This is a genomic window from Acinetobacter sp. GW821-FHT01E09 (assembly GCF_059422385.1).
Genome location: NZ_JBWKWU010000001.1, coordinates 519,042 through 980,414 on the forward strand (window position 1 = coordinate 519,042; position 461,373 = coordinate 980,414).

The window sequence follows — 461,373 nt, forward strand, 5'->3', positions numbered from 1 at the left end:
GGACGTTGTTCTAGATAGTCTTGATAGCCACCAATGTACTCATCGATATTGCCTTTACCATCAAATACCCAAGTTGATGTCACAACATTGTCCATAAATGCACGGTCATGCGAGATCAATAACAAAGTCCCTTTATAATCACTCAACATCTCTTCAAGTAATTCTAAAGTCACCATGTCTAAGTCATTGGTTGGCTCATCCATCACAATAAGGTTAGACGGTTTAAGCAATAACTTTGCCAAAAGGATACGGTTACGCTCACCACCTGAAAGTGCTTTTACTGGAGTACGCGCGCGTTCAGGCGAGAATAAAAAGTCTTGTAAATAGCTGTAGATATGACGGCGACCACCATTAACATCGACAAAGTCTGAGCCTTCAGACACATTGGCCATTACTGATTTTTCAAGATCTAGCGCATTACGTAATTGGTCAAAATAAGCCACTTCAAGCTGTGTACCTGTTTTCACCGAACCGCCATGTTCAAGTTCACCTAAAATGGCTTTGATCAAGGTGGTTTTACCTACACCATTGTCACCGACTAAACCAATACGATCGCCACGCAGTACTAACGCAGAGAAATCTTTAATAATTGGTGCATTATCACCAAAAGCCACACTTAAGTGTTCAATATCAAAGACCAATTTACCTGAACGATTTGCCTCTTGAGTCGCCATGCTCACTTTGCCTTGTTGTGAGCGGCGCGCTTTAGATTGTTCACGTAAATCTTTTAATGCACGTACACGACCTTCGTTACGGGTACGACGTGCTTTGATCCCTTGACGAATCCAAGTTTCCTCTTCAGCCAAGCGTTTATCAAACAGTGCATTCTGCTTTTCTTCAGCTTCCATTTGTTGTGCTTTTAAGTCGAGGTAGCGTGAGTAGTTACCTTCATAACTACGTAAAACACCACGATCCAACTCCACAATACGTGTCGCAATACTGTCAACAAAAGCACGGTCATGGGAAATAAATAGCAGGGTGAGATTGTTTTGATCGAGTAAGAATTTCTCTAACCATTCAATACTTTCTACGTCCAAATGGTTGGTTGGTTCGTCAAGTAATAAAACGTCAGGTTGCGTCAACAATGCACGTGCTAAAAGTACACGGCGTTTACGCCCGCCTGATAAATCAGCTAAATCCGCTTCAGGATCTAAGCCCATTTTGCTTAAGATAGAATTTACTTTGGTTTCTAAGGCCCAACCATCGAGCAAATCCAGCTTATGTTGTAGGTTGCCCATACGATCACAAGCTTCCATATCACCTAATACACAAGCATCGCTGGCTTCGTGGTATTCTTTTAGGACGAGCGCGGCTTCTCCTGCACCTTCGGCAACAATATCTGCAACTTTGCCCGAATCCATCGGTACATCCTGAGCAAGCATAGAAATCGTAATACCATTTTGTAATGCAATTTCACCTTGATCAGGCAATAAACTTCCCTCAATCAGTTTGAGTAAAGTAGACTTACCTTCACCGTTACGACCAATCAGACAGACTCGTTCGCCTCGTTCTAAATTGAAGTTTGCGCCATCGAGCAGGGCAGGTCCACCAAACGCAAGTTGGACATCCCTTATAGTAATATAGGCCATACGGTTTCCTAAACATCCCACACTGAGGACTAAAAATGACTAAACATAAAAATATTGATGATCAGGCGTCATTTTCCGCACCCATAGAAGATTTGCAAGTCCGAATTGCATTTTTAGATGATTTAGTCGAACAATTAAATGATCAAGTGGCACAACAAAGCTTGGAAATCGCTGATTTAAAAAAACAAATGCAGTTAATTTACCAACGTATAGAATCTGCTGATTTGTCAGAAGGTATTGCAGCATTTGACCCAATGACCAATCGTCCTCCGCATTATTGATGCAACGGATGTGAAATATGAGTGGCTGAGGTGTGCTGAATCAGGTGTAAATTCACACATAGCAGTGATATTGGCAAAGGATTTGCATAACGCAAGCGCTAAATTTGTGGGTTAAGATGGATTATGAACTTAAAAAACCTCGAAGCATTTTATTGGGTGGTGACCTTAAACAGTTTTAATAAAGCCGCAACAAAGCTTCAAACGACACAGCCTGCAATTTCTCAAAAAATTACTGCGATTGAAAATGATCTCGGTTTTAAAGTGCTGGATCGCAGTTCTCGTCAAATCAAAGCCACGCATAAGGGCATGACCTTATTTAAATATGCTGAAAAGTTTATGCGACTGGAAACAGACTTGGTGGCTGAACTCACAGAAAGTCAGTATTTAACAGGAACGATTCGTTTGGGGGTTTCCGAAACGATTGTCCATACTTGGCTAGTGGAGTATATGGAGCAAGTCCAGCAAGAGTTTCCCAAAGTTTCCATCGAAATCGTGGTGAATTTAACTCCAGATTTACAAGAAGGTGTACGCATCGGTGATTTGGATATGGCGTTTTTACTGGGGCCAACTTTGCCTTTTGAATGTATAGAACGTTCATTGTGTGATTTTGAATTAAGTTTTCTGGCATCGCCTTCATTTAAAGGTGGAATCGGGCAGATGTCATTACGGACATTGATGTCGCATACCATTTTAACCTATCCAAGAATTACCTATCCTTATAAAGAGCTCAAAGCCAAAATGAAAGAACAGAAGATCGATGAACCACTATCCATCACAAGTTATTCATTGGTCACATTATTACGTTTAGCTGAACAAGGTTTAGGGATTGCAGTGGTACCTAAACTAACGGCAATCAAAGAAATTTTAGATGGGCGACTTGAAATTCTAGATACGCCAATCCAACTAAAGACATTCCACTTTACCGCAATCTATACACAAGGCAATAACACCGCATTAAAAGAAAAGTTGACGGATTTAGCGGTTTTAACTTCGGAAAATGCCATGAAAAAGCTGAATAATAAAATTAGATAATGAACAATAAAACGGCATTTTATGCAGCTTTGGTTTTGATTTAAAAATTGCAAAAATATGAAATATTGATAATGAGAACTTATAGAAACTGATAAACATTCATTATTAAATGATTTTAAAAATAATAAAAACATATAAATTCAATATCTTATGTTTAATGAATTTTGGATAAAGTCTTATTGTGACTGACCTTCGCCTATGCTTTTATTTGAAATACAGATTTGGTTCAGCATAACCAGAAAATCTTAAAAGTTTAAAGGATTAAAGAATCTCGTATTTTAGAAAAATAGATGTTCTTTGTTTCACTTGAAATAGCGTTGATTAAGCTCAAATGGATGAGGAACGCCTACATGTCTTTATTGAAATCTTCTTTTTTGTCTGACCGTCAATGGGCAATTGTTGCATCTATCTTTATGATGGCAACGTCTGCGATGGGGCCAGGCTTTCTAACCCAAACGGCTGTATTTACAGTGAAATTAGGCGCTGCATTCGGTTTTGCAATCCTTGTTTCGATCATTATTGATTATGTTGTTCAACAAAACATTTGGCGTGTGGTCACTTTAACGCAAATGCGCGCTTCAGATATTGCCAATAAAGCCTTACCGGGGAGTGGTTACTTACTCGCATTTCTGGTCATTTTAGGTGGGTTTTTCTTTAGTATCGGTAACATTGCGGGTGCTGCACTGGGCTTAAATGCACTCTTTGGGTTGGATACCAAGGTCGGCGGCGTGCTGAGTGGTGCTTTGGCTATTCTGATTTTTGCCTCCAGAAAAGCCACACTGGCGATGGACAAGAGCATGATTATTTTGGGATTACTCAAAATCGTTTTGATCGTGATCGTTGCATTTATTGTCATGCCACCTGTGGGGCAAGCCGTTCAACAAACTTTTGCACCTGATCAAATTGATTTCGCCATCATTACAACCATTGTTGGCGGTACAGTGGGTGGTTATATCTGCTATGCGGGCGCGCATCGCTTATTGGACAAAGGTGCTGTAGGACCAGAAAATATTGATGAAGTGGCCAGAGCCGCAACCAAAGGTATTGTGGTGGTTGGGATCATGCGTTATGTATTGTTCTTGGCATTTTTAGGGGTTGTGGTCAGCGGCGCAAATATCGATTTAGCAAGTCACGATGCCAACCCAGCTGCGCAAGCATTCCAATATGCTGCGGGTACATTTGGTTTTAAACTGTTTGGCTTGATTTTTTGGGCAGCCGGAATCAGTAGCACAATTGGTGCAGCCTATACCTCTGTTTCATTTATGTCCGCATTTAAACAGAACTTAACCACCAAACATACCAACTACCTCACCATTAGCTTTATCTCTTTAGCCTTGTTGCTTTACGTGATTCTAGGTGCAACACCAGCGGGCTTACTGATCTTTGTGGGTGGTTTTAATGGTTTGGTATTACCAATTGGTTTAACGATTTTTGTCTATGTTGCGGCATGTCGTAAAGACATGATGGGCAATTATAATTATCCAAAATGGTTGCTGGTTTTGGGTGTATTAACCTGCTTACTCACATGGTGGATGGGTTATATGTCATTTACGACAGTATTTAATTACCTCACCAAGCTCTAATCAACTTCACACTCAATTGAAAAGGAATGATCACAATGTATGTCGATTTAAATAGTGACTTGGGTGAAAGTTTTGGCTCATGGAAAATGGGCAATGATGAGCAAATTTTACCTGTGGTCAGTAGTGCCAATATTGCCTGTGGCTTTCATGCAGGTGACCCGTTGGGAATATTGAAAACGCTTCAACAAGCGGTGAAATTAGATGTCACGATTGGTGCGCATGTTTCCTACCCAGATTTGGTTGGTTTTGGTCGCCGTAATATGGATTTGTCTCAAGACGAGCTGATCGCGGATGTGCTCTATCAAATTTCGGCGCTTGATGGTTTGGCAAAAGTTGCTGGCTCCAAAGTGCAATATGTCAAACCGCATGGGGCATTGTATAACACCATAGCCAAAGATCCCGTACAAGCCGAAGCCGTGATTGAAGCCATTAAAATGTATAACCCAGCATTGGTACTGGTTGCTTTGGCTGGGTCAAATTTGGTTGCACAAGCACGTCAGGCAGACTTAAAAGTGGTTTCAGAAGCCTTTGCTGATCGTGCTTATAACCGTGATGGCTCATTGGTTTCACGCCGTTTAGAGGGTGCTGTTTTGCATGATGCAGAGTTTGTGGCAAAACGTGTGGTTGCGATGTTAAAAAATGGCGGGGTTGAGTCAATTGATGGTGTCTTTACCCCGATTCAAGCCGATACGATTTGTTTGCATGGTGATACCGCAGGTGCACTAGAAATGTCCGCAGCGGTTAAAGCTGAGCTGTTAAAAAACGACATTCAAGTTCGTTCATTTTGTGCATAAAACAATAAGGACAAGACACATGTTTAAAGAGATTAAAGTCGATCCAGTTCAACTCAAAGCTGCATTGGATGCGCGACAAAAAATTCGTGCGGGTTTTGATCAACCCACTGCAGGAATGGCTGCTGGAATGACCCAAGTGAACATGATTTCTGTACCCAAAGACTGGGCATATGATTTCTTGTTGTACGCACAGCGTAATCCGCAAAGCTGTCCTGTATTAGACGTTTTGGAAGAAGGTGTATATCACTCTCGATTGGCTGCTGACTCAGACATTCGCACTGATTTTCCACGATATCGTGTTTGGAAAGACGGTGAAATGGTGGATGAGCTCACTGATGCGAGTGAGCTTTATAACGCGCATCCTGATTTAGTGACCTTTTTAATTGGCTGTAGTTTCTCCTTTGAAACAGCTTTGCAAGAAGCGGGGATTGAAGTGCGTCATATCCATGACAAGACCAATGTACCGATGTATTTGAGTAATATCGAATGCCTTTCTGCTGGACGTATTTCAGGAAATATGGTGGTTTCTATGCGCCCCATTGCTGCCCATCAAATAGCTGAGGCTGTAAAAATTACGGCACGTATGCCGAGTGTTCATGGCGCTCCCGTACATATTGGTCATCCTGAAAGTTTGGGCATACGCGACATCAATCAGCCAGATTTTGGTGATGCCTCACGTATTGAACAGGGTGAAATTCCAGTATTTTGGGCATGTGGTGTAACGCCTCAAGCTGCAATTATGAACTCGAAAATCCCATTTGCCATTAGCCATGCACCAGGACATATGTTGATTACAGACATACCTGATCGTGCGTGGCTGCGTTAAGACAAGAAAGGATCAGTAAATGCGATTTTTATCGGTAAATTCCGACAGTTTCTTGATTGAACTTTCTAGTTTAAAAGAAACTTTGGCGTTATACAGTAAATTGCAAAATTTACACTTGAATGGAATCAAAGATTTAATTCCTGCTGCAAAAACAATTTTAATTTGTTTTAACGAAATCAAGACTGACTTTAAAACCTTGAGTGTTTTGATTGGTACTTTAAAGCTTGATTCAGGCTTTGATCGAAATACGCAGGAAGTGATTATTCCGATTCGTTACGATGGCGAAGATTTAGCACAAGTGGCTGAACTTCAAGGCCTCTCTATAGCCGATCTGATTTTAAAACATCATCAAAGCACTTGGGACGTTGCCTTTATCGGCTTTGCTCCAGGTTTTGCTTATATGAGTAGCCTTGATCAGCCGTTTACAGACATTCCTCGTCTAAAAACACCGCGTAAAAAAATTCCATCAGGCTCACTTGGACTTGCTGGGCAATACTCGGGAATTTATCCAAAAGATAGTCCGGGTGGCTGGCAATTGATTGGAACAACGTCAGAAAAGATGTGGGATTTGCAGCGTCAAAATCCTGCGCTTTTACGACCAGGAATGCGGGTGCATTTTGAAGATGTAACCCATCATCCTGTATCTGTGGATGTGCCCAAGCAAATCACGCCAAGACATGATTTAACTTTAAAACAGCCCCTATTCAAAATCACGGCATCTGGTTTGCAAGTTTCGATTCAAGATGAAGGTCGTTTTCAGCACAGCAATATCGGTGTGGGTACAGCAGGGGCGATGGATGTCGCTTCGATGCATTGTGCCAATCGAATCGTAGGGAATCCAACGGATACGCCTGTGATTGAGGTGTTAAATGGCGGTTTAAAAGCAGTCATGCAAAATTCAGCTGTCATTAGCGTGGCAGGTGCAATTTCCAATATCCATGTGAAATTTGCAGATGGTCAAAAAGCAGATTTTGACAGCTATCAGGCGATTGCACTTGATGAGGGAGATGAATTTCAAATTCAAACGCCGAGTGCAGGGTTTCGCAATTACCTTGCGGTTCGTGGTGGTTTGGATATTCAACCCGTTTTAAATAGCTGTTCTTTTGACAGTTTAGCCATTCTTGGTCCAGCCCCTTTAAAAACGGGTGATGTCATTTACCAAGGTCTAGTCGTCCCATCCAATATCAGCATCAACGAAGTGCCAAAATCCAATCTCCCGTCCCTTGGCGATACGATTGAACTTGATATTGTGATGGGACCTCGAACGGATTGGTTTGAGCAAAGCAGTATTGAAAAACTGTGCAATCAAGCATGGTTAGTCACCAATGAAAGTAATCGAGTGGGATTACGTTTATCTGGGAAAGCGCCCTTAACACGTAAGATTTGCCATGAATTGGAAAGCGAAGGCACATGTATTGGTGCTTTGCAGATTCCACCCAATGGTCAACCTGTATTGTTTATGAATGATCACCCATTAACTGGTGGTTATCCTGTGATTGCTTCGGTTGCCAAGCATCATTGGGATTTGGTGGCACAAATACCTGCGGATTGCCATATCAAATTTAGAAAAATCGCCGAATTTGTAGATATCGAGAACTAAGATGAACCAGCAAAAATATGTAAATGAAAAATTATTGATTGCCAATCGTGGTGAAATTGCTGTGCGTATTATCCATGCTTGTCGTGATATGGGCATTGCTTCTGTGGCAATGTATGCAGATGACGATATCGGCAGTTTGCATGTCGAACTTGCGGATGAAGCATGGGGGTTGGTTGGCGCAACCGCAAAAGAAACCTATTTAAATATTGATGCCATTATTGATATTGCTAAAAAATCAAAAGCCACTATGGTGCATCCTGGTTATGGTTTTTTATCAGAACGGGCTGAATTTGCACAAGCTGTGATTGATGCAGGCTTGAAGTGGGTAGGACCATCTCCTGAAGCAATTACCAAGTTGGGTGATAAAATTGAAGCACGTAAAATCGCTGCTTCAGTGGGTGCCCCTTTGGTACAAGGCACACAAGACCCATTGAATAATGCAGATGAGGCTTTAGCCTTTGCAAAACAATATGGCTTACCTATTGCAATTAAAGCGGCATTTGGTGGTGGTGGTCGTGGTTTAAAAGTGGTTTGGAAGCTTGAAGAAGTGAAAGAACTCTATGACTCTGCTGTCCGTGAAGCAAAAGCGGCCTTTGGCCGTGGCGAATGCTTTGTTGAGCAGTACTTAGACAATCCTCGTCATATGGAAGCGCAAGTGATTGCCGACCTGCATGGGAATGTGGTGGTCTTAGGTACGCGCGATTGTTCTTTACAGCGCCGTAATCAAAAATTAGTTGAGGAATCTCCAGCACCATTTATCAGTGATGAGATTTACCAAGAGATTTTAACTTCAGCAAAAAATATTTGTCAGGCTGCTCAGTATGTTGGAGCAGGGACAGTCGAGTATTTATTGAGCCAAAACGGGACGCTATCATTTTTAGAAGTCAATACGCGGTTGCAAGTTGAACATCCTGTGACCGAAGAAACAGCGCGCGTTGATTTGGTGGTTGAGCAAATTCAGGTGGCTTTGGGCGAAGAATTATCGATCAAAGAAACCCCTAAAGCACAAGGCCATGCCATTGAGTTTCGTATCAATGCAGAAGACCCTAGCCGTGGTTTTATTCCAGCATTTGGTACACTAAGTTTATTTGAAGCACCTTTTGGTCATGGTGTGCGTGTCGATACTGGCGTGCGCACAGGCTCTCTGGTTTCCAGCCATTTCGATTCTTTAATGGCAAAGCTGATTGTGACAGGGGAAACGCGTGAAATCGCAATACGCCGCGCAAAACGCGCTTTAAAGCAGTTTAAAATTGAGGGGGTGGCTTCAGTTTTAGATTTTCATCGTGCCGTGCTGAATGAGCCTGATTTTACCGACGAATTTAAAGTACATACGCGTTGGATTGAAAATGACTTTAAACAAGACTTAAAATCAACTCGACGCGCGATTCCTCAGCATCAACAAGCGATGGTTTTAAGCTATATCGAAATTGATGGGAAATTACACCGTCTAGGCTTACCTGCAGGAATGTTTGCTCAAGGTGCAGTTCAGGTGGAGCAACAACCAGCGCAAAGCACAGAGTTCGCACTTCAACCTGAGCACTTACCAGCGCCTATTAACGGGGCAATCATTGCTTGGAAAGTCCAAACTGGTGAGCAAGTGAGTGCAGGGCAAGTTGTGGCAATTATGGAAGCCATGAAAATGGAAGTTCAAGTTTTGGCACATCAAAGTGGTCAAATTGAATTGCTGAAAGAGCTCGGGAGCACGTGTCAGGCTGATCAAGTGATTGCAACCATCCAATAATATTTATCTTTAAAATCTAAAACTTATACATTTAAGTCAGGTGGAATTGGGAATTTAGGATTAAATTTCCAATTTTATTTGACCTTTTGTTGAAAGCTGGTTGTAATGCTTGCCACTGTTCAGTTGTAAACTTTTTGACCATGCCGAATAAAGCTGTTCTTCTCGATCTTGAAAATAATATGCCTACAGCCAAAATGCTGCGGGAGATTATTGAACATTACCCAACACTTTATCTTTTCAATTGTACGGGACAATTCCAGTACTCACTGGAAGATTTAACTGAATTTTCAGGCTGGGTGAGCAGTGGTCAGGTGGTGATTTTAGAAGTACCGAATGCATCTGAAAAAGAATATGAATATGCAGTTGTGGTGGGACAATTATTGGCATTATTAGAGCCAGAGATGCAGATTGAAGTCATTTCTGCGATGCCAAGTTGTTCCTTATTGTTAGATCTGATGCGTAGCGCTGATCTAGCGTGTAATTTTATTCAAGTCCAATCCACGTTGGAACGTCAACGCAACAAGTACTCGATACCTAGTCTACAAACCATTCAAAATAAGCCGTATTTGCAAATGGTTAAAAAGTATTGTGATGCCTTGGGAGAGATGACAGGCAAACCGAATACTATTGAAAAATTAAAGAATTCTATTGTGAATATTTTGCAAGTTGTGCCAGAAAAAGCTCAGCATCTGGTTGGCATGTTAATCAATTTAAAAATTGTCAAACGCTTTGATGATCAGGTGGCTTATCGTAAAAAAGTCTTGAAACAATGGACAAGTCTTGATATCGACAAGCCTATTTCAGCACGCCCAGCTGAGACTGAATCCGCAGCACACCCAAATATCAAACTTGAAAAAATTGATCAAATTTTAGAAAAATTACGTGTCGATTCAGATCAGGTGTTACAGGAAATGGATCAGCAAGATTCAGTGGGTGCAGTACACCAGGTTTTGTTTAAAAACTTTGCAAAAATAGATCCAGTGCAAATTGAAGTTATTCATAAGTTGAATAATTTAAAAACCGATAAACCTAAAGATATTTATGAGTTGCGTGATTTATTGGAGCAAATGTTTCCAAAATCTGATATCCGTTTATTGCTTAAAGAATTGATTGAAAAAGGCTATATTTATTGGAATGGTCATGAAGTTGTTTATAGCCATGAAATGTATTTAAATTAGGGCGATTTTTAAGCTGCCCAGAGCAACATAAAAAAGCGCTTAGATTTGAATATTTAGCGCTCTTTTATTAAGCCATACACTGTATTTTTATCGCTTTGCTTATGCTTATAAATTTGCTACGCCACCATCAACCAAAAGTTCGCTACCGACAATAAATCTAGCTTCGTCAGAAGCAAGATAAATAAAGGCATTGGCAATTTCGACTGGATCCGCCAACCTTTGAATTGGCACAAGATTTTCAATACTGGCTTTGAGCTGTTCAACTTCAGCAGGCGTACTCGCAACTTTGTTGAGGGCAGGGGTTAAGGTTGGTCCTGGTGAAAGTAGGTTAAATCGTATTTGCTGGGCCAAAAGTTCTCTAGATAAGGTCTTGACCAAAGAGCGTAAGGCGATTTTTGAGGCAGCATAAACGCTACTTTTCTCTAAGGCGATATGAATACTGGTCGAACCACATAAAATCACTGAAGCATGGGGCTTGATCATTGGAAGTAAGCGTTGTATCAGGAAAAATGGACCTTTTACATTGGTGTTGAAAATCGCATCGAATTGTTCAACGGTCCATTGTCCAAATGCTTCATGGCTAACATTGCCAGCATTGATATAAATCACATCGAATTTAATGGATAATTGTTGCATTTTTTCAATGAAATGATCTTGTGATGCTAAGCTTGAGTGATCACACTGGATGCCCAAACTTTGGCTGCCGAATTGTTCTTGTGTCAGTACAATTTGATCTGGATTTCGGCCAGTAAACACAACAAAAGCACCTTCTTCTATTGCACGTTGTGCTGCTGCAAAACCGATTCCACTGGTTGCGCCAGTAATTAAAACCATTTTATTCTTTAATCGCATGTTTTTCACTAAAATGTCTACAAACTCTTATATTGTGAAAATTTATTTGCCAAAGTAAGTACTTACCAATTGGTGACTTAGTCGTTGTTTGGTTTGAAATAGACTAAACTCAAAGGCTATAAAATGTAGCTTTATGTAAGGTGGAAAAATGACAACACTGCAATATGAGCAAAATTGTTCGATTATGCGATTTGTTGGATTATTTTCGGGAAAATGGGTATTGCCAATTGTCTATCATCTTATTGAAGCACAGCATCCTGTTCGATTTAACCAATTACAGAAGGCTTTAGCGCCAATCCCACAAAAAGAGTTGTCGAAACATTTAAAACTGCTGGAGCAACACCAACTTATAACCAAGCAGATTTACCCAGAAGTACCGCCTAGAGTGGAATATCAAATTACCGAATTAGGACAAACGCTGCAAAGTGCTATTCAGTCATTGGGAAGCTGGATGGAGCTTTATGAAAAAAATATGAATGAAAAATAAGAAATTAAACTGACCTCAAAATCAGTAATTGGCGGTAATTTTAATTTTAAACTTGCGTTTTATATTCAGCTTATGCAACTCTAATATAGGAATTAAAAGGTGAACTATGGAACACACTGGTCTTTGGGTTGCGCTCGTTATTATTGTTTTTGTATTGGGCTCAATTTTTGGCTTACGCGTAAGCCCTAGAGAAAAAGCATTAGGTTTAATGCGAGAGAAAGCACGCAAGATGGGCTTACACCCACGTTTAGTGGCTGCACCAGAGTGGACGAAAATCCCGATGGCAACAGAGTCTCGTGCGAGTATGGTGGCTTATTATAGTGTACTGATTCCAGATGCACGCTTAGCTTTGATGCGCGCCCGTGTAGAAGAGCAAAAGCTTCAAGTGGTCCTCGGTGATGAGAAATTTAAAGATTTTCCCATTGCATTAAAAGGGATTTATGCTATTGATATGCAGGCCAACTGTGTAGGGCTTTATTGGGATGAAGAATCTGACCTCAGAGCAACACAGCTTGATGATATGAAGGCATATTTACTTAAATTGGCTGAAATTTAACTTAATAATAGGAACAGTGGTTTATTATGGCGAACGCTCCTCGGTCCACATCCAAAAGCACAACAGCAAATTCTCCTGATGCTGGGAAAAAACGTGCATTAGTGATTGTGGAGTCGCCTGCAAAAGCGAAAACGATTAATAAATATTTAGGCTCAAATTACATTGTGAAGTCTTCGGTAGGTCATGTTCGTGATTTACCTACAGGTGGTTCAAGTAAATCGACAGAAAAAAAGCCTGCAACGCGTACCAAATTGACGGATGAACAGAAGGCTGAAAAAGCACAATCCGCTTTAGTCAATCGTATGGGTGTCGATCCTGAGCATGGTTGGAAAGCTAAATATGAAGTGCTTCCTGGCAAAGAACATGTGGTCGCTGAACTCAAAAAACTAGCCAAAGATGCAGATGAAATCTATCTCGCAACGGATTTGGATAGAGAAGGAGAAGCGATTGCGTGGCATTTAAGAGAAGTGATTGGTGGTGATGATAGCCGTTACCATCGTGTGGTCTTTAATGAGATTACCAAAAATGCCATTCAAGAAGCATTTAAGCAACCTACACGTCTAGATTTAAACCGTGTGAATGCGCAACAGGCACGTCGTTTTCTCGACCGCGTGGTGGGCTTCATGGTTTCACCACTACTGTGGGAAAAGATTGCGCGTGGCCTCTCTGCAGGGCGTGTACAGTCGGTTGCAGTAAAATTGGTGGTCGAGCGTGAGCGTGAGATTCGTGCCTTTATTCCTGAAGAATACTGGCAAGTTTTTGCAGACACTCATTCTGCAAAAGATGAAATTCGTTTAGAAGCAGTCAAACAAGGCGGCAAAACATTAAAATTACAAAATAAAGCGCAAACAGATGCTTTATTGAAAATTTTAAAAGATGCTGAATATAAAGTTGCAACACGTGAAGATAAGCCAACGAAGGTCAATCCAAGTGCGCCTTATATCACATCAACCTTGCAACAAGCTGCAAGTACTCGTTTAGGTTTCTCTGTAAAGAAAACCATGATGCTTGCACAGCGCTTATATGAAGCTGGTTTTATTACTTATATGCGTACTGACTCAACATTCTTGAGTGATGATGCTGTCAGTATGGTGCGTAATCATATTGAAACTGAATTTGGTGCGAAGTACTTACCCGCTAAAGCAAATCGTTATGGGAATAAAGCCAATGCGCAAGAAGCCCATGAAGCGATTCGTCCTTCCAATGTTGCCTTAAAAGGCGATAGTTTGGCGGGTGTTGAGCGTGATGCACAACGTTTATATGATTTGATCTGGCGTCAATTTGTTGCATGTCAAATGACCCCAGCAGAGTATTTATCCTCAACGATTTTGGTTGATGCGAATGGTGTAGAACTCAAAGCCAAAGGTCGTACTTTAGTTTTTGATGGTTTTACCAAAGTGCGTGGTCAGAACAAGTCTGATGATGATGTTTTATTACCAGCAGTCAAAGTGGGTGAAATTCTCAAACTTGAGAAACTTGATCCTTCTCAACACTTTACCAAACCACCTGCACGTTTTACTGAAGCATCTTTAGTAAAAGAATTGGAAAAACGTGGAATCGGTCGTCCATCGACCTATGCTGCGATTATTTCGACGATTCAAGATCGTGGTTATGTCAAACTCGACAATCGCCGTCTTTTTGCAGAGAAGATGGGGGAAATTGTTACCGATCGTCTAGACGAGAACTTCAATAACCTGATGAATTATGCATTTACTGCAGATTTGGAAGGTCAATTGGATAAAGTTGCAGATGGTGAACGTAATTGGAAAGAGCTGTTAGATAGTTTCTACGGTGATTTTAAAAAGCGTTTAACCACAGCACAGGGCGAAAACGGCATGCGCCGTAATCAACCTGTAGAAGTTGAAGCTGTTCACTGTAAAGAATGTGAACGCCCGATGCAGATTCGTACAGGCACAACGGGTGTCTTCCTTGGCTGTTCTGGTTATAACTTACCACCAAAAGAACGCTGTAAAGGGACGTTGAATTTAACACCAGTTGAGTCATTGGCTATACTTTCTGATGATGACAGTGCTGAAACTGCTGATTTAATGTCGAAAAAACGTTGTCCAGTGTGTGGTACTGCAATGGATAGCTATGTGATTGATGGTGGTCGCAAGTTACATATTTGTGGAAATAACCCAGATTGTGATGGTTATGAGCTGGAAGAAGGTGAGTTCAAAATCAAGGGTTATGATGGTCCAACCATTCCATGTGATAAATGTGATGGTGAGATGCAGTTGAAAACGGGTCGTTTTGGTCCATATTTCGCTTGTATGAGTTGTGACAATACCCGTAAAGTTTTGAAAAATGGTCAGCCAGCACCACCTCGTGTCGACCCAATCAAAATGGAACATTTACGTTCAGTCAAACATGATGATTACTTTGTTCTACGTGATGGAGCAGCGGGTTTATTCTTGGCGGCAAGCAAATTCCCTAAAGTTCGTGAAACACGTGCACCGAAGGTTGCGGAGTTACGTTCAGTTGCAGATCAACTTGATCCTAAGTATCAGTTTATCTTGCAAGCACCTGATCAAGATCCAGATGGTAATCCAACATTGGTTAAGTTTAGCCGTAAAAACCAAGCGCAATATATTGGTTCAGAAACCCCAGAAGGTAAACAAACCAAATGGTCTTTGGTCTACCAAGATGGGAAATGGGTAGAAGCTTAATCCATAAATATTTAAAAATGCTGGCCTAGGTCAGCATTTTTATTGCGATTAAAAATTGAGAATATATTCAATGTGGAAAAAGATTCGAGTTGGTATTTTACTGGTCATTCTGTTGATTGTTGCAATGAACGCATGGCGTGATATGAATCAAGATTGGAGCAAGCCAATCGTTGTTTTATTACATCCGATCAATGCAGATGGTCAACGCTCCACATCAGCCTATATTCAGCAAATTTCAACAGATGATCTTGAGGAAATTGAACATTATTTAGGTTTACAGTCTCAAGCATTTCGTGGGCAACCGATTTCGTTTCATTTTCAGCTTGGACGTGAGTTAAATACCTTGCCACCTAAGTTTCCAGAATCAGGCCGTATCTTGGATACAGTTTTGTGGAGTTTAAAATTTAGATTTTATGCATGGAAACAGCATCAAGGCGAAGATGGCTCACCATCGGTGACCCTGTATTTAAATTATTATGATCCCAAGTTGCAGAAAATATTGAAGCATTCCACTGCATTGGAACGTGGGCGTATTGGTTCTGTAAATCTATTTGCATCACGGAAGCAAAGTTCGAGTAATAAAGTCGTTCTTGTACATGAGTTATTGCATACCTTTGGTGCAAAAGACAAATATGATTTTACAACGGGACAGCCACTCTATCCGACGGGCTATGCCAATCCTGAGCAACAACCACGTTATCCGCAGCAGCGTGCAGAAATTATGGGTGGCTATATTGCGCTTTCAGAAAGTAAAAGCAAAATACCTGAAGATCTAGAGGATACTATGATCAGTCGACTCACTGCACAAGAAATGGGTTGGGTGAAGTAGTGTATAGAGCTGTGCTGTTTATCGCTTAGATTCTGCTCAAACAAAGCTTTATTCTGGTATAGATGCAGATTTTATACAGACAAACACCTGAATTAGATCAACAATAAAATGAATGAATAACAACCAAGAGAAGAATTATGCGTACTGTAGGAAATGATTTAGTTCGTCATCAACTCCATGAAAACCGTAAATGGTATCTTCTGCTTGGAGCTTTATTGGTGATCTTTGGATTAGTGCTACTGGCTTCACTGGGTATGGCAACATTGACGGTTGTTGCATTGTTTGGTGCTTTAATGATGATTGGTGGGGTTTTACACCTCATTGCAGCATTTAAAATTTTTGATGGTGGTTTCCGCTGGCTTTGGGCGTTGTTTGGTGTGTTGTATATTGCAGCGGGTTATTATGCGTTTAAATCTCCGATTACTACTGCAGTGGTATTAACCAATTTACTGGCAATTGCCTTATTGATTGGCGGTTTTATTCGTATTTTTAATGCGTTTATGTTGAAACCAATGTCTGGATGGGGTTGGACATTATTTTCAGGGCTTTTAACCTTGGCAACAGGTGCAATTATTCTGGCATCACCAGATTCTCCTTTTTGGGTACTCGGATTATTTTTAGGTGTGGATATTTTGTTCCAAGGAGTCAACTATCTCACCTTTGCTGCGGCAATTAAACAAATCCCACCTGCGAGTCATTAAGGTTTCATTTAATGTTTTAAATCATATGTGCTTTTAACAAAACGCCTGATCAATGAGATCAGGCGTTTTGCATTTTGGCGTAAATATTTATGCAACTAGAGCAGTATTCAGTTAAATCTTATCTCAATTAACACTCCTGAAAAGCGTGAAGTTAGCTAGATAAATGATTTAAGTGTTAAAACTCAGCTTATTTCGCGACTTTATACTGGCTGGAAATGGCGATACGGTTCCATGTGTTGATCACAATCGCAACCCATTCAATCGCCGTGATTTCATCACTGGATAAATGCTGCGCAGCTTGTTCATAAGCGCTATCTGGAAAATGTTGATTGGCAATTAAAGTGATCTCTTCAATTAAAATTAAAGCCGCACGTTCTTTTTCAGTAAAGTATTCACTTTCACGCCAAGCACTAATCAGCGCAATACGATCCGTTGACTCGCCCGCTTTAATTGCATCTTGGGTATGCATACGAACACAGTAAGCACATTGGTTAATTTGCGAGGCTCTTAATTTGAGTAAATGAGAGAATCCAACATCAAGCCCAGCTTGCTGAACTTTTTGCATAGATAAATTTTCAAGCTCGATGACCGTTTTATATAGTTCTGGGGCAGTCTTACCAAGGTTTACACGTTGCATAGTTGTCATTTCTTTAGTCTTAATTATGAATTTATTAGTTTATCTATACTCGAAAAATCGTTATGTTAATTTTTGAATCTCACCAAAATACATTTGCTCATGTCTAAAGTTTTTGTGCTTGCGCCTGACTCATTTAAAGAAAGTATAACAGCCGAACAAGCTTGTTTTGCAATGCAACGTGGCATTGAAAAAGTCATTGCTGATGCACAGTTTATTCATGTACCTATGGCAGATGGTGGCGAGGGAACAGTCGATGCTTTGGTCGCTGCACGAAGTGGTCGTAAAGTATATGTTGAGGTCGCTGGTCCATTGGCTCAGCAACGAATATCGACCTATTGGGGATTAATTGATGACGGTCAAACAGCTGTTATAGAAATGGCGCTGGCAAACGGTATTCATCTGATCGAGAAGTCTCAACGCAATCCTTTAATCACATCAACTCTGGGTACAGGGGAAATGATTAAAGCCGCTTTGGATTTGGGTGTTGGTAAAATCATTATTGGTCTGGGTGGTAGTGTTACCAATGATGCTGGTGCTGGGATGGCACAGGCTTTAGGGGCAAAATTTTTAGATGAGAACAACCATTCTGTAGACGTGGGTGGTGGGCAGCTTCAACAGATCAAAAGCATTGATATTTCACAACTCGATGCGCGTTTAAAAGCGACTGAGATTATTATTGCCAGTGATGTAAACAATCCATTATGTGGTCCAAATGGTGCTTCTTTTATTTTTGCGCCACAGAAAGGAGCAACTGCTGAGATGGTTGGGATCTTAGATCAAAACCTTGATCATTTTGCTGCGTTGGTGAAACAACAGTTGAATGTTGATGTTGCAAATCTACAGGGTGCTGGTGCTGCAGGCGGTTTGGGTTTCGGACTTATGGCTTTTACGGGTGCAAAAATACGCTCTGGTGTGGAAATCGTGATTAAAGAAACCCGACTTGAGGAAAAAATTGCCCAAGCAGATTATGTGTTTACTGGCGAGGGTGGTATTGATTTTCAAACCAAGTTTGGCAAAACACCTTTTGGGGTAGCGCAAGTTGCCAAGCAGTTGAATAAACCTGTGATTGCTTTTGCAGGGCATATCGGTGAAGGCGTCGAGGAGCTTTATGCCGAAGGCTTTAGTGCAATTTTTGGTATTGTTGATGGTGCATGTGATTTAGCAACAGCATTAAAGCATGGTGAGCAAAATTTAGAACGCTGTTGTGAGAGTGTGGCACGGTTGTTAAGACTATAAGGCGGTTTTTATTGTAAAAGTCCTCCTTTAATCTCTGCTAGGGACAATAAATTTTATTGTCTTGAATTTTTCTTCGTTGGTATGTCCTGAGTTAAGCGTCAATTCACGACTTGATTCTTGGGTTAAAATGCATAATTTCACTATAGCTCTGCTAAACTAGCAGCCATCCATAAAATGATGAGTGAAAATGAGTTTAGCCAACCTGATTAATGAATTAAACCCTCAACAAAAACAAGCTGCTACGACTGAAACAAAACATAGTCTAGTTCTTGCTGGGGCAGGTTGTGGCAAAACCAAAACCATTGTGGCACGAGCTGCATATCTCATTGATCAAGGCATTCCTGCCAATCAAATCCAAATTTTGACATTTACCCGCCGTTCTGCCAGTGAGATTGTAGCGCGGGTAGAACTTGCTTTAGGTGATCAGGCCAAAGGGTTACGCGCATCTACATTTCATACCTTTTGCATGTATTTACTTAGACGTGTGCCAAAAGCTTTTGGATTGGATCAATTTTCGATCATAGACCGTGATGATCAATTGATGTTGTTCCGTTTGATTCGAGGAAAGGACGATAAAAAGAATCCCAACGCCTTACCCAAACCACAACAGCTTTGTGATTTATATTCCTTTGCACGTAATACTCGGCAAAAACTAAGTTTGGCTTTAGAAAAGCAACTGCCTGAGTTTTTAGACGATAAAGATCAAATCGCAGAAATCATGAAAGAGTACGAAACCCGTAAGCGGGCACGTAGTTTTCTAGATTACGATGATATTCTCGCCGTGGTTGCTTCTGCTTTGGCACAGTCCGATGGTTTAGCGGATTATGTTGCGGGCTTATGTCAGTACATGCTGGTTGATGAAATGCAAGATACCAATCCTTTGCAGTGGGCAATTCTTGAACCATTAAAAGATAAAACATCACTGTTTTGCGTGGGGGACGATGCACAGTCGATTTATGGTTTTCGTGGTGCGGATTTTGAAAATATCCACCATTTTAAAGAGCGTGTGCCAGATGCAGAGATTTTCAAATTAGAAAAAAATTATCGCTCTACTCAAGAAATTTTAGATTTTTCAAACTGGTTACTCGATCAAAGTTCGATTCATTACGATAAAAAACTGGAAGCTTATCGTGGTGATGGGATTAAACCGCGAATGCATGTTTTTCCAAATGAGTTTGATGAAGCAAAATGGATCGCGATCGACATCAAAGAGCGGCATTTATTGGAAGGTTCAGCTTGGAATGACCACATGGTGTTGGTGCGTTCAGCCTTTGCTGCACGGCATATCGAGGCTGCTTTTATCCAAGCCAATGTTCCCTACCGATTTATTGGAGGGATGAAGTTACTTGAAACAGCACATGTTAAAGACTTACTGAGCTTATTGCGTGTTATTGCCAATCCATTGGATGATATTGCGTGGATGCGGTTTTTAACCTTATGGAATGGCGTGGGCGATGTCGGTGCGAGTAAGCTGGCGCAACAACTCTTACTGGATGCCGATATTGAAAAAATTACAGAAAAATTAGAAAAGTTTGGGCGCATTCCTGACAATACATTGCTGATTATGAAGCAAATGAGTGTGCTAAAAACTGAAGTTGAAGCCTGTGTAAAACTCGGTGTAGAGGCTATTCTCAACCAACTTGAAGAAAATTATGCCAAAAAAGATTGGCATAAACGGGTGGGGGATTTTGATCTGGTCAAGCAATTGGCGTCTAAACATACTCAACTGAGCGAGTTCTTAGAAGAATATGTACTTGACCCTGTTTCAATCAGTGAAATTGAGCGTCAGTCGCAAGATGATGTGGTGACTTTAATTACCATCCATTCTGCTAAAGGCACAGAACAAAAGGTTTGCTATGTGGCAAATGTCTCTGCGGGGCAATACCCAAATGCACGTGCACAAGGCAATTTCGATGAAGTTGAAGAAGAGCGCCGTGTACTTTATGTGGCTTTAACACGCGCGCAAAATGAACTTATTCTAACCAAACAAAATTTAAGTTTTTGGGCACATACGCAAACAGATGAACAAGGTCGTAAGATTGAAAGTTATTTTCTCAATGATTTAACTCGAAATTTATGTAGCACAGAAACCCACTATAGACAGCGAGAGCAAACTGTAAAAAGTGCCTTAATCGAACGTCGGGCGATTAATTTAGATTTTGGTATAGATCTAGATTAAACTATAGCAATCGTTTTTCATTCAAAAAGTAGGTAGGCGAGTGCTTTTTGATGTTTTTTGCCTCGTTTATATTTTAAGGTTGTGAGATGAAAATTTTAGTTCGTAATTTAGAACGTACTGTAACTGAAGCTGAATTGTTAGAGTTATTTAAGCAATACGGTACAGTAGATACTTGTACTTTAGTACTTGATGCGGCAACAGGTAAATCGAAAGGTTTTGCTTTTGTTGAAATGCCACATGGTAGAGAAGCAGTTAAAGCGATTAAAGGTTTAAATACCTTGCGCTTACATGGTCATGGAATTCGTGTAAAAGCAGCGGAAGATAAGCCAGAAGCATAATTGGCAGATATTCTAAGGAGCATTTATTGCTCCTTTTTTTATTTTAGTATTTAAATGATCTCGTCAAACCATGATAAAAATAAAAACTTAAATTGATATTTTTGCAAAAAAGAGCGCTATCTATTTTATTGACATACAACATGGATAAAATTCATTGTGATTTTTGTTCAATAAAGATTAAGCTAAGACTGTAAAGAATGCCAAAATCTTAGGGAACTTCCATGTCACGTGTAGCTCGCTTTCATGCAGACCGTACCAATCAAAAACTTTATTTTGCTCGTCTTGCATGTATGCAGGGAGAACAAACTGAAAATGTTCAACAAGCTCAAGCACATCGTGAAGCAGCAGTATTTCATTTACATGGCGCGGTTTTAGCATTTCTGCAAGAGTTGGTACGTTATTACCGTTTAAATGATTTTTCCCCAACCTTAAAGTCAATCGAAGAAAATATGGCGGCTAAAGGACAAGTCTCACCAGAAGTTTTAGTGATGCAAAAATTAGCCAAAGAAGGATTTATTGCTGAACTCAAAAGAGCATATCGACTTTGTCAATATGCACCTGAACCAAGTGCGCCAGAACCAGAGGATGAAACATCATCAAACTTAATTATTAAAGTGACGCAAACACCACAAGCTTGGTTGCCTGATACAAAGATTTTAAGAGAGTGGCACCGAGATTTATCGCAACTTATTGATGGTTTTCGTAATGAAATGGTTGAATTCTGATCTTTTTGATCAGATATACTTGAAATTTTGTTTTAAATGACTATATAAAATATCTACAAGATGCAAAGTGCATTCAGCACCTTGCCCCATGTTGAGCATGGAGGATTTATGTCTATCGAACAGTTAAAAGAGTTATTTGGAAATCAGGAAGCTATTTTGGAGTTGGTACAGCTCGAAAGTGGGGAGCTGGCACTGCGTAATGCAGGTTCTGAAAAAGAGCCCTTGGTCACTATTCAATTTAATGAAGAAGTGAAAGCACTACTGGGTGATCAAACACCAGCGATTGCACAACAGATGATTCAGGCTGCATTATTTGCGTTACTTGAAAAACAGGCAGATGAATGGCATGCTGAAGTTGTTGATGAACAACCAAAATTTATGAGCTAGTGATTTCATTTATTCTAGAATAAATACAATAAACGCACTTTCGAGTGCGTTTTTCTTTGTAGGCAAATAACCTGACATACGCAAATGGCGTCAAATTCTAGAAGTTTTAAATCTTTTGTTAGATGGGGTGATGATCCCCCATCCAACATGGTTATCGATACCATTACATAATGGAAGCATCACGACTTTCCAAGGTCTACAAAGAACAGTCGTGTGGTTTTAGCTGCCTTTTAAAAGATCTACGTTTTAAAAATGAGCCGAATTCAATGTGTTGGTTCATGATGATGAGCAATTTGGATCTGGTTTAAAATATGATTACTCATGTTTTTCGCCATTTCCTCTTTTGCATAATAGACTTCACCGACATTGTCTTTACGGATCACTTCAGCTTCTTCTTTATTTTCAGCACAGACTAACACTTGAATTTCTGGATTAAGCAGCTTGGCTGTATCGACAATTTTATGAATATCTACAATATCCATCGGTGAAATCACCAATAGTCGTGCATGTTGGATATGGGCTTGAATCAATACACTGGGTTCAGTTGCTCGGCCAGAAACTGCAGCGATGCCTTTTTCACGCAAATTCTCTACAATTTCACGGTTTTCTTCAGCGATGACCACTTTGATGCCATCATCCATCAATGTTTTGGTAATACGACGTCCGACTTCACCATGACCAACAATCACCACTTGATCACGTAAATAGGCTTGATCAACTTCATCTGGAAGCATTGCCAATGGGTCACCGCTACGCTCAAGTAAGCGCGCCAAATGTGAACGTTCACGGATCCAGTTTTGTACAGGTTCGATCGCAGAAAATAGAAATGAATTGAGGGTGATAGAAAATAAAGCACCCGCTAAGATTAAGTTTTGCGCTTCAGGGCTAAGTAATCCTAGTGACAAGCCTAAGGTTGCCAGAATAAAGGAGAACTCTCCAATTTGTGCCAAACTGGCGCCGACTGTTAATGCTGTATTGATGGGATAACGGAAAAATAACACCAATGCCATGGCAGCCAGCGTCTTACCAATCATAATAATGGCAATGACTGCTAAAATATGCAGAGGCTGTTCCACAATAATACGTGGATCAAATAACATTCCGACAGAAACGAAGAACAAAATCGAAAAAATTTCGCGTAAAGGTAAGGTTTCTTCTTCTGCACGATGACTAAAATCTGACTCTTTAACCACCATTCCGGCAAAGAACGCTCCAAGTGCCATAGAAACACCGAAGATTGCGTATGAGCCATAAGCAATTGAAACTGCTGCTGCGACCACGGTTAAAGTAAAAAGCTCTCTAGAACCTAAACGTGCCACATATTGCATAATCATTGGCACAAGACGTTTCCCAATGATGAGCATAAAGGCGATAAAACCAGTTACTTTTAACAGGGTAATGCCGAGTGTTAACCAGATGTTTTGATCAGATTCATGTCCTGCAATAGGATGTCCGCCTAAAAGTACGGCTGTTGCAGGCAGTAGAACCAGGACTAAGACCATGACCAGATCTTCGACCAGCAACCAGCCAACGGCAATCTTACCATTCACCGAGTTAAGCAGTCCTTTGTCACCTAATGCTTTGAGTAAAACCACTGTACTTGCACAGGATAAACTTAAGCCAAAGACCAGTGCAGAGCCAAAGCTCCAGCCCCAAAAGATGGAAACTGCCATACCCAGTAAGGTCGCAACCGCGATTTGTAAAATTGCACCAGGGAGGGCAATTTTTCGGACTTGCATTAAATCGTTGAGGGAAAAATGCATCCCGACACCGAACATCAAGAACATGACGCCTAATTCAGCAAGCTGATTGGCCAGCGCGATGTCTGCAACAACACCTGGGGTATTGGGGCTGATGATAATTCCCGCAATTAAATAACCAATCAAAGGTGGCAGGCGTAATCGTGCAGCGATATAGCCAAAGATCAGGGCTATACCAAAACCAACTGCAAGTAAAATAATCAGATCTACATCATGAGGCACTAAATACTCCTTAAATCTTCAGGAGAAATCATTCAAAAAATCATTTCTTAAGGTAATGACTTTGTATAAAGCCATATAAAATGCACAATCAGTGCCAAATTCGCTAAAGAGTTTAACAAGTCGAAGAAAAAAAAGGCAAAAAAAACGACCCAAATGGATCGTATTTTTTAAGAAAACTAAAATTATTTAATTTTAGCTTCTTTGAAGATTACGTGTTGACGGATTTTTGGATCAAATTTTTTGATTTCCATTTTTTCCGGCATAGTACGTTTGTTCTTAGTAGTGGTATAGAAATAACCTGTACCAGCAGTAGAAACTAAGCGAATTTTATCACGCATGGTTCAGACTCCTTAGATCTTTTGACCTTGAGCACGAAGGTCAGCAACAACCTTTTCAATGCCCAATTTGTCGATAATACGCATACCTTTAGTGGTTAGACGAAGACGTACAAAACGTTTTTCGCTTTCTAACCAGAAACGGTGGTGATGCAGGTTCGGCTCGAACCGGCGTTTAGTTTTGTTGTTGGCGTGTGAGACGTTGTTACCAACGACTGGACGCTTGCCGGTAACTTGGCAAACCTTAGACATGGTGTAACTCCATTGATTTAGCCAACAGCAAATCTGTATGGCCAGTCAAAATAAAACGGATTGAATTCATTCAAGGGGCGTTTTATACCAAAATTCCGCTTAAAAGACAAGCGGAATTCGTCAAAACGCAACATGATCTAATTTGATAGATCATGCCTTGATCAGTTAGCGTAAGAAAGTTTTCTCTAAAATCTTATTTAGGGCTTTGTCATAAGGCGCTAATATGAATTTTAAGCTAAATAGCTTAGGAATAGACATTACTGAACGCTCATGTGATAAACCAAAGAAACCTTCTGGGCCATGATATTTGCCCATGCCAGATGCACCAACGCCACCAAATGGTAAATCGTCTTGTGCGACATGGGTAACTACGGCATTTTGACCGAAATGCCCAGAATGGGTACGTTGAGAAACGTATTCTGCGCGGGCATTGTCAAAGTCGAAATAGTATAAAGCAAGTGGACGCGGTCTGCCATTAATAAAGTCAATTACATCGTCAATTTGATCATATTCCATAATCGGAAGCACTGGACCAAAGATTTCATTCTTCATAATGTCCATTGTCGGTAGAACACCTGTTAAGAATGTTGGGGCAATTTTACGTACACTCGCTAATTCCTCATTTTGGGGATTGATTTCAATCAACTCAGCGCCTTGTTGACGTGCATCCTCTAAATAACCTTGAACACGGTTGTACTGCTTATCGTTGATAATGCTGGTGTAATCTTGATTATCACGAATCGTCGGGTACATTGTTGTTGCAGCTTGTTTAAAGCTTTCAATAAACTCGGCAGTTTTTCCTCGAGGTAGGAACATATAGTCTGGTGCTACACAGGTTTGACCAGAGTTCCATAATTTACCAAAAGCAATACGTTCAGCGACCAGATTGAGATCACTTGAAGGGTGTACGATTACAGGTGATTTACCACCAAGCTCAAGAATAACAGGCACTAGATTTTCGGCAGCAGCAGACATCACTGTTTTACCGACATTGGTAGAGCCAGTAAAAATGATTTTATCGAATGCTAAATGTGAAAATGCATCGGAAATTTGACCACCACCATTCACCACGGCAACCAATTCTTGTGGAAATGCTTCTGAGAGTGCATTTTCAAGTACGAAGCCAAAATTAGAAGATGAACTTGAAATTTTGAGTATTGCGTGATTTCCGGCAGCCAGTGCACAAATCAGTGGGCCAACAGAAAGCAACAATGGATAGTTCCATGGTGCAATAATTCCAATCACACCTAAAGGCTGATATTGCACCCAAGCTTTGGCTGGTTGGTGTAAGATAGACACATGGCGCTTAGATGGTTTCATCCATGCTGTTAAATGCTTGCTATAATATTTAATTTGTTCTAAACATGTGAGTAGTTCACCAATTTTAGTTTCGCTGATTGAACGATTGCCGTAGTCTTGATTGATTGCTTCTGCAAATTGATCTTGGTATTTTACCAGAACTTTCTTTAAGCGAGCTAAACGTTCAATACGTTCCTTTGCTGTAGGAACAGGGTAGCGTTGATAAGCGACTTTCTGTTGTTCAAGAATGTCATGCATACGTTGAACTTCAGGTGAGTAAGAAGTCATTGAATTTGTTTTTGTATGACTGTTCATGACAAACACCATTTACGAATAGGTTAATATAATATAATTTTTAGAGTAAATACTCTAAATAGTCAAGTCACTTTATGTTAGCTTGTGCTAACGGTTAAAAATGGTAATAGGATGTCGAGCTCCAAAACTTTGAAAACGAAAGACCGAATTTTGCAGATTAGTCTGCAACTTTTTAATGAGCGCGGCGAACGTGCAGTTACAACGAATCATATTGCAGCAGAGCTTGGGATCAGTCCTGGAAATTTGTATTATCATTTTCGAAACAAACAAGAAATCATCAAAGAATTGATGGAACAATACCAAAAAGAAACTTTAGATATGCTGTCATTACCCGATGACCGTGGAGTCAATGCGAATGACAAAATCCGTTATTTCCAAGTTTTAAGCAGTCAGCTATGGGAATATCGCTTTCTACATCGTGATGTTTACCATTTAATTGAAAATAACGACGACTTTAGAAAAATTTATCCTCGCTTTGCTGGCAAGGTGATGCAACAAGGGCAAAAAATTTATCATGCCTTTGTTGAAGCGGGATTGATGCAGATGACACCTTCTGAAATTGAAGCACTTATCATCAATATTTGGATTGTCCTGACCAACTGGACAAACTTCTTGTATATGTCTGGGCATTTAAGTGACTCCAACCATTTAGATGAAAAATGGATTTGGCAAGCATTGCGCCAGATGGTGTTTTTAGAAGGTCCTTATTTACGTGGCGAAAGTCGTGAAACCTATGAACGTTTGCTAGAAAGCTTCGGTTCTTCGGAATTATTTGCCAGTTTATCTGCGGTAAAACGCGATTGATGCTGAATCAAGATTGAAAGCTGATGAAAAAGCGTTAAAATATTCGGCTGTTTTTAAATTAACTTATAAGTGATATCCATCAACATGAACATGACTACTGCCAACACAGCACGTCTACTGATTACTTGTGAAGACAAGCCAGGAATCGTGCAAGCTGTATCGAGCTTTTTGTATCATCAGGGCGCGAACATTACTGCGCTTGATCAATACGCAACTGAAGCTCAGGGCGGGCGTTATTTTATGCGTGTTGAGTTTGAACTTGATCATTTGCAATCCCGTCGTGAGAGTCTCATTCAAACTTTCGCAACCAACGTGGCTGAACGTTATAGTATGCATTGGCGTTTAGCTTTGGTGAGCGACATTAAAAAAGTCGGTATCTTGGTGTCTAAAGTTGACCATGCTTTGCTTGAGTTGTTATGGCGTCATTCACGTGGTGGCTTGCCTTGTGAAATTACTCAAGTGGTTTCAAACCATGAAGACTTACGTGAGTCTGTAGAAAACTTTGGTATTCCTTTCTATGTGGTTCCTGTCAACAAAGAAAATAAACGTGAAGCCTATACAAAGATCGATGAATTAATGCAAGGGAATGATTTATTGGTTCTCGCGCGTTATATGCAAATTCTCGATGAAGAGTTTGTACAAAAGTGGGAAATGAAAGTGATCAATATTCATCACTCATTTTTACCTGCTTTTGTGGGGGCAAATCCATATAAACAGGCTTATGAAAAAGGCGTTAAATTGATTGGCGCAACAGCGCATTATGTAACGGCTGATCTGGATCAAGGTCCAATCATTGAGCAAGATGTAGAACGAGTAAACCACGATTTTACCGTGGATCAACTGCGTGAATTAGGCCAAGACGTTGAACGTAACGTACTTGCTAGAGCGGTAAAATGGCATCTAGAAGACCGTATTATTGTCGATGGTAATAAGACTGTTGTTTTTCAATAACATGTGAATATTCATTCAATATGAGTCGTAAAAAAGGATGCTTTAAGCATCCTTTTTTTATTTTTAATTTGTAAAATCGATTAAAAACATTGAAAAACCAGTTGCAAATGAAAACACTTCTCATTTATCATTGTTGCACTTTAATTGTTCTATCCGATGAGCTTAATCTACAAACTGAATAATTTTTTGTAGTTTGCTCAATTTTAGGTATTTAGATTCTTATGAGTCAGTCTTCCATTGCACCACTTCAAACGCCACCACCGATGAAGAAAAAAGTCCTTGCTGCAGTGTTAGCAGTTGTTGTCGGGCACGTAGGTGTGTTGTGGGGGGTAAGTCATATGAAACCATTTGAACTGCCTCAAATAAAGAAAGAACCTTTAAAAATCAAATTTTTAAAGTTAAAAGAAGATGTTCCACCGCCGCCACCTCCTCCATCTGAACCCATCAAACCTAAAGTTCAACCGAAACCTATAGAGAAGAAAGTTGAGCCTAAACCTGTGGTTAAGCCAAAAATCATTGAGCAGAAAAAACCTGTAGAAAATGATGATCGGGCAAGAAAGCTTGAAGAACAAAAGCGTTTAGAAGAGCAACAGAAGCAGGACAAGGCACGTCAAGATGAGCAAAAACGTCAAGATGATCAGAAGCGTGCGGAACAGCAGAAACGTGAACAAGATGAACGTGATCGTCAAAAACGTGAGCAAGATGAGCGCGATCGTCAACGTCGTGATCAAGAGCAAAGAAACACGCCGCGTAATGTAAATGAAGGTCAGGTGTCTTGGAGTCGTAGTCCACGTATCGCAAAAGAGCAATTACTTAAACTGATGTCTCCAGAAGATGGAACAAAAGTTGTGAATCTAGAAATTACTGCGGATGCGGGCGGAAATATTACCAATGTTCGTATTCTTCAATCTAGTGGTAATTCAAGTTTAGATAGTTATGTTGTTAAGCAGACTCAATCTGCAAAATTTAAAGCTTATAGAGAAAATGGTGCGGGTGTACCATTTAAAATTAGGCAAGATTTTGCATTGTCGGTCTCTAAAAAGTAAATAATTTTTTTAAGAATTAGGAAATGTGCATATGAACTTTTCAGTTTATTGGCAACATGCTGATGCGGTCAGTAAGACACTGTATTTCGTGTTATTGGCAATGTCTATTGCAACGTGGACTGTGTTCATTTTGCGTATTCTAGGCACGCGTCAACTCAAGCAAGTTGCTCAGGATCACCTTGCTCAGGCTTTAAAAGCATTAAAAGCCAAGCTTGCGCCATTAAGCTTCGATCAACGTAAAGCGGTTGCAGAACAAGCGCTATTACGTCAAATCTCAGCAGAAAAAGCCAACGCTGAAAAAGGTGTTTCAGTTTTAGGAACGATTGCTTCACTTGCACCATTTGTTGGTTTATTTGGTACGGTATGGGGAATCTTCCATGCGCTTGTTGCTGTAGGTAAAAGTGGTCAAGCAGGTTTAGCTCAAGTTGCAACACCAGTTGGTGAGGCACTGATCATGACTGGTCTAGGTCTTGCTGTTGCGATTCCAGCGGTATTGGCATATAACATTTGCGTGCGTTTTAACCGTACATTGTCAAATGAATTGCAAGATCAAGCACATGGTTTGTTAATTGATACGATGTTACAACAAGATTCTTCAACGCAAAAAGTTGAATCTGAATCTACTAATAAAGGTTTAGTTGGAGGTCAAGCTTAATGGCTTTTCAATTGGGAGAAGACAACGATTCTGGCATGAATGAGATGAACCTCATTCCGCTGATCGATATTATGTTGGTATTGATGATCATCTTCTTGGTGACAGCCACCGTTGCTAACCCATCGATACCATTAACTTTACCAAAGACCACTGCTGAAGTGATTGCGCCTCCACCTGAAGCAATTACCATCAGTATCAATCAGAATGGTGATGTGGCTTGGAATGATAAAGTCATCACTTTAGATGAATTGGCTAAACGATTTGATGAAGAAGGTCAAAAGCCAGTAAAACCAGCTGTACAGTTGAGAGCGGATAAAGAATCTCGCTATGATACTGTTGCACAAGTGATGTCTCGTGCAAGTGAAGCAGGATTAAATGATCTTGCATTTATGAGTGATAATTAATTTAAATAATTACAAATATTTTAAAACCTCCTTTAAGGAGGTTTTTTTATGTTGATATTTTGGCTATTTGATCACTTCTGTTTTCTTTTATAACGTGAAGTATTTTCAGTGATCTTAGTCTTTTAAAAGATCTTGAAATTGGCTATGGAGTTTGAGTAATTTTGGCGGAATGGCAAAATTACAATAACCTTGTGCAGGATTACGGGCAAAGAAGTTCTGATGATATTCTTCGGCAGGATGGAAGGTGGGTGCTGGACTGAGTTCAGTCACAATATTTAAGCCATCTGCTTTGAGTTGCTCAATAAATTGTTCAGATTCAAGTTTTTGCTGTTCACTGAAGTAATAAATCACCGAACGATATTGTGTTCCAATATCATTACCTTGGCGGTTTAATGTGGTTGGATCATGAATTGCAAAAAAAACCGTGAGTAATTGTTGATAGTTGATTTGCTGTTCATCAAATTCAATCAAAATCACTTCAGCATGATTGGTATTCCCATTACAAATTGCTTCATAAGTTGGATTGGGAGTATGCCCGCCAGCATAACCACTGACAACGTGATTGACACCTTTGAGCTGTAAAAATACGGCTTCGGTACACCAAAAGCAGCCACCACCAAATAGAGCCTGTTGCATGTGAAGATCCCTTTATTTTTAAATTATAGAAAAGACGAAACGATGCCAAAGATCATATCGTGAACTTGTTTAGTTTGTCATATAACCATTTAAGCATAGGTACAATACCTGTTTGATTCACTAAACAGATCTGTTTAAATTGTTGCAAAATTTTAAAAGCGCAATCTATTCGAATTGCTGTAAAAACTTAAGCTTTTCTATTTAAGTTGAATCAAAAGACATTCAATAGAATGCCTTCTATATTCATGAGAATTTATTCGTCGTCTAATAAATCCATTTGTTTTGCAATTTGATAGAGGTTATTTGAACGATTCCCTGTACGACAAAACATGAGTACTGGTTTTGGAAGCTCGTTAAATCGGTTGGCAAAGGTTCTGACATCAACTTCTGTGATTTGACCAGCAACGACAGGTAGAAATACATAGTCCAAACCTGCAGCACGTGCAGCTTCTTCAATTTGAGCACTTGTAGGCTGTTCCGTTCCGCCTTCCAAATCAGGACGATTATTCATTACAGACTTAAAGCCTTTTTCTGCCACTTGAGCAATATGTTCTGGACCAATTTGACCAGCAAAACCAACATTTTCACTCATTTCGTCACTCCTATATGATTTAAAATCCAATATGCTATATATAATAGCATTAAGCTCAGAACTGAGTTTGAACGATAAAAGATTTATAAAAGAAATATCTATAAAAGATAACGCAATGGAGTGTGTATGTACGCATATACAGTTGAACCACTATATATTCCCATTGGACAAGAAGTCATAGCGGCGGATTTTTATCGACCTAAAAATCTAAAAAAACCTGCTGTTATTATTATGGCTCATGGATTTGCATGTTTAAGACAATTTAAGTTGGTGAGCTATGCGCAAAAAATTGCACAGGCAGGCTATGCGGTTGTACTGTTTGATTATCGTTTTTGGGGAGGAAGTACAGGCTTTCCTCGTGAACTGATTTCATTGCAAAATCAGTTGGATGATTGGAAAACTGTGGTCAGTTATGTTGCAACACAAAAGAAAATTAATCCAAAAAAAATAGTGCTTTGGGGGACCTCTTTGAGTGGCGGCTATGTACTAAACCTTGCAAGTGAGCTAAAAAGTGTTCAAGCCATTATGGTGCAAGTGCCTTATGTGGATGGGGCAGAAACGGCAAAATTATTTCCAATTCAACAGTTACCCAAGGCATTAAAAATATCCAGTCAAGATTATATGGGGGCAAAAGTTGGCATGCTTCCACGAACCTTACCTGTGGTGCACCCCTTTGATTTATGCTTTATTCCAACCAAAGATAGTTATAACGGCTATATGTCGATTGTAAATCCAGACTATTTTTGGAGTGGGGAAGTTCCAGCACGGGTATTTTTTAATTTAATTCGTTTTAGACCAATTCAGACTGTCAGAAGTATTAATATTCCTGTGCTATTTATTGCAGCTAAGAAAGACAGTTTTATCCCGATTGAATCTAGTCGGGAAACGGCGACAAATATTGCACCTTTTGTGCAATATCATGAATGGGATATGGCGCATTTTGATATTTATCATGGGAAATGGTTGGAAAAATCAATTTTGACCCAATTAGAGTTTTTACATCAACATATTGGAGTGAGCTAGATGATTATTGTATGTCCATCATGTGGCGCAAAAAACCGAGTTCCTGAAGATAAACTAAATGCTCAACCCACTTGTGGTCAATGTCATCAAAATTTGATTGCACTTGCTCCTATTGAGTTAAATGAACAAAATTTCAGTAACTTTGTCAGCCATAGTGATTTGCCAATTATGATTGATTTATGGGCAGAGTGGTGTGGTCCTTGTAAAATGATGGCACCGCATTTTGCTGAAGTTGCAAAAAATAACCCCCATGTGGTTTTTGCTAAACTTGATACTGAAGCGAATCCACGGTTAAGTAGTGCATTTAATATTCGCAGCATTCCAACCTTGGTTTTAATGAATAAAACCACGGAAGTTGCTAGAATAAGTGGTGCGTTACGTGCTAACCAATTACAAGAATGGTTAGATCAACAATTGAATGCCCATAAGTAATTCACGGGCTCGGAGTTATTGTGTCAGATTCTCATGTAAAACCTGAAGGTACACTGTCTTTACAAACCATCGCAATGCCAGCAGATACAAACTGGAGTGGTGATGTTTTTGGTGGTTGGATTGTTTCACAAATGGATTTGGCTGGTGCAATTCATGCAGAACGCTTTAGTAAAGGGCGTTGTGCAACGATTTCGATTAATCAGATGACTTTTCTTGTTCCCGTAAAAGTGGGGGATGTGATCAGTTGTTATACCAAGCTTTTAAAGGTCGGTAATACATCGATTCAAATGCAGATCGAAGTTTGGGATAGTCATGATAGTTCTCGTGCTGCCAAACGTGTTACCGCAGGTGTATTTACTTTTGTTGCTGTAGATGTTGCGGGAAATAAACGCCAAATTCCTGAAGATGTAAAGCAGAAGTATTTAGCTTCGCAAAGTGCTTAAATGCTCAAGATAAAAAATCCCAACATTGTTTGGGATTTTTTTATGGAATAGGCGCTTAGATCGTTTGATTTAAATGTTGTGTTAAAACATGGTATTGCTGTTGGCGCTTGATTCTGGAACAACTTGTTGTACATCCCAGTGTTCAACAATTTTTCCATTTTCGACTCTAAAGATATCGACAATTGCAACACCACGATCTTGTGGATTTTGAGCTGAATGAACGTGTAAAAATACTAAATTTCCTTCTGCGACAGCACGTTTGATTACACTTTTTGCTTCAGGATTTTTTTGGAAATACTGGGTAAAGTGATTTACAAAGGGCGCTTTACCATCTGGAACACGCGGATTGTGTTGAATATATTGGTCACCAATATAACGATCTGCATATGCTTTAACTTGATGCTTTTGAAATACACCTTCATAAAAATCAGTCACAATGGCTTTATTTTGTTGCGCTTGTTGGGTGGTTGAATTCGCTGCTAATGTATTGTCCGTCGCAGCAGTAGCAACTTGATTGGAATTTTGGGCACATGCAGTGAGAAACAAAATAGGGCTTAGAATGAGGCTGAGTGTAATAATTTTTCTTGATGTAGCTGATCGCATGATTATCCTCTATAGTTCAAGTCTTAATAGTTCAAGATGGTGGTGGAAATAACACCATCTTGATGAGTAAGTAAGCATGAATATAGTGAATAATCGTCACTCATTATTTGTACTTTGGTAAATTTTATACTAACTAAACAGTAAGTTTTATTTACATTTGCAGATTTGTATTTATTTCTTTTTTAGGCGTTCTTTTGACACCCAAGCCCACACCATTTGGCATTCGACAGGCTCTTTTCCAGACTCATCCATAATGGTGACTGGAACCAGCGTTTCACCTTTTTCAGAGCTTTGCATTTCTAAAATTTGTTCTTTGCTCAATGTCGCTGTTGCTGTCATATCACCTTTAGACGGTCGTTTATATTCAATATGCATGCTTTTGATCAATACAATTGAACTATCAGGAACATTCATACCTGTGACAAAGCCTGTTGCTGTTTCAGCAATCAGCGCCATTGCAACAGCGTGTAATTGTCCAATATGGTTTTGCATAGCACGGTGGTTTTTAATTTCCACCACAACTTTTGAATGACTGACTTCTAGGTACTTAATATTGGCTGTGCCCACCATAGGCACAACTCGACCAAACGCCTTACTCCAGAGCGTACTACGAATGCCTTTAGGGAATTTAGAAGTCGCTTTCACAAGTTTAGATAAACGGTTGGTCTGAGTCATGTCTTAACCTATAGTGTTGCTAAAGACCTTAGTCTTTGAAGTTATTAAATTGTAAAGGTACACCGAATTGTTGTTCTTTTAAAAATGCCATAACTTGCTGTAATGTATCGCGCTTTTTATCAGTTACACGTATCTTGTCACCTTGGATAGAAGATTGCACTTTGACACCACTTTCTTTAATGGCTTTATTAATTTTTTTTGCGGTATCTGAGTCAAGTCCATCTTTAAGCTTGATCACTTGCACAATATTTTTACCTGAAGCCGTCATTTTTTGTGGATCAAGGGCTTGAATATCGATTTTACGTTTAAAGAAATGATTTTCAAGCATGCTATAGACTTGTTCACACTGGAAATCACTTTCAGTTGAAATTTTAATTTCTTTGGCTTTTTCATTAATTTCGATTGAAACGTCCTGACCACGGAAGTCAAAGCGTGTTGCAATTTCTTTTTGTGTGTTTTGAACAGCGTGATTTACTTCAAAAATCTCTAATTCTGAAACAATATCGAAAGATGGCATAGTTTAGACCTTTACAAATGGAAAGAATATCTGAGATGCTAGGGATGTTTTCTTCATTTGCCAAGTGTTGTTTACATCAAAGGAGTGCACAATGATCCGTAAATTAGAAATTACAACATTTGAGTTCCCAGAAAATGCAGTTATCTGGGATGTTCGTGATGCAAAAGCCTTTGCCGAAGGCCATGTAAAAGGGGCTGTAAATCAGCCTATAGATGGTTTAAGTGCTGAGAGCTTGACTCAAGTGAATTCGGATCAGTCCATTTACATTTTATGTGGTGGTGGAAGTAAAGCGCCTCGAGCTGCTGAAAAATTAGAGAGTTTAGATGATTCTCGTGATTACGTTGTACTTATGGGGGGAACACGTGCAGCACGTGATGCAGGTCTCCCATTAGAACAGGGTTCATAAAAAAGCGCCGAAAGGCGCTTTTTTATTACACATAATCAATAAAAAAGAATCATGATTGAATCGGTTTAAAATAAGGTTTTTTGGCTTTTACTTTCTTTTGAAAGCGGTTTGGATTTAATTTTTGCAATAAATTTTGAGGAATCGGGCAAGCTTGATTAAGGACCAAAGCCACCAAGATTTCACTACACAAGGGCGCAAATAAAAAACCTTTAGAGCCAAGCCCAGAAAATGTATAAATCTCTTTCTCAGCTTCAACTTTTCCCAGTAATGGAAAATAGTCCAGACTTTGGGCTCGTACTGAAGCACGTCCGTGCCATTCATCCACTTTGCGGAGTGATTCTGCGTATTGTGGAAACACACTGTGGATAAGTTCATAGTTATGCACATGGTCTTCAAGCAAAACTTCAGTGTCATCACGATTGGGATAAAAAGAAGCACCTAAAATCAAATGCTGCTCATCAAGCTGCATGCAGTAGCCACCATAACTGTAGGCATATTGCGGATCTAATCGGTGTTTAGCATTGTTGAGCCAACTGACTTGTCCACGGATCGGTTTGAGTATCGGGAACTGCTCAAAAAAAGCATGGCTTTCCTTGGCACAACAGACAATCACATGATTAAAATCACCAAGATCGGTGTGCTGGCTATCTTGTAGGGTTAATTGATGATGATTCGATTGAACAATACTATGAATGTGAGCATGTTTAAATTGAATCAGCGGATGTTCAATGATTTGGTCTTTGAGTTGCTGGGGATAGATTGAACCCGCTTGAGTGAGCTGTAAACTCTCAAGTGTAGTTTGTAGCTCTAAATCATCGGCTGTTTGAGTTTTGAGTAAATCTTGAGGATATTGCGCTGCTAAATCCAGTAAATGTTCAGCATTTTTTTGTGCTAATTGTTGAACAGCAATAGGACGAAAAGCCTGAAATTTTGGATAGTGCTGTAGGGCATGTTGCCAAGCCAAGGTCATTAAATGTTCCGAACTTTGCTCGATGGGGCATAATTTCGGATTTAATAAGGCCAGAGGGTTACCAGAAGCACCTGCTAAAGGCGCTGATTGGTCGTAAATCGTAACTTGATGTCCTCTTTGGGCAAATCCCCATGCGCAACTTAAACCTGCAATTCCAGCGCCAATGATGGCAATGTGGCGTTGATTTAAATTATTTTGAGTTTTCCATATTTTTTTTTGAATGTTTTGCGCTGCAAGGTCCATTGACTGTGATTGATTTTCTTCGACAGCTTGTTCAGGTGCATTCCAAATGGCTTTTAGCATTTCACGTTTATGACCAAAACCACGCGGACGTGAAATAGTGATTCCATGCTGTTTTAGACCCCGTTTAAGCACACCTGCCACGCTAAATGAGGCAAAAGTTGTTCCAAAATCTGATAGTCTGACAATATTGTTTAAAACTTTGTCTTCCCACATGTCGGGATTACAAGAGGGTGCAAATCCATCTAAAAACCATGCGTTAACTTGTTGGGCTTTAACCATCGTTGGAAATACATCATGAGCATCACCTAACCAGAGATCAATTGAAAAACGCGCTTCTGGAAAGCTTAAACGGTGACAGCCTGCGATGGGTAATGGATAGTGTTGAATCAACTGATCAGAAAATTGTTGAAGTTCAGTCCAGACCTTTAACGCACGGGTTAAATCCTGTTTAGACAAGGGGAACTTCTCTACACTGATCACATGTAGGTGGCTGTGATTATCTGGACGAACATTGTGCCAAAGTTGCCACAATGCCAAAATATTTAATCCTGTACCAAAGCCAGTTTCACCAACACAGAAATATTCAAAATCATCTAAATCTGCAAGTCGTGTTGAAAGATCATTACCATTCAAAAATACGTGTCGGGTTTCAAGTAACCCGTTGTCTTTAGAAAAATAGACATCACCAAATTGTTTGGAAATTGGAACTTCAATTCCATCAATACATTGCCAGTCTAAATCAGCAGTTTGAATGGCATTTGACAAAGCAGATTACCTTTTGATAATTAAAATGAAAAAACCTGACATTTCGCAGTATCAGGTTATAGCGTGAAACTTTCTAAGTGCGAAGTCAAAGCAGTGGGCTTACCACTGACGACGACGTTTGGTATAGATATAGCTTGCGATTAAAAAGCCAAGTAAAACACCAACAGCAATGGTTGCAGCACCATATAAGAACATTTGCGCACTTTGTTCACTTTGTAGAACTTGAACTTGTACACCCAGATTGTCATTTTTGAGTTGTAATTCTTGGTTCTGTGAAAGAGCTTCTAAATTGGCCTTTTCAAGTTGCTGTAAACGAGTTGCTTGGTCTTTAACCAAAGCTTTAGCTTTGGCATCTTGAGATGCTTTTTCTTTGCTAATTTGTTCAGCCGTTAAAGGTTTATTTTCTTGTGCTTGCGCCTGTGTTTGGGTACTGGAATTTGCGCCTGCTACAGCAGGAATAATACTCGGTTTTGGCGGTGCAACAGGTTGGGCCGCCTGAGTAGGCGCTGCCGTCGTTGCTTGAGTCGCTGAAGATTGAGTAGGCTCAGCCGATACAACAGGTGATAAAAGTACAAAAGAACTTAAAGTCAGGCTAAGTAAGCTTTGGACGACAACGCGCATTATGTTATCCCTTAGGCAATGCTTTATTGAATGGTTTAACATCAATATGACTGTAAATCCCTTCTTTTAAGAAAGGTTCGTCTTTTAACCATTCATCCAAAGCTTCACGGCTGTCAAAATCGAGAATTAAAGTACTGCCATAAAAACCTGCTTGTGGGTTTTCACGATCAATCGGCATCGCGCCAGCCACGATGACACGGCCTTCAGCATCTAACTTCTCGAGTCGAGCTAAATGTTGTGGGCGTACAGCAAGACGTTTTTCTACTGTACCTGCTTGATCTGTACACGTAATTACAAATAATGGCATGATATTTCTCGATTTTCTAAAACACTTTATTCATCGGTAGATTTAAAGTGTTTTCGTAATATAACAAACTGGATAATAATAAAGGAAAACATGACGATCATGTCACCAAATGCTGTAAATTCACCCCAATATTTTCCACCTGCAAATAAAAATGCGAAGAAAATATGTAAACAAGACATGACAATGAACATTGCAGCCCATGCAAAGTTTAGATTTTTCCAGCCTTTTTCAGTCAGGTTTAAAACAGGACCAAATAATCTTTGAATGAGTGGCTTCTTTTCTTTACCAAAATAGGGAGAGAGTAAGAACGCGCCAGCAAAGGCTAAATTCAAAATTGCAGCTTTCAGGCGAATATAGAAGTCATCACTCAACATTAAGGTGATTCCGCCAAAAATGACGGTCATGAACAAAACAAACCATTGTTGTTTATCCAGACGGAATTTTTGGAAAATAAATAGTGCACCATAGACCACAAGCATTGAAATAATCAGACCTGTAGTTGCAACAAGAATGTTGTTGTTATTTACACCACCTGCTGAGCCGATCAATTGTAATAATGGATGATCGGTGTTTTTAGGATCAACCGTTTTGTATAAATAAAAGAAAATTATGAGGGGCACAAAGTCTAAAAGTGCTTTCATGTTAAAGTATCTAGTCTGTTCAGGTTGATGGGATAGTATAAAAGATGCAAGGCATAGATTTACATACTCACAGTAATATTTCTGATGGGACTCTGACGCCAGAGTTATTGGTTCAAGCTGCCATCGAGAAAAGCATACATACACTTGCATTGACGGACCACGATAGCATGGATGGCTTAATACAAGCTGAACAATTTGCAAAAAATCAACCAATTCAAATCATTTCAGGTGTAGAAATCTCTAGTCAATGGTCCAGACCTGAGACTAAAAAAAGTTATGGTGTGCATATTGTTGCGCTCAATATGCAAAATCCTGAACCTTTACAACAGCTTTTAACGCAACAGAAGAAAATCCGTGCTGAGCGGGCTAAGCAAATCTGTGATCTGCTAATTCCTTTGATTCATCAGGATATTTATGCAGAAGTTGTGGCAAAGGTAGATGGTGTACCTGATCGGATTACTCGGACGCATATTGCCAAGACGCTTGTAGAAAAGGGTTTTGTCCAGCGTGCACAGCAGGCGTTTGATAAATACATTAAGGAAGGTAAAAAAGCCTATGTAAAATTTGATGGTTTAGGTTTGGCAGAAACCATTCAAGTGATTCATGAAAGTCAAGGTTTTGCAGTATTGGCACACCCAACACGTTATGATCTATCAGCAACAAATACCCGTTATTTAATTGAAATCTTTGCACAATATGGCGGTGATGCTGTTGAGCTTCCACCCGCAATGGAACCCGCTTCAACACGACAAATGGTCGATCGAATGATTGCTGAACATGGTTTAAAAGTCTCTGTGGGGAGTGATTTTCATGGTGACAATATGCCTTGGATTAAATTGGGCAATATTCCACGCGTCAAAGAAGGGCAAGTTGGGATTTGGGAGAGTTTCCGATAATACACTGTGATGATGTATTCAAATACTTAGATTTTGAATGAGATCTGTTTTTGAAAGGCATCTCATTTAAATGAAACAAAAAATCCCTCTAGAGCAGAGGGATTTGGGGTTGATTATAAAATCAACTTTCTTTAACAGTATAAGGGTTTTCAAAGCCTAGCTTTTTTAAGATTTCAATTTCGAGTGCTTCCATTTCCTCGGCATCATCATCTGAAGTCTCATGGTCATACCCCATTAAATGTAAGGTGCCATGAACCAGCATATGAGTGAAATGCTCAATGGGTGTTTTTTGTTGTTCAATCGACTCTTGTAAAACCACGGGGATGCAAATGACTAAATCACCGATGGGTAAAGCATCGAGCATGGGTAAAACTTCTTCAGGAATGTCACTTGGAAAAGACAATACATTGGTGGGTTTGTCTTTTTCACGATATTCAAAATTTAATTTGTGACTTTCATCTTCATCAACACAAGCAATTCCGATTTCACAATCTTGGTCTACATCAATATGACGCAGTGTTGTTTCAATGACTTTTTTTACATAGACACGTTTGAGCACCAATTCTGGTGCTTCAAACGCTTGTTGTAACGATAAGCTAAGTTTCAAAAACAGTCCTTAAACATTTTCCTGATTTGCAGCAGTATGTTCATCATGTTGAGCATCTGCGGCAGAATCATTTTCAGAAATTAAGGCTTCTTGACGTGCTTTACGTTCTGCACGTGCTTCAGCACTTAAACGGTATTGTTCACTGTCCCATCCTTCATAAGCCTCTACAATTTTTTGTACCAGCTGGTGACGAACGACATCACGGGAATGGAAGCGAGTGATGTGAATTTCTTTGATCTTTTCGATAATACGCAATGCGTGAGCAAGACCCGATTGTTGCCCGCGTGGTAAATCCACCTGTGTAATATCCCCGGTGATCACTGCACGAGAACCAAAACCTAAACGGGTCAAAAACATCTTCATCTGTTCAGGGGTGGTGTTTTGTGCTTCATCGAGAATCACAAAGGAATGATTTAATGTACGACCACGCATATAAGCAAGCGGTGCAACTTCAATCACTTGGCGCTCAATCAGTTTTGCAACTTTTTCAAAGCCAAGCATTTCATACAATGCATCATAAAGCGGGCGTAGATATGGGTCGATCTTTTGGCTTAAATCACCCGGCAAGAAACCAAGTTTTTCTCCAGCTTCAACAGCAGGGCGAACCAAAAGGATACGTTGAATTTCATTACGTTCTAACATATCTACCGCAGCAGCGACTGCAAGATAAGTTTTACCTGTACCTGCAGGGCCGATTCCGAAAGAAATATCGCTTTGTAGAATACGTTGTACATAACGTTTTTGATTGGCACCACGAGGATTGATTCGACCTTTACGGGTTTGCAACCAGACATCATCTAAACCGGTATGCTCATTGTCTGAAAGGTCGTCTTGTAACTCACGGTCAGTTTGGCTGCCTTGAATCATCAAATGAATCGTATCAGCACTGATTTGCTGAGAGAGTTCAGCTTCTGCATGCAAACGCTGCAATAAACCTTCAGCTCTCTCAACTGCTTCTAAATCACCATCGATATAGAAGTTATCGTTGCGATGAGAAATGTTGACATTTAAACGTTGTTCGATTTGTTTCAGATGACCGTTATAAGCACCTAACATGCTTTTTAAACGTTCAACTGAAATACCTGGAAAAGCTACTGTACGTCGAATCGCTGCAGTCAAGAGATATCCTTTTTTAAAGTAAAGTCTATACCCTTACATTACGCCACGTCAGGCTCAAGATTCAAGAGTTCTCCATAAACTAAATTTAGGGTCTTAATCTCTGTAACCTCAATCTCTGCAAAGCGTCCGACCCAAGAGGCGTCACCTACAAATGTTACTAAACGTGTATTGTCAGCTGTACCGACCAATAAATTTGGATCTTTATTGGAAACATTTTCAACCAGTACACGTTGAATGGTGCCTAACATCGCATCGGTTTTACGAATACTTGATTGCTTAATCCAGTGTTGAACTTTGGCTAAACGTTCTTTCTTGACTGCATCAGAGGTGTCATCAGGTAATTCAGACGCTGGTGTACCAGGGCGTTTTGAATAAACAAAACTATAAGAATGATCAAAGTCTAAATCTTGGATAAACTGATAGGTTTCTTCAAAATGTGCATCAGTTTCACCAGGGAAGCCGATGATGAAATCTGAAGATAAATGCATATCTGGACGAGCTTTACGCAGTTTGGCAATTTTTTCGATATAGACATCAATGGTGTGGTTACGCTTCATCGCTTGTAACACATCATTTGAGCCACTTTGTACTGGTAAATGCAGATGTGAAACCATTTGTGGCAGGTCACGGTAGCATTGAATCAAATCTTCATTAAATTCGAGCGGATGGGATGTTGTATAACGTAAACGACCGATTCCTGGAATTTCTGCAACCAAACGTAATAAATCTGCAAAGGTACAAATTTCACCTTCAAAAGTTTCACCACGGTAGCCATTTACATTTTGTCCTAAAAGGCTAATTTCGCGAACGCCTTTTTCAGCCAAACCAGCGATTTCTGCCAAGACATCATCCAAAGGACGAGAAACTTCTTCACCACGAGTATAGGGAACCACACAGAAAGAACAGTATTTCGAGCAACCTTCCATGATTGAAACAAACGCTTTGTAACCTTCAACACGCGGTTCAGGTAAAAAGTCGAATTTTTCAATATCAGGGAATGAAATATCTACAAGTTTAATTTTGTCTTTCTTCGGCTTTTCAATTTGCTCAACATGCTGATCCAGCATTTGCGGTAAACGATGCAAGGTTTGAGGGCCAAAAACCATATCGACATACGGTGCACGTTTTTGAATATTGTCGCCTTCTTGAGAAGCCACACATCCACCAACACCGATGACGAGATCAGGATTTTTTTCTTTTAATTTGCGCCAGCGACCCAACTCAGAAAATACTTTTTCTTGGGCTTTTTCTCGAATTGAGCAGGTATTCATTAACAGGATATCTGCGTCACTTGGATCTTTGGTTAAAATATAACCGTGTGAGTCGCCTAAAAGATCTGCCATACGATGACTGTCATACTCATTCATCTGACACCCTTGCGTTTCGATATACAGTTTTTTTACTGCACCGTCGGCTGGGGTGTGCTGTGGCTGGGTTACAGTGTTTTCTGAGGCAGCTTTGGCACCATTGGGAATGAAGGTTTGAACCGTCATGGAGGCGTCTTTCCTATGAATAAAGGGAACTTTGAATGTGTACTAAGCCTGCTATTTTAACAGACTCATAAAAGGCGCGCCATTTTATAGCATTTAGAGTGAACTCAGGAAAATATTTAGCGGCTATTGCCATTTATTGGATTGTAGGGCATTGAAAATGAAAATTATGAAGAAAAAATAGAGAACAATATTAATGATGAATCATAAGGTTACATAACACAACAGTAGAAATGGATTAGAATAATTAAACTAGGCACAAATAAGTGCATCAGTATGTTAAAGGCACATCATGCAGGTTGAGAGAAAAACGGTGTTAAAGCAGCAACTTAAGCAAAATAAATTAAAACTTTACCTTTTAGGAACAGTTGCATGTACAAGCCTGCAAGTGGCTCATGCTGCTGAAGAGCAGTTTAATGATGCTTTACGCAATGCAAATAATCCAAGTGCTTTAGAACAATATCGTTCTTCAATGCAAAATGATGCTTTGGGCTATTATCCTGAGTATTGGTCACTGAATTCAAATCTCGCTTTTCAACCTTCTGCAAATATTATTAGCTTTGCGCAACGTTATCCTCAATCGGCGATGGCTGAAAAGTTGGCTGCGGATTATGTCGAAGAAAAGGTTAAACAAGCAGATTACGCCAGCGCACAACCTGTATTGCAATATGTCTCTAATCCAGATCAAGCAGAACGTTGTGCTGTTGCTCAAGTTCGTGCGAAAACTGGTGACGTTTTGGTCTATGCTGAATTTAAAGATGTTTGGTTGGCAACCAACTCTCAACCTGAATCATGTAATGGTTTAGGCCGCATGATGCTTAGCAGCCCACTCATGACTGCCCAAGATCGTCAACAACGATTATATGCACAACTGAGAGCAGGGCAGTCTGGTCTAGCCATCGCTACCGCACAAACGATTGGCGTTAATTTATCGTTAACCCAATTGAACCAAATCCAAGCCAATCCATTAAATTATTTATGGTCTGCACCAAAAAACAATGTAGAAGATTATGCTTATTTGGTTTATGCACTGGGTCGTGCAGCAGATACGGATTTAACAAGCGCTTTGCAGTCGGTACCTAAGTTAGTTCAGGGTGTACCAGCGGATGTGCAAAAATATATTTATCGTACTGTCGGTTATATCGGCGGAACGACCGTTATGAAAAATAATTTTAATCGTGAAGTACTGCAAAATTTTGATGCAAGTTATGGTGTGCCTTTCAGTGCAGAAGAAGCAGAAGTTTATGCACGACAAGCCATTCGATTTGGGGCTTGGGAAAGTGTGATTCGTGCAATAGACAGTATGAGCGTGACACAAAAGCAAGAAGACCGTTGGCAATATTGGTTGGCACGTGCTTCAGAACAACGCAATGATGCACAATCTAAAAGAACCGCCAAAGATATCTATCAACGATTGGCAATGTCGGGTGATGATTATCATAATTTGCTTGCCAAAGATCATTTGGGGCAAAAATATAATGATAGCCCTGCCAGAGAACAGCCTTCAACTGATGACCAACAACGCTTAAATAGCGATATTCACTTCCGTCGTGCATTTACTTTACGAAATATTAATGCGCCTGCAACTTATACCAATAGGGAATGGAACTGGGCGGTACGTCAGGCATACTTAAAACATGATGATGGCTTGCTGCTTGCTGCGGCAAAACGTGCAACTGATATGGGCTGGTATGATCGTGCAATTTATGCGGCAGAACGTACTGAGAAAAAACATAACTATGTTTATCGTTATGCAACACCTCATCAGTCGTTGGTGGTGAGTCATAGCCGTAATGCGGGTATTGATCCTGCTTGGGCCTATGGTTTAATGCGCCAAGAAAGCCGTTTTGTAACTGCTGCTCGCTCACATGTTGGTGCAGGTGGTTTGATGCAAATCATGCCAGGCACTGCAAAGTTGGTGGCAAAACAAATGGGTGAAACTTATAATCCTGCTGCGCTCAGTGATGCCAATACCAATATTCGCTATGGTACTTTCTATCTGTCGATGATTCATGGTCAATTAAGCAGTAATCCTGTCTTGGCAACCGCAGGGTATAATGCAGGGCCAAATCGCGCGAAACGTTGGCAGCCAGATTATCAAAATCTTTCAGCAGATCAATATACAGAATCTATTCCTCTGAATGAAACACGTGACTATGTAAAAAATGTGATGACCAATGCAGCACATTATGGAATCTTGTTGGGACAAGGGCCTCAAGCGATTGAGAGTCGTATGCCTGTTATTCCAACCCGTGTTTCACAATAAAACTATTTGGACTTGGATGAAACTTTGTTGGTAAATCAATGATTTTCAAAATTTTGCGTAAATTGAAACAATCTTGCTTAGCATGGAGCTTATGCTTTGCGGGATTGTTTGGGCTCAATGTGCAGTTACATGCTGCACCGCAATTACAAGGCTATGTCATGCAAGTTCAGTTGACACCTGCTGTCTGTGCACTTGATTCTTCAAAACAAAAGCAACGCAAATGTCTCGAAGGTTATTCATTGACCATCACAGGTCTGTTGCCTGAAACGACAGAGCGGAATTGCACCACCAATACATCTGCAAGTTTAACCCCTTTACAAGCTAAGGTGGTTGCACGAGTAATGCCTGAGGAAAATGCACGTATTCAATTGTGGCGTAGTGTGGGTGGCTGTGTTCCAATGAATGCGAGTCAATATTTTAGAACTGTGATTAATTTGGCAGATCGTTTGAAAATTCCTGCAGATTTAACCAGCTCTGAAAACAAGAATGTGCAACATAATGCGTTAAAAACTCAATTTGTTAGATTAAACCCGGGAATGAATAACGACAGTATCCGTTTTACTTGTCAAAGTTCATCATCAAACCCAGTGTTAACCGAGGTTCAAGTGTGTTATCGGGTCAATGGTCAGTATAAACAATGTTCAAATCACATTGTTTCAAACTGCCCAAATACATTCTCGATCAAAGGGACTTATTAGTTCTTCTGAGGAATTTTATTTATATTTCCTATCATACTTTTGTTGAAAAGCATTCTCTTTTACATGCAACTGTTAAAGGATTGGAGTACAATCTTTGCCGTTTATGATAATTCGATTAAAACGGATTTAACCGTTTAATCACATTAACGATCCTCATTGGAGATAATTACATGAAGCAACCTGTTCGCGTTGCCGTTACTGGCGCAGCTGGTCAAATCGGTTACAGCTTATTATTCCGTATCGCTAGCGGTGAAATGCTTGGTAAAGACCAACCCGTTATTTTGCAATTGTTAGAAGTTCCATTTGAGAAAGCTCAAGCTGCGCTTAAAGGCGTAATGATGGAATTAGATGACTGTGCTTTCCCATTATTGGCTGGCATGATCGGTACTGATGATCCAAAAGTTGCATTTAAAGATGCTGACTACGCGTTATTGGTTGGTTCACGTCCACGCGGTCCTGGTATGGAACGTGCTGACTTGTTAAAAGTGAACGGTGAAATCTTCATTGGTCAAGGCCAAGCACTTAACGAAGTTGCGAGCCGTGACGTTAAAGTACTTGTTGTAGGTAACCCTGCAAATACAAATGCTTATATCGCAATGAAATCTGCTCCAGATCTTCCAGCGAAGAACTTTACAGCAATGTTACGTCTTGACCACAACCGTGCATTGACTCAAATTGCTCAAAAAGCGGGTGTTGCTGTAGCGGATATCAAAAACCTTACAGTTTGGGGTAACCACTCTCCAACAATGTATGCGGACTACCGTTTTGCAACTGCAAATGGCGTAAGCTTAAAAGACAAAATCAACGATGCTGATTGGAACGCAAACGTATTCCTTCCAACTGTTGGTAAACGTGGTGCTGCAATCATCGAAGCGCGTGGTCTTTCTTCTGCTGCTTCTGCTGCAAATGCTGCGATCGATCATATGCGTGATTGGGCACTTGGCACCAATGGCGAATGGGTAACAATGGGTATTCCTTCTGACGGTTCTTATGGAATTCCTGAAGGTGTGATGTACGGTGTTCCTGTAATTTGTGAAAATGGCGAATACACTCGTGTTGAAGGCTTAGAAATTGATGCATTCAGCCGTGAACGTATGGACAAAACACTTCAAGAACTTGAAGAAGAGCGCGCAGCTATTGCTGATATGCTTAAATAATTAAAAATTAATCTTTAAAAGATTAATTTTGAAAAAGCACTCTATTTAGAGTGCTTTTTTTATGCTTCAAATCAAACATCTTGAGAATCGATAATTTATATTAAGCCAACATTTGTTTGTTTTTTAATCACAAATTGAAACAAGAAAATTAAAATCTAGACTATCTTTTAAAATTATTTTCTTATAAGTTAATTGAATAAAAGATGACAAATAAATTTATATAAGGAGGCAATATGCTCAGGACGAACACACCATCCTTAGAATTACTATTTTCTCAACTTGGTTTGGCAAATAGTCCCGCAGCAATTGAGCTATATGTACGCACTCATCAATTGCCAGCAAATCTTTCATTACATGAAGCGCCGTTTTGGAATAAATCTCAACGTGACTTATTAATTAGTCACTTGATACAAGATGATGATTGGGCAATTTGGATTGACGAGTTAAACCAACAATTACATCTAGATGCGTATAAGCTAACAGCCTAATGATTTAGTTTCCCCCAGAGCAACAAAAAAGATGGCCGTTATGGCCATCTTTTCTATTTTGTATCGATCAAATTAGTATTGATCAAAACGAATAACAAATTGAGTCATTTTGAATGGGCATAGCACTGATCAATGTAATTTAGACTGAATCATTTGACTAAACCAAGCTTCATTGCGAACAGGTCTAAATGCAGTGTGTTGTTGCAGTAAGGTTAAATCAAAATCAGTTGTCTTGATATATTTACTCAGCCAGTGACGAGTCAATGCAAATTCATTTTTACTGACTGAGGCATAAGCCAACATAAAGTAAATATCAGCATGATGATGTTGTGCCAAGGGTTTTAAAATCTGCTGCGTAATCAAGGCATAACGTGATTCTTTGGTCAATTCAAAGTAAATCATATAGGCTTTGGCCAAATGCAAAGAAAGCTGAATGTAGACTGACATTGGCATTTCTTCATATTCAAATCGCGCAGTTTCAAGTAAAACAATGGCTTCTTGCAAGAAATGGATTTGTTCCTGCTTTGAATGACTTTGAGTGACCAGCTGTAAGCGTAAGTCCCCACGTTCAAGTGCAAGTTCAGGTGTATTGCCTGACAAATACAATTGATCTGTTTCCCCAATACGCGAGATGATTTGTTTTGTATTATCAAACATGTGCTGAATCCTCTGAATTTATGATGAGTATTATGAGGTCTATTTCAATAATTTAAAGCTTGCCCTATAGAGATACAGCGTTGCAAATTTGAAAACTGAGCATATTACAACACAGTATTGTCGCTTCTTAGCCATGCGGTAATTGATAATCGCTGATGCTTGGCTTCTAGCACTTCATGTAATAAATCACTTTGGAACATGGCAATACGATTAGGCTGGGGATCTATTGTATGCCAAACATTATTTTTATCCTGTAAGTGTAACTTTCCACCCCAGTCATCCTGCCATTCTTGGTGTAGATAATACACCGTAGAAATCATACGGCCATTTTTACCTTGCGGATTATCGCGATGAAGCGCATAGAATTCACCTGCGTTATAGCAGGCAAAATGTGCTTCTACATCCTGAATGCCTAAATAAAATGAGTAGTTTAAAATTTGCGAGAGCTGTTTGAGTGCATCAATATGTTGTTGTGCGATCGTAAGCTCTTCATTGATCCACAAGATATGGTCGCTGCGAATATTGCTGATCACACCATTTTGAATTGCTGCTTCACGAAAGCGATTTAAATTTGAAGTACATTCTGCAACCAGTTGAAGTCCGTATTCAGCGGAGTAAGCATGATCAATAATGGTAAATCCATGTTGATCTAAATCATCAAGAATTTGATCAACATTCCATGACTTTGGGAGTAGCAGCGCTTCCATAAATTACCAAAAAATAGTGCAATAAAGATATGTTGTTATATTAGAACAAACGATGGACAGTGAAGAAATATTTTTTCGTGTTAAAATGATTATTGAACTCAGGAATTAATCGAAACATGAATTACCGTCACCATTTCCATGCAGGCAACTTTGCCGATGTCATGAAACATGTGTTATTGCTGCAACTTTTGACACGTCTAAATACTAAAGACAAACCATATCGCTATATAGATACACATGGTGGTGCAGGTAAATACGATTTATCTACTTCTGAAGCACAAAAATCAGGTGAATTCTTAACGGGGATTCATCGTCTGGTTAAGCTTGATGAGTCGATTAAACGTAATGCGCCTGAAGGTGTAAAACAATATCTTAAAATTGTTGAAGATATGCGTGCAGGTTCAGGTAAAGGCGCTTATCCAGGCTCACCGTGGTTTGCGCTTGAAGGCATGCGTGATATTGATAAAGCGACTATTTTTGAAATGCAACGTGATGTGTTTCAACAATTGTATTTTAATATTCGTGATAAGCGTGCAGGTTTACATGAGCGTGATGCTTATGAAGGTCTTTTGGGGGTTATTCCACCAAAAGAAAAACGTGGTTTGGTGATGATCGATCCACCTTATGAATTAGAACGTAAAGACTTTCCGCAATTGGTCGAGTTGATTGCCACTGCACATAAAAAATGGCCAACAGGCGTATTTGCAATTTGGTATCCAATTAAAGACCGTGCCATGATTGATCGTTTTGAAAAGAAAATGATGAAAACTGGAATTCGCCGTCAGTTGGTCTGTGAAGTTTGTGTTTGGCCAGATGACACCCCAGTAGGATTAAACGGTTGTGGTTTATTGGTAATTAACCCACCTTGGAAATTCTCTAACGATGCTGATGAGGCATTGCAATGGTTGTTCCCACATTTACGTATGAGTGAAAATGGTGGACATGCTGCTGTTCGCTGGTTAGTGGGTGAATAATCCATTCGATTGGATATCAACAGAAACATGAACGATGGTGTGAATTACAAATTAAGACGAAATACATTGAGTAATTCACATCAATTTCACTTAAAAATGAATGTGATAAAATATTTAAGTGAGATATCAACAGCTCCATAAGAGCCATAGATAGGATTCAAAAAATGACAAATATAAATAAACCAGAAAGCCCAAACTCTTCTAATCAAGACCATGGATTTGATGGCATTACTTTTGAAGTGGAAGAAGAAGAGCATACCCATGAAGGGCAGAAGGTCAAACGTCGCGGAATCTATTTGTGGCCTAACCTGATTACAACATCTGCATTGTTATCTGGCTTTTACTCGATCATTGCCAGTATGAATGGTGACTTCACTCAAGCCGTTTATGCGATTTTCCTTGCAGCACTATTTGATGGTTTAGATGGTCGTGTTGCTCGTGCAATTGGTGCACAAAGTGCTTTTGGTGAACAATTCGATTCTCTTTCAGATCTCTTGGCATTTGGTGTTGCGCCAGCAATTTTGATGTATAGCTGGAGTTTGCATGATCTCGGGCGGATTGGCTTGGCTGCTTGTTTTGTTTATACCGCATGTGCTGCATTTCGTTTAGCCCGCTTTAATGTACAAATTGGTGTGGTCGATAAGCGTTATTTCATCGGTGTGGCAAGCCCATTGGCAGCAATTATTATTATTGCATGGGTGTGGGTTGGACAAGATTTTACCTATATTTTTGATTTAAAAGATGTTGCGATTCAAGCGACCAATGCATTTGTTATCATTGCAGTAGGTTTGTTGATGATTTCAAATATCAAATATTATTCTTTTAAAACAGTAGACCGTAAACGTGTTCCATTCTTTGTATTGCCTATAGCAGTTTTTATCCTTGCAGCAATCACTTATAATATTCCTGTAGGGATTTTAGTCATTTCGATTATCTATGCGATTTCTGGTTTTGTGACAACATTCTTAGCGAGAAAGAATACTGTTGAATAAAAGATAAAAAGGTAAGGGGGCTTGATATGCGGTTGTTTCAAGATTTCTTAGATCAGTCTAAACAGCTGAATCAAGCTCAAAAGCCTATAGAACTTTGCTGTCATCCCCCACAAGACAGATATAAAATTATTCATCAAAAATTAGTGCTTGCCAATTTACCTGCACCGTTGCATTACCTCAATTTTTTTAGTTTGATTGGACAGCCCAATAGTCCTGTTTTTTGCAATAACAATGAAATCTCAACAACTGCTTTAGATACAGCAACCTTACTGGTCAGCTCCAGCCCCCATATGGTGGGACAATTAAACTCATATTCAATTCAGCATGAATGCCAATTTCACCTTGATGAAAATAGCAATGTGACCTATACATTTGGTCAAAAAGAAAAAGTGTTTGGAAAAATTCCTGATTTTACTGTTCAAAGACAGGATGACGAATTGAGTGTGAATTTAAGCATTACAACAATGCCTTTAATTTCTCATTTTATTCATTTGAAATTTGGATTTGCACAGCACTGGTCTTTGGTTGCACATTGTAAAGGGACAATTCAATACAAAGATCAAAATTACGAAATTGAACAAAATGCTGTTTTTGAATATATGAAAACAGTGAATTTTCCTTATCTGCCTTATGCGCTGTATACATATCAATTGATTCAAGTGAATGACGATCTACAGATTATTTTTATGCATAGTCGTGATCAGATGAATAATATTTTACATTCACGTATCTATATTCGAGATATTCAAAACAATGAAACAAAAATGCTTGATCGACAGGTCTGTTTCAATATTCATCGGGTGTTCCCTAAAGTCACAACAGTAAATCATCAGGAGATGTATTTACCACGCGAGTTTGAATGGCAATATCAAGATGAAAATACCAAAATTGATATTCAAGCTCAAAGCCGTGGTGATTATAAATTTGGCTTAGCTGCAGGTTATGTTGGAAGTTTTGTTTATCAGCTACATCTCAATGATGAATATTATCAAGGTGAGGGTGGTTACTGTGAATATATAGATTGTCGACCTTTAAAATGGCAGGAAATAGATAAAGACAATAAATTATCAAATAAATCGAGCAGTCCTGTGCTGATCATGCTTAAAAAATAGACCAAAAAACAGAAATAAGGCCAATTTAGAAGAATAAATAAGCAAGTGATAGATAAAATGAAAAATAATTAAAAAAAAGGGGTTGTGTTGGATTGGGAATGCTGTAGAATGCACATCCATCGGCGGTGATGTTAAATAAAACTTCTGATAAATCAGGCACTTGATTAAGTTGTTAAGATTTCGAATTGAGATTTTAAGATGAGGTTAGGGTTGGGTTTGTTAGAAAAAAATAATTAACATTATTGATTGACTTTTTAGAGATAGAGAGTAGTATAGCCGACCTAGCTTGATGCTGACGAAGCATTGAGAAGATCATTAAGAGAATATGAAGAACAACTTGTGTGGATTTTTACTGATTGATTGATCGAAATATTATCATTGATTGATTGGTTTAAATTACTCGAAGTTTATTTGAGAGAATTTGTCAGTACATTGATGAGCCAGAATTGTGACCTTAAGTCACTAATGATTTTTAACTGAAGAGTTTGATCATGGCTCAGATTGAACGCTGGCGGCAGGCTTAACACATGCAAGTCGAGCGGGGGAGGTTGCTTCGGTAACTGACCTAGCGGCGGACGGGTGAGTAATACTTAGGAATCTGCCTATTAATGGGGGACAACATCTCGAAAGGGATGCTAATACCGCATACGCCCTACGGGGGAAAGCAGGGGATCACTTGTGACCTTGCGTTAATAGATGAGCCTAAGTCGGATTAGCTAGTTGGTGGGGTAAAGGCCTACCAAGGCGACGATCTGTAGCGGGTCTGAGAGGATGATCCGCCACACTGGGACTGAGACACGGCCCAGACTCCTACGGGAGGCAGCAGTGGGGAATATTGGACAATGGGGGGAACCCTGATCCAGCCATGCCGCGTGTGTGAAGAAGGCCTTATGGTTGTAAAGCACTTTAAGCGAGGAGGAGGCTCTTCTAGTTAATACCTAGGATGAGTGGACGTTACTCGCAGAATAAGCACCGGCTAACTCTGTGCCAGCAGCCGCGGTAATACAGAGGGTGCGAGCGTTAATCGGATTTACTGGGCGTAAAGCGTGCGTAGGCGGCTTTTTAAGTCGGATGTGAAATCCCCGAGCTTAACTTGGGAATTGCATTCGATACTGGGAAGCTAGAGTATGGGAGAGGATGGTAGAATTCCAGGTGTAGCGGTGAAATGCGTAGAGATCTGGAGGAATACCGATGGCGAAGGCAGCCATCTGGCCTAATACTGACGCTGAGGTACGAAAGCATGGGGAGCAAACAGGATTAGATACCCTGGTAGTCCATGCCGTAAACGATGTCTACTAGCCGTTGGGGCCTTTGAGGCTTTAGTGGCGCAGCTAACGCGATAAGTAGACCGCCTGGGGAGTACGGTCGCAAGACTAAAACTCAAATGAATTGACGGGGGCCCGCACAAGCGGTGGAGCATGTGGTTTAATTCGATGCAACGCGAAGAACCTTACCTGGTCTTGACATAGTAAGAACTTTCCAGAGATGGATTGGTGCCTTCGGGAACTTACATACAGGTGCTGCATGGCTGTCGTCAGCTCGTGTCGTGAGATGTTGGGTTAAGTCCCGCAACGAGCGCAACCCTTTTCCTTATTTGCCAGCACTTCGGGTGGGAACTTTAAGGATACTGCCAGTGACAAACTGGAGGAAGGCGGGGACGACGTCAAGTCATCATGGCCCTTACGACCAGGGCTACACACGTGCTACAATGGTCGGTACAAAGGGTTGCTACCTAGCGATAGGATGCTAATCTCAAAAAGCCGATCGTAGTCCGGATTGGAGTCTGCAACTCGACTCCATGAAGTCGGAATCGCTAGTAATCGCGGATCAGAATGCCGCGGTGAATACGTTCCCGGGCCTTGTACACACCGCCCGTCACACCATGGGAGTTTGTTGCACCAGAAGTAGGTAGTCTAACCGTAAGGAGGACGCTTACCACGGTGTGGCCGATGACTGGGGTGAAGTCGTAACAAGGTAGCCGTAGGGGAACCTGCGGCTGGATCACCTCCTTAACGAAAGATTGACGATTGGTAAGAATCCACAACAAGTTGTTCTTCATTGATGTATCTGAGGGTCTGTAGCTCAGTTGGTTAGAGCACACGCTTGATAAGCGTGGGGTCACAAGTTCAAGTCTTGTCAGACCCACCAAGTCTACTGATTGAGTTTGAATGAATTTGAAGTTCAAATTACAGAAGAGCAGATATATTAAGATCTTAAGCTGGGGACTTAGCTTAGTTGGTAGAGCGCCTGCTTTGCACGCAGGAGGTCAACGGTTCGACTCCGTTAGTCTCCACCACTATATAAAGACTAAGTGATTACAGAACTTAGTAAGCCGATAGCTTATTAAGTTCTGTGATTTATCACAGTTAACTACTCGCTGACGAGGCGGTAGTGAATCATTAACAGAATATATTTGAGTTGAAATAATTGTTTAAACTCGTTTTAGTTGATGTTAGCAAGTAATTGTTAATGTTGAATGAAATGAGCACTAGCGATAAAACTGAATCAAGCGTTTTGGTATATGAATTAAATTGAAGCTGTATGGTGATTAAGTTCACAGGCAACAAATAGAAGTGATTAAGTTCACATTGTTGATCCTCCTTGTAGGGATTAACGACTGTTTGGGGTTGTATAGTCAAGTAATTAAGTGCATGTGGTGGATGCCTTGGCAGTCAGAGGCGATGAAAGACGTAATAGCCTGCGATAAGCTTCGGGGAGGCGGCAAATATCCTGTGATCCGGAGATTTCTGAATGGGGAAACCCACTTACCATAAGGTAGGTATCGCATGATGAATACATAGTCATGCGAGGCGAACGAGGGGAAGTGAAACATCTCAGTACCCTTAGGAAAAGAAATCAATTGAGATTCCCTCAGTAGCGGCGAGCGAACGGGGATCAGCCCATTAAGTTATATGTGTTTTAGCGGAAAGCTCTGGGAAGTGCTACCGTAGAGGGTGATAGTCCCGTACACGAAAGGGCACATATAATGATGACGAGTAGGGCGAGGCACGTGAAACCTTGTCTGAATATGGGGGGACCATCCTCCAAGGCTAAATACTCCTGACTGACCGATAGTGAACCAGTACCGTGAGGGAAAGGCGAAAAGAACCCCTGTGAGGGGAGTGAAATAGATCCTGAAACCGCATGCATACAAGCAGTGGGAGCCAACTTGTTTGGTGACTGCGTACCTTTTGTATAATGGGTCAGCGACTTATATTCAGTAGCAAGGTTAACCGCATAGGGGAGCCGTAGAGAAATCGAGTCTTAATAGGGCGTTTAGTTGCTGGGTATAGACCCGAAACCGGGTGATCTATCCATGAGCAGGTTGAAGGTTGGGTAACACTAACTGGAGGACCGAACCCACTGTCGTTGAAAAGCCAGGGGATGACTTGTGGATAGGGGTGAAAGGCTAATCAAACTCGGTGATAGCTGGTTCTCCCCGAAAGCTATTTAGGTAGCGCCTCGGACGAATACCATAGGGGGTAGAGCACTGTTTCGGCTAGGGGGTCATCCCGACTTACCAAACCGATGCAAACTCCGAATACCTATGAGTACTATCCGGGAGACAGACTGCGGGTGCTAACGTCCGTAGTCAAGAGGAAAACAATCCAGACCGCCAGCTAAGGCCCCCAAATTATAGTTAAGTGGGAAACGATGTGGGAAGGCATAGACAGCTAGGAGGTTGGCTTAGAAGCAGCCACCCTTTAAAGAAAGCGTAATAGCTCACTAGTCGAGTCGGCCTGCGCGGAAGATGTAACGGGGCTAAAACTATATGCCGAAGCTGCGGATGTATACTATGTATACGTGGTAGGGGAGCGTTCTGTAAGCCGATGAAGGTGTATTGAGAAGTATGCTGGAGGTATCAGAAGTGCGAATGCTGACGTGAGTAACGACAAAACGGGTGAAAAACCCGTTCGCTGAAAGACCAAGGGTTCCAGTCCAACGTTAATCGGGGCTGGGTGAGTCGACCCCTAAGGCGAGGCCGAGAGGCGTAGTCGATGGGAAATTGGTTAATATTCCAATACTTCTGTGTAATGCGATGAGAGGACGGAGAAAGTTAAGTCAGCCTGGCGTTGGTTGTCCAGGTGAAAGGCAGTAGGCATGCATCTTAGGCAAATCCGGGGTGCTCTATGCTGAGAGCTGATAGCAAGCTAGTTTACTAGTGAAGTGGCTGATACTATGCTTCCAGGAAAAGTCTCTAAGCTTCAGTTACACAGGAATCGTACCCTAAACCGACACAGGTGGTCAGGTCGAGTAGACCAAAGCGCTTGAGAGAACTCTGCTGAAGGAACTAGGCAAAATGGTACCGTAACTTCGGGAGAAGGTACGCTGCTGACGGTGATAGGACTTGCTCCTTGAGCTATTGGCAGCCACAGAAACCAGGCCCCTGCAACTGTTTATTAAAAACATAGCACTCTGCAAACACGAAAGTGGACGTATAGGGTGTGATGCCTGCCCGGTGCTGGAAGGTTAATTGATGGGGTTAGCGTAAGCGAAGCTCTTGATCGAAGCCCCAGTAAACGGCGGCCGTAACTATAACGGTCCTAAGGTAGCGAAATTCCTTGTCGGGTAAGTTCCGACCTGCACGAATGGCATAATGATGGGGGCGCTGTCTCCAGCAGAGGCTCAGTGAAATCGAAATCGCCGTGAAGATGCGGTGTACCCGCGGCTAGACGGAAAGACCCCGTGAACCTTTACTGCAGCTTGACATTGAACTTTGATCTTACTTGTGTAGGATAGGTGGGAGGCTTTGAAGTAGTGACGCCAGTTGCTATGGAGCCATCCTTGAAATACCACCCTGGTAATATTGAGGTTCTAACTCTGTCCCGTTATCCGGGACGAGGACCATGTCTGGTGGGTAGTTTGACTGGGGCGGTCTCCTCCTAAAGAGTAACGGAGGAGTACGAAGGTGCGCTCAGCGTGGTCGGAAATCACGCGTAGAGTATAAAGGCAAAAGCGCGCTTAACTGCGAGACCCACAAGTCGAGCAGGTACGAAAGTAGGTCTTAGTGATCCGGTGGTTCTGTATGGAAGGGCCATCGCTCAACGGATAAAAGGTACTCTGGGGATAACAGGCTGATACCGCCCAAGAGTTCATATCGACGGCGGTGTTTGGCACCTCGATGTCGGCTCATCTCATCCTGGGGCTGAAGCAGGTCCCAAGGGTATGGCTGTTCGCCATTTAAAGAGGTACGCGAGCTGGGTTTAGAACGTCGTGAGACAGTTCGGTCCCTATCTACCGTGGGCGTTGGAAATTTGAGAGGATCTGCTCCTAGTACGAGAGGACCAGAGTGGACGAACCTCTGGTGTACCGGTTGTGACGCCAGTCGCATCGCCGGGTAGCTATGTTCGGAAGGGATAACCGCTGAAAGCATCTAAGCGGGAAGCCTACCTCAAGATAAGATTTCCCTAGGACTTTATGTCCTCTAAAGAGCCGTTGAAGACTACGACGTTGATAGGTTGGATGTGGAAGTGCGGTGACGCATGAAGCTGACCAATACTAATTGCTCGTGAGGCTTGACTATACAACACCCAAGCAGTTGTATATGAAGCATCATTTGATTCATAAAAGATCAAACATACTTGATTTAGTTGTAAAGCTAGTTAAACTATTCAACTCAAATGTTCTGTTAAACTCATTTGGTACGAAGTAAGGCATTTAAATAAGACCCGAACAAGTCCATAACAGTTTGCTGGCGACAATAGCAAGAGTGAACCACCTGATCCCTTCCCGAACTCAGAAGTGAAACCTCTTAGCGCTGATGGTAGTGTGGGGTTACCCATGTGAGAGTAAGTCATCGCCAGCTTTTAAATCTAAAACACCCCGGTCTCTAACGAGAGCGGGGTGTTTTTTTTATGTGTGGTGTTTATTAGCGGAATGAAAGAGATCTGCGAAAGGAAAAATAAAAGCTCTATTCTTTAAAATAGAGCTTAATTTGATAGGTAAAAGCGTTATTTAAGTTGTCTTCGGGCATGTTTTAATGCAGTTCTTAAGCCTTCTTCCAAGGTTGGGTGATAAAAAGGTTTTGCTAATATTTCATCAATTGTCAGCTGTTCTGCAATGATCCAAGAGAGTAAGTGGGTCATATGTTCGGCAGACTCAACAAAAAGCTCAGCACCTAAGAGTTTTCTGCTTTGCTGATCTACATAAACTTCAATAGCACCTTTATTTTTACCTAAAACCAATGCGCGACCTTGTTTTTCATAAGAAGCAAAACCTGTAACAAATGTTGTGTCTGATTTTGACAGCGTGGCAAAGTTTTGCCCAGCAATCCCCATTTCTGGACTACAGAACACAATACCTAAAGGGGATAGGTTATTTAAGTTGTGTATATTGGGAAAATTTAAACAACTTGAAACGACATTTCTTCCTTCATTTGCAGCCTCATGTTGTAAAGGCGTTTGGGTCAAAGCATCGCCAATAATAAATATTGGAAAATCAGCCAGTTGCTTGGTGGTGTGATGAACTGGTAATTGTTTTAAATCTGAGAATGACTGATCAATGTTTTCGAGGGACAAGGTTGATAAGTGTGTAGCACGACCAGTCGCATTTAAAATATAGTCAACCTGTATGGATTTAGATTCATTATTTTCGATAAATAATATTTCAACCCCATTTTCAAGATTTTGGATTGAATCAGGTAAAACTTCAAATTTAATATTCAGTTCTTTGGATAATTCTGCTTGAGCGATTTCTTGTAAATTAGGGCTACTAAGCACCCCCACTTTTTTGCTTCTTGCAAAAACAGTCGTATTCACGCCTAAACGATGCATCGCTTGAGCTAATTCAATTGCAATCACACCACTACCGATCACGGCGATTGACTTAGGCAAAGTCTCAAGTTCAAATACTTCATCCGAAGTGATCAGTTTATTGCTTATTTTATTTTTCCAATCCTGGTTATAGGTCGGTGTTGAGCCTACAGCAAGAATAAATGATTTAGATTGATAATGTTTTCCATCGACTTCAACTGTATTTGCATTTACAAATTTAGCTTCGCCATCAATTTTATGTGCAGCCTCCCAACTTTCTACATCTTTAAGCGTCGCCCGAGCAAAGCGATCACGTAAATCTCTGACATGTTGCATAACTTGACGTGTATCAATCTCTGCTTTCACCTCCAAAGCGACCTCATTGGCATTTTGAATGTCATACATTCGATTTGCAGTTGAAATGAGAACTTTACTTGGCATACAGCCAACACGGACACAAGTTGTATCCCATGGACCTTTATTGATAATCAGTATGTTAGATGTATATTTGATTGCTTCTTTATATGCACTAATACCCGCAGTTCCTGCGCCAATGATGATGATGTCGTACATGATATGAACCTGATTTTAAATAATAGTAATTACATTAAAAAACATTTTGAAATAGCATATTTACACATATAGATAACTATGATTACATAGCATTCAAAATAATCTACAACAATTTTTGGGGATTCTTAGGTTGAGTAAAATTATGGATACTAGAAAACTTACTGGAAAGTTAAGTGCTATTGCAATTTCTATTTTGTTAGCAAGTTGTGGTGGGGGAGGTGGAGGTTATTATGATAAAAATAATAACGGAACAGACAATGGTAATGGTGGAACTACAGTTGAAGCTGTAAATATTAGTCCAATTACTTTGTTGAATGCAGATTCTGTAGCTACAAACACAATAACAGTTTCTGGCGCTACAGCAAAAGTAAAAGTTACTGATGCCAGTGGAAAAGGAATTAGTGGGGCATTAGTTACTTTTCAAGGTACAGGAGTGGTATTTGGTACTTCAAATGGTGCTGTTTTAACCAATGCCGATGGAGAAGCAAGTATTTCAGTTAAGCCTGAAAATAGTACAGACACTGGTAGTTATCAGTTGACGGCAACAGTGAGTCATAAAGATTCAATTGCAACAACAACGCCTTATAATTATTCCCTACAAGCTGCAAATATAACCTTTGAAAACATGGTTGCTGCAAACACCTCACTTGATTCTGGTGGTTCAACGATCATAACGCTTAAAACACAAGATTCAGTGACCAAAAATAATCAAAACAACATCACTGTGAATTTTAGTACAAGTTGCGGTACTTTTGATAACAACGCTGTTGTTTCATCAAATCAAGGTGATGTTGCTGTTACATATAAAGCAATAGATATAAATGGTAAGTTGTGTGAAGGCGGACAAAAGATTATCGCAACAGGCAGTAATGTTTCTGTTTCTAAGTCTGTTGATATACAAATTGCAGCAATTGCAGCCAATTCTTTAGTTTATACAACTGTGGGTAAAGTAAACTTAGTCACTAGAAACAGTGGTTCAGCTTCTTCAGGAAGAATTGAGTTTACTGTTTATGCAAACGGTACGCCTGCAGCGAACCAAGATGTCAACATAGAGTTAACGAAAGCTCCAAGTGATTTAAGTTTTGTTACTGATGGTAATCGAATTCCAAAAACAGTGAAAAGTGATGCATCAGGTAAAGTGAATGTAAATCTTTATCCAGGTAATTTACCTGGACCAGTAGAAATTAAAGCTACATTAGCAAGTAATACAAATATTTTTGTGTTGTCAAAAGAAGTAGCAGTTGCTTCTGGTCGTGTAACACAGAATGGTTTGAGTTTATCTGTAAGCAAAGTAGCATTAGCTGGTGATGGCGATGGTGATATTTCAACAATTACGGCACGGATGGCTGATCGTGTAGGTAACCCTGTACCAAATGGAACAGTAATTAGTTTTATTTCGGAAGGTGGAAGTATTACTCCAAATTGTGCAACAACGAATGGTGTTTGTTCTGTTAATTTGACTACTCAAAATCCGCGTCCACTTGATAGTCGAGTGAGTGTTTTAGCTTTTGTTGAAGGCGATAAAGAGTATGTGGATGTAGATAATGATAATATGTATACGATTGGCATTGATAAATTAACACAAAATATTGGTGATTTCTTTTTAGATGATAATGAGAATAATCAAAAAGATGAAGGTGAATTTAAATATGTCCGTGGTGCATCTGGTGCAACATGTATTCCGTCTACAATCGCTCAGCCAAATATCGAGGGTACGTGTAATAATCAACTAGATGCTGTATTACGTAAGCAATTACGTTTTGCTTTCTCAAGTGAAACCCCTACATTTGTAGCTCTGAGTGGAGTGAATAGCTCAATGACCCAAGCTTTACCTGGAATATTTACTTTTCAAATGTATGGTAATGGTTTAAAAACAGTTCCAATGCCTTCAGGTACAACAATTTCAGCTACTGCAAAAGATAATACAGATAATAATTTGGCTTGTGAGGCAGAAGTTGTTGGTGGGGCGCTTACTGTTCCAGGTATTATGGATTTACTATTACCAGGCACGTTCCCTCAGAAAGATAATAAGATAGTCACTTACAGTGTCCGTAGTCTGAAATGTGCTGCAGGCGATGAGATTCGTATAACAGTAACAACACCGAATGGAACAATAACGAAACCATTAATTAATGTGGTTAATAGCCTGAATTAATAGGGAAAACAGCGCTTCGGCGCTGTTTTTTATTTAACAGATGTTCCCATACTTACCCCAACCGTAGGTCTTACATTCATTGAACTACATGCAGATAGAAGTAGACATGAGATCAAGATAAGGCCAATAACTTTCATAGAAATATCCAAATTTTAAGTTGTTGTTATTCTAATCCCATTGATAAGACAGCGTGTGTAGTAAAATTATTGTCTTTCATTGATTGAGTTAAAAATTTTTATTCAATTTCATTGTTGGTATTAGATTTTATAATTGGAGGTGTTTAAAAGCCTAAAGTTTTAAGCTTTTAAACTGTGTATATAAATAAGTGATTCGGTGATGTTATGGCGTTGTAAATTGCAAAACACGATTCCCATATTGATCGACTAACTTTAACGTTTTGTCATAGACTTGATAACCTTTCACCTTATTGAGTGCTTCAGTATAGTCAGCCGCAAGTTTCATAGTGTCCTGACAATACATGCGAGTAGAGCCGAGTTGCCCTAAGGTTAAGTGCTGTCCTTTGATCGCGTATGCCCCCATAATACGATTACAACCATCTGCACCACTTACCCGTAAATCTGAACCAAATTGAATACTTGGTATGTTGTGAGCATTTGGCGTTGCTTTATATTCTGTTGCACCAATATGCGTAAGTGTCCAATTTTTGTTTTGCAACAAACTTAAATTTTGGCTTTGCTGATCGGCACTTGGTGTAGATGCACATCCAGAAAACAAGAGCGTTGCTGTGATGAATGTGGTTACGAGTATGGATTTAAACATGCGTATTCTCCTAATTTTAATGATTATATAAACAAAATTGAGTTAAACCATAAAGACGAGCTGACTAAAGCTATACATTATTGAGCATGTTCATCAGGTAAACCAAAACGAATCACTTTAGAAAAGTTGTCGCTATTTTGATATTTAAACTGAGCATATTCAGCCGTTCTTGGATTAATATGTGCTTTTTTATACCATTCTTTGATTGACCATTGATGATTTAATGCACCCAAATCATAAAGATAATTGGGTAAATAACCTGAAGCCAATAAACGATAATCTGTTGGTAATTTTTCAGGGGAAATCGCCTGAACCATATCAAAAACCAAAGTTGTACAGTTACTGGTTAGGGTGTTGTACCACTTTGGATGTTCTGCTAAAGCGGAAGATTTCAAAAGATACTCTTCAAATAATGCTTTTGTTTCTGCTTTCGGTAATTGAATCGGGAAAAAATAAACCTGCTCACCTCGAATATTACTTCGTGTATAAACAATATCTTTTTCATCTGCAGCGATTAGGCTTAGCTCAAACTGTCTAAAAAACCCACCAATTGCAGAAAAGTTTTCATTTTTTTCTTTCCGAATTTCAATAGAAAAAACGAGTGGGCGCTGATTTAAAAAATCAAAGCTAACCAAGGTATGGGCAATCTGTGGTCCCATCCAATAAGAGGTGATGATATTGACGCCTGTAATCTCATCTAAGTTGTAGCTTCTGGTTTCCCAGCGTTCGTCATATTGATCAGGAGAGTACCAATTAAAGTTGCGGACATTATGAATCGTGACAAGATTACCTTGTTGCTCGTAAGTAAAAATTCTGGAAACTTCTGGACTCCATTGACGATCTTGCTGCGCAGGAATATTAAAGTACCAGATTAAGCTGACAATAAAGGCGATGATATAGATCAGACTGTCAGTTTTTCGGCTAAATATATTTTTAGTAAAATAGATTCCAAGAATACTCAGTGCAAAAATAATCCAAATAGGGATGATGATATAACTGAAAACTTTTCCTAAGGGGTGCTGAATCCAAATCGCGAAACAAAACCACAGGCTGCTCAATATGACAAATAAGCTAAACAAGGAATGGATTATCCCCATTCCAAGTGCATGCAGTATTGATCTTGTTTTTAAGCTATCCATAAGCCACTATTTTTATTCATAAAGTTCAGTGCTATTTTCGGTATGTTGCAAACTCAAAAGCAATAGCTGTTTTGTCATCAACATGTGACTCGCTCGCAACTTTTTTAAATTCCGCTGGAATTTCTGGATAATACGCATCACCTTGTACATCGAGCTCAATGTGGGTGAGCTCTAAACGATCGGCAATGTGCATAGTTTGTTTAAAAATTTCACCACCACCAATGATAAAGATACTGGCAGGTTTTTCTGATGCCAATACATCAGGAATCGCTTGCTCCAAAGCAGCATCTATACTATGGGCCGTTTTAACCCCAGCAAAGCTCCAATCCTGATCACGGGTAATTACCCAATTGACACGTTTAGGTAATGCACGTCCCATCGATTCAAGCGTTTTACGTCCCATCACCACAACACCACCTTGGGTGATTTCTTTGAAGTGCTTAAGGTCTGCTGAAATATGCCATGGAAGATCGTTCGCTTTACCAATGCAGCGTTGTTGATCCATTGCAACGACATGCACAATTTCAAAGTTTTTAAATGTCATAATGAATTCGCTTATTATCCATTGGAAAATTTTCCCTCCTATTGCAAGGAGGGAATAAGGAAAGACTGAATTAAAATATTTAAACAGCTACAGGTGCTTTAATTGCAGGATGTGACTCATAACCTGTAATTTCAATATCTTCAAATTTAAAGTCAAAAATATCCTTAATTTCAGGATTTAACTTGAGTTGGCACAGTGGTAAGGGCTCACGTGTTAACTGAAGTTTTGCTTGTTCAAAATGGTTAACATATAAATGTGTATCACCGCCAGTCCAGACAAAATCACCTACGCCTAAACCACAAACTTGAGCAACCATATGAGTCAGTAGAGCATAGCTGGCAATATTAAATGGCACCCCTAAGAAAACATCTGCACTACGTTGATAAAGTTGGCAAGACAACTTTCCATCCTGCACAAAAAATTGGAATAAAGTGTGGCATGGCGGTAAGGCAACTTTACCTGCTTCATTTGGGTTCCAGCCAGACACAATCAAACGACGTGAATTTGGATTGGTCTTGATTTCATTGACCAACCAGCTGATTTGGTCAAAACCATCATTTTCAAACAAACCATTGTCTTTTTGCGTTGCGCCAAAGTTACGCCATTGATGACCATAGACTGGGCCCAATTCCCCTTCAGGGCGTCCAAAACGGGCAGTCTGCTCAGCGGTAGACCATTCATCCCAAATCGAAACTTTATTGTCTTTTAGGTATTGAACATTGGTGTCGCCTTTTAGGAACCACAGCAGTTCAATCACAATTGAGCGGAAATGAACTTTTTTAGTGGTCAGTAGCGGAAACCCTTTTGACAAGTCAAAACGCATTTGATGACCAAATACAGAACGAGTACCTGTACCAGTACGATCACCTTTGTCACCGCCATCGTCTAGGATATGTTGTAGAAGGTCTAAATACGCTTTCATATAGTGTCCAATTTGGGGCGTCTATACGACATAAATGACAGATTATGTCGCATGATTACCCATTCGTAATGTTTCTGAATAGCTTCAGAGTTTATACTAATCTGAGTTTCTTTTTAAGCTAGATTATTTTCTGTTTTGCATCCATCTAACAGCTAAAACTAAGAGTATTTGAAAATGAGTATAAATTTGAATGAGCTCCCAGCATGTTTACAGCCATATAAAACGCAAATTATTGCGACAAAAAAAGACAGTATAGAAATATCATTAGTGCCGACTGAAGATTTACAGATTTGGCAAAGCAAAGTGGGTGGAAATCCTTATTTACCTGTAGGTAAGCAATATCCGCAGAGCACGGAGGGGGATGACCTACAATTATTGGCGCAGATCAATTTTGCAGAAGTGCCAGAAAATCAACATTATCCAAAATCTGGAATTTTACAGTTTTTTATCAATCCGCATGATGATTTATATGGTCTCAATTTTGATGATCAAAAAAAGCAAGATGGCTTTCGCGTGGTTTTTTATGACAAGATTGAACAAGATCTTGCACTTTTACAAAGCGATTTTCCAAGTTTTGCTGAGGACGATATTTATAGTCCTATCGCAGGACAGTCTGCGATTCAGTTTGAGAAGGCTGAAAGCTATATTGATATGAACAACTTTGATTTTGCTCAAAAAGTCACAGACCCTTATGAAAGAGAAGATGAGGAAGAGTGCTGGGATGAGTACAGTGAAGTTTTTTCCGCAAGCGGTCATCGTTTAGGGGGATATCCATTTTTTACTCAAACGGACCCGCGTGAATACAATGAATCTATTCAAGATTATATTTTGCTGTTGCAGATTGATACAGGTGAAGCTGAAGGTATTGAGATCATGTGGGGCGACTCAGGCGTAGGGAACTTCTTTATTCATCCGGATGATCTTGAAAAAAGAGATTTCTCTAAAGTGGTGTATAACTGGGATTGTTATTAAGCACCGACGGCATAATTTCTAAAAAGCTGATGTTGATAACGTCAGCTTTTTATTGAAAAAATCTTTCTTTGGCATACGATTTTTCTGAATTCATAAAACAAAAGTGTGACTGAATTGACAGTTTAATGTGTTGATTAGATTAAGAAAATATTTTAATGATACGGCCGAGTAAACTTTTGTTGATTAATTTTTAAACAAACAAACCCAGATGATGAATTGTGTAATGTCAGCAGTTTCAGTAGCTTGAGGTGTTACAAATGAGATTTATTAACACTTACATATTTTTTTACATGTTTTAAGTCTACATTTTAAGAATTGCTGATTACTATTCATGGCTTGTGAAAAGTTGTTATTGGTTTAAACAAGGTGGTTTGAATCAATTCAAAAGGGCAGTTTGAGGACAATGCATGATTTACGACCACAATGTTAATATGAATGAATACGTGAATCCCACGGTTCATATTCAGATTCGATCGGAAAATCAAAATAATAATTTTCGACCAGATGAATACTTAAAAAATAAAGCATTTGAAACTTTTAAAAATCAAACTGAAGCATTTAAGAAAGAAAGCTTAATCGATATTAGTAAATTTACTGAAAAACTTGTCAGTATGTCACGTAGTACTACTGCACATCGTTGTGCAAGATATGTGCGTATAGCGCTTGAATCAGCTGGAGCACGTTTTTCTGATCATCCTGTTGCGGCTTCAGATTGGGGTTCGACTTTAACTGAGATTGGTTATAAGCAAATTCGTCCTGACTTTGATAATCCTCAAGAAGGTGATATTTATATCATCAACAGTACCAGTCGCCATCGTTATGGCCATATTGCTGGATTTACAGGTTCTCAATGGGTTTCTGATTTTAGACAACGTAGTTACGATGTGTATAAAGACCCAAATGTAACCTATGAATATTATCGTTTAGCTGCTTAGTTATACAGTCAAAAGCATTTAATCCATTACGGATTAAAAGATAAAAAAGGAAGCTTTTGGAATGAAAGGCTTCCTTTTTTATTACTATGCTTTTTTACTACAACACCTTTAGTCAAAACGTTTTGCGCGATTTTGATAAATTGACATGATAAATAGACCCAATGCAGCAAAGCCAATGGCTTGAATCGAGGTCAATATTTTATGTTGTGCGGGTAAAAAAGCCATTAAAAGCATAAGTGCAAGCAATGGGTAGATTGAAAATAAAATTTTAAAACCTTGAGCATAGACATTATGTTGAGCAATTTTTAGCCCTAGCATTCTTAATAAATGCGTAGAGACTCCAATTGCTAAACATATCACGGTAAACGTTGGACTTAACTTCTCAATCGTGGCGCAATAATAAATTATCACACAGGTTAAGATTGAGATGATCACTTTCATTTCACGGCTACAGCGCGCTGAATACCAAAAATCTAACATTATTTAGACGCTTGTTCAGATGAATTTTTATTGAGTAGCGAGAGTGGTGAAAAAATACAAACCGCTAGGGCCATAAAACCAATACCTTGAGCGCCTGGGATTAAAATTTCACCATTGTTCATATTTTTAAAAACCAATGCCAAAACTAAAGCCAGTGGAATCCAGGTCAATAAACGATAAAGAAATCCTGTTGGACGTTGGGCTGCAAAATGAACCTTACAGTAACGACAAATCAGAAAAATAATACCTGTACCTGCAAAAAGTAAAATATTATCAGGGGTTAGAGGCTGGTACCAATATAGTCCAATAGTGACCAGTGCCAATAAAATAAGGAAAATGAGCTTCTTTGCAACCGAGACTTTAGGATCAAACCAAAATTCAAGCATAGTGATTTCGTTTAAATTGAATAATGATAATTTAGCATAAAAAAGGTGAAGCTTAGCTTCACCTTTTTAAACTTAGCCCATAAGGCTTAAGTATTTTTTTGTGGACCCCAGTCAAAAATTTTCTTTTGGTAAGCGTACCAAATTAACCACAATCCAATCAGAATCATTGGGAATGAGAGGATTTGACCTTTGGTCATCCAGCCAAACAGGATATAACCTTGATCTGCATCAGGTTCACGGAAGAATTCCATAAAGAATCGAGCACAGCCATAACCCATTAGAAAAATTGCAGATACAGCATAACGTGGGCGTGGTTTAGCACTATAGAACCATAGAATAAGGAACAGCAGCAGTCCTTCACACAGCGCTTGATAGAGCTGAGATGGATGACGAACCAAATGTAGTGGATCAGTCGGGAAGATCATACCTAGCGCAAAGTTAGGGTCAGAAACTTGACGACCATATAATTCACCACCAATGAAGTTACCAATTCGACCAAACATCAAGCCCGTCGGTACACAGGGTGCAATGAAGTCCAGTGTTTCAAACCAAGTTTTCTTATATTTATGACACCACAAAAGCATGGCGATCATTACGCCAAGGAAGCCCCCGTGGAAACTCATACCACCAGTCCAGACTTTAAATAGCCAGATAGGATCTGCTAAAAATTTGCCAAACTCGTAAAATAAGACATAACCAACACGACCACCGAGTACAACCCCAAGTGCGCCATAGAACACCAGATCTGAAACCATTTCAGAGTTCCAGTCAGCACGTTGTTTGGCGCGATAAGTGGCAAGGCCCCAAGCACATAAAAATGCCAAGAGATACATCAGCCCATACCAATGGACGTTGAGTGGACCCAGTGATATTGCAACTGGGTCAATATTCGGGTAGGTAAGCATTCCCAATCCTTGATTTTCTATTTTGCACAGATTTTAGCTGAAACATATTAAAAATGTTGTACATTCAATGTGTAAACTTCATGGAATGTATTTTATGTGTATTGTGGCATTGGCTTGGCAAGTTTTGGATGATTTACCTGTTTGTTTAATTTCAAATCGTGACGAATTCTACCATCGTCCAAGCACTCAATTACAGTCATGGTCGAACAGTCCGATTATTGCAGGGCAAGATTTGCAATCAGGCGGGACATGGATGGGGGTCACACCGCAGGGACGTTGGGCAGTGATTACCAATTATCGTGATGGTGCTGATAAACAAACTTATCCCACTACGCGTGGCTATTTGATTCAAGCCTTTTTAGCGTCAGATCAAACACCAATTCGTTTTGCACAAGCATTGGAAAAGCAGCAAAGAGATTATGCGGGTTTTAACTTATTTGTGGGTGATCGACAGCAAGCTGTTTATATGAGTAATCGTGGTGAAGCTCCACAAGTGTTATCCCAAGGTGTATTTGTCGTTTCAAATGGCTTGATGTCAGACGATTGGGAAAAAACCAAGCATTTACGTCAACGCTTTACCCAAGAATTTTTACCCATGCTGCAAGTTCCTGCTATCCCTGAACAAGATCTACAATTCGCTGTTTGGGATATTTTAGAAGATGAACGAAAAATTATTCCTGATTTACTGCCCAATACTGGAATTAATCCTGAGATGGAAGCGTTGTTGTCTTCAACATTTATTCAAAGTCCAATTTATGGGACACGCTGTTCCAACTTCTTAACCATAAGTCACACTCAGATTGATTGGGTCGAAAAAACGCAACAAGGTGAACATATGGGCGAGTTAGTCGAGATTAAGCGCGCTATTGAAAAATAAAAAGCCATAGCAACTTTCATCACTATGGCTTTAAAACAATAAATTTAGTTGATTAGCCAGCAATTACACCGCCATCTTTACGTGTAATGACGACCGTTGCAGAGCGCGGGCGAGCGGTCTTATTGCTTGGATCTCTTTGTGAGGCAGGCCAGTTACTTGATGGCTTGTCAAAGCTAGGTGAGTCTTCACCTGGATGCTGAACATTGATAAAAATGGCTTTGTAGTCGGGTGTCATGGTGACACCTGTGATTTCACATTGTTTTGGACCTGTTAGGAAGCGACGCAGGTTTTCATCAGTGACTTGTTTACCCACGATCGTTTCTTGCCCAGCAGATGTTATTGCTTTTGCACCATCACCGACTTTACCAGGCAGTGCAGCAAGCATCATACAGTTGGTGGTATCTGTATAAGCACCATCATCGGTTTGAATCCAAAGGACACCACGTGGGTCGAACCACATACCATCTGGCGAAGATAAATCATTGTTATCATTTAACCCAGATAAGTTGATGTTACTGGCCATTTTTGCTTCGGCACCAAAGAGGTAGATATCCCAAGTAAAGCTTTCAGCTGTGGTTTTATTATCTTTTTCATGGAAGCGGATAATGTGACCATTTACATTGCCTTTACCGCCTTCTGGGTCGCTATAGTTTCGTGGATTTGCGGCGTCTAATGTATGTGCTGTACCACGGTTCGAGTTATTGGTTAGGGTGACATAGACTTCACCATTCTCAGGGTTCACCGCAACCCATTCTGGACGATCCATTTTGGTGGCTTTGACCGAATCACCAGCTAAACGTGCAAAAGTAGTGACATCGGCTTGAGATTTAAAAGGATAGACGGTATTGCTATCATTTAAACCGTTTTTACCATATGCCAATTCAATCCATTTACCTGTACCATCATTATTGAATTGCGCAACATATAGCTTGCCACTGTTCATATATTTATCGCCTGCGCGATAGCCACCATTGACATCTTTTGCATCCCACTTCGCATCAGATACAAATTTGTAGATATATTCGCCACGTGAGTCATCGCCCATATAGAAGGCCAGATTTTCCCCTTCGATTAAACGGCTTGAGCGACAGTCTTCATGTGCAAAGCGACCTAAAGATGTTCGTTTAACTGGGTTTGAACGACTATCGAATGGATCGATTTCAACAATCCAACCAAAGGTATTTGCGCCGTTGCGATAATCTTTGTCTGCTGAGTCAGCGGTAATTGAAGAGTTCCAGCGGTCATATAAATCTTGGCTTTCGATTGCCCCAATCGCAGTTTCCCAGCCATAACGTGAGCTGGCACCATCTTTTAAACCATAGCGATTCAGTGCGATGATTTCAGCCGCACTACGTTTTGCATCGTCACCTTTATTACGCACAAAGTATCCAATAAAGTTTTCTTCTGTGGTGAGGTAAGTCCCCCAAGGTGTATAACCATTACCACAGTTATTATGTGTGCCACGTGTTTGCTTTGCTGAGCTTGAGTATTTGGTTTTCACCAAGTCTGAACCCGCAACTGTACCTGCAAAGTCCATGACCGTTGACGCTGTAATACGGCGATTAAATGGAGAGCTTTTTACAATCTCTACTTTTTGTGTAGTTGCATCTTTCTTTAATTCAATGATGGAAACACCGTGTGCATTGACTTCACGAATCACTTCATCTTCTGGGCGACGGCCATTTACTTTTGTTGCACCTTTAGGATGTAAGAAGGTTTGATTAATGTATTCATGGTTCATGACCAATAAGCCACGGTTTGAGACTTTCGCATCATATTTAGAGCTATTGGAATTTAAGCCAAAATAGCTCATACCATCATGACAATCGCCTGAACGCGCTGTAAAGCTGACCCCTGAAGGAACATTGTTATCATCCCAGTCAGGGATCGTTTGCGTTAATGGATCCCCTAAAGCATAAAGCACATTTGCTTCATAACCAGTAGGAACAGTGACGATGTCATTGAGGTTTTTTGCAACAGGGTTAAAGGTGAATTTTTCAGGTTTTTTAACAGTCGTGGTTGGTGTTGAATTATTGTCATCGTCGTCATTACAGCCGACTAGGCTCGATGCTAAAGCGAGAGCAGCTGCACCACTTGCTGTTTTTGTAATTAAACTACGACGAGAAATCCGTTGTTCTAAAATGTCACGGAAATGTGTGTTATTCGAAGTATTGTTATCTAACTCTTGATTTTCATGATATGGCGTGAGGTCTGTCATACGATTCCCTTTGGCTTTAAGTCTTGATTAAATGTGATTTTGATTCAGCTTAAAAACATACAGAACAAATGTGTAAGATCTCTTACTCTTATATTTAATATTGGTTAAATTTAATCTTATTTTAAGAAAGTAATAGGATTGTCATATTTGTATTTAGATAATTACTGTGCTGTTTAATTTCTATAAACATTGAGGTATGACTGATTGAGCATGGTATGTGCTTGGTGAATTGAATTAACAGGATTAACTTGCAGTTGTTTTTTTAATAGAGATGTTTCATAAAGAGATTTTAATAATAGACTTCTTTTATAAACGCTTATTAAAAGCATAGATCAATATAAAATTCCCCTCATCCTAAGCTTCTCCCGAGGGGAAAAGGAACTTTTAATCACAATATAATTCACTCAATATGATCATTTTTCGACTTGTGCAATAGATCTAATGTATTTGAATAAAAGGGCTGAAGATTAAGCCATAGACTTGTTTTTAAAAAATTTTAACACGCTTAAAAATAAAAAATGACCTCAAAAGAAGTCATTTAAATATTAAAAGCTTTTTTATTTTGATCCTTAAGCATCTACAGTTTTACGTTTTTCAATCACTTTACCCAGCAATAAACCCAGCTCAAATAGCATCCACATTGGAATTGCGAGCATGATCATTGAAATCGCATCTGGAGGGGTAATAAACATAGATACGAAGAAACATCCCACCACGATAAAGCGGCGCTTTTCAGCCAATGTTTGAGTGGTGACCAAGCCAACTAAAATTAACACTAAAGTAATGATCGGAATTTCAAAGGTTACGCCAAAGACCAAGAATAATTTTAGGCAGAAGCTTAAATAACTATTGATATCGGTCATTGGCGCGACGGTTTCTGGTGAAACACTGATAAAGAAATGTAGGATGGATGGCAATGCAATAAAATAAGCAAAAGCAATCCCTGAATAAAACAGCACAATACTGCCAAACAACAATGGAAATGCTAGATTTTTTTCTTTTTCGTATAATGCTGGTTTAATAAACGCCCAAAGTTGATAGATGATAAAGGGCATCGCCAACATCAGCGCAATAAAGAAGTTTAACTTAAACGGCGCCATGAAGGTTGCTGTAACATCAGTTGCAATCATGGTTGAGGTTGCAGGTAATTGTTTTCTGAGTGGTTCTGATAGCGCAATATAGGTCTTATTGGCAAATGGCAATAAACAAAAAAATATAGTGATGAGCGCGCCAACAATTTTAAATAAATGCTTACGTAACACCATCAAGTGTTGAGTAATCGGCATCGCATCTAAAGGCGGCGTCTCGGTAGACGAGGCATCATGTACTTGTGGTGCTAATGAGTCGCTCATACAGCCACCTTCAATTGCGGTACTTCTTTAACAAGAACAATTTGTGGTCGAGTTACAGTACAGTTTTGTTTATCTAACCAAGTCTTTGACATATAAATAGTGGGAACCGTAATATCAAGTTTATGATAAGTCGTATGAATTTTTTTATTGTCTGTTATTGCGAGATGACTTTCTTGTTCTACAGCAATCTTTTGTTGTTGTAACTCCTGCATCTGAGCCTGCATTTTTTGTTCAAGTTCTTGAATTTTTTGCATCTCTTGTTGCATTTGTTCTCTAAATTCAGAAAGACGTAATTCACGGTCGATGTCATTTTGGACACTACTAATTGCACGTTTAAATTTGCTATACCATTTGGCAGCAAAACGCGCAGCTTCAGGAAGTTTATCTGGTCCCAATACCAAGAGAGCAATGATCCCAAACACTAACAGTTCTGAAAATCCAACATCTAACATGATCTACGCCTCACCGATTAGTGTTTTACTGTAGAGTTCACATCAGTATTGCTAGTTTGATGTTCTAGTGTACGCGTTTCAGTCAGTGAAGCAGTTGTTGCCTCTTCTTCTTTAATCGATTTCTTAAAATCTTTTACGGCACCACCAACATCTTTACCTAAGTTTTTTAGCTTTGATGTACCAAATAGTAGAATCACAACGATTGCAAAAATAAGTACATGCCAAATCGATAATCCAGCCATAGTTTTAACTCCTATTTATTAACAGCTATAACAACAGTTATCCATGACAAAAAAGTGACACTAATATTTCAATTTAAAGACAGACAATATTTATAAATTATTTTGATATGTTCAACGTCATCTATATTTGGAAAATGCTAGTATGTTCATGATTTGAGAATAAGGTGTTGTATTGTGGCTTTGTTATTTCCAGTTTTATCATTTATCTGTGGGCTGATACTGGCGAATAGCAAATTTTCAGTAAACTTAAAATCATTTATGTCTTTGCTGCTGGCTCGCTTATTTATCCCGATTGTGATTATTTACAATATGGTATTTTATAAATCGGGCAGTATTGCTTTAATCTTATTTGCTTTTTTCTCATGCTTTACGCTTTTCTTTATTTATCTCACGCTGTCTAAAGATCGTTTAGCTTCTTTGTGTTTTAGCTATACCAATATGGCATGGCTCGGCTTTCCAATTGCTTTGGCTATATTTGGCCCAGACAATAGTATGCTGATGATACCGCTCTATATTGGGGTTTCAATTTTTGGAAACTCTTGGGCTGTGACTTCGGTGAGCTCAGCTCCACTATCCAAACGATTGCTTATCAAAAAAGTACTGCAATCGCCACCTGTGATTGCCTTGATCATTGCCGGGCTTTTACGTTGCTTTGATGTGCAACAGTTTCAGACAAATGATTGGATTAATTGGATTTATACTCTGGCTAAATGGAGTATGAGTTTTACCGGTATGTGTGTATTGGGAATGTGGTTAAGAAAAACCAAAGTCCATATCGAGGATTTATTGTCCAGTACTAAGCTTGCAATATTAAAGTTAGTTTGTGGTGTTGTATTGTGCAGTCTGGCTTATTTCTTTTTGCCTGTTCCACAGATCCATCAATATATTGGGGTGATGTTTTTACTGTTTTGTTTACCGCCAGCTGCCAATATTGTCGCATTGGAAACCCACTATCAAGGTACTGGGGTTTCAGCAAAATATATTGCTTCGGGAACAATAGTCAGTTGTGTGGTATGCGTCCTATATGGTGTGTTGATTCATTTTTTATAGTTTTATCGGTTTATTTTGCTTCGTTTTAGATAAGCTTTAGCGAGACTCATTGTATTCCTCCTTTGCTCAAAGGCGAGGAGGAATCTAACAAAATCGTATGATTTTAAACGGCTGGTTTTAACTGCTTATTTCAAGCTTGCTTTAAACAATTGCATTGCCTGACCACGATGGCTAATTTTGTTCTTTTCTGCTTTACTCATTTCTGCGCTTGAAATATTTAGCTCAGGTAACCAGAACAGTGGGTCATAACCGAAGCCATTTTCACCTCGAGCTTGCTCTAGTACTTCACCTTGCCAGATCCCTTGGTAGATTTGTGGTAAAGGGTCATCTGCATGTTCAACCAATGCCAATACACATACGAACATTGCTTCAATCGCTTGATCGTCTTGGCGTAAAGGCTTAAGGTTTTCCAGCAATTTTGTATTATTGGCTGCATCATCGCCATGTTCACCTGCATAACGTGCAGAGTAAATTCCAGGTGCTCCACCTAATACGGGAACGCAAATCCCAGAATCATCTGCAATCGCAGGTTTCCCTGAAATACGGCTTGCATGACGTGCTTTGATAATTGCATTTTCAATAAAGCTTAAGCCATCTTCAATCGCGTCTTCGATATTCAGTTGACCTTGAGGAATAACTTCAACAGGTAAAGCCAATTCAGCAAACAATTTTTCAAATTCAGCAATTTTGCCTTTGTTATTGCTTGCGAGTACCAGTGTTCCTTGTGATAACCAATCTTTTGATGACATGATGCAGACTCAAAATTTAAAATTGAGTTATTTTAACTTAATCTGTGTCATAAAATGCGGCTAAATTCTCTCGTCCTTTACGCTTTACTGGATATGTTTTGCTTTTGCGCTAATGCGTTTGTCTAACTGTTGTTTTAAATCGAGAACATCCTCATTTTTCATAAAACCTAGACCAACATTGAGTTTCTGTTTGCTGTTATCTTTCATGATAAAAAGTAAATAATACTGCCGATCGAGTAAGGTTTTTTTGAGCTCAACTTCATAGATCTCTGGTATTTTAATGTGTTTTTTAATTATCACTCGACCTTTAAAATCAATGCTTCTAATCATGTCTTGGGAGAGGGTTAAAATAGGACGTTGATTGCTAAACATCTGAATAGCTTTATGACTGAAAAAATAAGCAATGAGACCCAATAGCGTAACAAGAAATAGCGAAAAGAGACTTTTTAAGCCATTCTTCCATTCAAACATTTCCAAGATCAAAAGCACGGTCGCAGCCCAAAAGGGGCAGGCCAAAATTCCAGCAAAAATCGCCAAAGGAATCATTTGTTTGCGTGAAGCATAATATTTTTTCTTTTGCATATTTTTCCATACATAGAAGAACTCGATTTACTTCTCAAAAGCACAAGTGGTGCCTTGATGGAAAATCATTTGCCATATACCGTGAACATTCATAACCCAAATTGAACTGCGTAAAGCCACATTGTATTGAGCTTGAGTTGCCACATTGATTTGATGGCTTTGATAGGTCAGTAAAACGCTATGATCAGATAATGACTGAACTTGAAAATCCTGTGCTTGAATGATGTCGCTATCTGTATCATTTAAAAGTGCTTCAATCATTTGGGCTTTATGCACAACCCACCCTGATTTGGTAATTTCTTTAAAATCTGGATGCAACCGTTGATCAAGTATTTGAAAATTTTGACGATCACGATGATGCAACCCGCATTCATATTGAATTAATTGTTTGAATAGGTCTTGCATTGTCAACAATCTCAGCTGAAATACTTATTAAATGGATAGCAGTAAAAAAGCACCCGAAGGTGCTTTTATGATCGATGAGAATCAAATTATTGAGCTTGAATCCACTGATCTGCACGTTGTGTTGCAGTACGAATTTGGTCTTGAGTTAAGTTAGCAGCCAAAGCAGTTTTCTTGGTTTGCGACATGTTAATTACTTTATTGTCTAACATACCATCACGTGTAGAAAGCTCATACCACTGATAAGCGCCCATGTAGTTTTTCTTTTGCTCTTCCATCACCGCAAGATTAAAGCTTGCACGGTTATCGCCGTGGCTTGCTGCTTTTTCAAAGTATTGACGCGCAGATGTTTCGCTTTTAGAAACGCCTAAACCATCAGCATACATACGACCAACATTCAACTGAGCCGCAGAAATACCTTGGTCAGCCGCAGCTTTAAACCATGTAAATGCTTGTTTAAGGTCTTTAGATACACCGCCAGTACCAGCCTGGAAATGTGTTGCTAAATAAAATTGTGCAGCAGGTTGGCCAGCTTTGGCTGCTTTTTGTAAATCTGTCACATTCATATGTGCATATTGTGCTGCCATTGCTGATACAGATTGTTGTTGCTGCGGTACATAGTCCGCATGGGCTTGAATACTCACTAGCCCAAAAAATAACGTACTGCCTAATAATAATTTCTTCATAGAGCGCTCACTCGATAAATAGCGACTTCGCCGAACAAATTCGGTATGGCTTTACTTAAAAAGCTACCTTGTTGGTTCCCATTTACAGCGAGTCGATCAATAATTTGAATCTGATTTTCAGCACATAATGCTTCAAAATCACGAAAGGTGCATAAGTGGATATTAGGTGTATTGTACCACATATACGGTAAGGCATCAGAAACAGGCATCTTGCCTTTCAGTGCAAGGAAAGACCGTGTTTTCCAATACGCAAAGTTAGGAAACGTAATAATTGCTTGTTTCCCCACACGCACCATATCGCGCAGAAGCACATCAGGTGCATCTACAGCTTGCAAAGCTTGTGCCATAACCACATAGTCAAAAGACTGGTCGGCAAAGCGTCCCAAACCGAGGTTTAAGTCTTGTTGTATAATATTTAACCCTTTGCTGACGGCAATTGCAATCTTTTCTTGATCGATTTCTAGCCCGTAAGCATGAATTTGCTGTTTTTTGCTCATTTGTGACAATAATTCGCCATCACCACAACCTAAATCGAGCACACTTGCACCAGCATTGATCCATTTTTCTGCAAGTTGTTGGTCAATACGCATTACAAAGCCTCCTTAGGTGTTGAATTAAGGTGTTCAATACCGCCTAAAAATGCACGTAAGGATTTGACGTACAAGGGGATAGGGAATAGGAATGAGTCATGACCCTGTTCAGCATCAATATCCAAATAACTCACAGGCTTTTGATTGGTAATCAAGGCGTTGACAATCTCTTGCGAACGTTCTGGGCTAAAACGCCAGTCTGTTGTAAATGACACCACTAAAAAGCGGCATTTGGTATTAGATAGGGCTTTCGTCAGTGACTGTTCATATTCACGTGATGGATCGAAATAATCCAGGGCTTTGGTCATGATCAGATAAGTATTGGCATCAAAGTTACGGCTGAATTGTTCGCCTTGATAACGCAGATAGCTTTCAACTTGGAACTCAACATCGAAACCATACATAAACTTGCCTGATTTTAAATCACGGCCAAATTTTTGTTTCATGGCTTCTTCAGAGAGGTAGGTAATATGACCCACCATACGTGCCAAAATTAAGCCACGTTTTGGATAACTATCGAGTTCTAAATAACGGCCATTGTGAAAATCTGGATCAGATAAAATAGACTGACGTGCCACTTCGTTAAATGCAATATTTTGTGCGGAAAGCTTTGGTGCGCTGGCAATGATGACACATTTTTGTAAACGGTCAGGATAGTCCACAGACCATTGTAAAGCCTGCATGCCACCTAAAGAACCACCAATGATTGAATACCAAACATCTATCCCTAAGCGATCAGAGAGGAGGGCTTGGGTTTTAACCCAATCACGTACAGTCACTAATGGAAAGTCGGGACCGTATGGGCGATTTTCATTTTCAGGGTTAGGTGAAGTGGGTCCCGTTGAGCCACTACAACCTCCGATATTGTTGAGTGCGACCACGAAAAACTTCGAGGTATCAATGGCTTTACCCGGCCCAATACATGCATCCCACCAGCCTGTTTTTTTATCGTCTTCATGGTGATAGCCAGCCGCATGATGATGTCCGGAAAGTGCATGGCAAATCAAAATTCCATTTGATTTATCTGCATTGAGCTCACCATAGGTTTCCACCATGATTTCATAGCGTGGCAATACTCGACCACACTCAAGCTCTAACGGTTCTTCAAATTCAAACTTTTGTGGAGTAACGAGCCCCACTGAATCAGCTGGAAAAGACACTGGAAATGTTCACCTTAAAATTTTAGAAGGTCGATAAATTACGGATATTAGAGATATCTAAGTCATCTGTATGGCTAATAAATTAATGATATTCCATGGTTTTCACAATAGCTTTTATCATTAAAGTTCACTTCATGATGAGTGATGATGTCTAGTAGCGTCACAATGAATGTTTTGACTTTGCAGAGGCGCAACGTATTCTTCTTTCGAAAAAATGAAAAGCTTAAGCTTTATCAGAGAGCGATCTTGTCAAACTTTGCTTCTCATCACCAAGCATGTTCACTACTCACCAACACCAGTCTGATCTCAAACAATCATGGATGAAATTTCCATGTATCTTTTTATCTTTAAATTATTTTTAAAAGATATAAAGCTGTTTGAAGAGATTGCTTGATAACATCAATAAATAAAAGAAAGGATACCACTAGGGGGCATCCTTTCTAAAGTCTTTTAACTGATATCGCTTATACAGCAGCAGCGATCACTTGTTCAGTACTTAAAACACCTTGGTCAATCAAACGATTGGTTGCCGCAATGATTGCTTCAATTGAAGAGGTAACAATATTGTCATGCACACCAGCACCGAATGCAGATTTACCAGTACCTTGAACTTGAAGTTCGATCAATGCCAACGCTTTTGCATGTGCGCCTGAACTGATACTGCGTTCTTCGTAGTTTAAGACATCAATTGGTAATTGAAGCGCATTTAAAATCGCAGAAATTGGACCATTCCCTTCACCACGTAAGCGCTGAGTTTCACCATTGATGACCACATCAAGCTCAATCACTTGGCTACCATTTTCATCTGACAATCTATAGTTTTTCGCTGAATAATGTGCATCTTTTGCAGCAACATAGGTGTCTTTAAACAAGGTCCAAATTTGTTGAGCTGAAACTTCAACGCCTTCTTCATCTGCAACTTGCTGAACAATTTGTGAGAATTCTATCTGTAAGCGACGAGGTAAAACCACGTTATAGTTAGACTCTAATAAGTAAGCAATACCGCCTTTACCCGACTGTGAGTTGACACGGATCACGGCATCATAATCACGACCTAAATCTTTAGGGTCGATTGGTAAGTAAGGCATATCCCAAATTTCTTCGTCTTTTTGGAACTCAAAGCCTTTTTTAATTGCATCTTGGTGAGAACCAGAGAAAGCGGTAAAGACCAAATCACCAGCATATGGGTGACGTGGATGTACAGGCAAGCCAGTACATTCTTCTATTGTGGCAATAATCTCATTAATGTTTGAGAAATCTAACTCACATGCTACACCTTGTGTGTACATGTTTAATGCAATTGCAGCAACGTCAACGTTACCAGTACGTTCACCATTCCCAAATACACAACCTTCAACACGATCAGCACCAGCCATGATCGCTAACTCAGATGCTGCAATACCACAACCACGGTCATTGTGACAATGTACTGAAATAATCACACCATCACGACGTTGCAAATTACGATGCATCCATTCGATTTGGTCGGCATAGACATGCGGACCTGAAACCTCAACAGTTGCAGGTAAATTTAAAATGACTTTATTGTCAGGTGATGCTTCCCAAATTTCAGTCACTGCATCACAGACATCTTTAGCAACCTCTAATTCTGTTGCTGTAAAACATTCTGGACTGTATTGAAAAATAAATTCAGTTTCAGGCTGTTTCGCTGCATATTCTTTTACTTTGCTTGCCGCATTCATTGCCAATTGTTTTGCACCATTGGCATCAACATTCAATACTTTTTTACGGAAAGTGGGTGAATTTGAGTTATAGATATGCACAATGGCACGTTTTGCACCTTGTAAAGCCTCAAAAGTACGTGCAATTAAATGATCACGCGCTTGCACCAAGACTTCGATATAAACGTCATCTGGAATATGACCTTCTTCAATCAACTTACGGGTGAAATCAAAATCAACTTGTGATGCTGAAGGAAAGCCAATTTCAATATGCTTAAAGCCAATTTTGACCAACATTTCGAACATTTTGAATTTTTGTTCGATGTTCATTGGCTCGAAAATCGCTTGGTTACCATCACGAAGGTCGGTACTCATCCAAATTGGCGCTTTATTGATTTCGTTATTTGGCCATTGACGGTCAGGCAAGTCTACACGTTGGTACATGCGACGATATTTTTTACTTGGATCAGCCAACATCATGAGGGAACTCCTTGTGTAGTTGTTGTTGCTCGTCTCTTGGGTAAAGGCAACTTACTACAAATATAGATTGTGTCTATCTGTTCAATTTACAAGTGTTTTTAAGATGAAAACACAGTAAATTTTCATAAACTTATACGTGGGTAGCACGAGATAAATCTAAACACTGATAACTTACAAATGGTTTAACTTGAGATTAATTCTAAAACAATTATCTTGGAAATAATTTCCTTAATTTGCATAAAAAATATCAGTTGAGAGAAAAATTTCCTTTGAATGACTTAATCTTGAAAAATATATTCTTGATTGATTTCTTTTACGGTAGCAGTTCCCATTAATGCCATGGTAATTTCAAATTCTTCCTTTAAAATTTTAATCACATGGGCGACACCTAAAGCACCAGCAACCGAGAGCCCGTAGATCGCAGGACGGCCAATCAGCACTGCAGATGCGCCTAAAGCCAATGCTTTAAATATATCTGTACCACGGCGGATTCCACCATCCAAAAGTAAAGGAAAATCATGAGGAACAACTGCCTTAATTTTTGCTAAGGCGGTCAGTGGGGAAATACTGCTATTGAGTACTCGTCCGCCATGATTAGAAACGATTAAGCCTTTTACGCCGATTTCGACTGCTTTTTTTGCATCGAGTGGATGTAGCACACCCTTTAAAATTACAGGCAAATGGCTATGGGCAATTATAAATTCGATATCTGCCCATTTGGGTGCAATTTGCATTAAACCGTTGAATACAGGATGTTGATGCTCAGAAATTTCGGGCAGGGGAATGTGGGTGGGTGTATGGGGGTGTTGCATGCCTTCTGGCAATTGAAAATTCACCCGACGTTCACGATCACGAATCCCTGTATGCGGTGAATCTACTGTAATCACAAGTGCTTTAAAATTTTGTTGTTCTGCGAGTCGAACTAAGGCCAATGATTTTTCACGATCACCTTGCCAATACAGTTGAAACCATTTTAAAGGGTTTTCTTGTTTTAAACTTCGCATATCCGTATTGGTGAAAGTGCTCAGTACAATATTACTTCCTAAAACTTCGGCCGCTAGTGCAGCCGCAGCTTCGCCCTCTGGGTGGAACAATTGTTGATGTCCAATCGGTGCAAGAAAAATTGGATGAGAAAATTTTTGCCCTAAAATTTCACATTCTGTCGAGCCTTGAGTCAAGTCGTTGAGCAGTCTTGGAATCAGTTGAATATTTTTAAATTGTTGTAAGTTTTCTTGAACACTTTGCTCATCCATCGCCCCACCTTGCAAATAGTGCCAAGTGTTTTCAGGCAGATGCTGTTCTGCTTGTTTCTCGTAATCCGCAATGGTCTGTAAATATGCTGGAATTTGAGTGAGTGGTGCTTGGATTTTTTTACTCATTTATTGATTGTCCAAATTTATACAAAACACTTTCATTACAATAATGACTTGCAAGCTAAAATTTATAAATCACTCCATTCACGTAGAAGGTTGTGATAGATCCCTGTAAGACTAATCACTTGCTCATGTGTAGCAGATAGCTCGATGGTCAGCTTTTGAATATTTTGATCTAAGTCAAAGAGAATTCGTCGTTGCGCATCGGATGATACAAAGCTTTGTACCCAAAAGAACGAGGCAATACGTGCACCTTCAGTGACTGGGTTGACCTGATGTAAACTGGTAGAAGGATAGACAATTGCATCGCCAGCTGGAAGTTTTACTTCTTGTGTACCAAAAGTGTCTTCGATCACCAGTTCGCCGCCATCATATTCATCGGGATTGGTGAGAAAAACAGTGCAAGACACATCTGTCCTTAAGTACTGATTGAGTTGAGGATGGCGACGGATAGCATTATCAACATGCATCCCAAAATTTCCACCGTGTTGATAACAATTAAACAGCGGAGGTAAAAATGTTTTTGGAAGTGCGGCACTAAAGAACAAAGGATTTGCGTTGGCAGCATTTTGAATGATTTGTCCAAGCTCTAATGCTTGTTGAGAATCTTGAGCCAGTTGTAAATTATTTTTTAAATGCGCAGATTGATAGCCTGTTGTTGCTTTTCCATCTGTCCACTCTGCTTGAGAAAGTGTCTGACGACAATGATTCAGTTCATCCAGACTGAGTAAATTTGGAATATGTAAAATCATGATTTTCTTCCCCAAAAAAGAAACAGCGTCTGATGAATCAGACGCTGAATTTTAACATAGATTGGCTAAATCTTAGAACTTATAGTTGATGTTGAATACGCCTTTGCGACCCTCACCAGGCATTGCCCAACCATTGTTACGGATATGGGTATAGTACTTCTCATCACTTAAGTTTTGCCCTAATAATTGGAAACTTAAATCTTTGTTGTAGCTGTAGGTTACAGAAGCATTGTGAATCACATAATCTTCAGACTTGACCTGGGGCACAAGATTATTCGTTGCTGAACGAGTACTTAAATACATTTCACCTTGATAAGTTAAGCCATAGCCAGCTTGCCACTGATCATTTAATTGATACGTTGTCCATAAGCTGCCTGAAACTTTAGGTACGTTGACCAATTTGTCACCTTTTTGGAAGTCAATATTCGGAGAACCATTGACTTTAGTTTGGTCATATTCTCCTTCCATATAAGCGGCACTAGCGGTGATGTTCCATTTTGGCGTAATTTCACCCGCTAAACCAAGTTCAACACCTTGGACATAGTTTTTACCATCTAATTTTGCATCTGGTTGTCCAGGTATATCATTGGTTACACGGACTTTATCTTGTTCATTGCGAAATACTGCGGCAGACACTAAGAAGTTAGGATTTGCTTGCCATTTTGCCCCCACTTCATAGGCAACTGCATTCTCAGGGTCTGTATTGCAAGAATTTGCTGTGATTGCATTGTTGGTAATAGTTTGAGAGCAGCCACCACTTGCAGTATTTTGTACTGGCTTTTGAGCATTAGCATAAGATAAATAAAGACTGGTTGCTGGTGTTGGTTTAAATGTCAAACCAGCATTATAGGAAATTAAATTATCAGACTGTTTATAGTTTTGACCACGCGTGACAGTTGCATTGGTTGTTGAAATAGTATCCGAACGATATTGACCGTCAGTATAATCATTACGCACACCAAGGTTAAGTAACCATTGTTCACCAAACTTTAAAGTATCAAACAAATACGCTGAATAAACATTTAAGTAGCCTTCAGCAACACCAGTTTTACGGAAGTTGGTTGGACCATGCCAAAAGTTATCTGGATTGTATACATCCATGTAAAGCGGGTTAGTAATAGAACTGCCTGCTGATGAACCATTTGAATTATATAAATAGCCAGCTGTGGTAATAGCATAGTCTTCACGACTAAAGCCTACCCCAGCAACAAGAGCATGATCGACAACGCCAGTTTTGAATTGCACATTGATGTTGGTGTCATTGGCAAATTGCTTATTATGGGTATCACGATAATAACCACGTGGGCCAGAAATATAATATGAACCCTTTGGAACAGTAATCGTGGTTGAACCAGAAGTTACATTACAATTTTTATAGCCAGTTTGGTTGGTATTGGTCAATGCTGTTGGTGATGTACCATCTGCTAAACAGAATGTTCCTTGTGGTGCAGAAACAGTCGCTTTTTGTTGAATATCACTATAACGGGTAATGGAGTTCAGTTTTGCGTTGGGACTGATCTCGCTTTCTACTTTAAATGTGACAACCTGATTTTCAATATCTTGTTGATCTAAGTTGCTATAGCCATAGTTATTTTTATCTGAAATCCCTTTGACAGGTTTGCCATTATAATAAGGAACGCCGTACTGTGGATCATTTTCATCTTTTTGATATAAGTAAGATAAAGTTGCCTTAGTCGTATCACTGATTCCAAAAGTAACCGATGGCGCAATTCCCCAACGTTTCATTTCTTCATCACGACCCGCATAGGTGTTTTGATGCCCCATTACATTTAAACGAAATGCTAAATCTTCATCTACAACTTTATTAAAATCACCTGTAAAGCGTTTATAGCTATCTGAACCAAAACCTAAAGTAACTTCATTGCTGTCACGATTCTTAGGCGTTTTAGAGACTAAATTGACACCACCACTGATTTGTCCTACACCATTTTCAACAGAATTCGCACCTTTGATGATTTCAACAGCTTCATAGTTGAATAAATCAGAACGGTTGGTTAATGCTGCATCACGTAAGCCATCTACAGTTGTGTTATAGGTTGCATCATAACCCCGTAGGTTGATTTTATCGCCATAACCACCACCACCTTCGCCAGCACCAAAACTAATGCCTGGAGTTGTTGCAAGGGCTTGTTGTAGTGAAAGTAAGCCTTGATCTTTGAGTGCTTTTTCCGTGATGACCTGAACAGTTTTAGCGGTATCTAAAATGGTTTCTGTACGTTTAGTTGAAGATGTTTTTGCTGCTAAATATGCAGTATTTTGTTCTGCTCGAGCTTGAATAGTAGGAAGTTGTACTGTTGTATCTTCAGTTGCTGCAAAAGCTAGGTTGGGTAAAGCAATTGCAAGTGCAACTGTTTTAACTTTTTTGTTTTTTACAGAGTATTTTTGAGCCATTTTTTGCGTCCATCGCAGGTTGTATCAAACTTATCCAATACTGCTCAGGAAACATCATGACGCAATAATGGAGAAATTGTTAAGGTATGTAACCAATGTTGCGAATTCTAATGATAATTATTTTCATTAACAATAAATATAAATGATTATTCATACGGAAAAACTGTTTAATCTATTAAAGATAATTAAAGAAAACTATAGGGGATATGAGTGATTGAATTTGATCATATTGCTGAAATTTAAAGTATTTTTAATGATTGGTAAAAAGTAACTATTGGAAATTATAGAATTATTTTTTAGTGAAGATTAATAACAATAAAGGTTCTCTTCAGTAAAAGACTCAACAAGCTAAATTATCAGTAAAAAAATGGCCCCTATGAAAAGGAGCCATTTCACTTTAATTTTTAAAGTATTAACTATTAATATTTAAAGTTAATTGATAAGACAGCATTACGACCTTCAGCTTCTGTTGCATAGTGAGATGCATAAGCTTTAGTAAAATAACGCTTGTCTGAAAGGTTGTTTACATTAAGCTGTAAATCAACATTTTTGTTGACGTTGTAGCGAGCCATTGCATCATAACGTACATAGCCTGATACATACTTAGTATTGGCAGCATCACCATAGACTTTGTCCATACCTAATGCCCCAGCACCAACAGTTAACTGTGGAAGAACTTGATAGGTTGTCCAAAGTGTTGCAGAGTTTTTAGGTACGTTAGGAAGTTGTTTGCCTTTCGCTGGGTTAGGGTATGTACATGTTCCAGCACGATTACATGACGGACCAGGGTTGGTCATTTCACTGTCTAGATAAGAGTATCCAGCCGTAATATCCCATTTGTCTGTAATTTTACCTGTAGCACTAAGCTCAACACCATCAACTTTACTTTCACCACCGTTGGTGTAGGTACCAGCATCTAATTGGATACGAGTATTTTGTTTTTCTGTACGGAATACAGCAGCTGTCAAGTTTAAGCGATCATTGAAGAGGTCCCATTTAGTTCCAACTTCATAAGTACGCGCTTCTTCTGGCTTTAAGTCCATATAAGCTTGTCCGATCGCTTCTGAACCATCACCACCATCAACACCCACTGGGTTAGCTGATGTTGCATAGCTTGCATAGATCGAACCATTTTTCATAGGTTTATATGTCAAACCAGCTTGGTAAGTAAAAAAGTCTTTATTATTTTCTAGTTTAGCGCCTGTTGCATTCGTCACTTGCTCAGTGTCAAATTTGTCCCAACGAACACCTAGGTCAAGTAGCCATTGTGGATTAAATTCAATATTGTCAAGCAAATAAACTGATGTAACTTTTGTTGTAGTCGTGGTGGTATTACGATTAGCAACTGCCGAACCTAACCATTCTTCTTTCGAATTTGGATTTGTTAAAGACGTACACCACGCATCATTGATTTTACAATCGCTGTTGAAACCACCAGTTGTAGTACCTGTGTAACCTGGATAAGTGGTTGTATAGCTACCTTTATCTGATTTTTGATCACTATATTCTGCACCAACATTAAACTTATGCTTAATTGCACCAGTGTTAAATTTACCAGTCAATGCAAGTTGATCTGTGAAAATATCTGTGTCAGTAATACGTGAGTTAATACGACGCCAAACTTTATCATTTAGGACATTACCTTTTGAGTCATCTGGTTGAGTCCAAAGATAATCATTCGTTGACTTGTTATACACTGCAGTATTGGTAATGGTTAAATTGTCAGTTAAATCATGTTCTAATTTAATTGTACCAATTTGGTTTTCTTGTTTTTGAAAATCACGATCATGTAAGCCATAGTAAATGCCTTGTTTAACATCTACAGGCTTACCAAAAGTTGCTTTTTTCGAAGCATCATAATTATATGGCACACCCGAATCTGGTGTATCGTCTGACTTTAAATAGTAGTAACTTAACGTCGCACGAGTCGCAGTGTCTAAGCCAAAAGTAATACTTGGCGCAATACCTGCACGTTTATATTCTGCGCCGTCATGTTGACCCGCTTTCTCATTTTGGTGTCCCATTACTGCAATACGAGCAGCAATCCCATTGCCAAAATCTTTATTGCCATCTAGGGTAATACGTTGGTAGTTATCTGTACCACCCGCAACAGAGCCTTCTAAAGCATCGCCTTTTTTAGCGACTTTAGAAATCATGTTTACACTACCACCAACCGAACCAGCACCACCAAGTGAAGATGCTGACCCTTTGATGACTTCTACTTGTTCTACTGCAAACATTTCACGGTTTTGTGAAGTGGAATTACGCACACCATCCACAAACATAGAACTTTCAGAGTTATAACCACGAATAAATGGACGATCACCATTTGGGTTACCACCTTCACCAGCACCAAGGGTAATTCCTGGAACTGTACGAAGTGCATCTGCAAGTGTTGTTACTTGAGTATCTTGAATCAGCTGTTTTGAAATAACAGATACAGATTTAGGTGTATCCAAAAGTGGCGCAACAAATTTTGTATTGGCAGACTGATCTACTTTTAAACCTTGTTCAGTCGTTGCTTGTGCTTTAATTGTTGGTAGTTTTGCGATTTCGTCTTGAGCGATGGCTGACGTTGCAATAACTGAAAGAGATGAAGCGATTGCTGTAGTAACAATCTTTTTGCGTGATTTGATAAAAGACATACTTAAACTCACTAAGAGTAGTGCAAATTTGTATGCGAATAATAATGATTCTTATTGTTTATTTCATCTGTTTGAAATTGAATTTGTCGATAGTTTTAAAAGTTTATGATGAGAAAATGAATTGAAAATGTGTCGAATTTTCACTTAACTTTTTGAATTTTATTTATTTAGTTTTATTTATAGATATTTCAAAATGTAAATAAATTTATTCTATTGTCACTAAAGCATTTGAATTTGGTAAATTTCTCAAAATATGCGGATTTCTGGCTTTTGGCTGCAAAGAAGGGGATTGGTTTAAAAAAGCGACATAATGGGGAAATCCGTAACCGAAATAAAATGATTTACACAGGTGTTTTGTATATATTCAAATGTTGTCATATAATGTGGCACTTTTTGAAAAACTGTAATTATTAAATTCTATCGAGGAAGCCATGCAAGTAACTTCTGAAGCGGTTTCGGGCGTTGCCCGTCGTTTAAATGTATCTGTACCGACGAGCCGTATTAACGAGCAGTTTGAAGCTCGCTTGAAACGCACTGCCAAAACTGTGAAGATCAACGGCTTCCGTCAAGGTAAAGTGCCAGTAAACGTTGTACGTCGTGAATACGGCGCTGGTATTTACCAAGAAGTTGTAAACGACATCATTCGTGACACAGTATTTGAAGCAATTCAACAAGAAAAAATCAACGCTGTTGGTATGCCAAACATCGACAAAGTTGAAAACAAAGATGATGCTTTAGTTTATCAAGCTACAGTTGAAGTTTATCCTGAAGTTGAAGCTAAATTTGAAGGTCTTGAAGTATCACGTAAATCATCTGAAGTAACAGATAAAGACGTTGATGCAATGCTTGAAAACCTTCAAAAGCAACGCGCTGAATGGACTGAAACTAAAGGCATGGCTAAAAAAGACATGCAAGTAACTTTCGATTTTGAAGGTACTGTTGATGGTGAGAAGTTTGAAGGCGGTGCTGCTGAAGACTTTAAACTTGTTTTAGGTTCTGGTCGTATGATCCCTGGCTTCGAAGACGGTATCGTTGGTATGAAGAAAGGCGAAGAGAAAGTGATTGATGTAACTTTCCCTGAAGATTACCAAGCTGAAAACTTAGCAGGTAAAGCGGCTCAATTCAAAATCACAGTTAAACTTGTTGAAAAACAAAAACTTCCTGAAATTGATGCTGAATTCCTTAAAATCTTCGGTTTAACTGAAGAAGAAGGCGTAGAGAAATTAAAAGCTGACGTTCGCAAAAACATGGAACGTGAAGTAAAAAATGGCCTACGTAACCAAGTAAAAGGTGCAACTTTTGATGCACTTGTTGCTGCAAATGACGTAGAAGTTCCTGAATCTATGTTGGCTCAAGAAATTGATCGTCAACGTCAACAAATGATTCAACAATTTACTCAACAGTTTGGTGCTCAAGGTGCTAAAGCATTTGACAGCAGCATGCTTCCTGATGAATTGTTCAAAGAACAAGCTGAAAAAGCAGTTAAACTTGGTGTATTGGTAAGCAAAGTATTGGCTGACGCTAAACTTGAAGTAGACCAATCACGTGTTGATGCTTATATCGAAGATATGGCTTCTTCTTATGAAGATCCGACTGAAGTGATCGAATATTTCAAAACTGATAAGCAACAACGTGCTCAAATTGAAGGCGTAGTGTTAGAAGATCAAGTTGTTGATCATATCTTAGCTGCTGCTAAAGTAACTGATGAAGTTGTTAGCTATCAAGATTTGTTAAAAGAGCAACAAGCGCGCCAACAAGGCTAAGTTGTTTGATCTAAAAAAAGGCGCTTTGGCGCCTTTTTTTATGAGCTTAAACATGGATTTAATCATTCCATTCACAATACTTATGCAAAAAATATCTGATATTAAGTTGGGAATATTTTGCATTTTCAGCAATTATCCCTCATATTGTGAACATGAGTGAAGTAACAAGAATTCAGGAATAAATAACGTATGTATGTTCCATCAATTGAAAGCGCTTTGGTGCCTGTAGTCGTAGAACAATCTTCACGTGGTGAGCGTTCTTTCGATATTTTTTCACGTCTTTTACGTGAACGTGTGATTTTTTTAACTGGTGAAGTTGAAGACAACATGGCGAATCTTATTGTCGCGCAAATGTTGTTTTTAGAAGCTGAAAATCCAGATAAAGATATCCATTTATATATCAATTCACCTGGTGGTTCAGTGACTGCGGGTATGGCAATTTACGATACGATGCAATTTATTAAGCCTGATGTCGTGACCTATTGTATGGGTCAAGCTGCATCTATGGGGGCTTTCTTATTAAATGCTGGTGCAAAAGGTAAGCGTTATTGCTTGGAAAATGCGCGTGTGATGATTCACCAACCATTAGGTGGTTTCCGTGGTCAAGCATCGGATATTGAAATTCATGCACGTGAAATTTTATTCATCAAAGAACGTTTAAATCGTTTAATGGCTGAACATAGTGGTCAAGATTACGAAACTGTCGCTAAAGATACAGATCGTGATAATTTTATGACTGCACAGCAAGCAAAAGAATATGGTTTAGTGGATCAGGTATTAAGTAAACGACCTCAAGACTAAACATTTATAGATAAGATTTAAGAATTTGGAGTGAAAATGTCCGATCTTCCTCAAGGACAAAAGCATTGTTCATTTTGCGGTAAAACGCAGTCTGAAGTCGGTAAGCTGATTGCAGGCGAGGACGCATATATTTGTAATGAATGCGTGGATGTGTGCTTAGACTTAGTGCAAACGAGTCAACAGGTGGAAACAGGCGATTGGGCAACACGTCCATTGCCAAAACCACATGAAATTCGTGCGGCTTTGGACCAGTATGTAATTGGTCAAGACACAGCAAAGAAAACACTTTCAGTTGCAGTGTATAACCATTACAAACGTTTAAAAGTATCTCAAACAGGGCATAAGCCTAAAGATGCCGTTGAAATTGCTAAAAGTAATATTTTGCTGATTGGACCGACAGGTTCAGGTAAAACATTGCTAGCACAAACACTTGCACGTTTGCTTGATGTACCTTTTGCAATGGCTGACGCAACAACATTGACTGAAGCTGGTTATGTTGGTGAAGATGTTGAAAACATTATTCAGAAACTTTTGCAAAAAGCGGATTACGATGTAGAAAAAGCACAAAAGGGCATTATCTACATTGATGAAATTGACAAGATTACCCGTAAATCTGAAAACCCTTCAATTACACGTGATGTGTCTGGTGAGGGTGTGCAACAAGCATTGTTGAAAATGATTGAAGGTACGGTTGCATCAATTCCGCCTCAAGGTGGACGTAAACATCCACAGCAAGAGTTTATTCAAGTTGATACTGCAAATATCTTGTTTATCTGTGGTGGTGCGTTCTCTGGTCTTGAAAAAGTTGTTCAACAACGTCAAGAAAAAGGTGGCATTGGTTTCACGGCAGACGTAAAGAATAAAGACGATAGTAAAAAAGTATCTGAATTATTCCGTCAAGTTGAAGCCGCAGATTTGGTGAAATTTGGTTTAATTCCAGAGTTCATTGGTCGTCTACCTGTGATTGCAACCCTTGAAGAACTTGATCAAGAAGCCTTGATGCAGATTTTAACTGAACCAAAAAATGCATTAACTCGTCAGTATCAATATCTCTTTGAGATGGAAAATGTAGACCTGCTTTTTGAAGACTCTGCTTTACGTGCGATCGCGAAAAAAGCGTTAGAGCGTAATACAGGTGCGCGTGGTCTGCGTTCTATTTTAGAAAATGTATTGCTTGAAACCATGTATGACTTACCAAGTCGCTCAGACGTTGGTACTGTAATTATCAATGAAGCAGTGATTAACGATAAAGCTGCACCAGAGTTTAAGTCTGAACGTCAACCAAAGCATGAAAATACTGAAGTTGAAAAAGTAGATTTGAAGGTATTGGATACAAAATCAGCTTAAAAGCTGGATTCTGATTCATCCTCAGTGCAATTCATCTGAAACGTGCAAGTAGCTTGACTATTTGCACGTTTTTTATTTTTAAATGGTCATTGAAATGTTAAGCTGGCTGTAGACAATAGGGTTTATTAAAAACGAAAATAAAAAATACGCGGTGAGGGAAAATCATGCGTTACATCGGTCTAGTCGTTTTGATCAGTTGTGGGTTGGCAGCTTGTCAAAGTCATCAATCTGTTGAACAGCAACCTGCAAAAGTTGTTTCAACTTTAGATCCAATCGATTTCAAAAAAGAAGATTCGTTGGTTCATGAAAAGCTTGAACAATATAAAGTTGCATCCTTCTCTACAGGGTCTTGGGTCAATCAAAAACCGGGGCAATACTTTAAGCTGGTTAAACCACAGAATCCTCAAGCTGCAATTGTGTATTTTTATCGACCAGACAGTCGTTGGAATAGACAAGAAATTATTCCAAACAATTTTTTTCTAAATGGTAAAAAAATTCCAAGCTTGATCAGTAATCATTATTACTGGATTGAACTGGCTGAGGGGGATTATAAATTAAGTCTCAGTCGTCCATTAACAGTTTTTCATTTCCAGAAACCCAAGGTTGCTTATTTCTCAGTAGAAGCTGGCGGGCAATATTTTGTTAAATATGAAGAAGAAAAATTTCGCGGTGGGCCAAATGGTGAAGCAGGTTTATTACGTGTAGGGCCTTTAATGCAAATGCCTACTCGACAAGGACTCAAAGAAATTGCGATGACTCAACTGAAGACCCCAGGCCTTAATTTTGTCGCTGAAGTAACTGCGGATGGCCGTGTGATCAAACCTAAAGAAAAAATCAAAGGTGAGCCGTACAAAGTAAGTGATGATGTGCATTTGGGGCAGCAGTTTAAACTTTGGAATCCAATGACTTGGTAATCTATCGTTAGATGATGCTTGATAAAGAAAAGAGAGCGAGGCTCTCTTTTCTTATTTGTTTTATTGAGTATTTGCGGCCTTTTTTAAAGCATCTAGTTTTTTAGTCACTTCTTTAAAGTCTTCAGATGCGTTTTGTACACTTTTTATCAGTTGGCTGTTCATCACTTTCATGGTTTCTTGAGCAACTTGAGGTGTTTTTTTCAAAATAGACTGTCCAATTGCACTTGAATAAAAATCAATTTGAGCTTGAACTTCTTCAGCACTGTATATGTCTTTATAAATCTTAAGATAAACAGGTTTGATTTGATCCCACGCAACAGTTTTTTTACTTTGCTCATACATTTTGTCAGCAAGCTCATTGGCGACAATTTGTTCTTGTGGATTGAGCTGATCTTTTTTTACTGTCATTTGAATGATTTGGTAAGCTTGTTGATCTAACTGAGGGCGAATCTGTTGTATGGTTTCTTGTAGCAGTTCATCAATATTCATGACTTTTAATAATTGTTGAACTTGTTGGTCTGAAGCGGGCGCTGCAAAAGCAAAATTTGTGCTTATACATGCGCTTGCAAGTAGTAAGTGTTGGAGTAATTTCATAAAATACCTATATAAGTTCTGGTTGTAATTCACATCATAAAATGGTTGAGTAAAAGCTTATTCAACTTGAAGAATGGGCTTTAAAATCGTTTCCATTTTTTCCTTCAGTGCTTTTTGATTTTCTACTTTTAGCATTTTTTCTTGAGAAAACTTTGCGGTTTCTTGCATGACTTCTGTCATAAGCGTGTTCATCTTTTTATTGATGGACTGTCCAATCGGTGTACTTAAAAAAGCGATGTTGGCTTGAACTTCTTCTTCAGTAAAGGTCTTTTTAAATAATGATTTAAACATGTTGAGATATTCAGGGTCAGTTACCAGCTGTTGCTGAATATCACTATATAGCGCACTAACTTGTAGTGCTGCATTTTGCTGATCGATATTCAATGTTTGAGCTCCCGTCACTTGGCGGACAAGTGCTTCCGCTTGATCGTCAAAGTACGGCTGCATATCACGGGTACTTTGTTTAAAAATCTCTGAAATATTGGAGAGTTGCATTAATTTATCGACGCTTTTATCTGTCGCAGGGCTAGCTAAAACAGAGCTCTGAACCCCAAAAAATAAACATGCTATAAGTATTGGTGAGAACACCTGTTTTATTTTCATTATCTTACTCAAAGTAAAAAAGCACTCTAATCATAGAGTGCTTTCTATTTAATCTTCAAGCTTAATCTAAGCTTTAGATTAGATTATTGTGCAACAGCATCAACCACTGGGATTTTACCAATTTTGGCTTGCCAGATTTTAGGTGCAGTCGCATGAATAGAAGTACCATTGACATCAACTGCAACAGATACAGGCATGTCTTGTACTTTAAATTTATAAATAGCTTCCATACCTAAGTCAGCAAATGCAACAACTTCTGCTTCACGAATGGCTTTAGATACTAAATAAGCAGCACCACCAACAGCCATCAAATAAGTTGCTTTATTGTCTTTGATTGCTTCAACAGCAGCAGGCCCACGATCCGCTTTACCGATCATACCGAACAAGCCTGTTGCTTCAAGGACTTGACGTGTGAACTTATCCATACGTGTTGCTGTTGTTGGACCTGCCGGGCCTACAACTTCATCGCCTACAGGATCTACAGGTCCCACGTAGTAAATGAATTTACCTTTGAGATCTACAGGTAACTGTTCGCCTTTATTCAACATGTCAACCATGCGTTTATGCGCAGCATCACGACCTGTATAGATGGTACCGTTCAATAATAATGTATCGCCCGGTTGCCATGAGTTCATTTCTTCCTGTGTGATATTGTCTAAGTCAACACGTTTAGATGTTGAAGTATCCCAAGTCACTTCAGGGTAATCTGAAAGTAAAGGCGCTTGAATATGTGCGATACCTGAACCGTCTAACTGGAAATGAGCGTGACGAGTTGCAGCACAGTTTGGAATCATACCGACTGGTTTACCAGCAGCATGACAAGGGTAGTCTTTGATCTTAATATCAAGCACTGTGGTTAAACCACCAAGGCCTTGTGCACCGATACCCAATGCATTCACTTTTTCAAAGATTTCAATACGCAGTTCTTCGATTTGGTTCTGTGGACCACGGCGAAGTAACTCATCCATATTGATTTCTTCCATGAGCGATTCTTTTGCAAGCATCATGGCTTTTTCAGCAGTACCACCAATACCAATACCGAGCATTCCTGGAGGGCACCAACCCGCACCCATCGTTGGTACAGTTTTAAGTACCCAATCTACGATTGAGTCAGAAGGGTTAAGCATTGCCAGTTTAGATTTATTCTCTGAACCACCACCTTTCGCTGCAACAGTAATATCGACTTTATTGCCAGGAACGAGTTTGTAGTGAATTACAGCAGGTGTATTGTCTTTGGTATTTTTACGACCAAAAGCAGGATCTGCTAAAACTGAAGCGCGGAGTACGTTACTATTTTCTAAATAACCTTGGCGTACACCTTCATTGATCGCATCATCTAAGCTCATGGTTAAATCAAATTTAACATCTAAGCCCACGTCAACAAATACGTTAACAATACCAGTATCTTGACAGATTGGACGATGACCTTCTGCACACATACGTGAATTAATTAAGATTTGTGCAATTGCATCCTTTGCAGCTTGGTTCTCTTCACGATCATAAGCACGGCTCATCGCTTGGATAAAGTCTTGTGGATGATAGTACGAAATGAACTGAAGCGCGTCCTTGACCGATGTGATCAAGTCATCTTGTTTGATAATAGTTGTCATATCAAAAATCTCTTGAGCGGGCTGTTAGCTAGCGGGCTAAATTATACGTGATATTGCTTGTTTTGTGGTGGCTTAGATCTAATTTCAGCCTAAAGTTTTATGATTTTATTTGAGAAACTCAGCTTATATTTTGATTGATCAAGTCAACTTTTCTACTTTTTATATAAATGATGATAAAGCCGTATTGAAATAAATTTCAGATTTTACAGGGTGAAAAGTTCTATACTTTATGAAGTCAAAAGCGTGGGCGAAATAACAACAACATGGAAAACTATACGCATCTTGCGGAAAATATTATTGAAATTTATAAAAAGCATGCTCGTGCATGGACTGAATTACGCGGGGAATTTCTTTATGAAAAAGCGTGGTTGGATCGCTTTTTAACTTTAATTCCTGCTCACTCCCATATTCTGGATTTGGGCTGTGGCTCTGCAAAACCAATTGCAGCTTATTTGATTGAGCAAGCGAATACTGTGACAGGTGTTGATAGTTCTGATGTGATGATTGAAATGGCGAAACAGAATTTTCCTGAGCACACTTGGATTTTAGCTGATATGCGAACTGTAAATTTAGATCGCAAGTTTGATGCAATACTCGCTTGGGATAGTTTTTTTCATCTTACCCCACAAGATCAGCGAGATATGTTTGAAATTTTTAATCAATATACAAAAGCTGGCGCTGCTTTAATGTTTACCAGTGGACCATCACAGGGTGAAGCGGTTGGAGAGATGTTTGGCGATGCTCTATATCATGCCAGCTTAGCATCCGCTGAGTATCATGAATTATTTAAAAAGTATAATTTTGAAGTGATAGAGATGATTGCTGAAGATCGTGATTGCGCAGGGCATACTGTTTGGTTAGCCAAGCGAATATAAAATATCTAGATGAAAGTAAATTAAGCAACGAATAAAAAATATCTAAAAAGTTAAAAATTCTCAAAATGAGATACTCATATATTTAAATTGTGAGTATTAGCGTTATTTTTTAGTTTAATTTCTAAATAAGTAAAAATAATCTTATTTGCTTTAATGTAATTTTCATGTTTATTTTTTAAACCATTATTATTTTGTAGTTAAATTAGCGTGTTATTGTAAAATTTAGTGAAAATTCATATTATAATGATAATAATTCTCATTGTTTTTCATGGTGCAATAATGCCTTTTGTTAAAAAAAGCTTAACTTTAATGATGCTGTCGACGGGAGGACTTTTCGTTTCCTCTTTAACATTTGCAAATATAGATAGCAGTGAAGAACAGAAAAAAAGTACAGCAACACTTCCCACGATTGTCATTGAAGCAATGAATGATGGTGACCCAATAAAAACATATGTGGACTATAAACAAGCCAATGTTACGAGAAATGGTTTAGATAAAAAAGATATACCACAAACGATTGATACAATTGATGTTTCTAAATATAAGCTGTATGGCGCAAATGATTTGAGTGTTATGTTACAAGGCACACCAGGCGTTTCAACCAGTTATGATACAAGAAATGATGGAATCTCTATTCGTGGATTTAATGCTGATGCGAATGATATCTATCGTGACGGTATTCGTGAAAGCGGACAGTTCCGACGAAGTACTGCCAATGTTGAACGGATTGAAATTTTAAAAGGACCAGCATCAGTATTGTACGGACGAAGTGCAGGTGGTGGTGTGATTAATATGGTGACTAAAGTTGCCAATTTTGATTCAAAAAGCTCAGTTGGAGCTTATGTTGGTTCTTATGATAATGTTGGTGGAATCATTGATATTAATAAGGCACTCAATGATAACTGGGCTGTACGTTTGGTTGGTGAGAAGTCTGATACCAATAGCTTCCGTTCAGGGATCGGCTTTAATCAGGAGATGTTGTCACCAAGTATTACTTATCGTAGCGATGATGAAAAACTACTTTGGACGACCGAATTCACTTACGATAATTTAAATAGAACGCCTGACCGTGGTCCAGCCTACAATGAACTGCCTGCAGGGGTTTCCATTAAAACAGGTTTTGCTGGAAGCAATGATAATATTGTTGATGAAACAAAATCATTTAGAACTGATCTGAAATATGAATTTGCACCAAATTGGAAATTCCATTGGGCACTGAGTCAGCGTGAATCTTTTCAGGATTTCGATAACTTCTTTGGTGGAACATGGTGTTCAGCAGCTGGGTTACAAAACGATGGCAAAACATGTAATTGGCAAGGAAAAATACGTCAAAACTATGCTTGGCAGCAAACTACCAATAAAACTCTAATGAATACCTTTGATATTACAGGACAGTTTAAAACTGGTGTTTTAGATCATAAAGTTATGTTTGGTAGTGATTGGTCAATGGAAAAAAGAGAGCCAATTCTTGGGAATTATTCAAGTGGTGACAAGGCGGGGCTTTATTATCGTTATGTCAATCCATTTAATACTTCAGATAGTTCTTTATCTTCTGGTTGGTCTACACTCAATGGTTCACGCCCAGCAGAGACTTCACATAGTGAAACTGATGCAACTTCATTAAGCTTCTTCCTACAAGATCTAATCTCATTCAATGAAAAATATAAAATGATGCTAGGTCTCCGCTATGACAGCTATGATTTTGCAACCAATGATATTCGTAATCAAAGTAAACGATCATATCGAGATGATAGTGTAAGTCCAAATATTGGTTTTGTTTGGCAACCTATTGAAAGTCAAAGTTTCTACACCTCTTATAGTAAAAGCTTCTCACCCTATGGTGGTCGAGGATTGTTAGGGGTGAGTACTACAATAAATCCAAGCTTGTATGATGCTGAACCTCAATATAATGAGCAATATGAAATTGGAGTGAAAAGTGATTGGTTGGATGGTCGTTTAAACACTCAGCTTTCTATCTTTGATATTACTAAAAATAATATACGCTACCAGCCAGATGCAGTGAACAGACCGAATGATTGGGAAGTGGGGCAGAAGCAACAATCACAAGGTGTAGAGTTTAGTTTTATTGGTCAAGTCTTAGATAATCTCTATGTACGAGGTGGTTATGGCTATACTGACGCGAAATGGAAAAATGATAGCCGTACTACTGTAAAAGATGAGGATCGTCTAAAAGATAAAAAATTATCTGGAATATCCGAAAATACAGGTAACTTATTTGTTCGTTATTTACCAACAGAAAAATGGTATGGAGAGGTAGGGGCGACCTATGTTGGTTCTTATTACACTACGGATAAAAATTTGATCAAAATGCCAGACTGGACTCGTGTAGATGCTGCAATTGGTTATAAAGACGATAAATGGGGCGCGACGATTGCTGTGAATAATTTAACAGATAAAGAATATTGGCGCTCAAACGCTATGCCAGGTACTCCACGAAATTATTTATTCCGCGTGAACTATTTCTTCTAAGCTTTAATCTCATTGAAAATAAAGCTGTCTAATTGCCATAATAGCAATTGAATCGATGGGGATATCAGTATCATAAAGACTGATTTATGAATTTTTGGTCAGTATATTATAAAAAACCACCCAATTGATTTGGGTGGTTTTTTATGTCTAGTAGATCAGCATTAATGTGCAGCTTGTTGTTCTGACTGAATCGCCGTTAATGCAATGGTAAAGACAATATCATCTACCAATGCACCACGCGACAAGTCATTTACAGGTTTATTTAAACCTTGCAGCATTGGACCAACACTGACCACATTAGCAGAGCGTTGAACTGCTTTATAGGTGGTATTGCCTGTATTGAGGTCTGGGAAGATAAACACATTGGCACGCCCAGCAACTTGAGAGTCTGGTGCTTTAGAGCGTCCAACACTTTCAACAGATGCAGCATCATATTGTAAAGGGCCATCAATCAGTAAATCTGGACGACGTTGTTTGGCAATTTCCGTGGCTTTTGCAACTTTTTCAACTTCCGCACCTGCACCTGAAGTACCGGTTGAATAGGAAATCATGGCAATACGTGGGTCAATACCAAATGCTTTTGCCGAATCTGCAGATTGAATTGCAATCTCTGCCAATTGCTCAGCATCTGGATCAGGGTTGATCGCGCAATCACCATATACATAAACTTCGTCTGGTAACAGCATAAAGAAGATTGAAGAGACCAAGGAGTATTCTGGTGCAGTTTTGATCAGCTGGAATGCAGGGCGCACTGTATTGGCGGTGGTGTGCACAGCACCAGAAACCAGTCCATCGACTTGATCAAGTGCCAGCATCATCGTACCGAGTACTACAGTATCTTGCAGTTGCTCACGTGCTTGTAATTCGTTGAGTTTACCTTTGCGTAATTCAACCATTTGGGTCACGTAGTTTTCACGGATCAGATCTGGATCAATAATTTCTAAATCCACAGGGAGTTCAATATTACGTGCTTTGGCGACTTCAAGTACCGCTTCAGGTTTTGCTAACAATACACATTGCGCAATACCACGAAATTGACAAATTGCTGCGGCTTGAATGGTACGCGGCTCATCACCTTCAGGCAGTACAATACGTTTTTTTGCAGCAATAGATTTTTGTACCAATTCATGACGGAATGCAGAAGGGGATAAACGAGGTTTATAGTCACCATTCAACATCTGGGTTAACCATTCTGGATCAATATGGCTTGAAACGAAGCGGGTCACTTGATCGGCACGTTCAGTATCATCCACAGGAATTTCATTGCTTAAATTGGCAAGTTGCTGTGCTGTTTCAAAGGTACTGAGTGGTGTATGTAAAATCGGTAGACCATTTTTGATTGCAGACTGGCAGAACTCTAAAACCAATGGATTTGGCTCATGATGTTCAGTTAAAACTAAACCTGCGAGTGGAATGCCATTGCTGGTGGCTAAACTACTCGCCAATAACACATCAATACGATCGGAAGCACTGATAATTAGTTCGCCTGCAACGAATTTTTGTAGCTCATGTTCAATATTTGACGCAATTAAGCTGCTGTGCAATACACGGCGTGTGTTGGCTTTGCCCTGATTAATCCACGTGGCTTGAATTTGTTTTGCTAAGTCTGAGATGCGAGGCACACTCAAGGTGTCACTGAATGGAACTAAGCCAATAACTGGAAATGTTGCTGAACCAATGTGTGCATGAGTTTTTTGAATTTCAGTTTTAAATTTTTCAGTATCTGCAACTAAACGTAAGCTTGGGTCAATGGTCACTGGAATTTGTGCAGATTCAGCAGGTAAACCGCGGGTACGCATAAACAATACGCCTGCATTACGCGATGATGATGCACCACCAAAATTACGTACTTGTGCTTCAACTTTTTCAGCAGTTTGCTCTGGTTTTTCGATATTGGCATTACTGACAAAGATAACTTTGGCATCTAAAGCTTGCGCCAAAGAAGCATTTAAATCACTGGCAAAAGCATCACGTGCAGTAGGGACTAAGCCTTCTACAATCACAATGTCATGGGACTTTGCAATTTGGCGCTGTAAGCTGACCGCTTCTTCAAGGAGCTCATCAGTTTCACCATCATTGAGCTGTTGTGTGATTTTTGCATAAGCTATCGGTTCAACCGTATCTAATTTTGAGATATGACGGTAAAGCGCAGTGGTGCGGTCTGGTTCAGCAACTAATTCTTGTGAAAATGGTTTTACAAAGCCTGCTTTAACGCCTTGGCATTCCAATGCATAGACTAAACCTAAACACGCAGACGTTAAGCCTACGCCTTCCCCAGTTGGAACCAATAAAATTGTTTTCATAGACGATTCTTTAATCAGTAAAAATATGTGAATTCATGGGTAAATTGAAGATGAATATCTCAAATCATCTGCTTCACTCAACATCTTTTTGGTGGTGTATACAGTGATCGCAAAACGATATTCATCTACAAGGCTGGTTTATATATTTATGCCAGCTTAAACGATTACAAAACAGCTTTATATCAAAATCTGGTCAAGATCAATTGTAATAACGAGCTTGAGTATGCTGCTATTTCAACATGTATACCCAAAGCTCGTACAAGACTTACGACAGCTTAAGCTGTCGCAATATCAGATTCAGGCTTTTTTGCGGCCTGTTGTACCTCGTGTTCTACAACATGTACCGTTTCTTTAGCAATACGACCTTCTTCATCGGTTGGTATGACCCAAATTTGAGGACCTGTTCCAGCATCAATTCGACCTTCTGTACCGCGTTTTAAACCATCATTCTGTTCTTTGCTGAGGTTGAAACCGAAGTGCGGTAAGTAAGCAATGGTTTTTTCACGAATATAGGCAGAGTTTTCACCAATACCGCCAGTAAAGAATAAACCGTCGATACGCGGTAAACCGCAGCTTAATGCCGCAAGTGATTTGGCTAAACGATAACAGAATACTTCAATCGCCAAAGTCGCATCTTCATTGCCTTGTTCTGAAGCTTCAATCAAGGTGCGCATATCATTTGAAAGATCAGATAAGCCCAGTAAACCTGATTCACTGTTCAGCATTTTATCAATTTTATAGATGTCCCAGCCTAGATTTGAAGCAAGGAAGCTATGAATACTTGGATCAACATCACCACTACGAGTACCCATAACCACGCCTTCAAGCGGAGTGAGTCCCATGGAGGTATCGACACTTTGACCATTCCAGATAGCACAAGTTGAGCTACCGTTGCCTAAGTGTGCTGTTAACCAACCACCATGTTTGTAGCTACCCGCAAGTTCAGAACCACGTTCAGAAACATAGGCATGACTGGTACCATGGAAACCATAACGACGAACATTGTGTTGTGTATACAGGAACTTTGGTAAAGCATAACGATATGCATGTGCAGGCATGGTTTGATGGAATGCTGTATCAAATACTGCAACTTGCGGTAATTCAGGGAATAGACGCATTGTCGCATCGATACCAACTAAATGAGCGGGGTTATGCAGTGGTGCAAGTGGTGTTGCTTCACGAATTTTTTCTACAATTTCAGGCGTCAATAATTCAGCTTTGGTTAAGGTACCGCCATGAACAACACGGTGTCCGATGGCTTGAGGTTTATACTGTGATAAACGACCTAAGATGGTTTCTAAAGCTTTTTCATGGTCTGCATAGGGAATTGAAAGTTCAAGCGGTTGATTGCCCGCTGTGATTCCCTTAATACGTGCATCAGCAGAACCTAGGTTTTCTGCTAAACCAAAGATTCGATCTTCACGACGTTCAGAAACAAGCGCATATTTGATTGATGAAGATCCGCAGTTAATTACTAATACTGATGTAGACACGTTTGAATACCCGAAATTATAATTTAAAAAAGTCATCCTGATTGATCTGATTATGCTTGTTTATAAAGGGCAAATTAGATCAGCAGTCATGTTGTACCATGTGTAGTTTTTTTGTCCTAGATAGACTTTAGGTGATTAGACTTTTGGACTATCGACCTGATATTGATTAATAATTAATATTTATCAATTGATTGTTAAAAATTATCACTCATTGTTGTTTTAATCTATCTGCATTCTATAGTTTCTTGTAAATAATCTTGTCCTATCCAAAGACAATCTTTGCGTCTTTCTAAAAGACAAGCACATATTTTTTATCAAAATTTTAAATTGATTGATGTTTTTACTGTGCATTAAAAATAAAAACTCAGCACTTATGTTTGAGATAAATGCTGAGTCGAGTTATTCAAGCTTGGAATCAATGACGAATTTGACCATCACCTAAAACAATCCATTTTTGTGAGGTTAAACCTTCAAGACCGACTGGGCCACGGGCATGAATTTTATCGGTAGAAATACCAATTTCAGCACCTAAACCGTATTCGAAACCATCAGCAAAACGCGTCGAAGCATTGACCATAACTGAACTTGAATCTACACGGGTTAAGAATTGACGCGCTAAGCTAAAGTTTTCAGTGATGATTGCATCGGTATGATGTGAGCCATATTTGTTAATATGTTGAATGGCTTCCTCAATCCCAGTCACAATTTTCACTGCCAAGATTGGACCGAGATATTCTTCATACCAATCTTCTTCACTGGCTGGTTTTACAGCATTGCCTAAGATTTTTTGAACATTGATACAGCCACGTAATTCAACGTTTTTTTCTGCATAAAGCTCAGCGATCCGGGGTAAAAACTCTTCCGCAATTTTTTCATCAACCAAGAGTGTCTCCATTGCATTACACACACCATAACGATGTGTTTTTGAGTTTAATGCGATAGGAAGTGCTTTATGTAGATCTGCCTGCGCCTCAACAAAAACATGGCAGTTCCCATCGAGATGTTTAATCACAGGAATGGTTGCTTCATTGGTAATGCGTTCAATCAAGCCTTTACCGCCACGAGGTACGATGACATCGACATATTCAGACATGGTAATCAATTGACCCACGGCAGCACGGTCAGTGGTGTTAATCACTTGTACACAAGTTTCAGGTAAGCCCGCTGCTTTTAAACCATGTTGGATAGCTTCAGCAATTGCTTGATTTGAATTCAATGCTTCAGAGCCACCACGTAAAATGATGGCATTGCCAGATTTTAACGCAAGAGAGGCAGCTTCAAGGGTAACGTTTGGGCGTGATTCATAAATCATACCGACCACACCTAAAGGCACGCGCATTTTACCAATCTGAATACCTGTTGGACGGAAAGCAAGATCCGTGATTTCACCAATCGGATCGACAAGGCTGATGACATCTTTTAAGCCTTGTAACATCCCTTTAAAGCGTGTGGGGTTGAGTTCTAAACGATCAAGTAAAGCACTATCCAATTGATTGTCACGACCTTTGCTCATGTCAATTTGGTTGGCGGCCAAGATTTGCGGTTGACTATTTTCCAAAGCAGTATAAATCGCAGATAAGGCATTATTTTTTGCAAGTGTAGTTGCGCCTGCCAAAACACTAGCGGCTTGGCGTGCTTGCTTCCCTACAGTTTGCATATACTGTTCAATTGAGTCTTGCATAGCAGTTTATTTGATCATTAAAAATTTCCCTTTGATAGTAGCAGTCTAAGTAAAGCCAAGGAAGTATTTCACTGAAATAAACTTATTTTGCAGCGTTGAAGCGTTAAATATCTTGCAAAATCTTTTGCCATTTAAACTGGATAAACGGTCAATTTAGCGATTGCGTATAAATCACACATCTGTAAGAATGAAACAATAAGGACATTGATGTGATACAGAATTCATACGTATCACGAATTTGAAAGAATAATGCGGGTCAAAATCTTGCATATTAAAAGAATAAAGCAAGGATGGAGGAAGGATATGAATTCCATTATCCAAATGGACACAGAATCACACCAATCTTTATCAAGCTTTGGTTTTTTCGACATATACCACAAAAACAGTTTTAAGCAGGAGCCAAGAACAACTTGGATTGATGGCTGGAAAATTGAGTATATGGCGATCGCAGATCCACGAACAATTCACAATACACCGATTGTGATTGTGGGCGGAGCGTTCCAAAACTTTAACTCATATAAGTATTGTGTTGAGCAGTTCTTTGAAAGTGGCCCAGTCATTTTGATTGATTTGCCCTCTATGGGCGCCAATCAACAAATCACCAATATCGACTCGGGTTTATCTGCGGGGACATTAGAATTACCTGATCTTTCTCGTATGTTGGGACAGTGGCTTGATATTGTCGCGATTGAAAAGGTTGCGGTGGTGGGGATTTCTTTAGGTTCTGTGATTGCTTCATTTTTTGTTGATCAACGCCCTGAACTGGTCGAAAAAATGATCTTGATGGGGGTGATGCAAGAAACTCGTAAAAGCTGGCGCATGTTGTTAGAAGAATCATTGATGTTGATGAAAGAACAACGTATGGGCGAGTTTGGTCAGGCCGTGATTTTGTATTTAGTCAATCATGCCAAGCTCGATAAAACGCGTATGTCGCCCACAGCCAAAAGATTATTCTTTAAGCAAATGGCTGAATTTTCAAATACTGAACAAGAACGTTATGAAATCAATTGTAATCGTCTATTGCGGTTAAGCCATGTACCGGTTCCTCAAGTGAATACACTGGTGGCATGTGGTCAATACGACAGTTTTACCTTACCGCATGAAAATGCAAACTTTGCTTTGCAATGCCCAGATATGCAGTTTGCAATGATTGCCAATGCCGATCATGTTCCTCAATTACAACGCCGTAAAGAAACCATGACTTTATTCACCACTTATTTAAAAGGTGGGTCGATCCAAGGACTGGATGGGATTGTCAATTTCACACGGGAACAAATGCAGCATATCGAGCGTCGTGGTGAAAATCGTATTCAAGTGCTTGATCCACATCGTCAGTTGACACATCGCCATTCAAATAAAGTGATTCAGGTTGAGGTGGTTGATTTAAATTACTTTGGTTTATTGATGCGTCTAGATCATCAACAAGATTTAGCTTTTGTAAATCAACATACCCGTGATTTGGCTTTAAATTTGAGTGATGATGAAGGTGAGTTTGCAATTGAATGTTTGATTTTTGAAACTTCTGCAGCTGGTGTCCGCGCACTATTTAAGCATGGTAGCTTTGAAAATGCAGATCGCTTATTACGGTTTATTGCACGCCAGACTCAAGCAGTGCAGTTATGTATAGCGCAAGAAGGCGCAGTGGCTTAAGCTTTTGATATATTGATCTGTTAAAAAACCAGTCTTTTGACTGGCTTTTTATTTCTTAGAATTGAAGTATTTAAATCTCGAAGTGTTTTTTGTTTCGAAGGATTTAAGTCTCGAAATTTCAATACATGATTGCTTTAGCGTTGTGCATCAATCATCCACACCAAATCACCTAAATGTTCTTCAGTATTGTATTCAGTTGAATCTGTATTGAAATAGACACGGGGCTGAATCACGTCAACTTTTTGAAAACCAGCTTGGTAGATAAAATTTCTGACTTGTTCTGGTGTGACAAAGTGAAAAGTAAAAGCACTTCGTGACATGACTTTTAACAGCTTGCTGCTGTTCCAAATCACTTTTGCCAATTTGTTTTTTACTGGTTCAGGGTAAAGGTCGGTGAGATAATGCAGACTGTTAAAGTCTTGCCCATAATGTGCAATCGATTGAATCAATTGTTGTAACAGTTCTTTTGTGAAGTAGTTAATTAAACCTTCACTGATCACGACAAGTGGTCGTTGTGGATCAAATACTTCAAAGGCTTTTTTAAAATCCGCTGTAAATAAGTCGACAGACAACACATCTGGGCTCTTGTGATCAATTTGCTTAAGGGCCACTTGCTTGGTTTTTGCCATATCGGGTAAATCTAATTCACGATAATCAATCAAGGGATAATGTTGTCTAAACCACCAGCCTCTTGGTGACAGTCCAGCGGCTATTTCCAGTACTTGTAAGTCTGGAGACTGTTCAATCAGTTCAGCTAAACGTTCATCCAACATGGTATGACGTTGCTTGAGTGTGGTACGCATACTGCCACCGACGTATTTTTCTCCCCAACTTTCTATTGGGTGGGCAATCATAGCCAAAGTTTTACCTTTGGATGTGGCAAATAAGGGATGAGAAATGCCCATTTGATACCAAATATAGCCTGTGTAATGGGCTGTAAATGAAATATGGCGGTGCTTGGAAAGTTGCTGGTCTGACATAGTTATCCTTAACTTTTATTTTTTCTAATGGGGTCATGATGAAAAGCAATTAAAACACAACTAAAAATTTAATTTTGCTTCGTCGTCTTTTTTGATCCTTTGTAACCCTCCTATTGAAAGGAGAATAGCTTAAATCTCTTTAATCATTAACGGCTTATTAATCATTAAAGGTCTAAGATCCCCCCATTGATCATCAAGAGGGGGCAGCAAAATTAAGTCATCTAGCACAATATCCTATGGATAGCTCTCTATTGGTTTTAAAGTGAATTTTTAAATTCTTCAATGACTTTTTTGACAGCTTGCCATTCATTTCCAAGGTCAAATGTTTCATCAATACTGATCTGTGGAATTTTACCACGCATACGTTCTAAGCGTGCTTGATTCGGCAAAGGTAGGTTTTCGATCCCAGCCAATGCAATACATGCCGATTCACGGTTATTACACACCAAGCCCATATCACAACCTGCTTCGAGGGCAGCACGGATACGTGCATCTGCTCCGCCTGCAACACAAGCTGCTTGCATGCTTAAATCATCCGAGAATAACACACCATCAAATTGAAGTTCTTGGCGTAAAATCGTTTGAATCCAGTAAGGTGAAAAACCAGCAGGATTTGGATCTACTTTTTCATAAATCACATGTGCAGGCATCAGTGCATCCAGCTGGGTTTGTAGCTGAATAAAGCTTTGCATATCCTTGTTATAAATGTCTTGGTATTCACGTGGATCAATTGCTGCAGCAACATGTGAATCTGCTTTCACAGAACCATGTCCAGGAAAGTGTTTTCCTGTGGTTGCCATACCCGCACGTTGCATTCCTTTCATAAATGCGCTGGCAAGCGGTACAATATCTTGTACATTTTTTGCAAAGGCACGATCGCCAATTACATCACTAATGTCATTCAGATCTAAAACAGGTGCAAAACTAAAATCAATCCCTACTGCAAGCACTTCAATTGCCATGAGCCAACCACATTGTTCAGCCAGAGTTAAAGCTTTTTCAGGTTGAGTTAAGTAAAGCTCACCAAAATGCCCCATGGCTGGTAGTAGGGTAAAGCCTTGTTTTAGGCGTTGTACTCGTCCACCTTCTTGATCAACGGCAATAAGAATGTCGGGGCGAATTTGGCGCATATGATCGGTTAAAGCGCGAACTTGAGCGGGTGATTCTATATTTCTTGAAAATAAAATCATGCCACCGACTTGCGGAGTTTGTAATAGTTCAATATCTTCTTGAGTAAGTTCTGTGCCTGCAATATCAAGCATCAATGCGCCGATCATAGGAATCCACGGTTGTATTTATATAAACTGGGAAACAATACCCGATTTCTGCAATGATTTGCTACACTTACTCAGTACAGATTATGCTAAAACTACACAACATAAACAGATAAAGTCGTTTAAGATATTGAAACTGTTGAGTTCAGATTGAAAAACGATATAGAAATTGGAAAACCCAAGGAAGTATTAAGAATTTATGAAAATTCAAACTCTCGCTTGCGCTATAGCACTTGCAACAGGTGGTTTATTCTTTACCCATACCATCAATCAGGCAATGGCGGAAACCAATGCTACAAACGTGTCTCAATCGATTCATCCTTCACAAGATCAAGCCTTAGTGACACGTCAACTTGCAACATTGATTGACCGTCAGCATTATTTGAATATGCGTTTAGATGCAAATACATCAAATCGTATTCTCGACATGTATATTGATAGCCTTGACCCAGAGCACACCTTATTTTTAGCTTCAGAAATTGAACAATATAAAAAGCAATATGGGGCAACACTCGGCGCAAAATTAAAAGCAGGCGATTTGTCTGGACCATTTGCGATTCATGCGCATTATCGTGCACGTTTAAAAGAATTTTATGAATTTGAATTGGCTGAACTTAAAAAGACCCAGAACTTAAATCAGCCAAATGAATTTATTGATGCAGATCGTGAGAAAGCTGAATTCTTTGCCAGCAAAGCCGAGTTGCAAAACTATTGGCGTAAGATGCTGGTGTCGCAATTAATCAATCTCACTATTGCTAAGCAAGAAGATCAAGCCAAACAAAAAGCATTGAAAGATGATCCAACATTGGCCAATGGTCAGGATTTGGCAGCATCAGAAGATCTTACACCTGTTCAAACACTCACCAAGCGGTATACCCGCCAACTAGAGCGTATTGGACGAACCAAGAGTGATGATGTACTGGAACGTATCCTCAATGCAATGACCTTGACCTACGATCCGCACAGCAATTATTTCCCACCTGTTGATGCTATGGAGTTGAATCGTCAAACCACCTTACAACTTGAAGGTATTGGTGTTTCGATTCGTCCTGAGCGTGGTAATGAAGACTATACCAAGATTGAAACCATTGTAGATGGTGGGCCGGCAAGTAAGACCGGACAGGTTAAATCTGGTGATCGCATTATTGGTGTTGCACAAGATGGCAATAAAATGGTCGACGTGATTGGTTGGCCAAGTTCTGAAATTGTCGGCTTGATTCGTGGTAAACGTGGCACCAAGGTGTCAGTGAAATTGTTGGCTGCAGGCGCTTCTATGAGCCAAGCACGAGTTGTGACCATTACTCGTGATGTGATTCAAGAAGAAGATGCGGGTGTGCGTTCACGTACTGTAGAGCTGACACGTGATGGTAAAAAACATAAGTTTGGTGTTTTAGAAATCCCATCTTTCTATCTGAACTATCGCGCACGTCGTGCAGGGACTGAATACCGTTCTGTTTCAGAAGATACCAATAAAGCATTGAAGTCACTTGCAGCACAAAATGTTGAAGGGATTATTATTGATTTGCGTAATAACCCCGGTGGTTCTTTAGAAGAAGTTGCCAAAATGATTGGGCAAGTGATTAAAGAAGGCCCAGTGGTTCAAATCCGTGATGGTAACGGCAATGTGAGTGTGTTTGAAGACACTGATGGTGGTGCGCAAACTTATTCAGGTCCTTTGGCTGTTTTGGTTAACTTAGCATCTGCTTCTGCCAGTGAAATTTACTCTGCTGCCTTACAAGATTACGATCGTGCTGTAATTTTAGGAAGTACGACCACGGGTAAAGGGACTGCGCAAGTTCAATTGGATAGTCTTGCCTATGGTCAAGCAACCTTAACGCAACGTAAATTCTACCGTGTGACTGGTGGTAGCACCCAAAACAAAGGTGTGATTCCAGATATCAAACTGGTGGATATTTATGATGAAGAGTTTGGTGAGCGTAAAGCTAAAAATGCTTTGAAATGGGATACGATTCCAACTGCACCGTTTAAACGTGAAGGTTCAATTCAACCGTATGTGGCACAGCTTGGTGAAAAATCAAAAGTTCGTGCGGCAGGTGATCCACAGTTCCAATATTTAGAGACGCGTAAAGCGATTGCTCAAGAAACTAAAGATCAGAAACGAATCTCTTTAGATATCGATAAACGTAAAGCAGATTTGGTGGCGCTTGAAGCAAGAACATTGGCTGCGGAGAACAAGCGTCGTACTGAAACAGGATTAAAGCCATATTCAAATTGGGAGAGTTACCAAGCAAGTTTGGATGCATTGGCTGAATCAAGAGCGAAAATGAAGGTAAACCAACGTCCGGCATTGCCAGAGGAAGAGACCTTTGTGAATGAGGCTGCCAATGTTCTGTTAGATTTGGCACATCTAACAAGTAAATAACTAAAAATTCTATTTAGGTAAAATAAAAAAGCATATCTCGGATATGCTTTTTTTATTTCGATTCAAAAAATAACTTGACGTTCAATAGGATAGTGATATTTTAAGTAAAACGAACGTTCTTTAAAAAAAGGTGAACCTTCTCGCAATTTTGCGTTGTATATATAGAGGTTGCTTATAACAAAAATAGGTTCATTACTGGAAGTAAATTTTTATGAGTTATATGAGTTATGATAGTAATCTCGTAATAGGTTCTGCATGTATTGCAGTTATCATCTGTTACGTAGCTATTTCATTAGAACAACTCATATTTACCCAACATACCCCTCGTCTACAGAAAATTATCTTGTGTTTAAGTGGCATGGTTTTTGGCTTCGCCATTTGGGCAATGCACTTTGTCGGAATGTTGGCTTGTGATCTACCGCAAGGTTATTCCTTTGATTTAACATTAACTGTAATCTCCTATATTATTGCGGCCATGGCTTCGACTTTTGCGATTTGGCTGACCACTCAAGAGACTTTGCCAATTGTACGGTTGATTTTAGGTGGCGTGTTGATGGGACTGGGAATTTCTGGAATGCACTATATCGGCATGCTGGGGCTAGATATTCCAAATCAACAAGTTGATTATGATGTTATTTTGGTGATGCTCTCTGTCATCATCGCGATTAGTGGTTCAGGATTGTCTTTCTGGCTCGCATTTAAATATAAGAACTCTTTTAATCATAAGATGCTTTATAAAATTGCTGTATCGATCATGATCGCACTCAGTATTGTGGGAATGCATTATATCGGTATGGCAGCAGCAACGATCTCATCGGTGCATGACAAACATTTTGGAAGTCAACTACACGAAGGGCAAGGTATTTTATTGTTTACCATTATTTTTGTAGCGAGTTTAATACTTGTCTCTGCTTTTTGTGTGGCGATTTTAGAACGAAGATTAGAAGAACGTAGTTTACAGTTATTACAAGCCAATAAAGAGCTTGAAGACTTAGCACTTCAAGATAATCTGACTAAACTTCCAAACCGATTATTTCTCGTTGAATACACCGATGCTTTATTTTTAGACTATAAGGACATACAGTCTAAAATTGCTTTTATTTATATTGATCTAGACCGCTTTAAATCTGTTAACGACGCATTTGGTCATCATATCGGTGATGAGCTTTTGGTTAAACTCGCCCAGCGTTTATATCCGTTACTTAAGGATGGGCAAAGACTCACTCGTATTGGTGGAGATGAGTTTATTCTGATTCTTGAAGACTCTAATCGTAATGAAGCTGAAGAGATTGCCGAATTATTCTTACAAAAAATACAAGATGGTTTTCAAATCTCAGGTAAAGAAATTAATATTTCTGCCAGTATTGGCATCGTATTTTTCCCCGACCACGGGCAGAACTTACAAGATTTATTGATCAATGCTGACTCCGCCATGATGCAATCTAAAGAGCAGGGGCGTAATACTTTTAGTGTTTATAGCAGTTCTTTAGACCAACAACACCAAAGCCGTAGTCAATCTAAACTCATCAATGATTTATATAAAGCAGTCGAAGAACAACAATTTATTCTATTTTATCAACCTAAATTTACAGCGGACTACCAAATTTGTGGGGTAGAAGCTTTAATCCGTTGGAAGCATCCAACCCTAGGCTTATTAGCCCCGAGTATGTTTATTGATGGCGCTGAGCAAACGGGGCTGATTATTCGTATGGGCTATTGGGCCTTAGAGAAAGCATGTAAGCAAATTCAAGAATGGGAAGATAAAAAATATGCTTTTGGTCCCATCGCCGTAAATCTTTCAGCAGTACAATTTGAACATAAACATTTGATTGAAACTTTAGAAAAATTGATTCAAAAATACCATGTCAAGAATGGTAATTTAATTATTGAAATTACTGAATCTACAGCGATGCATCATATAGATGACAGTATTCAAACCTTTGAGAAATTAAGAAATTTAGGTATCCGATTGGCAATTGATGATTTTGGAACGGGGCATTCGAGTTTCTTGTATTTAAAAGATTTACCAGTAGATGAGTTAAAAATAGATCGAGAATTTATCCGTAATTTGTGTGAAGGTTCAAAAGAACAAATCATTTTAGAAAGTATTATCCATTTGGCGATTCGTTTGGGTCTGGTGGTGACGGCAGAAGGCGTTGAAACTGAACAGCAAGCGCAGATTCTTAAACGTTTAGGTTGCCAGCAATTACAAGGTTATTTGTTAGGCATGCCGTTACCTGTAGACCGTTTGGAAACCAATTATAGTATGGTTAAAGCCATACCTTAGATATAAAAATATTTAGCCAGCTAAAGACCTAGCACGATCATTCAAACGAGGTTTAAGCTGAGCGTAATCGCATTTTACTTAACCATCGCCACCGTATATTGAGATCTGCGTTGATCTTTAAAACCATTTGCTTATCGTCTGTATCGCTCATCCTCTTTCTGGAATTTTTGCGATGTCTGTGCGATCAAAGTGCTTAATGATATAGCAACAATCGTTAAAAACGACGCTAAATCTGATACAATATCGCCAATTTTTGAATTCCCATTTTCCAGTTCAAGTACATATTTATAAATGTGTACATAACTGTGTACATATTGTAGATTTTTTATGTTTAAAGATGAATTAGCGGCGCAAGTCGCTCAGCGACGTACCTTCGCTATTATTTCCCACCCCGATGCTGGTAAAACCACAATGACAGAAAAACTGTTATTGTGGGGTAAAGCAATCCAAGTTGCAGGTATGGTTAAAAGTCGAAAGTCAGACCGTTCTGCGACATCTGACTGGATGGAAATGGAAAAAGAGCGTGGTATTTCGATTACCACCTCAGTCATGCAGTTCCCTTATAAAAATCATGTCATCAATTTACTTGATACACCAGGACATGAAGACTTTTCTGAAGATACTTATCGTACTTTAACTGCCGTTGACTCAGCATTGATGGTGATTGATGGTGCAAAAGGGGTCGAGGAACGGACCATCAAATTGATGGAAGTGTGTCGTATGCGCGATACCCCGATTATTTCTTTCGTCAACAAAATGGACCGTGAAATTCGTGAGCCATTAGAATTGCTTGATGAAATTGAAAACGTGCTTAAAATCCGTTGTGTGCCGATTACTTGGCCATTGGGTATGGGGCGCGACTTCGCAGGCGTATATAACATCATTGAAAATAAGCTTTATGTATATAAAGCGGGTTTTGGTTCGACCATTACAGATATTGAAATTCGTGATGGCTATGACTATCCAGACATTCGTGAAAAAGTCGGTGATCTGGCCTTTGCTTCATTTGAAGAATCTTTAGAATTGGTGCAAATGGCGAATGATCCGCTAGATCCAGCGGAATTTTTAGCAGGTCGTCAAACGCCAGTATTGTTTGGTACAGCGTTAGGTAACTTTGCGGTTGATCATGTATTAAATGCATTTATTCAGTGGGCACCACAACCAAAAGCGCATCCAACACATGAACGTACTGTTGAAGCAACGGAAGAAGGCTTCAGTGGATTTGTATTTAAAGTCCAAGCCAATATGGACCCAAAACACCGTGACCGTATTGCCTTCATGCGTATCTGTTCAGGTAAGTATGAGAAAGGTTTAAAGATGAATCATGTGCGCATTGGTAAAGATGTGCGTATCAGTGATGCATTGACATTCCTTGCCGGTGAACGTGAGCAACTTGAAGAAGCTTGGCCTGGCGATATCATTGGTTTACATAACCACGGTACGATCCAGATTGGTGATACATTCACTTCAGGCGAAAAGCTCCATTTTACGGGGATTCCACACTTTGCACCTGAAATGTTCCGCCGTGTACGTTTAAAAGATCCATTGAAATCTAAACAATTGCAAAAGGGTTTAAAAGAGCTTTCAGAAGAAGGTGCAACGCAGGTGTTTATGCCGCAAATCAACAATGACTTGATTGTTGGGGCTGTGGGTGTACTTCAGTTTGATGTGGTGGCGTATCGTTTGAAAGAAGAATACAAAGTAGATTGTATTTATGAGCCAGTGAACATCAACACAGTGCGTTGGGTTTCTTGTGATGATGAAAAGAAATTTAATGAATTTAAGAAAAAGGCACATGACCAACTTTCTGTCGATGGTGGTGGGCATTTAACTTATCTCGCACCAAGCCGAGTAAATCTACAATTAATGCAAGAGCGTTATCCAGATATTCAATTCCGTTCTACACGTGAGCATTAAGTTCAGCTAACTTATTGCAAAATGTAAAAACAGCTTCCTTGTGAAGCTGTTTTTGTATCAAAATACAATGCTTTTTGTCCAAAGGGATTTATGCAGTGCAATTTTCAAAAAAAATAATTTCAGTGCTTTGCTTAAGTACAATGGTTTTGGTTGCATGTGATTCTAAAAAAGATCAGGACAAAGATGGTTCTGTATTACAACCCAAACAAGAAGCCGCTGAAGTCTTACCTTATTTAAATATTCAAGAAACCAAAGCTGATTATGCCTTACCGTTTTGTGAAAAGAACAATTGCATTGAAATTGATATTCAAACCATTAAAACCCAAGACAATTGGTTAAATCAGTGGATTGCAAATAGTCAGTCCAGCGTGATTCAGGCACAGATTGATTTAAAACAGAATATGACCTTACAACAGGCCATTAATGCTTTTGTCAAAAAGTCAGATACTTGGCAAGAAGAATTCCCGAAAAATAAAGCCTTTGAACTGCATATGCAAACGCGTATGGCTTCACAACGCAATCAGTATGTTTTGTTGCAAGTTTCAGTCAATAGTTTACAAGCGGATGTCAGTATCAAAGAACGACAATACTTTTTTGTTGCTGACCGGAAATTGAAGAAAAGCTTAAGTATTTTAGATGTGATTGATGCCAAACATCAGAACCAACTGAATATTTGGGTCCAAGAAAAATATGCAGAATGGTTGGAAAAGCAAAATAGTGATGTGAAAAAAAATGCGCCTAAAAAGTTATATTGGGGGCAAGCCGATTGGTTCTTTGATGGTGAAGGTGTTGGGTTACATTATCGCGCCAATGAAATTGTCGAAGATGGTACCCAGTTGGATATTTATTTGAGTAAAGAACAGACGCAAAAAATACTCAAGCCTGAAGTGTATCAACGTATGTTCTAAGGTGTATCTTGATCATTCTGCCATTTTAGCTGGATTCTAAAGCGTAACGGTTAAGATCAGTTGGTCCATGTTGAATTGACTCAGCGATTAATAAACTTGAGCCACGTATTGCAATAACGCTTCAATTTTCATACAAATTTTGATTGAGGATTTGTATAGAGAAGAATAGGCTAATGAATATAGAGATTAAAAAATCTTGGCTTGATTCGTTGGATAGGTTTGTGAAATGTTAAATCAAAAAAGTACTTTAGCGCTTTCAATTCTGGTGATCACTTTAGGGTTAACTGCATGTCAAAAATCTGACTCGAAAAAAGCAGAACCAACAGTTGATCAAAGTGCTGCATCTCAAGTGCCTGATACATCAATGTTATTACAGGGCGATACAGAAAAAGTAAAATTGACACTGCCTGAGTGTAATGGCAATACATGCCCTGAGTTTTCTATAGAAAGACTAAAAAGTAATCAGGCTTTTGTTGATGAAACGATTGATCAAGCGATTTTAGATAATCTGGATAAAATGTTGGATATCGCGCAATTGAGTAAAGCAAAAAAAGATGCAGATCAGCAACAAACGGCTTCACAAGCTTCAGCAAGTGAGGTGCAAGCCAATAAAACCCCTGTTCAGCAATTGCAAGAGCGTGTGCAACCTTATGCAAATTCATTCCTTGAGATGGATAAAGAGCTTAAAACATTAGGGGCAAGTGGCCAGATCACGATTAGTTTAAGTCCTAAAATTTTAAACTCAGATAAACCTTTAGCGACGGTGGTATTAAATACCAGTAGTTATTTAGGCGGTGCGCATGGGGCATCTGCACAAACCTATTTTAACTTTGATTTGGTGAGTAAAAAACAAGTTGGCTTGGATCAAATCATTGAAGCCAATCAAAAAGCTAAATTTGAAAAATTGGCACATGATGCCTTTAAAACTTGGGTTATCGATTCAAAACTTGCTGAAAGCGTCAATGAATATGAACAGGCGTGGAAGTTTACATTATCAGACAATTTCTATTTGGGTAAACAAGGTCTGATTTTACAATATGGTGAATATGATATTGGGCCTTATGTTGTTGGCTTACCGCGTTTGATGATTCCTTACGATCAGTTAAAAGGCGTGCTGAAAAGTCAATATTTCCCAGCGGAGATGCAAGTTGATCAGCCAAGCAGCTCTACACCTGTTGCAAGTGGTAAAGCGAAATCCTAATGCCTTGGCCTTTGTTTGATACGCATACGCATTTTGATGTTGCTGATTTTGATCTGGATCGAGAACAATTGGCGTATCAAGCAAAAAAGGTGGGTGTAGAACATTTGATTTTGATTGGGTTTCTATATGAACGCTTTCAAGATTTGATAGACACTCAGCAATTTTTAAATCAGCTAAATAATGCGCCTCGTAGCCATCTTGCGCCGGGGTTGCATCCCTTTTATATCGAACAACACCGTCTAGAGCATTTAAGTGCTTTGGAAAATATACTGAAAACTGAAGCGTGTATTGCGGTTGGTGAAATTGGCTTAGACACGTTTCTTAAACAGCATAAACAAGCTGAAATTTTTCAAAAACAACAAGATTTTTTTTCAGCCCAAATTGAACTTGCCCAACAATACGATAAACCCATTCTTCTACATATTCGTAAGTCACATGCTGACGTGCTTGCAATGTTGAAACAGCATCAGTTTAAATATGGTGGTATTGCACATGCTTTTAGTGGCGGGATAGAAGAGGCAAAAGCCTTTATTAAATTAGGCTTTAAACTGGGTGTCACAGGACAAATTACCAATCCAAATGCCAAAAAATTGCATGCAGTTGTACAAGCGGTTGGTGCAGAACATTTAGTGCTAGAAACCGATTGCCCAGATATGACACCACTGTGTTGCCAGACGTCTGACCAACAGCATACCCGTAATACACCAGTGAACTTGCCTTTTGTCTTGGCAGGTTTAGCTGAAAGCTTGGCAATGGATCAGGCAACGCTGGCAGGGATGTTGTGGAAAAATTCACATGAATGCTTACATATAGCGATGTAAATTTGAATAAAAATAACCAATCAACAACACCTAAAATAAATATTTGTCTTAGATTTAAATAAGTACTCCAAGTAGCCAATAAGAAAGTTAACGCCAAGCTGGAGGTTCAACCAATGGCAAAATATGGTCATATCAATCGTTTAAATTCTCTACAAGACCTAACTGTAGGGGATACAAGATATAAAATTTTTAATTTAAAACAGGTTCAAGCGAGTTTAGGTGATATTTCAAAATTGCCTAAATCACTCAAAGTATTATTGGAAAATTTACTTAGATTTGAAGATGATCAAACCGTGAGGCAAAGCGATATTCAGGCGATTGTTGATTGGCAAAAGAATAAAACTTCAGATCAAGAAATCCAATATCGCCCTGCACGGGTCTTGATGCAAGATTTTACCGGTGTACCTGCTGTGGTGGATTTGGCTGCGATGCGTGCAGCTGTACAGAAAGCCAATAAAGATCCCAATTTAATTAACCCTTTATCTCCAGTAGATTTGGTCATTGACCACTCTGTGATGGTGGATCACTTTGGGACAGATCATGCCTTCGATGAGAACGTCGAAATTGAGATGCAACGTAATGGAGAACGTTATCAATTCCTCCGTTGGGGGCAGTCTTCTTTTGATAATTTTAGTGTGGTACCGCCCGGAACAGGGATTTGCCATCAAGTCAATTTAGAATACCTAGCTCAAGCTGTGTGGCTGGGTGAAAGTGATGGCGAGGTATTTGCCTTTCCCGACACTTTAGTCGGTACAGATTCACATACCACAATGATCAATGGTTTGGGTGTATTGGGTTGGGGTGTGGGGGGAATTGAAGCCGAAGCGGCCATGCTTGGGCAACCGATTTCAATGCTGATTCCAGAAGTGATTGGTTTTAAATTGACAGGGAAATTGCGTGAAGGGATTACCGCAACGGATTTGGTTTTAACCATTACTCAGATGCTACGTAAAAAAGGCGTGGTGGGTAAATTTGTTGAATTTTATGGTGATGGGTTGGCATTTTTACCGCTTGCAGACCGAGCAACCATTGCCAATATGGCACCCGAATATGGTGCAACATGCGGCTTTTTCCCAATTGATGAAATCACTCTAGGCTATATGCGTTTAACGGGGCGTAAAGAAGACCGTATTGCATTGGTTGAGGCTTATTGTAAAGAACAAGGTCTATGGCGTCATACAGGGGATGAACCTGTATTTACCGATGTGCTTGCTTTGGATATGGGAACAGTTGAAGCAAGTGTTGCTGGCCCGAAACGTCCGCAAGATCGAGTGGCATTGCCTGATATCCCACAAACTTTTAGTGCCTTAATGGCGCTGGATCTTAAGCCAGCTAAAGGTGAAGAAAAAGAACGTTTAGCCAATGAAGGTGGTGCAGGTACAGCAATTGATTCAAAACAGTCTGCTTTACAAAATGAAGAACCGCATTGTGTGATTGACGGTAAACGCTACCCATTGACGGATGGTGATGTGGTGATTTCTGCGATTACTTCATGTACCAATACTTCTAATCCAAGTGTGATGTTGGCGGCGGGTTTATTGGCAAAAAAAGCCATCGAAAAAGGCATTCAACGTAAGCCATGGGTGAAAAGCTCTCTGGCACCAGGCTCTAAAGTGGTAACCGATTATTTAGAAGCGGCAGGGTTAATGTCTTATTTAGACCAATTGGGCTATAACCTTGTTGGCTATGGTTGTACCACATGTATTGGTAATTCAGGTCCTTTACCTAAACCGATTGAAGACGCTATTCAGTGCCATGACCTGAATGTTGCGTCGGTACTTTCAGGCAACCGAAACTTTGAAGGGCGGGTACATCCACTGGTAAAAACCAATTGGCTTGCATCACCGCCTTTGGTGGTTGCGTTTGGTTTATTGGGTACCATTCGTAGTGACATTACCAGCACAGCATTAGGGCACGATCAACAAGGTCAACCAGTATATCTCAAAGACATTTGGCCGAGTCAAATCGAGATTGATGAGGTGCTGCAAAAAGTGAATACAGCGATGTTCCATAAAGAATATGCGGCAGTTTTTGATGGTGATGAAAAATGGCAAGCAATTCAAATCCCTGATTCTGAAACCTATGAATGGGATGAAAACTCAACGTATATTCGTCATCCTCCATTCTTTGAAGGTATTGATCAACCCGCGAAACCAATTAAAGATATTCTCAATGCAAATATCTTGGCCGTTCTTGGTGACTCAGTCACAACAGATCATATTTCTCCAGCGGGGAATATTAAGAAAGACAGTCCAGCTGGGCGTTACCTAGAAGCGCAAGGTGTCGATCAAAAGGACTTTAACTCTTATGGATCTCGTCGTGGGAATCATGAAGTGATGATGCGAGGAACCTTTGCCAATATTCGTATTAAGAATGAAATGCTCAATGGCGAAGAGGGTGGTAATACCCTCTATATCCCGACAGATGAGAAGTTAGCCATTTACGATGCTGCGATGAAGTATCAGCAAGATGGAACGCCGTTGGTCATCATTGCAGGTAAGGAATATGGTACAGGCTCATCACGTGACTGGGCGGCGAAAGGCACCAACCTTTTAGGAGTAAAAGCGGTGATTACTGAAAGTTTTGAACGAATCCATCGTTCAAATCTAGTTGGTATGGGGGTTTTACCTTTGCAATTTGTAGATGGTCAAACCCGTCAATCACTCAACTTAACTGGGCATGAGCAACTGTCGATTTATGGACTTTCTGATGACATACAACCACATGAAAGTTTAGATGTGGAGGTTAAACGTGTCGATGGTTCAATAGATCGTTTCAAAGTGTTATGCCGTATTGATACTTTGAATGAAGTGGAATACTTTAAAGCAGGTGGTATCTTGCATTATGTACTGCGTAATTTAATCGCTTCATAGCCTAATCAATAAATCACGATATATTTCAGTTCTCCAAGCCCTGTATAAAATGCAGGGCTTTTTTTATTGTGTTGGAACAAGACACGCTGTTGATAAATGAGTAAAATAGCGGGGTATTTTTGAGTTGATATTAGACATGACTGAACTTTTCCAAAATGATGAATATGAGCGCCGTTTTGCAGGCGTAGCCAAAATTTATGGAGAAGATACATTCAATCACTATGAACAAAGTCATGTCATGGTGATCGGTATTGGTGGGGTCGGCTCATGGGCGGTTGAAGCCTTAGCACGTACAGGAATTGGCGAGTTAACACTGGTCGATATGGATTCAGTGGCTGCTTCAAATATCAACCGACAGCTGCCTGCAATGACCTCAACTTTAGGCCATGAGAAAATTGAAGTGATGGCGGAACGTTGCCGTTCAATTAATCCTCGGGTCAAGATCAATTTGATTGATGATTATCTCAGCCCAGACAATGTGAAAGAAATTTTAGAAAATGTTCCCGATATTATTTTAGATTGCATCGATGACGTTAAAGCAAAATTTGCACTGATGCTACATTGTCGGTTTAATAAAATTCCTTTGATTGTTTCGGGTGGGGCAGGTGGTAAGCTTGATCCTCTAAAAATTCGTGTTGCTGATTTATCTAAAACAGAACAAGATCCGATGCTTGCAAAATTGCGGAGCCAGTTGCGCGCCAAAGGCATTTGTAAGAAACCAAAAGAAAAATTTGGCATTACGTGTGTGTATTCAATTGATAATCCTTTTTCCAGTGCTGATGTGTGTGCGAGTGCAGGCTTGCGTTGTGGTGGATATGGTTCGGCTGTGGTGGTGACTTCTAGTTTTGCGATGGTCGCCGTTGCAGAAGTGTTGAAAAAGTTAGATCGGATCAAATAAGCGCTTGGTATTTTTAAGTAAAAGTTTAGATGCATTTAAAAATCATAAAAATTCAGTTAAATTAATCTGAAATAAACGCAATAACAGAGAACAATCAAAATGAGTTTTTTCAAAAAGTTATTTGGAAAGAAAGAACAACAAATACAAATCAATCGAAACCGCTATGCTGAATTTTGGCAATGGTTTGAGCAGCATCAGCAGGATTTCCATCGTATTGTAGATGAGTTAAATCAAGATACGATTCAGGCGGATTTCTTTGATAAATTATCGCCTGAATTGGCCAAAGTTCATGGTGGAATTTTTTTCCTTACCGGGATGCTTGACCCACAAACAGCTGAATTGATTTTAACGCCAGATGGTGTTGTGGCAAATATTGTATTTGTAGAGGAGTTGGTGGCAGCAGCCCCTGAAATTCCTGGCTGGAAATTTACCGCACTTAAACCCGCAAGTGATATTCAGCAAACCAGTATTGGTATGCATGGTCATGAGTTTAGTCAAAAAACGCTATCGTTTTATTTAAAAGACCATGAAGAATATCCAGATGAAACTGATCTTGTGGTTGTGCATGATCAATATAATGAAGCTCAAAAAGCTGAATTCTTACAAGCGGTTTATATCTTTTTGGATAATTATTTGGGTGAATATGATTCGATCACAAAGCTAGATCAAGTTTCGCTACAATTCAGACAAGATGCTGAAAAAGAATTAATGTCTATCGATCGTTTAAAGAATATTTTAATTTTAAAGAACAGTGAAATTTCTCGCTTAGACAAAATAACCCGTTCAAGTACTGATGAAGATGAATATATCAGTTTGGAGGGGGAGACCAATGAAGGGTTGCCTTTGGTGGCGATCTTAAACAGTACCCTTTTAACATGGGATCAAAAGGCTTCTCATCCGTGGATGCTGCTGATAGAAATACCTTATGCTGGTCAGAACTCAAGTGGTATGCCGTCTGCAACAGATTATGAGTTGCTTAATGAGATTGAAGAAGAATTATTAAATGAGCTAAAGGATTTTGAAGGATATTTAAATATTGGACGAGAAACCGGTAATAACTTAAGAACCATGTATTTTGCTTGTAAAGAGTTTAGAAAACCCGCCAAAGTTATAGATCAGGTTGTTGAAAAATATCAGAACAACTTTGAAATCGATGTCAGCCTATTTAAAGATAAATATTGGCGTTGTTTAAATAAGTTTGGTCGTTAACTATGCTGAAAAGTCGCTTGAAATGCGCTATAGCATTCAGACCATAAACATGGACAGCTTAGAGAATGAAGCGGCTTTTTAATCGACCTATCCCCGATCTTAAAATAAGCATATTGGCGATCCTGTTGATTGGCGGAATTGGATATTACCTTTATTCAACGGTTCGTCATTTTCAGTCAGTCAACCAATTGGATGAAGCTAAAACAATAATGCGTGATATACAGAACTTGTTGGGATGGTCAATCCTTCAACCTCAAGCAGATGCAATTCAAGTCTGTAATTTGCAAAATATCCAACAGATTAGCAAACAAGAAGAGTTTCAAAAGATCAAGCAACTGTTGGGCTGGAATGTCAATATTCAACAACACAGCAAATATGTTGAAAGCATAAACGTGTATGCTGCGCCTGATTTACACGGCTGTATTATACGTGCTCATTTTCGAAAAGACGCCTTTGTAAGTGATGAGCTTGCTGGCAAGTATATTACTTACCAATATGATTTTAAAAAAAGCACCACAACATGCGTCACCAATATAAAAAAGTATGCTTTAGTGAAATCTTGCACGCGCTTGTAAAAAACATACTTTATCTGTTCCGCTTAATCAGTCCTGTAAATAAATAAACTCAGGCTGTTGGGGCACTTTGCCTGTTTGTTTTGCGATAAAACCATCATAAAGATTGAGTAAAACAACAGCGCAAATAATACAAATAAAAACCAGTAATTGTTTGGATATGCTCATACTATTTCTCTCTGATCTAAGTTGCTTTAAGTAAAGTCTAGTGAAATTAAACAATCTAATCTAATATAGAAAAAAGCAGGATTGATCTAATTTTGAGATGGGTATGGCGACATTCAAACAATTTAATTATTTGATTAGAATCGTAGAGGAAGGTGGTTTTATTGCGGCTTCTGAAAAGTTGTTTATTGCCCAGTCTGCTTTAAGTCGTCAGATCAAGCTTTTGGAAGACGAAGTAGGATTTGAAATTTTTGACCGCAGTGATAAAAAAATAAAACTCACCCAAGCAGGGCAGTTCTTTTATGCTCAAATTAAAAATAATTTACTGAACTTAGGTCATATTATTGAAAATTCTAAAGATATTGCAGATGGACAAAATAGACTCATTAAAATTGCACATTCAAGTACTATTACCATGAGCTTAGAAAAAGTCAAAGTATTTGATCAAACCTCAAAGCATCTCAATGTTAATTTCGAGATCAATACCTTGTCATCTGAAGACCAAATTCTTGCACTGATGAAAGGAAATATTGATGTTGGTTTTATTCGCCCACCTGTTTTAAATCGCTTAGATGAGTTATATGCAACCACGCTCTACCCTGAACCTTTATACGTTGCACTACATCAAAATCATATACTCGCTTCAGAACGCAGTATTAAAATCCAACAGTTAAAGCATGAAAATTTTGTTTCTACACCACATGCGGAACGGGGCGGATTAAGTTACTTGGTTGCAAACCTTTGCCTAAGTGCTGGTTTTTCTCCAAAGAAAGCGGCGGTTCAGTCCCGTAAAGTTTCACAATTGCAATTGGTGGCTGCTGAAATTGGAATTTGTATTGTTCCTGAAGAATTTAGGCATATTCTGCCTAAACAGGTAAGACTGATTGCTTTGGATGCAGAAAATGCATGGTCTGATGTTGTGATGGTCTGGAGTAAAAATGCAGATGGTGTCATTCAGCGATGTACTGAATACATGATCAAACAGTTTCAACGATGATCTTTAAAGACCATCGTTTGATTGAAAAGATAGCTGTAGATTAAGATTGTATAGAATCGTAGAAATTTTCAGTCGTGATCAGACAGACTGTTCTCGAATATAATCTTCTGTACGCTTCATGGCTTCTTTAATATTGATAATGGCATTTTCAACATCAGCAAATGTTTTGGCATTACCGCCACTTAAAGCCTGACGCCATTTACGAGCACCGGGAAGATTTTGGAATAAGCCTAAAATATGGCGTGTAATAATCGATAGAGGTGCACCTTCTTGCATACGTTTGGCAATATAAGGCAGCATTTGATCGATAATATCAAAGCGATCAGGTAAGTCTAAATTCCAAAGTTGACCTAATTCTGCCAAGAGGTATGGGTTGTGATAAGCCTCACGCCCAATCATGACTCCATCAACATGCTTTAAATGTGTTTGCGTTTCAGCAAAAGTCTTAACCCCACCATTGATCTCGATCAGTAGCTCAGGACGCTCTTGTTTTAAACGATACACATCTTCGTAGCGTAGTGGTGGAACATCGCGGTTTTCTTTTGGTGATAAACCTTGAAGCAGAGCAATACGGGCATGTACGATAAAATTATCACATCCAGTTTTCGCAACGGTATCGACAAAATGGAGCATCTCTTCATAAGATTGCATATCATCTATACCGATACGGTGTTTTACAGTAACTGGAATATCAACTGCATTACGCATTTCAGCAATACATTCTGCAACCAAGTCAGGCTCTGCCATTAAGCAGGCACCAATCTTATTGTTTTGTACGCGGTCACTTGGACAGCCCACATTTAAATTGATTTCGTCATAACCCCAGTCTTGCGCCATTTTGCTACAAGTTGCAAGATCTTTCGGATTTGAACCACCGAGCTGTAGAACAATTGGATGTTCTTCATGGTTATAGTCCAAATGACGATTTGCTCCACCGTAGATAATGGCACCTGTAGTAACCATTTCTGTATAGAGGATAATATTGGGATTAAACAAACGTGCAAAGAAACGATAGTCACGAGTTGTCCAATCCATCATCGGGGCGACCGAAATACGAGGCGTTAAAGATTGGAGCTCAGACATACAGTTAACCTGAAAAAGATAGAAAAAAAAGCAAGTGCGGATTATACGTGCTTTATTTTAAAATCAATAGCTATACTCAAAAGATAGAATTTGTAAAGCTAATTAAAATTTTGATTCTGATGGTGATTTTTAAATGTGACAAAGTGAGATTTATGGGGCTTGATTAAAGCGTTATCAGTTTGGTGAAAACGCTTAAAAATAATATGAGGCGTTGGTAGAGCATATTGTCGAACAAAATGTGGTGTTGCTTATCTTGGATTAGAGCCTAGCGCTACGAGTACGCAACAACATGCGCCATAAATTCCCTAAATCTCTTGAGCTCCCTATCATTTCATACAAAATACTGACGGAATAAGGCTGCTGCCAATATTCCTGCTGCAATCGCCAACAGTGGTTTTTTAAGCAGTAGCATAACGATCAATGTCGTCAGTAACGCTAAACGAGCGCCATGATCACCTTCAACCGCAATAGGGGCCAAAAGTGCAACCAGTACAGATCCCGACATTGCATTAATGAATCGTTGCACACGATCATTAATAGGAACATATGACATAATCAAAACACCGCCCCAGCGAGTGGCTAATGTCACAATGGCCATAATAAAAATAATAATCAATGGATATGTGGTGCTAATTTCTAGGTTCATACCCGTTTCTCTTTCCAGAAAATTCCGACAATTCCGCCAAATAAGGCACCCACAACGACATGACTATTTTCTGGTAGGTACCAATAAGCCAATAATGAGCTACAGGCTGCGATTGTCCAGATGATGAGTATTCTGAGATTTTTTTGTCCACCGACAACCATCGCCAGTAGAAAACAAGCCATGACCATATCTAATCCCAACAATGCAGGATGATGAATGACATTACCAAAATAGAAACCCAACCCTGTGCCTAAAACCCACGCGAGCCAAAGCGCAATGCCTCCTCCAAACAATAAGCCCATCCCTGATTCACCACGATTAAATGCTTGTAGTGAGAGTGCCCAATTGGCATCAGAAATAACCAGCAAGATACTGTATCGTTTGATGGGAGGCAGGTGGCGTAACCAAGGATAAAGAGATGCGCCCATTAAAAGGTGCCGAGCATTGATAAAGAAAACTGTGACTATTAATGGAATCAGTGATATTTGCGCGCCCCATAGTTCTAAAGTCGCAAATTGAGATGCTCCTGCAAAAACAAAGCTACTCATTAACATGATAGAGCTATTGTCTAGTCCAGTTTGCGTTGCTGCTAAACCGAAAGCAGCCCCAAAAATTACCACGAAAGATGAAATTGGAAGAAGGCTTTTAAAGCCTGACCAAACTTGGGAATAACTTAAACTGTAAATATCTGGGTCAACATTCGACAAAATAATTTCCTTATCTTTTTAAATTTTCTAGTGAGCTATATAGCTAATGATCGCTGATGAAAATTAGGGGGGAATTTCCTTCTTTTCTTAATAAATTATGGACTTAGAAAGTTAGAATGAAAAGTGCATAATTCTTACATATACTATTCGAAAATCGAATAATTTGGTGGAATCATGAATCTACAAAATCTACAGATTGATTGGTTAAAATGTTTTGTCGCAGTTGTTGATACAGGTTCTCTTTCAAATGCAGCACCTGAGTTATGCCGTTCACAATCTGCTGTCAGTATGCAGTTAAAAAAACTGGAAGGTGCTTTAAAATGCCAACTTTTAGTTCGAACGCATAGACAAATTCAACTCACTTCTGAAGGACAACTTCTTTTAGGTTATGCAAGGCGGATACTCGATCTACACCATGAAACACAAATGGCTTTCAATGGAGAAGAGTTAACTGGTCGGATTAGACTTGGTGTACCCGATGATTACGCTGCTAAATATCTAACGCCTGTGCTTAAGCGTTTTGCACCGCGTTATAGTGGCGTTGAAATAGAATTTATTTGTGAACAATCGACTTCATTGATCCCACGTATAGAAAATGGCGAGATTGATTTAGCCTTGATTTCAAGAGATAACCCCCGTCAAGGCACTTTATTGTTTCATGAGCCAATGGTGTGGGTAGGTTCTCCCCAATTTGAATTATGGCGTGAAGATCCGATACCGATTGCTGTTTATGAAAGTACCAGTTTAGCCAAAAAAAGTGCGATCAATTCACTCGCATTGCAAGGTCGCCGTTATCGTGTAGTTTATAATAGTTCTAGTTTAATCGGGCAAATTGCAGCAGTTGAAAGTGGTTTGGCCGTCGCAGTTTTCACACAATGCAGCGCGCCTCAGCATTTAGAAATTTTGGGAGCGGAGCACGGACTAGGCCCATTAGTACCTATGGAAGCATCTGTATATAGAAGTAGAGCCTCGCTTAATTCAAAAGCGGTCGATCATTTATATGAGCTTTTAATTAAGACATTAAGGCAATCCATTACCTATTAAAAAGATTTTTATTCGTTACCTCATCTTCTTATGTATCAATATGATGTCTTAGGATGAGTTGTGCTTTCTAGTTAAACATTGTAAAAGACAGCACTGTCAACGATTAAAATTTATAAACGACATACATTCGTAATGATCGATATATTTCAGTTATTCAACTAAATAATCTAAAGTGCTATTTCTTTTGATTAATTTTGGAACTAACTTTATAGAGTCTACTTGCTTCTTATTTATTTTTTTTAATAATAACTCCATCGCGGTGAATCCCATTTCGGACATTGGCGAAGCTATGGTTGTAAGTGGAATAGGAAGTTGAGCTGTTAAAGAAATGTTATTAAACCCGATAACTGCAATATCTTTTCCAGGAATATAGCCTTTATCCTTGATTGCGCCCATTACGCCAATCGCAATAAAATCATTCACCGTGAAAATTGCTGTAGGCAGCTCATTTTTGGATAGAATTTCAAGTCCAGCTTGATAGCCAGAATCAACATCAAAACCACAATTGATAATGTAGTCATCTGGGATTGTTATATTTTTACTGGCGCTATAGTCTTTAAAGCCTTTGGTTCGTAATAGACCCGTACTCGCAAAAGCTTCACCCGAAATGATAGCAATCCGACGATGCCCCTCAGCGATTAAATGTTCTGCTGCTAAGCTTCCACCAAGATAATCATCACAGGTAACAGAGGTAAAATTTTCTAAACTACGACTTACAAGCACAAATGGAATGTCTCGTGCTATTAATTCATTAAAAAACTGATGCGAGTTTTCAGTTCCTGTATGTGCATCTGCAATGATTAAACCATCTACTTTTCTAGAAAGGGCCATTTCACCCAATTTTTTTTGGTTGGTAGGCAGATCATTGGTATTGGAAACGAATGTAAAATAATTATTTTGCGTAGCGGCGGCATCAATGCCTTCATAAATATTTGCCAATACAAGATCTGATAATTTTGGAACTAAAACCCCAATTACATTGGTTTTCTGGCTCTGTAAACTTTTTGCTAAAGTATTTGGTCGGTAGTTTAAATCGGCTGCTAATTTTTTTACTTTTTCTATGGTTTCTGGGGCGGCAGCGGAACTGGCATCATCCATAGAGCCGTTTAGTATTCTTGAGACTGTAGAAACATGTAAGCCAAGTTCTTTTGAAAGAAATTTTAAAGTTACATTTTTATTTGATCGATTCATATGAAACCACAATAGCCAGAAGCAACATTTTAGCATTTTCCCTCTTGAAAGTTAGAGAAATTATTTGATTGTTGTTTAAAATTTGACAAGGGCAAACGTTTGGGTTAGATTTTTAACACAACCCAAACGTTTGGGTTGATTTGGATAATCAATGAGGTAAGAACATGGAAGAAACTTCAGTTAGCCCAGTAAAAGTGGCCGTTATACAATTTGATCCACAAGTGGGTATGGAAAATCGAGAAAGGAATTTACGCCATGGATTAGATTTGGCGCTTCAAGCTGTCAACAATGGCGCAAATCTTATCGTAATGCCGGAGTTAGCAAATACAGGCTATTTATTCACAAATAGAAAAGAGGCATTTGATCACGCAGAAGAAATCCCGAATGGACCAAGTGTTCAAGTCTGGCAAGATTTTGCGCGTAAACATTCAATTTATTTGGTTTCAGGAATCGCAGAAAGAGAGGGTGTTCGTCTTTTTGATACTTCAGTTTTAATCGGACCTGACGGGCTTATTGGGAAATATCGTAAGGCACATTTATGGAATCTTGAAAAACTTTGGTTTACGCCTGGTGATACAGGCTTCCCTGTATTTGAAACACCGATCGGAAGAATTGGGATGTTAATTTGTTGGGATATTTGGTTTCCAGAAGTTCCAAGAATATTAACCCAACAAGGTGCGGATATTATTTGTAGTGTAAATAATTGGGTTTGGACACCACCGCCATTATTTGATGAAAGTGGTAAGTGTATGGCCTCATATCTCACCATGACTGCTGCACATGTCAATAATGTCTACATCGCTGCTGCAAATCGAGTTGGAGCTGATAGAGGTGAACGTTTTCTTGGATGTTCATTAATTGCAGGCACCAATGGTTGGCCAATCGCGGGTGTTGCAGATGCAGAAAAAGAAATGATTCTGTATGCAGATATTGATTTGGTTGCTGCACGTGGTGCGCCGATTTGGAACAAGCATAATGATTTAATCCGAGATAGACGAACTGACATGTATGACACGATGTTAGGCTATAAATCTCACAATATTTTCCCTCGCTAATCCATGTGGGGGATATATGAAAAAGAATTATCGGATTGAAATGATTGATATTGTCATCGCAGCATTGGTCATGCTGTCTACAATTATCATCGTGGGAGTAGTTGAAAAGTACTCCCTCCAAATTTGGGATAATTACGCAACAATGCAACCACCAACATCCACCTTAACTTGGTTAAGGTGGGGGCTGGGTGATGTAAGTGAAGCTCAATTTTATAAAAGTGAATTGGCATCACTTGGTTTATTCGTGGGTGCAGGCATTGCTTATTATTTTTCAAAAATGCGTTCGAAATGGCAAGGGTTTCAACTAAGTTATGGAACGGGGCTATTTCCATGGATTTTATTGAGTTCAAGTTTAAGTTTGATTCTGAGTAATATCATTTGGGGATGGACGCTTATTGAAAGTAACTCGTGGCAACCCACATTTGTGACGTTTGTGTCATTACCCGCTGCAACAGTACTTATGTATGGGCGTGGCTTTAAAATAGCAATAATTGGCGCAGTTGCTGGGGCACTATTTGTAACCCCTTCTTCGTTGATCATCGTCAACTATGTATGTGTTCCTTTAAATTTGCCAAGTATTATTGGTAATGTCTTAGGCATGGCAATTGGTAGCTTAATCGCATTTATTCTTTTTAAAAAATTTAATTTAAGTTGTTTGGTCAAACAAACAAAAAAACAAGAGCCAATCGAAGAAGAAAAAGAGATTGAACAAAAAGAGATCGAACCAAAGGCTACAAATCCATTTTGGGTTGTAAGACGAGCGCTTGCTGACTTCTCTGAATCTCAATTTATTGCAAATGAATGGGCTGGATTGGGCTTAATTATTGGCGCTTTGTTGGCAATTTATCTGAACCCTTTAAGTATTTCATATGGAAGTGGGCTGATTGGAAATATATTAATTAGTCAAATGTTAGCTGCATTGACGGCAGTTATTCTATGGAAAAGTAAATGGGAAAAATATGGGTGGTATCCGACATATATTCCGATTTCTTCAGTTGCACCAGTCTCTGTTTTAGTCTTCGGTGGAAGTCTAAGCTCCATTATTTTAGGTGCATTTATTGGTGCATGCGTTGCCCCACCTTTAGCTGCTTTTATTTCAAAGAAACTTCCTAAATACCAACATCCATATATAGGCAATGTGGTTTCTATGGCAATTACATCGCTATTGGCTTTGGGCACAATTCATCTGGTTTCCTGAATCTATATTTTTATATACAAGGAGTTGTAATGTTAACGTGTCCAGTAAAAGGCTATTTTTCTGAACTTGATGTTGAGCAAATTGCGAAAATGCTTAGGTCAAAAGAAATTACTGCCAAAGCACTTACACAACAGAGTTTAAATTCAATCAATCAGCATAAAGCGTTAAATGCATTTTGTTACATCGATGATGAATATGCGATACAACAAGCAGAATATGCAGATGAACTTTTTAATCAAGGAATAGATCTTAGTCCGTTACAGGGTATACCGATTGCGATAAAGGATAATATTGAGACTGCGCAACTTATAACCGCTATGGGGTCCAATTTTTTCAAAGACTATTTACCTGAAGTCGATGCTGAATGTGTACAACAACTTAAAGCTTTAGGCGCGGTGATTATTGGAAAAACCAACACGCATGAGTTTGCCTATGGGCCAACAGGGGATATTTCTGCACATGGCGCGACAAAAAACCCATGGAACCTTGCAAAAATTTCAGGTGGATCGAGTTGTGGTAGTGCTGTAGCGGTTGCTGCTGGACTTGTACCTATCGCAATTGGGACTGATACAGGTGGCTCGATTCGTATACCTGCAAGCTTAACAGGAGTTATGGGTTTTAAACCGACCTACCAGCAATTTCCAATGAAAGGTGTTTTCCCTTTGTCTAAGAGCTTAGATCATTTAGGCATATTAGCAAAAAACGCTCAAGAGATTGATTTAGTTGTTTCTTTATTAAAACAAGAAGATCATCAACAAAGTCATCAAGTTGTCTCCAATGCGTTAGCAACGAGATCACCGAAATTAGGTTGGGTATCTGTTGATAATTTTATTGAAAACTATGATTACCCTTTATACCAGAAATTAAAGCAGCACGTTTTTTCACTTTGGAATAATCAAATTGATGAAGTATCGAGTGCTTTAACGACTTTTAAAGATATCCATCGCTATTTTTACGTTATTCAAAATAGTGAGGCGTATGCCGTCCATCATCATCGAGTAGAGCACTCTCCAGAATTGTTTCAGAAAGATGTGTTGGAGAGGTTGCTACAAGCCCAAGAAACCAAAGGCTGGGAGTATGTGAACGCATTAGATTTTCAAAAAAAATACCAAGAAGACTTTGCTAACATTTTTGATCAGTACGATTACCTCATCATGCCGACATTGCCGATACAAGCCACTGATCTGTATCAAAAAGATTTGTATTTAAATGGCGCTTTTATAAATATTAAATCAGCTTTGCTCAGCCTGACCAATATATGGAATTTTTTGGGAAATCCTGTACTCAATGTTCCGCTATGCCATGAAAATAAAATGCCAATTGGTATTCAGATCATTGGTGCAAAGAAAAGCGATCGTCATCTTTTGGCCTTTGCAGTGAATAATGGTTTTTAGTTTTTTTATTTTTTCAATATTTAAGGTCTATTGGCCTGTTAATAAAATGATAATCAAGGATGATTTTATGAAACATGATTTGTTTAAATATACGGTATTTACACTACTTTTAAATGTGTCCTTCGTTGTAAATGCTGCGATTGAATTTGAGGGTAAGGATAAAGATTCTAAGTTAACCGTTTCTGGTGAACTGCGAGCAAGCTATCAAGAAAACAACTTTGAGAATAAGGCTTCGGATCAAAAAATTAAATTTAATACAGCTATTTTAAATATTGGGTATAGCTCTCCGAACATATTTGGGAATTTTCAATATCGTTGTTATCAATTTGATACCCTATGTGATTTTTCCACATTGGTACAAGCCAATGCTGGCTATCATTTAAACTCAACAGACAATCTTAAAGTTGGTTTACAGCCGATTCCTTTTGGGCCAGGGCAATTTTGGGACAGTAGTTTCTATGAAGGAATCAATACAACGATGGGACTTCAGGATACGATGAATTTAGGTGTTAACTACCATTTTGAATTGCCCTCATCCACCAAAGTTGATTTAGCCTATTTTGTCGCTGATGGCGGAAATTATTATGGAAAAAGTAAGGATGCTGCCCGCTATACTGCAAATATGGTGATATCCGCTGATTTGATGAAGACAAATCTGGATGAGAAAAATATGTGGATTGCACGAGTGGATCAAGACCTAAAATTTTTAGCGACGGAGGATCTTAATGTATCTGTGGGGGGAAGTTATTGGTATTCAGAAATTGAAAATAAGAAAAGTGCTGATGATGGTGCAAGAAACTCTTGGGCACTCTTTAATCGTATTCACTATAAAAATTTAAATGTCATGCTCACAGGCGGTAAGCAATCAATTCGCAATAAAGATCGCTTCAGTCCTTATAGTTCAACTTTTGGTTCATATGACGGTGAGTACGACATTGCAAATAAAGGCTTCTTTTATACTGTTAACACCAGCTACGCTTTTAAGAATGTATTGGACTCATTCAATATAACGCCATATATGGTATTCAGTGGATTTAATAAGAAAGAAAAAGGCTTTGATGATTCTCAGCGTAATATTGTGGGTGTGGCATGGGATTATAAAAAGATCACTTTATATACCGAATATATGATGAGCAAAAATGATCCGTTTATTGGTGGAACCGCCAACTCACTTGCAGCAGGAGATGATGGCAAGTGGAAAAACTTACTTAACATGATGTTTATTTATAAATTTTAAAGGTCGTTAAAAACGTAATAAAAGAGATATGTTTTAGTTAAAAATCTGTTTTATTGCAACTCAGCCCATGGTTAACGCATGGGCTTTTTTGTCTATTTAATTTATAGAAAAATATAGCTTGTTTGATTATTAGGTAAGTAGACGCATTCGATAAGTCAATGGGGGAAACTTGTCAGAGACTTTGCAAGCAATGGATAGAAAATACTCATTCCTATCACCTGATTTTTGTTCATTGGCGCAAGGAGGGAATTGTAAGCCCTTTGGCAGATTACATGATCTAAATGGCAAGGTAGAGCGTTCACAAAAGACTAATAAATCTGAGTTCTACGCTACTGTAGATATCGATTCTGAAGATATCTAAGACAATCTAGCAGAATGGCAGCATTACTATAACTGGATTAGACCACATTAAGCCTTGAAAGGTAAAATCCTCATGGAAAGGTACTTTGAATTATATGAAGAAACCCCTTTCTCAGATGAGGTCCAGAAGCAATACAATTCATCACATCAAATGAACGGATTCAACATGCCAATTACAAGATGGATTTAGAGATCGCTAAATTGAAACGATCTCTATGAACCACACAGATAATAGAAAGTGAGAGATTATTTCTTTTTCTTATTCCGTCTTATAGTTCCTTCAGGTGCCCAATTTTCTCCACCAACTGAAAAAAATCCTTTTCGAATTTCTGGATCTATTAACTCAATACTAATATTATGTTTTGCACTTTTATTAACTTTATCAGAATATAAGTAATAATTTAAAAAAGGGTCTTTTTCATCACTAGTCCATAGCTTAACAACTATTGCGCTAAAGTCATATTTGTAGCATTCCGAAAGCGTTTTTGAGTTTTTTGCAGGAAGATCTTTTTTTAATTTTTCATTGTATTCAGGTTCGAAATAACGGATTAAAGCAGCTTCAATAATCGCTGTTTTCATGTCTAAGGGTAATTGAAATTGTTGAGCATATTTTAATCTGCTAAAGTCTTCTACACCAAATATCTTTGTATGATCGATTCCATCTACAAAAGCATACTTCTGCACTGTGCCAAAATTAAAGAGACCTACTAACAACGAGCGATCAGGATGTTGGGCATTATGGTCTGCTAAAATTTTTTGTAATGTACTGTGCTCTTTTGCTCTATCTAGCGCATTCTTTGTTTTTTTTATTCCCGTACTTTTTCCAATATATAAAACTTTTAGGTCTGTTAGATCTTGCATGCTAAATGCATAAGCTATTTTTGTAGCAGTGGCAGACATGATAAAGTTATCATTCGAGTCCCAAAAAACAATGTCTGTATAAGGATATTTATCTATTGTAATTTTACTAATATTTCTAAAATTCGTAACACGATCTTCAATTCCTACTCGCTTTATTTCCCCCTTGTATCTATATTCTAATAAAACTCTATATATTAGTTCATTATTTACGATTTTATATACTAGTGAATCTGGTATAAATGCTATTCGTGGGAAATCAACTACACAGTAAATATGACATTTTTCAATTATATCATCTGGACTATCTGCAAACTTATGATCTAATGAATGTGGTGTGATGAATAAAAAGTGATCATTTCCAGTTTCAATTGCAAAATTTGTTGCATAACTTTTGTTCATCTTTATTTTACCTACAATATAGTTTTTAAACTTTTAAATTTCAGTGTTTAAGAAAACACTACTTAAATTAGCATGGAATGTGAAGTTAAAAACTTTTAGCTTTATTAAGTGAGACATAACTTGTCGCAAAAGTATTAATCGATATGTGAATTGAATATTTATTTTGTATAATTAATTAAAGTATTTAGAATTATTATGAGAGGGGCTTTATTGGATCATGGTAACATTTAAATAATACTAAACATTAAAATTTAAATCTAACAATATGAACTGCCTCGAATAAGTTACTGGGTTTGATTAAGCAAATTTTTAATATAAATGATCAGGGGCAGGAAATCCCCTGACCAACAACTCAGGACAGAAGTTCAGAGCTACTTTCAGTGTGTTTTGACAATGAACGTAAATCTGAACCAGAAGGTGCCTGATAAATCTTGAGCCCAAACTCAGGAATAATTGCCATCAGATGGTCAAATATATCGGACTGGATTGCCTCATAATCATTCCATACCGTTGTATTGGCAAATGCATAGATTTCCAGCGGTAATCCCTCACTCGTCGGCTGTAACTGACGGATAATTAGGGATTGGTTTTTAGCAATACCAGCATGTTGCTTTAGGTAGAACTCGACATAGGCCCGAAATGTTCCAATATTGGTCAGGCGGCGCTGGTTATAGATTGACTGATCTTCAAACTGTTGATTAAAGCTGTCCAATTCAGATTGTTTATTATCCAAATACTGATCCAGTAACAGGAAAGCTTTTAATTTCTGTTGTTCTTCATGGGTAATAAAATGAATGCTGGTTTGATCAATAAAGATTGAGCGCTTAATGCGTCTCGCCCCCAACAATTTCATCCCACGCCAGTTTTTAAAGGTGTCCGTCACCAGCTTATTGGTGGGAATTGTGGTAAAGGTTTTATCAAAATTCTGTACGGTAATGGTATGTAAGGACATATCAATCACATCACCATCTGCATTTAATGTTGGCATTTCAATCCAGTCACCGATACGAACCATATCGTAGGAAGAGATTTGCACCGATGCCACCAAGGACAGAATCGTATTTTGAAAAACCAGTAACAATACCGCTGCCATCGCACCAAAACCAGCAAGCAGGGTAAAAACATCTTTCTTTAAGAAGGTTCCCAAGATCAGCAGACCACAAACGATAAACAGAATCAGCTTGATCAGTTGAAGATAGCCTTTGATAGGCTTATTCAGTGATTTTGGATTACGTTGATAAAGCAAATTGAAAACATTTAAAAGTTCACTGATGGCCAATGCAATGGTCAGGAAGATAAACGCCTGTGCAGCCATTTGTATCAGGCCAACCGCTTTTAAGGACAAATGTGGAACTGTGGTTATACCATTTAAAATAACAATGGCAGGAACAATATTCGCCACTCTGCGGATAACACTATGCTGGGAAAAAATTTCACTGTGTGCAAACTTCATTTTTGAAATAAGTTTACGTATCCCGCGAACAACGACTTGTTTAGCAATATAATTTGCGACAAAAGCGAAAAAAATTAGAATGGATAATGATGTGAGCATCTCTAGCCATGGATACTGATCAGACCATTCCTGAATATTCTTTAAGAAGGCAAATTTATCCAAAAGTACAACCTCAAAATAGCAGATACGCTATTGTATTGATTGTGAATGACAATAATTTATAAAAATACTTTTTAGCTACATTCGGGCATCAATTACTTACTCAACAAGATTGACAGTCTCTCAGAAAGTCCAAGTGAGTATGTGAAGATAAGTATGCAACCGTTGGGCATAGATAAACCTAGTTTCACGGATCACAATATGCCAATCAACAGTACTTTATTGAATACGATGGAATGCTAAGTTTTAATTTGTGAGACTCAATAGTGGCTGATTTTATCCGCAAGATTAGCAATACGGTTCAGACGGCAAGACTGTGCATCTAACATTTGTCCCTGTCCTTCGGTTTTAGGATCCCAATTACAATACTTATCGGTGTTTTCCCACCATGCTGCGATCTCATCCATCTGCCGGTCTTTTTTCACACTGTCTGGACGACTGATGATTTTGGCAAAGGCCTGTTGAACGCGGTTCTTATGTTGAGCATATTCTTGGTCCATACAGTTTTGCATTTCAAATGTTACTGCACCGCTTTGCTTGATACATTGGCCATAACTGTTGCTTAATTTGGCATGAATATAAGAATCATCTGGAAGGGGACGAGACATTTCATCATTGGCAAAAGCTGCAAAAGGAAGAAGAGAGATGAACAACAATGTAGTACTTTTAAATTTTTTCATATGTTTGACCTTTAGTTTTATCTTGATCTCGATGTTCGTTCTTGAATATCTCTATGCTTTGATTCGCATTATTGAAGCAAAATCAGATAGCGTTGCAATTGTGCGGTACGGGCTGCAATACGCTGTATATCATTAAGTTCAATTTGCAAGTTGTCTGGCTGTGATTGGCCATACAACGTTGTTTCCAGTTCAGCATCACTTTGACGTGATTGTAGCCAAATACGTTGTGATGCAACCAGTTTCGATTTCTGGGTAGCATTCAAATGCGATTGTAATTTTTTATAGGTACTATTCAATTGCGTATCTTGACGTTTCGCCTCATCTTTTAGACAAGTTGCCTGTTCAATAATACCTTGTGCACTGTTGTCACAGTTTATAAAAGCTTGGCTTAATAATAAGTTTTCATTTCCTATTGGTGCTGCGAAGACCAAGCTTGAAAAAGTACATAAAAAACTGATCGATAAGCATGCTAATCGTATTTTTTTCATAAGGGATAAACTCTTGATTGATCTATCAGGATGAATGTTGACTGTTGTGCGAGCTGAATAAAACCTTGCTTGAGTATCGTCAATCACGCTTTAGCAAAGACAAACAGGGTTATCATTTTGACCAAAGTGTACCAATTTTAAACTTGAATAATCATGTATATTTGGATGTTTTTTCTAAAAACATAGATTGTCCTGTACAAATTTATTGAAAGGCCTGAGATTTATCTTGCGTATAATTACTGCTCATCGACTGTCTTATTTATATAGCTTTAAGATAGTAACCCGCATATCCATTTAAATTGAAATTGTATACATCGCATTTTTTGGAATTTTATCGCAGACTATTGATGTGAATATATTATGATCGGTTTTTTCACACAATGGTTACAGTGAATATTATTCAAATAGAATGATTTGGGTATCCGTATTTTTATTAAAATAATAAGTCTCTTAAAAAATCAAAATCCCTCAAATTTTGAAGGATTTTGATTTTAGAATGCGTTAAATAGTCTGTGCTCTATTGAGATATAGACGATCTAGCAGAGAAAATAGTGCAGAGCCCATAACCAGACATACACCAACAAGACAAGTCATGGTCCAACCACCATGGTGCCATGCATAAACGCCTAAAGCTGAACCACATGCACCACCTGTGAAATAGGCTGTCATATAGATAGAGTTAATCCGAGATTTGGCATCTGGGCGTAAACGGAAAATGATATTTTGATTGCTGGTATGAACCACAGCGAGTCCAAAGCTAATCAGGCCATAACCTAAAATATAACTGGTGAGGTACTTTCCACCGAAATAAAGCAGCGCCCAACTGACGATCATCAACGCTACCCCAATCCATGTCAGGATACTGGTATGTCCACGGTCTGCAATTTTACCAATTTTTGCAGTGGCTAAAGCACCAAATACCCCAATGATCGTTGCAACACCAACCAAAACATCAGGTAATTTAAACGGTTCAGAAGTCAGTAAAACAGCAATCGTTGAAAATAAAATACTCATGGCTGCAAATGCAAAGCCACCAATAATTGCACGATAGACTAAACGACGTTCTTCTTTTAACAACACACCCATTGAGTAGAAAATTTTGCCATAACTCATTTTAAACACAGGTACATGTGGCAAACGTTTTTTCAATAAATAAGCAAGTATTAACATTAATACTGCACTAACAAAGTAAATCAGTTTCCAGTTAAACAGGTTAGATAACAAACCCGCAAGACTGGTGGAAAGTAATAACCCAACCAATAGCCCACTCATTAAAAAGCCAACAACTTCACCTGTTTTTTCAGGTTTAACTGCCATCGTTGCAAGAGGGATTAACACCTGAGCCGCAACTGAAAATAGACCTGTAATAATTGTGCCAACCCAAAGCATGGGTAAATTGACTGCAAAAGCACACATCAATAAACCAATCGCGGCACAAAACATTAACCAAGGAATAAATTTGATTTTATTGACAATATCACCCATGGGCACAATGAATAAAAGACCAAGCGCATAAGACACTTGGGCAAAAGTCACTGTAAGTGCCACTTGTGATTCTGGCATATTGAAATAGAGTTGAATCGAGTGAATCAGCGGCTGACTATAATAGTTTGCTCCTGCGCATAAACCGCAGGCAATCGCCATCAGCCAAAGTAATGCTTTATTTTGGCTAATATCGAGTTGAGCATTCATAAAAATATCCTAGTTCTTGGAGTTACATACAATAGGCAGTTGCTTCAATTTCAATGAGCATTCCTTGTAAAGCAAGACACGGGACAGGAATCAGTGTACACGCAGGGAAAGGTTGATCTTTCCAAAGTTGTTGCATTTCCTGAATTAAAAACTGATGTTTTTTGGTACTGTGATCGACCACAAGCACTCTTAAAACAGCAATATCCAATAATGATGCATCAGCCGCTTGTAGGGCATGTTGCAGATTGACAAAAGCTTGATGAACTTGTTGTGCAAAATCTTGGGATAATTGTCCTTGTTGGTTTTCACCACCTTGTCCAGATATATGCAAAATACGCAAATAATGGCGTACTTCAGCCACATGACTATACGCAAATGCTGTTGGATTATAAAGTGTATTTGGGTTAATCATTTGGAACGATTTGATCTGCGCGGATTCTGATCTGGAATTCATGGATGACTCTTTTGATTGACTGGAAATTTCCGTCAGTATCAAAGCTCAAGTTAACTTAAGGTCAAGTGAAAAAGCCAAGAAAAAACCGAAGCAACTGATCGTATTTATCAATGAACAATCAAGGGCTGTTAAACAAGAAAACCGTCATATAGAAAAGTAATCAGAAGAGGGGGCATGCAAGTAAAGTATTGCTCAGGATTAAAAGTATATAGTTTGTTTATCTTTGCTTTGATGTTCTTAGTAAATCCCAGTAAGCACTGACTAGGATTTCGTAGAGGCCTATCTTAAGCAAGTTATTGGCTATTTTTATATTCAATGAGCTGAAATAGCCCTGTACTTAAATAACTCATTCATTAAATAACCTAGCCGTTAAATAATGAGTTGTGAATCTACAATCTTGCCTGTTTTTCCTAACCAAAATGGACGGTTGACTTCACCATGACCAAACCAGTCACATTGGTAAAGTGGGATGTGTAGTGGATCGAGATGTTCTTTCACAATCTCAACAATACTTTGCAAGACATTTTTTTGTGGGCATTGATAAAAATCACCCAAGACCAAAGCCTTTAAGTTTGAAGTATCGATACTTTGTAGGAGCTGAGTCAATGAACGTTCAATTCGATAATAGGGTTCGCCTACATCTTCAATCAGTAAAACACTCGGGTGATTCAGTTTTAAGGCAGACGGTGTGCCTTGTAAAGTACACAGTACAGTAAGATTTCCGCCTAAGATTTTAACATCTTCAATGTGCTGATCTTGAGCAAAACCATTTGCGCTAGATAAGGCATAATGACCGTGTTGGTTTATATCCGCGGATAACAGGCTGATGGTTTTCAAAGCATCATACGACAGAGGACTATTGTCTAAATTTTTAACGGCAATTTCCTGAAATACAGGCGCATGTAAAGATTGTCCATGATGCATCGCGATATAGTTTAATAACACGGTGGTATCTGAATAGCCAATAATGGGTTTATTCAAAATCCACTCACCTAAAAATGGCAATAACATTGCAGCGCCAGTACCACCACGACCACACCAAATTGCATCAATGTCTGGATCTAAACATGCCTGTTTTAAATCTTGAATACGTTGTTCAACTGTACCTGCCAAATAGCGATGTTGTGAAAATACATGCTCACCTAAACTGACTGTATGACCTAACTGTTCCAAATGCGACTGTGCCAACTGGATATTTTCAACATCTACACAGGCACTCGGCGATACAATTTTAAAATGCATATTCCTTCCAAGCTTCTGCACAATTTAGTGTGCAAGTTTCTTTTTAGACAAAGTAATCATCATGACACCGATGATATTCAGTAAACAACCAAACCATTGTATCGCATTCATATGCTCACCGAGCAAAGCCACAGCCAAAATAATGGTTAGGATCGGGCCAATCGAACCAATCATAGCTGCTTGTGCAGCACCTAAACGAGAAATACTTTGCGCGACCAAAATCGTCGGTAAAACCGTCACCAATAAGCCTAAGGCGATACCATACCAAATGACTTGTATCGGAAGTTGAGTAAGCAGTTGAATCGGCTGGGGTGCTGCAATGATAAAATGGGTTAGCGTACCAAAACATGCAATGCTTAATGCCAAACCAGTGTAATTCCATGAACCAAATTTTTGAATTAAACGTGGGGTCATGAGTAAGTACGTCGCAAAACAGACCGCACTGGCAAAGACTAAACTCACGCCTAGCCAGAAATTTCCTTCATGCGGTACTGTGCTTTGCTCTTGTAGCATCACAATCACTGTACCACCATAGCTTAATGCAATCGCTAGTATGGTTCTAAAGTTGAGTTTTTGCTTATAAATAAAGCTTGTGGCAATCACTGTCAGTGTTGGATAGAGAAATAAAATAATACGTTCTAATGAAGCACTGATATACATCAGACCAGCGAAGTCGAGCCAACTTGAAAGGTAATAGCCCATCAAACCTGCAGCAACCAATAAGGCCCAGTCTTTTCCTGTCATATTTTTATTATGATGGCGATTGAACCAACACAGTAAAAGGAAAAAAGGCAGGGCACTTGCCATTCGCAATGCCATAAGCACGGTGCTGTCAACCAATGGCGATAATGCGTAAGCCTGTTTAATAAAAATAGCTTTGGTACTAAATAAGAAAGCCGCACCAAGTGCGAAAATCGAACCGAGTTGGGTACTGGATAAAGAAAGTTTCATGAATTTGACTGCATTGACGATGTCGCTATACGACATGTAAATTTGAACAAGCAGTATAAATGTTGTTTTCAATCAGTGGAAATACAAAAAAAGAATGAATTGACGCAATAAAAGGAATATAAAACACACTTGCTTACTTCTTTTTGTGTGGATTTAACTATCATTTAAATAGATTGAAATAAAAATTGTATAAAAATCAACCTTAAAATCCTTGTTTATAAACTGCTCAAATTCAATATGCTATTTTTTGCACAAAAAAGGTGCAACATCGTAATGGCTGGTTCAAGTTGTTCGAGTATTATTAACTGACAAAATGGCAAATAAAAAAAAACTAAAAATTTTTGTAATTGCTTTAGACTCAGTTCTGCGGTAATTCTAATGGTTATTCCAAGTACTTTTTTTTATTAATGAAATTAAAAAATGTAATAAAAACCGACTTACATTTTTGACGGAAAAAATGATAGAAAAGGCCAATATAAGCTAATAAAAAAACCATGTAATTTGTCAGAAAGGTCAATAGGGATGATGGTTTTTATGCTAAATCTATTGTTTTATGGAGTATTTAAACAGCAAGTCAAAATGCTTAAAAGTGAATCATACTGCTGTAAATGCCAATCAGTAGGGTAGAGAGAGCAGCTTAAAACATGGATGTGTGATTAAAAAATAACCGTTTTTAAAAATTGGAGACAGGATATGTCAAAAAAACTGGGCAGGATAATGCGAGAAAAATACAATAAATTGAATATAGGGTATATCGCACAATTATATTTATGAATCATCAGTTCAAAATATGGGTATTTATTAAATAAATATTGGGTGGTATTTTAAAAAAGTTCAATTAGAATCCAAAAATTCATAACAACGCATCTGGGGGAAACATCGGGTTATTTACGATGTTTACTTGAAGAAAAATTAGCTTGAGGAACGCTCATGCAGATTGGAATCCCAAAAGAATCTGTCGTCGGTGAAAACCGCGTAGCCGCTACGCCAGAGACAGTAAAAAAGTTGATTAGTGCTGGTCATAGTATTGTCATTGAACGAGGCGCTGGTAAAAAAGCGGCTTATATTGACAGTGCTTATGAACAAGTCGGCGCTAAAATTACAGATGATGCCTATACAGGTAGTCAAATTATTTTGAAAGTTCGTGCACCACAAGGTGAGGAAATTCAAAAGCTTGCCGCTAGAACAGCTGTGGTAGCAATGTTTGACCCATACCGTAATACTGAACTTGACCAATTTGCGTCACAACAAGTGTCTGCATTTGCGTTAGAGCTTTTGCCACGAACACTGTCTCGTGCGCAAAATATGGATGTATTGTCTTCTCAAGCCAACCTTGCAGGTTATAAGTCGGTGTTATTGGCCGCTGCGGAATATCAACGTATGTTCCCAATGCTGATGACTGCTGCAGGTACTGTGAAACCCGCTCGTATCGTGATTATGGGTGTGGGTGTCGCAGGTCTTCAAGCCATTGCAACTGCAAAACGCTTAGGCGCAGTTGTTGAAGCAACAGATTTACGTCCAACTGCACGTGACCAAGTCGAATCACTTGGTGGTAAGTGGTTAGATGTACCGATGTCTGATGAAGAAAAACAAAAAGCTGCCGATGCCGCTAAAAATGGTTATGGCTGGATGCCAGGCGAGCAATATATTCAAGACCAAGCCATCATCGTAGATAAAGCAGTGTCAAATGCAGACATCGTGATTACTACTGCGTTGTTGCCAGGTCGTGATGCACCTCGCTTAATCAAAGCTGAAACTGTTGCCAAAATGAAACCAGGTTCAATCATCCTAGATATGGCGGTTGAATCAGGCGGCAACGTTGAAGGTTCTAAGAACGGTGAAAATGTTGTCACTGACAATGGCGTGACGATTTTAGGTATTCCAAATATTCCTTCTACAGTATCGACAGAAGCTTCGGCACTGTATGCACGTAATGTTTTCAATTTCGTAGAAACTTTGTTTGATCAAGAGAAAAACTTTGCCATCAATCAACAAGACGAAATTCAAAAAGCACTTCTAGTAACTCATGGCGGTCAAGTACTGCTGAAGCGTGGTTAAGGAGAGTCATCATGGTTGAAACTATTACTATTTTCGTCTTAGCCATCTTTGTTGGTTACTACGTGGTTTGGGGTGTCACACCTGCATTGCATACGCCGTTAATGGCAGTAACCAATGCATTGTCCTCAATTATCGTTGTGGGTGCGATGATACAAACAGTTGGAATTCCTGGTGTTGTAGATGCAAGTGTACAATTCCAGTCCGTGAATGTTGTTAGTGTACTTGGTGCAATTGCAGTGTTCTTGGCAAGTATTAACATTTTTGGTGGCTTCGCAGTGACTGCACGTATGCTTGAAATGTTTAAGCCAAAACAAAAGAAAAAAGAGGGCTAATCTATGGAATTTATTCGAGAATATGCGGATTGGTTCTACCTTGTAGGTGCTGTCCTTTTCATCTTAACCTTACGTGGTCTTTCAGGTCCTAAAACTGCGATTGCTGGTAACCGTTACGGTATGATTGCCATGGCGATTGCGGTAATCACCACATTCTTTGTCGCAGATCATCCTGTTGTATGGATGATTGGTGGTGCAATGGTGTTGGGTGCAATTGTCGGTATTGCACGTGCACGTACAGTTCCAATGACACAAATGCCAGAAACAGTGGCATTGATGCATTCACTTGTCGGTTTGGCTGCGGTACTGATTGCAATTGCTGCAATTTTACATAATAACCAACTGACTGTTTTGTTTGCGCAAAACGAATCTGCTTTAACCGCTGCTGGTGTACAGCATGCGCATATGAGTAAAGTTCATTTATTTGAATTATTCGTCGGTTGCTTCGTTGGTGCGATTACCTTTACTGCATCTGTATTTGCTTATGGTAAGTTAGCTGCAAAGAAATGGGCAAAAACCATTTCAGGTGCTTGGGTTAAACCCGTTCAAGCGATCATTTTTCTGGCTATGCTGGCGTGTGGTGTGTACTTCTTTACCACAGGCAATATGCAAGCATTCTGGGCAATGACTGCATTGGCATTGGCATTTGGTTGGGTTTGGATTGCACCAGTCGGTGGCGGTGATATGCCAGTTGTGGTTTCACTACTGAACTCATTCTCTGGTTGGGCTGCGGCAGGTATTGGTTTCACACTTGAAAACAACATGTTGATTGTTGCTGGTTCACTGGTGGGTTCATCAGGTGCGATTCTGTCTTACATCATGTGTAAAGCAATGAACCGTTCAATCATCAATGTATTGTTTGGTGGTGCGATGGGTGGTACGGCTGTAGCATCGGTTGATAAAGGTGAGCAAGTTCAACGTAATTACCGTTCTGGTTCTGCGGATGATGCGGGCTTCTTGATGTCGAATGCGGACAGCGTTGTGATTGTACCGGGTTATGGTATGGCGCAAGGTCGTGCACAAAACGCAGTGAAAGAATTGTGTGAAATCTTAAAAGAGCAAGGTGTAACGGTTCGTTTTGCAATCCATCCAGTTGCAGGTCGTATGCCTGGTCATATGAATGTATTGTTGGCGGAAGCTGATGTTGCATATGAAGACATCTTGGAAATGGACGAGATCAACTCTGATTTCCCAGCGACTGATGTTGTATTGGTGATTGGTGCGAATGACGTGGTTAACCCAGCGGCTAAAGATGATCCAAGCTCACCAATTTATGGCATGCCGATTCTTGAAGCACATAAAGCACGTACCATTATGGTAATCAAGCGCTCTATGGCAACAGGTTATGCAGGTTTAGATAATGACTTATTCTACAATGACAAAACCATGATGATCTTTGGTGATGCCAAGAAAGTTGTTGAAGAGATGACAAAAGCAATCAATGGTGGTGGGCACTAAGCCGCTATCGGATTAAATCCACCCCCAACCCTCCTTTGATAAAGGAGGGAGCCTAACCGCCTTCGGGCGGTTTTTTATTTAAGCAATTTTAATGCTATGATTTTGATAAAATTGACTGAATAAAAAATGATGAATCAACCATTTAAAATAATCTGTAACAGCTTAGGCATCTATCTGGCATTTTCCTTATCTATAACGCATGCACAAGTTTTTGAAATTCAAGATGGCTCGAAACACTATGATGCCGTAATTGATATTGCATGTGAAAAAGATGAATGTGGGGCTAAGGCCGAAGTAAAGCTATTTAAAAAGGGCAGTAAAGCGGTATTTCAAGCATTTCACTCTGATGAATTGACCATGTATTTGGATGAAAAGTTTAAACCGAGTGTTAATGTTATACAGCTTTATGGCGAACAAAGTCCTTTGATTTTTGATGATTTTAACTTCGATGGAACAGAAGACCTCGCGATTAGAAACGGCAATTATGGTTCTTATGGCGGTCCTGTGTATGACATTTATGTATTTAATCAAAGCAAGAATAAATTTGTTTTAAGTCAGGAACTGTCTGTACTCACTCAAGAAAATTTAGGTATGTTTGAGCTAGACAAAAAGCGTAAACGCATCATCACCTTTAATAAAAGTGGCTGTTGCTACCATATTCGTTCTGAGTATCAAGTTGTACCTAGAAAAGGTTTATTGCTGGTTCGAGAGTTTATTGAGGATGCAACCTCACCACAAGGTGATCAAGTTGAAGTCACAGATCGCAATCTGGTCAATGGAAGATGGAAGGAAAAGACCAAGTATTATCCAACTGCAAAATATTATGCTCAGTAGTCACAATTTACCTCGTATCGCTATTCTGTATTGATATCGCTATATGATGTAAATCGACAGATGCTGAATTGTGGGATAGCGTAAGGTTTTATGAATAGAACAACTTCTTTGCGTTGTGATGTTAGATTTTAAGCATAAAAAAGCCCATCCAAAGATGAGCTTTTTCAATTAAAACTGAAACTTAATGAGGAATATGCTCTTCATCTTCAAATTCAGGTTTAACTTGTACGATAAAGTCTTGACGGTTAAGACCACGCCACAATGCAAATGCAGTACCGATATAGATTGAAGAATACGTACCTACAAATACACCAATAAACATGGCAACTGAGAACCAGTGTAAGCCATCACCACCCAAGAACATCATTGCAAGTACAACCAGCAATAATGTCATCGAGGTATGAATGGTACGTTTTAAGGTTTCAGTTAAGGCAATATTCACAATTTCTAACGGTGTCGCGCCACGAATCTTACGGAAGTTTTCACGGATACGATCCGATACAACAATGTTATCGTTTAACGAGAAGCCGATTAAGGCAAGAATAGCCGCTAAAACAGTAAGGTCAAATGGCCATTCCATCATTGCAAAAATACCAATCGTTACGATCACATCGTGCAGTAATGAAAGCACTGCACCAACTGCAAGTTTAAACTCGAAACGAATGGTCACGTAGATCAGCATAAGTAGCATTGCAAGCGCTACAGCACCTGCAGAGCGTAAATATAGCTCATTACCGACTTGACCACCGACAGAGTCAACCTTATGAACAACAGCAGTGTTATTTGGCAGTTGAACCGCTTTGGTGATGGTATTGCTTAAGTCTTCAACTTTAAGGTCTTGCGCAGGCATACGTACAATTAAGTCTTTGTTTGAACCTAATGTTTGTACAACTGCATCTTTAAAGCCGGCTTTATCCAAATTCGAAATCACGTCTGCTGGTTTTGCTGCATATTGATAGTTCAATTCTGCAGAAACACCACCAGTAAAATCTAAACCAAGATTTAAGCCTTTGGTTGCAATAAAGAAGATACTTGCAATGGTCAAAAGGATTGAGATGATTGCCGCTGGTTTGGCAATCTTCATGAAATTAATTACATGCTCATCATCTGGGCGACCATATTTCTTTTTCGGTTGAGTCACATCAGTCATCTTCGATCTCCTATATGCTCAACTTATTCAAGTTACGCTTTCTGCCATATACCAATTGGACAATTGCACGTGTTACTGTAATTGCAGTAAACATTGAGCAAATAATACCAATCATCAGCGTTACAGCGAAGCCTTTGATCGGACCTGTACCAATAGCAAACAGAATAAATGCAACCAAGAATGTGGTTAAGTTTGAGTCGAGAATGGTGTTATAGGCTCGATCATAACCGGCAATAATGGCCTGTTTGGGCGAGGCCCCCCAGCGCATTTCTTCTCGTATTCGCTCACAGATCAGTACGTTGGCATCGACCGCCATACCAATGGTGATTACGATACCTGCAATACCTGGTAAGGTCAGTGAAGCCCCGATCCAAGACATGATGGTGAGAAGCATTGCTAAGTTAATCACTAATGCTACATCCGCAATTAAACCAAATAGACGGAAGAACACGATCATCCAGATTGCAACAAGCAGGAAGCCAACTTGCGTTGATAATACGCCTTTGTCGATGTTCTCTTGCCCCAAACTTGGACCAACAACTCGTTCTTCTACAAAGTACATTGGTGCAGCTAAAGCACCAGCACGTAACATCAATGCAAGTTCAGCCGCTTCTTGAGGAGAATCTAAACCAGTAATACGGAAAGATGAACCTAAAACCGCTTGAATATTTGCAGCATTGATTACCACAGATTCAGTATATGGGGTACGAACTTCTGTCATTGCACCTGTAACTGGATCAGCAACAGAGGTGATTTTTTGTTTATTTTCAATAAACAAAACCGCCATACGTTTGCCAACAGCAGTACGGGTTGCGTCTGACATCAACTTACCACCAGCAGTATCTAAAGTAATATTTACTTCAGCGCCACCACTATCTTGGCTAAAACCACTTGATGCATTTTGTACACGTTCACCCGTAAGGATACGGCTGCGATTTAATAACAGTTCACGACCACTGTCCAAAGATTCGTAAGCAAAAACTTCAGTACCTGGCGGTAAAGGTTGACCATTATATTTACCTGTGAAACGGTCAATATATTGATCATTTAAATCAGACACTAAACGGAATTCAAGGTTTGCAGTACGCCCCAAGACACGTTTAGCTTCGGCAGTATCTTGTACACCAGGCAATTCAACCACAATACGGTTGCTACCTTGGCTTTGTACCAATGCTTCAGCCACACCTAACTCATTAATACGGTTACGTAAAGTGGTTAAGTTTTGGTTAAGTGCATAAGATTGAATATCTTGCTTGGTCGCATCGTTATAAGTCAACTTAAGCGTAGAACCTGTATCCGTTGCTAAAGCTTGTTGATTGAACTTATTCCCATCACGACGTAAAAAGTCCATTACCGCTGCACGGTCATCATTATTTGCAAACTGAATCGTAATGGTATTGTTGTTCAATGAAAGACTATTAAATTTAATCTTATTGTCACGGAACTCACGACGTAAGTCTGTTGCTGAGGTTTCCATACGTTGTGCAATAGCTTTGTCCATATCTACTTCAAGTAAGAAATGAACACCACCACGTAAGTCCAAACCAAGCTTCATTGGCTTAGCGCCAATTTTTTGCAACCACTCAGGTGTGGTTGGTGCAAGGTTTAATGCAACGGTATAGTTCTCACCCAAACCTTTGCTGAGGACATCTTTTGCTTTTAACTGTGCTTCAGACGTATTTAAACGCAGAAGGGCAGCATTGTTGGTGAAGGTATTATCATGACTGCTAATATTTTCACTTTTTAAAATTTGCTCTGCTTTTTGTATGACAGACTGATCAATTGTGGTACCAGCCTTGGCACCAGAAATTTGAACAGCAGGTTCGTCAGGATACAAACTCGGCAGCGCATATAATGTACTGATCACTAGTACCACTAGAATCAATATATATTTCCATGCAGGGTAACGCATTCGCTTTCTTCTTAAAATGAAAAAGTCGTGCTAAGTGCACGACCGTTTTATGATTAAAGGTTATTTAATGTGCCTTCAGGGAGTACTGAAATAACACTTGCACGTTGAACTTTGACTTCATTTCCTTTGCTTAATTCAACCACTGCAAAGTCGCCATCAATTTTTAGGATACGACCCATTAAGCCGCCTGCAAAGACAATTTCACTGCCAACACCTAAGCTTTCGATTAAGGTACGGTGTTCTTTTGCACGTTTTGCTTGAGGACGCCAGATGAGAAAATAAAAGATTGCAACAAATACTACAATCATCAATATGTTTGCCATCATGCCTGGGCCTTGTGCAGGCGCTGCTGCAGCGTGAGCAGAAGAAATAAATAAGCTCATTCTAATTTCCTAATGTTAAAAATTATCTGCCATTTTCATGGCTTTTAAATTGACTTGTTCAGCAATTTACCTTGTCTTGGGTTTCAGCGCAAATACTGTTGAATTAATCTTCAATTCAACTTTATATTGGGGCATTAGTCAGCAGGACAAGGAGGAACTTCTAAACCGCGACGTTGATAGAAATCAGTCACGTATTCATCAAAAGTTCCCTGATCTAAAGCATCACGAATATCTTGGGTAAAACGTTGGTAATAACGTAAATTATGGATCGTGCCCAACATTGAACCGAGCATTTCACCGCATTTTTCTAAATGGAATAAATAAGCACGGGTGAAGTTGGTACAGGTATAACAGTCGCAATGTGGATCCAGTGGACTTTGATCATGACGATATTGGCTGTTACGAATCCGAACCAAACCATCGGTAACAAAATAATGACCATTACGTGCATTTCGAGTTGGCATGACACAGTCGAACATATCGACACCGCGACGAATTGCTTCAACGATATCTTCTGGTTTACCCACACCCATCAAATAACGTGGTTTATCTTCTGGCATTTTTGCAGGCAGATAATCCAAAACTTTGATCATTTCTTCTTTTGGTTCACCGACAGATAAACCACCAATCGCAAAGCCATCAAAATCAATTTCTTTAAGACCGTTTAAAGACTCTTCACGAAGGTCTTCATACATGCCGCCTTGAATGATTCCAAACAATGCGTTTCTATTTTTTAAAACATCGTGATGTTGTGTTTTACAACGCTTCGCCCAACGTAATGACAATTGAAGCGATTTCTGTGCTTCTTCATGGGTCGCTGGATATGGCGTACATTCATCAAAAATCATCACAATATCTGAGTTCAATGTATGTTGAATATCCATTGAAATTTCAGGAGATAAAAAGACTTTTGAACCATCAATAGGTGAGCGGAAAGTAACCCCTTCCTCTTTGATTTTACGCATAGCACCCAGACTGAAGACTTGGAAGCCGCCTGAATCAGTAAGAATCGGTTTGCCCCATTTCATAAACTCATGCAAACCGCCGTGTTCACGGATAACATCTAGTCCAGGACGTAAATAAAGATGGAAGGTATTGCCTAAAATAATTTGTGCTTTGATGTCTTCGATATCGCGTGGCAACATGCCTTTAACTGTGCCGTAAGTTCCCACAGGCATAAACACAGGTGTTTCAATCACACCATGTTCTAAAGTTAAACGACCACGACGAGCACGCCCCGACTGACCTAATTTTTCAAACTTCATAAATAACCTAAATCTGGCGAAAAAACAGTTCGCTGATTGATAATTGCAAAAGGGGGCTATTTTCCCTGATTTTATGGTCGAATACCAGTCATGTTGTTTTTCATAATGTTAAATTTAAAATTATTGATTTAGCGCCTTGAACATCAATAGGTTGATAGGAGAATCATTTTTTTATCGTTGAATAATTATTGTTTGAATATCAAGGTATTATTTTTATGCAGCTCAAAAGCGAATAGTGGTTCGCTTTTGAGCTTAGATTTGGACAAGATAGAAAATTAGTCTTTTGCCTTACGACCGATAATGATCAAGGCGATAACTCCCAGAATCATGATGAATATTCCATAATGATTCCAAAAATTACGTTGCATTTTATTTTCTTGGTATTCAGGGTTTTTACTTAAGGTTGAAATGACATCATCAGGTAATTCATAAAACGTATCTGGTTCTGCATCAGTCATACCGACCAAGGTGCAGTCCCATGTTTTGACATCTGCCCATAAGATTCCAAAGTGACTACATTTATAGCCTGCGCTTAAACTTTTAAGATCTTCATATTGACTTAACAGCTCTTGTGGAAATGGGCCAACCTTAAACATTTCATCGCCTGTATTGAAAACTAACAGGCCTTTCGCTTGAGCAGGGGCTTGCCAAAGAAAACACAGACATAACATCATGAATAATTTTTTTAACATTTGATTTACTCCAATCTTTAGATTGTCTTTTTATTAAGTTGATCATTTTAAGTTGATCGTTTTGTTCTAAAAATAGTCATTTTTTAGCGGTCTGAAAATATCAGAAAATGATCAAAATGTCATTTTTTATATTGAAAATAAACAGGATTATGACTGAATTTTTTATTCAAATTTCCACATGGTGATTTATGCAATATGTTCCGAGTCAAATATACTCAATCGCCATAATCAATTCCTGATCATGGCTTTAAAGCTGATCCAAAAAAATTGTTGAATTTATCAAACTGATTTAGCACTTGTTCAACCTTGGCAATCCGTTGTTCTAAACTTCCTGTTAAAGCGAGGTATGGAATCCGACGTTGTTTGAGATCCGCAATAATTTGCTGATGAAAAATAGCTCTTTTTTGTGGGCCGCTACGATCCCAAGTGTCGTCATAAGCAATATCATCTTCACACAAGAAAAATAAGTCATAGCGCTGTGCATTTTCGAGTGCAAGTTGTTTGAGGTGCTCAGGTAATCGTCCATGATAATCCATACAAAACATCGCTGTGGTTATCGCGTTGGTATCTACAAATAAATAACGGTTTGCATCTAAAGTGACCTGATCTTCATAGGCGATATGACGATCTGCAATAATATTGAAATCTTCAAAACCGATACGACGATCAACTTGGTGAGTTTCCCAATATTCACGCCCATATTCTGGGGCAAAAGTTGTTGCATACTTTTTCGCAAGCGCTTCAACCAGAGTCGACTTGCCTGTAGACATTGCACCGACAAAGACGACTTTGCTAATCAAATCCGCATAGACACAGTTGGGAATAAATTTTCGATTTTGAAAGGCATTTGCTCGAATCATTGTAGCGGAGATCGGCACCTGTAAACGTGACTCATCCACTCTACGATCAATTGCATTGAGTGCTGTGCTGACATGCTCACCATAAAATTCACTACTATAAAAATGCGAAATTTTCACACCATTGAGCTTTTGAATGATGTAATTTTCTTGTTCTATTTCAAACGCCCGATCATTGGAATAACCCTCAGGCCCATCCCATGCTTCAATTACATGAATTTGAGGAAATAAATCACGGATCCATTGGGCGCGAATGTTTAAGGGGATGCTTGTAATTGAACTTTGATAGATCAATACATACAGCTCATCCACCTCTTGTAATGCTGTTTCAAATACATGCACATGACCTGCATGTAAGGGCGCATATTTACCGAGTGTGAGTCCGATTTTTTTCATAGTTTTTAAATTCAATAGGATGAGTTTGAATAGTTTTGTGCCAGTTTGTTCCAGTTATAGTAGCCATAGATGGCATTGATCAGAAAGGCCGACCACATCAATAACATCATTGCACCATCACCACTCCCATCAATGGTCCGGATCGCCCACATTAAAATACTGAAGATATTTAAAGTAATATAGAACCACCATTGTTCTTTAAAACGCAGCAGCATCAAAATCGTTGCTGTGATTGCAAGAATATTGGTGGTTGCATCGATATAAGGCGTATTTTGAGTGGCAATTTGGGCAAGAAGATAACCGAGTATCGCAATACAACCTATATTGCTCAGGATGATCAAAATCAAATAAGCCTGCCGAAGGGTATAGGCCTGTTGTAATTGTTTTTCTTTGGTATGTTGCTGCCAAAGTAGCATGCCGATCAAAGCGGTTGGGACAAAGAATAAGAGATTCAGTCCCATTTCGCCATAAAGCCCGTTGTTATAGCAAATCCATGCATAAGCACAGCTATTAAATAAACCAAAACTATAATTGAGAATATTGCCTTTTGCTGCTAATACCACACAGAGAATTCCGCTGAGTAATACCACGAAATTAAACCATGTATCGTGTTGAACTAAGGTAATGATACAGCCGATGAAAATAAAACTAAAAAGCCAAACAATTTCAAATACATTCCAGTTTTTGAAAAGAAGGCGAAAGGGAGGGGTGGAAAAGATTTTCAACATAGGGTTGGTAATTCTAAGTAATGCTGTTGGTGTTATTTGCTGGTAATTTATACCCGATTTAAATCCTACAGACGATTTGAAATTTTAGTTTAATCGCATGCAAGGACTGGACTGTTGCCCATTGTTTTTTACCAAGCCTGTTGATAAATCCATTGTGATTATTTGTTTTTTACGTATTTATTTAAGTGATGTTTGATTAAAGAACCTTCCCAATACTCTTTTGGGAAGGATGGATTTTTCTAATAATATAGAGTAAAGCTTAGTTAAAATTAGGCTTGTAATCAAAATTCTGAGTAACCACATTGTCGGAAAATGGACGAATTGTTTTCTTTGCCAAAGTAATGGTATTGATCATATTGTTTGGGAAAATTTCGATGGTGTTATTAAATTCTTCAACATTACGGTTAAAGATGGTAATTGCTGCACCGACATTTTCATTTTGTTCTTGAATATCATCCATCATTTTTGCATACAAAGTATCCGCTTTGAGTTCAGGATAATTTTCAACCACCACATTTAAACTTTTCATTAAATCTTGATTGAGTTTTTCAACATGTTGTAGTTGAGAAACATCAGTATTGTTTAGATTTAGATTCAAAATTTGCTGACGTAACTCGGTCACTTTTTCCAAAGTTGATTTTTCAAACTGTGTATATTGCGCCAAAGTTTGCTCTAAAGTTTCCAGTGTTTTTACTTTCTGGCGTTCAAAGTTGGCAACTTCAGCCCATGCGCGTTGTGTCGCATTGAAATAACGCACAATGTTATTTCTGACCAGAATACCCCAAACGATCAGAACAATAAAAATCCCAATAAATATGATTAAACCCATTTTGATTATTCCTTTTGATTTATGAAATCAAGTTTAGCATGCACTGTTTAAATTTTTCATATTCAGGCATGGTTAATGTTCTTAAATGTCCACGAAGTGCTGAAATATCCTGAAGCTTTTGTTTTTTACGACGAATGCGAAAGAGATCTTGATCTCCCATATAGCACAGCATATTTTCTTCAAAATGATAAACAATATCACCTGAATAGTGTTGAAAAAAATCACTTAATTTTAAGGTGATACTTGGACTAATGGTACGGGCAAGTTGATGTTGATCATAGCCAAAAATATATAAATTTTGACTGACCAGAATATCCGCAGTTTTCCATATTTGGGTATAGGGCGGAATAAATTCATGATGTTTATTACTGGCGGCAAAGCCGAGGGCGGGTAATTGAAAAATAAAAGCGCCCCATTGATTTTTATGAGTTTCCTTAATTTTCTGTTTTTCACCCTGAGTATTGGGCAGTGAAAACTCATCGACATAATGATACTGAAATAACATCACATGATGTTCTTGTTCACCATCAAACCATTTGGTGGATGCAAATTGTTCAATCTCATTCAACACATTGCCTTGCGAAAACAACGGAAAACTTTGTTTTAACTTGCTCATGACCAAAAAGCTATTGCTTGTTGTGGAGATATGACTTGGGGTTTTATTAAAATCTAATTCGTAGCGGAGAAACATCATGCGCTGTTCTAAAAAATTGATGACTTCATCAATTGGATCGCTTTGCTCATAAATTAAATAAGCGCCAAAACAGCATAACAAGGCTGCTAATAGACTCAGTGGGTATGGAATATAGTGATGAATCAGCCAACCAAAAATTGCAGTCAGTACCCCAATCATAAACAGCAGTCTGGGGATGAGGTTATGAAAAGATAACTCTCTACATTCTCCCCACGGATGTAAGCCATCTAAAATATCTTGTGCAGATTGAGCCTGTTGTCCAATTTCCCAAAGCCGAGCGATATTGCGCATCACATGTTTATTTTTTCTTGTGCGTAGGTGAAGTAATCGCTCAACGGTTTCTATAGGCATGGCAAATAATCATGATTGAAGTCTATTAAAGTTCGAATTCCAGATTGATCAGTATGCGATAAATTATTGTATCGACAAAGTAAATTGTTTATTTTTCAACTTTATTTGTCCCATAATGAGGCTGGACTTCTTGTAGAATCGTGATCAGTGAATCTTTAAGCTGCTCATAATCAGGCATGTTCATACTTTCAAGTTGTGCAGCCAAATCATAGACAGTTTGAACTTTATCGACTTGCATTTGCGCTTTGGTAATATCCGTTTTAAACAGCCAGCACAAAGAAGGGCGCTGAGCTTGAACATAAAAATCACCTTTAAAATAAGCCATGGCTTGATCAAGCATTAATACATGATTTGGTGTGAAAAATTTGGCAAGTTGCATTTCATTTGTACCACTTAATTGGTACTGATTGTCGAAACGAATATCCCCACTCGACCATTTTACCCCAAGACGGCAGGCTCGATTTTGTTTAGATGAAATACTGATACCTTGAGCAGGGAAGTTTTCTAGGATGATCCCCCATAAATCATAATGGCGATATTCGGTCTTTTTCTTGCCTTCTGAATCACGCGTTTCGACTTCATCCACATAATGATAATTAAACAGCATATATGGATAGTTGATGCCGTTGACCTGCCAAGCGCCATAAATGCAATAACCAATGGTATTTTCATGATCCCCTAAACCAAATAATGGGAAATTATAGGGAGACTCAATATTTTCATCGAAGGCGTTAGGATAGAAGCGAATTTGATATTTTGCTTCTAGGTTCTTTTGATGAGTATCTTCAACCAATTGATTGAGTGCTTTTGTCGAAGTGCGCTTATAGAAAGCAAAAGCCACACTCGCACCCGCAACCAGTAAGAGCATCGGGTGGGTAAAAATAGCCAGTACAAATAAGCCAATCGCGATCGCGATAAAAAGCCAAAACGTATAATTTTGAATAGATAGACTCGGATCATCTTGCCAATTCTTTAAGCTTGCAATGATCTGTTCAAAATCCTGATTTGACGAGAGTAATTGATTGATTGCATGGATATTATGCTGAGTCTTGCCATTGTTGGCGTGTTGTTGACTAAAGGCATTTTGAATTTTTGTGAGTAAATCATTCATCTTTATTCATTATTGTAGCAAGTGCTTAGATGCCTGATTGTAACGAAAAAATGATTTTGAATGCAAAGCGTGGTGTTTAAACCACACTTTGCATATTGGTATGCTGACTAAGCAATAATTTTTAAATAGATTGCGCTTCGTTGGATCTAGCCGTTTGCGTTTTCAATCAACATTGCATCGCCATAACTAAAGAAGCGATATTTGCTTGCAACAGCATGTTGATATGCATTCATAATATTGTCACGGTTGGATAATGCAGATACCAACATTAACAAGGTAGATTCTGGTAAATGAAAGTTGGTGATCAAGCGATCAACCACACAGAATTGATACCCTGGATAAATAAAGATTTGTGTATCACCTGTCCACGCGGCAATTTTTCCACCAGATGCTTGTGCTGCACTTTCTAAAGCGCGTGTTGCTGTCGTTCCAACGGCAATCACTTTGTTGCCACGTGCTTTGGTTTCTTGAATCAATTTTGCGGTTGCTTCAGGTACATCACACCATTCACTATGCATGATGTGATTTTCGATCTGATCTGTACGTACGGGTAAGAATGTTCCAGCACCCACATGTAAGGTTACAAAAGCTTTATTTACGCCTTTTTGCTCTAATTTTTCTAATAGGGCTTGGTCAAAATGCAAACTTGCTGTTGGTGCTGCTACGCTTGCTAATTTGGTTGGATCGTTAAACACGGTTTGATAGCGTTCTGTGTCAATGGCTTCTGCTTCACGGTTAAAGTACGGCGGAATAGGCAATTGTCCATATAAATCTAAAACTTGCAAAATAGGCTGTGAAAACTCCACCACAAATAAGTTTTCATGACGACCTGTTACTGTCACTTTGACTTCATCTTTGCCAATAAACAATTCAGCGCCTGCTTTAGGCGAATTGCTGGCTTTGATATGACAATGTGCAATGGTCTGATCAAAAATACGCTCAACCAAAACTTCAATAGCACCCCCTGAGGCGCGTTTACCTTTTAAACGTGCTTTCATCACTTTGGTATCATTAAGTACCAATAAATCACCTTCATTGAATAAATCAAAAACATCGGTGAAGTGAAGATCTTGGTATGAACCATCTGCATTGAGATGTAAAAGGCGAGAAGCGCTACGTGTTTCAAGTGGGTAGCGCGCAATGAGTTCGTCGGGAAGTTCGAAATTAAAATCGGAGAGTTGCATCATGAGGAAGAAAAACTGACATTTGGGATTTAAAAACTGCCGCTAGTATAGTCGTTTTTCAAATTAATGGCTGAAATTGATGTTTTATAATCCAAAAAAACCAGATCTGCCTTAAAATTAAACAAATGTGGAAACTTGTCGTTGACAAGAAAATGAAACGCGCTATTATACGCACACAACCTCTCCCGAGGTGGTGAAATTGGTAGACGCGGTGGACTCAAAATCCACTGTCAGCGATGACGTGTCGGTTCGAGTCCGACCCTCGGGACCATTAGTTTAGGTTAAACAGATTAGATAAACCCCGAAGCCTTTATACATATAGGCTTCGGGGTTTTTTCGTTTCTGGGTGTTGGGTTTTTTTAAGGTATTTTGAGGTATTCTTTGGTATTCATTTACACGTTTTTTACACATTTTTTAACGTGTGTTTATTTGTATAAGTCATTGAGGTTGTAATCTTTATGAGTCTGTCAATTTATCAACTTGAAAATGGTAAGTGGAGAGCGGATCTTATTGCCTTCAATCAAAGAAAAAGTAAAACATTTAAATCCAAGAATGATGCTAAGCGATGGTCAGAGATTCAAGAGCGTAAATTCTTCTTAAATTTTTCTACCAAACAAGCTTTAAATAATAAAATAGTTCTTACAGTAGAAGAAGCATTGAGTAGATATATGAATGAAGTGTCTAGGTATAAGAAAACTGCGAAAAAAGAGATCCAACGGCTAAAATATTATCAAAATAATCTACCTTTTGTGGATTGGCCATTAGCTAATTATCGTTCTGAATATCTCAAGCAATGGGAAAGCGTAGTTATGAACCGGACAATACGCCCTTTAAGTGCTGCGATTGTACTTCGTGACTATTCAACACTATCTGCATTTTTTAACTGGTGTAGGCGAGATAAAGGTTGGATCGACTTTAATCCAGTTGAAAATTTACGGAAGCCAAAAAACCTGAACATCGTGAACGTCGTATTGAAATAGATGAATTGCAAAGCATACTTGCAGCTTTGAAATATACACCAGGCACAGTTCCAAATTCGAAGATGCAAGAAGTAGGTTTAATATGGTTAATTGCAATGGCCACTAGTATGAGATCAGGTGAAATTGTTAATAGACCATTGTCAGATGTTTTTATGGAAAAACGTTTTATACGTTTGCCTGATACTAAGAATGGATCTAGTCGTAATGTCCCACTTGATGATTTTGCGCTTCAGCTTTGGGTGTTGGCCATAAAAATTGACCGTAAAAATTCTCCAAAAGTTTTTACTGTTTCTGATGGATCTAGGGATACATTATTTAGAAAGGCTCGAAAGGCTGCAGGTTTAGAAAATTCTGATTTAACATTTCATGATTCAAGGCGTGAAGCAGCTTCACTTATTGTTAGGCGTATTAAAAATGCACTGACGCTTTGTATGATATTTGGATGGAAAGCTCCGAAACAGGCTTTAACTTATTACAATCTTACAAATGACGAAATATTGGATGAATTGAATCAAACAGTAGGTTTAAGTCGATTATTAACTTAAATTTAAAGTCTTTAAAATTAATCTTTTATAATATATATTCTTCAATCTTTTTATATGAAAAGGTTTGTAAAATGTCTGAAAGCAAAACTCATCACTTCGTTTCACAGGGTTTACTTAGTAGTTTTAAATGTGATGAAAGTACGGAAGATACCTCCAAAATATATTTTATTAATATTAATGGAAAGATAGATCCAGAATTTTATCCTACAAATTTAATAAACCTTGCGGCTAAAAAATATCTTTATAATTACACTAATAATGAATTTGAATCTTTAGAAAAAAAATATTTCAATACTATTGATAGTGATATTGCAAATGCTATTCTACTTTGTAATGAAGATGAGGAAATTAATGATATAAATAATATAAAAATAATAAAATATGTTGCAGCACAGATAACTAGGACACCAGACACATTAGCATTAATTAGTAATTTAGACTCTTTATTTAGAAGTGATATTGGGGGGGATTTTTGCTTGACAAAATATTCAACTATAAAAAATAATTTTCTAAAAACTATTGTCTCTAATACTGAAAAGTATATTAAAATCTTAAAAAATAAAAGATTTAAAGTTTATAGAAATATAACAAGTTCATTTGTAATTAGCGACAATCCAGTTCTTTTGATAGCATTTTCTAATGAGTATGAAATTCAATTTCCAGAGAATAGTTATATTACTGTCATAGATTACCCTATTTTTATTATGCCAATATCACCCACAAAATTAGTAATTTATTATGATAATAATATTTCTGATGATGAGCTAAATTACTACATTGAAAACCATAATAGACTACAGTTTATAAATGCAAGCAGAATGGTTTTTTCAAATAAAAAATCTCGTTTGATTGATGGAATCAAAACTTTGTATGAAGATAACTTTAATTATTTAGAACGAACTAAACCAGGAATAACCAAAGCACATAAACTCGAATTTGGTGATCCAATTAGCATTGGTAAACCACAAATTTCTTTAACTCCAGAAGTTGCAGAAAAGATAAAAAACTTGATAATGAATTCTGTGATCTAAGTTTTTATTAAAAAAAGAACAGGATTTAGGTCTTGTTTATTTAATAAAAAATACAAATATTTCTGTAGATGATAGATTTTTCTATAAAAGTTATATAAAGTTAAAGGTATTGATGATCAATCTTTTAGAAAGAATTTGATAGAGATTTTTAATAAAAAAAGCTGCCTAAGCAGCTTTTTTTCAACCAATTAGATAAAGAAACCCAGCTGCGCTGGTAATCAAACCAATTAATACGCCTACAATAAAAGGAAAAATCCGTATTATTTTAATTCCTTATTTTTGTTCTGATTTAGATGTAATTGACTGTTAGAATTCATTTTTAAACCTATGCTTTGAGATTGCACAAGCTTTATTTCACTAATCAAGGGAGTACAGTAATGATTAAAAGAATTCCAATTGCGATAAATCCATAAATCATCGATACGTCCTTATGTTGTTTTCAAGATTAGTTTGACATGCGATACATAAGGTTATTGCACCGTACTTATGACGTTCAAGTGGAATGTGATTGCCACATTATTCACATTCTGATCGAGAGTGTTTCACTGATCCCTCTTTAATGACGCATTTTTATAATAAATATCAGTATGCGATAAATAGCACCTGATCACTTAACAATGACAGTTAATATTTTTAATTTCAATCATTTAAAACTTAACCAAAGGTGTACATATTTCTTGCCTATAGGAAAATTAATTAGCTATAGTTAAAAGTATTTTAAATAATTTGAAAATATTTTATTTTTCCCGCTATTTTGAAAAATAACTAAATGATCTCAGTGCGGCTTATCCAGTAAAGAAGATTGGTTTTATTTAAGGAAAATCAAGGACACACCATGAGGATACAGAAATCATAATCGGAGTAAAATTATAATGAATCTAAGTATTATGATCATCATTGGTTTAATCGTGTATTCGATAGCAGCCATGACTTATGTATACCGTTGGCGAGGAAAAGCACGTTATGAGTCACTCTCACAATATTTAAGAAAAAGCTGGCCTATATTTGCACCATTTAATTGTGTTCTTTATATGACGACACGCAGCTTTGCAAAAAAACCAATATTAGATGCTGATTTTTTAGAAAATATTGAAGTGCTTAGAGCCAATTGGACAATTATTAGAGATGAGGCTATAGCATTAAAGTCATCAGGTGTGTTTGAAGTGATCAAGACACCTGGAGCAGACGGTTATTATGATGTTGGTTTTCGCACTTTTTACAAACGTGGTTGGAGTAAATTTTACTTAAAATGGTACGGAACTACCCATGTTTCTGCGCAAAGATTATGTCCCAAGACATTGGCATTACTTAATCAAGTTCCTGCTATTCGCGGTGCCATGTTTTCACTGTTACCAGCGGGTTCTGAACTGAGCTTACACGCAGATCCTATCGGTAGTAGTTTTAGATATCATCTCGGTTTGCTGACGCCTAACTCTGAAAATTGCCAAATTAATATTGATGGGCAAACCCGTACTTGGTTTGATGGTAAAGATTTTGTCTTTGATGAAACCTACCCACATTTTGCATATAACACAGCAAATTCAGCGCGTTTGATTCTGATGTGTGATGTTGATCGTCCGATGAACCTATTCGGACGAATTTTTAACAGTGCTTATCGTATTCTTGTTAAAGGAACCGTTGTTCCAAACACGCCTGAAGATAAAAGAGGGGTGTATAGTGCGATTTTTAAATTTTTTGCGCCATTTAGACAGTATTCAATACAATTCCGTGAAAAGCATTTCAAGACGTATAAGATACTCAAATTCATTTTAAATTTAACGCTGCTATCTCTGATTTTTATGCTCTTGTATGGTGTGGTTTATTTATTTGAAATGCTCTTTTTAATGAATTAAAAATAACGTATTTTCTCACTCATTTAAGGGATATCCTTGCTCTGGTTGATGCCGAATTTTACTATTTTGTCTTTTGATCTTTGCTAGTTCTACATCCCTAAGCTTGGCTATAGACGCCAATAGGTTGATATCTGATTCATGAATTTGATCACCATGTTTTAAAGTATTGGTCTTTATAAAACGCTTCGTTTTTTCTATTTAAATCATAAAAATATATAAAGCTGTAACTGACTACTTATGTTGGAAAAAATGTGAAATTTATCGAAACTTTCACCCCATTGTTTTTATTTGGTTGTATTGCTGTTATATTGTTTTATGTGAACATTTGTAAGTGCTCTTCCAAGGCTGTATTTTACATTCTGTCTTAAGTTTTGATGTATTTGGAAGAAATTGATATTTAAAAGTGGGCGATTTAAATAACTAACGTGTTAACTGAAAGTGCAAATGAGGTAAACATGAAATTAGAATTCTTAGAAGCTCATCAGACCGAACAGCTCAGTGCTTGTCGACTATCGCTGATTTTAGGGGTCTATACCTCAAATAATAAAATTGAACGCTATTTACGTGTAGCGCGTGCCGTTCTCAATGTAGAAAATGCTTTTTTTACTTTTCATAACGAGCCTTATATTTGGGTTGCAAATGAAGACGGTGATTTCAAAGCCGCGTCAGTTCCGCATAAACTGAGTTTATCACCGTATTTTGGCAATCAGCTCATCGTTTCAGAAACCCATAAAAATTATGAAAAATTCTCGCAATATATGGTTGAAATTGGAATAAAGCACCAACGCTTATTGTGCTATGACTTTAAGTTAGAAGATGATGATTCTATTGCACATGTTTATTTTTATGATGATAAAGATACAAGATTTACAAGCAAACAGCAGGCTTTATTAGAAGAACTTAGCTCAGGTTTGGTGACGATTCTAGCGCGTAAATCTGAATCTCAAGATTACTATGAGTTATATGAACAAGAACGCGCTTTAAATTTTAGTAAGACCAAGTTTTTCCAGGTCATTGCACATGATTTACGTGCGCCGTTTCATGGGTTAATTGGCTTTTCGGATGTTTTAGCAAACGAACGAGAAACATTAACTGATGACGGTATACAGGATATTGCAGACTATCTGCATGATACCTTGCAATCGACTTATTCCTTACTTGAAAATTTGCTCAATTGGGCGATGGCAGAAGGTGGGCGCTTTGTTTATCACCCGATTAATTTTAAATTAAAACAGACCACAAAGATCGTTTACGATGTGCTTAAGCCTTTGGCAGTAAATAAAAATATACAACTGATTGAAAATGTTGCTGAGGATTTAAGTGTTTTTGCTGATATGAATATGGTGACTTCGGTGATTCAAAATCTGGTTTCGAATGCCTTGAAGTTTACCCGTACTGATGGTTCTGGAAAAGTGTCGATTGTTGCGCAGCCTGTAGGGAAAAATATAGAAATTATTATTCATGATACTGGTTTGGGAATGACGCAGTCGCAAATTGAGCAACTGTTTGAACCACAGATCAAAGCCAGTATAAAAGGCACCATTGGAGAGCGAGGAACAGGATTAGGACTGGTTCTATGTAAACGGTTTGTGGATCTCAATCATGGAAAAATTTCTGTAAGCTCTAAAACAGGAGAGGGAACGACTTTTATTGTTGCATTACCCGCTGCAAAAAACACCCATCAAACTTTGGTTTGTCCTGAAATCAAGCAAGATAAAATAAAAATTTCATAATTCTATATTTGAATAATTTAGATTGATTGTGGTTGGTGGTTTTTTGAGCTTTGTTTTTTAAGAAAAATACAAAAACCTCCCTAAATGTAAAGCAAACTGCTATAAATAAGTTGATAAAACATAAGTACAGGCTTTTCAATGAACATTGAGCAATTGCAAAAAACATTACATGCAAGTCAGTATGCAGAACAAGTATTAAGTCTACATCAAGCCACTTTAGAACATGATTATGCAATCGATCAATTTCAACAATCGCTCAGTACAGCACAAATTCAACAACTCGTTTACGATCATTTAGTCAATATTCAAGATGAAAATACGTGGATGAAAGTCTTACGTATTCTTCGTGCACGTTTAATGTTTCGCTGGATTTGGCAAGATGCCAACCAACTGACCAATGTGGTGAAGTTGACAAGAGAACTGTCTGATTTTGCAGATGCCTGTATCGTTGCAGCAAAAGATTTTGCCCGAATTCCTTTGCTGGCAAAACATGGCGAACCAATGGGTTATAACGGAAAGCTTCAAGATTTGATCGTCATTGGGATGGGCAAGCTTGGCGCACAAGAGCTGAACTTATCTAGTGATATTGACCTGATTTTTGCCTTTGATGAACAAGGTGAAAGCAATGGGCGTAAGTGTATTGATGTACAGCAATTTTGCATTTTGTGGGGGCAAAAGCTGATCTATTTATTGGATCATATTACTGCTGATGGTTTTGTATTTCGTGTGGATATGCGTTTACGTCCTTGGGGTGATGGTTCAGCACTGGCAATAAGTCATGTGGCTTTAGAAAAATATTTAAGTCAGCATGGGCGTGAGTGGGAACGTTATGCATGGATTAAGGCACGTATTATCACGGGTGGGCAAGACGGTGATAGTTTATTGGACATGACCCGCCCATTCGTTTTTCGTAAATATGTAGATTACACCGCTTTTGAAGCCATGCGTGAAATGAAAGCCATGATTGAACGAGAGGTGGCTCGGCGTAACATAGCAGATGATATTAAGCTGGGCGCTGGTGGTATTCGTGAAGTTGAATTTATTGTGCAGGTTTTTCAGCTGATTTATGGCGGAGCAAAATTAGAATTACAAGACCGCCAATGCCTTGTTAGCCTAAAACATTTGGGTGAGGCAGGCTTACTTGATCATCAATCTGTTGAGGATCTTGAAGATGCTTATCTATTCTTACGACGTGTAGAGCATGCTATTCAAGCTTTGAATGACCAGCAAACACAATCTTTACCGACAGAACCTGAACTTCGTCAGCGAATAATTGATACCTTGGGTTTTGATGATTGGGCTGCTTTTATTGATTTTCTCAACCAAAAGCGCAGCAAAGTAACTTTTCAATTTGAGCATTTGATTAAAGAAAAAGGGCTAGATTCTCCAATTGAAAGCTTTAGTCAGTTGGAAAGCCAGCTCAATGAGATATTAGACAGTAATGCACAAAATCTGATTCATGAGTTTTGGTATGGTCATGCAATCAAGAAACTGCCTGCTAAAGCTGTACAGCGTTTAAAAGAATTTTGGCCGCATTTGGTTGAAGCAGTTTTACAGTCGAATAGTCCGCAAGTGGCTTTAATGCGATTGATGCCGTTGGTCGAATCTGTAATGCGCCGTACTGTGTATTTGGTGATGCTGATTGAAAGCAAAGGGGCGCTGCAACGTTTGGTCAAAATGGCGACAGTCAGTCCATGGATTTGTGAGGAATTGACACATTATCCAGTTCTGCTGGATGAATTTTTATCCATGGATTTTGAACTGCCTCGACGAGATTATTTGGAAGATTCGCTCCGCCAGCAATTACTGCGTATTGAAATCGATCAAGTTGAAGATCAAATGCGAGTATTGCGCTTATTTAAAAAATCCAATGTGCTGACCGTTGCCGCAAGTGATGTACTGGCAGAAAGCCCACTGATGAAAGTTTCTGATGCTTTAACAGATATTGCAGAAGTTTCTGTGATTGCGACATTAAATTTGGCGTATCAGACGGTTGCCAAGCGTCATGGTTATCCTGTCGATGTAGAAGGTGTACGTTGTTCATTAGACCACATGGCCTATGCTGTGATTGGTTATGGCAAAGTAGGCGGCATTGAGCTGGGCTATGGTTCAGATCTTGATCTGGTTTTTATTCATTATATGGATGAACAAGCAGATACTGATGGTCAAAAGGCCATTAGTGGTTTTGAATTTGCCATGCGTGTTGCGCAAAAATTTATGTCTCTAATGACCACACAAACTTTAGATGGTCGAGTCTATGAAATTGATACCCGTTTGCGCCCATCTGGTGAAGCAGGCTTATTGGTCACCAGTTTAAAAGCATTTGAACAGTACCAACTCAAAAGTGCCTGGTTGTGGGAACATCAAGCAATTGTTCGCGCACGCTCAATCGCAGGTGAGCAAAGCCTAAGAGCAAAATTTGAAGAATTGCGTTGCAGAGTTCTCACATTACCAAGAGAAGAAGAGACGGTTCGCAAAGAAGTCTTGAACATGCGTCAGAAGATGAAAGATCATTTAGGTTCCTCAAAAGATCAGAAAAAAGATGGAATTTTTCATCTAAAACAGGATGCAGGTGGTATCGTTGACATCGAATTTATGGCACAGTATGTCGTATTAGCCTGGAGTGGGACGAATCCTGATCTCGCCCATTATTCCGACAACGTACGAATCCTTGAAGATGCCGCAAAGGCAGGTTGCTTATCCAGCGACGATGTATCCGCATTGATTCAAGCTTATCTCAGTGAACGCGCCGAGAGCCACCGTTTGGCACTTGCAAATCATAATATGCAAGTGAGTGCTGCGGATTGGCACGATACCCGAGAGGTCGTTTGCAAGTTATGGCAAAGATTAATTGATCCAACAGCGAGTTTCGCTTTGGAAAGTGAATAATTGTGTAAAAATTTGGAGTGTGCGCCATGAATTTGGCTGATCGTGATGGTTTTATTTGGCAAGATGGACAAATGGTTGATTGGCGTGAAGCTAAAATTCACGTCTTAACTCATACATTACATTATAGTATGGGTGTTTTTGAGGGTGTCCGTGCTTATGAAACACCTAACGGTACTGTGATTTTCCGTCTCCAAGACCATACAAAACGTTTGTTAAATTCTGCAAAAATTTATCAAATGAAAGTTCCATTTGATCAAGCAACTCTTGAACAAGCTCAAATTGATGTTGTTCGTGAAAATAAATTGGCGTCATGCTATTTACGCCCAATTATTTTCATTGGTTCGGAAAAATTAGGTATCGCTGCAACTGATAATACCATTCATGCGACAGTTGCTGCATGGAGCTGGGGTGCTTACCTTGGCGATGAAGCAATGGCGAAAGGTATTCGTGTTAAAACCTCATCATTTACCCACCATCACCCTAACGTGACCATGTGTAAAGCCAAGGCTTCAGGTAACTATACTTTGTCTATTCTTGCACACCAAGAAGTGGCACATTCTGGTTATGATGAAGCAATGCTTATGGACCCTCAAGGGTATGTATGCCAAGGTTCAGGTGAAAATGTATTCTTAGTCAAAGATGGTGTATTACATACACCAGATATTGCTGGCGGTGCATTGGATGGGATTACGCGTCAAACGATTATCACCATTGCGAAAGATATGGGTATTGAAGTTGTTGAACGTCGTATTACCCGTGATGAATTCTATATTGGTGATGAAGCATTCTTTACTGGGACTGCTGCTGAAGTGACGCCGATCCGTGAATATGATGATCGTGAAATCGGTTCAGGTGCACGTGGTCCGATTACTGAGAAGATTCAAAAAGCATTCTTTGATGCTGTTCAAGGTAAAGATCCAAAATATGCACATTGGCTGACTTATGTAAAATAAGTGACTGAATGCTAAAAAGGATTCCTAGTGGAATCCTTTTTTTGTGCTTAAATTTGAGTGTTGAAAGAATTGAAATAAAAATTCAAATGCTAAAATTAAGCTTTAAACTGAACAATACTATTGATTAAACCTGATAAAAATCTCGATACCAATCGACGAATTGCTTAACACCATCATCAACAGATACCGATGGTTTGTATCCGACCATCTGTTCTAAAGCACTACTATCCGCAAAAGTATCCGGCACATCGCCTGGTTGTAATGGAAGTAATTCTAAAATTGCTTCTTTGCCTAAAGCTTTTTCAATAGCATGAATATATTCAATCAATTTTACTGGATTGTTATTGCCGATATTGAAAATACGGAAAGGCGCATAACTGGTCGATGGATCAGGATTTTTGCTGTCCCAATTTGGATCAGGTTGTGCAATTTGATCACTTGAACGAATCACACCTTCCACAATATCTGAAATAAAAGTGAAGTCGCGGGTATGGTTGCCGTGATTGAACACAGGAATAGACTTGTTTTCAATAATGTTCTTGGTGAACTTAAACAAAGCCATATCTGGACGGCCCCAAGGACCATAGACAGTAAAAAAGCGTAAGCCTGTTGTTGGTAAATTGAAGAGATGGCTATAACTGTGCGCCATGAGTTCATTAGCACGTTTGGTTGCCGCATAGAACTGTACAGGATGGTTAACACCATGTTTTTCACTAAATGGCATGGTGGTATTCGCACCATAAACACTACTGGTACTGGCATAGGTTAAATGTGGCGTTTTGGCATAACGGCATGCTTCAATAATATTGGTAAAGCCAATTAAATTACTTTCGACATAGCTCAATGGATTTTCTAATGAGTAACGGACACCAGCTTGTGCAGCCAAATGAATCACACGATCAAATTGATGATCTTGAAAACATTGATCAACGATTACTTTATCAGCAAGATTGGCATGAATAAAAGTGAACGTTTGCTGGGTTTGTGCCGCCGTATCTTTGAGAACTGCTAATCGGGCTTGTTTTAATGCGGGGTCATAGTAATCATTCATATTGTCAAAGCCGACAACATCATCACCACGCTCTAAAAGTTTTTTTGCAACATTGAAGCCAATAAAACCTGCTGCACCTGTGACGAGGACTTTCATTCATCTGCTCCGAAAATATCTCGTGTATAGACTTTATCTAATACATCACTTAAGTCATTAGAAACCCGATTAGCAATAATCACATCACTTTGTTGTTTAAATTGTTCTAAATCATTGACGACTTTGGATTTAAAGAACTCATCTTCTTGTAACGTTGGTTCATAGACAATCACTTCAATTCCCTTGGCTTTGATGCGTTTCATCACACCTTGGATTGCAGACGCTCTAAAATTATCTGAACCACTTTTCATCACTAGGCGATAAATACCAACTTTATTGGGGTTACGTGCAATCACAGAGTCTGCGATAAAGTCTTTACGCGTACTATTTGAGTCAACAATGGCTTGAATCAAATTACTTGGAACGTGATTATAGTTAGCTAAAAGTTGTTTGGTGTCTTTCGGTAGGCAATAGCCACCATAACCAAATGACGGATTGTTATAGTGATTACCAATACGTTGATCTAGACAAACACCATCAATAATTTGATGAGTATCTAAGCCAAAAATTTGCGCATAGGTATCCAGTTCATTGAAATAGGCAACGCGCATAGCGAGATAGGTATTGGCAAATAACTTAATTGCTTCAGCTTCAGTTGCGTCGGTAAATAAAACAGGGCTGTCCTTTTTGATGGCGCCTTCGATCAATAAGTCAGCAAACAGTTTTGCGCGATCAGATTTTTCCCCAACAATAATTCGGGAAGGGTACAAATTGTCATGCAATGCCTTTCCTTCACGTAAAAATTCTGGAGAAAAGATAATATTTTCAGTGTGGAATTTTTCTTTTAAGCTCTTGGTGAAGCCGACAGGGACAGTTGATTTAATCACCATCACTGCATTTGGGTTGACCTCCAAGACTTGCTGAACCACACTTTCGACACTTTGCGTATTAAAATAATTGGTTTTGGTGTCGTAATCCGTTGGGGTCGCAATAATCACAAAATCTGCATTGCGATAAGCTGCTTGATAATCTGTCGTGGCTGTAAAATTTAATGATTTTTCTTTTAAAAATAATGAAATATCCGCATCTTGAATGGGCGATATTTTATTGTTGAGCAAGTTAACCTTAGATTCTAAAATATCTACTGCAACAACTTCATGATGTTGTGCAAATATCATTGAATTGGATAAGCCAACGTAACCTGTTCCAGCGACTGCTATTTTCATAAAAACCTAATATAGAAAATGTGCTTGCAAAAGTTGTATTCAATTTCACTGAGATTTCATTTAAAGATTGCTCAATAAAATATCGAACAATTAAAACGACTATGATCAATGTAAATTGTTAACGCATCATAGCATATTCTCATAAAACAAATTGTTCAGCATATGCAATCGAATACAGTAACTTGGCGATGGTAATGGTATGATATGGGGATTGCTCAGGTGGAAGATTGATGCATGCAGGTCAATGAATCAAATTTACAGTCGAATTTAGTTGAATCAGAACAGAATATCGTTTTGTGTATGAAGTGGGGCAGCAAATATGGTGCTGATTATGTCAATCGCCTATATAACATGGTCAAACGACATACCACAATCGATTTCCAAATGGTGTGTTTGACTGACCGTACAGAAGGTATTAATCCAGAGGTTCAATGCTTTCCAATTCCGCCGTTAGCATTGCCTGAAGGAAGTCCTGAACGTGGATGGAATAAGTTATCGACTTTTGAACCTGACTTATATGGTTTAAAAGGTAATTTATTATTTTTAGATCTTGATGTGGTCATTGTAGACAACATTGATGACTTCTTTAGCTATCCGGGTGAATTCCTCATTATTCACGACTGGAAACGTCCATGGCGTGTGACTGGCAATAGTTCAGTTTATCGTTTTAAGTTAGGTACTTTTCCTGACATCTTGCCTTATTTTCGTGAAAACTTTAAAGAAATTAGTCATAAATTTCGAAATGAACAAGAATATCTGTCTTGGTATGTTGATCAGCAGCAAAAACTCAGCTACTGGCCAAAAGATTGGTGTAAGAGTTATAAATACCATTGTTTGCAAAAGTTACCGCTTGCTTATTTCAAGCCACCAGTTAAGCCACAAGATGCCAAAATTATTATTTTCCATGGGGAAATTAATCCACCTGATGCCGTGACTGGAGGTGGGGGTAAATGGTACCGCTATGTGTTGCCTTCAGACTGGATTAAAGACGCTTGGCAATAATTTTATTTAGATGATTTGAGAACTATATAGATGCAAAACCTTGATATCGTGATTGCTTGGGTCGATGGCAATGATGTTGAGTTAAAACGTAAACGTCAGCAATATCTCACTGGTGGTGATGCCTCAGATGCTGTGAGCGATACACGTTTTGCCAGTAATGATGAGATCTATTACAACATTGCATCTATATTGAAGTATGTGCCTTTTTGCCGTCATATTTTCATTGTTACAGATCATCAGCAGCCTGAGTTTTTAAATGAATTTGTAGCGCAAGGTCTTTGTGATGCAAATAAAATTCGTGTCGTTGATCATCGTGAGATTTTTGCTGGTTATACGCAATTTCTACCTACGTTTAACACTCGGTCAATTGAAAGCATGTTATGGAATATCAACGGGCTTTCAGATTACTTCATCTACTTAAATGATGACTTCTTTTTTAATTCACCCGCTCAAATTGAAGATTTTCTTGAGAGCAATAAAATCGTCACCTATGGGCACTGGAAAAGTTGTTTTAGTTACAAGACCAAGCTGAAATACCGTCAATTTTTAAATCGTAATTTTAATAAACCGATTCAACCCGGTCATGTGATCGCACAAATGCTGGGTGCTGATATTTTAGGCTTTAAAGAATTTTTTGAAATCCATCATTATCCACACAGTGTCGATCGTAAAATTTTAAGTGAATACTTATTGCATCATCCAGACCTATTGGAAACACAGATTAAATATAAATTTAGAAGTGTCGAACAACTAAATCCGATTTCATTGATGAATCATTTAAAGATTCAAAAAAATGAAGCTGTTTTAAAGCCTGATTTAGCTTTGGCTTATTTGAAGAATGCTGAAAGCTTAGCTGCGTTTGTAGACGCATTGAATCAAGACAATATTAAATATGGTTGTATCCAAAGTTTAGATCAACTGAATTCTGAGAATGCTGCACAGGTACGTCGTAAAATGATCGATAAATTATATGATTATTTGCCTAAATCAGTGATTTCAGCCAAAGTTTTATCGTAGGAAGCCAATCATGAAAGTTAAAACATATCTGATCAATTTAGATGGTAGTGATGAGCGGCTTGCTCGCGCAACAGAACAGTTACAGGCGGTAAACTGGGAGTTTGAGCGTTTTTCTGCTTATGATGGCCGTGGCAAAGACTTGTCATCTTTTCAGGATTATGATGATGCGTTAACCCAGCAAACTTTAGGAAGACGTTTACTCAATTCAGAACTGGGTTGTTATCTCAGTCATTATGGCTGCGCTCAGAAATTTTTAGCAAGTGATGCGGATTATCTTGTTGTCTTAGAAGATGATATGAAAATTACAGCTGATTTCAAACAATCTATGGATCAAGTTTTAGCTTATTTAGATTGCCATCAAGCGCTAGATTGGTATTTGGTGAATTTAGCGGCAAAGAAGAAAAAGTTAGCCAAAGATATTACTCAGTTAGGTGACTATTCATTGTGGCATGCTTATTATTTTCCTATTCGTGGTTTGGGTTTAATCTGGTCACGTAAAGGTGCTGAAGCGTTTATTGCACAAGGCAAAACAATTGCCATGCCTGTTGATATCTTTTTTCAAACTTGGCTGAGTAAGAATGGAAAAGGATTAGGTGTTTGGCCTGCTTTTGTTCGCCCAGCAGGTCTAGATAGCGATATTTTAGGTACAGTTGCAACACAAGGAATATCTCGTAAAGAGAAAGAAAATCGTGACCATTCTTATGGTTTTAAGAAGCAAAAACGTATGTGGCGTGATCGGATGTATGCATTTAAACATCTTTATTTTTAAGTGTACAAAGATGTTCTAGTAAATGACGTAATGAATATTTTAAATACTGTATAGTTTAAATTTTATTGGTTCCGCTTTTTTGTAAAAAATATTGGATTTTTTATATGAAAATTTTTAAAAAATTATTTTATTTAGCTAAATTTCATATGATGTACTATTACAAAATTAGACATACCAATCAAAAAATTGATAACGATGCAGGACAACTGATTTTTAATCCTGTTGCTACACCCATTGAATTACCTAAAAAGATATGGATGTATTGGGAAGGTGATTTTCCTGAGTTTGTTGAAAAATGTATTCAAAATACTCAAGCAAAAAATCCATCTTATCAAGTATGTGTACTTAATCCTGAAAATGTCAGCCAGTATAGTGATATTGATTTCTCTTTATTGACGAATGCAACGCCCCAACAAAAGGCTGATTTACTCAGATTTGATCTGTTATATCGGCATGGTGGAATTTGGTTAGATGCCAGTATTATTGTCTATGAAAATCTAGACTGGATTTCTGAATTGATGCAAAAGAATCAGACAGAATGTTTTTCATATTATCGTAAAAAAAATACCACGCAGATCGATTATCCAGTATTGGAAAATTGGTTGTTGGCAACTGTTCAAAATAATGCTTTTTTTAAATATTGGTATGATGAATTATATTTAGCAATTCAACAAACACCCAAACGCTATGTAGAAAATATTCGAAATACCCAAGAGAACAGCAAAGAATTTTTTCAAAGAATTGGTAATTTAGAATATTTAGTCGCCTATGTTGCTTGTCAAAAAGTACTGAGACAATCTTTCCCAAGTATCACCTTAATTAATTGCGATGAAAATGCTTTGTTTTATCAAGTGAAAAATCAGTGGATCAAAGAAAAAATTTTAATTGATTTTGCTATTAATTACCCTCCAACCGAGGCACCTAGATTGTTAAAACTCGCAGGAAAAGAACGAAAAACACTCAGTCATTACTTCTCAAAAAAAATGTATTTTAAAGATAGTTTCCTCGATATTTCTTAGCAAAGTATGTAAGTAAGGGTGATTGCTAGACAAAAAAATAGTAAAATAGATCTATTGCTTATAGTCACATCTCTATGAAAAAAATCGTTATTAGCCTATCGACAGCACTTGAACGTAGACAACATATATTGAGTGAGTTTGGGAAAAAAAATGTAGCTTTTGATTTTTTTGATGCTTTAACGCCAGAGCCTGCTGCTATTTTTGCCCAAGCGCTGAATTTAAATATTGATGAGCAAGCTTTAACCAAAGGTGAGGTTGCTTGTTTTATGAGTCACGCCTATTTATGGAAACAAATGGTTGATGAAAATACCCAGTATATGGCGATATTTGAAGACGATATTTATTTAGGCGAAGACGTCAATGAATTTCTTTCTGATAGTCAATGGATAGATCCAAGTTGGCATCTTATAAAATTAGAAGAATTTACACATAGGACTGCTTTAGGAAAAAAAGTAAAATTTTTTAACGATTTTAATGATAGAGCTATTTTTCAATTAAAGAGTAAAAACCTAGGTACTGCTGGCTATATATTGTCTTTAGACGGTGCAAAAACATTGTTGGGCTACATTCAAACACTAGATAAGTTAATTGCCTTAGATCACTTAATGTTTGAATGTGTGATCACAGAAAATATTTTTTCTGTATATCAAATGAAACCAGCGTTATGTATTCAGGATGTAACCCTGTATTCATGCAAAGATAGTGTTCGGTTTGCAAGCCATTTATATAAAGAGCGTTTGCTGAGAAGAAAATATAATAAGAAGAAGGGGGTAGATAAAATTATTTTAGAACTCTATCGTATATTGCATCAGCTAAAAAGTATCCTATTTTTTAAGTCGGTAGGTTTTAAATAAATCGAGTAATTTATGAAAAATTTCGTTATTAGTTTAAAATCAGCAAAAGACCGTAGAGCTCATATTCTTCAGCAATTTGACGACAAAGATATTCCTTTTTCTTTTTTCGATGCGATTGAGCCTGATTCAATTGTAACCCAAGCAGAAAAAATTAATTTGACACTTTGTCAAAGTGATTTAAGTCAAAATGAATTGGCGTGTTTATTGAGTCATGTTTCACTTTGGCAAAAAGCAATCGACGAAAAAATCCCAGCAATCGCAATTTTTGAAGATGATATTCATCTCGGCCAAGATGCTGAATTGTTTTTAAAAGACTCAAATTGGTTAAGTCATGATATTGTGAAAACTGAAAAAGCCTACGCTAAAGTGGTTCTAGATTTAGATAAAACTAAGGTTTTTAACACTAAAAACTTTTTTTTAAGAAGATTGAGAAAAGCTCATCTGGGTGCTGCAGGTTATATTTTGTCTTACAACGGTGCGATTGAGCTTGTTGAATACTTAAAAAAGCAAGACGTTTTTGACCATGTCGATCAAATGATTTTTAGAAAGTATATTTCGGAACAAAAACTAGGGGTTTATCAATTAACACCTGCATTATGTATTCAAGATTATATATTGAACCCCAATGAGCAAAAATTTACGACAAGCCTTCAATGGCGAGATCAAGTTGTATCTAAACCGACAGGACTGCAAAAAGTTTTGCGAGAAGTCAGTCGGATCTTTATTCAACTTGCTGACCTCCCGTTTAAAACCAAACTCGAATTTATTAGAAGCTCTAAAAATTAATTTATTTAAAATCAATAAATTGAATAGTATGATGGTTTTATAATCGCTTAGTTGTTGTATCATTATTTTTGCACTCATCGAGATGGTTTTTCAGTGAATTTTGTTATTAGTTTAGATTCGGCTCTTGATAGAAGACAGCATATTTATTCAGAGTTTAAAAAGCATTCTGTACCATTTAGTTTTTTTGATGCGGTTACACCTGCAACAACCATAGAAAATGCGAAAAGTGTAGGGATTGAATTAACTCGCACAGGCGTCTTAACACAAGGTGAGATCGCTTGTCTTTTAAGTCATGTATTGCTATGGAAAAAAATTGTCGAACAAAACTTGGAATATATGGCAATTTTTGAAGATGATGTGCATTTTGGAGAAAACCTACAAAAATTTATTGATGATTTTTCATGGATTCCTAAAAATATACATCTTATAAAATTAGAAGCCTTTGATAAAAAAGTGGATCTCTCATTTTTTCCAACAGCTTTAATCAATGATAGGGCATTGTATCAACTTAAAGCGAAGCATCTCGGTGGAGCTGGTTATATCTTATCAAGAGAAGCTGCAGAATATTTTCTGGCATCTATTCGTAATATGCCTGAGTTAGTTCCAGTTGATCACATATTATTTGGTTGTCATGTGAAATATGCAAAGTATAAGGCTTATCAAATGGTGCCAGCAATTTGTGTTCAGGATTTTTATTTACATAAGAAATATGACAATTTTCCGAGTCATTTAGAGAATGAGCGTGCTATTCGCCACGAATCTGACAGGATTGAGCAACATCGGCAGAAAGAAGCAATGACTATACTCAGTAAAATTCAGAGAGAAGTTTTACGATTATTTCATCAAATTTTCAAATTATCGGCATATCGATCTATAAAATTTAAATGAATTTAATTTTCATTGCTGCATCAAAATCATTGGCCACTTGAATTTGTCTAGAATTATTGAGGAAAAGAGATAGCGTCTTGGATATTTTTATAATAACGCTCTGTATTCGCCAGTTTTAGCATTTCTTTAGAACAAGACAGGATATAAGATGTAGTATCTTTACCAGACTATAATCTAGGCATAAGTAAAATTTAGGATTTAAAGCATATTTTGGAGTGCAAGTTGCACTGATGATTGCAAAAATAAATAGTTTGCGTCATTAGCATTGTGTATTGATTTAATTTTAGACTATTTATACAAATGAGGCCCATCCTCTAACTTTCTAAATTTTTTATAGCAGGATAAATACGGCCAGACTCTTTTGAAAAATGATCAAGAGGTTGACTGAAAATACTTGAGTTCAGTTTTTGAAACAATATTTTAGTTCAGGATTTATTTTTAAATCAGAAGTTAATTAAATCAAGATCAAAAATAAGCTTTGATCTTATTTACAAAATCAAAGCTTATTAGGACGCATAACAGCGTTGTTATAAAAGCTATGGTTCGTCTGAAGAAGATAAAAACTGTTTGAGTACTTTATATTTAGCCTGTTGAGTAAAGTACTCTTCAGATGATAATGAACCAAAAACAGATAAGTGGCGACCATCCAAAGAATAGGGAATACTTTCTTTTGCCATATGATTTGGTTTAAACAAATCAGCTTGAGTGAGCAATAACGTATTTGGATAGCGCTGAGTCATGTCTGTGATGTGCTGTAGTGCATTTCTTTGCTGTTTCGCTTTAACATTATCAAAATAATTATTGAGGTTGAAATTTCGATGTAACCACAATGATCTTTTGTATAAAAGGCTAATGTTTGCATCAAAGGCATAAGGTTCGGACATCACAATAACTTTCTTATGAGATTGATTGGCGAGCTTTAGCAAATTCTCAAAGCTCTGTTCTTGATGCTGTTGTACAATATCGGACCAGCGACCTGCAAATATTAATACATTGTATTGATCTATATTGTTTTTTAAGTAGTCTCGGTTCAGCATGCATTGCTGGTAGGCAGTAGAGTTTTTGTCCCCTGTAAATTGTTTATCTATACTCGGATAACACCAATTTGTAGTAATTGCATGGATATTTAAGTTGAGTTCTTTACCAAGAAAATGCCAAAAGGGAATATTATGCCCTGCAAAAGAATCGCCAAATAAAAGCACGGGTTGAGCATCAGCTTGCTTCGATCCAATATGACATTCAAGACCTTTTTGACCCACCTTAAGACTGTGATCGTCTTTAATATTATAAAAACACCAGCCATTGGAAACTTTTGGCATTTCAAGTTTTTCATTGTGTTTTAAATATAGAGAATCTGCGCGACTTTTTACACCATCCTTGTTGATGTATGAATAGAGCATAGATGCAGAAATAAGAAGAATAAAGAATAGTAAATAGCAGTAATATACTTTGATATTGACTAAATATTTTCTTGAGCTTTCAATATATTTATAGCTTAACCAACCTAAAATAAAAGAGATTAGAATCGCTAAACTAATATTGACGAAGTTTTTTTCAAAGAAAAAATATCCAAGTAAAAAGGCAACAGGCCAATGCCACAAATAAATAGAGTAAGAGGCACTGCCTATATTTTGAATTAATTTAAATTTGGTGAAAATTGAATTTTGTTGATTGGCAATAAGAATCAACATCGTTCCAACTACAGGAACTAATGCGTTATAACTTGGCCATATTGTATCTTGACCAAACAGAACTAAACTGAGTGCAATGCATGAGAAACCAACAATTTCAAAAAAATACTTTATCGGTTGGGTTGGTGTATACGTTCTAAAATAATAATAAGCCAAGCCACCAGCAAGCAATTCCCAAGCACGAGAGCTGAGCTTAAAAAAAGCATAGATGGAGTCTTTAGATGAGATATAAATCGAAAAGCTTAAAGATGAAATACATAATAAGATTAAAAATATCCCTAAGAATTTTTTATTTTGAATAATTTTAAAATATAAATAAACAAGAATAGGAAATAATATATAAAATTGCCATTCTACTGATAAAGACCAAGTATGCAGTAAGGCTTTATCATGCGAGCTTACAGCAAAATAATCACCTGCTTGACGATAATATAAGTCATTGGATAAAAAACTTAGACTATATTTTGCATCTTTAGCAAATAGCTTAAAATCTTCTGGGATGAAAAAAAACCATCCACAAACCGTCATAGCCAGTACGACAAAAAATAGTGCAGGAAAAATCCGTGTGATTCGCGCTAAATAAAAGTTTATAAAAGAGAAACTGTTTCTTTCAAGGTTCTCAATAATAATTTTGGTCATTAGATAACCAGAAATAACAAAGAAAACATCGACGCCTAAAAAACCAGCAGAAAATCCTGAAACCCCGAAATGGAACAGAATGACAAGTATTACGGCATAGGCGCGGAGCCCATTGATATCATCACGAAAATTTTTGGTTTGCATATTAAAAACGAATTAGGAGCTAAGGTGAATCCAAGTTTTATAAAAGCTTTGGATCTAATTTCTCGAACGACTCTATCGCACTCTTAAGTGAAAGATTGTAAACTTTAATATTCTGCTTGTTTAAAAAGTGCGAGGCAGCGTCAAATGCTGGAAATATTTCAGTTAAGTATTGATTGAGCATTGTCGGTTGTTTGTTGGTACTCTTTTCATAAAAACGTGGCTGATTAAAGTTATTCATGTCTAAACCGGCCAAATAAATTTCTTGATAAGATAGGGCATAAACAATCTGTAAAGCAACATATGGCACTGTGAAATAGTCAAAAATGGCATCATGGATATGCTGAGAAAATCCTTTATTTCCTTCTAAGTAAAAATAGTTCTGGTGAGGGTTGATGGTAATACGTGGCCCTAAAAATCGTTCAACTTTACCTTCTGTAATCGTTTCAATGACTTTAATTTGGCATTTAATTTGATCAGGATGAATTTTTCTGAAAATTATATCAAGACAGCGGGGTGTGGTGAAAAAAGTACATTGGCTCTGAAGTACTTTGAGCACTAAATCAAAACGGTTTTGAGTAAAATTATGATCGATAATGACATAATATTTAAATTGAACATGATCTAATGAAATTGATCCATTAACACCTATATAATCAATATCTTGCTTTTGAAATACGTCTGCTGGATATTTCTGAATAGAGGGTCCTGTTGCAATCAACATGCTTTTTTTACAAGCACTTGTTGGCATGACTGAATTATCGACAACAAGTTTCTTGCGAAAATAAATCTGATCAATTCCACCAAATTTATTTCTTTTTACAGAATAATAAGGCCAGTATCTGCGATTATGTCGGTATGTTTTAGGGTGGCTATGTTTATAAATTAATTTATATATATTTCTTAAAATAAAATTTGAAAACAGCAATTGAATCGATTGTGGTACTTTATAGTTCATATAGCGTCGTAATGAGAAAATGAGTGAAGATGGAAATTGTCTATTCGACAATTTATCCATCTAAAGTGAATGTAGATTTTTTAAATTTAGCTTTAATTTTACGTATTTGCTTGTTCAACCAATTGGTTTCTTGATCTGGACGAGTCACTTTATTACCGTGGTAATTAATTTGACTTGCTTTTGAAAAAGTTCCAAAAGGTTCAATTAAATAATTTTCAGGTCTATATCCCAGCTCCAGTGCTTCTGCATAGTATTGATCAAATAATTCAACTAAATCTTGACGAGGATGAGGCATAATTTTTCCATCAAACCAATGCTTTTGATTCATTTCAGCAAGACGTGGAATCGCATACTTATGACTAAATTGAGTTCCCATGTCTGAATAATGTAATACTTTAATTTGTTCGATCGCTAAATCTTCACCATCAATATTGTTGTAAGAATCTTGGTAAGGTTCAACTAACTCAGGCTTTTCTTTGATAAGGCGCATTAAATTCTTATGACTTTCTAGATTGTTACGGATCTCATCAAGTGGTGGGAGATATTGTTTAGCTTTTTCACAATCCCATACGCAAGTACATAAACGTGCTGAACTTTTCCCACCTTTCGCAATAACAATTGCATCATTATTCATCGGGTGTGACCAAAGTTCTGCAATATCACAGAGCACGATCACATCTGCATCCATATAAATCGCACGGCCTTTGAAGTCACATAACTCAGGTATTGCCCAGCGGAAACCTGAAAAAGGTGTTGCCCACTTTTCTGTAGACCATCCTTTACCTGTGTCTTGATTGCTGTACCATGGACTATTTATGTCATGACTAAGTTGCATCCAAATAATTTCAACATTATGCTGTGTATGTTTACGAACACTGTGTTCTAATACCATAAGTTGTTCAAGGTCACAGTTATTGGGATCGCAACCTACAAAAATTTTAATGTTTTCAGTAATCATTATTTATAGCCCCTAAAATCACATTTATTAGAGTGGTGCCATATAGTATATCGCTAAATGCGATTAAATTAAATGAACATTAATCTTTATCGTGGAGTCGATCTCAAAATTAAATTTATAAGTAATTGTTGTAAGAGTTTTTATGAAAAATTTTGTTATTAGTTTATCAACGGCTCAAGAGCGCCGTAAGCACATCGATGCTGAATTTGCAAAACAAGAAGTAGATTTTGAATTTTTTGATGCGATTACACCTGCGAATATAGATATCGCGACATCTCAACTTGGGATGGTCGGGTATACAACAAATTTACATCAAAATGAAGTGAGTTGCTTACTCAGTCACATGTTGTTGTGGAAAAAAGCCATAGATGAGCAACTTGATTATATTGTAATTTTTGAAGATGATATTTATTTAGGTGAGCATGCAAAAGATTTTTTATTGGATGATGCATGGATTCCAAAAGAATGCTCAGTGATCAAGTTGGAAGTCTTTTATAAAAAAATTGGTGTGGCGTTAAAACAACAAAACCTTTCAGCTCCCAATGCGCGTAAGCTATTGTTATTACGCGAGGCGCATATGGGATGTGGTGGTTATATCTTATCCCTAGATGTAGCAAAAAAATTACTCAGTTTTATCGTTGAATCAAAAGTATTGATTCCAGTCGATCACTTTTTATTTAGAGAGTGCCCTGAGCTTGAAGTGTACCAACTTAGCCCGGCATTATGTATTCAAGATATGATCTTGAGGAGAGGTAATACACAATTTCCCAGTGCCTTAGAGGATGTTAGAAATCTCAGAAAAGGTAAGTCTCTAAAAAAAGAAAACTTGAAATTCAGTGCTAAATTGAAAAAAGAATGTTCACGAATTTTTAGAAAAATTCAAAAAATGTTGATTACGCTGACAAAGTTTAGACAGGGTATTCGGGTTGTGAAAATAAAATTCCGTTAAAATTTAATATTTAGATATGATTTTGAGTATTGATTGGCGGTAAGGATTTGCTTATTTATACAAATTCCTGCCACCCTCTAACTTCCTAAATCGTTTATAACCCCATAAATACTGTTCAGGAGCGATGTTAATCATTCGCTCCATTTCTTTGTTCAAGGTATCGACAGAAAGCTGTAAATCTTTAGAATTAATATCTTGAGATAGTGCCGTAAAATGTATATCAAAACCTGAGAAATCAGGGCGACGGACACAAGTTAAACCTACAACTGAACATTGGGTTTTTGCAGCAAGCTTTGAAAGCAAAGTTGAAGAAAATGCTTTTTGCCCATAAAACTCAGAATAAATACCGCCAGACTCTTTGGGAATATGGTCAGGAAGGATAGCGGTAAATCCACCTTGTTTTAAATGTTTAAATAAGGCACGTACACCAGTATCATCAGTAGGTACCAATGTTGCATTTAAGCGTTGGCGAGACTCTAGCATAAACTGATCTAAGTCTTTATTTCGACTCGGCTTATACATGATAACGGGATGAGTATGTTGATTGATCCACGCATTCATGAGTTCCCACGCCCCAAAATGAGGGACCACACCAATACTACCATTGGGATTCTTTAATGCATTGAGAAAAATCTCAGCATTATAGACCTGCTTAATTTGTGCTAAGGCGAACTCTGGAGAAGATCCCCAAATTTTAATTGACTCTGCATAAGTCATACATTGACTTTTTAAACTGGCCTTAATCAGTTGATTACGTTGTTGTTCATCAAGCTCAGGATATGCCGCAGTTAAATTCAATTCAGTGGTGCGTTTTGCTGAAGAATTACTCATAAACAATAAATTCCCGACACCTCTAGCAATACTTTGTATCATACCTAGAGGTAATCGAGAGAAAGTTTTAAGTAGCTTATACATTTAATGAATATTAGTCGCGGTCAGCATTGCCTTTCAACACCAAGTAAATCAGTGCCGAAATAATAAAGAAACCAGCAATAAAACTGCTCATGCTGAAATATAAAATACGTTGATAAGTATCTAAATTAAACAACTGATGGCTTAGGATATAACGCATAAATCCCCATTGAACCACTGAAAATACAATGATAATAATTGTATGACGAAGTACATTAGGTCGCATAGCCATAGGTTTTCACCTCAAAAGTTAACAGCGATAGTATGCCATTTATGAGAACTTATCTCAATTAGAACCTATCGAAATAAAATATATACGCAAAACAGAAAACCCTGCATAGCGCAGGGTTTTCGATCAAACAGCTAAAAATTATTTAGCTTCTTCAGCTTTCGGTTTTTCGCGTAAACGAATACCTAAGTCACGCAATTGATTTGGTTCAACTGGCGCAGGTGCTTGAGTTAATGGACACTCAGCCGTTTTAGTTTTCGGGAAAGCAATCACGTCACGGATAGATGATGAGCCTGTCATCAACATCACTAAACGGTCTAAACCGAATGCTAAACCACCATGAGGAGGTGCACCGAATTTTAAAGCATTTAATAAGAAACTGAATTTTTCTTCAGCTTCTTGTTCGCCAATACCTAAAGCTTCAAAAATGGCTTTTTGCATTTCTAAAGTATAGATACGCAATGAGCCACCACCGATTTCAGTACCATTCAATACCATATCGTAAGCAACAGAAAGTGCTGCACCAGGATTGCTTTTCACTTCTTCAACACTTGATTTTGGCAGTGTGAACGGATGGTGAACAGAGGTCCATTTACCATCATCAGTTTCTTCAAACATTGGGAAATCAACAACCCAAAGTGGCGCCCACTCGGTTGTTGACATGTTCATGTCGTGACCGATCTTGATACGTAAAGCACCCATTGCATCATTTACAACTTTGGCTTTATCGGCACCAAAGAATACGATGTCGCCATTTTCAGCACCAACACGCTTTAACAAATCAAGCACGATTGGTTCGATGAATTTAACGATAGGTGATTGAAGACCTTCGATGCCTTTTTCAAGTTCATTGACTTTAATATAAGCCAAGCCTTTCGCGCCATAAATTCCAACGAATTTAGTGTATTCATCAATTTGGCTACGTGGCAGTGAACCTGCTCCTGGTACACGAAGTGCAACAATACGGCCTTTAGGATCTTTTGCTGGACCGGCAAATACTTTGAACTCAACGTCTTGCATCATGTCAGCAACGTCTACAAGTTTCAAAGGGATACGTAAGTCTGGTTTGTCAGATGCATAATCACGCATAGCATCTGCATAAGTCATACGTTGGAATTTGTCGAATTTCACGCCAAGAAGTTCATTGAACATCTTAACGGTCATGCCTTCCATCAAATCCATAATATCATCATCGTTTAAGAACGATGTTTCGATGTCGATTTGAGTAAATTCTGGTTGACGATCTGCACGTAAATCTTCATCACGGAAACATTTTGCGATTTGGTAATAACGGTCTACACCACCAACCATCAACAATTGTTTAAACAATTGTGGTGATTGCGGAAGCGCATAAAAGCTACCATTTGAAACACGGCTAGGTACTAAATAGTCACGCGCACCTTCAGGTGTTGCACGTGTCAAGATTGGTGTTTCAACATCCAAGAAGCCATGTTCATCTAAGTAGTTACGAATTAACGTCGTTACTTTAGAACGGAAACGTAAGCGATCAATCATTTCTGGACGACGAATATCGAGGAAACGATATTTCAGACGGATTTCTTCAGAAATATTGGCATTTTCATCATTCAATGGGAATGGTGGCGTTTCAGATGCAGCAAGAACTTCGATTTCTTTACCTAAAACTTCGATTTGACCACTCACCATATTGGCATTTTCAGTGCCTTCATAGCGACGACGTACACGTCCTACAATTTTTAATACATATTCTGAACGTGCTTTATCCGCAGTTGCAAATGCTTCTGGGGTATCTGGATCGATGACGACTTGAACGAGACCATCACGATCACGCATATCAAGGAAAATCACCCCACCGTGGTCACGGCGACGATGTACCCAGCCGCAAAGCGTTACAGTCTGGTCAATTTGAGCTTCGGTTAAAGAACCGCAATAATGAGTTCGCATCATAGCGTTAAAAATCCAACTATATGGGTTAAGGAAGCGAGTACGTAAACAGCGCATCGCCTAAAAATGTAATGTGAGATTATGCCTCTTTGAGCGGTGAGTCACAAGGACTTGGGCTAAAAACTAGCGCATTGCCGAATAAATTTAAGCTGATTTCGATAAAGTTTCAGTGACTGAAACGGCAAATAGAGTATCATTCAAAATATTTTTTATAATTCAAATAATGAAACAATAGACAACCTAAAGTGAAACAAAGGATTGAACCTTGGGTAAAAAATTTCATAAATAAACCAATCAGTACATATAGATCAGTTTGTTGTGGAACGACGCCTGTACTTTTGGCAACATACACATAATATAAGCAACCACTAAAAAATGAGATTGCAAATAAGCTTATACAGAAAAAATTTACTTTAATATTAAGTATTTGACGGGCTCTATATTTAGAAAAGTAATGCAAACCCATCCACATTAAAAACGGTAAAGCCGCAGCGGAGCAGCCGATTTGTAGGACTTTATGCATCGGATAAATACGATCAAACATACTGACGGGTTGCGCTAAAAATTCTTTAAATGCGAAAGTTCGAAAATCTAAATGGGTTAAACCATCCCAAATAATATGGGTTGCTGTACCTAAGATAATCGCCAATACCATCCAAATTAGAAATTGAAAAAAAGTTGAAAAAGAAACAATGTTTAATGGTTTTTGAATGCCTAAAAACTTAAATAATAATGGGCGATATAAGCTATACCAAAGTAAGCAGAACAGTAATCCCACCAATAAATCAGGATAGATAATTCCTTTAAACTGATGATTTAAATAAATTTCAGTTTTAACCAATACTCTATACAAATCTGGTGTCATTGTGCCAATCGCGAGTGCTGCAATCGGCAAGCGATTTCCTGAAAGTTTGGACAAAGGTGGCGCTAAAACAGTATGTGAAAGTGTAAAGGGCATTGAAAATAGGTTATTAAAACTTATATTAGGAAATTATTCGTTAATTTGTTGTTTACATCAATGAATTAAATGTAATTTCAAAGTAGAATATTACAAAAAATTGAGTAGATCTAAAGTGTCAATGTTTGAAAGTTATTCTTTAATGATAAAAAATAATAAATTTATTTTTTTAATATCTATCCTTTTTGTTATTGTATTTGCGCATTATATTTTTAATGATAATTTTCGGCATTGGAATATTTCCATTGTTTTAATTTTACTTTTTACCTATTTTGGGATTAAAGGGGAAGTTATAAAACCAAATTTTTATCTGATTGCATTTTGTTGTATTGGTTTTATAAGTACTACTGTATTAAATCAGTCACTTTTTCGACTTGATTCAGTTCCGCATAATCTATTGAGTACGTATAAGCATATTATTAACCAGTATATTTGGTTTATTCCATTCATTTTTTTACCGACAATTTATTATAAAAGTAATTTTAATGCTGAGTGTTTTTATCGAATATTGTTTTTTATATTGTTTTTGTTGACCCCCTACTTATTGTATTGGGGGGTAATGTTACAGTTTGATCGCGGCCTGTTTAGTATTTTCTTTAATCCAGTGATTAGTTATGATATCGGCTTTATTTCGCTCACAATACTTTTGCTATGTTATTCATTTTATTTAAAAGGTAAACAATCTTATTTATATTTGGTGACCAGCTTACTCTGTATGTTTCTTTTAATCCTTCATGGAACTAGAGGAGCATGGCTGGGTTTGCTATTTGTATTGGGCTTTTTAGTTCTTTTCTATACTAAAACTCAATTCAAAAAAATCATTTTGATGCTGGGTTTGGTTGTTTGTTTTATTGGCATAAATATGGCTATACCAAACTCACCACTGCTAAAAAGAGTTGAAAACTTTCAATCTGATTCACTCAATATTCGTAATAATAATTATCAAAATAGTTCGGGAATTAGATTATTCCTTTGGAATAATTCAGTGGAAATGTTTAAAACCTCACCTTTTACAGGAATCGGAATGTATGAAATAGAAGCTGAAAATTGCCGTTTATATGAACGAGGGGATTTACCACATTGTTTTCAGCACATGCATAGCATCTACTTCCATGAATTAGCAGCAAATGGTTTGATTGGATTTATTGGTTTATTGATGACATTTTTGACTGCTTTGGTTTTTTTTATAAAGCATATCTTTGCTAAAAATTTGCTAATTCAAAACTTAGCAATCACTGGTACAGCGTTCGTAATCTATTATATGTGTAGCGGTCTTACGGAATATTATTTATTTTTTCAAAATACGACCTATGTGTTCTATTGGGTGACTGCTTCTCTTATGAGCTTTATTTTGATCAATAAGCTAATGAAAGAAAAATAAATTTAATTTTAAATGCAAAGGAAATCAGTTTTGATTTCCTTTTTTTATTGCAAAAATATTGAAATGTTATAATATAACATAATTCAAAAATATTGAGCTTTGAGAGCAATCGCATGTCCTTTACCAAAAGTGCCCTAACACTTTCCATTTCTGCAGTTATTTCAACTTCTATTTGGGCGGAAGATCAAACCAATACTGAAAAAAATCCACAACAATTAGAAACGATCACAGTTGTTGGTCATCCCTTGGTTCGTTCAAGTCAAGATTTTGGTGTTGCAGATGAAACTGTTTCACGTGAAAAACTACAACAAGCTGGCACGACCTTAGGCGAAGCGCTCAAAGATGAATTAGGGGTCTATTCCAATACCTTCGGGGCGGGTTCTAGTCGCCCTGTAATTCGTGGGCAAGAGGGTGCACGGGTTAAAGTGACTCAGAACGCAACAGAGACAATGGATGTTTCAAGCTTGTCACCCGATCATGCCGTCACTGTAGATCCGCAGCTGGCACAAAAAATTGAAGTCATTCGTGGACCATCAACATTATTATATGGGGCTGGGTCTGTGGGTGGCTTAGTCAATGTGGTTGACAGCAAGATTCCGACAGCAATGCCTGAAAATGGTTATGAAGGCAATGTTGGTCTGCGTTATAACACGGGCAACGACGAAAAAATGGCACATGCTGGGGTGACTGTTGGATTAGGTTCAAATGTTGCATTACGTGTAGAAGGCTTAAAACGTGACGCCAATGATTACATTACCCCGAACTATATCGTAACAGAAGAGCATGGTGATCATGCTCATAGTACGAAAGAGCGTCGAGTTGGCAATACATTTTCAGAGTCTGAAAATGTAAATGTGGGCTTATCTTGGATCGGTGAACGTGGTTTTGCGGGTGTGTCTTATAGCAATCGCCAAGATCAATACGGTTTACCTGGGCATAGCCATGAATATGAGTCATGCCATTTACATGGCTTATCACTGCATTGTGGTGGGCACGATGATGACGATCATTCTGGTCATGACCATGATCATGGTGAAGAAGACCATGATCACGCTGAAGCAGGGCCATGGATTGATATGAAAACAGAACGTTATGATTTCCGTTCTGAGCTCAATGAACCTTTTGCTGGCTTTAAAAAACTTCGTGCACAAGCAAGTTATACCGACTATCAACATGATGAAATTGAAGGAAGTACAGCAATGACAACCTTCAAGAGCAACGGTTATGAAGGTCGTGTTGAGTTGTTACACAATCCGATTGCTGCTTGGGAAGGCGTGTGGGGTGTCCAAGCCAGCCAGCAAAAATTAGATATCACAGGTGAAGAAGCGGTTCTTGCACCAAATAAAACCCAAAAATATAGTGTATTTGGCTTAGAGCATCGCCAATTTGGTGATTTTCATGTGGAATTAGGGACTCGTTTTGATCATCAAACAGTGGATGTCGATTCAGATCAAAAAGACTTTGATGGTAATGCATTCTCATATTCGGGTGCTGTGAATTGGGCATTTGCACCAAATTACACGCTCTCTTTAACGGGTTCTCATCAAGAGCGATTGCCTTTAGCACAAGAACTTTATGCTGATGGAAAGCATTATGCGACCAACACTTATGAATTGGGCAATCAAGACTTAAATAAAGAGAAGTCAAATAATGTGGAATTAGGTCTTCATTATGACAATGACAAGTTGAGCTATCATGTACATGTCTATCAAAATTGGTTTGATAACTACATTTATGCCAAAACTTTGGATCAATACGAAAACTTCCGTTTGATCAAATATAGTCAAGATAAAGCCAAGTTCTATGGGACAGAAGGTGAAGTCGCTTATCAGTGGAATGATGTATATAAAACCAGTCTGTTTGGTGACTATGTACGCGGTAAAATTGAAAATGAAAATGCACCGCGTGTTCCTGCTGGTCGTTTAGGCGCTCGTGTAAATGCTGAGTTTGATGAGCGTTGGTCTGGTTCAGCAGAATATTCACATGTGTTTAATCAAGATAAATTTGCGTCTTATGAACAAGAAACCAAAGGTTATAACATGGTGAACCTAGGCGTTGCTTATCAGTATCCTTTGGCCAACAAACAAGAAGCGAAAGTATTCTTTAAAGCCAACAACCTGTTGGACGAGAAGATTTATGAACACACTTCTTTCTTATCGAATATTCCGCAAATTGGACGTAACTTTGTCATAGGTATGGACTATAAGTTCTAATTATTTGCAATCATTCACCAAATCGTTATTGAAAAATAAAGGAATTCGACCTAGGCTCTAAGGGTCTGCCAATACTTCATCTGTATTTGCGACAACGAGTGTTTTTTAGAGGATACAAGGCATGAGCTATGAAATTTAGTGATCTAAATGAGTAGGTCATAACGATGTAGCATCAAAAAACACTCTAGTCGTCTCTGCTGTGCCTTGCGCTGCAAACAAAGCAGTGCTTTGTTTTTTGCTCAGGGTTGTGGTTAAAATTATCTCAAACATCGTTATGAAACTTGAAAATAGTCTCGCTATTCTCTTCATTTCATGCCTCGTTTGCTCAATTTTAGCCGACAACGCAAGTTATATATGAAATGTTGACAGACCCTAAATTGGTCTAGGTCTTTTCTTATGCGTATCTTCAATAAAATTCAAAACAAACTGAATTGGTCAAAACGTCGCTATTTCGGCATTATTATCGGCATATTGGCCTTAGGATATCTCTCATCTGCGATTTATCATGTTTATAAACCGCTTCCTAAAGGGCTGAATTTTACCGGACCATTGCGTCACGCCAATGTAAAATTTATTGCCGATGAAACCTATATTGACGCGCAAGGGAAGCAACAACTTGATCAACATATCTTTGATCAGGTGTTACAACTGATTAAGCAAGCCAAGACCACCATTGTGATCGATATGTTTCTATTTAACAGTGAAGTCGGCGATTCTAAAGTTCAGCAACGAGAATTAACCAAGCAATTAACCCAAGCCTTGATTAATGAAAAAATTGTAAACCCAAGCTTAGAAATTAAGTTTATTACCGATCCAATCAATTCTGTTTATGGTGGAATTCAGCCTGAACAATATCGTCAATTACGTTTAGGTGGTATTGACGTGATTGAAACGAATTTAACACCACTCCGCGCATCTAATCCTACTTGGTCTGGGATATGGTATTTATGCTGTCAGGATATTGGCAATAACCCAAATAAAGGCTGGCTGAATAATCCATTTGGCGAAGAAAAAATTACAGTCCGCAGTTATTTAAATTTATTTAATTTTAAAGCCAATCATCGTAAAACCATCGTGGTTGATACTGCAGAAGGTTGGAAAACCATCGTCACATCTGCCAATCCTCATGATGGTAGTTCACGTCACTCCAATATTGCATTAATGGTTGACGGTGCAACTGCGACAGATATTTTAAATACTGAACAAACCGTCGCGCATATGTCGGGAGGTGATACGCCTTTTGTTGCCTTTGGCAAACTACCTGAAAATCCAAATGATCCTCAGGTTCAAGTACTCACTGAAAAAGCAATTTATGATGCAGTTTTAAACATGTTGGCGTCAGCAAAAGCCAATGATCAAATTGATTTAGCCATGTTCTATTTGTCAGAGCGCCAAATTGTTAAAGGTTTAGTAGCTGCCAAGCAACGTGGAGTGAAATTACGTATTTTGCTTGATCCGAATAAAGATGCATTTGGTCGTCAAAAAAATGGTATCCCAAACCGTCAAGTGGCTTCAGAGTTAAATGACGCAGGGATTGATGTACGTTGGTGTAATACCCAAGGTGAGCAGTGCCATAGTAAGATGATCGTAAAGCATAATGCGCAATCTGCGGAAATGATTTTAGGTTCTGCCAACTTTACCGCACGTAATTTAAAAAATTATAATTTGGAGACTGATTTACGCGTGGTTGGCAATCCGCAACAGCAAGTTTTTATCGATGCTGAACAGTATTTTAATACGGCTTGGTCAAACCTAAATGGTCGTCAAATGAGTGTGGATTACAGTAAATATGCTGATGAATCAAAACTTAAATACGGGGTTTACCGTTTTATGGAATGGAGTGGTTTGTCGACGTTTTAGTATTTATTTTGCCTAGATTCCTTTATCAATGAGGGAGTCTAGGTGGATAAGAAAAAGATAAGCAGAGTTAGAGTAAATGATTGAAAAAATAAAAATATACCTAAATATTTATCAGCAGTTGATAGAAAAGTTTATTGAAAAAGAACAATTATCGATTCAGCAGAAAGATTTAATTTTTAAATCGTTAGCCACTCAGGTTGACATTGACATGCTCTCTAAATTTGAAACACTCAATCAAGTTGAAATACCAATTGAATATAAAAGATTTTTAACTGAAATTGGTAATGGTACAGGGGATACCTGGGAAAGTGCTGGGATAGGACCTGATCTGGGAATTTTAAAAGTAATATTCCAAAAGAATGAATGTCTGATTTTGGGGGATATTTTAATTGATCTGCAAATACCATTTCCATTTGCCGATGCATATAATTTGGAAAATTGGGAGGAACTTGCTGAGCAGTTTAACCAGTGGTTAGAAAAGTATAATACTGAATTTAGAGATAAATTATTTCAGCGCATCGAGCCAACAACCGAAGAGTTTGAAAGATTTATTCAGCATCATGGTGAAAATCCACGTGATCAGTATTATAAAAACTTTGAGCTCAATGGGATTTTGCCTATTTGTGGTATTGGTTGTGGTGAATATTATTTTTTAGTCATTACTGGACCATCAAAAGGTGAAATATGGATCGATTCTCGAGATTTATGGGGTGGGATTGCGCCTGTATTGGATGAGGGTGGAAGTAGACAAAAATTTGATAGTTGGTATTTCAATTGGTTGAAAGCAGAAGTACTGTATTTGCAAAATAAATTAAAAATATAAGTGATTAAGAAGCTCAAGTCGATATTTGAGCTTCTTACTGCATAATTCTAGTTTTTTGAAGTTTATGTAGATTAAATTACTGCGGATTCGGTGGAACTAACTCATCCAAATCTTTATTTGAAATATGATCTAACTCATGTAAATCAGTTTTGATTTTCCATTTGCTTTCATCATCTACAGGTTTTGGTAAACGTGCCTCTAACCAGTCACACACCACATCAGGCGAAAAATCTGCATGGTTACATTGAATCACCCAAGCTAAAAATTGTTTCGCTTCACCATTCATATACGGAGGAGGAGAAACGGGTAAAAACTGAGTCGGAAGGCGTTCATTTTTAGAAATATAATTTAGAACGTGACCAAGTTCTTGTACAGTTTGCCACGCTAAAGGATGGTCAATATTGATTTGAAATTTAAACCACCATGCTTGTTTGCCATCTGAACCATAGCTATCAATAAATGCTTCTTGCACACTTGGGATTTTGCAAAAAAATTGATGTAAACGGTCAAAGCTCAGTTCAGCCACAATACAGCACTCATCAGATTAAAATTATATTTTATCAGATTGATGTCAGAATTTACCCAAGTTGATGTATAAACAATAAAGAAGATTAAATTTTGACTGTAATTCATCCATTATTTATCTTGAATGATATATTAAGCTGTTGTGTATACGTTCAAGTTTGGAGGTTGAAATGAAACAGATACTCAGTTTAAGTGTCTTAATGTTGATGCTTTCAGCAACTTCAACAATGACATGGGCAGACGCTAAAGATTGGGCGAATTATCGCAGTGTTGAGCGCCCTCAAAAGAAATATCCAACAACGACCTATAAATATACAGATCAATATGGCCGCCAAATGTCACAGGAGATTCCTGTTCGACCTCAATACCAGCATCCCTATCCAACGTACCCAAGTTATCCGAATAGGCCCTATCCGCATCCAAATGGCCCATACCCAAGTTACCCACCACAAAATGGTGTGACGATTATTTATAATCATCAGTTTCCAACACGGACGGAGTATTCAGGTAGCAGTTATGGTTATGTAAATGGGGAGGGTGGTCATATAGAAAGTTCGCAATACACGTTGATTAGTGATTGGCGCCGTTATGGTTTACCTGATCCGCAGGTTAGTATGCATTGGATTTTCCAGAATGGTCGTTATTTACAAGTGCCCAATGATCGCTGAACGTGATTTAAAAATGTCATCATGAGCAATAGTAATGCATCAAATTTTCAACACATTAAAAAAGTCCCTCCTCCACTTTGTCTTAGACTTTATATAGTATTACTTTGATTTTGCTTAGGGAGAAGGGCAAGCGTATGAATCAAGACAAGGGACTAGGCCAGTTCATCGTCTTCTGGTCGTGGTGTTTTGCCATGAGGTAATGATTTTTCAGTGTGCTTATCACGAATGACGGAAGGATATGTCCAAGATGCATATCTTACGATCAAAATTGCAATAGCTAAAATTAAAACAGATCCTGTGATAATCACTAAATCCATATCTGCTTTATGGTCATGTTGAATATCTGAAATTAGTAACCGCGTAAGTGCGGTGATTGCGATATAAATTAAGAAACGTACAGGCATGTGGTTGGTCTTAAAATAGATCCCCACCATTGCACCTAATTCCAAATAGATGAATAACAATAAAATATCGTCAATACTGGCGTATTGTTTCACGGTTAAAATTTCAATAATTGTATGTACTGCTGACCAAGCGATCATACAGCCAATGATAAACAGCGCAATATAATGAAATGCTTCTACTGCAATATTGCCCAATTTATCGAGGAGGTTTTCTATTTTTTCTATACGTGGATCTTTATTCATAACATCCTCCATTTGTGCGTACTATTTATGATTAAACACTATGCAAATTTCATGCACATGAAAACAAAAGTGAAATGTTTATAGTGAATAAATCACAACTATTTAATTAAGAAATTGATCATTTCCTTTGATTAAGCTATAGATAGATTATTTTCAATACAATGAAAGGAATAACAATGTATTTGTACCGACCAATTGGGCTTTTTGAATATCAATTGATTGAAAAGAGTGGCTTTAAAAATTTCCCACCAAGATTGTATTGGCAACCTATTTTCTATCCTGTTTTAAATCAGAAATATGCTGAAAAAATTGCTTTGGACTGGAATACCAAAGATCAAGCAAGTGGTTATATTGGCTATGTCACTCGTTTTGAACTGAGTGATGAGTATCTGGCTCAGTTTGAAATACATACGGTTGGTGATGACTTTTGTCAGGAGTTATGGATTCCCGCTGAGCGACTAGACGAGTTTAATCAGCAAATTATAGGCAACATTGAAGTGGTTAATATTTTCAAAGGTGAAGCTTTTACTGAAAATGCTGAATTACCTGAAATCTTTAAAACCAGCCCAGATGGCTCGAAAGAGTATTAGGAAATAAAACATGTATCTTCCTACTCATTTTAAACAAGAGAATCTCCCTGAACTTTTCGATTTAATTGAAAAAAATCCATTGGGAAGTTTGATGGTTACTTATGACGGTGAAATTGAAGCGAACCATATCCCTTTTGAATTGGATCGGTCAGCTGGCAAGTCTGGATTGTTGCGTGGACATATCGCCAAAGCCAATCCTCTATTTAACGTGCTAGAACAGGTTCAATCGGCATATGTGATTTTCCATGCTGAGCAAAGTTATATTTCACCGAATTGGTATCCAGGGAAATTTGAGCATCATCGGGAAGTACCGACATGGAACTATCGTGTTGTGCATGTGAAGGGAGCAATCCGAAAAATAGAAGATGAAAAATATTTGCGGGGTATTCTGGCGCGATTGACTCGTCAGCATGAAGCACCGCAGGCGGTACCTTGGAAAATGGGGGATGCGCCCAATGATTATATCGCTGCTTTATTACAGGAAATTGTGGCGATTGAAATCGAAATAGATTCAATCGTAGGGAAATTTAAAGTCAGTCAAAATCGCAGTACTGTGGATGCCACAAGTGCCGCAAATGCTTTACAAAACCAATCTCCAGAGATGGCTGAATCGATTCGGAAGTTTTATCCAAGGTAATACTATACGATGCTACTTGATTTATATTGTGATCAACTTTTATAGCCACACGATATAATTGCACCATCCTTGATTTTAAGATGCATAGAAAAGCAAACCTAACGGCTTTATGACATTCAAGAGATATAGATCAGTAGGTGTTCTAAAAAAATCATCAGTTGCAAATAAAAAACGCCCGAATCATCGGGCGTTTTATGTCTTATTTCAATTGATGATGAAATTAAGCCTGATTCGTAAAATAATCTTCGCTGAAATTCATAATAACTTCTGCACCTGCTTTGATTTTAGCAACACGTGCATTTAAATCAGGCAAGAGGCGTTGGATGAAGTAATGAGTCAATGCAAGTTTGTCTTGATAGAATTGACCTTGCTTATTTTTTGCAGCATTGGCAATACGAGCAAACATATAAGAGAAGCTTAATAAGCCAACAACATGCAGATACTCTACTGCCGCAGCATTTGCGAAATCAGCATTTTCTTTTGCACGTTCTAAAATATGCTGCGTAATCATATCTACTTCAGTTGCGATATCTAAAGTCGCATCTTTAATGAAGTTTAAGTCGGTATCTAGACCATTGGCAAAATCACGGATCTCTTCAATATATTCAGCAATGAATTCACCATTACATTTAATTGTTTTACGACCAATTAAATCTTGTGACTGAACGCCGTTGGTACCTTCATAGATTTGCGCGATACGTAAGTCACGCACACATTGTTCCATGCCCCATTCACGAATATAGCCATGACCACCAAACACCATTTGCGCATCGATTGCAGCATTAAACGCGGTGTCTGTTAAATAGGCTTTGGCAATTGGCGTCAATAATGCAACACGATTATTTGCCTTCGCAACAGCTTCAGGATCGGTTGAAAATTTAGTAATGTCGAGTTGTTGACCGACATAGACTGCAAATGCACGAGAAGCTTCATTGTTGGCACGTGCATTGAGTAACATGCGACGTACATCACCATGTACAAGGATGCTGTCAGCAGGTTTGTTTGGAGATTTAACACCTGTTGCACTACGGCCTTGTACGCGATCAGTCGCATACTGTGCTGCATTTTGGTATGCATATTCAGAAGCACCTAGGCCTTGAATACCCATCGACAAACGTTCGTAATTCATCATCACGAACATAGCTGCAAGCCCTTCATTTTCTTTACCAACAAGGAAACCTTTGGCTGCATCAAAGTTCATGACACATGTTGCAGACGCTTTGATTCCCATTTTGTGTTCAATTGAACCAGGACCCGCTGTATTACGTTCGCCCAATGAACCGTCAGCATTGACGAGGAATTTAGGCACGATAAAGAGTGAGATACCACGTGAACCCGCAGGTGCATCAGGTGTTTTTGCTAAAACAAGGTGAATGATGTTGTCAGCAAGATCGTGATCACCACCAGTAATAAAGATTTTAGTACCAGTAATGTTATACGTACCATCTTGATTAGGTTCAGCTTTAGTTTTGATAATCCCTAAATCTGTACCTGCATGAGGTTCAGTTAAACACATCGTACCAGACCATTCACCTGAATAGATTTTAGGTAAATAGGTTTCTTTCTGTTCTTGAGATGCATAGCTGTTTAACGCCATACCCGCACCAACAGAGAGAAGCGGGTAGAGCATGAATGATGGATTGGTAGCAAATAACATTTCATCAGCAAGTACAGTCAGCATTTTTGGCATTGCTTGACCGCCCCATTCCTCTTCAGCACCTAGGCCAATCCAACCGCCTTCAGCGTATTGTTGGAATGCTTCTTTAAAACCAGCAGGTGTCGTGACTTTGCCATTTTCATAATGAGCGCCTTCTTCATCACCTGTACGGTTTAAAGGAAGCGTAACATTTTGTGCAAATTTAGCCATTTCTTCTAAAATTGCTTCAGCCGTTGCTGCATCAACATGTGCAAGCTTTTCGTTGGCTTGCCAGAATTGCTCTGCATTGAAAACGTCATTCAGAATGAATTTCATATCTGCAAGTGGCGCATTATAAATTGGCATGTTCGTTCACCTGTTTATTGTTTGAATCTGTAGACTTAGATCAGTTTAACCAACAAGCATGTATGTTGTTAGATGGTCTAAGTAAATAACGCTCTATTTATAAAGAAAAAGGACTGCCAAAGCTATGACCGTCCTTTCTCTATTTCTGCACTCTTGAGTACAGTTTTCTAAATACCTAGCTCGGCATTCTACTTAGAATGCAAAGTCTTCAGCATCTAATGACATCAATGGATCTAAGCCACCCGCGATCACGTCAACATGTGAACGAACGCGTGGTAAGATTTTTTTGAAGTAGAAACGAGCAGTCTTAATTTTTGCATTATAGAAGCCAGTTTCAGTAGAGCCTTCAGCAAGTTTTTGTTGAGCAACAAGCGCCATACGAGCCCATAAGAATGCAAGTGTTACATAACCAGAGAAGTATAGGTAGTCAACCGCAGCTGCGCCTACTTCATCTGGATTTTGCATAGCTTTCATACCGATTTGCATGGTTAAATCACCCCACTCTTTGTTAAGAGCAGCAAGTGGTTCAACAAATTCTTTCAGGTCAGCATTGTCTTTGTTTGCTTCTGCAAATTTATGGATGATCTTGGTGAAGTCTTTCAACATTGCACCTTGCGTACCCAATACTTTACGTCCTAACAAATCAAGCGCTTGGATTTCAGTTGTACCTTCGTATAAGCAAGAGATACGCGTATCACGTACAATTTGCTCCATACCGTGTTCAGAAATAAAGCCGTGACCACCAAATACTTGTACACCATGCTTCGCTGATTCAGAACCTGTCTCAGTTAAGAATGCTTTTGCAATCGGTGTTAATAATGACAAGATATTGTCGGCAAATTTACGATCTTCTTCAGTAACACCTTGCTCTACGATATCTGCATATTGAGATAAGAAGTAAACCAATGCACGGCCACCTTCAGCAAAGGCTTTTTGTGTCATCAACATGTTACGTACAGCTGGGTGAACAATGATTGGATCAGCTTCTTTCTCTGGTGCTTTAGGACCAGAAAGTGAACGCATTGCCAAACGATCTTTCGCATATGCAAGTGCACCTTGGAAAGAAGATTCAGATGCTGTTAAACCTTGAACAGCAGTACCAATACGCGCAGTGTTCATGAAGGTAAACATTGCATGTAAACCACGGTTTTCAGGTCCAATCAAGAAACCTTTTGCGTTATCAAAATTGATCACACAAGTTGCATTACCGTGGATACCCATTTTGTGTTCAATTGAACCACAACGTACTGCATTACGGTCTGCAATAGAGCCATCTGCATTTACATTGAACTTAGGTACGATGAATAACGAGATCCCTTTAGTGCCTTTAGGTGCGCCTGGTAGACGAGCCAAAACGATGTGAACGATGTTGTCCGCCATATCGTGTTCACCAGCAGAGATAAAGATTTTCTCGCCAGAGATTGCGTAACTACCATCTGCTTGTGGCTCAGCTTTAGAACGGATAATGCCTAAGTCAGAACCTGCATGAGATTCTGTTAAGCACATAGTACCAGTCCATTCACCTGAAACAAGTTTAGGTAAATATGTTGCTTTTTGCTCAGCAGAACCATGATGCTCAATTGTACGAACCGCACCATGTGAAAGACCAGGGTACATACCCCACGCCCAGTTTGCAGAACCAACCATTTCAGAAATAGCAGTTGCTAAAGAACCTGGTAAACCTTGACCGCCATGTTCTTCTGGAACTGAAAGAGAAGGGAAGCCTAATTCTACATATTTGTCATACGCTGCTTTAAAGCCTGTAGGCGTAGTCACTACACCATCATTCCATTTACAGCCTTCACTGTCACCGATTTGGTTAAGTGGAGATAATTCATTTTCACAGAAATCCGCGCCAGCTTCTAAATATTGATCAATCAATTCACGGCTTACGGTTTCTTGGAATGCAGGGAGTTTCGCGTAATGTTCTTCAGCATTTAATAATTCATGCAAAACGAAGTGCATATCACGTAAGGGTGCTTTGTATTGTGGCATATCGGTTTCCTCAATACTGGTTAAACCAGATTTATAATCTTCATAAATACGACGTGTGTCTTCTATGACACATATTTGTTCCGCTACATCGTGCAACATCTTATAGTGACGTACAAGTATTTCATGGTTATTTCTCTGTGACTGTAAAGTCAAAGAAAAAAGGCTTGAAAGCTGTAAGTGCATTGAGTGTAAACACTTTTCATTGAAAAATAAGGATACAAATAGTCAAAATCGTAAAAACTTGTGTCCAATAAAATGCCAGTCAAAATATGGCGGAAATGCCATTTATATTTCTAAAATGTAGTGAACAGATTGAAGTGTAGGCTTGATCTTGGATGAGACGTGATTGGATGTGTGGTTAAAACTACAGATATTGAGAATGTTTTTAGTGTTTAAATGCAATATGACTCTAAATGATTTAAACCAATAAACGCACTGCATGCTTTGTTAATGGTGATATTTTTATGGCAATCACTCGTTCCAAAGTCGATCCACAATGTCTTCTACCGAATATTCAAAGTATCGTCCTGCTTGATCTTTATTGCGTTGAAACAATTGATGCTTAAATGCTTTAAAATTGAGTTTTAAAAAATTGTAGAAATAGCCTCCAGAGAAAATGGTGCGGAGGTAAAAAGCATTGATGAATTCATTTGCATGTTGAGTATGAAAATCTGAGCTTTTAATTCGCTGGACGATTTCAGTAAGTTCTTGTTTTGAAATATTGTGGATGATTTTAGGCTCAGGTAAGCAAATATCAAAGCTTAAATTTTCGATGCCTTCGGCTTCCCACCACTCCCAAAGATCGTATTGAGAAATATCTTTACTGGTAATTTCTGTGAGCTTTTCACTGAGTTTTTGATATTCAAGCGAGTCTTCATCACCAAACTCATCGCAATAGTTTAGGGTCTGTTGCCATTTCATAAATGGCTTGCGTTGTAGGTTAAAATTGAGCAGGCAAGGCATGAAGCGAAGAGAATAGCGAGACTATTTTCGAGTTTCATAACGAAGGCTGAGATAATTTTAGCCACAACCCTTCGGGACTAGCGTGTTTTTTGCCGCTACGTCGTTACGAACTACTCATTTAGAATGACTAAATTTCGTATTTCGCGCCTAGTATCGCCTAAAAAACACACGTAGTCGCAAACATAGACGAATTGTCAATAGACCCTAGGTAATTAGCAATCAATTTGAGTACGAGCGGGTAATGTTGTTGTGCTGTTTCAAAATCGGGTTCTATTTCTGTACGAAGTTTATTTATCATTTGCTATATTTAAATGATCAAAAAGTTTTAATGATGCTATCAATAAGCGACAAGTAAAGCATAATTTCTAAAATGAAGTCGGGAAATAAGAAATGAAAGTTTTAAGTCTATTTTCACAGATTTACCGCTCTCTTTCACCAATTTATCTCAATCTTTCATCAATTTACCTTACTCGCCAGATGACCTTTTAAATAAAAACAGTCGTTTATTTTTACTGAGAAGAGGAAGGTAAATTGGATGATTTAAACGGGTAGGCTAATTAAACTCACCCACTGAGCGCTCTTTTGCCCAGTCGCGTAAGATAAATTTTTGCAATTTACCTGTCGATGTTTTTGGAATCTCACAAATCACCACATTTTTAGGGACTTTAAAGCGTGCCAAATGCTGTTTGCAGAATTCAATCACCTCTTCAGGTGTGGTTTCAGCACCTTGTTTAAGTTCAATAAAGGCACAAGGAACCTCTTGCCAACGCGGATCGGGTTGCGCAACCACTGCCGCAGTCATAATTGCAGGATGCGTATAAAGAACCTCTTCAACTTCTAAAGATGAGATATTTTCACCACCTGAAATAATGATGTCTTTTGAGCGGTCCATAATTTTTGCATAACCATCAGGTTGGCAGACCGCTAAATCACCCGTATGAAACCAACCACCTTTAAAGGCTTCTTCTGTGGCTTTGGTATTTTTTAAATAGCCTTTCATAACAATGTTGCCACGGAACATAATTTCTCCCATGGTCTTGCCGTCATTAGGCACAGGTTGCATCGTTTCAGCATCCAACACACGCATACCATCTTGTAATGGATAAGGTACACCTTGGCGCGAATGTAATTGTGCTTGCTCTTGAATAGACAGGTCACTCCAACCTGCTTGTGATGCACATAATGCAGAAGGGCCATAAGTTTCAGTGAGACCGTAGACATGATTGACTTGAATACCAATATGATGCATTCCTTCAATAATTGCCGCAGGCGGTGCAGCACCAGCCACCATTACTTCTACATGATGTTCAAATTTAATTTGTTGTTCTTTCGGGGTGTTGATCAACATCGACAAGACAATCGGTGCACCACAGAAATAGTCAACTTTGTATTGATCAATGAGTTGATAAACTAACTCAGGATCAATTTTACGTAAGCAGATATTGGTACCGCCATTGGCTGCAACAGTCCAAGCAAAACACCAGCCATTGCAATGGAATAGCGGAAGTGTCCATAAATATTTACAACGTGGTGTCATACCACAGGCGATGATATTACTGGCCGCATTGATATAAGCACCACGATGGTGATAAACCACACCTTTCGGATTGCCTGTAGTGCCAGAGGTATAATTTAGACTAATCGCATCCCATTCATCCTGAGGTAAATGCCACTCAAAATCTACATCGCCGCCCTTTAGCCATTCCTCATATTCAATTTGACCAATACGTGCTGTAGCATCATTGTTTTCGTATTCCTCATCTGCAACATCAATGATATAGATCTGTTGAGCAATAAGCGCTACCGCTTCTTTAGCCAAAGCCGCAAATTCAGGGTCAACCAAAAGAACTTTGGTTTCAGCATGCTCTAACATAAACGCAATGGTTTTGGCATCTAAACGAGTATTCAGGGTATTTAAAACAGCACCAGCCATAGGGACTGCAAAATGCGCTTCGACCATCGCAGGGATATTGGGTAAAAGAACTGAAACAGTATCGTTTTTTTGAATCCCAAGATTTTGTAATTGATGGGCAAATTGACGACAACGTGTATAGGTGTCACGCCAAGAGATATGACGAGCACCATGTACAATCGCATCTTGATTTGGATAAATGTAGGCTGCACGCTCGAGGTAACGTAAAGGTGATAATGCTACAAAGTTTGCAGGGGTGCGCGGTAATTGATCATATGCACTAACCATGTTTAGCTCCATCTATATTTATTCTAATTTCCATGTTTAAAAGATATGCATAAGCCTGTAAAAATGCATTTAGGCTTTAGTCGAGTATCTAATTTAAATATTCATCATTATACATCGTTACATTTATTGAAATGTTTTGGAATATTTAATTTATTGAATTAAATTAACATTTTTCAATATTGCTGTAAATATTAATCCTAGTTTGTTCAGAATCTTATTTAAAATCCCGTTATTCAAATATGAATAACTGAACTCAGCAGTTTCGCTTTTTTGTATTCCGTTGGCGAAGATCCAGTCCATTTTTTAAACGCACGACGAAATTCCCTTAACTCACTAAAACCAAGGTTGAAACTGATTTCACTCATCGATTGATTTTCTTCAATCCATTGTTTGGCTTTTTTTTCTAATACCTGTTGCTTTAATAACTGAAAATTTAGCCCCTCATTGAGTAGTAAACGCCGTAAATGGCGTTCGCTAAAATGAAAATATTGTGCTGCTTGTTGCATATCAAAGCGTTCAGGTAGATGGCTTTCAATCAAATGTGCTAATACCTTTGCCAAACTGTGTTGATTCATTTGATCAAATTGTTTTAAAGCTTGATCACAAATCAGAATTGCACTTTGATAATTGACAGGGCTATAGTTTTTAAGACTTCTCGACAAGAGTGTTTTGTTAAATCGGATGATATTTTTAGTCGTTTTAAAATAAATTGGACAATTGAAAATTCTTTTATAATCATTAATATATGCTGAATGATCATAGCTAAGCTCCAGACTCACCAACTCATAGCTATCATCTAGCATCATATTGACACAGGTAATAATACTGGCAAAGACTTCATCACAGAAAAATGCTTTTAGCTCACCACAGTCACTCCGCTCAAAAAGTTCAATTTCACAATAATCATCAACAAGATTGACGGTTAAATCTAAGACACTGCCTGAAATAGGATGATAGTGTAGTGCGGTCTCCAATGCTTCAGCTACTGTTTTACAGGCTTGCATGGCAAAGCCCAAAATACCAATTGAAATCTGACCTTCACTACTGCCCAGCAATAAGCCTAAATTTTGTTGCTGGATATCTTTAAGCGCAAGATGAATAACCTCGCAGAGTTCTGAAAAAGCAACAAAACCATGTCCTTGGCGAATTTGTTCCAAGTCTAAATTTTGTGCTGCAAACCAATTGCCATATTGCCAGTGTTGTTGTTCTGCATAATGAATCAAACTCGTCAGTATCATTGGTGGAATATAAAATTGAGAATTGGCAATTTCCTTTTGCTGCAAGCTCATAAAGTCCGCTTCGCCCCCCATATTATTGTTGCTTTTACCCTAGTTGGTATCGCATATTTTTGATTAAGATTCAATCTACTTCTGGTATTCGCTGATATAAATTCGCTGACATAAAAAAGATAAAGGATGATCGCATATGTTTATGGTGGGTTGGGACAAACAAGAAATAAACATTCAGCCGCAAGGTTATGCCATGTTTGGTTATGGTATGTGGTCACATCGTGCTTATCAAAAACGTACAGCGTTGTTTGCTCGTACATTCACGATCCGTCGTTTAGCTTTAGAACAGCCCATTATTTTTTGTTGTCTGGATTTTGGTTGTATTACTTATGCGATCCGCAGTGGTGTTGTTGAGCGTTTAAAACATCAATTAGCTGAGCAATTTAATGAACAGCATTTGGTCTTGATGGCAACCCATACTCATTCTGGCCCTGGCGGTTGTGCTTATGAAGCTTTATACAATATGCCAACCCCAGGTTTTGTACCAGAGCATGTCGAAGCTGTGGTAAATGCGGTCATGCTCAGTATCTCCAATGCCTTAGACACTGAAAAAGAAACTGAACTTCGTTATCAAAGTTGCCAATTCCCTGATGATATTCCAGTGGCATGGAATCGATCATTGCAGGCATATAATCGTAACCCTGATGTGATTCAAAGAACTGAAGCAGAAACCCATCTCGCCTTAAACCGTGAAATGCAATTAATCGGTTTTTATCGTGATGATCAATTATGTTCATTTATTTCATTATTTGGAGTGCATGCAACCTGTTTGAGTAGTCAACTCAAAGCCCATGATGGTGACAATAAAGGCTATGCTGCTGCGTTAAGTGAACACTATTTATTAACACAAGGTATTCCAAACCCTGTTGCCATTTTCGCACAAGCAACAGCAGGAGATGTATCGCCACATTTTCATGGCCCCAAACAAGATGCGATTCGCAATAAAATTAAGGGCGAAAGAGAATATCAATATGCTGAGCAAAATGGGCGTTATCAAAGTGAAATTGCGATTAAAGCACTGACTACACCGCTTGAAAAAAACACCAACAATACGATGGACGCATGTCTACTCCAAGGCAGTATCGATGCTGTTTTATCCTATGTAGATTTGAGTCAAGTCGATGTGCCAAGTGAATTTAGTCAGGGGATACAAGGCGCTAAAACCAGTGCCGCTTGTCATGGTGTCGGTTTCTTCAGGGGAACGCCTATAGATGGTAAGGGGACACCTACAGCAATTCTTAAAGTAATGTCTTTACTTGCTAAGCGAGTACGTAAGCAACGTTTAGCAAACTCGAATTCTCTGCGGTACAGCAAATATAAAGCGCTCTATGACTCACAATTCCCGAAAGAGATTGTTTTAGAAAGTCCAGATAATCAGTTGCTGGGTAAAAGTTTAGATTTTTCACCAAGCATTTTTGATCCTTTAATTGCAGAAATGAATCGCCTAGTTAAAGCCGGTGCCATTCAAGACAGCCCACTGGTTCCAAGTGTTATTCCGCTACAGATTATCCAAATTGGTCAATTGGCTTTGATTTGTTGCCCTGGAGAAATTACCACAACAGCAGGGCAACGTGTGATTCAGACTGTGGCAAAACAGTTCTCAAAGCATCATGGTATTTCAAAGGTTGGTTTGGTGTCTTATTGCAATGATTATATGGGCTATATCACCACCAATGAAGAATACCAGCAACAAGCTTATGAAGGTGCACATACTTTATATGGTCAATGGACACATGCGGCAATTCAGTACAAATTTCAGCAATTGGCAACGCAGTTGAGTCTAGATAAATCTCAACGAGCATATGACCAAATCACACGCCCCGTAGCGATTCCACCACACGAAATAGAAAAAAGAACAAATCACGGCAATTTAAAAACGGCTGTACGCTAAAGGATGAGCATTATGAATCAATTGATTAATCAAGCACCGAACAAGCACAAATTAAATCAGCAAAAATGGAACAATTGGTCGGGCTATCAACAGTCTCACCCTGAGCAAATTTTAAAGCCTGACAGTCTTGATGAGTTAAAACACATTGTCCAAACCCAAGCAAAGATTCGAGTGGTGGGAGCAGGGCATTCATTTACACCTTTGGTGAGTACCGATGCAACATTGCTGTCTTTGGATGGTCTTTCTGGTGTGGATCAAGTCAATACTGAATTTGCCCAAGCCAGTATTTGGGCAGGAACACGATTATTTAATTTAGGGCAATATTTAGAACCGATGCAGCAGTCTTTAATGCAACAGGGCGATATTGACCAGCAAAGTTTAGCTGGTGCTGTTTCAACGGGAACACATGGTACAGGTGTAAGCCTACATTGTATTTCAGGTTATGTACAAGCATTTGAATTACTCACAGCATCAGGAGAAATTCTTCATTGTAATCGCCATGAAAATCCAGATATTTTTGCAGCTGGGCGAGTGTCTTTAGGGAGCTTAGGGGTTTTGACTAAAATCACTATGCAGAATAAACCACGCTATAAGCTTAAAGAGCAAGTTAGACTGTGTGCGGTCAAAGACTTTATTCAAAATATTGACCAATGGAAAGCACAACATCGGCATATCGAGTGTTTTGCATTTTCTCATGCAGATAAATTGATTTTAAAAACTTTAGATATTACTGACGATGAGGTTCAACCACGCACTGAATCATGGCCATCTGAAGATACGTTATTAACCCTATGTTGCGAGTTAACCAAATCTTTCCCAGCATTGAATCCAAAACTACAAAAGCTCTTAGGCGTTTTTATTAAGCCAAGCACATTTGTTGATTGGTCAGGCAAGATTTTCCCGACACCGCGTGAAACGAAATTTAATGAAATGGAATATCAGATTCCAGTTGAATTGGGCGTGGAATGTTTGCAAGCTGTTCTAGCAGCGCTAAAAAACTCAAGAGCACAAACCTTTTTCCCTGTGGAGTTTCGATTTGTCAAAGGTGATGATATTTGGTTGAGTCCGTTTTATCAGCGGGACTCTATTTCCATCTCAGTACACCAATATTATAAGCAAGCACCTAGACAATTATTTGATGAAGTTGAGTCGATTTTGCAACATTATCAAGGGCGACCACATTGGGGGAAAATGCATAGTATGACAGTAACACAACTTAAAACTTTATATCCTAAGTGGGATGAGTTTATGCAGTTGCGAGAACGACTTGATCCAAGCAGAAAGTTTTTAAATCCTTATTTAGAAAAGCTATTCTTATCTGAATAATGGATAAAATTAAGTGAATGAGTAAAACTAAAATAGACCATAAAGGTAGACTATGAATAACTTTTTTGAGCAATTAAATCGTGATTTAAAACGGTCAAATGGTGCATTACCTCGGTTAATTGTTGATGATCAGGCGCTTGAACAAAATCTACAGTACGTTGCCAAAAAGCTTCAATACGGAAGCCATTTGCAACCACGTATCGTGGTAAAGTCTTTGGCATGCTTAGCATTATTAAAAACCATTAGTCTAAAGCTTTCGACTCAACGGTTTATGGTGTTTCATATGCCACAGCTTTTACCAATCCTTGAGAACTTTTCGGATGTAGATGTGTTGTTTGGGAAACCGATGCCTATAAGTACTGTTCAGCATTTTTATGCGATGAATCAAAATTGCAGACAAGCCGATATACAATGGTTAATTGATTCAAAAGCACGTTTATTACAGTATCTTGAGGTCGCAAAACAGTTTAGCTTAACGCTTAAAATCAATATTGAAATTGATGTGGGTTTGCATCGCGGTGGTGTTCGTTCCGATTTTGCACTCATCGAAATATTAAGATTGATTGAGCAAAATCCTGAGCATTTAGCACTTGCTGGCTTGATGGGCTATGATGCCCATGTGACGAAGCTGCCTTCGATGATTAAAAAGATTGATGTCGCGTATCGAGAGTCACAAGACATTTATCAAAATTATAAAAATATTATTCAACAGCAATTTCCGCATTTATGGCGAGCTGATCTTTGTTTTAATGGTGGTGGTAGCCCTACATTTTACCTCCACGTGGAGCAAAGTGTGTGTAATGATCTTTCTTTTGGCTCGATGTTGCTTAAACCAAGTGACTTTGACAGTGATGGATTAAGTGTTTTACAAGCTGCGCTATGGATTTCAACTCCTGTTTTAAAAGTGCTGCCATTTACCCAGTTACCTGGATTAGAAGTTTTAGATAAATTACCACATAGCTCTAAAGCCTTATTTGTTTATGGTGGATATTGGATGGCACATTATGTTTATCCGCGAGGGATTCATCCGCATGCACTTTATGGGCGGAGTACTAATCAGGAAATGGTTAATGTGCCTAAAAATACTGAAATAGCTGTTGATGATTTTGTATTTTTAAGACCGACACAAAGCGAAGCGATTATTCCTCAATTTCATAAATTATATTGTTATAAAAATCGAGATTTTGAAGCGTGGGAAACCTTTAGAGAGTAATGCGCCAAAAAGAGGAAGTTGATGGATAATCAAAAGTACAATTTAAATCAGAATAAAGAATAATTTTAAGACAAAGGTTTATAAATATGCTGTAAAGGTGTAAAATTCGACACACTTTTATTTTGTTCCACCGATTTTATCTTGAGGATCTTCCTCGATCATAATCTCGCGGTGACATGCTCCATTGTACGGGGCATCACTCCTTAAGGATTTTTAAATATGCCTATTATCACATTGCCAAATGGCGATCAAAAAAGTTTTGATCAAGCCGTTTCCGTTATGGAAGTTGCTCAAAGTATTGGACCTGGACTGGCTAAAAATACAGTTGCTGGGAAAGTAAATGGTCGCTTAGTCGATGCAAGTGATTTAATTACCGAAGACTCAACCTTACAAATCATCACTCCAAAAGATCAAGACGGTGTAGAAATTATTCGTCACTCTTGTGCACACTTGGTGGGTCATGCGGTAAAACAACTCTTCCCTGAAGCAAAAATGGTGATTGGTCCGGTCATTGAAGAAGGTTTCTACTATGACATCTGGATGCCTCGTCCATTTACTTTAGATGATATGGCTGCAATCGAAGCGCGCATGAAAAAGCTCATCGATCAAGATTATGATGTCATTAAAAAAATGACACCTCGTGATGATGTGATTGCTGAGTTCACTGCACGTGGTGAAGATTATAAGTTACGTTTGATTGCTGACATGCCTGAAGAAACTCAAATGGGCTTGTACTATCATCAAGATTATTTAGATATGTGTCGTGGTCCACACGTACCGAATACTAAATTTTTAAAGTCATTCAAATTGACTAAAATCTCTGGCGCTTACTGGCGCGGTGATGCAAAGAATGAACAATTACAGCGTATTTATGGTACTGCTTGGGCAGACAAAAAAGAATTAGCAGCATATATCAAGCGTATTGAAGAAGCTGAAAAGCGTGACCATCGTAAAATTGGTAAAGCTTTAGATTTGTTCCATATGCAAGAAGAAGCACCAGGTATGGTGTTTTGGCATGCCAATGGTTGGACGATCTACCAAGTGCTTGAACAATACATGCGTAAAGTTCAACAGGACAACGGCTACCAAGAGATTAAAACACCACAAATTGTAGACTTCACTTTGTGGGAAAAATCGGGTCATGCTGCCAACTATGCAGAAAATATGTTTACGACACATTCAGAAAGTCGTAACTATGCGGTAAAACCAATGAACTGCCCATGTCACGTTCAAGTGTTTAACCAAGGTTTAAAATCTTACCGTGATCTTCCAATTCGTTTGGCAGAGTTTGGTTCATGCCATCGTAATGAGCCATCAGGTTCGTTACACGGGATTATGCGTGTACGTGGTTTTACTCAAGATGATGCACATATTTTCTGTACAACTGAACAAATTGGTAAAGAAGTTGCAGACTTTATTAAACTGACTTTAGATGTTTATAAAGATTTTGGCTTTGAAGACGTTCAAATGAAATTGTCTACACGTCCTGAAAAACGTGTGGGTGCTGATGAACTTTGGGATGTTGCAGAAAAATCTTTAGCAGATGCTTTAGATGCTGCAAATCTTAAATGGGAAGAACAACCTGGAGAAGGTGCTTTCTACGGTCCGAAGATTGAATTTTCATTAAAAGACTGTTTAGGACGTATCTGGCAGTGCGGTACAATCCAGTGTGATTTTAACTTACCGTTACGTTTAGACGCTTCATATGTAACAGAAGATAACGATCGTGACCATCCTGTGATGTTACATCGTGCAATTCTTGGCAGTTTTGAGCGTTTTATTGGTATACTAATTGAACACTACGCAGGCTTTATGCCACCATGGTTGGCTCCAATCCAAACATGTGTCATGAATATTACAGATTCTCAAGCGGAAGCTTGTGAGCAAGTCGTCGCAAAACTCAAAGAAAATGGAATTCGAGCAATTTCAGACTTGAGAAATGAGAAAATCGGCTTTAAGATTCGTGAGCGTACACTAGAGCGTATTCCATACCTATTGGTACTTGGAGATCGAGAAGTAGAGGAAGGGACTGTGAATGTTCGTACTCGCTCTGGAAAAAATTTAGGTACTATGTCAATAGACGCATTTATTGACCTAGTGAAAGCAGCCGTAGCCGAACGCGGCCGGTATATTGTGGAGTAAGAAAGATTAAACAGCCTGACCGTAACCAACAACAAGGTGCTAAAAGTAATCGTCCTGCATTAAATGATGAGATCAAAGCGAAAGATGTGCGTCTCGTTGCTGCAGATGGAGAGCAAAAAGGCATCGTTTCACTTGCTGAAGCTTTGCGTGCTGCTGAAGAAGTTGATCTTGATCTTGTTGAGATCGTGGCGAATGCAGAGCCACCTGTTTGTAAAATCATGGATTTCAACAAACATTTATTTGACTTGAAGCAAAAGCAAAAAGATGCGAAAAAGAAACAGCATCAAGTTCAAGTGAAAGAAATTAAGTTGCGCCCTGGTACAGACGTTGGTGATTACAATGTTAAGTTGCGTGCTATTCTGAAGTTTCTTGAAGAAGGCAACAAAGTCAAAATTACTCTACGTTTCCGTGGTCGTGAAATGGCTCACCAACAGTTGGGTCTTGCACAATTGCAAAAAATTGAAGCAGACGTAGCAGAGTTTGGTATTGTTGAACAAGCACCAAAAATGGAAGGCCGTCAAATGGGTATGTTACTTGGACCTAAAAAGAAAAAGTAATTATTCATTTGTTAAAAAAGCACTGCATTAAGCAGTGCTTTTTTACGTTAAAATGCGGGTGAATCAATCTGAATCGAGTGGAGTTGATATGTCATCTATTCAAAATTCAAATGCGCTATCGAGTATTAACCAAAAAATTATTCAAGCAGGTGAGGTTTTGCCTGTGGTTAAGTTAAAGGATGGCAGCGCTGTACAAACTGGCACAGTGGCAACCATGTTGCATAATATCAATCTGTATAACTCAGGTTTACGTGGAGAGATTGAGCAAGAACTGATACTCGCGATCCCCACCTTAGTAAAAGTTGGTTTATTTGACTTATTTAATCCAGAGGAATGGATATTGGGAAACAATGCAGGTCGTAAATTTGTAGGTGAAAAAGCCAAAGCATATTTAGATGCAATTGCTGAGGTAGATATTTGAAATTAATATCATAATATGAGAACGTGCTGTATTTAATAAAATGCAATAACATAATTTTAGAATAGATTATTAGAATAATCTCTTTTTATAGCATACTGAATCAAGCCAATTCATGTTATAAAAGTAAACGATTAACGCAATAAAATTCAGAAAATACGTGAAAACGAAGAAGGATGAAATATGATTGATCTCTATTATTGGGGTACTCCCAATGGTCATAAAATTACCATTGCACTTGAAGAAATGGGTTTGGATTATCAGATTTTTCCTATCAATATCTTAGAGAATGACCAGTTCCAGCCCGATTTTCTTCGTATCTCACCGAACAACAAAATCCCCGCGATTGTCGATCAAGATGGTCCAAATGGTGAGCCGATTTCAGTATTTGAATCAGGCGCAATCTTGCAATATCTTGGTCGTAAAACAGGACTGTATTATCCAAGCGATGAGCAAGATCGTGTTGAAGTTGAACAATGGTTAATGTGGCAAATGGGCGGGCTAGGGCCGATGTTAGGGCAAAATCATCATTTTGGTAAATTTGCCAAAGAAAAAATTCCTTACGCAATTGATCGTTATGTTACTGAAACTCAACGTTTGTATGGTGTTTTAAATAAGCAGCTCATTGGACAAAAATATGTGGCTGGTGAGTATTCTATTGCAGATATGGCCATTTTACCGTGGGTATTACGCTATGAGTGGCAGCAAATAGAGCTAGATGATTATCCTTATGTTAAAGAATATATTGAGCGTTTAACTGCGCGCCCAGCGATACAAAGAGCGCTATCAATCAAAGTTTAAAATATATTTTATGTTAAGATGAGAAACCACGTTATGTGGTTTTTTATTTTTAAATGATCGATTTTTGGATGGTTGGTAGGCTTTAGTCATGAAAGATTTCTTTTTGAACTTTACGAAAATATTAGAAACGAATCCAAAAATCTACTGGAGTATTATTGTCGGTATTGCAGGTTGTTTAATGCTCTATATTGCGGAAATTGTGCATATCCAAAATATTTTAGAGCAATTAAATGGTCAAGCGTCAGCACTGATTAGAAGTGTGATCGACCCGATTGCGCAACGTTATCAGTGGTCTCGGATTATCTTTATGTTGTTGGCAATCATTTGGGCACATTTTCAGTATCGTAAAACCAAAAAAATGCTAAATTTAGGGTGATTGAACTGTTAGTAGTACATTCAACAGGGAGAGTATGAAGCAAAACTTTGTTTGGCACTTCCTTATCTCTTTTGCCGTGATGCTAATCACAGCAATGCTTTGTAGCATCTTGCAGTATCACTCCGCATATGATTACTTCTGGTTTATTATTTTTAGCATCGTGAGTGTTTCAGGCTTGGTTTTTGCTATGGTCTTTGGCATTTTTCAAAGTAAATTACAGCAAAGTCTTTTGAATACCACGATCTTACTCGTTTTGCTTTCGCTTTATTTTATTGTTTTATTCTACGGCTTTATTCATATCAAAATTGATTGGCAAGCGATTTCAGAGGGTAAAGCTCAACTCACATTGTTGCAGAAATTTTTTAAATCAGATCTTTCATTTTGGTTGGCTTTTCTGGCTCCCTTTATACTGTCATTCTTGACTTATACCTTAAAACCTAAACCCAACTTTAGCTAATTTTATGGCTTATCTTCTCTTATTTTTTTCCGCATTTGGTGCAGCGACGCTATTACCTTTACAGTCTGAAGCAGTATTGCTTGGATTACTGGTACAAACCCAGCATTCTGCATATTTATTGCTTGTTGTTGCAACGATTGGCAATGTTTTAGGTTCATGCGTGAATTGGTATTTGGGACTCAAAATCGAGCAGTTTAAAGATAAGAAATGGTTTCCTGTCTCTGAAAAGAGTATGCTTAAAGCTGAGAAAATCTATCAAAAGTATGGCTTTTGGTCTTTGTTATTAAGCTGGACTCCAATTATTGGAGATCCAATCACACTTATTGCAGGGCTAATGAAAGAGAACTTTTGGCGTTTTCTTTTGATCGTGACTATTGCAAAAGGTGGTCGGTATGCTTTTATCTATTTGGTGTATATCGGATTATTTTAATAAAAAGGTTAAAGACACTAAACTATCTTTAACCTTAAAAGACGCATCTTGATGAATTTATTTACATTCATTGATTTTAAATTGAATCTCATCATTGAAGCTGGATTGTTTATAGATCCATAAAGTACGATAAGAACGTTTTACATTGATTGATGTATGCTCAACGGCTGCAAGTACTTGTTGATCAAGTGCATTAATACCAGAACGTTTAGTTAGCTTAACTTGGGTAATTTCGCCTTGTTTATTGGCTTTAAATTTAAACTTTACTGTACGATCTTTATTCTTTAATAGTGATTGATCCAGTGCAAGTTGTGGTTGTTTTAAATAAACAAAAGCAACCGACTTATCGAGTTGTTGTTTGTTCCAATTTTTTGAATTAAAGCTATATGTACATTGCTTAGCGCGCTGAACATGATCCGTTGCATTCTCTAGCGTTAAGGTAAATGTTTGATAACCGACTAAAGCAATGGCTTTTCCATTTTTGGAATAGGGTTTTACTTTTGCATTTTCCACAGCATCTACAAGTTTCTGATCCAATGCACGGATGCCTGTGCTCTCTTGGATATCAGCATCTGTAACTTCACCAGCATTATTGGCTTTTACTCGAATGATCGCTGAACGATCTTGATCTTTTAATTCAGCGATTTGATAGTGAATTTGAGGAAATTTGACCCATTGTATACGTGTAGTCAAATGCTGAGGATCATTTTGTTCAGATTGCTCCCCTTTGACTTTTATTGTAGGAAGTTTATCCGCACTATAGCTATAGGTTGAAAGGCACAATAAACAAGTGGTAAAAAGAGCTTTATTCATAGGTTTGGCAATCCATGCAGTTTAATACGCATGAGAGTAGTTTAATTGCGCAAAGTATTTATCGAATTTTGTATTCTCGCAATAGAAAATGCACCCGAAGGTGCATTTTTTTACTGTTTTTTATTCAGCCAAACTCATTATTCTTGGCCTTTGGTGATGTCTACTTTGAATAAATCAGAAGTTTTTACCCAACTTATTGCGACGACAGCCAAGGTCATACATCCACCAAATACAGTGGCTGTGATTGTTCCTAAATATTTTGCAGCAAGCCCAGATTCAAATGCGCCCAATTCATTACTCGATGAAACAAACATCCCATTCACCGCAGCGACACGGCCACGCATATTTTCAGGTGGGTAAACTTGCAAAATGGTTTGGCGTACAACCACTGAGATACTGTCACAAGCACCAGTCATAGCCAAAGCAAATAAAGAGAGCCAGACGTTATTTGAGAATGCAAAAATAATGGTAAACACCCCAAAACCTGCAACTGCAATCAGCATATTTCGCCATGCATGATGTGTAGGTGGAAATTTGGTTAAAGCGATCATGGTTATTAACGCGCCAATAGAGGGGGCCGCACGTAAATAACCTAAACCTTCAGGTCCAACTTTTAAAATATCTTCTGCAAAAATTGGCAGTAGGGCAATTACACCACCAAACAGCACTGAAACCAAATCTAAAGATATGGCCCACAGTACAATTTTGGTTTTCCAAATAAAGCGAAAGCCTTCACTTAAACTGTCCCAAAGATTGTCTTGTTCCATGGTAGGGAAAGTACGCTTCTTTAATAAGTTAATCAGACAGAAGCAAATAAATAAAAGTACCGCTACCGAGAGTAAGCTGTTTTCACGACCGATTCCTGCCAGCATAAAACCACCTAGCATTGGGCCAATAATGACGCCACTTTGCCATCCAATCGTGGTCCATGTTGCACCATTGGCATACAGTTCACGAGGAATTAAAAATGGTTTTAATGACGTTGCTGATGGATTATAGAAACCTCGGATGGTACCCAATCCAAAAATAACCGCATAAATCCCCCAAGACAGTGTAGTCACACCAATTTGCCCATGATCATAACTGTGAAATAACCACCAAAGCACCAATGGCAAAGGGAAGGAGAAAAATAAGCAAACTTTCATAATGGTTTGTTTATTCAGCTTATCTGCAAAATAACCGCCCCAAAGCGACAGTGCAATAAACGGGATTGCTTCTGCTAGTCCAATCAGACCCAAGGTGAGCGGGTCTTTGGTAATTTGATAGAGTGAATAGGCAACAATAATTTCTTGAATTAAAATTGCGAGCGTTAAACAAAATTGATTGATGGTAACAATTGAGAAATCTCGATAGCGAAGCGCAGCAAAAGCATCCTGTGCAGGGGTCATAACTGTCCAGTTTTATCATGATGTGATGATTATAAAGATTTCATCCTGATTTTTCTTATAAAACTAGGTGAAATTTACATCGAAAATTACATTGGGGAATTGTGAAATTGTTGGATGTTTTGCTTTTGTTTTGTACAGAGATGATTTAGAATACTGCCTCCCTTACCTGCAGGTCGTTGTCGCAATGGTGCGAACGTACCGAACAGGTGTTTAAAGAGGTTGTTATGGCTAAGTTAAAAACTCGCCGTGGTGCAGCTAAGCGTTTCAAAGCGACTGCTAACGGTTTCAAGCGTAAACAAGCGTTCAAACGCCACATTTTGACCAAAAAATCTGCTAAACGTATTCGTCAATTGCGCGGTTGTGTCATGGTTCACGTAAGTGACATGAATTCAGTTCGTCGTATGTGCCCATACATCTAAGGAGATTATAAATGGCTCGTGTAAAACGTGGTGTACAGGCTCATCGCCGTCATAAAAAAATTCTTGCTCGTGCTAAAGGTTACTATGGCGCGCGTTCACGTGTTTATCGTGTAGCGTTCCAAGCAGTAATTAAAGCAGGTCAATACGCTTACCGTGACCGTCGTCAAAAGAAACGTCAATTCCGTGCTTTATGGATTGCGCGTATCAATGCTGGTGCTCGTCAAAATGGTTTGTCGTACAGCCGTATGATCGATGGCTTGAAAAAAGCTCAAGTGATCATCGACCGTCGCGTACTTGCTGACATCGCTATGCATGACTCAGTTGCATTTGCTGCTTTAGCTGAAAAAGCTAAAGGCGCATTAGCTGCTTAATCATCTTCGATGATTAAAAAAGACCGCTTTTTAGCGGTCTTTTTTATGGCTTACAGTTTTTGATAGATATAATTCAACTGGCCTAAAAGATAATTCACCATTTTGAATACTTTTTTGAAAGTCAAAATAGTTAGGCTTATTAGAGATGCTATTCCAACATTGCAATAAATATTCCCTAAATTTTATTGTACGATTATATCTATCTACAATATCTAAAGAGGATAGTTTTACAAGGATTTCAGTTTCATAATTTTCATTAAAAATTGGAGTATCAATTAAAATGGCATCTAAATAACTAAAATTTGTTATCCATTTTTCAAGATGGTAAGCTCCAATTGTAGTAATTCTAAATAACTCAGGCAAATCCCCGCTTAAAACACCGTTATCATCTTCTTCAAATGTTATTCTTTGAGATGTTTCGATTAATTTTTTATTAGTGCATCTTCTTAATGCATTTTGTATAGCATTCAACTGAAACCCAAAATTTTGAAGTTCATCAATGATAACATTTGCACTACAAAATGATTCATTGTTGAACAGTTTGTTAGGTTTTTTAAGGAAAGATAATAAAATTGATGTTAAAAAATGTTCGTTCGGATCTGGATTAAATATATCGAATACGTTTAAGGCTAAAGAGTTATTGGGACTATAGTGTGAATAATCTCCAAGCAATGCATTTTTAGAAAATTCGTGTAATGGAATTATATAATCATTCCCTGCATTAAATTTATCAATAATTTTAACTGCGTCTACATTGGGGTTACCAATAAATTTTGTTACTAAATCTATGGCTTCTCGGATGTTGCCTCCAGTAATATTTGATAAAAATTCATAAATATCATTATTTTTTTCAATAGATCGGATAAGAATTTTAAAAAAAATGGCTATATTGGAAGCATTAAATTCGACAGATTGTAATCTTTCTAATGGAATTTTGCCTTGAACCATACTTAATGCAAAACGTAATCTTTTAGAAACTACTTGCTCAATTCTTGGTGGCAGTATAGAAAACATTTTGTTCGAGTATGCATTTAAAGTACCACTTCGTTTTGATTTGTGAAAAGTGCTGGGTCTTACTGAAATGAATACTGTAGCATGCCATTGTTTTGCTAACTCTTGAGATATAAGGAAAGTTTCTTGCTGAATTTCATATGTTCTTTGATCAGAGTTATCTAAGATAAAAATAATTGATTTTTTTGTGGAGGATGAATAAAAACGAATGCAATTTTTTAAATGTTCATCTTTGTTACTAATGAAGTTGGAAATATGCTCCGCTAATTTTAATTGATACTCAATTGGTAAAGAGTCTTTTAAAAAACCATAAACTCCTTTTGCAAACTTCTCAATTTCGCTAGCATATACGCCTTTTAATGTACTATTAAAGTCATAAATATTAAAATTGTATTTTTCCTCTAATTGTTTAATAATTTCATTCAAGACGAACTCTTTTAAATCGTTTGTTAATGTTGCTTTTGAGCCTAGATCAATATAGATATATAAAGCTTTTCTAAATTGATCTTCAGCACTGTTATACATTAAATTTTTGATAAATGATGTTTTACCAACTCCAACATCTCCTAAAAGGACTATAGGTCGGTTTGAAAGAGCATCTACTAAAAGATCAGGTGAAAAATTTGAACCTTTTTTTGTGGTTATTGGTTTAATATAGCTTTGCTCTTCAGTATCACTAAATAATGCTGAGTATCTAGTTTCAAGTATATTTTTACTTAATAATGAATATTGAGAAAGAGGACCACTTTCGCAATAGCAGTTTTTAATAAAGTCTTTTTCAATCTCATTATTATCTAATATATCTTGAAGGAAGAGTTCTGAAAGTTGTCTTAAATCTGCTTGAAGTTCACTAGCATATCTAATTTTAGGATAGTTAACTAATTTTGAACTGAGTTTTGAGGGAATTACATTTTGTTTTCCTAAATAGCTCATTAGGTTGCGAGTTTGTAACCCTCCTTTGGATAAAAGTTTCCAAGCTAATGCAAAATTTTCTCTTAAATGAACTAAACTTTCCAATACAAATGCATCTGAATCATATACAGACATACCATCTGTTCGAGATGCTATAAAAGCAATAAATTGATGACCATTACTTACTATTGCTATCGGCACTCCTCTAGATTGACAATATCTAGATGCTTGTTCAATTGCTTCTTTTGCTTCGGGGGATGATATGAAAATAGATTTAATGGACTTTTTTAATATTGGTTTTGCTTGTATTGGTAAATCAAAGCTGACACCTTCTTTTTTTGCTTCTATAATTGCTATTTTAGGAGAACCAAGTTCATAATCTGTATAGGTTCTCCCTTCAGCATGTTCTAAAAATATTTCATGTTTTTCCCAAGCAAAGCATTTTAGTAACAGTTCATCTATAAGATCAAATCGTGTTTGAGCTTCATTTCTGTTATAGATTTTCTGATTGTTATTAATGATAATTTCTAAATTCGTTAAAGCTTGATCAAGTGATAACATATGTAAACTCAAGAAAAGATTTGTTTTAAATAATGTTTTTAATAGAGCTATTATTTATAAATGAATCTTAGTTTTATTTCAAATTTATATGCGTAAACAATATCACTTTTGCCAAGTTGGTGAAGACACTTATATTTGGGATGTGCATCATCTGGTTGAACTGAGCCAAAATTTCCCAGTCCATAACGTTCTATTATCCGATATACAAGAACTCAATGAAGCGTATTGGTTTCCAGATACACATCCAACAACACAGCAAATGATTGAACATTTTCAATTGATACAGCAGGCAGATTTAAGTTATCCAATTATTCTATCTGCTGATGGCAAGGTGATGGATGGTATGCATCGTGTGGCAAAAGCAAAATTACTCCATCATCTCACGATTAAAGCCGTCAGGTTTGAAATTACACCACCAGCAAATTTTATCAATATTGATGAGGATGATTTGGATTATGATGATTGAGCCGGCCATCCGAATGAATTAAACAATCAAATAACTTTGCATACCTATTACATAATATCAACGTGAAAACATTATTGTTTTAGAAATAGCTCGCATAGAGTAGAACAATGAATAATAGAAAATGATGGAGCAGGTATGCGTGTTGAGATTGAAGGTTTACAACAAGGTGCAATTGAAGTTGAGTTGCAACTACTACCCAGAGTTGGGGAAGTTTTAAAAGTGATGTATGGTGCAGATGCTGAAGTTAAAGGTGAAGTAACAGCAGTTGAGCACTATATCAATCAACATGCAAATGAACATAAAGTGATACTCAGTATACGACCCGTATTTTGATACCAACCAGCTAAAATGATTGAATGATGATTGGTTTGTTACGCGATCTAAAGTAGCTTATTTGGCTACTTTTTTATTTTTAGAGGGTTCTTAAATTTATGAAATGCATAAATGTCGTGGGGACTTCTGCGTCAGGAAAAACAACATTTTCAATAAAATTGGCTCAAAAATTAAAGCTCACCTACATTGAATTGGATGATTTATTCTGGCTGGATGATTGGCAAGAGTCTACCGATACTGCATTTTTTCAGAAAATTCAGGCCAAATTAGATCAAGCTAAATCTGGTTTCATCATAGATGGTAATTATACGCGAACCACGCAGATCAAATGGCAAGATATCGATACCGTAATTTGGTTAGATATCCCTTTTTATATCAATCTTTACCAATCCATACAACGAGCTGTTCGTCGTGCTATTTTTAGACACAGACTTTGGAAGAGTTCAAATAATCGTGAAAGTTTTAGTAAGATGTTTAGTCGTGATTCGATTATTTGGTGGATGATTAAAACGCATCAAAAAAATCGTCAGCAATATATAACGATGATGAATGATCCTCAATATTCACATATTCGATTTATCCATTTAAAATCGCGAAAAGATATTGATCAATTTTTAGCGTCTATTTGACGCGTCATAACTCACCAGTGCCTCTAAAAGTTAACTTATCCTGCTATACCATGTATTGATTGAATATATTTGTGTAGCTGATATCTTAAGTTGCTCTATAGAAAGCTGTGCTTTTACTTAGCATACAAAGTGATAAAAATCTTGGATTGGGTGGGGTATGTGCAGTACTTCCCCCCCCCGTTGCTGATATCCATGACATCGCGCGACAGATACAAACATGTAAGATTAAACAATATAAAAAAGTTTTTTACCTAATTTTTTGAAGGGTATAAAGTTTAGTTTCGAGGCAAGTCCCAATTAAATGAGGATGATATGATTCGATTAGCTGTTTTAGGTGATGCTCAGCAGATTGCTGAAGTGCATGTGCAAAGCTGGAATGAAACCTATACTGGTATGATTAAGCAAGAAATTATAGATCGCGCAGATATCGAAAAGCGAGTACAGCTTTGGCAACAGATTTTTTCGCATCAAGATCACCATGTACTGATATATGAGCAAGATGGCCAAATTGTTGGTTTTTTAAGTGGTTATTTTAATACAACGCATAATATCGCAGAAATTAATGCTTTTTATTTATTAAAGAAAATTCAAAAACAAGGTGTTGGTCGTGAGATGTTTGAGCGCTTTTATCAATATGCTCATGCTAAGCATTATCAATTTATTCGCTTGGGCGTGATCAATAAAAATCCAAGCCGTCATTTCTATGAGAAATTAGGGGGAAATGTATTTGGAGAAGAGATTCTTTCTGATTATGGTGATGGCATAACAGAAGTATCGTATCAGTGGGATATTAATCATAGGACAATAAAATGAGTGATTCTCAATTTTTAACAACTTTACAAGAGCAAGTAAAGAACGGGCAAAAGTATAGTTATTTGTGTTTTTGGGGGCATAGTCAAAAGACTTCTGGAAAAATAGACAAGAGCTGTTTAAGTCAATGGTTTCCTGCAAAATTTGAAATTGATGGTGTCAATTATCAAAGTACAGAACAGTATATGATGGCGCAGAAAGCCAAACTATTTAATGATGAGGATATTTTTCAGAAAATTTTACAAACAGACGATCCTAAGAAAATAAAAGCATTAGGTCGTTTGGTCAAAAATTATCAAGATGAGATTTGGATTGCTCATCGTTATGAAATTGTGGTTCAAGGTAATTTGGCTAAGTTTTCTCAAGACAGTGATCTTAAAGCGTTTCTACTGGGTACCTCAGATCAAATCATCGTTGAAGCCTCGCCTGTAGATCAAATATGGGGGATTGGAATTGCAGCAGATCATGTTAATGCGACAAATCCAAACGCATGGCAAGGTTTAAATCTTTTGGGTTTTGCCTTAATGGAAGTGAGAAAGCAACTTTAATGTTGCTTTCTTTTTAAGATTCATTTTATCAAATAGATAAGACATTATAGTCCAAAATAATAAGCCGCAAGGCAGATTAAAATGGTCACAATAATTAATGCAAAAACACCTGTTTTACCGGGTTTATGCTCAGGATTTGTCTTGCTGTTAAACGCTTGACGCTGCTCGGTTTTGATATTGTCATGCGCGTCAAAGGGTGAAGCAATTTGTTTCGGCGTTAAGCGCGCAGATTTATAATGATTTGCAACTTTAACGATAAATTTTGATTTTAAATCTTCAACTTTTTGGAGGAAATGGCGCAAATTCATTTGTTCTTCAGGGCTCATGATTTGCTCATTTTCATCATAGGGATGCTTTAATTTTGTAGAAATAAAGCTTTCTAATGCATCGATACGACAGAAGGTTTCATGTGCGTAATCAGCTTGATAGTCAGTGGGTAACAGCGCAAGTTTAAGGCTTGAATCCTCGGTCGTGTATAGCGTTTCATCTAATCCATAATAAGGTAAATCTTTATTTACAGGTTCTGGAAAACCTTTGGCATATTGAGTATCGAACAATTCATTGTCTGTATAAACTTGAATATCATCCCAATTCGGTTGAACTAAATCTTGTTCAATCCGTTTAATCAATTTTGCATTGAGATCATAGCGCCAAAAAATCTCGGTACGTAAATTGGGGCGTTGTTGCTCAGGCGCTTCATAATCATTGTCTGCACTATACCATTCTGCCAATTCTTTACCAAAAATCCATGCAGTTTTCTTTTGTTGATCATGGCTAACAATAAAGTGTGGGATGGCTAACAGTTCAACATTGGCATTTGGATTTTGTTCATCATTTAAAATGCTCGCGCTATGTAAGCTGAGTCGATACACGCCTTGTTTTTTTAGCCCTTCAAGCCAAATCTGAAAATGCTGTGCCAATAGGTGCTGGTTGGTTAAATCACGGAAGCCAAAAGCATGCTGATTAAAAATGGCATGATTGACCCAACGAGAAAAACTGATCCCTTGAGTGAGATACTCATTGCCATAAGTGACGAGTGTAAGTTGACGTTTCCAGATTTGATCGAGTGCCATTTTTTATAGATCTCAGCGACATTAAATCCATTTTATACTTTTTATAAATCAAAGTTCTAGCATTTCAACAGGAATCAAACAGGGAAATATACAAATTATTTAGAATAAGTTGTGACTAATCGTATTTTTTGTAAAGCGGAAACTTCATTCAACTGCATAAAAACTGTTAGAATATAGAGTTATATTATTTTTCTAAAATATTGCTTTGAGAGTTACTATGTCACTGGAAGCCCTGACCACTGAAGCGCTCGCTGCGATTGCAGCAGCTCAAGACCTGACTACACTCGACCAAGTACGAGTGCAATTTACAGGGAAAAAAAGCCAGCTTGCGGAACAATCTAAGGCACTTGGCAAAATGGACCCTGAAGAGCGTAAAGTTCAGGGCGCTGCAATTCATGCAGTACGTGAAGCGATCAGTGCAGCATTGACTGAACGCCAAACTGAATTACAGAAAGCTGAATTAGAATTAAAGCTAGCAAGTGAAACAATTGATATTACTTTGCCAGGACGTGGGCAAGCTGTAGGAAGTATTCATCCCGTTACTCAGGTTCAAGAACGTATTTGTCAATTCTTTACCAAAGCGGGTTTTACTGTTGCGACAGGGCCAGAAGTTGAAGATGATTATCACAACTTTGAAGCATTGAATATTCCAGGACATCATCCAGCACGTGCGATGCATGATACGTTTTATTTTGATGCAAACCATTTGCTACGTACCCATACTTCAGGTGTACAAGTACGCACAATGGAAAACTCGCAACCACCGATTCGTATCGTTTGTCCGGGGCGTGTCTATCGTTGTGACTCAGATCAAACCCATTCTCCAATGTTCCATCAAATCGAAGGTTTATACGTTGCTGAAAATACCAGCTTCGCAGAATTAAAAGGTTTGTTGATTAATCTGCTAAATGAATTTTTTGAGAAAGATTTAAAAGTGCGCTTCCGTCCGTCTTATTTCCCATTCACTGAGCCAAGTGCTGAGGTGGATATTATGGATGAGCGTGGTCGTTGGTTAGAGGTTTTGGGTTGCGGTATGGTGCATCCAAATGTTCTACAAGCTGCGGGTATTGATCCCGAAAAATATAAAGGCTTTGCATTTGGTCTCGGTGTAGAGCGTTTCGCAATGTTGCGTTATGGCATCAATGATTTGCGTATGTTCTACCAAAACGATGTGCGTTTTTTACGCCAATTTGCTTAACAAATTTATACCTCTCCCTGACCTCTCTTAAAAGGAGAGGGGATGTCCAAGATAATGAGACGAAGGGTTCTGCCTCTTTTTAAAGGGGAGTCAGAGAGGAATTCATAGATATTGAATATAGGTTTTAGAAATGAAAATTAGCGAAAATTGGCTTCGCACATGGGTCAACCCTGCAATTGATAGCGATACTTTGTCTGATCAACTGACCATGTTGGGACTTGAGGTTGATGAACTGGTTCCCGCAGCTAAACCATTTACAGGTGTGGTGATTGGTGAAGTTTTAACTGTTGTACAACATCCTGATGCAGATCGTTTACGTGTCACCACGGTGAATATTGGTTCGGGTGAACCTTTGCAAATCGTATGTGGTGCACCAAATGTACGCGTTGGGATGAAAGCACCAGTTGCAACCATTGGTGCAGTGCTTCCGGGCGATTTTAAAATTAAAAAAGGCAAACTTCGTGGTGTTGAATCACAAGGAATGCTGTGTGGTGCTTCAGAAATTGACCTTGAAGATAAAATTGATGGTCTGTTAGAACTTCCTGCAGATGCACCTGTAGGCACAAATATTCGAGAATATTTAAATCTTGATGATCATGTGATTGATATTAGTATCACGCCAAACCGTGGTGACTGTTTTAGTATTCGTGGAGTGGCACGTGAAATTGGGGTAATTAACCAATTGCCTGTAACCGCACCTGAAATTCAAGAGGTTGCGGCTACGATTGCTGATCAGAAGCAAGTTGTTGTGACAACGGATGGTTGCCCTCGTTACTTAGGTCGTGTAATTAAAAATGTAAATACCAAAGCAGCTACGCCTGCATGGATGGAGCAAGCTCTAGCACGTTCAGGTATTCGTCAACACAGTATTCTTGTTGATATTACCAACTATGTGCTTATGGAACTTGGTCAGCCGTTACATGCGTTTGATGGTGGTCAGGTTCACGGTTCAGTGCATGTGCGTCAGGCAAGTGCAAATGAAAAGCTTATTTTGTTAAATGAACAAGAAATTGAATTGACTGAAGATGTTATGGTGATTGCAGATGATGTAAAAGCATTGGCGATCGCAGGCATCATGGGTGGTTTGTCCTCATCTGTAACAGATGAAACCACTGAGATTTTCCTTGAATCTGCATTCTTTGCACCATTACATATCGCAGGCCGTGCACGCCGTTATGGTTTGCATACAGATGCGTCACAACGCTATGAACGTGGTGTGGACTTTGAATTGCCTATGATCGCAATGCAACGCGCTTCACAATTGATTCAAACTCTTGCAGGTGGTGATTTCGGTCCAATTACCGTATCTGAAAAAACTGAATTGTTGCCTAAACGTGAAGCAATTGAGTTGAATCAAGCACAAGTGGATCAATTACTGGGTTATCAAGTTCCTACTGCATTTATTACAGATGCGTTGCAACGTTTAGGTTGTGCTGTGACTGTAACAGCTGAAGGTAAATGGACTGTTGTACCACCTTCACATCGTTACGATATGGCAATTTATCAAGATTTAATTGAAGAAGTTGCGCGTATACATGGTTATGACAATATTCAAATTAGTCTGCCTGTGATTGATGTAAAACTTGCTAAACATCAGGATCAATTTGAACTGACTCAGTTACGTCAAACTTTAGTAACACTGGGTTATCAAGAGGCGATTAGTTTTAGTTTTGCAGATTTAAAACTTGAAAAACAATTGAATTCACAAGTAAATCCATTGGCGCTTGCAAATCCGATTTCAAGTGATTTGGCGGTCATGCGTTCAACTTTACTTTCAAGCTTAATTCCGTGTGTTCAGTACAATATCAATCGTCAACAAAGTCGTGTGCGTTTCTTTGAGCTAGGGCTACGTTTTGATTATCAAAACGCGAAAAGTATAGAAGATTTGAAACAGATTCCAACTTTGGCTATGATTGCTGTAGGATCAAAACAAATTGAATCTTGGCATGGAAAAGCTCAAGTTATGGATTTCTTTGATCTCAAAGGCGAGGTCGAAGAAATTTTAGCAGCTGGACGTGTTCACGTTGAATATGTTCGTTCTGATCGTGAATGGTTGCATCCAGGTCAGTCTGCGGAAATTCTCGTGGATGGGAAATCAGTAGGTTATTTAGGTCGTCTACATCCATCTTTGGAAAATGCACTGGATTTGAGCACAACTTGGATCGCAGAGCTCGACCAATCGGCTGTTTTGCAAACTTATGTATCTAATTTTACAGAATTATCACGATTTCCATCGGTTAGACGTGATATTGCGCTTGTAATTAGTGATAAGATTAATGTTAGTGAAATTCAGCAACTTATCGAAAAAACGGGTGGAGAGCTTTTAGACTCTACTTGGTTATTTGATGTGTATACAGGGCAAGGTGTTGAACAAGGTAAGCGCTCATTAGCATTTGCATTGTTATGGCAACATCCATCACGTACACTCGAAGATGCTGAGATTAAATCCGGTATGGATCATATTATTCAAGTGTTAGAAGACACTTATCAAGCGACATTGAGGGCCTCATGACAGCATTAACAAAAGCAGAAATGGCTGATCATTTAAGTGAGCTTACGAGTTTAAACCGTCGTGAAGCAAAACAAATGGTCGAGTTGTTCTTTGACGAGATTAGCCAAGCATTAATTGCAGGCGAACAAGTCAAACTTTCAGGTTTCGGAAATTTTGAACTACGTGACAAACGTCAACGTCCAGGTCGAAATCCTAAAACTGGAGAAGAGATTCCAATCTCAGCACGTCGAGTTGTAACATTCCGTGCAGGTCAAAAATTTAGACAACGTGTGGGTACAGAACAAGAAGATTAATCGGCAATTTGTGTGTCGTAAGATGAAAGCTCTGTAATCTAAAAGTTTTGTAAGATAAAAACCCTGAGTAATCTGCTTGGGGTTTTTTATTGCCAGAAATAAACATCATTTGAATTCGATTAACCAGTTTGCTGTAATCACAGTGATAAGACTGGAATATCGCTTTTTATCCCAATACCCAAAGATCAAATGGGTTTACGTGTGTGAGGTTTGGTAAAAAACAGAGTAGTGAGAGATGGTGTAATTGTTGGGTAAAAGTGAGGCCCTTATGTGGGACAAATTTATTTTAAGAAAATTCTTAGCATCTTTATAAAAATGCAAATAAGTAAACCTATTCTAGTATTGGTTAAGATGATCCAATACGCTTGCAATTTTAACGGTTGATAAGCAAAGTAAAATAGTTTTGTACTTATTGGATTTACGGGTTCAGTAGCGAAGGGTGATACAGCTTGTTTATGATTATTTAAACTTTAAAGTAAAAAACAAAGCAAAAAAAAGAGAACCTAAAAGGTTCTCTTTTCTTGATAATAATCTAAGCGATTATTATTGAGCAGCTGAAGCAGCAGCAGAAGCGTCTGCAGCAGCAGCAGTAGCATCAGATGCAGCAGCAGTAGCGTCAGCAGCAGCATCAGTAGCAGATGCAGCAGCAGCGTCAACAGCAGCAGTAGCTTCAGAAGCAGCTTCTACAGCTTGAGAAGCAGCAGCGTTTGCATCAGCAGCAGCTTCTTCAGTTTTTTTAGCACAACCAACGAAAGCTAAAGTAGTAGCAACTGCAGCAGCAATAGCGATTTTTTTGAATAACATGGCATCACTCTCATAAATTTAATAGAGACAAAAAACCCAAGTTAGCCTGTTTTTTGCTTTTTGCATGAGCAGTCTAACTGGTATGCGAATATGCTATCACTGCGCATTTTGAATTGCTACTGTTTATCTTAAAAAAACTGACCAAATTGATGAAAAAATGATGGTTTTTTAACAGTATTTTACAATCAAGTTGCGTTTTTAGATTGGTTTATTGATAAATAAGTTATTAATAAATATAAAAAATCTTGATGAATAATTTTTATATTCAAATATTTGCAATATCGTGTAACGTTGAAACTCGATGATTGTATATTTATGTAAATAATGTCAACCAAATAAAAAGGCTACTCTTAGAGTAGCCTTTTTAAGTATTTATGGAATTAGTTGGCAGCTTTGCGCTTCATTTGATCAAAGAAATCATCATTGGTTTTGGTTTCTTTCATGCGATCCAACAAGAATTCCATCGCCACTAATTCATCCATAGGATGAAGAAGTTTACGAAGAATCCATACTTTACGTAGGTTTTCTTCGCTCATGAGACGCTCTTCACGACGCGTACCTGACTTTTTGATATTCATTGCTGGGAAGACGCGTTTTTCAGCAATACGGCGATCAAGGATGATTTCTTGGTTACCTGTACCTTTGAATTCTTCGTAGATCACTTCATCCATTTTACTGCCTGTTTCAATCAATGCAGTCGAAATAATGGTGAGAGAACCGCCTTCTTCGATATTACGTGCAGCACCAAAGAAACGTTTAGGGCGTTCTAAGGCATGTGCATCAACACCACCGGTAAGTACCTTGCCTGATGAAGGAACAACAGTGTTATAAGCACGTGCTAAACGCGTGATTGAGTCAAGTAAGATCACAACATCTTTTTTGTGCTCTACCAGACGTTTGGCTTTTTCAATCACCATTTCAGCAACTTGGACATGGCGAGCTGGAGATTCATCAAATGTTGATGCAACAACTTCACCACGTACAGTACGTTCCATTTCGGTCACTTCTTCAGGACGTTCGTCGATCAGAAGGACAATCAGGAAACATTCCGGATTGTTACGCACAATAGATTGGGCAATGTTCTGTAATAACATCGTTTTACCCGCTTTTGGCGGTGCTACGATAATTGAACGTTGGCCTTTACCGATGGGTGCAACCAAGTCCACGACACGCGCTGTCAAATCTTCAGAAGAACCATTACCCAGTTCCATAACCAATTGCTCAGTTGGGAAAAGTGGTGTGAGGTTTTCAAATAAAATTTTATTGCGTGAGTTTTCAGGGGTGTCATAGTTAATTTGATTAACTTTTAATAATGCAAAGTAACGTTCACCTTCTTTAGGTGGGCGAATCGTACCTGTAATCGTATCACCAGTTCGTAGATTAAAACGACGAATTTGTGAAGGACTAACATAGATATCATCCGGACCTGCAAGATAAGAACCTGCAGCGGAGCGTAAAAAGCCGAAACCATCAGACAAAATTTCAAGAACACCATCACCAAAAATTTCTTCGCCATTCATTGCATGGCGTTTGAGGATGGCAAAAATGATGTCTTGCTTACGGTTACGAGCCATTCCTTCAAGGCCCATAAACTCAGCAATTTTAATGAGTTCGCCGATCGGTTTTTTCTTGAGTTCAGTTAAATTCATAAATGGTCAGATTGAATAAGGATGTGTGGAACACAGATAAAGAGAAAAGAAGCAAAAGTCGCCAGCAGTGTAATAGGTGAGTTGAAATTGTATAGACACAAAAACAAACTCAGAATCTATGTAGTTCTTTCGAGGAGAAATATGTAAAACAATTTCTGTTGCCGAACGGCGATCTTATGTGTTGTCCTTTAAGAAACAGGAAGAGAATCCTAATGTTCCTTGAGCATGGAATATAAGTTAGATCAACAAGTTTGTCAAATTATAGTCGAAAAAAAATACGCTAGAAAATCAAGCGTATTTCTCATTTTCCTAGATTTATACAAATAATGTATAAATTCAGCAAATTAAATATTTTCTTCAATGAATGCAGTTAATTTAGATTTTGGCACTGCACCAATTTGTTGAGCAACAACTTCACCATTTTTAAACATCAATAATGCTGGAATGTTACGAATGTTGTAGTTGACCGCAGTTGCTTCACACGCAGTTACATCAACTTTAACGATTTTAACTTTACCTTCAAATTCAGTTGAAAGTACTTCAAGGACTGGTGCAATCGCTTTACACGGTGCACACCAGCCTGCCCAGAAATCTACGATTACAGGGATATCAGATTGAAGTACATCTGCATCAAAGTTGTCATCAGTGGTATTTACGATATTGCCAGACATGGATTTTGCTCCAAAATATTTTAAAGATGAATCTATCTATGGATATAAGTATTACATAGTCATCTTTAACAATGTAGGGGGATACTTAAATTTTCATTCTAATTTGTGAGTTTGTCCAATTGATGCTCACGATATTTACAATCGGATCTTTAGAAAAACCAGTGAAACTGTCACATAATTGTCATATATGCTGAAAAAATAATGACTCATCAAATTGTCTAAATAAATGGCTTTTAAAAAGCGTGTATGTGAATTAATCTAAGCAGCAATTCAGTATGAGTTTGTATAAATAATGTCTGATTTTTTGATTGATGAAGAATTACTTGCTGCGATTGATATGGGGTCAAATAGTTTCCATTTGGCAATTGCTCGTGTGGATCATGGTGAAGTTAAGAAAGTTGCTTCTATGTCAGAAAAGGTTCAGCTTGCGGCTGGATTAGATGAAAATAAAAACTTAACTGAAGCTGCACAGCAACGGGGCTTGGCTTGCTTAGCGCGTTTTGTTGGGCGTTTAAGTTCAGTACAGCCGACTCGACTCAGAATTGTCGCGACAAATGCGCTGCGTCAAGCGAAAAATGGGCATGAGTTTATTCAAAAAGCAGCGGAGATCTTGCCAAAGCCCATTGAAATTATTGCGGGACGAGAAGAAGCCCGACTCATTTACTTGGGTGTTTCACATACCATGGCCAATAGTGGTCGTCGTCTGGTGATCGATATTGGTGGTGGATCTACTGAACTGATTATTGGTGAAGAGTTCGAGCCGATTCATACTGAATCTTTACAAATGGGCTGTGTTGCCTTTACTAAAGCCTATTTTGCTGATGGTGATATTAACAACAAAGCTTTTGATAAAGCTGTGGTTGCGGCACGAAAAGAATTATCTTCGATTGCAAATACCTATAAAGCTGCGGGTTGGGATACTGTGGTCGGTTCTAGTGGAACTATCAAAGCGTGTCGCCAAATTGCGGTCAATATGGGCTGGAGTGATGAGCAAGAGAATCTGACTCGTGAAGGTTTAGAAAAATTAAAAGACAAATTGCTGAAATTTAAAAATATTTCAGATATGGAATTTGATGGATTAAAAGAAGATCGTCGAGCAGTATTACCTGCGGGTTTAGCGATCCTTTATGCTGTGTTTGAAGTCTTGAATATTGATAAATTGGTGTATTCGGATGGGGCATTACGCGAAGGTGTAATGTATGACTTGCTCGGTCGTTTCCAACATGAAGATATTCGTGATCGCAGTGTACAGGCAATGATGGGACGCTATGGCGCAGATGCAAAACAAGCTGAGCGTGTGGTTGAAACAGCACAACATTTGTTTAATGCTGTGGCCAGTACACTTAACTTAAACAGTGATGATAGTGATCTGTTGCGTCGAGCTGCTTATTTGCACGAGATGGGTTTAGCCATTAGTCATAGTGGTTATCAAAAGCACAGTGCTTACTTATTACAACATTCAGACATCCCCGGTTTTTCACAAATTGATCAAAACCATTTGTCACATTTGGTCGCTCATCACCGTCGTAAATTACGAGTAGATGCCAAATTAGACGTGTTAAAAGTGGGCGGTAACAAGCTTGTGTACTTGTGCTTGTTGCTTCGTCTTGCAGTTTTACTAAATCATAGTCGTAGCGACGAGATGCTTCCTGCCATTGAATTGACAGTGGAGAATGAGCAACAATGGCAACTCAGCGTTTCTGGTGATGCCAAACAATGGCCATTGCTGGTTGCAGATTTGCATGATGAGCAAGTGCAATTTAAGCATTGGGACATTGAATTGAATATTCAGTCGGAACAGTTTATCGATTAACTTAAAGGTTTGGTGATGATGGAATGATCAATCATTTCATATCACTTAAACCTAAACTTCCGATGCGTAATCCATCGGTGAATTAGGGATAATACTCGACTTATGAAAAATAAAGCTGCTCAATCTCAAGCTTGGAAAACGGTTCAAATTGCACGTCACCCTGAGCGTCCGCAATTTTTGGATTACGTAGGCGAAATCTTTACTGAATTTGATACCTTGCATGGTGATCGTTTATACGGTGATGATGGTGCAATGGTGGGTGGATTGGCCCGTTTTAACGGTCAACCCGTAATGGTTGTGGGCCAACACCGTGGCCGTAGCACGCGTGAAAAATTACAGCATAACTTTGGGATGTGTAATCCTGAAGGATACCGAAAGTCGCAACGCTTACTCGATATGGCGGAACGCTTTAATCTTCCTGTGTTTACCTTTGTTGACACCATGGGAGCATACCCGGGTATTGGTGCTGAAGAGCGTGGACAAGCAGAAGCAATTGCAACCAGCTTGGCGCAACTTTCAAGCCTTAAAGTGCCAGTCATTGCAACAGTTTTAGGTGAAGGTGGTTCTGGTGGTGCTTTGGGCATCGGTGTTGCAGATCGCGTTATTATGCTGTCACACAGTATTTACTCTGTGATTTCACCTGAAGGTTGTGCTTCTATTCTCTGGAAAACTGCAGATAAAGCAGAACAAGCCAGTGAAGCACTTGCATTAACTGCCGACAAGCTCAAAGAAATTGGTATTGTTGAATATGTGGTTGATGAAGGTGAGGGTGCTCATTTACATCCTTTTGAGGTTATGGAAAAACTCAAGGATGTGTTAAAACAAGCGCTTGATGAATTACAGCCAATGACTGCGGAAGAACGATGCGAAGCACGTTATCAACGTTTAATGAAGTTTGGCAGCGACAATTTAGGTCTGGCTTCTTAAAACAGTATTCTCAATTTCCTGAAAATACCCGTTTCTTAATCGGATGTAGTGGTGGTATGGATTCCATGCTGTTGCTACATCTGATGGCACAACTTTTCCCCAAACAAATTCGTGCAATTTATGTTAATCATCACCTGCAAAAAGTCAGTGATGTGTGGGCTGATTTTGTTGCTCAACAATCCACAGCGCTGAATATTCCTTATATTCTTCAGTCGGTTCAAGTCGCTCAAGGCAATCTTGAGAATCAAGCACGTCAAGCACGTTACCAAGCCTATTTACAGCATATCGATGAAAATGAGGTATTGGTTCTTGCACATCATCAGCAAGATCAGGCTGAAACGTTAATGTTGCGTTTGTTGTCAGGTGCTGGGGTTACAGGTCTATCTGCGATGCAATCCATCGATCAGCGCGATCAATTGCTGATTTGGCGACCTTTACTGGATACTTCCCGTGAGCAGATTTGCCAATGGGTTGAGCAACTGCAAATCGATTATGTGGACGATCCTTCCAATTTAGATACACATTATGACCGTGCATGGTGTAGACATGAACTTTGGCATATTTTGCAAAGTCGTTATCCTAAAATGCAGCAAGCATTGGCACGTACCAGCTATTTAATGCAAGATGCTGATGAAATTCTCAATGAGGTGGTACAGCAGGATTTAAAGTTCTGTGGTCATTATTCGCAATTGGATTTAGCCAAATTGGCTTCTCTTTCCCTTGCTAGGCAGCGGCAACTTCTATCGATATGGATGAAAGGTGAGGGGACATATCGCCCAGCCTTGGATATGGTGCAAAGGCTACAAGATGAAGTAATTGAGTCTAAAACAGATGCGCAAGCTGCTTTACATTGGAATCATTTTTATTATTTACGTTATCAAAATCAGTTATATCGAATTGAACAAAACCAATATTTAGCATCAAAATCTAAACAATTGCCTCAAGAACAGGAAGTTCAATTCCAGCTTCATCAACAACTACAATTCATATCTGGTGTGTTTCAGATCGAAAGCTCTAAAATGGGTCTGGCTTTTGCATTATTCAATCATAAGCTAACATTAAAGCCGCGTTTGGGTGGTGAAAAAATTCATCTTTATGGCAGAGTCGGTGCTTGGCCTTTGAAAAAAGCCATTCAAGAAGCACATATTTTTCCGTGGATGCGTCATACAATTCAAATATTAAGTGTAGATAATGTTATGCTTGGGGTGTTTACACCAAATGGTTTTTGGTTGGCGCAATCTGAATATTGTGAAGTGGGTGGATGGCAACCAAATTTAATCTCTGAGTTAAAAAACTAAGGTCGAGCGTGATTCATGAGTGCAGCGTTAAATTGTAATATTACTTTCATTGGTGGTGGGAATATGGCACAAGCCCTAATTGGTGGCTTGTTGAGTCGTGGATTACCTGCAACACGTATTACAGTTTCTGACCCCTTTGAAAATATTCGACAATTGCTACAAGAAAAAGATGTTCATGTGACTGATGATAATATCGCAGCAATTAAAAATGCCGATATTGTTGTTTTTGCTGTAAAACCTCAAGTTTTGGGTGGGGTACTTAAACCATTAAAAGGTTTACTCGAAGATAAATTATTGATTTCGATCGTTGCTGGTGCTGAAATTAAAACGATTTCAGACTTAACCGGCAGTGAGCGTGTTGTTCGTGTTATGCCGAATACCCCTGCTTTGGTTCAAACAGGTGCACATGGTATGTTTGCGAAACCAGAGGTCAGTGCTAAAGACCGCGAATTGGCAACACAAGTACTTGCTGCGACAGGTTTAACGCTTTGGGTGAGTTCTGAAGTACAAATTGATGCTGTAACTGCTGTTTCTGGTTCAGGTCCTGCATATTTCTTCTATATGATGGAAAGCATGATTCGTGCTGGAAAAAATATGGGTTTAGATGAAAAGGTTGCGACTGCTTTAACTTTACAGACAGCACTTGGTGCAGCACAAATGGCAATTACCAGCTCAAATGCGCCATCAGAATTGCGTAAAAATGTGACTTCTCCAAACGGCACTACACAAGCTGCTTTAGAAGTATTTGATCGTGCTCAAATTTCTCAAAATATTCAGACAGCTTTAGCTGCTGCGCAGAAGCGTAGTCAGGAACTGGCTCAAGAATTAAGTGACAGCATTAAATAATTATTGATTTTTAGGAACGTTCCAGTATGGGTGCAAATTCTGCGCAAATTTTTGGCATTATTATTAACGTAGCGATTTTGCTCGTATTCTTTCGTTTTTTAATGCAATTGGCCATGGTGAGTCCATACAATCCAGTGGTGATGTCGACAGTTAAAGCGACAAAAATTGTGGATATGTTTGGGCGAATTTTTCCGCCTTTGGCCAAAGGGCGAGTAAATACAGCTGCATTGGTTTTGCTGGTGGTGTTATATCTGCTTAAAATTTTTGGAATGATGTACTTGCAAGGTGCAATACCCAATAGTCCTGTACATTTGATCATTTTAACTTTTGTGACCATGATCCAAGACCTGATTCGTTTTTGTCGCTATTTAATTTTTGCGACTATTATTCTCAGTTGGGTGGTGATGTTTACTCAGTCAAGATCACCTTATATTGAAGTCATTCAAGAGCTTGCTGAACCGTTATTGGCGCCGTTCCGTCGTATCATGCCAAATATGGGAATGATTGATCTTTCTCCAATTTTAGCGATTTTGGCATTGATCATTGCTGAAAAAGTTATGGATTATGCTGCGATTGCATTGCTAACAGGTCTTTAATTCACCGGTTTAAATAGCAAAAGGACTCAATAGAGTCCTTTTTTTATGAGATAAAGCAGACGATGATCTAAGTGGGTTATTCGTAAACTTTAAATGGTAAAAAATAGAATCATATGAAAATTGAAACCAATAATGTAAATGCAGAGTTTTATTTGGCTTCACTCGCTTTGGGTATTTTAGAGGCAATGAAACTGGGGGCTGTTCAGCCAGAAGCAGGGATATGGTCATTAGGAAGATTACAAGGTTTACATCAGTTTGAGCATTCATTAGTTCTTTCTGAAGATTTGAAGTATGTGATTGGTTGTTTTGATGAAATTGATGTGTGGTCGAGTTTAGATCCTAAAAATGGTTTAGAAAAACAACAAGCCATGATTGAAGAGTTAAAGGTGCTATGTCTGAATGTTTTAAGAAATTTAAGCTACAAAGAAATAAGTTTAACAATCAAATTATCAATGGAAGAGCATGATTTAGATTAGAGTTTTTGATAATTCAGCTATATTTATGGCAAATATATTGGATATTTAAATAGAGTGATTTGAAAAATATTAGTATTTAGTTAGGATGACAGATGTTTAAAAAAATATCTATCATCCTAAGTTTCTTCCTAGACGGACAGGGAACGTTTCAAAGGCTTAATGTGCTTCACCCCAATTCTTACCTTGACCGACTTCAACAACTAAAGGTACTGATAAGGTGACGACTTTTTGCATTACATCTTTAATCTGTGTAGCCAATTGATCTGCAATAGCTTCATCAACTTCAAATACTAATTCATCGTGTACTTGTAGTAAAAGTTTGGCCTGATCTTGGGGGAGGATTTTATTGACTTCAATCATCGCCATTTTAATGATTTCAGCCGCAGAGCCTTGGAGTGGCGCATTAATCGCAGCACGTTCCGCACCTTTACGCACCATCATATTTCGAGCGTCAATATCTGGTGTATATAAGCGACGACCTGTGATGGTTTCTACAAAACCTTGTTCCAGTGCGACTTGGCGGGTACGTTGCATATACTCATAAATACCCGGATAACGGTGGAAGTATTGCTTAATATAGTTTTGCGATTCTTCACGAGTAAAGCCCAGTTGACGAATCAAACCAAACTCAGACATACCGTACAATAAACCAAAGTTAACAGCTTTGGCTTGGCGGCGTTGATCAGAGGTTACATTTTCCAGCGCGACACCCAAGACCTCGGATGCTGTACGACGGTGTACATCTTGCCCATTTTGAAAGGCATCAACCAAAGCATCATCTTGTGAGAAATGCGCCATTAAACGTAATTCAATTTGTGAATAATCGGCTGCCAAAAGTACACGACCTTGAGGTGCAATAAAGGCTTTACGAATCTGACGACCAATTTCTTCACGTATCGGAATGTTCTGTAGATTTGGATCGGTTGAAGACAAACGACCTGTTGCTGTTAAGGCTTGATGGTAACTGGTATGTACGCGGTGGGTATCGGGATTGGCTTGTTTGACTAAGGCTTCGGTATAGGTACTTCTAAGCTTGGTTAAACCGCGATACTCAATGATCAGTTCAGTAATTGGATGATCGATTTTTTCTAAAACTGCTTCAGAGGTACTGTATTGTCCCGTTGCAGTTTTTTTGCCACCTTTTAAACCTAATTTTTCAAATAAAACTTCACCGACTTGTTTGGGTGAGCCGACATTAAAAGATTCGCCTGCAATTTCGATAATTTGATTTTCAAGATTTTGAATGGTATTGGCAAAGTCCACACTGAGTTGATCCAAGAAGCTTAGATCAAGTTCAATCCCATTTTCTTCCATGGTCGCCAAAACACTGGCTACTGGCATTTCAATGTGATGTAAAATATTGATCAGTTCAGGAATTTCTTTCAGCTTACGTTCTAAAACTTCATAAAGACGATAAGTGACATGCGCATCTTCTGCGGCATAATGTCCAGCGGTTTCAATCTCGATTTGATTAAAGGTCTTTTGTTTTGCACCTTTACCAGCAACTTGTTCAAAAGTTGTGGTCAAATGGCTCAGGTAAACGCGCGCAACATCATCCATACCATGGCGTGTTGTTACTGCATTTAAGACATAAGAGGCCAGCATGGTGTCAAAGTACCAGCCTTGTAAATGGATACCGTGATTTTCAAAAATATGCGCATCATATTTTAAATGATGTCCAATTTTTTTAACACTTGGATCTTCAAGAATCGGTTTAATTTGCTGAATAATTGTATCGCGATTGAGTTGCTCAGGAGCACCTTCATAATCATGTGCTAATGGGATGTAATAAGCATCATTGGCATCAAAAGCCACTGAAAAACCGACCATTTCAGCGATACGGTAATCTAAACTTGTGGTTTCAGTGTCAATTGCAAAACGTTTTTCTGTGCATAAGCGCTGGAAGAGCTTATCCCATGCTTCTTGACTTAAAACAGTATGATAAGTGGCTTCACCCAGACGGTCATCAACACTCGAACTTGTTGCTTGATCTGTAATTTCACTTTCAACAGGCTGCTCAGTTTTGCCAATACTTTGTGTTGTTTGTTTATAGGCTGGGCTATTGGGATTGTTGGGATGATCTAGCGATTGTAGCTGATTACGGAATTCGAGCTCAGTATACAAGTTACGCAATGCTTCAACATCAGGTTCACATAGCTTTAAATCATCATGCGTCAAACTTAAATCGAGATCGATAACGATACTTGCCAATTGATGATCAAGTGCAATCCCTTCAACATTGTCTTTTAAACTTTGTCCAACTTTACCTTTGATATTGTCAACATTTTCCAAAATGCCAGCAATCGTACCATATTCATTTAACAGCTTGGCGGCCGTTTTTGCACCTACACCAGGTACACCACGAATACCATCAGAGGCATCACCCATCAAAGTTAAATAATCAATAATTTGATCTGGACGGACGCCAAATTTTTCGATTACACCATCGACATCCATCGGTTTGTCTTTAAAACTGTCTTCGAGGGTCACTTTATCCGTGACCAACTGCGCCATGTCTTTATCACCCGTAGAAATCAAAACTTGATGACCGGCTTTTTCAGCACGTTTTGCCAAGGTTCCAATGATGTCATCCGCTTCAGCACCCGGAAGCGTATGTAATGGAATACCTAAAGCACGAATCAAGGCATGCAAATAAGGGATTTGTTGTGATAATTCTTCTGGCATGCTTGGGCGGTCACCTTTATATATCGGTGACAGTACATGGCGGAAAGTGGGTTCAGGTGTGTCAAAAATAACCGCCATATGTGTTGGTTGCACACGACGCATCAGTTTTTGAATTGCAGAAATTGCCCCGCGAATCGCATTGGTCTGTAATCCAGTTGATGTGGTTAAAGGTGGGAGTGCATGAAAAGCACGAAATAAAAAGTATGACCCATCGACCAATACAAATGGTGGCATTGATATTTTCCTAATTCAAATAACCGCTTTATTGTACGTGATTTTTTGCGCTTGCGAAGATGCAACAGTCATCCTTGTGTTACTGAATATCTGATGAATTCACATAATCATTAGGCAAGGCTGTTGTATCATCGAGTTACTCAGGATCGAGAAAGATGAAATATGCTCAAAGGGCAGAGTGAAATTCGCATCATTTGGTTAATGATGCTGATCATTATCGCAGTCAGTGCATGGTTTTTAGATGCACGGATATTGACCTACATCTGTGGTTTGGCATTTGTCATGAGTGTGATGCAGTATGTGGATGCGATTCAAGATCCATTGCAACAGATCGCGCAACAGACACGGGTTCCACTGCAAAGTACCTCGAAAGTGCCATTATATGTCTCTTCGATTATTGCTGTTGTAGGTTTAACACTGCATTTGAGCTGGATGGTGGGTTTAGGTCTAACTGCTTGGATTTTCTTTTTCTTACGCTGGTTACGCCGTTTAGAGCGCTATTTGAGCCAAGTTCAATTGCAAATTCAACACTTGAATTTGTCAGAACAGCGATCTTCAGATTTAAACAATCCATCATCTATACAACACAACATTGGCACGCCACAAGATTCATCGCTGAACTTAATGGGGCAAATTCGCCAATGGATTTTTCAAGGCAACCCTGTTTTGAAAGTTGCGATCTTGGTTTTGGTGATTGGTATTGTGTTATTGCTGCGTTTTGCGACAGAGCATTGGCAATTAAGTTTAGCGGTCAAACTTTCAATCGTTGCCTTGTCTAGTGGGGCAATCACCGCGTTGGGTGTGTTGCTACAAAATAAAAATCGTAGTTTTGCCTTAGCAATAGAGGGCTTGGGGCTGGCAGGATTATTTTTAACCTTATTCTTTGCCTACTACAATCAGGTGATTCCGAGTCTTTATCTGGCAAGTTTGTGTTTTGCAGTAATTATGGCGCTGACATTGAGTTTAAGCTTAAAGCAGCAAAGCGTGGAATTGGCATTGATGGCAGTGCTTATCGCTTATATTGCGCCATTTACGTTGCCTGTGCGAAATGCAACGGTAGCAGAACTGATGGCTTATTATTTAGTGATTAACATTGCGATTGCTATACTCAGTACCTTAAGACCTTGGAAATATTTAAATCAGATCGGTTTTTTAGTGACTGTAATCATTGGTGGTGGTTATGCGTTCTATCATGGCTATAGTCAAGAAAAACAGTCACTCACGATACTTATTCTTGCACATCTCACAGTATTCATTTGGCTTGGTTTTCGATTCAGTCAATTGATCGCCAAACAGGATCTTGAGCAATTTAAACTGAAACCCAGTTTAGATGTTGCGTTGATTTTTGGCGCACCGATTATTGGCTATTTATTTTTATATTTAATGTATTTTCACCAAGAACTGATTCTTGCTGGCTTTAGCTTGGGTTTTGCAGTGGTGTTTGCAGGAATTTACCAACTTTCAAAACGTAACCAGTCTATTCAACTGATTTCTCAAAGTTATTTTAGTTTGGCATTGATTTTTATTGCTTTAATTCCACCGATTCTTCTGCATGGTCAGTGGAGTGTGGTGGGTTGGGCTGTTGAAGGCCTCTGTATTTTTGGCTTTGCTTTATATCGACAATCGGTGATCAGTCGTTATATGGCGATTGCCTTGTTGATTGTTGCAGGCTGTTCAAGCCTTTATTACTTGTTTGAATTGCCTGATTTTCCAACCACGATGTATTGGTGCTTAAGTTTAAGCTATATCGCCGTGGTGTTATTGGTAAATAGCCGTGATGATTTTCGCAAACAGATCAGTTCAGTAACGACCTTGTTTTTAAGCCTGCTGATGATTTCTGCAACCACGATGATTCTTGCATTATTGCTTGATCACTTAGAGGGAGAAAATCGATATATATACAGTGTATTGATTGTGGTTATTGCTTATCTGTTGATGAATGAATTGATGTTATGGCTAAAGGCCAGATCAACATGGTTGATTCCAAAATGGATTGGGGTAATTCCCGTCTATGTATTCACACTCATTTTATTATTGGATATTAGTAAAAATGGCATGTTGCTATGGACCAGTGATATTGAACGATGGGGCATCGCAGTTTCAGGTTTAGTGCTAGCGGCAGTCTGGTTAAGACCTGCAAAAGGGCTACAGTTTGAAAGTGAATGGCTCAGTTTAGGTGTTTTAATCAGTTTAAGTCTAAGCAGTCTTAGCCTAATTGCAACGATGCCTTATATCAGCGTGGTCATTTTACCTTTAGTGTTTTGTGGATGGTGCTTCTTTCAGAAAAACTCAGAATGGACAATGTTTTGGCAAACGCGCAGCAGTTTGTTACTAATGTTGATTTGGATGATTTGTTCTCAGCTATTTTCACAGCAAGCATTTCAAGGATATTTATTACCAATCTTAAATCCCTTTGATTTGGTTAGTATCGCCATGTTAATTGGTTTTTTCTGGATGCTGAACCTTCAATTTAAACAAGCTTTGAAGCCGGGAATCGACCATGGAATACTTGCAGTGCTATGTGTTTTAAGTTTGTTATGGCTGAGTAGCTATATCGTTCTAAGAGCCTTACATGTGTATTTTGCTACACCTTATAACCAACTGAGTCTTTGGCAAGATGCCACTGCACAACTGAGTCTAACCTTGCTTTGGGTAAGCTTAGCCTTTATTGCGATGAGCTTTGCTAGCCGTAAATTATTACGTCCTTTATGGATTTTAGGGGGAAGCATTTTGGTGATTGTCATCTTAAAATTGGTACTGTTTGATTTATCTCATATTGGAACGTTAACGCGCGTGATTTCTTTCTTGGGTGCGGGTTTTGTGATGCTGATTATTGCCTATATTGCCCCGATTCCAGAGCAGAAAAATTTAAATCCTTAATTATGAATTGAGCGATATTTAAGTTGTTCAGGTGAAAGCAAAATAAAAGAGGCGTCTACCATGTAATAGACGCCTCTTTTTAATTCAAGGATTGAGGTGCTTAAAGAATTTCAATCGCTACAGCAGTCGCCTCACCACCACCAATACAAAGGGCAGCAATACCTTTTTTACCACCAGTACGTTTTAAAGCATGAATCAAGGTCAGGATGATGCGTGAGCCTGTAGAACCAACAGGATGGCCGAGGGCACATGCACCACCATGAATATTAACTTTTTCAGCGTCCAATTTAAATTCATCGATAGGGCACATGGTAACCATAGCAAATGCTTCATTGATTTCCCATAAGTCAACATCTTGAACATCCCAACCGGTTTTATCCAATACCTTTTGGATTGCACCTACAGGGGCAATGGTAAATTCAGAGGGGTGTTGTGAGTTTGAAGCATAGGCAACAATTTTTGCTAAAGGTTGAAGACCTTTTGCATTAGCATGATCCGCAGAGGTTAAAACCAGCGCAGATGCACCATCTGAAATTGAACTGGCATTGGCTGCAGTGATCGTTCCATCTTTGGCAAACGCAGGGCGTAAGCTAGGGATTTTGTCGATATTGGCATTAAATGGTTGTTCATCTTGATCGATAACAACATCGCCTTTACGGCTTGAAACTGTGACAGAAACGATTTCGTCTTTAAACCAACCTTCAGTAATGGCTTTTTGTGCGCGTTGTAAAGAACGAATCGCAAAATCATCCATCTGTTGGCGTGTATAGCCTTTGCTATTTGCCATATCTTGGGCAAAAGAACCCATTAAACGACCTGTTTCAGCATCTTCTAGGCCATCAAAGAACATATGGTCTTTTACTTCGCCATGGCCCATACGATAGCCGCTACGTGCTTTTGGCAAAAGATAAGGTGCGTTGGTCATCGATTCCATACCACCAGCAACAATCACTTCTGCTGAACCTGCTTTGATTGCATCCGCAGCCTGCATGACTGCTTTCATGCCTGAACCACACAATTTGTTAATGGTTACAGCACCAGTTGAATCAGGTAAGCCAGCTTTGCGCATTGCTTGGCGAGCCGGGCCTTGTTTTAAACCTGCAGGTAAAACACATCCCATAATGACTTCTTGTACATCATTTGGTTGTAAGCCCGCACGGGCAATGGCTTCTTTAATCGTCGCAGCACCTAGTTCTGGCGCAGTCAAACTGGTCAGGCTTCCTTGAAAACCACCCATAGCTGTACGCGCACCATTCACAATTACGATGTCAGTCATTGTTTTAATCTCCAAATGATTATTCTGTGAATATATCCAAAACCTAAGCAGTATATAAAAAATAGTATAAGAATAAAGTCTAGCGATTGAATATATGCTGACCGTAGAGAACAGTTTTTAACATTCAGGTGGTGGTCCTAAATTTATCGCGCCCATTCGTCCGATTTTGTAGCGTTTGTTATTTTCTGCATCATATTGGCTACAATAATAGAAACTTCCAGGTGAACCTCTGGGTAAACCTGTATCCCCTTGTAAAGTCAATACATCTCTACTACTGGCACTTCCCACCCAAGTCAGCTTGCCATATTTAATTTTATTTTCAGTTTTGAGGAGTATGTGGTCATCCTCATCAATCTGCTTGTTTTTATTTTTGTCTGTAAAAATAAGTAATCCTTTGTTCCATTTATCTTTTTCACATCGAATTAAATCTTCAGATGAGCAAATCACCACAGTGGTATGTCGAACTAAAGCTTGACTTCTTGCATAAGAAACATGCTGTTGAATATGTGTGGAAATGATTCTAATCTCTTGTTTTTGCATCCAATTATGATAATGGGGCAAACAGATTAAGCAGATAATTGTAAGGATACAAATAGTGGTAATAAGCTCGAACAAGGTAAGACCTCGCGCTTTACAATAAAAATACATCTTTGGATCTTCTGTTAAGTCTTGTTTTTTATTTGAAAAATAATGATTTTTCTATTAAATTTAATTGAAATGTTAACGTAGTAAAATATTTATTACTATCAGTTTCTTTTACTGCTAAAATGCACGTAGCAAAAAGATAAGCGATCCACGCAAAAAAATTGAGTAAAAAGTTACCGAATTACAACGGAAATTGTAAGTAATTTTGTCAATAATTTACTTGATTAAAGTTATCAAGCACTTGGAAAAAGCCTCAAGTGTTTGTATGATTCAACGTGAGTAGCTTAAAAATAATACTGGGGTATTAAAATTTATCTCAGGATAGCCAATAAATTTTAGGCTAAGCTTGAACAACAATTGTTATCTCTGGAGGATATCCATGAAATTGAGTCGTATCGCACTTGCTATGCTTGTTGCCGCTCCATTCGCTGCTGCTAATGCTGGTGTAACTGTTACACCTTTACTACTTGGTTACACTTTCCAAGACACTCAACACAACAATGGTGGTAATAAAGGCGAGTTAACTAACGGCCCTGAATTACAAGACGATTTATTCGTTGGTGCTGCACTTGGTGTAGAACTTACTCCATGGTTAGGTTTTGAAGCTGAATATAACCAAGTTAAAGGTGATCTTGACGGTACTGGCGTAGCTGGTTCTGAATACAAGCAAACTCAAATCAACGGTAACTTTTATGCTACTTCTGATTTGATCACTAAAAACTATGACAGCAAAATCAAACCGTATGTATTGTTAGGTGCTGGTCATTACAAGTATAAACTTGATGACATGTCTTACCATAACAACGAAGAAGGTACTTTAGGTAATGCTGGTGTTGGTGCTTTCTGGCGCTTAAACGATGCTTTATCTCTTCGTACTGAAGCTCGTGGTACTTATAACTTTGACGAAAAATTCTGGAACTATACTGCTCTTGCAGGTCTTAACGTAGTTCTTGGTGGTCACTTGAAGCCTGCTGCTCCTGTAGTAGAAGTTGCTCCAGTGGTTCCAGTTGCTCCAACTCCAGTTGAACCAGCTCCACAAGTTCTTACTGAAGATTTGAACATGGAACTTCGTGTGTTCTTTGATACAAACAAATCAAACATCAAAGATCAATACAAGCCAGAAGTTGCTAAAGTTGCTGATGCGTTAACTACATTCCCGAATGCGACTGCTCGTATTGAAGGTCATACAGATAACACTGGTCCACGTAAGTTAAACGAACGTTTATCTTTAGCTCGTGCTAACTCTGTTAAATCAGCGCTTGTAAGCGAGTACAACATCGATGCATCTCGTTTGTCTACTCAAGGTTTCGCTTGGGATCAACCGATTGCTGACAACAAAACTAAAGAAGGTCGTGCTATGAACCGTCGTGTATTCGCGACAATCACTGGTAGCCGTACTGTAACTAAATAATCCTTTATTTAGTGAATAAAAAAGCGACTCAATTGAGTCGCTTTTTTATTTAAAGTCCTTATAATTCTAGAATATCTAAATAAAATTGAATCAGAAATTAATAATTACAGGTTAACGATGAAATATATCATTTTAGGACTGGTACTCATGGCATTAAATGCCTGTACGTCGACACCAATAAATTCAAATCGTGTTTCAATCCAAAAACAATATCCAAATGAAGTGAAGTCAGTGAAAAATGGGCTGTCCATATATTTTCAACCGAAATCGACAGACATTGAAGCTGAGTATAAACCTGCTTTATCTGTTACCTCACAATTATTGAAAGACAATAAAAATTTTGTTCTTTACATTGAAGGTCATACAGACAGTACTGGTTCTTTGGCTGCAAATAATAAAGTTTCTTTAACACGCGCGAATATTGTCAAAGATTTTCTCTTAAACGAATATCAGGTCAATCCAGAGCAATTGATTACGCTCGGTTTAGGACCAACCAAGCCAATTGCTGATAATAAAACAGCTGAAGGTAGAGTGAAAAATAGACGAGTAACGGTGACTTTAAAAATTAAGTAATTTCGATAAAGCCTCTCAATTTGATCATACAGCGTTATAATTGTTGATTGTGATTTCTACAAGTTTGAAAATTGAATGAGTGTGCAACTGCCTAAAGCTTTATTAGACCTCGAATCAAATTGCGGTATTTTTGCTGTTTGGATGTTATTGCAAAATTACTCAATTCAGTTAGATATTCAACAGCTGGTTAAACTTTGTCATCACGATGCAGAGGATGGCACTTTTACGATTGGCCTAGCGATTGGGTTAAAAAAAATAGGTTTTGATCTGTCTTTTTATACAGATGAAGACTTAAATATTCATGAAAAAGAAATCGTCCGTTATCAAGACGCGAAGAAGTTAGGGTTGCAGATTAGTCCAGCGCTAAGCTATCAAGAAATTCAAGTCTATATTGAACAAGGGTGTAATATCATTGTTTTTTATGACACTTTAGAAGGCGTTGGAAATCATTCGTTGGTTTATTCGATAAATGATCAGGAAATTTGTTTCTATGATAATTTTGATGCCATGCCGAAAGCTGTCTTTGAACAACAGCGGTTAGCTGAAGGAATTTGTCAACAAGCAATTGTGATTGATCCTTATATTCAATCTGTACGTTATTGTTAATCCAATTAAAAATGTGAATCTCAGTAAATCTAAATTTACTGAGATTCATGATCAAAATTGAGGGTTATTTTAGCTTTAGCCTTTAATACACAATACTTGTTTCAGTGTGTGGACCACATCAATCAAATCATTTTGATTGGCCATAACTTGATGAATATCCTTGTAGGCACTTGGAATCTCATCAACCACACCTTTATCTTTACGGCACTCAACGCCTACTGTTTGTGCAATCAAATCTTGCTGATTAAACAAGTGTTTGGCTTTAGAGCGACTCATTTTACGTCCTGCGCCATGTGAACATGAACAAAACGAATCTGGATTACCTTTGCCTTTAACGATAAAAGATTGCGCGCCCATTGAACCAGGGATAATCCCATATTCATCGAGCCCTGCACGAATTGCACCTTTACGTGTAACAAAGACGTCTTCACCAAAGTGAAGTTCTTTCTGTACATAATTATGATGACAGTTAATCGCTTCTTTGGTCATTTGAAAACTTGGTAATAAAGGGCGAATCGCTTCTAAAATTAAACGCATCATTTCACGTCGGTTTTCAAAAGCATATTCTTGTGCCCATTCTACAGCTTCTACATAATCATCAAAATTCGTCGAACCTTCTGCAAAGTAGCTCAAGTCTTTATCAGGCACGTGACCAAAACGATGTTGCGCTTCTTTCTTAGCACGTTCGATAAAGTAAGTGCCAATCACATTACCTAAGCCACGACTACCTGAATGTAGCATGACCCAGATATCATCATTTTCATCAATACACAGTTCAATAAAGTGATTACCACCACCTAAAGTTCCGAGTTGCTTTTGCCATGTAACATCAAAACTGCGTAACATGCGTTTTAAAGCAGGGTGTTTGTCTGTAATACGCTGGAGCTTTTTGTCTAAGGGCGAAAGCGTTGAAGCCTTTGCTTTGATTTGTTTGTGCATTTCAAAACCGACAGGTACTTTTCTTTCAATAGCATTGCGTAAAGTACTTAAATTATCGGGCAGCTGAGATGCTTTTAGACTAAGTCTTAATGCATTCATACCACAACCAATATCCACGCCAACAGCAGCAGGAATGATGGCATTCTTGGTGGGAATAACACTTCCCACAGTTGCGCCTTTACCCAAATGTACATCTGGCATGACTGCGATATGTGAATGAATAAATTGCAATTGTGCCATTTTTCGCAGTTGGGTTAGGCTTTCTTCATCCACATCTTTTGTATAAATTTTTACAGGAACGCCATATTCTGCTTTGGCGTTTAAAATCATTTGTATGCTCATTTTTTTTCTCGAAGCAAATTTTTTATTGTCCGAAGGCGGTTACAACACTATTGTCAAAGCAATGATCGATTCAAATTTTAAAGACAATAAAAAACCTAGCGAATGCTAGGTTTGACTGACATTCGGACACTTTGATTAATTCAGTGCCCGTGAGTAGACGACTGCTTAATCTTAATTTAAAGTTTTCTCAAGTTGGTGCATGTCGTACTCCTCTACTTTTTGATTTAAAATCAAAGGTGAAAATTCTGGTTGGAAATGATCCAATGGGCGTTATTCTATAAAGAAAAAAAACTTTGTCAATGAAACATAGCAAATTAATTTTTAATTCACGTTGAATTGCTGTTATAAAAAACAATAAAGCAGCTAAAAAGCTGCTTTATTTACATCAAGTGATTTACTCTTTTTCGACTTGAATGGGTTGTACATCCATCTGATCATAAGCGATCAATTTAGATTTGTGTTTCCACTTATAGCCAAGCCAGATAACAAGAAACAGCGGAATACTAATATACGTAGACAAGACACTCATCCATTTTCCATCAAGCACAGCTTCTGCATTTTGGCCAAGTATAATGATGGCACAAAGAATAAAGGCAAACCATGGACCAAAAGGGAAGAATTTTGCACGATACGCAAGATCTTCAAGTTTATAGCCTTGAGCCAAATAACCTTTACGGAAACGATAATGTGAGATTGCGATACCTAACCAGACAATAAAACCGCACATACCTGACATGTTTAACAGCCACGTAAACACGACACTTTCACCAATAAAGGTGGTTAAGAAACACAGTGCCGCAATTGCCGTTGTTGCATACAGTGCATTCATAGGTACACCGCGAAGATCGAGTTTAGAGAAAACTCGTGGCGCTTTACCTTCACGTGCCATATCAAACAACATACGTGTTGATGAATACATACCTGAGTTACCTGCAGACATAATTGCAGTCAAAATCACGGCATTCATTAAGCCTGCTGCAAATGCTAAACCTGCTTTTTCATATAACAGGGTAAATGGTGACAGGGTAATGTTTCCATCACCTTCCGCAGCAAGTGCAAGGTTTGGATCTGTATACGCAACCAATGTACCAATGATAAAAATACACAAGATATAAAATAAGAGAATACGCCAAAAAATTTGTTTAATAGCGATTGGAATGGTTTTTTTCGGATCTTTAGATTCACCTGCTGCAACACCGACCATCTCTGTCCCTTGGAACGAGAATCCAGCGATCATGGCCACACCGACTAAGGCTTGAAAGCCACCAACAAATGGCGCTTCACCAACGGTCCAATTCTTGGTAATTGAATCTGTTGGATCTAACATGATTTTACCAATCATGAATAAGCCAATGACAATAAAGAAGATGATGGCAATCACTTTAACCAGTGAAAATAAAAATTCACTTTCACCAAAGCCTTTTACAGTTAAGGCATTGATACAGAAGATAATCGCAAGGAATAGCGCACTCCACCAAAAGCCGGGGATGTCTGGAAACCAAAACTTCATGATGAATTGAACGGCAACCAATTCAAATGCAACGGTAATGGCCCAGTTATACCAGTAGTTCCAACCGAGTGCGAAACCAAAACCTTCTTCTACATACTTATTACCATAGGTAAAGAATGCGCCTGATGTTGGATTGTGGGTTGCAAGTTCACCTAAACTGGTCATCAAGAAATAAATCATGATACCAATCAGGACATAAGCAAGTAATGCACCACCAGGTCCAGCAGTGGCAATCGTTTGACCAGAAGCAAGGAATAGCCCTGTACCAATAGAACCGCCAATGGCGATCATGTTTAAATGTCGTGCTCCAAGCTTACGCTGGAGTTGAGGATGATCTGTTTCGCTCATCGTTATTCCTTACTACTTTTTTGAGTGTTGGCGAACAGCACTTTAAAGCCTTGTTGATCTGCTTTAGTCGTACATTGACTAAAACTCTGCTCAATGAGTAATGGGTAATTTAGGAAGCGGTTTGCCACAATCCATAATTCACCACCTGATTTTAAATGTCGTCTCGCAGTTTTACATAACGTTTCACTGGCATTGTAATCTGTTTGAATACCTTGGTGAAATGGAGGGTTACTCACAATGGCGTGTAAGAACAATGGCGCATCTTCAATCCCTGTGACTGCTTTTATTTCAAGTTGTTCTAAAGGTAAATTATTTTTTTCAAAAGTCATTTGCGTTGATGCTAAAGCAAAAGCATCGACATCTAAAGCAAAAATACGATTTTTCGGATTAAGTTTACTCAGATAAGCACTGATGACACCTGCACCACAACCAAAGTCCGCAATCTTACCAGACGTCACTTGTTTGAGATAAGGTAAAAGCACTGCAGTTCCAATATCTAGACGATTTTGGCTAAATACACCAGGGAGTGCACAAATGCTAAGTTCTCCAGCAGGTGTTGGAAGATTATAGACTTGCGCCCATTCTGCTAATGGCTTTGCTATCACGGTTTTATCTGTGGTGAGTTGCCACATTTGACAATGACGTGCGCTATCAAGCTTGATGGCTCTACCATAAGGCTGGAGTTGTTTTGCAGCACGTTCTACACCACCTTTTTTCTCTCCAACTAAGAAAATCGAAGCACCAACAGCTAAACGACTGACTAAATTGTGCAAGATATAGTTGAGTAGCTCTTTTGATTTTGGAACAAAAACAACAGCCTGATCAAATTCAGCTTCTGGCAGGTCAGTACCAAAATGTACCGTTGCCTGCTGATTCTGAAAATATTGAAACTCATTGTAATTCCAAGTCCAAATGCTTGCTTCGATGTTATGAGCTAAATTAGAAAGTAGATCATCCGTTGCTGCATTTACAAATAGCACGCGTCCAGAAAGGTAGTCATGCTGTCGAATGACAACTTCGCTTTTTGGCTCCATATTCACCATCCATCAATAAAAATTAGCGCAATGCCCAGTCTAAGCTGGGCATTATAAAGAATAGATTTATTATTTTTTAGTTTCGGGTAAAACTAAATTCAAAATTAATGCAGCTAGCCCGCCAGTTGCGACACCAGAACTAAAAATATTACGCGGTAATTCTGGCAAATGTTCCAAAATTTGAGGAACTTGTGCAACCCCTAGGCCGAGACCCAAAGAGATGGCAATAATCAATAACGCACGACGGTCTAGTTGAATTCCCGATAAAATGTTAATGCCTGAAGCAGCAACTGCACCAAACATTACCATAACCGCACCACCCAGTACCGCTTGCGGTACCGCCTGAATGATACCAGCAACAGCAGGGAATAATCCCAGAATGATGAGCAGGATTGCAATCCAAATCCCAACAAAACGACTTGCAACACCCGTCAACTGAATTACACCGTTATTTTGTGCAAAGACAGAACTTGGGAATGTGTTGAAGATCCCTGCAAGGAAAGAGTTGGCACCATTGACCAATACACCACCTTTAATTCGTTCCATCCACACTGGGCCATCTACAGGCTGATTTGAAATTTTAGAGGTTGCAGTAACATCGCCGATTGCTTCTAAAGATGTGACAAGATAAATAAACGCCATAGGAATAAATAAGCTCCATGAGAAGCTAATTCCAAAATGCATTGGTGTCGGAATTTGAATCAATGGAGCATCTTTTAAACCAGAAAAATCCAAATAGCCCATAAAACCCGCAAGAATATAGCCAATCACTAAAGCAATCAGAATTGCAGAACTTTTCACCCAAACCACTTTGAAGCGATTGAGAAGGACGATAATTGCCAACACTGTACATGACATGATGAGATTGTCGGCACTGGCAAATGTATGACTTTCCATAGCTTGGTAGCCGCCGCCCATGCTGATTAAACCTTCTTTAATTAAGGTTAAACCAATCAACAGCACCACAATCCCTGTAACCAAGGGGGTGATCAGTTTTTTTACCCAAGGTAAAATACGCGAAACACCCATTTCAATAAATGAGCCAGCAATGACCACACCAAAAATAGATGCCATAACCGCTTCTACTGGTGTGCCCGCAGCAACCATGGCAGAACCAATCCCAATCATTGGACCTATAAAGTTAAAGCTTGTGCCTTGGACAATTAGGAGGCCTGCACCAAAGGGTCCAATTTTTTTACATTGTAAGAATGTTGCCACCCCAGAAATCACCAATGACATGGAAAGAATCATATTGGTATCTTGAGGAGAAACACCTAAAGCTAAACAAATCAGTAAACCGGGTGTTACAATTGGAACAATAATCGCAAGTAAATGTTGCAAAGCCGCAAAAAAAGCGATGAGTGGTTTTGGGCGATCATCTAGACCATAAACAAGATCAATTTGAGCCTGTTTCTGATTGGGAGAGGGGTTAGAATTGGACATGGCACAGCAATTGGAAGTGGCAAGATGGCGCTATTCTAATCGCTTTACACACTATTACAAAATAAAAAGCCTGCTGTTGTGAAAAAAACTTGTAACTGTCAATAAACTGTCACTACTAAAAGTTAAGATTTTTCTGTATAATTTGCCCTCAAATTTAAAGCGTATCGAATTTACATGTCTGATATTAAAACTCTCCGTAATATTGCCATCATCGCGCACGTCGACCATGGTAAAACGACTCTTGTCGACAAACTTTTACAACAATCAGGTGCACTCGGTGACCGCGCGGGTGAGATTGAGCGTGTTATGGATTCGAATGCGCTTGAGTCTGAACGCGGTATTACCATTCTTGCAAAAAACACTGCAATCAAATGGTTAGACAAGCGTACAAATACTGAATACCGCATCAACATCGTCGACACCCCAGGACATGCTGACTTTGGTGGTGAAGTTGAACGTGTAATGTCTATGGTTGACTGCGTACTTCTTCTTGTCGATTCACAAGAAGGCCCAATGCCACAAACTCGCTTTGTAACACAAAAAGCGTTTGCTCGTGGTTTGAAGCCAATTGTTATCATCAACAAAGTAGATAAGCCAAGTGCTCGTCCAGACTGGGTAATCGATCAAGTATTTGATTTGTTCGATAACTTAGGCGGTAGTGATGAACAGTTAGACTTCCCAATCGTATATGCTTCTGGCTTACGTGGTGTTGCTGGTCCTTCTCCTGAAGAATTAGCGGAAGATATGACGCCGTTGTTCGAAACAATCGTAGATATCGTTGAACCACCAGCAGTTGATATTGATGGTCCATTCCAAATGCAAATTTCATCACTTGACTATAATAGTTTCGTGGGTGTAATTGGTGTTGGCCGTATTCAACGTGGTTCAGTAAAAACCAATACACCAGTGACTGTGATCGATAAAGATGGCAAGACACGTAACGGTCGTATCTTAAAAATTATGGGTTACCATGGTTTAGAGCGTGTAGATGTAGATTCTGCTCAAGCGGGTGATATCGTATGTATCACTGGTTTAGATGCATTGAACATTTCTGACACAATCTGTGATCCTAAAAATGTTGAAGCATTACCTGCATTGTCTGTAGATGAACCTACAGTTTCGATGACTTTCCAAGTAAATAACTCACCGTTTGCTGGTAAAGAAGGTAAATTTGTAACTTCACGTAATATCCGTGAGCGTTTAGATCGTGAATTGATCCATAACGTTGCTTTACGTGTTGAAGATACTGACAGTCCAGACCGTTTCAAAGTTTCTGGTCGTGGTGAACTTCACCTTTCAGTATTGATTGAAACAATGCGTCGTGAAGGCTTCGAGATGGGTGTTTCTCGTCCGCAAGTGATCATGAAAGAAGTTGATGGCGAAACTCAAGAACCATACGAAAACGTTACTTTTGATGTTGAAGAACAACATCAGGGTTCTGTTATGGAACAAATGGGTAACCGTAAAGGTGAGTTGACCAATATGGAAGTTGACGGTAAAGGCCGTATCCGTATTGAAGCAACTGTTCCATCACGTGGTTTGATTGGTTTCCGTTCTGAATTCTTAACCATTACCTCTGGTACTGGTATCATGACTTCAAGCTTCTCGCATTACGGTACAGCTAAACAAGGTGCAGTTGCGAAACGTCAAAACGGTGTGTTGATCTCTATGGTTAACGGTACTTGCTTAGCGTTTGCATTGTTCACTTTACAAGACCGTGGTCGTCTATTTGCTGAACCACAGTTAGAAGTTTATGAAGGTATGATCGTGGGTATGAACTCTCGTTCAGACGACATGACTGTGAACCCAACCAAAGCGAAACAGTTAACTAACATGCGTGCATCTGGTACAGATGAAGCGTTAACGTTAACACCTGCAATCAAATTCACGCTTGAACAAGCATTAGAATTTATTGAAGATGACGAATTAGTTGAAGTAACACCTAAATCAGTTCGTATTCGTAAAAAATTCTTAACTGAAAATGAACGTAAACGTGCTTCACGTGGCTAAGCGTTCAAACTGGAAATAATTTAATTTCTAGAAAAAAACCGCAATTTTTTAATAAATTGCGGTTTTTTTATATAAATGTAAAAGAATATTGGTTTTTAATAAAAAGCGAGTAAATTAGGCGGAAATATATGTTGAAACATAATGTATACTTCGTCACATAAAAAATACGCAAAATCGGCGTGGAGTTAAAATATGAGTATTCTTTCAGAATTCAGAGAATTTGCTGTTAAAGGCAATATGATGGATTTGGCAATTGGTGTCATCATTGGTGGTGCTTTCAATAAAATTATCGACTCATTAGTGAAAGATGTGATTATGCCTTTAATCACGGTGATTACAGGCGGTGGTGTTGATTTTACTCAAAAATTTATCGTACTTGGCGATAACCCAAATAACCTTTCATCATTGGATGAATTAACCAAAGCCGGAATTAATGTATTAACCTATGGTAATTTCATCACAATTGTATTGAACTTCCTGATCTTAATGTGGGTGGTTTTCTTGTTGGTTAAATTCCTCAATAAAATCCGTAAACCTGTTGAAGAAGCTCCAGCTGCTACACCAGAAGATATTGCATTACTGCGTGAAATTCGTGATGAATTAAAGAAACGCCCTGAAGCTTAATCTTCATCAAATTGATTCAAATTACAGTATTTTAATATGTCTAAAGCCTGATAAAGCGATTAAATCATTGTAAAAGAGTTGAATGAAACGGTACGATCAAGTACCGTTTTTTATGCAAGCAAGAAAATAGAGATGGGGCTGATGAAAAAAAACATAGGGATTATGGCAATACTTATCAGTTTGTATGCATGTTCAGAGCATCCAAAAGAGCAGCAATCCGCTGATACTCAAACATCTACGCAAGCGGACCAAAGCCGACCTGCCAGCGGTTTAACTTTTAATGAAATGCCAAATGAAGATACCCGCTACGTCACTATAGAAACCGACTCGGTAGATGAAAATGAAACATTACTGTTGGCACTACAAACACGTTTATTAAAAGCCAATTTTGAGTTTATAGAAAAAGACAGTGGTAGCTCTTGGTCCGAAAATGATTGTTCTCTGAATAGGGTGATTCAAGTAAAAGGTGAGGGCATCCGCTCTTATAAGGCAATCAGTAAAGTTAAGTTAGGTGATGAAAAACAATATCGCCCAGATTTTGTTTTGCTGGTTTTTGCGTTTAAGGATGAACAGCTTGCTGAGCAAAGTTTTCAAATGCTTAAGTCTGCTGTCTATTCAGCTGGGGGTTACTGTAATGGTAAATCTCCTGAAACCATCGTTAGAAATGGTAATGAAATATTTTACTTTACCACTCGGGAAGAAGCATTTAGATCATATATTGATGATTATGCGAAGTTTATCGATGAATTTAAACCTGAGCAAATTGATTCAAAAATATAGAAGGGTTTGAATTAAAGAGAACAGCTCAGATTTTTATTGTTTTGTTGTCTTTAATAAGCAATAAGTTTTAAAGCAAACATTAACATCCTTGTCATTGTGCTACGTGATAGATACACCTTGTATGCCTGAATGATCGAAAAGCAAAAGTATTTTAGTTTAGCTTCAGTGATGGTGGTTGTTGTGACTCTAATTTGAACATTGCTGATAAATAGTGGAACATTCTCTCAATGTCTCCAAAAGAATGTAAATCTTTAAACTAAAAATCCATGCGAAATTTAATCTCAACCAAGTGAAAGCCGAATTGGCTTTTTACTGGACCATGAAGTACACGTTCAGCAGCGGTAAATACCAGTTTATCAATCACAGGAACAAGCTGTCCTTTTTTCACTTCACCCAGTTCACCACCACGTTTTGCTGAATTACATGTGGAATGCTGTTTGGCCACTTTGGCAAAATCAGCACCATCATGGATCTTCTTCTTAAGTTGTTCAGCCAAGTCCTTATCTTTGACGAGAATATGTCGAACGATTGCAGTTTTCATTTACTTTTTCCTCGTGGTTTTTGTGGGATGCTCTTCGCGATCTTTAATGGCTGGCATTGTGGGCAAAACACACTGGCTCTTTGTCCTAACTTTAAATTTTCTAAAGTGGTTTCACAGTTAATACACATCTCACCCGCACGACCATAAGCCAATAAGGTCTGCTGAAAGTAGCCGTTCTCACCCATGGCATTGCTATAATCTCTTAAGGTTGAACCACCCAAATCAATCGCTTGCTTTAAAATTCGTTTAATTTCGATGACCAATTTTTGAATTTGCGCTTTCGTCAAACTCGAAGCAGGCTGCGCCGGATGAATCCCTAAATTAAATAAGCTTTCAGTTGCATAAATATTGCCTACACCCACAACAATATGATTATCCATGATTGCAACTTTTGTGCCGACATTTTTATTTTTAAACTTTTCTGCTAAATATTCGGCATGAAATTCATCACTCAATGGTTCAGGTCCTAAAGTATCAATCAATTTTGTTTGGCTTTCCTCATTTAGCCAGATGATACAACCAAAACGTCGAGGGTCATGATAGCGCAGTTGTGTGTCTTCAAACTGAATGATCAGATGGTCATGCTTTCTAAGCGCTTCATGTTCATCACAAATTCTAAAACTACCCGACATACCCAAATGCCATAACATACTATGGGTTTCAAACTCTGCCAAAATGTATTTTGAACGACGTGTTAAGCGAACGAGTTTTTGACCTTGAAGTTGTTGAATATCTTCGGGAATAGGCCAGCGTAACCGTGACTCACGCACTTGAACATAAAGAACTTTCTGGTCAATCAGGGGGAGTAAACTGGTTTTTGTTGTTTCAACTTCAGGTAATTCAGGCATGCATTTGTCACATTGGTGTGAGGACTGAATATTGTATGCAAGAATTGCATTGCGTTAAAGGGCGGTTGTGTTGAGCCTACGACTTTAGGTTAAAATTATAGATATGATCGTTGAATAAGATTGAACTATTATTTCTAAGTGATTGTTATCTAAAATAAAGTTTATTAATAAAATAAAGTTTTCCAATTGATAAAAAATATCTGATAGTTATATGTAAAAAAATGTGTAAATTTCTAGTGAATTGTTTACTGAAATAATTCTTTTTATCTCGATATTTCAGGAAAAATAGTCATTTTAAAGCTGGAACTTTCTATTAAATTTAGACGGTTAAAGTGATTGAGAGTTGACTGGTTTATCTTTATTCGTTTTGTTCCTGATTAGGCTTTCCCATGAAAAAAATTGCTTATCCTTTATTGGCAATCTCTGCATGTAGCATGATGTCTTTTGCATCAGCTGAAGATGCGTTTAATTTACACGGCTCAACCATGACGGGTGATTGGAATGGGAGTCGGACTGAACTTGCAGAAAAGGGAATCAAATTTGATGGCACCATTGCCATGGACAGTTCATATCTCGCTGATGGTGGTTATGATGCGCACCAAGCGCCAACATTTGCGACACAATTCGGACTGGGTACAACCTTAGATATGGGGAAACTGGCGGGTTGGAATGATGTGACTATTCGTGCTTTAGTTACAGCACGTCAAGGTGAAAGTACTTCACTCAGAGGTATTCAAGCACCAGATGCACCACAATGGGCAAACTCGCAAGCCAATTGGGGACGTGGTAATTCGGGGAGCCGTCTCAGCGAATTATATATAGAAAAGAATTTTAAGGATCAAGGACTAAGCTTGCGTTTAGGTCGTATGGGTTTAGGTACTGAATTCAATACCATGGCTTGTGATTTCCAAGGCAATGCATTTTGTGCAGCACAGATGGGGAAATGGCAAGGCAAGCTTTGGTATAACACACCAGTCTCACAATGGGGCGCACGCTTAAAATATCACATCAATCCTGAACTATTTGCACAAGTGGGGGTGTTTGAATACAACCCTGATAATGCTTTAGAGCGACAAGGCTGGAATTTGGATACAAAGCATGCTGATGGTGTCAATATTCTTTCTGAAGTGGTGTGGTCACCTAAGCAGGGTGTGAATGATTTACCAGGCAGTTATCGTATTGGTACGCTTTACAATACTGCTGATGAGGCTAAAAATCAGTATGATGTTGCTTATAAAGCAGGAACTCAGGCTGAAGATCGCACATATGGCGGTTGGATTGCGTTTGAACAGCAATTGACTTCAACTGGAGAGGGGAAACGTGGTTTACACAGTTTTGGTAACTTCACCATTCATGATCGTACGACGACAGCCGTAAATGATTCACAGCAACTTGGCCTAAAATACTATGGTCTGTTTGATGGTCAGCCAAACGATATTCTTGGTTTGGCGGTAAATCGGGTACATTTGAACGATCGGTATACTAATTATGTGAATGGTGCTCGTTTAGGAACAAATTTAAGACAGTTGAATGAAGATGCAGAGTATAATGTTGAGTTGAATTACTCATATTACCCTGCCAAATGGTTCATGCTTCGTCCTTTAGTGCAGTATGTGGTACATCCTGGTGCAACCAATCAGGTGGACAATGCGTTTGTCGTTGGCTTGGGGTCTAAAATTATTTTTTAATACAACCCGAGGACACCTTTATGCAAAGAGTGAAACAGCTAAAAATTAATACAACACTACTTTGCTTAACGGTATGTATCACACAGAGCTTATATGCTGAAGTGGAATCTCAAGATTCCATTCAGCAACATTCTACTCAGCAACTTCCAACCATCAAAATTGAAGCAACACGTTCTGATACCAGCATATTAAACACCCCAGCATCGGTATATAGAGTCGATCAGCAACAGAATCAAAATAATATTGGGGTAAACCTCACTGAAACACTCAAAGGTATTCCGGGTTTACAGCTCAATAATCGTGAAAATTATGCCCAAGACTTACAACTGTCTATGCGCGGATTTGGCGCACGTTCAACTTTTGGGGTGCGTGGGATTCGTCTTTATGTCGATGGGATTCCTGCGACGATGCCAGACGGACAAGGCCAAACTTCAAATATTGATTTAACGAGCTTGGATCATATTGAAGTGCTTGGTGGGCCCTTTTCATCACTGTATGGAAACTCCTCTGGGGGGACTATTCTCACCACGACCAAAGAAGGAACAGGGCGTGATTCGGTAGAGTTAGGATATTCAGGTGGAAGTAATAATAAAGGCCGCGCTGACATCACCTTACAAGGTGGTGCAGATAAAGCCAATGAACCGAGCTATGTGATCAGTTCTTCTTATTTTGATACTGATGGTTATCGTGACCATAGTGCGGCAAGAAAAGTGTTGAGCAATGCCAAACTCACGTGGGACTTAGATGATGGTTCTAAGATCAATTGGCTGATCAATCATGTAGATATTTCCGCTGATGATCCACAAGGTTTGACTCGTGAGCAATGGAAGCAAAATCCTAAACAGGTCAATGACAGTAAAAATATCTATGATGTTCGTAAAGATATTAACCAAACACAGACAGGTATCAATTGGACTAAGCCCCTGAATGATCAACAAGAGCTTTATAGTATGGCCTATATTGGTCATCGTGAAGTGACTCAATACCAGTCTATTCCAAAATGTGTTTTTACAGATTCAACAAATACTATTTGTAAACCAAATACTGTTCAGTTAAATCCCAGACATGCAGGTGGGGTGATTGATTTCGAAAGAGATTTTTATGGTGCTGATTTACGTTGGACTGGCAAAGACTTATTACCGAATACACGGATCAGTGCAGGCTTGGCTTATGATGCGATGAATGAAGATCGTCAAGGGTATGAGAATTTTAATGCCAAGGGCGAATATGGGGTAAAAGGCAACTTACGTCGTGATGAACGAAATACCTTATGGAATTTAGATCCATATTTACAAGCAGCTTGGCAGTTTTTGCCGACTGTACGTTTAGATACAGGATTGCGTTATAGTAATGTCCATTACGAATCCAAAGATCATTATATTAAATATAATGCCGATCCAAAGAAAAATAATGGCGATGACAGTGGTCAAACCGATTATCAAAAACTGCTCCCATCGGCTGCTTTGACATGGGAAATTACTCCTGAGATCAGCAGTTATCTCAGTTATGCCAAAGGTTTTGAAACACCGACCTTTACCGAAATGGCTTATCCAACCACTGGAACTTCGGGCATTAACTTTGCGCTTAAACCATCGACCAGTAATAACTATGAACTGGGGATAAAAGCACAAAATCAACTGGGTAATTTTACTGCTGCAGTTTTCCAAAGCAATACACGAGATGATATTGTTGCCGGAGTTGCTAATAATGGGCGTAATACATTTCGAAACGCAGATAAAACCATACGCCAAGGGCTAGAGTTATCATGGAATAATAAGTTTTGGAAATCGCTTACAGTTCAAGCATCATTTAGTTATTTGAATGCAAAGTATGATAACGATGTACCTGAGATTTTAAATGAAAATAAGGAGATTGTTTCACCAGCAATAGCTAAAGATAATTACATTCCCGGAATTGCAAAAAACCAAGCCTTTGTATCTTTCGGCTGGTTGCCTGAGCAGGGCTTTAATGCAGGTGTCGATGTTCGATATATGGATAAAATCTATGTAGACGATCTCAATACAGATACTGCACCAAGTTATACAGTAACCAGTATGAATGTCGGTTATATCTGGAAAAACAACGATTGGAAAGTGCGTAGTTTTGCTCGAGTCGATAATTTATTCGATAAAAATTATGTCGGTTCAGTCATTGTAAATGATGGTAATAGTCGATTCTTTGAACCTGCTGATGGTATTAACTGGAGTGCAGGACTCAGTGTCACCAAACAGTTCTAATTCATTGGGAAAATAATTTATGTCTGCTCAACCAAAGTTATTTGAATCTATTCAATTTGGTTCACTCTCCCTCAGCAATAAAATTATTATTGCGCCAATGTGTCAATACTCGGCAACAGATCAGGGTGAAGTGACCTATTGGCATGAACAGCAATGGGCAAATTACGCTTTGTCAGGCGCGAGCTTATGTATTATTGAAGCAACAGCGGTTCAAGCCGAAGGGCGAATCAGTTATGCCGATGTGGGACTTTGGAATGATACGCAACGGGATCAAATCAAAGCTTTACTCAATAAGGTAAAAAGCATTGCTCCAACACCTTTTGCTATTCAGCTTGCGCATGCGGGTCGTAAAGCTTCGACCGAAAAGCCTTGGTTGGTGAAGCAGGGGAAAGGTCAGATTGCGCCAGATCATGTACATGGATGGCAAACTGTATCAGCCAGTGATATTGCTTTTAGCCCGAATGATATTGCCCCGCATGAATTAACCATTGATGAAATTAAAACAATCATTCAAGACTTTGCGCAAGCGGCGATTCGTGCAGTAGATGCTGGTTTTTCACTGATTGAAATTCATGCAGCGCATGGGTATTTACTGCATCAATTTATGTCGCCATTGTCTAATCACCGAACTGATGAATATGGTGGAAGTTTTGAAAATCGTATTCGTTTTACATTAGAAGTTTTTCAAGCCATTCGAGCAGTTGTGCCAACTGACTACCCTGTAGGTGTACGTATTTCTGCAACTGACTGGATGGATGCAGAAAATAGCTGGAATGTTGAATCAAGCATTGGCTTATCAAAAGCTTTAGCGCAACTTGGTGCTGTTTATATCCATGTATCCTCTGCGGGATTACATATTCAACAAGATATTAAAGTGGGTGCAAATTACCAAGTGCCTTTTGCAAATGCGATTAAAAAACAGGTGAATATTCCTGTTATTGCAGTGGGCTTAATTACCGAAGCTGAGCAAGCTGAACAGATTCTTCAACAAGGCGAAGCAGATGCAATTGCATTGGCAAGAGCGATCTTATATGACCCACGCTGGCCTTGGCATGCCGCAGCAAAATTGGGTGCGAAAATCTCGATTGCACCACAATATTTACGTTGTCAGCCGCATGGAATTAAAGATTTGTTCTCAGCATATTGATGGCATAACAGTTTTGATTCACTCATTATTCTTTAAACGTATTTAAACTGAATAAAGATATATTCTAGGATATATCTTTATTTGTATGATCTGGAAAAGGAACGGCTTGAATGATTTTTTCGGTAATTTTTCCAGTATTTTTCCTGTTATTTTTGGGTTTTGTATCTGTCAAAATCCAATTGATCTCTAAAGAGCAAATTACTGCAATTGGTGCTTTTGTAATCAAAATTGCATTACCTGCTTTATTACTTCATGCACTGGCTGCAAAAGATTTACATGAGATTTGGTATCCTGCTTATTTCTTTGTTTATGCAGGCATCACTTTCATTCTATTTATTTTGGCCTTTATTTTAGGGCAAAAGCTTTTTAACAACCATTTCACCCATGCTTCTGTGTTTTCGCTTGGCGCATCAATGTCCAATACCGGGTTACTGGGCGCAGCAATTTTGACTTTGCTGATGGGTAGTGAAGCCATGATTTATATTTCACTGATTGTTATCATTGAAAGCGTATTTCTTGTACCGCTGATGTTAACCTTGGCAGAAATAGGGCGACAAAGACAAGCCAATTTAGCCGCTATTTTAAAAACAACATTTCTGACTTTATTAAAAAATCCGTTGTTCTTGTCAGTGATGATTGGCATGAGCTGTGCGATCTTCGAAATTCAAATTCCACATGTATTAGACCAAGTATTTGCCTTGTTAGGTCAGACTGCCTCACCTTTAGCGTTATTTATTATTGGTGGTGGGATGGTTGGGATTACGATTCAATCACTTAATCTACAAACCATTTATTTGGTGGTTTCTAAAAATATCTGTATGCCGATATTGGTCTATTTGGGCTTGACTCATTTAACTGACTTGGATCAAAAGATGATTCATGCAGGTACCTTGATTGCCGCTTTGCCTATGCCTTCTATATTTGGAATTTTTGGGCAAGTCTATGGTTTAAATGAAAAAGCACTGACACCTTTGATGATAAGTACTTTACTGAGTTTTATTGTGGTGAGTGTTTTGATTGGTGTTTGGTGGTAAAAAAATACTCTCTTGCGAGAGTATTTTTTTAGAGCTGCTTATTTTTTTGCTGGTGCTGCTGGAGCAGGTGTTTTGCCTTTTTCAGCAATCAGTTTGTTTACAACATCCAAAGACTCTTTTGCCTTAGGCACATTATTTTTAGCAAGTTCTGAGAAAATCTTTTGTGCTTCAGGCAGATTTTGATCAATGATATTGCCATTGGTCAGCATATTTCCGACAGCCATTAATGCTGGGATATATCCTTTTTTAGCTAAATCCTGAATCGATTTTAAACCTTGATTGACTGCTGCTGCATTCTTCTTCTTTAAACCATCGGTGATGTCATACAGTGCTTTCGCATGAATTGCAGGTGCAAAATCTTTTTTCACTAAAGGATCAAGTTTTTGTAAGCCAAGCTTGTCAGATGCGGGTGTGCCTTCAGCAAATAATAAAACTGCAAGTTCCACTGTAGCATCATCAAATCCTTGAGTAGAGGACTTTTCTAAGTATTCACGAACTTTCTTTTCGTCTTTGGCTAAGCCCAATTGACCTACCGCATAGCTTTGCGCCAAGACATAACTTGCAACAGGATAGCCTTTTGCTGAAGCATCTTGATAATATTTCAAAGCTTTCTTATCGTCTTTGGTTGTGCCTTGTCCCGTTTGGGTTAAATAGCCTAAGTTATATAAGGCTTGGGCATTGCCAGCTTTTGCAAGACGTTCAAGTTCTTGATACGCTGCAGGATAATTTTTTGCTTGAATCAGTTCTTGTGCTTTGGCAAATGTAGGGTCGACATTGCCTTTAGCTGTATCTGCTGCAAATGCAGAAATACATGAAAAGCTGAGCAGTGTAGCGAATAGAATTTTTTTCATTTTGACGATATACCTTGTTTTAATTTCAACATAATTCCATTTATGGTGCGAGAACATTGTTGAGGACGTTTTTATCATAATTTGAAAATTATAAATGTAAACATGCCTATTGTATAAGTTAGTGTATTTAAATTTTAATTTATTTATAAATAAGAAAGAATTAAGGATATTTTAACAACATTAAAGCCTAGAGATTTTTTATTCTCTAGGCTGCGAGTTGTTATTTTACTGCTTTGAGGAGTAATTCAATTTCGCCTGCTTCACGTACGCCTGAAATACGAGTGCCATCTTGTAAGAAGAATGTTGGTGTACCATCGACTTCGAGTGATTTTGCTAAAGCAATATTTTTCTCAATCGGGGTCGTACATGACTTGTTTGAACTTGGTTGTTTCTTATCAATTAAGTAGTCTTCCCACGCTTGGTACTGGTTTTTAGAGCACCATATTTGCTGTGAAATACTTTCAGCATTTGGATGTAAACGGGTGATTGGATATAAAAATAAGTAAACGGTTAGGTTGTCGATATTTTTTAATTCTTTTTCAAGATTTTGGCAATATGGACAGTCAGGATCACTGAACACATAAATAACACGTTCACCTTTACCTTTGACATGCTTAATGGCTTGTTTCAACGGTAATGATTTTACGTCAATACTTTTTAGGGTTTGCATGCGTTCTTCAGTCAGATTTTTTTGTTCTTTAAGATCGATTAAATTACCGACAAAGAAATATTTTGCTTCTTCATTGGTATAAACAATACGTCCACCCATATAGACTTCATAAACATCTTTAATTGGTGAGTTTTGTACCGACTTCACCTGAATCTCAGGATATTTAGTTTTTAAGTTTTGCTGCAAAGTTTGAATATCTGCATGTGCAGAAGAAAAGGTAAAAAGACCCAAAGTCAGAAGAGATAACCAGATTTTCATGTTAATGCTCAAAATAATAATGTGGATATTGTGCACTCAATAATGATTAAAAATATATTGAGATCATGTAATTGCCATTGCGATATTCAGTTGATATCACGCTTAACTTCGTATTGTATTCTGGATGCCATGGCGTGTTAACTCATTTCTGAGTTGTTGGATATAATGATTTAATTCTACTTGTGAGTCACTCCGTAAACGTAATTGCGTACTAAAATTAAAGATTCTGCTGTATTTCCCATTGCGTTGTAAAATTTGAAAGTGCCCAATATAAGCTCCATTTGCTGTTGTCCTATGGGTACTAAATTCAACGCATGTGATCTGATCTAAAGGGTAAGAGGTCATCATCAAATTACTGACGATCAGTTTATGATTGCGTATATAAAATGGGGCAAAATTTAAATTAAACCGTTTAAAGATCCACATCAGCATACTAAAAATTGCTACGAAAATGATCGGAACAAACAAGCCCCAATATTTGTCTGAGCGGTTAGTCGTCTCTACTTCGAGCAATTCTGTGTGTTTGGCTTCAACCATCTTTTGCTCATCAATCCACTGTCGAATATCGTCAGTACGTGGTTGAGTCCTCAGTAAATTTTGAATCGTTTGTGGGTCACGGATATGATAAATCGTGGCCTTAACCAGTTGGCTATTTCCTAACTGATCAAAATAGTAAAATGCATTGCCATTTTTCCATACACTGCCATAGTTGTAATTTACATCCCCAAGTTTTTGCCATGTGGAATGCAGTGGTTCAACTAATTTTAGAATATGGGTGGATTTGGAAGAGGCAGATCCTTTATTGCTGCGATATTCACTGGCTTGTAGATAGAGTAGCTGTGTGCCATCAGAAAAAATCAGCGGTGCTATTTCTTTAAATGCTTTGCCTAAAAATGGACTATCACCTGCGCGACGCATTTTTTTCTTATTCAGATCAAAATAATAAATCCCCGTGTCGTTATAAAACAAAGCATGGTTAATGTGATCGCCATGTTCGCTTAAGAGATGATAAGGCGCGTATTGGGGATCAAAGGCAAATTCGTTGACATAGACCATACCATCGACAGGATTGAGCAAATAATATTGGTTATTTAAACCGTCTATTTCAATACTATAAAGCTTTCCATTGTCTTTTAAATCGAGCAGGGTGTTGTTGTAATAGACGTTTTTTCCATCCGCTCGATAGGCATAGTTACGTTCACCTAAGACAAGTTTGAGTTGGTCTGGATTGGCTCCAGAAAGCAATTTCCCTTGAAAATAGGTGAATGTCCCATTACTTGCCGTATCATTTTCGGAATTAACACGATAAGGCAGGTTGCCTGGTTCAAGTTTAAAATAGGGGTAGAGATAACTTTGTGGTTTTGAACCTAGGGCAAAATTTTGTTGCATGATTTGCCACACTTCTCGAAGCGCACTTAAATCCTTATTTCGTTCGGTGGAGGGGGAGCAATACCAAGTGTCTTTTCCAGCAGTAAAATAACCAGCGCCAATGGTCTTCACATGTTGAGGTTGCACACCTTTTAGGATGATATTGCCACAAAAAACATGCAGTTTATCCGCACCAAGTTGTCGGTATTCGTAATCATCATTGGGTAAATAAAAGCTTTGAATATCTGCTTCAGGGATCAAATAATCACCATTGCTGGGTACAGCGGCATAGATTTGGTTGTTATATTTTTCAAATATTCCCAGTTTTTCTGTAGTCGCAGTAAAAGGAATCTCATCTGAATTTGAGTCAGAAAATCTAAATATAAAACTAAAGCTGAACAGAAGCGCGCATATCACAAAGATAAGCGTGAAGGTTTTAAGGAAAGAAAATACTTTTAGTGGATTCTGCATCATTTATTTTATTGTTAAATATTGATCGGGTTGAGTTATGGCAATTTAAGGTTGTTTTGTCATCATTTTAATGATGAATTGGTCATGCTGATTGATGGTAAGGTCTTTATCATTTAAGGCAAATAGGGTTGCATAGCCTCTGTTAAAATTTCGATTAACTCTTCATCCATATAGTGATAATCGTCTGGAATATCCAATACCATGACTTTTTTATGTTGTAACTGGTTGGGGAATTTCTCTTTGATATTTTGTTTATGTTTTTGCTCCATGACAAAAATCATATCTGCCCACGCAATATCTTTGGCAGAAATACGATGTTTGGCGTGTTTACTTGTTCCAGCGGAACGTGTGGAAATGCCATAGCCCACTGCAAAGACACGCTCGGCAGTGGGACTACGCCATTGGTTACGACTACAAATAAAAAGGCTGTTCAATCAGCAGTTTTCCAAAAATCATATTGTGCTTGTTTTCGTCTTTTGGCAGAAGAAATACGTGGATATTCAATTCTTAATTGTTTAGAACGAGATCTTTTTAACGATCTGTTCCAAAGTAATTTCCAGTCTTTTTCTGGTTTCCAAAGGGTTAAGGTATGTCTGCAATCTCGACCACGGTGCAAATAATTTACCTTACGTCTCCAAGCTTGATTGCGGTTTATTTCATTTTCAAAATATTGTTGTGTAATGTCCATAGATAAAACTCATGAGTTGATCGGGTTAAGCAGCCGCGATAACACATGATTGGGCTATTTTATAAGTATTTATCTGGGTAAACAAGCCGAATGATTTTGATAATGTTTATTTAGGGCCATTTTAAAGGCAATGAAAAGGGTATAATTCTGGCTAAATAGAACGTGTGAGTAAACGATGTTTATTAAAGGCATTAGACGTAATTATGACAAAGTTAGCCAAGATGACAGTATTGCCGATGAAGATAAGATAGATGCCTTGTTGATCAAACTGGGTGGTGAGTTTCTTGTCAGTAAGGATGACCGTGTTTATATTTTTGAAAAAGATGGTCAGACGGCCAAGTTTGATGCGAAACATGCACGGGCATTTCACTTTAAAGATTATTTGTGTAAAGACATGAATAAATTATTTCATGGGTTTTAATCAACAGCTAAATCTATTGGGCTTTTGGTGTTTGCCATGAGCCTGATGTGCTACTACCATTTGAGCTGTCGCTTAAATCTCTACTGCTACTTGATGAGCTTGAAGTAGAAATTGAATAGGATGATCGTGCTAAAGTTGATGGTCTTTCTTTAAACCATTCTTGATATTCTAATGGATAATTATGTTGATAAGGTTTGGCAATTGAATTTAACAACGCCTAGAACAAAAAATAGTATAAAGGCACAGAAAAGAATAAATATCTAAAAAGATCGCAGCAGAATTACACATAGTTATCACATGAAAAATCACCTAAGTGTAGACAAAATAAGGATTTTTTTGTAGTCTGTATTGCGATTTTTAACAAATATTAAAAAAACATGTCGAATAATATTTATTTTGCCTTAGAGAAACTTGGGCTGATTGCTCAAAAACGTGTTTTGCATATCCAATTTAGCAATCCTGATTTGACTGCTCAAGTATTCCTACAACGTATTGATGGAATGCATGAATTAAACAAAGGCATTCATTTACAATTGATTTGCTTGTCTACGTCAATGAATATTCCATTAAAGCAATTTATCGGTAGCCAAGTGGCTGTTGATATTGTGAATGATAAATCAGAAGTTAATCGAATTTCAGGGATTGTGACCCAAGCAGATGTGGGCGCGAGCGATGGTGCGCTGACGATTTACCGCCTGACAGTTGAAGACGCAACAGCACTTTGGAAGCATCGTAGAAATTCCAGAGTGTTTATGAATATGTCTGCGCTTCAAGCGGTTGAAGTTATATTTCAGGAATGGCGCGAGCGCAGCCCACTGTTTGCTTCAAGTCTGACATTGGACAAGAGTGGACTGAGCAAAGACTATGATGTGCGCCCATTCATTATGCAGGCTTCTGAAAGTGATTTTGACTTCTTGACCCGTTTGATTAGAAGTGAAGGGATTAACTGGTTGATTGATGAAGCCCAGCTTAAAGTATCGCGTTTCAGTGAACAAATCCAAGCACAAAAGCTTCGTTTGATTGACAACAATACTCAATACACCAGCTTAGAACGCAAGAATATTCGCTTTCATCGTAGCAGTCCCACCGAAAGGCAGGACAGCATTATCTCATTTATTGGACAGCGTTCTATTCAGCCTACATCAGTACATATTCAACGTTGGCAAGCCGATGTAATAGATATAGATGAAGGTGCAGGCAGCGTACAAAGTAAGCATCAACATAGTGAAAACTACGACAATGCAAGTTTAGCTCTTGAACAAGTTTGGCACTTTAGCCCAGCATGGATCCAAGACTTGAATGGAGAAGATGGTGCAACAGCATCAGGTAATCGTCAAATTGAACGTTTTAATGAAAATTTGAGTAATTACCATGATTCTCAAGCCAAACAATTTACCGCAATATCTACAGTACGTGATGCACATGTGGGTTATGTCTTTGAATTAAACGGGCATCCCGAAATTGATCAACACGATTTTTCCGACAAGCAATTCATAATCATATCGAAGCACTTTTATAATCAAAACAACCTACCTAAAGACCTAACCAATCAGGTTGAAAATTTGTTTAAGCAAAGCAATTGGCAAATAACCAATATCACGACTAACAATAGTGATGAACGCCAAGCCAATCAGTTGGTGCTACAACGCCGTAATATTGCGATCGTTCCAGAATACAATCCATTAAAACATCGTCCGATTGCATCACCCCAACGTGCCAGAGTGGTTGGACCAAGTGGAGAAGAAACCCATGTGGATGAGTGGGGACGGATCAAAGTACGTTTTCTGTTTACCCGCGATCAGGATCATAGCCACGATGGTGGTGCCGGTTCCAACGATAACGACACCGATTCAGCTTGGGTAGATGTCCTGACACCGTGGGCTGGTGAAGGCTATGGTGCACGATTCTTACCCAGGATTGGTGAGATTGTCGTGATTGATTTCTTTGATGGCAACATAGACAGGCTATTTGTGGTGGGGCGTATTCATGAAGCGCATCGCCATCCAAGTAAGTTTGATGACAAAGGTAAACTGCCTGATACCAAAAAACTGTCAGGAATAAAAAGTCGAGAGTATCAAGGTACTGGTTATAACCAACTTAGATTTGATGATAGTACTGAGCAAATCAGTAGTCAATTACAGAGCAGTCATGGGGTGAGTCAACTCAACCTCGGTAATTTAAGTCATCCCAAAGAGACAGACACCAGCAAAGGACGAGGTGAAGGCTTCGAGTTGAGAACTGACCAGTGGGGTGCAGTAAGAGCAGGACAAGGTTTACTAGTCAGTACTTATGCTCAGGATTCAGCTTCGGGCAATCACCTTGATGTGACCGCAGGCAAAAATCAGTTAGAAAGTAGTCTGAATAACTCTAAAGCATTAAGTGAAGTTGCCAAGAATCAACAGACTGATCCTTTAGAAAACTTAGATCATTTGAAATCGTTTATTTCTGCTTTGGAAAAAGATGACTCAGATGAAGCTAAGAACCAAGCTGAGGCGTTTAAACAGGCGTTAATGATATTGGCTTCACCAAACTCAATTGCGCTTACCAGTAATGAAGATATTCATCTTTCAGCAGATGGGCAAATCAGTCATACAGCAGACAATAGTATTAACCTAAGCACCCAAAAGAGCTTCTTAGCACATGCACAAAACAAGATTAGTTTGTTTGCAGCACAAGAAGGGACAAGGTTATTTGCAGGTAAAGGTAAAATTGAAATTCAAGCGCAGGGAGATGGTGCTGATGTCATTGCACGTAAAGACATTCAAATCATTTCTACAGAAGATACAGTTTATATCATTAGCCCTAAAGAGATTCGATTGGTTGGGGACACTTCTGAGGTAAGGATCAATGGTTCAGGTGTATTTGCGACGACACCAGGATTGTTTGAGGTGAAGTCGGGGCAGCAGAAGTTTGGGGGAGGACAGCGAATTAAAGCTGAAATTCCATTACTTTCTATAATGAATGAAATGAAATCTTTCACTAATAAATGGGATTTTTATAACTTGTTTTATGAAAATAATTTTTCAGAAGTGAAATATAAATTAATCAATACTAAGAATAGTACCTATATTTCAGGAAATTTAGATGAACATGGACGAACCCAACGTATAAATACAACTGAAAATGAAAATTATGACATTCTCATAGGCGTAGATGAAGAATGGACTGTTTTTGTAGATGACGAAGATTTAGAAGAAATAGAACATTTATGCAATGTTTGCTCACAAGAATATGATTTTGAGGGTGAAAATTAATTATGGATTGTTTAGCAAATATTCGTTTTTTAGATACTTTAGATCAACCTATTAATGGCTTAGTTCATCAACTATGGGTTGGTTCATCGCTCATATCAGACTATATAACTCCTGCTACTGGTGAATCCGTCTGGATTAAACGTCCAATAGGTACAATCATTGATATTCGAGTAAGAAGTATGACTTCGGGAGAATATAAGTCAAAAGTAAAAATACAGTTAGTTGGAGAAAAAACAACTTTTATTGTTCGTAGCCCGAAAGTCTTACTCAAAGGGGTGAGTCTTTCTGCTAAAGATGTTGCTTCTGGGACATATATACGGTCAACATATATTGTTGCTGAGGGTGATTATTTATCTCGAATAGCGGTTGATAACAATACAACTATTGCGGAATTGATTAGAATTAATAATCTTAAAAGTGATACAGATATTCATGCTGGGCAAGTATTGAAGATCCCTGTTAAAAAAGCTGATACACCAAAGCCACTACCTGAAAATAAGTCAGAGCCACAAGAACCAAAACCAATTCAGCAAGAAAAAACCAAGATCATAGTTGTTCAGCAGACAGATACCTTATCTTTAATAGCCAAGCTCACAGGGAATACGGTTGAAGAAATAAAAAAATTAAATAGTTTAGGTAGTGATAGATTGAGCCAAAATCAAAAGCTTAGAGTCTATGACCGTAAAGTTTCTACAATAACAAAATCTCAAGCAGAGAAGAAAAAGGAAGATAAAGGGGCTGTTAAATCACCAACAGTTAAACAAGATGCTTCAAAGAATAAAGAAAAAACACCAACGGCTAAGGTAGAAGCTGAAGCTACAGCATTGAGTTCAAAAAATTCTGCTAGAAATGAAAAAAATATTGCAACATTACATCCGCAAATACGTGAAAAAGTAAGGCAATTACTTAAACAATTATATATAGATCATAAAATTCACTTTGTTATTACTGAAGCTTACAGAACTATTGCTTATCAGGATGGTTTATATGCTATTGGTAGGACTAAGCCTGGTAAAAAAGTTACCAAAGCTAAGGGGGGAACGAGCTATCATAATTATGGTTTAGCAATTGATATTTACCCTGTTATTGATGGGAAAATTAATGTTAATGATGCTGATACACTAATTAAAGTATCTGAAACTGGGAAAAATCTAGGATTTGAATGGGGTGGCGATTGGAAAACTATAAAAGATTATCCTCATTATCAAATAACCTTTGGTAAATCTGTGAGTGCGTTATATAAATTAACAAAAGCAAATAATGATGATCCGTTATCATTAAAACTTTAAGTACTAGAGATTAAAAAATGAAAAAATTGGCTATTATTTTAAGCTGTACAAGTTTGCTGATCAGTTCTTGCTGCGCAAACAATATTTCTCAACAGAGTTTAAATAAAAAAACTAAAGTTTTAGAGGAAATTGATTTAACTGAAAAAATTCCATCTAGCCAAGGTTCTGAACTGACATTATTAAAAATTTATGATAAATGCAGATTAATTTATAATTTGTACGGTGAAACTGGTCAAGAGGAATATAATTTTTATTTTAAGAAATCAAAAATTATAAAGGCTAAATACCGTTCTTACAATTATAAAGAAAATAAAGATGGCATTATTGATCTTGCAAACTTATCTGAAAAAGATTTTATCCTTGTTAAAAATGAAAGTGCTAGTCATTCAAAATTTTATGAATTAAAAAAATATTTAAATAAAAATATTATAATTCAAAATTGCAATTAATTATGTAGATGTCTGGTTCTGAAATAAGTTTTCACTTATCTCCACAACCGCTCGATGAATTTCATCGGCCATTTTATATTTTAGTGACATATGGAGTCTACGGAATTTATAAACTTTTAATTTAGAATTAGGACTAGGATGGGGAGGAACTTGGAAGAAAAAGGATTATCCCCATTTTGAACTGAAACCTAATGGAAAGACATGGCGTGATTTAGAGCCTCAACTTTTAGCTTTGGGGATAGCAAATTATAAAAAGTTAACATTTTAATATGAGAAATATTTAATGAAATTTTTATTCACAATCATTTCCTTATCTTTATTTTCTACAAGTTGTATAGCTCAAGGTAATATTCAACATCAATATACTGGTTATGAGATTAATAATAATTTTAAAGTAATACAAAACTTTATTACTGACTATGAGGTAGAGGATGGGGGGCTGTTCTGGACAATAAAGTAAGTATATATAAACTTAATGAAAATCAGTGTGTAATTGTTGCCAAAGTTGATGGTGATTCTGGTGGTTATGGCGGTGAAGATATTTTATATTTTTATGACTCTAATTTTTTATCAGGTTATAGTCTGAACTATAGTTACACATTTCTAAATAATGAGGGTACAAAAAAATTAAATAAGCCAAACTATATGGAAGTTATAAATAATGGTGAGAATACAATATCTTTAAGAACAGACTTTATAAAGTATCTAAAGGAGTTTAATAAAAACACAATAAGTAAATGCCGCCATCATTAAAATGGTGTAAAGTGAATCCGATATATAATAAATGAAAAAATTGCTTATTATTTTAAGCTGTACAAATTTGTTGTTCAGTTCTTACTACGCAAGCAAAATTTCTCAACAGATTTTAAATAAAACAACTAAGGTTTTAGAAAAAATTGGTTTAAATGCATTTATATGGTTTGCTTTACCACATTGACCTAGAAGAAATATATGGAAAAAATGAGTTTAAAAAAAATAGACCAAAATATTGATCAATTGTCAGAAAGGCTTTTTATCATTGAAGGTGAAGTAAGTGATTTACTGATCAGTGAAACTATGCGGAACTTAAATATCAATACGCAAAGTAGCACAGGGCCAATTGCGATTGGTTCAGCTTTGGTTAGGCAAATGGAGCATGCTGTTTTAGCAAGCTTTATTTCCATTAGAATGAGGCGAAAAATTATAAAAAGAAGAATAAGATCTAGAATTTTCGGAATGAAAAACCTCCTACAAATTGTTTTATTTATAATAGGCTCTGTTTACACACAAGAAAGTTTAGCTAATACAAAGTATGTTCATGATGAAAAGGATCGCCAATGTTTATATGTAAATAGTAATCAAAAAATTTTGTTAGCTGGTATGAATGAAAAAACCTATTTCTTCTTTACTTGTAATAAAATTATATCAACATACGATATTAATTTTTCAAAAGGGACTTACTTAATATCAGAACTTTTATTGGCTACTTCCCCTCAAGTTGATCAAAAATATATTAGAGCTATTAAGAGTGCTGATAATAAACTCTACGATGATACAAATTTTTCATCTTTGCTTTCTACTTGCATATCATTAACTAAAACTAGAAACCATAAATTAGTGAAATACCTTATTGATAAAAAAGAAAATTTAGAAAAAACATGTGACATTGATAATAGTCTTTTGTTAATCAATCAAAAAGTATTTTTATATGACAAGGTGGGAAATGATTTTAAAATGGGAAAGGCTTATCTAGTTAAAAATGACAAAGTCCACGTTAAGGATTATTTTTTTAAAAATAATGAGTTATGGCTGTATGTTGATTACAATAATTCTGTAAAAAAATGGATTCCAAGTAAGTCAGTGAATTTATAAAGGATCCTATACCTATTACTTAAAAGATTATGGCTGTAAAGACATGAATAAATTATTTCATGGGTTTTGATACTCCTTGAAAATTAGTGAACTGTTCAATTGCGTTGTAAAAATGCTTTAAGCATTTGGATGAGCCCTTGATCCATATATTGATGGTGGTTAGGGCTTTCTAAAGTAATAACTTTTTATGTTGTCATTGTTTATTTTTGAAGTTCTGTTTTTGATGCGCTGTGTGTGCCACAAAATGAGAGTGAATGCCTTAACCCACTGTAAGGATACTTTCGGCGCTTGGCTAAAAACAATATAAAATAACGACTTATATCTGGATGACCTTTGTATTTTTCTAGCAAAATTATTTGACTATATACTCGTGCTTGAAGTTATATAATATAAAAAAGAAGGCTGTTTTTGCTAAGATTAATCGAGACGTATCTATGATGAAAGTACTGTCAATCTTATTCATAAGTTTAGTTTGTTCAATGGGGATTTTAGCTCAACAGCCAAATCTTGTGCCTCATCAGGTAAACTTAAAAAATGGGAAGCGCTTTTCTTTAAATTTTCCAGCAAATTATGAAATTATTCCTGCGGCTGAGGGTTTAAAACGAGTTCGTTTTTTTAGCAAAGCTCCCGATGGCAGAATGTTTGTAACAGATATGCACGATTTGACTGATAATAAAAAAGGCATCGTTTATATTTTGGATGAATGGAACCCTGAAACGGGGAAATTCGGCAAAATTATTCCTTATATGACGGGGTTGAAGAACCCAAACTCAGTTCAATTTTATACAGATTCTTCAGGACAAGATTGGTTGTATTTAGCGGAAACCAATCAACTGACCCGTCGAAAATTTACCAAAGGTGAAATTAAACCAACGGATAAAGCTGAGGTTTTAGTGACTTTTCCTGACTATGGTTTAAGTTATAAATATGGTGGTTGGCATCTAACGCGAACAATTGCTGTGGGTGGGAACGGGAAAATTTATGTTTCAGTCGGCTCAAGTTGCAATGCTTGTACTGAGAAAGAAAAAGTCCGAGCGACAGTTTTAGAAATGAACCCCGATGGTTCGGAACAAAAGATTTTTGCTACAGGTTTACGCAATGCAGTTGGTTTGAAATGGGTTGGTAATTTTTTATTTGCCACCAATCAAGGTGTGGACCATTTGGGTAAAAATAAGCCTGATGAAACTTTTTATGCACTCAAACGTGATGCAGATTATGGCTGGGCTTCATGTTATTCATCGAATGGAAAAATTTTGGCAGATCCAAAATTTAAACGTCCGTCAGGTTGCAAAAATGTATTGCCTCCTTATGCCTATTTCCCTGCACATTCATCTGCACTTGGTTTTGACTATTTTGATCATCCGAATACGGATGACACCATCAAAAATTCTTTTTTAGTTGCTTTACATGGTTCTACCGATGCCACAATTGGCCATGGCTATAAAATTGTGATTATGCGTAAAGGGCAAAAACTACAGACGTTTATGGATGGTTTTTTAGTGGGCAAAAATGTCTATGGTCGCCCTTGTGATATTTATCGAGTAGATGAAAATTCATTTTACTTTTCTGATGATAAGAGTGGTGTGATTTATTATGTGAGGCAGAAAGCATCTTCCTAAATTTTGAACTTTTCTAAAAATTTAGGAGTTAGTAAAAAGAGCATGGCTGGGGATACAAAATTCAGGTGAAAGTAAAAATATAAATTGTCGATAAATCTTTGGAAGCCGTACTAGATTAGCAAAGTATTCATCTATGAAAATAAAGCTAACCTATTACTATTGTTAAAGTTGTTGTAATTGACTTAATCATTTAATTCTCTAAATAAACCTACAAGGTTGTAGGTTTATTATTGTAATCAACTTTGAGAAATTACTGCGGTCTCGCCACATCACCACTTAAGCTTTCAGGTAATGCTAAAACAGTCACATCTAACTCTTCTAAGGCATCAGGACGGGCAACCACAAGCGCAATATAACCATTTTCAAATGCTGCACTGTTTACTACTTGAACACCTTTATTCAATTGTTCAGCTTGAGCAGGGGCAGGATCTGTACCTTGAATGACATGTAACCATGCTTTTGGTTTTGCCTTAAACCAGAGGCGTGCAATCACTTCCTGACCAAGATAACAGCCTTTGTCATAATTGATTCCTTCACGTTGGTGTAAGCGTAATTCTTGTGGTTGAAATACATGTTCAATTGCTTGATTTATATAAGCCTGACCAGTTTGAATTGCAGCAATTTCCCATACTGAAATATCGGTTTCTATAGCAGAAAAATCTGTCGTTGAGCCGTTCAATGTTGGAAAAACTCGTCCAGTTTCTTCAAGCTTCATTTTAGAAAAAGCGCCGTATTTTTTAATATGTTTGGCAAATTCTTCGGCTTGATCTTGAGTCGTAACAATTTCTAAATGTTCAGGATTAATTTTTTTAAGCCATAAGCCAAAATGGATACGGCCTTTAAGATCACAAATCGCAGTGTATTGGGTGATATTTTCAGCCAAAGCTTCAACGTTTACAGTCACTTGACCTTGTAGAAATTTGATTGCATCAACACCAATCAAGGTAAATGAGGAGAAAGCTAGATCGCTCATGAATTGCTCGCTTATCTTAAATCTAATACTAAAGAATTAATCTTATTTTCCGCTATTTTTCAAAAAAAAGCAGATTTAGTGCAAATATTTTAATGAAGTTGTTACTAAATATTTCCAAAACCCCTGTTTTTATATCTAAGCTTATGAAATATAAACGATTTGGGAAATGGGTTTTCGACAGTGTACTATGCCAATCATTAGACACGCAGTACAAAATGATGCAAGAGGCACAAAACTAATGAATAACAACTATCGTAAACCACTGCAAGGTACCCAGCTCGAATACTTCGATGTGCGTCAAGCCGTAGAAGACATCCAGCAAGGCGCATATGCAAAACTTCCATACACATCAAAAGTATTGGCTGAACAGCTGGTACGCCGTTGTGATCCAGCCATTCTAGAACAGTCTTTAAAAGAACTGATTAACCGTAAACAAGACCATGATTTCCCTTGGTATCCAGCACGTGTGGTATGTCACGACATCCTAGGACAGACAGCATTAGTCGACCTTGCAGGTTTGCGTGATGCGATTGCAGACCAAGGCGGTGATCCTGCTAAAGTTAACCCTGTTGTGCCAACGCAGTTGATCGTTGACCACTCTTTGGCGGTGGAATACGGTGGCTTTGACCAAGATGCATTTGAAAAAAACCGTGCTGTAGAAGACCGTCGTAATGAAGACCGGTTTCACTTTATTGAATGGACCAAAACAGCATTTGAAAATGTTGATGTTATCCCAGCTGGTAACGGTATCATGCACCAAATCAACTTGGAGAAAATGTCTCCAGTGATTCAAAACCGTGAAGGTGTCGCATTTCCAGATACTTGTGTCGGTACCGATTCACATACACCACATACAGATGCGCTGGGTGTAATTTCTATCGGTGTTGGTGGTTTGGAAGCTGAAAATGTCATGCTGGGTCGTGCATCTTGGATGCGTCTTCCAGACATTATCGGTGTGGAATTGGTGGGACAGCGCAAAGCTGGTATCACTGCAACAGATATCGTTTTAGCGTTGACAGAATTCTTGCGTAAAGAACGTGTAGTGGGCGCATATTTAGAATTCTTTGGTGAAGGTGCGGACAGTATGTCTGTAGGAGATCGCGCAACGATTTCCAATATGACTCCAGAATATGGCGCAACTGCGGCAATGTTCTATATCGATCAAAACACCATTGATTATTTAACCTTGACTGGTCGTGAAGCAGACCAGATTAAATTGGTAGAAAGTTATGCCAAAGAAATTGGTCTTTGGGCATCAGATATGCAACAAGCAGAATACCCTCGGGTACTTCGTTTCGATCTTTCAACGGTAACACGTAATATTGCAGGTCCATCAAACCCACATGCACGTGTATCCACAGCAGATTTAAAAGAGAAAGGCATTGCAGGCGTAGTTGAAAACCGTACTGATGGTTTAATGCCTGATGGTGCAATCATTATTGCCGCGATTACCTCTTGTACCAATACCTCCAACCCTCGTAATACAGTTGCCGCGGGTTTGTTGGCACGTAAAGCAAATGAATTGGGCTTAGTGCGTAAACCTTGGGTGAAATCATCATTTGCACCAGGTTCTAAAGCCGCTGCACTTTATCTTGAAGAGGCTGGTGTACTGGAAGATTTAGAAAAGCTTGGTTTTGGTATCGTGGCTTATGCATGTACGACATGTAACGGTATGTCTGGTGCTTTAGATCCAAAGATTCAACAAGAAATTATTGACCGTGATTTATATGCCACTGCGGTACTCTCAGGTAACCGTAACTTTGATGGTCGTATCCATCCTTATGCAAAACAAGCATTCTTGGCTTCACCACCATTGGTGGTGGCTTATGCAATTGCTGGCACAATTCGTTTTGATATTGAAACGGATTCATTGGGCAATGACAAAGACGGCAATCCAATTTACCTAAAAGATGTTTGGCCATCGGATGCTGAAATTGATGCATTGGTTAAAGAATCTGTAAAACCTGAACAGTTCCGTAAAGTGTATATCCCGATGTTTGATTTGGGTGTGACGGAAAAATCAGAAAGTCCATTATACGATTGGCGTCCGCAAAGTACTTATATTCGCCGTCCACCGTATTGGGAAGGGGCTTTGGCTGCACCACGTACATTGTCAAATATGCGTCCACTTGCGATTTTACCTGACAACATTACAACGGATCATTTGTCACCATCGAATGCAATTATGATGGATTCGGCAGCAGGCGAATATCTGCATAAAATGGGCGTACCTGAAGAAGACTTTAACTCGTATGCAACGCATCGTGGTGACCATTTGACCGCGCAACGTGCAACTTTTGCCAACCCAAAACTGTTTAATGAAATGGTGGTTCGTTCAGACGGTACCATTAAGCAAGGTTCTAAAGCGCGTGTTGAGCCAGAAGGCGAAGTGATGCGTATGTGGGAAGCGATTGAGATTTATATGAATCGTAAGCAACCACTGATCATCATTGCTGGTAAGGATTATGGTCAAGGCTCCAGCCGTGACTGGGCTGCGAAAGGTGTTCGTCTTGCTGGGGTTGAAGCGATTGTGGCAGAAGGCTTTGAGCGTATCCACCGTACTAACCTTGTTGGTATGGGCGTGTTACCACTTGAGTTTAAAGCGGGCACCGACCGTAAAACCTTAAAGCTTGATGGTACTGAGCTGTATAGTGTGATTGGTAATATTGCACCACGTACAGACTTAACTTTGGTGATTGAGCGTGCTACGGTTGATGGTAAGAGTGAAGTGATTGAAGTTCCTGTAACTTGTCGTTTGGATACTGAAGAAGAAGTGCATGTGTATGAAGCGGGTGGGGTATTACAACGCTTTGCACAGGATTTCTTGGAAGGGCAAGTGGCTTGATTGAGTTCTACTCTTTAAATCCTCCCCAACCCTCCTTTGAAAAAGGAGGGAGTTCTTCTCTTTTAAAAAGAAGATTAATTAAGGATTAAAAGTAATTGATAGTGTTGTAAAAAGACCCTACTGTTAAGTGGGGTTTTTATTTGGGGAATAAAATGTCTTTATTACGAAAAACTCAAAGTGATACTGTAAATTCTGATGAACCAATCACAGCTGAACGCCTTTTAAATGTATTGTCACAGATGCCTGATGATTTTTATGAGGAAGAAAGAACAGATGAGCCACCTCAAGAAAGAGAAGAGCTTTAAATGGTTTGCGCTATTTAATGATTAAGCAGTAGCTCTCAAAAAACCTATTAATTTCTCTCTTGAAATCATTTCTTGCAAAAATGACACCATCATTTTTAGAAATAGACAGTAGACATACATCAAAATATGGCTATACTTTATTCACCATTTCTAAAACCTATGGAGAACAAAAATGGTTACTGCTGGCGAAAAACCCGGAACAGGCTTCTATTTTTGTGTCCAATGCGGACATCGCACTTACTTAGAAATTGGTACAGATCGTTTACCCCAGTGTACCAAATGCCTTGGCAATCAATTTAAAAAATAAGATTGCTAAGCCGCACAGATAAAACAGATACTCCCTGTTTTAAACAAAAGCCCTATCCAGTGATAGGGCTTTTTGTTAATTTAAGAATAGTTCAAAGGATAACGAGAAAAAGGCAGATAAATCATTATGGAAACAATCCTGAGTCTATGTATTGGCATTGGTTTAAGTGCCGCCTGCGGTTTTCGTGTATTTGTACCGTTATTGGTGATGAGTGTTGCATCACTGATGGGCTGGTTTGAGCCAATGAAAGGTTTTGAGTGGTTAGCGATACCATCGGTATGTATTGGTTTAGCTGTCGCAACCATTTGTGAAATTGGCGCGTACTATATTCCTTGGGTCGACAATGCTTTAGATACTATTGCCACGCCAGCAGCGATGGTGGCTGGAACATTGACCACCATGGCGGTCAGTACAGGTGAAATGTCACAGTTTGCAAGCTGGGCGGCTGCGATTATCGTTGGTGGTGGTACAGCAACAGCTGTACAAATGGGAACGGTTGCGGTTCGTGGTGTATCTACTGCAACGACAGGCGGAATAGCCAATCCTTTGGTGTCTACAGGTGAGTGGATTGGGGCAATCGTGGTATCGGTATTATCGCTTATCGTTCCTGTATTGGTGGTGGTTGTTGGTATTATTTTGATGGTGCTAGCTGTTCGCTGGTTAAGAAAGAAAAAACAAGAAAGCATTGTTCATCCATTGTAGTTAGTGTGTTTTAGCATTTGTGAATCAACTGTTTATCAAGATTCAAAGAGGATGATGATTCAATTCAATTGAGTTGAGTCATTAAATTGGATTAAGTGTTTTCTGTTTTTTGACATAGAAAGTTGATTCACTCTAAATCGAATACAAAGACAAATTTCCCCCAACAATAAATCAATAAAAGAGAGATTGATTTTTGTATCATAAAGGCATACTTTTATTATGGGATTAATGAAAGCATCATCTTTATGGATTTAATCTCAAGGTCTTTTTAAGAGTATTGGGGGGAACTTTTATGATGGACAAATTTATTATCAATATAAATGCGCAAGCCAATGGTGTATATGAAGTACATAATGCAAGCAAAGCTTGTGAGCATTTACCTAAGGCGGAAAATCAAAATCTACTGGGCTTTTTTGCGACAAGTGAGTTGGCAATTAAACGAGCAAAGATGAATTGGCCTCGTGAAAAAATTAAGGGATGTGTTTGCTGTTGTTAAGAAGCTAACCATCACCAATTTTACCTGCTGTTCCATCTTTATGTGGTGGAACAGCATAATATTAAAAAGGCTAGAACGTATATCTATTCAATTGATGTCTATTTAGACATCAATTAATTTAAGTCATATTGAGGTCTTACGCTGACTTATCTTTTAAAATAATTTGGCAGTTATGCTGATACTTTTTACTGGTTGATATAAAAATAGAAAAATTAATAAAAACTTCATCAATAAATAATCTTATTTTTGTGATGCGTGTTTGATAAAAAGTAATAAATTTTAATGATTTAACATAAATAATTGTTTTAAAACAAAGATATAAGTGGTATTAATAGCTCATAATATAAACATCACATGGATAGGTGAGAACAATGAGAAAGTTCGAGGTTGAGATCAATTTGCCTGCACAAGATATCGTGTCATTTGAGGCGGAGGACATTGAGCAAATTCGTGCAAAATTTTATGCAATTAATTGGCGTCGTTTATTCCTGACACAGGGACAAGTTGAAAATTCTGATATCTCCTTTGCTGTACAAGACACTGAGACAGAACTTTATTTACATATCCAGTTAAATACACACTCGAGTAAAGCAGATCCTGTTTTTCAGATCGACAGCAATATCCAACTGGTTGTTGAAAGTAAAGAGTTTCTTGGGCTTTTAACACGTAAAAAGAAATATGATGTGGTGTATAAAAACTTAAACCAATCACAAGTTTCAGAACAGCTAAACTTATTTCTAAACGGTCAAATCGACGATATGACAGAACAATATCGACAATTGATGCATAAAAAAATGCTACAAGAGCATCGTTTGGCATAACGACTAGAGATTGACATCTTCTATATAAAATAAGGAAGCTTGAGCTTCCTTATTGATCTGTAAAAAAAGCAATAAGCGCGCTTGATTATTTGACCAATAGGTAAAATATACCTAGTGCATATAAAAGTTGAATATAGTGAGTGATTGTGCAATTTTTACTTTAAAATCAATAATTAATTTATAAATATTTAGTTTAAATCGCTATTAATTTTAAAGAGTATTGTTAAACTACAAATAGATTTTAAGGGTATGCGTTATAAAATAATGAACAAGTTTGAAATTCAAATTCAGTATCCTAATCACACCAATGAGCGTGAGATGGAGCACGAGAGCGATTTAGACATTGCTGAGATATTGGCTAAATTTGAAAGTATCAGTTGGCGCCGTCAACGTGTTTTACAATTACAACTGGATGGTCGAAACACTATTTTTACAGTGTTGAACCCAGCGTCAGAAGCATTTTTAAAAATTACATTAAATGCTTATGCGAAAAGTGAAGATTTTGAATTTAAGATCGAAAGCAATATCAAATTGATTTTCCCACAACGTGAATTATTTGGCTTGATGACGCGGAAAAATAAAGAAGTATTTGCAATCAAACACAGTACCCTTGAACAGGTAAAAGCAAGTTTAACCGCATTTTTAAATCAGGATAGCAAAGGCTTGGAAGATATTTTGCGTGATAGTAAAGCCACTTCATTAAAAGATGTATCTTAACTCAGCAGATTGAAGCGTGTGCCAATTGAAATAGAGTGACTAAAATGCAAATTTATAAATTAAATTTGCATTTTTTTTAGAATTTATGCAATAAAAAATCATTAAATATACTTTCTTGGAAAATTTTCTTTATTAAGTGACTTTCCAAGGAAAATTTTCCTAAAAAACAAAAAAATTAATCTATCTTAGGAAAATAATCCCGAGCTGATTTCGTTAATATTTATCTCAAGGATGTAAGGGATCGAAAAGAGTAGATTGCTACCAGTTACGTACAACGTGAGTGTAGTACTTACCCAAAAGGTCTCGATTCGGCTTAGGACGCTATAAATCACAAGTTTATAGGCAATAGGATTAAAACTTACAAAGTTTTAATAGTTGAAGTAAACCAGAGTTGTTTTCCCGCTCATCCTGAAAAATTCGATAAAAATTATACTGTACAATTCTTTTTATTTGATCTAATTAACTTAACTACAAAGCAATTAAGAAATTATCCATAAGAAGTTCAAAATCATCATACTCAAAACTTTACTTTATTGAATATTTTAACTATAAGTGACTGAATAAAGTCTGAATTCGATTATTAAAATTAATTAAAACATAGCTTTAGTTTGTTTTTGAAGTGTTACTGTTTTGGGTTTTTATATTCAAGCTGTTGTAAATGCTTACTGCTATTGGACTAGGGATGATGTCTAAATGATTAAACAATTGGAGACGTATCTGTTGATGAGTTCGATGGTTGTGCGTCGTATTAGTTTACTTTTAATTATCATTATTTTAGGTGTAATTGATCTGGCGACAGGCTATGAATACTCATTTGCTGTGTTTTATCTGATTCCTGTTTCTATTGCTGCATGGTACGACAATAAGCATATCGCGATGATTGCAGTTATTTTATCGGGGATTACTTGGTTATATGCTGACTATAGTGCAGGGCACCAGTATACAAACTCGATTATCCCATTCTGGAATGCTTGTGTAAGGCTAGGCTTCTTTAGTGTGGTGGCTTTTTTATTGCTGAGAATAAAAAATAATTTAAATGAAATGACCTTAATGGCAATGAAAGATTCTTTGACATCACTGAATAATACTCGCGCTTTTAACTTAGAGTATCAGGCATTAAAAAAGCGATATTGCAAAAAAGAACAAACTTTAGCCGTCGCTATTATAGATTTAGATGGCTTTAAAGCTGTAAATGATACCTATGGACATAGCAAAGGTGATGATGTTTTGGTTGAGTTCGCCCATGTACTGAAAGCTGCGACGCGCCATTCTGATGTCGTTGCTCGTATGGGCGGTGATGAATTTGTAGTGATCTTACAAGATACTGATTTAAAAGGAATTGAAGACTATGCAAATCGACTTAGAAATAGTTTCTTATTTAGTGGCTTAAAGCAAAAATTCGGTATCGATTTTAGTATGGGAATCCGTATTTACAATGAATTACCTGACAATGTCGATGATGCAACACATCAGGCAGATTTATTGATGTATCAGTCTAAAGCACAAGGTAAGTCACAAACAACAATTCATGCAATCTTATAAACAGTAACCTTACAAACAGTAATAAGGCTAAAGATTTTATTGGTTTATGCTATCAAGTGGATTCGGTTTTATTTCCCCGTTGCTTAAATAACGGCTTTAAATAGTGATTTTGAGTATCCGAATACGCTTCCAGTAAGCGGATACATATCAATAGTCTATAAATATTTTACTTCTAATGTGGTGATTAAGGTTTCTAAGAGCAATAACACATCGGCTTTCTTGCGTGCATCAATAAAAAACACAGGTAAATTTAAATTACGTTCCATCAACCATTGACGGTATTGGTGCGTTGGCTTATTCATATCATCATCGATATGGGTGACTCCAATCACAATGTTTTCACCATACTGTTTAAAAATATTGAGGTAATATTCAAGTTCATCTAAGGGTGTTGCTAAGCTATGATCAATCAACAAAATCGTACCAATCGCGCCTTTGCATATCACTCCCCACATAAAGTCAAAGCGACCTTGTCCTGGTGTGCCATACAGCCCAACTTTACTGCCATCATCAAGGGTTACTTCGCCATAATCGATTCCCACGGTTGTGTTTAGTTTTTTATGGCTACGATCATCGGTGTTAAATGCTTCAGTTGCTAATACAGGTACTTCTGATAATGATTTAATCGCTTCAGTTTTACCTGCCCCCATTGAACCTGCAAAAACAATTTTATACTTCTGAATAATCATCGTGTATTTATCCCTTAAAATTTAAATCGACTTTTTAATTTGTTAAAAAAGCTTTTTAAAATTCCTTTTTCTTCCGTTTGCTCAGTATCACTTGATGTTTTATCAAATAGGCTTTCTTTTGCTGAAATCAGTTCAGCGTTATGGATGGCTAAATTCGCAGCAACAAAGTGCTGCACGGTTGTGACTGGAATGTTGAGTTTGTCTGAGACGTGTTGAATCTCAGCCCCAGAAATAAAACATGCACTTAGTTGTAACAGTAATTTCTTATCCAGCTCATTGGGTTGAACCCAAAATTTGAGGCGATAATATTTATCAGCTGCAGGTACGGTAATTAAATTGGGATTTTTCCAAATCAGGTTAAATAACCAATTTTCTAAATTGAATTGTCGTTTACGAGAGACTTTTATAAAGTCCGCAGTGACTGCCGCGGTGTAGTGTATCGAGCGATCTGTTTGGTATTCTTCACGGGTGGCTTCTAGCCATGCCAGATGTGCATGATGGTCGATAATCGCTATTGTGCCGAGATGATCATTTAAAATGACTTTGCGACTGTCGTGATGGAAAAGCGCTGCAAAAAAATCAATTTCTTTGATTTCAAGTTGATCCTCAGCTTCATCATCTGGAACTTGGCTAAGTTCTAACTGTTCTGTTTCAGTCTGATGCAATAATTTGATATTGACCCAGTTTTTCAACGTGAATTCGTCATAAATCGGGATGCAGAGTAAATTATCTTCTGCACTTTCTTTATGCTCACTATGTTTTGAAATTTTTAAATAAGGAATATTTTTATTTTGGATAATATTCTGGATATTATTATTTTCAAAAAACTGCTCATTAATCAAAATACAATTTATATTTTGATCTGAAACACTTGTCCAATTTATACCAATATTGGTTGGTAAAATTTTTCTAAGTCTTATTTTAAGATCGTCAGAGGTGGTTAAACCTAAGCCTGAAATTGCGATATTGATACATTGATTGTTCATAATATCACTTATCTAATATTAAAAAATTAAAGTGTAAACTGCTTTTTAACGGTCGTAGTTAGTTTAAGTTAACGCTAGATTTGTTCTTTTTCCAGTAAAATAATTTTTTTAATGTTTAATTGATTGGCATTTAATCAGTATATTTCTTGCATTATTATCCTCCTGTGTAAACTGTTAATTTTTCTTAAAGTTTAGAGAGTTTCATTGCTTTAAATTAACATTAGTTATTATAAAAAATCTATCTCAAAGTTAAATAAATTGCTTAGTTATTTTTATCAATAAAAGCTTAACTTAATAGTGATTTGAATATTTATTATGATTGTGCATATTTTATCATTTATCATATTATTACTGTGATTTTAATCACGTGAAATGATTAAAATTACTTAAGTATTTTTTACATGAAAAAAAGCGATCATTTCGATCGCTTTTTATAATTTTTAATTATCAAACTAAATTAAGCAAAAAGCTTCGTCGCTGCTTCAAAAAGAATATACAAAACCACAAGTGCCACCACAGGTTCTGCAATTTTAGCCCAAGTTGGGTTTGCCGTTTCGGTTACTACGACGTCTTGATGATCTGTATGAAGATCTGCTTTTTGAACATTGACCATTTGATTAAACTCCTTCATCGTTTCATCTAATGATATCTCTTCTTCGGGTATAGGTTGAGAGCCAATCAGTTCGGTTAGTTCGTTTGTTGACCAAACCCAATCTTTCGCCTGACCTGATAGGTGCTCAATTTGCCCAATCACCAATTCTCGAAGACCTCGCTTACCTAAACTTCCCGCTGTTTCAAGTTGCTTTAATTCAGCAAGCTGTAGTTCAAGAATTTCCGTTGTTGCTGGTTCAAGTATAGATTTATCTAAACTGGATTTATTCTGAGTAGAGGTGGTGAGGTGTCGAGAAATTTCTTGGCTGTACAACTGATCTTGCGAAAGAATTTCTTGATACAACGCATCATCATCTTTACGCCATAGCGTAATGAGTTTACCCAAGGTTAAAGCATTGAGTTCTTCAATATGTGCTATACGTTGAGCAGGCTCTAATTGAGATAATAGCTGAGGCTTTTGAATCTTTATCTGCTCAGCAAAGTATTGTACGAGATCAAAAGCCATTCAGTTCTCCTTGTTCTATTCTAAAATTCTTAAACTTGGTTTTTTCTTTGGTGCCTCAGTTTTAGTTTCTACTTCTTCACTAGTATTTGATTCTAAAACATCTTCATCTATTTGCACATTGGCATATTCATCTGGATCAAAGAATAATCCTTGTCCATTTTCGCGCGCATACAAGCCTAATACCGCATTTATAGGCACATAGATATCTTTAGATGCACCACTAAAACGAGCAGAGAAGGTAATTGCATCATTGGTCATATTTAACATATGCACAGAATGTGGCGCGATGTTCAGCACAATTTGCCCGTCTTGTACAAATTGTTGTGGTACATCGGTATAGGGTTTGGTTGCGTCAACAAGTAAGTATGGCGTTAAATTGTTGTCGCAAATCCATTCATATATTGCGCGTGCAAGGTATGGTCGAGTTGGGGTTAAGTTCAATTCTTGTTCAGACATTAAAAAATACTCTATTGATTTGCGATCTAGAATTTTGCCAAAAATTCACTATATCTGTTTTTCTCTTTAAAAGTCATCGACTTTAAAAAAGCTGGGCGGCTAAAAATCCGTTGGCAATATAATAAAATTGGACGAGATTGCTGTTTCGGTAATTCAATTCCCATATGTTTTAACCGTATGAAAATTGGCGCTAACATGCAATCTAAAATTGTAAAGTTTTCAGACATAAAATAAGGATAATGTTGAAAAAGTGGGGTAAGGGATACCAAAGTATCTTTTAATTGTTTTTGTGCATTCTTTTTTGCCGCTTCATTGAGTGTATCTGGGTGGCGTAGCATAATATCTGCAAGTTTAAGCCAATCTTGTTCAAAGCGCCAAATATACTGTCTTTGCTCTGCGCGTGGTGCTGGAGCATCCGCATAGAGTTTATTTTGTCGATAACGGTCATCCAAGTATTCAGAAATAATACTGGTATTAAACAGCTTTAAATCATTTTCAATCAGCATAGGTAGTTGATTATATGGATTTAAACTGGCCAAATCTTCATCATCTTCTTCGACAATGATTAAGCTGTGTTTAATTTGTTTTTCTGCAAGAAGAAATCTAATCCAATGTGAACGAAAGTCATCCTCGTGGCTATACAACGTAATCCCTTGTTGAGGTGCATTTTCGACAGGCATATTCCAAAAACTAAGTGAAGTGAATAGAGTAGAATACTAAAAATAGACAATAAAATCATCTTAACTTTAATAAGCTTATGGTGGGTATTGCTATCAAGTAGATAGAAAACAAGGATAAACCTATGAATTTAATAAATAAGCACAGTAAATTAACGTTGGCATTGCTGTTGGTGATGGGTATTTCAAATACATATGCAAAGAAGCAATCTGTAGACGCTCAAGTGCAAGAGGCTGCTGCTGAAGCAGTCGAAGCTGCAGGAGCGGAAGTGGCTGGAGCTGAAGTGGCAGGAGCAGGGACCTTATGTAGTGCTGATGAGGCCTGTGATGTCGCATCTGCTGCTTCTGAAGATGAAATGTATGGTGGAATCAAACAAGAATATGTCGTAAAAGGCTGTAAGGTGACGATCTATAATGATGGACCTGTGAAAATGGTCAATGTAAAGACCGATAAGCCATGTAATGCACCGCTTCCGAAAGATCATAAGTTTTCTAAGGAAACTCGAACGTATCAGGAAAATGGCTGTACGATTACAGAATCAAAAGCTGCAGATGGGATTACTGACGCTGTCATGGACTGTTCTAAACGAGATAAAACAAAGTAACTTTGAATAGTTAACCCATAAAAAAACCTCGGCAAATGCCGAGGTTTTTTGTCCGATTCGGTAAACGAATTAACGTTTAGAGAATTGAGGACGTTTACGAGCTTTACGTAAACCAAGTTTCTTACGTTCAACTTCACGAGCATCACGAGTAACGAAACCAGCTTGACGAAGAGCAGGTTTTAAAGTCTCATCAGAAGCGATCAATGCACGAGTAATACCGTGACGGATAGCGCCTGCTTGACCACCGATACCACCACCAGCAACAGTGATGTAAAGGTCAAATTTTTCAGTAACTTCTAAAAGCTCAAGTGGTTGACGAACAACCATACGAGCAGTTTCACGACCGAAATACTGTTCAAGAGTGCGGTTGTTGATTACGAGTTTACCAGTACCAGCTGATAGGAAAACACGTGCAGTTGCGGTCTTACGGCGACCTGTACCATAGTTAGTAGCCATGTGCTGTATCCCTTAGATGTCCAAAACTTGTGGCTGTTGAGCAGTATGAGGATGCTCAGTACCAGCGTACACTTTCATTTTCTTGATCATCGCGTAACCAAGAGGACCTTTTGGCAACATGCCTTTTACAGCACGTTCGAAGATTTCTTCTGGTTTGTGAGCAACTAATTTTTCGAAATTAGTTTCACGAATACCACCAGGGAAACCAGTGTGGCGATAGTATTTCTTATCAAGTGATTTTTTACCAGTCACTTGTACTTGTTCAGCATTGATCACAACGATGTAGTCACCAGTGTCAACGTGAGGTGTATAAGAAGTTTTGTGTTTACCGCGTAAACGACGAGCGATTTCAGTCGCAAGGCGACCTAAAGTTTTGCCAGAAGCATCAACAACATACCAGTCGTGTTGAACTTCAGCTGGCTTAGCGCTGAGAGTTTTCATTAAACCACTACCTATTATAGTTGGTTTGGACTATGGAATCTGTCCAAACAAAAAGGAGTGCGAATTCTATCTGAAAAGAGTTAGAGTCGCAATTGAAATATTGAATTTCAAGCGCATCATTATATGGATAAACGTACCTAAAAGCAAAGCTTAGTTTGGATAAAATGTTGTAAGGTTTTCTGATTTATATTGGAATTGTGACGGAATTCATGAATAATTAAAAATGAGATAAAGAAAATAAGTCAGGCAAAAATGAAAACAATAAATTCAATAAAATTCGTTCTACTCCTAGTCGCGGTAGGCAACCTAAACCTCAGTTTTGCTCAAGTGGATTTGCTGGATAAGGCATCATCTTTACCGAAACTTCATCCACGTGCTGCTGTAGATTATCAAAATCAAGCTGATCTTGGAGATCGACTTATCTCAGTTCAATGGATGACGGAAGATTTTTCTACAGAATTAAAAGGCAATGTGGCTGTCACTTGCCAGCCTTTAGGTATTCAAGTGACAACAAAAGATATTGTTGCGGGCTCAACGATTCCACTTACGCTATATGATCCAGAAAATGACAATGGAGACGAATATAAGTTAAGAGGAACTGTTGGTGCAGATGGTATCGCAAGAGTGGTTTTTGATATGTGTGAGCCAGAAGCATTTCATGATTTTTCTACAACGCCAAATGAAAAGATACCGTCTAAAACTGTTGAAAGCAAACTTGTTCAAAAAAATCAAACTCAAAAGAATCAAATACAGATCCCCTTTTCTTTAAAGCCAAACAAGTTAAAACCAAGTCAATTAAAGAAAGCCCAGTTCAATCAAATGAATTCAGACAACATACGAGAAAATGAAAAAATACGGAAAAATAAACAAGTAAAGCAAACACAACAAACCAAGGAAAAAGCAGCAAGAAAACGACAGCGAGGAGAACTAGATACGATCTTGGATGCAAAATGGATGACTGTCGATTTTAGTGAAGAAATTCAATCTGCATATCCTTGTCAAGCGGTTGGATTGCTTATTCAAACGCAACATATCCCTATTGGCGAAGAAGTTGATGCGGTCGTGCAATGGGAGGATGATGATGATAAAAGTCGAAGTGGCGAATACACAGTCTATGGAAAAGTTGAACCAGACCAGCGGGTCAGAATAATCTTTGATCAACATATTGACCCTGCGCAGTGTGGAAAAGACGTTGAATCGATGTTTGATTTCTCTGAAATTGATCAACAGCAAGCTCAACCAGAAACTCGGCCAGCGTCTAAAAGTCAGCTCTAAGCCTTGTGTTTACGATGTGATATTCAATCCGTTAATTTTTATAGAATGAATTGTTAAAAGAATAGTCATCGAATGGCTAATTTTGACTTAGATTACAATGATGAATATATGTCGGATGCTATTGTCTTAGAAAGGGTAATTCTTTTAGACTTTAAGTTTGATTTGTAATCAACCCAATTTTGTTGCTGATTTACAGCATAAGTGGTGTATTTTTTTATATATTTTTCATTCTAAATTTCAAGCATCTGATACTGAAATGCGAAAATTGTTTGCAATTGAGTAGCATAGGTGGCTTGAGAAATTGTTTTCGGTTAATTTTTTACATGTTTTCGTTATATTCGATATAAAAATTAACTTGAATTGGAAATGATAATTTAGAACCGATGTATACTGTCCATGCAACGTCTGTTAAAAGAGTTCTAGATGCTTCCTTTATATATAACCAGTGGTGAGCCTGCTGGCATTGGTCCAGATATTTGTTTAGATTTGGCAGATCGTGTTGATGATCGTCCAGTTGTTGTATTGGCAGATATCAATATGTTGAGGGATCGTGCCAAAATTTTAAACAAAACTGTTCAACTGATTGAGTATCAAGGACAGACGGAGTGTTTGGCTCAAGGTCAGCTCTATGTAGAGCATGTTCCTTTAGCTGTAGATGCTGTTTTAGGGGAGTTAAACCCGCAAAACTCTGCATATGTGATCGAACAATTACGCCGAACTGCATACTATGCCATGCAAGGACTGAGTGTTGGGGTAGCGACAGGACCTGTCCAAAAGTCAATCATCAATGATGCAGGGATTTACTTTAGCGGTCATACAGAATACTACCAAGAGTTTGCAGGCGTGGAACGAGTGGTTATGATGCTTGCAACCAAAACGTTAAGAGTCGCTTTAGTGACCACGCATTTACCGTTGCGTGATGTTGCAGATGCCATTACCAAAGAGCGTCTACATCAGGTGATTGATATTCTTGTTCATGATTTAAAAACAAAATTTAAAATTAATCATCCACGTATTTTGGTGTGTGGCTTAAACCCGCATGCTGGAGAGGGTGGCTACTTAGGTCATGAAGAAATCGATACGATTAACCCAGTGCTTGAAAGCTATCGAGCGCAAGGCATAGACATGAGCTTAAGTATGCCTGCTGATACTCTATTTACTGTGGATAATTTAAAAGTTGCGGATGCAGTTTTAGCGATGTATCACGATCAGGGTTTGCCTGTGTTAAAATCGCAGGGATTTGGCGAAGCCATTAATATTACTTTAGGTTTACCTTTTATTCGGACCTCAGTTGATCACGGTACTGCGCTCTCCCTTGCAGGTACAGGCCTTGCAAAAAGTTCAAGTTTGCATGTTGCTGTCGATTTGGCGCTTGATCTCGCTCGTTCGAATTAATTTGTAAACAACCTTATTTATCACGTTGGATTTTTTTTATGTATCAAATTAATGCCTTAAACCCTAAAGATGAAGGGCATCATACGCGTAAGCGTTTTGGACAAAACTTCTTACATGACCAACGTGTGATTGCCAAAATTGTTCGTTCTGTTGCCCCACGATCAGGGGAAAATATTGTTGAAATCGGACCGGGTTTAGCTGCTTTAACTTCACCGCTAAATGGTGAATGTGATGCTTTGACAGTGCTAGAACTGGATCGTGACTTGGCAGCAGGCTTGCCGGGTCGAGTACCACATCCTGAACGTCTCACCATCATTGAAACTGATGCGTTAAAATATGATTTTACTGAATTATTTCAGGAAGGTCGTCCTTTACGTGTACTCGGGAACCTACCTTATAATATTTCAACGCCTTTGCTTTTTCATCTCTTGGAATTTGGTGATAAAGTCAAAGACATGCATTTTATGTTGCAAAAAGAAGTGGTTGATCGTATTACCGCATCGCCAAACACCAAAGAATATGGGCGTTTGTCGGTGATGATCCAATACTTCTGCAAACCTACTTTCTTGTTTGAAGTACCACCGGGATCATTCAATCCACCACCAAAAGTAACATCTGCGGTATTCCGTTTAGAGCCTTATGCGACTAAGCCGATTGTTGCTAAAAGTGAAAAAGCCTTAGCTCGTTTGGTGTCACATGTATTTACCCAACGCCGAAAAACATTACGCAATAGCTTAAAAGGCATGTTGGTTCAAGACGGTTTTGAAAATGCTGGTGTAGATCCGATGGCACGTCCAGAAACCTTAACATTGGCTCAGTTTGTTGCATTATCAGACCAGATGGTGGCTTAAATGGCGCTGGAAAAAGTCAGATATAATTATGTGATTGGTGATGTACAAGGGTGTTTTGAAGCACTGAAAGCACTACTCAAAGAAATCCAGTTTGATGCTGATCAAGATTTTATTTGGTTTGCGGGCGATTTAATCGCGCGTGGTGAAAATTCAGTGGGTGCATTACGCTTTATCAAAAAATTATGCGAACAAGGCAATGCTGCGACAGTCCTTGGCAATCATGATTTAAATCTGCTGGCGGTTGCACGTGGGATCAAAAAACTCAAAGAAAAAGACCATATTGATGATGTTATTCATGCTTTAGAAAGTGATGAGTTGATTGATTGGTTGCGTAAACAACCGTTGTGTTTATTTCCCAATGAAAAGACGATTTTGACCCATGCGGGTATTCCGAATATTTGGGATGCGGAAAAGACTGCCGCGTTGGCCAAAGAAGTAGAAGCCGTCTTAGCACATGAAGACTTTGCTGTGCTGGATTCATTTCTAAAAGAGATGTATGGCACTGAGCCAGATTTATGGGCAGATGATTTACAAGGTCATGCTCGCTTACGCTGTATTACCAATTATCTAACCCGTATGCGCCTGACTGATGCACAAGGTCGTTTAGAGTTTAGCTTTAAAGATGCTTTGGATGAGCCGATGCCAGCAGGTTTTCAGCCATGGTTTAAATTTGAATCGCAGACAGCACAAACACATCAGATCATTTTTGGACACTGGGCAGCGTTGCAAGGTGAGCGTATCAACGCGCAAATCCAAAATGTAGATGGTGGCTGTGTTTGGGGGCATCAACTGCTGGCTTATCGACTAGAAGATCAACAACTTTTTAGTGTCGATAATCCTGTTTTTTGATATGAATAAAGCCACAACATGTGGCTTTTATTTTGGGCAATATCACGAGATTCAAGCATAGTGTCAATGCGCCATTTTCAATGATTTTAATCTTTTAAATGGCGAATTTATCTATCAATTAAAAAGCAAATTATTCTTGTCGAATCCATGTCTGACTTCGACCAATCAGCGAAATACCAAGATAGCCACGTAAGGTCAGGCGGTTTCCACTTGCATTTAAGTGGGCTTTGCCATGATAAATTTTTCCTCCGCGAGGATCCAGAACTTCACCACCAATATAGCTGTTTGGGTTGTTTGGATCAGCTTTTAACTTTTGTAAAATAGTTAAGCCAATAATGGGTTTATTGGTAAAAGGTGCGGGGCAATTGCGACATTGTGTTAAAGCAGCTTCGCCTGGTGCAGGAAAATCTTTAATGATTTTCCCGACATAAGTATCATCTTTTAGTTTCTCGATTTGAATATGTGCACGAACATAACCTGTTTTATCATCAACAGTGCGCCATGTGCCAGTGATGTCAGCTGCATGTGTCCAGCTGATCATTCCCAGTAGCATACAACTGAAAATTCCTTTTTTCATAAGCATACCTATTTTCTTTTAAGTTTAAATGTTGTGATTCGTGAATAAGACCTTATTCACGAATCCAAGTTTGACTACGACCAAGTGCAGACACCCCCACATAACCTCTTAACATTAAGCGATTACCGTTTGAGTTGAGTTTGGCTTTCATGGAATAAATTTTACCTGTAAGTGGGTCAATAATTTTTCCACCAACATAATCTTCTTCACTGGTTTGTTTGAGATTTTTAAGAACATCCATACCTAAAATGGGTTTATTGGTATAAGGCGCTGGACAGTCTATACAGGTTTCTTTTGGAGTATAACCGGGACGTGGGGTAATTTTGATGATTTTACCGGTATATGTGCCATTGGCTTCTTTGCGTATTTCAAGCACAGCTTTAGATGAGCCAGTTTTATCATCGATATTTTTCCAAGTACCAGTGATATCTTTTGCCATACTGCTACAGCTTAAAACAGAAAATAATGTCCCTAAGATGAACTTATTAAACCTCATTTATTGATTCCTTATCAAAATGGGGGAAAGAATAGTTCATCTTAAGCTGAATAATTACTCTAGGCAATCATGTGAAAAGTAAACTAAATCACATTTATTTTATAAAAAGTATAAATGTTGGCAACCAGATAGCTGTGAACACCGCATTTACTGCCATTCCAAAGGCTGCATAACGACCTGCAACCGCACCACGTTGCCAAGCTTGAGCTGTTCCGATGGCATGTGCAGCCAGTCCTAAAGCCAAGCCAGACGCGCGTTCATCATTAATATTACGTAAAATAATCGATGAAAATGCGGCCCCAATCACGCCTGATAAAATGACGATCAAAATCACTAATGTGACTGGTGAGTGCAATAAAGTTGCAATATTGATTGCAATTGGCGTAGTCACAGCACGTGTGGCAAAGGCCATGATGGTCGGTTCTGACATATGCAGTAAATAAGCCAAACTCATGGGTAATGCAACAGCGCTGATACTGGCAAACACCAAGATCCCCACAACAGATTTCAGTGGTAAATCATCATAACGCATTGCGGCTAATGGAATAGCCAATGCCACAGTGACATAACCGAGTAGGTGGCTAAATAGACCATTCATATCGGTATTGTATTTTTCATAAGGAATTTTAAAGATCATTAAAATTCCAATCACAAAAAACATGCCAATGACCAGAAGCGGAATTTGAGGAAAGCGTTTATTAATTGGTTTCGCTGCCAAGTAGGCAATTAGCGTGATTAAAAACCCAGTGAGTACACTTAACATATCAGCCTCCTATAGCCACTTCTTCGCCATTTTTGCATAAATCCAGAGCGGAATCAGTGTGCTGACAAACATCACAACCAGAAATAAGGGGATCTCCTTTCCCATACTGACCAGCATGATTAATGAACCCGCACATATCGGTAGGAAGGCAAAGCCACTTTCTCTCATTAATTTATTATTGGTATCGACCAGACGGGCAGGGATTTTTTTGAATCTACGCCATAAAACCAACACAAACAGTAGGCTGAGTAGACCTGTTAAATTGCCCAATTCAGGATGATTAAATTGTGACATCACCAACACAGAAGCTTCACGAAAGAAGATGATAAGTCCTATTGTGAAGATCCATGCTTGCCAATCGATACCTTTTAACTGATCCATGTGTGTTTATTTATAAAAATTGATCTTTCACGTTTTAACCGATTTAGCGCTTTATTTCAAACTCTTCTAACGGCCTTTTAAATTGTTCTGCCTTATTGCCAAGGATTTCAACGAGCGGTAAATGTGCCTGATTGATGAGCTGTTCCAGTTTTTGTGGTGCCATGGCAACCACCAATTGTAAGTTGCCTTGATCATCATAATGCTCAGATTCGATGACGTTAAGATCGTAAAGTTGATTTTTTAACTTGCCATAAGCGGGTTTTAATTGCAGTTCAAAACGTTGAATTTGGCCCATCAAACATTCATGTACTGCTTTACGTAACAGGTCTAAACCTTGTTGTGTATGGGCTGAAACATAAACACGCTCAGGTTGATGCGGTTTGGCATAAACGATTTTGGCTTCTTCTCCGCTTTGATCGATCTTGTTATAGACTCTTAATATCGGAACATCTGTGCCAATTTCATTTAACACCGTTTCTACAGCATCAATCTGTTCCATAACATCTGGACTACTCGAATCGATGATATGTAACAGTAAAGTGGCTTCTAAAGTTTCTTCCAAAGTTGCCTTAAAGGATTCGACTAAAGAATGAGCGAGATTGCGCACAAAACCAACAGTGTCTGCAAGAACAAGCGTACCAATACCATCCCAATCTAAACGGCGTAAGGTTGGATCGAGTGTGGCAAATAATTGATCTGCTGCATAAACATCACTATTTGCCAAAATATTAAAAAGTGTTGATTTGCCTGCATTGGTATAACCGACCAAAGACACAGTTGGAATATTGGCTTTTTGGCGAGCAGCACGGCCTTGAATACGTGTTTTTCGGACTTTTTCCAGACGATCTTTGAGCTGTTCCATACGGATGCGTAATAGACGTCGATCTGTTTCAAGTAAGGTTTCACCAGGTCCACGTAGACCAATACCGCCTTTTTGACTGTCCAAATTGCTACGGCTGCGGACTAAACGTGAAGAAAGATGATCTAACTGAGCCAATTCAACTTGCAGCTTACCTTCATGGGTACGGGCACGCTGCGCAAAAATATCCAGAATCAAACCCGTACGGTCAATCACACGACATTTTAAAATACGTTCTAAATTACGTTCCTGAGCGGGTGACAGTGCTTGGTCGAAAATAACCAACTCCACTTCATCTGCCTCAACTTGTGCAGCAATTTCTTCTGCTTTACCTGAACCAATAAAGAATTTAGGATCGGGTTTAATCCGTTGTACGCTTAAATGCTCTAATATATCCGCGCCCGCAGATTTAGCCAGTAATCGAAATTCTTCTGCATCAAGATCTTCTAAGATTTGAACATTCACACTGACTAAAATGGTTTTTTCACCACCTTGATTTTGATCAAAGTATTCCACAGATTGTAAAACTCAGACATTAGATTAGAAAAATCATTCTAAAGGATATTCTGTGTTAAATCCTAAGCCGTATGCAAAGTATTGCAATAAAATTATAAATATATGAATTGATAGTGAAATCTTAATTTGGGTTTTCCTGTTGTTTTAACGGGGAGTTAAAATTTAGTAAAAATCCATAGCAGCTGGATGGCGCGTAATTTTTGCCACAATTTAGCGTTGAGCTGATTTGGCTATTCATTTCGCACAGTAAATCAATGTTGTTGTCTTTAATGATGAATGCAAGTTGATTTAGATATGTATACAATAGTGTCAGTTTAATATGACATACATTTTGTTTAGTGAATATCTATGACTCAACAACAAGCAATCAAAAAGTCAAAATCATCGAAATTAAGTGCTTTATCTAAAGTCTTTTTGTACAGTAAAAAACTGGTATCAGGAACATCTGCTGTTGCAGAAGGCTTTTATCTGGTTTACCGCCATCAACTCTATAAAGATCCGAATAATCCTAAAAATACCCGTTATGTGCAGTATTTTTGTCGCCGTTTAAGTGAAGTATTTAATGTCGACGTGCGTGTACATGGCGATATTCCGCGTGAACCAGCATTGTGGGTGAGTAATCATATTTCATGGTTGGATATTGCTGTTTTAGGTTCAGGGGCACGGGTATTCTTTTTAGCGAAAGCTGAAATTGAAAAATGGCCAGTTTTTGGCAATTTGGCTAAAGGTGGTGGAACCTTATTTATTAAACGTGGTTCAGGGGATTCGGTGCGTATTCGAGAGCAAATCGCTGAGTTCTTAAGTAAAGATATTCCAGTGTTGTTTTTCCCTGAAGCAACCACCACTGATGGTTCAAAAGTCAAAAAAGTACATGGTCGGATCTTAGGTGCAGCAATCGAAGCCAAGAAACCCGTACAAGTATGTGTGATTTGCTATGTAAATCAACACGGGAAATTAGATACCGTGGTACCTTTTATTGGCGAAACCACATTTGTCGAACATGTCCAAGCTGTGCTGGAAATGCCAAAGGTTGTGGCGCACCTTAAAACCTTTCCTGCGATTGCAACAGAAGGGCATACGGTTGAAAGCCTGACGCAACAAGTGCAAGTGATGATGCAAAAAGGTTTGGAAGATCTACAGAAAGAAGTCTTGCAGGGCTAAGCTTTGCTAAGGATCAAAAGCTTTTAGATTGGTTTAAGTAGAAGCGAAACTAGCTATGTCTCTGTGGTAAATGAGTATGATCTTTTAAGCGTGCATCATTTACCACATGAGATGATGATCATTTAAGGCAAAATGATCAGCTTACATAAAGCCCTCAATCGGTAACCAAGAAATCACCTTAATTCCTGCTTTTTGCCACCACTTCATTTTTGGCTCTTTTCTTAAAGTGACAATGCCTTGAGGTGTTTCTTTGAGCCAGTTGATTTTATTCTGTGAATCTAAAACCAACTTATAAGCATATTTTTTTAAATTATCGTCCATGGTTTTATGTACAGCAATCGCCAACGGTGGACTATTGATAATGACCCCAATCTCAGTATTTAAGTTGGCTGAACGTGGGTCGAAATTAAATGAGCCAATAAACACTTGTTTATTATCTACAGCCATCAGTTTGGCATGCAAACTAGAACGGCTTAAGCCTTTTAAGCTAACTTTGGCTTTCTTTGAGATTTCTTCTGAATTGGCATAGAGATTCTCTTCAGAAACGGCAGGCAGAAACTCATAAAGCTCGACCCCATTTTTTAATAAATTATCTCGATATTTTGCATAAAATGCATGCACCAATGCGACATCATTGGCTTTAAATGAGTTGGTCAGGACACGTACTTTAACGCCCTCATCTGCCAACTCAACCAGTTTCTTTGCGCCTTTTTTTTGCGGAACAAAATAAGCAGAAATCAGGTCGACATTTTGAGTCGGGATATCTAAGCGTTTCACCATTTGAAAGTTAAGATGTTGTTCTTTTTTGGCCTTGGCCTGAATTTTATCTGGGGCATCTTTGACCACTTCTGCTTTGACCCAATCCAGTTGAATATTATGATTGAGCCATTGATCAAAAGCATGGGTGCGATTACTTAAATTCAAATAATTTTGAACGGTAATTTCTTGGTAATGGTGGGTCAATTGTTCTTTTAGACTGTCATAACGTAAGGTGTAGGTACTGTGATTGACAATATTTCTCACCGGATAAGCGTAGCTATGATTCCAGTATTCATCAAAGGAGTGGGTAATATCATCTACCGCTTGCCCCACCAACATCACATCAACATCTGAAAATTGGTAATTGTCACTGACGTTATAATATTGATTACTCATATTACGTCCGCCAATTAATGAAATTTGATTGTCAGCAGTAAAGGTTTTGTTATGCATGCGACGATTGATACGTTTTAAATCCAGCACCATGTCGATGGGGCGAATACTTCTAAAACGGTAAGGGTTAAATAGTTTTACTTCAATGTTTGGGTGTTGATCTAAGGCGAGATAAACCCCTTCCATTTGTTTGGCATTATTGTCATCAATCAGTAAACGAACTTTAACACCGCGATCTGCGGCTTCAATAATTTTGTATAAAGCCAATGAGCCAATTTTGTCATTGTCCCAAATGTAATATTGCAAATCTAACGTTTTTTGTGCTTTTTCAATCAAGTTGATGCGTGCTGCGATTGCTTCCAGCGGATCATACAGCACGTGATAACCGGTTAACTCTGGGTTTTGCGCTTTTAATGGAGAAATAATTTGCGCCAAAGGGGTGTCTTTGGTTTCTATATCGTAGGCATATTCGGGTTTAATATTTTCTTGTCGAGGCAGAGTTGAACAGGCAGAAAGGCTGAGTAATAGGCAAGAACCAATCATCACCCAAAATTTTGACACATGGTGATTGTGAGCTTTTTGCTGTAATTGGGTATTACGATTGATCGTTCTTTGCATAATATTTTCTAAGATTTCTCAGAGCTAGAGTATAATTGCCTGAGGATATATTGACAATTCGTCGATGTTTGCCGAAATGCAATCCATTTATGAAATGCCAATGTAGCCTTTTCAAAAGATAAATAAAGAGATGACAAGTACACGCGACTTGCGAGATTGAATATGTTTCCAACCCTAACTGTTACATCAATTTTTTATCTCTGCTTCATTGTGCTTGCGATATGGGGAATAAGCCAAGCATGGTTAAGTCAATCTAGAACTGAAACGATCCATCCTTTTAAGTCTTTCGTCCATTTACTGGCATTCTACCTGTCTTATTTATTAATTCCGTTGTTATTTTTTAGCATTTATGCAGGATATATCGGAAAATTCTCATTACATGAAAGTATTTTTATTTTCTTACTCAGTGCGTTGTTGATTTATGCACGCTTTATTGAACCACATCGGGTTCATGTTCAGCATATACAATATTCGTTGGGGCAGGAGAAAACCTTTACTCAACCGATTAAAGTTGCGTTGCTTGCAGATTTACACATTGGTCTGTTTTCTGGACATGAGCGTCAGCTTAAAACAATTGTCAAAAAAATTAATTTGGCTCAACCCGATTTTGTCGTGGTTGCAGGGGATTGGACCTATGAACCTGAAAATAAATTGGTTGAAGAACTGGCGATTTTAAAACAGATCGAAGCTCCGGTTTATTCAGTAAATGGTAATCATGATGAGCAATATCCAGGACCACCGATTCAAGCCTTATTGGCCAGTGCCTTAGAGGCCAATAACGTGATGGATATTGAAGGTAAAATTGTTGAATTTGATGATTTTCGCTTAATCGGTGTCGGGGACTTATGGGCAGGCAAGGCGGATATGCGTTATATGCCCGATTTACCTCAAGACAAACCGTGGTTAATTTTGTCACATAACCCCGATACGGTAGATATGGTGCCACAGTTGCCTACACGTCCGTTGATGCTGTCTGGACATACTCATGGTGGGCAAGTTGAATTGCCGTGGTTGACCAGTTATGTAATGAAAAAAGTTTCTATTCTCGGTCATAAACGAGGCTTGTATCAGCATGAAAATGCCGATGTATTTGTCAGTGTCGGTACCGGTATGGTGGGTGTGCCTTTTCGGTTCAGAGTACCACCAACCATTGATATTATTGAGCTGAGTTAATTTTCTTACTGATCAATCATGTTTTAAAATAGTAGAAGGCTGCAATCCCAATCAAAACAAGAAATCCAATCAATAGCAGCATGCTGCTGGATTTATTCTGATGACTCAAGTCTTCTACCCCTGAGGTTTGAACCAAAGCGTGAGTAGGGCTTGTTGAATCATAAGATGAAGACTTTGCTTGTGATGAGGTATTTTGCGTCTGTCCTTGCATAAAATTTTCGGCAAATTTGGATAAAGCATCTGGTTGAGTCAAATCGATTTGGAATTGTTTTTTGAGCTCTTGCCAATCGGGATGTTGATCATTGATTTCAATGGTCTTACCATCCTGATTGGTCATTTTCACCGTACTGGAAGAAAAGTTGAATTCAAAAGCGTTGCTTTCATTTTTTATATTCGGCATTTCGCCTGATAAAATTTGAGGGTTTGCTTTAAAAGCCTGAAGCGCATCTGATGATTCGTATAGGATGCGGACTAAATTTTTTGCTGCGGTAGGATCTAGTTGAAGGTGTGCAATAAGGAATTGTTCTGCTTGTTCTGTTTGACGGTGTTCAAGCAGATCCAGCAATGCTTGTAATTGTGTTTGATTCAATTGGTACATACGCACCTCGAATAATTTAAATGATGAGAACAATAGCTTTTAGTCGAATGGCTTTCTTTTGACTGTTCTAAACGTTATTTGTCATCCTGCCTGCATTGCATATTCAATCTTATTGCCGTGTTGCATCTTATTGCTTGATAAAAAATTGATAGGCAATCACAGCAACAATCGCAATCACAACAAGCATAACAATAGGTAAGCCTTTTTTCTTGGTTTGATCTTCAATACCGACAGGTTGTGTTGTCATGCTGGATGGGCGGGGAATTGACTGAACATTATGTGTCGAATTGACAGCGCTATCACGTGCTTTGGCTTTCATTGCGGCAATGTAGGCAGCAGCCGAATCATATGTTTCACCTTGCGAAAAATGACGCATAATTTCATCCCAGTCAGGATGATGCTCATCAATCAACACTTTTTGATGATCTTGATATAACACATAGATTTCACCAGTTTCAAAATTTGACTGAATTGCTTTATAGCGAGGATGCTGACTGTCATAAAAATCATCATCGAACTGAAACTGATTGATGGCTAAATTGGGGTTTTCAGTGAGCTGTTCTACAAAGTCTTTGGCATCTTTTAGCCCAAGGTTTGAATTTTCCATGACCAGTTTAATCGCTTCAATTTTACGATTTTGTTGGATCAGGGCAAGAATGTCTTGTTGAGGAATTTGCAAGTGTATATCACGGGAACTATCACTTTGAGCTGTATCTGCAAATGCGAAGTTGTATGCGTTTTCTGTCAGATTTTCTACATAATCCTTGGCTTCTTTCAAGCCTAAATCTGAATGGTCTTTGACCCATTTAACTGCTTCAACTTTACGACCTTGTTGAATCAGTAACAGAATTTCTTGTCGTTGTTGTGGGTTAAAGTTTGGCATCATGCACCTTTCATTATTGGTTTAATCATCAATGAATATAGATCAACAATAGATATGAGTTTTTATTAATCATAGAATTAATTCAATTTTTATTACAAATTGATGCCAAATAAAAGTAGTAATTTGTGTGCGAATAGGCAATATTTTAAAACTGTCATAAAACTTTGCTATTGTAAAAGTCATAATATTTATAACCTTAAAAGAGGGCTTGGCCATGACTCGTGATTTTGAAAAATTCCCAGAAGATGATAACGGTAATCTACTTTGGCAAATGCACGAAGATGGTGATGATTTAGAAGAGGTACATGAAATCGAGTTTTCTGTGTATTTTAAAACACAAGAACTCGCTGAAAAATGTGCAATCTATCTTTTACACGAAGAGCAAAAAATTTCACTGTATTTGGATGAAGAAGTGCAACCCAATGAATGGGTGATTACAGTTTATGTTCATCTGATTCCAGACTACGAAGATGTTGTTGATTTAGAGCAATGGTTTAGTAAAATTGCTGAGCAGTTTGAAGGTGAATATGATGGTTGGGGATGTACAACCTATATATTTGATGATGAAGACGATGAAGAATAACGGTCTTTAGATGACGCATATTGTTTTAAAAGCATATCCTTGTTGATATGCTTTTTTTTAAGTTTCAGACTACTCAAACCATACAAATGAAAGCTTTGTACAGCGCTAAACTTGATTTTCAACAACAATAATAGTCAAGGAAATGAGTATGAGTAATACGGTAAAGTTACATCGCGTTTTTAGTGCACCACCAGAGCGAGTCTATAAAGCTTTCTTAGACCCAGATGCAATTGTAAAGTGGATGCCTCCGCATGGTTTTACAGCAAAACTTCATCAAATGGATGCAACGGTTGGTGGTTCTTATCGAATGTCATTTACCAATTTCTCTACAGGTACAATCCATTCATTTGGTGGAACTTATGCAGAGCTGATTCCCAACCAACGCATACGATATTTTGATCGATTTGATAATCCTGAACTCGCTGGCGAAATTGAAGTAATCATTGAAATAAAAGGTGTGCTTGTCGGAACGGAAGTCAATATTACCCAGTCAGGCATCCCTAAAGTGATTCCTGTTGAGGCTTGTTATTTGGGATGGCAAGAGTCTTTGCAATTACTTGGTCTCTTGGTCAATCCAACAATTCCAGATCAATAAACTCGCGTGAGTGACCTATAAACTATCGCTATAGATCTCTGCTTTGGTATTTATATCATTCATCTATCATCCATTAAACGGGCAATACAATTCAATCATTGATTGCCTGAGTAAGCACCAAGCCTCGCCTATGTTTGCAGGCTAAGCTGTGATGGGGGGACAAGGTGTTTTTATGACCCCATTGTCACTTTACACAACCATATTTCTCATCATTTGGAATAATTTTAGAATAACTTCGGTTCGGAATAACAATGACGATTTATAGCAAACGAATTTATGATGCGATTTCAGAAACAGATGGTCAACGAATTCTGGTTGATCGCTTGTGGCCACGTGGTATTAAAAAAGACGATGCTAAGATTGACTTATGGCCGAAAGAAATTACCCCGTCCAATGAACTCAGAAAATGGTATCACGAGGATAGCGAAAACCGTTGGGATGAGTTTCAATAACGTTATCGCATTGAATTATCACAGGTTACAGTACAGTTAGACGAACTGCGGAAACTGATAGCACGAGGTCCTATAACCTTATTAACGGCGGCCAAAAATCAAGGGCGAAATCATGTCAGTGTTTTGCTGGATGTGTTAAATCATAAAGCCTAGTTTTATTGATCGCGGTTGATTTTAAATTATTCCTTATATTTATTATGGTTTTTAAGTTGATGAAAAATCTTAAAATGCTATGATTGTGATTTGAACCGAAGTTGAGCTTATTATGTCTTTGCCACATTGTCCAAAATGTAATTCAGAATATACCTACCAAGATAGCGATTTATTGATTTGCCCAGAATGTAGCTATGAATGGAAAGATGGCGAGCAAGTAACAGCAGATGACAGCGTGACGATTAAAGATGCTGTTGGCAATATTTTGGCAGATGGCGATTCAGTGACAGTGATTAAAGACTTAAAAATTAAAGGTTCTTCTGCAGTGGTTAAGGTAGGAACCAAAGTCAAAAGTATTCGTTTGCTGGTAGACAGTAATGATGGGCATGATATTGATTGTAAAATTGATGGTATTGGTCCCATGAAATTAAAGTCAGAATTTGTGAAAAAAGCTTAATTTTTTGAGGTTCATCAATGATCACAGCAATTCAACTGTGATCATTTTTTTTGTCTATATCATTTTTCTCGAATAATAATTTTTGAGGTCAGTTCTGCTTTGGAGCGAACGCCCAACTTTTTCATTAAATTTGCTTTATGCACTTCTATGGTCCGATGCGACAGCTCTAATTTTCGTGCAATTTCTTTACAAGTAAATCCATTGACAATCAATTGGGTAATTTCTGATTCACGTTTAGTCAATTTTTGCTTAGAAGACAACACCTGATCTTTACGTTCAAAATGCCAGACCATCAATTTAAAGGGGTCTTCAGGTGTTAAGGTTTGCCCATGGGTATGTGTCCAAAAGATTTCACCATTTTTGTGCTGCATAAAGCGCTGATCAGAATAATAATGGCTTTTTTTTAACAATAAGCTTTGTAATGCATCATTCCCGACCTTTTCATAATCCTCAAGGCTAGGAAAAATTTTGACTATGGATTGCTCAATTAATTCGCCACGCTCATAGCCAAACAGATTGGCAAATGCAGCATTCATTTCCATCATGTGGCGATAGCTTAATACAACAATTGGTGCAGGGCTAAAATCAAATGCGATTTTATTATAGTTCATAATAAGCATCCTTACTTAGTATAATAATGAATATAACGCGATAGCGAGAAATAACAAGTATTCGACCGTTGATTTTTTATAATATGATGAAAACTAAATAGATTATTTTTGTGTTGTTATGCATATAAACTTAGCATTTTGAATAGTTTGTAATGGATCACATTTTTTATATTTAACTTTAGTCTATATTGGTGGGTTTTTGTATAAGTGATTGTATTTAATTTATTTGTTGGATTTTAAAAACTACTTAAGTAATTAAGGGTGTTGACTGAAAAAAGCAATTGATTCACATTGATGATGAGAAGCACTCAGGTTATTTAGAATTTTTTATCAGGATAAATCAATATTAATCTTAGCTTCTTATTTTAAGTTATTTGTGTAAAAAGAATTAGATCACCTTAATAAATATAATCAGGATGGATTATCTCTAAGGTGATGAATGGATGACAATACTAAGAATTGGGCGAGGTAGCGATGGAGCATATACAAGGATCAGGTCCTCAACAACCGAAAAAGTCTTCACACCGTCTGGCGGGTATCTCCAGCATGGTTGGAACGACAATCGAGTGGTACGACTTTTTTATTTACGGTGCAGCCGCAGCATTAATTTTCAATAAGCTGTTTTTCCCCAATCTTGATCCATTAACAGGTGTCTTGGCTGCATTTGCCACATACGCCGTTGGCTTTATTGGACGTCCGTTGGGAGGCATTATCTTTGGTCATTTTGGGGACAAAATTGGTCGAAAAACCATGCTGCTAACCACATTGATTATGATGGGGATTCCTACCGTTTTAATTGGTCTATTGCCAACCTATGAAAGTATTGGATATTGGGCGACATTTTTTCTGGTGATTTTACGTTTTGTTCAAGGTATGGCAATGGGCGGCGAGTGGGGCGGTGCTGTGTTGATGGCTGTGGAGCATGCACCTGAAGGCGGTAAAGGCTTTTGGGGAAGTTTACCTCAAGCAAGTGCTGGTGGTGGTTTAATGTTGGCCTCGATCGCATTGGGTTTAGTTTCACTTTTACCCGAAGCAAGTCTATTTAGTTGGGGCTGGCGTCTGCCTTTCCTTGCCAGCATTTTATTATTAGGTGTGGGTTGGTATATCCGTGTCAAAGTGCCTGAGTCACCAGATTTTGAAAAAGTAAAACAACAAGCACAAGAAGTTAAAGTTCCAGCAATGCAGGTCTTTAAAAATCATCCGCGCGAATTACTCACGATTATCTTTGCCCGTGCTGCTGAAAATGCATGGTTCTATATTGCCTCAACTTTTGCCTTAGCCTACACCACAACCAAGTTGGGTATTCCTCGCCAAGACATTTTGTTTGCAACGATTTGTGGTGCAGGCTTAATCATGGTGATGACGCCATTGTGTGGACATCTATCCGACAAAGTTGGGCAGCGTAATATGTTTATGTTTGGTTTAGTGGTCCTTGCATTGTATTGCTATCCGTTCTTTAGCATGTTGGATACCAAGGACCCAGTCTTGGTATGGACCGCAATTGTTTTAGCAATCGGTGTGGTGTTCCCGATCATGTATGCGCCACAGTCTCAGTTATTTGCTCGACAGTTTCCTGCCGAAATTCGCTACAGTGGCATCTCGATTTCAGTTCAATTCGCAGGTGTATTAGGCGGTGGACTTGCACCATTAATCGCCACCAAACTCCTAAGTATTGGTAATGGTAGCCCGCATTTGATTATTACCTACATCATGAGTATGGCGATTTTCGCAATCTTCTGTAGCTTCTTTATGAAGCGTGATGATCTTAGCCCCGCGAGACAACGTAAATCAGTGAAAAGCAAATTGTCTGTTTAATGCAAAGTAGTGATTCAAAGCAAAGCACTGCAATCAATCATTCAATTTACCACGCTTAATTTTCAGGAATGAATATGAATATTTCCTTTATCGGTCTTGGGAATATGGGGCTTCCTCGCCAAAGCGGTCATGGAAAGACCGACTTCAGTAGCATTTTAAATTTAGTTTCAGTCGCAACGTGAAGGAAAATCAGGATGAATACTTTGATCGGACATTATATTTCAGGCCGTCATATCACAGAAACTCAACATTCAGGCCCAGTATTTAATCCCTCTACAGGTGAAGAAATTGCGCGTTGTGCTTATGGCGATGCAACCGTGATTGATACTGCGGTAAAAGCTGCGACATCAGCAAATGCAAAAAAATGGGCAAAAGCTTCACATGCTACACGCTTGCAAGTTCTGTTTAAATTACGTGAATTAATGATTGCCAAAACAGCTGAATTGGCAGAAATCATTGGTCGTGAACATGGCAAAACCATTGCCGATGCAATCGGTGAAATTGGCCGTGCGATTGAAGGAATTGAATTTGCCTGTAATGCACCGCAGATTACAAAGGGTGAATATGCACGTAATGTTGCAGGCGACATCGATGTGTTTTCTGTACGGGTTCCTGTGGGTGTGGTGGGTTGCATTACCCCGTTTAATTTTCCCATCATGATTCCTGCTGTCATGATGGCCATGGCTGTTTCTGTGGGGAATTCAATAGTTTGGAAACCGTCTGAAAAAGTGCCTTCGGCTGCATTATTTTTTGCAGAGTTATGGAAAGAAGCGGGTCTTCCAGACGATGTATTTAATGTTGTACAAGGGGATAAAACAGCAGTCGATGCATTACTTGAACATCCTGAAATCGCGGCTGTGAGCTTTGTGGGCTCTACACAGATTGGTGAATATGTTTACCAAAAAGGCACCTCACATAACAAACGTGTTGCAGCATTTACTGGCGGGAAAAATCACATGGTGGTGATGCCTGATGCCGATCTTGAAGCGGCTGCAAATGCCTTTGTTTCAGCAGGGTTTGGTTCAGCCAGCCAGCGTTGTATGGCGATATCACTATTGATTCCCGTAGGTGCTGAAACGGCAGATCACTTACGCCAACGTATCGTAGAAAAAATCAAAGCATTGAAAGTTGGCGCATACAATGATCCGACTGCAGATTTTGGTGCGGTGATTAGTGCGCAATCGCAACAATCTGTTTTAAAGGCAATTGATCAATGTATTGCAGATGGTGCTGAGTTGGTGGTGGATGGTCGTGATTTTAAACATCCAGAGTATGCCAACGGCTATTATATTGGTCCGACTTTATTTGATTATCTCTCTATGGATATGGATTTTTATCAACAAGAAGTTTTTGGTCCAGCGCGAGGAATTTTACGCGTCAATAGTTTAGATGAGGCAATTGCTGTGACCAATAGCCATGAATATGGCAATGGTTCGGTGATTTTTACCCGTGATGGAAAGTCAGCACACCGCTTCTTTATGGAGGTTGAGTCGGGCATGATTGGTGTTAATGTGCCAGTACCACTCCCAGTGAGTTATTTTAACTTTGGTGGTTTGCGACGTTCAAAATTTGGTGAGTCGCATTTATATGGTCCAGATGCCGCTCGTTTCTATACCAAGTTAAAATCTGTTTCACAAAAATGGCCTGATCCTGAACAACAAGATCAAGCCATTTCTTTGGCATTTAAAATCACCTAATTGATTTCATGTCGATGATCAGCCAGCAGATGCTGACTTTTTTAAGTGTGAGTGAATGCCAAATATATCGAGTGTTGTGTTCTTTATAATGTTGCATTATGAATAAATCGTCCCGAAAGATTGCATAGATCAAGGACTCAAAGCTGCAAGTCGATTGCACTGTGCAGCTTTGTTCATCCCTTAAATATTATTGGCTTGCTGCAATTCCGATTTTTTTAACATTTAATCGTTGCGCGGCTGCCATCACCATTGCCACATCCTTATATTCAGTCAGTTTATCGGGCTGCACTTTAATCGGATCTTGATCTGATTTCTGTGCAACACCCGCAAATAAAACTTCTAGCGCTTGTTTATTTTCAACAGCTTGATCATTCCAAAAGATTTTACCTTGAGGGTCAATACGTAAGGTGACTGGCTCAGGTGGCTTCTCATTGGTCGGTGGTGGTGCGCCATTGGGCAAGTCAATATTGATCGCATTATTTGGAATTGGGATGGTGATAATAAACATAATTAACAACACCAACATCACATCAATAAGTGGCGTCATATTGACATCTAACATCACATCATCATCGTCTTTATTGGCACCTACATTCATACCCATAAACTGTTCCTTCTCTCGATTATGGTGCGGCAACAGGTGTCGTGACAAAAGCGATTTTGCCGATACCTGCTTGCTTGGTAGCACTAATGACTTCATCAATCGCTTCAAATTTTGTCACTTGATCACCACGAATATGTACCTCTGGCTGTGGGCGTTTTGCTGCCTCAGCCTGTAAACGATTGATCAGTGTATTTTTATCTGCGATATACTTTTCGTTCCAAAAAATATCTCCCGCTTTATTGACCGCGATTTGCACATTAATTGGCTTAGTGACATAAGGTGTATTTTTTTCCTCAGGCAACTTGACTGGAACCGTATGAATTGCAACGGGGACGGTGATTAAAAATATAATCAGCAGAACCAGCATAATATCCACCAAAGGTGTGGTGTTAATCGCTGAAATTACATCATCTTCGTCACTGCCTGAATTGACTGTCATGCTCATAATAGATACCTCATTTATTTCGCATCACCACTGTTTTTGATCTCGCCACTGAGTAGAACAGTATGTAAGTCAGAACCAAAAGTACGTACATTATCCAATACTGCTTTATTACGGCGGGTGAGCCAGTTATAACCAAGTACCGCAGGCACGGCTACAGCAAGACCGATTGCCGTCATGATCAGTGCTTCACCGACAGGTCCAGCAACTTTATCAATAGAGGCCTGACCCGAAATGCCAATTGCAGTAAGTGCATGATAGATTCCCCAAACTGTACCGAACAAACCAACGAATGGTGCGGTAGAACCGACGGTTGCAAGAAATGCTAAACCACCACTTAAATGACTTTGAATTTTATCAATTGCACGTTGAATTGACATTGTGACCCAAGTATTAAAGTCGATACGCTCAAGTAGGTTTCCGCCATGTTTTTTGGTTGAGTTAATGCCTTTTTCAGCAATAAAACGATAAGCACTTGCTTCGCCTAGCGTTCCCGCAGCGCCGTCAATTGATGCAGCATCCCAGAATTTGGCTTCAACTTCTTTACCTTGGCGTTTAATTTTTGCCTGCTGAATAAACTTGGTCACCATGATGTACCACGTTCCAATCGACATCAGGACCAAGATAAATAAGGTTGATTTAGCCACAATATCACCTTCGCGCCATAGTGCTTCTAAACCGTAAGGGTTGTGAACAGCTTGTGTTGTTGCTGGTTTAGGTGGTGGTGTATGTGTTTCACTGGTTGCTGTATTGGTCGTCGTTACAGTCGCAGGCGTTGCAGTGGTTTCTTCTGCAAATACACTAGATACAGGCAGTAGGGTGCTTGCAGTTAAAATCCCAACAGAAGCAAATAGTCGTACAGATTTCAGCGTTTTATTCATCATTTATCTCCAATTTTTTATTTAATTGATTACTGCAATACAAATTCATAAGGTATGTCGTACCAAGAATCTTGAGGTTCGCCATTCTTTAACGCAGGTTTAAACGTACATAAGCTATAAGCTTTCGCAGCCGCTTTATCTAAGCTTTTACTCCCACTCGATTTTTTAACTTTGGCCTCTTTAACTTTTCCATCACTACCCACAAATACCGAAATAAGAACTTCACCTTGCTCTTCATTTTGTAAAGCTTCACGCGTGTACTCGGGTGTTTTACAACCTGCTTCTCCACTCGATACACCTCGTGTTTCACCTGCTGGTTTGGGTTTTGCAGGTTCAGGTTTTGCTGTCGTTTCTGGCTTTGGCGTCGGTGTCGGCTCAGGACTTTCTGAGGTTTTTGGCGTTGCTGTGGGTGTCGGTGTAGCCGTCTGCTTTGGTGTTGCTGTAGGTTTTTCCATTGATTTTTCAGTCGGCTTTGGCTCTGGTGTTTTCAACACTTTCTCCACCAACTTTGGCAGTTCTGGTGGCTTTTCAATGGGTTTTGGTTTTTCTGGTTCAGGTTTTTTGTCCTGAATAATCAGTAATTCAACAGGTTCATCCGCTGGTTTTTCAACTGTTTTGGATAAGCCCGTAATCAAGCCATAGAGAATGATTAGATGCAGTAAGATGACTGCTCCAATCCCGATCAGGCGTTTGGAAGAATTATTTTCTAATTCTGAAAAATTCTTGCCCATTGCTACTCCTGAAATGAGAGACAAACAATAAATAGTAAAAGAGAGACGATAAAAAATTCTGTTCAATTCTTTTGTTTGGCTAAGTGAATGAATCAATTTCGCAAACACCATGACTTGATTAGGCCTAGACAATGTTTGCGAAATGCCCAATTAGAATTTATAAGTTGCTCTGACGTAATATGCTCGACCGGTTGGGTCTGCATAACTAGAGTCATAACCGTATTGGAAGTTATCAGTCACGTTGGACGCAGGCGGATCTTGGTCAAAGATATTTTTGATCCCACCAGTGAGTTCTAAGTTCTTGAATCCGCTATAAGTGCCCGCAAGGTTATACAGGATGTAGTCGCTAACTCGATGGTTATCATATTTGGCTTCACCAATAGAATTTGAGTCTTTATAACCACGGCTAAACTGTTGTTCAAAGATCATTTTCCAGTTGTCGTAACTCCAATTGACATTGGCAACATGTTTCCAGCGGGAATAGACTTGTTGGTTATAATAGCTACCTGCACGGCTGATCCATTCACCGCCTTTCTCTTCTTGTTTGTCATATTTAATGACATAGGTCCCATCAATACCAAAACCAAAACGCCCTGTTTTAGTCACAGGCGTAAGATAGTTCAAACTTAAATCAACCCCTTGAGTTTTAATCCCACCCATATTGATCAAAGTGGTACTCACATATTTGATTCGTCCATCTGCATCTCGGACAAATAAGCTTGAATATTTACTTGGGTCAGCAAAAATAATTGAATCGGTAATCGTATCAATCAGATTGTCTACTTTGATGTTGTAGTAATCTGCTGTAAATACCAGATTTTTGATTGGCTCAAACACAAGTCCAGCAGTATAAGATGTTGACTCTTCAGCTTTTAAGTCGGGATTTCCACCTTGCATACGTTTAAATTGAACATTACATTCAGTTTGGTATTGAGGTGAAGTTGCAGCACCACCGGGGCAGAGCACAGGGTCATTGTATTTTGAACCTGTAAAGGTCTGGCTTTGAGGTGAGTTGATGTCATATAAGCTAGGTGCACGGAAACCTGTGCTGTATGAGGTACGGAACATTAATTGCTTTAACGGTTCCCAACGTAAAGCAACTTTTGGATTGAAGGTATCGCCAAAATCACTATAGTCATCATAACGTGCTGCAAGCTGCGCTTCTAAATTGGCTAAAATCGGGATATGTAATTCAGTGAATACCGCAGAGATATCTCGATCACCCTTACTCACAGGTTTATCTGGATCTATACCGCTACCAGGCACTTGTCTGACGATCTCAGCATTAATTTTTTGATCCCAATTTTGTTTGGTAAAACTACCCCCTAAGGCAAATCCAACATCACCCGCGGGTAGTGTATAGATTGGTCGAGATACAGTGACATCAAAAGAGGTTGAGTCTAAGCTGGCTTTATTAGTATCCCCATTGACTTCAAAAGATTTCCAAATATTAGCATCAGCGGAAGGGCCAAATGGATTGAGTGAACCGTCATTTAAAGCAGCTTGAACTTTACTTTGATTGAGGTAACCCGCATTAAAGCTATCGGTTGCTTCACTTTTTGCATAGGTTAAACCTGCATTGATATCCCAACCATAAGCTTCTCCCTCAATTCCTGCAAATGCACGATGTGAGTCATTGGTTGTTTTGCCTGAACGGTTACCACCTTGTGAACGTAGATAGAGTTGCAAATCTCCATCGCTGAGCCCATTCACTGCGGGGACAATGCCTTTGCCAGGATAATATTGACTTGTTGAGGGTAAGGTGACTGAACGGCTATATACATCAGGCGCAATCGAAGTGGTAACTTCGTTACGTGAGAAGATATATTCTCCAATCAGATTAAATTTATCTGAAAGTTTAAAGGTTCCGCGACCAAGTGCTGAAATTGTTTCAACTTCTGGGGTAATCCCAATCAGTGCTTGGGTATTGAGATAACATAACCCACCATCGGCAGCGACATTAGGCGTGTTATTACAATTTGTATTGCCATATGGATTTGCCAAAATATTGTTTTTGGGATCAAAAATATTTGCTGGGAAGGCATTTGCTGAGCTGGCATCTAGGCCGAGCTCAGGAATTACACCACCACGGCGACTGATCTTGCGGTCTTTTGCCATGATATTGTTGGTTCTACGATAATCGACTACACCATAAACATTAAAGCCTTGTTCATCCAGATTGCCATAACCCCCAAAGATGGAAATATCTTGTTTATCACCACCACTGGCTTCGGGTTGAGTTGCCCCCACACTGATGTTGAGACCTTCAAAAGATTTTTTGGTTATAAAATTGATGACACCACCAATTGCATCGGCGCCATAAACCGCAGATGCACCGTCACGGAGAACTTCGATACGTTCAACCATTGCCATTGGAATAATATTAAGGTTGGTGGTTGATGTACTAAACGGGCTATAAGCCAGACGACGGCCATTCAATAAGACCAAAGTTTTATCTGTGCCTAATCCACGTAAATTGGCTGATGAACCCTCGGTATTACTTGCACCCACATTTTGAGAGGTAGAAAAACCAGCTTGGTTGGAACTGACTTTGGTCAGTGCTTCTTCGACAGTGGTTACCCCTTGTTTGGCTAGATCTTCACCTTTAATAATCGTAATGGGGGAAGCACTTTGAGCTGCAACCCCTTTAATTGAAGACCCTGTAACGGTGACTTTGGCTACTTTTATTGGCTGTGTTGTTTCTTCAGTTTCTGCTGCATGCGCTAGCGATAGGCACATCATACTTAGACTAAGCGTACTTAATTTTAGTAACGTTTTCCCCATCGTTGGCGATCCCAAAGTGCAAACATTTTTGTTTACTTTCATATTTTCAGACATCCATTTTTTTTGTACTTAGCGATATTGCTGCATTGCTTTCTAGCAATTCAAGTGCCAACTATCTAATTATATGTTTTAAAAATATACAAAAAAATGATAAGAATTTACGTGACTAGTGTTTAATCTCCTTATTCATCCGTGACTTGATAGTAGAAAAATAAGTTTGGAAGTCGCCCTGATTAATGTTAATACAATATGAAGATGTGATTAAAAAATACTCAACAGACTTTAGTTTTTCTTTATATTTAGTTGTTAATTAAAGAGTTTAACTATATTTAATGAGTGGTATAACTATTAATTATGGCTTTATTTTTTCTATTAATTGTTTTAAATCAAAAGATTAAATGAGTATTTATAGTGTTTGATAAAATAAGTGATCAATTTTGGAACGTGTGTGTACTTAAATTGTGCATTATGAGTAGTTCTGATAAATGATATCTGAATTTAATATTTAGATTGGTGCTGAAGATGACGATAGGATGTCAGTCACAGATAATCATTGAATAAATGTGATTTTATTACGGTAAAAATAAACAAAATTTAGAAGGGGTAAGTGTAGTGGCATGATATTCGCTTTGTATTTAATACTGTTATATCGTTCAATTTTTCACTATTGTTAATTTAACGTTCTGGTTCGGCACCAAAGCAGCAATCGACAGGATGATGGTGCTGCCAGTATTCTGTTTAAATAATTTGATGAATAAAAATACATAGGTGTGAATTTGGAATCCAAGCTTTTACAATTTGCGTTGTTGGTCGGTGCAATGGGTTGTGGGGAAATGGCGATTGCGAAAACGCCTGCACAACCCAATAAAATCCTGAATTTGGCTTTTGAAGCACCAGATGACGGTTTTGATATGGTGAAAACCTATAATTTCTACAGTGGAAATATTGCAGAGGCGATATTTGAACCCTTACTCAAATATGATTATCTGGCTCGTCCCGTGGTATTGGTGCCCAATACGGCACAAGCATTGCCAAAAATAGAACAAGAGGGCAAGGTCTATACTTTTAAAATTCAGCCTGGCATTTATTTTACCGATGATCCTGCGTTCAAAGGCAAACGACGTGAGCTGACTGCCCAAGATTATATTTATTCGATTCAACGTGTGAGTGATCCGAAAAACCATTCGCCTACCTATTCTTTTATTGATGGCAAAATCCAAGGCTTAGAGCAAGTGGTTGCCAATGCGAAAAAGACAGGTAAGTTTAATTATGATGCGCCCATTTCAGGGCTTAAAGCTTTAGACAAATACACCCTACAATTCACTTTAACCCGTGCAGATTATAATTTCCCTTATATTTTGGCCTATGTCACTTTTAGCGGAACAGCGCGTGAAGTTGTTGAGTTTTATGGTGATCGTATCGGGCAGCATCCTGTAGGTACAGGCGCTTATCAACTGAGTAAATACGTACCACGCAGTAAAATTGAGCTGGTGGCAAACCCTGACTATCGTGGCTTTATTTGGAATTATAAATCGACAGGTACGGCATGGGATAATCAGCTTGTCAAAGAGATGTCGGGTAAAAAAATGCCCCAAGTCGGTAAGGTTGTCGTGAGTATTATTGAGGAAGAACAGTCAAGGTGGTTGGCATTTAAATCAGGCCAATTGGATTTTGACAAATTAACCTCAAATGCGGTTCCACAGGCTTTAAACGGCACACAATTAAAACCAGAACTTAAACAGCAGGGCATTCAACATTTTCCCAATAAAGACCCTGAAATCACCTATACCATGTTCAATATGAAAGATCCGATTGTGGGGGGGTATAGTCTAGACAAAATAGCGCTACGCCGTGCCATTACCTTGGCATATAACCAACAGGAAGCGATTAAGCAACTTTATAAAGGTCAAGCGGTTAGAGCTGAAATGTTGGTACCAGATGGGGTACAAGGGCACAATGCTCAATATAGAAGTAGTGTTGCCTATAACCCGTTATTGGCCAATAAATTACTGGATCGATTTGGTTATAAGAAAGGTAAAGATGGTTATCGAACTTTACCCAACGGGCAGCCATTTACGCTGAAATATAATACTGAAAATAGCTCAAGCTCAGTCATTCATTCTGAGTTATGGAAGAAAAACTTAGATGCTATTGGGGTACGTGTTGAGTTTAAGGTCAGTAATTTTGCCGATAATTTAAAAGAGGCCATGCAGTGTAAACATATGATTTGGGGTGGGGCATGGATTGCTGATTTTCCTGAAGGAGAAAATTTTGCCCAATTGCTTTATGGTCCAAACTCAGGCAAAGGAAATTTAAGTTGCTATCAATCCAAAGCTTATGATGCACTGTATCAGCAAGCGTTAACTTTACCGCCACAACAACGAACGCCATTTTATGAAAAAATCAGTCGGCAGATAGAGGCAGATAACCCTTGGATTATTCATAGTACCCGTATTCGCAATTGGCTGTTGCAACCACAAGTTCAAGGCTATAAAGCACATCCAATGATCAATACCGTTTGGCAATACCTTGATGTTCAGCCAGTTAAAAAATAACCAGATGAAGTTGAATAAAATGATGAAGGATGATTTAAAGCAAAAGTTAAAGCAGATTGGGGTCAGTGCATTCTTGGGCGGTATGCTCCTGACAGGCACGATGAATGTATTTGCCAAAAGCCCGGCGGATCCAAATAAAGTTTTACGTTATGTTTTCCCCGTTGCAGAAACGGGTTTTGATCCAGCAGGCACCCAAGATCTTTATTCTGCACATGTGCATAATTCAATATTTGAAGGCTTATATACCTACGATTATTTAGCAACACCGGCCAAATTAGTACCCCGTACCGCGGTGAGCCTGCCTGAAGTCAGTGCTGATGGTTTAACCTATACCTTTAAAATTCAAAAAGGTATTTATTTTGCCAAAGATCCTGTATTTAAAGGCAAAGCCCGTGAATTAACCGCGCAAGACTATGTTTATTCTTATAAACGGTTGTTAGACCCAAGCTTGCATTCGCCCAATAGTTGGTTGTTTGATGACAAAATTCTAGGCATGGACAAAGTGCTTGAGCAAGCTAAAAAAACAGGCAAGTTTAATTATGATCTACCTGTTGCAGGGCTTCAGGCCACAGATCGTTATACTTTGGTGATTAAACTGAAACAAGTTGATCAAAACTTCCCAATGCTGTTAGCACATCAACCAGCTGGTGCAGTGGCACGAGAAGTGATTGAACACTATCGAGATCGGTCTGGTTTTGCCATGGCCCATCCTGTTGGAACAGGTCCCTATGTCTTGGCAAAATGGACACCTGGCTCACGGATTATCCTGAAAGCCAATCCAGATTATCGTGGTTATGTTTGGGATTTCAAAGCATCCACGCCAGAAGATCAAAAAATTGTCGATGCGATGAAAGGCAAAAAAATGCCGCAAATCGGTGTGGTCGATATTCAAGTGATGGAAGAATCACAATCGCGCTGGTTATCATTTAGTAAAGATGAAACTGATTTATTTGTGTTGGATGGTGATCTCAGTGTTCAAGCTATCCAAGATGGTCAGCTTAAACCCGAACTTGCTAAAAAAGGTATTCAACTTTCCCGTATTGCTGATCCTTCAATTGATTATTATTACTGGAATATGCAAAACCCTGTTGTTGGTGGTTTGAGTAAAGAAAAAATTGCTTTACGTCGTGCCATGGCAATGGCCTTTTCACCTGATAATCAAATTAAGATTTTGATGAAGGGTGATGCACAACGCTTACAATATCCCATTCCTTATGGGGTGATTGGGCATGATCCAAACTATAAAACCAGTATTCCTTATTCCGTCAAAGCGGCCAATTTACTGTTAGATCGTTATCACTATAAGGTTGCTGCCGATGGCTGGCGTACCTTGCCGAATGGCAAACCCTTGCTGATCGAATTAACTGTTTATGGAAATAGTACACGTAGTCAGCAAAGTGCTGAATTTTGGAAAAAGACTTTAGACAATATCAAGGTCAAAATGACCACCAAATCCTTACCTTTTGCGGAAGGCTTAAAAGCTGAAAAACAATGTAAAACCATGTTTAAGGGATCAGCTTGGATTGCCGACTATCCCGATGCAGATAACTTTATGCAGCTGTTTTATGGAAAGAATATCCATGCAACCAATAGTGCATGTATGAAAATTCCTGAATATGATCGCTTATATGAACAAACCCAAAAATTGAAACCGGGTCCTGAACGTGATGCTTTATATCATAAGATGGCGCGGATATTAGAAGTGTATATGCCGGTACAAATGGCATCGACGCGTTATCGCAATGCTTTGGCGCAACCGCGTGTCATCGGCTTTAAAAAGCATCCGATTATTCCATCGGAATGGATGTATTTTGATATGAAAAAATAACCTCTATCAAAAGCTTAAAAATAAACAGATTGAAATTTGAAAATGAATAAATGAAAGATTGGAGAAAATGAAAATGAAGCGATTTAAATTAACCACACTCTGTATGTTGTCAATGGGTATGGGGCAATGGGCCTTTGCAGAAATCGAACGCAGTACTTTACCCAAGTTTCAGGCCAAAGATATCCCAGCCCAATGTGATGCAAAAATTGCAGACGTTAAAACCAAGTTGGCTGAATTTGCCAAAGTTAAACTCAAAAATAATGCACCTGCTGGAGCAGTATTGGCAAAGTGGGATCAAATTTTTGCAGAGTTTGAGGATTTTTATGGGCCGATTAATTTAGCCAGTAATGTTGACCCAAGCGCAGATTTACGTAAAGCAGCAGAAGATTGCGAAGTTAAAATCAGTCAGTTTCAAACTGAAGTCTATCAAGATGGAAAGCTTTATCAGCAAATTAAAAAAACCAAAGCCAGTGATGAGATTGACCGTAAATATCGCCAAGATATTTTAGATGGTTTTGAAGATACAGGGGTACAACTTCCCGCAGAAAAACAAGCACGTTTAAAAGTGATTTTAGATGAATTGACCAAGATTCAACAAGAATATGCCCGCAACATTCGAGACAATCCTGAAAAATTAGAATTTACCCCAGCCGAGCTAAAGGGCTTACCAGAAAGCTATATTGCCAATCTAAAGAAAAATGAAAAAGGCAATTACCTGTTGGGTTTTGACTACCCAGAATACCGTCCTTTTATGGAATTGGCAGACAGTGATGATGCGCGTAAACGTTATCAAATTGCTTATACCCGCCGTGGTACTGAAAAGAATTTAGTGTTGCTTAAACAAGCGATTGATTTACGGCATGAACTTGCACAATTATTCGGTAAAGCCAGTTATGCCGATTGGGCATTGAAAAACCGTATGGCCAAAAATCCTGAAACGGTCAATAAATTCCTCAATGAAGTACATAGTACGGTTGCGCCATTAGAGAAAAAAGAAGTGCAAACACTGCGTGAATTTAAGGCCAAAAGCTTAAATATTCCAGTAGAAAAAGCGGAAATTAACCGTTGGAGTGAGGGCTATTGGAGCGAAAAATTACGTCAAGAAAAGTACAAAATTGACCAAGAAAAAATGCGTGAATATTTCCCGACTCAAGCATCACAAGATTGGTTATTTGCAATTTCATCAAATCTATACGGGATTGAATTTAAGCCTGCCAAGGTTGATGTCTGGCAAGATGAAGTTGAATATTACGATGTCACAGATCAGAAAACAGGACAGCTTTTAGGTGGTTTATATATCGATAAATTTCCACGTGAAGGAAAGTATGGTCATGCAGCGGTGTGGGGCGTTAAGGGTGGCAGTACCCTGACCCAGCGTAAACCGATCTCAGCCTTAGTCACCAACTTTAATCGTAAAGGTTTAAACAGTGATGAACTGGAAACTTTTGTGCATGAGTTTGGACATGCTTTACATGGAATTTTGTCAAACACCCGTTATGCCTCGCAATCTGGTACCTCAGTCGAGCGAGATTTTGTTGAAGCACCTTCACAGATGTATGAAGAATGGGCACGTCGTAAAGAAACGCTATCGACTTTAGCCGATTATTGCAAACCAGCCTGTCCACGTGTCGATGATGAATTGATTGGCAAATTAAAAGCCGTTAAAAACTATGGTCGTGGCTTGTTCTATTCTCGTCAAACCTTATACGCACAATACGATATGGCACTGCATACCGCAGATGCTTTAAAAACTCAGCCTTTAGACGTATGGAAAAAACTCGAAAACCAAACCGCCTTAGGGTATGTACCAACCACAGAATTCCCAGGACAATTTGGTCATATTATGGGCGGATACCAAGTCGGCTATTATGGCTATATGTGGTCTGAAGTGATGGCCTTAGACATGCTTTCTGCTTTTGGCAATAACTTAAATAATCCAGAGGTTGGAGCACGTTATCGTAAAGCAATTTTGTCACAAGGTGGCCAAAAGAAAGCAGAGCAGCTGGTGGTTGATTTCTTGGGCAGAGAACCGGATAACAAGGCATTCTTTCAAGAAATTACCGGTCAACGTGATTAAAAGGAATTAGAACTATGCTGGCATATATCACGCGCCGTATATGGCAAATGATTCCGACCATGTTGGGAGTCGTGTTGCTGATTTTCTTTCTATTTAACTGGGTTGGCGGAGATCCTGCTTATATCCTTGCTGGAAAAATGGCAAACCCTGAACAGATTGAAAATATTCGTCAGCAACTTGGGGTAGATCAACCATATTACGTTCAATTGTGGATTTTTATTAAGCAAATCCTGACTTTTGATTATGGCAATAGCTGGAGTACCGGGGAATCAGTTTCAAACATTATTCTGACCCGTTTAGGTCCATCGCTGACCATCATCATTCCACTGACAATTTTACAAACCGTGATTTCAATCATTCTGGCTTTGGCTGTTGCTTCAGTACGTGGTTCATTGACGGATCGTATGGTGATGTTGTTATGTACCATTGGGATGTCGATCAGTATTTTGGTCTATATCATCGTATTTCAGTACGGTCTTGCCTATAAGCTGGGATGGTTTCCTGTACAAGGTTGGAGCGATAGTCTCAGTGAAAATCTATTGCAATACGCACTATTGCCAATCTTAATCATGTTGGTGGTGAGTATTGCACCGACTTTACGTCTATACCGTAGCTTTGTCTTGGATGAAGTCAATCAGGACTATGTCCGTACTGCACGGGCAAAAGGTGTCGGTGAGGGACGTATCTTAGGCGTACATGTGCTGCGTAATGCATCTATTCCGATTATTACCGATGTGATGTCGAGCCTGCCAGCGTTGTTGATTGGGGCATTTTTAATTGAGCGATTTTTTGGTATTCCGGGGATTGGGCGAGAAGTCATTATTGCAGTAGAACGAAGCGACTTTCCAGTGATTAAGGCAATCACGGTCTATGTTGCCGCTGCGACCATGATTTTTAACCTGATTGCTGATTTGATTTATAAAGTGGTTGATCCACGCGTACAGTTGAAGTAGGTGGGATGATGCTCGGAATTTTATCGAAAAAAGTAGACGCCCAAGAACAACAGACTTCTCCCGGTTTATGGCGATTGGCGATGCGACGTTTAAAAGCAGATCGTATTGCTATGCTGTCGTTATTGGTGTTGCTGTGTTATTTCATCATATTGGTACTCTCCATGACGGGTGTGATTGCATCAAATTGGAATAAAGAAGTAGCCGTGAGTTATGCGCCACCTACATTTATCGGGGCAGATCAGAATACGCAAGATTCTGCAAAAAAAGCCGCAATTGTAGAAGCTTTACCTGAAAATCCTGTTGACCCTTTAAAAGATGTGATCAAGGAGTTAAATACTGAAATTGCAACAGAACAAGCTTCAGGTGGCGCGATTGACTACTACGGTATTCAAGATCCGCTTGCAGAAGATATGAAAGCCATTGATCAGCAATTGGGTGGGCATTTACTTGATCAGCAAAGTGAACTCAAACAAACCTTGCCTTTTGGTGCAGATAAATGGGGACAGGATGTTGTACTCAAAACCATTAAAGGTGCAGAAACCTCAATTATTGTGGGCTTGGTCTCGGCGTTATTGGCCGTGGTAATCGGCACATTCTTAGGGGCAATTGCTGGTTACTTTGGTGGTTGGGTGGATGATGTTCTAAACTGGTTTTATAACATTTTTACCTCGATACCTTATCTATTGTTGGTATTGGCGATTGCCGCTGTATTGCAACAAAAAGGCATTCTTTCCATTGTTTTAATTCTTGGATTAACAGGTTGGACTGGGGTATTTCGTTTAATTCGTGCTGAATATATGAAACATAATTCACGCGAGTATGTGCTGGCAGCCAAAGCGATTGGTGTCAGTAATACCCGAAGAATGTTTGTGCATATTTTTCCTAATGTAAGTCATATTGCTTTGGTTCAGATGTCGATCTTGGTGGTTGCATTTATTAAGTCTGAAGTGATTTTAAGCTTCTTGGGCTTTGGTGTACCTGTGGGGGTGGTGTCATGGGGCAGTATGTTGAATGAAGCGCAAAGTGAGCTGATTTTAGGTAAATGGTGGCAATTGGTGGCAGCCTCAGTAGCCATGGCCGTGCTTGTGACCGCATTTTCAATGTTTACAGATGCATTACGTGATGCATTAGACCCTAAACTAAAATAAGGAGCTTAAAGATGTCAGAACAACAAGCGACACCTCCTGTGCTACTCAGTGTTGAAAATCTGAGTGTGAGTTTTAAGGGTGAAAATAAGCAATTTATTGAAACCGTAAAAGGTATTTCATTTCAGATTCCTGCCAATACCACCGTGGCTTTGGTTGGGGAATCTGGCAGTGGCAAATCAGTAACTTCATTGGCAACCATGGGTTTATTACCCAAAGGCCAATCCCGTATTGCTGAAAACAGTAAAATTATTTTTGAAGGCAAAGATTTACTCAGTTTAAGCAGTAAACAAATGCGTGCAATATGTGGTAAAGACATTGCCATGATTTTTCAGGAACCGATGTCATCACTTAATCCTGTATTTACAGTGGGTGATCAAATCGCTGAAATTATGCGTATCCATTTAAATATGGGGCGTAAACAAGCACGACAACGCACTTTGGAATTACTCACTGAAGTTGGGATTCCATCCCCTGAAAGTAAGATTGATGCGTACCCCAGTCAGCTGTCTGGTGGTCAACAGCAACGGGTCATGATTGCTATGGCAATTGCCTGTGAACCCAAGCTACTGATTGCTGATGAACCGACCACAGCATTAGATGTCACCATCCAAAAACAGATATTGGATTTGTTGGAGGCTTTACGTAAGCGCCGTCAAATGTCGATGTTGTTTATTACCCATGACTTGGCATTGGTGAGTGAAATTGCCGATGAGGTGATTGTGATGCGTCATGGTGAAATTCGTGAACAAGGGTTAGCAAAAGCTGTTTTAGAACAGCCACAAGATGCCTATACCAAAGCATTATTATTATGCCGTCCGCAACTTTCGTATCGCCCATATCGTTTACCAGTCATTAGTGATTTTATGCAAGCCCAAGATGTACCCGTGACTGAGGCAGTGAGTTTGCCTAAGGTGGATTTTGCGGAGCGTAAGCGCGGCCTTGTTGGCGGTGAAGAAATTATTTTAGAGGTGCGTGATTTAAAAAAATCATTTTTTAGCCGTAAAGGGCTATTTGGCAAAGATGAATTTCAGGCAGTCAAAGGGGCATCTTTCCAACTGGCGAAAGGTAAAACTTTGGGGCTCGTTGGGGAGTCAGGCTCAGGTAAAACCACCATTGGTTTATTGTTGATGCGTTTGCAACAAGCTTCTGGCGGCCAAGCTTTATTTCAAGGTAAAGATATTTTGGCAATGTCTGAAAAAGAGTTTGCCCAGTATCAACGTAAGATTCAGATTATCTTTCAGAATCCTTATGCCTCACTTAATCCGCGTTTTACCGTGGGGCAAATTTTGATGGAGCCGATGCAAGTTCATAAAATTGGTGCAAATGATACTGAACGTAAAAAGATGGCTTTGGAATTACTGGAAAGAGTGAGCTTACCTGCGCAAGCTTTTGATCGTTATCCGCATGAGTTTTCTGGGGGGCAACGTCAACGTATTGCAATCGCACGCTGTTTAACCTTAAAACCTGAAATTTTAATCTGTGATGAATCAGTCTCGGCACTTGATGTATCGGTTCAAGCACAAGTCCTAAACTTACTTCAAGATCTACAAGATGAATTTGGCTTGAGTTATATTTTTATCTCACATGATTTGTCTGTGGTGAAATATATTTCGGATCAAATTATGGTGATGAACCACGGTGATATCGTTGAAATTGCCAATTCGGATGAGTTGTACCAGTCACCACAGCATGACTATACCAAACGCTTATTGAGTTCAATTCCACAAGGAAGCAGACAGGTGATTTAGATTTTTGCTATGTAAAAAGCCACTCGATTCAGTTGCTGTCAGTCCGTTAAGGGTTTTAAATATTGCTCTTTGCGAAGTTGATACTTCTCACCTTTGAAAAAGGAGGGGGTATTACTCAAGTTAATTAATTTAGTCTCAGCTAGCTCTCCCTTTTTTTCGAAGTGGGGGAGCTACAGTTGTAGTAGCGTAAGGAGTATTTTTATTGATATATAACACGATTAAACTGATGCGTTTTGTTTGGGATAAATATACTTACGATAGATAGGCATAAGAATAGGCAGTAATAAAAAATGAAATAGGCTGGTTGCACAACTGATTAGAATAAAAGTGATTATATCAGGTGGTGAGTAAATCAGTATTATTATGCCATAGACTGGAATAAGGATTGGTAAGATTGAGCAGACTGTATAGCTAAGAAATGGTCTGCGAATGGCTGTTTCTGGGCAAAGTAAATAGGCATAGCTCCACATCCATAGGCCATAAATTGAGCATAAAATAACAACCTGAAAAAGTGGGTAACCATAATCCTGTGGTTTCTTTCTAAGAAAATTGATCAGATACTCTGAATAAAACAGCCCTTGATATGCTATCGATATGGACGCAATAAACCAGATAAGAAATAAGGGAATGAGGATCAGGTATTTTTTATTCATATTGTTATTACCATATTAAGATCATATTGCTTAAAGGGTTTTGCACTGTTTTGTTTACAACACAAGCTGAGGCATAGCCTACAGGAATATATTTAAACCTTAATGCATGATGTAGCGCATAGTTTAAACGAAAAAAAGCCACTATTTAAAAATAGTGGCTTTTGCTCTTTAAGTCTATTTAGAACTTAGAACTTTTTAAAACCTTTTGTCACAACAAACGGTTTTTTCTTTTCAGGTTGTTCACTACGTTCTTGGCGATCTGAACGATCTAGACGCTCGTTTGGATTATAGCGGCCTTCTGAACGGTTACGGTTTTGTTGATTACCATAACGGTTTTCAGAACGGTTGCTATTAAAACTATTACCACGGTTGTCAGCACGCTCATTGTTGTAGCTGTTGCCGCCAGAACGTGCTTTATTAAAGCGGTTTTCAGAGCGTTCATTGCGATTGTCAGTACGATTTTCAGTGCGGTTTTGACCATATTGGTTTGCACTTGGCTGAGCATCACGACGATCATTTTGATAGTTGTGAGTTTCTTCACCTTCGCTATCACGACGTTGTTGACGCAGGAATCCACCACGACGCGCAGCCATAGGCTTGTCTTGCATACGTTCAGTACGACGTTTTGCCATACCAAATAAACCTGTACCTTGACGTGGTTTCAGTTCAACAGCTTTGGTTAAATTATCGATATCAGTTTTATCAAGTTCCATCCAACGACCTGTACGAAGTTCACGAGGCAAAATCACAGTGCCGTAACGGGTACGGAGCAAGCGACTTACTTTTAGACCTTGTGATTCAAAAATACGGCGAACCTCACGGTTACGACCTTCTTTTACAACGACTTGGTACCAGCGATTGATCCCTTCACCACCAATTTCAGAGAAAGATTCAAATTTTGCTGGACCATCATCTAAAACAACGCCATTTGTCATGTTGTTTTTGAGTTGAGGCGTTACTTCACCCATGACTCGAACTGCATATTCACGTTCGATTTCATTTGAGGGATGCATTAAACGATTGGCAAGTTCACCATCATTTGTAAAAAGTAATAAACCTGTTGAGTTGATATCTAGACGACCCACCATCACCCAACGGTCATTGGAAATCGGGGGTAAGTGATCAAACACAGTCGGGCGAGATTCTGGATCATTACGAGAACAGATTTCACCTTCAGGTTTGTAGTAAATCAAGACACGACGACGAATTTCGTCTTCAATTTGGAACTGAACTTTACGACCATCGATGCGAAGCTCATCACCTGGTTCAATACGTTCGCCCACTTGAGCAACCTGCCCATTGACACTTACACGACCAGCGGCAATGACCTCTTCCATATAACGGCGAGAGCCCAAACCCACTCGTGCGAGTACCTTTTGCAATTTTTCACTCATGACAGCATAACCTTAGAAATAATCATCAACAGTGCACCTATTTAAGACTTGGCAGCTTGCGCATCCAAAATCATAAAAGCTTCCTTGGCATCCTGTAGGGGAGGCAATTGATCTAAAGACACTAGACCAAAAGCATTTAAAAATTGTGGCGTTGTCACTAACAACGCGGGTCTACCTGGGAGTTCTCGGTAACCAGATTCTTTAATCCAGTTCCAATCAAACAAAGTCCTGAGTATTTGACTATTATTTGTAACCCCTCGTATTTGCTCAATATCAGCACGGGTTACTGGCTGATGATAAGCGATCACTGCAACTGTTTCTAACAGTGACGGCGATAATCGAGTTGGTCGATCTGGCCAAACTTGCGCAATCACATTGCGGTATTTTGCCCGCACTTGAAAACGATAACCTTGGGCTGTTTCGACAAGTTCGATTGAACGACCATGTTGTAACACAGACAATTGCTGTAAATACTGTTGCAACTGTTGTTTAGAATACTGATTTTGAAATGCTTCTTTTAAGCGAGCAAGCGATACAGGGGCATCACTTGCAAAAATAATCGCTTCAAGTTGCATCAGAACTTCGTGATGTAATTCATCAACATTAAAGGCATTATTTTGATCAATGGTCATGCCGTTGCTCCTTGAATTGCAAGCGGGGCCTCAACACCAGAAGAAATAATTTGGACTTTTTGCTGACGGGTCAGCTCCAAGATTGCCATAAATGTAACCACCATGCCCATTCGACCTTGGTTTGGCTTGAGTAATTCTTGGAAACTGAGAACTTCTCCAGATTCAATCATATATTCGATATAAGCAATGCGTTCTTCAAGTAATACAGGTTCTTGTTCAATCTTATGGGTTATGGGTTCAGGGCGGTTAAAAATGCAATACAAGGCATCTTTTAACATCTCAACATCATAACCTTCATAGACTTTTGGAATATGACCAATCGCAACATGGGTCGCAAAAGTATCTCGGTCTAAAACAGGCATCTGGCCTAAACGTTCAGCTGCTTTTTTAATCCGTAAATAGGTCTCTAAGCGATCGATTAATTCCTGTTTTGGATCTTTTTCAATATGAATGGTTTTAGGTTTTGGCAATAACAAGCGAGATTTTAAATCTGCCAATAATGCTGCCATCACCATATAGTCAGCGGTTAACTCGATATTTAACGATTTCATACCGTCCATATAAGACAAGTATTGTGTTGCAATCGGAGCAATATCTAACTGTAAAAGATCGAAACCATTTTTTTGAATCAGATAAATTAAAAAGTCGAGTGGTCCTTCGAAATGTTCAAGCAGAATTTCGAATGCAGCAGGAGGAATATATAAATCCTCTGGAATTTCTTCTTGCCATTCATCCAATACACGGATGTTGGAAATGGATTCCATAGGATGCTGAGTTGCTTGAGTCATTACAGTTTATTAGCCACGCGAATTTTCAAAGGCATGTTTTATTCGTGTTACCACTCAATAGGTACAATAGGAGAGGGTGGTGACGAATTACAAAAAGATATTTGGCTTATTTTAATGGAAAAGTTAAGAGGAATACATTGTTTAATTATAAAAACCATAAAAAAACCTGAAAATAAATAGGGAATATTTAGTTTTTTGATGATTAAAATCAACTAAGCTACTCATTTTTATTGTAAATTTTTATATATTTTCAAGAAAAAATTTATCCATATTTTAATCGCATAATGTGAAGTGGATCAACTTTATATACTGGGTGGGTTTGAATTGTTAGATTTTTTTACTTTCAATCTATTCTTTGCAAAATGATACTGACTCTATTATTGCATGCTTAAAATTATAATTTTGCCCAAAATATTACAATGCTATTTAGTTGATTTTGGATATAACTGGATGGTGTATAAACATCTCAGCGAAATCGTTTAAGACTATAAATATGAAAAAAATTAGTGATGAATGAGTAAATAATTTTGTTTTCAAATATATGCGGACTTTAAGTTATTAAAATCTTTGAATAGGTGACTTTTACCCAACAGCCTCACAATAGAAAAGTTAAATGATCAATCAAAATAATACTTTCGATCTTCATTTCTTCTTAATTTCCTAATCCAAGAAAAAAGCCAAATAGCAACCAACACAATACGGCGCAACACATTAGCAATCAGATCAGTTTGTTTATATACGCTTTTAACAGCATTTTTGGTTACTCATCTATTGAGTTTTGATCAAACATCCCAGCCTCACAATCCATTTATTCATGTTACTCATCCCTAAACATGAATTTGGTTCACTTTTTTGTGAAATTATATCATTTTTATTCATGTACGGATTGCGGTATAAATTACACCAAGCGCTTCACGATAGATGAGATTATCGTTGATTCTGAATTGAGCGACCAAGTACAAGTCAGAAAATACGGGAAATACTATTGGCTGGATAGATCCAAAGAGAAATTGGATGGTCCAGAAAGAGCATGAAAAAAATTCAGGTTTATTTCAGAAATTAGGGTATCAGATCATCATGAGTAAAGATTTTACATTTACGATTAAGAGCATTAGTTTCGACGAAAACTATCATCCCTCTAATAATACGCGTATCACAACCAACTTTGCCAATTTAGCAAGAGGTGAGAGTCGCCATGACAATCTGCGCAATACCCTAACGATGATTGACAATCGTTTTAATGCCTTAGCGCATTGGGATAATCCAGAAGCAGATCGTTATTCTGTTGAGCTCGAAATTATTTCAGTTGATATTGATATCGAAGGCAACGGTGAGACTTTCCCTACGATTGAAATATTGAAAACCAATATTGTTGATCACAAAAATAATCAACGTATTGAAGGTATTGTGGGCAACAATTTTTCTTCTTATGTGCGTGATTATGATTTTAGTGTATTGCTGTTAGAACATAATAAAAATAAAGATCAATTTAGCCTGCCAGAAAACTATGGTGAGCTTCATGGGAAGATTTTCAACGCATTTGTAAATTCAAATGCGTATAAAGAAAACTTTAAAAAGTCACCTGTGATTTGTCTTAGTGTTTCAAGTAGCAAGGTGTATCACCGTACTGCAAATGTGCATCCAGTATTGGGTGTTGAATATCTGCAAGATGAATATTCATTAACAGATGAATACTTCGGAAAAATGGGTTTGCAGGTTCGCTATTTTATGCCGCCAAATAGTGTTGCGCCTTTGGCATTTTACTTCCGTGGTGATTTGCTGAGTGATTACACTAACCTTGAGTTGATCGGTACTATCAGCACCATGGAAACTTTCCAAAAGATTTACCGACCTGAGATTTACAACGCGAATTCTGTGGCAGGTAAATCTTACCAACCAAGTTTAAAGCATCAGGATTATTCACTTACTCGTATTGTGTATGACCGAGAAGAGCGTGGTCAGTTGGCGATTAAGCAAGGGAAATTTACTGAAGAGCAGTTCATCAAGCCATACAAACATATCCTTGAGCAGTGGTCTGCAAATTACGTTGCTTAATTTACCTAGATAGACAAGATTATTGATTATGAAAATATTATTACCGACTTCAACTGCTGGCAGCCTACCAAAACCTTCTTGGCTTGCCGAGCCTGAAAAACTTTGGTCACCTTGGAAATTACAAGATGAGCAATTAATTGAAGGCAAACAAGATGCTTTGCGTTTGTCATTGCAAGAGCAACAACACGCTGGGATCGATATTGTCAGTGATGGCGAACAAACCCGCCAACACTTTGTTACCACGTTTATTGAACATCTCAACGGTGTTGATTTTGAGAAACGTGAGACTGTACGCATTCGTAATCGCTATGATGCAAGCGTACCAACTGTTGTCGGTGCTGTGTCTCGTCAAAAGCCTGTTTTTGTTGATGATGCCAAGTTTTTACGTCAACAAACCAATCAACCGATTAAATGGGCGTTGCCTGGTCCAATGACGATGATTGATACGCTGTATGATGCGCATTATAAAAGTCGTGAAAAACTTGCTTGGGAATTTGCCAAAATCCTCAATGAAGAAGCCAAAGAGTTAGAAGCTGCGGGTGTGGATATTATTCAATTTGATGAACCTGCATTTAATGTGTTTTTTGATGAAGTCAACGACTGGGGTGTTGCGACTTTAGAAAGAGCACTTGAAGGACTTAAATGTGAAACTGCTGTGCATATTTGCTATGGCTACGGCATCAAAGCCAATACAGATTGGAAAAAGACTTTAGGTTCAGAATGGCGTCAATATGAAGAAGCATTCCCTAAACTTCAACAATCTAAAATTGATATCGTGTCTTTAGAATGCCAAAACTCTCGCGTGCCAATGGATCTGATCGAATTGATCCGTGGTAAGAAAGTAATGGTTGGTGCTATTGATGTGGCAACCAATACCATTGAAACAGCAGATGAAGTTGCCAACACATTACGAAAAGCACTTCAGTTTGTAGATGCAGATAAGCTTTATCCATCGACTAACTGTGGTATGGCTCCTTTATCTCGTGAAGTTGCAAGAGGCAAACTCAATGCTTTAAGTGCTGGCGCAGAAATCGTTCGTAAAGAACTTAGCCGCTAGTATTCAACGATATTGTGGTGTAAAAAGGGTGACCTGTTTGGGTGAATGGATATCCAAGACTCAACGGGAAACCCTAATCACAATTTAGAGAACATCAGTTCTACTGAGAAACTCATCCAGATGCAGTGCCTACATGACGGAATAGCAGGGTAATGCTAAATCTAAAAAAGTACGGTTCAATTTAGGAACAATGAAATGATTGAAGCAACAGACTTTAGAAATGCAATGTCTTTGTTGACCAGTGCAGTCAGTGTCATTACCACGACAGGTTTGTCTGGTCGTTACGGATTTACTGCGTCTGCCGTATGTAGTGTGACGGATTCACCTCCGACTTTATTGGTTTGTATGAATAAAGCGGCAAGTTCTCATGCACATTTTGTTGAAAATAAAATTTTAACTGTAAATGTTTTAAGCGCACATCATCAGCATATTTCTAAAGCGTTTTCGTCTAAATTAAGCCCAGAAGAACGATTTAAACATGGCGTTTGGACGGAATTAGAAACTGGCGCACCGGTTTTAGATGATGCTTTGGTGAATTTTGATTGTGAGATTGAGCAAATTCAAGAAGTTGGAACACATACGATTTTTATTTGTCGTATCGTGGCGATTCAACAAAGTGAACATGATCAAAGCTTGGTTTATTTTAATCGTTCTTATCATCATGTTGGGCAGACTGAAGTTGCTTAAAGCCAGTTTGGTTTTTGGTTTACGCCTTATGCCATGGCTAAAAATAATAAGGCGTGTTGATCGGTTGAATTGATCAAATACGCTGGTTTAATATAATCATAATCAATTATTTAATTGATTGAAAAATAATAATAATTTTAATGTTTTGCACAAAATCCGACATTGACACCCGAAAATTCTCCGATTATTCTTTGCTGGCTGGCCTACATTGCCAGTCGGTTTTGACAGACCGTTTTTGACTGCATCAGAATTATTCCATCTGAGGGATAGTTTTGCATGTAAACTTCTCGTCCCCTCTCGTTGCGGTAGGGCGGGAGAGGGACACCTTCGGGTGTGCTGGGGTCGAACCAGTCTGTCAACCTTCTTTCGTTCTGCCACCATAATTTTTATACATTGGCAGAATTTTGAATTGTTCAGGAGTTGGCCATGTATTTTATTCGTACACCTTCAGATTAGTGTTTAGCACGGTTTAACAGCCTTTGGGCTTTTAGGCATTGGCTGGTTATACCTAAAAAAATATCAACAATAAAACTTGAGATACACTCTGGTTACCTTTTGAAGCCTTTGATGCTTCTTTGCTTATAACAAGATCGAGAGTGGTTTTATCTCATTAAAACAAAAAATATTTATAGGGAAGATATATGTCAAATTTAGATATTTCATTTCGAGCTTTAAGGGTACTCGACACCTCCCGAAGACTCTTTAACCTATACGGTTTTCATCATGTTGGGGTAAACCGTATTATTGAGTCTGCCAGAATTCCCAAAGCCACGTTTTATAAATACTTTTATTCTAAAGAACGTTTGATTGAAATGAGTTTAACCTTTCAAAAAGATGCACTGAAAGAAGAAGTATTTACGATGATCTATAGACAGAAAGACTTTACTGTTTATGAAAAGCTTAAGCATATTTTCTTTTTACATGCCAATCTGGAAGGGTTTTATCATCTACCGTTTAAGGCTATTTTTGAAATTGAAAAGCACTATCCCAATGCTTATCAAATCGTAGTTGAATACCGAAGCTGGTTGATTGATGAAATTTATAAACTGCTTTTAACCAGCAATGTGAATGCCTCAAAACAAGATGCACATATGTTCTTGTTTGTGATTGATGGGGCAATGGTTCAGCTTCAAGGTGAAAATAGTGTGGATGATCGGGAGAGGTTGGTGGGGTGTTTTTTGGATGGGCGTCATGCGACACATCCCATGTCATTATCGAATACATAAATTCAAAAACTTATAAATTCTTGTGACACATAATGGCATTGGAATGCGACACAACCTATGACATTTTACGAGAAAAACGACACATCTATTGTCATTTTATAATACATAGATATTAAAAATAATTCTGACTTTAAGACGCTTTAATGGTTTAGTTTAAGTTCATCATGTGATGGGCAGTGAACAACTTATGATATGAATTTAAACCACTAAAATTGAATAGGTATGATCCTTGTTATAAGTGTAACTTTTGTAGAATAAAATAATGTGAATTTGATCACAATATGTAGATTTATTTATTAGTTGTAATAAAAATGTATTTTTTTTGTTTAAAAGATACTGATATATTAAATTTATCTTAAAAACTTAATATTTATTACAAAAATGCAAATTAATTTTACTATAACTGATGATCAAAAGCATACAGAGACAGGCCCTATTCAGGTGGGGTGGTTTTTAACGGATGATAAGGCTTCAATTCTTTTTAAACCACCATATCGTATGCGATCACAATCCCAACAAAAGCATGCAAAATCTGCAAGTCGTTGTCCAGCTGTACTTCAACTAGAAAGTCGTTATTTTGTGATCAATTGCCCATTTGATTTTCACTTACGTTTTGAACGAGATAAAACAGGAAAACCAGCATTGGTAAATGTATTGGGTGGTGCTTCACCTGTGCGCGCTAACAAATTACGAGAGTTGTTGGCGCTTGTAAATGAAAATGAATGGCGTACGCCTAATGTTCCGATTCTTCAACTAAAACTCCCTTATTGTTTTGTAGCGGATGAGGTGGTGTATATCACCCAGTTAGATGCTTTTGGGCATTACAGAAAACATTCTTTACCTGGGACGATTTTTGGTGGGCGTTTTCCAATTCATATATGGCCTAGACCATTAATGTGGGCTTTTGAGTGGCATGATACTTCTAAAGATTTAATTTTAAAACGGGGTGAGCCTTTGTTTTATTGTCAGTTTGATGGTTTTGATCCATCACGAACAGTGAAATTAGTTCAAGCGGAAAAGACATCTGAATTAATGCAGTATATGGAACAGATTTCAGGGGTGGTGAATTATATGAATCAGACTTTTTCGCTGTTTAGTGAGATGGATAAAGTGAGACCAGAAAAATTAATTACTATGAAATGGGATTAATAATTTATATATTCACACAATTTAAAAAGGCATTCTTATTTTATGGATAATATTAAACATTTTTTATTTTTATTTTTATTTATTATTATTTTGGTAAAACTAGTAGTATTGCCAGTTAATGAATTTTTTATTTTACCAAATTATCTTGAATATAAGGCTAAAAATATTAAAAATATTAAAAAAGGATATGCTTGCTATAAGGGTAAATATAAAACTAGAAGTGGTAATTATGTTTATGAGTATGTTGTAGATAATACAGGTATGACAAGTTTTTCAGGCCTAAAAGTTAGATTCCCATTTTTATATAAGAGAGGAGAGTTTTTTAAAAAAATAGAAAATAATAGTCAAAAATGTATTGATGTAAATTATGTTGAAATAAATTATTTTTTTATCAAAAAAAAATATATTTATGATTTTATTTAAAAATATAAAGGTGAGATATGAGTAGAATTGGTAGTTTTTTAAACAATAGAGAGAAAATGTTTGAAGCTAATAATGCTGGTGGAGATTTATCTTCAACAATAAGTGCAATAAATAATATTTACTCTGAACTTAATAATGCGAATTCTGGTAATAATAGAGAGGCTTTTAGGTCTTTTTTGTTATTAGTTCAAGATGTTATTGATTTATTTCCGAATAGTAATAATTTAAATATAGCTAATAATTTAGTTAGGGTTGTAACACTTTCAGATAGATTGGCTTTAAATGTTAATGATTATATTGATACGGTTACAATAGGGTCATCTAAATATAACAATGGATTTGTAAAAAAAACATTAGTTTTGGATATATTTTCGGATGCGACGGCTATATTTTCAGAGTTATCGAAATTTACTAGAGCGAGTCCTTTAGGTGTTGTAGTTAATGTGTTTTCAATGCTTTTTGCAGCTATAAGCAATGGAATGAATTTAGCACCTGAATGGAATGATAAACAATTAATACATAAAGATGAAATTTTAAAACTATTTTTAGATGGGGTTAGTTTTGTTTTAGATAGTTCTGTAGAATTACTTCAACCGATAATATCAACTGTTGAAAACTATATACCAGATGGATTAAACCCCTGGGCTGGAGATGTTGTTGTTTTAATAGATGATAAAACTGGTGGTAATGATATAAAAGGAATTTACAATAGAAAATATACAATTTTTGGAAATGACGGTAATGATATCTTAATAGGTAATAAGTTAAATGATTATCTTGATGGTGGAGCTGATAATGATTTTCTTTATGGAGGTGAGGGAAATGATGTATTAATAGGTGGCTCTGGTAGTGATGAACTTTATGGCGGTGCTGGGGATGATGTCCTAGTTGTCAGTGAAATCGATACTAGTTTAACTAGTGCTGAAAATGCAGCTAAATTAGATCAAGTTGGCAATAAAGCATATGGTGGAAGTGGTAGCGATAACATTTATGGGGGAAATGGCTCAGATGAACTTTATGCTGGTGATAAAGACAATGACCCTAATGATGCAGGGACTATAAACAAATTATATGGTGGTGGAGGTGATGATTACTTATATGGTGGTGCAGGTAATGATTATCTTTATGGGGGATTAGGATCAGATCGGCTGAGTGGAGGAGATGGTAATGATTCACTTTATTTAGCCAGTGATAGTGATCCAGCTAAAATTGCATTAGATATCAGTAAAAATTATGCAGAAGGAGGAGCCGGTAATGACACCATTCATGGTAGTGATGGGGATGATTCAATTTTTACATCCGATATTAATGATGATGCCATTGATAAAGGCACAATAAACTATGCTTGGGGATATAAAGGAGAAGACTATATCCGTGGTGGGGATGGTAAAGATTTTCTCTATGGTGGGGATGATGTAGATACACTATTAGGTGGAAATGGAGATGATAAGCTTTATGGCGGGAAAAATGGAGATACTTTATATGGTGGTGAAGGTAATGATGAGCTATATGCTGGTAGACAAAAAGATGATCCTTTAGATACTGAAGATAACTATTTATACGGTGGTAAAGGGGACGATATACTTTATGGAGGTAAAGGTAATGATACTTTAAAAGGTGGTGAGGGATTTGATACTTATAAGGCTTATTATAAAACTTTAGTTAATGATGAGGATGGAAAAGGAATACTTTATTATAATAATAAAAATTTATTGGGCGCAGAAATGCGTTATAAATCTGATAGCTTATCGCCTCCTCCAGCTCTTGATTTCATTTCGAAAGGTTATGATATAAATGATAAATCAACTGGTGGTGGAAGACTATCCGTAATATCTAGTGGGAAAGACTGGGTAAGATACATTGTTTTAGGTGATATCAATTTTAAATATAAAGAACTAACTACAGAAGCTTTAGATACAAGAAGTAAGGATGATACAGATTTAGGTGTAAGATTTTATGTAACTGTTTATAAAGATGGATCAGAACCACCACCTCCAGAATATCCAAAACCTAAACCTCCATTAGCTCCACCTCCTATTCCTCCTACAAAATACGATCCATTAGTATTAGATTTAAATCATGATGGAAAAATTAGTACCACTCCACTTGGGACTGATGTTTATTTTGACATGGATGGAAATAGTTTCGCTGAAAAAACATCTTGGGTTCAAGCAACAGATGGTTTTGTTGTTCTAGACTTAAATGAAAATGGTAAAATTGATAATGGAAAAGAATTATTTGGAACAGATACGATTTTACCTGATGGCAGTAAAGCAAGTGATGGTTTCAAAGCATTAGAACAATATGATTCAAACAAAGATGGTCTAATTAATGGTAGTGATTTAATTTTTCAGAAATTAAAGATATGGAAAGATATTAATCAAGATGGAATTTCACAAAGTAATGAATTATTTACATTATCTAGTTTAGGTATAACTTCAATTTCATTAAGTAATCAATTAATTAATTCATTAGATGAAAATAATGTTATTCACACAAATAAAGGAAGTTTTACACAGACAGTAGTTGAAAATGGTATTACTCAAATAAAAAGTGGTTTAGCTGAAACTTTACTTTTTGAGGTAAATACTTCAGAAACAGTTTGGCAAAACCCAAATGAAACAGTTGAAAGTATTGATACAGATATTTCAGAGCTTCCTGATTTTCCTGGTTATGGTTCTGCTACATCGTTACACGATGCAATGCAATTAGATTTGACAGGAAAACTTAAAGAACTTGTTAGTGCATTTAGCGAGACACCTTCTGATCAGCAAGTATTATTAACTCATCAAATTTTGTATTTTTGGACAAATAAAAAACTTTCAACGGCAACTGAAGTAAAAAATATTTCGAGTATTGAAAAATTTGAAATAGTTAAAGTGATTTATGGTAAAGAGCTTGAATGGAAAAATTGGAATCCAGGAAATGTTAATGATTTAGATGGTTATTTCCAAAAAATATTATCTAGTGCTTATGTCCAGTTATTAAGTCAAACAGTTAAACAGGACTGGATTGATTTAGTCGCATTTCAAGAAGAAAGATTATATGAATCATATGATCCTTTTCCACCTTTGATTCAACCACCAGCTGGTGGGTCTGGTTCGTCAAGTGGAAGCGTCTATATACCTAATAAAATATACGCAACTACATGGGATAGCCTAAAGCCTAATAAATATGTTGAAAATGTTCTAAATCCTACACAGGTTAGGGAAGTGAGTTGGACTCTAGTTAATACGACTTGGCATGGTGACTTTAGTTTAGCAATTAAAGGGTTGATGAATTTATTCTTTATGGATTATGAGGTTGGTAAAATTGAAATTGAACAATTTCAATTTATTGTACAAGGTTTAGATCCTAATTCACCAGTATTGTATAAGGAACTAATAGAACAGTTTACTTTAAGTGCCCAATCTATTTTAGATGAGAATATACGAGATTTATTATTGGAATCTGTGTTTGTATTAGATGATTCAATCACTGGTACTAATGGTAATGATAAAATTAAGTCATGGGCTGGCGATGATAATATAAATAGTTTGGGGGGGGATGATATTATTTATGCTGGAATGGGTGATGATATTGTTAATGCAGGAGATGGTGAAGATATTGTTTATGGAGGGGATGATAATGATAGATTATCAGGTGAAAATGGTAATGACCTTTTAAATGGAGATTTAGGGAATGACACTTTATATGGTGGTGAAGGAAATGACACTCTTATCGGAGGAGTTGGAAATGATTATTTAGATGGTGGATCAGGTAATGATACATATATCTTTAGCCTGGGTGATGGTGTAGATACTATTCGTAGTTATGATAATACCAGTAATAAATTAGACCAAGTTACATTTAATGAAGGTATTGCACCTGAAAGTGTAAGCTTAAAACGTGTTGGCAATGATTTAATCATTAAATATTCTGAAAGTGATCAAATCAAAGTCGAAGGTTATTTTGATGCAAATGGTCCTACAGCATATCGTATAGATCAAATAGTTTTTTCAAATGGAACTAATTGGAATGTAGATTACATTAAAAATCAAGTTTTAGTTCCAAGTGATTCTGTAGATATAATTCAGGGCTATAGTAGCAATGATCAGCTCTTCGGATTAGCTGGGAATGACCAACTATATGGAAATGCTGGTAATGATACTTTAATAGGTGGAACGGGTAATGACTATTTAGATGGTGGATCAGGTAATGATACATATATCTTTAGTCTGGGTGATGGTGTAGATACTATTCGTAGTTATGATAATACCAGTAATAAATTAGACCAAGTTACATTTAATGAAGGTATTGCACCTGAAAGTGTAAGCTTAAAACGTGTTGGCAATGATTTAATCATTAAATATTCTGAAAGTGATCAAATCAAAGTCGAAGGTTATTTTGATGCAAATGGTCCTACAGCATATCGTATAGATCAAATAGTTTTTTCAAATGGAACTAATTGGAATGTAGATTACATTAAAAATCAAGTTTTAGTTCCAAGTGATTCTGTAGATATAATTCATGGCTATAGTAGCAATGATCAGCTCTCTGGATTAGCTGGGAATGACCAACTATATGGAAATGCTGGTAATGATACTTTAATAGGTGGAATGGGTAATGACTATTTAGATGGTGGATCAGGTAATGATACATATATCTTTAGTCTGGGTGATGGTGTAGATACTATTCGTAGTTATGATAATACCAGTAATAAATTAGACCAAGTTACATTTAATGAAGGTATTGCACCTGAAAGTGTAAGCTTAAAACGTGTTGGCAATGATTTAATCATTAAATATTCTGAAAGTGATCAAATCAAAGTCGAAGGTTATTTTGATGCAAATGGTCCTACAGCATATCGTATAGATCAAATAGTTTTTTCAAATGGAACTAATTGGAATGTAGATTACATTAAAAATCAAGTTTTAGTTCCAAGTGATTCTGTAGATATAATTCAGGGCTATAGTAGCAATGATCAGCTCTCTGGATTAGCTGGGAATGACCAACTATATGGAAATGCTGGTAATGATACTTTAATAGGTGGAACGGGTAATGACTATTTAGATGGTGGATCAGGTAATGATACATATATCTTTAGTCTGGGTGATGGTGTAGATACTATTCGTAGTTATGATAATACCAGTAATAAATTAGACCAAGTTACATTTAATGAAGGTATTGCACCTGAAAGTGTAAGCTTAAAACGTGTTGGCAATGATTTAATCATTGAATATTCTGAAAGTGATCAAATCAAAGTCGAAGGTTATTTTGATGCAAATGGTCCTACAGCATATCGTATAGATCAAATAGTTTTTTCAAATGGATCAATTTGGGATATTGATGTAATTAAAGATAAAGTTCTTGGCGCGACAGAAGATAACGATATCATTCAGGGCTATAGCAGCAATGATCAGCTCTCTGGATTAGCGGGCGATGATCAAATATATGGTAATGCTGGAAATGATACTTTAATTGGTGGAATTGGAAATGATTATTTAGAAGGTGGATCAGGAAATGACACCTATATCTTTGCCCCTAATTTTGGTCATGACATTATCTATAATTATGATAATTCATCAAATCGCCAAGATGTCATTCAATTTACAGATGGCTTAGTTCAAAGTAATTTCACCTACCGTCGAGAGAGTGATAATCTCATTATAAAAACACTTGATGGTCAGAATAGTATTACTGTTCGTTATTACTTTAGTAATGATGCAGCAGGAAATTATCAGATTGATTTAATTAAATTCTCAGACAATACAGTTTTAAATGTAGAAGCTATTAAAGCTCTAGTGCTCATAGGCACAGATGCTTCAGAAATATTACAAGCCTATAAGACAGGTAGTGAAATATCAGCAGGTGCAGGTGATGACATCTTGTATGGTAAATTCGGAAACGATACTTTCTATGGAGGGGATGGTCAGGATAAATTGTATGGCGATGCAGGAAATGACTACTTAGAAGGTGGGGCAGATGCTGATGAAGTTTATGGTGGATCAGGTGATGATCAGCTTAAAGGTGGAATTGGAAATGATTATTTAGAAGGTGGATCAGGAAATGACACCTATATCTTTGCCCCTAATTTTGGTCATGACATTATCTATAATTATGATAATTCATCAAATCGCCAAGATGTCATTCAATTTACAGATGGCTTAGTTCAAAGCAATTTCACCTACCGTCGAGAGAGTGATGATCTCATTATAAAAACACTTGATGGTCAGAATAGTATTACTGTTCGTTATTACTTTAGTAATGATGCAGCAGGAAATTATCAGATTGATTTAATTAAATTCTCAGACAATACAGTTTTAAATGTAGAAGCTATAAAAGCTTTGGTACTTATAGGTACAGATGCTTCAGAAATATTACAAGCCTATAAGACAGGTAGTGAAATATCAGCAGGTGCAGGTGATGACATCTTGTATGGTAAATTCGGAAACGATACTTTCTATGGAGGGGATGGTCAGGATAAATTGTATGGCGATGCAGGAAATGACTACTTAGAAGGTGGGGCAGATGCTGATGAAATTTATGGTGGATCAGGTGATGATCAGCTTAAAGGTGGAATTGGAAATGATTATTTAGAAGGTGGATCAGGAAATGACACCTATATCTTTGCCCCTAATTTTGGTCATGACATTATCTATAATTATGATAATTCATCAAATCGCCAAGATGTCATTCAATTTACAGATGGTTTAGTTCAAAGCAATTTCACCTACCGTCGAGAGAGTGATGATCTCATTATAAAAACACTTGATGGTCAGAATAGTATTACTGTTCGTTATTACTTTAGTAATGATGCAGCAGGAAATTATCAGATTGATTCAATTAAATTCTCAGACAATACAGTTTTAAATGTAGAAGCTATAAAAGCTTTGGTACTTATAGGTACAGATGCTTCAGAAATATTACAAGCCTATGAGACAGGTAGTGAAATATCAGCAGGTGCAGGTGATGACATCTTGTATGGTAAATTCGGAAACGATACTTTCTATGGAGGGGATGGTCAGGATAAATTGTATGGCGATGCAGGAAATGACTACTTAGAAGGTGGGGCAGATGCTGATGAAATTTACGGTGGATCAGGTGATGATCAGCTTAAAGGTGGTTCAGGCACAGATCGACTAGAAGGTGGTGATGGTAATGATCAACTCTATGGCGGTTTAGATAATGATGAATTATTTGGTGGAAATGGAAATGATATTCTGAATGGTGGGGAAGGAAACGACAATTTAGAGGGTGGTTTTGGTAATGATACTTATATTTTTGCCCCTAATTTTGGTCATGACATCATTTTAAATTATGATTATTTAGAAAATCGCCAAGATATTATTCAATTTACCAATGGTTTAGTTCAAAGTAATTTCACCTATCGTCGAGAAAGTGATGATCTCATCATAAAAACACTTGATGGTCAGAATAGTATTACTGTTCAAAATTATTTTATTAATGATGCGGCAGGTAATTATAAAATTGATTTAATTAAGTTCTCAGACAATACAGTTTTAAATGTAGAAGCTATAAAAGCTTTGGTACTTATAGGTACAGATGCTTCAGAAATATTACAAGCCTATGAGACAGGTAGTGAAATATCAGCAGGTGCAGGTGATGACATCTTGTATGGTAAATTCGGAAACGATACTTTCTATGGAGGGGATGGTCAGGATAAATTGTATGGCGATGCAGGAAATGACTACTTAGAAGGTGGGGCAGATGCTGATGAAATTTACGGTGGATCAGGTGATGATCAGCTTAAAGGTGGTTCAGGCACAGATCGACTAGAAGGTGGTGATGGTAATGATCAACTCTATGGCGGTTTAGATAATGATGAATTATTTGGTGGAAATGGAAATGATACCCTCAATGGTGGTGAAGGAGATGACACTCTTATTGGTGGAATTGGTGATGATATCCTAAATGGTGATCAAGGTGATGATTTACTCAGTGGAGGTGCTGGGAATGATATTTACCGTTTTAATCTAGGATGGGGAAATGATCAAATCCAAAATGAATATAAAAATAATAATGAAGTCGATATAGTTGAATTCATTGGTATAAACCCAATGGATTTGGTGATTCGAAAAGTTGGTCAAGATATGGTGATCACTCACCGAACAACTGGTGATCAGCTGATTATTCAATCTCAATTTGAGCAATATGGTTATAACAAGCCAATACAATTTATTCATTTCGATGATGGAACAAAATGGAATCTAGATGATCTAAATGTGCAGGCGGTGAAAGGTACTGAGTTAGACGATGTTATTGAAGGGACTACCGATCATGATGTTATTCATGCTGGTGAAGGTAATGATATTGTAAATGGTAGCCAAGTATGGAGTGAAAACCCTGAATTACAATATTTTGTTTATGGTGAAGCAGGTAATGACATCATTAACGGTTCTGGTTATTTAGACGGCGGTATTGGTGATGATGAAATCACAGGCCGAGGACATTTACTCGGTGGTGATGGAAATGACGTCATTACAGGTAATGGAATACTGGAAGGGCAAAATGGAGATGATATTCTTTCTGGTCAAGGACGCTTATTTGGTGGTAATGGAGATGATCAACTTACATTGACAGAACTAGGTAATGATGCTGGTTACCTTTCAGGTGGTGATGGAAACGACACATTGACAGTCGATGTAAATCGGAGGGTTTTTGTGGATGATTATAATCGCAGTGAGTTCGTTCAAGATGCTGATGGCTACCATATTCCAATCGATGATGAACTAACAGAAGCACAACGCGCTGTTTATATTGAAGGTGGAAAAGGTAATGATATCATCAATGGATCATTTGGTGATGAAGTCTATCTATTTAATCTGGGTGATGGCCAAGATACGATTATCGAACGCCAAGCTGGACAAAATTATAATAATGTCGCTGTATCTTTTGATGTGCTGAGATTTGGTTCAGATATTAACGCTACGAATATTAGCTTACATCGTCATGGTGCATATTTAGTTATAAAGCACAGCAATAATTTGGATCAGGTTACTATTCAAAATTATTTCAATGGTGGTCACTATAAAATTAATGAAATACAGTTTGCTGACCAAACTGTCTGGAATAATAGTTATATTGAAAATCATGTTACTTATCATGGAACTGCAGGAACAGATGAAGTTTGGGGGTATCGAGATAGTAATGAAATCTTTGAAATGGATGCTGGCGATGACAAAGTATACGCTGGTGCTGGTAACGACATTATCTATGGTCGAGTAGGCAACGATACTCTGTGGGGGCAAGCAGGGAATGACACTCTTTATGGTGGCGCAGGTGCTGACTATTTAGAAGGGAATGAAGGGGATGACACACTCTTCGGAGATGAGGACAATGATACCCTTTATGGTGGTGACGGAAATGATACCCTCTATGGTGGTCAAGGAAATGACATCTTAAGAGGTGGTAATGGTTTAGATACATTAGATGGCGGTGCAGGTGATGATAAATATTATTATTATCTCACAGATGGTGCTGATATCATTAACCAAACAGGTGGTGGTACAGATGTATTATGGTTGATGGATAATGGTATCACTCGTGATCGCATTAGTTTTAGTAAAATTGGCAATGATCTAGTTGTTACAATTGACCAAAATGCCAATCAAACCGTTCGGATTGTTGACCATTTCTTAGGTGGAGAGAAAGCAATTTCCTCAGTTCAAGCCAATGGGCAATCACCAATCACAGCCAAAGACATAGATGGAATTATTAAAGCACAAGCTTATGGTGGTTTATACGATACAGTTCTTGAAGGCACAAGTGCTTCAGAAACAATCAATGGAACGTCAGGCAAAGATTTAATTCAAGGATTAGATGGCAATGACACCATTTGGGCACAAGCTGGAAATGATCGATTGGAAGGTGGTGCTGGTAATGACTATCTTGATGGTGGTGCAGGTGATGATTCTATTTATGGTGGAATTGGAAATGACACACTCATCGGTGGTGCTGGAGCAGATATATTAGATGGTGGTGCAGGTGATGATAAATATTATTATTATCTCACAGATGGCGTTGATACGATTGACCAGACTGGTGGTGGTACAGATGTGATTTGGTTGATGGATCAAGGTATTACAGAAGATCGCATTAAATTCACAAAAGAAAATAATGACCTACTGATTACAATTGATAATAATGCAAACCAATCGATTCGAGTGAAAGATCATTTCTTAGGTGGTGAAAAAGCAATTTCATCAGTACAACCAAATGGTGGATACACAATTACTGCTGCGCAAATCGCCACAAAAGTAAACGGTTCTGGAAGTGGTACAGAAATGCCGAATCCTGCTGGAGACACGACATATAACTATAGCAGTGGTGCATTAACCATTACTGAAGTTTCTGGTACAGATAAAGTGGTGTTTGCTAGTGGAATTACGATGAGCCAAATCAGCTCTAATTTAACCAAATCAAGCAACGATCTACTGATTAAAGTAAATGGAAGCACAACAAATGTTGTGACAGTTAAAAACTTCTTCCTTGCTGGTAATTATTTAGTTGAAACATTCCAAACAGCGGCAGGTGAACAACTTACAGCTAGCCAAATCTTTACAGCATTTGGATTAACTATGCCAGAGACTGGTGGCACAACCAATGCAACTGGAGATACGACCTATAATTACAAGTCAGGTGATTTAACTATTACTGAAGTTTCAGGTAACGACAAAGTTGTATTTGCAAGTGGTATTACTTATAGCCAAGTGGGTAACAATCTTACTAAATCAGGTAATGATTTAATTATCAAAGTAAATGGAAGTGCGACCAACAAAGTCACGGTAAAAGACTTCTTCCTTGGTGGTGATAAATTGGTAGAAGTATTCCAATTAGCTACAGGTGAACAACTCACTGCGAACCAAATTTTCACTGCATTTGGATTAACTATGCCAGGGACTGGCGGCACAACGAATGCAGCTGGAGATACGACCTATAATTACAATTCAGGTGATTTAACCATTACTGAAATTTCAGGTAATGACAAAGTTGTATTTGCAAGTGGTATTACTTATAGCCAAGTGGGTAACAATCTTACTAAATCAGGTAATGATTTAATTATCAAAGTAAATGGAAGTGCGACCAACAAAGTCACGGTAAAAGACTTCTTCCTTGGTGGTGATAAATTGGTAGAAATATTCCAATTAGCTACAGGTGAACAACTCACTGCGAACCAAATTTTCACTGCATTTGGATTAACTATGCCTGGGACTGGCGGCACAACGAATGCAGCTGGAGATACGATCTATAATTATACTTCAGGCGATCTAACCATTACTGAAGTGTCTGGTACGGATAAAGTTGTATTTGCGAGTGGCATTACATTTAGCCAAGTGGGTAGCAATCTCACTAAATCAGGTAATGATTTAATTATTAAAGTGAATGGAAGTGCAACCAACAAAGTGACTGTGAAAGATTTCTTCCTTGCAGGTGATAAATTGGTTGAAACATTCCAACTGGCAACAGGCGAACAGCTAACTGCAAGTCAAATTTTCACTGCATTTGGATTAACATTACCAAGTACTGGTGGTGAAACACCAAATACTAATGCGGTAGGAGATACAACCTATAACTATACGACTGGTGTTTTAACCATTACTGAAGTGTCTGGAACAGATAAAGTGGTTTTCAAAAATGGAATCACCTTCAATCAAATTGGACAATATCTTAACAAGTCTGGAAATGATCTGATTCTTAAACTGGATGGTAGTAATGCCAATAAAGTGACAGTAAAAGACTTCTTTTTAGGTGGTGCTAAAGTTGTTGAAACCTTTGAGTTTGAAACAGGTGGTTCATTGACTGCTGGTCAAATCTTTGGAGCATTTGGTTTAACAATGCCAACAACAGCATCCTCTAGCCGTATTGCATCGCCAATGAGTTTAACTGAAGGTGCTAATATGGATGTTGCAGCAGAAAATACATTGAACCAATCGGAAGAATCAAAATTGGTAAGTGATGAACAAGCTGCTAACGAGTTATTATCATTATTTAATGTTCAAAATATAGCGATTAATGGAAATATTATCGATGCACTTCCTGCTGTGCTGGCACAAACAAACCAATCGAATCAAGTTGAATATTCAATTTCTAGTAGTGTTCATAACCAACCTAATATTGGAAAACTTTCCAATTTATTGAATGGTTCAAAATCATCGGCAATTGATTTATCTAAATTGATTGGTGACATTGAAAATTCGAATGAAATTGAAAGTAATATTGGACATCAGCTAGTAAATGATTTCAGTCGGGAATTATCCACAGAAAAGGATATAAATATATTGAATCACAAAAATTGGAATGAACTTATTCATGTCAAACCTAAAGATTCTTATTTAGAAGATATGTTGATTAAGTCGGAAATTTTGTATTGATATTAAAGATTAAATGAGTTATCACTCATTTATTCGACTAAGTCTCACCTTGAAAAAGATTGAGAATATTCTATTTAGGATCGAGTTAAGCTCTTAGCTCGGTCTTTACTTTCTCATGAAGAAGCTCGGAGAGTTTTATTATAAGAAAGTTAACCTGCTGTCTTATGAAGACCTTCCTGATGAGGCTGAGCTTCAATTTAAGATTGTGTATGAGAAAAATCAAAAAGAGCGTTGAACAGCCACAGATTTTGTAGACACTCTTTAGTTAGATAAAATGGCTAATTAACGAGTGATCCTAGAAAAAATAATGGACACATAGTCCCTCTAAAGATAACGTAAGGTTAACTTTGGAGATGTAAAAATAGCTAAACGCTTTAGTCCAGAATTTAAACAGCAAGCAATTGATTAGGGACTGTTCTAAATTTTGTGTAAGTACTTAATTTTCATTTATCCTGAAAAGGATAATTACAAAAGGTACTTCACATGCATGAAGCACCAATCAAAAGTATGGCTGCTGAATTGGCTAAAGGTCTAAAAACACCAGAAAACCTAAACCAAATGACAGCCATATTTAAAAAGTTCATGATTGAAACTGCACTCAATACAGAGCTTTCAGATCATCTTGGTTATGAAAAGCATCAGCCTAAGAAAGGCTCAAATAGCCGTAATGGTTTTAGTTCTAAAACCGTTTCAACTCAAGATGGGCAACTGGCTTTAGATATTCCCCGTGATCGAGACGGTTCATTTGAGCCACAAATTATCAAGAAGCATCAAACGCGCATTACCAATATGGATGACCAAATCCTTTCACTGTATGCAAAAGGAATGACCAATAGAGAAATTGTCGCATTCTTCAAAGAAATGTACGATGCAGATGTCTCAGCATCACTCATAAGCAAAGTTACCGATGCTGTGATTGAGCAAGGACTAAGTGGCAAAATAGAGCATTGGATAGTCTGTATCCTGTCGTCTATCTCGAATGTATTGTTGTAAAATTCCGTCAACATTCCAATGTGATTAACAAATCTGTATACCTTGCTTTAGGCATTAATATGGATGGTTAGAAAGAATTGCTGTGAATGTGGATCGCTCAGACAGAAGGTGCCAAATTCTGGCTATCCGTCATGACAGAACTCAAAAATCGAGGGGTACAGGATATTCTTGTTGCCTGTGTAGATGGGTTAAAAGGCTTTCCTGATGCCATAGCCTCTGTTTATCCTTATACGGACATTCAGCTGTGTATCGTGCATGTTGTACGCAATAGCCTGCGATTTGTAAGCTGGAAAGACTACAAGGCTGTTACAGCTGGTCTTAAAGTGATCTATCAGGCAAGTACAGAGTAAAATGCATTAAAATCTCTAGATATCTTCTGTGATCAGTGGAATCATTAATATCCAAAAATTGGAGAATCCTGGCGAGCTAATTGGGAGAATATCCGTACAATAATTAGCTATCCAGCTGAAATACGTCATGCGATTTATACAACCAATGCAATTGAATCGTTGAATAGCGTGATCCGCCATTCAACCAAGAAGCGAAAGATCTTCTCGTCAGATGATTCAGTCAAAAAAGTCATTTACTTAGCAACAACCAATGCTGCTAAGAAATGGACAATGCCAATTCAAAATTGGCGTTTGGAGATGAATTGGTTTACGATTCACTTCGATGATCGATTAAAAGATCATTTATAAAAAATGGAACTTACACAAAATAATTTACAGGCTCGGCCCATCAAAAGATGGTTAAGTGTATCTAGAATTTTAGTGGCTATTCAAACTCAACAGCTTTCATTGTTTTACCTGATCTTTTTATACTGTTTCTATGGCGTAGTCTATATTTAACATCATTTTAATCGACCATTTTTTCAAAATTAACAGGATATCTAATAGTAAAATCTTAAATGAAAATAGCCATCTATGTGAGATAGCTATTATCATACATTGCTAACAGATACCACTTAACACGCACTTGGGTGGTAAGTTTACAGTTGTAACAACTGCGAGCTCTGATAGGCTACAAAATTATTATAACCTATTCTTTGTATATGAGTTAAATGTTTATTCTCTTAGTGAAGATACGAGTGAGCCAAGCTTTAAAATAGTTTGAGTCCTTTAGTCTCAATACATCATCTAGCTTAAATAGTCTAATTTTTATATCAGTTTTGCTCATATAATAGTCTTTGATCAGGCCTTGTGTATGTAGATTGGTTATATGCGAGTGCCTCATCTCGAAGATGGTGCTAGCTTCAGCCCCTGTCAGAGTTGGATTTTAAGTCTCTATTTAAAATAGGGCTATAACTAAACAGCCCAATTTTTTTAAATGGGCTATTTACTTCTAAAATAATAATTTCTTATTTGGTATACATCTGTTTTTTTAAACATTCTAATTTTTTTATCTGCTTTGCCAAAATAATAGGGTGATATAAGACCTTGGATCTGTAAGTTAGTGATATGAGAGTGACGCATACCAAGTAGTGAACTAGCTTCAGCACCTGTTAGATATTCTTCTTTCAATTTAATGATTTCATTCAGTTGGCTTCTTTTAACAAGTTTCCAATAAACTAAATCTTTAATTTCTAAAAAGCCTGTTTTACACCAATATTGATGGATCCAATTTTTTGTGCAATTGAGTTGCTCAGAAGCGATTTGAATCGACACATACTCTTTGTTTTCAAGTAGATTCTTTAGTGAGTTTAGCGAAATACGATTAATTTTGATTGGAGACTGGTAATCATTATAGCGTTGAAGAATCCCCGAGTGAGTCAGACTGGCGACTTGATTTGAACTGATATTTAATTGTAGAGCTGCTTCTTTCAATGTGAAAAAATCATTATTGATTGTGGTCTTTGAACCTTTATTTTTTCTCCCAGTTTTTGTTGGATATTTTTCAATCTGACCTATGTGCGCTTTAGTAATATTTTGAATAGAGTCTCTAGAAAAAATATTTATGGGTAGCTTATCAAAATGAGGGCCACTTATTGGTTTGATTCCAATACTTATCATTTTTTCTACAAAATTTACTGGGTTGACATTTAATGTTTTCGCAAGAGTTGTTGCTATTACATACTTTTCATGAAAATTTTCCAATTTATAGAAAGGAATGAGTATAGGTGTTGCATTTTTCTTATTATCGTCATTGAGCCAATGATATTTAGCTAATCTTCTCATTGTATCAAGATTTGTCTCTAGAATTTCAGCAGCCAATTTTACCGTTACTGTGAGTAATTCGTTTTGATTAGTAGGGATAGGAATAGGGTGATATTCTGCATTTAAACGTCTTTCTCCAATTAAAAACAATTCAATATCAGTACTATAGATAAGTGATTTGTCATGAACATTCTCAGCAAATTTTAGCAAATTTTTAATTAAGAGGTGTTTTAGTTTAAATCGTCCAATATCAAGTAATAGTCTTGACTCCTCTAATGTTAAGTAGATTTTTTTACTTTTAGGATTAAGTCTATATGGAATACAAGTTTTCTCAATATTTACAAGATAATTCTCATTAAACCTAACGGTTTTAGCTTCTTTGTAAAATGGTAATAACTGAATTTTTGGGTGAGCTAATTGTATTCTACTGTTAATCCAGTTGCTCATGGTGATAACGGAGTTGGCATTATTTACAAAATATTCGTGTACAATTTTTAAGTAACGTTCATCTGATTGGGGTTCGTCTAATGCTGAAAACTTTTCTAACGCAAACCAAAAAGATGAAAATTCTTGAAATAAGTCATTAGAGTTTTGATTCAAAATATAGATAAACCAATGAATCAGAAAGTTTTCTGCATAGTGCGTTTGTTGAGCTTCTCTTAAATCAGAAAAGCATTTTGAGCATTTTACGATAGATCCTGACTGTAGCTTAATAGCATGTCCACATTTGTAACAATTATCTAAGAGTAAAATAGAATGAATGGGACAAGAGTAAATGGGTCTTAACAGCCATATTTTCCTGAAATATGGCTGTTCTTTTAGGCATTGTGGGCAATATGAATAGCTTTTGGATTTAAATAAATTACGATCAATGTTCACATTTCTATATTTTTTGGGAGCTCGGCTCGTTGATTTATCACGCTCAAAAGCAAGATCAATATAATGGGGGCTGAGGCTTAAAGCCTGTAATGCAAGTCTAAATCGGTTTGTGTCAATGAATGTGTAATTCGGGGATGACTTACTCAAAAAGCTAAATTTTTCTTTCCCAAATAATTGATAGACTGAAGTGTGACCGTTTAATTCAGCAGTTCGAAGCAAGTAACTTGTAGCTGATTCGTCTGGATAAGGCGTTGCTTCAATAAGAAGTCTTATGTTCTTATTCATATTTGACCTCTTACCTTCACCGCTAATTGTGATAGTGACATTTTAAAAGGATCAGAGTTTAGCTTAGAAATATAGTCAGTAATTCCTAATTGCCAAGCGGTACTAAAATCACTTTTATTGATAATTAGCCTTCCTTCATTTAATGCATTAACAATACTTTCTCTGATCAGACTAATGGTGTAGGAGTGATAACCTAGAGTAGCAGTGTAAATTTGCATACCCATGAGTGGATTGTCGAGAGGTGGTGAAAATGTAATATTTTGCTGTGCCATTTTACGCGCGATTTCACTTAGAAATGCGTAAATTGTGCCATGACCTTGAGGGGATTCAATGTAAAGAGGATTTAAGGTATATATAAATGGAAATCTACGGGCTATTTGGCTATCAACTTGTAATAGTTCTGCAAACTCAGGAAGACCGACTAAGCAAAAGCTAATTCCTGTTTGATTAACGAGCGTTTTTAGCCAATTTCCTATGGTTGCATTCATTCGTGTATATGACTGTTTACGTTCAAATAAATGATGAAACTCATCTAGAAATACGAGCTTAGTTTCACACATTCTGAGTAAATAACTTAATCTATCTGTTAAGTAGGACGTAGTCCCATTATTATAAGTTGGATCACCTAATTCGTGTAGCATAGTTATTGCCAGCGATTTAATAGTGGCTGGTGAAGGAACTTCAACATAAAATGCTGGAATGATCGTTTTTTTGTGGTCTTCTTCTATTTTAGTAGATTTAGGCATTTGGCTGACAAGCGCTTTACACAACGTCGTTTTTCCTAAGCCTCCTTTTGCCAAAAGCATACTTCCTATTGGTTCTTTATAAGCTATGCTTCTTTTTACACAGTCCTGTATTCCTTTAAAGGCATTCATAAATTCATCTGAAGTGACCACAATATTATTAATTGAGCTAATTTGTTCAAAATAGTTATCAAATTTTTCCATTTTTTATTACCTCTATTGATCCAAAGCTTAGATTGTTTTTTTTGTTATCATGTAATGTCTCAATATTTGGATCATCCTGAGTTATTGCAATAGACGATAAATTCTTTTCTATTTTTTGAAGCATGAGAGGAAGTTCAAGTTTTATCGGTTTTAACTTTGGTCTACTCTTAATTATATCTGATTGAATTTCATGTAAAAGTTTATAGAGGCCAAATAATTCTGAAAACTTTCCTAGTTTTTTTTGATCTAATTGAGACAGTTGTTTTTTTCTTTTTTGGACCTCTAGATGAATTGTCCTTGATAATCCAGAGGTGTAGTCTTGGTTGGTAGATTCTGCTTGTATGACAACATTCATATCTTTTGGATCAATGATATAAACTTCATTTAGGTCAAGATCATCAATGAGTACTGTGACTTTCTTAATACCTTTTGCTTGTAAAGTAGTTAATGCGTGAGAAAAATAACTTAATCCATCAACTTGAACTTGCCCATGATGAATTGTACGTTCAATGGGTCTTCGACATAAAATTTTTGCATCAACTTCAGAAATATGACTCGGTTTGATGTCTGTAATAGCATCTTGCCATATGACTGATGGTGAGCGACCAGTCATGCTATGAATTGAGCAGTGATAGACATCGTTGATCCATATATCGATATACTTTTTTAGCTGTTCTATTGTAAATTGAACATTTTTGGTAGAGTTGTAGCTTCCTCTATCTGATGGATTTGAAAAGGTTGTTCCTGGTAATTTTTGAATAATGCTGTGCGTAAGAGTGTTAAAAAACCTTTCAATGTGTGGTTTATTATTAGGTGTACCAATTTGAGAAGGTGTTAAAGTAATTTTTAAATGATCACAGACTCTTGCAAGCGAATTATTTTTAAATTCGACTCCGTTATCTGGAATAATAATGCTAGGAATACCACCAGGTAAGCCCTGATATGGTCGAGTAACCATATCTTTTATGACTGCTAGAGTGGTTGTTGCACTTGGTGGATACATGCTTATATACGTGCCTACGATTGCACGAGTGTAGACATCAATTGCACATGCTAAAAAAGGACGACCAAGAGAGACGTTTGTTTTCGGATCGATCACAATAACATCGAGATAATGGGTATCAATTTCGACCATATATAAGGCAAAAGGGCTAATAATACTTTTACCTGCTGCTTGAAACGATTTTTTGGCTATACGACCTCCTTTTTTAGCTTTTAAAATCAGGTATGGATCAAGCTTTTTGATATGCCTTTGTATACATCTGAGACTAGGTAAATGAATAAGAGCAATTCCTTGTTCTACTAATTTACCAATCATAATGGCACGAACATCTTTGCTCGTTCGAAATTCTGATTTTAAATAAACCTCATCAATGGTTTGATTTAGGATTTGATAAACTTCAGGTGGAAAACGTAATGAATGATTTCCCTTACACTCATTTTTTAAGAAAAGTTTATTGTGAGAATAGCTTTTGTATTTAAAAATCCATCTTGCCACTGTTCTAGGTGAAGGAGGGGATTTATCATTTAGCGAAGTCACAATTTCTTTAATTAATGGTGAGAGTTGGTCAAAGCTTGTAGGGTATTCTAACTGCTGAAGTGCAGATAAAACATAGCGTTCTTTTCGGTGGATGTCCTGACTAAATTGAGGATTTAGAACTAGCTTTTCGGGTGCAAAGCTACATATGATTTCACCAGATTTATATCGACTCTCAAATTCATTGAGATCTAATGTACATATTTTACCTCCTATCGTTGCAGCATAACGAATTGTATTTAATGCAATTGAGGCTATTTCAAAAATATAATCTGAATGTTCTGCAAAATAAAAGCGATATCCAGGTTGAGGGAGAAAAAGTGCATTTTCCATATTAAAATTTTCCTTGATTATTATATTGAGACGGGCACGTGTCTAATTTTTGGTGAAAAAAAAGATAATCACCAAGTTCTTGTTTGAGACCGATTGACTCAAGCTCTTGATAAACTTGAATCAGATTTTCAAGTTGTTTTGTTTTTAAAAGATTTAAGGCTTGTTCAATTTCAAATTTACTCCAATCGAAGCGATGTCCTCTTTGATACCAGTAAAGCAGTTGCTGGAGCTGATTCTCTTTAGGAAGTTCAGTTTGATCGATGAGTTTGAATGTAATTCCAATCGAGCTGAGTAATGTTGCCAGTCGATCGAAACGGATATATTCATCTAAAGCTAAGGATGCAACAGAAGGTTTTACCTCATGGACTTCATAAGAGCCATCAATTGTCTGTATTAGAAAGTCTGGATAACAATAATTTTTTTGAAAGAGTGTGATTTTTAAAGCTTGAGATCTGTAGTTGATTACAGTGGAATTTCGCTCAAGACAAACAGCATGGGCTAGCTCAAGACGACTTTCTGTGGGAATGGCTCCACCGCATTTTTTGCTTGGAAATAGGGCAGTTCTACGACCATAACAGCCTTGAAAAATTTTGCGCTGACCGTGAATGGTTGCTGCAATATTTGGCTCAGTTGCAAAAGCCATTTTAATTTGGTCAAAAATATAGCGATGTAGATTATTTTGTTCAGTGCTCAAATTAGGGTACATAAAGTATCTCCAGTATTTCTGAACACCCTAAATTTAGGGTGAGTGAAATTTCTTGTTGCTTAAAAATTGACAACAAGGCTTGACTGGTGACTAAATACAAAAGATACTTTGAGTACCACGTCTTTATACTTTTTGTATAAAGTCACCAACGGATTCTTTCTAGAGTCCGTTTTTTATTTGTCAATTTATTTTTATGACATTTTTTCTCCTGTAGCTTTTAAAGCTTTTTTATTTAGTTAAGGCATCATTGCGTAAAGTTGCGAGTAAATGAGCAACATCTTTTACTAATGCATATTTCCCACGCCGGTTTTCAAAAGTAAAAATTGGAATTGGTACAGTTTTACGTGTTAAGGCTTGCCGAAATGCTTCAGTAGATTTGTAGCCTAAAGCTATTCTCAAATCATCATCAGTTATAAGAGGACCATGACGATCAAATAGTATTTTTTCGATCATTTCAGCATTAACAGAAATAGAATTTTGCATATCGGTTTGTCCTAACCTGTCACAACAAAAGCATATATCTTCTTAATAAAAAATGGTAGAAGTGAAGATATAGCTAAAGTTTCCTCTAATGAGTTTGCCTAAGCTTTTAATTTAACTAGAAAAAATAATATGAACTTATGGGTGAGGATGAGTTTCCGCATATGCAAACTAAAAAAAGAAGTAAACAATTGAGAAGAGATTGGATCGACGTTATCCGAACAGCTATTTGGTATGCATATATTGAATCAAATTTTTCACATGCTACTAGCTACCAAATAGAAAAGATTATTGAGCCTGAAGCTTTTGTAAAAGATAAAAATTACTTTTACCATCATAATAAATGGGCAAAATATAAATTGGGAAAGCATACGCCTGAAATTGAGCTTATTGATAAAGCAAATCAACATGTAAAGGGGACAGCCAAGATTCTAAACCATGTTCTATGGGAGGCGATTAGAGGGCATAAGCCGATGAAATGGTTTATGGATAATGGTGTAAACCAACTTTCTTGGGATGTTCAACGAATTATTTTTAAGAGCGTGAATGGTCAAATGGAATTAATTTCCGTTTCAAAAATTAGAAAAGAATTAAGAAGAATAGAACGGTTATCAAGTTTTGATGCATTAGCTGCATTGATTATTTACTTAAGAGTTGCGGATGATCAAAATCAAAGAGAAATTGCTTTAAGTATAGGACAGTCAATTTATAGAATATTACTGGTAATGTGTGTATTTTCACCTTTAGCACATTTTAGTTATGGGTTAGCTTTTTTGATTTACCTATATGTATTTCCACTTTGTCAGAGTGAAATGAGACAATATAATAGTAAGGATATTGATGATTTTTCTGATAAATACCAAAATTTAAATTATGCTCTATTAGTGGCTGAAGATAGAAATATTATCGATGTAGAGAGGAAAGGGATAAGTAAAAAAATGTATACTGATTTTCTATTTGATATTCAAGATGGCAAGCGTGGTTTTGAAGTGAAGCGTTTGTTTTTACCGACCTTCTAAAAGACGGATAATAGAATAGTCAAAAGCCTAGGTTTATTATCTAAGCTTTTAAAAATTATTTAAGCGTCTAAGCTTCAAGCCTTTTAGATAGTTTTTCCTCAGCATACATCTGTTTTAAAACTAAATTTTCTTGTTCTAACTTGTCTAAACGAGCAAGAATTTGCTCACTTACATCTAAATAGTTTGCTTTCCATCGATAGAAAGTTGCCACACTAATTTGATATTCCTGACAAATTTGTTCGACAGTTGCGCCTGCTAAATTTTTTTTTACAATACTGTTGACCTGAGTTACAGAAAATTTTTGCTTCACATCGAATTCCTAAACTACTGTTCATTAAATTTCCAAATAAAAATTCTATAAACAGATAGGGTTAAGTTGAAATATCCTATTTTGGGATATTTTTAATTGTAACTGATATTGAGCCATGCGCTCAATACACGATCCAAGGTATCAAGACCTAATTAAGAAACTTATAGAACTGCGTGAGTCTAAAGATATGACTCAGGTTGAGCTTGCACGTCGTTTGAATAAGCCTCAATCGTATGTTTCCAAAGTCGAAATTTTGGAAAGACGACTAGATGTGATTGAATTAATAGATTGGTTGCAAATTTTGAAAGTAGAGCTAACAAGTTTTTTAAGTAGCTAAGCCAAAATAAAGCCTTATTAATTTTATAAATAGATCATCTGAGTAGCTATCAAATGTTATTTTAAAAATCCTACCTAATTTGCTATTAAATATAATAAAATATTGATTTTATTGGTATTTCATGATAGTTAAGTAAGTTTAATTTGAATTTCGATTTAATTATGAAAAAGAAAAATAGCTCTGCCGATAAAGGAAAAACTTTTGATCTCTTTACTAATAAAATGATGGAGGTTGGTAAACAAAAAAATGATATCAGGAATAATAAAAAAATTTTAGAGGCTGAAAAAATAATACCAATTCCAAACTATGAAATAGATCTCATAAAAATAATAAGAGAATACCATCCAATAGATGTTTTTAAGACTATTTTAATAGCTGAAAGTTGGGTACCCAATATTAATCATTTTATTAAATTTTCACTTTTATTTGAAATTTTTTTTACTATAAGTAAAGAGGATTTTATAGGAAAAAGAATTGAAAGTTACGAAGATTTTTCATTTTTTTTGACTAAAGTTTTCAAAATTTTACCTCATAATCCCATGATGGAGGATTTTTACCCTGTAGGTGATTGGGGGAAAGTAAAGTTTCAATTAGGGGAAAAATCATATAAAATTTTTTATGGTTCACCTCTATCTGATAATTATGGCTTTCTTAAAGGGTTTGAGATTAGTTACTTAAGTAGCACTCAAGCTATGGAAGATTTTAAACAAATCATTGAAATACAAAATAGTTTAATTTCTACTATAAACATACTAGCCGAAAAAAATGATGAAGATGAAAAGTTAGAAATTCCAACTGATATTTTTTGGCTAAAAATGATGGATTGGATTGATAATTTAAAAATTAAAAAAGTAAACAGTGCACTAATTGTTAAAAATGGAAACACTAGAAATAATAAAAATTTTTATGAAAGATATATGGAAGCGGATGTAAACCCATATTGTTATTTTGAATATGAAGAAATGATATATCCATTTTCATTAAGAAATCATATTGCTGTAATAGTTGAACATTATTACATGAAAGAAAATGTATCTTCGGAAATAATTTCCTTAAATATTTCAAATTTTTTAAAAGATAATATACCTAGTCTTTTATGTGGTTCTTTTAAAGTGCGTAATAATTCAAAAGTTTTACCTTATAATTTTTGCGGTGCTTTTCAAAGTAAGAGTAATACCTATTTCATTAACTGCTTATCAGTTGATGAATTTTGTAACTTTCAATCAATTAAAAATAATCTTAAAAAAATAATGAATACAAGTGATTGGGGAATACAGAAAATTTATTCTCATCTTGGTTTAAAACCACGGGGTGTAGATGGGAGTGATTTAAAATTTAATAAAATTAAGTTCATTTTTGTTTTAAGTGACTTAACTACATTAAGTAAAGTTTTGGATGCAAAGTTTGAAGAGAATATCAAGTTCATTACTATATATGACTTTGTCTCAATAATTGATTCTTTAGAGTCAAAAGAAGATTTAGATGGATTTATAGATTTTCATAATTTATACACACCCAAAACTTTATTTTTAGGCTTTAATTTAGATGGATATGCTAGTTATCGGGCAAGTTATGGACTGCTGGAAGATGGGGCGGTAAATTTCAATTTAATACATACTGACACACATTCTGGACATCACTTTAAATATAAGTCTTTAAAAGAAATGTATGCTGATTTAAGTGATTATTTACCTAATTCAGATAGTAAGTGGATTTCAAAAAGTGAATATGATAATAATTATTGTTTCCTTGCAAAAGATTTCAGCTCTTTAGTATGGTCATCATTAATTGATAACTACGTTATTCATTTCTTATTTGATTTCAGGATAGTAGATAAAAACATCGTAGAATTAAATCCAAAAGTTTTGGAGTTATTTTGTGAGGCAGCTGCTGATGCATTTTCTCAACGAAAATTAGCTTTATCATCTCTAATTTTGAAAAAAAATATAGTATTTCAAATTAAAGTAGGAAATTTAATTCAAGAAAACTCAAATATTTTTAATAGTGATTTTTATGTAAAAGATGAAGTTTTTAAAAATAATGTTAATTATTTAGTAGTTAATATATATTTGGATCTGAGTTATTGTTTTTATAAATTTCAGTCAAGCATTGATGCTGCCTTTCAAACAGAAATTTGTATAAAAATTCTTGAAATTATTAATAAATATTCAAAAATAGAAAATTTAAGTTTTATTATTTCAAAATTGAATGAAACGACTAATTGGCCTTTAAGAATGACAATGGGTCAACTAAAAACTCGTTTTGATATAGTAGAAAAAAAGCCTAGAAATGTAAGCGAGTATAGATTTAAGTTGGCTAGGAAAAAAATTTCTTTCATTCTTAAAAATAATGATATTGAACCAAATAAATATACGGATAAGGACTTAGCAAAGTCTATAATTAATAGTGCTGCTGATGAGCTAAGAGCTTATATACACAATATTGTAAAAAATAGAAATACATTATCAATTTTAGAGATTGCTTTGGATGATTATTCCGCATTAGTAACTGATAACTACATCAGCTTTTTAAGTCAGGAGCAAAGTTTAAAACATCAAGTAAGCTATAATAGGGCTGAAAGATTATCTGAATTAGATTTTGATTTTAAAAGAAATTCACAAAATCATAGATACTTAATTGAATGTACATTAATGTTGGACAATGATAATGCACAGCTAATAACTGAAGATGAATTTCTAGATTTAATAGCACATATTCATTGGTTGCTTAACTTATACCATTCTAGCGACGGCTTACATTTTGGAATTGGAGTAGAAGGCATATATGTCGATAATACTTATGTACCAGAAATTTACATACCAAAATCCACAACTGAACTTGAAAATAAATTTTATGAAGAGTTAAGTTCTTATAAGCTTGGAATAGGTTTAAATTCTGAAGATGAATTGGAATCTATTATTCCAAAAGATGAGTATAAATTAATTAACGAGGCTTTTTATCAAGATTTGGGTTTTGGCTTTAAGAATTTATTTACGGTTTTATATAGTTTATCTAATTGGTCAAATATAAAAGAGATAAACCCTCAAACCTATTATAAGGCGGAATTTGACGAGTTAGTAGAGCTTATATTTAAGAACTTCACAGTAGAAGATGTAACTTTAAATGAAGTAGAAAAAATTATTCAATTTTTAATAATTGATAATGATAAAATTAATCAACTAGAAGGAGTTACTGATAGGCACTACGATGTTCCAGTAAGTGATCATAATAAAAGAACCAATAGAATTAACATTAAACCATTAGTAAAATTAAATAATACAATTATTTGGTCTCCAGCCTGCTCCTATAGATCTTTAGGAATTTGGACAAACCATACTACTGATGGATATCTTCCAGCTGATTTTAATTTTCCTAAAGTTAAGGATCTTGTTTTAAAGTCTAAAACATACTTGGAAAAGCAATTAGAAACTAAGGCATTTGATGTTTTGTCGAGAAGAACCAATTTTATTAAACATGGTATTGATCTGAAGAAAACTTTCTTTAAAGATGAGCAATACCCAGATATTGGCGATTATGATGTATTGGCTTACTTCCCTGATTCAAATAAATGGGTAATGGTTGAGTGTAAATATAATCAACCAGCTTACTGTTTAAAAGATATGAATCGTCTAAGGGTAAAGATTTTTGGTAAAGATGAGTTAGATACTAAGTCGCATATATCAAAAGTAAGAGGTAGATATGATTTTCTACTAACGGACTATGATCGTATAAGAAAGTCTCTTAATTGGCCTCAGCCACATACAGATAAAAAAATTGAAATTACCAATCTTTATATATCTAAGAATACATATTGGTGGTTTAGATATCCTCCTTATAACGTAGATCTCAATTTTGTTCAAATAGACTTCCTAGATCAATGGTTAAAAGACAATTTCGATGCTTAAGCTCTAGTAATTCAAACTTGATCTGAAAATTACTTAATACCAGATATATTTTTTTATTTTAAGTTTGAGTTAGTATTCTTAATTAAATAGATAAGATAATTTTCAAATGAAAGTCATCCTTAAATATTTTTAATAAACTTCATTGATAAAAAATAGAGCCTAAAGGCTCTATTTTTTATCAATGACAACTTATGTGTCGCTCAATGACATTTTATGCGTCGCAAATGACAACTTATGTGTCGCGTGACGATGTCGAGCTTACCAGCTCAACGCACCACCAGTTTGATAATCAGTTACACGCGTTTCAAAGAAGTTCTTCTCTTTACGCAAGTCCATCATTTCAGACATCCACTGGAATGGGTTATTTACACCAGCAAACTGTTCAGGTAAACCTAACTGTGCCAAACGACGGTTACAGATGAATTTCAAATATTCTTCCATCATCGCTGCGTTCATACCCAATACACCACGTGGCATTGTGTCACGCGCATATTCGATTTCAAGCATAGTACCTTCAAGAATCATCTGAATGATTTCTTCTTGGAATTCAGCAGTCCACAAGTTTGGATTTTCGATCTTGATTTGGTTAATCATGTCGATACCAAAGTTCAAGTGCATAGACTCATCACGTAAGATGTACTGGAATTGCTCAGCAACACCATTCATCTTGTTACGACGACCCATAGACAAGATCTGGCTGAAACCACAGTAGAAGAAGATCCCTTCAAGTACGCAATAGAATGCAATCAAGTTACGCAATAAGATTTGATCGTTTTCAGGTGTACCTGTTTGGAAGGTTGGATCACATAAAGACTGAGTATATTTCAAGCCCCACGCTGCTTTACGAGCAACTGACGGAACTTCACGGTACATATTGAAGACTTCGCCTTCATCCATACCTAAAGATTCGATACAGTATTGGTAAGCATGCGTGTGAATCGCTTCTTCAAATGCTTGACGTAAGATGTATTGACGGCATTCAGGGTTGGTAATATGACGGTAAATCGCCAACACCAAGTTGTTTGCAACCAAAGAATCCGCAGTAGAGAAGAAACCTAATGAACGCATCACGATGGTACGCTCATCTTCAGTTAAGCCATTTTCAGACTTCCAAAGTGCGATATCGTGGTTCATGTTGACTTCTTGTGGCATCCAGTGGTTTGCACACCCGTCTAGATACTTTTGCCAAGCCCACTCGTATTTGAACGGTACAAGTTGGTTTAAGTCAGCGCGACAGTTGATCATGGCTTTATCATCAACTTGTACACGTTGCGCACCCATTTCAAGCTCTTCTAAGCCAGGTGCAACATCTAACTTTTCTAAGGCGTGAGATGCTCTTGCCAACGAATCGGTTGGATTTGTTGATCTTGCTGTATAGGTTCCAGCGGATTGTGTAGTTGCCACATTCTGCGATGACTGCTTTGTATCAGATACCACTTGCGAATCAGTCGTTTTTTTCTGTTCGACGGGCGCAGGCTGGTGAGCTTGTGCAGCTTGTTTCTGTTCATCATCTTCAAAATCGTCCCAACTTAGGATAGACATCGTTGTTCTCTCTTCGTTGTTAATATCTATGTTCGACATCTCACAATGGAAGATGTCACTACTATACGCTTATTCTGTGCAAGCAAAATTAAGTTTTGCCGATAGTTGTTTTGTTCTTGTTCGAAAGAACAGATACCCACACTACTTATTTTGCTTACGCTTTTGCTGCTTACGGATCGCAAAGAATGCATAGACCGCAGGCACGTAAAAAACTAAAAAGGCTAAGATCAGCACGATTACGCCTAACTCATAGTTATGACTTAAATGGAACATTTCTTCGCCTTTTATAATTTCAGATTTTTTGAATCCCCCTAAACCCCCCTTTTTTTTAAAGGGAGGACTTTATTCCCCTTGAGGATTGGGGAGGATTACTTACTGACAAGCTTCACAATCTGGATTGTCGATTGAACATGCTTGTGGTACTGGTGCTGCTTGAGCGAAACCATCTTCTTCAGCAGGCGCTTCAGGTTTGGTTTCTTGAGCAACCGCAGCCACTGGTGCAGCAACAGTTGTTGCTTTTACTGCGTTTAAAGCACCCGTGTTAATGGTTGATTTTTCCGCAGAGGTTGCACCTAATGCACGGAGGTAATAAGTGGTTTTAAGACCACGTAACCAAGCCATCTTATAAGTGATGTCTAGTTTCTTACCATTTGCACCAGCGATATAAAGGTTCAATGACTGTGCTTGGTCGATCCATTTTTGACGACGTGATGCAGCATCTACGATCCAGCGTGTATCCACTTCAAATGCTGTCGCAAAAATTGCTTTTAACTCTTCAGGGATACGTGCAATTTTTTGTACTGAACCCTCGAAGTGTTTCAAGTCGTTAACCATCACAGAGTCCCAAAGACCACGATCTTTTAACGCACGTACCAAGTACGGGTTGATCACTGTAAATTCACCAGAAAGGTTAGATTTTACATAAAGGTTTTGGAACGTCGGTTCGATAGACTGTGAAACGCCACAAATATTTGAAATGGTTGCTGTAGGTGCAATCGCCATCACATTTGAGTTACGCATACCGTCTTTTTGAACTTTAGTACGTAATGTATCCCAGTCCAAACGTTGAGTACGGTCAACTTCAAACATACGCTCTGGACGTGATTTTGCAACGATATCTAAAGAGTCGATTGGCAAGATACCTTGATCCCACAATGAACCTTTAAATGTTGAATACACACCACGTTCAACAGCAAGGTCGCTTGATGTTTGAATCGCGTAGTAGCTGATCACTTCCATTGATTCATCAGCAAAATCTACCGCTGCATCAGAACCATAACCCATACCCAATTCATATAAAGCATCTTGGAAGCCCATGATACCCATACCGACAGGGCGGTGTTTCATATTTGAATTACGTGCTTGTTCAACTGCGTAGTAGTTGATGTCAATTACGTTGTCGAGCATACGAACAGCAGTTTTAACTGTACGCGCTAATTTTTCACGGTCTAAAGCACCACCTTGAACATGTTGTACAAGGTTGATCGAACCTAAGTTACATACTGCGATTTCATCTTTATTGGTATTTAAAGTGATTTCAGTACATAAGTTAGATGAATGCACTACACCCACGTGTTGTTGTGGTGAACGTAAGTTACATACGTCTTTGAATGTGATCCAAGGATGACCTGTTTCAAACAACATCGATAACATTTTGCGCCATAAGTCTTTCGCACGGATTTTCTTATGCAGCATGTTGTTTTCTTTTGCGATGCCTTCGTAGTAAGCATAGCGTTCAGCAAATTCACCGCCAGTTAAATCATGCAAATCAGGCGTTTCAGATGGCGTGAACAGTGTCCATTCAGCATCTTCAATCACACGTTGCATAAACAAATCTGGAACCCAGTTAGCTGTGTTCATGTCATGGGTACGACGACGGTCATCACCAGTGTTTTTACGAAGCTCTAGGAATTCTTCAATGTCCAAGTGCCAAGTTTCAAGGTATGCACATACAGCACCTTTACGTTTACCACCTTGGTTGACTGCAACAGCAGTATCGTTGGCAACTTTAAGGAAAGGTACAACACCTTGTGACTTACCATTGGTACCTTTGATATATGAGTTCAAGGCACGTACTGGTGTCCAGTCATTGCCTAAACCACCTGCCCATTTAGAAAGAAGGGCATTGTCACGCATCGCACCATAGATGTCGTATAGATCATCTTGAATGGTGGTTAAGTAACAGCTCGACAATTGTGGGCGTAACGTACCTGAGTTAAACAGTGTCGGTGTAGACGCCATATAATCGAAGCTAGACAATAAGTCATAGAATTCGATTGCACGGTCTTCACGCTGTTCTTCGTTTAATGCAAGTCCCATTGAAACACGCATAAAGAACAATTGCGGAAGTTCGAAACGTACATCATTTGAATGAATGAAGTAACGGTCAAATAACGTCTGTAAACCTAAATAGGTAAATTGGTTTGAACGTTCTGGTTTGATCGCAGCTGCCAATTTTGCAAGGTCAAAGTTTAAAAGCTCAGGAGAGAGAAGCTCAAGCTCGATACCTTTGTTTAAATAAGTTTCGAGTGCATCGCCCTCGATAGTATCTGTGGCTAAACCTAAGAATTTTAAACCTGTCGCAACCAAGTCATCACGTAATAAACGTGCAGTTACATATGTATAGTTTGGTTCTTGTTCGATACGGGTACGTGTTGCCATCATCATTGTGGTTGAGATGTCTGACTGTTTTACACCGTTATATAAGTTTTTAACTGTTTCATCGACAATGGCTTGAACATTGATGCCTTCTAAGCCTTCACTTGCTTTTTCAATCGTGGCTTGAAGTTTGCCCAAATCTAGAGGCTGAAGCTGACCGTTCGCATCTGTGATTTGTAAGGTTGGGTGATGATGAGCACCAGTTTGTTTACGAGCATCAGAACGTTGTTCACGATAGATCACATATGCACGTGCAACTTTTTGTTCGCCTGTACGCATAAGCGCCAATTCAACTTGGTCTTGAATTTCTTCAATGTGAATTGTTCCGCCAGAAGGTAAACGACGATTAAAAGTATTCATCACCATCTCTGTGAGCTGAGTGATGCGATCATGAATACGGCTTGAATCTGCACTTTGTTGACCTTCTACAGCCAAAAAAGCTTTACCAATTGCTACAGAGATTTTATCTGCATCAAAAGCGGCAACATCACCAGTGCGTTTAATCACTTGTAGTTGACCAGGGGTTGTAATGGCGTTCATTGTCAGCGTAGCTCCATTGTCATCATTGTTATGTTTATGGACCATTTGAATCGGACAAACTGCAAAATTTGTTGTCACGATGTTTGAGGACTAAACACAATACTTAGTGGTTTAATTTAATTTAGAACACAAGATACGGTAATTTTAAGGGTAGATCAATATTGACATTTCAAGAATATTTTATCCCTGAAAAGTAAATTTTTATTTGCATCTTTTTACCTCAAAGCGTCATTTTTGTTATATGCCTTATGAGACAAGCACATAGCATAGCAAAGACTCCGCAGAGTGCTTATAGATAAGTGTGTGGATAACTCAAAAAACGATAAACTGATGAGACAGAATATGAACAATGAAATATTTTGTATAAAAATTAGTCCAGCTATTGATTGTCTTGAAGAAATTTAAAAATGATGTGTATTGATTTTATAAAACTGCCTACAATTCAATAGTTAATAAAAATATAACAAATTGATACGCTCATGTATCAGTTTGGTGAATGAGGTCTTGTTTACATTGTAAACGTGTGTATATTGCAAAACATAGTGTGTTGAATCTGCGAGATTTGTAGCAGACTCCAAAATCAAATATAGGGGCAAATAGATGAGCCAAGAAGAAAAGTTACCAAAGATTCTGATTGTTGAAGATGACGAGCGCCTAGCTCGCTTAACTCAGGAATACTTAATTCGCAATGGATTGGAAGTTGGGGTAGAGCCAGATGGTAACCGTGCGATTCGCCGCATCATTGCTGAACAACCAGACTTGGTTGTGTTGGATGTGATGTTGCCGGGTGCAGATGGTTTAACCGTTTGTCGTGAAGTTCGTCCACATTATCATCAACCGATTTTGATGTTGACTGCACGTACTGAAGATATGGACCAAGTTCTTGGTTTAGAAATGGGTGCAGACGACTATGTTGCTAAACCTGTTCAACCGCGTGTCTTACTTGCACGTATTCGTGCATTATTACGTCGTACAGACAAAGCGCCTGAAGATGAAGTTGCACAACGTATTGAATTTGACGATCTTGTGATCGACAATGGCGGTCGTTCAGTGACACTCAATGGTGAGTTGGTTGACTTCACCAGTGCTGAATATGATCTACTCTGGTTATTGGCATCGAATGCAGGCCGTATCTTGTCGCGTGAAGACATCTTTGAACGTCTCCGTGGTATTGAATATGACGGTCAAGACCGTTCGATTGACGTACGTATTTCACGTATTCGTCCAAAAATTGGTGATGATCCTGAAAATCCGAAACGTATTAAAACTGTACGTAGTAAAGGTTATTTGTTTGTTAAAGAGACTGGTCTATAAACGATGGGTCAGTCATCTAAGATGCTTGTCCATCACAGGACAGGCATAAAGAAGGTTAGTTTGCGTGTCTAAACACAGTATATTTTTGCGCATCTATGCAGGATTAGTCATTCTTGTTGTGTTGGTTGCCTTGTTTGGATATTTACTTGTCCAAATAATTAATTATCAACGTGCGCAGGAATATCGTGAGTCTCTCACAGATGGAATTTCATTTGTGATCAGCGAAGGTGTGGCACGTCAGCAAACTGAACAGCAGCGCCTAGATTGGATTTCAGATGCATCTGATCTATTAGAACTTCCCATTTATTATCTCGAAGCACGCAAAGTTGACTTATCTCGTACTGAAGAAAAACGTATAGAAAGCCAAAAAGCGGTGGTGCGTTATGATGCAGAACAAGGGATTGCCTATCTGGTGATAGGGATCAGAAATGACCCTAAACACTATTTATATATCAAAGTCGATCAAATTGGCGAACGCCAAATGAAGGCGCTTCCAGTATTTATTCTGGATTACTTGGTCTATTATCCCGGTCAAGAACAAGAATATCTTAAGAAAATTCAACAACATTTCTCTTATCATGTTGGTGTGGAAAAGATTTCTCAGCTCAATCTCGATTCCGAGCAAATTGGTCGTTTAAGGTCAGATCAAAGTGTAATTTTATGGCGTGACAGTGCAACTGTACGTGGTACCACCATTTCGATAGTTTCACCCTTACCAAACTCACCTACAGATGTGTTGGTGCTTGGCCCCGTTCCAATGTTTAACTGGATGCCCGTCAAATTGGCGGCCGGAATTACATTGCTGAGTATGTTCTTACTCTGTTTGGGGGTATATGGCTTGATTGTGCCAATGCAACGCAAGTTGAAACAGGTGAATGAAGCCTTGGATGTGATGAGAACAGGGGATATGTCGCAACGTGTACCTGTTGAGGGTTATGACGAAATGGCAAGTCTAGCCACCAGTTATAACAGCATGTCTGACCATATACAGCGTTTGATTGAAGCACAGCGTGAGTTAATGCGTGCGGTATCACATGAGTTACGTACACCTGTGGCGCGAATCCGTTTTGGTATGGAAATGCTGGCAGATGAAGATGACCATGAATATCGTTTGCAACAGGTCGAGATGATTGATAAAGACATTGAAGCGTTAAATACGCTGATTGATGAAATCATGACCTATGCGAAATTAGAGCAAGGTACACCATCATTAGATTTTGAAAAAATTGTATTGATTGATGTATTAAAGCAAGTTGCAGTAGAAACCGAAGCATTAAAAACCCAAAAGATTATCCACCTCAACCCACTTTCATCTGATGTGATTGTGGATGCAGAACGTCGTTATTTACATCGTGTTGTGCAAAACTTGGTGGGGAATGCAATACGTTACTGTGATCATCAGGTCAATATCAGTGGTGGTGTCAATCACCAGACCAATATGGCTTATGTCTGTGTAGAAGATGATGGCCCCGGAATTCCAGAGGAAGACCGTAAACGTGTATTTGAGGCATTTGCACGTTTAGATGATAGCCGTACCCGTGCTTCGGGTGGTTATGGTTTAGGACTTTCAATTGTTAGTCGTATTGCGTATTGGTTTGGCGGGACGATTGAAGTCGATCAAAGCTCAGATTTGGGTGGTGCAAGATTTACCATGTCTTGGCCTGTAGAGCGTTTTAAAAAGAAAAAAGCTTAACTGTTAAATCATGCTGTTAAATATTATCAATTAAGCGCTATTTGACTTGGTTTATCAGTCATCTTTAAAGTCATTATTTAAGATAAACCCTCCCTCATCCTAACCTTCTCCCAACGGGAGAAGGGAGTTTCAATACAAAAAATCACTCAAAAATGTTGGATGCCTTTTGATCTATGTTTTTAGAAAATTGGAATTACTCCATCCACTGCAATGCTAAAAGTTGGGAACAGAAAATGACAAATGAAAATATTTTTCTACGAGAATTTCCAATATATAAAGAATCAATGATAAAAATATTGACGCTTATGATTTCTGATGACTATGAGGAATTGGTGAAAAATAAACTGGCCTATCCATCAACGGCAAATGAATATAGAGTTGCTGTAAATGAATTTGCGCATTTAAGTGGATTTGTGAAAATGACACAAATCCCTGACGATGTACTGGGGGATACAGAGGTTTTCTCTCTCAAAGGAGATCGTGTTAATAAACATATAATTGAGGTCCAATTATGGTTTGATGATTCTGAATCAGATTTATATGCTGTTTTTTGTGCGCCAATAAATGCAGGTAAACTATTACATTTGTATGATATTCGCGTTATGTAAAAATAACGATATCTATCGGAACATCAAAACGTACTCTTTGTCAGACCTTTCTAAACATAATTACGCAGACCAAACTAAATAGCTTGAGCATTGATGTTGATATTGATATTGATATTGATAATATTCATTAAGGAAATTTGAATGGTGAACGCTAATTTTGATACTACTATTGATCATGCATTTAATGGAAATGGGCATCCTGCATTTATAATAAAAATTGCCAACCAATTTATTGAGATTAATATTTATATTTCAATTGACCAAGTGGAAGAATTGAAAAAAATAACAACAGATTCTGTTACTTGTATAAAGGCAGGAGAATCTGCCAACAGCCCAGTTCATTGGAAAAAAGCTGATGATGGCGAGATTTATATTTTGATCGGGGAGGATTGTGAATCTTGGGATATCGTATTAACCATCAGTATTGATTTAATTGCAGAAATTATTACAGGTATTAATGATCTTATATAAAATTGAGTTTTTCAGAAGATTTTGAAGTCACTCCGAATGATCAAGGTTTATTTTTGCGTCTTCGGTTTCAAAGGTCATTGGTAGTGTAGGTCTATACTGCCGCCAGTGAACTGATCCATGCCATCAACCTAGCACGGGATATTGGGTTCGACAAAGTCATCAGCTTGGAGCACGACGCCATAGGACAGCGATCCTGTTGGGCTTCGTGCAGTGTGGAATACTAGATGAATAATAAGAATGCGATTGTGGACTGAAGGCTTAGTTTTAAATAAAAAAACCACCGAAAATTTCGGTGGTTTTTTATGTCTGGATGTTGCTTAGTCTAGATCTTATTGTTGAAGCGTTGCATCAGGCGCAATGATTGGCTTGCTGTCTCGCAATGCTTGTAATGCATCATGATTAAAGTCAATCAATAAGCTATTTTGTTCAGCGTCAATTTTATAACTGCTAATGATTTTTTGGTCACCTTGAATAGTATCAATACGATATTCATCTGCGATATTTAAAATCCCTTCTAGATTTGTCGTGGTTGCGGCAAGATCTTGGCGGAAAAGCTCATAAACATCTCTTAGATCAAAAATTGCATTTTGTGCATCAGCGTGTTTTTTGACGTAATTTTCAATATGACGAATCAGTAATTGTGCAAATAAAAAATAGTTTGGCTTGCTGCTGAATTCCATCTTGTTTTACCCCTAAATTATTGATTTAAAGTTGTTCATATTGAATAGCATATACATAAAAGTCGTTCAATGTGTATAGGCTCTGTAGACAATTCGTCTAAGTTTGCGACAACGAACACCTTTTACTGCAATTGGGTGTTAAATATACAATTTACTGATTTAAGTGGCGATAAGTTACTCACCTTTCAGACGGCTTTGGCTTGGGCCAGTTTGGGTGAGCTTAAGTAGGTGGTGTGTGCGAAAAATGACATGATTGACAGTGCTGACTATTTTGAAAATTTAAATCAGAAAATCACAGGAGGACACAAGGTAGGTCAAAAGTAGGCATTGAGCATTTGGCGCTGGATGGTTTAAAGCGGGTTATTTCACTGAAATAAGTTGGTTTTGATAATAGTAAAGTATAAAAAATTATAAATAACTTTGTAATATTTAAAAATTATCACAATAAGATAATTTTTATCACTTGATTGATCTAATGTGACTATTTTATCACATAGAATGTAACAAAATATTTTAGGTGGTAAATCCTTATATTTGTAGAAATTAGCCAATTAAATCGCAGAAAAGCATAGATAAATCGAAGCTTTTATTTGGACTGAATCGGATTAAGCTACTGATTTGTCATTTTTAATTCATGATTAAAAAATAAACTTCGGAAAAACTAATAAGAATAGGGATGGAAATTTGATAAAACGATAAGTCAGCGCTGTATCGCTGTGAATCAGGAAAAATTATGGCTTTTGTCTAAAAAATCATCCGAAAGACTTAGAGCTATTAACTAGCAACAGATGACATCAATCGGGTACAATTGACCAGATTTATTTTGTGTTTGGTGTATTTGCAAGGCCAATACATACATTCTTTGTTAAATAATAGGCCTGCCAGGAGTTATCCCCGCATGAGTGCCATTACTCCATACGATTGGGCAATCATTGCCTTCGTGATCGGCGTGACATTTTTATGTGTCTTTATGCTCACCGTTCCTTTGCTCCTTGGGGGTAAATCATGGGGACGTGCGAAGCAAGAGCAATTTGAATCAGGTGTGGTTAGTGCTGGTGGTGCACGTATCCGCTTGTCTGCGAAATTCTACCTTGTTGCAATCTTCTTTGTTGTATTCGATTTGGAAGCCCTCTATTTATATGCATGGGCGACATCTGTACGTGAAGTAGGTTGGGTTGGTTTTTCAGCTGCAGCTGTATTTATTTTAGTTTTACTCGTTGGTTTGATTTATGAATTATCTACAGGTGCATTGAACTGGTCACCTTCAGATAAACGTAAAATCGCAGGGATTAAACCTAAAATTGGTTCACCAAATATGGACCTTGCAGAAATTACTCGCTTCAATTCAATTGAAGAGTTGGTGATGGATCCTACTGGAACTATTCCAGCTCAATCTTCTGGTCGTGTGAAAGATAAAACACCGACCATGACTCTGAACAAGGAGTAACTCGGGAATGAAATATACTTTAACCCGTGCGAATCCAGAAGCTGAACAATATCCGCTTCAAGATCGTCAAATTGTGACAGATCCACTTGAAGAAGAAGTGAATAAAAATGTGTTCATGACTCGCTTAGAGGATGTGGTACACACAGCTGTAAACTGGGGCCGTAAAAACTCAATATGGCCTTTTAACTTTGGTACATCTTGCTGCTACGTTGAATATGCAACCACGTTAACCGGTGTGCATGACTTGTCGCGCTTTGGTGCCGAGGTTATTCGTGCTTCGCCACGTCAGGCAGATTTGATGATCGTTGCAGGAACTTGCTTTGTTAAAATGGCACCTGTAATTCAACGTTTGTATGAACAAATGCTTGAGCCTAAATGGGTGATTTCAATGGGTGCTTGTGCAAACTCTGGTGGTATGTACGACATCTATTCTGTTGTACAAGGTGTGGATAAAATCATTCCTGTTGACGTGTACGTTCCAGGTTGCCCACCACGTCCAGAAGCATTGATTCAAGCCTTGATGTTATTGCAAGACCAAATTCAATTAGAACGTCGTCCGCTCTCTGCGGTAATCGGTGATGATCTTCAGCCAGTGTATAAGCCAAAGATGATGCCAGAACGCGACCGTAAGAACGCTGAACGTATTGCAGTGAAAAACTTACGCTCTATGGATGAAATTGAGTAATTTTTTCTGATGAGTATTTGACATATCTGATGGATATGGTCATCAGGGAATTTGACAGAATTTGTATTAAATAGGAAGCCAAGCCAATGGCTGAAACTGAAATTGCTATGCCAGAATCGACTCCAGTTGATTCCCGCCCAGCATTTGCAATTGTAGAAGATCTCAAAGCCAAATTTGGCGAGAACTTTTACGTGCAACCGACGTTTGAAGATTTTCCGACGGTCTGGGTTGAGCGCGCACGTGTACAAGAAGTTCTAATGTACTTGCGTACAGTACCACGTCCTTATGTGATGCTGTTTGACTTATCTGCGGTCGATGAACGTTTGCGTAACAACCGTGATGGTTTACCTGCATCTGATTTCACAGTGTTCTATCACTTACTTTCATTAGAACGTAATAGTGATATTCGTATCAAAGTGGCGTTGAGTGAGAACGATATTAACGTTCCAACAGCGACCAATATTTGGCCAAATGCCAATTGGTACGAGCGTGAAGCTTACGATATGTTTGGGATCAATTTCGAAGGGCATCCAATGCTTCGTCGTATCTTGTTGCCAACCTATTGGGAAGGTCATCCACTACGTAAAGAATATTCTGCACGTGCGACTGAATATACACCGTACATGCAAGACAAGGCTAAACAAGATTTCGAACAAGAACATCTTCGTTTCGTTCCAGAAGATTGGGGTCTAACACGCGGTAACGCCGATGAAGACTTTATGTTCTTGAACTTAGGGCCTAACCATCCATCTGCGCATGGTGCATTCCGTGTAATTTTGCAGCTTGATGGCGAAGAAGTGAAAGATTGTGTGCCTGATATTGGCTATCACCACCGTGGTGTGGAAAAGATGGCTGAACGTCAAACTTGGCATTCATTTATTCCATATACAGACCGTGTTGACTACTTAGGTGGTTGTGCGCAAAACATGCCTTATGTCATGGGTGTGGAGCAACTTGCAGGGATTACCGTTCCTGATCGTGCACAATGTATCCGTGTCATGATGTCTGAATTATTCCGTATCAATAACCACTTGTTGTATATCGGTACTGCGATTCAGGATGCCGGTGGTATGACACCAGTATTCTATATGTTTGCGGATCGTCAAAAAATCTATGACGCAATTGAAGCGATCACAGGTTTCCGTATGCACCCAGCATGGTTCCGTATCGGCGGGACAGCACATGACCTTCCAAACAACTGGCAAAAACTGATTCGTGAAATTCTCGAATGGATGCCAAAACGTTTGAAGGAATATCATACTGCTGCACTGAAAAACTCAGTATTTGTGGGTCGTACCCGTAATGTTGCGCAATACGATGCTAAATCAGCATTGGCTTGGGGTGTAACAGGTACCGGTTTACGCGCGACAGGTATTGATTTTGATGTTCGTAAATATCGTCCATACAGTGGTTATGAGAATTACGACTTTGAAGTGCCGTTAGAGTATGAAGGCGATGCTTACGCGCGTGTGATGGTTCACTATCGCGAAATCGAAGAGTCGTTAAAAATCGTCAAACAATGTTTGGATAATATGCCTTCTGGTCCTTATAAAGCGGATCATCCATTGGCAGTTCCACCACCAAAAGATAAGACTTTACAAGATATTGAAACTTTGATTACGCACTTCTTGAGCGTGTCATGGGGTCCTGTAATGCCAGCTGGTGAAGCCTCTGTAATGGCAGAAGTAGTGAAAGGTGCGTCTAACTATTACTTGACTTCAGATAAGTCAACCATGAGTTACCGTACCCGTATTCGTACGCCTACTTTCACCCACTTGCAGCAAATTCCTTCCGTGATTAACGGCAGTCTTGTATCTGACTTGATCATTTATTTAGCGACAATTGACGTCGTTATGGCTGACGTGGATCGCTAAGGGGTAAACGCATTATGATGATTTTGACTGATAAAAAGCCACGTGTGAATGTTGAAGGAATTCTGACCAGCGAAGAAATCCATGAAATTGAACATCACATGGGTCACTACCCATACCCACGCGCAGCGTCTTTGGATGCTTTAAAGTGTGTACAACGCCGTAATGGTTGGGTGGATGACGCGCAGTTACATGCAATTGCTCAATTATTGACAATTACAACTGCGGATTTAGAAGGTGTTGCAACATTCTATAACCGTATATACCGTCAGCCTGTAGGTCGTCACGTAATTTTATTATGTGATTCGATTGCATGTTTCTTGATGGGTGCGGAAACTTTAGCAGAAGCTTTCCAACGTGAACTGGGTATCCAATTTGGTCAAACGACAGCTGATGGTCGTTTTACTTTATTGCCGATCTGCTGTTTAGGGAACTGTGACAAAGGTCCAACCCTAATGATTGATGAAGATACACACGGTTTGGTTGAAGTGACTTCTGTGAAACAGTTATTGGAGAAGTATGTATGAATACCGAACCAAGACCAATTTATGGCGAAGGAAACCCTGAAACTCACCCATTAACATGGCGTTTGAGTAAGCAGGAATTTGTTCGTAGTGCTGATGACTATGAAGCTTTAGAAGGCTATGCAGGCTTTAAAAAAGCGCTTTCTATGCCACCTAAAGATGTTCTTGAAGTCATCAAAGCAGCGACTGTAAAAGGTCGTGGTGGTGCAGGTTTCCCAGCAGGGATTAAATGGTCATTGATGGCACCCAATGATGGTGGTCCTCGTTACCTAATCTGTAATGCCGATGAAATGGAACCGGGAACATTCAAAGACCGTTTGTTGATGGAAAAACTTCCACATCAATTGATCGAAGGGATGTTGATTGCAGGTTATACCCTCGAAGCGACTCAGGGTTATATCTTCATTCGCGGTGAATACATTGAAGCTGCACAATACTTAAATGAAGCTTTAGAACAAGTGTGTGCTAAAGGTTATTTGGGTGACAACATCTTAGATACAGGTTGGAACTTTGACCTGCATGTGCATACCGGTGCGGGGCGTTATATCTGTGGTGAAGAAACTGCATTGATTAACTCACTCGAAGGCCGTCGTGCAAATCCACGTACTAAGCCGCCATTCCCGCAAGTTGCAGGTGCATGGGGCCGTCCGACCATCGTAAACAACGTAGAAACCTATAACAACTTGCCAGCAATTATGTTGCGTGGGCCTGAGTGGTATATCGGTTTGTCTGCGGGTAAATCTAAAGATCCAGGCACTAAAATTTATGGTGCATCAGGTAAAGTGACTTTCCCTGGTCTTTGGGAATTGCCTTTTGGTACGACTGCACGTGAAGTGATTGAAGACTATGCTGGCGGTATGCGCGATGGTCTTAAACTGAAAGCATGGTTACCGGGTGGGGCATCGACTGACTTCTTGGCTGCTGAACACATTGATCTTCCAATGGATTCAGAAAGCATTATGAAAGCAGGTTCTCGTCTAGGTACATGTTTGTTAATGGTCGTTGATGAAACCCAGTGTATGGTTTCTGCAACGCGTAACTTAGAAGAATTCTTTGCACGTGAATCATGTGGATTCTGTACGCCATGCCGTGATGGTTTACCTTGGGCGGTCAAAGCACTTGTCGCAATTGAGAAAGGTGAAGGGAAGATGGAAGACATTCAACATCTTCAAGAACTGACTCGCAAGTTGTGGATTGGTAAAACATTCTGTGCTCACGCACCAGGTGCGATGGAACCATTGATGGGTGCACTCAAATATTTCCGTAGCGAGTTTGAAGCTAAAGTGACAGATCGTCCTGTAGCCCAAGCCAGCCACGTAGAACAAGTTTAAGGAATTCGACTATGGCTACAATTCATGTCGATGGAAAATCGTATGAAGTCAATGGCTCGGAAAACTTGCTACAAGCATGTTTGAGTCTTGGCATCGACATCCCATATTTTTGTTGGCATCCAGCTTTAGGTTCTGTCGGTTCTTGCCGTCAATGTGCTGTTACTCAATATGCGAATCCAGAAGATACTCGTGGTCGCTTAGTAATGTCATGTATGACTCCTGCATCTGACAATACCTTTATTTCGATTGAAGACAAAGAAGCAAAAGATTTCCGTGAATCGATTGTGGAATTCTTAATGACCAACCACCCACACGACTGTCCAGTCTGTGAAGAGGGTGGTCATTGTCATTTACAAGATATGACAGTAATGACGCAACATGATCGTCGTCGTTATCGTTTTACCAAACGTACGCATCACAACCAAGAGTTGGGTTCTTTCATTGCACATGAGATGAACCGTTGTATCGCATGTTACCGTTGTGTTCGTTACTACAACGATTATGCCGGTGGTACAGACTTTGGTGTTTATGCCAATGCATCACGTGTCTACTTCGGTCGTCCAGAATCAGGCACTTTAGAGTCTGAGTTCTCTGGTAACTTGACTGAAGTGTGCCCTACAGGTGTATTTACCGATAAAACCCATTCGGCACGTTATAACCGTAAGTGGGACATGCAGTATGCGCCTAGCGTATGCCAAGGCTGTTCTTCAGGTTGTAACATCTCTCCAGGTGAGCGTTATGGCGAATTACGTCGTGTAGAAAACCGTTTCAATGGTGACGTTAACCAATATTTCCTTTGCGATAAAGGTCGTTTTGGTACGGGTTATGTGAACCGTGAAGATCGTCCACGTCAGCCGCAATTCCGTGCTGCAACAGAAGTTAAAACTGTTTCTGTTGATGTGGCGCTGGATTCAGTGATTGAAAATGTTCAAGGCAAAAAAGTCTTGGGTATTGGTTCTCCACGTGCATCATTAGAATCAAACTATGCGTTGCGTGAGTTGGTTGGCCAAGAAAATTATTCAACAGGTCTTTCTCAAAAAGAACAGAACTTGGTTGAACTTGCTGCATCGATTATGCAAGCTAAGGGTGTTTATAACCCAAGTATGCGTGAAATCGAAAGCTATGATGCAGTCTTGATCTTGGGTGAAGACTTAACACAAACTGCACCACGTATGGCATTGTCTGTTCGCCAAGCTGCGAAAAACAAAGCCAAACAAATGGCTGCAGACCGCCGTACCCAAGATTGGTTAGCTGAACCTGTAAAACGTATTGGTCAGGATGCAAATTCTCCAATCTATATCTTGGCTGCAACACAAACACGTTTAGCTGATATTGCTGAGGGTGAAGTTGTTGCTTCTCCAAACGATATTGCACGTTTAGGTTTTGCGATTGCTGCGGGTGTAAACGGTGATGCGATTCTTGGTTTAGATGATGATGCTAAAGCATTTGCACAAACCATTGCAGATACGTTAAAAGCTGCGAAAAAACCATTAATCATCTCGGGTACTAGCTTACAAGATGCTGCCATCATGGAAGCTGCTGCACAAGTTGCACAAAACCTAGGTGGAAATGCAGGCTTAACATTGACAGTTCCAGAAGTGAACTCAATGGGTATGGCTTTGTTTGGTGGTTTAAGCTTAGAACAAGCATTTGCTCAAGATTATGAGTCAATCATTATTGTTGAAAATGATTTGTTCCGCCGTTTACCTGCTGTACAAGTTCAGGCTGCTCTAGACAAAGCGCAAAGCGTGATAGTGCTTGATCATTCTGAAACTGAAACCGTAAAAGCGGCTGATGTTGTCTTGTCTGCTGCAAGCTTTGCAGAAGGCGATGGAACAGTGGTCAGCCAAGAAGGTCGTGCGCAACGCTTCTATCAAGTTTATGACCCAAGCTATTACAAACCAGAATATGCCATCAAAGAATCTTGGCGCTGGTTACATGCCATTGAAACGGGTGTGAAAGGTAAAGCGATCTCGTGGACATTGTTGGATGACGTAATTGATTCTGTGGTCAAAAATGTTCCAGTTCTTGAAGCAATTCAAGATGTTGCACCTGATGCGGGTTATCGTGTTCATGGCTTGAAAATTGCCCGTGAACCACGTCGTTACTCAGGTCGTACTGCAATGCGTGCACCATTAAACGTACATGAGCCGAAACAACCTGTCGATGTCGATTCCGCATTAACATTCTCTATGGAAGGTTATGTTGGACCGCAAAATGCATCGTCATTGGTTCCATTTGCATGGGCACCGGGTTGGAACTCACCACAAGCTTGGAACAAATACCAAGATGAAGTGGGTGGTCATCTTAAAGGTGGTGATTCAGGCGTTCGTTTGTTTGATCGCTTAGTAAAACGTCCTGCACGTAGCTATGTGGCGCCAACTGCGGTTGTGGCAAATCCAGAGAGTTTCCGTTTGGTTCCAATGCATCATATTTTCGCTTCAGGTGAATTTACGATTAAAACGCCGGTGATGGAATCGCGTATTCCAGAAGCGACTTTTGCCGTGGGCGAGCAAGATGCAGCACGTTTAAATGTTCAAGATGGTCAACAACTGACAGTTAAAGCAGGCGAAACGACGATTAGTCTTCCTGTGCATGTGATTGAATATTTACCAACAGGTTATATCGGTTATCCAGTCGGCCAAGCACCAACAGTTTCACTTGCTGAACCTGTATCTGTAACGGTAGGAGTGTAATCATGAATGAATCTTTACGCGCACTACCGACATGGGCACAAGACTGGCCAATCGCTTATTCAGTGATTCAAGCCATCGTAATTTTGTTGGTTGTGGTTTTACTGGCTGCTTTGATGTCATTTATTGAACGTCGTTTGCTGGGCTTATGGCAAGACCGTTATGGACCAAACCGTGTTGGTCCTGGCGGGATGTTCCAGATCGTTGCCGACATGTTGAAAATCATGTTCAAAGAAGACTGGACACCAAAGTTTGTAGATAAGTTAACCTTCCGTTTAGCACCAGCAGTGGCAATGGCGACTGCAGTACTGTCATTCATGGTTATTCCTGTTTCACCTTACTTAGGTGTTTCAGACATGAGTATCGGGCTATTGTTCTTTATGGCAATGGCAGGTATCGCAGTATATGCGGTGTTATTTGGTGGTTGGGCATCCAACAACAAATATGCGTTACTAGGTGGTCTACGTTCAGCAGCACAAACCATTTCTTATGAAGTCTTTTTAGGGATTTCATTGATGGGTGTGGTGGCAATTGCAGGTTCATTTAACTTGCGTGACATCGTAGAAGCACAACGTGATGTATGGTTTGTGATTCCGCAATTCATTGGTTTCATGATCTTCGTGGTTGCGGGTGTTGCGGTAACGCATCGTCATCCATTTGACCAACCAGAAGCTGAACAAGAATTGGCAGAAGGTTACCATGTCGAATATGGTGGTATGAAATGGGGGATGTTCTTCGTTGCTGAATACGTCAACATCATTCTAATTTCTGCACTGATCGTGACTTTATTCTTTGGCGGTTGGTTAGCACCATTTAATTTAAATATTCCATTCATTCCAGATGCATTCTGGTTCATTGCGAAAACAGCATTCTTTGTAATGATGTTTGTCTTGGCACGTGGTTCTTTAATGCGTCCACGTTATGACCAAGTGATGAATTTTGGTTGGAAAGTGTGTTTACCACTTGCATTGGTCAACCTTTTGGTGACTGGTGCTGTGATTCTGATGAATCAGGCCTAGGACAGCAGGGAGTACAAAATGTATAAAATTCTAGCTGGCGTAGGATCAATTGTTCGTTCGTTGTGGATGGTGTTTAGCCATGTCACACGCAAACGCGATACGATTTTATATCCAGAAGTGCCAGCCGAACAAATCGTACCTCCACGCTACCGTGGTCGTATCGTATTAACACGTGACCCAGACGGTGAAGAACGTTGTGTTGCGTGTAACTTATGTGCGGTTGCATGTCCTGTTGGTTGTATTTCATTGCAGAAAGCTGAAAAAGATGATGGACGTTGGTATCCAGAATTTTTCCGCATTAACTTCTCACGCTGCATTTTCTGCGGTATGTGTGAAGAAGCATGTCCAACAACTGCCATTCAGTTAACACCAGACTTTGAGTTAGGCGAATATGTCCGTCAGGATCTTGTTTATGAGAAAGAAAACTTACTCATTTCAGGACCAGGTAAATACCCAGACTACAATTTCTACCGTGTAAGTGGTATGGCAATTGATGGTAAAGAAAAAGGTCAAGCGCAACGTGAAAGTGCGCCTGTAGATGTACGGAGCTTATTACCATGATGTGGCCATTTTATTTAATGGCTCTCGTGGCCATTGTTTCGACGATTCGTGTTGTGACCAACACCAATCCAGTACATGCTTTATTAAGTTTGATCGTTTCTCTACTTGCTGTTGCAGGGATCTTCTTGATCATTGGTGCACCATTTGCAGCTGCGCTTGAAGTGATTGTTTATGCGGGTGCGATCATGGTGTTGTTCGTATTCGTGGTCATGATGCTCAACCTTGGTCAACATACAGTTGATCAAGAACGTAAATGGTTGACTTCAGATGCTTGGGCTTATCCAGCACTCATGAGCTTCTTAGTGGGCTTATGTTTGGTTTGGGTATTAGGTTCAGACTATACCCAACATGGTGCAGTACTTGGAACTCAAGTGATTGGACCTAAAGCAATTGGTCAAGCACTCTTTACCCACTATTTATTATTGGTTGAAGTTGCCGCAATGTTATTGCTTGCAGCATTGGTTGCAGCATTCCACTTAGGCAAACGTGAACCGAGTGCAGCAGAGGATAAACAGTAATGGGCAACATTCCTTTAGAACATGGTTTGATCGTCGCAACTATCCTTTTTGCACTGGGTTTTTACGGTGTAATGGTGCGACGCAACCTATTATTTATGTTAATGAGCCTTGAGATCATGATGAATGCAGCAGCATTGGCATTCGTTGTGGCAGGAAGTGCATGGGCACAACCTGATGGTCAAATTATGTTTATTTTGATCCTCACACTTGCTGCGGCAGAGGCTTGTATCGGTCTAGCGATCGTCCTCCAGTTCTATCATCGCTTCCATCATCTGGATGTAGATGCTGCTAGTGAGATGCGCGGATGAGTTATTTATATTTAACGATTTTATTTCCGCTGATTGGCTTTGTGCTTTTAGCGGCAGGACGTAATAAACTTCCTGAAAATGTAGCAGCAATTATTGGTGCGGGTTCTGTTGGCCTTTCTGCTTTATTTGCATTGATTGCAGGCATGGACTTTGTTAAGCAGGGTTCAGTTGCGCAAGCACAGCATTTATGGACTTGGTTCAATGTAGGCGGTTTTGCACCGGGTGTAAGTTTGCATCTTGACGGCTTGTCATTGTTAATGATGGGCATGGTGACAGGTGTAGGTTTCCTGATTCACATCTTTGCAACTTGGTACATGCGTGGTGAAGAAGACTTCGCACGTTTCTTCTCATACTTCAACTTATTCGTTGCCAGCATGTTGGTGCTGGTATTGGGTGACAACTTAGCGTTGTTATTCTTAGGTTGGGAAGGCGTAGGTCTGTGTTCTTACCTGTTGATTGGTTATTACTACCAAAACCCTGCAAATGGTTTTGCGGCAATTAAAGCATTTACAGTAACGCGTGTTGGTGATGTATTCTTACTGATCGCATTGTTCTTGCTTTACCAACAATTTGGTACTTTACACATCGGCACGATTGTTGCCAATGCTTCACAAGTTCTCGCACTTGATCATAACTTGGCATTGATCACATCATTGATGTTGTTCTTGGGTGCAGCAGGTAAATCTGCGCAAATCCCATTACAAACATGGTTGGCAGATGCAATGGCTGGTCCGACACCAGTATCTGCATTGATTCATGCTGCAACAATGGTTACCGCGGGTATCTACTTATGTTGCCGTATGTTCTCTGTGTTTGAAATGACACCAGAAGTGATGCAGTTCATTTCGATTACGGGTGCTGTAACATTGTTGGTTGCTGGCTTTGCGGCTTTGGTTCAAACAGATATCAAACGTATTCTGGCTTACTCTACCATGAGTCAGCTCGGTTATATGTTTATGGCTGTGGGTGCAGAAGCGTATCAAGCAGGTCTGTTCCATATGCTTGCACATGCATTCTTTAAGGCATTATTGTTCTTGTCTTCTGGTGCGGTGATCTTGGCTTACCATCATGAACAAAACATCTTTAAAATGGGTGGTTTGTTCTACAAAAACAAATTCTTATTTGCTTGCTTCGCGATTGGTGGTGGTGCACTTGCTGCAATCCCATTTATCACGATCGGCTTCTTCTCAAAAGATGCAATCTTGGGTGCTGTTTGGGCGCAAGGTCAATCTGTCGCATTGTATAACTCATTGTATTGGGTTGGTGTTGCGGGTGCATTCTTAACTTCGATTTATACATTCCGTTTAATTTGGGTTGTATTCTTCGGTGAAGAAAAAACACATTATCACGAAATCAAAGGTGCAACGTATTGGGCGCCTTTAGGTATCTTGGCTGTTCTTTCAACAGGTTTGGCTTACTTCTTAAAAGCGCCAGTGATGAACATTTTAAATGCAGCACATATCCCTGCATTTGAAGTTTCTCAAGCGATTGAAGAAGGGATGCATGGTGCAGAACACCTTGCAGTCGGTATCGCATTGGTCGGTTTAGCTGTAGGCGTGGTGTTATTTGCATTCGCTTATAAAGCGGTGCAAGGTTTTGCAGCCACTTCATTTGGTGCTGGACTTGCAAATATCTGCCGTAATGCATTTGGTTTCGATTCTTTATACAACCTTGTATTTGTTCAACCTTATTTACTCATTGCGAAAATTTTAGGTCGTGACCCAATTGATGGTTTATGGCTGGTATTACCTGCAATCGTAAATAGTGGGAATAAATTTACAAGTACCCGTCAAACAGGTTCATTACGTGAATATGCATCAAGTATGTCACTCGGTGTAGTGGTATTGCTGATGATCTTGATCGTGATTCAGGTAGTGGGGAAATAAGATGGAAATCACAAACAATTGGATTTTACCCGCACTGATTCTTGTACCTTTTATTGCAGGTTTCGCGTGTTGGTTGGTCGATAAACTTGATAAACATTTGCCACGTTATATCGCATTAGTCGGTATGCTCGTTACATTGGGCTTAACACTGATTTTGTGGAAACAAGGTGGCTTTAGCTATGAGTTGGGGGCGAAGACTCCAACTTGGGCAGCAGAATTTTATTTACCTTGGATTAAAACACTCGGTATTAACATTCATTTGGCTGTAGATGGTCTTTCATTGCTGATGGTGGGCTTGACTGCATTACTGGGTGTACTTGCAGTTGGCTGTTCATGGGGTGAAATTCAAAAGAATGTCGGCTTCTTCCACTTAAACCTATTATGGTCTTTGGGTGGGGTAATCGGGGTTTTCCTTGCAATTGATATGTTCTTGTTCTTCTTCTTCTGGGAGATGATGCTAGTACCTATCTACTTCTTGATCGCTCTTTGGGGTCATAAAGGTGCAGATGGTAAATCACGTGTTTATGCTGCAACCAAGTTCTTTATCTATACCCAAGTCGCTGGCTTGATCATGCTCATTGGGATCTTAGGCTTGGTGGTCTACGGTTCTCAGATGTCAGGTACGATTAGCTTCGACTATAACTACTTACTTGCTGTTGCAAACACTTTAGATGCTCAGGCACCACATATTGCCTATGCATTGATGATCTGTTTCTTTATTGGTTTTGCGGTCAAGCTTCCAGTATTTCCATTACACGGTTGGTTACCAGATGCGCATGCGCAAGCACCTACAGCAGGTTCTGTAGACTTAGCGGGTATCTTGATTAAAACTGCTGCGTACGGTTTACTGCGCTTTGTATTGCCATTCTTCCCAGCAGCATCTGCACAATTTGCCGATATTGCGATTATTTTAGGTTTGATTGGTATTTTCTACGGCGCTTGGTGTGCTTTCCAGCAAACAGATATGAAACGCCTGCTTGCTTATACTTCTATTTCGCATATGGGTTTCGTATTACTTGCACTTTATGCCGGTAATATTCTGACGTTCCAAGGCTTAATGATCATGATGTTGGCACATGGCTTGTCATCTGCTGCATTGTTCATTATGTGTGGTCAAGTGTATGAACGCTTACATACCCGTGACTTACGTTTGATGGGTGGTATTCGTGGTCAATTCCAGTATTTACCATTCTTCTTGATGTTCTTTGTCTCTGCGCTTGTGGGTATTCCAGGTCTAGGTAACTTTATTGGTGAATTCCTGATTTTGATGGGTTCATTCGCTAAGTTCCCAACATTTACCATCATTGCGGCAATTAGCTTGGTCTTTGCTGGTCTTTATGGCCTGATTCTGATCCACAAAGCTTTATTTGGTACACCAAATGAAGAGCAGAAAAAGCATTATGAAAGTCCATTAAAAGACTTGAATGTACGTGAAACAGTAATTCTATTGATCTGTGCATTTGGCTTATTATGGTTAGGTGTATATCCACAAAGCTTCCTTGATATTTCTCATTCAAGTATGGCGTGGTTATCAAATAGCTATATTCCAGTTCAAGAAGTTGTTGATGCGGCACAACAAGTCGTATCTCAACAAAATGTGGAGATCCAATAGTCATGAACTTCACTATGTCATTTTCGGGTCTCATGCCTTTAGCACCAGTTTTTATTGTTGCTTTAACCGCTGTTGTGGTGATGATCCTAACCTCGATCAAGCGTAATCATAATTTGATTGCGACTGCATCGGTGGTGGGTTTAAACCTTGCTGCAATTGATATTTTATTCATGATGTTTGGTGGTTCATTTGCACCATCAAACGTGATGAACATGTTTGTGGTTGATCCATTTACATTGTTTTATCAATTTATTGCAGTAGTTGCTGCACTCGCATGCTGTACGTTATCTCACGCTTATATTGAAACCTATAAAGATAATCGTGAAGAGCTTTATATCTTGATGTTGATCTCTGTAACAGGGGCAATGTTAATGGTGGCAAGTTCTCATTATGCGTCGTTCTTTATTAGCTTAGAGCTTTTGTCAATTCCTGTGTATGGCTTATTGGCATATACGCATCAGCGTGGAAAATCGCTAGAAGCAGGCGTAAAGTATTTGGTACTTTCTGCAACCGCTTCAGCAATCTTGTTGATGGGTATGGCATACGTTTATGCTTATACCGGTACATTGTCATTTACTGACTTCCCAGGTTTGTATGGAAATCAGTTAGCACAAGTGCAACAAATTGCGTCTTTGGCTGACTTTATTGAACAGTTAAAAGGTTTCCTTGCTCAACCAATGATTTTGTTGGGTTCAGGATTAATCGTGATTGCAATTGCGTTTAAATTATCGTTGGCGCCATTTCATAAATGGACACCAGATGTTTATCAAGGTGCACCTGCGCCAATCGCGACCTATCTTGCAACTGTTGCTAAAGTTGCAACCATTGGTTTATTAGTCCGCTTTATTTTAAGTTCAGGTTTCATTCTTGTACCGTCTATCGTGACTGTATTAACTGTGATCGCTGTACTTTCGATTTTAGTCGGTAACTTCCTTGCATTACGTCAAGTCAACTTAAAACGAATTTTGGGTTATTCATCAATCGCCCATTTCGGTTATTTATTGATTGCTTTGATTAGTTTAGGTTATGCAAGTTTAGGCAGTGTAAGTGTCTATGTGGTGACTTATACCTTAACTACGATTGGTGCTTTTGGTGCTGTCGCGTTAATGTCGAGCCCATATAACAATGTTGATGAAGCTGAGTCGCTTGCGGATTACCGTGGTTTATTCTGGCGTCGTCCAGTTCTGACTGCGACCTTAACAGTGATGATGCTTTCTCTTGCAGGGATTCCATTAACCGCTGGTTTCATCGGTAAGTTTATGGTGGTGATTGCTGCTGTAACCACAGAACATTGGTTCTTGGCTGCTATGGTTGTGGTGGGTAGTGGTATTGGTTTGTATTACTACTTACGTGTGATGATCGTGATGTATATGACTCCACCAGATAATCCTCGTATTGATGCGGTTGATCATTGGGGACAAAAAGTGGGTGGTTTGATGGTGCTCGGCGCTGCTGCTTTGGTATTGATCATTGGTGTTTATCCAGATCCAATCATCAACTTGGCGTTGAAATCAGAAATTTTATCTCCTTTACATTTCTTGATGAGCCAACAACACTAATCGCAATAAAATCCTGCTATTAACAAAAAAAGCCCTCATTCATTGAGGGCTTTTCTTATCTCTGATATAAAAAACATTTATAATAATGGAAATTTACTTTTATCCTTTTAGGTGTCCTCCCGTGTCTATTCAAGAAATTCGTCATCCACTTATTCGTCATAAATTAGGTTTATTACGCCGTGCTGACATTAGTACTAAGAATTTCCGTGAACTCGCTCAAGAAGTAACCATGCTTTTAACTTATGAAGCAACCAAAGATTTACCTGTGTGTGATCATGAGATTGATGGCTGGAATGGTAAAGTCACAGTAGACAGAATTGCGGGTAAAAAAATCACTGTAGTGCCGATTTTACGTGCTGGTATTGGCATGTTAGAAGGTTTTTTAAATCTTATCCCAAGTGCTAAAGTTTCAGTCCTCGGTTTAGAACGTGATGAAGAAACTTTGGAAGCACGTACTTATTATAAAAAATTGGTTCCAGATGTACAAAATCGTTTAGCCATGATTATTGACCCAATGTTGGCGACAGGTTCATCTTTGGTTGCTGCGATTGACGTGTTAAAAGCAAGTGGCTGTAAAGATATCCGTGTTATGGTTTTGGTTGCAGCACCTGAAGGGATCAAACGTGTTGAAGCCGCACACCCTGATGTGACGATTTTTACCGCTTCAATTGATCAAGGTTTAAATGAACAAGGTTATATCGTGCCAGGTTTAGGTGATGCTGGAGATAAAATTTTTGGTAGTGTGCAAAAAGATTAAAATTTAGTATCATCGAAGGAGGCTATAGGGGGCCTCCTTTTTAATGATAAGAGAATAAAAAATGTTCAGAAAAGGGACTGTTACCTTTTTCGATAATGATTTAGGACAAGGTCTAATTGAATTAAATGATCATCAACAAGTTGTTTTTAAATTAGAAGATTTTTCAAATCAGTTGCTTCTTCCTCAAATTGGTGAGCGGATTAAATGTGTCGTTTTAGAGCAAGATGGTGGTTTATTCGCCAAATTTATCGTACGTTTAGATCATAAAAACTATGTGAATGATCAAAACAAGCCCTCCGTTCCACATCTTTATTCAGAAAATGCCTATGAGCATATTAGAAATGTTCGCAAAGCGCTGAAAAAGAGAAGGGGATTGGCTGATGAAGGCTTACAGAACCCTCAAACGAAAATTCACACTGAACTAGGCATTTTACCTGACGCTATTCCAGATATTGACTTGGTTGCACAACAACAAGACATCTTTGTCGAGCCCATTCAAACAACAATCAATGACCCAGTGCTTGAAGAATCGGACGGAGATTTAAATCAAGCCAAAGAGATTGAACCTGTAGCGCAAACACAAGTTGACCTTTCCACTAAAGTTATCCAGAATACTGAATTGCAAGACCAAACTCATACAGTTGATAACATTAAACCCATTGAAGAAAGTGATGCTAATACTGTTGTTGATGTGGGGGGAGTGGGTCGAAATATTGAAATCGCTGAGGGCAATCAGAGCGCAGTGTTGCTTGGGTCCTTAGAGGTGATAGAAGATAGTCAAAATTTTAAAGGGGATGATTTATATTTTAACAGCCAAATTGATCGGCAGTTGCTTGAAAAGCATATGGATTTAACTGCATTTCAACGTTTAATTCAAAAGTTGAAAGTTAAATTTTTATATTCCAAACGCAAACAAGCTGTCAAGAAAATTCGATCTGAAAAGCGCAAGACGTTGAACCCTTGGGTGGTGATCGTCGCGGTGGTGATATTCATTGCGGTAAGTTCTGTGATGTATGCAATGGATCGTTATAAGCAGTACAAAGTTGAGGCTGAAATGAGACTTCAACAATATCAACAAGAACAAAAGGACAAGATTAAACAGCAGAAACGAAAGGCATATTCACACTAAACATCTGAAACGAGTTGAATATATTTTGCGATTCATACTTATTTTAAAAGAGAAGTTATATGTTTTATTTGGGGCAAATCATTGAATATCATCATGATAAAGGTTACGGACTTTTATTGGATCATAATTCAGCGCAATCTGTAATATTTTACATCGCTGATTTTCCAAAAGAAGGTGGTCAGCCGAAAAAAGGGGAAACCATAAAATATGTAATCATCAATGCACATGGAACATTGAAAGCACATCAAATGATTCGTTTAGATGTTGCGATGAGTAATGACTTAAAAAATAAAAAGATCAATATTGATAAGCAAAAAAATATTTTAAGACGAAGTAAAAATGAAGGGCAGAAATTCGGTTTTATGTCTGTGGTGATTTTGGTGATTGTTTTTGGCTTCGTTTATTTTAGTTTTGCCACATGGAATCAATACCAAACCTATCAGGAAGAACAACATGCTAAATTTGCATTGTTAGAACAACAACAGAAGCAAATCGTTGAGCAACAGCGCAAAGAGATTGGTTATGTCAAACCAGTAAAGTTTAGTGAAAAATCCCAAAATGCTTTAAATAGTCATCATCATTCAGTGCAAAAACAGAATGAAGCAGAATCCGTACAAAACAACACCGCTGTATCGACAACAGCATCAACGGAAAAATCACCTTATCAATGCGATGGTCGTACCCATTGCAGCCAAATGACATCTTATGATGAGGCGGTATTTTTTATTAAAAATTGCCCCAATACACAAATGGATGGTAACCATGATGGTCGACCATGTGAACGGCAATTTGGTAAGTAGTTGTGCTAATCGAATAATTATAAAAAAGCTCCAAGAGGAGCTTTGGTTTTAACCATTTTCACAAAATTTTAGGAAGGCTCTTAAGCCCGGTCCTTGGTACTTTTGACGATGTACCAGCATATATAGCGGGCGAGCAAGTTGCCAGAATGGGGTATTTAAAATCACCAATTGTCCTTTGTCGAGCAAAGGCTGAATTGCCAATTTAGAAATACATGACATTCCTAGACCTCCAGCAACGATTTTTAAAATCGCTTCATTATGCCCTAGGGTCAAGCGGATATTGGCATCTTCAAGATCTTTTAGAATGGCATTGTCAAAGACTTCACGTGTTCCAGAACCTTCTTCACGTAAAATCCATTCAACATGCTGGAAGTCAGACTGCTTTAATTCACGATGTAAATTTGCCAGTGGGTGATTAGGCGAACAACATACCGCGAGTTCGTCATCGCGCCAGTGAATACATTGAAGTTGTGGTAGGAAGCATGAACCTTCAATCAATGCCAAATCGAGTTGGAATTGGTTGACCGCTTCAATCATTTGGCGGGTATTACCAACTTGGAGCTGTAAATGCGCTTGAGGTTGAACTTGTAAAAAGTTTGCCATTAAGTCTGGCATTAAATAATCACTGATGGTCAGTGTTGCACCAATCCGTAAATCAATACTTTGTAGTTCACCTTTGGCTGCTTGTTCAAAGGCTTCACAGCGACCTAAAATTTCTAAAGCTTGAGGAAGTAAGAAACGACCAAGATCATTAAGCTGTAAGCGCTTACCAAGACGATCGAAAAGCGGAGCACCCAGTCCATCTTCTAAATCTGCCAAAGCCATACTTGCCGCACTTTGAGTCAACCGAACCGCATCACTTGCTTTGGTCACGGTACCTTCTTGAGCGACAGCAACAAAAACCGCCAACTGGCGTAAAGTCATTCGCATAAGTAGAGCCTTAACATTTTAATATTCATAGATTATATAGTCATGCTACCATGAGGACTATGTTTCATGCCACGAAGAAATCATGTCAATTGAAAAATTTAGCATAGAAAAGGTTTTGTCTGTTCAGCGTTGGACTAATACACTTTTCAGTTTCACCATGACTCGACCTGCCCATTTTAAGTTTACCGCAGGGCAATTTGCTCGCATTGGTTTAAAAGTGGGTGATGATTTGGTGGTAAGGGCATATTCCGTGGTTTCATCCCCATTTGATGAAACACTCGAATTTTTTTCAATCGTTGTTCCTGATGGTGCATTTACCTCCAATTTACAGCATTTACAAGTTGGTGATGCGCTTTATTTGGAAAAAATTCCCTATGGATTCTTAACTTTAGCACGTTATCAATTGCCGCTGCCTAAAGATTTGTGGTTGTTGGCAACAGGTACAGGTTTAGCACCTTTTATTTCGATGCTACAAGATTTTGAAACTTGGTCAAAGTACGAAAAAATTAATCTGGTGTATAGCGTAAGAACTGAATCTGAATTGGCTTATGTTGATCGGATCCAAGAAATTGCCCAGCTTTTTGGTGAGGGGCATACAGGTTTTAAATTTATCCCGATTGTTACGCGTGATCCCAATGCAGCCTTACATGATCGTTTACCGATTTTGATTGAAAATGGTGAATTGGAAAAAGCCGCTGATTTAAAATTCAATGCAGAGACTACTCATGTCATGCTATGTGGAAACCCACAAATGGTAGATGATACCAAAGCCGCATTAAAAGCCCGTGGTTTGACGATGAATCGTCGCGGTGAAGGCAATATTGCTGTAGAGAATTATTGGTAAATCGCTTGATCGCCAGCAGCAATTTTATCAATCATTTTAGATAAGAGAAGCGACTAAGCGTCTTCTCTTAAATTCTTTCATGTCAGAACCAAACACTTTTTAGCTAAAAGATAATTGCTGAGTGAGTGGTGTATATGCTGTTAATCGCTCGGTTGAATAAGCTTTTGCATCAACACATGTATCTTGATTGAGCATCAATTGTCTTAATAACTGTGCTGAAGCAGGTCCCATACATAAGCCATTACGGTAATGTCCAAAATTTGCCCATAAGTTATTCAGTTCAGGCATTTTTCCAATATATGGAATGCCTGTCGGTGAACTTGGACGTAATCCTGCCCATTGCTTGACGATGGGGAAGTTTGCCAATTCAGGGACCATTTCGATACAGGCTTTATAAATATTTTGTTGTGTTTGTACATTTGGACGCTTATCAAATCCGATATGGTCCATGCTTGAACCGCATACGATATGACCATCTCGGCGTGGGATCAAATACATCACATTGTTCATACACATGGTGGGTAACCAGTTTTCCGGGGTTTTAAATAACATCATTTGTCCCTGAACGGGTTCTACTGGGATTGAAAGCTGTAATTGTTCTGCCCAGCAATGTGACCATGCACCCGTCGCAATCACAAATTGGTCTGCGACAAAACGTTGTCCATTGGTACTTTCAACAGACTGAATTTTTTGATTTTGAATATTAAATTTTTCGATCCATGTATTTTCATACACTTCAACTTGAGGGTGTTGTTTGAGATAGCTGATCAGTGATTTAAGAAGCCGTGGATTTCTAACATTGGCTAAATGTGGAAAATAAATTGCATGTTGAAACTGTGCTGAAATATGGGGGTTGACGGTTTCAAGCTGCTCTCTTTGCAGGTATTCACAATGCTGCATCGGTTCTTGATACTGGTCTTTATAATTCAGTCCAAGCTCAAAATCTGCTTCATCAAAAATTAACATTCCTGTGTCATGGATTTGAAAGTCTATCCCTGTTTTAGGTTGTAGTTTCTCATTCCATTGTTGGTAAAGTTGTTTGCCGTGTTGTGCCAGATGATTGACTTCATTGGGATATCTCCACGGATACATGGGTGACAGAATACCGCCACCCGCCCATGAAGCAGCATGTCCAGCATGTTGTTGATCGAACAGGGTGATGGTGCAGCCTTGTTCAACAAGCTCAAGCGCGCTGAGTAAGCCACTTACTCCAGCACCAATAATGGCGATATGCATTGTGTATTCTGTACCAATTTAGATTTTTAATCCCCACCTGCAAAAGCAATACTGCTTATCTTTTGAAAGAGGGGACTTTCCATTCACGACTGAATCAGTCATAGGCTCCTCCCTTTTAAAAGGTGAGGAACCATGAGTTCAGTAAGGGAGGGATGATTTACTTCATCTCTTTTAATTGACGTGCTGCATCTTCTGCATAATAGGTCCAAATACCATCTGCACCTGCACGACGGAAGCACATCAAGGATTCCATAATCACGCTTTCAGATAACCAGCCATTTTGGATGGCTGCTGCAAGCATGGCATATTCACCACTGACTTGATAAACAAAGGTCGGGACACCAAAGGTATCTTTAACTTCACGTACCACATCCAAATACGGCATACCGGGTTTGACAATCACCATATCCGCACCTTCTTGAATATCAAGGGCGATTTCATGCAGTGCTTCAGCACGATTACCGACATCCATTTGGTAGTTATACTTATTACCACCTTTTAGGTTGGATGATGAGCCAACTGCATCGCGGAAAGGACCGTAGAAACTAGACGCATATTTTGCAGAGTACGCCATGATGCTGGTATAAATAAAATCGTTACTTTCTAAAGCTTGGCGGATTGCACCAATACGGCCGTCCATCATGTCACTTGGCGCGATCACATCTGCACCTGCTTCAGCATGGCTTAAGGCTTGTTTGATCAGGCATTGAACCGTTTCATCATTTAATACATAACCTGTATCGTCAATAATGCCGTCCTGACCATGTGTGGTATAAGGATCTAATGCACCATCCGTGATGAGTACCATCTCAGGCAGTTCTTTTTTTAACAAACGTAAAGTATTTTGAACTAAACCATCTTCATGCCACGCAGCTTCAGCTGTTAAACTTTTGTCTTGTTGTGGTGTAACAGGGAATAAGGCAAGTTTTGATACACCAAGTTCTAATAGGGTTTCTGCTTTTTTCAACAATAAGTCTGCTGACAATCGTTGAACATTTGGCATACTTGGTACATCTTGGCTTTGGTTTTGTCCCGGAAGTACAAATACTGGATAAATGAGATGATCTGCTGTGAGTTGAGTCTCTCTTACCATTGCTCGAAGCTTATCGTTTTTACGGATACGGCGCATACGAGTAGCTGGAAAAGCAGGACGATTGAACGTATAAGTCATAACAATCTCGATGTTCAGTATTAAACTAGGCATATATTGTAGCCCTTTCATATATTTTTTGGGAAAAAGCTGAAAATTTTTCTCAATATTGGTTTCGAAATGATGATGAGTGATTCTTCTAAAACTGATTCTGCGCCTAGCGAATCGCAAAAAAAGTGGACTGGTAATTTACATTTAGGTGCGAAAGCAGATCTAAATGTGGTGCTTAACCAACTCACTAAAGCGTTTAATGGTTCGCCTTATTTTTCACATAACAATATGCAAATGCGTGTTGTTAATGATGAGATTGAAGGCTATATCGAAATGAAACCGTATTTGATTGGCAATGTCGCATTTCAAATTTTACATGGTGGTGTGGCCGCGACATTGTTGGATAGTATTGGTGGAATTGTAGCAATGGGGGAGTTGTATAAACGTGCAGAGCCAGACCAGTTGCCAGACACATTAAAGAAAGTTTCTCGTTTAGCGACAGTTGATATGCGTGTGGATTATCTTGCACCTGGGCGCGGTGAATACTTTATTGCCAAAGCTGAAACTTTGAGAATGGGGCGAAAAGGTTGCACCATGCGTATGACCATGTTCAATAATGAAGGTAAGGCGATTGCGACAGCCATTGCTTCTTATGCCTATTGATCAAGCTGACTAAGTGTACTAATCAGTACACTTTTGTATTCATTGTGTCAATATAAGCCAGTAAAATACATTTTTTGCTGGCTTATTTTTTTTCAAAAAAATATGAATATCAATAAGATTGCCCTCTTTTATAAAGATAAACTATAGAGTAATATTTTTATTCTCATAATATGATTTTTACCTGTAAAATTGGGCACCACAATTTTAAGAAGTTGACTTATTCAACCATCAAGCAACGTCATATAGATATGATTAAGCAGTTTTTCAGTTTATATCTCCAAAATGCAAAGATGTTTTGACAAGTCTAAGTAAGCTAGGAACATGCGATGACTGACGCGCAAACGACGAATGCCTCTCCAAATGATGAAAATCAAGCGCAAGCGGATTTGGAAGCCAAACAAAAACGTAAAAAAATGCTGAAGATTTTTGCCATTATTGTTGTTGTAGCTGCAATTCTATATGCAATTTGGGCTTTTATTTTTGGCAATATTGTTGAAACGGACAATGCCTATGTCGGTGCTGAAACTGCTGAAATCACCTCAATGGTCAGCGGACAAGTTGCTGAGGTTTTGGTCAGTGATACTCAACAAGTGAAAAAAGGCGATGTACTTGCGATTATTGATAATCGTGATGCAAAAATCGCTGTTGCAGAAGCTGAAGCGGCGTTGACCAAAGCTAAGCGTCAATATACCCAAAGCTCGGCAAATAGCAGTTCCTTGTCCTCACAGATTTTAGTCAGTGCAGATGATATTAACAGTGCCAAAGCACAAGTGGCACAAGCCGATGTGGCATATCAACAAGCACAGCAAGAATTTGCACGCCGTCAGCAGTTAAGCGCGACAGGTGCAATCTCTAAAGAAGAATTTAGCAAAGCACAAAGTGCTTTAAACAATGCCAAAGCAAATGTCGATGTGGCAAAGGCAGCATTGGCGCAAACAGAATCTAAGCGTAAAGCTGCACAAAGTAATTTAGATGCCAATGAAGCTTTAATTCGGGGGACCTCACAAAGTTCAACCCCTGATGTATTGGTGGCTCAAGCGAAACTCGATCAAGCACTTTTAGATTTACAACGTACAGAAATTAAAGCGCCGTTAGATGGTGTGATTGCTCGTCGTAGTATTCAAGTGGGACAGCGTATTGCACCTGGGACAAGTTTGATGAAAGTGGTTCCTTTGGCTGAACTTTATGTGGATGCAAACTTTAAAGAAAGTCAGTTGCAAAATGTGAAAGTTGGTCAGAAGGCAACCCTCACTTCAGACCTCTATGGCAAGAAAGTAGAGTATCACGGTACGGTGATCGGCTTTTCTGGTGGTACAGGTTCAGCATTTGCGTTGATTCCTGCACAGAATGCGACAGGTAACTGGATTAAAGTGGTTCAACGTCTTCCTGTACGTATCAAACTCGATCCTAAAGAGTTGGCTGAGCATCCATTACGTGTGGGTTTATCCATGAATGCTGAGGTTGATACCTCTTCAGCGAAGTAATCACTTATGAATACAGCAACGTTTCAAAGTGAGCTTAAAGGTGGGCGCTTACTTCTCGCCGCCTTCTTTTTAGCACTTGCCAATTTTATGGTCGTACTGGATATGACCATTGCCAATGTTTCTGTGCCCCATATTACCGGAAGTTTAGCAGTATCAAGTTCTCAAGGGACTTGGGTGATTACCTCCTATGCCGTTGCTGAAGCCATCTGTGTACCTTTAACCGGTTGGCTTGCAGGACGCTTTGGCGCTGTTCGGGTATTTACCATCAGTCTGATTGGCTTTACCACATTTTCAATTCTTTGTGGCTTATCCAATAGTTTGGCGATGTTAGTGATCTGTCGTATCGGACAAGGTTTATTTGGTGGTCCAATCATGCCACTCAGTCAAACTTTGTTGATGCGTATTTTCCCACCCGAAAAGCATTCTCAAGCAATGGGGATGTGGGCAATGACGACGGTTGTTGGACCGATTCTAGGTCCTATTTTAGGTGGTACGATCAGTGATAACTGGTCATGGCATTGGATTTTCTTTATCAATATTCCAGTGGGTGTGATTTGTGCTGTTGGGGTGATGCGCCTATTAAAAGTTGCTGAAACACCAATTGCTAAACTCCCGATTGATACCATTGGTCTAACGCTGCTGATCGTTTGGATTGGCGCATTACAGTTAATGCTCGATTTGGGGCATGAGCGAGATTGGTTTAATAACAGCTTTATTTGTATTTTGGCTGTGATTTTGGTGGTTGGATTTATTGCCTTTTTCATCTGGGAATATTATGAAAAACATCCCATCGTCAATATACAAATTTTCCGATACCGTGGTTTTACCATTGCAACAATCTCATTGGCTTTTGCCTTTGCGGCATTCTTTGGCAGTATTGTACTCATTCCACAATGGTTACAGATTAACTTGGGCTATACCGCATCTTGGGCAGGTTATCTGACGGCGACAATGGGCTTTGGTAGCTTGATGATGTCGCCTGTGGTTGCCAAACTTGCGACTAAATATGACCCAAGAGCCTTGTCGAGTTTTGGGCTGATGATTTTGGGTGGCGTCACATTAATGCGTTCATTTTGGACCAGTGATGCTGACTTTATGGCGCTGGCGTTACCACAGATTATTCAAGGTTTTGCGGTACCGTTCTTCTTTATCCCACTGTCTAATATTGCTTTAGGTGTAGTACGTCCAGATGAAGTGGCTTCTGCTGCGGGTTTGATGAACTTTATGCGAACCATGGCAGGGGCAATTGGTGCATCTATTGCGGTGACCATTTGGGATGATCATACCAAACTGGCACGTAGTGAAATCGTGTCGACTATGCATGTTGAGGAAACTCAGCGTAACTTGGTCAACAGTGGTTTTAGTCCTGAAATGGCGTTGGGTACCATTTCCAACTTGGTGGATAAAGAGGCTTTAACGCTTTCGGTTAATCATGTGTTTTTGATCTTTGCGATGATCTTTATTTTTGCAGGATTGATTATTTGGTTATGTCCAAAACCAAAAGGTAATGTCGGCGCAGGGCATGCACATTAGAATTTAAGTTGTATAGAAGCCTACTGAAAAGTGGGCTTTTTTATCGCTACAATGACAACAGATCAAGACTATTTTTTGCTATTTTATCTATTGATCAAGATCAGGGTATAATACACCGATTGTGTACCGCGATGAGTAATATGTATGAAGCCTGAATTCCAGCAAGGAAAAATCAAACAATACGATGCCGATAGAGGCTTTGGCTTTATTGGTGGACTTGAACAAGATATTTTCTTTCATATTTCGGATTTTCCGCTTGCAGAGGGTGAGCCAAAGCGAAATGAAAGAGTTAAATTTATCGTTGTTGAAAATAACGGCAAGTTAAAAGCAACCAAAATTGAGCGTGTTGAAGATCAATCAGCAAAAGCCAAAAAGACCAGAATTGTTGAAAACAATAAGTCGATTACTAATAATTTGTTGTCTAATTTTAGAAAGTAATAACGTGGGCTCGACCTTATTACACCTTTAACTTACTGAAAAAAATGATCTTGGCGGAGTCTTACTGAATTCTCATTCAATTTCAGGATCAGCCTGCGGCTCGCCCTACTTTTGTTTCGACATGAGGAGCTAAGCTCCTCAAGGGTAACCATCTTGCGCAGCTACATCGCTGCTTACCGCAAAACTCGTCGACCACCAGCAACGGATTCAATGAATCGCAGAAACAATACTTTATCAATGAAGTCCTGCCTCAGACAGTTGCGGATGACGTTTCCGAGTATCATATTTCATCAAGAGTTTTATATCGAACTCAGGTTAATAGATATTTGGTTTCAAGGGCATTTGATTTAAATGCCTTGTATCTCTAAAAGACCAATTAAATTTAATGTTTTGCCAGCTATCTATTGGCTTTTGTGTATGAACAGGATCAGAGTAAATTATTGGGCCATCCCATCTTGAATGATCCTATGGATTATTGTGGATAGGGATTCCCCTTAAATTCCTAAAATTATCTGATAAGGTTTAAACCCATCCAATACGACATTAGCAATCAAATCAATAAATGGTCCAGTATCATCATTCGCCATCCATTGATCTAACGCTTCATAGTAAGCTAATCGATTTTCTACAGTAATTACACTTGGTGGATAACCCGCTTTAAGCAATTCAAGGTTCATCAATAAGCGAGATGTGCGACCATTTCCATCAACAAAGGGATGGATCGCTACGAAATCTGCATGAACTTTGGCTGCTCGTTCAACTGGATGTAATTTATGAGCATCACGATTATACCAATCAATAAACTGAGCCATTTTATCATTGAGCAATGTGTGGTCTGGTGGGGTAGTCGTAGCACCTGAGATTAAGACATTTTGTTGACGGTATCGCCCAGCATTTTCATCATCAATATTTTTTAAGATGAATTGATGAATATTACGAATTTGCCATTCTGAAAAGGGTTCTTGCCTTTTGATAATATCTTCAACATACAAAATTGCATCACGATGATTGATCGCTTCAAAATGCTCTCTTAATGCTTTACCACCTATCGTAATTCCTTCAAGGACAACCTTAGTTTCTAACAAGGTTAAAGTATTGCCTTCAATGGCATTGGAGTGATAAGTCCAACGTAATATGAGGTCTTCGTGTAGATTTTTGACAATTGTAGATGAAAGAGGTCGATGCTGATCTAATTTAGCTTTTAAATCATCAATGATCTCAAACATGTTTTATCTCTACAGACGAAATAAAATGATCATACATGAAAAAATGATTGCAATAAAATCTAACCGCTACCTCTATCATTCGCTGTATGGCGAGGAGAGCTATTGTAGGCATTAGAGTCGTTAATTAAAGTATGCTTTGGGTTGTTTAATCATTATAAAATTCAATTATTTAAAATTTATTTTTAATAAAGTGTTAAGGATTTAAAATCAACTTTTTACTGAACGGAGGCATCTATCAAGCCTCCCAATTTATGTACAAGTCCCTCTTTAATAAAAAGGGACTTGCTCTTATTTTATAAAAGGGTTTCGAATTAAGAAACCGAATCATCCAAATTCGGAGCTAACCAACGTTTGGCTTCATCCAAAGTCCAATTCTTACGCTTTGCATAATCTTCTAGCTGATCTAACGCAATTTTACCCACGTTAAAGTATTCAGACTGTGGGTTGGCATAGTAGAAACCACTAACACTTGATGGTGGCCACATTGCAAAACTGCTGGTCAATTGGGTACCAATCTTATCCGTGGTGCCTAACCAATCAAACAAAGACGCCTTTTCAGAATGCTCAGGACAAGCTGGGTAGCCCGGTGCAGGACGAATACCGACATACTTCTCCTTAATTAATTCTTCATTAGAGAGTTGTTCATCTGCCTGATATCCCCAGAACTCTTTACGAATACGTTCATGTAAATGTTCTGCAAACGCTTCAGCAAAACGATCACCCAAAGACTGAGCAAGAATGGCGGAGTAATCATCCCCTTTGGCTTTATACTCATGTGCCATTTCTTCCGCACCAAAAATTGAAACGGTAAAACCGCCCAAGTAGTCTTTGGCTTGTGCTTTGGTTGCAACAAAATCAGCCAAAGACAAATTCGGTTTACCTGTGACTTTATCTGATTGCTGACGAATATGATGGAAGGTATGGGTTACAGATTGACCATCTTCATTAAAGACTTCAACGGAGTCTGCTGCTGAACGGTTTGCAGGATAAATCCCAAAAACGGCACGCGCATCGAAACGTTTATTATCAATAATGTCTTTTAACATTGCCTGAGCCTGATTATATAAATCAGTTGCAGCTTCACCGACAATCTCATCTTGTAAAATTTTCGGGAATTTACCCGCCAAACTCCAAGAGATAAAGAATGGGGTCCAGTCAAAATATTCCACCAATGTATCAAGAGGATAATCGGTCAATGTTTGCAAACCAATAAAGTTTGGTTTTACTGGTGGATTGGCGGCAAAGTCAATTTTTAGACCATTTTCAATGGATTCTGTATACGACAATTTAGCTGCTTTTGGTTGCTTGTTGGCAATACGTTCACGTACTTTTTCATATTCAGCACGATGTTCATCGACAAATTTAGGCTTCATTTCAGGAGACAGTAGGGTGGTTGCAACACCGACCGCACGAGAAGCATCTGCAACATAGATCACCGCATCATTTGAGTATTGCGGATCAATTTTTACTGCAGTATGTGCTTTCGATGTGGTTGCACCACCAATCAACAGTGGGATTTTAAAACCCTTGCGTTGCATTTCTTTTGCAACAAACACCATTTCATCAAGCGATGGGGTAATCAAACCTGATAAGCCGATAATATCGACTTTTTCATCAATCGCAGTTTGTAAAATTTTCTCGCAAGACACCATGACACCAAGGTCAACAATGTCATAACCATTACACCCCAGTACAACACCGACAATGTTTTTACCAATATCGTGTACATCGCCTTTTACAGTCGCCATCAACACTTTACCTTTAGATTGGCTGCCTGTTTTCTCAGCTTCAATGTACGGGTTTAACCATGCTACGGCTTGCTTCATCACGCGTGCAGATTTGACCACTTGAGGTAAGAACATTTTACCTGAACCAAATAAGTCACCGACCACATTCATGCCATCCATCAATGGACCTTCAATCACATCAAGTGGACGTTTGGACTTTAAGCGGGCTTCTTCAGTATCTTCATCGATAAAGCTGGTAATCCCTTTGACCAGTGCATATTCAAGACGCTTTTCAACAGGTTCATTACGCCATTCAAGGTTTTCAACTTGTTTTTGGGCAGCACTTTGACCACGGTACTGTTCAGCAACTTCAAGCAATTTTTCAGTTGCATCTTGACCGCTGTCACCTTGATTCTGGTTGAGAATGACATCTTCAACAGCGGCTTTCAGCTCTTTAGGAATATCATCATAGATGGCCATCTGCCCCGCATTGACAATCCCCATGGTCATGCCTTGTTTGATGGCATAGTAAAGGAATACAGAGTGAATGGCTTCACGGACAGGTTCATTGCCACGGAAAGAGAATGATACGTTCGACACACCACCAGAAATCATGGCATGTGGTAAGTTTTGTTTAATCCAGCCTGTTGCTTCAATAAAGTCCACTGCATAGTTATTGTGCTCTTCAATCCCTGTTGCGACAGCAAAAACGTTCGGGTCAAAAATAATGTCTTCCGCAGGAAAACCGATTTCATTAACGAGCACATCGTAAGAACGCTTACAGATTTCACGTTTACGTGCAGCAGTATCTGCCTGACCGGTTTCATCAAATGCCATCACAATGACAGCAGCACCATATTGACGGCATAAACGTGCTTTATGGACAAACTCGTCATAACCTTCTTTTAAGGAAATCGAGTTAACAACAGGTTTACCTTGTACACATTTTAGCCCTGCTTCAATGATTTCCCATTTAGAGGAGTCAATCATGATCGGCACTTTAGAAATTTCAGGCTCAGATGCAACCAGATTTAAGAAATGTACCATCGCATTTTGCGAATCGAGCATTCCTTCATCCATATTGATGTCAATGATTTGTGCACCTGAAACCACTTGCTGTAAAGCAACATCAAGTGCTTCTGCAAAGTTTTCTTCACGGATTAAACGGAGGAATTTTTTAGAACCCGTGACATTGGTACGTTCACCGACATTGACGAACAATGAGTCGTCATAAATATTAAATGGCTCTAAACCACTGAGGCGACATGCAGGCTTGATGTCAGGAATTTTACGCGGTGGTATGTCTTTGACCGCATTATAAATGGCACGAATATGGTCAGGTGTTGTACCACAACAGCCACCAGTGATATTGATCAAACCACTTTCAGCAAATTCTTTTAGGAAGGCTGCTGTTTCTTCTGGTGTTTCATCATAGCCACCAAATGCGTTCGGTAAGCCAGCGTTTGGATGCGCTGAAACAAAAACATCGGCAACATCTGATACAGTTTTGACATGTGGACGCATGGCATCTGCACCCAAGGCGCAGTTAAATCCTATCGACAATAAATCGCCGTGACGAACAGAGTTCCAGAATGCTTCTGCGGTTTGTCCTGTTAAGGTACGGCCAGAAGCATCAGTAATTGTGCCTGAAATCATCAGTGGTAATTCACGGCCAAGCTGTTTAAAGGCTTCTTTTACCGCAAAAATTGCTGCTTTACAGTTTAAGGTATCAAACACCGTTTCAATGAGAAGGATGTCTGCGCCACCTTCAATTAAAGCATGTGTGGCTTCAATATAATTTTCTTTGAGTTCATCAAAGGTAATGTTACGAAACGCGGGATCATTCACATTTGGTGAGATAGAGCAAGTACGTGATGTTGGTCCCAATACCCCAGCAACAAAACGTGGTTTGTCAGGGGTTGAGTATTTTTCACAAGCAGCTTTGGCTAGACGGGCCGCTTCAAAGTTAATCTCATGGACTAAGTCTTCCATGTGATAGTCAGACATTGAAACACGTGTGCCGTTAAAGCTATTGGTTTCAATAATGTCAGCACCAGCATCTAAGTAAGCTTCATGGATGCCTTGAATAATTTGTGGCTGAGTTAACACCAAAAGGTCATTGTTGCCTTTTAAATCAGATGCCCAGTCAGCAAAACGCTCACCACGGTAATCAGCTTCTTCCAGTTTATGGCGTTGGATCATAGTTCCCATTGCACCATCAATAATTAGGATGCGTTTGGCAAGAAGCTCTTTTAACGTGGTAAGCGTGGACATTAAAACTCTCAATAAAATCGGATTTTAAAAATAGCCGATATATTATCAGAATGTAGACTTTCAAGGTACCAATCTTGACATACTTCCTGATGACAGATTTTTGATCGAGACAATTTAAAAAAATTCAAATAATTCATTCTAAAAAATCATGCATTTATGGTGATTCATGATCTTTTTGCACAATCGAAGAAAAACATTGAAACCTTAATTGTGAGTGTTAAATTAATCACATAATTTATTATAAATGTGAGATAAGAAAATGAATAAGGTCTATAAAATCGTTTGGAATGAATCTTTGGGCACTTGGTGTGCGATTTCTGAGGTATCCAAGACACGGGGTAAACGATCTTCAGCTAAAACAACTGTTGCAGGTGCGTTATTGGCAATTTCAGCATTGACTATGTCGAGTATGGCAGGGGCGGCTGATCACTATGTCAGTATCAATGATGGAGGTACTCAAGGGGGAAATTATAATAATGATGGAGCAACAGGTCTCAATGCGATCGCTGTAGGTGTAGGCGCTAAGGCGGCTGGTGAAAATGATATTGCCATCGGTTCTGGAGCACAAGCAATGGGTGGTCGTGCCGTGGTGATCGGCCTCAATGCGGGGAATGGAAATATTTCCGATGGGGATGCCAATGTACTGATTGGTATGAACGCAGGTACAAACAATGATGGTCGTTGGAATACAAGTGTTGGATCAAACAGTGGGCATAACACCAAAGGACAAAGAAATACAGCTTTGGGTGACTATGCTGGTCGTGATGTCTCAGGAAATGGCAACATAGGATTGGGTGCGAGTGCAGGTGTAAAAGTTACGGGTGAAACTAATCTTGCTGCTGGTGCATCGGCTGGCGGTGATGTAGCGGGAAGTCATAACACTGCTTTGGGGCGAACATCAGGTGTTGATGTGATTGGTAACTCAAATACTGCGACTGGACTCGACTCCGGCAGTATGGTTAGAGGAAGCAGTAACTCAGCTTATGGTCAGTTGTCTGGTCGTAGTGTTACTGGTGATAGTAATGTGGCTATTGGTGTAAGTTCAGGTAGCAATATTTCAGGGAATTACAATGCTGCATTAGCCTATGGAGCAGGTAACAACAGTGTGGGAAGTGGTAACACTGCTTTAGGTTTTACAGCGGGTAGCGAAGTCAATGGTGATTCCAATAGTGCAGTAGGTGATTCAGCAGGACAAAGAGTTAGAGGGAACCAAAACACTGCTCAAGGTCGGGTGGCGGGCCAAGATATTTTTGGTCACCAAAATACAGCAGTAGGTGCAGGAGCTGGCTCTAGCGTGGGTACTAACACGAACGATAGTAATTATAACAGTGCTTTTGGTATCAATGCGGGTCGCAATGTCCAAGGTAATAGTAATATTGCTCTTGGTGATACAGCGGGTAATAAGGTTAAGGGAAGTAGTAACTCAGCTTATGGTCAGATGTCTGGTCATAGTGTTACTGGCGATAGCAATGTAGCTATTGGTGATACTGCGGGTAATAACGTTACAGGTAACCGTAATGTCGCCTTGGGGCGGGCAGCGGGTCAAGGACTAAGCAATGTAGATGATGCAACCAGTCTAGGAAGTGGGGCAAAGGCAGCTGTTAGTAACAGTGTTGCTTTAGGTGCGAATAGTGAAGCGGTTCGTGATGTAAACAGTGAAGATGCTTATGTACCGTTAGGTAGAACGATTGTCGCAGCCAATGCAACGGGTGGTGAAGTATCAGTAGGTACGATTGGAAAAGAACGCCGTATTAGCAATGTTGCAGCGGCGAGCCAAGATACTGATGCAGTAAACTTATCACAACTTAAAGCAGTTCAGGCTGCAACAACTACACATTATTTTAGTGTCAACGATGGTGGTACCCAAGGCGGGAATTATAATAATGATGGAGCAACAGGTAAAAATGCTTTAGCTGTGGGCATCGGAGCTAAGGCGGCTGGTGAGAATGCGATTGCCATTGGTAATGTCACCAGCGATGCTGCAAATAGTATTGCGATTGGTAACAATAATTCCCTAAGTAATAGCGCAAATTCTAGTACTGCAATTGGGCACAATAACAATGTTACAGGCAGTGACGCTTTAGCTTTAGGTGCTAACAATACTGTAAAAGATTTCTCTGGTGTTGCAGTAGGCAGTTATAACAATGCTGAGGGGTATCGTTCTATTGCAGTCGGTGCGGAAAATAAAACTAAAGGTCAATGGTCTTCTGCATTTGGTGTTTGGAATATCGCAGAAGGAGAGCGAGCTACCGTTTTAGGTGCCAATAATACAATCCAAGGTCGTCGTGCTTTAGGTATGGGTGTCGCCAACGAGATTTCAAGTGCAAGTGAATATAGTTCAGCTGTTGGTGCATTTAATAAAATTACAGACAGTATGAAGTCCTTGACTGCGGGTTTTAGAAATACGGTTAGTGGTGGTGAGAAAAATAATGTTCTCGGGAACGAAAATACACTGAATAATGCCAAAAATACGACTGTATTAGGCAATAAAAACACGGTTGCTCAAGAGAATACTCAAGTCCTCGGTAATAATGTTACAACAACTCAAGCCAACAGTGTTGTCTTGGGGAATGAATCGACTGACCGTGCTGCAACTACTATAGATAAAGTGACGATTAATGGCGAGGATTATGCCTTTGCAGGTGTGGGGTCTGCTGCCAATGGCGTCGTCAGTGTGGGTAAAGTGGGTAGTGAACGTCAAATTATCAACGTTGCTGCAGGTGAAATTAGTGCAAGCAGTACAGATGCTGTTAACGGTTCACAGTTACATGCCACAAACCAAGCGGTTGAAAAGTTATATGCTGGTGCAGGAGATACAACTCATTATGTCAGTATCAATGATAGTGGCACTCAAGGCGGGAATTATAATAATGATGGGGCAACAGGTAAAAATGCTGTAGCAGTTGGTGTAGGTGCGAGTGCAACTGGTGAGAACGCGATTGCCATTGGTTTAAATGCAGGTATCAATAATGATGGTGGCTGGAATACCAGTGTTGGATCGAATAGTGGAAAAAATACCAAAGGCCAAAAAAATACAGCTTTAGGTGATGATGCAGGTCGTGATGTCACAGGAAATAACAACACTGGATTGGGGGTGAATGCGGGTGTAAACGTTGTTGGTGATAGTAACCTTGCTGTGGGTGATTCGGCTGGTGAAAACGTTACAGGCAACCGTAATGTTGCTTTGGGTCGAGCAGCGGGTCAAGGGCTAAGCAATGTAGATGATGCGACCAGTCTAGGCAGTGGGGCTAAGGCTGCTGTTAGTAACAGTGTTGCTTTGGGTGCAAATAGTGAGGCGATCCGTGATGTAAACAGTGAAGTTGCTTATGTACCACTAGGTACTACGATTGTTGCAGCCAATGCCGCGGGTGGTGAAGTGTCAGTGGGGACGGTTGGAAAAGAACGCCGTATTAGCAATGTTGCAGCAGCGAGCCAAGATACTGATGCAGTAAACCTATCACAACTTAAAGCAGTTCAGGCTGCAACAACTACACATTATTTCAGTGTTAATGATGGTGGTACTCAAGGTAATAACTACAAAAATGATGGTGCGACGGGTAAAAATGCTTTAGCTGTAGGCCGTGCTTTAGCGGGTGGTGAATCGTCAGTTGCTATTGGAGATGGTGCATCTGCAAAAGCCGATTTTTCTACCGCAGTGGGCTTTTTGAATACTGTAACTGGTAAAAACTCTACAGCGATTGGTGCGAGTAATAACGTTGCTCAAGATAATACTCAAGTCCTTGGCAATAATGTCACAACGACCCAAGCCAACAGTGTGGTCTTAGGTAACGCATCCACAGATCGTGTAGCAACTGTAGTAGATAAAGTCAGCATTAATGGCGAGGATTATGCCTTTGCTGGTGTAGGATCAACAGTCAATGGTGTCGTCAGTGTCGGTAAAGTCGGTGGTGAAAGACAAATCATCAATGTAGCTGCAGGTGAAATTAGTGCAAGCAGTACAGATGCTATTAACGGTTCACAATTACATGCCACAAACCAAGCGGTTGAAAAACTTTATGCTGGTGCAGGGGATATGACTCATTATGTGAGTATCAATGATGCTGGTAACAAAGCGGGTAATTATAACAATGATGGTGCAAGTGGAGCACTTGCTGTAGCGGTAGGTGTTGGTGCGAGTGCAAAAGGAGATGGCGCTACTGCGCTTGGCCTTAATTCATCTGCCAAGAGTAAAGATGCGGTTGCGATTGGAACGGATACACGTGCCGAGCTGGAAGGTAGTGTTGCACTTGGTAAAGGCTCAGTTGCTAATACTGCGGCGGGTATTGCAGGCTTTGATCCATTGACAGGGTTTGGTTCTAGCAATACAGGGAGTACATGGCGAAGTAGTGCAGCAGCATTTTCTGTGGGAGATGTCTCAAGGGGGATCACTCGTCAAATTACTGGTGTAGCAGCGGGTACAGCAGATACAGATGCGGTCAATGTTGCACAATTAAAGGCTGCAATGTCTAAAACCAATGAAGCTAAAGGTTCTACAGAAACTGTAAGTGCAGGTAAAAATACTGAAGTAACGAAAACCACTAAGGCAGATGGTTCAACCGATTATCAAGTTGCAACCAAAGATGATGTGAGTTTTGATTCAGTAACGGTGGGTAATATTAAGGCTGATTCACAAAACAATACCATCAGTGGTTTGGCTGACGGTAAGGTGAGTGCCGATTCTGATCAGGCCATTAATGGTAGTCAATTACATGACACCGCTGAAAGCGTCGCAAATGCATTGGGCGGAAATGCAAAAGTTAATCCAGATGGAACGATCAAAACCAGTAATATTGGAAATACAGGTAAAGACAATGTGCATGATGCAATTGCTTCAATACATGGACAGGTTGCCGGTGCTAAAACCAGCGTGTCTGCAGGTAAGAACACTGTTGTAAACAGTAGTACCAATGCAGATGGTTCAAATAACTATCAAGTGGCTTTAGCAGAGGATATTCAGTTAAATTCTGTTACTGCAAATCAAGTCACATCAAAGCAAGTGACAGCGAATAAGGTCAATGTGGGTAAAGTCACGATTGATGGGACAACAAATAAAGTCAGTGGTTTAGCAAATGGTGAAATTACCTCAAGCTCTACGGATGCCATTAACGGTTCACAATTACACCAAACCAATAGCAGTGTGGCGCAACATTTAGGTGGCGGTTCCACACTGAACAAAGATGGTTCGATTGGTGCACCCACCTACAATGTCGCAGGGGGAACCTTCCATAATGTAGGGGATGCCTTGGGCGCTATAGATACTCGGGTAAGTAATCTGGAACAAGCTTTCTATGACACCAATAAAAACATGGATGACTTGCGTAACGATACTTATGCAGGTATCGCAGGTGCGATGGCGGTAGGTAACTTACCACAACCCACTGAAGCGGGTATGAGTATGGTTAGTGCGGGTGTTTCGGGTTACCGAGGTGAAACTGCTGTGGCAATCGGGGTGAGTGCCATTACTGACAGCAATAAGATCGTCTGGAAAATGGGTGCTTCTGCTGACAGCCGTAGCAATATTGGTGGTGCCGTGTCTATGGGCTATCAGTGGAAATAATTTTAATTAGACACAAGTATTCAATTTACATTCAGAATTAGCTTTCGAGATGATCTTAAGTCAAAAACTCAGTGTTTACAGAACGCTGAGTTTTTTATTCAAACTAGAAATTGAAAAGTGAATGATTGCTTAATCTGTTAGAGCAAGCTGTTAAAAAGTGTGTGAAAAATTACTTGGATGATCTCTTTATTTTTTCACACATTATTTGTCTAACACATGCAATTCAAGACGATTTTTTGATCAGGCAGAGTACTTTAGTGAAAGGAAAATTGTTGGCGTTAAACTTGCATAGATTCAGTAAACGGGATTTATTGGAAAATATTTAAAAATAAAGTTAAAAGCATGTTTGTTTTTTCATCAATTTGTCATAAATTTCATGAAAAATGGTAATGCCAAATGATGAATAACTTAAATTGGTCTGAAATATTACAAATATTATTTCAGTCTGAAATATAATATTTTGCTTAAGTTATATTGAATTTATCAGTGTAAGATACTAATTATAAATAATAAAAATATTAATTTTGTCGCTTATGTAGCGAAATACTGAAGTGAAATAATTATAAATTTCACTTCATATGACCTCTATTTGTCATATAATTGTCACAATTTAATTGAACAATAAGCGCATTCTAATATTCGCTAACTTTCTGCATGAATTCGAATTTACCTCCCGTCTCAGATTCTGCACAATCGTCTCAAGCTGCTAAATCGACGAATGTACATGTACCAACACCGAAATTTTTTATGCCGGTGTTTCTGACGATTATCATTGCTACCTTGATTTATATTGGGGTGCAAGTTAGTGCAGATTTAGCACATGTTCCACCGTTAAGCCTTTATTCAGTGATTCTTTTAGCGACAGCGTTATTTATCGCTTTGGGTTTTGAGTTTGTAAATGGTTTTCATGATACAGCCAATGCTGTAGCAACCGTGATTTATACCAATGCATTGCCTGCACCTGTAGCAGTGATGTGGGCAGGCTTTTGTAACTTCCTTGGGGTAATGGTTGCCAGTGGCGCAGTTGCGTATGGAATTATTGCCTTACTTCCTGTTGAACTGATCATGAATGTAGGCAGTGGCGCTGGTTTTGCTATGGTTTTTGCCATGCTGATTGCGGCGATTCTGTGGAATTTAGGCACTTGGTTCTTAGGTATTCCGGCATCAAGCTCTCACACTTTGATTGGCTCAATTTTGGGTGTAGGCATCATGAACTACATTTTGCACGCTTCAACGGGTGCAAGTGGTGTAGACATGGATCAAGTGCTTAAAGTGGGTAAAGCATTACTGTTTTCTCCTTTGATTGGTTTTGCATTTGCAGCAATTGTATTTTTGATTGTTAAAAAAATATTTAAAAAACAACTTGAGTTGTTCCAACCCCCTGAAGGCAATAAGCCACCACCACCTTTGATCCGTGCAATTCTGATTTTCACCTGTACCGGTGTAAGCTTTGCACATGGTTCAAATGACGGGCAAAAAGGTATGGGCTTAATCATGCTGATTTTGATTGGTATTGTGCCTTTGGCTTATTCGTTGAATAGAGGATTAGACCAACAACATTTACAATCATTCTCACAATTGTCTGGTCAAACCGCGACGGCAATTTACGCACAACATGCTGATATTCCAGATGAACAAGCACGTGTGACCATCACTAAGTTTATCCAAACCAAAGAAATGAATCCTGAAGTTGTTCCTGCATTGGCCAGTTTGACTGATCATTTGGGGGAGCGCGTTGGTAAATTTGGTGATCTCAAAGATATCCCAGAAGCTGAAGTATCTTCATTACGCAATGATATGTACTTAAGCACCACGGCTTTTAAACGCTTGGATAAAGCTGATCAACTTCCAAAAATGGATGAAGCTCAAGGCAAAGTGGTAAAAGAGTATCGCAAAAACTTAGATTCTTTCCTCCAATATATTCCAAACTGGGTAAAAGTTGCTGTGGCATTGGCACTGGGTTTAGGAACAATGGTGGGTTGGAAACGTATTGTGGTTACTGTGGGCGAGCGTATTGGTAAACATCATATGACCTATGGTCAAGGGATGTCTGCTGAACTGGTGGCGATGACTACAATCGCTGCTGCAGATGGTTTTGGTTTACCTGTTTCAACGACTCATGTACTCAATAGTGCGGTTGCGGGAACCATGGTTGCCAATAAAACTGGATTAAATTTTGCAACAGTCAAAACGATTCTTTCTGCATGGATTTTTACCTTACCTGCAACGATTTGTTTATCAGGTGGTTTATTCTGGCTATTTTTAAAAGTATTTTAATTTAAAAGCTAGAGATGGCGATTGTTTTAAAAGCTGAATGATCGTTATTATCTGAATTTAAAAGAAAATGAGTGCACTTTGGTGCACTTTTTTTTATTTGGATAATGGAATTTTAAAATATGAATAACACAATTTCACCATTGAAAAAAACTTATAAAAAAATTAAGGTGTGGTTGTAAATCAAACTTGAGAAAAATGAGCATGTATTTAAGAAAATCACTTTGTGCTGCTGTATTACTTGGAATGTCTTTACCTGTATTTGCACAGGGAATTGTATTAAATAATGAAGATCTTCGCACAGATTTGAACTGGTTAAATCAGCAAGGTGTGATTCAAATCAGTACATCGACTTGGCCAATGAGTGGGGATGAAATTCAACGTGCCTTATCTCAAGCAAAAGTTTTAAACAATACCCAACAAAAAGTTATTGATTCAATTCAAAATGCACTAAAAGCAGATAATCAAACCGCAAAATTAGGTTTGTTTGCTGAAACTGATCAAAAAAATATTCCTCAAGCTTTTGGGGATAGTGCAAAAGCACAGTATGTAGGTTCATTAGAATTTAATGCAGGCGGTGAAAACTGGGATGCAAAGCTTCGTGTTAATGGTGAAAAAGATCCGCAAATTGATAACGGCCAAGATGTCAATGTGGAAGGTTCATACATTGCAGGAAAACTATGGAATCAGTGGGTTATTGCGGGTCAAATCCCAACATATTGGGGGCCAGGACATGATGGTAGTTTGATTCGTGGCGATGCCAGCCGTCCAGTTTATGGTTTTACTGTACAACGTGCTGAACAAAAGGCTTTTGAATCTAAATGGTTGTCTTGGATTGGTCCTTGGCAATATCAAGCATTTGCTGGGCAGTTAAATGATTATACGGCTGTACCTGATGCACGTTTAATGGGATTGCGCTTAACTGCACAACCTCTACCTTATTTAGAAATTGGTGCATCACGTGCTTTCCAAATTGATGGGGAAGGTCAACCAGGAAGTGCAAAAGCTTATTGGAATGCTTTTATTGGAAAAGACAATGAGTGTGCAGATAGCACCTGTACGGGGGTGGGTAATCCATCCAACCAGCTTGCTGGATTTGATGCGCGTTTAAATCTTCAATCTTTGCTGAATGTTCCGATGAGTTTTTATGGGCAATATATTGGGGAAGATGAAGCGGGTTTACTACCCTCTAAAAAAATGTATTTAGCTGGTGCTGACTATTCCTCAAGTTTTAAAAATTTGCCGTACCAGCTTTATGTTGAATGGGCGAATACAGAAACAAATGGTGATCCATTAGGTGTTTCTTATAGTCATCATGTTTATAAAGATGGTTATTACCAACAAGGTTTCCCATTGGGGCATGCAATGGGTGGTGATGGTGAAATGATTTCTGTCGGTGGTGATATTCGCTTTGATGTGATGAATCGTTTATCTGGTCGTGCAATCTATGCCAAAGTCAACCAATCTGCTGCTCTCTTTGGTGATAAGCAAATCAACTTAGCCTTCCCAGAAAAAGACAAAATTAAAGCATTAGATTTAACTTGGACACATTATATTAAACCGACTATGCCATTAAAAATTAATGGCTGGGTGAGTGATTCTGATGTACATGGCAATGATGCAGGTGCTTCTGTAGGAATTGAAATTCCTTTAGATAAAGCATTATTCGGCCATTAAGCCCTGAGTTGTCGGGCTGTATATATCTAATTTTAAGCATATACAGTTTGATAAGTTGGGACTAAGCTAAAATCGCTTCTTTAAATTCTAGAAGCGATTTTTAGTTTTAAATTGTTGGTTGAGCTATTTGATATGCAGATCTTCAATTTTTTTAAAGGCTGACTTGAAAAAGGTGAGCTTTTTTATGCTAATGCTTTTTTATATTGGATAAATCCTGTTTTACTCGCAATACGATCATAAAGGTGTTGGGCGCTAATATTGGATTCTTGAGTGAGCCAATAAACACGGTCAAACTTTGTTGCGCAGACCTGATAACAATGCTCAATTAATTGTCGTGCTAAACCTCGATTCCTAAAAGCTTCATCCACAAATAAATCTTGTAGATAACAATAGGGTAAATCTGTCCACATGCTCATATGTGCAATCAAATGTACAAAGCCAACCACCTGACCATTTACTTTGATGGCAAAACCAAACATATCAGCTTGTTCAGGATTTGTGATTCGCTTCCATGATAATCTTATTTGTTCGTCACTGAGTTGTGATTTATAAAATGTTAAATAGCCGCGCCAAAGTGGAAGCCATTGCTCAAAATCAATCTGTTCTAGCGCAATAATTTGTGTGGTCATGCCGATCTCTTGTTGTTGCTTATGATGTTTTTATATATGAATATAAAAAAACAAGCAAAAGGGTTGAGGTGTAAATCACTATAATGAATATAAATTTTAATATGTGTAATAAGTACACGTTTTTGTGAGCTGGTGCTGTCAATGCCTATATCTGAGGAAAGACTTACTCATCTAAAACAGCTTGAAGCTGAGAGTATTCATATCATCCGTGAAGTTGCTGCTGAGTTTGAAAATCCAGTGATGCTTTACTCAATCGGGAAAGACTCAGCTGTCATGCTGCATCTTGCTTTAAAAGCATTTTATCCTGCTAAACTTCCTTTCCCACTGTTGCATGTCGACACAGGTTGGAAGTTTAAGGACATGATTAAATTCCGTGACAACATGGCAAAAGAACACGGTTTTGATCTGATCGTGCATCAAAACAAAGAAGGTAAAGATGCAGGCGTAAACCCATTTGATTATGGTAGCTCAAAATATACCGATATTATGAAAACCCAAGGCTTAAAACAGGCATTGGATAAATATCAGTTTGATGCTGCATTTGGTGGCGCACGCCGTGATGAAGAAAAGTCACGTGCAAAAGAACGTGTTTATTCTTTCCGTGATGCTAAACATCGTTGGGATCCTAAAAACCAACGTCCAGAGCTTTGGAATCTTTATAACGGTAAAGTCAATAAAGGCGAGAGTATCCGTGTATTTCCATTGTCAAACTGGACTGAGTTAGACATTTGGCAATATATCTACCAAGAAAGTATTCCTTTGGTACCTTTGTATTTAGCAGCTGAACGTCCAGTTGTTGAACGTAGTGGTACGTTGATCATGGTAGATGATGAACGTATGCGTTTAAAAGAAGGTGAAGTTCCACAAATGAAATCGGTACGTTTCCGTACTTTGGGCTGTTACCCGTTGACAGGTGCTGTTGAATCAACAGCAACAACACTGCCTGAAATTATCCAAGAAATGCTTTTAGCCACAAGCTCTGAACGTCAAGGTCGTATGATTGACCATGATGAAGCAGGTTCGATGGAAAAGAAAAAGCAAGAAGGCTATTTCTAAGTATTTTTTATATGAATCTCCCCCTAACCCCTCTTTATAAAAGAGGGGGGAACTCCAGCAAGAAAACGGAGGACTTAGGAGGATTTAAAGATATAGCAACCGATTTCAAAATATTGTGGAGCTTTGAGCAATGTCTCATCAATCAGAATTAATTAGCCAAGATATCTTGGCATATTTAAAACAGCACGAAAATAAAGACCTGTTAAGATTTTTGACTTGCGGTAATGTTGATGATGGTAAATCAACGTTAATTGGTCGTTTACTTTACGATTCAAAATTGATTTATGAAGATCAATTACAAGCAGTAACCCGTGATTCTAAAAAAGTGGGTACAACAGGTGATGCACCTGATTTGGCCTTGCTTGTCGACGGTTTACAAGCTGAACGTGAGCAAGGTATTACCATTGATGTGGCTTATCGTTATTTTTCTACTGAAAAGCGTAAGTTTATCATTGCCGATACCCCAGGGCATGAGCAATATACCCGTAACATGGCCACAGGCGCATCTACCGCAGATCTTGCAATCATCTTAATTGATGCTCGTTATGGCGTACAAACACAGACTCGTCGTCATACCTTTATTGCGAGCCTATTGGGTATTCGTAATATCGTAGTTGCGATTAACAAAATGGACTTGGTTGAATTCTCTGAAGCGCGTTTCAATGAAATTCAAGTTGAGTATAATAATTTTGTTAATCAATTGGGTGAGCGTAAACCTGCCAATATCATCTTCTCGCCAATTTCTGCATTGAATGGCGATAACGTTGTAAATAAATCCGAAAATACGCCGTGGTATCAAGGTAAAACCTTGATGGAAACATTGGAAACTGTTGAAATTACACATGATGTAAGCAAACATGAATTCCGCTTCCCTGTGCAATATGTGAACCGTCCTAACCTCGATTTCCGTGGTTTCTGCGGTACGATTGCTTTAGGTGAAGTGAAAGTTGGCGATGAAATTGTGGCTTTACCGTCTGGTAAGAAATCAACAGTGAAAGAAATAGTCACTTTTGATGGCAATTTAGCACATGCAATTGCGGGTCAAGCAGTGACTTTGACCTTGAATGATGAAATTGATATTTCGCGTGGTAATGTCTTGGTCAAAGCAGGTGAGCAACCGCTCATTTCACGTTCTGCTCGTGCAACAGTCGTATGGATGACTGATCAGCCTTTAGTGTTGGGCAAACTTTATAATGTGAAGTTTGGTACACAAACCATTCCGGCTAAGGTTGCGAAGATTAATTATCGTACCAATGTCAACACATTGGAAAAAATGCAAGTTGAACAGCTTGATTTAAATGCAATTGCAGATGTAACAATTGAGTTTGATGCGCCAGTGGTATTTGACCGTTATCATGACAGTCGTTATACGGGTTCTTTTATTTTCATTGACCGTTTAAGTAATGTGACTGTTGGTGCGGGTATGGTTGAAGCTGCGGTTGAATGGACTGCACACAATGAACCTGTCACTGCTGAAGCGCGTGCTGCACGTTTAGGTCAAAAACCGGCTGTGGTTGCTGTATCTGCTCAAGCACTTAAACATGCACAATCTCTTGAAAGCTTATTGATTCAACAAGGTGTTGTTGCGATTGCAAAAACAGGTTTATCAAGCGATCAAGTTGCATTGCTTCGTCAAACTGGTGTTGTGGTGGTAACGGATGTTGAACAGGGTGCTGATGTAGCATTTGCTCAAGAAGCAGTTGAAGAATTGGCTGAAAAAATTGTGGAATTGGTTCGTCTTTAACAGATTGGATTGATTGAGAGAAGCCCACCAGAAGGTGGGTTTTTTGATGCAAAAATTTAATATATACAAGATAAAACTAATCAACATCATATAGATTAAGACATTTTTAATTTTGCATTGTTTAATACTTAGAGAATATATCTTGCTATAAATGAAGGAATTTTAAAAATTTTCATCCTCAACAAGAGCCAATTAGTACTTTTTGTAGTGCTCAGCTAAATCTATTTAGAGCTTCAATGAATGGTACGGCTGTGCAAGCTTTAAAATAAGAAGAATTAACATTGATGGAATGCGATCAAAACAGACTTGCAACAGCACAAGCAATAAAATTCAGTTTTAATTCAAATTAAGATTTAATAGTAGGTCATCTTATGAAAGTATTTTTCCTGATTGGTATTGCAAGTGTATTGACAGCCTGTGTCTCAAACCAATCGAAAATACAGGAGCCGACCAAAGAATGCCGAAACTATCATGCAATGATGACGGCACCTATGGATCCGATGGCAATGCAACGTTTAAAACAAGCTTGTGATGAGTCCGAACGACAAAAATAATTTAATGATTAATCGTGTGCCGATCATTATAAAAAATGCGCTAATCCCAAAGGCTTAGCGCATTTAATTTTTATATAGTTGCGAATATTGTAGTTAAAAAGCATGTTGCGTTTTTAAAATCAAATACGCCCGTAAATCGTTTGGATAGTCGTGAATCAATTCTAAAAACAGCGCTTGATTACCTTGATATAAAGCACGGGTGGCTTCCTCATAATTGGGCATATTGCCTGACATTGCTGACATAAAACGATCAGTTGCCTGTTTTACCAACATTTTATTACTTGCTGAATCGGGGTTATTTAACTCTTGGTCAATCAATTTTCGAATCACGGCAGATGCACTTGAACTTTGTTGATCTAACCAATCCCAATGCTTTTGCTGCAAAGTGATTTCACGAGAAATTACCCCTAATTTAGGACGTCCAACTTTTTTAACTGCTTCAGGTTCAGCATAACGTTGTTGAATATCTGCTGTAGATCCGATGGTATTAACATCAATGGCTTGGCCCGTTTGATCATTAAAAATCAACACAGGTGTGGAAGTGTTTTGTTGAGTCTTAATGGTTAATGCCACGTTTAACAAAGAATCAGTGATTAAACGGTCATTGCCAATAAAGGCAGTGTAGGTATTTTCAGTATTCATTTTAAAACCTTTAGATATTTTTATCTGGGTAAAACTAATTTGTGTTTGAATATTATCAGGGTAAAATTAAATTAGCAAACAAAAAATGATCAATATGGTTTTTTGATGTTTAAAAATGGCAATAAAAAAGCATGTAAATCGTTAAGAATTACATGCTTACTTGTCAAAAATATAATCAATTAAAAGCGATAACCTATTTTTAAACCATAAGCGAGCGCATGGTTATCTGTAAAATCAGCAACATAGCTTGTTTTACCTGCCTGTGAAGCGATTTGCCCTTCAGCATCACCTAACCAAAAATATTTAACACCACCAGCAATAAAGGTCTGAGCTGTAGGGCTAAATTGAGCACCAATACCCACATTCCAATAACCTTCAGTTGGCCCAAGTGCTGTAACTGGATTTCCTGCACCAGAGTCCCAGCCTACAGAAACATTAGCCATCCATTGCTCGGTAAGTTTACGTCCTACACCAACATTGGCAGACCATTGATCTTTAGAATACGACAATAAATCAAAACCATTGGGTTGCGCGACAGAAGGCAGCTGTCCGACGATTTTAGAAATTGCACCAAATTGAACGGGCTGAATCCTAAAATTTTTCCAATTTACCCAGCGTACATTGGCAAAAGCAACAGTGTCTTTCATAACACCACTTTGTAAATCTAAATTCACCGATTGAGGTGTGGTGATTTTAGATTCACTCTTGCTACTGGCAATTTTATTTGCCACAGCATCAGAAATGACACCAAGTTTAACCAGTGCGGGTAAGCTTGAGATATTTTCAGTCGTCGCAGTTTCATGGTCAATTTCAGAAAGGTAGGTTATAGCAGTTTTGAAGGCAATTTCGGGAATTTGATAAGCAATACCTGCGAGCCAGCCGATACCACTATCTTTTTTCATGGTTGCATCATAACCATTGTATACACTGGTGGCTTGACCTCTTAAATGCAGTTCTCCTTCAATGGTTTGATAAACACCTCCTGCATATAAATTTAAATTTTTTATAGGTTGATAACCAAAAATCATACTGAGACTTTCTGAATCTACTTTAGCTGATGTATTACCTTTACCAAGATAAGCTTTAGTGGCATCGACTTGGTTGCTAATCTCTGCTTTAACGCCAGTATTAATCTGGTTTTTTACCGTTTCATTGGTGTTGTATGCATTAAGCGTTTGATTGTACTTGATTTGACCTTCGGCCGAATTTAAGTTAACCCCTTGAGCTTGCAATGTTAGCGCGACTTTTTGTTCCGAACTTAAAGCAGAAAATTTTTGATCAATCATTGAATTAAGTAATTTTTGATCTAGTATCGTTGTCTTATCATCTGTGACAAAAATATTATTGCCAGCGTATTTTACTTTTGCCCCAAAGGGTTGATCGTATAACAAACCAAATGAAACTTTGTCTGCGATTTGCAATTTGATTGCTGCATTTGGAAAATAGTAGTCATCTCCCATATCTTGAATATTACGACGAGTCGCTGAAACATCTGCTTCTTTACCCGTCACCGTTGGATCTAGTATTGAAATCCCTGCTTCAAAATAATGATTAGGTTGAAGGAATGCAGAAATAGATTGTCCTGATCTATCCATTGCTGCTGCATAGAGTGCTGAACTCGGTATATAAATCGAGAAGAGCGCAAGCAGTACTTTGTTGATTTTCATCATTATCAGCTCCTTGATAATATGTTTTATTGAGTTTATTTTTATTCCAAATTATAGATTGAAGCTTAATCACATACGCTATGATTGGTATGAACATAGCAAAAATACAATTTGAATCAAGTGCTAAACTGGACATTGTGACTAAATGTTTATGTCATTTATGCAAGTCTTTATTTTAAAGCTGTTTTAGCCAGCTTTTAGCTATATAAACAATTGAAAACTATATTTTTGTAAGGATACCCACGCTATTTTGTAGACATTGGTGGCGAAATATTTGCACATGCATTGGTTTATGTTCAAATACAGAAAACATGAAAAGCAATGAATGGAATAGGAAAGAAAGTATGTCTACAAAGAATATGCAACAGGTCATTATTACAGAACCCGGTGGTATAGAAAAACTGGCTTATGAAACGGTAGAAATTCCTCAACCCAAAGCAGATGAAGTTTTGGTTAAAGTCCATGCATTTGGGATTAATCGACCTGATATTTTACAGCGTCAAGGCTTATATCCTATGCCAAAAGGAGTGACACCTGTTCCCGGTTTGGAAGTTGCTGGAGAAGTCATTGCAGTGGGGGGAAATGTCACTTTATTCACAGTGGGGGATAAGGTTTGTGGACTGACCAACGGCGGTGGTTATGCAGAATATTGTGTCGTGCCAGAATCTCAAACCATTAATATTCCAGAAGCTGTAAGTTTTGTTCAAGCTGCAGCAATACCTGAAACCTTCTTTACCGTATGGGCCAATGTTTTTCAAATGGCGCATGCCAAAGCAGGTGAAACACTATTGGTACAAGGTGGCTCAAGTGGTATTGGTACAACCGCGTTAATGTTAGCGCAATCATTCGGTTTGAAAAGCTTTGCAACTGTAGGTTCAGATGAGAAGATTCAAGCCATTCGCCATTTGACCGATGCGATTAATTATAAAACTCAGGACTTTGAACAGGTCATTCATGAAAAGACCCAAAATGAGGGTGTCGATATTATTCTTGACATGGTTGGGGCGCCTTATCTAGATCAAAATCTAAACCTACTCCGTAGAGATGGGCGTTTGGTTTATATCGCATTTTTGGGTGGTGCAAAGGCCAAAGAGGTAAAATTGGGGCAGATTATGATGAAACGTCTCACTATTACTGGTTCAACTATGCGTGCGCGTACAACTGCTGAAAAAGCTGAAATTGCCAAAGGTTTGGTGGAACATGTGGTTCCATTGTGGGCAAAAGGCGAATGCTTACCCATGATTTATAAAACATTTAAGTTTGATCAGATCCAAGCAGCGCATGCATGTATGGATACAGGTGAGCATATTGGTAAAGTTGTGGTGGAAGTGATTTAAGATCGCGTTGTTATACAAAGCTTTAAACATTTGCCATTGTTTATGAATGTGTAAGGCGACTTCAATCTAATTCATATAGATGAAGTCGCCATTAAAAACCAGCGATTAAAAGCCTGCTAATACGATCTTACCAATACTTTTACCTGACTCAATCAGCGTATGTGCTTGGGTTATATGCTCAACATTGATTTTGCCTAGGTTTTGTCCCAAAGTGGTTTTGATTCTTTGGTCATCAACTAATTTTGAAACTTTATTTAAAATATCACCTTGTCGGCTAAGATCTTTGGTTTGGAATGTAGAGCGAGTAAACATCGATTCCCAATGTACAGAAACAGACTTAACTTTAAACGGGTTAATGATAAAGTTTTCAGGATCATCAATTAAACCAAAATGGCCTTGGGGTGCAATCAAATTGGCAATCGCTTGTGTATATCGCCCTGTACCATTAATTGAAAAAATATAATGAGGTAGCCCAATATTCAAGTCTAGGATTTGCTGTTCTAATGGTTGGCTATGATCCACAATATAATCTGCGCCAATTTCAGTCAGCCATGCTTTAGATTCAGGGCGGGAAGCTGTGGCAATAACAGTAAATTCAGTCAGTACTTTTAACAATTGAACCGTAATAGATCCTACACCGCCTGCAGCGCCAATGACTAAAATCACAGGTTTTTCAACTTTGGTGTCTTGGATTTTTAAACGGTCAAATAACATTTCATATGCGGTGAGCGACGTTAATGGTAAGGCTGCGGCTTCTGCATCACTCAATGATTTAGGTTTTAGTCCAACGATACGTTCATCGACCAATTGGAATTCAGCATAAGAACCTTGTCTTTGATTTGAACCCGCATAAAAAACTTCATCACCCACTTTAAAATTTTGAACTTTTTCTCCGACTGCTTTCACGGTCCCAACCGCATCATGACCCAAAATTTTCCAAGTATCATTGTCTGGCGAAGTACGCTGTCGCATTTTGATATCGACTGGATTGATTGAAATGGCTTTGACCTCAATCAGTAAGTCATGACCTGTTGCAACTGGCTGTTCGATTTCGATTTCGGAAAAAACATTGGCTTCTGAGATTGCGAATGGTTTATTATAAGCAACAGCTTTCATAAGGTTTCACTTTTTATTGGCATATCAAATCAATAGCAAAAAAATCTCAATTAAGAAAGCAAAAAATTGTCAGTTTATGCTTATTGATAGGATTTTATCGAATGGTCTTAATCAAAAAATTTGGACAGTAGTAAGCGTATAGGCAAGATAAACAATTGCCAGCATGTGTAAAGCGGCAAAGTCAGCCAATTTCCATGATTCAAGGTGCGATTAAATGTTTGTCGTTCCTTTTGATCAGCCGCAGGGGTAATTCGGTAAGCAAATACGAATAAAATCACTGCCAGCACAAGGCACAGAGGTCGTGGTTGTTGAGCAAAATAAAAATTGATGGATACAAAGCGGAATAAAAACTGGTACAAGCGAGTAGGGCTAAAACAGACATTAAATTATCATCCTTTATTATTATTTGATCAGGCAGAGATACATCGCAGTAGAGTAACATTATCTCTGACTTAATTTTAAAATTGTGCGAAAATAGAGTTTCTATTTATTTTTGTTTTAGGACTCCCATGACAGATTCTTCTGCTTCATTAAGTGATATTGAAATTTTAGACATTCTTCAGTCGATGAAATCGGATGAACTGAATGTTGAAGCACAAAAAATCATTCGTGATGGTGGAAAAGCAGGGCGTCAAGAAGCACATAAACAGGCATTGGTTGCTTTACATCAAAGCTTTGAAGACAAACTTGTTGAAGCAGTGACTTTGGCTTTAAATTTAAATGAAGCGCAAGCCAAGAAAATTCGTTATAAGAAAGATCGTGTTCGTATTTTAAAAGCAAAAGGTATCGATTATTTAGCCATTGATGGTGCAGAAACTGCTCAAGTGCTATCGCAAGTTGCTCAAGCGATTATTCGTGAAGATGCCACCGTGACGCGTGACCTGCATAATATTTTTCCTTTCTGGAAAGAAGGCTGGCCAATGGTGCAGTTCGATAGTGCCTATAAAATTTTAGAAGATGACATTTCAATTCATTATCAAGCGTTGCTCGATGTCTTGATTCATCCTTAATTGGATTTGATTGTAAATAAATCATTATTTTAAATAGATGATGATGAAAATAATCTATTTAAAATGAAAAAAAGCCGATATAAATATCGGCTTTTGTCTATTAGTGGAGTGTTGAATAAAGTGGGAATACACCGAGCAGCATGGCTGCAACCAGCATTACCAAACAGGTCAAAATCGCCCATTTAATGGTGAACTTCTGATGCTGTCCAAATTCGATACCAGCCAATCCACATAACAAATAGGTAGAAGGAACCAATGGTGACAGTAAGTGCACAGGTTGGCCGACAATTGAAGCACGTGCCATTTCTACAGGTGTAATACCATAATGACTTGCTGCTTCTGAAAGGATCGGTAACACCCCATAATAGAAAGCATCATTCGACATAAAGAAGGTCAAAGGCATACTAATCACAGCAGTAATTGGTGCTAAGAAAGGCCCCATACTTTGTGGAATAATCGCCACCAATTCTTTCGACATTGCATCAACCATGCCTGTCCCTGAAAGAATCCCTGTAAAAATCCCTGCGGCAAAAATAATACCCACAACGTTTAGGGCACTACCTGCATGATGAGCAACCAAAGATTTTTGCATATCGACGTCTTTATAGTTCACCACCAATGCAATACAAAGCGCGATCATAAATAAGATCGGTAAAGGCAACACACCTTTCACCAAACAGATCATCAGTACAACGGTTAATAAGCCATTGAACCATCTTAAGTGTGCACGATTTGCTTCCGGGTTCGTTGAAATTTGAATGTCATCACCATGACTAACATCAAGTTCAATAATACCTAAGCGTTTACGTTCCATGCGACCATACATAAAACCTACAAAATAGAGCCAAAGAATTGCAGCCAGCATTGGTAAAACCATAGGCACAAAGATTTCACTCGCCTCTACATGCAGCGCACTTGCAGCACGTGCCGTTGGTCCACCCCAAGGGGTAAGGTTCATGATTCCGCTTGCCAGCATCATTAAACACGCCATAATCAGCGGGCTCATACCTAATTTTTTATAGAGCGGAAGCATTGCTGCCACACAAATCATGTAGGTGGTTGAACCATCACCATCAAGAGAGACGATGAGTGTCAGGGTAATAGTACCAATAACGACTTTAAGGGGATCACCTTTGACCAGCTTTAAGATGAACTTTACAGAAGGATCAAACAATCCCGTGTCAATCATGATGGCAAAATAGAGAATTGCAAAAAGTAGCATTACGCCTGTTGGTGCAAGTTTTTTCACCCCATCAAGCATCATTTCACCGAGCTGTTTGATTTCTAAATGCCCAAGGCTGTCGAAATAGAAGCTAAGACCGTAAGCGATTAATGCAAATAAAATTGGAATAAGTGTGAGTGCTGCAAGCGCAGTCATTCGTCTAGACATGATTAAGTACATAAAGCACAAAATCATGCCCAAACCTAATACGGTTAGCATAGTTCGATCCTTGAATGAGACTTTTTTAACAGAAGTCTTTTAGTTTTTTAAGCAGAAGCATGCTAATAGTTATTTGATTAAATTAAAATATCCTTGTAGAAATACTGAATTCAGCACTATTTTTTAAATAAATAGAGTATTCAAAACAGATATTTAAAAATGAATATTATTTTTGCACCAAAATGGTTATAAATTATATATTGTTGATTTATATGTTTATTATATTTTTGGTTTTTAGGAATTGAGTTCATGTTAATTTTCATATTTTTAAAATTTATAAATCAAAAGCGCATAATCTAATCAAAGACGCTCTGGAAGTTTTAATATTGAAGCACTACTTTGCATAAAAAAAGCTTAGCAAGGTGATTGCTAAGCTTTAAATACGCTAAAGAAACTTACTGTGAAGAATCTTCTGAGCTCGATGGTTCTGCTTTTTCAAGTAATCGAGTGACTAGTAGCTGGTCAATTTTAAAATGATCTACATCGACCACTTCAAATTTATAACCACCAAAAATTACTGTGTCAGCTGGTTTGGGAATTTTTCTTAACTGATACATCATAAAACCCGCCAGTGTTTCATAGTTTTCTTCATCTGGCATTTCATCAATGGCTAAGGCATGCTTCATGTCTTCGATTGGAGTACTCCCATCGATCAACCATGAGTTGTTATCCCGTTTAATGATTTGTAGCTCTTCATCCATTGGTGTAACCCAGTCGCCCATCACAGTGATCATGATATCTGACAGGGTAATAACACCAACCACAAGTGCATATTCATTAAATACCACCGCAAATTTTTCTTTGCTTGAGCGGAAGCGGTCAAGAAGTTCAGAAAGGGTCAATGAGTCAGGAATGGTTAATACTGTACGAATAGTTGATTCGTGCAGCTGATTAATTTTTTGATTATTCAGAATCCGTACCAAAATATCTTTGGCATCTACATAGCCAATCACTTGGTCAATGGTTTCGTTACAAACCAGGAACTTTGAATAAGGGTATTCAGCTAGCTTTTGGCGGATACTTTCTTCAGGCTCTTTTAACGTAAAAAACACCACGTTTTCACGTGGGGTCATACTAGATGGAACATTACGTTCCTCAAGTTCAAATACATTTTCAATAAAGTGATGTTCTTGCTTTTGTAAAACACCTGCCTGAGCACCTGCATCCATCACCGCTGAAATATCATCAAAGGTAATGTTGTCTTCACGTGTTGTATTGACTTTAAACAAGCGGAACAACAAATTAGCCACCGCATTGATAAACCAAGCTAAGGGTTTACAAACCACGATAAAGATCTGGATGGGATTAATGACTGAAACCGCAATTTTTTCCGGTGCAATCATTGCCATACGTTTTGGCATTAAATCGGCAAAAAGAATAAACAGTGAAGTGACTAAAGTAAATGAGAGGACAAAGCTAATGGTTTCCGTCCAATTTCCGACATAGAAACGCGAGACAAATTCAAGAAAATAAGGGCGAAAGGCACCTTCACCTAAAATACCGCCAAGAATAGCAACAGCATTTAAACCAATTTGGGATGCGGCAAAGAAATCGGCAGAGTTTTGCTGTAAGTCTAGGACTTTTTGTGCTCGCTCATCGCCAGATTCGGCAAGAATTTTGAGTTTAACTTTACGCGCACCTGCAAGGGCGATTTCAGTTAAAGATAAAAAACCAGCTCCTGCGATGAGGACAGCGATGATTAGGATATTCTGGAACAGGCTCACGAATCCACCTATGGATCATCATTATTATGAGATATTTTTAACACATAAAAGGGGGTGGTAGTGAGTAACACACTACCGATCTGGAATTAGTATAAGCTTGAAATGATAAGAATTTAAGAAAATTCCTATTAATATTGAGAAAAATGCGAATTATTTTGCATAAATTCACGATTTTCTTCTTCAATCATTTGACGTGCAACATAAAGAATCAATTGGCGTAACCAACGATGTGCAGGATGATGATGAAGTAACGGGCACCATGCCATTTTTAATTCAAATTCAGGAATATAAAAAGGCGGATCTTTAATGAGTAAATTTTGGCTTTTGGCTTGTAAACGGGCGATACGGGTTGGTAATGTTGCAATCAAATCGACATTTGAAGCCAACAATGCTGGCATTTGATAATGACGAGTAAAGACTGAAATTTTACGCTTTTGACCAATTCGCTCTAAAGCTTGATCAATCCAACCCAATCCTGCTTGTTTCTCAGGATTCACACCAAAACCGACCCCCATACCTGTTTTTGATACCCAGATATGTTGCGCATCTAAATAACTTTTAAGATTTAAATTACTCGAAGCAGGATGTTTGTTATTGAGTAGGCAAGAGAAACTGTCACGCCATACTAAAACTTGGTGAAAGCTTTGTGGGATTTCATTAAAACGGTTAATTGCTAAATCAACTTTACCTTGTTCCATGTCACGATATGACACGTCACTTGGTGTTAAAAAGTCGAGTACAACATTCGGTGCTTCTGAGCGCAACGCTTTGACTAGACGAGGAACAAGTGTCGCTTCGGCATAATCAGAGGTCATAATACGGAATACACGGTTTGAAGTATAAGGTCGGAACTCAGTACGAGGTTCCAAAATCATCGATAAATCAGACAATGCGTCACGGATGCGGGGTTGTAATTCTAAAGCACGTTCTGTTGGTGTCATACCTTCAGAAGAACGGATTAAAAGAGGGTCATTAAATAAATTACGAAGACGACGTAAAATATTACTCATTGCGGGTTGGGTAACACCAAGCTGTTCAGCAGCGCGAGTCACATTTTTTTCACGTAAAAGAACGTCAAGGTAAATTAAGAGGTTGAGATCGACCCGCTCCAGATTCATAAAAAAAATACCGAAAATAAAATTTAGAAATCACAGGGGATTATGCCATAAGGAAATGCTTTTGTGTAAAAAGTAGATAAAAAAACAGCAGGCGATTTATTGTTATAGAAGCATCAAGATTTATTGTCTTGGTTTTAAATTGAGATGCATGTTTGAATAAATCCTAATCTGCCCATTATACATCAAGGCAATCAGATTTTTGAGCAACAACATTGTTTATCAATCGATGAATCAGCCGATTATGCTTTGAGCAATTCTTGATCATTCAGGGTATTTTTATATCAAAAAAATCCAGTCCTGGTTTTTTTGTTACAAGCTCAGACTTAAGTCTAATAGTGATGAAATCAGTAAATTGTCTGCTATTTAAGCAAAAAATAGATGAGTGGGTTTTGTATAAGATTTTATAAATTAAAGGTTTAGAGATTTCTTATATAATTATAATACGACTTTGATCTACATATTTTTTAAATAAATACTGAAAATTAACTCAGAATATTGGATTAATTTGAGGAGTCAATCTAAGCTAAGACCATAACAACGAAGTGTTCTAAATCTGTACAAACAAATACCGAGTGGATTTAGCTCTTCGATTGATGAAATCCTAATATTATTACAGGAACATATCATGACTACATACCAAACAGCGATTGATGCAATCCGTGAATTAAAAGCAAAATTCGGAAGCACATGGCGCGATATTAGCCCAGAAGATGCTGCGCGTATGCAAATGCAAAACCAATTCAAAACTGGTTTAGATATCGCTAAATATACAGCTGCGATCATGCGTCGTGATATGGCTGAATATGATGCTGACTCTAGCAAATACACTCAATCTTTAGGTTGCTGGCATGGTTTCATTGCACAACAAAAAATGATTGCGAACAAAAAATATTTCGGTACTACAAGCAAACGTTATATCTACCTTTCTGGTTGGATGGTTGCTGCACTTCGTTCAGAATTCGGTCCACTTCCTGACCAATCTATGCACGAAAAAACTTCTGTACCTGCTTTAATCGCTGAAATCTATACATTCTTACGTCAAGCTGATGCGAAAGAACTTAACGATTTATTCCGTGCGCTTAAAAAAGCAAACGAAGCTGGTGATACTGCTAAAGCTGCTGAAATCACTGCTCAAATCGACGGTTTCCAAACTCACGTTGTGCCAATTATTGCGGACATCGATGCTGGTTTCGGTAACGAAGAAGCGACTTATTTACTTGCACGTAAGATGATTGAAGCTGGTGCTTGTGCACTACAAATCGAAAACCAAGTATCTGATGCTAAACAATGTGGTCACCAAGCTGGTAAAGTAACTGTTCCACATGAAGACTTTATCTCTAAAATCCATGCATTACGTTATGCATTCTTAGAAATGGGTCTTGATGACGGTATCATCGTTGCGCGTACTGACTCTGAAGGCGCTGACTTGACTCAAAAAATCCCAGTGGTTAAAGAGCCAGGTGATATTGCTTCTCAATATATCAGCTACTTAGACACAACTGAAATTGATATTGCTGATGCTCAAGAAGATGAAATCTTGATTAAACGTGATGGTAAATTACACCGTCCTAAGCGTTTAGCTTCTGGCTTATATCAGTTCCGTGAAGGTACTCAAATTGACCGTGTTGTACTTGACTGTGTGTCTAGCTTACAAAACGGTGCAGATCTTCTTTGGATCGAAACTGCGACTCCAAACGTTGAAGAAATTGCACACATGGTTAACCGTGTACGTGAAACAGTTCCAAATGCGAAGCTTGTTTATAACAACAGCCCATCATTCAACTGGACTTTAAACTTCCGTCAACAAGCTTACGATCGTTGGGTTGCTGAAGGTAAAGACGTTTCTGCTTATGACCGTGCTAAATTAATGAGCGCTGAGTACGATGCTTCTGAATTGGCTGCTGATGCTGACTCGAAAATCCGTACATTCCAAGCAGATGCTTCTCGTGAAGCTGGTGTATTCCATCACTTGATTACACTTCCGACTTACCATACTGCTGCGCTTTCTACTCATGAGCTTGCACAAGGTTACTTCGGTACTGAAGGTATGTTGGCTTATGTTGCTGGCGTACAACGTAAAGAAATCCGTGGTGGTATCGCTTGTGTTAAACACCAAGCAATGGCGGGTTCTGACATCGGTGATGATCACAAAGAAATCTTCTCTGGTGACAATGCACTTAAAGCGCATGACGATGCTAAAAACACAATGAACCAATTCGCTGCTCACTAAGCACTGACTTGATTCGAAGAACCCAGCGTAAGCTGGGTTTTTTTATGGCAGCTGATAAGTTAACTGTAGGATTTAGTTTACACAGCATATTGTTGTTTGAATTAAATCGAGATTGGATGATGTTAAAACATCGTTAAAGGCTGAATCAAATAGCGGATTTTAGAAAAGTTTATTCATGTTGATGTGTTAAGTATTTAAATGATTGTATTCAATAGTGATGACTCTACGTTAGAGAGCCTTGAGATATACATTGAGAAAAAGAGGGCTATATAAAATAAAAATGCCCAATGAAATTCATCAGGCATTTATTGATTAACAATATTGAGTTGTATCGTGTTATTCGCGTATTTTAGTCGTTAAGCAAACTTAGCCAATACGTCTAAGAAACCTTCTTTTTGACGCGGATATTCTGCGATCACATCATGAATACGTTGACCTTCAGGATTGGTTGCATTGATGTCGCGGCCATCAGCAACAAACTTGGTCAACAAGCGTTCATAGTCAAATGGGCGCATATGTTTAAATGCATGATAAAGTACATGAAAATCTGTATTGGTACCTTCAGGAGGAAGTTGATCTAAGTAGGCAAATACACGCTCGTCTGACCATTCTTCATTGAACGTTGCTGGCTGTGAAAGTGCCATAACAGCATCTCCTCAAAATAAAATAATTCTAAATCAAATGATTGATTTGCAGCATTATATAAACCTTACTGAGCTTTTGTTTAATAAGGATAAATACAATATTTAGCTGAAAAAAATCTAAAATAAAAAGGGCAAAATATATTGCATGAGTAAAAGCAATGCTTTTTGACTCTGCCCTATATTTTGCCCTGAATCAATTCACTTGACTAATCAATAATGAAATTATCGTTCTTCAGGTAAATTGATATTCATTTCCAACATTTCAATGTTGGCTTCAGAACGAACTTGCATCTGAATATGCTGTTCATCTACACCACGGACATAACGATTAACCACTTGCATGATTTCTTTCTTCATTTGGTCAATCTTGTCTTGGCTTAAACGTTTGCCCAAACCGTTTTCAGAAGCAACAATAACTTTTAAGCGATCTTTAGCAGTTTGGGCGCTAGATGGTTTGTCATCATTGCTAAAAAGTTTACTCCAAAATCCTGCCATTTCTACGCTCCAAATAACCGTGCTAACCAACCCTTAGGTTTCACTGTAATATGTCGATAAGGACGTTCCTCACCCAAGAAACGCGCAACTAAATCATCATATGCTTGCCCAGCAGATGCTTCTTGGTAAAGAATGACAGGTTTACCTTCATTCGATGCCTGAAGTACGCTAGGGCACTCTGGAATGACGCCTAAAGTTGGTACACGTAAGATATCTTTTGAGATATCATCAATGGTCAACATTTCTTGTTTATCGGCACGTTCAGGGTTAAAACGCGTAATACATAAATGCTTACGAACACGCCCTTCGTTGTTTTCTACTTTTTTCGTCTTGCTGTCGAGCATACCAATAATACGGTCTGAATCTCGAACAGAAGAGATTTCTGGGTTTGTTACAATAATTGCTTCATCTGCATGATACATGGCTAAAATCGCGCCACGCTCAATCCCCGCAGGTGAGTCACAAATAATATAATCGAACTCTTGCGAAAGCTCATCGATTACACGAGCAACACCATCATCGCTCAACGCATCTTTATCACGGGTTTGTGATGCAGGTAAAATATATAGATTTTCAATATCTTTATCACGAATCAATGCTTGTTGTAAGCGTGCTTCGTTATTAATGACATTAACAAAATCATACACCACGCGGCGTTCACAGCCCATGATCAAATCTAAATTACGCAAACCCACATCGAAATCAATCACAACAGTTTTATGACCACGTAGGGCTAATCCTGTTGCAAAAGATGCACTCGTCGTAGTTTTACCTACGCCACCTTTGCCTGATGTAACGACAACAATTTTGGCCACCGAATCCACTCCTGTTATGGTCATTTTACCCGATTAAACGAGTTTTATATGGTGTTAATTTATACCTTAAAATTGCAAAGCTTCAAACACTAGCTCTTGCTGGTCATTCAAGTAAATATGTACAGCCTTTTTAATGACATCTTGAGGAATGTCATCTGCCACACAATATGTTCCTGCAATAGAAACCAATTCGGCTTCTAGTGAATGACAAAAAATTCTTGCAATGGTGTTACCACCTGCACCTGCAATGACTCTACCACGAACACTGCCATAGATATGTATATTTCCTGAAGCAATCACTTCCGAACCACTGTTAATACCAGCATTCAGTATGATGTCCCCATGATCTTGAACCAGACATTGTCCAGTTCTTAAAATTTCATCATGATATGAGGTTACATGACTCAATGTTTTAGGCGCATCTACGCTTGCATTTGGTGTTGCTACAGCGGGTGCTTTTACTGGAGTTTCAACCACTTGTTCTTTCGTCGGTTTAATCCGTTGCAATGGACGATCGGCAGGCAAGACTGGGAATTGAATTGCACGTGCTTGATCACCCAATAAACCATCAATCACAGCCATAGGCTGTAAATCTAGACTGATAATGAGTTGAATCAGGGCAATAAGCTCTTGTTCAACTGTAGTATCAATAATGACCAAAGCCCCTTGATAAGAGGTTTCACTCATCATTGAAGTTAATTGCTGGCGGATGGCATCATGATCATTAGTATCGAAGGTTAATCGGGTAAAATTAACCATTCTGCCTGTAATCCGTATATCAGCCATAATTATTCCTTAAAAGGCGTGTGACCTAAATTTTTCTATCTAAGCGTCAAAAATTGTGAAATAGGGCAAATGCTAGAACATATTGAATGATTTCTCTAGCAAAGATACAAATATTTTCAATGAATTGCTTATTCTTTGAATCACTCATCTTTTACTTGATCATTTTTTTCTAATTCAAGCTGCCATTGTTTTACTTTCACTTGTTTCCTTAACGATTCTAAACTTTCATAGACTACAGATTCAACTAGTTCTTCAAGCTTCTGATTTTCAATATTTAACTGGCTTAATTTGGTTGAAATTAGTTGATAGGTCGCGTTTGGATTGTATAAATTGCCTTCAGTGAAAGGTTCCACCAATCCTTGGGTAATATTCTCACCTAACTGTTGCCCAATATTTTGAATCTGATTTTCAATCATACTGCCTGCAATTGGGATCATGCGCAATAATTGAGTCAATTGCGGAGTGTCTTCAATGGCTTGACGTACAATCTGTCCAACATTATGGCTAATCACATGACTTTGTGCTTTTAATTCAGTGGCTAAAGACTCTTGTAAGACTTCCGCTAAAGTTTGTGCAAAACGCTCTCTATGATGGTCAATCAAATCATGAATGATTTTCTTATGACTTGAGCTGGTGTCTAATTCATGTTTGATTCCGTCAATGACTGTAATAACCACGCGGTCAGATAATTCTTCCATTACCACCCGATAATAAAACAGCACACGTTTTAGAATGTTGTCGGGAATGACCTTATAACCTAACTCATGAAAATGGTAAGCAATAATACCGACCCGAATTAAACGTAAAAAACGTAAATAAGGAATAATCGCTAAAATTTCATACCAATGAATAAATGGAAAGAAAAACCAACGCGCATGGTGTTTGTTGATGATTGCGATGAGCCAGCGAATGCCCAATTCAACAATCAAAAAGGTAATAAACCAGCTTTCGGTTTTAATCACCCATGGGTGCAGATCTGTTTTGTAATACTGTAAAACTTGCGGTAAATGAATTTCATTGAAAAGCCAATCACCAAAATTACTCATTAAAAAAGCATTGGCACATAAACAGAATAAGTTAAAGATGATAATAAACATCATAAAGATGTCATAACCAAAAGCGATCCACCATCCTCGTGACATATCGTTTTTCGTTTCTGCACTATTTTCGAGTGGTGGAACTTGCTCTGTCATATCCATCCTATTCTGTGGTTTTTCTTCAATTGAAATTTAGTGGTTATATTTTTGTTTTATGGTGCTAATCAGTTGATCTTTTTCAGTCCATAAATCATCAACCCAGTTTTGAAAGCGTTCGCGATATTCTGCATCATCTTCATAATTGCCGCCCAGTACCCATTCAGGAATCTCAATTTTACGCATATTGACTGCAATTCGAGGCACTTCGCCTAACCAAAACTCGCCATAACCGGGTGCACCATCTGGATACACAATGGTCATATCCACCAGTGCGTCAATCTTATCACCTAAGATACTTAAAGCGAGTGCGAGTCCACCAGCCTTAGGTTTAAGTAAATTGGTAAAAGGTGATTGTTGTTGAGCATGTTTTTCTCGGGTAAAGCGTGTTCCTTCAAGATAGTTGAGCAGGGTAAAAGGCTGGCTTAATAGCTGTTCACAGGCTTTACGGGCTTCTTCCATGTCACGCGTTTTGAGTTCAGGATTTTTTGCAATCTGCTCTTTTGTATGGCGTTTCATCATCGGAAAGCCAAGAATTTTAAAGGCTTGCCCGACAAACGGTATAAAGATCAGTTCCCATTTGGTGAAAAAACGGGTGAGTGGCATGCGTGTTAAGCCAAAATATTGGTTTACGGTGGTATCGACCCAACTTTGATGATTACAGGTCATCAAATAACGACCTTGCATATTTAAATCCAAGTTTTCATCAACGGTAATGTCCCATTGTGTTTCTGGAAGAACATGATCAATCAACCAATTATTGACGCTTAACCAACTATTGGTGATGTTGATATTGGTTTCATCCACCTTTTTTGACTTTTTAAATAATTTGGTCAAGCCTAAAGCCAAAACAGGAGGACCGTGAAAAAAAGTACTACCAGTAATCACTGAGCCAACGGTTAAACCTTTCGTAATTTTTTTTAAAATAGGTTGCTTCTGCTGTTGAGATGACATAGAACAGTCCTAATGATTTATTGTGAGTGCCAGTTCAAGCGACGAGGATATTTTTTACTATGACGTTGCGATCTCGGGAAACCATGTTAGTCTTCATTTAGAATGCCTAGATTTCAGATTTGCTGCTTCGTATTTGCTAAAAATATACATCGTTGTAAACATAGACGAATTGTCCAGAGCTCCTAAATATAGTCGTTACAATGCAATTAAAAAAGACACATTTAATGACTATGTACAAATTATGATGATCACTTTTGTAAATTTTGTTGTAAATATTACAAAATGTAAAAAAATACGTGATTGTTAACAAAACGCCTATAGTGGTGCTTTGTTTTTTATACCAAAATTAAGCTAACAAAAAACACAACTTGGAGGCATGCAATGCGTGCACTATTAATTACAACACTTACAGCAGGGGCTTTAGTACTTTCTGGCTGTCAATCAACTGGTAATAATATCGGCGGTATGGAGTACGACAAATCTGCTATTGGTGGTTTGATCGGTGCAGCAGCGGGCTATGGTTTGTCTCGTGGTAATGCAAACTCATCTGCACAAAACAATCGTGCAGCAGCAATTGGTGCGCTTTTAGGTGCGGGTACTGGTCTTTATCTAGACAATAAAGAGAAAAAATTACGTCAGCAAATGCAGGGCACTGGTGTAGAAGTTAACCGTAATCCAGATGGTTCTGTAGCTTTAGTTATGCCTGGTAGCATCACATTTGATACCAACAAGTCATCAATTAAACCGAACTTCTACGGTACTTTAAATAAAGTTGCACAAACTTTAATGGAAGATAACAAGAGTGTAATTCTTGTAACGGGTTATACAGATAATACGGGTAATGATTCAATCAATATTCCATTGTCTCAAAACCGTGCATACTCAGTTGCAAACTACCTTAAAGGTAAAGGCGTGCAAAGCCGTATTGATACTCAAGGTTATGGCTCACAAAACCCAATCGCAGATAACTCTACTGCTGCGGGTCGTGAACAGAATCGTCGTGTAGAAATCAGCATTTATGCAGCAAACTAATATGCGACAAACTAAGAAATCGTAACAACAGTAGCGTATTTTTTAGTTGAAGGCATTGAGTTGAAGTTATTAAAAAGGAATCATGGTTCGCTATGATTCCTTTTTTTATGCTCCAAATTTTCCTTAAACCGCATCAATCCGTTTAAGGATCAGGTTAAGGTTTTTTATGATTAAAACGAGAGGCGATGCGCTAACGGTCTTTCTTCTTGCTGCAATGTGTTATCCGTTATGATGGCTTTGGGTGATAGCTTTTGGTTATGCTTTCGCCACGTGATCACCAGTTAACTGAATAACAACAGCTCAGAGCAAAATAGAGTATTGAAACAAGAACGTTTGAAACTAAAGCAGAATTTAACTGAAATTATTTTTATCTGGTTTTTATATTGGAAAAATTCAAATTAAGCATTTTGCAACTCTACTTTAGATGACTATAATCGAGCTCGAAGTTTTTAGAGGATGAACAATGTCGAAAGCAAGTCAACTGAATGACAAGCAACTTGAAGCCATGAAATATACTCAAGGACCCTTGTTAGTACTTGCAGGGGCGGGTTCAGGTAAAACCTCAGTAATTACAAGAAAAATTGCGTATTTGGTCCAGCAGTGTGGGATTCCTGCGCATCGAATTACCGCAATGACTTTTACCAATAAAGCTGCACGTGAAATGAAAGAACGTGTGGGTAAGTTGTTGGGTAAAGAAGAAGGGAAAGGGCTTTCAGTTTCAACCTTCCATACCTTTGGTTTAAATTTATTAAGAATTGAGCTGAAAAATACTCCACTTAAAAATAATTTCTCAATCCTTGATGCCGATGACTGTAAGCGTATTCTTATGGACTTGATGCATCGTGATAATTTATCGGGTGCTGAAAGCAAAGAATTGATTGCTAAAGCCATGAAAAAGATTTCAGATTGGAAAAATGATTTGATTGTGCCTGAGCAAGCACATACGACTTGTGAAACACCAGAAGATGTGCAGTTTGCCCACTTGTATCAATTATATGAGCGAAATTTACGGGCTTATAATGCTGTAGATTTTGATGATCTGATCGTAATGCCAACACGTCTCTTACAAGACAATGCTGAAGTTCGTGATCGCTGGCAAAACCGGGTTCGCTATCTACTTGTGGATGAGTATCAAGATACCAATACCGCGCAATATATTTTGGTAAAATTACTGGTCGGTGTGATGGGGCAGTTCACCGCTGTAGGTGATGATGACCAATCCATTTATGCATGGCGTGGCGCAAAGCCTGAAAATATGGCATTGCTCAAAGAAGATTTTCGTAATTTAAAAGTGATCAAGCTGGAGCAAAACTACCGCTCTACCAGTCGTATTTTAAAAGCCGCGAACCATGTCATTGAAAATAACCCACATATCTTCGATAAAAAGTTGTGGAGTGATAAAGGTCATGGTGAGGTCATTCGAATCATCACCTGTCGTAATGATGATGATGAATCTGAACGTGTAGTAAAAGATCTACTTACGCATAAATTGATGAATGGCAAAAACTGGAAAGATTATGCGGTGTTGTATCGCGGAAATTTCCAAGCACGTGTATTGGAAACTCAGCTACGTCAAATGCAGATTCCATACAAGCTCTCTGGTGGTCAATCTTTCTTTGGTCGTGCAGAAATTAAAGATGTGATGAGCTACTTGCGTATCATCATCAACCCTGAAGATGACAGTGCTTTCCTTCGTATTATCAATACGCCTAAACGTGCAATTGGCCCTGTAACACTTGAAAAGTTAGGTCTTTTTGCCCAAGAAAATCATTTATCACTGTTGGCTGCGGCAAGTGATCAACGCTTAACTATGGTAATGCCGAAAAAGGCCACCACACAATTGGCTGAGTTTGCTGGCTTTATCAATGATTTCACTCGTGAATTGTTAGATGACGATGAACCTGTTCCTAAAATTCGTCAAATGATGAATGATGCAGGCTATATCGATTATTTACGTGAAACTGCGGCAACGCCTGCACAAGAAAAAACCAAGATTGATAATGTGGAGATGCTCTATACCAGTATTCAAAGCTTAATCAATCGTGCTGAAGATGTAGATGAAAAGAACATTGAAAGTGTGATTCGTAAAATGGTGTTGCTGGATATGCTTGAGCAACAACAGGAAGATGAAGACACCGATAAGGTCAACCTGCTGACATTACATGCATCTAAAGGTCTGGAATTTCCATTTGTTTATATTATGGGCTTAGAAGAAGAACTTCTGCCACATAAGAACTCCATTGCCGCTGAAACGATCGAGGAAGAACGCCGTTTAATGTATGTGGGTATTACCCGTGCACAACAAGGCTTAACCTTAACTTTGGCTGAGCAACGTAAAAATGGTGGGCAAATGAAACAAATGACCCCAAGCCGCTTCTTGGATGAATTACCACAAGATGAGTTGGATTGGTTAGGGCGTAAGAAAAAATTAGCTGAAAATGTTGATCCTAAACAACAGGCACAGCAATATTTACAAAACTTAAAAGCGTTATTAAAACGTTAATTTTTAAATCAGTTCTTTTATTTTTCTTTCGATTTGATTTTAAACAGATCGAAAGACATAGAAGAACTTTTAACAGCTTTATTTAACCAAGGATTTCAATATGAAAGTTCAAGTAAAAGTACTTGATCAACGTTTAGGTCAAGAATGGCCAATGCCAACATATGCAACAACAGGTTCAGCGGGTTTGGACTTACGTGCATGTGTAGAAGAAGCGATTCAAATTGAACCTGGTCAAACTGTGTTGGTTAAAACAGGTATGGCCATTTATATTGAAGATACTAATTTTGCTGGTCTGGTTTTACCACGTTCGGGCTTGGGCCATAAGCATGGGATCGTATTGGGCAACTTGGTTGGCTTAATTGATTCAGATTATCAAGGCGAATTGATGGTTTCTGTTTGGAATCGTGGTCAAACCACCTTTACTTTAGAACCAGGTGAGCGTTTAGCACAGTATGTTTTGGTGCCTGTAGTTCAAGCGCAATTTGATATTGTAAGTGAATTTGAAGCGACTGAACGTGGTGCTGGTGGTTTTGGTCACACTGGGAAGAACTAAGTTTTTCTCATCATTTTTAAAGCCTGATTTATCAGGCTTTTTTAATGTTATATTGAATTGTAACAAAAAGTATGTATAACGCTGTATATAAAATTGAATATATTATCAAGAGTTTTTTAGTATATTGCATTTGACCCGATATAAATATTCTCATATAAATGAATTGCTTGCTTATCATTAGAGCGATAAAGCTGACGAAATAAAGGGTTAAGCAAATAGAAGTTTTGCTTATGAAAAAGATGAATGATTTTCCTTTTCAGATTTTCCGCGCTTATGATATTCGTGGAAAAGTTGAAATGATGCCACCTGAATTGATTCAGGCAATCGCATATGCTTTAGTTGATCAACTGATTGAAAAGGGTCAATCAAAAATTACCTTGGGATACGATGCTCGATTAAGCAGTCCTGCGTATGCTCAAATTATCAAACAGGTATTTCAAAATAAAGACATTGAAGTCACTGAAATAGGTTGTTGTGCTACACCACAATTGTACTTTGCCGCAAGAAATACGCAGGGCAATGGCATCATGGTCACAGCCAGTCATAATCCAAAAACCGACAATGGTATTAAATGGATTATGCAGTTTGAGCCACCGTCTCCTGAAATGATTCAAAACATAGGCATTCAAGCAAAAAATTATCTGCAAAGTGAACAGTTGTCATGGATTGATGCCGAATCTGTGATTCCAAGCGCGACTCATCAAATTAAATCTGAATTTTGTCTGTCCTATCAGTCTGCGTTATTAAAAGATATTCAGTTAACCCGACCACTTAAAGTCGTGATTGATGGCTTAAATGGTTCAGCAGGCTATTGTGCCAATCTTGTTTTAAAAAAATTGGGTTGTGAGGTGATTGCATTACGCTGTAATGCTGATGGAAACTTCCCCGACCATGCACCGGATCCTTCACAAGCCACACATTTAGAATTATTACGACAAAATGTACTTAATCATCAGGCAGACATTGGTATTGCTTTAGATGGTGATGGCGATCGTGTGGTTCTATTGGATGAAAATGCCCATATTATTTCAGCGGATCGGCTTTTAGCATTGTTTGCCCAAATGTGTTTAAAAGATCATCCACAGCATGAAATTGTATTTGATGTGAAATGTTCATCTATGGTACGTCAAGTGGTTGAACGTTTGGGCGGTCGAGCCAAGATGATTCGGACTGGTAGTAGTTTTTTACGCAAATACATGTCGCAATCAAAAGGCCAAGCTGTCTTTGGTGGTGAGTACGCAGGTCATTATGTATTTAATGATGGGCGTGGACTTGGTTATGACGATGGTCTATATGCGGCTTTACGTGTGATGGAATACTTATGTTGTTTTCCTCAAGCAACATTGTCTGAAATCTTAGCCTGTTATCCTGACCGTTTTTATACTGAAGATACTTATATCAGTACCCATCGAACTGATCCGAAAATTGTTTTGAATGAGATTGAAGAGCTCAGTCAACAATTTGGTGCTGAGCTGAGTAAAATTGATGGTGTTCGCCTTGATTTTGAGCATGGTTTTGGCATTATGCGGGCATCAAATACAGGTGAATATTTTACCGTACGTTTTGATGCAGATTGTCCAAATTGTTTAAATGAAATTCGTCAGACATTTGCGTCTATGCTCAGTGATCGTTATCCTATGATCGCCCAAGATATTCTACAGGCACACTGATTTCTTGCATCATCCATATTCATCAGTCTAATTCCTACAGCTCACTAAGGAGAGGCGAATGCCACATCAGCATACTGGCATCGACAAAGCGCAAATATTGACAGAGGCTTTGCCATATATTCAACGATTTTCAGGTAAAACACTCGTTGTAAAATATGGTGGCAATGCAATGACTGATCCAGAGTTGGAAAGCTCATTTGCTCGCGATATCGTTTTACTCAAAACTGTAGGTTTAAATCCGATTGTCGTACATGGTGGTGGTCCACAAGTAGATTCATTGCTTAAACAGTTGGGGCGTGAGTCTGATCGTATTGATGGAATGCGGGTAACGGATCCTGCAACCATGGAAGTGGTCGAGATGGTTTTAGGCGGCAGCGTCAATAAATCTATCGTTAATCTGATTAATCAGCATGGTGGACGTGCCATTGGTTTAACGGGTAAAGACGGTAATTTATTGCGTGCTCAAAAGCTCTTGATGGAAAAGACACTTGCTGATGGTACAGTCACGCAAATTGACTTAGGTCTAGTTGGGGAAGTGACTGGGGTTAAAACTGACGTTTTAGAAATGTTTACCCAAAGTGATTTTATTCCAGTGATTGCGCCTTTAGGTGTAGATGAAGACGGTCAAACTTATAATATCAATGCCGATTTGGTCGCAGGTAAAGTGGCAGAAGCTTTGGGCGCGGAAAAATTGATTCTATTGACCAATATATCAGGTGTTTTAGATGAAAATAAAAACCTCCTGACTGGTCTTAGTACTCAAGAAGTCGATCGTCTCATTGAAACTGGGGTGATTTACGGGGGCATGATTCCTAAAGTGGGTTGTGCCTTAGATGCGGTTAAAGGTGGGGTTGTGAGTGCGCACATTGTAGATGGGCGGGTACCTCATGCAACACTCTTAGAAATCTTTACCGATCATGGTGTAGGAACCTTAATTACCAACCGTGCCAAGCCTCAGAAATAATTTTTAATCTATAGATTATTTTTTTTAAAATGCCAGTGTGAAAACATTGGCTTTTTTATTTTGCCGATTTTATTTCAAACTCACCATTCATAGCGTGTTTTTAAACGGTCATTTTTTCGTCATATAAGTGTCATCGGGATTGCCTAGTGTAAGTAAAAGCTCAAGGAGTCGAAAATATGTTCGCAAAATTAAATCAGTATCGTCAGAACTTCCAGAACTTAAATTTACCCTTACCAAAACCTAAAAAAGCACAATCACAATATAAATTTGAATGGGTTGAAGACCTGAAACAACTCAAAGAAGTACAAAAATTTCGTGCAGTACAATTCGCAGATCAGTTTGGCATTACATTTGAAAATGGATTAGATCAAGATTTATATGACCTTGATTGTGAGCATGCGGTATTACGTGATAAATGGAGCAATGAGATTGTTGCCTATACACGCCTGAAGTTGATTCAGGGGCATGAGCTTGCACGTAGTTATAGCGCACAAGAATTTGATGTTTCTCAACTTTCACATCTATCTAATATTGTGGAAATAGGCCGTACTTGTGTACATCCGCGTTATCGTAATGGACGTGCATTGTCGATGTTGTGGTTAAATTTGGTTCCGACAGTACTGTGGAAAATGAAGGCAAAACACTTAATGGGATGTGTCAGCATTCGTTTGGAAGACAATAAGGCACGTGCTTACTATACACATCAGCATTTGAAGAAAATGACTGCCAAACAGTCAATTGATATAAAGGCAAATCTCGCTTTTGAACCAAGTCATCCAGAGTATAGCTTTCCACAAGATGAACGAATTCCAAAGTTGTTTGATGTCTATTTGAAAATGAATGCGCGTTTATCGAAACAGGCATATCACGATGAAGCATTTAATTGTTTAGATTATTTTGTCTTTTTAGATGTCAATGAAATTGCCAAAAATTTTGTTTTAAACAAAATGGTTAATCGCTGAGTGTCCGAAAAATAAGGGGACTTAGAGTTTGAGCCGCGAATAAGTACCCAATTATTCTGCTGATCTATGTTAAGTCATTGGTCTAATATGCATCTGTTTGCAGTTATTTTCAGTTATTGAGATTTGCAAGCAGATGCGTAGTCATGCACAATATTCTTATAAATAAAATGCTGTATGAATACACTATGTGCCAATTGCTTGGAATGAACTGCGCTGCTCCCACTGATATTACTTTCTCGTTTCGTGGGTTTTCTCAACGTGCAGGAATAACCTCTGATCATTCTGATGGGTTTGGTATTGCCTTTTTTGAAGATAAAGCATGTCGTTTATTTGTCGACAATCAATCTGCAGTCTTATCACCGATTGCTGAACTGGTACGTAACTATCCAATCAAATCGCGGAATGTCATTGCGCATATTCGTAAAGCAACTCAAGGTAAAATCACCTTAGAAAATTCTCACCCCTTTATTCGTGAGTTATGGGGCAGACAGTGGATTTTTGCGCACAATGGTGATTTACATAACTTTCATCCACATTTGTCGGGGCGTTTTACCCCTGTAGGCAGTACCGACAGTGAACTGGCATTTTGTTATTTGCTTGAACAACTGGTTTTAAGATTTGGTTATTTTGAACCGAGTTTAAATGATGTATTTGCCTTGCTTGAAGAAATTTCACCTAAAATTGCAGAATATGGCACTTTTAATTTTTGCCTCTCCAATGGACAAGCTTTGTTTAGTTATGCGACAACGAAGCTGCATTGGATTGTACGTGAGTATCCATTTACATATGCACGCTTAGTCGATATTGATGTTGATATTGATTTTAGTCAATTTACAACAAAAGAAGATCGTGTTGCCGTGATTACCACAGAGCCATTAACTCAAAATGAAGTTTGGACTGCATACCAGCCTGGTGAGATGATTTTATTTAAAGATGGTCAAGTGATAAAAACAGCAACAACACATGTCGAAAGACTTGCTCGTGAGGCTGCTGATCCAAGTTTGGTTAGAGTCACCAAGGCAGATCAATATTAGTTTGATCTGAATGAATTCATATGAGATTGGGGGAAGGAGTTATTCGCTAACTACATGTTTTTTTAAACATAAATAATTGTAAAAATAAAAAAATCAATTTATCTAGCCCATTCAGGTTTTTATAGGTGCTTTTGCACCAGCTATAGATGCAAGAATTATCTTAGATCGATAGCAATTTCCTTATCATTCGTTTGCAGGCTTTTTCACGATATCCTGTAAAAATTACTTCGGATTATTTATTGTAAATCGCATTATTTTGAATGATCAAAGTCTCATATTCAATTGTATAGGATGGTCATTTTTGAGACTTAACGGAATATTTTGATGTTGTTAAAGCAAAGAGAAGATAATGAAATAATAATGTTTAATTATATTTTATTGAAAAAAATGAGTAATAATATCGTTATAATTGTTTAAATATTAAAGATCTTTCATAAATCAAAAAATGATGATGTGGCGTGAATCATATTGGGATTGAAAGTTCTTTCTCCCTTTGGGAGAAGGCTAGGATGAGGGCGCTTTTATGTTGATTTATGGTTTTAAAAAGGACTTATGAAAGAAGTCTATTATATAAAATTGCCGTGATAAAATTTATATTTTAGCTCTTTTAAAAGTGGATCATGAAATAAGTGGGATAAAAATAGCACATATAAAATAATTTTCACTTGAATAAAGAAAGTATTTAAAAATATAACAAAATCACAAAAGAATATTTTTTCTTATTTTGCAAAAATGATTGAGTAATTTTATCACGAGTAATCGTATGGAAACGTGCAAATAAAAATATCATTTGAGGGGGTGTTTAAAACTTTTCGATTACACATTTATAATCATTTATTCATGCTAAATAATAAATATAGACAATCAGTAAAATTATTTAAACTTAATAATTGGTTAAAAAATATCTTACTCTTTTAGTGCGGATTAAAATATTATCCAAGAATAAACAATAACTTAATTTATTTCATAGTTTTTTTAATGAATCCCGACTAATACAGTTCATTTTTATTTAGAGAGATAGCCGTTAATATGGTTGCTGAAGGTCAAGACATTATTTTAAGGTGATCGTATGAAGATGAGATGGATTCCAGAATATAATACGGGTATCGATGTGATCGACGATCAACATAAAAGGATTTTGGATTACATCAATGAAATTGATGAAATCGGTATGGCAACGGATCGTGCCCGTATTAAGCAAATTCTTGATAATATTATTGACTATACACAATCTCATTTTACCTTTGAAGAAAGCTTACAAGAAGAAGCGGGTTATAAATACCGTGTTCCTCATAAACGTGTACATGACTTATTTATTAAACGTATCGAAAGTTATCGTACCAGTTTTGAAGAAGGGCATTCTATAGAAAAAGAATTGCATGAGGTGTTGTCTAAATGGTTAATTAATCATATTCAACATGATGATGCAGATTATGTGGGGGCTGTAAAATTAAATATGATGGGGATCATTAAAGAAAACGAGAAGAAAAAAGGCAAAAATTGGTTTGCAAGATTTTTTTCATAATTTACAGGCATTTTATGATTGTGAAATTATGGGAATCACCTGCTCTCTAACTAAAAAAATTCAGAGGGGATAAAAAGAAATAACAAAGATTATAACAAGATCTAGCGCAGCAAATCATCGAGGGGTGATTTGCTTTTTTCTTTTAAGCTTTGATTTTCAGCATCGACAAAGGCAAAATAGCAGAACTTTTTACGAAACACCTCATGCAGGATTATTCTATGTCACGATGGTTATCGCCGCTCATGGCATTTTGTTTATCATTTATAATTATCGCAGGCTTAGCTCCAAGTCTGGATATTCAAATTGATCGGCAAATTGATTTTTGGATATTGTGGTTAGTGTCAATGCTGGTGTTGGCATTGCCGATTACTTATTTAGAAGTTGCTTTAGCAAAGCGTTCTAAAACAACTGCACTCAATGCCTTGTCTAGCTTAACTCGTGATGCTGACGCATCTCAATCGTGGCGTATTGTGGGTTGGCTGGCTGTTATCTTTATTCCATTCTTAGCGGGCGGGATTTTATCGAATATCAGCCAAAGTACTGTGCAGATTGCGAATTTACCGATAGAAGGTCATTTGTTATTTGCAGGTGCCGCTGTAGTGGCTTTTACTTTGTCTTTTGCGCCTCGTCAAATTTTAGTGGGTTTGATCACGCTAGGCGTACTGCTTTCTTTAATCCTTGCACAGGTTTTCGGTACACACTTATCCGCTTGGCATGTTACTCCTGTAGAGTTTAAAGAGTGGGGCAATGCAACGATTTTAGCCCTTGTGGCCACAGGTCTCGGTTTAGGCTTGTATTGGCAAACCAGCTTGTTGAATGTCCAACAGAATAATGAGGCATCTAAAACAGCTTTACCGATTTGGATTGCGCAACTGGTTGCTGTGATTGCCTTTGGTTTTTTTGCAGCTTCAGCACAAATCCCTGCCTATACTTTATTATTTACTGCAGTCATTTCAGCCGCGTTATTATTACAACTCGGCAAAGAACAGTTAGCTCAACGCCAAGTCGCAATACTTATTCAATTTGTAGTGTTGTTGGTGGCATTATTCATTTGGGCAATTCCAAACATTGCAGTGCTGTTTAATCCATTGCTGATGATTTGGGGCTTGGTCATTTGCTTGATTTATTCGATCTTTGTGGGTTGGATCATGAAAATCAGCCATCTGCGTAAAGCAATCAATTTTAGTTCAGAAGCGTTTTATAATATTTGGCGTATTGCGGTACGAATTGTTTTACCTTTGAGTATTGTGTTGGCATTGGTATCCTATATTGGGCAGTTAATTTAAGGGTCAGGTGATTCTCGTGGCAAAGATTTGGGTGGCATATGCTGCCGAAAAGCAACAATTTCACATTGAGTTACAATTTTCTCAAGGCATGACGATTGCCGATGCAATTGCGCAAAGTGGATTGGCGCAACAAGTAGAATTGCCTGAAAATTTTAGTTTTGGTATTTTTGGAGTGAAAATAAAAGCGCAATCGCATTTGCTACAAGCAGGTGATCGTGTTGAAATTTATAGAGCTTTAACGATTAATCCAAAAGATATTCGTCGCAATCGCGCAAAAGCAAATCCTGTCGGACGTTACTGCCGCGGCAATCGCTATCAACAATTGTTATTTAAATAAGGCGTTATTTACAATAATCGCTTTAAACAATTGAATGCATATGAAAAACCCCTCATTGAGGGGTTTCTTTTTATCGCAAAGTGTCTATAGTGGGGGCGCATTCAATATTGCTTCTTTAGAAGCAGGTAAACCAGGTTGAGACTCAGGAATGGTTTCTAAACCTTCAATTTTGTTTACGACACCTGATTGATCAAAATAAACCTTTAAATGTTGGCCATGTGCTGCGGGAATCTTCGCTTTTTTCGCGTAAGTTCCTGGGATATAGTTGTAAATGTAATCCCATCGTCCTGGATTCAATGGATCTGAGACTGTTGGGCTACCCAACAAGAATTGTACTTGTTGGTAGGTCATACCGACTTGAATTTTTGAAGCTTGAGCTTGGGTTAACGGTGTTCCCTGAGGAATATCGACTTTGTATACTCCAAATACAGAACAACCACCAAGTAAAGAAGCGACGAATAACGTCAGCATGATTTTTTGCATTTTGCTACACTATCCCAAATTAATTATGATGCAATTGATCCAAGGATAGATCATACTGCATCTCAACTCTGTTGCATATTCCAACTTAAAATTTGTTGAGAGACCTTTTTATATGCCTATTTCAAATCAAGATTTACGCAAAGCTGGACTTAAAGTTACCCTACCACGAATCAAGATTTTGGAATTATTAGAAAATTCAAGACAACACCACTTGAGCGCGGAAGACATTTATAAAACATTACTCGAACAAGGTGAAGATGTCGGTCTAGCGACCGTATATCGTGTGTTAACACAATTTGAAGCTGCTGGAATTATCCAGCGCCATCATTTCGAAAACAATCATTCTGTTTTTGAAATTATGCAAGAAGATCATCATGATCATTTGGTTTGTCAAAATTGTAACAAAGTCGTTGAATTTACTAATGAAACCATCGAGCATGAGCAACATTCGGTAGCTGAGAAACACGGCTTTCAATTGACTGGACATTCTTTGAATCTGTACGGTTATTGTGATGAACCTGCATGTCAGGAAGCTTATCGTAAGCGCTAGAATCACATAAATACAACAAATGAAGAGGGGGCTTAACCAAGCCCCCCTCTTTTTATATCAGCTTATTTTTTTCTTTTGAACTACTGTCCATCAAAGGTGAGTTTGCTATTTGAATTGAGTAGCTGTGCACCACCTTCTTCATCCAATTTGATTTGTAGACGTAAATCATTTGGAGAGTCGGCATGTTTAAGTGCGTCTTTATAGGTAATTTGTCCTGCTTTATAGAGGTCAAATAAAGCTTGGTCAAACGTCTGCATACCCAATTCACGAGAACGCTTCATCAAATCCTTAATTTCATGGACATCACCTTTACGGATTAAGTCTGAAACTAAGGGTGAGTTGATGAGAATTTCAATTGCAGCACGACGAGAATTACCGTCTGGGGTTGGAATCAATTGTTGTGCAACCATGGCCTTGAGGTTAAGTGATAGATCCATAAACAACTGGCTATGACGGTCAGACTCAAAGAAGTGAATAATCCGGTCAATTGCTTGGTTAGCATTGTTGGCATGTAGTGTGGCAAAGACTAAGTGACCTGTTTCAGCAAAAGCGATGGCATAGTCCATGGTTTCACGAGAGCGGATCTCACCAATCAAGATCACATCTGGTGCTTGACGCAAAGTATTCTTAAGCGCAATTTCAAAAGAATCTGTATCAATTCCGACTTCACGTTGGGTAATAATACATCCTGCATGTTCGTGTACAAATTCAATTGGGTCTTCTATGGTGATGATATGACCTTTAGAATTTTGATTACGATAACCAATGATGGATGCAAGCGAAGTTGATTTACCTGTCCCTGTTGCACCAACAAAGATAATGATCCCACGTTTGGTCATTGCGAGATCTTTAAGGATAGGCGGCAATTTAAGCTCATCCATAGTCGGAATTTGAGTTTCAATACGACGCAAAACCATTCCAGGCATATCACGTTGTTGAAAAGCGCTGACACGGAAACGCGCAGTTTTATCGCGATTGGTAATGGCAAAGTTACATTCACGGGTCTCAGCAAATTCTTTACGCTGCTTTTCACTCATAATAGAGTTAAGCAATTGCATAATAATTTCGCCGTTTAACTTGGTTTTTACCACAGGAACAATTTGACCATTAATTTTCATTGATGGTTCAACATCGGCGGTAATAAATAAGTCTGATGCTTTTTGCTCAATCATCATGTTGAGCAAGTCATTAAAGTCCATCTTTTTTAAACCTCAATAATCCATTTTATAAGAATGATTCTGGTTGTTTTGCTACATTTCTTGCAACTTGAGGACTAATAACACCTTTGGCGACCAGTGTTTTTAAACTCTGATCCAATGTGGTCATACCATAGTTTGCACCGGTTTGAATTGCTGAATACATCTGTGCAACTTTGTTTTCACGGATTAAGTTACGAATTGCAGGAATACCGATCATGATTTCGTGTGCTGCAACTCGTCCGCCACCATTCTTTTTCAGGAGGGTTTGTGAAATAACCGCTTGTAATGATTCTGACAGCATGGCACGGACCATGTCTTTTTCTTCAGCTGGGAATACGTCAATCACACGGTCAATGGTTTTTGCCGCTGATGTGGTGTGTAGTGTACCGAAAACCAAGTGACCTGTTTCTGCTGCTGTTAAAGCAAGGCGAATGGTTTCAAGGTCACGCATCTCACCAACCAAGATAATGTCAGGGTCTTCACGTAACGCAGAACGTAGCGCTTCATTAAAGCCATGTGTATCACGATGCACTTCACGCTGGTTGATGAGACATTTTTTAGATTGGTGTACAAATTCGATTGGATCTTCGACCGTTAAAATATGGTCATAGCGACTGTCGTTAATAAAGTCAATCATAGAGGCCAATGTGGTTGATTTACCAGAACCTGTTGGACCTGTTACAAGGATCAAACCACGGGGTAATTCACAAAGATCTTTAAAGATTTGTCCTAAACCTAAATCTTCCATGGTCAATACTTTAGAAGGAATGGTACGAAATACAGCACCCGCACCACGGTTTTGATTGAATGCGTTGACACGGAAACGGGCAATACCTGGAACTTCAAATGAGAAGTCAGTTTCTAATTGTTCTTCAAAATCACGACGTTGTTTATCATTCATGATGTCATAAACCAGTCTGTGAACTTCTTTATGTTCCAATGCTGGTAAATTGATACGACGGACCTCACCATCGACACGAATCATCGGTGGCATACCTGCTGAAAGGTGTAAGTCAGATGCACCGTTTTTGACGGAAAACGCCAATAATTCTGTAATATCCATAATGTCCCCGAATAAAAACCTATTTGCTTAATTATTTTGTAGAATAATAAGGCCTTTCACTCAGCATAACCAACAATTTCATTGCTTGGAAGCTGAAATTTTTATGAAATGAGAACCTTGTCAATGAATGATCTAAATCAAGCCCGAAATCATGTACTCGCGCAAATTCAGCAGGCCTGTTTGGCTGCAAATCGAGATGTGAGTCAGGTACAGTTGTTGGCAGTTTCCAAAACACATCCAAGTACGTTATTAAAAGAAATGTATGCTACGGGGCAGCGTGCTTTTGGGGAAAATTATTTACAAGAAGCGCTGGAAAAAATTGAAGATTTAACAGATTTAGAGATCGAATGGCATTTCATTGGTCATGTACAGCGCAATAAAACCAAGCATCTTGCTGAAAAGTTTGCGTGGGTGCATGGTGTTGATCGTTTTATCATTGCAGAGCGTCTCTCAAATCAACGAGAAGCGACTCAAACGCCATTAAATATTTGCTTGCAAGTCAATATTGATGCACAAGACAGTAAAGACGGTTGTCAGCCTGATGAAGTTGCAGATCTGGTGAAACAAATCAGTCAATTAAAGAATTTAAAGTTGCGTGGTTTAATGGTGATTCCTGCACCTGATCATCCGCAAGCATTTAGTGATGCAAAGCAATTGTTTGATCAGGTTAAAGTTCATCATGCGCATGCTGAAGATTGGGATACGTTAAGCATGGGGATGTCTGGAGATATGGTGGAAGCCATTGCCGCAGGGTCAACCATGGTACGTATTGGGACAGCTTTGTTTGGTGCACGAGATTATTCAAATCAGCGTTAAAGGTTGTAGCGAAATCGGCGAGAAGGCTGAGTTAATTTTCGCTGGGTTTAAGTTTAATTTAATTTAGATTTAATGCTGTAAACGTATAAGACATCAATAATTCTAATCCATTGAGATTGTTGATGACTATTTTTCATGTACTTATTCTTGCCATCATACAAGGGTTTGCAGAACTGCTGCCTGTATCCAGTTCAGCGCATGTGATTGTGGCTGAAAAATTGATGGGTTTTGACCCATCAGCGCCTGATATGACGTTTTTATTGGTGATGCTACATACAGGAACCATGTTTGCGGTCATTGTGTATTTTTGGAAGTCTTGGCGCACAACCTATTTTTCGTCATGGGATCGCTTTAAAAAACAAGCATGGTTTGTGATTGTTGCAACAGGCATCACGGGCGTACTCGGATTGGCACTGCAATCGATGATCAAACATGTTTTTTTTGCTGGGGCAAGCCACTTTGAAATTGAGCAATTGTTTAGCAACTCAAAATTAATGGCTGCTGCTTTAGCTTCTGCTGGTGTATTGATTATTTTATCCTCTCGATTAGATCGTGGACAGGTTGGTGATATGACGGTGAAAAGTGCGGCATGGATTGGCGCTGTTCAGGCTTTATGCTTGCCGTTTCGTGGTTTTTCACGTTCAGGTGCAACAATTTCAACAGGATTATTTTTAGGTGTTGCTCGCCAAAAAGCGGAAGAGTTTAGTTTTGCCTTGGCAGTGGTGTTAACCCCGGCGGTGATTGTAAAAGAGCTTTATCGATTGCTACATGCCGAGAATTTTCAAAATATCCATTTAGCTCAACTGCTTTTACCCAGTATGTTTGGGATGCTGTTTAGCTTTATTGCAGGTCTTGTTGCTTTAAAATGGCTATCGAGTTGGCTTGAACATGGTCGTTGGCATTTCTTTGGTATTTATTGTCTGATTTTCTCTGGCGTCGTTTTACTCATTGGTTAAATCTAGGCTTTCAAACACTGACTTTTCAATATATCACTCTTTTCAATATCTCACTTTAAATCTAAGCGTTCAATCCTGTGTAAAATATTGAACGCTAAGGGTCATTTTTCCTATTAGTATTAGACTTCTTTGCTTAAGTTGAGTACAAAAATAATGCGGGATTATATGTATAGCGAATGATTTTTAAGAGTGATAGGGAAGTTTATGTCTGCATATTATCAATTGATTCAGCGTCATATCGATGAGAAGGGTGTAGTGACTGCACATTATCAATCGACACATCATGCTCAAGGGGCTTGGAATGCGCATGAGCAACATATGGCACCAGCGACAGGGGTTATTTGTGCTGAATTAGAGCAGTTTTCACCTCGAAATGATGTTCGAATTGGTCGTATAAGTTTAGATATTCTTGGATTAATCGCGGGTGGCGAATTTTATATTCGGACAAAAGTAATTCGTGCTGGCAAGACCATTGAACTGATTGAATCCGAAATGGTTACACAAGGTAAAATAAGTATTGTGGCGAGAACTTGGCGCATGATGACCAGCAATAGTCAAAGTGTTGCAGGTTTAGAGGATCAATCTATTGGAACGCCTGAACAGTTACCGATTTGGCATGAAATACGTCAGTGGCCTGGTGGATATATTCATTCGATTGAAGCAAGGACTGAGCAACGTCGACAGGGAGCTGGTATTGTATGGCTTAGCAATACTTTGGATATGGTTGAAGGTCAACCGACATCGGCATTTGTGAAGTTAATGGGAATGGTCGATACTGCAAATGGTGTCGTGGCGAGACAAACACCTCCTTTTAATTGGGGCTTTCCAAACTTAGATTTACAAATTCATTTATATCGTTTGCCCCAAGGTCAATGGTTAGGTTTAGAAACCGTACAACAGTATGGTGAAGATGGTATTGGTTTAACCAGTTCCGTCTTACATGATATTTATGGACCATTCGGACGTAGTGAACAGATTTTAACTCTAAGACCTGTACACGTTGAGTAGTTGCTGGTATGAAATCAAAAACTGTATTTCTACATACAGTTTTTTGATTTGTATTGATATTTATTCTTTTGAATAGTAATTAGATTTTTCACATTGGCTAAGATAAATCACTATAAAAAACAATTCTATGTACAGGTAAAATGAAGCTGATAAGTATCCGTTTAAGCATTTGGAATTTACTTTAAGGCAAACTATTCAGTTAACTTTTTTAAAATATACTCAACAATTCTAGATGTAATATGATCGTCAATTTGACTATACTGATTTGAATAAGATTTAAAAACTGGAAATAGAATATGTATAAATCCAAACTATTATTATGGTTATGTCTTTGTGCTTTAATCAGCGCTTGTAGTACTGCAAAATATTCTTCAACGCAGGATGCTACTTCGCAAGAAATCGAATCTGCACCATCACCTACCTCAGCAACAGCTAAAGCTGCACCAGCGCCTATTTCCAACCAAAATCGAGTAAAGTCAGAAGAGCGTTTGGGAACGAAATGGGGAGATGACGTAAGTTCATATGTGACTCAAGTTGATTTAAAACGTTTGAGTAGTCATCCTATTGATGAAACTCAAATTCGTTATGCCAGTAAGCAATTTTCAGGACGCAGTATTAACAGCATTTCTTTAGCCGCTGGAAAAATTAGCTTTTCTGTTGTGGATGATCGTGGGCGAATTTTACCGCTATATCGTGATGGCGAGCGTTATTATCTCTCTGCCCGTGATGGACAAACCTATCAATTGCGTTATGCCAATACCAGTAGCCAAACCTTTGAAGTTGTTGCAAGTGTCGATGGCCTAGATGTTCTCAATGGAAGTAAAGCTTCACGTTCAAATAGTGGTTATGTGTTAAGACCTTATAGCTCATTTGCGATTGAAGGTTTTAGAAAAAGTAACTCATCTGTAGCTTCATTTATTTTTAGTAAGCCGAATGATGCCTATGCCGCCAACTCTGCCAGTGGTTCTATTCAAAATACTGGTGTGATTGGTACAGTGGTGTATGAGTTAAAAGCCCCTAAATACGATCTACCCAAAAAATCTAAGGATACTTATGCGCCTGCACCAAATGCCTTTCCTGCGGATTAATTAAAAATATTAAGAAGTGAGAGGGATCACATTATCCCTCTTATTTTTTGAGATGTTATAATGTTACATAATTGCAATAATTTAAAAATAGCGCAGTCAAAACAGCTACGATATTATGACTTTGATAATAATCTACGTAACTTATAAACTTTAAAATAGGTTTTATAATGAAAAATATAAATATATTTCTCTGCCTTTTGTTGTGTATTTTTCTAGCTGCATGTTCGAAAAAATCAGATGAAAGCGCATCACAATCCCAAACCGAAGCGACCAGTGCAGATGCTGCTGCTGAAGCAACCAACAATCAAGTTGCAGCTGATGAAAAGTTAGGCACAAAGTGGGGCGATGAAATTGATTCCCATGTGACTGAAGTGCAGTTAAAGCGTAAATCTGATTCACCTCTTGCTGAAACTATCGTGCAATATGCAGATAAGAACTACAAAGGTAAAACGGTCAATTCAATTTCTATTGCCGCAGGAAAAGTGAGTTTTTCTGTTGTAGATGATCGTGGAAACCGAATTCCAATGTATCGTGTTGGACAAAGCTACTATTTGTCAGGGCGTGAAGGGCAAAGCTATCAACTTCAGTATGAAAATAACACAGCGAAAACCTTTGAAGTGGTTGCCAGTGTTGATGGTGTAGATGTCATAGATGGCAGTGAGGCGTCCCGAAGTAATTCTGGTTATGTCTTACATGCACATGATTCTTTGAAAATTGAAGGTTTCCGTAAGAGTGAATCTGCTGTTGCTTCCTTTACTTTTAGTAAGCCTAAAGATGCGTATGCTGCGAACTCAGAGAATGGTTCCATTCAGAATGCTGGTGTAATTGGTACGGTTTTATATGAGTTGGAAGCACCAGAAGATGAGGCTAAACCCGTGAATAAATATGCACCTCCACCAAATGCATTTCCAGCAGATCGTTAATTTATTCATTTATAATGATAATAGGCATTCTTAAAATAAAGAATGCCTATTATTTTTAAACTTAATGAAATTAAATGAAAACTATAAAGAGTTTTAATACAATGAAATTACTTAAAATATGCACTGTAATCTTAATGGGCATGGTATCTATGCAAGTATTTGCAAATCCTATTGAAGATCAATATAAAACCCTTATTACACCTCAGCCCAGTTATGCCAAATTTCAAGAAAACTTTGATACGATCCTTGGTAAAATTGAAGAAATAACTGAACGCGTAACTCAAATACAGGACAAATCTGAGCTTTATCCTATGTGTGTCGCGATACAAAGCTCGATCACTGCTATGAAAAATAATCAAAAATATAAGGCTCAATATGATCGTGACTATAAGCAGTTTGATACGACATTTGATGAAACTTTAGCAGAAGCCACACAAGGCTTAAGTGATAAAAAAGAAATTTGTGATCAAGCTAAGCAAGCGTATTTAGAACATAAATAAATGCGTTGAATTTAGGTTTTAGAGGAGGCGCTCCTCCTCATTTATTTTAACTCACCACATCAATCATACTTGCACCCGCCCCTAAAGGACGCACCTGAATTTGCACAGGAATACGTTCATGCATTTCCTGTATATGTGAAATCAATACAACTTTACGCCCTTGATTCTGCAATTGATCTAATGCATTCATGACCATATGTAAAGAAGATGCATCTAATGTACCAAAACCTTCATCGATAAAGAGAGATTCAATTTTCATTGAACCTGATGCCATATTGGCAATTGCCAAAGACAAGGCAAGGGCAGTCAAGAATGACTCACCCCCTGAAAGTGAGGCAACAGAACGGGTTTCACCGTCCATATCATGGTCAATGATGGCAAGGCTGAGCGAATTATCTAATCGTTTTAAGGTATAACGTTGAGACAACATCGCCAATTGTTGGTTGGCGTGTTCGAGTAAAATATCCAGATTATACTGTTGTGCATAATCACGGAATTTCTTACCGGTCGCATCTCCCATTAAGCCTGAAATCTTGCCCCAGCGATGTTCTTCCTGTTGTACTTGTTGAATCTGATCAGCAAATTGCTTTTGCTTAGCAACATTTTGCTGATGCAATTCAAGTTTGAGTTTTAACTGATCACGGATTTCAAATTGGGTTTTCAGCGTATTCGCATTATCCAAAATCAATTGTTGTAGCTGTTCAAAATCAATTTCAGGTTGATGAAGCTTATGTTCGGTTAATTGCTCTTGTATGGTGTTAAGTGCTGAGTTGGCTTCATTTAACATTCGTTCAGCATGTTGCAGTTGTTGGCGGATCTGTTGTTCTTGTACCGCCGTGATTTGAGCCAAGTGCTCTAAATCATCAGGCTGAAAAGCTGAATGCTGAGTGAGCCATTGCTGAATATCCTGATTCACTTGAATGAGGTTATTCTGATTGTGTTGTTGCTGGGCTTTGAGTTGTTCGAGCTGACTTTTTTCTTGCTCAAATTGATTGCGTAATTGATTAAAGCTTTGTTTCTGTTGTTGGTAAAGCGTCTGAATTTTCTGATATTCATGCTCATACTGCGTTAACCATTCATTCGGTTTAACTTCGGTTAATCCTGTCATATTTTGAATGAGTTGATTTGCCAATTCTGTGTTTTGTTGCCCTTTCAGTTTTATCTCGTTCAAGCTATGGGCAGTTTCAGAAATTTGTTTGGTTGCATTCGCTATATTGAGTTGAGCTGTATTGAGTTGCTGTAGATATTGATCATGCTGTTTCGACAATAACTCAAGCTGTTCAAGCTGTTGTGTACGTGTATTTAATTGGCTCAAGATATGTTGTGCTGTGGTGATACTATATTGTTGCCATGCATTTTTTTCACGATCAGCTAAGCAACTGACAATATGCTGAACCTGATTGTGTAGGTTATTGGCATTTTGCAATAAATGTTCAGTGTGTTGAATGCTTTGACTTAATTGTTGCTGAATTTTGATGCTTTGAATCCCTTGCTTAGATTGTGCTTCCAATTGTTGAATCTCAAACTGATATTGCTGGGTAAGTTGCTCCAATTGTTGCTTAATTTCAGATTGTGTCTGAGTTAAGTTCAGCGGGATTTGAGCTGATTGACCTTGTTCAATACACAGCTGTTGTATGACGTTTATTTTTTCAGTCACATTTTGAAGAGTGGTCTTAAGCTGTTGCTGTTCGACACTCAATTTGGTCAAGTCTTGTTGAGCCGCTTGCCAAAGGTTAAAGGTTTCTTGTTCTTTGAGCGTGGCTTGTTGTTCCTGTTGCTGTTGTAACTCAAACAGTACTTTAGATACAGCAGAATCATCAAGGTGATAGGGATGAGTTGTGCTTCCACAAACAACACAAGCTTGACCATCTACTAATTCAGCTCTTAAATGTTCTACATTTTCAGCATGTAATAAGCGTTGCTGTTGTAAAACCTCTTGCAGTTTTAAGCGAGCTTGTTTAGCTGTTTGGAAATCTTGTTCAGTCTGTATTGTGGTTTTTTCAAGTTGTTGAAATTGCGCTGAGCAACGTTTCAATCGGTCATTAAGCTGCTGAGATTCAATCTTTAATTCAAAAAACTGGGCTAATTTTTGCTGTAACGTCGCCAATTGGTTGAGTTGGCTTAGTTTAAATTCACGTTGTTGACGCGTTTGTTCAAGCTGAGTTTCAAGTTGCTCCGCAGTTCCAAATTGATGAATTGAGTCTTGTAATTGTGTTTTTTGCTCAATTAATTTCGTTTCAGCCTGAGATACATTTCCTAATTGATTTTCAATAGACTGATAGTACTGAATAAATTGAGTTAACTGTTGCACATGTGCAGTTAAACCTTTATCCAAACTTGAGAACTGTTGAGTGTCTGCAAGTTGCTGATTTAAAATATTTCGTTTTTCTGTAATCTGCTGAATATGATGTTCAAGTTGTTGTTGTTGATTGAGTAGTGGGGTTTTAGACGATTCTAAATCATTTAATCTGGTCTGAATTTTCTTAAATTCGACCCCAATAAAATCCCGTTCCTGAATACATTTTCGTACTTCACTCAAAGACTCACGATGGGTGTTTTCGAAATTTTGTTGAACATTTAAAGCACTTTCAGTTTGGATAAAACGGGTCTGTTCAGTGTCAAATTGAACCTGTAATGTATCAAAAAGCTGTTGTTGTTTTTGAATTTGTGGTGCGAGTTGCTGTTCGGTTTTTATCAGTTGTTGCTTTTGAAAAATACTAGAGCGAATCTCTGAGAATATTTCTAAACGATTTAAACGTTCACGCTCAGGGATTAAGCCTTGTTGCGTCTGTAACTGTGTGTCAAGCAACTGTTGCTTAACGACAATTTCATCATTCAGTTTTTGTTTACGCTCAAACCATTGCTGCTGTTTTTCAAGTTGCGATTTTTCATCTTCAAGCTTTTTATAGTCTCGATTGATGTGTTGGAATTGTATGTGTAATTCAGCGGCATCTTCCTCAGAGAGAAGTTCAATATGGCCGAGAAGATTTTCCAATTCCTTACGTTTTGATGCCACCAATTTAGTTTTTTCATAGGCCAATTGGCCGACTTTTCCAAAAATGGATGAATTGGTTAAATACTCAAGTAATTCACCACGTTCATTGTCACGTGCTTTTAAAAAGGCTGTAACTTCGGACTGTGCCAAAAGAACTGCACGGGTAAATTGCTCAAAACTCAGTTGGGTAATTTTATAAATTGCTGATTCAACGGCTTTGGCTTTATCTGCTATTACTGTTCCATCAGTTAAGCATTTTAAATAGCGTTGGACACTTTGTAGTTTTCCATCTGCTTTTTCACGGGAACGTTTAAGTTCCCAGCGTGCCAAATAATGCTTTTGATCTTGTGCTACAAAACATAATTCAGCAAAGCCGTGTGCGGTACCACGGCGTAGTACAGTCAGTGGTGAGTTGGTTAAAAGTTCAGAGCCATCAACATCCTGTAATTTACCATCACTGTCTTTTAAACGTGGGATTTTATTAAACAGAGCAAGGCACATGGCATCCAAAATGGTTGATTTTCCTGCCCCTGTTTTTCCAACAATCGCCACTAAACCTGCTGAAGCTAATGGTTCAGATTCAAAATCTATAAAATGTTCACCAGAAAGAGACGCGAGATTTTTGAGTCGTATAGATAAAATTTTCACAGCAAACTCCTATGCGTCATGTTGATTTTCAAGCGTTTTTTCGGCTTCTTGTAATAAGCTTAAAAAGTCTTTCAAGACTGCATCATCATTGGTATAGCCATTTTTTTCCCAAAGTTGTTGAAAGAGTTTTTCTGGTGTTGGTGGTTCTAAATTGATTGATGTAATTTCATCGCTATTTTTTTCTGATGTGAAGTATTGTCTTGAGATGCGAACTAAGCGGTAACGGCTTTTAGGCAAGGCATCTTCAAATTGTTGGCGCAAATTGGGCGGAGGTGGAACATCGGTATGGTATTCAATATCGACATATTCACGCTGGTCAATATTTTCAATTTCACCGCTTGCTAATGCTTTTAATTTGGCTAAAACTTCGTTCAATTCCCCTTTAATTTTATGCAGTTGTACACTACGGGGAATAAATACACTTTCAAATGAAACCCGTGACTCATCTGTTTTAAGTGGGTCAATATTAACGTCGACAATTTGGTGTTTATAGTTGATTTCACTAAAGGATAATGGGATAGGTGAACCACTATAACGGATATGTTCCTGACCAACTTTTTGCGGTTTATGTAAATGCCCGAGTGCAACATAATCAATGCTATCTTCAAACAATGTGGTAGAAAGTGCTTCCTCATTGCCAATGATAATAGGCCGTTCAGAATCAGAGGTTTCTCCACCTTGCATATGGGCATGTGACATTAGAATGAGTGCTTGATTCTCTGTCTTTCTTTTTCGTGCTTCAGAAATCACCTGTTGATGTAAATAGGCAATGGCATTTTGACTGTTATTGGTTTGTTCATTAAAGCCAGTGATTTCGGCTGGGCGCAGAAACGGTAAGCTTAGGCACCAAGCAATAATATTTTTTTGTTCGTCATAAATTGGAATCAGTAAACGATCTAAATCAATTTGACCAAGCTCGTTTTTATGAATCACACCGACTGTTTTGGCGTGATATTTTTCAAGCAGAGGCTCAACTTGTTCAATGCGATAACCTGAATCATGATTACCTGCAATCATTAAGGTTTGCATATGTGGAGCAAGCTGATGTGCATTGGCTAGGAATTGATAGAGTTGTTTCTGCGCAGCAGATGCAGGATTGATGACATCGAATATATCACCTGCAATTAATAGGGCATGGGGTTGCTTTTCTTTGATTTGAGCTAATAACCACGCTAAAAATTGCTCATGTTCATACTGGCGAGAATGGTTATAGAAGAATTGTCCCAGATGCCAGTCTGAAGTATGAAGAAAGCGTACAGTCATTAGTTGGATAAGC

At 38.3% G+C, this 461,373-nt stretch carries 384 protein-coding genes, 3 tRNA genes, 3 rRNA genes and 11 pseudogenes (1 of these 401 cut by a window edge); 230 read left to right on the plus strand and 171 right to left on the minus strand.

Annotated elements, in window-relative coordinates; genetic code table 11:
• Nucleotides 1-1,589, minus strand: partial view of an ATP-binding cassette domain-containing protein gene (locus AC07U8_RS02470; RefSeq protein WP_004818809.1) — the 5' portion only. The gene continues 322 nt to the left of window position 1, outside the view; the window shows 1,589 of its 1,911 coding nt (coding positions 1-1,589); the start codon lies at nt 1,587-1,589; its stop codon lies beyond the left edge, outside the window.
• 35 nt (nt 1,590-1,624) lie between these two features.
• Between AC07U8_RS02470 and AC07U8_RS02475 the strand changes: the two genes are divergently transcribed.
• The 8 genes and pseudogenes from AC07U8_RS02475 (at nt 1,625) to AC07U8_RS02510 (ending at nt 10,624) form a co-directional block, all read left to right on the plus strand.
• Nucleotides 1,625-1,870 (plus strand): SlyX family protein, encoded by a 246-nt coding sequence (locus AC07U8_RS02475; protein WP_004718047.1) that lies wholly within the window; start codon nt 1,625-1,627, stop codon nt 1,868-1,870.
• 123 nt (nt 1,871-1,993) lie between these two features.
• Entirely contained in the window at nt 1,994-2,902 is a 909-nt protein-coding gene (mumR, locus tag AC07U8_RS02480) for a LysR family transcriptional regulator MumR (RefSeq protein WP_004818810.1), read from the plus strand.
• Nucleotides 2,903-3,233: 331 nt separating this feature from the next.
• A pseudogene (locus AC07U8_RS02485) lies at nt 3,234-4,485 on the plus strand (NRAMP family divalent metal transporter).
• A 35-nt stretch (nt 4,486-4,520) separates the two neighbouring features.
• Entirely contained in the window at nt 4,521-5,279 is a 759-nt protein-coding gene (locus AC07U8_RS02490) for a LamB/YcsF family protein (protein ID WP_494737260.1), read from the plus strand.
• Nucleotides 5,280-5,298: 19 nt separating this feature from the next.
• A complete protein-coding gene (locus AC07U8_RS02495) occupies nt 5,299-6,105 on the plus strand; it encodes a putative hydro-lyase (RefSeq protein ID WP_494737261.1) in 807 nt (268 codons plus the stop codon).
• A gap of 19 nt (nt 6,106-6,124) precedes the next feature.
• Nucleotides 6,125-7,705: a 5-oxoprolinase subunit B/C family protein gene (locus AC07U8_RS02500; protein ID WP_494737262.1), complete on the plus strand. Its 1,581-nt coding sequence runs from the start codon at nt 6,125-6,127 to the stop codon at nt 7,703-7,705.
• A 1-nt stretch (nt 7,706) separates the two neighbouring features.
• Nucleotides 7,707-9,446, plus strand: a complete 1,740-nt coding sequence (locus AC07U8_RS02505; RefSeq protein ID WP_494737263.1) for an acetyl/propionyl/methylcrotonyl-CoA carboxylase subunit alpha — start codon at nt 7,707-7,709, stop codon at nt 9,444-9,446.
• Nucleotides 9,447-9,586: 140 nt separating this feature from the next.
• Nucleotides 9,587-10,624, plus strand: coding sequence for a hypothetical protein (locus AC07U8_RS02510; RefSeq protein WP_494737264.1), 1,038 nt, complete (start codon nt 9,587-9,589; stop codon nt 10,622-10,624).
• Between the two features lie 105 nt (nt 10,625-10,729).
• Here the strand turns inward: AC07U8_RS02510 and AC07U8_RS02515 are convergent, their stop codons facing one another.
• Nucleotides 10,730-11,476 carry an SDR family oxidoreductase gene (locus AC07U8_RS02515; RefSeq protein ID WP_494737265.1) on the minus strand — a complete coding sequence of 249 codons (747 nt, stop codon included), beginning with the start codon at nt 11,474-11,476 and terminating at the stop codon, nt 10,730-10,732.
• A 148-nt stretch (nt 11,477-11,624) separates the two neighbouring features.
• Here AC07U8_RS02515 and AC07U8_RS02520 point away from each other — a divergent pair, with 148 nt between their 5' ends.
• The 5 genes from AC07U8_RS02520 to AC07U8_RS02540 all read left to right on the plus strand — a co-directional run bounded on the left by AC07U8_RS02520 (nt 11,625) and on the right by AC07U8_RS02540 (nt 16,718).
• A complete protein-coding gene (locus AC07U8_RS02520) occupies nt 11,625-11,963 on the plus strand; it encodes a winged helix-turn-helix transcriptional regulator (RefSeq protein WP_419302537.1) in 339 nt (112 codons plus the stop codon).
• A 106-nt stretch (nt 11,964-12,069) separates the two neighbouring features.
• On the plus strand, nt 12,070-12,519 hold the full coding sequence (locus AC07U8_RS02525) for an ammonium transporter (protein ID WP_004718027.1): 450 nt from the start codon (nt 12,070-12,072) through the stop codon (nt 12,517-12,519).
• A gap of 26 nt (nt 12,520-12,545) precedes the next feature.
• Nucleotides 12,546-15,188, plus strand: coding sequence for a type I DNA topoisomerase (gene topA, locus AC07U8_RS02530; protein ID WP_004818820.1), 2,643 nt, complete (start codon nt 12,546-12,548; stop codon nt 15,186-15,188).
• Nucleotides 15,189-15,258: 70 nt separating this feature from the next.
• Nucleotides 15,259-16,017 carry a hypothetical protein gene (locus AC07U8_RS02535; protein ID WP_494737266.1) on the plus strand — a complete coding sequence of 253 codons (759 nt, stop codon included), beginning with the start codon at nt 15,259-15,261 and terminating at the stop codon, nt 16,015-16,017.
• 137 nt (nt 16,018-16,154) lie between these two features.
• Nucleotides 16,155-16,718, plus strand: a complete 564-nt coding sequence (locus AC07U8_RS02540) for an HdeD family acid-resistance protein (protein WP_004718021.1) — start codon at nt 16,155-16,157, stop codon at nt 16,716-16,718.
• Between the two features lie 187 nt (nt 16,719-16,905).
• Here AC07U8_RS02540 and AC07U8_RS02545 read toward each other — a convergent pair whose 3' ends face one another.
• Entirely contained in the window at nt 16,906-17,355 is a 450-nt protein-coding gene (locus AC07U8_RS02545; protein WP_494738573.1) for a carboxymuconolactone decarboxylase family protein, read from the minus strand.
• Between the two features lie 99 nt (nt 17,356-17,454).
• Between AC07U8_RS02545 and AC07U8_RS02550 the strand changes: the two genes are divergently transcribed.
• The 5 genes from AC07U8_RS02550 to AC07U8_RS02570 all read left to right on the plus strand — a co-directional run bounded on the left by AC07U8_RS02550 (nt 17,455) and on the right by AC07U8_RS02570 (nt 22,220).
• A complete protein-coding gene (locus AC07U8_RS02550) occupies nt 17,455-18,591 on the plus strand; it encodes a glycerate kinase family protein (protein ID WP_494737267.1) in 1,137 nt (378 codons plus the stop codon).
• A gap of 187 nt (nt 18,592-18,778) precedes the next feature.
• Nucleotides 18,779-20,770, plus strand: coding sequence for an ATP-dependent helicase (locus AC07U8_RS02555; RefSeq protein WP_270382932.1), 1,992 nt, complete (start codon nt 18,779-18,781; stop codon nt 20,768-20,770).
• 86 nt (nt 20,771-20,856) lie between these two features.
• Nucleotides 20,857-21,108, plus strand: a complete 252-nt coding sequence (locus AC07U8_RS02560; protein ID WP_004718014.1) for an RNA recognition motif domain-containing protein — start codon at nt 20,857-20,859, stop codon at nt 21,106-21,108.
• Between the two features lie 221 nt (nt 21,109-21,329).
• Nucleotides 21,330-21,833 (plus strand): DUF6586 family protein, encoded by a 504-nt coding sequence (locus AC07U8_RS02565; protein WP_004718012.1) that lies wholly within the window; start codon nt 21,330-21,332, stop codon nt 21,831-21,833.
• 108 nt (nt 21,834-21,941) lie between these two features.
• Nucleotides 21,942-22,220 carry a hypothetical protein gene (locus tag AC07U8_RS02570; RefSeq protein WP_004718010.1) on the plus strand — a complete coding sequence of 93 codons (279 nt, stop codon included), beginning with the start codon at nt 21,942-21,944 and terminating at the stop codon, nt 22,218-22,220.
• Nucleotides 22,221-22,483: 263 nt separating this feature from the next.
• Here the strand turns inward: AC07U8_RS02570 and AC07U8_RS02575 are convergent, their stop codons facing one another.
• The 4 genes from AC07U8_RS02575 to AC07U8_RS02590 all read right to left on the minus strand — a co-directional run bounded on the left by AC07U8_RS02575 (nt 22,484) and on the right by AC07U8_RS02590 (nt 26,403).
• Nucleotides 22,484-24,202, minus strand: coding sequence for a cation:proton antiporter (locus AC07U8_RS02575; protein ID WP_004718008.1), 1,719 nt, complete (start codon nt 24,200-24,202; stop codon nt 22,484-22,486).
• 182 nt (nt 24,203-24,384) lie between these two features.
• Nucleotides 24,385-24,540 (minus strand): 50S ribosomal protein L33, encoded by a 156-nt coding sequence (rpmG, locus tag AC07U8_RS02580; RefSeq protein WP_003654787.1) that lies wholly within the window; start codon nt 24,538-24,540, stop codon nt 24,385-24,387.
• A 12-nt stretch (nt 24,541-24,552) separates the two neighbouring features.
• Nucleotides 24,553-24,789, minus strand: coding sequence for a 50S ribosomal protein L28 (gene rpmB, locus AC07U8_RS02585; protein ID WP_000048256.1), 237 nt, complete (start codon nt 24,787-24,789; stop codon nt 24,553-24,555).
• A gap of 165 nt (nt 24,790-24,954) precedes the next feature.
• Nucleotides 24,955-26,403 (minus strand): coniferyl aldehyde dehydrogenase, encoded by a 1,449-nt coding sequence (locus tag AC07U8_RS02590; RefSeq protein ID WP_016539261.1) that lies wholly within the window; start codon nt 26,401-26,403, stop codon nt 24,955-24,957.
• Between the two features lie 111 nt (nt 26,404-26,514).
• On the opposite strand from AC07U8_RS02590, the gene AC07U8_RS02595 reads away from it, so the two are divergent.
• The 5 genes from AC07U8_RS02595 to AC07U8_RS02615 all read left to right on the plus strand — a co-directional run bounded on the left by AC07U8_RS02595 (nt 26,515) and on the right by AC07U8_RS02615 (nt 30,263).
• The gene (locus AC07U8_RS02595) at nt 26,515-27,207 is read left to right on the plus strand and encodes a TetR/AcrR family transcriptional regulator (RefSeq protein ID WP_034611676.1); all 693 of its coding nucleotides are present in this window, start codon (nt 26,515-26,517) and stop codon (nt 27,205-27,207) included.
• A gap of 84 nt (nt 27,208-27,291) precedes the next feature.
• The gene (gene purU / locus AC07U8_RS02600; RefSeq protein ID WP_016539263.1) at nt 27,292-28,158 is read left to right on the plus strand and encodes a formyltetrahydrofolate deformylase; all 867 of its coding nucleotides are present in this window, start codon (nt 27,292-27,294) and stop codon (nt 28,156-28,158) included.
• A gap of 221 nt (nt 28,159-28,379) precedes the next feature.
• Nucleotides 28,380-29,204: an energy transducer TonB family protein gene (locus AC07U8_RS02605; protein WP_004818828.1), complete on the plus strand. Its 825-nt coding sequence runs from the start codon at nt 28,380-28,382 to the stop codon at nt 29,202-29,204.
• A gap of 31 nt (nt 29,205-29,235) precedes the next feature.
• On the plus strand, nt 29,236-29,859 hold the full coding sequence (locus tag AC07U8_RS02610) for a MotA/TolQ/ExbB proton channel family protein (RefSeq protein ID WP_004818829.1): 624 nt from the start codon (nt 29,236-29,238) through the stop codon (nt 29,857-29,859).
• Entirely contained in the window at nt 29,859-30,263 is a 405-nt protein-coding gene (locus AC07U8_RS02615; RefSeq protein ID WP_004717995.1) for an ExbD/TolR family protein, read from the plus strand. Before AC07U8_RS02610 ends, AC07U8_RS02615 begins: the two co-directional genes overlap by 1 nt.
• A 114-nt stretch (nt 30,264-30,377) precedes the next feature.
• On the opposite strand, the gene msrA is transcribed toward AC07U8_RS02615, so the two are convergent.
• Nucleotides 30,378-30,899 (minus strand): peptide-methionine (S)-S-oxide reductase MsrA, encoded by a 522-nt coding sequence (msrA, locus tag AC07U8_RS02620; RefSeq protein WP_494737268.1) that lies wholly within the window; start codon nt 30,897-30,899, stop codon nt 30,378-30,380.
• Nucleotides 30,900-31,152: 253 nt separating this feature from the next.
• Nucleotides 31,153-31,491 (minus strand): protein tyrosine phosphatase family protein, encoded by a 339-nt coding sequence (locus AC07U8_RS02625; RefSeq protein WP_004818831.1) that lies wholly within the window; start codon nt 31,489-31,491, stop codon nt 31,153-31,155.
• Nucleotides 31,492-31,617: 126 nt separating this feature from the next.
• Here AC07U8_RS02625 and AC07U8_RS02630 point away from each other — a divergent pair, with 126 nt between their 5' ends.
• From AC07U8_RS02630 to AC07U8_RS02640, 3 genes are all read left to right on the plus strand, one after another.
• Entirely contained in the window at nt 31,618-32,514 is an 897-nt protein-coding gene (locus AC07U8_RS02630; protein WP_004818832.1) for an alpha/beta hydrolase, read from the plus strand.
• Complete coding sequence (trxC, locus tag AC07U8_RS02635; protein ID WP_494737269.1) at nt 32,515-32,946, plus strand: thioredoxin TrxC; 432 nt, start codon at nt 32,515-32,517, stop codon at nt 32,944-32,946.
• 74 nt (nt 32,947-33,020) lie between these two features.
• The gene (locus AC07U8_RS02640; RefSeq protein WP_154130156.1) at nt 33,021-33,389 is read left to right on the plus strand and encodes an acyl-CoA thioesterase; all 369 of its coding nucleotides are present in this window, start codon (nt 33,021-33,023) and stop codon (nt 33,387-33,389) included.
• A gap of 81 nt (nt 33,390-33,470) precedes the next feature.
• On the opposite strand, the gene AC07U8_RS02645 is transcribed toward AC07U8_RS02640, so the two are convergent.
• The 3 genes from AC07U8_RS02645 to AC07U8_RS02655 all read right to left on the minus strand — a co-directional run bounded on the left by AC07U8_RS02645 (nt 33,471) and on the right by AC07U8_RS02655 (nt 35,184).
• Complete coding sequence (locus AC07U8_RS02645; RefSeq protein WP_494737270.1) at nt 33,471-33,992, minus strand: nuclear transport factor 2 family protein; 522 nt, start codon at nt 33,990-33,992, stop codon at nt 33,471-33,473.
• Nucleotides 33,993-34,163: 171 nt separating this feature from the next.
• The gene (locus tag AC07U8_RS02650; protein WP_004717985.1) at nt 34,164-34,667 is read right to left on the minus strand and encodes a DUF4442 domain-containing protein; all 504 of its coding nucleotides are present in this window, start codon (nt 34,665-34,667) and stop codon (nt 34,164-34,166) included.
• Nucleotides 34,668-34,695: 28 nt separating this feature from the next.
• A complete protein-coding gene (locus tag AC07U8_RS02655) occupies nt 34,696-35,184 on the minus strand; it encodes a YajQ family cyclic di-GMP-binding protein (RefSeq protein WP_004717983.1) in 489 nt (162 codons plus the stop codon).
• 91 nt (nt 35,185-35,275) lie between these two features.
• Between AC07U8_RS02655 and AC07U8_RS02660 the strand changes: the two genes are divergently transcribed.
• Entirely contained in the window at nt 35,276-35,590 is a 315-nt protein-coding gene (locus AC07U8_RS02660) for a rhodanese-like domain-containing protein (RefSeq protein WP_004717980.1), read from the plus strand.
• 49 nt (nt 35,591-35,639) lie between these two features.
• Here the strand turns inward: AC07U8_RS02660 and mnmC are convergent, their stop codons facing one another.
• From mnmC to AC07U8_RS02680, 4 genes are all read right to left on the minus strand, one after another.
• Nucleotides 35,640-37,568 carry a bifunctional tRNA (5-methylaminomethyl-2-thiouridine)(34)-methyltransferase MnmC2/FAD-dependent 5-carboxymethylaminomethyl-2-thiouridine(34) oxidoreductase MnmC1 gene (gene mnmC, locus AC07U8_RS02665; RefSeq protein ID WP_096732935.1) on the minus strand — a complete coding sequence of 643 codons (1,929 nt, stop codon included), beginning with the start codon at nt 37,566-37,568 and terminating at the stop codon, nt 35,640-35,642.
• Between the two features lie 99 nt (nt 37,569-37,667).
• Nucleotides 37,668-38,189 (minus strand): SH3 domain-containing protein, encoded by a 522-nt coding sequence (locus tag AC07U8_RS02670; protein ID WP_004717976.1) that lies wholly within the window; start codon nt 38,187-38,189, stop codon nt 37,668-37,670.
• A 4-nt stretch (nt 38,190-38,193) separates the two neighbouring features.
• Nucleotides 38,194-38,496: a YciI family protein gene (locus tag AC07U8_RS02675; protein ID WP_004717974.1), complete on the minus strand. Its 303-nt coding sequence runs from the start codon at nt 38,494-38,496 to the stop codon at nt 38,194-38,196.
• 26 nt (nt 38,497-38,522) lie between these two features.
• Nucleotides 38,523-39,137: an inner membrane-spanning protein YciB gene (locus tag AC07U8_RS02680; RefSeq protein ID WP_004717972.1), complete on the minus strand. Its 615-nt coding sequence runs from the start codon at nt 39,135-39,137 to the stop codon at nt 38,523-38,525.
• A gap of 44 nt (nt 39,138-39,181) precedes the next feature.
• On the opposite strand from AC07U8_RS02680, the gene AC07U8_RS02685 reads away from it, so the two are divergent.
• Complete coding sequence (locus AC07U8_RS02685) at nt 39,182-40,033, plus strand: PHP domain-containing protein (protein WP_494737271.1); 852 nt, start codon at nt 39,182-39,184, stop codon at nt 40,031-40,033.
• A 121-nt stretch (nt 40,034-40,154) separates the two neighbouring features.
• Here the strand turns inward: AC07U8_RS02685 and ybeY are convergent, their stop codons facing one another.
• From ybeY to miaB, 3 genes are read right to left on the minus strand one after another with little or no spacing between them, the layout of a single operon-like run.
• A complete protein-coding gene (ybeY, locus tag AC07U8_RS02690) occupies nt 40,155-40,640 on the minus strand; it encodes an rRNA maturation RNase YbeY (protein WP_494737272.1) in 486 nt (161 codons plus the stop codon).
• A gap of 9 nt (nt 40,641-40,649) precedes the next feature.
• Nucleotides 40,650-41,759, minus strand: coding sequence for a PhoH family protein (locus AC07U8_RS02695; RefSeq protein ID WP_494737273.1), 1,110 nt, complete (start codon nt 41,757-41,759; stop codon nt 40,650-40,652).
• A 38-nt stretch (nt 41,760-41,797) separates the two neighbouring features.
• On the minus strand, nt 41,798-43,252 hold the full coding sequence (gene miaB / locus AC07U8_RS02700; protein ID WP_004717965.1) for a tRNA (N6-isopentenyl adenosine(37)-C2)-methylthiotransferase MiaB: 1,455 nt from the start codon (nt 43,250-43,252) through the stop codon (nt 41,798-41,800).
• A gap of 289 nt (nt 43,253-43,541) precedes the next feature.
• Here miaB and AC07U8_RS02705 point away from each other — a divergent pair, with 289 nt between their 5' ends.
• The 4 genes from AC07U8_RS02705 to AC07U8_RS02720 all read left to right on the plus strand — a co-directional run bounded on the left by AC07U8_RS02705 (nt 43,542) and on the right by AC07U8_RS02720 (nt 47,858).
• Entirely contained in the window at nt 43,542-45,515 is a 1,974-nt protein-coding gene (locus AC07U8_RS02705) for a lytic transglycosylase domain-containing protein (RefSeq protein ID WP_151801732.1), read from the plus strand.
• Nucleotides 45,516-45,553: 38 nt separating this feature from the next.
• The gene (locus AC07U8_RS02710; protein WP_004717962.1) at nt 45,554-46,213 is read left to right on the plus strand and encodes a ribonuclease T2 family protein; all 660 of its coding nucleotides are present in this window, start codon (nt 45,554-45,556) and stop codon (nt 46,211-46,213) included.
• Nucleotides 46,214-46,383: 170 nt separating this feature from the next.
• Nucleotides 46,384-47,370, plus strand: a complete 987-nt coding sequence (locus tag AC07U8_RS02715) for a malate dehydrogenase (RefSeq protein WP_004717959.1) — start codon at nt 46,384-46,386, stop codon at nt 47,368-47,370.
• 233 nt (nt 47,371-47,603) lie between these two features.
• Complete coding sequence (locus AC07U8_RS02720) at nt 47,604-47,858, plus strand: DUF2789 family protein (protein WP_004818847.1); 255 nt, start codon at nt 47,604-47,606, stop codon at nt 47,856-47,858.
• A gap of 129 nt (nt 47,859-47,987) precedes the next feature.
• Here the strand turns inward: AC07U8_RS02720 and AC07U8_RS02725 are convergent, their stop codons facing one another.
• On the minus strand, nt 47,988-48,515 hold the full coding sequence (locus AC07U8_RS02725; protein ID WP_004818848.1) for a hypothetical protein: 528 nt from the start codon (nt 48,513-48,515) through the stop codon (nt 47,988-47,990).
• A 104-nt stretch (nt 48,516-48,619) separates the two neighbouring features.
• Nucleotides 48,620-49,222, minus strand: coding sequence for a 2OG-Fe(II) oxygenase (locus AC07U8_RS02730; RefSeq protein WP_004717953.1), 603 nt, complete (start codon nt 49,220-49,222; stop codon nt 48,620-48,622).
• A gap of 116 nt (nt 49,223-49,338) precedes the next feature.
• Between AC07U8_RS02730 and AC07U8_RS02735 the strand changes: the two genes are divergently transcribed.
• The 8 genes from AC07U8_RS02735 (at nt 49,339) to rrf (ending at nt 58,106) form a co-directional block, all read left to right on the plus strand.
• Nucleotides 49,339-50,196: a 23S rRNA (adenine(2030)-N(6))-methyltransferase RlmJ gene (locus AC07U8_RS02735; RefSeq protein ID WP_004717951.1), complete on the plus strand. Its 858-nt coding sequence runs from the start codon at nt 49,339-49,341 to the stop codon at nt 50,194-50,196.
• Nucleotides 50,197-50,360: 164 nt separating this feature from the next.
• Nucleotides 50,361-51,188 (plus strand): CDP-diacylglycerol--serine O-phosphatidyltransferase, encoded by an 828-nt coding sequence (gene pssA, locus AC07U8_RS02740; RefSeq protein WP_004717950.1) that lies wholly within the window; start codon nt 50,361-50,363, stop codon nt 51,186-51,188.
• Between the two features lie 26 nt (nt 51,189-51,214).
• Nucleotides 51,215-52,300, plus strand: coding sequence for a DUF6670 family protein (locus AC07U8_RS02745; RefSeq protein WP_239046507.1), 1,086 nt, complete (start codon nt 51,215-51,217; stop codon nt 52,298-52,300).
• A 473-nt stretch (nt 52,301-52,773) separates the two neighbouring features.
• Nucleotides 52,774-54,312 (plus strand): 16S ribosomal RNA (locus AC07U8_RS02750).
• A gap of 59 nt (nt 54,313-54,371) precedes the next feature.
• Nucleotides 54,372-54,448, plus strand: a tRNA-Ile gene (locus tag AC07U8_RS02755).
• Nucleotides 54,449-54,520: 72 nt separating this feature from the next.
• A tRNA-Ala gene (locus tag AC07U8_RS02760) sits at nt 54,521-54,596 on the plus strand.
• Nucleotides 54,597-54,933: 337 nt separating this feature from the next.
• Nucleotides 54,934-57,824, plus strand: a 23S ribosomal RNA gene (locus tag AC07U8_RS02765).
• A gap of 167 nt (nt 57,825-57,991) precedes the next feature.
• Nucleotides 57,992-58,106, plus strand: a 5S ribosomal RNA gene (rrf, locus tag AC07U8_RS02770).
• Together the 16S, 23S and 5S rRNA genes with 2 tRNA genes alongside form the textbook arrangement of a ribosomal RNA operon.
• Nucleotides 58,107-58,251: 145 nt before the next feature.
• Here rrf and AC07U8_RS02775 read toward each other — a convergent pair.
• Nucleotides 58,252-59,625 carry a dihydrolipoyl dehydrogenase gene (locus AC07U8_RS02775; protein ID WP_494737274.1) on the minus strand — a complete coding sequence of 458 codons (1,374 nt, stop codon included), beginning with the start codon at nt 59,623-59,625 and terminating at the stop codon, nt 58,252-58,254.
• Nucleotides 59,626-59,767: 142 nt separating this feature from the next.
• On the opposite strand from AC07U8_RS02775, the gene AC07U8_RS02780 reads away from it, so the two are divergent.
• Nucleotides 59,768-61,780 carry an Ig-like domain-containing protein gene (locus AC07U8_RS02780; protein WP_096732941.1) on the plus strand — a complete coding sequence of 671 codons (2,013 nt, stop codon included), beginning with the start codon at nt 59,768-59,770 and terminating at the stop codon, nt 61,778-61,780.
• A 339-nt stretch (nt 61,781-62,119) separates the two neighbouring features.
• On the opposite strand, the gene AC07U8_RS02785 is transcribed toward AC07U8_RS02780, so the two are convergent.
• The 4 genes from AC07U8_RS02785 to thyA all read right to left on the minus strand — a co-directional run bounded on the left by AC07U8_RS02785 (nt 62,120) and on the right by thyA (nt 65,165).
• Nucleotides 62,120-62,560, minus strand: a complete 441-nt coding sequence (locus AC07U8_RS02785; RefSeq protein WP_494737275.1) for an META domain-containing protein — start codon at nt 62,558-62,560, stop codon at nt 62,120-62,122.
• A 77-nt stretch (nt 62,561-62,637) separates the two neighbouring features.
• Nucleotides 62,638-63,699, minus strand: coding sequence for an Lnb N-terminal periplasmic domain-containing protein (locus AC07U8_RS02790; protein ID WP_494737276.1), 1,062 nt, complete (start codon nt 63,697-63,699; stop codon nt 62,638-62,640).
• A gap of 31 nt (nt 63,700-63,730) precedes the next feature.
• Nucleotides 63,731-64,243: a dihydrofolate reductase gene (locus tag AC07U8_RS02795; RefSeq protein WP_154130104.1), complete on the minus strand. Its 513-nt coding sequence runs from the start codon at nt 64,241-64,243 to the stop codon at nt 63,731-63,733.
• Nucleotides 64,244-64,322: 79 nt separating this feature from the next.
• The gene (gene thyA, locus AC07U8_RS02800) at nt 64,323-65,165 is read right to left on the minus strand and encodes a thymidylate synthase (RefSeq protein WP_151801587.1); all 843 of its coding nucleotides are present in this window, start codon (nt 65,163-65,165) and stop codon (nt 64,323-64,325) included.
• 174 nt (nt 65,166-65,339) lie between these two features.
• On the opposite strand from thyA, the gene AC07U8_RS02805 reads away from it, so the two are divergent.
• Together AC07U8_RS02805 and AC07U8_RS02810 are read left to right on the plus strand one after the other, a co-directional pair.
• On the plus strand, nt 65,340-66,137 hold the full coding sequence (locus tag AC07U8_RS02805; RefSeq protein WP_494737277.1) for a YwqG family protein: 798 nt from the start codon (nt 65,340-65,342) through the stop codon (nt 66,135-66,137).
• Between the two features lie 407 nt (nt 66,138-66,544).
• Complete coding sequence (locus AC07U8_RS02810; protein ID WP_004726489.1) at nt 66,545-67,072, plus strand: hypothetical protein; 528 nt, start codon at nt 66,545-66,547, stop codon at nt 67,070-67,072.
• Nucleotides 67,073-67,180: 108 nt separating this feature from the next.
• Here AC07U8_RS02810 and AC07U8_RS02815 read toward each other — a convergent pair whose 3' ends face one another.
• The 3 genes from AC07U8_RS02815 to lgt all read right to left on the minus strand — a co-directional run bounded on the left by AC07U8_RS02815 (nt 67,181) and on the right by lgt (nt 68,843).
• On the minus strand, nt 67,181-67,552 hold the full coding sequence (locus AC07U8_RS02815) for a hypothetical protein (protein ID WP_096732952.1): 372 nt from the start codon (nt 67,550-67,552) through the stop codon (nt 67,181-67,183).
• Nucleotides 67,552-67,938, minus strand: coding sequence for a hypothetical protein (locus AC07U8_RS02820; RefSeq protein ID WP_034609682.1), 387 nt, complete (start codon nt 67,936-67,938; stop codon nt 67,552-67,554). Before AC07U8_RS02820 ends, AC07U8_RS02815 begins: the two co-directional genes overlap by 1 nt.
• An 86-nt stretch (nt 67,939-68,024) precedes the next feature.
• Nucleotides 68,025-68,843: a prolipoprotein diacylglyceryl transferase gene (lgt, locus tag AC07U8_RS02825; protein WP_034609684.1), complete on the minus strand. Its 819-nt coding sequence runs from the start codon at nt 68,841-68,843 to the stop codon at nt 68,025-68,027.
• A 94-nt stretch (nt 68,844-68,937) separates the two neighbouring features.
• Between lgt and AC07U8_RS02830 the strand changes: the two genes are divergently transcribed.
• Nucleotides 68,938-69,720, plus strand: a complete 783-nt coding sequence (locus tag AC07U8_RS02830; RefSeq protein ID WP_494737278.1) for an NRDE family protein — start codon at nt 68,938-68,940, stop codon at nt 69,718-69,720.
• A 52-nt stretch (nt 69,721-69,772) separates the two neighbouring features.
• On the opposite strand, the gene AC07U8_RS02835 is transcribed toward AC07U8_RS02830, so the two are convergent.
• From AC07U8_RS02835 to tatA, 4 genes are all read right to left on the minus strand, one after another.
• Complete coding sequence (locus AC07U8_RS02835; protein ID WP_494737279.1) at nt 69,773-71,938, minus strand: PhoX family protein; 2,166 nt, start codon at nt 71,936-71,938, stop codon at nt 69,773-69,775.
• A gap of 569 nt (nt 71,939-72,507) precedes the next feature.
• On the minus strand, nt 72,508-73,290 hold the full coding sequence (gene tatC / locus AC07U8_RS02840) for a twin-arginine translocase subunit TatC (protein WP_239046498.1): 783 nt from the start codon (nt 73,288-73,290) through the stop codon (nt 72,508-72,510).
• Nucleotides 73,287-73,742, minus strand: a complete 456-nt coding sequence (gene tatB / locus AC07U8_RS02845; RefSeq protein ID WP_239046497.1) for a Sec-independent protein translocase protein TatB — start codon at nt 73,740-73,742, stop codon at nt 73,287-73,289. The genes tatC and tatB overlap by 4 nt, the downstream gene beginning before the upstream one ends.
• 17 nt (nt 73,743-73,759) lie before the next feature.
• Entirely contained in the window at nt 73,760-73,984 is a 225-nt protein-coding gene (tatA, locus tag AC07U8_RS02850; protein WP_004726505.1) for a Sec-independent protein translocase subunit TatA, read from the minus strand.
• Nucleotides 73,985-74,158: 174 nt separating this feature from the next.
• Between tatA and AC07U8_RS02855 the strand changes: the two genes are divergently transcribed.
• Complete coding sequence (locus AC07U8_RS02855) at nt 74,159-75,034, plus strand: AEC family transporter (protein WP_494737280.1); 876 nt, start codon at nt 74,159-74,161, stop codon at nt 75,032-75,034.
• 125 nt (nt 75,035-75,159) lie between these two features.
• Here AC07U8_RS02855 and rdgB read toward each other — a convergent pair whose 3' ends face one another.
• The 11 genes from rdgB to AC07U8_RS02910 form a co-directional block, all read right to left on the minus strand.
• A complete protein-coding gene (gene rdgB / locus AC07U8_RS02860; RefSeq protein ID WP_004818883.1) occupies nt 75,160-75,783 on the minus strand; it encodes an RdgB/HAM1 family non-canonical purine NTP pyrophosphatase in 624 nt (207 codons plus the stop codon).
• A gap of 84 nt (nt 75,784-75,867) precedes the next feature.
• A complete protein-coding gene (locus tag AC07U8_RS02865) occupies nt 75,868-76,365 on the minus strand; it encodes a hypothetical protein (protein ID WP_494737281.1) in 498 nt (165 codons plus the stop codon).
• A 27-nt stretch (nt 76,366-76,392) separates the two neighbouring features.
• On the minus strand, nt 76,393-76,770 hold the full coding sequence (locus AC07U8_RS02870; RefSeq protein WP_494737282.1) for a nuclear transport factor 2 family protein: 378 nt from the start codon (nt 76,768-76,770) through the stop codon (nt 76,393-76,395).
• 86 nt (nt 76,771-76,856) lie between these two features.
• A complete protein-coding gene (locus AC07U8_RS02875) occupies nt 76,857-77,453 on the minus strand; it encodes a tetratricopeptide repeat protein (protein WP_004726515.1) in 597 nt (198 codons plus the stop codon).
• Nucleotides 77,450-78,043, minus strand: a complete 594-nt coding sequence (gene metW / locus AC07U8_RS02880; RefSeq protein WP_004726517.1) for a methionine biosynthesis protein MetW — start codon at nt 78,041-78,043, stop codon at nt 77,450-77,452. Before metW ends, AC07U8_RS02875 begins: the two co-directional genes overlap by 4 nt.
• The gene (gene metX, locus AC07U8_RS02885; RefSeq protein WP_004726519.1) at nt 78,043-79,203 is read right to left on the minus strand and encodes a homoserine O-succinyltransferase MetX; all 1,161 of its coding nucleotides are present in this window, start codon (nt 79,201-79,203) and stop codon (nt 78,043-78,045) included. The genes metW and metX overlap by 1 nt, the downstream gene beginning before the upstream one ends.
• A gap of 464 nt (nt 79,204-79,667) precedes the next feature.
• A complete protein-coding gene (leuA, locus tag AC07U8_RS02890; protein ID WP_004726520.1) occupies nt 79,668-81,365 on the minus strand; it encodes a 2-isopropylmalate synthase in 1,698 nt (565 codons plus the stop codon).
• Between the two features lie 278 nt (nt 81,366-81,643).
• The gene (locus tag AC07U8_RS02895; protein WP_494737283.1) at nt 81,644-82,744 is read right to left on the minus strand and encodes an alpha-hydroxy acid oxidase; all 1,101 of its coding nucleotides are present in this window, start codon (nt 82,742-82,744) and stop codon (nt 81,644-81,646) included.
• A gap of 62 nt (nt 82,745-82,806) precedes the next feature.
• Entirely contained in the window at nt 82,807-83,490 is a 684-nt protein-coding gene (locus AC07U8_RS02900) for a Fe2+-dependent dioxygenase (RefSeq protein ID WP_209826917.1), read from the minus strand.
• A 72-nt stretch (nt 83,491-83,562) separates the two neighbouring features.
• Nucleotides 83,563-85,902, minus strand: coding sequence for a TonB-dependent receptor (locus tag AC07U8_RS02905; RefSeq protein WP_494737284.1), 2,340 nt, complete (start codon nt 85,900-85,902; stop codon nt 83,563-83,565).
• A 419-nt stretch (nt 85,903-86,321) separates the two neighbouring features.
• Nucleotides 86,322-88,547, minus strand: coding sequence for a TonB-dependent receptor (locus tag AC07U8_RS02910; protein WP_224964712.1), 2,226 nt, complete (start codon nt 88,545-88,547; stop codon nt 86,322-86,324).
• A gap of 431 nt (nt 88,548-88,978) precedes the next feature.
• On the opposite strand from AC07U8_RS02910, the gene tig reads away from it, so the two are divergent.
• The 4 genes from tig (at nt 88,979) to AC07U8_RS02930 (ending at nt 93,372) form a co-directional block, all read left to right on the plus strand.
• Nucleotides 88,979-90,310: a trigger factor gene (gene tig, locus AC07U8_RS02915; protein WP_004726530.1), complete on the plus strand. Its 1,332-nt coding sequence runs from the start codon at nt 88,979-88,981 to the stop codon at nt 90,308-90,310.
• 189 nt (nt 90,311-90,499) lie between these two features.
• Nucleotides 90,500-91,111, plus strand: a complete 612-nt coding sequence (gene clpP / locus AC07U8_RS02920) for an ATP-dependent Clp endopeptidase proteolytic subunit ClpP (protein WP_004726532.1) — start codon at nt 90,500-90,502, stop codon at nt 91,109-91,111.
• A gap of 36 nt (nt 91,112-91,147) precedes the next feature.
• Nucleotides 91,148-92,458 carry an ATP-dependent Clp protease ATP-binding subunit ClpX gene (clpX, locus tag AC07U8_RS02925; protein WP_151801601.1) on the plus strand — a complete coding sequence of 437 codons (1,311 nt, stop codon included), beginning with the start codon at nt 91,148-91,150 and terminating at the stop codon, nt 92,456-92,458.
• A gap of 164 nt (nt 92,459-92,622) precedes the next feature.
• On the plus strand, nt 92,623-93,372 hold the full coding sequence (locus AC07U8_RS02930) for a DUF2846 domain-containing protein (protein WP_004726536.1): 750 nt from the start codon (nt 92,623-92,625) through the stop codon (nt 93,370-93,372).
• Between the two features lie 60 nt (nt 93,373-93,432).
• Here the strand turns inward: AC07U8_RS02930 and AC07U8_RS02935 are convergent, their stop codons facing one another.
• The 3 genes from AC07U8_RS02935 to AC07U8_RS02945 form a co-directional block, all read right to left on the minus strand.
• Nucleotides 93,433-93,966 (minus strand): DUF2059 domain-containing protein, encoded by a 534-nt coding sequence (locus tag AC07U8_RS02935; RefSeq protein ID WP_494737285.1) that lies wholly within the window; start codon nt 93,964-93,966, stop codon nt 93,433-93,435.
• A 57-nt stretch (nt 93,967-94,023) separates the two neighbouring features.
• The gene (locus AC07U8_RS02940; RefSeq protein WP_494737286.1) at nt 94,024-94,569 is read right to left on the minus strand and encodes a DUF2059 domain-containing protein; all 546 of its coding nucleotides are present in this window, start codon (nt 94,567-94,569) and stop codon (nt 94,024-94,026) included.
• 83 nt (nt 94,570-94,652) lie between these two features.
• Nucleotides 94,653-96,179, minus strand: coding sequence for a fumarate hydratase (locus AC07U8_RS02945; RefSeq protein WP_004726542.1), 1,527 nt, complete (start codon nt 96,177-96,179; stop codon nt 94,653-94,655).
• 263 nt (nt 96,180-96,442) lie between these two features.
• Between AC07U8_RS02945 and AC07U8_RS02950 the strand changes: the two genes are divergently transcribed.
• On the plus strand, nt 96,443-97,054 hold the full coding sequence (locus AC07U8_RS02950) for a class I SAM-dependent methyltransferase (RefSeq protein WP_494737287.1): 612 nt from the start codon (nt 96,443-96,445) through the stop codon (nt 97,052-97,054).
• Nucleotides 97,055-97,333: 279 nt separating this feature from the next.
• Nucleotides 97,334-99,544 carry a TonB-dependent receptor gene (locus AC07U8_RS02955; RefSeq protein ID WP_494737288.1) on the plus strand — a complete coding sequence of 737 codons (2,211 nt, stop codon included), beginning with the start codon at nt 97,334-97,336 and terminating at the stop codon, nt 99,542-99,544.
• Nucleotides 99,545-99,705: 161 nt separating this feature from the next.
• Here AC07U8_RS02955 and pta read toward each other — a convergent pair whose 3' ends face one another.
• The 3 genes from pta to AC07U8_RS02970 all read right to left on the minus strand — a co-directional run bounded on the left by pta (nt 99,706) and on the right by AC07U8_RS02970 (nt 105,021).
• A complete protein-coding gene (pta, locus tag AC07U8_RS02960; protein ID WP_419262907.1) occupies nt 99,706-101,847 on the minus strand; it encodes a phosphate acetyltransferase in 2,142 nt (713 codons plus the stop codon).
• A gap of 275 nt (nt 101,848-102,122) precedes the next feature.
• Nucleotides 102,123-103,340 (minus strand): acetate/propionate family kinase, encoded by a 1,218-nt coding sequence (locus tag AC07U8_RS02965; RefSeq protein WP_034610100.1) that lies wholly within the window; start codon nt 103,338-103,340, stop codon nt 102,123-102,125.
• Nucleotides 103,341-103,755: 415 nt separating this feature from the next.
• Complete coding sequence (locus tag AC07U8_RS02970; RefSeq protein WP_034609758.1) at nt 103,756-105,021, minus strand: glutamate-5-semialdehyde dehydrogenase; 1,266 nt, start codon at nt 105,019-105,021, stop codon at nt 103,756-103,758.
• Between the two features lie 303 nt (nt 105,022-105,324).
• Here AC07U8_RS02970 and AC07U8_RS02975 point away from each other — a divergent pair.
• Nucleotides 105,325-106,372: pseudogene (locus tag AC07U8_RS02975) on the plus strand (alpha/beta fold hydrolase); the annotation flags it as partial.
• 77 nt (nt 106,373-106,449) lie between these two features.
• Nucleotides 106,450-106,671: pseudogene (locus AC07U8_RS02980) on the plus strand (alpha/beta fold hydrolase); the annotation flags it as partial.
• Nucleotides 106,672-106,805: 134 nt separating this feature from the next.
• Here AC07U8_RS02980 and AC07U8_RS02985 read toward each other — a convergent pair.
• Together AC07U8_RS02985 and nagZ are read right to left on the minus strand one after the other, a co-directional pair.
• A complete protein-coding gene (locus AC07U8_RS02985) occupies nt 106,806-107,651 on the minus strand; it encodes a class I SAM-dependent methyltransferase (protein ID WP_494737289.1) in 846 nt (281 codons plus the stop codon).
• Nucleotides 107,652-107,908: 257 nt separating this feature from the next.
• Nucleotides 107,909-108,928 (minus strand): beta-N-acetylhexosaminidase, encoded by a 1,020-nt coding sequence (nagZ, locus tag AC07U8_RS02990; RefSeq protein ID WP_004818920.1) that lies wholly within the window; start codon nt 108,926-108,928, stop codon nt 107,909-107,911.
• A 196-nt stretch (nt 108,929-109,124) separates the two neighbouring features.
• Between nagZ and AC07U8_RS02995 the strand changes: the two genes are divergently transcribed.
• The 10 genes from AC07U8_RS02995 to AC07U8_RS03040 all read left to right on the plus strand — a co-directional run bounded on the left by AC07U8_RS02995 (nt 109,125) and on the right by AC07U8_RS03040 (nt 123,997).
• Entirely contained in the window at nt 109,125-111,308 is a 2,184-nt protein-coding gene (locus AC07U8_RS02995; RefSeq protein ID WP_494737290.1) for a carboxy terminal-processing peptidase, read from the plus strand.
• Nucleotides 111,309-111,519: 211 nt separating this feature from the next.
• Nucleotides 111,520-113,595 carry a putative bifunctional diguanylate cyclase/phosphodiesterase gene (locus AC07U8_RS03000; protein WP_151801612.1) on the plus strand — a complete coding sequence of 692 codons (2,076 nt, stop codon included), beginning with the start codon at nt 111,520-111,522 and terminating at the stop codon, nt 113,593-113,595.
• A gap of 327 nt (nt 113,596-113,922) precedes the next feature.
• Nucleotides 113,923-115,512 carry a peptide chain release factor 3 gene (locus AC07U8_RS03005; RefSeq protein WP_494737291.1) on the plus strand — a complete coding sequence of 530 codons (1,590 nt, stop codon included), beginning with the start codon at nt 113,923-113,925 and terminating at the stop codon, nt 115,510-115,512.
• Nucleotides 115,513-115,652: 140 nt separating this feature from the next.
• The gene (locus AC07U8_RS03010) at nt 115,653-116,420 is read left to right on the plus strand and encodes a hypothetical protein (protein WP_494738574.1); all 768 of its coding nucleotides are present in this window, start codon (nt 115,653-115,655) and stop codon (nt 116,418-116,420) included.
• A 226-nt stretch (nt 116,421-116,646) separates the two neighbouring features.
• Nucleotides 116,647-117,621, plus strand: a complete 975-nt coding sequence (locus tag AC07U8_RS03015) for an RsiV family protein (RefSeq protein ID WP_034609772.1) — start codon at nt 116,647-116,649, stop codon at nt 117,619-117,621.
• Nucleotides 117,621-118,442, plus strand: coding sequence for a TatD family hydrolase (locus AC07U8_RS03020; RefSeq protein ID WP_494737292.1), 822 nt, complete (start codon nt 117,621-117,623; stop codon nt 118,440-118,442). Before AC07U8_RS03015 ends, AC07U8_RS03020 begins: the two co-directional genes overlap by 1 nt.
• 113 nt (nt 118,443-118,555) lie before the next feature.
• Nucleotides 118,556-121,315 (plus strand): aconitate hydratase AcnA, encoded by a 2,760-nt coding sequence (gene acnA / locus AC07U8_RS03025; protein ID WP_494737293.1) that lies wholly within the window; start codon nt 118,556-118,558, stop codon nt 121,313-121,315.
• A gap of 136 nt (nt 121,316-121,451) precedes the next feature.
• Nucleotides 121,452-122,213 (plus strand): tRNA threonylcarbamoyladenosine dehydratase, encoded by a 762-nt coding sequence (locus AC07U8_RS03030; protein ID WP_096732989.1) that lies wholly within the window; start codon nt 121,452-121,454, stop codon nt 122,211-122,213.
• A gap of 99 nt (nt 122,214-122,312) precedes the next feature.
• On the plus strand, nt 122,313-123,422 hold the full coding sequence (locus AC07U8_RS03035) for a DUF695 domain-containing protein (protein ID WP_096732991.1): 1,110 nt from the start codon (nt 122,313-122,315) through the stop codon (nt 123,420-123,422).
• Nucleotides 123,423-123,487: 65 nt separating this feature from the next.
• Nucleotides 123,488-123,997, plus strand: a complete 510-nt coding sequence (locus tag AC07U8_RS03040; RefSeq protein WP_096732993.1) for a hypothetical protein — start codon at nt 123,488-123,490, stop codon at nt 123,995-123,997.
• A 27-nt stretch (nt 123,998-124,024) separates the two neighbouring features.
• Here the strand turns inward: AC07U8_RS03040 and AC07U8_RS03045 are convergent, their stop codons facing one another.
• Nucleotides 124,025-124,162, minus strand: a complete 138-nt coding sequence (locus AC07U8_RS03045; RefSeq protein WP_167468923.1) for a hypothetical protein — start codon at nt 124,160-124,162, stop codon at nt 124,025-124,027.
• Between the two features lie 103 nt (nt 124,163-124,265).
• Between AC07U8_RS03045 and AC07U8_RS03050 the strand changes: the two genes are divergently transcribed.
• Nucleotides 124,266-125,156: a LysR family transcriptional regulator gene (locus AC07U8_RS03050; protein WP_494737294.1), complete on the plus strand. Its 891-nt coding sequence runs from the start codon at nt 124,266-124,268 to the stop codon at nt 125,154-125,156.
• 78 nt (nt 125,157-125,234) lie between these two features.
• Here AC07U8_RS03050 and dusA read toward each other — a convergent pair whose 3' ends face one another.
• From dusA to AC07U8_RS03065, 3 genes are all read right to left on the minus strand, one after another.
• Entirely contained in the window at nt 125,235-126,239 is a 1,005-nt protein-coding gene (gene dusA, locus AC07U8_RS03055) for a tRNA dihydrouridine(20/20a) synthase DusA (RefSeq protein WP_154130081.1), read from the minus strand.
• Nucleotides 126,240-126,570: 331 nt separating this feature from the next.
• Nucleotides 126,571-126,885, minus strand: a complete 315-nt coding sequence (locus AC07U8_RS03060) for an AzlD family protein (protein ID WP_494737295.1) — start codon at nt 126,883-126,885, stop codon at nt 126,571-126,573.
• Nucleotides 126,882-127,592 (minus strand): AzlC family ABC transporter permease, encoded by a 711-nt coding sequence (locus AC07U8_RS03065; RefSeq protein WP_494737296.1) that lies wholly within the window; start codon nt 127,590-127,592, stop codon nt 126,882-126,884. The genes AC07U8_RS03060 and AC07U8_RS03065 overlap by 4 nt, the downstream gene beginning before the upstream one ends.
• A 174-nt stretch (nt 127,593-127,766) precedes the next feature.
• On the opposite strand from AC07U8_RS03065, the gene AC07U8_RS03070 reads away from it, so the two are divergent.
• A complete protein-coding gene (locus AC07U8_RS03070) occupies nt 127,767-128,636 on the plus strand; it encodes a LysR family transcriptional regulator (protein ID WP_494737297.1) in 870 nt (289 codons plus the stop codon).
• Between the two features lie 150 nt (nt 128,637-128,786).
• Here AC07U8_RS03070 and AC07U8_RS03075 read toward each other — a convergent pair whose 3' ends face one another.
• Nucleotides 128,787-129,827 carry a LacI family DNA-binding transcriptional regulator gene (locus AC07U8_RS03075; RefSeq protein ID WP_167468924.1) on the minus strand — a complete coding sequence of 347 codons (1,041 nt, stop codon included), beginning with the start codon at nt 129,825-129,827 and terminating at the stop codon, nt 128,787-128,789.
• A gap of 164 nt (nt 129,828-129,991) precedes the next feature.
• On the opposite strand from AC07U8_RS03075, the gene AC07U8_RS03080 reads away from it, so the two are divergent.
• The 6 genes and pseudogenes from AC07U8_RS03080 to AC07U8_RS03105 form a co-directional block, all read left to right on the plus strand.
• On the plus strand, nt 129,992-130,882 hold the full coding sequence (locus AC07U8_RS03080) for a nitrilase family protein (protein WP_056513738.1): 891 nt from the start codon (nt 129,992-129,994) through the stop codon (nt 130,880-130,882).
• A gap of 16 nt (nt 130,883-130,898) precedes the next feature.
• Complete coding sequence (locus AC07U8_RS03085) at nt 130,899-132,080, plus strand: hypothetical protein (RefSeq protein WP_151801628.1); 1,182 nt, start codon at nt 130,899-130,901, stop codon at nt 132,078-132,080.
• Nucleotides 132,081-132,109: 29 nt separating this feature from the next.
• Nucleotides 132,110-133,474: an amidase gene (locus AC07U8_RS03090; protein WP_494737298.1), complete on the plus strand. Its 1,365-nt coding sequence runs from the start codon at nt 132,110-132,112 to the stop codon at nt 133,472-133,474.
• A gap of 67 nt (nt 133,475-133,541) precedes the next feature.
• Nucleotides 133,542-134,711, plus strand: a complete 1,170-nt coding sequence (locus AC07U8_RS03095) for a hypothetical protein (RefSeq protein ID WP_494738575.1) — start codon at nt 133,542-133,544, stop codon at nt 134,709-134,711.
• A gap of 161 nt (nt 134,712-134,872) precedes the next feature.
• Nucleotides 134,873-134,985: pseudogene (locus AC07U8_RS03100) on the plus strand (recombination directionality factor); the annotation flags it as partial.
• Nucleotides 134,986-134,988: 3 nt separating this feature from the next.
• Nucleotides 134,989-135,290: pseudogene (locus AC07U8_RS03105) on the plus strand (integrase core domain-containing protein); the annotation flags it as partial.
• Between the two features lie 27 nt (nt 135,291-135,317).
• Here the strand turns inward: AC07U8_RS03105 and AC07U8_RS03110 are convergent.
• The 8 genes from AC07U8_RS03110 to AC07U8_RS03145 form a co-directional block, all read right to left on the minus strand.
• A complete protein-coding gene (locus tag AC07U8_RS03110) occupies nt 135,318-136,331 on the minus strand; it encodes a hypothetical protein (RefSeq protein WP_096733015.1) in 1,014 nt (337 codons plus the stop codon).
• A gap of 352 nt (nt 136,332-136,683) precedes the next feature.
• Nucleotides 136,684-137,946, minus strand: a complete 1,263-nt coding sequence (locus AC07U8_RS03115) for a mechanosensitive ion channel family protein (RefSeq protein ID WP_151801641.1) — start codon at nt 137,944-137,946, stop codon at nt 136,684-136,686.
• Between the two features lie 257 nt (nt 137,947-138,203).
• The gene (locus tag AC07U8_RS03120) at nt 138,204-138,599 is read right to left on the minus strand and encodes a hypothetical protein (protein WP_270382550.1); all 396 of its coding nucleotides are present in this window, start codon (nt 138,597-138,599) and stop codon (nt 138,204-138,206) included.
• Nucleotides 138,600-138,691: 92 nt separating this feature from the next.
• Nucleotides 138,692-139,111, minus strand: coding sequence for a lysozyme inhibitor LprI family protein (locus tag AC07U8_RS03125; RefSeq protein ID WP_270382552.1), 420 nt, complete (start codon nt 139,109-139,111; stop codon nt 138,692-138,694).
• A gap of 501 nt (nt 139,112-139,612) precedes the next feature.
• Nucleotides 139,613-140,803, minus strand: a complete 1,191-nt coding sequence (locus AC07U8_RS03130) for an MFS transporter (protein WP_004723176.1) — start codon at nt 140,801-140,803, stop codon at nt 139,613-139,615.
• Nucleotides 140,804-140,825: 22 nt separating this feature from the next.
• Complete coding sequence (locus AC07U8_RS03135) at nt 140,826-141,257, minus strand: RidA family protein (RefSeq protein ID WP_004723174.1); 432 nt, start codon at nt 141,255-141,257, stop codon at nt 140,826-140,828.
• A gap of 369 nt (nt 141,258-141,626) precedes the next feature.
• A complete protein-coding gene (locus tag AC07U8_RS03140) occupies nt 141,627-142,499 on the minus strand; it encodes a S66 peptidase family protein (RefSeq protein ID WP_494737299.1) in 873 nt (290 codons plus the stop codon).
• A gap of 24 nt (nt 142,500-142,523) precedes the next feature.
• Entirely contained in the window at nt 142,524-143,450 is a 927-nt protein-coding gene (locus AC07U8_RS03145) for a DMT family transporter (RefSeq protein WP_171497838.1), read from the minus strand.
• A 930-nt stretch (nt 143,451-144,380) separates the two neighbouring features.
• Between AC07U8_RS03145 and AC07U8_RS03150 the strand changes: the two genes are divergently transcribed.
• The 4 genes from AC07U8_RS03150 (at nt 144,381) to AC07U8_RS03165 (ending at nt 148,132) form a co-directional block, all read left to right on the plus strand.
• Nucleotides 144,381-145,508, plus strand: coding sequence for a Re/Si-specific NAD(P)(+) transhydrogenase subunit alpha (locus AC07U8_RS03150; protein ID WP_494737300.1), 1,128 nt, complete (start codon nt 144,381-144,383; stop codon nt 145,506-145,508).
• A gap of 11 nt (nt 145,509-145,519) precedes the next feature.
• Nucleotides 145,520-145,840: a proton-translocating transhydrogenase family protein gene (locus AC07U8_RS03155; protein WP_004723166.1), complete on the plus strand. Its 321-nt coding sequence runs from the start codon at nt 145,520-145,522 to the stop codon at nt 145,838-145,840.
• A gap of 3 nt (nt 145,841-145,843) precedes the next feature.
• A complete protein-coding gene (locus tag AC07U8_RS03160; protein ID WP_494737301.1) occupies nt 145,844-147,298 on the plus strand; it encodes an NAD(P)(+) transhydrogenase (Re/Si-specific) subunit beta in 1,455 nt (484 codons plus the stop codon).
• Nucleotides 147,299-147,424: 126 nt separating this feature from the next.
• The gene (locus AC07U8_RS03165; protein WP_419314238.1) at nt 147,425-148,132 is read left to right on the plus strand and encodes an XAC2610-related protein; all 708 of its coding nucleotides are present in this window, start codon (nt 147,425-147,427) and stop codon (nt 148,130-148,132) included.
• 181 nt (nt 148,133-148,313) lie between these two features.
• Here AC07U8_RS03165 and secF read toward each other — a convergent pair whose 3' ends face one another.
• The 11 genes from secF to queA all read right to left on the minus strand — a co-directional run bounded on the left by secF (nt 148,314) and on the right by queA (nt 159,684).
• Nucleotides 148,314-149,282, minus strand: coding sequence for a protein translocase subunit SecF (gene secF / locus AC07U8_RS03170; RefSeq protein ID WP_494737302.1), 969 nt, complete (start codon nt 149,280-149,282; stop codon nt 148,314-148,316).
• A gap of 10 nt (nt 149,283-149,292) precedes the next feature.
• Entirely contained in the window at nt 149,293-151,194 is a 1,902-nt protein-coding gene (secD, locus tag AC07U8_RS03175) for a protein translocase subunit SecD (protein ID WP_004723158.1), read from the minus strand.
• 53 nt (nt 151,195-151,247) lie between these two features.
• Entirely contained in the window at nt 151,248-151,577 is a 330-nt protein-coding gene (gene yajC, locus AC07U8_RS03180; protein WP_004723156.1) for a preprotein translocase subunit YajC, read from the minus strand.
• Between the two features lie 134 nt (nt 151,578-151,711).
• Complete coding sequence (tgt, locus tag AC07U8_RS03185; protein ID WP_004723155.1) at nt 151,712-152,842, minus strand: tRNA guanosine(34) transglycosylase Tgt; 1,131 nt, start codon at nt 152,840-152,842, stop codon at nt 151,712-151,714.
• Nucleotides 152,843-153,117: 275 nt separating this feature from the next.
• Nucleotides 153,118-153,534 carry a hypothetical protein gene (locus tag AC07U8_RS03190; RefSeq protein ID WP_004819026.1) on the minus strand — a complete coding sequence of 139 codons (417 nt, stop codon included), beginning with the start codon at nt 153,532-153,534 and terminating at the stop codon, nt 153,118-153,120.
• A gap of 239 nt (nt 153,535-153,773) precedes the next feature.
• On the minus strand, nt 153,774-154,787 hold the full coding sequence (locus tag AC07U8_RS03195) for an AAA family ATPase (protein ID WP_270382561.1): 1,014 nt from the start codon (nt 154,785-154,787) through the stop codon (nt 153,774-153,776).
• An 11-nt stretch (nt 154,788-154,798) separates the two neighbouring features.
• Nucleotides 154,799-155,515: a nicotinamide riboside transporter PnuC gene (pnuC, locus tag AC07U8_RS03200; RefSeq protein WP_034609901.1), complete on the minus strand. Its 717-nt coding sequence runs from the start codon at nt 155,513-155,515 to the stop codon at nt 154,799-154,801.
• 259 nt (nt 155,516-155,774) lie between these two features.
• Nucleotides 155,775-156,344 (minus strand): LemA family protein, encoded by a 570-nt coding sequence (locus AC07U8_RS03205; protein WP_004723147.1) that lies wholly within the window; start codon nt 156,342-156,344, stop codon nt 155,775-155,777.
• A gap of 19 nt (nt 156,345-156,363) precedes the next feature.
• Nucleotides 156,364-157,389: a hypothetical protein gene (locus AC07U8_RS03210; RefSeq protein WP_270382564.1), complete on the minus strand. Its 1,026-nt coding sequence runs from the start codon at nt 157,387-157,389 to the stop codon at nt 156,364-156,366.
• Nucleotides 157,390-157,477: 88 nt separating this feature from the next.
• Nucleotides 157,478-158,500, minus strand: coding sequence for a hypothetical protein (locus tag AC07U8_RS03215; RefSeq protein ID WP_270382565.1), 1,023 nt, complete (start codon nt 158,498-158,500; stop codon nt 157,478-157,480).
• 146 nt (nt 158,501-158,646) lie between these two features.
• Nucleotides 158,647-159,684, minus strand: coding sequence for a tRNA preQ1(34) S-adenosylmethionine ribosyltransferase-isomerase QueA (queA, locus tag AC07U8_RS03220; RefSeq protein WP_056514968.1), 1,038 nt, complete (start codon nt 159,682-159,684; stop codon nt 158,647-158,649).
• A gap of 184 nt (nt 159,685-159,868) precedes the next feature.
• Here queA and AC07U8_RS03225 point away from each other — a divergent pair.
• The 7 genes and pseudogenes from AC07U8_RS03225 (at nt 159,869) to AC07U8_RS03255 (ending at nt 169,668) form a co-directional block, all read left to right on the plus strand.
• Nucleotides 159,869-159,955, plus strand: a tRNA-Leu gene (locus tag AC07U8_RS03225).
• Nucleotides 159,956-160,142: 187 nt separating this feature from the next.
• A pseudogene (locus AC07U8_RS03230) lies at nt 160,143-161,209 on the plus strand (tyrosine-type recombinase/integrase).
• A gap of 71 nt (nt 161,210-161,280) precedes the next feature.
• Nucleotides 161,281-162,240 carry a DUF4238 domain-containing protein gene (locus AC07U8_RS03235; protein ID WP_494737303.1) on the plus strand — a complete coding sequence of 320 codons (960 nt, stop codon included), beginning with the start codon at nt 161,281-161,283 and terminating at the stop codon, nt 162,238-162,240.
• 872 nt (nt 162,241-163,112) lie between these two features.
• The gene (locus AC07U8_RS03240) at nt 163,113-164,093 is read left to right on the plus strand and encodes an aspartyl/asparaginyl beta-hydroxylase domain-containing protein (RefSeq protein ID WP_494737304.1); all 981 of its coding nucleotides are present in this window, start codon (nt 163,113-163,115) and stop codon (nt 164,091-164,093) included.
• Between the two features lie 455 nt (nt 164,094-164,548).
• On the plus strand, nt 164,549-165,826 hold the full coding sequence (locus tag AC07U8_RS03245; RefSeq protein WP_494737305.1) for a sensor histidine kinase: 1,278 nt from the start codon (nt 164,549-164,551) through the stop codon (nt 165,824-165,826).
• 138 nt (nt 165,827-165,964) lie between these two features.
• Nucleotides 165,965-168,715, plus strand: coding sequence for a bifunctional [glutamate--ammonia ligase]-adenylyl-L-tyrosine phosphorylase/[glutamate--ammonia-ligase] adenylyltransferase (gene glnE, locus AC07U8_RS03250; protein WP_494737306.1), 2,751 nt, complete (start codon nt 165,965-165,967; stop codon nt 168,713-168,715).
• A 26-nt stretch (nt 168,716-168,741) separates the two neighbouring features.
• Complete coding sequence (locus AC07U8_RS03255; protein ID WP_494737307.1) at nt 168,742-169,668, plus strand: branched-chain amino acid transaminase; 927 nt, start codon at nt 168,742-168,744, stop codon at nt 169,666-169,668.
• Nucleotides 169,669-169,792: 124 nt separating this feature from the next.
• On the opposite strand, the gene AC07U8_RS03260 is transcribed toward AC07U8_RS03255, so the two are convergent.
• Both AC07U8_RS03260 and AC07U8_RS03265 read right to left on the minus strand, forming a co-directional pair.
• Nucleotides 169,793-170,815 (minus strand): NAD-dependent epimerase, encoded by a 1,023-nt coding sequence (locus tag AC07U8_RS03260; RefSeq protein ID WP_494737308.1) that lies wholly within the window; start codon nt 170,813-170,815, stop codon nt 169,793-169,795.
• Nucleotides 170,812-171,981 carry a nucleotide sugar dehydrogenase gene (locus AC07U8_RS03265; RefSeq protein WP_004723131.1) on the minus strand — a complete coding sequence of 390 codons (1,170 nt, stop codon included), beginning with the start codon at nt 171,979-171,981 and terminating at the stop codon, nt 170,812-170,814. Before AC07U8_RS03265 ends, AC07U8_RS03260 begins: the two co-directional genes overlap by 4 nt.
• Before the next feature lie 234 nt (nt 171,982-172,215).
• Here AC07U8_RS03265 and AC07U8_RS03270 point away from each other — a divergent pair, with 234 nt between their 5' ends.
• The 7 genes from AC07U8_RS03270 (at nt 172,216) to AC07U8_RS03300 (ending at nt 178,316) form a co-directional block, all read left to right on the plus strand.
• Nucleotides 172,216-172,983 carry a hypothetical protein gene (locus AC07U8_RS03270; protein ID WP_004723130.1) on the plus strand — a complete coding sequence of 256 codons (768 nt, stop codon included), beginning with the start codon at nt 172,216-172,218 and terminating at the stop codon, nt 172,981-172,983.
• Between the two features lie 30 nt (nt 172,984-173,013).
• Nucleotides 173,014-174,000, plus strand: coding sequence for a capsular polysaccharide biosynthesis protein (locus AC07U8_RS03275; RefSeq protein ID WP_494737309.1), 987 nt, complete (start codon nt 173,014-173,016; stop codon nt 173,998-174,000).
• 10 nt (nt 174,001-174,010) lie between these two features.
• Nucleotides 174,011-174,769: a glycosyltransferase family 25 protein gene (locus AC07U8_RS03280; protein WP_494737310.1), complete on the plus strand. Its 759-nt coding sequence runs from the start codon at nt 174,011-174,013 to the stop codon at nt 174,767-174,769.
• A 104-nt stretch (nt 174,770-174,873) separates the two neighbouring features.
• Entirely contained in the window at nt 174,874-175,788 is a 915-nt protein-coding gene (locus AC07U8_RS03285) for a glycosyltransferase family 32 protein (RefSeq protein WP_209826838.1), read from the plus strand.
• Between the two features lie 74 nt (nt 175,789-175,862).
• Entirely contained in the window at nt 175,863-176,642 is a 780-nt protein-coding gene (locus AC07U8_RS03290; protein WP_494737311.1) for a glycosyltransferase family 25 protein, read from the plus strand.
• Between the two features lie 12 nt (nt 176,643-176,654).
• A complete protein-coding gene (locus AC07U8_RS03295; RefSeq protein WP_494737312.1) occupies nt 176,655-177,428 on the plus strand; it encodes a glycosyltransferase family 25 protein in 774 nt (257 codons plus the stop codon).
• Between the two features lie 93 nt (nt 177,429-177,521).
• Nucleotides 177,522-178,316, plus strand: coding sequence for a glycosyltransferase family 25 protein (locus tag AC07U8_RS03300; RefSeq protein WP_270382577.1), 795 nt, complete (start codon nt 177,522-177,524; stop codon nt 178,314-178,316).
• A 536-nt stretch (nt 178,317-178,852) separates the two neighbouring features.
• Here the strand turns inward: AC07U8_RS03300 and AC07U8_RS03305 are convergent.
• From AC07U8_RS03305 to AC07U8_RS03315, 3 genes are read right to left on the minus strand one after another with little or no spacing between them, the layout of a single operon-like run.
• A complete protein-coding gene (locus tag AC07U8_RS03305; RefSeq protein ID WP_494737313.1) occupies nt 178,853-180,790 on the minus strand; it encodes an acyltransferase family protein in 1,938 nt (645 codons plus the stop codon).
• A gap of 37 nt (nt 180,791-180,827) precedes the next feature.
• Entirely contained in the window at nt 180,828-181,745 is a 918-nt protein-coding gene (locus tag AC07U8_RS03310; protein ID WP_096735472.1) for a WaaZ-like lipopolysaccharide core biosynthesis protein, read from the minus strand.
• A 52-nt stretch (nt 181,746-181,797) separates the two neighbouring features.
• Nucleotides 181,798-182,703 carry a glycosyltransferase gene (locus AC07U8_RS03315; RefSeq protein ID WP_494737314.1) on the minus strand — a complete coding sequence of 302 codons (906 nt, stop codon included), beginning with the start codon at nt 182,701-182,703 and terminating at the stop codon, nt 181,798-181,800.
• A gap of 142 nt (nt 182,704-182,845) precedes the next feature.
• Here AC07U8_RS03315 and AC07U8_RS03320 point away from each other — a divergent pair, with 142 nt between their 5' ends.
• The gene (locus AC07U8_RS03320) at nt 182,846-183,652 is read left to right on the plus strand and encodes a glycosyltransferase family 25 protein (RefSeq protein ID WP_494737315.1); all 807 of its coding nucleotides are present in this window, start codon (nt 182,846-182,848) and stop codon (nt 183,650-183,652) included.
• Nucleotides 183,653-183,703: 51 nt separating this feature from the next.
• Here the strand turns inward: AC07U8_RS03320 and AC07U8_RS03325 are convergent, their stop codons facing one another.
• The 4 genes from AC07U8_RS03325 to AC07U8_RS03340 all read right to left on the minus strand — a co-directional run bounded on the left by AC07U8_RS03325 (nt 183,704) and on the right by AC07U8_RS03340 (nt 187,674).
• A complete protein-coding gene (locus AC07U8_RS03325) occupies nt 183,704-184,567 on the minus strand; it encodes a lysophospholipid acyltransferase family protein (RefSeq protein WP_096733148.1) in 864 nt (287 codons plus the stop codon).
• A 10-nt stretch (nt 184,568-184,577) separates the two neighbouring features.
• Entirely contained in the window at nt 184,578-184,796 is a 219-nt protein-coding gene (locus tag AC07U8_RS03330) for a hypothetical protein (protein WP_004723114.1), read from the minus strand.
• A gap of 138 nt (nt 184,797-184,934) precedes the next feature.
• Nucleotides 184,935-186,719 carry an aspartate--tRNA ligase gene (gene aspS / locus AC07U8_RS03335; RefSeq protein WP_494737316.1) on the minus strand — a complete coding sequence of 595 codons (1,785 nt, stop codon included), beginning with the start codon at nt 186,717-186,719 and terminating at the stop codon, nt 184,935-184,937.
• Nucleotides 186,720-186,909: 190 nt separating this feature from the next.
• Nucleotides 186,910-187,674, minus strand: a complete 765-nt coding sequence (locus tag AC07U8_RS03340) for a DUF4184 family protein (RefSeq protein ID WP_494737317.1) — start codon at nt 187,672-187,674, stop codon at nt 186,910-186,912.
• Between the two features lie 559 nt (nt 187,675-188,233).
• Here AC07U8_RS03340 and AC07U8_RS03345 point away from each other — a divergent pair.
• From AC07U8_RS03345 to AC07U8_RS03360, 4 genes are all read left to right on the plus strand, one after another.
• Nucleotides 188,234-189,055: an O-antigen ligase family protein gene (locus tag AC07U8_RS03345; protein WP_494737318.1), complete on the plus strand. Its 822-nt coding sequence runs from the start codon at nt 188,234-188,236 to the stop codon at nt 189,053-189,055.
• Nucleotides 189,056-189,168: 113 nt separating this feature from the next.
• Nucleotides 189,169-191,268: a zinc piracy TonB-dependent receptor ZnuD gene (gene znuD / locus AC07U8_RS03350; RefSeq protein WP_494737319.1), complete on the plus strand. Its 2,100-nt coding sequence runs from the start codon at nt 189,169-189,171 to the stop codon at nt 191,266-191,268.
• Between the two features lie 396 nt (nt 191,269-191,664).
• Nucleotides 191,665-193,128, plus strand: coding sequence for a phospholipase D family protein (locus tag AC07U8_RS03355; protein ID WP_262780732.1), 1,464 nt, complete (start codon nt 191,665-191,667; stop codon nt 193,126-193,128).
• A 76-nt stretch (nt 193,129-193,204) separates the two neighbouring features.
• Nucleotides 193,205-193,951, plus strand: coding sequence for a hypothetical protein (locus AC07U8_RS03360; protein WP_494737320.1), 747 nt, complete (start codon nt 193,205-193,207; stop codon nt 193,949-193,951).
• A 76-nt stretch (nt 193,952-194,027) separates the two neighbouring features.
• On the opposite strand, the gene AC07U8_RS03365 is transcribed toward AC07U8_RS03360, so the two are convergent.
• Entirely contained in the window at nt 194,028-194,477 is a 450-nt protein-coding gene (locus AC07U8_RS03365; RefSeq protein ID WP_096733160.1) for a hypothetical protein, read from the minus strand.
• Nucleotides 194,478-194,646: 169 nt separating this feature from the next.
• Between AC07U8_RS03365 and AC07U8_RS03370 the strand changes: the two genes are divergently transcribed.
• Entirely contained in the window at nt 194,647-195,144 is a 498-nt protein-coding gene (locus AC07U8_RS03370) for an RcnB family protein (protein ID WP_494737321.1), read from the plus strand.
• A gap of 152 nt (nt 195,145-195,296) precedes the next feature.
• Here AC07U8_RS03370 and AC07U8_RS03375 read toward each other — a convergent pair whose 3' ends face one another.
• Entirely contained in the window at nt 195,297-195,791 is a 495-nt protein-coding gene (locus AC07U8_RS03375; RefSeq protein ID WP_004723097.1) for a phosphate-starvation-inducible protein PsiE, read from the minus strand.
• 176 nt (nt 195,792-195,967) lie between these two features.
• Here AC07U8_RS03375 and AC07U8_RS03380 point away from each other — a divergent pair, with 176 nt between their 5' ends.
• Nucleotides 195,968-196,381, plus strand: a complete 414-nt coding sequence (locus AC07U8_RS03380; protein WP_096733164.1) for an ADP-ribosylation/crystallin J1 — start codon at nt 195,968-195,970, stop codon at nt 196,379-196,381.
• A 10-nt stretch (nt 196,382-196,391) separates the two neighbouring features.
• On the plus strand, nt 196,392-197,018 hold the full coding sequence (locus AC07U8_RS03385; protein WP_494737322.1) for an FMN-binding negative transcriptional regulator: 627 nt from the start codon (nt 196,392-196,394) through the stop codon (nt 197,016-197,018).
• A gap of 220 nt (nt 197,019-197,238) precedes the next feature.
• Here the strand turns inward: AC07U8_RS03385 and AC07U8_RS03390 are convergent, their stop codons facing one another.
• The 5 genes from AC07U8_RS03390 to AC07U8_RS03410 form a co-directional block, all read right to left on the minus strand.
• Complete coding sequence (locus tag AC07U8_RS03390; protein WP_004723090.1) at nt 197,239-199,020, minus strand: acyl-CoA dehydrogenase C-terminal domain-containing protein; 1,782 nt, start codon at nt 199,018-199,020, stop codon at nt 197,239-197,241.
• A gap of 192 nt (nt 199,021-199,212) precedes the next feature.
• Entirely contained in the window at nt 199,213-201,015 is a 1,803-nt protein-coding gene (locus AC07U8_RS03395) for an acyl-CoA dehydrogenase C-terminal domain-containing protein (RefSeq protein WP_105713405.1), read from the minus strand.
• 471 nt (nt 201,016-201,486) lie between these two features.
• Nucleotides 201,487-201,936 (minus strand): hypothetical protein, encoded by a 450-nt coding sequence (locus tag AC07U8_RS03400; protein ID WP_494737323.1) that lies wholly within the window; start codon nt 201,934-201,936, stop codon nt 201,487-201,489.
• 595 nt (nt 201,937-202,531) lie between these two features.
• Nucleotides 202,532-204,178 carry an acyl-CoA synthetase gene (locus AC07U8_RS03405; RefSeq protein WP_096733169.1) on the minus strand — a complete coding sequence of 549 codons (1,647 nt, stop codon included), beginning with the start codon at nt 204,176-204,178 and terminating at the stop codon, nt 202,532-202,534.
• A gap of 233 nt (nt 204,179-204,411) precedes the next feature.
• On the minus strand, nt 204,412-205,467 hold the full coding sequence (locus AC07U8_RS03410; protein WP_167468927.1) for an AraC family transcriptional regulator: 1,056 nt from the start codon (nt 205,465-205,467) through the stop codon (nt 204,412-204,414).
• 136 nt (nt 205,468-205,603) lie between these two features.
• Between AC07U8_RS03410 and AC07U8_RS03415 the strand changes: the two genes are divergently transcribed.
• The 10 genes from AC07U8_RS03415 to AC07U8_RS03460 all read left to right on the plus strand — a co-directional run bounded on the left by AC07U8_RS03415 (nt 205,604) and on the right by AC07U8_RS03460 (nt 215,078).
• Entirely contained in the window at nt 205,604-207,358 is a 1,755-nt protein-coding gene (locus tag AC07U8_RS03415) for a neutral/alkaline non-lysosomal ceramidase N-terminal domain-containing protein (RefSeq protein ID WP_494737324.1), read from the plus strand.
• Nucleotides 207,359-207,370: 12 nt separating this feature from the next.
• Nucleotides 207,371-208,684 (plus strand): D-arabinono-1,4-lactone oxidase, encoded by a 1,314-nt coding sequence (locus AC07U8_RS03420; protein ID WP_494737325.1) that lies wholly within the window; start codon nt 207,371-207,373, stop codon nt 208,682-208,684.
• Nucleotides 208,685-208,736: 52 nt separating this feature from the next.
• On the plus strand, nt 208,737-209,897 hold the full coding sequence (locus tag AC07U8_RS03425) for an alanine racemase (protein ID WP_494737326.1): 1,161 nt from the start codon (nt 208,737-208,739) through the stop codon (nt 209,895-209,897).
• Nucleotides 209,898-210,116: 219 nt separating this feature from the next.
• Nucleotides 210,117-212,039: a threonine--tRNA ligase gene (thrS, locus tag AC07U8_RS03430; RefSeq protein ID WP_494737327.1), complete on the plus strand. Its 1,923-nt coding sequence runs from the start codon at nt 210,117-210,119 to the stop codon at nt 212,037-212,039.
• Between the two features lie 5 nt (nt 212,040-212,044).
• Nucleotides 212,045-212,596 (plus strand): translation initiation factor IF-3, encoded by a 552-nt coding sequence (infC, locus tag AC07U8_RS03435; protein ID WP_081401514.1) that lies wholly within the window; start codon nt 212,045-212,047, stop codon nt 212,594-212,596.
• 88 nt (nt 212,597-212,684) lie between these two features.
• On the plus strand, nt 212,685-213,017 hold the full coding sequence (locus tag AC07U8_RS03440) for a DUF7709 family protein (RefSeq protein ID WP_494737328.1): 333 nt from the start codon (nt 212,685-212,687) through the stop codon (nt 213,015-213,017).
• A gap of 180 nt (nt 213,018-213,197) precedes the next feature.
• A complete protein-coding gene (locus AC07U8_RS03445; protein ID WP_004723071.1) occupies nt 213,198-213,815 on the plus strand; it encodes a glutathione S-transferase N-terminal domain-containing protein in 618 nt (205 codons plus the stop codon).
• 88 nt (nt 213,816-213,903) lie between these two features.
• Nucleotides 213,904-214,191, plus strand: a complete 288-nt coding sequence (locus AC07U8_RS03450; protein WP_004723070.1) for a hypothetical protein — start codon at nt 213,904-213,906, stop codon at nt 214,189-214,191.
• A gap of 34 nt (nt 214,192-214,225) precedes the next feature.
• Nucleotides 214,226-214,648 carry a hypothetical protein gene (locus AC07U8_RS03455; protein WP_105713310.1) on the plus strand — a complete coding sequence of 141 codons (423 nt, stop codon included), beginning with the start codon at nt 214,226-214,228 and terminating at the stop codon, nt 214,646-214,648.
• 4 nt (nt 214,649-214,652) lie between these two features.
• Complete coding sequence (locus tag AC07U8_RS03460; RefSeq protein WP_494737329.1) at nt 214,653-215,078, plus strand: YqaA family protein; 426 nt, start codon at nt 214,653-214,655, stop codon at nt 215,076-215,078.
• A gap of 57 nt (nt 215,079-215,135) precedes the next feature.
• Here AC07U8_RS03460 and AC07U8_RS03465 read toward each other — a convergent pair whose 3' ends face one another.
• Together AC07U8_RS03465 and AC07U8_RS03470 are read right to left on the minus strand one after the other, a co-directional pair.
• On the minus strand, nt 215,136-215,891 hold the full coding sequence (locus tag AC07U8_RS03465) for a TonB family protein (protein WP_494737330.1): 756 nt from the start codon (nt 215,889-215,891) through the stop codon (nt 215,136-215,138).
• A 137-nt stretch (nt 215,892-216,028) separates the two neighbouring features.
• On the minus strand, nt 216,029-217,279 hold the full coding sequence (locus AC07U8_RS03470; RefSeq protein WP_004723063.1) for an MFS transporter: 1,251 nt from the start codon (nt 217,277-217,279) through the stop codon (nt 216,029-216,031).
• A 224-nt stretch (nt 217,280-217,503) separates the two neighbouring features.
• On the opposite strand from AC07U8_RS03470, the gene rpmI reads away from it, so the two are divergent.
• Together rpmI and rplT are read left to right on the plus strand one after the other, a co-directional pair.
• Nucleotides 217,504-217,698, plus strand: coding sequence for a 50S ribosomal protein L35 (gene rpmI / locus AC07U8_RS03475; protein WP_002054552.1), 195 nt, complete (start codon nt 217,504-217,506; stop codon nt 217,696-217,698).
• 11 nt (nt 217,699-217,709) lie between these two features.
• Nucleotides 217,710-218,069: a 50S ribosomal protein L20 gene (gene rplT, locus AC07U8_RS03480; protein ID WP_004723060.1), complete on the plus strand. Its 360-nt coding sequence runs from the start codon at nt 217,710-217,712 to the stop codon at nt 218,067-218,069.
• Nucleotides 218,070-218,099: 30 nt separating this feature from the next.
• Here rplT and AC07U8_RS03485 read toward each other — a convergent pair whose 3' ends face one another.
• On the minus strand, nt 218,100-220,553 hold the full coding sequence (locus AC07U8_RS03485) for a hypothetical protein (protein WP_494737331.1): 2,454 nt from the start codon (nt 220,551-220,553) through the stop codon (nt 218,100-218,102).
• Between the two features lie 88 nt (nt 220,554-220,641).
• On the opposite strand from AC07U8_RS03485, the gene AC07U8_RS03490 reads away from it, so the two are divergent.
• From AC07U8_RS03490 to ybiA, 5 genes are all read left to right on the plus strand, one after another.
• Nucleotides 220,642-221,019: a hypothetical protein gene (locus tag AC07U8_RS03490; protein ID WP_494737332.1), complete on the plus strand. Its 378-nt coding sequence runs from the start codon at nt 220,642-220,644 to the stop codon at nt 221,017-221,019.
• A 135-nt stretch (nt 221,020-221,154) separates the two neighbouring features.
• The gene (locus AC07U8_RS03495; protein WP_004723056.1) at nt 221,155-221,352 is read left to right on the plus strand and encodes a hypothetical protein; all 198 of its coding nucleotides are present in this window, start codon (nt 221,155-221,157) and stop codon (nt 221,350-221,352) included.
• 98 nt (nt 221,353-221,450) lie between these two features.
• Nucleotides 221,451-221,981, plus strand: a complete 531-nt coding sequence (locus AC07U8_RS03500) for a P-loop NTPase family protein (protein ID WP_494737333.1) — start codon at nt 221,451-221,453, stop codon at nt 221,979-221,981.
• Nucleotides 221,982-222,293: 312 nt separating this feature from the next.
• A complete protein-coding gene (locus AC07U8_RS03505) occupies nt 222,294-222,794 on the plus strand; it encodes a GNAT family N-acetyltransferase (RefSeq protein WP_494737334.1) in 501 nt (166 codons plus the stop codon).
• On the plus strand, nt 222,791-223,339 hold the full coding sequence (gene ybiA, locus AC07U8_RS03510) for a riboflavin biosynthesis intermediates N-glycosidase (protein WP_494737335.1): 549 nt from the start codon (nt 222,791-222,793) through the stop codon (nt 223,337-223,339). Before AC07U8_RS03505 ends, ybiA begins: the two co-directional genes overlap by 4 nt.
• A 44-nt stretch (nt 223,340-223,383) precedes the next feature.
• On the opposite strand, the gene AC07U8_RS03515 is transcribed toward ybiA, so the two are convergent.
• Nucleotides 223,384-224,412, minus strand: coding sequence for a hypothetical protein (locus tag AC07U8_RS03515; protein ID WP_494737336.1), 1,029 nt, complete (start codon nt 224,410-224,412; stop codon nt 223,384-223,386).
• Nucleotides 224,413-224,629: 217 nt separating this feature from the next.
• Here AC07U8_RS03515 and pheS point away from each other — a divergent pair, with 217 nt between their 5' ends.
• The 3 genes from pheS (at nt 224,630) to AC07U8_RS03530 (ending at nt 228,415) form a co-directional block, all read left to right on the plus strand.
• Nucleotides 224,630-225,610, plus strand: coding sequence for a phenylalanine--tRNA ligase subunit alpha (gene pheS / locus AC07U8_RS03520; protein WP_004723046.1), 981 nt, complete (start codon nt 224,630-224,632; stop codon nt 225,608-225,610).
• A gap of 130 nt (nt 225,611-225,740) precedes the next feature.
• Complete coding sequence (gene pheT / locus AC07U8_RS03525) at nt 225,741-228,122, plus strand: phenylalanine--tRNA ligase subunit beta (RefSeq protein WP_494737337.1); 2,382 nt, start codon at nt 225,741-225,743, stop codon at nt 228,120-228,122.
• On the plus strand, nt 228,119-228,415 hold the full coding sequence (locus tag AC07U8_RS03530) for an integration host factor subunit alpha (RefSeq protein ID WP_004723042.1): 297 nt from the start codon (nt 228,119-228,121) through the stop codon (nt 228,413-228,415). The genes pheT and AC07U8_RS03530 overlap by 4 nt, the downstream gene beginning before the upstream one ends.
• 543 nt (nt 228,416-228,958) lie before the next feature.
• On the opposite strand, the gene AC07U8_RS03535 is transcribed toward AC07U8_RS03530, so the two are convergent.
• The 3 genes from AC07U8_RS03535 to trxA form a co-directional block, all read right to left on the minus strand.
• Nucleotides 228,959-229,219: a hypothetical protein gene (locus AC07U8_RS03535; protein ID WP_034609976.1), complete on the minus strand. Its 261-nt coding sequence runs from the start codon at nt 229,217-229,219 to the stop codon at nt 228,959-228,961.
• Nucleotides 229,220-229,599: 380 nt separating this feature from the next.
• Entirely contained in the window at nt 229,600-230,868 is a 1,269-nt protein-coding gene (gene rho / locus AC07U8_RS03540; protein ID WP_004723038.1) for a transcription termination factor Rho, read from the minus strand.
• A gap of 344 nt (nt 230,869-231,212) precedes the next feature.
• Nucleotides 231,213-231,539 carry a thioredoxin gene (trxA, locus tag AC07U8_RS03545; protein WP_004723035.1) on the minus strand — a complete coding sequence of 109 codons (327 nt, stop codon included), beginning with the start codon at nt 231,537-231,539 and terminating at the stop codon, nt 231,213-231,215.
• Between the two features lie 292 nt (nt 231,540-231,831).
• Here trxA and ppx point away from each other — a divergent pair, with 292 nt between their 5' ends.
• The 6 genes from ppx (at nt 231,832) to AC07U8_RS03575 (ending at nt 237,495) form a co-directional block, all read left to right on the plus strand.
• Nucleotides 231,832-233,352 carry an exopolyphosphatase gene (gene ppx / locus AC07U8_RS03550; RefSeq protein WP_056514857.1) on the plus strand — a complete coding sequence of 507 codons (1,521 nt, stop codon included), beginning with the start codon at nt 231,832-231,834 and terminating at the stop codon, nt 233,350-233,352.
• A 102-nt stretch (nt 233,353-233,454) separates the two neighbouring features.
• Nucleotides 233,455-234,279, plus strand: coding sequence for an acetyl-CoA carboxylase carboxyltransferase subunit alpha (locus tag AC07U8_RS03555; RefSeq protein ID WP_004819131.1), 825 nt, complete (start codon nt 233,455-233,457; stop codon nt 234,277-234,279).
• Complete coding sequence (tilS, locus tag AC07U8_RS03560; RefSeq protein ID WP_494737338.1) at nt 234,216-235,577, plus strand: tRNA lysidine(34) synthetase TilS; 1,362 nt, start codon at nt 234,216-234,218, stop codon at nt 235,575-235,577. Before AC07U8_RS03555 ends, tilS begins: the two co-directional genes overlap by 64 nt.
• A 15-nt stretch (nt 235,578-235,592) precedes the next feature.
• A complete protein-coding gene (proC, locus tag AC07U8_RS03565) occupies nt 235,593-236,423 on the plus strand; it encodes a pyrroline-5-carboxylate reductase (RefSeq protein ID WP_494737339.1) in 831 nt (276 codons plus the stop codon).
• A gap of 26 nt (nt 236,424-236,449) precedes the next feature.
• Complete coding sequence (locus AC07U8_RS03570; RefSeq protein ID WP_004723028.1) at nt 236,450-237,019, plus strand: YggT family protein; 570 nt, start codon at nt 236,450-236,452, stop codon at nt 237,017-237,019.
• A gap of 113 nt (nt 237,020-237,132) precedes the next feature.
• Complete coding sequence (locus AC07U8_RS03575) at nt 237,133-237,495, plus strand: hypothetical protein (RefSeq protein ID WP_494737340.1); 363 nt, start codon at nt 237,133-237,135, stop codon at nt 237,493-237,495.
• 156 nt (nt 237,496-237,651) lie between these two features.
• Here the strand turns inward: AC07U8_RS03575 and polA are convergent, their stop codons facing one another.
• Nucleotides 237,652-240,414: a DNA polymerase I gene (gene polA, locus AC07U8_RS03580; protein WP_494737341.1), complete on the minus strand. Its 2,763-nt coding sequence runs from the start codon at nt 240,412-240,414 to the stop codon at nt 237,652-237,654.
• A gap of 162 nt (nt 240,415-240,576) precedes the next feature.
• On the opposite strand from polA, the gene AC07U8_RS03585 reads away from it, so the two are divergent.
• On the plus strand, nt 240,577-243,294 hold the full coding sequence (locus tag AC07U8_RS03585; RefSeq protein ID WP_494737342.1) for a DUF2339 domain-containing protein: 2,718 nt from the start codon (nt 240,577-240,579) through the stop codon (nt 243,292-243,294).
• A gap of 100 nt (nt 243,295-243,394) precedes the next feature.
• Here the strand turns inward: AC07U8_RS03585 and AC07U8_RS03590 are convergent, their stop codons facing one another.
• Entirely contained in the window at nt 243,395-244,570 is a 1,176-nt protein-coding gene (locus AC07U8_RS03590) for a thiolase family protein (protein ID WP_303576760.1), read from the minus strand.
• Between the two features lie 117 nt (nt 244,571-244,687).
• Nucleotides 244,688-245,110 carry a GspH/FimT family protein gene (locus AC07U8_RS03595; protein ID WP_244015088.1) on the minus strand — a complete coding sequence of 141 codons (423 nt, stop codon included), beginning with the start codon at nt 245,108-245,110 and terminating at the stop codon, nt 244,688-244,690.
• 484 nt (nt 245,111-245,594) lie between these two features.
• Here AC07U8_RS03595 and omp38 point away from each other — a divergent pair, with 484 nt between their 5' ends.
• From omp38 to AC07U8_RS03610, 3 genes are all read left to right on the plus strand, one after another.
• Entirely contained in the window at nt 245,595-246,626 is a 1,032-nt protein-coding gene (gene omp38, locus AC07U8_RS03600) for an outer membrane protein Omp38 (RefSeq protein ID WP_034609990.1), read from the plus strand.
• 117 nt (nt 246,627-246,743) lie between these two features.
• A complete protein-coding gene (locus tag AC07U8_RS03605; RefSeq protein ID WP_494737343.1) occupies nt 246,744-247,199 on the plus strand; it encodes an OmpA family protein in 456 nt (151 codons plus the stop codon).
• 75 nt (nt 247,200-247,274) lie between these two features.
• On the plus strand, nt 247,275-247,805 hold the full coding sequence (locus AC07U8_RS03610) for a cysteine peptidase family C39 domain-containing protein (protein ID WP_239046423.1): 531 nt from the start codon (nt 247,275-247,277) through the stop codon (nt 247,803-247,805).
• Nucleotides 247,806-247,880: 75 nt separating this feature from the next.
• On the opposite strand, the gene AC07U8_RS03615 is transcribed toward AC07U8_RS03610, so the two are convergent.
• From AC07U8_RS03615 to AC07U8_RS03630, 4 genes are all read right to left on the minus strand, one after another.
• Entirely contained in the window at nt 247,881-249,086 is a 1,206-nt protein-coding gene (locus AC07U8_RS03615) for an RtcB family protein (protein WP_034609996.1), read from the minus strand.
• 394 nt (nt 249,087-249,480) lie between these two features.
• Nucleotides 249,481-250,944, minus strand: a complete 1,464-nt coding sequence (locus AC07U8_RS03620) for an amino acid permease (RefSeq protein ID WP_004723010.1) — start codon at nt 250,942-250,944, stop codon at nt 249,481-249,483.
• A gap of 2 nt (nt 250,945-250,946) precedes the next feature.
• Complete coding sequence (locus AC07U8_RS03625) at nt 250,947-251,978, minus strand: methyltransferase (protein ID WP_419314569.1); 1,032 nt, start codon at nt 251,976-251,978, stop codon at nt 250,947-250,949.
• Between the two features lie 69 nt (nt 251,979-252,047).
• Nucleotides 252,048-253,421 carry a uracil-xanthine permease family protein gene (locus tag AC07U8_RS03630; RefSeq protein WP_004819155.1) on the minus strand — a complete coding sequence of 458 codons (1,374 nt, stop codon included), beginning with the start codon at nt 253,419-253,421 and terminating at the stop codon, nt 252,048-252,050.
• Nucleotides 253,422-253,595: 174 nt separating this feature from the next.
• Between AC07U8_RS03630 and typA the strand changes: the two genes are divergently transcribed.
• From typA to AC07U8_RS03645, 3 genes are all read left to right on the plus strand, one after another.
• Nucleotides 253,596-255,431: a translational GTPase TypA gene (typA, locus tag AC07U8_RS03635; RefSeq protein ID WP_004723004.1), complete on the plus strand. Its 1,836-nt coding sequence runs from the start codon at nt 253,596-253,598 to the stop codon at nt 255,429-255,431.
• Between the two features lie 192 nt (nt 255,432-255,623).
• Nucleotides 255,624-256,055 carry a large conductance mechanosensitive channel protein MscL gene (mscL, locus tag AC07U8_RS03640; RefSeq protein ID WP_494737344.1) on the plus strand — a complete coding sequence of 144 codons (432 nt, stop codon included), beginning with the start codon at nt 255,624-255,626 and terminating at the stop codon, nt 256,053-256,055.
• 141 nt (nt 256,056-256,196) lie between these two features.
• Entirely contained in the window at nt 256,197-256,835 is a 639-nt protein-coding gene (locus AC07U8_RS03645) for a hypothetical protein (protein ID WP_209826802.1), read from the plus strand.
• 256 nt (nt 256,836-257,091) lie between these two features.
• Here the strand turns inward: AC07U8_RS03645 and AC07U8_RS03650 are convergent, their stop codons facing one another.
• Nucleotides 257,092-257,376 carry a peptidylprolyl isomerase gene (locus AC07U8_RS03650; RefSeq protein ID WP_004819160.1) on the minus strand — a complete coding sequence of 95 codons (285 nt, stop codon included), beginning with the start codon at nt 257,374-257,376 and terminating at the stop codon, nt 257,092-257,094.
• Nucleotides 257,373-258,224: a bifunctional DNA-formamidopyrimidine glycosylase/DNA-(apurinic or apyrimidinic site) lyase gene (gene mutM / locus AC07U8_RS03655; RefSeq protein ID WP_494737345.1), complete on the minus strand. Its 852-nt coding sequence runs from the start codon at nt 258,222-258,224 to the stop codon at nt 257,373-257,375. The genes AC07U8_RS03650 and mutM overlap by 4 nt, the downstream gene beginning before the upstream one ends.
• Before the next feature lie 389 nt (nt 258,225-258,613).
• On the opposite strand from mutM, the gene AC07U8_RS03660 reads away from it, so the two are divergent.
• The 4 genes from AC07U8_RS03660 to AC07U8_RS03675 all read left to right on the plus strand — a co-directional run bounded on the left by AC07U8_RS03660 (nt 258,614) and on the right by AC07U8_RS03675 (nt 264,330).
• Nucleotides 258,614-259,912 (plus strand): carbohydrate porin, encoded by a 1,299-nt coding sequence (locus AC07U8_RS03660; RefSeq protein ID WP_494737346.1) that lies wholly within the window; start codon nt 258,614-258,616, stop codon nt 259,910-259,912.
• Nucleotides 259,913-259,932: 20 nt separating this feature from the next.
• Nucleotides 259,933-262,149, plus strand: a complete 2,217-nt coding sequence (locus tag AC07U8_RS03665) for a TonB-dependent receptor domain-containing protein (RefSeq protein ID WP_494737347.1) — start codon at nt 259,933-259,935, stop codon at nt 262,147-262,149.
• A gap of 19 nt (nt 262,150-262,168) precedes the next feature.
• Nucleotides 262,169-263,296 carry an NADH:flavin oxidoreductase/NADH oxidase gene (locus tag AC07U8_RS03670; RefSeq protein WP_494737348.1) on the plus strand — a complete coding sequence of 376 codons (1,128 nt, stop codon included), beginning with the start codon at nt 262,169-262,171 and terminating at the stop codon, nt 263,294-263,296.
• Between the two features lie 110 nt (nt 263,297-263,406).
• Complete coding sequence (locus AC07U8_RS03675) at nt 263,407-264,330, plus strand: AEC family transporter (protein ID WP_494737349.1); 924 nt, start codon at nt 263,407-263,409, stop codon at nt 264,328-264,330.
• Nucleotides 264,331-264,368: 38 nt separating this feature from the next.
• Here the strand turns inward: AC07U8_RS03675 and AC07U8_RS03680 are convergent, their stop codons facing one another.
• The 5 genes from AC07U8_RS03680 to AC07U8_RS03700 all read right to left on the minus strand — a co-directional run bounded on the left by AC07U8_RS03680 (nt 264,369) and on the right by AC07U8_RS03700 (nt 268,636).
• The gene (locus tag AC07U8_RS03680; RefSeq protein WP_494737350.1) at nt 264,369-265,181 is read right to left on the minus strand and encodes a tetratricopeptide repeat protein; all 813 of its coding nucleotides are present in this window, start codon (nt 265,179-265,181) and stop codon (nt 264,369-264,371) included.
• A gap of 220 nt (nt 265,182-265,401) precedes the next feature.
• On the minus strand, nt 265,402-266,109 hold the full coding sequence (locus tag AC07U8_RS03685) for a DsbC family protein (protein ID WP_494737351.1): 708 nt from the start codon (nt 266,107-266,109) through the stop codon (nt 265,402-265,404).
• Nucleotides 266,110-266,211: 102 nt separating this feature from the next.
• Nucleotides 266,212-267,951 carry a DKNYY domain-containing protein gene (locus AC07U8_RS03690; protein ID WP_494737352.1) on the minus strand — a complete coding sequence of 580 codons (1,740 nt, stop codon included), beginning with the start codon at nt 267,949-267,951 and terminating at the stop codon, nt 266,212-266,214.
• Between the two features lie 110 nt (nt 267,952-268,061).
• A complete protein-coding gene (locus tag AC07U8_RS03695; RefSeq protein ID WP_004819178.1) occupies nt 268,062-268,382 on the minus strand; it encodes a low molecular weight protein tyrosine phosphatase family protein in 321 nt (106 codons plus the stop codon).
• Entirely contained in the window at nt 268,379-268,636 is a 258-nt protein-coding gene (locus AC07U8_RS03700; RefSeq protein ID WP_494737353.1) for a hypothetical protein, read from the minus strand. The genes AC07U8_RS03695 and AC07U8_RS03700 overlap by 4 nt, the downstream gene beginning before the upstream one ends.
• Nucleotides 268,637-268,811: 175 nt before the next feature.
• Between AC07U8_RS03700 and AC07U8_RS03705 the strand changes: the two genes are divergently transcribed.
• From AC07U8_RS03705 to AC07U8_RS03735, 7 genes and pseudogenes are all read left to right on the plus strand, one after another.
• Nucleotides 268,812-269,057 (plus strand): hypothetical protein, encoded by a 246-nt coding sequence (locus AC07U8_RS03705; RefSeq protein WP_004722984.1) that lies wholly within the window; start codon nt 268,812-268,814, stop codon nt 269,055-269,057.
• 377 nt (nt 269,058-269,434) lie between these two features.
• Nucleotides 269,435-272,311, plus strand: a complete 2,877-nt coding sequence (locus AC07U8_RS03710; protein WP_494737354.1) for a type VI secretion system Vgr family protein — start codon at nt 269,435-269,437, stop codon at nt 272,309-272,311.
• A gap of 2 nt (nt 272,312-272,313) precedes the next feature.
• Complete coding sequence (locus AC07U8_RS03715) at nt 272,314-273,600, plus strand: LysM peptidoglycan-binding domain-containing protein (RefSeq protein WP_494737355.1); 1,287 nt, start codon at nt 272,314-272,316, stop codon at nt 273,598-273,600.
• Between the two features lie 17 nt (nt 273,601-273,617).
• Nucleotides 273,618-274,049: a hypothetical protein gene (locus AC07U8_RS03720; protein WP_494737356.1), complete on the plus strand. Its 432-nt coding sequence runs from the start codon at nt 273,618-273,620 to the stop codon at nt 274,047-274,049.
• Between the two features lie 127 nt (nt 274,050-274,176).
• Nucleotides 274,177-274,317 (plus strand): annotated as a pseudogene (locus AC07U8_RS03725) (peptidoglycan with LysM domain protein); the annotation flags it as partial.
• Between the two features lie 692 nt (nt 274,318-275,009).
• A complete protein-coding gene (locus tag AC07U8_RS03730) occupies nt 275,010-275,900 on the plus strand; it encodes a hypothetical protein (RefSeq protein WP_494738576.1) in 891 nt (296 codons plus the stop codon).
• Nucleotides 275,901-276,334: 434 nt separating this feature from the next.
• Nucleotides 276,335-277,519 carry a PQQ-dependent sugar dehydrogenase gene (locus tag AC07U8_RS03735; protein ID WP_494737357.1) on the plus strand — a complete coding sequence of 395 codons (1,185 nt, stop codon included), beginning with the start codon at nt 276,335-276,337 and terminating at the stop codon, nt 277,517-277,519.
• A 250-nt stretch (nt 277,520-277,769) separates the two neighbouring features.
• Here the strand turns inward: AC07U8_RS03735 and ygfZ are convergent, their stop codons facing one another.
• Nucleotides 277,770-278,492 carry a CAF17-like 4Fe-4S cluster assembly/insertion protein YgfZ gene (gene ygfZ / locus AC07U8_RS03740; RefSeq protein WP_494737358.1) on the minus strand — a complete coding sequence of 241 codons (723 nt, stop codon included), beginning with the start codon at nt 278,490-278,492 and terminating at the stop codon, nt 277,770-277,772.
• Nucleotides 278,493-278,730: 238 nt separating this feature from the next.
• Between ygfZ and acnD the strand changes: the two genes are divergently transcribed.
• The 8 genes from acnD (at nt 278,731) to AC07U8_RS03780 (ending at nt 286,227) form a co-directional block, all read left to right on the plus strand.
• Entirely contained in the window at nt 278,731-281,337 is a 2,607-nt protein-coding gene (gene acnD / locus AC07U8_RS03745) for a Fe/S-dependent 2-methylisocitrate dehydratase AcnD (RefSeq protein WP_494737359.1), read from the plus strand.
• A gap of 152 nt (nt 281,338-281,489) precedes the next feature.
• The gene (locus tag AC07U8_RS03750; RefSeq protein WP_167468928.1) at nt 281,490-281,642 is read left to right on the plus strand and encodes a hypothetical protein; all 153 of its coding nucleotides are present in this window, start codon (nt 281,490-281,492) and stop codon (nt 281,640-281,642) included.
• Between the two features lie 172 nt (nt 281,643-281,814).
• Nucleotides 281,815-281,949: a zinc ribbon-containing protein gene (locus AC07U8_RS03755; protein WP_004722968.1), complete on the plus strand. Its 135-nt coding sequence runs from the start codon at nt 281,815-281,817 to the stop codon at nt 281,947-281,949.
• Between the two features lie 126 nt (nt 281,950-282,075).
• The gene (locus AC07U8_RS03760; RefSeq protein WP_494737360.1) at nt 282,076-282,651 is read left to right on the plus strand and encodes a DUF4126 domain-containing protein; all 576 of its coding nucleotides are present in this window, start codon (nt 282,076-282,078) and stop codon (nt 282,649-282,651) included.
• A gap of 292 nt (nt 282,652-282,943) precedes the next feature.
• Complete coding sequence (locus tag AC07U8_RS03765; RefSeq protein ID WP_004722965.1) at nt 282,944-283,147, plus strand: hypothetical protein; 204 nt, start codon at nt 282,944-282,946, stop codon at nt 283,145-283,147.
• 371 nt (nt 283,148-283,518) lie between these two features.
• The gene (locus AC07U8_RS03770) at nt 283,519-283,968 is read left to right on the plus strand and encodes a hypothetical protein (protein ID WP_494737361.1); all 450 of its coding nucleotides are present in this window, start codon (nt 283,519-283,521) and stop codon (nt 283,966-283,968) included.
• Between the two features lie 249 nt (nt 283,969-284,217).
• Nucleotides 284,218-284,685: a hypothetical protein gene (locus AC07U8_RS03775; protein WP_096733248.1), complete on the plus strand. Its 468-nt coding sequence runs from the start codon at nt 284,218-284,220 to the stop codon at nt 284,683-284,685.
• 693 nt (nt 284,686-285,378) lie between these two features.
• Complete coding sequence (locus AC07U8_RS03780) at nt 285,379-286,227, plus strand: GGDEF domain-containing protein (RefSeq protein WP_096733250.1); 849 nt, start codon at nt 285,379-285,381, stop codon at nt 286,225-286,227.
• A gap of 155 nt (nt 286,228-286,382) precedes the next feature.
• Here AC07U8_RS03780 and AC07U8_RS03785 read toward each other — a convergent pair whose 3' ends face one another.
• The 5 genes from AC07U8_RS03785 to AC07U8_RS03805 all read right to left on the minus strand — a co-directional run bounded on the left by AC07U8_RS03785 (nt 286,383) and on the right by AC07U8_RS03805 (nt 290,155).
• Entirely contained in the window at nt 286,383-286,916 is a 534-nt protein-coding gene (locus tag AC07U8_RS03785; protein WP_004722957.1) for a GTP-binding protein, read from the minus strand.
• 14 nt (nt 286,917-286,930) lie between these two features.
• Complete coding sequence (locus AC07U8_RS03790) at nt 286,931-287,902, minus strand: hypothetical protein (protein ID WP_494737362.1); 972 nt, start codon at nt 287,900-287,902, stop codon at nt 286,931-286,933.
• Nucleotides 287,903-288,359: 457 nt separating this feature from the next.
• Nucleotides 288,360-289,019, minus strand: a complete 660-nt coding sequence (locus AC07U8_RS03795; RefSeq protein ID WP_034610038.1) for a hypothetical protein — start codon at nt 289,017-289,019, stop codon at nt 288,360-288,362.
• A gap of 15 nt (nt 289,020-289,034) precedes the next feature.
• Nucleotides 289,035-289,475: a ClpXP protease specificity-enhancing factor gene (locus tag AC07U8_RS03800; protein ID WP_096733254.1), complete on the minus strand. Its 441-nt coding sequence runs from the start codon at nt 289,473-289,475 to the stop codon at nt 289,035-289,037.
• A gap of 26 nt (nt 289,476-289,501) precedes the next feature.
• Nucleotides 289,502-290,155, minus strand: a complete 654-nt coding sequence (locus tag AC07U8_RS03805; protein ID WP_096733256.1) for a glutathione S-transferase N-terminal domain-containing protein — start codon at nt 290,153-290,155, stop codon at nt 289,502-289,504.
• 170 nt (nt 290,156-290,325) lie between these two features.
• On the opposite strand from AC07U8_RS03805, the pseudogene AC07U8_RS03810 reads away from it, so the two are divergent.
• A pseudogene (locus AC07U8_RS03810) lies at nt 290,326-290,649 on the plus strand (hypothetical protein); the annotation flags it as partial.
• Between the two features lie 177 nt (nt 290,650-290,826).
• Here AC07U8_RS03810 and rpsI read toward each other — a convergent pair.
• Both rpsI and rplM read right to left on the minus strand, forming a co-directional pair.
• A complete protein-coding gene (gene rpsI / locus AC07U8_RS03815; RefSeq protein ID WP_004647927.1) occupies nt 290,827-291,213 on the minus strand; it encodes a 30S ribosomal protein S9 in 387 nt (128 codons plus the stop codon).
• A 12-nt stretch (nt 291,214-291,225) separates the two neighbouring features.
• Nucleotides 291,226-291,654 (minus strand): 50S ribosomal protein L13, encoded by a 429-nt coding sequence (rplM, locus tag AC07U8_RS03820; RefSeq protein ID WP_004722943.1) that lies wholly within the window; start codon nt 291,652-291,654, stop codon nt 291,226-291,228.
• Nucleotides 291,655-291,906: 252 nt separating this feature from the next.
• On the opposite strand from rplM, the gene AC07U8_RS03825 reads away from it, so the two are divergent.
• The 4 genes from AC07U8_RS03825 (at nt 291,907) to AC07U8_RS03840 (ending at nt 296,024) form a co-directional block, all read left to right on the plus strand.
• On the plus strand, nt 291,907-292,929 hold the full coding sequence (locus AC07U8_RS03825; protein WP_494737363.1) for a hypothetical protein: 1,023 nt from the start codon (nt 291,907-291,909) through the stop codon (nt 292,927-292,929).
• 423 nt (nt 292,930-293,352) lie between these two features.
• Nucleotides 293,353-294,324 (plus strand): 4-hydroxythreonine-4-phosphate dehydrogenase PdxA, encoded by a 972-nt coding sequence (gene pdxA, locus AC07U8_RS03830; protein WP_096733258.1) that lies wholly within the window; start codon nt 293,353-293,355, stop codon nt 294,322-294,324.
• Nucleotides 294,325-294,362: 38 nt separating this feature from the next.
• Nucleotides 294,363-295,175, plus strand: coding sequence for a 16S rRNA (adenine(1518)-N(6)/adenine(1519)-N(6))-dimethyltransferase RsmA (gene rsmA / locus AC07U8_RS03835; RefSeq protein WP_494737364.1), 813 nt, complete (start codon nt 294,363-294,365; stop codon nt 295,173-295,175).
• Nucleotides 295,176-296,024, plus strand: coding sequence for a symmetrical bis(5'-nucleosyl)-tetraphosphatase (locus AC07U8_RS03840; protein ID WP_096733260.1), 849 nt, complete (start codon nt 295,176-295,178; stop codon nt 296,022-296,024).
• A gap of 130 nt (nt 296,025-296,154) precedes the next feature.
• On the opposite strand, the gene AC07U8_RS03845 is transcribed toward AC07U8_RS03840, so the two are convergent.
• The 5 genes from AC07U8_RS03845 to hflX all read right to left on the minus strand — a co-directional run bounded on the left by AC07U8_RS03845 (nt 296,155) and on the right by hflX (nt 299,616).
• Nucleotides 296,155-296,601, minus strand: a complete 447-nt coding sequence (locus AC07U8_RS03845) for a DUF2147 domain-containing protein (protein WP_494737365.1) — start codon at nt 296,599-296,601, stop codon at nt 296,155-296,157.
• A gap of 52 nt (nt 296,602-296,653) precedes the next feature.
• On the minus strand, nt 296,654-297,097 hold the full coding sequence (locus AC07U8_RS03850) for a DUF2147 domain-containing protein (RefSeq protein ID WP_004819221.1): 444 nt from the start codon (nt 297,095-297,097) through the stop codon (nt 296,654-296,656).
• 94 nt (nt 297,098-297,191) lie between these two features.
• Nucleotides 297,192-297,860, minus strand: coding sequence for an LrgB family protein (locus AC07U8_RS03855; protein WP_004722933.1), 669 nt, complete (start codon nt 297,858-297,860; stop codon nt 297,192-297,194).
• A gap of 9 nt (nt 297,861-297,869) precedes the next feature.
• Nucleotides 297,870-298,241, minus strand: coding sequence for a hypothetical protein (locus AC07U8_RS03860; protein ID WP_034610058.1), 372 nt, complete (start codon nt 298,239-298,241; stop codon nt 297,870-297,872).
• A gap of 43 nt (nt 298,242-298,284) precedes the next feature.
• Nucleotides 298,285-299,616, minus strand: coding sequence for a ribosome rescue GTPase HflX (gene hflX / locus AC07U8_RS03865; protein ID WP_494737366.1), 1,332 nt, complete (start codon nt 299,614-299,616; stop codon nt 298,285-298,287).
• A 348-nt stretch (nt 299,617-299,964) separates the two neighbouring features.
• On the opposite strand from hflX, the gene AC07U8_RS03870 reads away from it, so the two are divergent.
• The gene (locus tag AC07U8_RS03870; protein ID WP_494737367.1) at nt 299,965-300,777 is read left to right on the plus strand and encodes a lysophospholipid acyltransferase family protein; all 813 of its coding nucleotides are present in this window, start codon (nt 299,965-299,967) and stop codon (nt 300,775-300,777) included.
• 141 nt (nt 300,778-300,918) lie between these two features.
• On the opposite strand, the gene AC07U8_RS03875 is transcribed toward AC07U8_RS03870, so the two are convergent.
• Nucleotides 300,919-302,547: a phospholipase D family protein gene (locus AC07U8_RS03875; protein ID WP_209826772.1), complete on the minus strand. Its 1,629-nt coding sequence runs from the start codon at nt 302,545-302,547 to the stop codon at nt 300,919-300,921.
• A 162-nt stretch (nt 302,548-302,709) separates the two neighbouring features.
• Here AC07U8_RS03875 and AC07U8_RS03880 point away from each other — a divergent pair, with 162 nt between their 5' ends.
• Nucleotides 302,710-303,720, plus strand: a complete 1,011-nt coding sequence (locus tag AC07U8_RS03880; RefSeq protein WP_151956816.1) for a metallophosphoesterase — start codon at nt 302,710-302,712, stop codon at nt 303,718-303,720.
• A 16-nt stretch (nt 303,721-303,736) separates the two neighbouring features.
• On the opposite strand, the gene AC07U8_RS03885 is transcribed toward AC07U8_RS03880, so the two are convergent.
• Together AC07U8_RS03885 and AC07U8_RS03890 are read right to left on the minus strand one after the other, a co-directional pair.
• A complete protein-coding gene (locus tag AC07U8_RS03885; RefSeq protein ID WP_315075243.1) occupies nt 303,737-304,318 on the minus strand; it encodes a hypothetical protein in 582 nt (193 codons plus the stop codon).
• Between the two features lie 127 nt (nt 304,319-304,445).
• The gene (locus AC07U8_RS03890) at nt 304,446-305,204 is read right to left on the minus strand and encodes a ribosomal protein L7/L12 (protein WP_315075245.1); all 759 of its coding nucleotides are present in this window, start codon (nt 305,202-305,204) and stop codon (nt 304,446-304,448) included.
• 211 nt (nt 305,205-305,415) lie between these two features.
• Between AC07U8_RS03890 and AC07U8_RS03895 the strand changes: the two genes are divergently transcribed.
• From AC07U8_RS03895 to AC07U8_RS03910, 4 genes and pseudogenes are all read left to right on the plus strand, one after another.
• The gene (locus tag AC07U8_RS03895; RefSeq protein WP_004722917.1) at nt 305,416-305,784 is read left to right on the plus strand and encodes a ribonuclease E inhibitor RraB; all 369 of its coding nucleotides are present in this window, start codon (nt 305,416-305,418) and stop codon (nt 305,782-305,784) included.
• A 148-nt stretch (nt 305,785-305,932) separates the two neighbouring features.
• The gene (locus AC07U8_RS03900; RefSeq protein WP_004722915.1) at nt 305,933-306,379 is read left to right on the plus strand and encodes an SRPBCC family protein; all 447 of its coding nucleotides are present in this window, start codon (nt 305,933-305,935) and stop codon (nt 306,377-306,379) included.
• 251 nt (nt 306,380-306,630) lie between these two features.
• Nucleotides 306,631-306,984, plus strand: a pseudogene (locus AC07U8_RS03905) (DUF488 domain-containing protein).
• 112 nt (nt 306,985-307,096) lie between these two features.
• Nucleotides 307,097-307,441, plus strand: a complete 345-nt coding sequence (locus tag AC07U8_RS03910) for a zinc ribbon domain-containing protein YjdM (protein WP_034610071.1) — start codon at nt 307,097-307,099, stop codon at nt 307,439-307,441.
• A gap of 59 nt (nt 307,442-307,500) precedes the next feature.
• Here the strand turns inward: AC07U8_RS03910 and AC07U8_RS03915 are convergent, their stop codons facing one another.
• On the minus strand, nt 307,501-308,052 hold the full coding sequence (locus AC07U8_RS03915) for a LuxR C-terminal-related transcriptional regulator (RefSeq protein ID WP_004722910.1): 552 nt from the start codon (nt 308,050-308,052) through the stop codon (nt 307,501-307,503).
• A 474-nt stretch (nt 308,053-308,526) separates the two neighbouring features.
• Between AC07U8_RS03915 and AC07U8_RS03920 the strand changes: the two genes are divergently transcribed.
• Both AC07U8_RS03920 and AC07U8_RS03925 read left to right on the plus strand, forming a co-directional pair.
• Nucleotides 308,527-309,867 (plus strand): MFS transporter, encoded by a 1,341-nt coding sequence (locus AC07U8_RS03920; RefSeq protein ID WP_034610073.1) that lies wholly within the window; start codon nt 308,527-308,529, stop codon nt 309,865-309,867.
• Nucleotides 309,868-310,061: 194 nt separating this feature from the next.
• On the plus strand, nt 310,062-311,564 hold the full coding sequence (locus AC07U8_RS03925; RefSeq protein ID WP_270382648.1) for a CoA-acylating methylmalonate-semialdehyde dehydrogenase: 1,503 nt from the start codon (nt 310,062-310,064) through the stop codon (nt 311,562-311,564).
• Between the two features lie 187 nt (nt 311,565-311,751).
• Here the strand turns inward: AC07U8_RS03925 and AC07U8_RS03930 are convergent, their stop codons facing one another.
• The 5 genes from AC07U8_RS03930 to AC07U8_RS03950 all read right to left on the minus strand — a co-directional run bounded on the left by AC07U8_RS03930 (nt 311,752) and on the right by AC07U8_RS03950 (nt 317,048).
• Nucleotides 311,752-312,168 carry an ExbD/TolR family protein gene (locus tag AC07U8_RS03930; RefSeq protein ID WP_004722903.1) on the minus strand — a complete coding sequence of 139 codons (417 nt, stop codon included), beginning with the start codon at nt 312,166-312,168 and terminating at the stop codon, nt 311,752-311,754.
• Between the two features lie 19 nt (nt 312,169-312,187).
• The gene (locus AC07U8_RS03935; protein WP_034610077.1) at nt 312,188-312,613 is read right to left on the minus strand and encodes an ExbD/TolR family protein; all 426 of its coding nucleotides are present in this window, start codon (nt 312,611-312,613) and stop codon (nt 312,188-312,190) included.
• Nucleotides 312,614-312,627: 14 nt separating this feature from the next.
• Nucleotides 312,628-313,494 carry a MotA/TolQ/ExbB proton channel family protein gene (locus tag AC07U8_RS03940; protein WP_105713262.1) on the minus strand — a complete coding sequence of 289 codons (867 nt, stop codon included), beginning with the start codon at nt 313,492-313,494 and terminating at the stop codon, nt 312,628-312,630.
• A 26-nt stretch (nt 313,495-313,520) separates the two neighbouring features.
• Nucleotides 313,521-314,222 carry an energy transducer TonB gene (locus tag AC07U8_RS03945; protein WP_494737368.1) on the minus strand — a complete coding sequence of 234 codons (702 nt, stop codon included), beginning with the start codon at nt 314,220-314,222 and terminating at the stop codon, nt 313,521-313,523.
• A gap of 150 nt (nt 314,223-314,372) precedes the next feature.
• Nucleotides 314,373-317,048 carry a TonB-dependent receptor gene (locus tag AC07U8_RS03950; RefSeq protein ID WP_494737369.1) on the minus strand — a complete coding sequence of 892 codons (2,676 nt, stop codon included), beginning with the start codon at nt 317,046-317,048 and terminating at the stop codon, nt 314,373-314,375.
• A gap of 722 nt (nt 317,049-317,770) precedes the next feature.
• On the opposite strand from AC07U8_RS03950, the gene AC07U8_RS03955 reads away from it, so the two are divergent.
• The 6 genes from AC07U8_RS03955 (at nt 317,771) to AC07U8_RS03980 (ending at nt 327,315) form a co-directional block, all read left to right on the plus strand.
• Nucleotides 317,771-319,561: an ABC transporter substrate-binding protein gene (locus tag AC07U8_RS03955; RefSeq protein ID WP_494738577.1), complete on the plus strand. Its 1,791-nt coding sequence runs from the start codon at nt 317,771-317,773 to the stop codon at nt 319,559-319,561.
• A 19-nt stretch (nt 319,562-319,580) separates the two neighbouring features.
• Nucleotides 319,581-321,389, plus strand: coding sequence for an ABC transporter substrate-binding protein (locus AC07U8_RS03960; RefSeq protein WP_390883695.1), 1,809 nt, complete (start codon nt 319,581-319,583; stop codon nt 321,387-321,389).
• 67 nt (nt 321,390-321,456) lie between these two features.
• A complete protein-coding gene (locus AC07U8_RS03965; RefSeq protein WP_494737370.1) occupies nt 321,457-323,466 on the plus strand; it encodes a M3 family metallopeptidase in 2,010 nt (669 codons plus the stop codon).
• Between the two features lie 14 nt (nt 323,467-323,480).
• Nucleotides 323,481-324,419 carry an ABC transporter permease gene (locus AC07U8_RS03970; protein WP_004722891.1) on the plus strand — a complete coding sequence of 313 codons (939 nt, stop codon included), beginning with the start codon at nt 323,481-323,483 and terminating at the stop codon, nt 324,417-324,419.
• Between the two features lie 8 nt (nt 324,420-324,427).
• The gene (locus AC07U8_RS03975; protein WP_494737371.1) at nt 324,428-325,567 is read left to right on the plus strand and encodes an ABC transporter permease; all 1,140 of its coding nucleotides are present in this window, start codon (nt 324,428-324,430) and stop codon (nt 325,565-325,567) included.
• 11 nt (nt 325,568-325,578) lie between these two features.
• Nucleotides 325,579-327,315, plus strand: coding sequence for an ABC transporter ATP-binding protein (locus AC07U8_RS03980; RefSeq protein WP_494737372.1), 1,737 nt, complete (start codon nt 325,579-325,581; stop codon nt 327,313-327,315).
• Between the two features lie 1,159 nt (nt 327,316-328,474).
• Here AC07U8_RS03980 and rluB read toward each other — a convergent pair.
• The 3 genes and pseudogenes from rluB to AC07U8_RS03995 all read right to left on the minus strand — a co-directional run.
• Nucleotides 328,475-329,362 (minus strand): annotated as a pseudogene (gene rluB, locus AC07U8_RS03985) (23S rRNA pseudouridine(2605) synthase RluB); the annotation flags it as partial.
• A gap of 41 nt (nt 329,363-329,403) precedes the next feature.
• Nucleotides 329,404-329,994: an SMC-Scp complex subunit ScpB gene (gene scpB, locus AC07U8_RS03990; protein ID WP_004722881.1), complete on the minus strand. Its 591-nt coding sequence runs from the start codon at nt 329,992-329,994 to the stop codon at nt 329,404-329,406.
• Nucleotides 329,991-330,782: a segregation and condensation protein A gene (locus AC07U8_RS03995; protein WP_004819259.1), complete on the minus strand. Its 792-nt coding sequence runs from the start codon at nt 330,780-330,782 to the stop codon at nt 329,991-329,993. The genes scpB and AC07U8_RS03995 overlap by 4 nt, the downstream gene beginning before the upstream one ends.
• A 1,077-nt stretch (nt 330,783-331,859) precedes the next feature.
• On the opposite strand from AC07U8_RS03995, the gene AC07U8_RS04000 reads away from it, so the two are divergent.
• From AC07U8_RS04000 to AC07U8_RS04035, 8 genes and pseudogenes are all read left to right on the plus strand, one after another.
• The gene (locus AC07U8_RS04000; protein WP_034610135.1) at nt 331,860-332,837 is read left to right on the plus strand and encodes a DUF1852 domain-containing protein; all 978 of its coding nucleotides are present in this window, start codon (nt 331,860-331,862) and stop codon (nt 332,835-332,837) included.
• 28 nt (nt 332,838-332,865) lie between these two features.
• Entirely contained in the window at nt 332,866-333,894 is a 1,029-nt protein-coding gene (locus AC07U8_RS04005) for a methionine synthase (RefSeq protein ID WP_244015152.1), read from the plus strand.
• Between the two features lie 195 nt (nt 333,895-334,089).
• Complete coding sequence (locus AC07U8_RS04010; protein ID WP_234622517.1) at nt 334,090-334,581, plus strand: flavin reductase; 492 nt, start codon at nt 334,090-334,092, stop codon at nt 334,579-334,581.
• Nucleotides 334,582-335,222: 641 nt separating this feature from the next.
• Nucleotides 335,223-335,807, plus strand: a complete 585-nt coding sequence (locus AC07U8_RS04015; RefSeq protein WP_494737373.1) for a TetR/AcrR family transcriptional regulator — start codon at nt 335,223-335,225, stop codon at nt 335,805-335,807.
• Between the two features lie 381 nt (nt 335,808-336,188).
• The gene (locus AC07U8_RS04020; protein WP_494737374.1) at nt 336,189-336,956 is read left to right on the plus strand and encodes a hypothetical protein; all 768 of its coding nucleotides are present in this window, start codon (nt 336,189-336,191) and stop codon (nt 336,954-336,956) included.
• Between the two features lie 42 nt (nt 336,957-336,998).
• The gene (locus tag AC07U8_RS04025) at nt 336,999-337,379 is read left to right on the plus strand and encodes a hypothetical protein (protein ID WP_004819288.1); all 381 of its coding nucleotides are present in this window, start codon (nt 336,999-337,001) and stop codon (nt 337,377-337,379) included.
• Nucleotides 337,380-337,396: 17 nt separating this feature from the next.
• On the plus strand, nt 337,397-349,753 hold the full coding sequence (locus AC07U8_RS04030; protein ID WP_494737375.1) for a calcium-binding protein: 12,357 nt from the start codon (nt 337,397-337,399) through the stop codon (nt 349,751-349,753).
• A 483-nt stretch (nt 349,754-350,236) separates the two neighbouring features.
• A pseudogene (locus AC07U8_RS04035) lies at nt 350,237-351,444 on the plus strand (IS256 family transposase).
• Between the two features lie 633 nt (nt 351,445-352,077).
• Here the strand turns inward: AC07U8_RS04035 and AC07U8_RS04040 are convergent.
• From AC07U8_RS04040 to AC07U8_RS04060, 5 genes are all read right to left on the minus strand, one after another.
• Entirely contained in the window at nt 352,078-354,063 is a 1,986-nt protein-coding gene (locus AC07U8_RS04040; RefSeq protein WP_494737376.1) for a TniQ family protein, read from the minus strand.
• Entirely contained in the window at nt 354,060-355,010 is a 951-nt protein-coding gene (locus AC07U8_RS04045; protein WP_004819300.1) for a TniB family NTP-binding protein, read from the minus strand. The genes AC07U8_RS04040 and AC07U8_RS04045 overlap by 4 nt, the downstream gene beginning before the upstream one ends.
• Nucleotides 354,997-356,880 (minus strand): TnsB C-terminal domain-containing protein, encoded by a 1,884-nt coding sequence (locus AC07U8_RS04050; protein ID WP_494737377.1) that lies wholly within the window; start codon nt 356,878-356,880, stop codon nt 354,997-354,999. Before AC07U8_RS04050 ends, AC07U8_RS04045 begins: the two co-directional genes overlap by 14 nt.
• A 1-nt stretch (nt 356,881) precedes the next feature.
• Nucleotides 356,882-357,586 (minus strand): hypothetical protein, encoded by a 705-nt coding sequence (locus AC07U8_RS04055; RefSeq protein ID WP_004819304.1) that lies wholly within the window; start codon nt 357,584-357,586, stop codon nt 356,882-356,884.
• A 228-nt stretch (nt 357,587-357,814) separates the two neighbouring features.
• Entirely contained in the window at nt 357,815-358,069 is a 255-nt protein-coding gene (locus AC07U8_RS04060; protein ID WP_004819306.1) for a hypothetical protein, read from the minus strand.
• Nucleotides 358,070-358,230: 161 nt separating this feature from the next.
• Here AC07U8_RS04060 and AC07U8_RS04065 point away from each other — a divergent pair, with 161 nt between their 5' ends.
• Nucleotides 358,231-359,085 carry a hypothetical protein gene (locus AC07U8_RS04065; protein WP_494737378.1) on the plus strand — a complete coding sequence of 285 codons (855 nt, stop codon included), beginning with the start codon at nt 358,231-358,233 and terminating at the stop codon, nt 359,083-359,085.
• Nucleotides 359,086-359,152: 67 nt separating this feature from the next.
• Here AC07U8_RS04065 and AC07U8_RS04070 read toward each other — a convergent pair whose 3' ends face one another.
• Nucleotides 359,153-359,395 (minus strand): transposase, encoded by a 243-nt coding sequence (locus AC07U8_RS04070; RefSeq protein WP_004819310.1) that lies wholly within the window; start codon nt 359,393-359,395, stop codon nt 359,153-359,155.
• A gap of 115 nt (nt 359,396-359,510) precedes the next feature.
• On the opposite strand from AC07U8_RS04070, the gene AC07U8_RS04075 reads away from it, so the two are divergent.
• A complete protein-coding gene (locus AC07U8_RS04075) occupies nt 359,511-359,732 on the plus strand; it encodes a helix-turn-helix domain-containing protein (protein WP_035370864.1) in 222 nt (73 codons plus the stop codon).
• A gap of 161 nt (nt 359,733-359,893) precedes the next feature.
• Nucleotides 359,894-363,637, plus strand: coding sequence for a hypothetical protein (locus AC07U8_RS04080; RefSeq protein WP_494737379.1), 3,744 nt, complete (start codon nt 359,894-359,896; stop codon nt 363,635-363,637).
• Between the two features lie 258 nt (nt 363,638-363,895).
• Here AC07U8_RS04080 and AC07U8_RS04085 read toward each other — a convergent pair whose 3' ends face one another.
• The 3 genes from AC07U8_RS04085 to AC07U8_RS04095 all read right to left on the minus strand — a co-directional run bounded on the left by AC07U8_RS04085 (nt 363,896) and on the right by AC07U8_RS04095 (nt 368,422).
• Nucleotides 363,896-365,179, minus strand: coding sequence for a ribonucleotide-diphosphate reductase subunit beta (locus AC07U8_RS04085; RefSeq protein ID WP_004722861.1), 1,284 nt, complete (start codon nt 365,177-365,179; stop codon nt 363,896-363,898).
• A 141-nt stretch (nt 365,180-365,320) separates the two neighbouring features.
• A complete protein-coding gene (locus AC07U8_RS04090) occupies nt 365,321-365,452 on the minus strand; it encodes a preprotein translocase subunit YajC (RefSeq protein ID WP_004722859.1) in 132 nt (43 codons plus the stop codon).
• A gap of 99 nt (nt 365,453-365,551) precedes the next feature.
• Nucleotides 365,552-368,422 carry a ribonucleoside-diphosphate reductase subunit alpha gene (locus AC07U8_RS04095; RefSeq protein ID WP_081407422.1) on the minus strand — a complete coding sequence of 957 codons (2,871 nt, stop codon included), beginning with the start codon at nt 368,420-368,422 and terminating at the stop codon, nt 365,552-365,554.
• A gap of 555 nt (nt 368,423-368,977) precedes the next feature.
• Here AC07U8_RS04095 and bfmR point away from each other — a divergent pair.
• The 4 genes from bfmR (at nt 368,978) to AC07U8_RS04115 (ending at nt 372,463) form a co-directional block, all read left to right on the plus strand.
• Nucleotides 368,978-369,691: a response regulator transcription factor BfmR gene (bfmR, locus tag AC07U8_RS04100; RefSeq protein WP_004722855.1), complete on the plus strand. Its 714-nt coding sequence runs from the start codon at nt 368,978-368,980 to the stop codon at nt 369,689-369,691.
• Between the two features lie 64 nt (nt 369,692-369,755).
• Nucleotides 369,756-371,384, plus strand: coding sequence for a sensor histidine kinase BfmS (gene bfmS / locus AC07U8_RS04105; RefSeq protein WP_004722852.1), 1,629 nt, complete (start codon nt 369,756-369,758; stop codon nt 371,382-371,384).
• A gap of 233 nt (nt 371,385-371,617) precedes the next feature.
• On the plus strand, nt 371,618-371,992 hold the full coding sequence (locus tag AC07U8_RS04110; RefSeq protein ID WP_494737380.1) for a DUF7668 domain-containing protein: 375 nt from the start codon (nt 371,618-371,620) through the stop codon (nt 371,990-371,992).
• A gap of 141 nt (nt 371,993-372,133) precedes the next feature.
• Nucleotides 372,134-372,463 carry a hypothetical protein gene (locus tag AC07U8_RS04115; protein WP_239046381.1) on the plus strand — a complete coding sequence of 110 codons (330 nt, stop codon included), beginning with the start codon at nt 372,134-372,136 and terminating at the stop codon, nt 372,461-372,463.
• 329 nt (nt 372,464-372,792) lie between these two features.
• On the opposite strand, the gene AC07U8_RS04120 is transcribed toward AC07U8_RS04115, so the two are convergent.
• Complete coding sequence (locus AC07U8_RS04120; RefSeq protein ID WP_004722847.1) at nt 372,793-373,143, minus strand: hypothetical protein; 351 nt, start codon at nt 373,141-373,143, stop codon at nt 372,793-372,795.
• Nucleotides 373,144-374,041: 898 nt separating this feature from the next.
• On the opposite strand from AC07U8_RS04120, the gene AC07U8_RS04125 reads away from it, so the two are divergent.
• The 16 genes from AC07U8_RS04125 to AC07U8_RS04200 all read left to right on the plus strand — a co-directional run bounded on the left by AC07U8_RS04125 (nt 374,042) and on the right by AC07U8_RS04200 (nt 391,843).
• Nucleotides 374,042-374,590 (plus strand): NADH-quinone oxidoreductase subunit A, encoded by a 549-nt coding sequence (locus tag AC07U8_RS04125; RefSeq protein WP_494737381.1) that lies wholly within the window; start codon nt 374,042-374,044, stop codon nt 374,588-374,590.
• A gap of 7 nt (nt 374,591-374,597) precedes the next feature.
• A complete protein-coding gene (locus AC07U8_RS04130) occupies nt 374,598-375,275 on the plus strand; it encodes a NuoB/complex I 20 kDa subunit family protein (protein WP_004722842.1) in 678 nt (225 codons plus the stop codon).
• Between the two features lie 86 nt (nt 375,276-375,361).
• Complete coding sequence (gene nuoC / locus AC07U8_RS04135) at nt 375,362-377,149, plus strand: NADH-quinone oxidoreductase subunit C/D (protein WP_004722840.1); 1,788 nt, start codon at nt 375,362-375,364, stop codon at nt 377,147-377,149.
• A 14-nt stretch (nt 377,150-377,163) separates the two neighbouring features.
• Complete coding sequence (gene nuoE / locus AC07U8_RS04140; protein WP_004722839.1) at nt 377,164-377,673, plus strand: NADH-quinone oxidoreductase subunit NuoE; 510 nt, start codon at nt 377,164-377,166, stop codon at nt 377,671-377,673.
• On the plus strand, nt 377,670-379,001 hold the full coding sequence (gene nuoF, locus AC07U8_RS04145) for an NADH-quinone oxidoreductase subunit NuoF (protein WP_494737382.1): 1,332 nt from the start codon (nt 377,670-377,672) through the stop codon (nt 378,999-379,001). Before nuoE ends, nuoF begins: the two co-directional genes overlap by 4 nt.
• Before the next feature lie 11 nt (nt 379,002-379,012).
• Nucleotides 379,013-381,697 carry an NADH-quinone oxidoreductase subunit NuoG gene (nuoG, locus tag AC07U8_RS04150; RefSeq protein ID WP_494737383.1) on the plus strand — a complete coding sequence of 895 codons (2,685 nt, stop codon included), beginning with the start codon at nt 379,013-379,015 and terminating at the stop codon, nt 381,695-381,697.
• Between the two features lie 2 nt (nt 381,698-381,699).
• Entirely contained in the window at nt 381,700-382,713 is a 1,014-nt protein-coding gene (gene nuoH / locus AC07U8_RS04155; RefSeq protein ID WP_004819331.1) for an NADH-quinone oxidoreductase subunit NuoH, read from the plus strand.
• A gap of 18 nt (nt 382,714-382,731) precedes the next feature.
• Nucleotides 382,732-383,274, plus strand: coding sequence for an NADH-quinone oxidoreductase subunit NuoI (gene nuoI / locus AC07U8_RS04160; RefSeq protein ID WP_004722835.1), 543 nt, complete (start codon nt 382,732-382,734; stop codon nt 383,272-383,274).
• Nucleotides 383,274-383,792 (plus strand): NADH-quinone oxidoreductase subunit J, encoded by a 519-nt coding sequence (nuoJ, locus tag AC07U8_RS04165; RefSeq protein ID WP_171066894.1) that lies wholly within the window; start codon nt 383,274-383,276, stop codon nt 383,790-383,792. The genes nuoI and nuoJ overlap by 1 nt, the downstream gene beginning before the upstream one ends.
• A complete protein-coding gene (nuoK, locus tag AC07U8_RS04170; RefSeq protein WP_004722831.1) occupies nt 383,792-384,100 on the plus strand; it encodes an NADH-quinone oxidoreductase subunit NuoK in 309 nt (102 codons plus the stop codon). The genes nuoJ and nuoK overlap by 1 nt, the downstream gene beginning before the upstream one ends.
• Nucleotides 384,097-385,986 (plus strand): NADH-quinone oxidoreductase subunit L, encoded by a 1,890-nt coding sequence (gene nuoL, locus AC07U8_RS04175; RefSeq protein WP_004722828.1) that lies wholly within the window; start codon nt 384,097-384,099, stop codon nt 385,984-385,986. The genes nuoK and nuoL overlap by 4 nt, the downstream gene beginning before the upstream one ends.
• A gap of 7 nt (nt 385,987-385,993) precedes the next feature.
• Nucleotides 385,994-387,598 carry an NADH-quinone oxidoreductase subunit M gene (gene nuoM / locus AC07U8_RS04180; RefSeq protein WP_171066895.1) on the plus strand — a complete coding sequence of 535 codons (1,605 nt, stop codon included), beginning with the start codon at nt 385,994-385,996 and terminating at the stop codon, nt 387,596-387,598.
• 2 nt (nt 387,599-387,600) lie between these two features.
• Nucleotides 387,601-389,157, plus strand: coding sequence for an NADH-quinone oxidoreductase subunit NuoN (gene nuoN / locus AC07U8_RS04185; RefSeq protein ID WP_004819337.1), 1,557 nt, complete (start codon nt 387,601-387,603; stop codon nt 389,155-389,157).
• Nucleotides 389,158-389,278: 121 nt separating this feature from the next.
• The gene (gene upp, locus AC07U8_RS04190) at nt 389,279-389,914 is read left to right on the plus strand and encodes a uracil phosphoribosyltransferase (protein ID WP_004722821.1); all 636 of its coding nucleotides are present in this window, start codon (nt 389,279-389,281) and stop codon (nt 389,912-389,914) included.
• Nucleotides 389,915-389,975: 61 nt separating this feature from the next.
• A complete protein-coding gene (locus AC07U8_RS04195) occupies nt 389,976-391,043 on the plus strand; it encodes a hypothetical protein (protein WP_303577078.1) in 1,068 nt (355 codons plus the stop codon).
• A 59-nt stretch (nt 391,044-391,102) separates the two neighbouring features.
• Nucleotides 391,103-391,843: an excalibur calcium-binding domain-containing protein gene (locus tag AC07U8_RS04200; RefSeq protein ID WP_494737384.1), complete on the plus strand. Its 741-nt coding sequence runs from the start codon at nt 391,103-391,105 to the stop codon at nt 391,841-391,843.
• 48 nt (nt 391,844-391,891) lie between these two features.
• Here AC07U8_RS04200 and gigC read toward each other — a convergent pair whose 3' ends face one another.
• A complete protein-coding gene (gene gigC, locus AC07U8_RS04205) occupies nt 391,892-392,773 on the minus strand; it encodes a LysR family transcriptional regulator GigC (RefSeq protein WP_004722815.1) in 882 nt (293 codons plus the stop codon).
• Nucleotides 392,774-392,855: 82 nt separating this feature from the next.
• Here gigC and AC07U8_RS04210 point away from each other — a divergent pair, with 82 nt between their 5' ends.
• The gene (locus AC07U8_RS04210; RefSeq protein WP_494737385.1) at nt 392,856-393,617 is read left to right on the plus strand and encodes a ferredoxin--NADP reductase; all 762 of its coding nucleotides are present in this window, start codon (nt 392,856-392,858) and stop codon (nt 393,615-393,617) included.
• A gap of 99 nt (nt 393,618-393,716) precedes the next feature.
• Here the strand turns inward: AC07U8_RS04210 and thiO are convergent, their stop codons facing one another.
• Together thiO and hemB are read right to left on the minus strand one after the other, a co-directional pair.
• The gene (gene thiO, locus AC07U8_RS04215) at nt 393,717-394,853 is read right to left on the minus strand and encodes a glycine oxidase ThiO (RefSeq protein WP_494737386.1); all 1,137 of its coding nucleotides are present in this window, start codon (nt 394,851-394,853) and stop codon (nt 393,717-393,719) included.
• A gap of 157 nt (nt 394,854-395,010) precedes the next feature.
• Nucleotides 395,011-396,024, minus strand: a complete 1,014-nt coding sequence (gene hemB / locus AC07U8_RS04220; RefSeq protein WP_016539219.1) for a porphobilinogen synthase — start codon at nt 396,022-396,024, stop codon at nt 395,011-395,013.
• Between the two features lie 99 nt (nt 396,025-396,123).
• On the opposite strand from hemB, the gene AC07U8_RS04225 reads away from it, so the two are divergent.
• The 4 genes from AC07U8_RS04225 to AC07U8_RS04240 all read left to right on the plus strand — a co-directional run bounded on the left by AC07U8_RS04225 (nt 396,124) and on the right by AC07U8_RS04240 (nt 400,112).
• On the plus strand, nt 396,124-396,657 hold the full coding sequence (locus AC07U8_RS04225; RefSeq protein WP_004722808.1) for a thioesterase family protein: 534 nt from the start codon (nt 396,124-396,126) through the stop codon (nt 396,655-396,657).
• Between the two features lie 326 nt (nt 396,658-396,983).
• Nucleotides 396,984-398,141: an HlyD family secretion protein gene (locus AC07U8_RS04230; RefSeq protein ID WP_004819348.1), complete on the plus strand. Its 1,158-nt coding sequence runs from the start codon at nt 396,984-396,986 to the stop codon at nt 398,139-398,141.
• 6 nt (nt 398,142-398,147) lie between these two features.
• Nucleotides 398,148-399,674, plus strand: a complete 1,527-nt coding sequence (locus AC07U8_RS04235) for a DHA2 family efflux MFS transporter permease subunit (protein ID WP_004819350.1) — start codon at nt 398,148-398,150, stop codon at nt 399,672-399,674.
• A 144-nt stretch (nt 399,675-399,818) separates the two neighbouring features.
• On the plus strand, nt 399,819-400,112 hold the full coding sequence (locus tag AC07U8_RS04240) for a cold-shock protein (RefSeq protein ID WP_004819352.1): 294 nt from the start codon (nt 399,819-399,821) through the stop codon (nt 400,110-400,112).
• Nucleotides 400,113-400,606: 494 nt separating this feature from the next.
• Here the strand turns inward: AC07U8_RS04240 and AC07U8_RS04245 are convergent, their stop codons facing one another.
• Nucleotides 400,607-401,338 carry a Fic family protein gene (locus AC07U8_RS04245; protein WP_315074681.1) on the minus strand — a complete coding sequence of 244 codons (732 nt, stop codon included), beginning with the start codon at nt 401,336-401,338 and terminating at the stop codon, nt 400,607-400,609.
• Nucleotides 401,339-401,649: 311 nt separating this feature from the next.
• Nucleotides 401,650-405,339 (minus strand): methionine synthase, encoded by a 3,690-nt coding sequence (gene metH / locus AC07U8_RS04250; RefSeq protein ID WP_494737387.1) that lies wholly within the window; start codon nt 405,337-405,339, stop codon nt 401,650-401,652.
• Nucleotides 405,340-405,598: 259 nt separating this feature from the next.
• Between metH and AC07U8_RS04255 the strand changes: the two genes are divergently transcribed.
• From AC07U8_RS04255 to AC07U8_RS04265, 3 genes are all read left to right on the plus strand, one after another.
• On the plus strand, nt 405,599-410,896 hold the full coding sequence (locus AC07U8_RS04255; protein ID WP_494737388.1) for a YadA-like family protein: 5,298 nt from the start codon (nt 405,599-405,601) through the stop codon (nt 410,894-410,896).
• Between the two features lie 654 nt (nt 410,897-411,550).
• Nucleotides 411,551-413,173 (plus strand): inorganic phosphate transporter, encoded by a 1,623-nt coding sequence (locus AC07U8_RS04260; protein WP_056514663.1) that lies wholly within the window; start codon nt 411,551-411,553, stop codon nt 413,171-413,173.
• 201 nt (nt 413,174-413,374) lie between these two features.
• Nucleotides 413,375-414,847 (plus strand): capsule assembly Wzi family protein, encoded by a 1,473-nt coding sequence (locus tag AC07U8_RS04265; protein ID WP_096733333.1) that lies wholly within the window; start codon nt 413,375-413,377, stop codon nt 414,845-414,847.
• Nucleotides 414,848-415,029: 182 nt separating this feature from the next.
• On the opposite strand, the gene AC07U8_RS04270 is transcribed toward AC07U8_RS04265, so the two are convergent.
• Entirely contained in the window at nt 415,030-415,476 is a 447-nt protein-coding gene (locus tag AC07U8_RS04270) for a GNAT family N-acetyltransferase (RefSeq protein WP_096733334.1), read from the minus strand.
• A 147-nt stretch (nt 415,477-415,623) separates the two neighbouring features.
• On the opposite strand from AC07U8_RS04270, the gene cysD reads away from it, so the two are divergent.
• The 3 genes from cysD (at nt 415,624) to AC07U8_RS04285 (ending at nt 418,830) form a co-directional block, all read left to right on the plus strand.
• On the plus strand, nt 415,624-416,532 hold the full coding sequence (cysD, locus tag AC07U8_RS04275) for a sulfate adenylyltransferase subunit CysD (protein WP_171066897.1): 909 nt from the start codon (nt 415,624-415,626) through the stop codon (nt 416,530-416,532).
• 130 nt (nt 416,533-416,662) lie between these two features.
• Nucleotides 416,663-418,276, plus strand: a complete 1,614-nt coding sequence (cysN, locus tag AC07U8_RS04280; RefSeq protein WP_315074670.1) for a sulfate adenylyltransferase subunit CysN — start codon at nt 416,663-416,665, stop codon at nt 418,274-418,276.
• 371 nt (nt 418,277-418,647) lie between these two features.
• Entirely contained in the window at nt 418,648-418,830 is a 183-nt protein-coding gene (locus tag AC07U8_RS04285) for a hypothetical protein (protein WP_315074668.1), read from the plus strand.
• 93 nt (nt 418,831-418,923) lie between these two features.
• Here AC07U8_RS04285 and AC07U8_RS04290 read toward each other — a convergent pair whose 3' ends face one another.
• Nucleotides 418,924-419,472: a DUF2239 family protein gene (locus AC07U8_RS04290; protein WP_315074666.1), complete on the minus strand. Its 549-nt coding sequence runs from the start codon at nt 419,470-419,472 to the stop codon at nt 418,924-418,926.
• Nucleotides 419,473-419,651: 179 nt separating this feature from the next.
• On the minus strand, nt 419,652-421,139 hold the full coding sequence (locus AC07U8_RS04295; protein ID WP_494738578.1) for a long-chain fatty acid transporter: 1,488 nt from the start codon (nt 421,137-421,139) through the stop codon (nt 419,652-419,654).
• Nucleotides 421,140-421,483: 344 nt separating this feature from the next.
• Here AC07U8_RS04295 and AC07U8_RS04300 point away from each other — a divergent pair, with 344 nt between their 5' ends.
• Nucleotides 421,484-422,476 (plus strand): NAD(P)H-quinone oxidoreductase, encoded by a 993-nt coding sequence (locus tag AC07U8_RS04300; protein ID WP_494737389.1) that lies wholly within the window; start codon nt 421,484-421,486, stop codon nt 422,474-422,476.
• A gap of 105 nt (nt 422,477-422,581) precedes the next feature.
• Here AC07U8_RS04300 and AC07U8_RS04305 read toward each other — a convergent pair whose 3' ends face one another.
• Nucleotides 422,582-423,592, minus strand: coding sequence for a zinc-binding alcohol dehydrogenase family protein (locus tag AC07U8_RS04305; protein WP_494737390.1), 1,011 nt, complete (start codon nt 423,590-423,592; stop codon nt 422,582-422,584).
• A 509-nt stretch (nt 423,593-424,101) separates the two neighbouring features.
• Here AC07U8_RS04305 and AC07U8_RS04310 point away from each other — a divergent pair.
• On the plus strand, nt 424,102-424,602 hold the full coding sequence (locus AC07U8_RS04310; RefSeq protein WP_004819381.1) for a hypothetical protein: 501 nt from the start codon (nt 424,102-424,104) through the stop codon (nt 424,600-424,602).
• A 100-nt stretch (nt 424,603-424,702) separates the two neighbouring features.
• Here the strand turns inward: AC07U8_RS04310 and AC07U8_RS04315 are convergent, their stop codons facing one another.
• The 3 genes from AC07U8_RS04315 to AC07U8_RS04325 all read right to left on the minus strand — a co-directional run bounded on the left by AC07U8_RS04315 (nt 424,703) and on the right by AC07U8_RS04325 (nt 428,885).
• Nucleotides 424,703-426,043, minus strand: coding sequence for a CitMHS family transporter (locus AC07U8_RS04315; RefSeq protein ID WP_494737391.1), 1,341 nt, complete (start codon nt 426,041-426,043; stop codon nt 424,703-424,705).
• 395 nt (nt 426,044-426,438) lie between these two features.
• A complete protein-coding gene (gene paeA, locus AC07U8_RS04320) occupies nt 426,439-427,767 on the minus strand; it encodes a polyamine export protein PaeA (protein ID WP_034610998.1) in 1,329 nt (442 codons plus the stop codon).
• 128 nt (nt 427,768-427,895) lie between these two features.
• Entirely contained in the window at nt 427,896-428,885 is a 990-nt protein-coding gene (locus AC07U8_RS04325; RefSeq protein ID WP_004722769.1) for a LysR family transcriptional regulator, read from the minus strand.
• 625 nt (nt 428,886-429,510) lie between these two features.
• Here AC07U8_RS04325 and AC07U8_RS04330 point away from each other — a divergent pair.
• A complete protein-coding gene (locus tag AC07U8_RS04330; protein ID WP_004722767.1) occupies nt 429,511-431,115 on the plus strand; it encodes an isocitrate lyase in 1,605 nt (534 codons plus the stop codon).
• Between the two features lie 356 nt (nt 431,116-431,471).
• On the opposite strand, the gene AC07U8_RS04335 is transcribed toward AC07U8_RS04330, so the two are convergent.
• The 6 genes from AC07U8_RS04335 to yihG form a co-directional block, all read right to left on the minus strand.
• Entirely contained in the window at nt 431,472-431,759 is a 288-nt protein-coding gene (locus AC07U8_RS04335) for a PA4642 family protein (protein WP_004722766.1), read from the minus strand.
• A gap of 222 nt (nt 431,760-431,981) precedes the next feature.
• The gene (gene minE, locus AC07U8_RS04340; protein ID WP_004722763.1) at nt 431,982-432,254 is read right to left on the minus strand and encodes a cell division topological specificity factor MinE; all 273 of its coding nucleotides are present in this window, start codon (nt 432,252-432,254) and stop codon (nt 431,982-431,984) included.
• 2 nt (nt 432,255-432,256) lie between these two features.
• Nucleotides 432,257-433,069, minus strand: a complete 813-nt coding sequence (gene minD, locus AC07U8_RS04345; RefSeq protein WP_004722761.1) for a septum site-determining protein MinD — start codon at nt 433,067-433,069, stop codon at nt 432,257-432,259.
• A gap of 66 nt (nt 433,070-433,135) precedes the next feature.
• Nucleotides 433,136-433,855: a septum site-determining protein MinC gene (gene minC / locus AC07U8_RS04350; RefSeq protein ID WP_004819387.1), complete on the minus strand. Its 720-nt coding sequence runs from the start codon at nt 433,853-433,855 to the stop codon at nt 433,136-433,138.
• Nucleotides 433,856-433,995: 140 nt separating this feature from the next.
• The gene (locus AC07U8_RS04355) at nt 433,996-435,048 is read right to left on the minus strand and encodes a preprotein translocase subunit SecA (protein WP_494737392.1); all 1,053 of its coding nucleotides are present in this window, start codon (nt 435,046-435,048) and stop codon (nt 433,996-433,998) included.
• A 36-nt stretch (nt 435,049-435,084) separates the two neighbouring features.
• Nucleotides 435,085-436,002 carry a 1-acylglycerol-3-phosphate O-acyltransferase, YihG family gene (gene yihG, locus AC07U8_RS04360; protein WP_494737393.1) on the minus strand — a complete coding sequence of 306 codons (918 nt, stop codon included), beginning with the start codon at nt 436,000-436,002 and terminating at the stop codon, nt 435,085-435,087.
• Between the two features lie 381 nt (nt 436,003-436,383).
• Between yihG and AC07U8_RS04365 the strand changes: the two genes are divergently transcribed.
• The 10 genes from AC07U8_RS04365 (at nt 436,384) to AC07U8_RS04410 (ending at nt 447,868) form a co-directional block, all read left to right on the plus strand.
• A complete protein-coding gene (locus AC07U8_RS04365; RefSeq protein ID WP_056514630.1) occupies nt 436,384-437,034 on the plus strand; it encodes a YiaD family glycine zipper/OmpA-like lipoprotein in 651 nt (216 codons plus the stop codon).
• Between the two features lie 463 nt (nt 437,035-437,497).
• On the plus strand, nt 437,498-439,537 hold the full coding sequence (locus tag AC07U8_RS04370) for a UvrD-helicase domain-containing protein (protein WP_004722749.1): 2,040 nt from the start codon (nt 437,498-437,500) through the stop codon (nt 439,535-439,537).
• A gap of 100 nt (nt 439,538-439,637) precedes the next feature.
• Complete coding sequence (gene dut / locus AC07U8_RS04375; protein WP_004722748.1) at nt 439,638-440,090, plus strand: dUTP diphosphatase; 453 nt, start codon at nt 439,638-439,640, stop codon at nt 440,088-440,090.
• A gap of 230 nt (nt 440,091-440,320) precedes the next feature.
• Nucleotides 440,321-441,760, plus strand: coding sequence for a phosphomannomutase/phosphoglucomutase (locus tag AC07U8_RS04380; RefSeq protein ID WP_315074645.1), 1,440 nt, complete (start codon nt 440,321-440,323; stop codon nt 441,758-441,760).
• 58 nt (nt 441,761-441,818) lie between these two features.
• Nucleotides 441,819-442,724 (plus strand): acetylglutamate kinase, encoded by a 906-nt coding sequence (argB, locus tag AC07U8_RS04385; RefSeq protein ID WP_004722746.1) that lies wholly within the window; start codon nt 441,819-441,821, stop codon nt 442,722-442,724.
• A 176-nt stretch (nt 442,725-442,900) separates the two neighbouring features.
• Entirely contained in the window at nt 442,901-443,686 is a 786-nt protein-coding gene (locus tag AC07U8_RS04390) for a GNAT family N-acetyltransferase (RefSeq protein WP_004819394.1), read from the plus strand.
• A 185-nt stretch (nt 443,687-443,871) separates the two neighbouring features.
• On the plus strand, nt 443,872-444,720 hold the full coding sequence (locus tag AC07U8_RS04395; RefSeq protein WP_016539214.1) for a class II glutamine amidotransferase: 849 nt from the start codon (nt 443,872-443,874) through the stop codon (nt 444,718-444,720).
• A gap of 1,069 nt (nt 444,721-445,789) precedes the next feature.
• Nucleotides 445,790-446,245, plus strand: coding sequence for a bacteriohemerythrin (locus AC07U8_RS04400; RefSeq protein WP_004819397.1), 456 nt, complete (start codon nt 445,790-445,792; stop codon nt 446,243-446,245).
• Nucleotides 446,246-446,448: 203 nt separating this feature from the next.
• On the plus strand, nt 446,449-447,531 hold the full coding sequence (locus AC07U8_RS04405) for a hypothetical protein (protein WP_494737394.1): 1,083 nt from the start codon (nt 446,449-446,451) through the stop codon (nt 447,529-447,531).
• A 16-nt stretch (nt 447,532-447,547) separates the two neighbouring features.
• Nucleotides 447,548-447,868: an RnfH family protein gene (locus AC07U8_RS04410; RefSeq protein WP_004722741.1), complete on the plus strand. Its 321-nt coding sequence runs from the start codon at nt 447,548-447,550 to the stop codon at nt 447,866-447,868.
• A gap of 84 nt (nt 447,869-447,952) precedes the next feature.
• Here AC07U8_RS04410 and AC07U8_RS04415 read toward each other — a convergent pair whose 3' ends face one another.
• Nucleotides 447,953-448,351 (minus strand): outer membrane protein assembly factor BamE, encoded by a 399-nt coding sequence (locus AC07U8_RS04415; RefSeq protein ID WP_004722739.1) that lies wholly within the window; start codon nt 448,349-448,351, stop codon nt 447,953-447,955.
• Nucleotides 448,352-448,463: 112 nt separating this feature from the next.
• Here AC07U8_RS04415 and fur point away from each other — a divergent pair, with 112 nt between their 5' ends.
• Nucleotides 448,464-448,901 carry a ferric iron uptake transcriptional regulator gene (fur, locus tag AC07U8_RS04420; protein WP_004722737.1) on the plus strand — a complete coding sequence of 146 codons (438 nt, stop codon included), beginning with the start codon at nt 448,464-448,466 and terminating at the stop codon, nt 448,899-448,901.
• 80 nt (nt 448,902-448,981) lie between these two features.
• On the opposite strand, the gene AC07U8_RS04425 is transcribed toward fur, so the two are convergent.
• Entirely contained in the window at nt 448,982-450,100 is a 1,119-nt protein-coding gene (locus tag AC07U8_RS04425) for a PilT/PilU family type 4a pilus ATPase (protein WP_004722736.1), read from the minus strand.
• Between the two features lie 25 nt (nt 450,101-450,125).
• Nucleotides 450,126-451,163 (minus strand): type IV pilus twitching motility protein PilT, encoded by a 1,038-nt coding sequence (locus AC07U8_RS04430; protein ID WP_004722735.1) that lies wholly within the window; start codon nt 451,161-451,163, stop codon nt 450,126-450,128.
• A gap of 123 nt (nt 451,164-451,286) precedes the next feature.
• Between AC07U8_RS04430 and AC07U8_RS04435 the strand changes: the two genes are divergently transcribed.
• The 6 genes from AC07U8_RS04435 (at nt 451,287) to AC07U8_RS04460 (ending at nt 456,454) form a co-directional block, all read left to right on the plus strand.
• Nucleotides 451,287-451,979, plus strand: a complete 693-nt coding sequence (locus AC07U8_RS04435) for a YggS family pyridoxal phosphate-dependent enzyme (RefSeq protein ID WP_314338260.1) — start codon at nt 451,287-451,289, stop codon at nt 451,977-451,979.
• 122 nt (nt 451,980-452,101) lie between these two features.
• Nucleotides 452,102-452,935, plus strand: a complete 834-nt coding sequence (locus tag AC07U8_RS04440; RefSeq protein ID WP_494737395.1) for an undecaprenyl-diphosphate phosphatase — start codon at nt 452,102-452,104, stop codon at nt 452,933-452,935.
• 204 nt (nt 452,936-453,139) lie between these two features.
• Nucleotides 453,140-453,943: a thioesterase family protein gene (locus AC07U8_RS04445; RefSeq protein WP_419312467.1), complete on the plus strand. Its 804-nt coding sequence runs from the start codon at nt 453,140-453,142 to the stop codon at nt 453,941-453,943.
• A gap of 296 nt (nt 453,944-454,239) precedes the next feature.
• Complete coding sequence (locus AC07U8_RS04450; RefSeq protein WP_004819408.1) at nt 454,240-455,031, plus strand: hypothetical protein; 792 nt, start codon at nt 454,240-454,242, stop codon at nt 455,029-455,031.
• A gap of 167 nt (nt 455,032-455,198) precedes the next feature.
• Complete coding sequence (locus AC07U8_RS04455) at nt 455,199-455,954, plus strand: hypothetical protein (protein WP_419305887.1); 756 nt, start codon at nt 455,199-455,201, stop codon at nt 455,952-455,954.
• 101 nt (nt 455,955-456,055) lie between these two features.
• Nucleotides 456,056-456,454, plus strand: coding sequence for a hypothetical protein (locus AC07U8_RS04460; RefSeq protein ID WP_004819412.1), 399 nt, complete (start codon nt 456,056-456,058; stop codon nt 456,452-456,454).
• A gap of 46 nt (nt 456,455-456,500) precedes the next feature.
• Here the strand turns inward: AC07U8_RS04460 and AC07U8_RS04465 are convergent, their stop codons facing one another.
• Together AC07U8_RS04465 and AC07U8_RS04470 are read right to left on the minus strand one after the other, a co-directional pair.
• Nucleotides 456,501-460,097: an AAA family ATPase gene (locus AC07U8_RS04465; RefSeq protein WP_494737396.1), complete on the minus strand. Its 3,597-nt coding sequence runs from the start codon at nt 460,095-460,097 to the stop codon at nt 456,501-456,503.
• 9 nt (nt 460,098-460,106) lie between these two features.
• On the minus strand, nt 460,107-461,360 hold the full coding sequence (locus AC07U8_RS04470) for an exonuclease SbcCD subunit D (protein WP_494737397.1): 1,254 nt from the start codon (nt 461,358-461,360) through the stop codon (nt 460,107-460,109).
• Between the last annotated feature and the right edge of the window lie 13 nt (nt 461,361-461,373).

Bases quoted from the DNA above. Each gene is read 5' to 3' on its own strand.
- AC07U8_RS02810 (WP_004726489.1), top strand. From the start codon at position 66,545: ATGATTTACGACCACAATGTTAATATGAATGAATACGTGAATCCCACG.
- AC07U8_RS03090 (WP_494737298.1), top strand. From the start codon at position 132,110: ATGTTAACGTGTCCAGTAAAAGGCTATTTTTCTGAACTTGATGTTGAG.
- AC07U8_RS04440 (WP_494737395.1), top strand. From the start codon at position 452,102: ATGACTATTTTTCATGTACTTATTCTTGCCATCATACAAGGGTTTGCA.
- AC07U8_RS04095 (WP_081407422.1), bottom strand. From the start codon at position 368,422: ATGGTCCATAAACATAACAATGATGACAATGGAGCTACGCTGACAATG.
- AC07U8_RS02705 (WP_151801732.1), top strand. From the start codon at position 43,542: ATGCAGGTTGAGAGAAAAACGGTGTTAAAGCAGCAACTTAAGCAAAAT.
- AC07U8_RS04085 (WP_004722861.1), bottom strand. From the start codon at position 365,179: ATGTCTATCCTAAGTTGGGACGATTTTGAAGATGATGAACAGAAACAA.
- AC07U8_RS02715 (WP_004717959.1), top strand. From the start codon at position 46,384: ATGAAGCAACCTGTTCGCGTTGCCGTTACTGGCGCAGCTGGTCAAATC.
- AC07U8_RS02515 (WP_494737265.1), bottom strand. From the start codon at position 11,476: ATGCGATTAAAGAATAAAATGGTTTTAATTACTGGCGCAACCAGTGGA.
- AC07U8_RS03160 (WP_494737301.1), top strand. From the start codon at position 145,844: ATGGAATTTATTCGAGAATATGCGGATTGGTTCTACCTTGTAGGTGCT.
- nuoE (WP_004722839.1), top strand. From the start codon at position 377,164: ATGATGATTTTGACTGATAAAAAGCCACGTGTGAATGTTGAAGGAATT.
- AC07U8_RS03910 (WP_034610071.1), top strand. From the start codon at position 307,097: ATGTCTTTGCCACATTGTCCAAAATGTAATTCAGAATATACCTACCAA.
- AC07U8_RS03210 (WP_270382564.1), bottom strand. From the start codon at position 157,389: ATGCCTATAGAAACCGTTGAGCGATTACTTCACCTACGCACAAGAAAA.
- AC07U8_RS02865 (WP_494737281.1), bottom strand. From the start codon at position 76,365: ATGCAAAAGAAAAAATATTATGCTTCACGCAAACAAATGATTCCTTTG.
- AC07U8_RS03700 (WP_494737353.1), bottom strand. From the start codon at position 268,636: ATGGACATTACACAACAATATTTTGAAAATGAAATAAACCGCAATCAA.
- nuoF (WP_494737382.1), top strand. From the start codon at position 377,670: ATGAATACCGAACCAAGACCAATTTATGGCGAAGGAAACCCTGAAACT.
- AC07U8_RS02680 (WP_004717972.1), bottom strand. From the start codon at position 39,137: ATGAAAGCACTTTTAGACTTTGTGCCCCTCATAATTTTCTTTTATTTA.
- AC07U8_RS03950 (WP_494737369.1), bottom strand. From the start codon at position 317,048: ATGAAAGTAAACAAAAATGTTTGCACTTTGGGATCGCCAACGATGGGG.
- AC07U8_RS02525 (WP_004718027.1), top strand. From the start codon at position 12,070: ATGGAACACACTGGTCTTTGGGTTGCGCTCGTTATTATTGTTTTTGTA.
- AC07U8_RS03935 (WP_034610077.1), bottom strand. From the start codon at position 312,613: ATGAGCATGACAGTCAATTCAGGCAGTGACGAAGATGATGTAATTTCA.
- AC07U8_RS03195 (WP_270382561.1), bottom strand. From the start codon at position 154,787: ATGAAAAAAATCGGACTCACACTCGGTAAATATGCGCCCTTACATGCA.
- AC07U8_RS03285 (WP_209826838.1), top strand. From the start codon at position 174,874: ATGAAAATTTTTAAAAAATTATTTTATTTAGCTAAATTTCATATGATG.
- AC07U8_RS03530 (WP_004723042.1), top strand. From the start codon at position 228,119: ATGACAGCATTAACAAAAGCAGAAATGGCTGATCATTTAAGTGAGCTT.
- AC07U8_RS03215 (WP_270382565.1), bottom strand. From the start codon at position 158,500: ATGAATGATTTACTCACAAAAATTCAAAATGCCTTTAGTCAACAACAC.
- AC07U8_RS04120 (WP_004722847.1), bottom strand. From the start codon at position 373,143: ATGGAATTCAGCAGCAAGCCAAACTATTTTTTATTTGCACAATTACTG.
- tilS (WP_494737338.1), top strand. From the start codon at position 234,216: ATGCGAAGCACGTTATCAACGTTTAATGAAGTTTGGCAGCGACAATTT.
- AC07U8_RS02995 (WP_494737290.1), top strand. From the start codon at position 109,125: ATGAAAATTCAAACTCTCGCTTGCGCTATAGCACTTGCAACAGGTGGT.
- pdxA (WP_096733258.1), top strand. From the start codon at position 293,353: ATGCTTCCTTTATATATAACCAGTGGTGAGCCTGCTGGCATTGGTCCA.
- AC07U8_RS04430 (WP_004722735.1), bottom strand. From the start codon at position 451,163: ATGGATATTACAGAATTATTGGCGTTTTCCGTCAAAAACGGTGCATCT.
- topA (WP_004818820.1), top strand. From the start codon at position 12,546: ATGGCGAACGCTCCTCGGTCCACATCCAAAAGCACAACAGCAAATTCT.
- AC07U8_RS02785 (WP_494737275.1), bottom strand. From the start codon at position 62,560: ATGTTTAAATCCATACTCGTAACCACATTCATCACAGCAACGCTCTTG.
- AC07U8_RS04075 (WP_035370864.1), top strand. From the start codon at position 359,511: ATGCGCTCAATACACGATCCAAGGTATCAAGACCTAATTAAGAAACTT.
- AC07U8_RS03650 (WP_004819160.1), bottom strand. From the start codon at position 257,376: ATGAAAACTGCAATCGTTCGACATATTCTCGTCAAAGATAAGGACTTG.
- AC07U8_RS03575 (WP_494737340.1), top strand. From the start codon at position 237,133: ATGAAAATTGAAACCAATAATGTAAATGCAGAGTTTTATTTGGCTTCA.
- AC07U8_RS04045 (WP_004819300.1), bottom strand. From the start codon at position 355,010: ATGGAAAAATTTGATAACTATTTTGAACAAATTAGCTCAATTAATAAT.
- glnE (WP_494737306.1), top strand. From the start codon at position 165,965: ATGAACATTGAGCAATTGCAAAAAACATTACATGCAAGTCAGTATGCA.
- AC07U8_RS02630 (WP_004818832.1), top strand. From the start codon at position 31,618: ATGTACGCATATACAGTTGAACCACTATATATTCCCATTGGACAAGAA.
- scpB (WP_004722881.1), bottom strand. From the start codon at position 329,994: ATGACCATTGATCAAAATAATGCCTTTAATGTTGATGAATTACATCAC.
- AC07U8_RS03085 (WP_151801628.1), top strand. From the start codon at position 130,899: ATGAAAAAGAATTATCGGATTGAAATGATTGATATTGTCATCGCAGCA.
- argB (WP_004722746.1), top strand. From the start codon at position 441,819: ATGCCACATCAGCATACTGGCATCGACAAAGCGCAAATATTGACAGAG.
- AC07U8_RS03040 (WP_096732993.1), top strand. From the start codon at position 123,488: ATGAAGCGGCTTTTTAATCGACCTATCCCCGATCTTAAAATAAGCATA.
- AC07U8_RS02495 (WP_494737261.1), top strand. From the start codon at position 5,299: ATGTTTAAAGAGATTAAAGTCGATCCAGTTCAACTCAAAGCTGCATTG.
- AC07U8_RS03110 (WP_096733015.1), bottom strand. From the start codon at position 136,331: ATGAACAAAAGTTATGCAACAAATTTTGCAATTGAAACTGGAAATGAT.
- AC07U8_RS04015 (WP_494737373.1), top strand. From the start codon at position 335,223: ATGTCAAATTTAGATATTTCATTTCGAGCTTTAAGGGTACTCGACACC.
- AC07U8_RS03615 (WP_034609996.1), bottom strand. From the start codon at position 249,086: ATGAGCATACAAATGATTTTAAACGCCAAAGCAGAATATGGCGTTCCT.
- rpmB (WP_000048256.1), bottom strand. From the start codon at position 24,789: ATGTCTAAGGTTTGCCAAGTTACCGGCAAGCGTCCAGTCGTTGGTAAC.
- metH (WP_494737387.1), bottom strand. From the start codon at position 405,339: ATGTCCACGCTTACCACGTTAAAAGAGCTTCTTGCCAAACGCATCCTA.
- AC07U8_RS02555 (WP_270382932.1), top strand. From the start codon at position 18,779: ATGAGTTTAGCCAACCTGATTAATGAATTAAACCCTCAACAAAAACAA.
- AC07U8_RS02500 (WP_494737262.1), top strand. From the start codon at position 6,125: ATGCGATTTTTATCGGTAAATTCCGACAGTTTCTTGATTGAACTTTCT.
- AC07U8_RS03080 (WP_056513738.1), top strand. From the start codon at position 129,992: ATGGAAGAAACTTCAGTTAGCCCAGTAAAAGTGGCCGTTATACAATTT.
- AC07U8_RS03710 (WP_494737354.1), top strand. From the start codon at position 269,435: ATGTCGAATAATATTTATTTTGCCTTAGAGAAACTTGGGCTGATTGCT.
- AC07U8_RS04270 (WP_096733334.1), bottom strand. From the start codon at position 415,476: ATGACCACACAAATTATTGCGCTAGAACAGATTGATTTTGAGCAATGG.
- tatA (WP_004726505.1), bottom strand. From the start codon at position 73,984: ATGGCTGGATTATCGATTTGGCATGTACTTATTTTTGCAATCGTTGTG.
- AC07U8_RS04225 (WP_004722808.1), top strand. From the start codon at position 396,124: ATGATGATGAGTGATTCTTCTAAAACTGATTCTGCGCCTAGCGAATCG.
- pssA (WP_004717950.1), top strand. From the start codon at position 50,361: ATGACAAATATAAATAAACCAGAAAGCCCAAACTCTTCTAATCAAGAC.
- AC07U8_RS03765 (WP_004722965.1), top strand. From the start codon at position 282,944: ATGATGGACAAATTTATTATCAATATAAATGCGCAAGCCAATGGTGTA.
- AC07U8_RS03140 (WP_494737299.1), bottom strand. From the start codon at position 142,499: ATGCATTTTAAAATTGTATCGCCGAGTGCCTGTGTAGATGTTGAAAAT.
- AC07U8_RS03505 (WP_494737334.1), top strand. From the start codon at position 222,294: ATGATTCGATTAGCTGTTTTAGGTGATGCTCAGCAGATTGCTGAAGTG.
- AC07U8_RS03360 (WP_494737320.1), top strand. From the start codon at position 193,205: ATGATTGAAAAAATAAAAATATACCTAAATATTTATCAGCAGTTGATA.
- AC07U8_RS04370 (WP_004722749.1), top strand. From the start codon at position 437,498: ATGTCGAAAGCAAGTCAACTGAATGACAAGCAACTTGAAGCCATGAAA.
- AC07U8_RS03960 (WP_390883695.1), top strand. From the start codon at position 319,581: ATGATGAAGGATGATTTAAAGCAAAAGTTAAAGCAGATTGGGGTCAGT.
- AC07U8_RS03130 (WP_004723176.1), bottom strand. From the start codon at position 140,803: ATGAATGCTCAACTCGATATTAGCCAAAATAAAGCATTACTTTGGCTG.
- AC07U8_RS02945 (WP_004726542.1), bottom strand. From the start codon at position 96,179: ATGACAACTATTATCAAACAAGATGACTTGATCACATCGGTCAAGGAC.
- AC07U8_RS03460 (WP_494737329.1), top strand. From the start codon at position 214,653: ATGGCTTATCTTCTCTTATTTTTTTCCGCATTTGGTGCAGCGACGCTA.
- AC07U8_RS03490 (WP_494737332.1), top strand. From the start codon at position 220,642: ATGCGTAAACAATATCACTTTTGCCAAGTTGGTGAAGACACTTATATT.
- AC07U8_RS04040 (WP_494737376.1), bottom strand. From the start codon at position 354,063: ATGAATAAGAACATAAGACTTCTTATTGAAGCAACGCCTTATCCAGAC.
- cysN (WP_315074670.1), top strand. From the start codon at position 416,663: ATGTCTCATCAATCAGAATTAATTAGCCAAGATATCTTGGCATATTTA.
- AC07U8_RS02815 (WP_096732952.1), bottom strand. From the start codon at position 67,552: ATGTTAGATTTTTGGTATTCAGCGCGCTGTAGCCGTGAAATGAAAGTG.
- AC07U8_RS04470 (WP_494737397.1), bottom strand. From the start codon at position 461,360: ATGACTGTACGCTTTCTTCATACTTCAGACTGGCATCTGGGACAATTC.
- AC07U8_RS02735 (WP_004717951.1), top strand. From the start codon at position 49,339: ATGAATTACCGTCACCATTTCCATGCAGGCAACTTTGCCGATGTCATG.
- AC07U8_RS04025 (WP_004819288.1), top strand. From the start codon at position 336,999: ATGGATAATATTAAACATTTTTTATTTTTATTTTTATTTATTATTATT.
- AC07U8_RS02650 (WP_004717985.1), bottom strand. From the start codon at position 34,667: ATGACTCAGACCAACCGTTTATCTAAACTTGTGAAAGCGACTTCTAAA.
- rplM (WP_004722943.1), bottom strand. From the start codon at position 291,654: ATGAAAACTCTCAGCGCTAAGCCAGCTGAAGTTCAACACGACTGGTAT.
- omp38 (WP_034609990.1), top strand. From the start codon at position 245,595: ATGAAATTGAGTCGTATCGCACTTGCTATGCTTGTTGCCGCTCCATTC.
- AC07U8_RS03855 (WP_004722933.1), bottom strand. From the start codon at position 297,860: ATGTTAAGTGTACTCACTGGGTTTTTAATCACGCTAATTGCCTACTTG.
- AC07U8_RS03070 (WP_494737297.1), top strand. From the start codon at position 127,767: ATGAATCTACAAAATCTACAGATTGATTGGTTAAAATGTTTTGTCGCA.
- AC07U8_RS04255 (WP_494737388.1), top strand. From the start codon at position 405,599: ATGAATAAGGTCTATAAAATCGTTTGGAATGAATCTTTGGGCACTTGG.
- AC07U8_RS03410 (WP_167468927.1), bottom strand. From the start codon at position 205,467: ATGAGCTTGCAGCAAAAGGAAATTGCCAATTCTCAATTTTATATTCCA.
- AC07U8_RS02985 (WP_494737289.1), bottom strand. From the start codon at position 107,651: ATGTCAGACCAGCAACTTTCCAAGCACCGCCATATTTCATTTACAGCC.
- AC07U8_RS04055 (WP_004819304.1), bottom strand. From the start codon at position 357,586: ATGTACCCTAATTTGAGCACTGAACAAAATAATCTACATCGCTATATT.
- AC07U8_RS04245 (WP_315074681.1), bottom strand. From the start codon at position 401,338: ATGTTTGAGATCATTGATGATTTAAAAGCTAAATTAGATCAGCATCGA.
- AC07U8_RS04005 (WP_244015152.1), top strand. From the start codon at position 332,866: ATGAAAATATTATTACCGACTTCAACTGCTGGCAGCCTACCAAAACCT.
- AC07U8_RS03715 (WP_494737355.1), top strand. From the start codon at position 272,314: ATGGATTGTTTAGCAAATATTCGTTTTTTAGATACTTTAGATCAACCT.
- AC07U8_RS03295 (WP_494737312.1), top strand. From the start codon at position 176,655: ATGAAAAATTTCGTTATTAGTTTAAAATCAGCAAAAGACCGTAGAGCT.
- AC07U8_RS03010 (WP_494738574.1), top strand. From the start codon at position 115,653: ATGGTTTTGGTTGCATGTGATTCTAAAAAAGATCAGGACAAAGATGGT.
- AC07U8_RS04060 (WP_004819306.1), bottom strand. From the start codon at position 358,069: ATGCAAAATTCTATTTCTGTTAATGCTGAAATGATCGAAAAAATACTA.
- lgt (WP_034609684.1), bottom strand. From the start codon at position 68,843: ATGCTTACCTACCCGAATATTGACCCAGTTGCAATATCACTGGGTCCA.
- AC07U8_RS03385 (WP_494737322.1), top strand. From the start codon at position 196,392: ATGTATCTTCCTACTCATTTTAAACAAGAGAATCTCCCTGAACTTTTC.
- AC07U8_RS02910 (WP_224964712.1), bottom strand. From the start codon at position 88,547: ATGTCTTTTATCAAATCACGCAAAAAGATTGTTACTACAGCAATCGCT.
- AC07U8_RS03770 (WP_494737361.1), top strand. From the start codon at position 283,519: ATGAGAAAGTTCGAGGTTGAGATCAATTTGCCTGCACAAGATATCGTG.
- AC07U8_RS02475 (WP_004718047.1), top strand. From the start codon at position 1,625: ATGACTAAACATAAAAATATTGATGATCAGGCGTCATTTTCCGCACCC.
- AC07U8_RS02660 (WP_004717980.1), top strand. From the start codon at position 35,276: ATGATCCGTAAATTAGAAATTACAACATTTGAGTTCCCAGAAAATGCA.
- AC07U8_RS03875 (WP_209826772.1), bottom strand. From the start codon at position 302,547: ATGCAAAGAACGATCAATCGTAATACCCAATTACAGCAAAAAGCTCAC.
- AC07U8_RS03150 (WP_494737300.1), top strand. From the start codon at position 144,381: ATGCAGATTGGAATCCCAAAAGAATCTGTCGTCGGTGAAAACCGCGTA.
- AC07U8_RS03370 (WP_494737321.1), top strand. From the start codon at position 194,647: ATGAAACAGATACTCAGTTTAAGTGTCTTAATGTTGATGCTTTCAGCA.
- AC07U8_RS03265 (WP_004723131.1), bottom strand. From the start codon at position 171,981: ATGAAAATAGCAGTCGCTGGAACAGGTTACGTTGGCTTATCCAATTCA.
- AC07U8_RS03165 (WP_419314238.1), top strand. From the start codon at position 147,425: ATGATGAATCAACCATTTAAAATAATCTGTAACAGCTTAGGCATCTAT.
- AC07U8_RS04265 (WP_096733333.1), top strand. From the start codon at position 413,375: ATGTATTTAAGAAAATCACTTTGTGCTGCTGTATTACTTGGAATGTCT.
- AC07U8_RS02610 (WP_004818829.1), top strand. From the start codon at position 29,236: ATGAACTTTTCAGTTTATTGGCAACATGCTGATGCGGTCAGTAAGACA.
- AC07U8_RS03235 (WP_494737303.1), top strand. From the start codon at position 161,281: ATGTCTGAAAGCAAAACTCATCACTTCGTTTCACAGGGTTTACTTAGT.
- AC07U8_RS03970 (WP_004722891.1), top strand. From the start codon at position 323,481: ATGCTGGCATATATCACGCGCCGTATATGGCAAATGATTCCGACCATG.
- AC07U8_RS03035 (WP_096732991.1), top strand. From the start codon at position 122,313: ATGAGTTTTTTCAAAAAGTTATTTGGAAAGAAAGAACAACAAATACAA.
- AC07U8_RS03325 (WP_096733148.1), bottom strand. From the start codon at position 184,567: ATGTATAAGCTACTTAAAACTTTCTCTCGATTACCTCTAGGTATGATA.
- AC07U8_RS03645 (WP_209826802.1), top strand. From the start codon at position 256,197: ATGAAAAAAAACATAGGGATTATGGCAATACTTATCAGTTTGTATGCA.
- secD (WP_004723158.1), bottom strand. From the start codon at position 151,194: ATGCGTTACCCTGCATGGAAATATATATTGATTCTAGTGGTACTAGTG.
- metW (WP_004726517.1), bottom strand. From the start codon at position 78,043: ATGCGTATTGACCAACAACTTGCAGAAAAATGGATCAATGCTGGTGCA.
- AC07U8_RS04080 (WP_494737379.1), top strand. From the start codon at position 359,894: ATGAAAAAGAAAAATAGCTCTGCCGATAAAGGAAAAACTTTTGATCTC.
- AC07U8_RS03555 (WP_004819131.1), top strand. From the start codon at position 233,455: ATGAAAAATAAAGCTGCTCAATCTCAAGCTTGGAAAACGGTTCAAATT.
- AC07U8_RS02595 (WP_034611676.1), top strand. From the start codon at position 26,515: ATGTCGAGCTCCAAAACTTTGAAAACGAAAGACCGAATTTTGCAGATT.
- AC07U8_RS02655 (WP_004717983.1), bottom strand. From the start codon at position 35,184: ATGCCATCTTTCGATATTGTTTCAGAATTAGAGATTTTTGAAGTAAAT.
- AC07U8_RS03290 (WP_494737311.1), top strand. From the start codon at position 175,863: ATGAAAAAAATCGTTATTAGCCTATCGACAGCACTTGAACGTAGACAA.
- AC07U8_RS03380 (WP_096733164.1), top strand. From the start codon at position 195,968: ATGTATTTGTACCGACCAATTGGGCTTTTTGAATATCAATTGATTGAA.
- AC07U8_RS04110 (WP_494737380.1), top strand. From the start codon at position 371,618: ATGACAAATGAAAATATTTTTCTACGAGAATTTCCAATATATAAAGAA.
- AC07U8_RS03345 (WP_494737318.1), top strand. From the start codon at position 188,234: ATGTTACAGTTTGATCGCGGCCTGTTTAGTATTTTCTTTAATCCAGTG.
- AC07U8_RS04050 (WP_494737377.1), bottom strand. From the start codon at position 356,880: ATGGAAAATGCACTTTTTCTCCCTCAACCTGGATATCGCTTTTATTTT.
- pnuC (WP_034609901.1), bottom strand. From the start codon at position 155,515: ATGTTGAAAATCTTTTCCACCCCTCCCTTTCGCCTTCTTTTCAAAAAC.
- AC07U8_RS04300 (WP_494737389.1), top strand. From the start codon at position 421,484: ATGTCTACAAAGAATATGCAACAGGTCATTATTACAGAACCCGGTGGT.
- AC07U8_RS03930 (WP_004722903.1), bottom strand. From the start codon at position 312,168: ATGGGTATGAATGTAGGTGCCAATAAAGACGATGATGATGTGATGTTA.
- pheS (WP_004723046.1), top strand. From the start codon at position 224,630: ATGTCACTGGAAGCCCTGACCACTGAAGCGCTCGCTGCGATTGCAGCA.
- AC07U8_RS03400 (WP_494737323.1), bottom strand. From the start codon at position 201,936: ATGAAATGGCAACAGACCCTAAACTATTGCGATGAGTTTGGTGATGAA.
- AC07U8_RS02940 (WP_494737286.1), bottom strand. From the start codon at position 94,569: ATGAAAATAAAACAGGTGTTCTCACCAATACTTATAGCATGTTTATTT.
- AC07U8_RS02900 (WP_209826917.1), bottom strand. From the start codon at position 83,490: ATGATTTTACATATTCCAAATTTACTCAGTCTGGATGAACTGAATCAT.
- AC07U8_RS03675 (WP_494737349.1), top strand. From the start codon at position 263,407: ATGATTTTTTCGGTAATTTTTCCAGTATTTTTCCTGTTATTTTTGGGT.
- AC07U8_RS04285 (WP_315074668.1), top strand. From the start codon at position 418,648: ATGAAAGTATTTTTCCTGATTGGTATTGCAAGTGTATTGACAGCCTGT.
- AC07U8_RS02550 (WP_494737267.1), top strand. From the start codon at position 17,455: ATGTCTAAAGTTTTTGTGCTTGCGCCTGACTCATTTAAAGAAAGTATA.
- AC07U8_RS03005 (WP_494737291.1), top strand. From the start codon at position 113,923: ATGTTTAAAGATGAATTAGCGGCGCAAGTCGCTCAGCGACGTACCTTC.
- AC07U8_RS04335 (WP_004722766.1), bottom strand. From the start codon at position 431,759: ATGGCACTTTCACAGCCAGCAACGTTCAATGAAGAATGGTCAGACGAG.
- AC07U8_RS03890 (WP_315075245.1), bottom strand. From the start codon at position 305,204: ATGATGCCAAACTTTAACCCACAACAACGACAAGAAATTCTGTTACTG.
- AC07U8_RS04230 (WP_004819348.1), top strand. From the start codon at position 396,984: ATGACTGACGCGCAAACGACGAATGCCTCTCCAAATGATGAAAATCAA.
- tig (WP_004726530.1), top strand. From the start codon at position 88,979: ATGCAAGTAACTTCTGAAGCGGTTTCGGGCGTTGCCCGTCGTTTAAAT.
- tatB (WP_239046497.1), bottom strand. From the start codon at position 73,742: ATGTTAGATGTTGGATTTTCAGAACTGTTAGTGTTTGGGATCATTGCT.
- AC07U8_RS04030 (WP_494737375.1), top strand. From the start codon at position 337,397: ATGAGTAGAATTGGTAGTTTTTTAAACAATAGAGAGAAAATGTTTGAA.
- polA (WP_494737341.1), bottom strand. From the start codon at position 240,414: ATGCCACCATTTGTATTGGTCGATGGGTCATACTTTTTATTTCGTGCT.
- AC07U8_RS03390 (WP_004723090.1), bottom strand. From the start codon at position 199,020: ATGCCAATTTATAATGCGCCACTTGCAGATATGAAATTCATTCTGAAT.
- AC07U8_RS03680 (WP_494737350.1), bottom strand. From the start codon at position 265,181: ATGAAAAAAATTCTATTCGCTACACTGCTCAGCTTTTCATGTATTTCT.
- AC07U8_RS03270 (WP_004723130.1), top strand. From the start codon at position 172,216: ATGCAGGTCAATGAATCAAATTTACAGTCGAATTTAGTTGAATCAGAA.
- AC07U8_RS04395 (WP_016539214.1), top strand. From the start codon at position 443,872: ATGTGCCAATTGCTTGGAATGAACTGCGCTGCTCCCACTGATATTACT.
- AC07U8_RS02775 (WP_494737274.1), bottom strand. From the start codon at position 59,625: ATGTACGACATCATCATCATTGGCGCAGGAACTGCGGGTATTAGTGCA.
- AC07U8_RS04240 (WP_004819352.1), top strand. From the start codon at position 399,819: ATGAAGCCTGAATTCCAGCAAGGAAAAATCAAACAATACGATGCCGAT.
- AC07U8_RS04450 (WP_004819408.1), top strand. From the start codon at position 454,240: ATGTATAAATCCAAACTATTATTATGGTTATGTCTTTGTGCTTTAATC.
- AC07U8_RS03125 (WP_270382552.1), bottom strand. From the start codon at position 139,111: ATGAAAAAAATACGATTAGCATGCTTATCGATCAGTTTTTTATGTACT.
- AC07U8_RS03665 (WP_494737347.1), top strand. From the start codon at position 259,933: ATGCAAAGAGTGAAACAGCTAAAAATTAATACAACACTACTTTGCTTA.
- AC07U8_RS03885 (WP_315075243.1), bottom strand. From the start codon at position 304,318: ATGTACCAATTGAATCAAACACAATTACAAGCATTGCTGGATCTGCTT.
- AC07U8_RS04455 (WP_419305887.1), top strand. From the start codon at position 455,199: ATGAAAAATATAAATATATTTCTCTGCCTTTTGTTGTGTATTTTTCTA.
- thiO (WP_494737386.1), bottom strand. From the start codon at position 394,853: ATGCATATCGCCATTATTGGTGCTGGAGTAAGTGGCTTACTCAGCGCG.
- AC07U8_RS03045 (WP_167468923.1), bottom strand. From the start codon at position 124,162: ATGAGCATATCCAAACAATTACTGGTTTTTATTTGTATTATTTGCGCT.
- mutM (WP_494737345.1), bottom strand. From the start codon at position 258,224: ATGCCTGAATTACCTGAAGTTGAAACAACAAAAACCAGTTTACTCCCC.
- AC07U8_RS03075 (WP_167468924.1), bottom strand. From the start codon at position 129,827: ATGAATCGATCAAATAAAAATGTAACTTTAAAATTTCTTTCAAAAGAA.
- AC07U8_RS04020 (WP_494737374.1), top strand. From the start codon at position 336,189: ATGCAAATTAATTTTACTATAACTGATGATCAAAAGCATACAGAGACA.
- AC07U8_RS04435 (WP_314338260.1), top strand. From the start codon at position 451,287: ATGAATGATCTAAATCAAGCCCGAAATCATGTACTCGCGCAAATTCAG.
- AC07U8_RS04405 (WP_494737394.1), top strand. From the start codon at position 446,449: ATGCAGGATTATTCTATGTCACGATGGTTATCGCCGCTCATGGCATTT.
- AC07U8_RS03310 (WP_096735472.1), bottom strand. From the start codon at position 181,745: ATGAACTATAAAGTACCACAATCGATTCAATTGCTGTTTTCAAATTTT.
- AC07U8_RS03880 (WP_151956816.1), top strand. From the start codon at position 302,710: ATGTTTCCAACCCTAACTGTTACATCAATTTTTTATCTCTGCTTCATT.
- AC07U8_RS04115 (WP_239046381.1), top strand. From the start codon at position 372,134: ATGGTGAACGCTAATTTTGATACTACTATTGATCATGCATTTAATGGA.
- AC07U8_RS03945 (WP_494737368.1), bottom strand. From the start codon at position 314,222: ATGGGCAAGAATTTTTCAGAATTAGAAAATAATTCTTCCAAACGCCTG.
- AC07U8_RS02535 (WP_494737266.1), top strand. From the start codon at position 15,259: ATGTGGAAAAAGATTCGAGTTGGTATTTTACTGGTCATTCTGTTGATT.
- AC07U8_RS03670 (WP_494737348.1), top strand. From the start codon at position 262,169: ATGTCTGCTCAACCAAAGTTATTTGAATCTATTCAATTTGGTTCACTC.
- AC07U8_RS03145 (WP_171497838.1), bottom strand. From the start codon at position 143,450: ATGAAACTTTCTTTATCCAGTACCCAACTCGGTTCGATTTTCGCACTT.
- proC (WP_494737339.1), top strand. From the start codon at position 235,593: ATGAGTGCAGCGTTAAATTGTAATATTACTTTCATTGGTGGTGGGAAT.
- AC07U8_RS03620 (WP_004723010.1), bottom strand. From the start codon at position 250,944: ATGAGCGAAACAGATCATCCTCAACTCCAGCGTAAGCTTGGAGCACGA.
- AC07U8_RS02685 (WP_494737271.1), top strand. From the start codon at position 39,182: ATGCAAGGCATAGATTTACATACTCACAGTAATATTTCTGATGGGACT.
- AC07U8_RS03625 (WP_419314569.1), bottom strand. From the start codon at position 251,978: ATGGAGCCAAAAAGCGAAGTTGTCATTCGACAGCATGACTACCTTTCT.
- AC07U8_RS03630 (WP_004819155.1), bottom strand. From the start codon at position 253,421: ATGTCCAATTCTAACCCCTCTCCCAATCAGAAACAGGCTCAAATTGAT.
- clpP (WP_004726532.1), top strand. From the start codon at position 90,500: ATGTATGTTCCATCAATTGAAAGCGCTTTGGTGCCTGTAGTCGTAGAA.
- AC07U8_RS04325 (WP_004722769.1), bottom strand. From the start codon at position 428,885: ATGAATCTGGAGCGGGTCGATCTCAACCTCTTAATTTACCTTGACGTT.
- AC07U8_RS03355 (WP_262780732.1), top strand. From the start codon at position 191,665: ATGCGTATCTTCAATAAAATTCAAAACAAACTGAATTGGTCAAAACGT.
- AC07U8_RS02955 (WP_494737288.1), top strand. From the start codon at position 97,334: ATGCCTTTTGTTAAAAAAAGCTTAACTTTAATGATGCTGTCGACGGGA.
- AC07U8_RS03425 (WP_494737326.1), top strand. From the start codon at position 208,737: ATGAATAACTTTTTTGAGCAATTAAATCGTGATTTAAAACGGTCAAAT.
- AC07U8_RS02625 (WP_004818831.1), bottom strand. From the start codon at position 31,491: ATGAGTGAAAATGTTGGTTTTGCTGGTCAAATTGGTCCAGAACATATT.
- mscL (WP_494737344.1), top strand. From the start codon at position 255,624: ATGAGTATTCTTTCAGAATTCAGAGAATTTGCTGTTAAAGGCAATATG.
- AC07U8_RS04000 (WP_034610135.1), top strand. From the start codon at position 331,860: ATGAGTAAAGATTTTACATTTACGATTAAGAGCATTAGTTTCGACGAA.
- dusA (WP_154130081.1), bottom strand. From the start codon at position 126,239: ATGTCTGAGCTCCAATCTTTAACGCCTCGTATTTCGGTCGCCCCGATG.
- AC07U8_RS02570 (WP_004718010.1), top strand. From the start codon at position 21,942: ATGTCTATCGAACAGTTAAAAGAGTTATTTGGAAATCAGGAAGCTATT.
- AC07U8_RS04235 (WP_004819350.1), top strand. From the start codon at position 398,148: ATGAATACAGCAACGTTTCAAAGTGAGCTTAAAGGTGGGCGCTTACTT.
- AC07U8_RS03260 (WP_494737308.1), bottom strand. From the start codon at position 170,815: ATGAAAGTCCTCGTCACAGGTGCAGCAGGTTTTATTGGCTTCAATGTT.
- AC07U8_RS03405 (WP_096733169.1), bottom strand. From the start codon at position 204,178: ATGGTTAGTGCATATGATCAATTACCGCGCACCCCTGCAAACTTTGTA.
- AC07U8_RS02540 (WP_004718021.1), top strand. From the start codon at position 16,155: ATGCGTACTGTAGGAAATGATTTAGTTCGTCATCAACTCCATGAAAAC.
- leuA (WP_004726520.1), bottom strand. From the start codon at position 81,365: ATGATGTTGGCTGATCCAAGTAAAAAATATCGTCGCATGTACCAACGT.
- AC07U8_RS02835 (WP_494737279.1), bottom strand. From the start codon at position 71,938: ATGACAGACCTCACGCCATATCATGAAAATCAAGAGTTAGATAACAAT.
- AC07U8_RS02670 (WP_004717976.1), bottom strand. From the start codon at position 38,189: ATGCGCGTTGTCGTCCAAAGCTTACTTAGCCTGACTTTAAGTTCTTTT.
- nuoC (WP_004722840.1), top strand. From the start codon at position 375,362: ATGGCTGAAACTGAAATTGCTATGCCAGAATCGACTCCAGTTGATTCC.
- AC07U8_RS02805 (WP_494737277.1), top strand. From the start codon at position 65,340: ATGAGTATAAATTTGAATGAGCTCCCAGCATGTTTACAGCCATATAAA.
- AC07U8_RS03500 (WP_494737333.1), top strand. From the start codon at position 221,451: ATGAAATGCATAAATGTCGTGGGGACTTCTGCGTCAGGAAAAACAACA.
- AC07U8_RS03840 (WP_096733260.1), top strand. From the start codon at position 295,176: ATGGCGCTGGAAAAAGTCAGATATAATTATGTGATTGGTGATGTACAA.
- fur (WP_004722737.1), top strand. From the start codon at position 448,464: ATGCCTATTTCAAATCAAGATTTACGCAAAGCTGGACTTAAAGTTACC.
- miaB (WP_004717965.1), bottom strand. From the start codon at position 43,252: ATGACGGTTCAAACCTTCATTCCCAATGGTGCCAAAGCTGCCTCAGAA.
- AC07U8_RS03585 (WP_494737342.1), top strand. From the start codon at position 240,577: ATGCTCAAAGGGCAGAGTGAAATTCGCATCATTTGGTTAATGATGCTG.
- AC07U8_RS03030 (WP_096732989.1), top strand. From the start codon at position 121,452: ATGACTGAACTTTTCCAAAATGATGAATATGAGCGCCGTTTTGCAGGC.
- AC07U8_RS03980 (WP_494737372.1), top strand. From the start codon at position 325,579: ATGTCAGAACAACAAGCGACACCTCCTGTGCTACTCAGTGTTGAAAAT.
- AC07U8_RS02645 (WP_494737270.1), bottom strand. From the start codon at position 33,992: ATGCGATCAGCTACATCAAGAAAAATTATTACACTCAGCCTCATTCTA.
- AC07U8_RS03900 (WP_004722915.1), top strand. From the start codon at position 305,933: ATGAGTAATACGGTAAAGTTACATCGCGTTTTTAGTGCACCACCAGAG.
- AC07U8_RS02545 (WP_494738573.1), bottom strand. From the start codon at position 17,355: ATGCAACGTGTAAACCTTGGTAAGACTGCCCCAGAACTATATAAAACG.
- acnD (WP_494737359.1), top strand. From the start codon at position 278,731: ATGAATAACAACTATCGTAAACCACTGCAAGGTACCCAGCTCGAATAC.
- bfmR (WP_004722855.1), top strand. From the start codon at position 368,978: ATGAGCCAAGAAGAAAAGTTACCAAAGATTCTGATTGTTGAAGATGAC.
- AC07U8_RS02830 (WP_494737278.1), top strand. From the start codon at position 68,938: ATGTGTATTGTGGCATTGGCTTGGCAAGTTTTGGATGATTTACCTGTT.
- AC07U8_RS03860 (WP_034610058.1), bottom strand. From the start codon at position 298,241: ATGGATCAGTTAAAAGGTATCGATTGGCAAGCATGGATCTTCACAATA.
- rpmG (WP_003654787.1), bottom strand. From the start codon at position 24,540: ATGCGTGATAAAATTCGCTTAGTTTCTACTGCTGGTACAGGTTATTTC.
- AC07U8_RS03450 (WP_004723070.1), top strand. From the start codon at position 213,904: ATGAAAGATTTCTTTTTGAACTTTACGAAAATATTAGAAACGAATCCA.
- AC07U8_RS03455 (WP_105713310.1), top strand. From the start codon at position 214,226: ATGAAGCAAAACTTTGTTTGGCACTTCCTTATCTCTTTTGCCGTGATG.
- AC07U8_RS03495 (WP_004723056.1), top strand. From the start codon at position 221,155: ATGCGTGTTGAGATTGAAGGTTTACAACAAGGTGCAATTGAAGTTGAG.
- AC07U8_RS03730 (WP_494738576.1), top strand. From the start codon at position 275,010: ATGAGTTTAAAAAAAATAGACCAAAATATTGATCAATTGTCAGAAAGG.
- AC07U8_RS02565 (WP_004718012.1), top strand. From the start codon at position 21,330: ATGTCACGTGTAGCTCGCTTTCATGCAGACCGTACCAATCAAAAACTT.
- thyA (WP_151801587.1), bottom strand. From the start codon at position 65,165: ATGAAAGCGTATTTAGACCTTCTACAACATATCCTAGACGATGGCGGT.
- rplT (WP_004723060.1), top strand. From the start codon at position 217,710: ATGGCTCGTGTAAAACGTGGTGTACAGGCTCATCGCCGTCATAAAAAA.
- AC07U8_RS03095 (WP_494738575.1), top strand. From the start codon at position 133,542: ATGAAACATGATTTGTTTAAATATACGGTATTTACACTACTTTTAAAT.
- AC07U8_RS04400 (WP_004819397.1), top strand. From the start codon at position 445,790: ATGAAGATGAGATGGATTCCAGAATATAATACGGGTATCGATGTGATC.
- AC07U8_RS04415 (WP_004722739.1), bottom strand. From the start codon at position 448,351: ATGCAAAAAATCATGCTGACGTTATTCGTCGCTTCTTTACTTGGTGGT.
- AC07U8_RS04090 (WP_004722859.1), bottom strand. From the start codon at position 365,452: ATGTTCCATTTAAGTCATAACTATGAGTTAGGCGTAATCGTGCTGATC.
- AC07U8_RS03060 (WP_494737295.1), bottom strand. From the start codon at position 126,885: ATGAACCTAGAAATTAGCACCACATATCCATTGATTATTATTTTTATT.
- ybiA (WP_494737335.1), top strand. From the start codon at position 222,791: ATGAGTGATTCTCAATTTTTAACAACTTTACAAGAGCAAGTAAAGAAC.
- AC07U8_RS03805 (WP_096733256.1), bottom strand. From the start codon at position 290,155: ATGCCTGTCGAAAATGCACCTCAACAAGGGATTACGTTGTATAGCCAC.
- ygfZ (WP_494737358.1), bottom strand. From the start codon at position 278,492: ATGAGCGATCTAGCTTTCTCCTCATTTACCTTGATTGGTGTTGATGCA.
- AC07U8_RS04425 (WP_004722736.1), bottom strand. From the start codon at position 450,100: ATGGACTTTAATGACTTGCTCAACATGATGATTGAGCAAAAAGCATCA.
- acnA (WP_494737293.1), top strand. From the start codon at position 118,556: ATGGCAAAATATGGTCATATCAATCGTTTAAATTCTCTACAAGACCTA.
- nuoH (WP_004819331.1), top strand. From the start codon at position 381,700: ATGAATGAATCTTTACGCGCACTACCGACATGGGCACAAGACTGGCCA.
- pheT (WP_494737337.1), top strand. From the start codon at position 225,741: ATGAAAATTAGCGAAAATTGGCTTCGCACATGGGTCAACCCTGCAATT.
- gigC (WP_004722815.1), bottom strand. From the start codon at position 392,773: ATGCGAATGACTTTACGCCAGTTGGCGGTTTTTGTTGCTGTCGCTCAA.
- AC07U8_RS03845 (WP_494737365.1), bottom strand. From the start codon at position 296,601: ATGAAAAAAGGAATTTTCAGTTGTATGCTACTGGGAATGATCAGCTGG.
- AC07U8_RS03415 (WP_494737324.1), top strand. From the start codon at position 205,604: ATGTTTATGGTGGGTTGGGACAAACAAGAAATAAACATTCAGCCGCAA.
- AC07U8_RS03470 (WP_004723063.1), bottom strand. From the start codon at position 217,279: ATGACCCCTGCACAGGATGCTTTTGCTGCGCTTCGCTATCGAGATTTC.
- AC07U8_RS03995 (WP_004819259.1), bottom strand. From the start codon at position 330,782: ATGACTCAAGCAACTCAGCATCCTATGGAATCCATTTCCAACATCCGT.
- AC07U8_RS03245 (WP_494737305.1), top strand. From the start codon at position 164,549: ATGAAATTAGAATTCTTAGAAGCTCATCAGACCGAACAGCTCAGTGCT.
- AC07U8_RS03340 (WP_494737317.1), bottom strand. From the start codon at position 187,674: ATGCCCTTTACACTTTCACATACTGTTTTAGCGCCACCTTTGTCCAAA.
- AC07U8_RS03050 (WP_494737294.1), top strand. From the start codon at position 124,266: ATGGCGACATTCAAACAATTTAATTATTTGATTAGAATCGTAGAGGAA.
- mumR (WP_004818810.1), top strand. From the start codon at position 1,994: ATGAACTTAAAAAACCTCGAAGCATTTTATTGGGTGGTGACCTTAAAC.
- nagZ (WP_004818920.1), bottom strand. From the start codon at position 108,928: ATGATCGGCGCATTGATGCTTGATATTGCAGGCACAGAACTTACTCAA.
- trxC (WP_494737269.1), top strand. From the start codon at position 32,515: ATGATTATTGTATGTCCATCATGTGGCGCAAAAAACCGAGTTCCTGAA.
- AC07U8_RS04065 (WP_494737378.1), top strand. From the start codon at position 358,231: ATGCAAACTAAAAAAAGAAGTAAACAATTGAGAAGAGATTGGATCGAC.
- AC07U8_RS03895 (WP_004722917.1), top strand. From the start codon at position 305,416: ATGACTCGTGATTTTGAAAAATTCCCAGAAGATGATAACGGTAATCTA.
- AC07U8_RS02795 (WP_154130104.1), bottom strand. From the start codon at position 64,243: ATGACATTTAAAAACTTTGAAATTGTGCATGTCGTTGCAATGGATCAA.
- AC07U8_RS03720 (WP_494737356.1), top strand. From the start codon at position 273,618: ATGAAAAAATTGGCTATTATTTTAAGCTGTACAAGTTTGCTGATCAGT.
- AC07U8_RS02780 (WP_096732941.1), top strand. From the start codon at position 59,768: ATGGATACTAGAAAACTTACTGGAAAGTTAAGTGCTATTGCAATTTCT.
- trxA (WP_004723035.1), bottom strand. From the start codon at position 231,539: ATGTCTGGCAATATCGTAAATACCACTGATGACAACTTTGATGCAGAT.
- AC07U8_RS03255 (WP_494737307.1), top strand. From the start codon at position 168,742: ATGAATTTGGCTGATCGTGATGGTTTTATTTGGCAAGATGGACAAATG.
- typA (WP_004723004.1), top strand. From the start codon at position 253,596: ATGTCTGATATTAAAACTCTCCGTAATATTGCCATCATCGCGCACGTC.
- purU (WP_016539263.1), top strand. From the start codon at position 27,292: ATGAACATGACTACTGCCAACACAGCACGTCTACTGATTACTTGTGAA.
- rpmI (WP_002054552.1), top strand. From the start codon at position 217,504: ATGGCTAAGTTAAAAACTCGCCGTGGTGCAGCTAAGCGTTTCAAAGCG.
- AC07U8_RS04130 (WP_004722842.1), top strand. From the start codon at position 374,598: ATGAAATATACTTTAACCCGTGCGAATCCAGAAGCTGAACAATATCCG.
- AC07U8_RS02640 (WP_154130156.1), top strand. From the start codon at position 33,021: ATGCCAGCAGATACAAACTGGAGTGGTGATGTTTTTGGTGGTTGGATT.
- AC07U8_RS03205 (WP_004723147.1), bottom strand. From the start codon at position 156,344: ATGGGTTTAATCATATTTATTGGGATTTTTATTGTTCTGATCGTTTGG.
- AC07U8_RS03535 (WP_034609976.1), bottom strand. From the start codon at position 229,219: ATGTTATTCAAAAAAATCGCTATTGCTGCTGCAGTTGCTACTACTTTA.
- AC07U8_RS02725 (WP_004818848.1), bottom strand. From the start codon at position 48,515: ATGTTTGATAATACAAAACAAATCATCTCGCGTATTGGGGAAACAGAT.
- thrS (WP_494737327.1), top strand. From the start codon at position 210,117: ATGCCTATTATCACATTGCCAAATGGCGATCAAAAAAGTTTTGATCAA.
- AC07U8_RS04445 (WP_419312467.1), top strand. From the start codon at position 453,140: ATGTCTGCATATTATCAATTGATTCAGCGTCATATCGATGAGAAGGGT.
- AC07U8_RS04125 (WP_494737381.1), top strand. From the start codon at position 374,042: ATGAGTGCCATTACTCCATACGATTGGGCAATCATTGCCTTCGTGATC.
- AC07U8_RS04380 (WP_315074645.1), top strand. From the start codon at position 440,321: ATGAAAAAGATGAATGATTTTCCTTTTCAGATTTTCCGCGCTTATGAT.
- AC07U8_RS03775 (WP_096733248.1), top strand. From the start codon at position 284,218: ATGCGTTATAAAATAATGAACAAGTTTGAAATTCAAATTCAGTATCCT.
- AC07U8_RS03690 (WP_494737352.1), bottom strand. From the start codon at position 267,951: ATGATGCAGAATCCACTAAAAGTATTTTCTTTCCTTAAAACCTTCACG.
- AC07U8_RS03750 (WP_167468928.1), top strand. From the start codon at position 281,490: ATGTCTTTATTACGAAAAACTCAAAGTGATACTGTAAATTCTGATGAA.
- AC07U8_RS02930 (WP_004726536.1), top strand. From the start codon at position 92,623: ATGCGTTACATCGGTCTAGTCGTTTTGATCAGTTGTGGGTTGGCAGCT.
- tgt (WP_004723155.1), bottom strand. From the start codon at position 152,842: ATGAAGTTTGAAAAATTAGGTCAGTCGGGGCGTGCTCGTCGTGGTCGT.
- AC07U8_RS03965 (WP_494737370.1), top strand. From the start codon at position 321,457: ATGAAAATGAAGCGATTTAAATTAACCACACTCTGTATGTTGTCAATG.
- rho (WP_004723038.1), bottom strand. From the start codon at position 230,868: ATGAATTTAACTGAACTCAAGAAAAAACCGATCGGCGAACTCATTAAA.
- AC07U8_RS02950 (WP_494737287.1), top strand. From the start codon at position 96,443: ATGGAAAACTATACGCATCTTGCGGAAAATATTATTGAAATTTATAAA.
- AC07U8_RS03790 (WP_494737362.1), bottom strand. From the start codon at position 287,902: ATGAACAATCAATGTATCAATATCGCAATTTCAGGCTTAGGTTTAACC.
- AC07U8_RS03305 (WP_494737313.1), bottom strand. From the start codon at position 180,790: ATGCAAACCAAAAATTTTCGTGATGATATCAATGGGCTCCGCGCCTAT.
- AC07U8_RS04010 (WP_234622517.1), top strand. From the start codon at position 334,090: ATGATTGAAGCAACAGACTTTAGAAATGCAATGTCTTTGTTGACCAGT.
- AC07U8_RS03920 (WP_034610073.1), top strand. From the start codon at position 308,527: ATGGAGCATATACAAGGATCAGGTCCTCAACAACCGAAAAAGTCTTCA.
- AC07U8_RS04200 (WP_494737384.1), top strand. From the start codon at position 391,103: ATGTTTTATTTGGGGCAAATCATTGAATATCATCATGATAAAGGTTAC.
- AC07U8_RS03785 (WP_004722957.1), bottom strand. From the start codon at position 286,916: ATGATTATTCAGAAGTATAAAATTGTTTTTGCAGGTTCAATGGGGGCA.
- AC07U8_RS04460 (WP_004819412.1), top strand. From the start codon at position 456,056: ATGAAATTACTTAAAATATGCACTGTAATCTTAATGGGCATGGTATCT.
- aspS (WP_494737316.1), bottom strand. From the start codon at position 186,719: ATGATGCGAACTCATTATTGCGGTTCTTTAACCGAAGCTCAAATTGAC.
- AC07U8_RS03315 (WP_494737314.1), bottom strand. From the start codon at position 182,703: ATGATTACTGAAAACATTAAAATTTTTGTAGGTTGCGATCCCAATAAC.
- AC07U8_RS04310 (WP_004819381.1), top strand. From the start codon at position 424,102: ATGACAGATTCTTCTGCTTCATTAAGTGATATTGAAATTTTAGACATT.
- rpsI (WP_004647927.1), bottom strand. From the start codon at position 291,213: ATGGCTACTAACTATGGTACAGGTCGCCGTAAGACCGCAACTGCACGT.
- AC07U8_RS03605 (WP_494737343.1), top strand. From the start codon at position 246,744: ATGAAATATATCATTTTAGGACTGGTACTCATGGCATTAAATGCCTGT.
- AC07U8_RS03240 (WP_494737304.1), top strand. From the start codon at position 163,113: ATGAATCTAAGTATTATGATCATCATTGGTTTAATCGTGTATTCGATA.
- yajC (WP_004723156.1), bottom strand. From the start codon at position 151,577: ATGAGCTTATTTATTTCTTCTGCTCACGCTGCAGCAGCGCCTGCACAA.
- AC07U8_RS02490 (WP_494737260.1), top strand. From the start codon at position 4,521: ATGTATGTCGATTTAAATAGTGACTTGGGTGAAAGTTTTGGCTCATGG.
- AC07U8_RS03330 (WP_004723114.1), bottom strand. From the start codon at position 184,796: ATGGCTATGCGACCTAATGTACTTCGTCATACAATTATTATCATTGTA.
- AC07U8_RS03190 (WP_004819026.1), bottom strand. From the start codon at position 153,534: ATGTTAAAAAAATTATTCATGATGTTATGTCTGTGTTTTCTTTGGCAA.
- AC07U8_RS04195 (WP_303577078.1), top strand. From the start codon at position 389,976: ATGTTCAGAAAAGGGACTGTTACCTTTTTCGATAATGATTTAGGACAA.
- AC07U8_RS04315 (WP_494737391.1), bottom strand. From the start codon at position 426,043: ATGCTAACCGTATTAGGTTTGGGCATGATTTTGTGCTTTATGTACTTA.
- AC07U8_RS02505 (WP_494737263.1), top strand. From the start codon at position 7,707: ATGAACCAGCAAAAATATGTAAATGAAAAATTATTGATTGCCAATCGT.
- AC07U8_RS03925 (WP_270382648.1), top strand. From the start codon at position 310,062: ATGAATACTTTGATCGGACATTATATTTCAGGCCGTCATATCACAGAA.
- AC07U8_RS03795 (WP_034610038.1), bottom strand. From the start codon at position 289,019: ATGGCTTTTGATCTCGTACAATACTTTGCTGAGCAGATAAAGATTCAA.
- AC07U8_RS04290 (WP_315074666.1), bottom strand. From the start codon at position 419,472: ATGAATACTGAAAATACCTACACTGCCTTTATTGGCAATGACCGTTTA.
- secF (WP_494737302.1), bottom strand. From the start codon at position 149,282: ATGACTGATGTGACTCAACCGAAAAAGAAATATGGTCGCCCAGATGAT.
- AC07U8_RS02875 (WP_004726515.1), bottom strand. From the start codon at position 77,453: ATGAAGAAATTATTATTAGGCAGTACGTTATTTTTTGGGCTAGTGAGT.
- AC07U8_RS03375 (WP_004723097.1), bottom strand. From the start codon at position 195,791: ATGAATAAAGATCCACGTATAGAAAAAATAGAAAACCTCCTCGATAAA.
- AC07U8_RS02510 (WP_494737264.1), top strand. From the start codon at position 9,587: ATGCCGAATAAAGCTGTTCTTCTCGATCTTGAAAATAATATGCCTACA.
- AC07U8_RS03515 (WP_494737336.1), bottom strand. From the start codon at position 224,412: ATGGCACTCGATCAAATCTGGAAACGTCAACTTACACTCGTCACTTAT.
- AC07U8_RS03570 (WP_004723028.1), top strand. From the start codon at position 236,450: ATGGGTGCAAATTCTGCGCAAATTTTTGGCATTATTATTAACGTAGCG.
- AC07U8_RS03440 (WP_494737328.1), top strand. From the start codon at position 212,685: ATGTCATCTATTCAAAATTCAAATGCGCTATCGAGTATTAACCAAAAA.
- AC07U8_RS02720 (WP_004818847.1), top strand. From the start codon at position 47,604: ATGCTCAGGACGAACACACCATCCTTAGAATTACTATTTTCTCAACTT.
- AC07U8_RS03485 (WP_494737331.1), bottom strand. From the start codon at position 220,553: ATGTTATCACTTGATCAAGCTTTAACGAATTTAGAAATTATCATTAAT.
- AC07U8_RS03420 (WP_494737325.1), top strand. From the start codon at position 207,371: ATGAATCAATTGATTAATCAAGCACCGAACAAGCACAAATTAAATCAG.
- AC07U8_RS03610 (WP_239046423.1), top strand. From the start codon at position 247,275: ATGAGTGTGCAACTGCCTAAAGCTTTATTAGACCTCGAATCAAATTGC.
- AC07U8_RS03465 (WP_494737330.1), bottom strand. From the start codon at position 215,891: ATGAATAAAGCTCTTTTTACCACTTGTTTATTGTGCCTTTCAACCTAT.
- queA (WP_056514968.1), bottom strand. From the start codon at position 159,684: ATGCAACTCTCCGATTTTAATTTCGAACTTCCCGACGAACTCATTGCG.
- znuD (WP_494737319.1), top strand. From the start codon at position 189,169: ATGTCCTTTACCAAAAGTGCCCTAACACTTTCCATTTCTGCAGTTATT.
- AC07U8_RS03595 (WP_244015088.1), bottom strand. From the start codon at position 245,110: ATGCAAAAACAAGAGATTAGAATCATTTCCACACATATTCAACAGCAT.
- ppx (WP_056514857.1), top strand. From the start codon at position 231,832: ATGTCTGATTTTTTGATTGATGAAGAATTACTTGCTGCGATTGATATG.
- AC07U8_RS03320 (WP_494737315.1), top strand. From the start codon at position 182,846: ATGAAAAATTTTGTTATTAGTTTATCAACGGCTCAAGAGCGCCGTAAG.
- AC07U8_RS02560 (WP_004718014.1), top strand. From the start codon at position 20,857: ATGAAAATTTTAGTTCGTAATTTAGAACGTACTGTAACTGAAGCTGAA.
- nuoL (WP_004722828.1), top strand. From the start codon at position 384,097: ATGAGTTATTTATATTTAACGATTTTATTTCCGCTGATTGGCTTTGTG.
- AC07U8_RS03445 (WP_004723071.1), top strand. From the start codon at position 213,198: ATGATTGATCTCTATTATTGGGGTACTCCCAATGGTCATAAAATTACC.
- AC07U8_RS02520 (WP_419302537.1), top strand. From the start codon at position 11,625: ATGACAACACTGCAATATGAGCAAAATTGTTCGATTATGCGATTTGTT.
- AC07U8_RS02820 (WP_034609682.1), bottom strand. From the start codon at position 67,938: ATGCTTGAATTTTGGTTTGATCCTAAAGTCTCGGTTGCAAAGAAGCTC.
- AC07U8_RS02615 (WP_004717995.1), top strand. From the start codon at position 29,859: ATGGCTTTTCAATTGGGAGAAGACAACGATTCTGGCATGAATGAGATG.
- nuoK (WP_004722831.1), top strand. From the start codon at position 383,792: ATGGGCAACATTCCTTTAGAACATGGTTTGATCGTCGCAACTATCCTT.
- rdgB (WP_004818883.1), bottom strand. From the start codon at position 75,783: ATGTCATCAAAAGATTGGTTATCACAAGGAACACTGGTACTCGCAAGC.
- AC07U8_RS04305 (WP_494737390.1), bottom strand. From the start codon at position 423,592: ATGAAAGCTGTTGCTTATAATAAACCATTCGCAATCTCAGAAGCCAAT.
- AC07U8_RS03850 (WP_004819221.1), bottom strand. From the start codon at position 297,097: ATGAGGTTTAATAAGTTCATCTTAGGGACATTATTTTCTGTTTTAAGC.
- AC07U8_RS02970 (WP_034609758.1), bottom strand. From the start codon at position 105,021: ATGCAAGACTCAATTGAACAGTATATGCAAACTGTAGGGAAGCAAGCA.
- AC07U8_RS03020 (WP_494737292.1), top strand. From the start codon at position 117,621: ATGCCTTGGCCTTTGTTTGATACGCATACGCATTTTGATGTTGCTGAT.
- AC07U8_RS02675 (WP_004717974.1), bottom strand. From the start codon at position 38,496: ATGCCATTATTTGTAATTACGTGTACAGATCAAGCAGGTACAGTAGAA.
- nuoG (WP_494737383.1), top strand. From the start codon at position 379,013: ATGGCTACAATTCATGTCGATGGAAAATCGTATGAAGTCAATGGCTCG.
- AC07U8_RS04330 (WP_004722767.1), top strand. From the start codon at position 429,511: ATGACTACATACCAAACAGCGATTGATGCAATCCGTGAATTAAAAGCA.
- AC07U8_RS03590 (WP_303576760.1), bottom strand. From the start codon at position 244,570: ATGACTGACATCGTAATTGTGAATGGTGCGCGTACAGCTATGGGTGGT.
- minC (WP_004819387.1), bottom strand. From the start codon at position 433,855: ATGGCTGATATACGGATTACAGGCAGAATGGTTAATTTTACCCGATTA.
- AC07U8_RS03280 (WP_494737310.1), top strand. From the start codon at position 174,011: ATGAAAGTTAAAACATATCTGATCAATTTAGATGGTAGTGATGAGCGG.
- AC07U8_RS03760 (WP_494737360.1), top strand. From the start codon at position 282,076: ATGGAAACAATCCTGAGTCTATGTATTGGCATTGGTTTAAGTGCCGCC.
- msrA (WP_494737268.1), bottom strand. From the start codon at position 30,899: ATGCAACAGGCTCTATTTGGTGGTGGCTGCTTTTGGTGTACCGAAGCC.
- AC07U8_RS03975 (WP_494737371.1), top strand. From the start codon at position 324,428: ATGCTCGGAATTTTATCGAAAAAAGTAGACGCCCAAGAACAACAGACT.
- clpX (WP_151801601.1), top strand. From the start codon at position 91,148: ATGTCCGATCTTCCTCAAGGACAAAAGCATTGTTCATTTTGCGGTAAA.
- hemB (WP_016539219.1), bottom strand. From the start codon at position 396,024: ATGACTTATACGTTCAATCGTCCTGCTTTTCCAGCTACTCGTATGCGC.
- AC07U8_RS02590 (WP_016539261.1), bottom strand. From the start codon at position 26,403: ATGAACAGTCATACAAAAACAAATTCAATGACTTCTTACTCACCTGAA.
- AC07U8_RS03685 (WP_494737351.1), bottom strand. From the start codon at position 266,109: ATGAAAATCTGGTTATCTCTTCTGACTTTGGGTCTTTTTACCTTTTCT.
- AC07U8_RS02790 (WP_494737276.1), bottom strand. From the start codon at position 63,699: ATGGATAGCTTAAAAACAAGATCAATACTGCATGCACTTGGAATGGGG.
- AC07U8_RS02710 (WP_004717962.1), top strand. From the start codon at position 45,554: ATGATTTTCAAAATTTTGCGTAAATTGAAACAATCTTGCTTAGCATGG.
- nuoI (WP_004722835.1), top strand. From the start codon at position 382,732: ATGTATAAAATTCTAGCTGGCGTAGGATCAATTGTTCGTTCGTTGTGG.
- nuoN (WP_004819337.1), top strand. From the start codon at position 387,601: ATGAACTTCACTATGTCATTTTCGGGTCTCATGCCTTTAGCACCAGTT.
- AC07U8_RS03015 (WP_034609772.1), top strand. From the start codon at position 116,647: ATGTTAAATCAAAAAAGTACTTTAGCGCTTTCAATTCTGGTGATCACT.
- AC07U8_RS02895 (WP_494737283.1), bottom strand. From the start codon at position 82,744: ATGAGTAAAAAAATCCAAGCACCACTCACTCAAATTCCAGCATATTTA.
- AC07U8_RS02745 (WP_239046507.1), top strand. From the start codon at position 51,215: ATGCGGTTGTTTCAAGATTTCTTAGATCAGTCTAAACAGCTGAATCAA.
- AC07U8_RS03660 (WP_494737346.1), top strand. From the start codon at position 258,614: ATGAAAAAAATTGCTTATCCTTTATTGGCAATCTCTGCATGTAGCATG.
- yihG (WP_494737393.1), bottom strand. From the start codon at position 436,002: ATGTCATCTCAACAGCAGAAGCAACCTATTTTAAAAAAAATTACGAAA.
- rsmA (WP_494737364.1), top strand. From the start codon at position 294,363: ATGTATCAAATTAATGCCTTAAACCCTAAAGATGAAGGGCATCATACG.
- AC07U8_RS02870 (WP_494737282.1), bottom strand. From the start codon at position 76,770: ATGCAAGACCTATTCAAACAATTAATTCAATATGAATGCGGGTTGCAT.
- AC07U8_RS04260 (WP_056514663.1), top strand. From the start codon at position 411,551: ATGAATTCGAATTTACCTCCCGTCTCAGATTCTGCACAATCGTCTCAA.
- dut (WP_004722748.1), top strand. From the start codon at position 439,638: ATGAAAGTTCAAGTAAAAGTACTTGATCAACGTTTAGGTCAAGAATGG.
- AC07U8_RS04365 (WP_056514630.1), top strand. From the start codon at position 436,384: ATGCGTGCACTATTAATTACAACACTTACAGCAGGGGCTTTAGTACTT.
- AC07U8_RS02605 (WP_004818828.1), top strand. From the start codon at position 28,380: ATGAGTCAGTCTTCCATTGCACCACTTCAAACGCCACCACCGATGAAG.
- AC07U8_RS03915 (WP_004722910.1), bottom strand. From the start codon at position 308,052: ATGAACTATAATAAAATCGCATTTGATTTTAGCCCTGCACCAATTGTT.
- pta (WP_419262907.1), bottom strand. From the start codon at position 101,847: ATGAAAACAATTTTATTGGTTCCAACTGGGGAAGGCGTAGGCTTAACG.
- AC07U8_RS03940 (WP_105713262.1), bottom strand. From the start codon at position 313,494: ATGATGAATAAAACGCTGAAATCTGTACGACTATTTGCTTCTGTTGGG.
- AC07U8_RS03755 (WP_004722968.1), top strand. From the start codon at position 281,815: ATGGTTACTGCTGGCGAAAAACCCGGAACAGGCTTCTATTTTTGTGTC.
- AC07U8_RS04210 (WP_494737385.1), top strand. From the start codon at position 392,856: ATGTCAATTGAAAAATTTAGCATAGAAAAGGTTTTGTCTGTTCAGCGT.
- AC07U8_RS03275 (WP_494737309.1), top strand. From the start codon at position 173,014: ATGCAAAACCTTGATATCGTGATTGCTTGGGTCGATGGCAATGATGTT.
- AC07U8_RS03705 (WP_004722984.1), top strand. From the start codon at position 268,812: ATGTTTATTAAAGGCATTAGACGTAATTATGACAAAGTTAGCCAAGAT.
- AC07U8_RS04355 (WP_494737392.1), bottom strand. From the start codon at position 435,048: ATGACAGAGCAAGTTCCACCACTCGAAAATAGTGCAGAAACGAAAAAC.
- AC07U8_RS03825 (WP_494737363.1), top strand. From the start codon at position 291,907: ATGAAAACAATAAATTCAATAAAATTCGTTCTACTCCTAGTCGCGGTA.
- AC07U8_RS03780 (WP_096733250.1), top strand. From the start codon at position 285,379: ATGATTAAACAATTGGAGACGTATCTGTTGATGAGTTCGATGGTTGTG.
- AC07U8_RS03155 (WP_004723166.1), top strand. From the start codon at position 145,520: ATGGTTGAAACTATTACTATTTTCGTCTTAGCCATCTTTGTTGGTTAC.
- AC07U8_RS02730 (WP_004717953.1), bottom strand. From the start codon at position 49,222: ATGGAAGCGCTGCTACTCCCAAAGTCATGGAATGTTGATCAAATTCTT.
- AC07U8_RS04295 (WP_494738578.1), bottom strand. From the start codon at position 421,139: ATGAAAATCAACAAAGTACTGCTTGCGCTCTTCTCGATTTATATACCG.
- AC07U8_RS03000 (WP_151801612.1), top strand. From the start codon at position 111,520: ATGAGTTATATGAGTTATGATAGTAATCTCGTAATAGGTTCTGCATGT.
- AC07U8_RS03800 (WP_096733254.1), bottom strand. From the start codon at position 289,475: ATGTCTGAACAAGAATTGAACTTAACCCCAACTCGACCATACCTTGCA.
- AC07U8_RS04390 (WP_004819394.1), top strand. From the start codon at position 442,901: ATGTTCGCAAAATTAAATCAGTATCGTCAGAACTTCCAGAACTTAAAT.
- AC07U8_RS02905 (WP_494737284.1), bottom strand. From the start codon at position 85,902: ATGGCTCAAAAATACTCTGTAAAAAACAAAAAAGTTAAAACAGTTGCA.
- AC07U8_RS03735 (WP_494737357.1), top strand. From the start codon at position 276,335: ATGATGAAAGTACTGTCAATCTTATTCATAAGTTTAGTTTGTTCAATG.
- AC07U8_RS02935 (WP_494737285.1), bottom strand. From the start codon at position 93,966: ATGAAATTACTCCAACACTTACTACTTGCAAGCGCATGTATAAGCACA.
- AC07U8_RS03395 (WP_105713405.1), bottom strand. From the start codon at position 201,015: ATGCCACAATACAAAGCACCCTTACGTGATATGCACTTCGTTTTGCAT.
- AC07U8_RS03870 (WP_494737367.1), top strand. From the start codon at position 299,965: ATGACTCAACAACAAGCAATCAAAAAGTCAAAATCATCGAAATTAAGT.
- tatC (WP_239046498.1), bottom strand. From the start codon at position 73,290: ATGAGCGACTCATTAGCACCACAAGTACATGATGCCTCGTCTACCGAG.
- nuoJ (WP_171066894.1), top strand. From the start codon at position 383,274: ATGTGGCCATTTTATTTAATGGCTCTCGTGGCCATTGTTTCGACGATT.
- minE (WP_004722763.1), bottom strand. From the start codon at position 432,254: ATGGCAGGATTTTGGAGTAAACTTTTTAGCAATGATGACAAACCATCT.
- AC07U8_RS03135 (WP_004723174.1), bottom strand. From the start codon at position 141,257: ATGAATTCCAGATCAGAATCCGCGCAGATCAAATCGTTCCAAATGATT.